The 375,019-nt window shown below is 73.2% G+C and carries 329 protein-coding genes, 4 pseudogenes and 2 riboswitches (1 of these 335 running past the window's edge); of the genes and pseudogenes, 163 read left to right on the forward strand and 170 right to left on the reverse strand.

Going from position 1 to position 375,019, the window contains the following annotated elements; translation table 11 throughout:
* A protein-coding gene (locus tag AB0J46_RS22145) for an aromatic acid exporter family protein (protein ID WP_364334829.1) crosses the window boundary here: on the reverse strand, positions 1 to 1,077 show its 5' portion. Its footprint begins 105 nt before the window's first position; only the first 1,077 of its 1,182 coding nucleotides appear in the window; the start codon lies at positions 1,075 to 1,077; the stop codon falls past the left edge of the window.
* A gap of 112 nt (positions 1,078 to 1,189) precedes the next feature.
* Here AB0J46_RS22145 and AB0J46_RS22150 point away from each other — a divergent pair, with 112 nt between their 5' ends.
* The gene (locus AB0J46_RS22150) at positions 1,190 to 1,519 is read left to right on the forward strand and encodes a cupin domain-containing protein (RefSeq protein ID WP_364334832.1); all 330 of its coding nucleotides are present in this window, start codon (positions 1,190 to 1,192) and stop codon (positions 1,517 to 1,519) included.
* Positions 1,520 to 1,676: 157 nt separating this feature from the next.
* Entirely contained in the window at positions 1,677 to 2,153 is a 477-nt protein-coding gene (locus AB0J46_RS22155; protein ID WP_358297447.1) for a hypothetical protein, read from the forward strand.
* On the opposite strand, the gene AB0J46_RS22160 is transcribed toward AB0J46_RS22155, so the two are convergent.
* Both AB0J46_RS22160 and AB0J46_RS22165 read right to left on the reverse strand, forming a co-directional pair.
* Positions 2,119 to 3,915, reverse strand: a complete 1,797-nt coding sequence (locus AB0J46_RS22160) for a glycoside hydrolase family 15 protein (protein WP_364334835.1) — start codon at positions 3,913 to 3,915, stop codon at positions 2,119 to 2,121. The genes AB0J46_RS22155 and AB0J46_RS22160 overlap by 35 nt on opposite strands.
* An 18-nt stretch (positions 3,916 to 3,933) precedes the next feature.
* Positions 3,934 to 5,031, reverse strand: coding sequence for an enolase C-terminal domain-like protein (locus AB0J46_RS22165; protein ID WP_364334838.1), 1,098 nt, complete (start codon positions 5,029 to 5,031; stop codon positions 3,934 to 3,936).
* 102 nt (positions 5,032 to 5,133) lie between these two features.
* Between AB0J46_RS22165 and AB0J46_RS22170 the strand changes: the two genes are divergently transcribed.
* From AB0J46_RS22170 to AB0J46_RS22180, 3 genes are all read left to right on the forward strand, one after another.
* Entirely contained in the window at positions 5,134 to 5,349 is a 216-nt protein-coding gene (locus AB0J46_RS22170; protein ID WP_352324434.1) for a hypothetical protein, read from the forward strand.
* A complete protein-coding gene (locus tag AB0J46_RS22175; RefSeq protein ID WP_364334841.1) occupies positions 5,346 to 5,810 on the forward strand; it encodes a Clp protease N-terminal domain-containing protein in 465 nt (154 codons plus the stop codon). Before AB0J46_RS22170 ends, AB0J46_RS22175 begins: the two co-directional genes overlap by 4 nt.
* A 152-nt stretch (positions 5,811 to 5,962) precedes the next feature.
* Positions 5,963 to 6,727, forward strand: coding sequence for an SMP-30/gluconolactonase/LRE family protein (locus AB0J46_RS22180; protein WP_364334844.1), 765 nt, complete (start codon positions 5,963 to 5,965; stop codon positions 6,725 to 6,727).
* Positions 6,728 to 6,746: 19 nt separating this feature from the next.
* Here AB0J46_RS22180 and AB0J46_RS22185 read toward each other — a convergent pair whose 3' ends face one another.
* Both AB0J46_RS22185 and AB0J46_RS22190 read right to left on the reverse strand, forming a co-directional pair.
* The gene (locus AB0J46_RS22185; protein ID WP_364334847.1) at positions 6,747 to 7,748 is read right to left on the reverse strand and encodes a serine hydrolase domain-containing protein; all 1,002 of its coding nucleotides are present in this window, start codon (positions 7,746 to 7,748) and stop codon (positions 6,747 to 6,749) included.
* A 107-nt stretch (positions 7,749 to 7,855) separates the two neighbouring features.
* Positions 7,856 to 8,308: a MarR family transcriptional regulator gene (locus tag AB0J46_RS22190; protein WP_364334850.1), complete on the reverse strand. Its 453-nt coding sequence runs from the start codon at positions 8,306 to 8,308 to the stop codon at positions 7,856 to 7,858.
* A 114-nt stretch (positions 8,309 to 8,422) separates the two neighbouring features.
* Between AB0J46_RS22190 and AB0J46_RS22195 the strand changes: the two genes are divergently transcribed.
* Positions 8,423 to 8,599 (forward strand): hypothetical protein, encoded by a 177-nt coding sequence (locus tag AB0J46_RS22195; protein ID WP_189650423.1) that lies wholly within the window; start codon positions 8,423 to 8,425, stop codon positions 8,597 to 8,599.
* A gap of 222 nt (positions 8,600 to 8,821) precedes the next feature.
* Here AB0J46_RS22195 and AB0J46_RS22200 read toward each other — a convergent pair whose 3' ends face one another.
* Entirely contained in the window at positions 8,822 to 9,241 is a 420-nt protein-coding gene (locus tag AB0J46_RS22200) for a MarR family transcriptional regulator (RefSeq protein WP_352363665.1), read from the reverse strand.
* Between the two features lie 98 nt (positions 9,242 to 9,339).
* On the opposite strand from AB0J46_RS22200, the gene AB0J46_RS22205 reads away from it, so the two are divergent.
* Positions 9,340 to 10,794 (forward strand): MFS transporter, encoded by a 1,455-nt coding sequence (locus AB0J46_RS22205; RefSeq protein ID WP_364334853.1) that lies wholly within the window; start codon positions 9,340 to 9,342, stop codon positions 10,792 to 10,794.
* 83 nt (positions 10,795 to 10,877) lie between these two features.
* Here AB0J46_RS22205 and AB0J46_RS22210 read toward each other — a convergent pair whose 3' ends face one another.
* Complete coding sequence (locus AB0J46_RS22210) at positions 10,878 to 11,903, reverse strand: hypothetical protein (RefSeq protein ID WP_364334856.1); 1,026 nt, start codon at positions 11,901 to 11,903, stop codon at positions 10,878 to 10,880.
* Between the two features lie 213 nt (positions 11,904 to 12,116).
* On the opposite strand from AB0J46_RS22210, the gene AB0J46_RS22215 reads away from it, so the two are divergent.
* A complete protein-coding gene (locus AB0J46_RS22215) occupies positions 12,117 to 13,067 on the forward strand; it encodes a sulfotransferase (protein WP_364334859.1) in 951 nt (316 codons plus the stop codon).
* A 79-nt stretch (positions 13,068 to 13,146) separates the two neighbouring features.
* Here AB0J46_RS22215 and AB0J46_RS22220 read toward each other — a convergent pair whose 3' ends face one another.
* The gene (locus tag AB0J46_RS22220) at positions 13,147 to 14,052 is read right to left on the reverse strand and encodes a hypothetical protein (RefSeq protein WP_364334862.1); all 906 of its coding nucleotides are present in this window, start codon (positions 14,050 to 14,052) and stop codon (positions 13,147 to 13,149) included.
* Between the two features lie 199 nt (positions 14,053 to 14,251).
* Between AB0J46_RS22220 and AB0J46_RS22225 the strand changes: the two genes are divergently transcribed.
* The 5 genes from AB0J46_RS22225 (at position 14,252) to AB0J46_RS22245 (ending at position 18,594) form a co-directional block, all read left to right on the forward strand.
* The gene (locus AB0J46_RS22225; protein WP_364334865.1) at positions 14,252 to 14,728 is read left to right on the forward strand and encodes an NUDIX domain-containing protein; all 477 of its coding nucleotides are present in this window, start codon (positions 14,252 to 14,254) and stop codon (positions 14,726 to 14,728) included.
* A gap of 160 nt (positions 14,729 to 14,888) precedes the next feature.
* Complete coding sequence (locus AB0J46_RS22230) at positions 14,889 to 15,710, forward strand: SDR family NAD(P)-dependent oxidoreductase (protein WP_364334868.1); 822 nt, start codon at positions 14,889 to 14,891, stop codon at positions 15,708 to 15,710.
* Between the two features lie 104 nt (positions 15,711 to 15,814).
* On the forward strand, positions 15,815 to 16,966 hold the full coding sequence (locus AB0J46_RS22235; RefSeq protein WP_364334871.1) for an ATP-binding protein: 1,152 nt from the start codon (positions 15,815 to 15,817) through the stop codon (positions 16,964 to 16,966).
* The gene (locus tag AB0J46_RS22240) at positions 16,963 to 17,619 is read left to right on the forward strand and encodes a response regulator transcription factor (RefSeq protein WP_364334874.1); all 657 of its coding nucleotides are present in this window, start codon (positions 16,963 to 16,965) and stop codon (positions 17,617 to 17,619) included. The genes AB0J46_RS22235 and AB0J46_RS22240 overlap by 4 nt, the downstream gene beginning before the upstream one ends.
* 186 nt (positions 17,620 to 17,805) lie before the next feature.
* The gene (locus AB0J46_RS22245; RefSeq protein WP_364334877.1) at positions 17,806 to 18,594 is read left to right on the forward strand and encodes an alpha/beta hydrolase; all 789 of its coding nucleotides are present in this window, start codon (positions 17,806 to 17,808) and stop codon (positions 18,592 to 18,594) included.
* A gap of 11 nt (positions 18,595 to 18,605) precedes the next feature.
* On the opposite strand, the gene AB0J46_RS22250 is transcribed toward AB0J46_RS22245, so the two are convergent.
* A complete protein-coding gene (locus AB0J46_RS22250; RefSeq protein ID WP_364334880.1) occupies positions 18,606 to 18,989 on the reverse strand; it encodes a VOC family protein in 384 nt (127 codons plus the stop codon).
* 479 nt (positions 18,990 to 19,468) lie between these two features.
* On the opposite strand from AB0J46_RS22250, the gene AB0J46_RS22255 reads away from it, so the two are divergent.
* On the forward strand, positions 19,469 to 20,113 hold the full coding sequence (locus tag AB0J46_RS22255; protein ID WP_364334883.1) for a TetR/AcrR family transcriptional regulator: 645 nt from the start codon (positions 19,469 to 19,471) through the stop codon (positions 20,111 to 20,113).
* Between the two features lie 268 nt (positions 20,114 to 20,381).
* On the opposite strand, the gene AB0J46_RS22260 is transcribed toward AB0J46_RS22255, so the two are convergent.
* Together AB0J46_RS22260 and AB0J46_RS22265 are read right to left on the reverse strand one after the other, a co-directional pair.
* Positions 20,382 to 21,434, reverse strand: coding sequence for a Glu/Leu/Phe/Val dehydrogenase dimerization domain-containing protein (locus tag AB0J46_RS22260; protein ID WP_364334886.1), 1,053 nt, complete (start codon positions 21,432 to 21,434; stop codon positions 20,382 to 20,384).
* A gap of 171 nt (positions 21,435 to 21,605) precedes the next feature.
* On the reverse strand, positions 21,606 to 23,462 hold the full coding sequence (locus AB0J46_RS22265; RefSeq protein ID WP_364334889.1) for a serine protease: 1,857 nt from the start codon (positions 23,460 to 23,462) through the stop codon (positions 21,606 to 21,608).
* Positions 23,463 to 23,793: 331 nt separating this feature from the next.
* Here AB0J46_RS22265 and AB0J46_RS22270 point away from each other — a divergent pair, with 331 nt between their 5' ends.
* Complete coding sequence (locus AB0J46_RS22270; RefSeq protein ID WP_364334892.1) at positions 23,794 to 24,762, forward strand: NAD(P)-dependent alcohol dehydrogenase; 969 nt, start codon at positions 23,794 to 23,796, stop codon at positions 24,760 to 24,762.
* 1 nt (position 24,763) lies between these two features.
* On the opposite strand, the gene AB0J46_RS22275 is transcribed toward AB0J46_RS22270, so the two are convergent.
* Positions 24,764 to 25,492: a ThuA domain-containing protein gene (locus AB0J46_RS22275; protein WP_364334895.1), complete on the reverse strand. Its 729-nt coding sequence runs from the start codon at positions 25,490 to 25,492 to the stop codon at positions 24,764 to 24,766.
* A gap of 145 nt (positions 25,493 to 25,637) precedes the next feature.
* Between AB0J46_RS22275 and AB0J46_RS22280 the strand changes: the two genes are divergently transcribed.
* On the forward strand, positions 25,638 to 26,708 hold the full coding sequence (locus AB0J46_RS22280; protein ID WP_364334898.1) for a hypothetical protein: 1,071 nt from the start codon (positions 25,638 to 25,640) through the stop codon (positions 26,706 to 26,708).
* Here the strand turns inward: AB0J46_RS22280 and AB0J46_RS22285 are convergent.
* A complete protein-coding gene (locus tag AB0J46_RS22285; RefSeq protein WP_364334901.1) occupies positions 26,648 to 27,253 on the reverse strand; it encodes a TetR family transcriptional regulator in 606 nt (201 codons plus the stop codon). The two genes, AB0J46_RS22280 and AB0J46_RS22285, sit on opposite strands and share 61 nt — an antisense overlap.
* Before the next feature lie 116 nt (positions 27,254 to 27,369).
* On the opposite strand from AB0J46_RS22285, the gene manA reads away from it, so the two are divergent.
* A complete protein-coding gene (gene manA, locus AB0J46_RS22290; protein WP_364334904.1) occupies positions 27,370 to 28,539 on the forward strand; it encodes a mannose-6-phosphate isomerase, class I in 1,170 nt (389 codons plus the stop codon).
* Positions 28,540 to 28,598: 59 nt separating this feature from the next.
* Positions 28,599 to 29,213: a flavin reductase family protein gene (locus AB0J46_RS22295; RefSeq protein WP_364334907.1), complete on the forward strand. Its 615-nt coding sequence runs from the start codon at positions 28,599 to 28,601 to the stop codon at positions 29,211 to 29,213.
* A gap of 14 nt (positions 29,214 to 29,227) precedes the next feature.
* Here the strand turns inward: AB0J46_RS22295 and AB0J46_RS22300 are convergent, their stop codons facing one another.
* A complete protein-coding gene (locus AB0J46_RS22300; protein WP_364334910.1) occupies positions 29,228 to 29,911 on the reverse strand; it encodes a hypothetical protein in 684 nt (227 codons plus the stop codon).
* Positions 29,912 to 30,168: 257 nt separating this feature from the next.
* Between AB0J46_RS22300 and AB0J46_RS22305 the strand changes: the two genes are divergently transcribed.
* The 4 genes from AB0J46_RS22305 to AB0J46_RS22320 all read left to right on the forward strand — a co-directional run bounded on the left by AB0J46_RS22305 (position 30,169) and on the right by AB0J46_RS22320 (position 33,433).
* Entirely contained in the window at positions 30,169 to 30,678 is a 510-nt protein-coding gene (locus tag AB0J46_RS22305) for a GNAT family N-acetyltransferase (RefSeq protein WP_364334913.1), read from the forward strand.
* Positions 30,679 to 30,850: 172 nt separating this feature from the next.
* Positions 30,851 to 31,747, forward strand: coding sequence for an alpha/beta hydrolase (locus tag AB0J46_RS22310; protein WP_352363708.1), 897 nt, complete (start codon positions 30,851 to 30,853; stop codon positions 31,745 to 31,747).
* A 25-nt stretch (positions 31,748 to 31,772) separates the two neighbouring features.
* The gene (locus AB0J46_RS22315) at positions 31,773 to 32,234 is read left to right on the forward strand and encodes a nuclear transport factor 2 family protein (RefSeq protein ID WP_352328301.1); all 462 of its coding nucleotides are present in this window, start codon (positions 31,773 to 31,775) and stop codon (positions 32,232 to 32,234) included.
* A gap of 113 nt (positions 32,235 to 32,347) precedes the next feature.
* Positions 32,348 to 33,433: a hypothetical protein gene (locus AB0J46_RS22320; RefSeq protein WP_364334917.1), complete on the forward strand. Its 1,086-nt coding sequence runs from the start codon at positions 32,348 to 32,350 to the stop codon at positions 33,431 to 33,433.
* Between the two features lie 51 nt (positions 33,434 to 33,484).
* On the opposite strand, the gene AB0J46_RS22325 is transcribed toward AB0J46_RS22320, so the two are convergent.
* Together AB0J46_RS22325 and AB0J46_RS22330 are read right to left on the reverse strand one after the other, a co-directional pair.
* Positions 33,485 to 34,735 carry an MFS transporter gene (locus AB0J46_RS22325; RefSeq protein WP_364334920.1) on the reverse strand — a complete coding sequence of 417 codons (1,251 nt, stop codon included), beginning with the start codon at positions 34,733 to 34,735 and terminating at the stop codon, positions 33,485 to 33,487.
* On the reverse strand, positions 34,732 to 35,112 hold the full coding sequence (locus tag AB0J46_RS22330; protein WP_352330857.1) for a MerR family transcriptional regulator: 381 nt from the start codon (positions 35,110 to 35,112) through the stop codon (positions 34,732 to 34,734). The genes AB0J46_RS22325 and AB0J46_RS22330 overlap by 4 nt, the downstream gene beginning before the upstream one ends.
* 284 nt (positions 35,113 to 35,396) lie before the next feature.
* On the opposite strand from AB0J46_RS22330, the gene AB0J46_RS22335 reads away from it, so the two are divergent.
* From AB0J46_RS22335 to glgB, 17 genes and pseudogenes are all read left to right on the forward strand, one after another.
* On the forward strand, positions 35,397 to 35,642 hold the full coding sequence (locus AB0J46_RS22335) for a hypothetical protein (protein ID WP_352363715.1): 246 nt from the start codon (positions 35,397 to 35,399) through the stop codon (positions 35,640 to 35,642).
* The gene (locus tag AB0J46_RS22340; protein WP_358297530.1) at positions 35,639 to 35,947 is read left to right on the forward strand and encodes a Nif11 family protein; all 309 of its coding nucleotides are present in this window, start codon (positions 35,639 to 35,641) and stop codon (positions 35,945 to 35,947) included. The genes AB0J46_RS22335 and AB0J46_RS22340 overlap by 4 nt, the downstream gene beginning before the upstream one ends.
* Positions 35,944 to 37,473 (forward strand): GMC family oxidoreductase N-terminal domain-containing protein, encoded by a 1,530-nt coding sequence (locus AB0J46_RS22345; protein WP_364334924.1) that lies wholly within the window; start codon positions 35,944 to 35,946, stop codon positions 37,471 to 37,473. Before AB0J46_RS22340 ends, AB0J46_RS22345 begins: the two co-directional genes overlap by 4 nt.
* Positions 37,474 to 37,479: 6 nt before the next feature.
* On the forward strand, positions 37,480 to 39,099 hold the full coding sequence (locus tag AB0J46_RS22350; RefSeq protein ID WP_364334927.1) for a GMC family oxidoreductase N-terminal domain-containing protein: 1,620 nt from the start codon (positions 37,480 to 37,482) through the stop codon (positions 39,097 to 39,099).
* Positions 39,096 to 39,797 (forward strand): EthD domain-containing protein, encoded by a 702-nt coding sequence (locus AB0J46_RS22355; protein ID WP_364334930.1) that lies wholly within the window; start codon positions 39,096 to 39,098, stop codon positions 39,795 to 39,797. Before AB0J46_RS22350 ends, AB0J46_RS22355 begins: the two co-directional genes overlap by 4 nt.
* On the forward strand, positions 39,794 to 40,621 hold the full coding sequence (locus tag AB0J46_RS22360) for a type 1 glutamine amidotransferase domain-containing protein (RefSeq protein WP_364334933.1): 828 nt from the start codon (positions 39,794 to 39,796) through the stop codon (positions 40,619 to 40,621). Before AB0J46_RS22355 ends, AB0J46_RS22360 begins: the two co-directional genes overlap by 4 nt.
* 9 nt (positions 40,622 to 40,630) lie before the next feature.
* The gene (locus tag AB0J46_RS22365) at positions 40,631 to 42,271 is read left to right on the forward strand and encodes a thiamine pyrophosphate-binding protein (protein WP_364334936.1); all 1,641 of its coding nucleotides are present in this window, start codon (positions 40,631 to 40,633) and stop codon (positions 42,269 to 42,271) included.
* Positions 42,268 to 42,867: a DJ-1/PfpI family protein gene (locus tag AB0J46_RS22370; RefSeq protein WP_358297548.1), complete on the forward strand. Its 600-nt coding sequence runs from the start codon at positions 42,268 to 42,270 to the stop codon at positions 42,865 to 42,867. Before AB0J46_RS22365 ends, AB0J46_RS22370 begins: the two co-directional genes overlap by 4 nt.
* Positions 42,868 to 42,875: 8 nt before the next feature.
* Complete coding sequence (locus AB0J46_RS22375; RefSeq protein WP_364334940.1) at positions 42,876 to 44,678, forward strand: AGE family epimerase/isomerase; 1,803 nt, start codon at positions 42,876 to 42,878, stop codon at positions 44,676 to 44,678.
* A gap of 11 nt (positions 44,679 to 44,689) precedes the next feature.
* A complete protein-coding gene (locus AB0J46_RS22380; RefSeq protein WP_358010729.1) occupies positions 44,690 to 45,049 on the forward strand; it encodes an STAS domain-containing protein in 360 nt (119 codons plus the stop codon).
* On the forward strand, positions 45,046 to 47,178 hold the full coding sequence (gene glgX, locus AB0J46_RS22385; RefSeq protein ID WP_364334942.1) for a glycogen debranching protein GlgX: 2,133 nt from the start codon (positions 45,046 to 45,048) through the stop codon (positions 47,176 to 47,178). The genes AB0J46_RS22380 and glgX overlap by 4 nt, the downstream gene beginning before the upstream one ends.
* Positions 47,179 to 47,197: 19 nt before the next feature.
* Positions 47,198 to 47,518 (forward strand): anti-sigma factor antagonist, encoded by a 321-nt coding sequence (locus AB0J46_RS22390; RefSeq protein ID WP_352329001.1) that lies wholly within the window; start codon positions 47,198 to 47,200, stop codon positions 47,516 to 47,518.
* Entirely contained in the window at positions 47,502 to 47,933 is a 432-nt protein-coding gene (locus AB0J46_RS22395) for an ATP-binding protein (protein ID WP_364334945.1), read from the forward strand. The genes AB0J46_RS22390 and AB0J46_RS22395 overlap by 17 nt, the downstream gene beginning before the upstream one ends.
* A 9-nt stretch (positions 47,934 to 47,942) precedes the next feature.
* Positions 47,943 to 49,115: a PP2C family protein-serine/threonine phosphatase gene (locus AB0J46_RS22400; protein WP_364334948.1), complete on the forward strand. Its 1,173-nt coding sequence runs from the start codon at positions 47,943 to 47,945 to the stop codon at positions 49,113 to 49,115.
* Entirely contained in the window at positions 49,112 to 50,419 is a 1,308-nt protein-coding gene (locus AB0J46_RS22405) for an NDP-sugar synthase (protein WP_364334951.1), read from the forward strand. The genes AB0J46_RS22400 and AB0J46_RS22405 overlap by 4 nt, the downstream gene beginning before the upstream one ends.
* A gap of 3 nt (positions 50,420 to 50,422) precedes the next feature.
* The gene (locus tag AB0J46_RS22410) at positions 50,423 to 52,405 is read left to right on the forward strand and encodes an alpha-1,4-glucan--maltose-1-phosphate maltosyltransferase (protein WP_364334954.1); all 1,983 of its coding nucleotides are present in this window, start codon (positions 50,423 to 50,425) and stop codon (positions 52,403 to 52,405) included.
* Between the two features lie 32 nt (positions 52,406 to 52,437).
* Positions 52,438 to 54,301 (forward strand): annotated as a pseudogene (gene glgB, locus AB0J46_RS22415) (1,4-alpha-glucan branching protein GlgB); the annotation flags it as partial.
* A 22-nt stretch (positions 54,302 to 54,323) separates the two neighbouring features.
* Here glgB and AB0J46_RS22420 read toward each other — a convergent pair.
* Together AB0J46_RS22420 and AB0J46_RS22425 are read right to left on the reverse strand one after the other, a co-directional pair.
* Positions 54,324 to 54,962 (reverse strand): response regulator transcription factor, encoded by a 639-nt coding sequence (locus AB0J46_RS22420; protein ID WP_358297574.1) that lies wholly within the window; start codon positions 54,960 to 54,962, stop codon positions 54,324 to 54,326.
* Positions 54,940 to 55,821, reverse strand: a complete 882-nt coding sequence (locus tag AB0J46_RS22425; protein WP_364334957.1) for a histidine kinase — start codon at positions 55,819 to 55,821, stop codon at positions 54,940 to 54,942. Before AB0J46_RS22425 ends, AB0J46_RS22420 begins: the two co-directional genes overlap by 23 nt.
* Positions 55,822 to 56,152: 331 nt before the next feature.
* Between AB0J46_RS22425 and AB0J46_RS22430 the strand changes: the two genes are divergently transcribed.
* The 3 genes from AB0J46_RS22430 to AB0J46_RS22440 all read left to right on the forward strand — a co-directional run bounded on the left by AB0J46_RS22430 (position 56,153) and on the right by AB0J46_RS22440 (position 59,505).
* The gene (locus AB0J46_RS22430; protein ID WP_364334960.1) at positions 56,153 to 57,304 is read left to right on the forward strand and encodes an IS701 family transposase; all 1,152 of its coding nucleotides are present in this window, start codon (positions 56,153 to 56,155) and stop codon (positions 57,302 to 57,304) included.
* A 35-nt stretch (positions 57,305 to 57,339) separates the two neighbouring features.
* Positions 57,340 to 58,452, forward strand: coding sequence for a low temperature requirement protein A (locus AB0J46_RS22435; protein ID WP_364334962.1), 1,113 nt, complete (start codon positions 57,340 to 57,342; stop codon positions 58,450 to 58,452).
* A gap of 90 nt (positions 58,453 to 58,542) precedes the next feature.
* Positions 58,543 to 59,505: a hypothetical protein gene (locus AB0J46_RS22440; RefSeq protein ID WP_364334965.1), complete on the forward strand. Its 963-nt coding sequence runs from the start codon at positions 58,543 to 58,545 to the stop codon at positions 59,503 to 59,505.
* Positions 59,506 to 59,604: 99 nt separating this feature from the next.
* Here AB0J46_RS22440 and AB0J46_RS22445 read toward each other — a convergent pair whose 3' ends face one another.
* Genes AB0J46_RS22445 through AB0J46_RS22455 form a run of 3 tightly spaced genes read right to left on the reverse strand, consistent with a single transcriptional unit; the run spans position 59,605 to position 62,201 of the window.
* Positions 59,605 to 60,942 (reverse strand): ATP-binding protein, encoded by a 1,338-nt coding sequence (locus AB0J46_RS22445; protein ID WP_364334968.1) that lies wholly within the window; start codon positions 60,940 to 60,942, stop codon positions 59,605 to 59,607.
* On the reverse strand, positions 60,939 to 61,610 hold the full coding sequence (locus AB0J46_RS22450) for a response regulator transcription factor (protein ID WP_358297590.1): 672 nt from the start codon (positions 61,608 to 61,610) through the stop codon (positions 60,939 to 60,941). Before AB0J46_RS22450 ends, AB0J46_RS22445 begins: the two co-directional genes overlap by 4 nt.
* A gap of 51 nt (positions 61,611 to 61,661) precedes the next feature.
* A complete protein-coding gene (locus tag AB0J46_RS22455) occupies positions 61,662 to 62,201 on the reverse strand; it encodes a hypothetical protein (RefSeq protein WP_364334972.1) in 540 nt (179 codons plus the stop codon).
* Positions 62,202 to 62,462: 261 nt separating this feature from the next.
* Between AB0J46_RS22455 and AB0J46_RS22460 the strand changes: the two genes are divergently transcribed.
* Positions 62,463 to 63,338 (forward strand): diacylglycerol kinase family protein, encoded by an 876-nt coding sequence (locus AB0J46_RS22460; protein WP_364334974.1) that lies wholly within the window; start codon positions 62,463 to 62,465, stop codon positions 63,336 to 63,338.
* Positions 63,339 to 63,342: 4 nt separating this feature from the next.
* On the opposite strand, the gene atpB is transcribed toward AB0J46_RS22460, so the two are convergent.
* From atpB to AB0J46_RS22490, 6 genes are all read right to left on the reverse strand, one after another.
* Positions 63,343 to 64,119 (reverse strand): F0F1 ATP synthase subunit A, encoded by a 777-nt coding sequence (gene atpB, locus AB0J46_RS22465; RefSeq protein ID WP_364334976.1) that lies wholly within the window; start codon positions 64,117 to 64,119, stop codon positions 63,343 to 63,345.
* 58 nt (positions 64,120 to 64,177) lie between these two features.
* The gene (locus tag AB0J46_RS22470) at positions 64,178 to 64,771 is read right to left on the reverse strand and encodes a response regulator transcription factor (protein ID WP_364334978.1); all 594 of its coding nucleotides are present in this window, start codon (positions 64,769 to 64,771) and stop codon (positions 64,178 to 64,180) included.
* Entirely contained in the window at positions 64,768 to 66,228 is a 1,461-nt protein-coding gene (locus AB0J46_RS22475) for a histidine kinase (RefSeq protein ID WP_364334980.1), read from the reverse strand. Before AB0J46_RS22475 ends, AB0J46_RS22470 begins: the two co-directional genes overlap by 4 nt.
* A gap of 140 nt (positions 66,229 to 66,368) precedes the next feature.
* Complete coding sequence (locus AB0J46_RS22480) at positions 66,369 to 67,085, reverse strand: hypothetical protein (protein ID WP_364334982.1); 717 nt, start codon at positions 67,083 to 67,085, stop codon at positions 66,369 to 66,371.
* Positions 67,070 to 67,642 carry an MFS transporter gene (locus tag AB0J46_RS22485; RefSeq protein WP_364334984.1) on the reverse strand — a complete coding sequence of 191 codons (573 nt, stop codon included), beginning with the start codon at positions 67,640 to 67,642 and terminating at the stop codon, positions 67,070 to 67,072. Before AB0J46_RS22485 ends, AB0J46_RS22480 begins: the two co-directional genes overlap by 16 nt.
* A gap of 121 nt (positions 67,643 to 67,763) precedes the next feature.
* Positions 67,764 to 68,357 carry a winged helix-turn-helix domain-containing protein gene (locus AB0J46_RS22490; RefSeq protein ID WP_352365705.1) on the reverse strand — a complete coding sequence of 198 codons (594 nt, stop codon included), beginning with the start codon at positions 68,355 to 68,357 and terminating at the stop codon, positions 67,764 to 67,766.
* Between the two features lie 135 nt (positions 68,358 to 68,492).
* Between AB0J46_RS22490 and AB0J46_RS22495 the strand changes: the two genes are divergently transcribed.
* The 7 genes from AB0J46_RS22495 (at position 68,493) to AB0J46_RS22525 (ending at position 74,230) form a co-directional block, all read left to right on the forward strand.
* Positions 68,493 to 68,915 carry a nuclear transport factor 2 family protein gene (locus AB0J46_RS22495; RefSeq protein WP_364334986.1) on the forward strand — a complete coding sequence of 141 codons (423 nt, stop codon included), beginning with the start codon at positions 68,493 to 68,495 and terminating at the stop codon, positions 68,913 to 68,915.
* Between the two features lie 171 nt (positions 68,916 to 69,086).
* On the forward strand, positions 69,087 to 69,602 hold the full coding sequence (locus AB0J46_RS22500; protein WP_364334988.1) for a 2Fe-2S iron-sulfur cluster-binding protein: 516 nt from the start codon (positions 69,087 to 69,089) through the stop codon (positions 69,600 to 69,602).
* Positions 69,599 to 70,594, forward strand: a complete 996-nt coding sequence (locus AB0J46_RS22505) for a xanthine dehydrogenase family protein subunit M (protein WP_364334990.1) — start codon at positions 69,599 to 69,601, stop codon at positions 70,592 to 70,594. Before AB0J46_RS22500 ends, AB0J46_RS22505 begins: the two co-directional genes overlap by 4 nt.
* Before the next feature lie 87 nt (positions 70,595 to 70,681).
* Complete coding sequence (pip, locus tag AB0J46_RS22510; RefSeq protein ID WP_364335455.1) at positions 70,682 to 71,653, forward strand: prolyl aminopeptidase; 972 nt, start codon at positions 70,682 to 70,684, stop codon at positions 71,651 to 71,653.
* Between the two features lie 107 nt (positions 71,654 to 71,760).
* Positions 71,761 to 72,444, forward strand: coding sequence for a response regulator transcription factor (locus AB0J46_RS22515; protein ID WP_364334992.1), 684 nt, complete (start codon positions 71,761 to 71,763; stop codon positions 72,442 to 72,444).
* Entirely contained in the window at positions 72,441 to 73,625 is a 1,185-nt protein-coding gene (locus tag AB0J46_RS22520) for an ATP-binding protein (RefSeq protein ID WP_364334993.1), read from the forward strand. The genes AB0J46_RS22515 and AB0J46_RS22520 overlap by 4 nt, the downstream gene beginning before the upstream one ends.
* A gap of 98 nt (positions 73,626 to 73,723) precedes the next feature.
* The gene (locus tag AB0J46_RS22525) at positions 73,724 to 74,230 is read left to right on the forward strand and encodes a DUF2690 domain-containing protein (protein ID WP_364334994.1); all 507 of its coding nucleotides are present in this window, start codon (positions 73,724 to 73,726) and stop codon (positions 74,228 to 74,230) included.
* 49 nt (positions 74,231 to 74,279) lie between these two features.
* Here the strand turns inward: AB0J46_RS22525 and AB0J46_RS22530 are convergent, their stop codons facing one another.
* The 5 genes from AB0J46_RS22530 to AB0J46_RS22550 form a co-directional block, all read right to left on the reverse strand.
* Entirely contained in the window at positions 74,280 to 75,884 is a 1,605-nt protein-coding gene (locus tag AB0J46_RS22530; RefSeq protein ID WP_364334995.1) for a serine/threonine-protein kinase, read from the reverse strand.
* Positions 75,885 to 75,955: 71 nt separating this feature from the next.
* On the reverse strand, positions 75,956 to 78,745 hold the full coding sequence (locus AB0J46_RS22535; RefSeq protein ID WP_364334997.1) for an FAD-binding and (Fe-S)-binding domain-containing protein: 2,790 nt from the start codon (positions 78,743 to 78,745) through the stop codon (positions 75,956 to 75,958).
* 20 nt (positions 78,746 to 78,765) lie between these two features.
* Entirely contained in the window at positions 78,766 to 79,779 is a 1,014-nt protein-coding gene (locus AB0J46_RS22540; protein ID WP_364334999.1) for an alcohol dehydrogenase catalytic domain-containing protein, read from the reverse strand.
* On the reverse strand, positions 79,779 to 80,627 hold the full coding sequence (locus AB0J46_RS22545; protein ID WP_358011110.1) for a fumarylacetoacetate hydrolase family protein: 849 nt from the start codon (positions 80,625 to 80,627) through the stop codon (positions 79,779 to 79,781). The genes AB0J46_RS22540 and AB0J46_RS22545 overlap by 1 nt, the downstream gene beginning before the upstream one ends.
* Positions 80,628 to 80,652: 25 nt before the next feature.
* Positions 80,653 to 81,417 carry an IclR family transcriptional regulator gene (locus AB0J46_RS22550; RefSeq protein ID WP_364335001.1) on the reverse strand — a complete coding sequence of 255 codons (765 nt, stop codon included), beginning with the start codon at positions 81,415 to 81,417 and terminating at the stop codon, positions 80,653 to 80,655.
* Positions 81,418 to 81,540: 123 nt separating this feature from the next.
* On the opposite strand from AB0J46_RS22550, the gene AB0J46_RS22555 reads away from it, so the two are divergent.
* From AB0J46_RS22555 to AB0J46_RS22565, 3 genes are read left to right on the forward strand one after another with little or no spacing between them, the layout of a single operon-like run.
* Entirely contained in the window at positions 81,541 to 82,917 is a 1,377-nt protein-coding gene (locus tag AB0J46_RS22555) for an MFS transporter (RefSeq protein ID WP_364335002.1), read from the forward strand.
* Positions 82,918 to 82,976: 59 nt separating this feature from the next.
* Positions 82,977 to 83,408, forward strand: a complete 432-nt coding sequence (locus AB0J46_RS22560; protein WP_364335004.1) for an SRPBCC domain-containing protein — start codon at positions 82,977 to 82,979, stop codon at positions 83,406 to 83,408.
* Positions 83,395 to 83,727, forward strand: coding sequence for a metalloregulator ArsR/SmtB family transcription factor (locus tag AB0J46_RS22565; RefSeq protein ID WP_364335006.1), 333 nt, complete (start codon positions 83,395 to 83,397; stop codon positions 83,725 to 83,727). Before AB0J46_RS22560 ends, AB0J46_RS22565 begins: the two co-directional genes overlap by 14 nt.
* Before the next feature lie 20 nt (positions 83,728 to 83,747).
* On the opposite strand, the gene AB0J46_RS22570 is transcribed toward AB0J46_RS22565, so the two are convergent.
* Positions 83,748 to 84,932: an MFS transporter gene (locus AB0J46_RS22570; RefSeq protein WP_364335008.1), complete on the reverse strand. Its 1,185-nt coding sequence runs from the start codon at positions 84,930 to 84,932 to the stop codon at positions 83,748 to 83,750.
* A gap of 197 nt (positions 84,933 to 85,129) precedes the next feature.
* Positions 85,130 to 87,373 carry an arylsulfatase gene (locus AB0J46_RS22575; RefSeq protein WP_364335010.1) on the reverse strand — a complete coding sequence of 748 codons (2,244 nt, stop codon included), beginning with the start codon at positions 87,371 to 87,373 and terminating at the stop codon, positions 85,130 to 85,132.
* A gap of 110 nt (positions 87,374 to 87,483) precedes the next feature.
* Here AB0J46_RS22575 and AB0J46_RS22580 point away from each other — a divergent pair, with 110 nt between their 5' ends.
* Positions 87,484 to 88,071 carry a TetR family transcriptional regulator gene (locus tag AB0J46_RS22580; RefSeq protein WP_364335012.1) on the forward strand — a complete coding sequence of 196 codons (588 nt, stop codon included), beginning with the start codon at positions 87,484 to 87,486 and terminating at the stop codon, positions 88,069 to 88,071.
* 105 nt (positions 88,072 to 88,176) lie between these two features.
* Here the strand turns inward: AB0J46_RS22580 and katG are convergent, their stop codons facing one another.
* The 5 genes from katG to AB0J46_RS22605 form a co-directional block, all read right to left on the reverse strand.
* Positions 88,177 to 90,405 (reverse strand): catalase/peroxidase HPI, encoded by a 2,229-nt coding sequence (katG, locus tag AB0J46_RS22585; RefSeq protein ID WP_364335014.1) that lies wholly within the window; start codon positions 90,403 to 90,405, stop codon positions 88,177 to 88,179.
* Positions 90,406 to 90,439: 34 nt separating this feature from the next.
* Positions 90,440 to 90,877 carry a Fur family transcriptional regulator gene (locus AB0J46_RS22590; RefSeq protein WP_352327424.1) on the reverse strand — a complete coding sequence of 146 codons (438 nt, stop codon included), beginning with the start codon at positions 90,875 to 90,877 and terminating at the stop codon, positions 90,440 to 90,442.
* Positions 90,878 to 90,972: 95 nt separating this feature from the next.
* A complete protein-coding gene (locus tag AB0J46_RS22595) occupies positions 90,973 to 92,598 on the reverse strand; it encodes an ABC-F family ATP-binding cassette domain-containing protein (protein ID WP_364335016.1) in 1,626 nt (541 codons plus the stop codon).
* Positions 92,599 to 92,853: 255 nt separating this feature from the next.
* On the reverse strand, positions 92,854 to 93,528 hold the full coding sequence (locus AB0J46_RS22600; RefSeq protein WP_364335018.1) for an ankyrin repeat domain-containing protein: 675 nt from the start codon (positions 93,526 to 93,528) through the stop codon (positions 92,854 to 92,856).
* Between the two features lie 56 nt (positions 93,529 to 93,584).
* Positions 93,585 to 94,142: a heme-binding protein gene (locus tag AB0J46_RS22605; RefSeq protein WP_364335020.1), complete on the reverse strand. Its 558-nt coding sequence runs from the start codon at positions 94,140 to 94,142 to the stop codon at positions 93,585 to 93,587.
* A gap of 200 nt (positions 94,143 to 94,342) precedes the next feature.
* Between AB0J46_RS22605 and AB0J46_RS22610 the strand changes: the two genes are divergently transcribed.
* On the forward strand, positions 94,343 to 95,539 hold the full coding sequence (locus AB0J46_RS22610; protein ID WP_364335022.1) for a histidine kinase: 1,197 nt from the start codon (positions 94,343 to 94,345) through the stop codon (positions 95,537 to 95,539).
* Positions 95,536 to 96,159 (forward strand): response regulator transcription factor, encoded by a 624-nt coding sequence (locus tag AB0J46_RS22615; protein ID WP_364335024.1) that lies wholly within the window; start codon positions 95,536 to 95,538, stop codon positions 96,157 to 96,159. The genes AB0J46_RS22610 and AB0J46_RS22615 overlap by 4 nt, the downstream gene beginning before the upstream one ends.
* Positions 96,160 to 96,190: 31 nt before the next feature.
* On the opposite strand, the gene AB0J46_RS22620 is transcribed toward AB0J46_RS22615, so the two are convergent.
* The 8 genes from AB0J46_RS22620 to AB0J46_RS22655 form a co-directional block, all read right to left on the reverse strand.
* The gene (locus AB0J46_RS22620) at positions 96,191 to 97,126 is read right to left on the reverse strand and encodes a hypothetical protein (RefSeq protein WP_364335026.1); all 936 of its coding nucleotides are present in this window, start codon (positions 97,124 to 97,126) and stop codon (positions 96,191 to 96,193) included.
* Positions 97,123 to 98,313: an MFS transporter gene (locus tag AB0J46_RS22625; RefSeq protein ID WP_364335028.1), complete on the reverse strand. Its 1,191-nt coding sequence runs from the start codon at positions 98,311 to 98,313 to the stop codon at positions 97,123 to 97,125. Before AB0J46_RS22625 ends, AB0J46_RS22620 begins: the two co-directional genes overlap by 4 nt.
* Positions 98,314 to 99,621: a discoidin domain-containing protein gene (locus tag AB0J46_RS22630; RefSeq protein ID WP_364335030.1), complete on the reverse strand. Its 1,308-nt coding sequence runs from the start codon at positions 99,619 to 99,621 to the stop codon at positions 98,314 to 98,316. It abuts the gene before it with no gap.
* Between the two features lie 255 nt (positions 99,622 to 99,876).
* On the reverse strand, positions 99,877 to 100,977 hold the full coding sequence (locus AB0J46_RS22635; RefSeq protein ID WP_364335032.1) for a right-handed parallel beta-helix repeat-containing protein: 1,101 nt from the start codon (positions 100,975 to 100,977) through the stop codon (positions 99,877 to 99,879).
* A gap of 71 nt (positions 100,978 to 101,048) precedes the next feature.
* Positions 101,049 to 103,010: a glycosyl hydrolase family 8 gene (locus tag AB0J46_RS22640; RefSeq protein ID WP_364335034.1), complete on the reverse strand. Its 1,962-nt coding sequence runs from the start codon at positions 103,008 to 103,010 to the stop codon at positions 101,049 to 101,051.
* Between the two features lie 659 nt (positions 103,011 to 103,669).
* Positions 103,670 to 104,287: a DUF305 domain-containing protein gene (locus tag AB0J46_RS22645; RefSeq protein ID WP_364335036.1), complete on the reverse strand. Its 618-nt coding sequence runs from the start codon at positions 104,285 to 104,287 to the stop codon at positions 103,670 to 103,672.
* 85 nt (positions 104,288 to 104,372) lie between these two features.
* Entirely contained in the window at positions 104,373 to 104,765 is a 393-nt protein-coding gene (locus tag AB0J46_RS22650) for a hypothetical protein (protein ID WP_364335038.1), read from the reverse strand.
* A gap of 157 nt (positions 104,766 to 104,922) precedes the next feature.
* A complete protein-coding gene (locus AB0J46_RS22655) occupies positions 104,923 to 105,381 on the reverse strand; it encodes a hypothetical protein (protein ID WP_364335040.1) in 459 nt (152 codons plus the stop codon).
* Between the two features lie 116 nt (positions 105,382 to 105,497).
* On the opposite strand from AB0J46_RS22655, the gene AB0J46_RS22660 reads away from it, so the two are divergent.
* Complete coding sequence (locus AB0J46_RS22660; protein WP_364335042.1) at positions 105,498 to 105,845, forward strand: hypothetical protein; 348 nt, start codon at positions 105,498 to 105,500, stop codon at positions 105,843 to 105,845.
* Here the strand turns inward: AB0J46_RS22660 and AB0J46_RS22665 are convergent.
* Positions 105,796 to 111,294: a carboxyl transferase domain-containing protein gene (locus AB0J46_RS22665; RefSeq protein ID WP_364335044.1), complete on the reverse strand. Its 5,499-nt coding sequence runs from the start codon at positions 111,292 to 111,294 to the stop codon at positions 105,796 to 105,798. The genes AB0J46_RS22660 and AB0J46_RS22665 overlap by 50 nt on opposite strands.
* Before the next feature lie 347 nt (positions 111,295 to 111,641).
* Between AB0J46_RS22665 and AB0J46_RS22670 the strand changes: the two genes are divergently transcribed.
* The gene (locus AB0J46_RS22670; protein WP_364335046.1) at positions 111,642 to 112,460 is read left to right on the forward strand and encodes a glycerophosphodiester phosphodiesterase family protein; all 819 of its coding nucleotides are present in this window, start codon (positions 111,642 to 111,644) and stop codon (positions 112,458 to 112,460) included.
* On the opposite strand, the gene AB0J46_RS22675 is transcribed toward AB0J46_RS22670, so the two are convergent.
* Positions 112,429 to 112,857: a CBS domain-containing protein gene (locus tag AB0J46_RS22675; RefSeq protein WP_364335048.1), complete on the reverse strand. Its 429-nt coding sequence runs from the start codon at positions 112,855 to 112,857 to the stop codon at positions 112,429 to 112,431. The genes AB0J46_RS22670 and AB0J46_RS22675 overlap by 32 nt on opposite strands.
* Before the next feature lie 63 nt (positions 112,858 to 112,920).
* Positions 112,921 to 114,336 carry a HAMP domain-containing sensor histidine kinase gene (locus tag AB0J46_RS22680; RefSeq protein ID WP_364335050.1) on the reverse strand — a complete coding sequence of 472 codons (1,416 nt, stop codon included), beginning with the start codon at positions 114,334 to 114,336 and terminating at the stop codon, positions 112,921 to 112,923.
* A 344-nt stretch (positions 114,337 to 114,680) separates the two neighbouring features.
* Between AB0J46_RS22680 and AB0J46_RS22685 the strand changes: the two genes are divergently transcribed.
* Genes AB0J46_RS22685 through AB0J46_RS22695 form a run of 3 tightly spaced genes read left to right on the forward strand, consistent with a single transcriptional unit; the run spans position 114,681 to position 117,234 of the window.
* The gene (locus tag AB0J46_RS22685) at positions 114,681 to 115,658 is read left to right on the forward strand and encodes an ABC transporter substrate-binding protein (protein ID WP_364335052.1); all 978 of its coding nucleotides are present in this window, start codon (positions 114,681 to 114,683) and stop codon (positions 115,656 to 115,658) included.
* A complete protein-coding gene (locus tag AB0J46_RS22690) occupies positions 115,655 to 116,431 on the forward strand; it encodes an ABC transporter permease (RefSeq protein ID WP_364335054.1) in 777 nt (258 codons plus the stop codon). The genes AB0J46_RS22685 and AB0J46_RS22690 overlap by 4 nt, the downstream gene beginning before the upstream one ends.
* Positions 116,428 to 117,234 (forward strand): ABC transporter permease subunit, encoded by an 807-nt coding sequence (locus AB0J46_RS22695; RefSeq protein ID WP_364335056.1) that lies wholly within the window; start codon positions 116,428 to 116,430, stop codon positions 117,232 to 117,234. The genes AB0J46_RS22690 and AB0J46_RS22695 overlap by 4 nt, the downstream gene beginning before the upstream one ends.
* A gap of 3 nt (positions 117,235 to 117,237) precedes the next feature.
* Here the strand turns inward: AB0J46_RS22695 and AB0J46_RS22700 are convergent, their stop codons facing one another.
* The 5 genes from AB0J46_RS22700 to AB0J46_RS22720 form a co-directional block, all read right to left on the reverse strand.
* Positions 117,238 to 118,230, reverse strand: a complete 993-nt coding sequence (locus tag AB0J46_RS22700; RefSeq protein ID WP_364335058.1) for a nitrilase-related carbon-nitrogen hydrolase — start codon at positions 118,228 to 118,230, stop codon at positions 117,238 to 117,240.
* A gap of 1 nt (position 118,231) precedes the next feature.
* Positions 118,232 to 118,675 (reverse strand): hypothetical protein, encoded by a 444-nt coding sequence (locus tag AB0J46_RS22705; RefSeq protein ID WP_364335060.1) that lies wholly within the window; start codon positions 118,673 to 118,675, stop codon positions 118,232 to 118,234.
* Positions 118,676 to 118,678: 3 nt separating this feature from the next.
* Positions 118,679 to 120,088 (reverse strand): aldehyde dehydrogenase family protein, encoded by a 1,410-nt coding sequence (locus tag AB0J46_RS22710; protein ID WP_364335062.1) that lies wholly within the window; start codon positions 120,086 to 120,088, stop codon positions 118,679 to 118,681.
* 136 nt (positions 120,089 to 120,224) lie between these two features.
* Entirely contained in the window at positions 120,225 to 121,679 is a 1,455-nt protein-coding gene (locus AB0J46_RS22715) for a serine/threonine-protein kinase (RefSeq protein ID WP_364335063.1), read from the reverse strand.
* Between the two features lie 137 nt (positions 121,680 to 121,816).
* Positions 121,817 to 122,815, reverse strand: a complete 999-nt coding sequence (locus AB0J46_RS22720; protein ID WP_364335065.1) for a hypothetical protein — start codon at positions 122,813 to 122,815, stop codon at positions 121,817 to 121,819.
* A 152-nt stretch (positions 122,816 to 122,967) separates the two neighbouring features.
* Between AB0J46_RS22720 and AB0J46_RS22725 the strand changes: the two genes are divergently transcribed.
* Positions 122,968 to 125,913: a S8 family serine peptidase gene (locus tag AB0J46_RS22725; RefSeq protein ID WP_364335067.1), complete on the forward strand. Its 2,946-nt coding sequence runs from the start codon at positions 122,968 to 122,970 to the stop codon at positions 125,911 to 125,913.
* Here AB0J46_RS22725 and AB0J46_RS22730 read toward each other — a convergent pair.
* Positions 125,906 to 126,775 carry an SDR family NAD(P)-dependent oxidoreductase gene (locus AB0J46_RS22730; RefSeq protein ID WP_364335070.1) on the reverse strand — a complete coding sequence of 290 codons (870 nt, stop codon included), beginning with the start codon at positions 126,773 to 126,775 and terminating at the stop codon, positions 125,906 to 125,908. The two genes, AB0J46_RS22725 and AB0J46_RS22730, sit on opposite strands and share 8 nt — an antisense overlap.
* 120 nt (positions 126,776 to 126,895) lie before the next feature.
* Here AB0J46_RS22730 and AB0J46_RS22735 point away from each other — a divergent pair, with 120 nt between their 5' ends.
* The 3 genes from AB0J46_RS22735 to AB0J46_RS22745 all read left to right on the forward strand — a co-directional run bounded on the left by AB0J46_RS22735 (position 126,896) and on the right by AB0J46_RS22745 (position 129,577).
* Positions 126,896 to 127,813 (forward strand): LysR family transcriptional regulator, encoded by a 918-nt coding sequence (locus AB0J46_RS22735; protein ID WP_364335457.1) that lies wholly within the window; start codon positions 126,896 to 126,898, stop codon positions 127,811 to 127,813.
* A 26-nt stretch (positions 127,814 to 127,839) separates the two neighbouring features.
* On the forward strand, positions 127,840 to 128,532 hold the full coding sequence (locus AB0J46_RS22740) for an HAD-IA family hydrolase (protein WP_364335072.1): 693 nt from the start codon (positions 127,840 to 127,842) through the stop codon (positions 128,530 to 128,532).
* A 169-nt stretch (positions 128,533 to 128,701) separates the two neighbouring features.
* Positions 128,702 to 129,577, forward strand: a complete 876-nt coding sequence (locus tag AB0J46_RS22745) for a hypothetical protein (protein WP_364335074.1) — start codon at positions 128,702 to 128,704, stop codon at positions 129,575 to 129,577.
* Positions 129,578 to 129,639: 62 nt separating this feature from the next.
* Here the strand turns inward: AB0J46_RS22745 and AB0J46_RS22750 are convergent, their stop codons facing one another.
* Positions 129,640 to 131,220, reverse strand: a complete 1,581-nt coding sequence (locus AB0J46_RS22750) for an FAD-dependent oxidoreductase (RefSeq protein ID WP_364335076.1) — start codon at positions 131,218 to 131,220, stop codon at positions 129,640 to 129,642.
* Positions 131,221 to 131,310: 90 nt separating this feature from the next.
* On the opposite strand from AB0J46_RS22750, the gene AB0J46_RS22755 reads away from it, so the two are divergent.
* Positions 131,311 to 131,901 carry a helix-turn-helix domain-containing protein gene (locus tag AB0J46_RS22755; protein ID WP_364335078.1) on the forward strand — a complete coding sequence of 197 codons (591 nt, stop codon included), beginning with the start codon at positions 131,311 to 131,313 and terminating at the stop codon, positions 131,899 to 131,901.
* A gap of 22 nt (positions 131,902 to 131,923) precedes the next feature.
* Here AB0J46_RS22755 and AB0J46_RS22760 read toward each other — a convergent pair whose 3' ends face one another.
* Both AB0J46_RS22760 and AB0J46_RS22765 read right to left on the reverse strand, forming a co-directional pair.
* On the reverse strand, positions 131,924 to 132,379 hold the full coding sequence (locus AB0J46_RS22760) for a VOC family protein (RefSeq protein WP_364335080.1): 456 nt from the start codon (positions 132,377 to 132,379) through the stop codon (positions 131,924 to 131,926).
* 77 nt (positions 132,380 to 132,456) lie between these two features.
* Positions 132,457 to 133,416, reverse strand: coding sequence for an iron-siderophore ABC transporter substrate-binding protein (locus AB0J46_RS22765; RefSeq protein WP_364335082.1), 960 nt, complete (start codon positions 133,414 to 133,416; stop codon positions 132,457 to 132,459).
* 59 nt (positions 133,417 to 133,475) lie between these two features.
* Between AB0J46_RS22765 and AB0J46_RS22770 the strand changes: the two genes are divergently transcribed.
* From AB0J46_RS22770 to AB0J46_RS22780, 3 genes are read left to right on the forward strand one after another with little or no spacing between them, the layout of a single operon-like run.
* Positions 133,476 to 135,557, forward strand: a complete 2,082-nt coding sequence (locus tag AB0J46_RS22770; protein ID WP_364335084.1) for an iron chelate uptake ABC transporter family permease subunit — start codon at positions 133,476 to 133,478, stop codon at positions 135,555 to 135,557.
* 1 nt (position 135,558) lies between these two features.
* Positions 135,559 to 136,650 carry an enterochelin esterase gene (gene fes / locus AB0J46_RS22775; RefSeq protein ID WP_364335086.1) on the forward strand — a complete coding sequence of 364 codons (1,092 nt, stop codon included), beginning with the start codon at positions 135,559 to 135,561 and terminating at the stop codon, positions 136,648 to 136,650.
* On the forward strand, positions 136,647 to 137,762 hold the full coding sequence (locus tag AB0J46_RS22780; protein WP_364335088.1) for a M20 family metallopeptidase: 1,116 nt from the start codon (positions 136,647 to 136,649) through the stop codon (positions 137,760 to 137,762). Before fes ends, AB0J46_RS22780 begins: the two co-directional genes overlap by 4 nt.
* A 24-nt stretch (positions 137,763 to 137,786) precedes the next feature.
* On the opposite strand, the gene AB0J46_RS22785 is transcribed toward AB0J46_RS22780, so the two are convergent.
* The 8 genes from AB0J46_RS22785 to AB0J46_RS22820 all read right to left on the reverse strand — a co-directional run bounded on the left by AB0J46_RS22785 (position 137,787) and on the right by AB0J46_RS22820 (position 150,862).
* Positions 137,787 to 139,145: an MFS transporter gene (locus AB0J46_RS22785; protein ID WP_364335090.1), complete on the reverse strand. Its 1,359-nt coding sequence runs from the start codon at positions 139,143 to 139,145 to the stop codon at positions 137,787 to 137,789.
* Positions 139,142 to 139,336 (reverse strand): MbtH family protein, encoded by a 195-nt coding sequence (locus AB0J46_RS22790; protein WP_358297748.1) that lies wholly within the window; start codon positions 139,334 to 139,336, stop codon positions 139,142 to 139,144. Before AB0J46_RS22790 ends, AB0J46_RS22785 begins: the two co-directional genes overlap by 4 nt.
* Positions 139,333 to 146,520, reverse strand: a complete 7,188-nt coding sequence (locus AB0J46_RS22795) for an amino acid adenylation domain-containing protein (RefSeq protein WP_364335092.1) — start codon at positions 146,518 to 146,520, stop codon at positions 139,333 to 139,335. The genes AB0J46_RS22790 and AB0J46_RS22795 overlap by 4 nt, the downstream gene beginning before the upstream one ends.
* On the reverse strand, positions 146,517 to 146,735 hold the full coding sequence (locus tag AB0J46_RS22800; RefSeq protein ID WP_364335094.1) for a phosphopantetheine-binding protein: 219 nt from the start codon (positions 146,733 to 146,735) through the stop codon (positions 146,517 to 146,519). The genes AB0J46_RS22795 and AB0J46_RS22800 overlap by 4 nt, the downstream gene beginning before the upstream one ends.
* Entirely contained in the window at positions 146,728 to 147,375 is a 648-nt protein-coding gene (locus AB0J46_RS22805; RefSeq protein ID WP_364335096.1) for an isochorismatase family protein, read from the reverse strand. The genes AB0J46_RS22800 and AB0J46_RS22805 overlap by 8 nt, the downstream gene beginning before the upstream one ends.
* Position 147,376: 1 nt before the next feature.
* The gene (locus tag AB0J46_RS22810) at positions 147,377 to 148,897 is read right to left on the reverse strand and encodes an AMP-binding protein (RefSeq protein ID WP_364335098.1); all 1,521 of its coding nucleotides are present in this window, start codon (positions 148,895 to 148,897) and stop codon (positions 147,377 to 147,379) included.
* Complete coding sequence (locus AB0J46_RS22815; RefSeq protein WP_364335100.1) at positions 148,884 to 149,978, reverse strand: isochorismate synthase; 1,095 nt, start codon at positions 149,976 to 149,978, stop codon at positions 148,884 to 148,886. The genes AB0J46_RS22810 and AB0J46_RS22815 overlap by 14 nt, the downstream gene beginning before the upstream one ends.
* A 128-nt stretch (positions 149,979 to 150,106) precedes the next feature.
* The gene (locus AB0J46_RS22820) at positions 150,107 to 150,862 is read right to left on the reverse strand and encodes a 2,3-dihydro-2,3-dihydroxybenzoate dehydrogenase (RefSeq protein ID WP_364335102.1); all 756 of its coding nucleotides are present in this window, start codon (positions 150,860 to 150,862) and stop codon (positions 150,107 to 150,109) included.
* A gap of 115 nt (positions 150,863 to 150,977) precedes the next feature.
* On the opposite strand from AB0J46_RS22820, the gene AB0J46_RS22825 reads away from it, so the two are divergent.
* The 8 genes from AB0J46_RS22825 (at position 150,978) to AB0J46_RS22860 (ending at position 160,229) form a co-directional block, all read left to right on the forward strand.
* Positions 150,978 to 151,997 (forward strand): hypothetical protein, encoded by a 1,020-nt coding sequence (locus tag AB0J46_RS22825; RefSeq protein WP_364335104.1) that lies wholly within the window; start codon positions 150,978 to 150,980, stop codon positions 151,995 to 151,997.
* A 187-nt stretch (positions 151,998 to 152,184) separates the two neighbouring features.
* The gene (locus tag AB0J46_RS22830) at positions 152,185 to 153,294 is read left to right on the forward strand and encodes a S1 family peptidase (RefSeq protein ID WP_364335106.1); all 1,110 of its coding nucleotides are present in this window, start codon (positions 152,185 to 152,187) and stop codon (positions 153,292 to 153,294) included.
* Between the two features lie 263 nt (positions 153,295 to 153,557).
* The gene (locus AB0J46_RS22835; RefSeq protein ID WP_364335108.1) at positions 153,558 to 154,568 is read left to right on the forward strand and encodes a hypothetical protein; all 1,011 of its coding nucleotides are present in this window, start codon (positions 153,558 to 153,560) and stop codon (positions 154,566 to 154,568) included.
* Positions 154,565 to 155,674 carry an FAD-dependent oxidoreductase gene (locus AB0J46_RS22840; RefSeq protein ID WP_364335110.1) on the forward strand — a complete coding sequence of 370 codons (1,110 nt, stop codon included), beginning with the start codon at positions 154,565 to 154,567 and terminating at the stop codon, positions 155,672 to 155,674. Before AB0J46_RS22835 ends, AB0J46_RS22840 begins: the two co-directional genes overlap by 4 nt.
* 116 nt (positions 155,675 to 155,790) lie before the next feature.
* Complete coding sequence (locus AB0J46_RS22845) at positions 155,791 to 156,927, forward strand: hypothetical protein (RefSeq protein ID WP_358295627.1); 1,137 nt, start codon at positions 155,791 to 155,793, stop codon at positions 156,925 to 156,927.
* Positions 156,928 to 156,953: 26 nt separating this feature from the next.
* Entirely contained in the window at positions 156,954 to 158,177 is a 1,224-nt protein-coding gene (locus AB0J46_RS22850) for a cytochrome P450 (RefSeq protein WP_364335112.1), read from the forward strand.
* 149 nt (positions 158,178 to 158,326) lie between these two features.
* Positions 158,327 to 159,640 (forward strand): cation:proton antiporter, encoded by a 1,314-nt coding sequence (locus AB0J46_RS22855; protein WP_364335116.1) that lies wholly within the window; start codon positions 158,327 to 158,329, stop codon positions 159,638 to 159,640.
* 40 nt (positions 159,641 to 159,680) lie between these two features.
* The gene (locus tag AB0J46_RS22860; RefSeq protein WP_364335118.1) at positions 159,681 to 160,229 is read left to right on the forward strand and encodes a GNAT family N-acetyltransferase; all 549 of its coding nucleotides are present in this window, start codon (positions 159,681 to 159,683) and stop codon (positions 160,227 to 160,229) included.
* 16 nt (positions 160,230 to 160,245) lie between these two features.
* On the opposite strand, the gene AB0J46_RS22865 is transcribed toward AB0J46_RS22860, so the two are convergent.
* The gene (locus AB0J46_RS22865; protein WP_364335120.1) at positions 160,246 to 160,782 is read right to left on the reverse strand and encodes an RDD family protein; all 537 of its coding nucleotides are present in this window, start codon (positions 160,780 to 160,782) and stop codon (positions 160,246 to 160,248) included.
* A 151-nt stretch (positions 160,783 to 160,933) separates the two neighbouring features.
* Between AB0J46_RS22865 and AB0J46_RS22870 the strand changes: the two genes are divergently transcribed.
* The gene (locus AB0J46_RS22870) at positions 160,934 to 162,370 is read left to right on the forward strand and encodes a carboxylesterase family protein (RefSeq protein ID WP_364335459.1); all 1,437 of its coding nucleotides are present in this window, start codon (positions 160,934 to 160,936) and stop codon (positions 162,368 to 162,370) included.
* 21 nt (positions 162,371 to 162,391) lie between these two features.
* Here the strand turns inward: AB0J46_RS22870 and AB0J46_RS22875 are convergent, their stop codons facing one another.
* From AB0J46_RS22875 to AB0J46_RS22885, 3 genes are all read right to left on the reverse strand, one after another.
* On the reverse strand, positions 162,392 to 163,048 hold the full coding sequence (locus AB0J46_RS22875; RefSeq protein ID WP_364335122.1) for a TetR/AcrR family transcriptional regulator: 657 nt from the start codon (positions 163,046 to 163,048) through the stop codon (positions 162,392 to 162,394).
* 204 nt (positions 163,049 to 163,252) lie between these two features.
* A complete protein-coding gene (locus AB0J46_RS22880; RefSeq protein WP_364335124.1) occupies positions 163,253 to 164,290 on the reverse strand; it encodes a hypothetical protein in 1,038 nt (345 codons plus the stop codon).
* A gap of 186 nt (positions 164,291 to 164,476) precedes the next feature.
* A complete protein-coding gene (locus AB0J46_RS22885; RefSeq protein WP_364335126.1) occupies positions 164,477 to 165,262 on the reverse strand; it encodes an SAM-dependent methyltransferase in 786 nt (261 codons plus the stop codon).
* 47 nt (positions 165,263 to 165,309) lie between these two features.
* On the opposite strand from AB0J46_RS22885, the gene AB0J46_RS22890 reads away from it, so the two are divergent.
* On the forward strand, positions 165,310 to 166,629 hold the full coding sequence (locus AB0J46_RS22890) for an MFS transporter (protein WP_364335128.1): 1,320 nt from the start codon (positions 165,310 to 165,312) through the stop codon (positions 166,627 to 166,629).
* A gap of 109 nt (positions 166,630 to 166,738) precedes the next feature.
* On the opposite strand, the gene AB0J46_RS22895 is transcribed toward AB0J46_RS22890, so the two are convergent.
* The 11 genes from AB0J46_RS22895 to AB0J46_RS22945 form a co-directional block, all read right to left on the reverse strand.
* Positions 166,739 to 166,993: a hypothetical protein gene (locus tag AB0J46_RS22895; protein WP_364335130.1), complete on the reverse strand. Its 255-nt coding sequence runs from the start codon at positions 166,991 to 166,993 to the stop codon at positions 166,739 to 166,741.
* Positions 166,994 to 167,302: 309 nt separating this feature from the next.
* Positions 167,303 to 168,457: an aminotransferase class I/II-fold pyridoxal phosphate-dependent enzyme gene (locus AB0J46_RS22900; RefSeq protein WP_358295605.1), complete on the reverse strand. Its 1,155-nt coding sequence runs from the start codon at positions 168,455 to 168,457 to the stop codon at positions 167,303 to 167,305.
* Positions 168,444 to 169,196 carry a class I SAM-dependent methyltransferase gene (locus AB0J46_RS22905; protein WP_364335132.1) on the reverse strand — a complete coding sequence of 251 codons (753 nt, stop codon included), beginning with the start codon at positions 169,194 to 169,196 and terminating at the stop codon, positions 168,444 to 168,446. Before AB0J46_RS22905 ends, AB0J46_RS22900 begins: the two co-directional genes overlap by 14 nt.
* A gap of 11 nt (positions 169,197 to 169,207) precedes the next feature.
* Positions 169,208 to 170,479, reverse strand: coding sequence for a class I SAM-dependent methyltransferase (locus AB0J46_RS22910; RefSeq protein ID WP_358295601.1), 1,272 nt, complete (start codon positions 170,477 to 170,479; stop codon positions 169,208 to 169,210).
* Between the two features lie 18 nt (positions 170,480 to 170,497).
* The gene (rfbB, locus tag AB0J46_RS22915) at positions 170,498 to 171,481 is read right to left on the reverse strand and encodes a dTDP-glucose 4,6-dehydratase (protein ID WP_352327799.1); all 984 of its coding nucleotides are present in this window, start codon (positions 171,479 to 171,481) and stop codon (positions 170,498 to 170,500) included.
* 30 nt (positions 171,482 to 171,511) lie between these two features.
* A complete protein-coding gene (locus tag AB0J46_RS22920; RefSeq protein WP_352359918.1) occupies positions 171,512 to 172,867 on the reverse strand; it encodes a nucleotide disphospho-sugar-binding domain-containing protein in 1,356 nt (451 codons plus the stop codon).
* A gap of 5 nt (positions 172,868 to 172,872) precedes the next feature.
* Positions 172,873 to 174,225, reverse strand: coding sequence for a condensation domain-containing protein (locus AB0J46_RS22925; RefSeq protein WP_358295596.1), 1,353 nt, complete (start codon positions 174,223 to 174,225; stop codon positions 172,873 to 172,875).
* Positions 174,222 to 175,310 (reverse strand): 4-hydroxyphenylpyruvate dioxygenase, encoded by a 1,089-nt coding sequence (gene hppD / locus AB0J46_RS22930; RefSeq protein WP_364335135.1) that lies wholly within the window; start codon positions 175,308 to 175,310, stop codon positions 174,222 to 174,224. Before hppD ends, AB0J46_RS22925 begins: the two co-directional genes overlap by 4 nt.
* A gap of 3 nt (positions 175,311 to 175,313) precedes the next feature.
* Positions 175,314 to 175,526, reverse strand: a complete 213-nt coding sequence (locus AB0J46_RS22935) for an MbtH family protein (RefSeq protein WP_364335137.1) — start codon at positions 175,524 to 175,526, stop codon at positions 175,314 to 175,316.
* A 10-nt stretch (positions 175,527 to 175,536) separates the two neighbouring features.
* Positions 175,537 to 177,291 (reverse strand): non-ribosomal peptide synthetase, encoded by a 1,755-nt coding sequence (locus tag AB0J46_RS22940; RefSeq protein ID WP_364335139.1) that lies wholly within the window; start codon positions 177,289 to 177,291, stop codon positions 175,537 to 175,539.
* An 11-nt stretch (positions 177,292 to 177,302) separates the two neighbouring features.
* Positions 177,303 to 178,520, reverse strand: a complete 1,218-nt coding sequence (locus tag AB0J46_RS22945; RefSeq protein WP_364335141.1) for an NAD(P)/FAD-dependent oxidoreductase — start codon at positions 178,518 to 178,520, stop codon at positions 177,303 to 177,305.
* A gap of 148 nt (positions 178,521 to 178,668) precedes the next feature.
* Here AB0J46_RS22945 and AB0J46_RS22950 point away from each other — a divergent pair, with 148 nt between their 5' ends.
* The 4 genes from AB0J46_RS22950 to AB0J46_RS22965 all read left to right on the forward strand — a co-directional run bounded on the left by AB0J46_RS22950 (position 178,669) and on the right by AB0J46_RS22965 (position 182,530).
* Positions 178,669 to 179,982: an extracellular solute-binding protein gene (locus AB0J46_RS22950; RefSeq protein ID WP_364335143.1), complete on the forward strand. Its 1,314-nt coding sequence runs from the start codon at positions 178,669 to 178,671 to the stop codon at positions 179,980 to 179,982.
* A gap of 141 nt (positions 179,983 to 180,123) precedes the next feature.
* Positions 180,124 to 181,590 carry a multicopper oxidase domain-containing protein gene (locus AB0J46_RS22955; RefSeq protein ID WP_364335145.1) on the forward strand — a complete coding sequence of 489 codons (1,467 nt, stop codon included), beginning with the start codon at positions 180,124 to 180,126 and terminating at the stop codon, positions 181,588 to 181,590.
* Positions 181,591 to 181,608: 18 nt separating this feature from the next.
* Positions 181,609 to 182,016 carry a DoxX family protein gene (locus AB0J46_RS22960; protein ID WP_358295576.1) on the forward strand — a complete coding sequence of 136 codons (408 nt, stop codon included), beginning with the start codon at positions 181,609 to 181,611 and terminating at the stop codon, positions 182,014 to 182,016.
* A 61-nt stretch (positions 182,017 to 182,077) separates the two neighbouring features.
* Positions 182,078 to 182,530, forward strand: coding sequence for a DUF1579 family protein (locus tag AB0J46_RS22965; RefSeq protein WP_352359900.1), 453 nt, complete (start codon positions 182,078 to 182,080; stop codon positions 182,528 to 182,530).
* Between the two features lie 38 nt (positions 182,531 to 182,568).
* Here the strand turns inward: AB0J46_RS22965 and AB0J46_RS22970 are convergent, their stop codons facing one another.
* Complete coding sequence (locus tag AB0J46_RS22970) at positions 182,569 to 183,552, reverse strand: helix-turn-helix domain-containing protein (protein WP_364335148.1); 984 nt, start codon at positions 183,550 to 183,552, stop codon at positions 182,569 to 182,571.
* Between the two features lie 104 nt (positions 183,553 to 183,656).
* Here AB0J46_RS22970 and AB0J46_RS22975 point away from each other — a divergent pair, with 104 nt between their 5' ends.
* Both AB0J46_RS22975 and AB0J46_RS22980 read left to right on the forward strand, forming a co-directional pair.
* Complete coding sequence (locus AB0J46_RS22975) at positions 183,657 to 184,823, forward strand: MFS transporter (protein ID WP_364335150.1); 1,167 nt, start codon at positions 183,657 to 183,659, stop codon at positions 184,821 to 184,823.
* Entirely contained in the window at positions 184,820 to 185,572 is a 753-nt protein-coding gene (locus AB0J46_RS22980; RefSeq protein ID WP_364335152.1) for a methyltransferase domain-containing protein, read from the forward strand. Before AB0J46_RS22975 ends, AB0J46_RS22980 begins: the two co-directional genes overlap by 4 nt.
* A gap of 14 nt (positions 185,573 to 185,586) precedes the next feature.
* Here AB0J46_RS22980 and AB0J46_RS22985 read toward each other — a convergent pair whose 3' ends face one another.
* Positions 185,587 to 186,294, reverse strand: coding sequence for a helix-turn-helix domain-containing protein (locus tag AB0J46_RS22985; protein WP_364335154.1), 708 nt, complete (start codon positions 186,292 to 186,294; stop codon positions 185,587 to 185,589).
* A 100-nt stretch (positions 186,295 to 186,394) separates the two neighbouring features.
* Here AB0J46_RS22985 and AB0J46_RS22990 point away from each other — a divergent pair, with 100 nt between their 5' ends.
* A complete protein-coding gene (locus AB0J46_RS22990; RefSeq protein ID WP_364335155.1) occupies positions 186,395 to 187,333 on the forward strand; it encodes an NADP-dependent oxidoreductase in 939 nt (312 codons plus the stop codon).
* A 51-nt stretch (positions 187,334 to 187,384) separates the two neighbouring features.
* Here the strand turns inward: AB0J46_RS22990 and AB0J46_RS22995 are convergent, their stop codons facing one another.
* Complete coding sequence (locus tag AB0J46_RS22995) at positions 187,385 to 188,668, reverse strand: acyltransferase (RefSeq protein WP_364335156.1); 1,284 nt, start codon at positions 188,666 to 188,668, stop codon at positions 187,385 to 187,387.
* Positions 188,669 to 188,907: 239 nt separating this feature from the next.
* Here AB0J46_RS22995 and AB0J46_RS23000 point away from each other — a divergent pair, with 239 nt between their 5' ends.
* Both AB0J46_RS23000 and AB0J46_RS23005 read left to right on the forward strand, forming a co-directional pair.
* Complete coding sequence (locus AB0J46_RS23000) at positions 188,908 to 189,693, forward strand: tryptophan 2,3-dioxygenase family protein (RefSeq protein ID WP_364335157.1); 786 nt, start codon at positions 188,908 to 188,910, stop codon at positions 189,691 to 189,693.
* Positions 189,690 to 190,889 (forward strand): kynureninase, encoded by a 1,200-nt coding sequence (locus AB0J46_RS23005; protein ID WP_364335159.1) that lies wholly within the window; start codon positions 189,690 to 189,692, stop codon positions 190,887 to 190,889. The genes AB0J46_RS23000 and AB0J46_RS23005 overlap by 4 nt, the downstream gene beginning before the upstream one ends.
* A 71-nt stretch (positions 190,890 to 190,960) precedes the next feature.
* Here AB0J46_RS23005 and AB0J46_RS23010 read toward each other — a convergent pair whose 3' ends face one another.
* Genes AB0J46_RS23010 through AB0J46_RS23020 form a run of 3 tightly spaced genes read right to left on the reverse strand, consistent with a single transcriptional unit; the run spans position 190,961 to position 194,042 of the window.
* Entirely contained in the window at positions 190,961 to 192,604 is a 1,644-nt protein-coding gene (locus AB0J46_RS23010) for a CoA-transferase (RefSeq protein ID WP_364335161.1), read from the reverse strand.
* The gene (locus AB0J46_RS23015; RefSeq protein ID WP_364335163.1) at positions 192,601 to 193,365 is read right to left on the reverse strand and encodes an enoyl-CoA hydratase/isomerase family protein; all 765 of its coding nucleotides are present in this window, start codon (positions 193,363 to 193,365) and stop codon (positions 192,601 to 192,603) included. The genes AB0J46_RS23010 and AB0J46_RS23015 overlap by 4 nt, the downstream gene beginning before the upstream one ends.
* Positions 193,365 to 194,042 carry an FkbM family methyltransferase gene (locus AB0J46_RS23020; RefSeq protein ID WP_364335165.1) on the reverse strand — a complete coding sequence of 226 codons (678 nt, stop codon included), beginning with the start codon at positions 194,040 to 194,042 and terminating at the stop codon, positions 193,365 to 193,367. The genes AB0J46_RS23015 and AB0J46_RS23020 overlap by 1 nt, the downstream gene beginning before the upstream one ends.
* Positions 194,043 to 194,251: 209 nt before the next feature.
* On the opposite strand from AB0J46_RS23020, the gene AB0J46_RS23025 reads away from it, so the two are divergent.
* Positions 194,252 to 195,121, forward strand: a complete 870-nt coding sequence (locus AB0J46_RS23025) for an arylamine N-acetyltransferase (protein ID WP_364335167.1) — start codon at positions 194,252 to 194,254, stop codon at positions 195,119 to 195,121.
* Positions 195,122 to 195,142: 21 nt separating this feature from the next.
* On the opposite strand, the gene AB0J46_RS23030 is transcribed toward AB0J46_RS23025, so the two are convergent.
* The gene (locus AB0J46_RS23030) at positions 195,143 to 195,541 is read right to left on the reverse strand and encodes a VOC family protein (RefSeq protein ID WP_364335169.1); all 399 of its coding nucleotides are present in this window, start codon (positions 195,539 to 195,541) and stop codon (positions 195,143 to 195,145) included.
* Between the two features lie 94 nt (positions 195,542 to 195,635).
* On the opposite strand from AB0J46_RS23030, the gene AB0J46_RS23035 reads away from it, so the two are divergent.
* Positions 195,636 to 196,673 (forward strand): YafY family protein, encoded by a 1,038-nt coding sequence (locus AB0J46_RS23035; RefSeq protein ID WP_364335171.1) that lies wholly within the window; start codon positions 195,636 to 195,638, stop codon positions 196,671 to 196,673.
* A 10-nt stretch (positions 196,674 to 196,683) separates the two neighbouring features.
* Here the strand turns inward: AB0J46_RS23035 and AB0J46_RS23040 are convergent, their stop codons facing one another.
* A complete protein-coding gene (locus AB0J46_RS23040) occupies positions 196,684 to 197,349 on the reverse strand; it encodes a nitroreductase (protein WP_364335173.1) in 666 nt (221 codons plus the stop codon).
* A gap of 14 nt (positions 197,350 to 197,363) precedes the next feature.
* Entirely contained in the window at positions 197,364 to 198,773 is a 1,410-nt protein-coding gene (locus AB0J46_RS23045) for a serine hydrolase domain-containing protein (RefSeq protein WP_364335175.1), read from the reverse strand.
* 232 nt (positions 198,774 to 199,005) lie between these two features.
* Between AB0J46_RS23045 and AB0J46_RS23050 the strand changes: the two genes are divergently transcribed.
* On the forward strand, positions 199,006 to 199,872 hold the full coding sequence (locus tag AB0J46_RS23050) for an alpha/beta hydrolase (protein ID WP_364335177.1): 867 nt from the start codon (positions 199,006 to 199,008) through the stop codon (positions 199,870 to 199,872).
* Positions 199,873 to 199,883: 11 nt separating this feature from the next.
* Here AB0J46_RS23050 and hemC read toward each other — a convergent pair whose 3' ends face one another.
* Positions 199,884 to 200,819 carry a hydroxymethylbilane synthase gene (hemC, locus tag AB0J46_RS23055; RefSeq protein ID WP_364335179.1) on the reverse strand — a complete coding sequence of 312 codons (936 nt, stop codon included), beginning with the start codon at positions 200,817 to 200,819 and terminating at the stop codon, positions 199,884 to 199,886.
* Positions 200,820 to 200,951: 132 nt separating this feature from the next.
* On the opposite strand from hemC, the gene AB0J46_RS23060 reads away from it, so the two are divergent.
* Entirely contained in the window at positions 200,952 to 202,184 is a 1,233-nt protein-coding gene (locus AB0J46_RS23060) for a hypothetical protein (RefSeq protein ID WP_364335181.1), read from the forward strand.
* A 463-nt stretch (positions 202,185 to 202,647) separates the two neighbouring features.
* On the opposite strand, the gene AB0J46_RS23065 is transcribed toward AB0J46_RS23060, so the two are convergent.
* Entirely contained in the window at positions 202,648 to 203,127 is a 480-nt protein-coding gene (locus tag AB0J46_RS23065) for a hypothetical protein (protein ID WP_364335183.1), read from the reverse strand.
* A gap of 360 nt (positions 203,128 to 203,487) precedes the next feature.
* Here AB0J46_RS23065 and lanL point away from each other — a divergent pair, with 360 nt between their 5' ends.
* Together lanL and AB0J46_RS23075 are read left to right on the forward strand one after the other, a co-directional pair.
* Complete coding sequence (gene lanL, locus AB0J46_RS23070; RefSeq protein ID WP_364335185.1) at positions 203,488 to 206,148, forward strand: class IV lanthionine synthetase LanL; 2,661 nt, start codon at positions 203,488 to 203,490, stop codon at positions 206,146 to 206,148.
* Positions 206,149 to 206,457: 309 nt separating this feature from the next.
* A complete protein-coding gene (locus AB0J46_RS23075; protein WP_364335186.1) occupies positions 206,458 to 208,233 on the forward strand; it encodes an ABC transporter ATP-binding protein in 1,776 nt (591 codons plus the stop codon).
* Here the strand turns inward: AB0J46_RS23075 and AB0J46_RS23080 are convergent.
* On the reverse strand, positions 208,215 to 208,427 hold the full coding sequence (locus AB0J46_RS23080; RefSeq protein ID WP_364335188.1) for a hypothetical protein: 213 nt from the start codon (positions 208,425 to 208,427) through the stop codon (positions 208,215 to 208,217). The genes AB0J46_RS23075 and AB0J46_RS23080 overlap by 19 nt on opposite strands.
* Before the next feature lie 291 nt (positions 208,428 to 208,718).
* Between AB0J46_RS23080 and AB0J46_RS23085 the strand changes: the two genes are divergently transcribed.
* Positions 208,719 to 209,162 (forward strand): hypothetical protein, encoded by a 444-nt coding sequence (locus tag AB0J46_RS23085; protein WP_358295504.1) that lies wholly within the window; start codon positions 208,719 to 208,721, stop codon positions 209,160 to 209,162.
* Positions 209,159 to 211,204 (forward strand): M48 family metalloprotease, encoded by a 2,046-nt coding sequence (locus AB0J46_RS23090; protein ID WP_364335190.1) that lies wholly within the window; start codon positions 209,159 to 209,161, stop codon positions 211,202 to 211,204. Before AB0J46_RS23085 ends, AB0J46_RS23090 begins: the two co-directional genes overlap by 4 nt.
* A 17-nt stretch (positions 211,205 to 211,221) precedes the next feature.
* Here the strand turns inward: AB0J46_RS23090 and AB0J46_RS23095 are convergent, their stop codons facing one another.
* On the reverse strand, positions 211,222 to 211,590 hold the full coding sequence (locus tag AB0J46_RS23095) for a hypothetical protein (protein ID WP_364335192.1): 369 nt from the start codon (positions 211,588 to 211,590) through the stop codon (positions 211,222 to 211,224).
* Between AB0J46_RS23095 and catA the strand changes: the two genes are divergently transcribed.
* The 5 genes from catA (at position 211,591) to AB0J46_RS23120 (ending at position 217,112) form a co-directional block, all read left to right on the forward strand.
* The gene (catA, locus tag AB0J46_RS23100) at positions 211,591 to 212,259 is read left to right on the forward strand and encodes a type A chloramphenicol O-acetyltransferase (RefSeq protein ID WP_364335194.1); all 669 of its coding nucleotides are present in this window, start codon (positions 211,591 to 211,593) and stop codon (positions 212,257 to 212,259) included.
* 141 nt (positions 212,260 to 212,400) lie between these two features.
* On the forward strand, positions 212,401 to 213,852 hold the full coding sequence (locus AB0J46_RS23105) for an NAD(P)/FAD-dependent oxidoreductase (RefSeq protein ID WP_364335196.1): 1,452 nt from the start codon (positions 212,401 to 212,403) through the stop codon (positions 213,850 to 213,852).
* A complete protein-coding gene (locus AB0J46_RS23110; protein ID WP_364335198.1) occupies positions 213,845 to 215,029 on the forward strand; it encodes a saccharopine dehydrogenase NADP-binding domain-containing protein in 1,185 nt (394 codons plus the stop codon). The genes AB0J46_RS23105 and AB0J46_RS23110 overlap by 8 nt, the downstream gene beginning before the upstream one ends.
* Positions 215,026 to 216,204 (forward strand): serine hydrolase domain-containing protein, encoded by a 1,179-nt coding sequence (locus AB0J46_RS23115; RefSeq protein WP_364335200.1) that lies wholly within the window; start codon positions 215,026 to 215,028, stop codon positions 216,202 to 216,204. The genes AB0J46_RS23110 and AB0J46_RS23115 overlap by 4 nt, the downstream gene beginning before the upstream one ends.
* A gap of 26 nt (positions 216,205 to 216,230) precedes the next feature.
* Positions 216,231 to 217,112 carry a PaaX family transcriptional regulator C-terminal domain-containing protein gene (locus AB0J46_RS23120; protein WP_364335202.1) on the forward strand — a complete coding sequence of 294 codons (882 nt, stop codon included), beginning with the start codon at positions 216,231 to 216,233 and terminating at the stop codon, positions 217,110 to 217,112.
* A gap of 15 nt (positions 217,113 to 217,127) precedes the next feature.
* Here AB0J46_RS23120 and AB0J46_RS23125 read toward each other — a convergent pair whose 3' ends face one another.
* Entirely contained in the window at positions 217,128 to 218,303 is a 1,176-nt protein-coding gene (locus AB0J46_RS23125; RefSeq protein WP_364335204.1) for a saccharopine dehydrogenase NADP-binding domain-containing protein, read from the reverse strand.
* Between the two features lie 53 nt (positions 218,304 to 218,356).
* Here AB0J46_RS23125 and AB0J46_RS23130 point away from each other — a divergent pair, with 53 nt between their 5' ends.
* Entirely contained in the window at positions 218,357 to 218,842 is a 486-nt protein-coding gene (locus tag AB0J46_RS23130) for a hypothetical protein (protein WP_364335206.1), read from the forward strand.
* A gap of 196 nt (positions 218,843 to 219,038) precedes the next feature.
* Positions 219,039 to 220,481 carry a hypothetical protein gene (locus AB0J46_RS23135; RefSeq protein WP_364335208.1) on the forward strand — a complete coding sequence of 481 codons (1,443 nt, stop codon included), beginning with the start codon at positions 219,039 to 219,041 and terminating at the stop codon, positions 220,479 to 220,481.
* Positions 220,482 to 220,682: 201 nt separating this feature from the next.
* On the opposite strand, the pseudogene AB0J46_RS23140 reads toward AB0J46_RS23135, so the two are convergent.
* A pseudogene (locus AB0J46_RS23140) lies at positions 220,683 to 220,793 on the reverse strand (hypothetical protein); the annotation flags it as partial.
* Between AB0J46_RS23140 and AB0J46_RS23145 the strand changes: the two are divergent.
* The 3 genes from AB0J46_RS23145 (at position 220,750) to AB0J46_RS23155 (ending at position 222,247) form a co-directional block, all read left to right on the forward strand.
* The gene (locus AB0J46_RS23145; protein WP_364335210.1) at positions 220,750 to 221,106 is read left to right on the forward strand and encodes a hypothetical protein; all 357 of its coding nucleotides are present in this window, start codon (positions 220,750 to 220,752) and stop codon (positions 221,104 to 221,106) included. The pseudogene AB0J46_RS23140 and the gene AB0J46_RS23145 sit on opposite strands and share 44 nt — an antisense overlap.
* A gap of 78 nt (positions 221,107 to 221,184) precedes the next feature.
* Positions 221,185 to 221,433, forward strand: a complete 249-nt coding sequence (locus tag AB0J46_RS23150; RefSeq protein WP_364335212.1) for a hypothetical protein — start codon at positions 221,185 to 221,187, stop codon at positions 221,431 to 221,433.
* Between the two features lie 124 nt (positions 221,434 to 221,557).
* Complete coding sequence (locus AB0J46_RS23155) at positions 221,558 to 222,247, forward strand: DUF4097 family beta strand repeat-containing protein (protein WP_364335214.1); 690 nt, start codon at positions 221,558 to 221,560, stop codon at positions 222,245 to 222,247.
* A 290-nt stretch (positions 222,248 to 222,537) separates the two neighbouring features.
* On the opposite strand, the gene AB0J46_RS23160 is transcribed toward AB0J46_RS23155, so the two are convergent.
* Positions 222,538 to 222,702, reverse strand: coding sequence for a hypothetical protein (locus tag AB0J46_RS23160; protein WP_364335216.1), 165 nt, complete (start codon positions 222,700 to 222,702; stop codon positions 222,538 to 222,540).
* Positions 222,703 to 222,736: 34 nt separating this feature from the next.
* Here AB0J46_RS23160 and AB0J46_RS23165 point away from each other — a divergent pair, with 34 nt between their 5' ends.
* Complete coding sequence (locus AB0J46_RS23165) at positions 222,737 to 223,279, forward strand: hypothetical protein (RefSeq protein ID WP_364335218.1); 543 nt, start codon at positions 222,737 to 222,739, stop codon at positions 223,277 to 223,279.
* Between the two features lie 121 nt (positions 223,280 to 223,400).
* Here the strand turns inward: AB0J46_RS23165 and AB0J46_RS23170 are convergent, their stop codons facing one another.
* The gene (locus AB0J46_RS23170; protein WP_364335220.1) at positions 223,401 to 224,057 is read right to left on the reverse strand and encodes an SAM-dependent methyltransferase; all 657 of its coding nucleotides are present in this window, start codon (positions 224,055 to 224,057) and stop codon (positions 223,401 to 223,403) included.
* A 210-nt stretch (positions 224,058 to 224,267) separates the two neighbouring features.
* Between AB0J46_RS23170 and AB0J46_RS23175 the strand changes: the two genes are divergently transcribed.
* Together AB0J46_RS23175 and AB0J46_RS23180 are read left to right on the forward strand one after the other, a co-directional pair.
* Positions 224,268 to 225,089, forward strand: a complete 822-nt coding sequence (locus AB0J46_RS23175; RefSeq protein ID WP_364335222.1) for a hypothetical protein — start codon at positions 224,268 to 224,270, stop codon at positions 225,087 to 225,089.
* Positions 225,086 to 225,463, forward strand: a complete 378-nt coding sequence (locus AB0J46_RS23180) for a GntR family transcriptional regulator (protein ID WP_364335224.1) — start codon at positions 225,086 to 225,088, stop codon at positions 225,461 to 225,463. The genes AB0J46_RS23175 and AB0J46_RS23180 overlap by 4 nt, the downstream gene beginning before the upstream one ends.
* Before the next feature lie 45 nt (positions 225,464 to 225,508).
* Here AB0J46_RS23180 and AB0J46_RS23185 read toward each other — a convergent pair whose 3' ends face one another.
* Positions 225,509 to 225,661, reverse strand: a complete 153-nt coding sequence (locus AB0J46_RS23185) for a hypothetical protein (protein ID WP_364335226.1) — start codon at positions 225,659 to 225,661, stop codon at positions 225,509 to 225,511.
* A gap of 96 nt (positions 225,662 to 225,757) precedes the next feature.
* Between AB0J46_RS23185 and AB0J46_RS23190 the strand changes: the two genes are divergently transcribed.
* Positions 225,758 to 226,168 (forward strand): VOC family protein, encoded by a 411-nt coding sequence (locus tag AB0J46_RS23190; protein ID WP_364335228.1) that lies wholly within the window; start codon positions 225,758 to 225,760, stop codon positions 226,166 to 226,168.
* Between the two features lie 407 nt (positions 226,169 to 226,575).
* On the opposite strand, the gene AB0J46_RS23195 is transcribed toward AB0J46_RS23190, so the two are convergent.
* Both AB0J46_RS23195 and AB0J46_RS23200 read right to left on the reverse strand, forming a co-directional pair.
* Positions 226,576 to 232,164, reverse strand: coding sequence for a fibronectin type III domain-containing protein (locus tag AB0J46_RS23195; RefSeq protein WP_364335230.1), 5,589 nt, complete (start codon positions 232,162 to 232,164; stop codon positions 226,576 to 226,578).
* A 223-nt stretch (positions 232,165 to 232,387) separates the two neighbouring features.
* On the reverse strand, positions 232,388 to 232,873 hold the full coding sequence (locus AB0J46_RS23200; RefSeq protein WP_364335232.1) for a hypothetical protein: 486 nt from the start codon (positions 232,871 to 232,873) through the stop codon (positions 232,388 to 232,390).
* Positions 232,874 to 233,020: 147 nt separating this feature from the next.
* Between AB0J46_RS23200 and AB0J46_RS23205 the strand changes: the two genes are divergently transcribed.
* On the forward strand, positions 233,021 to 235,714 hold the full coding sequence (locus AB0J46_RS23205) for a BTAD domain-containing putative transcriptional regulator (protein ID WP_364335234.1): 2,694 nt from the start codon (positions 233,021 to 233,023) through the stop codon (positions 235,712 to 235,714).
* A 100-nt stretch (positions 235,715 to 235,814) separates the two neighbouring features.
* On the opposite strand, the gene AB0J46_RS23210 is transcribed toward AB0J46_RS23205, so the two are convergent.
* Positions 235,815 to 239,000, reverse strand: a complete 3,186-nt coding sequence (locus tag AB0J46_RS23210) for a BTAD domain-containing putative transcriptional regulator (RefSeq protein ID WP_364335236.1) — start codon at positions 238,998 to 239,000, stop codon at positions 235,815 to 235,817.
* A gap of 93 nt (positions 239,001 to 239,093) precedes the next feature.
* On the opposite strand from AB0J46_RS23210, the gene AB0J46_RS23215 reads away from it, so the two are divergent.
* Entirely contained in the window at positions 239,094 to 240,401 is a 1,308-nt protein-coding gene (locus tag AB0J46_RS23215; protein WP_364335238.1) for an FAD-binding oxidoreductase, read from the forward strand.
* 21 nt (positions 240,402 to 240,422) lie between these two features.
* On the opposite strand, the gene AB0J46_RS23220 is transcribed toward AB0J46_RS23215, so the two are convergent.
* Together AB0J46_RS23220 and AB0J46_RS23225 are read right to left on the reverse strand one after the other, a co-directional pair.
* Positions 240,423 to 241,274 (reverse strand): methyltransferase domain-containing protein, encoded by an 852-nt coding sequence (locus AB0J46_RS23220; RefSeq protein WP_364335240.1) that lies wholly within the window; start codon positions 241,272 to 241,274, stop codon positions 240,423 to 240,425.
* Between the two features lie 53 nt (positions 241,275 to 241,327).
* Positions 241,328 to 241,864 carry a M20/M25/M40 family metallo-hydrolase gene (locus tag AB0J46_RS23225; RefSeq protein WP_364335242.1) on the reverse strand — a complete coding sequence of 179 codons (537 nt, stop codon included), beginning with the start codon at positions 241,862 to 241,864 and terminating at the stop codon, positions 241,328 to 241,330.
* A 160-nt stretch (positions 241,865 to 242,024) separates the two neighbouring features.
* On the opposite strand from AB0J46_RS23225, the gene AB0J46_RS23230 reads away from it, so the two are divergent.
* Entirely contained in the window at positions 242,025 to 242,270 is a 246-nt protein-coding gene (locus AB0J46_RS23230) for a hypothetical protein (protein WP_364335244.1), read from the forward strand.
* Positions 242,271 to 242,382: 112 nt separating this feature from the next.
* On the opposite strand, the gene AB0J46_RS23235 is transcribed toward AB0J46_RS23230, so the two are convergent.
* The 3 genes from AB0J46_RS23235 to AB0J46_RS23245 all read right to left on the reverse strand — a co-directional run bounded on the left by AB0J46_RS23235 (position 242,383) and on the right by AB0J46_RS23245 (position 244,486).
* Positions 242,383 to 243,372 carry a CU044_5270 family protein gene (locus tag AB0J46_RS23235; RefSeq protein WP_364335246.1) on the reverse strand — a complete coding sequence of 330 codons (990 nt, stop codon included), beginning with the start codon at positions 243,370 to 243,372 and terminating at the stop codon, positions 242,383 to 242,385.
* Positions 243,369 to 243,935 carry an RNA polymerase sigma factor gene (locus AB0J46_RS23240; protein WP_357981796.1) on the reverse strand — a complete coding sequence of 189 codons (567 nt, stop codon included), beginning with the start codon at positions 243,933 to 243,935 and terminating at the stop codon, positions 243,369 to 243,371. The genes AB0J46_RS23235 and AB0J46_RS23240 overlap by 4 nt, the downstream gene beginning before the upstream one ends.
* Before the next feature lie 161 nt (positions 243,936 to 244,096).
* Positions 244,097 to 244,486: a MerR family transcriptional regulator gene (locus tag AB0J46_RS23245; protein ID WP_364335248.1), complete on the reverse strand. Its 390-nt coding sequence runs from the start codon at positions 244,484 to 244,486 to the stop codon at positions 244,097 to 244,099.
* A gap of 57 nt (positions 244,487 to 244,543) precedes the next feature.
* On the opposite strand from AB0J46_RS23245, the gene AB0J46_RS23250 reads away from it, so the two are divergent.
* The gene (locus AB0J46_RS23250; RefSeq protein WP_364335250.1) at positions 244,544 to 245,776 is read left to right on the forward strand and encodes an MFS transporter; all 1,233 of its coding nucleotides are present in this window, start codon (positions 244,544 to 244,546) and stop codon (positions 245,774 to 245,776) included.
* Between the two features lie 158 nt (positions 245,777 to 245,934).
* On the forward strand, positions 245,935 to 246,567 hold the full coding sequence (locus tag AB0J46_RS23255) for a transcriptional regulator (protein ID WP_364335252.1): 633 nt from the start codon (positions 245,935 to 245,937) through the stop codon (positions 246,565 to 246,567).
* A gap of 253 nt (positions 246,568 to 246,820) precedes the next feature.
* On the opposite strand, the pseudogene AB0J46_RS23260 reads toward AB0J46_RS23255, so the two are convergent.
* Positions 246,821 to 248,155: pseudogene (locus AB0J46_RS23260) on the reverse strand (MFS transporter); the annotation flags it as partial.
* Positions 248,041 to 248,472, reverse strand: a complete 432-nt coding sequence (locus AB0J46_RS23265) for an ester cyclase (RefSeq protein WP_364335254.1) — start codon at positions 248,470 to 248,472, stop codon at positions 248,041 to 248,043. The gene AB0J46_RS23265 and the pseudogene AB0J46_RS23260, both read right to left, overlap by 115 nt.
* Before the next feature lie 175 nt (positions 248,473 to 248,647).
* Positions 248,648 to 248,777: riboswitch (cobalamin riboswitch) on the forward strand.
* A 34-nt stretch (positions 248,778 to 248,811) separates the two neighbouring features.
* Between AB0J46_RS23265 and AB0J46_RS23270 the strand changes: the two genes are divergently transcribed.
* The 6 genes from AB0J46_RS23270 to AB0J46_RS23295 are packed head-to-tail and all read left to right on the forward strand — an operon-like array spanning position 248,812 to position 254,450.
* Complete coding sequence (locus AB0J46_RS23270; RefSeq protein WP_352320001.1) at positions 248,812 to 249,003, forward strand: CbtB domain-containing protein; 192 nt, start codon at positions 248,812 to 248,814, stop codon at positions 249,001 to 249,003.
* A gap of 9 nt (positions 249,004 to 249,012) precedes the next feature.
* Positions 249,013 to 249,798, forward strand: coding sequence for a CbtA family protein (locus AB0J46_RS23275; protein ID WP_364335256.1), 786 nt, complete (start codon positions 249,013 to 249,015; stop codon positions 249,796 to 249,798).
* Between the two features lie 5 nt (positions 249,799 to 249,803).
* On the forward strand, positions 249,804 to 250,355 hold the full coding sequence (locus AB0J46_RS23280) for a histidine phosphatase family protein (protein ID WP_364335258.1): 552 nt from the start codon (positions 249,804 to 249,806) through the stop codon (positions 250,353 to 250,355).
* Complete coding sequence (locus AB0J46_RS23285; RefSeq protein ID WP_364335260.1) at positions 250,352 to 252,484, forward strand: VWA domain-containing protein; 2,133 nt, start codon at positions 250,352 to 250,354, stop codon at positions 252,482 to 252,484. The genes AB0J46_RS23280 and AB0J46_RS23285 overlap by 4 nt, the downstream gene beginning before the upstream one ends.
* A 2-nt stretch (positions 252,485 to 252,486) precedes the next feature.
* Positions 252,487 to 253,089 carry a cob(I)yrinic acid a,c-diamide adenosyltransferase gene (cobO, locus tag AB0J46_RS23290; RefSeq protein ID WP_364335262.1) on the forward strand — a complete coding sequence of 201 codons (603 nt, stop codon included), beginning with the start codon at positions 252,487 to 252,489 and terminating at the stop codon, positions 253,087 to 253,089.
* Positions 253,090 to 253,097: 8 nt separating this feature from the next.
* A complete protein-coding gene (locus AB0J46_RS23295) occupies positions 253,098 to 254,450 on the forward strand; it encodes a cobyrinate a,c-diamide synthase (protein ID WP_364335461.1) in 1,353 nt (450 codons plus the stop codon).
* On the opposite strand, the gene cobN is transcribed toward AB0J46_RS23295, so the two are convergent.
* A complete protein-coding gene (gene cobN, locus AB0J46_RS23300; RefSeq protein WP_364335264.1) occupies positions 254,405 to 258,115 on the reverse strand; it encodes a cobaltochelatase subunit CobN in 3,711 nt (1,236 codons plus the stop codon). The two genes, AB0J46_RS23295 and cobN, sit on opposite strands and share 46 nt — an antisense overlap.
* A 53-nt stretch (positions 258,116 to 258,168) precedes the next feature.
* Positions 258,169 to 258,295: riboswitch (cobalamin riboswitch) on the reverse strand.
* A 71-nt stretch (positions 258,296 to 258,366) separates the two neighbouring features.
* Here cobN and cobG point away from each other — a divergent pair.
* The 3 genes from cobG to cobJ are packed head-to-tail and all read left to right on the forward strand — an operon-like array spanning position 258,367 to position 261,670.
* Positions 258,367 to 259,569, forward strand: a complete 1,203-nt coding sequence (cobG, locus tag AB0J46_RS23305; RefSeq protein WP_364335266.1) for a precorrin-3B synthase — start codon at positions 258,367 to 258,369, stop codon at positions 259,567 to 259,569.
* Entirely contained in the window at positions 259,566 to 260,186 is a 621-nt protein-coding gene (locus AB0J46_RS23310) for a precorrin-8X methylmutase (RefSeq protein WP_364335268.1), read from the forward strand. Before cobG ends, AB0J46_RS23310 begins: the two co-directional genes overlap by 4 nt.
* Before the next feature lie 5 nt (positions 260,187 to 260,191).
* Positions 260,192 to 261,670 (forward strand): precorrin-3B C(17)-methyltransferase, encoded by a 1,479-nt coding sequence (gene cobJ, locus AB0J46_RS23315; RefSeq protein WP_364335270.1) that lies wholly within the window; start codon positions 260,192 to 260,194, stop codon positions 261,668 to 261,670.
* Here cobJ and AB0J46_RS23320 read toward each other — a convergent pair.
* From AB0J46_RS23320 to cbiE, 3 genes are read right to left on the reverse strand one after another with little or no spacing between them, the layout of a single operon-like run.
* On the reverse strand, positions 261,661 to 262,416 hold the full coding sequence (locus AB0J46_RS23320) for a cobalt-precorrin-6A reductase (protein WP_364335271.1): 756 nt from the start codon (positions 262,414 to 262,416) through the stop codon (positions 261,661 to 261,663). The two genes, cobJ and AB0J46_RS23320, sit on opposite strands and share 10 nt — an antisense overlap.
* Positions 262,401 to 263,156 carry a precorrin-4 C(11)-methyltransferase gene (gene cobM / locus AB0J46_RS23325; RefSeq protein ID WP_364335273.1) on the reverse strand — a complete coding sequence of 252 codons (756 nt, stop codon included), beginning with the start codon at positions 263,154 to 263,156 and terminating at the stop codon, positions 262,401 to 262,403. The genes AB0J46_RS23320 and cobM overlap by 16 nt, the downstream gene beginning before the upstream one ends.
* A gap of 31 nt (positions 263,157 to 263,187) precedes the next feature.
* The gene (gene cbiE / locus AB0J46_RS23330) at positions 263,188 to 264,396 is read right to left on the reverse strand and encodes a precorrin-6y C5,15-methyltransferase (decarboxylating) subunit CbiE (protein WP_364335275.1); all 1,209 of its coding nucleotides are present in this window, start codon (positions 264,394 to 264,396) and stop codon (positions 263,188 to 263,190) included.
* A gap of 150 nt (positions 264,397 to 264,546) precedes the next feature.
* Here cbiE and cobF point away from each other — a divergent pair, with 150 nt between their 5' ends.
* A complete protein-coding gene (gene cobF, locus AB0J46_RS23335) occupies positions 264,547 to 265,305 on the forward strand; it encodes a precorrin-6A synthase (deacetylating) (RefSeq protein ID WP_364335277.1) in 759 nt (252 codons plus the stop codon).
* 44 nt (positions 265,306 to 265,349) lie between these two features.
* Here the strand turns inward: cobF and AB0J46_RS23340 are convergent, their stop codons facing one another.
* The 3 genes from AB0J46_RS23340 to AB0J46_RS23350 all read right to left on the reverse strand — a co-directional run bounded on the left by AB0J46_RS23340 (position 265,350) and on the right by AB0J46_RS23350 (position 267,811).
* Positions 265,350 to 266,555 (reverse strand): Dyp-type peroxidase, encoded by a 1,206-nt coding sequence (locus tag AB0J46_RS23340; RefSeq protein WP_364335279.1) that lies wholly within the window; start codon positions 266,553 to 266,555, stop codon positions 265,350 to 265,352.
* Positions 266,555 to 267,103 (reverse strand): copper chaperone PCu(A)C, encoded by a 549-nt coding sequence (locus tag AB0J46_RS23345; protein WP_364335281.1) that lies wholly within the window; start codon positions 267,101 to 267,103, stop codon positions 266,555 to 266,557. Before AB0J46_RS23345 ends, AB0J46_RS23340 begins: the two co-directional genes overlap by 1 nt.
* A 156-nt stretch (positions 267,104 to 267,259) precedes the next feature.
* Positions 267,260 to 267,811 carry an MFS transporter gene (locus AB0J46_RS23350; protein ID WP_364335283.1) on the reverse strand — a complete coding sequence of 184 codons (552 nt, stop codon included), beginning with the start codon at positions 267,809 to 267,811 and terminating at the stop codon, positions 267,260 to 267,262.
* Positions 267,812 to 268,110: 299 nt separating this feature from the next.
* Here AB0J46_RS23350 and AB0J46_RS23355 point away from each other — a divergent pair.
* The 4 genes and pseudogenes from AB0J46_RS23355 to AB0J46_RS23370 form a co-directional block, all read left to right on the forward strand.
* Positions 268,111 to 268,485: pseudogene (locus AB0J46_RS23355) on the forward strand (response regulator transcription factor); the annotation flags it as partial.
* Complete coding sequence (locus AB0J46_RS23360; RefSeq protein WP_364335285.1) at positions 268,482 to 269,573, forward strand: HAMP domain-containing sensor histidine kinase; 1,092 nt, start codon at positions 268,482 to 268,484, stop codon at positions 269,571 to 269,573. The pseudogene AB0J46_RS23355 and the gene AB0J46_RS23360, both read left to right, overlap by 4 nt.
* A 278-nt stretch (positions 269,574 to 269,851) precedes the next feature.
* Entirely contained in the window at positions 269,852 to 272,164 is a 2,313-nt protein-coding gene (locus AB0J46_RS23365) for a molybdopterin-dependent oxidoreductase (RefSeq protein WP_364335287.1), read from the forward strand.
* A 55-nt stretch (positions 272,165 to 272,219) separates the two neighbouring features.
* Complete coding sequence (locus AB0J46_RS23370) at positions 272,220 to 272,771, forward strand: EF-hand domain-containing protein (RefSeq protein WP_364335289.1); 552 nt, start codon at positions 272,220 to 272,222, stop codon at positions 272,769 to 272,771.
* A gap of 82 nt (positions 272,772 to 272,853) precedes the next feature.
* Here AB0J46_RS23370 and AB0J46_RS23375 read toward each other — a convergent pair whose 3' ends face one another.
* On the reverse strand, positions 272,854 to 272,994 hold the full coding sequence (locus AB0J46_RS23375) for a hypothetical protein (protein ID WP_364335291.1): 141 nt from the start codon (positions 272,992 to 272,994) through the stop codon (positions 272,854 to 272,856).
* A gap of 286 nt (positions 272,995 to 273,280) precedes the next feature.
* A complete protein-coding gene (locus AB0J46_RS23380; protein ID WP_364335293.1) occupies positions 273,281 to 273,808 on the reverse strand; it encodes a MarR family transcriptional regulator in 528 nt (175 codons plus the stop codon).
* A gap of 92 nt (positions 273,809 to 273,900) precedes the next feature.
* On the opposite strand from AB0J46_RS23380, the gene AB0J46_RS23385 reads away from it, so the two are divergent.
* The 4 genes from AB0J46_RS23385 (at position 273,901) to AB0J46_RS23400 (ending at position 276,252) form a co-directional block, all read left to right on the forward strand.
* Positions 273,901 to 274,542, forward strand: a complete 642-nt coding sequence (locus tag AB0J46_RS23385; RefSeq protein ID WP_364335295.1) for an NAD(P)H-dependent oxidoreductase — start codon at positions 273,901 to 273,903, stop codon at positions 274,540 to 274,542.
* 264 nt (positions 274,543 to 274,806) lie between these two features.
* Positions 274,807 to 274,941 (forward strand): hypothetical protein, encoded by a 135-nt coding sequence (locus AB0J46_RS23390; RefSeq protein ID WP_364335297.1) that lies wholly within the window; start codon positions 274,807 to 274,809, stop codon positions 274,939 to 274,941.
* A gap of 33 nt (positions 274,942 to 274,974) precedes the next feature.
* The gene (locus AB0J46_RS23395) at positions 274,975 to 275,430 is read left to right on the forward strand and encodes a transcriptional regulator (protein WP_364335299.1); all 456 of its coding nucleotides are present in this window, start codon (positions 274,975 to 274,977) and stop codon (positions 275,428 to 275,430) included.
* 9 nt (positions 275,431 to 275,439) lie between these two features.
* Positions 275,440 to 276,252: a class I SAM-dependent methyltransferase gene (locus AB0J46_RS23400; protein WP_364335300.1), complete on the forward strand. Its 813-nt coding sequence runs from the start codon at positions 275,440 to 275,442 to the stop codon at positions 276,250 to 276,252.
* Between the two features lie 307 nt (positions 276,253 to 276,559).
* Here AB0J46_RS23400 and AB0J46_RS23405 read toward each other — a convergent pair whose 3' ends face one another.
* Genes AB0J46_RS23405 through AB0J46_RS23415 form a run of 3 tightly spaced genes read right to left on the reverse strand, consistent with a single transcriptional unit; the run spans position 276,560 to position 279,174 of the window.
* Positions 276,560 to 277,744: an FAD-dependent oxidoreductase gene (locus tag AB0J46_RS23405; RefSeq protein ID WP_364335301.1), complete on the reverse strand. Its 1,185-nt coding sequence runs from the start codon at positions 277,742 to 277,744 to the stop codon at positions 276,560 to 276,562.
* Complete coding sequence (locus AB0J46_RS23410; RefSeq protein WP_364335303.1) at positions 277,741 to 277,938, reverse strand: ferredoxin; 198 nt, start codon at positions 277,936 to 277,938, stop codon at positions 277,741 to 277,743. The genes AB0J46_RS23405 and AB0J46_RS23410 overlap by 4 nt, the downstream gene beginning before the upstream one ends.
* A gap of 21 nt (positions 277,939 to 277,959) precedes the next feature.
* The gene (locus tag AB0J46_RS23415) at positions 277,960 to 279,174 is read right to left on the reverse strand and encodes a cytochrome P450 (protein WP_364335305.1); all 1,215 of its coding nucleotides are present in this window, start codon (positions 279,172 to 279,174) and stop codon (positions 277,960 to 277,962) included.
* Between the two features lie 200 nt (positions 279,175 to 279,374).
* Between AB0J46_RS23415 and AB0J46_RS23420 the strand changes: the two genes are divergently transcribed.
* Together AB0J46_RS23420 and AB0J46_RS23425 are read left to right on the forward strand one after the other, a co-directional pair.
* A complete protein-coding gene (locus AB0J46_RS23420; RefSeq protein WP_364335307.1) occupies positions 279,375 to 279,623 on the forward strand; it encodes a hypothetical protein in 249 nt (82 codons plus the stop codon).
* Positions 279,620 to 280,261 (forward strand): DsbA family protein, encoded by a 642-nt coding sequence (locus AB0J46_RS23425; RefSeq protein ID WP_364335309.1) that lies wholly within the window; start codon positions 279,620 to 279,622, stop codon positions 280,259 to 280,261. The genes AB0J46_RS23420 and AB0J46_RS23425 overlap by 4 nt, the downstream gene beginning before the upstream one ends.
* 22 nt (positions 280,262 to 280,283) lie before the next feature.
* Here the strand turns inward: AB0J46_RS23425 and AB0J46_RS23430 are convergent, their stop codons facing one another.
* Together AB0J46_RS23430 and AB0J46_RS23435 are read right to left on the reverse strand one after the other, a co-directional pair.
* On the reverse strand, positions 280,284 to 280,793 hold the full coding sequence (locus tag AB0J46_RS23430; RefSeq protein ID WP_364335311.1) for an NUDIX domain-containing protein: 510 nt from the start codon (positions 280,791 to 280,793) through the stop codon (positions 280,284 to 280,286).
* A 322-nt stretch (positions 280,794 to 281,115) separates the two neighbouring features.
* Entirely contained in the window at positions 281,116 to 285,384 is a 4,269-nt protein-coding gene (locus AB0J46_RS23435) for an AAA family ATPase (protein WP_364335313.1), read from the reverse strand.
* A gap of 364 nt (positions 285,385 to 285,748) precedes the next feature.
* On the opposite strand from AB0J46_RS23435, the gene AB0J46_RS23440 reads away from it, so the two are divergent.
* On the forward strand, positions 285,749 to 285,874 hold the full coding sequence (locus AB0J46_RS23440; RefSeq protein ID WP_364335315.1) for a hypothetical protein: 126 nt from the start codon (positions 285,749 to 285,751) through the stop codon (positions 285,872 to 285,874).
* Positions 285,875 to 285,979: 105 nt separating this feature from the next.
* Here AB0J46_RS23440 and AB0J46_RS23445 read toward each other — a convergent pair whose 3' ends face one another.
* Entirely contained in the window at positions 285,980 to 286,639 is a 660-nt protein-coding gene (locus AB0J46_RS23445) for a hypothetical protein (RefSeq protein ID WP_364335317.1), read from the reverse strand.
* 201 nt (positions 286,640 to 286,840) lie between these two features.
* Between AB0J46_RS23445 and AB0J46_RS23450 the strand changes: the two genes are divergently transcribed.
* Complete coding sequence (locus AB0J46_RS23450; RefSeq protein ID WP_364335319.1) at positions 286,841 to 287,215, forward strand: hypothetical protein; 375 nt, start codon at positions 286,841 to 286,843, stop codon at positions 287,213 to 287,215.
* On the opposite strand, the gene AB0J46_RS23455 is transcribed toward AB0J46_RS23450, so the two are convergent.
* Together AB0J46_RS23455 and AB0J46_RS23460 are read right to left on the reverse strand one after the other, a co-directional pair.
* Positions 287,190 to 288,203, reverse strand: a complete 1,014-nt coding sequence (locus tag AB0J46_RS23455; protein WP_364335321.1) for a hemolysin family protein — start codon at positions 288,201 to 288,203, stop codon at positions 287,190 to 287,192. The genes AB0J46_RS23450 and AB0J46_RS23455 overlap by 26 nt on opposite strands.
* Complete coding sequence (locus AB0J46_RS23460) at positions 288,200 to 289,546, reverse strand: hemolysin family protein (RefSeq protein ID WP_364335323.1); 1,347 nt, start codon at positions 289,544 to 289,546, stop codon at positions 288,200 to 288,202. The genes AB0J46_RS23455 and AB0J46_RS23460 overlap by 4 nt, the downstream gene beginning before the upstream one ends.
* A 319-nt stretch (positions 289,547 to 289,865) precedes the next feature.
* Here AB0J46_RS23460 and AB0J46_RS23465 point away from each other — a divergent pair, with 319 nt between their 5' ends.
* The gene (locus AB0J46_RS23465) at positions 289,866 to 290,684 is read left to right on the forward strand and encodes an ion transporter (protein WP_364335325.1); all 819 of its coding nucleotides are present in this window, start codon (positions 289,866 to 289,868) and stop codon (positions 290,682 to 290,684) included.
* 198 nt (positions 290,685 to 290,882) lie between these two features.
* On the opposite strand, the gene mgtA is transcribed toward AB0J46_RS23465, so the two are convergent.
* From mgtA to AB0J46_RS23530, 13 genes are all read right to left on the reverse strand, one after another.
* Positions 290,883 to 293,351, reverse strand: coding sequence for a magnesium-translocating P-type ATPase (gene mgtA / locus AB0J46_RS23470; RefSeq protein ID WP_364335327.1), 2,469 nt, complete (start codon positions 293,349 to 293,351; stop codon positions 290,883 to 290,885).
* Positions 293,335 to 293,682 (reverse strand): metalloregulator ArsR/SmtB family transcription factor, encoded by a 348-nt coding sequence (locus AB0J46_RS23475; protein WP_364335329.1) that lies wholly within the window; start codon positions 293,680 to 293,682, stop codon positions 293,335 to 293,337. Before AB0J46_RS23475 ends, mgtA begins: the two co-directional genes overlap by 17 nt.
* Positions 293,683 to 293,751: 69 nt before the next feature.
* Entirely contained in the window at positions 293,752 to 293,982 is a 231-nt protein-coding gene (locus AB0J46_RS23480; RefSeq protein WP_364335331.1) for a twin-arginine translocase TatA/TatE family subunit, read from the reverse strand.
* Positions 293,983 to 294,104: 122 nt separating this feature from the next.
* On the reverse strand, positions 294,105 to 294,491 hold the full coding sequence (locus AB0J46_RS23485) for a metalloregulator ArsR/SmtB family transcription factor (protein WP_364335333.1): 387 nt from the start codon (positions 294,489 to 294,491) through the stop codon (positions 294,105 to 294,107).
* A gap of 104 nt (positions 294,492 to 294,595) precedes the next feature.
* Positions 294,596 to 296,029, reverse strand: coding sequence for an FAD-dependent oxidoreductase (locus AB0J46_RS23490; RefSeq protein ID WP_364335335.1), 1,434 nt, complete (start codon positions 296,027 to 296,029; stop codon positions 294,596 to 294,598).
* A gap of 27 nt (positions 296,030 to 296,056) precedes the next feature.
* On the reverse strand, positions 296,057 to 296,206 hold the full coding sequence (locus tag AB0J46_RS23495) for a hypothetical protein (protein ID WP_364335337.1): 150 nt from the start codon (positions 296,204 to 296,206) through the stop codon (positions 296,057 to 296,059).
* 71 nt (positions 296,207 to 296,277) lie between these two features.
* A complete protein-coding gene (locus AB0J46_RS23500) occupies positions 296,278 to 298,260 on the reverse strand; it encodes a hypothetical protein (RefSeq protein ID WP_364335339.1) in 1,983 nt (660 codons plus the stop codon).
* Positions 298,257 to 299,378, reverse strand: coding sequence for a VWA domain-containing protein (locus AB0J46_RS23505; protein WP_364335341.1), 1,122 nt, complete (start codon positions 299,376 to 299,378; stop codon positions 298,257 to 298,259). The genes AB0J46_RS23500 and AB0J46_RS23505 overlap by 4 nt, the downstream gene beginning before the upstream one ends.
* Positions 299,375 to 301,600, reverse strand: coding sequence for a DUF5682 family protein (locus tag AB0J46_RS23510; protein ID WP_364335343.1), 2,226 nt, complete (start codon positions 301,598 to 301,600; stop codon positions 299,375 to 299,377). Before AB0J46_RS23510 ends, AB0J46_RS23505 begins: the two co-directional genes overlap by 4 nt.
* 24 nt (positions 301,601 to 301,624) lie before the next feature.
* On the reverse strand, positions 301,625 to 302,701 hold the full coding sequence (locus AB0J46_RS23515; protein WP_364335345.1) for an AAA family ATPase: 1,077 nt from the start codon (positions 302,699 to 302,701) through the stop codon (positions 301,625 to 301,627).
* Complete coding sequence (locus AB0J46_RS23520; RefSeq protein ID WP_364335347.1) at positions 302,698 to 306,210, reverse strand: DUF4132 domain-containing protein; 3,513 nt, start codon at positions 306,208 to 306,210, stop codon at positions 302,698 to 302,700. Before AB0J46_RS23520 ends, AB0J46_RS23515 begins: the two co-directional genes overlap by 4 nt.
* A 113-nt stretch (positions 306,211 to 306,323) precedes the next feature.
* On the reverse strand, positions 306,324 to 307,247 hold the full coding sequence (locus tag AB0J46_RS23525) for a right-handed parallel beta-helix repeat-containing protein (RefSeq protein WP_364335349.1): 924 nt from the start codon (positions 307,245 to 307,247) through the stop codon (positions 306,324 to 306,326).
* 247 nt (positions 307,248 to 307,494) lie between these two features.
* Positions 307,495 to 308,550, reverse strand: a complete 1,056-nt coding sequence (locus AB0J46_RS23530) for a nitrilase family protein (RefSeq protein WP_364335351.1) — start codon at positions 308,548 to 308,550, stop codon at positions 307,495 to 307,497.
* A 96-nt stretch (positions 308,551 to 308,646) separates the two neighbouring features.
* On the opposite strand from AB0J46_RS23530, the gene AB0J46_RS23535 reads away from it, so the two are divergent.
* The gene (locus AB0J46_RS23535; protein WP_364335353.1) at positions 308,647 to 309,543 is read left to right on the forward strand and encodes a LysR substrate-binding domain-containing protein; all 897 of its coding nucleotides are present in this window, start codon (positions 308,647 to 308,649) and stop codon (positions 309,541 to 309,543) included.
* Positions 309,544 to 309,596: 53 nt separating this feature from the next.
* Here the strand turns inward: AB0J46_RS23535 and AB0J46_RS23540 are convergent, their stop codons facing one another.
* Positions 309,597 to 310,850: a hypothetical protein gene (locus tag AB0J46_RS23540; protein WP_364335355.1), complete on the reverse strand. Its 1,254-nt coding sequence runs from the start codon at positions 310,848 to 310,850 to the stop codon at positions 309,597 to 309,599.
* A gap of 183 nt (positions 310,851 to 311,033) precedes the next feature.
* Here AB0J46_RS23540 and AB0J46_RS23545 point away from each other — a divergent pair, with 183 nt between their 5' ends.
* Positions 311,034 to 311,852: an alpha/beta hydrolase gene (locus AB0J46_RS23545; RefSeq protein WP_364335357.1), complete on the forward strand. Its 819-nt coding sequence runs from the start codon at positions 311,034 to 311,036 to the stop codon at positions 311,850 to 311,852.
* Positions 311,853 to 311,887: 35 nt separating this feature from the next.
* Here the strand turns inward: AB0J46_RS23545 and AB0J46_RS23550 are convergent, their stop codons facing one another.
* Entirely contained in the window at positions 311,888 to 312,373 is a 486-nt protein-coding gene (locus tag AB0J46_RS23550; protein ID WP_364335359.1) for a hypothetical protein, read from the reverse strand.
* A gap of 73 nt (positions 312,374 to 312,446) precedes the next feature.
* Here AB0J46_RS23550 and AB0J46_RS23555 point away from each other — a divergent pair, with 73 nt between their 5' ends.
* Positions 312,447 to 312,935 carry a GNAT family N-acetyltransferase gene (locus AB0J46_RS23555; protein ID WP_364335361.1) on the forward strand — a complete coding sequence of 163 codons (489 nt, stop codon included), beginning with the start codon at positions 312,447 to 312,449 and terminating at the stop codon, positions 312,933 to 312,935.
* Positions 312,936 to 313,010: 75 nt separating this feature from the next.
* Here the strand turns inward: AB0J46_RS23555 and AB0J46_RS23560 are convergent, their stop codons facing one another.
* The 6 genes from AB0J46_RS23560 to AB0J46_RS23585 all read right to left on the reverse strand — a co-directional run bounded on the left by AB0J46_RS23560 (position 313,011) and on the right by AB0J46_RS23585 (position 321,401).
* Entirely contained in the window at positions 313,011 to 315,017 is a 2,007-nt protein-coding gene (locus AB0J46_RS23560) for a right-handed parallel beta-helix repeat-containing protein (protein WP_364335363.1), read from the reverse strand.
* 25 nt (positions 315,018 to 315,042) lie between these two features.
* Positions 315,043 to 315,900 (reverse strand): carbohydrate ABC transporter permease, encoded by an 858-nt coding sequence (locus tag AB0J46_RS23565; RefSeq protein WP_364335364.1) that lies wholly within the window; start codon positions 315,898 to 315,900, stop codon positions 315,043 to 315,045.
* Positions 315,901 to 315,909: 9 nt separating this feature from the next.
* Positions 315,910 to 316,860, reverse strand: coding sequence for a sugar ABC transporter permease (locus AB0J46_RS23570; protein ID WP_364335366.1), 951 nt, complete (start codon positions 316,858 to 316,860; stop codon positions 315,910 to 315,912).
* Positions 316,842 to 318,089 carry an extracellular solute-binding protein gene (locus AB0J46_RS23575; protein ID WP_364335368.1) on the reverse strand — a complete coding sequence of 416 codons (1,248 nt, stop codon included), beginning with the start codon at positions 318,087 to 318,089 and terminating at the stop codon, positions 316,842 to 316,844. Before AB0J46_RS23575 ends, AB0J46_RS23570 begins: the two co-directional genes overlap by 19 nt.
* A gap of 227 nt (positions 318,090 to 318,316) precedes the next feature.
* Positions 318,317 to 320,149, reverse strand: a complete 1,833-nt coding sequence (locus AB0J46_RS23580; RefSeq protein ID WP_364335370.1) for a heparinase II/III family protein — start codon at positions 320,147 to 320,149, stop codon at positions 318,317 to 318,319.
* Complete coding sequence (locus tag AB0J46_RS23585; protein WP_364335372.1) at positions 320,139 to 321,401, reverse strand: alpha-L-fucosidase; 1,263 nt, start codon at positions 321,399 to 321,401, stop codon at positions 320,139 to 320,141. Before AB0J46_RS23585 ends, AB0J46_RS23580 begins: the two co-directional genes overlap by 11 nt.
* Positions 321,402 to 321,496: 95 nt before the next feature.
* On the opposite strand from AB0J46_RS23585, the gene AB0J46_RS23590 reads away from it, so the two are divergent.
* A complete protein-coding gene (locus tag AB0J46_RS23590; RefSeq protein ID WP_364335374.1) occupies positions 321,497 to 322,297 on the forward strand; it encodes a hypothetical protein in 801 nt (266 codons plus the stop codon).
* A gap of 46 nt (positions 322,298 to 322,343) precedes the next feature.
* Here the strand turns inward: AB0J46_RS23590 and AB0J46_RS23595 are convergent, their stop codons facing one another.
* Positions 322,344 to 323,252, reverse strand: a complete 909-nt coding sequence (locus tag AB0J46_RS23595) for an aldo/keto reductase (protein ID WP_364335376.1) — start codon at positions 323,250 to 323,252, stop codon at positions 322,344 to 322,346.
* Positions 323,249 to 325,150, reverse strand: a complete 1,902-nt coding sequence (locus AB0J46_RS23600; RefSeq protein WP_364335378.1) for a hypothetical protein — start codon at positions 325,148 to 325,150, stop codon at positions 323,249 to 323,251. The genes AB0J46_RS23595 and AB0J46_RS23600 overlap by 4 nt, the downstream gene beginning before the upstream one ends.
* Positions 325,151 to 325,297: 147 nt before the next feature.
* Here AB0J46_RS23600 and AB0J46_RS23605 point away from each other — a divergent pair, with 147 nt between their 5' ends.
* The 4 genes from AB0J46_RS23605 to AB0J46_RS23620 all read left to right on the forward strand — a co-directional run bounded on the left by AB0J46_RS23605 (position 325,298) and on the right by AB0J46_RS23620 (position 328,877).
* Positions 325,298 to 326,155: an amidohydrolase family protein gene (locus AB0J46_RS23605; protein WP_364335380.1), complete on the forward strand. Its 858-nt coding sequence runs from the start codon at positions 325,298 to 325,300 to the stop codon at positions 326,153 to 326,155.
* 25 nt (positions 326,156 to 326,180) lie between these two features.
* The gene (locus AB0J46_RS23610; RefSeq protein ID WP_364335382.1) at positions 326,181 to 327,176 is read left to right on the forward strand and encodes an acetylxylan esterase; all 996 of its coding nucleotides are present in this window, start codon (positions 326,181 to 326,183) and stop codon (positions 327,174 to 327,176) included.
* Between the two features lie 56 nt (positions 327,177 to 327,232).
* A complete protein-coding gene (locus tag AB0J46_RS23615; protein ID WP_364335384.1) occupies positions 327,233 to 327,961 on the forward strand; it encodes a GntR family transcriptional regulator in 729 nt (242 codons plus the stop codon).
* A 70-nt stretch (positions 327,962 to 328,031) separates the two neighbouring features.
* Positions 328,032 to 328,877 (forward strand): SAM-dependent methyltransferase, encoded by an 846-nt coding sequence (locus AB0J46_RS23620; RefSeq protein ID WP_364335386.1) that lies wholly within the window; start codon positions 328,032 to 328,034, stop codon positions 328,875 to 328,877.
* Here AB0J46_RS23620 and murJ read toward each other — a convergent pair.
* Entirely contained in the window at positions 328,867 to 330,465 is a 1,599-nt protein-coding gene (murJ, locus tag AB0J46_RS23625; RefSeq protein WP_364335388.1) for a murein biosynthesis integral membrane protein MurJ, read from the reverse strand. The two genes, AB0J46_RS23620 and murJ, sit on opposite strands and share 11 nt — an antisense overlap.
* A 92-nt stretch (positions 330,466 to 330,557) precedes the next feature.
* Positions 330,558 to 332,327, reverse strand: coding sequence for a right-handed parallel beta-helix repeat-containing protein (locus tag AB0J46_RS23630; protein WP_364335390.1), 1,770 nt, complete (start codon positions 332,325 to 332,327; stop codon positions 330,558 to 330,560).
* Between AB0J46_RS23630 and AB0J46_RS23635 the strand changes: the two genes are divergently transcribed.
* The 3 genes from AB0J46_RS23635 to AB0J46_RS23645 all read left to right on the forward strand — a co-directional run bounded on the left by AB0J46_RS23635 (position 332,314) and on the right by AB0J46_RS23645 (position 334,226).
* Entirely contained in the window at positions 332,314 to 332,661 is a 348-nt protein-coding gene (locus AB0J46_RS23635; protein WP_364335392.1) for a hypothetical protein, read from the forward strand. The two genes, AB0J46_RS23630 and AB0J46_RS23635, sit on opposite strands and share 14 nt — an antisense overlap.
* 124 nt (positions 332,662 to 332,785) lie before the next feature.
* The gene (locus AB0J46_RS23640) at positions 332,786 to 333,055 is read left to right on the forward strand and encodes a hypothetical protein (RefSeq protein ID WP_364335394.1); all 270 of its coding nucleotides are present in this window, start codon (positions 332,786 to 332,788) and stop codon (positions 333,053 to 333,055) included.
* A 163-nt stretch (positions 333,056 to 333,218) separates the two neighbouring features.
* Positions 333,219 to 334,226: an RNA polymerase subunit sigma-70 gene (locus tag AB0J46_RS23645; RefSeq protein ID WP_364335396.1), complete on the forward strand. Its 1,008-nt coding sequence runs from the start codon at positions 333,219 to 333,221 to the stop codon at positions 334,224 to 334,226.
* 66 nt (positions 334,227 to 334,292) lie between these two features.
* Here AB0J46_RS23645 and AB0J46_RS23650 read toward each other — a convergent pair whose 3' ends face one another.
* Both AB0J46_RS23650 and AB0J46_RS23655 read right to left on the reverse strand, forming a co-directional pair.
* Positions 334,293 to 334,877: a dihydrofolate reductase family protein gene (locus AB0J46_RS23650; RefSeq protein ID WP_364335398.1), complete on the reverse strand. Its 585-nt coding sequence runs from the start codon at positions 334,875 to 334,877 to the stop codon at positions 334,293 to 334,295.
* A gap of 109 nt (positions 334,878 to 334,986) precedes the next feature.
* On the reverse strand, positions 334,987 to 335,559 hold the full coding sequence (locus AB0J46_RS23655; RefSeq protein WP_364335400.1) for a hypothetical protein: 573 nt from the start codon (positions 335,557 to 335,559) through the stop codon (positions 334,987 to 334,989).
* A 96-nt stretch (positions 335,560 to 335,655) separates the two neighbouring features.
* Between AB0J46_RS23655 and AB0J46_RS23660 the strand changes: the two genes are divergently transcribed.
* From AB0J46_RS23660 to AB0J46_RS23675, 4 genes are all read left to right on the forward strand, one after another.
* Positions 335,656 to 338,952, forward strand: coding sequence for a serine/threonine-protein kinase (locus AB0J46_RS23660; RefSeq protein ID WP_364335402.1), 3,297 nt, complete (start codon positions 335,656 to 335,658; stop codon positions 338,950 to 338,952).
* A 148-nt stretch (positions 338,953 to 339,100) separates the two neighbouring features.
* Positions 339,101 to 339,880 carry a hypothetical protein gene (locus AB0J46_RS23665; protein WP_364335404.1) on the forward strand — a complete coding sequence of 260 codons (780 nt, stop codon included), beginning with the start codon at positions 339,101 to 339,103 and terminating at the stop codon, positions 339,878 to 339,880.
* Between the two features lie 125 nt (positions 339,881 to 340,005).
* Positions 340,006 to 340,338 carry a helix-turn-helix transcriptional regulator gene (locus tag AB0J46_RS23670; protein WP_364335406.1) on the forward strand — a complete coding sequence of 111 codons (333 nt, stop codon included), beginning with the start codon at positions 340,006 to 340,008 and terminating at the stop codon, positions 340,336 to 340,338.
* Complete coding sequence (locus AB0J46_RS23675; protein ID WP_364335408.1) at positions 340,335 to 341,273, forward strand: hypothetical protein; 939 nt, start codon at positions 340,335 to 340,337, stop codon at positions 341,271 to 341,273. Before AB0J46_RS23670 ends, AB0J46_RS23675 begins: the two co-directional genes overlap by 4 nt.
* A gap of 89 nt (positions 341,274 to 341,362) precedes the next feature.
* Here the strand turns inward: AB0J46_RS23675 and AB0J46_RS23680 are convergent, their stop codons facing one another.
* From AB0J46_RS23680 to AB0J46_RS23690, 3 genes are all read right to left on the reverse strand, one after another.
* On the reverse strand, positions 341,363 to 342,436 hold the full coding sequence (locus tag AB0J46_RS23680; RefSeq protein ID WP_364335410.1) for an IS110 family transposase: 1,074 nt from the start codon (positions 342,434 to 342,436) through the stop codon (positions 341,363 to 341,365).
* 228 nt (positions 342,437 to 342,664) lie between these two features.
* Positions 342,665 to 343,195: a MarR family winged helix-turn-helix transcriptional regulator gene (locus AB0J46_RS23685; protein ID WP_364335412.1), complete on the reverse strand. Its 531-nt coding sequence runs from the start codon at positions 343,193 to 343,195 to the stop codon at positions 342,665 to 342,667.
* Positions 343,185 to 343,907 (reverse strand): SDR family oxidoreductase, encoded by a 723-nt coding sequence (locus tag AB0J46_RS23690; RefSeq protein ID WP_364335414.1) that lies wholly within the window; start codon positions 343,905 to 343,907, stop codon positions 343,185 to 343,187. The genes AB0J46_RS23685 and AB0J46_RS23690 overlap by 11 nt, the downstream gene beginning before the upstream one ends.
* Positions 343,908 to 344,079: 172 nt before the next feature.
* Between AB0J46_RS23690 and AB0J46_RS23695 the strand changes: the two genes are divergently transcribed.
* Complete coding sequence (locus tag AB0J46_RS23695; protein ID WP_364335416.1) at positions 344,080 to 345,582, forward strand: nitrilase-related carbon-nitrogen hydrolase; 1,503 nt, start codon at positions 344,080 to 344,082, stop codon at positions 345,580 to 345,582.
* On the opposite strand, the gene AB0J46_RS23700 is transcribed toward AB0J46_RS23695, so the two are convergent.
* Complete coding sequence (locus tag AB0J46_RS23700; RefSeq protein WP_364335417.1) at positions 345,577 to 346,566, reverse strand: transcriptional regulator; 990 nt, start codon at positions 346,564 to 346,566, stop codon at positions 345,577 to 345,579. The genes AB0J46_RS23695 and AB0J46_RS23700 overlap by 6 nt on opposite strands.
* Positions 346,563 to 347,522, reverse strand: coding sequence for a transcriptional regulator (locus tag AB0J46_RS23705; RefSeq protein ID WP_364335419.1), 960 nt, complete (start codon positions 347,520 to 347,522; stop codon positions 346,563 to 346,565). The genes AB0J46_RS23700 and AB0J46_RS23705 overlap by 4 nt, the downstream gene beginning before the upstream one ends.
* Before the next feature lie 118 nt (positions 347,523 to 347,640).
* Here AB0J46_RS23705 and AB0J46_RS23710 point away from each other — a divergent pair, with 118 nt between their 5' ends.
* Complete coding sequence (locus AB0J46_RS23710; protein WP_364335421.1) at positions 347,641 to 351,516, forward strand: S8 family serine peptidase; 3,876 nt, start codon at positions 347,641 to 347,643, stop codon at positions 351,514 to 351,516.
* Here AB0J46_RS23710 and AB0J46_RS23715 read toward each other — a convergent pair.
* A complete protein-coding gene (locus tag AB0J46_RS23715) occupies positions 351,495 to 351,785 on the reverse strand; it encodes a helix-turn-helix domain-containing protein (protein WP_364335423.1) in 291 nt (96 codons plus the stop codon). The genes AB0J46_RS23710 and AB0J46_RS23715 overlap by 22 nt on opposite strands.
* A gap of 227 nt (positions 351,786 to 352,012) precedes the next feature.
* Between AB0J46_RS23715 and AB0J46_RS23720 the strand changes: the two genes are divergently transcribed.
* The gene (locus AB0J46_RS23720; protein ID WP_364335425.1) at positions 352,013 to 352,732 is read left to right on the forward strand and encodes an NADP-dependent oxidoreductase; all 720 of its coding nucleotides are present in this window, start codon (positions 352,013 to 352,015) and stop codon (positions 352,730 to 352,732) included.
* On the forward strand, positions 352,687 to 352,815 hold the full coding sequence (locus AB0J46_RS23725) for a hypothetical protein (RefSeq protein ID WP_364335427.1): 129 nt from the start codon (positions 352,687 to 352,689) through the stop codon (positions 352,813 to 352,815). The genes AB0J46_RS23720 and AB0J46_RS23725 overlap by 46 nt, the downstream gene beginning before the upstream one ends.
* Here AB0J46_RS23725 and AB0J46_RS23730 read toward each other — a convergent pair.
* Positions 352,800 to 355,877, reverse strand: coding sequence for a S8 family serine peptidase (locus AB0J46_RS23730; RefSeq protein WP_364335429.1), 3,078 nt, complete (start codon positions 355,875 to 355,877; stop codon positions 352,800 to 352,802). The genes AB0J46_RS23725 and AB0J46_RS23730 overlap by 16 nt on opposite strands.
* 300 nt (positions 355,878 to 356,177) lie before the next feature.
* On the opposite strand from AB0J46_RS23730, the gene AB0J46_RS23735 reads away from it, so the two are divergent.
* Positions 356,178 to 356,942, forward strand: a complete 765-nt coding sequence (locus AB0J46_RS23735; RefSeq protein ID WP_364335431.1) for a hypothetical protein — start codon at positions 356,178 to 356,180, stop codon at positions 356,940 to 356,942.
* 11 nt (positions 356,943 to 356,953) lie between these two features.
* Here the strand turns inward: AB0J46_RS23735 and AB0J46_RS23740 are convergent, their stop codons facing one another.
* Together AB0J46_RS23740 and AB0J46_RS23745 are read right to left on the reverse strand one after the other, a co-directional pair.
* Positions 356,954 to 358,165 (reverse strand): cytochrome P450, encoded by a 1,212-nt coding sequence (locus AB0J46_RS23740; RefSeq protein WP_364335433.1) that lies wholly within the window; start codon positions 358,163 to 358,165, stop codon positions 356,954 to 356,956.
* Positions 358,162 to 359,154, reverse strand: coding sequence for a methyltransferase (locus AB0J46_RS23745; protein WP_364335435.1), 993 nt, complete (start codon positions 359,152 to 359,154; stop codon positions 358,162 to 358,164). Before AB0J46_RS23745 ends, AB0J46_RS23740 begins: the two co-directional genes overlap by 4 nt.
* A gap of 153 nt (positions 359,155 to 359,307) precedes the next feature.
* Between AB0J46_RS23745 and AB0J46_RS23750 the strand changes: the two genes are divergently transcribed.
* Both AB0J46_RS23750 and AB0J46_RS23755 read left to right on the forward strand, forming a co-directional pair.
* Complete coding sequence (locus AB0J46_RS23750) at positions 359,308 to 360,849, forward strand: 4-hydroxyphenylacetate 3-hydroxylase N-terminal domain-containing protein (protein WP_352359656.1); 1,542 nt, start codon at positions 359,308 to 359,310, stop codon at positions 360,847 to 360,849.
* A gap of 42 nt (positions 360,850 to 360,891) precedes the next feature.
* On the forward strand, positions 360,892 to 362,046 hold the full coding sequence (locus tag AB0J46_RS23755) for an epoxide hydrolase family protein (protein WP_364335436.1): 1,155 nt from the start codon (positions 360,892 to 360,894) through the stop codon (positions 362,044 to 362,046).
* A gap of 61 nt (positions 362,047 to 362,107) precedes the next feature.
* On the opposite strand, the gene AB0J46_RS23760 is transcribed toward AB0J46_RS23755, so the two are convergent.
* Genes AB0J46_RS23760 through AB0J46_RS23770 form a run of 3 tightly spaced genes read right to left on the reverse strand, consistent with a single transcriptional unit; the run spans position 362,108 to position 365,077 of the window.
* Positions 362,108 to 363,487: an FAD-dependent oxidoreductase gene (locus AB0J46_RS23760; RefSeq protein WP_364335463.1), complete on the reverse strand. Its 1,380-nt coding sequence runs from the start codon at positions 363,485 to 363,487 to the stop codon at positions 362,108 to 362,110.
* 1 nt (position 363,488) lies between these two features.
* Positions 363,489 to 363,890 (reverse strand): SgcJ/EcaC family oxidoreductase, encoded by a 402-nt coding sequence (locus AB0J46_RS23765; RefSeq protein WP_358295174.1) that lies wholly within the window; start codon positions 363,888 to 363,890, stop codon positions 363,489 to 363,491.
* A gap of 11 nt (positions 363,891 to 363,901) precedes the next feature.
* Entirely contained in the window at positions 363,902 to 365,077 is a 1,176-nt protein-coding gene (locus AB0J46_RS23770; protein ID WP_364335437.1) for an acyl-CoA dehydrogenase family protein, read from the reverse strand.
* Positions 365,078 to 365,251: 174 nt separating this feature from the next.
* On the opposite strand from AB0J46_RS23770, the gene AB0J46_RS23775 reads away from it, so the two are divergent.
* Positions 365,252 to 366,460, forward strand: coding sequence for an acyl-CoA dehydrogenase family protein (locus AB0J46_RS23775; protein WP_364335439.1), 1,209 nt, complete (start codon positions 365,252 to 365,254; stop codon positions 366,458 to 366,460).
* A 96-nt stretch (positions 366,461 to 366,556) separates the two neighbouring features.
* Here AB0J46_RS23775 and AB0J46_RS23780 read toward each other — a convergent pair whose 3' ends face one another.
* The 4 genes from AB0J46_RS23780 to AB0J46_RS23795 all read right to left on the reverse strand — a co-directional run bounded on the left by AB0J46_RS23780 (position 366,557) and on the right by AB0J46_RS23795 (position 372,737).
* The gene (locus tag AB0J46_RS23780; protein WP_364335441.1) at positions 366,557 to 368,104 is read right to left on the reverse strand and encodes an MFS transporter; all 1,548 of its coding nucleotides are present in this window, start codon (positions 368,102 to 368,104) and stop codon (positions 366,557 to 366,559) included.
* Between the two features lie 24 nt (positions 368,105 to 368,128).
* Positions 368,129 to 369,187, reverse strand: a complete 1,059-nt coding sequence (locus AB0J46_RS23785) for a glucose-1-phosphate thymidylyltransferase (protein ID WP_364335443.1) — start codon at positions 369,185 to 369,187, stop codon at positions 368,129 to 368,131.
* Positions 369,188 to 369,260: 73 nt separating this feature from the next.
* Complete coding sequence (locus tag AB0J46_RS23790) at positions 369,261 to 372,326, reverse strand: BTAD domain-containing putative transcriptional regulator (protein ID WP_364335445.1); 3,066 nt, start codon at positions 372,324 to 372,326, stop codon at positions 369,261 to 369,263.
* Between the two features lie 216 nt (positions 372,327 to 372,542).
* Positions 372,543 to 372,737 (reverse strand): hypothetical protein, encoded by a 195-nt coding sequence (locus AB0J46_RS23795; protein WP_364335447.1) that lies wholly within the window; start codon positions 372,735 to 372,737, stop codon positions 372,543 to 372,545.
* 369 nt (positions 372,738 to 373,106) lie between these two features.
* On the opposite strand from AB0J46_RS23795, the gene AB0J46_RS23800 reads away from it, so the two are divergent.
* Both AB0J46_RS23800 and AB0J46_RS23805 read left to right on the forward strand, forming a co-directional pair.
* Entirely contained in the window at positions 373,107 to 373,433 is a 327-nt protein-coding gene (locus AB0J46_RS23800) for a hydroxyisourate hydrolase (RefSeq protein WP_357982008.1), read from the forward strand.
* An 18-nt stretch (positions 373,434 to 373,451) separates the two neighbouring features.
* Positions 373,452 to 375,019 (forward strand): 2-isopropylmalate synthase (locus AB0J46_RS23805; protein ID WP_364335449.1); only part of this gene is annotated, 1,568 nt, incomplete at its 3' end.

Raw genomic sequence — 375,019 nt, forward strand, 5'->3', positions numbered from 1 at the left:
CAGGCTGCCGCTCAGCGCCCAGCCGGCCGGGTGGGCGACCTCGCCCTTCTGGATCTCCGTCGTCATCTGGTCGTGGATGCGGCTCGCCTGCGCCTCCGCCCGGCCGAGCAGGGTGCGGGCCCTTCCGAGGTCGGGGTCGCGGCGTACGGTGGCGGTCAGGGCGTCGCCCAGCACGTCCAGGAGGTCGGCGTAGTCGCGGGCGTAGTCGGGGCTGACGTCGGTCGAGGGCCCGTCGTGGTGTTCCAGGTGGGCCAGGGCGTGCACGATCGTGTGCACGTGCGCGGCCAGCGTGGTCAGCCGGCGCAGCACCTGCTCGTGGTCCTGGGCGGCCGTGACCGGGTGGAGGCTGTGGCGCAGGTTGTAGCGGCGGCTCTCCGCGCCGTCGGCCACGGCGGCGGCCGCGTCGGCCAGGTGCTCGTCCAGCCGGACGGCCTGGCGTTCCCAGTCGGGCAGCGCCGAGAGGTTCCACTCGTCCCGTAAGCCCTCGGCGACGGAGGTCAGCAGCGCGGCCGTCTCGCGGGCCAGGCGGCGCACGGCCGCGTCGGGCCGATCGCGGTACAGCGGCGGCCACAGCACGCTGTTGACCAGCGCCCCGCTCAGCGCGCCGATGCCCGTGGCCAGCACGTACGCCAGCAGGTAGCGCTCCTGGGAGGCGGCGGCGAAGGAGAGCAGCAGCACGGCGGTGGTGGCGACGTCGGAGCCGTGGTTGCCCATGCGGTGCCAGCGGGCGGCGACCAGCGCGGGCGGCACGACCAGGACCAGGCTGAGCACGCCCAGGCCGAGCAGGTGCCCGATGCTGCCGGCCAGGATGACCCCGGCGCCGACCGCGGCGACCCGGCGCAGGCCGTTGGTGAGCGTGCGGTACACGGTGGCGTGGACCATGATCACCGCGGTGGCGGGGGCGATCCAGGTGGCGCCGAGCGCCAGCAATCGGCTGGCCGTCAGCCAGGCCAGCACCGCCGCGAGCGTCGCCTTGGCGATCTGCAGCGCCTGCAGCCGCTGGTACGACCCCGGCTTGGCCAGCCCGGCGGCCTGCCCGCGCACGTACGACAGCTCACGCTTGACGGCCCCGGACAACCGGCCACTCCAGCCACGCCACATGACGTGACATTTACTCACATTTAGGGCAAGCCGCAAGCATCTCCCCGTCGGAGGGCCCGCCACGGCCGGCATGAGAGGATCACCGGCCATGGAGATGATCGACAGCGGCCGGTTCGAACCCGCCCCGGACGGTTCCGCCAACTTCGCCGAGCACCTGAGCGTGCCCGCGCTCAGCTTCGGCACGTACTCCATCCCGGCCGGCGCCGTCGACGGCCAGTCGCCGCACGCCGAGGACGAGATCTACGTCGTCACCAGCGGGCGTGCCTCCTTCACCTCGGGCGGCGTCACCATCGAGGTCGGCCCCGGCACCACCCTGTTCGTCCCGGCCCGCGAGGAGCACCGCTTCCACGACGTCACCGAGGACCTGGTGACGCTGGTGTTCTTCGGGCCCGCCTACAGCGGCGTCCCCACGTCCTGACGCACCCGGCCGTCAGGCGCGCGAACTCGTGGGCCGCGAGCGCGCCACGAGCGCGCCGGGCTGAGGAGACTGGAGGGCGGGGGCGGCCGGCCGGTCGTTCCCGTCGCGTGACCGTCGCCCACCGTTGCCGCCCGGCCCTGACGAGATGAGAGCCCTCATGACTGTCACCCCCGCCCAGCTGCGCGACCTCGCGCGCCGCGCTCAGGACCTCGCCGCCGAGGTGCGCTCGCTGTGCGACACCGAGCCCGCCGGATCCCCCGAGGGCGACCAGCTCCGGGCCGCGCGACACGCCGCCGACTGGCTGGACCGGGGCGGCGAGGACCTGCAACGGGCTGCCGGCGACCTGGCCCGGCTGCGGGCGCAGCGCGAGCAGGTCTGCGGCATGCCGTGGGGCGTCTGCCCCGAGCACGGCAACACCCTGTCCTACCGGGCCGACGTCACCGAGTGCCGGGTCTGCCACCGCACCTGGCCGCAGGACCGGGCCGGCCGGCCCTGCCAGGAGCTGGTCCGGTGGAAGGTGACCGACCAGGCCGGGACGGTGACCAGGATGTGCGACGGGCACGTGCTCGGCGCCCGCGCCGTGCTGCACGGGGCCACCTTCACCCGGCTTGATGCCGAGGGCGCCCAGGCCTGAACCTGCCCGACAGGACGGTGGCGCTGTTGATCACCGAGACGTGGCTGTAGGCCTGCGGGAAGTTGCCGACCTGCCGGTGGTGCACGGTGTCGTACTCCTCAGACAGCAGGCCGACGTCGTTGCGCAGGCCGAGCAGCCGTTCGAACAGCTCGGTGGCCCGGCGCCGGCGGCCGGTCGCGGCCAGGGCGTCGGCCAGCCAGAAGGAGCAGGCCAGGAAGGTGCCCTCGCCGCCGGGCAGGCCGTCGATGTCCTCGTCCTCGGCCCGGTAGCGCAGGACGAGACCGTCGTGGACGAGGTCGCGGGCGATCGCGTCCACGGTGCCGACGACGCGCGGGTCGTCGGGCGGCAGGAAGCCGAGGCGCGGGATGAGCAGCAGGGCCGCGTCCAGGCCGGTCGAGCCGTAGTACTGGGTGAAGGTGTTGCGTTCGGCGTCGTAGCCGTGGGCGCAGACGTCCTGGTGGATGCGTTCGCGCAGGGCGCGCCAGCGGCCGACCGGGCCGTCGCGGCCGAACGCCTCGACGGCCTGGATCATGCGGTCGGCCGCGACCCAGGCCAGCACCTTGGAGTGCACGAACTGGCGGCGCGACCCCCGGGTCTCCCACAGCCCGTTGTCGGGCCGGTCCCAGATGCCTTCGAGGTAGTTCATCAGGGCGTTCTGGACGTCCCAGGCCTCGTCGTCGATGGCCAGGCCGGACCGGCGGGCCAGGTGCAGGCAGTCGAGGGTCTCGCCGTAGACGTCGAGCTGGAACTGGCCGGAGGCGGCGTTGCCGACGCGTACCGGCTGGGACCCCTCGTAGCCCGACAGCCAGTCGGCGGTCCACTCGGCGATGCGCCGGCCGCCCTCGACGGTGTACATGATCTGCAGGTCGGCGGGGTGCCCGGCGACGGCCCGCAGCAGCCATTCGCGCCAGGCGCGCGCCTCGGCGTCGTAGCCCGCGGTCATCATGGCCTGGAGGGTGAAGCTGGCGTCGCGCAGCCAGCAGTAGCGGTAGTCCCAGTTGCGCGGGCCGCCCAGCCGCTCGGGCAGCGAGGTGGTGGCCGCGGCGACGAGCCCGCCGGTGGGGGCGTAGGTGAGGGCTTTGAGGGTGAGCAGGCTCGTGCGGACGGCCTCGTCGTAGTCACCCTGGTAGCCGCACCGGCGGGCCCACTCGCGCCACAGCCGCTCGGTGTCGGCCAGGGCCTCGGGCGGGTCGACCGGTTCCGGGCGCGGCAGCCACGACTGCTGCCAGGTCAGCGCGAACGGCACCCGCTGCCCCTCCCCCACCGTGAAGGAGGCGGTGGTGCGGTGCCGGTCGGCGTCCGGGCACAGCTCGACGGGGGTGCGCAGCCAGGTGGCGTCGCCGCCGGCGACCGCGGACAGCACGCCGGGCTCGTAGCGCAGCCAGGGGACGTCGTGGCCGTAGTCGAAGCGCAGCACCAGTTCCATGGTCATCTCGACCCGGCCGCGCACGCCCTCGACGATCCGCACCACGTCGGGGGCCTCGCCGCGGGGCGGCATGAAGTCCACCACCCGGACGCTGCCGCCGGGGCCGTCCCAGGTGGTCTCCAGGATGAGGGTGCCCTCGCGGTAGCCGCGGGAGGTGGCCCGGCCGCCGCCGGCGGGGGCCAGCAGCCAGCGTCCGGCGGACGGGCCGTCGAGCAGCGCGGCGAAGCAGGCGGGCGAGTCGAAGCGGGGCAGGCACAACCAGTCGATCGAGCCGTCGCGGCCGACGAGCGCGGCGGTGTGCATGTCGCCGATCAGGGCGTAGTCCTCGATCCGCATCGGCGCCCGCTCCTTCCGTCAGGTCACGCGGTGGCGTTCGGCGGCGGCGGCGCGCAGCTCCAGCCCGTGGCCGGGGGCGTCGGGCCGGGGGCGGGCCAGGCCGCCGGAGGGGTCGGCGGCGCCGTCGAACAGCTCGGCCTCGATGCGCTGGTGGTCGTGGAACCATTCGACGTGGCGCAGGTTGGCGGTGCTCGCGGCGGCCGGGAGGTGCAGGTTGGGCGCGCAGTGGGCGGACACCTGCAGGTTGTGGCCCGCGGCGATCGCGGCGGCGGCGAACCATCCGGTGTAGCCGCCGCAGCGGGTGGCGTCGACCTGGAGGCAGTCGACGGCCTGGGCCTGGCACATGCGGGTGAAGTAGGCGGGGTCGCAGCCGTACTCGCCGGCGGTGACGTCGGGGGCGGCCCGCTCGCGGACGAGCCGCAGGCCCGGCAGGTCGTCGGAGGAGACGGGCTCCTCGAACCAGGTCACGTCGTGCTCGCGCATGCGCGCGGCCAGGCGGACGGCCTGTTTGGCGGTGTAGCCGCCGTTGGCGTCGACGTACAGCTCGGCCCGGTCGCCGATGACGCGGCGGGCCAGGGCCACGCGGTGCAGGTCGCGGTCGGGGCGGGTGCCGGACGACTCGCCGATCTTGATCTTGACGCGGCCGATGCCCTGCTCGTGGACCCAGTGGGCGAGCTGGGCGGTGGTGGCCTCGTCGTCGTAGGTGGTGAAGCCGCCCGAGCCGTACAGCGGGACCTCGGCCCGGGCGGCGCCGAACAGGCGGGTCAGCGGCAGGCCGAGCAGGCGCGCCTTGAGGTCCCACAGCGCCACGTCGGCGGCCGAGACGGCGTAGCCGGCGACGCCGGGACGGCCCGCGTTGCGCACCTGCCGGACCATCGCGGCGTGCAGGGCGGGGATGTCGGCGGCGTCCGCGCCGGTCAGGACGCCGGCCAGCAGCTCGGTGACGACCGACGCGGCGGCGGCCGGGGCGTAGGTCCAGCCGGTGCCGGTGACGCCCGCGGCGGTCAGGGTGACGACGACCATGGTGGTGGACCGCCAGGCCAGCGTGCCGTCGCCCTCCGGCTGGTCGGTGGGGATGCGGTAGGCGGCGGCCCCGGCGTTCTCGATCGTGCTCATGACACCCCTGGCCCTACCCGGTGGCTCCCGGTATGACGCATCGGCCCCCGTTCAAGCAACCTGAATTGCCTGGCCCGGGGGCGGACGCCTAGGGTGGCTGGAATGTCAGTCAAGGAGCCCGCGGACGCGCTCGCCGCCGTGGTCGCGCTGCGCCGCCTGGCCGACCAGCTGGAGGACGCCGCCGTGGAGCAGGCGATGCGGGCGGGCTGGAGCTGGCCGCAGGTGGCCGAGGCGCTCGGCGTCACCCGCCAGGCGGTCCACAAGAAGCACGCCAAGCGGCTCATCGCGGCCGGGGTCGAGCTGAGGAGGCGGGCATGAGCGGCGCGTTCGACCGCTACCTGCACGACGTGCTGATCCGGGGCGAGGCCGAGGCGCGCGCGGAGAGCTCCCCCACCATCGAGGCCCACCACCTGCTGCTGGCCATGGCGGCGCCGCAGGACACCGCGGCGCGGGCGATCCTGGCCGGGGCCGGGCTCGACCAGGCGGGGGTGCGGGCGGCGTTGCGGCGGGAGTTCGAGCACAGCCTCGCCGCGGCCGGGGTGTCGGCGGCCGCCTTCGACCTGCGTTCGACGCCCGACCCCGAGCGGCGTCCGCAGCTCGGGGCGTCGGTCAGGCTGGCGATCGAGCGGCTGGCCGCCACCCATCGCAAGAAGGATCTGCGGCCGGTCCACGTGCTGCTCGGCGTCCTGCAGGCCGAGGTGGGCACGGTCCCGCGGGCGCTGGCCCTGGCGGGGGTCGACCGCGCCGCGCTGGCCGAGCGCGCCCGCGCCGCGCTGTAGGTCCGGCGCGAATCTTTCCTCCCGGCGGTGTCGATCCGGGCCCCCGTCCTTCGTATAGAGGGCAGAAGGAGGCATGACGACATGACCGAGACGAAGACATTGGTGACCGGGCTGTGCGTGGGCGAGTCGCCGCGCTGGCACGAGGGCAGGCTGTGGTTCTCCCACTGGGGGTGCAGGAGATCGTCGCCGTCACCCCGGACGGCGAGCGCGAGGTGGTCGCCCGCGGCCCGAAACCGGCCGGGTTCTGCCTCGGCTGGCTGCCCGACGGCCGCCTGCTGGTGACCGGCGAGCACGAGCTGCTGCGCGTGGAGCCGGACGGCACGACGTCCGTCCACGCCGACCTGGGCGAGCTGCCGGCCGGGCCGAACGAGGTCGTCGTGGACGGCCGCGGCCGGATCTACGTGAACTGCGTCGGCTTCGACTTCGGCCGGGCCGACTTCGCGCCCGGCGTGATCGCCCTGGCCGGCCCCGGCGGCGAGGCCCGGGTGGTCGCCGAGGACCTGTACTTCCCCAACGGGATGGTGGTGACCCCGGACGGCTCCACGCTGGTCGTCGCCGAGTCCTGGACGCGGCGGCTGACGGCGTTCGACATCGGCGCGGACGGCGGGCTGTCCGGCCGCCGGGTGTGGGCGCCCATCGGCGGCGACGGCATCTGCATGGACGCCGAGGGCGCGATCTGGACCCAGGTGGACGACGAACAGGGCGCCGCCTGCGTACGGGTGCGCGAGGGCGGCGAGGTGACCGACCGGATCGAGCTCGACCGGGCCTGCTTCGCCGCCGCGCTCGGCGGCCCGGACGGCCGGACGTTGTTCATGACCGTCGCGGTGTTCCCGGGCGTCGAGCGGATGGCGGAGATGTTCGCCGGCCGGACGGGCGAGGTCAGGACGGCCGACGTGGCCGTCCCCGGGCTCGTCTGAGCCGGTGGGGCCCGCGCCGTCAGCCGAAGTCGGCCTGGAACAGGTCGGCGCAGGTCCCCAGGAAGTCGCCCCAGTCGCCGTTCACGTTGGCGACCAGGGTGTGACTGCCCTGCCGGTCGCCCATCGCGTACGTCATCGACCCCTGGATGTAGCCGCCCCCGCCCCACAGCGTGACGCCGGACGGGAACCGCTGGGAGTAGACGCCGAGCCCGTACCGGGCGCCGGGCACCCAGCCGGCGCCCTCGGTGGGCACGGTGGTGAACATCTCCTCCTGCTGGGCGGGCGGGAGCAGCCGCCCGTCCAGCAGGGCGGCCAGGAAGCGGTGGAGGTCGGCCGTGGTCGAGACCATGCCGCCGGCGGCCCAGGCCCATGACAGGTCGGCGTCGGTCACGTCGTGACGGACGGTCTCCTGGCCGGTCTCGTCCTGGCCGGAGTAGTGGCGGGCGTGCGGGTCGCGCAGCCCTTCGCCGGCCGCGGGCAGGTACGTCCCGGTCAGGCCCAGCGGGACCGCGACGCGGCGGTCGATCTGCTCGGCGAGCGTCGAGCCGGACGCCGCCTCGACGATCATCCCGGCCAGGTTGTAGTTGACCTTGGAGTAGACGAACCGCTCGCCCGGCTTCCCGGCGGGCGGGGTCTCCACGCCGGGGATCACGTCCGGCAGGCCGCTGGTGTGGTTGAGCAGCAGCCGCGGGGTGATGCGGGCGGCGTCGGCGCCGGGGAAGTACTCCTCGACGACACCCGGCAGCCAGGTGGTCACGGGGGCGTCCAGGGCCAGGTCGCCGTCGGCCGCCAGGCCCAGCACGACGGTCCCGACGAACGCCTTGGTGAAGCTGCCGATGCGGAAGTGCTCCCCGGGGCCGCGGGGACGGCCGGTCTCCAGGTCGGCCATGCCCGCGGCGCAGAACCACGGCGGCTCGTCGCCGTCCCGGACCTCGGCCACGACGCCGGGCCCGCGGTCGCCGGCCACCAGCCGGTCGAGCACCTGCCGCAATCTCGGACGATCGGCGTGAACCATGGACATGCTGCCTCCAGCGCCACGAAAGGGATGCGCGAACGCGAGCAACCGTAGTTGACTATCCTGAACATAGTCAACTGCGGTTGCTCATCGAGGGCGCGCGGCGGAGGAGGTCAGGCGTCGCGACGGGCCGAGGCGATCAGGCGCATCAGCGCGGCGTGCAAGTCCTGGAGCTCGTCGAGGTCCATGCCGAGCCGGGCAACGATGGCCGGCGGAATCTTCTCCGCCTCGGCCCTGAGCTGCCGGCCGGCGGGCGTCAGGGTGACGGCCAGGGCGCGCTCGTCCTTGCTGTTGCGCTCGCGATGGACGTAGCCCAGCGCCTCCAGCCGCTTGAGCAGCGGGGACAACGTGCCGGGGTCGAGCTGCAGGAGCTCGCCCAGTTCCTTGACCGACAGCGGCTCCTGCTGCCAGAGGGCCAGCATCACCAGGTACTGGGGGTGGGTCAGCCCGAAGGGTTGCAGCAGCGGCCGGTAGAGGCCGATCACGCTGCGCGAGGCGATGCTGAGGGCGAAGCACACCTGCCGGTCGAGCGCCAGCAGGTCTGTCGCCTCCGTCACAGGCTCCATGCGTGTACGCCTCCGATGCCGTCTGGTAACTTACTTTGTGTACAAACTAATAGCCTGCAAATCGATGCCACACAAATCGTACCCGTGGCCGGGCCGCCGAAAGAGGGACACCTCATGTTTCACCGCAAGCCGCTGGAGGAGCGCATCGCCGAGCGTCAGGCCAAGCTGCCTCCGCTGAAGGAGGGCAAGCACTTCGAGCACGGCCCGGCCAAGTTCGTGTTCGTCACGCTGCTGGTCGTGGTGGTGGTCACGCACCTCGTCGGCCTGGCCATCGTCATGCACTTCGCCTGATCTGCCGGGAACATCCCGGCGGCGGCCGCCGTTACATTCCTCGTGGCCGGTGTGCCCAGTGTCCCCGGGCCTCACCTATCGCCTTCGCGGACTACCGTTCGGCTGGAGCCGCGTTGTGCCCCTCGCCGAGAGGCGACACGCACACCGGTGCCCACGCGTTGAGGGCCCCCCGCCCGTCCCGGCGGGGGGCCCTCGCGCGTGTCCGGGACCGGGCGGCCCGGCTCAGGCACGCGGCCAGGGGCGGCCGGCCAGGCGTTCGATGTCGGTGTTGAAGCGCCTGAGATAGGCGGCGAAGGCGGCGACGTCCTCCGGCGACCAGTCGGCCATCACCTTCTCCAGGCCGCGCACGTTCCGCTCGCGCTCCTCGGTGAGACTGCGCTCGCCCTCCGGGGTGAGGCGGAACTTGCGGGCGATGCCGCCCTCGGGGTCGGGGATGCGTTCGACCAGGCCGGCGCGCAGGAGGGCCGAGGTGTGCCGGTTGAGGGTGGAGACGTCCAGGCCGAAGGCGTCGCTGAGCTGCCCGATGGACATCGGGCCCGAGCCGTGCAGCCGCCGCAGCAGGAGGTGGGCACTGCGGTCGTAGTGCCGGTGCCGGCCGAGCAACATCGTCTCGAACTCGATGAGATGTGTGGGCTTTTCCATCCCAATCCCCCCTTTCGCGAGATATGTGCACCTTACATGAATTGTGTACGTAACACATGATGTGTAGCGTGCACATCCTTCGACGACGGGAGAACAACGTGGGGGGCTCCACATCCACCGCCCGCCCCGGCGGCATCGTCAGCGTGATGGCGGTGGCCGGCATCGTCGCCTCGCTCATGCAGACCCTGGTCGTGCCGCTGATCGGCGAGCTGCCGCGGCTGCTGCACAGCACCGCCTCCGACGCCTCCTGGGTGATCACCGCCACCCTGCTGGCCGGCGCGGTCGCCACGCCGGTCACCGGACGCCTCGGCGACCTGTACGGCAAGCGCCGCATGATGCTCGTCTGCACCGCGCCGCTGATCGCCGGGTCGGTGATCTGCTCGCTGGCCGGGTCGCTCGCCCCCATGATCGTCGGGCGCGGGTTACAGGGCATGGGCATGGGTCTGATCCCGCTCGGCATCAGCGCCCTGCGCGACCTGCTGCCGCCCGACCGGCTCGGCCCCTCGATCGCGCTGATGAGCTCGTCCATGGGCATCGGCGGGGCCCTCGGCCTGCCGGTCTCTGCCGCGGTCGCCGAGTACGCGAGCTGGCGGGTGCTGTTCGGGGGCTCGGCCGTGCTGAGCGTGCTGATCGCGGTGCTGATCCGGGTGCTGGTGCCGCCCACGCCCCCGCTGCCCCGCGCGGGCGCGGCCGGGCGGCTGGACGTGCCGGGCGCGCTCGGCCTCGGCGCGGGGCTGGTGTGCCTGCTGCTGGGGGTCTCCAAGGGCGCCGACTGGGGCTGGGCGAGCGGCACCACGCTCGGGCTGCTCGGCGCGGCCGCGCTGGTCCTGCCGGCATGGGCCCTGTGGGAGCTGCGCGCCGCGGAGCCGCTGGTGGACCTGCGGGTGACCGCCCGGCGGCAGGTGCTGCTGACCAACCTCGCCTCCATCATGGTCGGCTTCTCGATGTACGCCCAGGCGCTGATCGTCATGCAGATCCTCCAGCTCCCCGCGGCCACCGGCTACGGGCTGGGCCAGTCGATGCTGGCCGCCGGCCTGTGGATGGCCCCCTCCGGCCTGATGATGATGGTGGTCTCGCCGCTCGGCGCCCGGCTGTCGGCCGCCCGCGGCCCGAAGGTCACCCTGATCGCCGGGAGCCTGGTCATGGCGCTCGGCTACGGCTCCTCCATGGGCCTGCTGGGGTCGGCGTGGGGCATGCTGGTCGTCACCTGCGTGTGCAGCCTCGGCGTCGGCCTGGCCTACGGGGCGATGCCCGCCCTCATCATGGGCGCGGTGCCCCGGTCGGAGACGGCCGCGGCCAACAGCTTCAACACGCTGATGCGCTCGATCGGGACGACGGTCTCGGCGGCGGTCGTCGGCGTGATCCTGTCGCAGCTGACGATCCGGCTGGGGACGCACACGCTGCCGTCGGAGGCCGGCTTCCGTACCGGCATGCTGGTCGGCTGCGGGGCTGCGCTGGCCGCGGCGGCCGTCACCATGGCGCTGCCGGGCCGTCCCGATGGCCGGGCGGCCGGGGACGAGGCCGCCGCGCCGGCCTCACCCGCCCGCCGCTGACGGCGGACGGGGCCGGTCGCCGCTGACGGCGGACGCGGCCGACCGTCGGGGCCGACCGTCGGGGCCGCGGCGGTTCGGACGGCTCAGCCCGTGAGGTCGCTCTTGTAGAAGACGGTCGCCCGGAACTCGTCGGGGCTGCCGCTGATCTTGCTGGAGAAGCCGAACGCCAGGCGCGGCCCGTCCGACGATCGCCAGATCGCCATTCCCTGAGGCTCGCGACCGGGCAGGGACTCGCCCGCCCTCGTCCGGTAGACCTCCTCCACCGAGGCCCCGGCCTTGTTCATGTCGAGACGGACCAGGTAGGAGGGCTTGGCCGGGTCCGTGGGCCTGGCGGGCGGGCCGCCGTAGGAGAGGTACACGTACTGGCCGTACGAGGTCACGCCCTGGAAGTGGTCGGATTCGGCGAGGCCGAGCTGGGCGTTGGTCGGCAGAGCGCGCTTGGCGAGGACGGGAGTGGTGTCGCTGATGCCCTTGCCGATGACGGCGGGAAGGTCGAACAGCGCGAGGCGCCACGGGCTCGTTGTTCCCATGTAGCGGACGAGCAACCGGTTGGTGTAGGGATCGATCGAGGGTCTCGGACAGTCCCGGAAGTCGGAGAGGCCGATCGGGAACTTCCGAACCCCCGCGTCCTTGTAGGCGAGCGCGCCCCCGTCCCGGTACTTGACACGGCAGATCGTGTGGCTGTTCGGAGCCGCGCCGGAGGACAGGCTCCTCCAGTCGCCCGCCAGCCAGACATAGGGGGATTCGGCCGTGTCCGGCTGGATCGCCATCGACGAGCCGTGATCGAACCCGTGCAGCGCCATGGCGCCCAGCACCTTGCCGTGCAGGTCGGTCCTGGTCACCCAGAGGTCGCCGTTCGTGCTGCCGACCTTGGTCTGCACGAAGTAGATGTGCCCGTGGACGTGGTCGAAGGCGAAGGACTGCATCGCCCAGTAGGGCTGGTGGAGTGTGGCCCGTACGACGGGGTCGCCGCCGGCCCCTTCGAAGACGAAACGCTGCGATGCCGGGACGGTCGCGTACGCCGGTTCGGCCGCGAACAGCGAGAGGCCGCCGCCCGCGGTGGCGGCCGCGACCCCCGCCCCGGTTCGGAGGAGCGCGCGACGGCTCACGGCAGATGTTCCGCTGATGTGGGGATTTTCACTCAAGTGCATCACCCTGCTGGTCGTTCGGCCGTTGTGGTGGATCAAGATCAACCTAGCGGTCGGACCGAGGGGCGTCGAAGACGGCGCCCGAACGAGCGGAGCGGCTCCGGCCTCTTGAATTACCTACACTGTTGGTAGGAAAGTTAGGCAATAGCGGTTCTCGTCACTGGGAGGAAAACGGTGCCCTTGCCTGATTTCCTGATCGCGGGAGTGCCCAAAGCGGGGACGACGGCGCTGCACACCGCGCTGCACCCGCACCCCGACCTGTTCCTGTCGCCCATCAAGGAGCCGAAGTTCTTCCTCACCGACGGGCCACCGCCCGGACGGGGCGGACCGGGCGACGCCGAGACCTACCGGGAACACGTCTGGCGGCGCGCGGACTACGAGGCGCTGTTCGCCGCCGCTCCCCCCGGCGCCCTCGCCGGCGAGTCCACCCCCTTCTACCTGTACGACCTGGACGCCCAACGCCGCATCCGGGAGACCATCCCGCACGTCCGGCTCATCGTGAGCCTGCGCGACCCGGTCGAGCGCGCCCACTCCAACTGGACCCACCTGTGGTCGGCCGGCCTGGAGCCGATCGGCGACCTCGTCCGCGCCTGCGAGGCCGAGCCGGAGCGCATCGCGGCCGGATGGGCGCACTTCTGGCACTACACCGCCCTCGGCCGGTACGGCGGGCAGCTCGCCCACCTGTTCACCCTGTTCCCCCGCGACCAGGTGCTCATCTTCCGTTACCGGGACATCGTGGACCGTCCGGCCGAGACCCTGGACCGCATCTGCGGCTTCCTCGGCGTGCGGCAGGGGCTGCTCACCGGCGTCCCGAGGGAGAACGTGACCGCGCACCCGGACCCCGGCGCGCGGCACGCGTTGCTGTCCACCCTGCGGCGTACCCTTCCCGCGTCCCTGTCCGGGCCGCTGGAGCGGCTGCTCCAGCGGCGCGGCCGGGCGCGCCGGCCGCTGGAGTGGGCGCAGCGGCAGCGACTGATCCCCTACTTCGCGGCGGACGTCCAGCTGCTCCAGCAGGTCACCGGCGAGGACTTCAGCGACTGGCTGCGGCCGCGGGAACGTTCGGGCGGGCTGGTCGGCAGCCGGCCGCCCGGCCAGCGCCAGGCCAGAAACGGCCGCGCCCCCTGACCGCGGGACCCTGACCGCGGGCCGTGACCGCGCCCCCTGACCGCCACGCTGCCCCGGGACGGGCCCGTGAGCGGGCCGGTCAGCGGGGCGGGCGGAGTTCCGTGCGCAGGTCGTGGGCGCCGTCGGCGCGCGTGTACTCGTAGTAGAGGCGCAGGCCGCCGTCCGGCAGGTCGACGAAGGTGAGGTAGCGCAGGCCGCCGCCGTGGTGCGGCGACATCGCGGCGGGCCGGTCGCCCAGGGCGGCCAGCGCGTCGGGGTCGGCGCCCACGGCCACGCCGGTGCGCTCCTCGTAGTTCTCCTCCGCATTGCCGCGGCCGTCGTAGAAGGCCACGAGCCGGTCGCCGTCGAAGCGGACGGCGCTGATCCGGACGCCGCGGGCGTCCCACAGGCCGGGGCGGCCGGTCAGGGCGGTGCCGTGCCAGGTCCAGTCCAGGCCGTCGGCGCTGGTGGCGTAGTCGGTCACCATCCGGTCGGCCTCGTCGGGGTCGGCCAGCGGGTGGCAGGAGGCCCACAGGTGCCACACGTCGCCGCGCCGCACGATCACGGTGTCCTTGACCCCGGTCTTGGGGTCGCCGGGCAGCACCGTCGTGCGGGTGCGCGGGTCGAACGCGGCGGGATCGGCGGCCTCGACGACCTCCACCCGCCAGTGCTTGGTGCCGGGTGTGGCGCAGCTCAGGTACAACCGCCAGCGTCCCTGCGGGGTGCGGACCAGCGCGGGCCGCTCCAGCGACTCGGCGTCCATCTCCTCGCGGGTGATCGTGGTCAGCGGCTCGAAACGCTCGCCGTCGGACGAGCGGGCGACGACGACCGCGTACCCGCGGCCCTCACCGACCGGGCGGCGCAGGCGGTAGGCGAGGTAGATCAGCCCGTCCGCGGCGACGGCGCTCGGCGCCCCGGCCCAGTGGCCGTGCGCCGGGACCGGCGGCTCGACCGCCACGACGGCGCGGCCGGGGTCGGGGAGCAGGGCGTTCTCGTCGATCGACATGGAACCGAGGCTAGGCCAGGACGTGGAACCGGACATGGCTGCTTACCCCTCCTTGGGATTATCCTTATTACCTATAGACTTTATGGGGTTATGGCCGTCCGCCGCATGCCCGGCACGCCGGAAGTGCGGGCGCGTTTCGCGGCGCCGGGCGCGCAGCGACTCCCTCCGGCGGCCGGCGTCCCACGCATATGCTGGTCCGATGCCAACCCCTGAGTTCGTCCTCGCGCTGCGCGAGAAGATCGGCACCGAGCCGCTGTGGTTGTCCGGGGTGACCGCGGTCGTGCTGCGCGAGGACCAGGTGCTGCTGGTCCGCCGGAGCGACACCGGCGCCTGGACGCCCGTGACCGGCATCATCGACCCGGGCGAGCAGCCCGCCGACGCCGCGTTGCGCGAGGTGGCCGAGGAGACCGGCGTACGGGCCGTCGCCGAACGGCTGGCCCTGGTGCACGTCACCCGCGAGGTCACCTACCCCAACGGCGATCGGGCCCGCTACCTCGACCTGGTGTTCCGCTGCCGCTGGCGGTCCGGCGACCCCTATCCGGCCGACGGCGAGAACAGCGAGGTCCGCTGGTTCTCCCTGCGGGAGCTGCCGGACCTGAGCGCCGACATGCGCGCCCGCCTCGACGCCGCCCTCAGCGACAACCCGGCCGCCCGCTTCCACACCACCGACCACTGACCGCGCGCCCCTTAACCGCGGAGCCCCCCACCGCGCAATCCCTCACCGTGCGACCCCTTACTGCGGGGCCCCTCACCGCGCGGCCGCGGGCCGCCCCCGGCGTGGCGGGTGTGCTGCCCCGCGATCTATGGTGGGGGCCGGATGCGGAAGGATCGGGCCCATGGCGGGAAAGACCATCGTCCTGACCGGCGCCAGCGATGGCATCGGCCGTGCCGCGGCACGCGCCCTGCGACAGCGGGGCGACGAGGTCGTCCTCGTCGGCCGGTCGTCCGGCAAGACCGCGGCGCTGGCGAAGGAGCTGGCGGCCGACCACCACGTGGCCAACTTCGCGCGCCTGTCAGAGGTACGCGATTTGGCGGCCACCCTGCTCGACCGCCACCCGGCCATCGACGTGCTGGTCAACAACGCCGGGGCCATCATGGGCTCGCGCACCACCACGCCCGACGGCCACGAGGCGACCTTCCAGATCAACCACCTGGCGCCGTTCCTGCTGACCACGCTGCTGCTGCCCCGGCTGCTGGCCGCCGGCGGCACGGTCGTCACGACGTCCAGCCTGATCAACACCCGCGCCCGGCTCGACCTCGACGACCTCGACGCGGTGCGCCGCTACTCGGGCAGCCGGGCGTACGCCAACTCCAAGCTGGCCAACATCCTGTTCACCCGCGAGCTCCAGCGCCGCCACGGCGCGGACGGCCTGGCCGCGGCCTCCTTCCACCCCGGCGTGGTGGCCACCAACTTCTCCGGCGGCGGCGACAGCACTGCGCGGCTGCTCTACCACACGCCGCTGAAGCGGTTCCTGCTCACGCCCGAGCAGGGCGCCGACACCCTGGTCTGGCTGGCCACCTCGCGGCCGGGCGCCGACTGGGCACCCGGCGGCCACTACGAGAAGCGCCGCCCTTCGGCCGTCCACCGCCTGGCGGACGACCCCGACCTGGCACGCCGCCTGTGGGAGCGCAGCCAGGCCCTCGTCGAGCCCGCCTGACCGGTCCCACGGCCGCGGGCGTGAGTGGTGGGCGGCGGAGGGCCGACCCCGTCATGCCGGTGTTAGGTCGGTGGCGGCATCCTGGAGTCCCCGGAAGGAGACAGATGCCGCCACGTCCCAGGCTGCCCGCACGTACGGTCCGCCTGCGCTTCACCCTCCTGTACGGCGGGCTGTTCCTGGCCTCCGGCGCGGGCCTGCTGGTTTTGGTCAACCTCGTCGGCATGCCGCTGTCGCGGACCGAGCCGGTGCCGGTCCGGCCCGGCGGCGGGCCGGCCCCGGCCGCCGCCGAGGAGTACATCGCCCTGCTCCAGGCCCAGCTCGCCGACGTGCACGCCACGCAGTCGCGTCAGCTTCTGGCGGGGTCGGTGCTCGCGCTGGCCGTCATGGCCGTGGTGTCGATCGTGCTCGGCCGGGTGGTCGCGGGCCGGGTGCTGCGTCCGCTGCGCACGATCACCGCCGCCACCCGCCGCATCTCCGCCGACAACCTGCACGAACGCCTGGCCGTGCCGGGGCCGGCCGACGAGGTCAAGGACCTGGCCGACACCATCGACGGGCTGCTCGCCCGTATGGAGGGCGCCTTCGCCGCGCAGCGCCGGTTCGTCGCCGACGCCTCGCACGAGCTGCGCACCCCGCTGGCCACCATGCGGGCGCGGCTGGACGTGGCCGTGGCCAAGCCGGAGCCCGTACCAGACCAGACGCTGGCGCTGGCCGACCGGCTGCGCACCGACCTCGACCAGGTCGACCGGCTCCTGGAGAGCCTGCTCGCGCTGGCCCGCGCCCAGCACGGCAGCCTGCCCGACGCCGCCGCGATCACGCTCGGCGACCTGGTGCGGCAGACTCTGGACGCCCGCGCCGCCGACCTCGCGGCCCGTCGCCTCACCCTGGACGAGGAGGGCGTCGCGGAGGGGGTGCGGACGCGGGGCAGCGTCGCGCTGGTCACGCGTATGGTGCACAACCTCGTCGACAACGCGATCGTCCACAACCAGGACGGCGGCTGGATCAGGGTCGAGGCCGCGGCCGACGGCCGGTGGGCATGCCTGGTCGTGGAGTCCGGCGGGGACCGGCTCGACCCCGGACAGGTGGCGCGGCTGGCGCGGCCGTTCCAGCGGCTCGGCGCGGACCGCACCGGGTCGGCGGACGGCTCGGGGCTCGGCCTGTCGATCGTCGCGGCCGTCGCGCAGGCGCACGGCGGCGGCCTCGACCTCGCGGCCCGCCCCGAGGGCGGGCTGCGCGCCACCGTGCGGCTGCCGGCATGAGGGTGCTGGTGGTGGAGGACGCGCGGGCGCTGGCCGCCGTGCTCGCCGAGGGCCTGCGCGACCAGGGCATGGCCGTGGACGTCGCCCACGACGGACTGGAGGCGGCGGCCAAGCTCGACCTCGCCCCCTACGACGTGGTGCTGCTCGACCGCGACCTGCCGGGCATCCACGGCGACACCCTCTGCCAGATGCTCACTGACCAGGACGAACGCCCCATGGTCCTGATGCTGACCGCGGCCGGCTCGCCCGGCGACCGGGTGAGCGGGCTGACCCTGGGCGCCGACGACTACCTGGCCAAGCCCTTCCACTTCCCGGAGCTGGTGCTGCGGGTGAGGGCGCTGGCGCGCCGCCGTCCCGGCGCCCGGCCGCGCACGTTGCGCGGGGCCGGGATCGAGCTCGACCCGCTGCGGCACACCGTCACCCGGGACGGCCGTCCGCTGGAGCTGTCGGTCAAGGAGTTCGCCGTGCTGGAGGCGCTGCTGCGCGCGTCGCCCGGCTTCCTGAGCACCGAGGCCCTGCTCGACCAGGTCTGGGACGAGCACGCCGACCCGTTCACCAACACCGTGACCGTCACCGTCGGCCGTCTGCGCCGCAAACTGGGCGAACCGCCGGTGATCAGCACCCGGCCGGGCGTGGGGTACCGGATCGGATAGCAGGGCCGTCCGGTGCCCGCAGGTGGTCTTCACCGACGGGGGCGCAAGGTCAGACCAGGGGCTGATGCGCGGCGGGGTTCCGTCTGCGATCGTGAGGGCGTGAGGACGGCTGGGGGCGCACCCTGGCGGTGATCGTCCGCGCGACGGGGCCGGTCCGCCCCTGGTGAGCAGGCAGGAGGAGACGCCGTGATCAGATTCGGCTATGCCGACACCCCGTTCGGCCAGATCCACCACGCCTCGTGCGGCACGGGCGAGCCGGTGCTTCTGCTGCACCAGACCCCCCGCTCATGGGACGAATACCGCGAAGTGCTCCCCCTGCTCGGCCGCACCCGGCGAGCCATCGCCATGGACACGCTCGGCTTCGGCAACTCCGCCCGCCCACCCGAGCACTCGATAGAGACCTACGCCGCCGGCGTGTTAGCCCTGATGGACGCCCTCGGCCTGCCGCGAGCCGCCGTGGCCGGGCACCACACGGGCGGCGTCATCGCGGTCGAGACGGCGGCGCGCGCGCCCGACCGCGTCACCGCCCTGGTGCTGTCCTCCACGCCGATGGTCGACCCCGACGGGCGGCGGCGTCGTGCGGGCCGTCCCTCCATCGACGCCGTGCGCGAGCAGTCCGACGGCTCCCATCTGGGCGAGTTGTGGAGCCGGCGGGCCCCCTACTACCCGTGGCCGCTGCTGACCCGGTTCGTCCGCGACGCACTGACGGTCCTGCCGGAAGTGGAGCGCGGGCACGAGGCGGTGGCCGCGTACCGGATGGAGGAGCGGGTCGGGCTGGTCCGCTGTCCGGTGCTGGTCGTCGGAGCCACCGACGACCCCTTCGCCTTCCCCGAGCTCGAGCGCCTGGCCGCCGCCCTTCCCCACAGCACCCAGGCCGTGGTCAAGGGCGGCTTGATCCCGCTGGAGCACCAGGCGGCGGAGTTCGCGACGCTCGTGGCGGACTTCCTGGACCGCCAGGCCCGCGAGACCGGCTGAGGCGGCCCCGGTCAGGCGGGAGCCACCCACTCGACGAACTGGATGACGATCCCGTTGGGGTCGGTCACCTGGAACAGGCGCTCACCCCAGGGCTCCTCACGCAGCGGCATGGTGATCTCGACGCCCGCGTCACGCAGCAGCTTCTCCTGCCCGTGCAGGCCGCCGTCCAGGGTGAAGGCCAGGATGAGACCGGAGGCGTGCTGGTCGCGCTGCTCCGGCGGCAGGACCTCGATGCCGCGGGCGAGCAGCACGACGTCCATCGCGTCGGCGCGAGTGAGCGAGGCGAACCCGTCCGCGGCGACCCGGACGGTGTAGCCCAGGTGTTCGGTGAAGAACGCCTGGGAGGCGGCGACGTCGGCAACGGTGAGCGAGACGGTGGACGTGGCGATCTGCAAGAAGGTCTCCATGAGAGATGAGAACGGCTGAACGAAACACGAGCCGCCGGTTAGGACGGCCCTGCCCGACGTCGACCACGACAGCCAACAGGCCCATGGACGCGGCCCACCGTGGACGGCATCAGCGGGCGGCGGCGAACGCGGTCAGGGGCGAGGGGCGGTCGTCGCAGGGAGGGTGGGGATCAGTGAGCGCGGCGGCGGGGGAGGTTGCGGGTCACTTGCGGGTCCTGCCATCCCCGTGCGCCATGGTCGGCGGACGGTCTGCGGACTCCGCCGCCCGGGAGGTAAGAGTGCTGCGACTTGCGGTCGCGGCCCTCCGACACCCCAAGGTCGATCTTGAAAGCTACAGCCGGGAAGAGCTTGAGTTCCAAGCAGTTTCTCCTTTTCGTTCGTCGGTCGCAAACTTACGATGGACGTAAATATAGCCCGAGGGTTCGAGGGATGTCAACGTAAAAATACAACGAGGGTAAGATTCATTCATGGCTCACGAGACCTCGCCCGCCCCCGGCCTCCGCGAATCCAAGAAGCAGGAGACCCGGCAGCTCATCTCCGACCACGCCACCAGGCTGTTCATCACCCAAGGGTTCGAGCAGACCACCATCGCCGAGATCGCCACCGCCGCCCGCATCGCCAAGAAGACAGTGACCAACTACTTCCCGCGCAAGGAGGACCTGGCCTTCGACCATCAGGAGGCGTTCACGTCCGCCCTGGCCGACGCCGTCACCGCCCGCGGTCCCGGCGAATCGGCCCTGTCCGCTCTACGACGTGCCTTCCTGACCTCCGTCGCGGCCCAGGACCCGGTGGCCGGGTTCTCCGGACCGGAGTTCGCCCGCATGATCGCCGACAGCCCCACCCTGACGTCCTGCCTGCGCGGCCTGCACGACCAGCGCGAACAGCACCTCGCCCGGGCCCTCGCCGACGCCACCGGTACGACGGCAGACGACATCACCGTCCAGACCGCCGCCGGGCTGCTGGGAACCGTGCACCGGGTGCTGTTCCAGCGCATCCACGAGCTCACCCTGACGGGCCTGCCCAACGACCGCATCGCCGACACGATCGCCACCGACGCCACCCGCGCCTTCGACCTCCTCGAACCCGCACTCTCCAACTACGCCCCCGCCTGAAACCCCGCCTCAGAAGGCCGCCTCCCCAGTCCCGGTAGGCCGCCCCTGGCCTCAGGAACCGTCCTGGCCTGGGCAGCCGTCCTGGCCTGGGCAGCCGTCCTGGCCTCAGGAGCTGCCTGGATGTGGCCGGTGGGAGCCGGGGGGAGCTGCTCGGTCGCCAGAGCCTGGGCAGCGCCGCCAAGGTCGGGGGCGGCCCGAGTCTCGTGGGCGGCCCCCACTCAGGGGCCGCCCGCTCAGGGGCCCCGCACACTCAGGGGCCGTCCCAGTGTCAGGAGTCCTGCGGGTCGGGGGCCAGCGGTGGGGTGGGTGGGGTGTGCCAGGTTGTCAGGAAGGCTTTGGCCAGGGTGCAGGCGCCGGCGTACGGGCCCTCGGCATGGGACAGGGCGGCGGCGGTGATCTCCGCGACGCGGTTCTCGACCAGGTGGCCGACCTCGTCCGCGGTGGAGACCGTTCCCGCCCGTTCGGCGAGGTAGCCGATCGTGGCACCCGCGCCGCAGACGAAGTCCGCCAGCGTCACCACGCCCCGCTCCCCCAGTGTCCGCAGCCCCCGGGCGGTGTAGGGCACGTTCGCGGCCGGCGCGACCAGGCCGGCCCGCACCGTCGCCGCCCGCCGCGCCGACAGGGTGCCGGCCCGCGCCCCGGGGACCAGCACGTCGGCGGGCACCTCGTACAACGCCTCGGGCGGCAGCACGGGCAGGCCGAGCCTGGTCACGCAGGCGTCGCCGTGCTCGGCGCGCAGTTCCTCAAGGGCAGCGACGTCCAGCCCGGCGGGGTCGCTGACGCACCCGTGCAGGGTGGACAGGGCGACCAGCCGCGCGCCGCGCCGCGCCGCCTCGCGCACGACGGCGCTGCCCACCTTGCCGAAGCCCTCCACCGCCAGCGTCCGCCCGGCCAGGCCGCCGAGCGCCGTCGCGGCGGCCACGACCACGCCCAGCCCGGTGACGACGGTGTCCACCAGCTCGCCGCCGGCCTCCCCGTGCATGATCGAGTCGGCCCGGTAGCCGGGCAGCGGCGCGAAGTCCTGCGTCCGCGTGCCCAGGTCCGAGGAGGTGAGGAAGGTGCCCTTCTCGACCAGCGGCGCGACCTCCTGGCAGAAGCGCGCCACCGTGCCCGCCCGGTCGGCCGGCGAGGCCCGCAGCACCGCCTTGGCCCCGCCGATCCGCTCGCCGAGCACGGCCAGCTTGTACGTCATCGCCCGCGCCAGCAGTCCCGCCTCCTCGCGGGTGACGTCCGGCGCCAACCGGGTGCCGCCCGCGCTGACCGGGCAGTCCAGGTCGAAGGCGATGCAGCCGTCCACCGAGACGAGTTCCATGATCCTCATCCGCGCTCCCCGCGTCCGTACGAACCGTGCCTGCCGCCCAATCTCTGCGCCGCCCGGCCGCCTGTCCATGGGTCACCGTCGATCGGAATGACCGCCCGGAACGCACTCCAGCGCCCAGGCCTCTGGCCATGGCTCCAGCCCTGGCCGGGAAGCCCGGACGCCTGTCCAGGGTCAGGGAGCGTTGTATCCCAAGGTGTACGGACCGGTGCCCGAGTAGGAGTGCACCCGGTAGCGGTAGTAACCGGCCGCGCCGGTGTAGGTGAGCGTCTCGTCGGCTCCCGACCCGGCGCTCTGCGCGACCGTCGCCCACGTGGACCCGTTCCAGCGCTGGAGGTACAGGTCGAAGTCGGCGCCGGCCGGGCCGTCCAGGCACGCCTGGTGCGGGCCGGTGACGGTGGTCTGCAGATACCCGCCGTCGGGCTGGTACTGCTCCGCCCCGGAGGCCAGCGTCCCGGACTTGGTGGTCTCGTAGCCGGAGCAGCCGCCCGCGACGGCCACGGACAGGGCGAAGGCGACCGTGTGGGTGGTGGCGGGGCCGGTGGCGGTGACCGTGATCGTGTACATGCCGCCGGGCGTCTGCGCGGAGGTGGAGATCGTCATGACGGACGTGCCGCCCGACTGGACGGTGGGCGGCGCGAACGTCGCGGCGGCCCCCGCCGGCAGCCCCGTGGCGGCGAACTGCATCTGCTGGGGACCGCCGCGCGTGACGGCGGTGGAGATGGTGCTCGTGGTCGACCCGCCCGGTGTGACGCCGCCGCTCGTGGGCGTGAGCGAGATCGCGAAGTCGCCGCCGCCGTTCGGCGGGGTGTTGTCGATCATGCCGGAGATCTCGTTGTACACCTCGGTGATGCGCGTCCCCCAGTTGGGGCAGCCGCCGAGGTGGTGCAGCGCGATCACCTTGTGGCTGGAGGCGGCGATCAAGGGGGAGCCGGAGTTCCCGCCGGAGGTGTCGCAGCGGTAGCCGGTGTTGACGCCCGACGACACCACGTCGATCTTGCAGGCCGCGCCGCCCTGCGTGTCCTCGTACAGGGACAGGCGCTTGGGCAGGGTGTCGCCGTGGCCGGGGATGTAGATGCGCTCGCCCGCCACCGGGGGACGCGGATCGAGGTACAGGGTGCCGAACTGCTGGATCGCGGCGAAGTCGGCGACGCTGAAGAGCGTGTAGTCGAGCGCTTCGAGTGCGCTGGTCTTCAGGAACTGGCCGCCGCCGACCTTCGTCCCGGCGCCCGGGTTGTCGCCGCCGCAGGTGGCGCAGTCGTAGTCGAACTGGAACTCGCTGGCGCTCAGGTCGGCGGCGCTCTCCATGCAGTGGTGGTTGGTCAGCATGCGGTTGGTGTTGCCGACCCGCCAGGCCGTGCAGTAGCCGAGGCCGTTGAGCAGCTGGCGGGCCACGGCGCGGCTGCGGGCGTACTCGGTGGGGTTGCTGTCCTTGTAGCAGACCACGTCCCGCCGCGCGTCGGTGCCGCAGACGCTGAACGTCCGCGGCGTCAGGGCCGCGGCCTCCTGGGTGGTGTAGCCGCGGAAGTACCGGTCGATGCGCACGCCGAAGCCCTGCCGGGCCAGCCGGACGGCGTCGCGCGGCCCGGACGCGTGCAGGGTGACCACCGCCGTGTCGCCGTCCACGGAGAGCGCGGCGAAGCCGGGGACGCCGTGCAGCGTGTACCCGGAGCCGGTCGGGTAGCGCCCGCGGGTGGGGTCGCCGTAGTAGGTGTGGGTCTCGCGGCCGTCCGGCGACGCGACGGTGACGTAGTCGCCGGGCACGAGGGTGAGCGCGGCGAAGTGCACCTTGACGTAGCGGGAGCCGGGCCGGGTGACGCGCGTGCTCCAGCTCCGTCCGGCGGCGCCGTAGGGCAGGGACAGGTCGGCGAGCACCTCCTCGCCGGCCGGGGAGACCCGGCTGTCGAGCTGCGCGTGCAGGGGTGCGGCGGCGGGGGCCTGCGCGAGGGCGGGGGCCGGGGTCGCCGGCGCGACGACGGCCAGCGCGGCGATCAACGCCGTGGCCGCCGCTCTCCATCGGGAAGGACTCATGCGGGGGACACCTCCACGTGAGGGGTGACCGAAGCAGGCCGCCGGTCGCCGGGAGCCGGGCCCGGTCCGGGCGCGTAGGCCGCGCCGGCCAGGGGCCGGCGGAGCCGGCGAACAGGCGGCCCGCCGTGGTGGGGGGTGGGCAGAGGGTAACTCCACCTCCCATCCGTACCGTTATCGGTAGCGATACCGATATTTCGGGTTATCAGGCGGAAAGTCCCAGCGCGTCACTTCGAGCGGCTCCCCAGGACCATCCGATGTACAAAATCATTGACACGATGTCCGCCTTCTTTTACGTTCATCATGTCTACTTTCTTTGACATGGAGACCCGCCTTGAAGGCCATCACCCGGCACGTCTACGGCCCCCCGGCCCTCACCGACCTCGACCGTCCCGCCCCCGGCCCCGGCGAAGCGCTCCTGCGCGTGCACGCCGCCTGCCTCGACCACGGCGTCTGGCACCTCGGCGCCGGGCTGCCCTACCCCGTCCGCCTCGCCACCGGGCTGCGCCGTCCCCGCTCGCCCCTCCTCGGCCGCGACGTCGCCGGGACCGTCGAGGCCGTCGGCCCTGGGGTCACCGGTCTGGCGGCCGGCGACGAGGTCTTCGGCGTCTGCGACGGCGCGCTCGCCGAGCACGCCGTCGCCCGCGCGGACCGTCTCGTCCCCAGGCCGGCCGGTCTGTCGTCCGAGGCCGCCGCCGCCGTCCCGACCAGCGGCCTGACCGCGCTCCAGGCGCTGCGCGACCACGCCCGCCTGCGTCCCGGGCAGCGCGTGCTGGTCATCGGCGCGGGCGGCGGGGTGGGGACGTTCGCCGTCCAGCTCGCCAAGGCACAGGGCGCGCACGTCACCGGCGTCTGCGGCCCCGGCAAGGGCGACCTCGTCCGCTCACTCGGCGCGGACGAGGTCGTCGACTACACCCGCGAGGAGCCGGCCACCGGCCGCCACGACGTCGTCCTCGACACCGCGGGCAACCGTCCCCTGCGGGACCTGCGGCGGATGCTCACCCGCCGGGGCACGCTCGTGATCGTCGGCGGCGAGAACGCCTCCGGCCGCTGGCTGCACGGCACCGGCCGCCAGCTCCGGGCGACGGCGCTGTCGCCGTTCGTCCGGCACACCCTGCGCGCCCCGATCACCCGGACCGATCCGGCGGACCTGCGCCACCTGGCCGGTCTCGCCGCCACCGGCGAGCTCACCCCCGTGGTCGGCAGGACGTTCGAGCTGGCCGGCTTCTCCGACGCGATGGATCACCTGCGGACGGGCCATGTGACCGGCAAGGTCGTCATCGTCATGCCCGGCCCGAGGTAGGTCACCAGTCGCCGGCCTCGACGCGGGTGTTGCGCAGCGGTTCGCCCGCGCCCTCGGCGGGCGCCGCCCACAACACCGCGTTGGCCAGGATCCGCCGCACGCCCGGCTGGTGGAAGACCGGGTAGTTCTGGTCGCCGGGGCTGAAGTAGAAGACGCGTCCCTTGCCGCGCCGGTAGCAGCAGCCGCTGCGGAACACCTCGCCCCCGGAGAAGGAGCTGACGAACACCAGCTCGTCGGGCGCCGGGACGCCGAACGGCTCGCCGTAGGTCTCCTGCTCGGGGATGACCAGCGGCTGGGGCACGCCCGCGGCGATCGGGTGGGCCGGCTCCACCGTCCAGACCAGCTCGCGGTCGGCGGTGTCGCGCCAGTTGACCGTGCAGGTGGTGCCCATGAGGGCGCGGAAGACCTTGGAGTAGTGGCCCGAGTGCAGCACCAGCAGGCCCATCCCGGCCCAGACCCGCTCGCACACCCGCGCCACGACCTCGTCGTCCACCTCCTCGTGCGCCGCGTGCCCCCACCAGGTGAGCACGTCGGTGCCGGCCAGCGTCGCGGCGTCGAGGCCGTGCCCGGGGTCCTGCAACGTCGCGGTGCGCACGCGCACCCGCTCCCCCAGGTGCTCGCGCAGGCCGCCGGCGACCGCGCCGTGCATGCCCTCGGGGTAGCGGCGGCGCACCTCCTCCTCCCGCTGCTCGTGTACGTTCTCGCCCCAGACGGTCACGTTGATGCTCACGCGCGATGTTCTCCCTCCGGACCTGCCGCACCTGCCGTCCGGTCCTTACCCGCCCGCCCGCCGGTTCCGTCTCCGATGGGCGGGCGGAAAATGTCTCGCGGAAGGAAGGACGGTTTGGGTAGGTTCGCCAGTGACCATGGAAGTCATGCGAAGCCGCGCGCCCGACGGCCCTCCTGTCGAGATCGCCTGCGACGAGTCCGGCGCGGAGGGCGAGAAGCTCGTCGGCGGCAACACCGACGTGTTCGCCCACGCCGGCGTCTCCCTCGACGTGGGCGCCGCGGCCGACTGCGTGCGCGAGCTGCGCCTCAGGGCGCCCTCACCGGTCACCGAGTTCAAGGCCGAGCACGTGCTGCGCGAGAAGAACCGGGCCACCCTGGTCTGGCTGCTCGGCCCGTCGGGCCCCATCCTCGGACGGGCCTGCGTGCACCTGACCGACAAGGCGTACTTCGCCGTCAGCAAGGTGACCGACCTGCTCACCGGCCATCACTCCAGCCTCGGCCTCGACCGGCACGAACGCTCGGCCGCCCTGGCGGCCACCCTCTACCAGGAGGGCCGCCGCGCCTTCGGCCCCGCCCGCTGGACGGCCTTCCTCGACGCCTTCAACCACCTGCTGCGGGCCAGGAACGGCCGCGGCCCCGAGATCTCCGCTGAGTCGGCCTTCGAGCTGGTCGCCGACCTGCGCACCACCCCCGGCCCGGCCGGCGAGATCATGGACGAGCTGTGGGCCGCCCGGCCGCTCGTCGACGCCTTCACCGCCCGCCTGCTCGACGACCCGCACGTCTTCCCCGCGCTCGACCCGCTGATCCCGGCCATCGCGCACGCGGTCGCCCACTGGGGCGCGGGCGGCCGGCCCGTCTCGGTGGTGCACGACCGGCAGACGACGCTGACCGAGGAGCGCGTCGAGCGGCTGCGGCTGCTGCTGGCCCGCCCGGACGGCCCCGCCGGCCCGCTGGTGCTGACGCGCCTGACGCTGGTCGCCTCGCACCTGGACCCGCGCGTCCAGGTGGCCGACATCGTCGCCGGAGTGGCGCGCAAGATCGCCTCCGAGGAGCTCAACGGCCGCGGCGACCCCGAGCTGACCGGCCTGCTCCGCCCGTACGTGGACCTCGCGTCGGTCTGGCCGGACGAGCGCAGCCGGGCCGCGCTGATCGCGGGTCAGCCCAGCCAGGCGCGCGCCTCGGCGGCGGCCTCCGGGCCGAGCACCGGCTGGGAGTAGACCTCGATCAGCGTGCGCATCAGCAGGCGCTCGCCCTCCGGCGTGGACAGGTCGGCGCCCATGCCGCGGCTGACGTGCGGGTACAGGACCGTGACCGACAGCGCCATCGCGGCCATCACCGCCGCCCGCGCCCGCGGCGGCACGTCCGGCGGATCGGCGCGGTCCTGGTCGGCGGCGGCCAGCCAGCGCTCGCCGAGCCGGGTCATCTCGTCGAACAGCGGCGCGGCCCAGCCCTCGGTCAGCGCCCGCGCCAGGTAGGCGCGGTAGGGGCCGAGCGCGGCCACCGGGTTGAAGCCGGCCGGCGGGCGGCCGGCGGCCTCGGCGTTGAGCCGGCGGACCGTCTTCATCAGGTGCTCGTCGCACGCCTCGCGCAGCGCCTGCTTGGCGCCGAAGTGGTGGCGGACCAGGCCGAGCGAGACCCCCGCCGACTCGGCGATGTCGCGGATCGTGGCCCGCTCGAACCCGTGCTCGCCGATGTGCCGGATCGCCGCGTCGCGGATGCGGGCCCGCGCGGTGAGGTCCTCCGGGTCCTGGACGGTTGTCATCACACCACCGATTCGTACAGCGGACTGTTCACCGGACAAGCATCCTATACCGGCGTGCAGCCCCGCCCGGCCCCGGCCGCGCGGGAGGGGCCGCCGGGCGACTACGCTCCTGCCCTGTGCCGACGTTCGAACTGCCCCTGCGCCTGGACACCACGATCCGGCCCTACGACTGGGGTTCCGTCACCGCCATGCCCGAGCTGTTCGGCACCGAGCCGACCGGCCGCCCGCAGGCCGAGCTCTGGATGGGCGCCCATCCCGCCGACCCGTCGATCGCCGGCGGCGTGCCCCTCGACCGGCTCATCGCGGGCGACCCCGTCGCCGCCCTCGGCGCGCCGGCGGTCGCGAGGTTCGGGCCCGCGCTGCCGTACCTGCTGAAGGTGCTCGCGGTCGCGCGGCCGCTGTCGCTCCAGGTCCACCCCACGATCGCGCAGGCCGAGGCCGGGTTCGCCGCCGAGGAGGCGCGCGGCGTGCCGATCGGCGACCCGGCCCGCACCTACAAGGACCGCTCGCACAAGCCGGAGATGGTCTGCGCGGTCACACCCTTCCACGGGCTGTGCGGCTTCCGCTCCCCCGTCGTCACCGCCGGGCTGCTCGCCCGGCTCGGCGTGCCGGGCCTGCAGCCCTGGATCGACGCGCTCGCCGTCCGCCCCGCCGGGCAGGCCCTGCGCACGGTCTTCGCGCAGATGCTGGACGACGCCTCCGCGCCGCTGCGCGCCCAGGTCGAGGACGCCCTCGCCGCCGGCTCCGACCCGGACCTGGCCCCGTACGCCGACATCGCCGCGGCCTGCCCCGGCGACCCCGGAGTCGTGGCCGCCCTGCTGCTCAACCACGTCGACCTGCGGCCCGGCCAGGCCCTCTACCTCGGCGCCGGCGTGCCGCACGCGTACCTGGGCGGCGTCGGCGTGGAGATCATGGCCAGCTCCGACAACGTCCTGCGCTGCGGGCTGACCACCAAGCACGTCGACGCGCCGGAGCTGATGCGGGTGGTCGACTTCACGCCCGCCGAGCCGCACCTGGTCGAGCCCGAGCGCCCGGCCGACGGGGAGCGGCGCTACGTCCCGCCCGCCCCCGAGTTCGCCCTCACGCGCTACGACCTGGGCGAGGCCGCCTCCTTCGAGCTGCCTGCCGGGCCGCCCCGGATCGTGTTGTGCCTGGAAGGCGAGGCCCGTCTCGGCGAGCTGACGCTGCGGCCGGGCGAGTCGGCGTTCGTCCCGGCCGCCGTGGGCGCGGGCCTGTCCGGCAAGGGCGTGGCGTACGTGGCCCAGCCAGGCGCCTTTACGATGTAGATCAGCACGACGGGGACGTTTCGACCGGCGGTTGAACGTCGTGTTCCTAGGCTCCTGCCATGAACACGGCAACCCTCGGCCACGTCGCCATCGAACCCAGCATCCTCTACTTCGGCACCCCGGTCGTGCTGCTCACCACGGAGAACCCCGACGGCTCGGCCAACCTGGCCCCGATGTCGTCGGCCTGGGCGCTCGGCCGGACCGTCGTGCTCGGCCTCGGCGCCGACGGGCAGAGCGCGCGCAACCTGGCCGACCGGCCCGAACTGGTCGTCAACCTGCCGGCCCCGCACCTGTGGCCGCAGGTGGAACGGCTCGCGCCGCTCACCGGCCGCGACCCGGTGCCCGACACCAAGGCGGCCGGCTGCCGCTTCGAGCCCGACAAGTTCGGCGCGGCGGGCCTGCGCCCCGAGCCCTCGCAGACCGTACGTCCGCCGCGCGTGGCCGAGTGCCCCCTCCAGCTGGAGGCGGCCGCGGCGCGAATCACGCCGAACGAGTCCGAGGACTTCGTCATCGTCGAGGCCGTCGTGCGCAGGGTGCACGCCGACCCGCGGATCGTCGTCCCCGGCACCCAGCACGTGGACCCGTCCGCGTGGAGCCCGCTGCTGTACAACTTCCGCCACTACTTCGGCCTCGGCCCGGAGCTCGGCCGGTCCTACCGGTCGCAGACGGCCTGAGCGCCGCGGCGGGGTCAGCCGGCCCGCGAGGCGCACCCGGCGTACGACCCGGCCGGCGACGAGACGGACGACTGGGCCGAGGCCAGCGCAGACGGCTCCTCCAGCCCGCGCGGCGGCGGCGTGGGACGGTCGGCCGCCACGGTCAGCACGAGCGGCCCGAACCGGCGCCACCACCCGTGCGCCACCCCGCGCCCGCCCGCGCGCACGGTCAGCCCGCTCCACCCGTCGCGGGGCCGCCCGCAGCCCAGCGACACCTCCAGCGCCCGGTGCCCGGCGCGGCGCAGCACCTGCGCCGCGCTCTCCTTGGCCGACCACAGCAGGCTGCCCAGCAGCGGGTCGTCGCCGGCGATCCGCTGCTCCTGGCGGGTGAACCGGTCGGCGACGAACCCCGGGCCGCGCGGCTCGACCAGTTGCAGGTCGCAGCCGACGGCCCCCGGCTCCAGGCCGAGCAGGCACACCGCCCATCCGGCGCGGCTGGTGATCGAGATGCCCACCGGCAGCGGGCGGCCGTCCCGCCACGCCTGCGCCGCGCCGTCGGGGCGGCGCCGCACGTCGGGGTCGCCGGCGGGGCCGGGGCAGACCAGGTGCAGGGCCTGACTGACGGTCCAGCGGGCGAGCGGGTGCTCGGCGGGCCGCCCGTCGCCCGTCCGGTCCTCCCCCGCCGGGAGTTGCCCCTCCCCGCGAGCCAGCCACCTCATCGAGCCTCCATTCCGCGCTCCCGCGCTACGGATGACCTCCGGCCGCGGCACGGCGGCCGGGATCGCGTGATCGACCGACCCGGCCGCCACGCCCGGACGGCCGTCTCGCGCAGCTTCTCCGCCCGCACCTCCTCGAACGCCTCGAACGCCGCGCGCGGCGGCGGACGCGCCGAGCGCCGCCCCGCGTGCGTGCATACCCGTACGTGCCCGCGCTCCGCCGCCGGACACCCGCGGGACCTCTCGACTAGTGTGATCTTGTGACCGGAATTTTCACAGTGTTCCCAGCCTCGCCGGGCGACGGTGAGACGCTGGGAGAGATCCACGCCGAATCCTGGAAGGCCGCCTACGCCGGCTTCTTCTCCCCCGACTTCTTCGACCAGGCCGTGCGCCACCGGCGCGGCAAATGGCACGACGTGCTCGCCGAGACCCCGGCGGGCCTGGTGCTGGCCGCGCTCGACGGGCGCCGGCTGGCCTTCGCCCACTTCGGGCCCTCGCCGTCCCGGGCGGGCGCGGCGGAGCTCCGCGGCTTCTACGGCCATCCCGACGGCTGGGGCACGGGCGTGGCCGCCGCCCTGATGACCGACACCCTGCGCCGCATCCGCGACGATGGCTTCACCCGGGTGCACCTGTGGACGTTGCGCGACACGCCGCGGGCCCGCCGGTTCTACGCCAAGAGCGGCTTCACCGAGTCCGGCGCCGCCCGCACCCACGACTACGGCGACGGCAACCCCGTCGAGCAGGTCGAGTACGAGCTGTCCTTCCCCTGACCGCGGCCTCCTTCCCACGCGTGCCGACTTGACAGAGTTCCCCGGCGTATTTCGCGGTGAATACCCCGGCGCGGGCTCTCTCGTTGACCGTCTCCATGGCCCATGGCAACCATTCTTGAGTATGGCCAAGCGGGCACGAGAAACGGTCGAGTGATCGCGTGAGAGGAATGGCATGAGCGCGAATGCTTTGTACGCCGGTCGAGACTGGAAACTCGACCACGACAAGCGAGTCAAGGTCAGCAACGCGGAACTTCGTTACACCGTCGTGGGGCGCGGCGAGCCCGTCCTGTGCATCCACTGCACCTCCATTTCGGACGGTCTCATCACGCCGCTCCTGAAGTACAACCCGGAGCTGCTGGACAAGTACCAGTTCATCAGCTATTACCGCGCCGGTTACAACGGCAGCACGCTGGAGAAGGACAGCCTCAGCATCGAGGAGGGCGCCGAGCACGCCAAGCAGCTCCTCGACCACCTCGGCATCGACAAGGCGCACGTCATGTCGTACTCCTTCGGCGGGGTGATCGGCTTCCAGTTCATGCTCTCCTACCCCGAGCGCACGCACTCGGCGGTGCTGCTGGAGCCGTACCTGCCGCGTGAGGGCGCCGAGGCCGAGAAGGCCAACAACGACGCCGTGATGACGGCCATCGAGCTGGTGCAGAAGGGCGACAAGCTCACCGCCGCCTGCGACTTCATGGCCGCCGTCTGCGGCCCGAGCTACCTCGGCTCCGTGGACATGACCTGCCCCCTCGACGTGTGGGAGCGGGTCGAGGAGTGCGCGGACGTCACGTTCAAGGTCGACTTCCCGGCGCTGGGCGGCTGGGGCTTCCGCATGTCCAAGGCCGACCAGCTCGTGCCGGACAAGCCGCGGATGCCGGTGCTGGCCGTGATGGGCCTGGACAGCGAGGCGGCCATGCCCGGCTTCCGCGAGGCGCAGCACTTCCTCATGAACTGGCTGCCCCAGGCCGAGCGCTGCGGCATCGTCGGCGCCACCCACGGCCTGCAGATCATGAACCCGAGAGCGGTCGGCGAAGGCGTCTCGGCCTTCCTCGCCAAGCACCCGATGCAGTAGCACCCGAGGCAGTGAGAGGAGAGCGATGTCGGATCTGACGGCTGAGCGACTGGCGGCGGCACATCAGGCGCTGCGCTCCGGCGACCGCGAGCGCGCGCTGGAGTACTGGCACCCCGACGTGCGGTTCCAGTCCCCCGGCAACCACCCGTACGCCGGCTGGCACGACGGCCTGGACGCCTTCATGGGCTTCATCAAGACCTGGCAGCGGCTGGCCGGCGGCACCCTGCGCATGGAGCAGATCGCCTGCCTGGTCAACCCGGTGGACGGCTACACCATCGACGTCAACCGGTGCACCGCCGTGCGCAAGCGCACCGGCTCGGACGGCACCTCCTTCTACGAGCACCTGCAGATGGAGGGGGTGGACCTGATGCGGTGGGAGAACGGCCGCATCGTGGAGGGCCGCGGCGGCATCTTCGGCGACGGGACCGCCAACTTCAGCTCGTTCTTCGGCCCGATCGGCCCCGACGGGCGCAGATCCGACGACTGAGCGGGCGATCCCCGGCGGGCCGGTCGTCACCGGCCCGCTTTCTCATGCCCGCGGGCCGTCCCGGCCCTCCTTCGTGCCCCTTTTTCCGCAGGAACGCGCCCACAGGAGAAGACATGACCCGTTTCCGTGGCGTCCTCCGCGCCTCCGCCGCCGCCCTGGCCGTCACCGCCGCGCTGGCGGCGGCGACGCCGGCCCAGGCCCTCCTGGCCCCGTCCTTCCGGGCCGTGGACCCGCCCGGCGACCCCACCACCCTCTGGGACGTCGACGTGCTGGACGCCGCCCACGCCTACGCCGTCGGCTGGCGCGGCTACGACGGCTCGCCGGACACCTCCGTGCTGCGCTGGGACGGCTCGTCCTGGAGCAGGCTGCCGCTCACCGCCGGGTACGACGTACCGAGCCCGTGCTGCGTCGCGGCCGTCGCGCCGGACCAGGTGTACGTCACCGGCAGCAGGACCATCGCCGACGTCTCCTGGCCGCGCTCGGCGTACTGGAACGGCGCGGCCTGGTCGGAGATCCCGCCCCCGCCCGGCTGGACGCCCTCCGTGCCCGGCGACGAGTGGACCGGCCCGATCGCCGCCACCAAGGACGGCTCGCTCTGGTCGATCAGGTACAAGAACACCGGCGGCACCGACATCCTGCGCCTGCGCCAGGGCTCCTGGACCGTCTACCCGCGCACCGAGAACCTGGGCCTGCTGCGCGCCGTGGACGGCGGCGACCAGATCGTCTTCGCCGCCGAGAACGGCGTCGTCCTGTGGGACGGCACGGCCCTGCGCTCACTCGGCAGACCGGGCGTCAACCCCCGGGGCGTGTACGTCGAGGGCCCCGGCAGGATCTGGGTCAGCGGCTACCAGCCCCGTCCCGACCGGCCCGCGACTCCGGCGATCGCCCGCTACGACGGCGCCCGCTGGACCGTCTCGGCGCTGCCCGGCGCCCCGGGCAACGGCTCGGCGAGCATCAGCGGCGACGGCCAGGGCCACCTGATCCTGCCGACCGGCGGCGGCACCAGCTCGCCCGCCTACCTGTACTTCGACGGCGCGTCGTGGACCCGGGTCGGCGGCCCGGCCCGCCCGTCGGCCGGGTACGCGGGCGCGTACGCGGTGGACCGGGTGCCCGGCGCGTCCACGATCCTGTCGGTGGGCGGCGCCAACGTGACCAACCTGACCGGGTTCGCGATCAGTGAGCTGATCAGCCCCCGCTGAGCGGGCGGCGCGGACCCCGTGAGCGGGGAGGGGCGGCAGGCCCCTCCCCGCTCACGCGCGCCTGCGGGCCGCGCCGCCGGCGCGGATCGCGGCGAGGAGCGTGCCGGCCAGCAGCAGCGCCGAGGTGACCGTCAGGACCACGCCCAGCCGGTGCAGCCCCTCGTCGGTGGCGCGCTCGCCGTAGGTCACGCTGATGAGCAAGGCCGAGCAGATGGCCCCGGCGTACTGCGAGGTGCGCAGCAGGCCGGCGGCCATGCCGATCAGGGCGGGCGGCGCCTGGGTGTACATGGCGGCCTGGTTGCCGACGATGTTGAGCCCGTTCTGCACCCCGAAGACCATGCTGAGCAGGCACAACGACAGGATGGACGCGCCGCCGTCGAGCGCCGGCAGCCAGGCGCAGCCCGCCAGCAGGGCCGCGGCGCCGGCCGGCAACATCCAGCGCGCCCAGCCGGACGCGCCGTCGGCCCGCGCGGCCAGCCCCGAGACCACCGCGCCCACGGCCGAGGTGGGCATCAGCAGCAGCCCGGCGACCGCCGCCGTCAGCCCCCTGCCCTGCTCCAGCCACTGCGTCCAGCCGTACAGGAAGCCGTAGGTGGCCATGAAGGTCACCGCGTTGCGCAGGTAGGTGACCAGCAGCGGCCGGTTGCCGGCCAGGTCGCGCAGGCTGCCGCCGCCGCCCGCGCCGGAACGCTCGTACGGCTCGTCGCGCGGCAGCCACAGCAGCGCCGAGACCACCCCGGCCACGGCCATCGGCAGGTTGACCAGGAAGATCCAGCGCCAGCCGCCGAGCGCGTCGAGCAGCCCGCCGAGCGGCGGCCCGAGCACCATGCTGACCTGCCCGGCCATGGCCAGCGCGCCCATCACCGAGGCGGGCGCGGCACCGCCGGACCGCTGCGACCTGCGGCGGACCATGCTCATGGCGGCCGGGTAGGCGGCCGAGGTGCCGAGGCCGATCACCACGCGGGCGGCCACCAGCACCCCGAGGGTCGGCGCCCAGTAGCCGAGCAGCCCGCCGGCCGCGACCGTGACCAGCCCGGCCAGGTAGACGCGGCGCGGGCCGAGCCGGTCGGCCAGCCGGCCCAGCACCGGCTGGCCGACGGCGGTGGCCAGGTACAGGGCCGACACCAGCCAGGAGGTGGCGTCGGCGCCCACGCCGAAGTGGTGGGCGATGGGCACGAGCGCGATGGCGATGATCGAGGAGTTGATCGGGTTGAGCAGCGAGCCGACGGAGACCGCCGCGACGAAGCGGGGGCCGAAGGCGGCCTGGCCGGGCTCGCTGTCCGGCCGCGGCGGCGCGGTCACAGCTGGTACTTCTCCTCTAGCTTCTCGTAGATGTCGATCTTGTAGTCGATGGCGGCCAGGTCGTCCTTGAGCTGGTCGATGCGCTTGGCCACCTCCTCGCGGTGGGTGAGCAGGATCTGCTTGCGCTCGGCGGTGGTGCTCTCGCCGGCGCGGACCAGCTCGGCGTAGCGGCGGACGTCGGCGATGGACATCCCGGTGCCGCGCAGCCTGGTCAGGAAGCGGATCCAGGCCAGATCACGTTCGGTGTAGCGGCGGTGCCCGTTACCGCCGCGCGGCGGCGTCTCCCGCATCAGGCCGGCTTTCTCGTAATAGCGCAGCGCGTGGGCGCTGAGGCCGGTCTCGGCTGCGACTTCCGCGATCGTCAGGCTCTGACTCATACCGATCATTGTCGCCCTTCGAGCGCGATCCAAGTCAAGTGCATTCGCTGGAATTCCGGTGAATGCGGGTTCGGACTTGACGGAATGGGACCGGCTACCTCCATACCGCCCGGTGACCGCCGGGCGGCGCGTTGACGCGTTTTCCGGCGGCTGAACATGATTCATCCGTAGCGCCGGACGAAATGGTGGTGCCAATGGCGAAGAGCGAATTCGTGAGATTCCTCGGCGACCTCCGGGAGAATCCGCAAAGACGCGCTGAGTATAGCGCGAGAAATCTCAGTCAATTGTTGTTCCACGCCTCCGACGAGGGCTTCCGGTTCACCGCCGAGGAGCTGGTGTCTGTGGTCGGGGCCCTGGAGATCGAGGTCATCGTCGCCAAGGACGGCGAGTCCGTCGACGGCGGCAGCACGCTCTGGCGGCACATGTGGGGCAGGCGTTACCTGGACTACCTGCTCGATCACGTGGTGGCCAGGTTCGGCGAGCAGGAGCTGCGCGGGTTCGCGGCCGACGAGAGGCGGCCGGTGGCATGAGCGGGACGAACCTGATCGCGTTCCTGCGCCTGGCGGGCTCGCGCGCCGACGTGCTGGAGTCGCTGAAGGCCAAGAGCAAGGCGGAGGTCGTCGCCGCCGCGGCCGAGCACGGGCTGCCGTTCTCCGAGGCCGACTTCAACGGCGTGGTGTGGGAGCTGGAGGAGCGCCTTGCCGACCTGCGCGGCGACGCCTTCGACGCCACCTTCCCGCTCTGGCGGACGATGTGGGGCCAGCATTACCTGGAGTTCCTGGTCGGCGACCTGCTGCCCGCGCTGGAGCGGGCCCGGCTGCTGGAGCCGTCGTGAGCGCCTACGACTACATCGTGGTGGGCGCGGGCAGCGCCGGGTGCGTCCTGGCCAGGCGGCTGCTGGACGCGCTGGGCTGCCGGGTGCTGCTGCTGGAGGCCGGCGGCCCGGACGACGCCGAGTGCGTGCACCGGACCGACGTCCCGTCGATGACGTCGATGTGGGGCTCGCCGGAGTTCGTGTGGGACTACGCCAGCACCCCGCAGCGTGAGCTGGGCGGCCGGGTCGTGCCCATCCCGCAGGGCCGGGTGACGGGCGGCGGCAGCTCGGTCAACGCCATGATGTACGTGCGGGGCAACCGCCGCGACTTCGACGGCTGGGCCGCGCTGGGCAACGACGGCTGGTCCTACGACGACGTGCTGCCCTACTTCAGGCGCTCGGAGGACTACCCGGGCGGCTCGCCGGAGTACCGGGGCGGCGGCGGCCCGCTGAAGGTCGTGGACTACGGCTCGCCGTCGGACGCCTCGCGCGCCTTCGTCCGGGCGGCGATCGCCCGCGGCCGCGCCGACGGCACGGGCGACTACAACGGCCCCCGGCAGGAGGGCCTGGCCTTCTTCTACCAGTCCACCCGGGACAAGGACGGCCGCCGCTCCAGCACGTCGGAGGCGTTCCTGAGGCCGGTGCTCGGCGAGCCGACCCTCACGCTGGAGACCGGCGCCGTGGTCACCCGCCTCACCGTCGAGGGCGGCCGGGCCGCCGGCGTGGAGTACGTCAAGGACGGCCGTGCGCACCGGGCCACGGCCGCGCAGGAGGTCGTCGTGGCCTGCGGCGCGCTGGGCTCGCCGGCGCTGCTGCTGCGCTCGGGCCTCGGCCCGGCCGCGCACCTGCGCGAGCACGGCGTCGAGGTGGTCGCCGACCTGCCGGGCGTGGGCCGCAACCTGCAGGACCACGTGCTGTTCGGCATCGGCTACGAGAGCCTGCGCGAGCTGCCCTTCCCCGAGCTGCTGGCCGAGGCGGGGCTGTTCACCAACGTGCTGGGCGGCGACGGGCCTGACCTGCAGTTCTTCTTCGGCCCGGTGCAGTTCATCGACGACCGGTACAGGACGGACGGCCCGGGGTTCACCTTCGCGCCGATCCTGCTGCAGCCGGAGAGCAGGGGCGAGGTGCGGCTGCGCCCCGGCGACCCGCTGCGTCCCCTCGTCGACCCGCACTACCTGGAGGCCGCCGCCGATCTGCGGCTGCTGACCGAGGCCGTCGTCCTGGCCAGGGAGCTGGTCTCGGACGCGGCCTTCGACTCCCTGCGCGGGCGGGAGCTGGCCCCTGGCCCCGGCGTGACCAGCCCGGCCGCCCTGGCCGAGTACGTGCGGGCCAGCGCCTCGACCGTGTGGCACCCGGCCGGCACCTGCCGGATGGGCCCCGACGACGAGGCGGTCGTCGGGCCCGACCTGCGGGTGCGCGGCGTGGACGGGCTGCGCGTGGCCGACGCCTCGGTCATGCCGGTCATCACCCGGGGCAACACCAACGCGGCCACGATCATGATCGCCGAGAAGGCCGCCGACCTGGTCGCCGCATCGGCGCGGAGGTGAGCTGAGATGACACAGAGCTTCGACTTCGTCGTCGTCGGCGGCGGCACGGCCGGATCGGTCATCGCCGCCCGGCTGAGCGAGCTGCCCGGGGCCAGCGTGCTGGTCCTGGAGGCGGGCGACACGAAGGTCACGGACGCGGTCGAGGACCCGAGCCGGTGGAACGAGGTGCTGCTGACCGAGCTGGACTGGGCGTACATGAGCGAGCCGCAGCCGGGGCTCGGCGGACGCCAGGTCTACTCGGCGGCGGGCCGCGGCCTGGGCGGGACCTCGAACGTCTACCACATGATCCACACGCGCGGCCGTCCGGCGGACTTCGACGCCTGGGCCTACGACGGCTGCCCCGGCTGGTCCTACGCCGACGTCCTGCCCTACTTCCGGCGTCTGGAGGGCCAGCGGGACGCGACCAACCCCACGGCGGGCCACGACGGCCCCATCAAGATCGTCAACGCCCGGGACATGGGCAACCCGGTCTCCCAGACGTTCGTGGACGCCTGCGTGGAGCTCGGTTACCCGCAGGTCGAGGACTTCAACGCCGACAGCTTCGGCGTGAGCTGGCACCACGTCGACATCGACATGGACATCGACGCCGACAAGGGCACCCGCTGCGGGGTGCGCGCCTCCTACCTGGAGCCGGCGCTGGAGCGGCTGAGCGTCGAGGTGGGCGCGCTGGCCACCCGGCTGCTGTTCGAGGGCGAGCGCTGCGTGGGCGTGGAGTACCTCAAGGACGGCGAGCTGCGGACCGTCCGGGCCGAGCACGAGGTGATCGTCAGCGCGGGCGCGATCCAGTCGCCCAAGCTGCTGCAGCTGTCCGGCATCGGCGAGGCCGGGGCGCTGGCCGCGCTCGGCATCCCGGTGGTCGCCGACCTGCCCGGCGTGGGCGCCAACTTCCACGACCACCCGCTGGTCATCGGCCCGATCGGGTACATGGAGGAGGCCGCGCCCGACCCGCGCGGGCAGGTCACCGAGGTCGGCCTGTTCTGGGGGTCGGAGCCGGGGCTGCCGGTGCCCGACATGGAGATCTGCCTGGTGCACCGGGCTCCGTTCGGCGACCAGTTCTTCGCCAACGTCATCAAGCGGGTGGAGACCGGGCAGCCGCTCACGCCGGTGCGCGAGCTGGTCGACCCGAAGATCGTGCTCACCCTGCCGGGGCTGGTCCGCCCGCTGTCACGGGGCAGCGTACGGCTGGCCGGCACCGACCCGACGGCCTACCCGCGGGTCAGCGCGAACTACTTCGCCGAGCGCTCGGACCTGGAGCGCACGGTGACGATGGTGCAGATCGCCCGCGACATCTACGCCAGCTCCGCCTTCCGGCGCGACTGGGGGCTGACCGAGGTCGCCCCCGGCCCGGACGTGCGCACCCGGGAGCAGCTCAGCGCCTGGGTGGTGGAGAACGTCGGCTCGTACTACCACTTCGCCGGCTCCTGCAAGATGGGCTCCGACAGCCTCGCCGTGGTGGACACCCGGCTGCGGGTGCGCGGCGTCGAGGGGCTGCGCGTCGCCGACGCCTCGATCATGCCGACGATCGTCTCGGCCAACCCCCACACCACCACCGTGATGATCGGCGAGCGCGCGGCCGAGTTCGTCGCGGCGGACTTCCTCCCGGCCCGACAGGAGGCCACGCGATGATCCACCAGTTCATCTTCGGCGCCCCCAAGCCCGGCTTCACCGCCCAGCAGTTCCAGGACTACTGGGTCGACGTGCACGCGGTGAAGTTCGCCAGCAAGATCAAGCAGATCAGGCAGTACCTGGTCGACACCCGCATCCCCTTCGACGGCGACGTGGGCCGGCCGGCGCTGCCGCACCAGGGCATCGCCGAGATCTGGCTGGCCAGCGCCGAGGAGCAGCTCGCCTCGCTGCAGAGCGAGGAGTTCCTCCAGGGCGCCCGGCTGGACGAGCCCAACTGGGCGGCGTTCTGGTCGACGATCGTGGTGGACACCGTCGCCCACGAGCTGGTGCCCGGCCCCAGGCCGCGGCCGGACAGCTGGGTGAAGGTCACCACGCTGATCAAGCGGCGGCCCGGCCTGCCGCTGGACACCTACCGCAAGCAGTCCCTGGAGTCCTACGCCGCCGCGGTGGCCGGGCTGCCGGGCCTGCGCAGGCACCTGCACTGCCACACCGTGGACGGCGCGTACACCTTCGGCGAGGCCGGCTTCGACGCCGTGGACCAGCTCTGGTTCGACGACGTGGACGCGCTGCGCGCCGCGCTGGCCTCGGCCCACCACGCCCGCCGGGTCAAGCCGGAGCTGGAGGCGATCGCCGACCCGGCCCACGTGTTCTCCATGACCTGCAAGGAAAACTGGATCATCCCCGGGGAGTCGGCATGACCAAGCGCGTTCTCGTGATCCTCTCGGAGTTCGGCTACTGGGGGGAGGAGCTCGTCGGCCCGCTGTCGGCCTTCGACGAGCGCGGCTACGACGTCGTGTTCGCCACGCCGACCGGCAAGCAGCCGCACGCCCTGCCGCCCAGCATGGACCCCGACTACGTCGACCCGCCGCTCGGCCGCTCGGTCACCACGCCCGAGGTGGCCAAGCTGACCCGCGACCTGGACGAGTCGGGCCGCCTGGCCAACCCGCTCAACCTGTCGGCCTGGGCGCCCGAGCGTCCCTACACCAGCAGCCCGGACTACCTGCGGCGGCTGGAGTCCTACCACCGGGCGGTGGCCAAGCTGGAGGCCGAGCTGGTGCCCTACGACGCGGTGCTGATCGTGGGCGGCAGCGGGCCGATCGTGGACCTGGCCAACAACGAGCGGGTGCACGAGATCGTGCTGGCGTTCGTGCGGGCGGGCAAGCCGGTGGCGGCCGAGTGCTACGGCGTGGCCTGCCTGGCCTTCGCCCGCGACTGGGAGGACCGCAAGAGCATCATCTGGGGCAAGCGCGTCACCGGCCACTGCAAGGAGTACGACTACAAGGACGGCACCGGGTTCTTCGGCGTGCCCGACTTCAACATGGGACCGCCGCCGTACCCGCTGGAGTACATCCTGCGGGACGCCACCGGGCCGCAGGGCCGCTACATCGGCAACTTCGGCAGGGAGACCTCGGTCATCGTGGACTTCCCGTTCGTCACCGGACGCTCCACGCCCGACTCGTTCCTGACCGGGCAGAAGATCGTCGAAGTGCTCGAGGGCGGCCTGCGCCGCTTCGGCTGGTGATGGCGGGCCATGGCCAGGGACGGCAACGCCGCGATCATCGAGCAGTTCCTCAGCGACGGCATCACGTACATGTTCGGCAACCCGGGGACGGTCGAGCAGGGCTTCCTCGACGCGCTGGAGGGCTTCGAGGACTTCCACTACATCCTCACCCTGCAGGAGACGGTGGCGGCCGGCATCGCCGACGGCTACGCCCGCGCCACGGGCGGCCCCGCGCTGCTGCAGCTCCACAGCGGCGTGGGGCTGGGCAACGCGATCGGCATGCTGTACCAGGCCAAGCGGGGGCACTCCCCGCTGGTGGTCGTCGCCGGTGAGGCCGGGGTCGGCTACGACGCGATGGACGCCCAGATGGCCGCCGATCTCGTGGCCATGGCCCGGCCCGTCACCAAGCACGCGATGCGCGTGATCGACCCGGGCTCGGTGCTGCGGGTGCTGCGCCGGGCGGTCAAGCTGGCGATGACGCCGCCGCGCGGCCCGGTGTTCGTGGCGCTCCCGCTCGACGTGCTGGACCAGCCCAACCACGAGCCGGTCCAGCCGTCGGTGGTGCCGCACACGGCCGCGCTGCCCGCCCCCGAGCTGGTCCGCCGGGCCGCCGGGCTGCTGTCCGGCGCCCGGTCCCCGATCATCCTGGCCGGCGACGGCGTGTCGGTCTCCGGCGCGCAGGCGGAGCTGACCCGGGTGGCCGAGCAGCTCGGCGCGGACGTGTGGGGCGTGGAGTTCTCCGAGGCGAACATGGACGGCCGGCACCCGCTCTTCCGCGGCCAGCTCGGCCACATGTTCGGCCAGGTCAGCGCGGACGCCGTCAAGGACGCCGACGCCGTGCTGGTGGTGGGCACGTACCTGTTCCCCGAGGTGTTCCCGTCGCTGAGCAGCCCGTTCGGCAAGGACGCGCGGATCGTGCACATCGACCTGGACTCGTACGAGATCGCCAAGAACCACCCGGTCACGCTGGGCCTGGTGGCCGACCCCCGGCTCACGCTGGCGGCGCTGTCGGCGGAGCTGGAGGGCACGCTCAGCAAGGCCGACCGGCAGGCGGCGGCGGCCCGGCTGGCCCGCCGGACGGCGGCGCCGCGCCCGGCGCCGGCCGAGGACTCGATACTCAACGCGTTCATGCGCGAGCTGGCGGCGCGGGCCCCCGAGGACGTGATCGTCTTCGACGAGGGGCTGACCGCCTCCGGCGTGATCGGCTCCTACTTCCCGCCGCGCGGGCCGGGGAGCTGGTTCCTGACCCGCGGCGGCTCGCTCGGCGTGGGCATCCCCGGGGCGATCGGCGCCAAGCTCGCCCATCCGGACCGCACGGTGATCGGCTTCACCGGCGACGGCGGCAGCATGTACACCTTCCAGGCGCTGGCCACCGCCGTCCGGTACGACATCGCCGCCAAGTTCGTGATCTGCAACAACCACAGCTACCGGCTGCTGGACAACAACATCGAGGAGTACTGGCGCGGCCGGGGCATCCCCGGTCACCGCTTTCCTCGCTCCTTCGACCTCTCCTATCCCGACCTCCAGTTCACCGACCTGGCCAGGGGCTGCGGCGTGGACGGGCTGCGGGTGGAGAAGGCCGACCAGATCGAGGAGGCCGTCGAGCGGCTGCTCGGCCACGACGGCCCCTTCCTCATCGACCTCGTCACCGAACCGGGGAGGCCATTGTGAGCGGCATCGAGCCACGGGCCGGCGCGGCGCTGAACGGCCGCAAGATCGCCGTCCTGATGGAGAGCGACTACGTCGAGCCGGAGATCTTCTACTACGAGCGGCGCTTCGCCGAGGCCGGCGCCGAGGTGCACTTCATGACCCGCCTGTGGGGGCAGTCGTCGATCACCTTCACCGGCCACGAGTGGCGGGTGCCGTTCACCGTGGACCGCGGCTTCGAGGGCATCAGCGACCGTGAGCTGCGCTCCTACGCCGCGGTGATCGTGCCCTCGGGGATCGTCTCGGACCGGCTGCGCTTCACCGACGACGTCAACCGGCTGGCGCCGGCCACCGCGTTCGTGCGGCGGGCGCTGGAGGAGCCGTCGATCATCACGGGCGTGATCTGCCACGGCCTGTGGCTGATGGCCGCCGCCCCCGAGACCATGCGCGGGCGCAAGGTCGTCGCGCACAACAACCTCGTGGGCGACGTGCGGAACATGGGCGCCGAGTACGTGGACCAGGACGTGGTCATCGACGGCAACCTGATCACCGGGCGCAGCGTGTACCACTGCCATCTGTTCGCCCACACCATCATCGGCCAGCTCGCCGAGACGCTGTAGGAGCAACGATGAACTTCACCTTCATGGACACCGTGGCCGGGCGGGTCGAACGGTTCGACGCCGGCTCCGGCTCCTTCCGGCTGGCGACCATCGACGGCCGTACGGTCGAGGTGCGCCTGGACGGCGAGGTCTCGGCCGAGCTGCTGCGCAACCTGGGCGAGCCGTACGTGGACGCGGGCGACCACGTGCGCGACATGCTGACGCCGGGCCGCCACCTGTTCGTCTACGGGATCTTCTACCCCGAGGGCGAGGAGCCGGTCTTCTCGGCCAAGCGGCTGATCTTCCTGGGCCGCGGCTCCGGCGAGTACCGGTTCGAGCAGCCCGACTGGTGGATCAACCAGCTCGACGAGATCGCCGCGTTCTACCGCCGCGCCCAGTTCGGGCAGGGGCCGGTCGACTTCCGCGACTACCGGACGATCCTGCGCCTGGGCGGCGACAAGACCGCCAGCCACGTGCAGGAGACCGACACGATCTCGCGGCTGGTGTACGGCATGGCCTCGGCGTACATGCTGACCGGCGACGACGCCTACCTGGAGGTCGCCGAGCGCGGCACCCGCTACCTGCGCGAGCACATGCGCTTCGTGGACCCCGAGAACGACGTCGTGTACTGGTACCACGGCATCAAGGTGGACGGCGAGCACGAGAAGAAGCTGTTCACCTCCGAGTTCGGCGACGACTATGACGCCATCCCGATGTACGAGCAGATCTACGCCCTGGCCGGCCCGACGCAGACCTACCGGGTCACCGGCGACAAGCGCATCGCCTCCGACGTCAACGCCACGCTGCGGCTGTTCGAGAAGTTCTTCCGCGACCACCGGCGCGGCGGCTACTACTCGCACGTCGACCCGATCCTGCTCAGCCCGCACCACGAGTCGCTCGGGCCGAACCAGTCGCGCAAGAACTGGAACTCCATCGGCGACCACGCCCCGGCCTACCTGATCAACTACTACCTGGCCACCGGCGACGAGCGCCACCTGGAGATGCTGGAGCGCACCTTCGACACGATCGTCGAGCACTTCCCCGAGCCGTCGAGCCCGTTCGTCAACGAGCGCTTCCACGACGACTGGAGCCACGACCTGACGCACGGCTGGCAGCAGGACCGCGCGGTCGTCGGGCACAACCTGAAGATCGCCTGGAACCTCATGCGCATGCACGGCGCCCGTCCCAAGGACGCCTACCGGGACCTGGCCGAGCACCTGGCCCGCACCATGCCGGCGGTCGGCAGCGACCAGCAGCGCGGCGGCTGGTACGACGTCGTGGAGCGGCACCGGGCCGAGGGCCAGCGGTGGCACCGCTTCGCCTGGCACGACCGCAAGGCGTGGTGGCAGCAGGAGCAGGCGATCCTGGCGTACCTGATCGTGGCCGGCGAGCTGGGCGGTGACGACCACCTGGAGCAGGCGCGCCAGGCAGCGGGCTTCTACAACGCCTTCTTCCTCGACCACGACGAGGGCGCGGTCTACTTCAACGTGCTGGCCAACGGCCTGCCGTACCTGCTCGGGACCGAGCGGTTCAAGGGCAGCCACTCGATGAGCATGTACCACTCCTCCGAGCTGTGCTTCCTGGCGACCGTCTACACGCGGCTGCTGGTCACGCGGCAGCCGCTCACCCTGCACTTCAAGCCGGGCCCGGACGCCGAGCGCATCCTGCGCGTCGCGCCCGACCTGCTGCCGGCCGGGCGGGTGCTGCTCACCGAGGCCGAGGTGGACGGCAAGCCGTACGAGGTGCTGGACCCGGTGGCGATGACCGTGGAGCTGCCGGACTCCGCCGAGGCGCTGCGCGTCAAGGTGACGCTGACCCCGGTGCAGGAGTGAGCGTGCCCGCCATGGAGATCACGACGGACACGATCGGCCCGGTCACCGTGATCGGGCTCACCGGCCAGCTCGACAGCAGGTCGGCCCCGGCCGCGCAGGAGCGCATCCTGTCGCTGCTGCCGGACAGCCGCCCGGTGCTGCTCGACCTGACCGGCGTCAGCTACCTGTCCAGCGCGGGCCTGCGCACGATGCTGCTGGTCTACCGGCAGGCGCGGACCCTGGACAGCTTCATCGCGCTGGTGGGCCTGTCGGCCGAGCTGCGCGGGGTGATGGCGGCGACCGGGTTCCTGCGCTTCTTCGTCGTCGCCGACTGCGTGGCGGACGCGCTGGAGATCGTCCGGGCCGCCGAGCCGCGGGAGGAGGCCACATGAGTGTGGAGACGCAGGGAGTGCCGGGCCGGATCGACTCCTTCCCGACGGCCGAGCTGGCCGGGTTCGGGGTGCGGGCGGGCCATCCGATGCCGTTCGGCGCCACGCTGGTGCCCGGCGGGGTGAACTTCTCGGTCTACTCCAGCGGCGCGAGCGCGGTCTCGCTGGTGCTGTTCCGGCGCGGCGAGCGGGAGCCGTTCGCCGAGCTGCCCTTCCCCGGCGAGTACCGGATCGGCGGCGTGTGGGCCATGACCGTGTTCGGCCTGGACCACGAGGGCGTCGAGTACGGCTACCGCGTCACCGGCCCGGAGACGCCGGCCCCCGGCGACCGGTTCGACCCGGCCAGGATCCTGGCCGACCCGTACGCCAGGGTCATGTCGGGCCGGGACGTGTGGGGCGCCGAGGTGGACTGGGAGGACCCCTACCCCTACCGGTCGGTGCTGGTCTCCGACGACTTCGACTGGGAGGAGGACCGGCCGCTGCGCGTCGCGCCGGAGGACCTGGTCGTCTACGAGCTGCACGTGCGCGGTTTCACGGCGGACCCGTCCTCGGGGGTGTCGGCGCCGGGCACGTACGCGGGGCTGATCGAGAAGATCCCCTACCTGAAGGCGCTCGGCGTCAACTGCGTGGAGCTGATGCCGGTCTTCGAGTTCGACGAGTTCGACATGAGCCGGGTCAACCCGGTCACCGGCGAGCGCCTGTACAACTACTGGGGCTATTCGACGCTGGGCTTCTTCGCGCCCAAGGCCGGCTACGCGGCCACCGGCCGGTACGGCATGCAGTCCGACGAGTTCAAGAACCTGGTCAAGGAGCTGCACCGGGCCGGGATCGCGGTGGTGCTGGACGTGGTCTTCAACCACACGGCCGAGGGCAACGAGAACGGCCCGACCATCCACTTCCGCGGCCTGGACAACGGCACGTACTACATGCTCACGCCGGAGGGTTACTACTACAACTTCAGCGGCACCGGGAACACCTTCAACTGCAACCACCCGGTGGTGCGCGACTACGTGCTCGACTGCCTGCGCTACTGGGCCGGCGAGTACCACATCGACGGCTTCCGCTTCGACCTGGCCGCGATCCTGGACCGCGGCCAGGACGGCGCGCCGCTGGCGAACCCGCCGCTGATCGAGACGCTGGCCCACGATCCGCTGCTGCGCGACTGCCTGCTGATCGCCGAGGCGTGGGACGCGGGCGGCCTGTACCAGGTGGGCTCCTTCCCCGGCTACCAGCGCTGGTCGGAGTGGAACGGCCGCTACCGCGACGCGCTGCGCCGCTTCCTGAAGGCCGCCCCCGGCTCGGCCGGCGAGCTGGCCACCCGGCTGGTCGGCTCGCCCGACCTGTACGCCTCCCGCGGCACGCTGGCCTCGGTCAACTTCGTCACCTGCCACGACGGGTTCACGCTGGCGGACCTGTTCGCCTACGACGGCAAGCACAACGAGGCCAACGGCGAGGACAACCGCGACGGCAACGACGACAACCAGAGCTGGAACTGCGGCGCCGAGGGCCCGACCCAGGACGCCGAGGTGCTGGCGCTGCGCGGGCGGCAGGCCAGGAACGCGATGCTGCTGCTCCTGCTCAGCCAGGGCATCCCGATGATCCTGGCCGGCGACGAGGTCGGCCGCACCCAGCAGGGCAACAACAACGCCTACTGCCACGACGGCCCGCTGTCGTGGTTCGACTGGGCCCTGACCGAGCGCAACGGCGGCCTGCTGCGGTTCGTGCGCGAGTGCGTCGCCTTCCGCGCCGCGCACCCGATGGTGCGTGACCGCCGCCACCCGTGCGGCGACGAGGGCGCCGGCGGGCTGCCGCAGGTGTCCTGGCACGGCGAGCGGGCCGGCCGGCCCGACTGGTCGCCGGACAGCACGCTGGTGGCGATGCTGCGCAGCGGCCCGGCGGCCGGCGGCGGCGCGGAGCACCTGTACCTGGCCGCCAACACCCACTGGCAGGCGCGGGAGCTGGAGCTGCCCGTCCTGCCGGACGGCGCGGTGTGGCACCTGTTCGCCGACACCGCCGCCGCCGCCCCCGGCGACGTCCACCCGCCGGGCCAGGAGCCGCCGCTGGCCGACCAGCGGCGGATCGTCGTCGGCCCGCGGGCCGCGGTCGCGCTGGTCGGCCGCGCCCACCACTGAAATCCCCGAAGGAGATCCCATGTCGTTCAACGCGATCCTGACCCACGACGGCAGCACCGCACTGATCACGCTGGAGGGCGAGCTGGACGCCCTGACCGCCGAGACCTTCAGGAGGGAGGTGGAGCGCGCGGCCGAGGCCGCGGCCGAGCTGCTGGTGCTGGAGATGTCGCAGCTCAGCTACATGTCCTCGGCCGGGCTGCGCGGGCTGGTGTTCGCCCGGCAGAAGCTGGCCGACGACGTGCGCATCGTGCTGGTCGGCGCCAACGACGCCATCGAGCAGACCATCCGGCTGGTCGGCTTCCACCACAGCGTGGACTTCAGCGATGCGATCCCCGAGTAGGCAGGCCATGGAGCGGCTCAGGCTCCCCGCCGAGCCCGAGTCGCTGGACGAGCTGATGGCCTACGTGCAGACGCTGAGCGCGCTCGGCGGGCTGACCCGCACGCGCGCCCACTGGCTGCGGCTGGCCGCCGAGGAGCTGATCGTCAACATCATCACGCACGGCCACCGCGACCGGCCGGGCGAGCTGGAGCTGACCGGCGGGGTGGAGCCGGGCCGGGTGTGGCTGCGCCTGACCGACTCGGCGCCGCCGTTCGACCCGACCGCCTACGAGGCCGTTCCCGACCTGGAACGGCCGCTGGGCGAGCGCCGGCCGGGCGGGCTGGGCGTCTACCTGGCCCGTACGGTCGCCGACCAGGTCCGCTACGAGTACAGCTCGGGTCGTAACCGGACGACCATCATCATGAACCGCGTCTAGGAGGTACCGATGGATGCGGAGGTGACCCTCGTCGTCAGCGGCCCATCACCAGCAGCGGAAGAGCTGTGCCTGCTGCTGGCCGCCGACGGCGCTCCCGTGGCCAGGCGCACCCCCGAGCAGCTGCTGGCCGAGGCGCCTCCGCCCACCGGTCTGCTGCTGGTGAACGCGAGCCTCGACGTGGAGGTCGTGCGCGAGGTGACGCGGGTCGTCCAGGCCGGCGCGCGGCCGCCCGTCGTGGTCGCGTTCACCGACGGCGACCTGCGTCAGCTGGAACCGCACGTGCTGGCCGGGCTGGACTACGTCGTCCCGCCCTTCGTGCCGGAGCTGCTGCACCGCAGGCTGCGGGCGGGCCAGGTGTTCGGGCGCTTCCCGGGCGCCGAGGAGGAGGCGGTGCTGAAGTACGAGCGCGAGCTGCAGATCGGGCGGGAGATCCAGGCGGGCTTCCTGCCCGAGGCGCTGCCGGCCCGCGCCGGCTGGCAGCTCACCGTCCGGTTCCAGCCGGCCAGGGAGGTCGCGGGGGACTTCTACGACGCCCTGGAGCTGCTGGGCGGGTCGCGGATCGGGCTGGTGGTGGCCGACGTGTGCGACAAGGGCGTCGGCGCCGCCCTGTTCATGGCCCTGATCAGGACCCTGCTGCGGCACACGGCCGCCCACGTGGAGACCGGCGAGGCCGGCCTGGTGCAGGACGACGCCACGCCGCTGCTGCGCGCGGTGATCGCGACCAACGACTACCTGACCGCCAACCACCTGCGCCAGGGCTACTTCGCCACGCTGTTCTTCGGCGTGCTCGACCCGGTCACCGGCGCGCTGGTCTACATCAACTGCGGGCACAACCCGCCCATCATCCGCCACGCGGGCGGCGGCCACACCCTGCTGCGTCCCACCGGGCCGGCGCTGGGGCTGGTGCCCGACTCCGTCTTCGAGGTCGGCAGGGCCCACCTGGACCAGGGGGACCTGCTGTTCGCCTACACCGACGGCGTGCCCGAGGCCAGGGACGAGTCCGGCCGCTTCTTCAGCGAGGAGCTCATGCTGACCCTCGTCTCGCAGCCCGCCACCGGCGCGGACGACCTGCTGGACAGGCTCGAACGGGAGATCAGCGCGCACATCGGGTCCGCCGAGCAGTTCGACGACATCACCATGATCGCTCTACGTAGGACACCCACGGGGAAGTACGGACAATGAACGAGATCGCCGGAATCGCATTGGCGGGCGGACAGGGTCTCAGGGCCCGGCCGCTCACCCTGGAGGCCCCCGGCCACCTGCGGAGCAAGGCCACGGTCTGCTTCGCCGGACGGCCGGTCATCGAATGGCAGATCATGGCCCTGCGCGACCAGGGGGTCAGCGACTTCTACCTGATCGCCAACGGCCGGGAGAACCGCTACCAGGCCAAGGACGTGCTCGGCCACGGCGAGGGGCTGGGCGTGCGCGTGCGCTACTCGCGGCCCCGGATGGACTGGACCAACACCGGTTCCGGCGAGGCGACGCTGAGCAGCCTGGACTACTGGCAGCTCGACGGCCTGGCGCTGGTCTTCCCGACCGACTCGCTGTTCGAGTTCGACCTGGAGGAGCTGGTCCGCCGCCACCGCGACAGCGACGCGGTGGTCACCGTGGCCGTGGTCGAGCGGCCGGCCGAGGAGGTGGCAGGCAAGTACGGCACGATGGTCACGGACGCGTCCGGGCAGATCCGGCGTTTCGTGGAGAAACCACCGCTGGCCGAGGTGCACGCCCTGGCCGCCGACCCGGCCCGGGTGCCCGTCAACGCCGGACTTTACCTGGTCGACTGCGGGCGGCTGCGGAAGCTGGCCGGGGAGCCGGCGCTGGCCGAGCTGGCCCGCCACCGGCTCGACTGGGGGCACGACCTGCTCCCGTGGCTGGTGGAGGCCGGGCACCGGGTCGGCATCGCGCCCATCGCCAAGCTGGGCGACCTGGGCAACCTGCGCGACTATCTCGGCACGCTGACCGACGCGCTGAGCGGCGGCTACCCGCACGTGCTCAAGGGCATGCTGCGCGCCTACCCGGGCAACGTGCGCATCCACGAGTCCTCGCTGCGCCAGCGGGACGCGACGTCGGGCATGACGCTGGCCGAGAAGATCAGCGCGGGCCTGGTCAGGATCGGGCCGAACGTGCACATCGGCCGGGACGTCGAGATCGGCCCCGGCGTGGTCGTCTCCGACTCCGCGATCGGCGACGGCGTCGACCTGCACACCGGATGCCGGCTGCAGCGGGTGGCCTGCCTGGACGGCGCGATCATCGGCCCCTGGGCGCGGCTCACCGACACGCACGTGGGGACGATGGTCACGGTGGAGTCGTTCGTGGACTGCGTGACCGTGCTGAGCGGCTACAGCGCGCTGGGCAACGGAGTGACGGTTCAGGCCGGCGTGCGGCTGTCCGGGGTGACGGTGTACCCGGGGCTGACCGTGCCGGCGCACTGCGAGGCCGCCGCCGGCACCTCGTTCGAGACCATCGCCGACCTGCAGGACGCGTGACACATGACTGAGACGCTGGTGTTGACCGAGATCTCCGAGATCGCCGCGGGCCGCGTGCCCGTCGTGGGCGTCCGGCCCGTCGTGGCGGGCGGGTGCCGGCCCGCGCGCGCGGTGCCGGGCGAGCCGTTCGAGGTGTCGGCGACGCTGTTCCGTGAGGGGCACGGCGTGGTGGGCGCGAACGTCGTGCTCACCGACCCCGACGGCAAGCAGGCCGCCTGGATCCCGATGGCGGCCGTCTCCCAGGGCTCCGACCGGTACGCGGCCGAGGTGGCCGCCCACCGGGAGGGCGAGTGGACGTTCCGGGTGGAGGCGTGGAGCGACCCGGTGGCGACCTGGCTGCACGTGGCCGAGGTGAAGATCCCCGCCGCGATCGACGTGGCCGTCACGATGGAGGCCGGCGCCCGGCTGCTGACCAGGGCCGCCGCCCAGCCCGAGGTGCCGCCCGCCGACGCCCGGCTGCTGCGCGTGGCCGCCGCGACGCTGCGCGACGGCGAACTGGACCCCGAGGCGCGGCTGGCGATCGCGCTGGCCGAGCCGGTGCTGCGGACGCTGGCCCGCCGGCCGCTGCGCGACCACGTGACGGCCGGTGAGGACCTGCCGCTGCTGGTGGAGCGCGAACGGGCGCTGTACGGGGCCTGGTACGAGTTCTTCCCCCGCTCCGAGGGCGCCGTGGTGGACCCCACGGGCTGTCACCCGCCGCGCTCGGGCACCTTCCGGACCGCGGCCGAGCGGCTGCCCGCCGTCGCGGCGATGGGCTTCGACGTGGTCTACCTGCCGCCGATCCATCCGATCGGCCGGACCAACCGCAAGGGGCCGGGCAACTCGCCCATCGCCGGGCCGCACGACCCCGGCTCGCCGTGGGCGATCGGCTCGGCGGCGGGCGGGCACGACGCCGTCCACCCCGACCTGGGGACGATCGACGACTTCGACTTCTTCGTGGCCAGGGCCGCCGAGCTGGGCCTGGAGGTGGCGCTGGACTTCGCGTTGCAGTGCTCGCCCGACCACCCGTGGGTACGGGAGCACCCGCGGTGGTTCGAGCACCGGCCCGACGGCAGCATCGCCTACGCCGAGAACCCGCCCAAGAAGTACCAGGACATCTACCCGATCTGCTTCGACGCCGACCCCGGCGGCATCCTGGCCGAGTCGCTGCGGGTGCTGCGCCACTGGATGGGCCACGGGGTGCGGATCTTTCGGGTGGACAACCCGCACACCAAGCCGGTGTTCTTCTGGGAACGCCTGATCGCCGAGATCAACCGCACCGACCCGGACGTCGTCTTCCTGGCCGAGGCGTTCACCCGGCCGGCGATCATGCACACGCTGGCCGCGGTCGGCTTCCAGCAGTCCTACACCTACTTCACCTGGCGCAACGCCAAGCCGGAGCTGGAGAGCTACCTGGGCGAGCTGGCCGGGGAGGCGGCGGCGTACATGCGGCCGAACCTGTTCGTCAACACGCCGGACATCCTGCACGCCTACCTGCAGGAGGGCGGGCCGGCCGCGTTCCGGGTGCGGGCCGCGCTGGCCGCGACGGCCTCCCCGACCTGGGGCGTGTACGCCGGGTTCGAGCTGTGCGAGCGGGAGCCGGCCGCGCCGGGCAGCGAGGAGTACAAGGACTCGGAGAAGTACCAGTACCGGCCGCGCGACTGGTCGGCGGGCGGCACGCTGGCGCCCTTCCTGGCCGCGCTGAACCGGGTCCGCCGCCGCCATCCGGCCCTGCGCCTGCTGCGCAACCTGCGTTTCCAGCACGCCGACGACGACGCCGTGCTCTGCTTCGCCAAGCAGGCGGGCGAGGACACCGTGATCGTCGTGGTCAACCTCGATCCGCACCACGTGCGGCAGGCCACGGTGACGCTGGACCTGCCCGACCTCGGGCCGTCCTTCCGGGTGCGCGACGAGCTGACCGGCGAGGTCTACCAGTGGGGGGCGCGCAACTTCGTGCGGCTGGACCCGTCCAGGCAGCCGGCGCACATCCTGACGGTGGAGCGGTGATGGACGTCCTGACCGGCGGGGGACCGTCCGTCCTGGGCGAGCTGGACCTGCACCTCATCGGCGAGGGCAGGCACGAGGAGCTGTGGCGGGCGCTGGGCGGCCGCACCCGGACGGTGGGCGGCGTGGCGGGCGTCTCGTTCGCGGTGTGGGCGCCGGGCGCGCGCGAGGTGCGGCTGGTGGGCGACCTGAACGGCTGGGACGGCGCCGGGCACGCGCTGCGCCGGGCGCCCGGCGGCGGCCTGTGGGAGCTGTTCGTGCCCGGGGCCGGCGACGGCTGCCGGTACATGTACGAGATCACCGGCGCGGACGGCCGGACCCGGCGCAAGGCCGACCCGCTGGCCCTGGCGGCCGAGCACCCGCCGCGCACCGCCTCGGTGGTGTTCACCTCGCGGCACCGCTGGCGCGACGGCGCGTGGCTGGCCGCCCGCGGCGACGGCCCGGCCCGCGAGGCGCCCATGAGCGTGTACGAGCTGCACCTGGGCTCCTGGCGGCGCGGCCTGACCTACCGCGACCTGGCCGAGCAGTTGCCCGGGTACCTGCGCGGCATGGGCTTCACCCACGTGGAGCTCATGCCGGTGGCCGAGCATCCCTTCGGCGGCTCGTGGGGCTACCAGATCTCCTCCTACTACGCGCCGAGCTCCCGTTACGGCACCCCGGACGACTTCCGCGCCCTGGTCGAGGCGCTGCACCTGGCCGGGATCGGGGTGATACTCGACTGGGTGCCCGCGCACTTCCCGCGCGACGACTGGGCACTGGCCCGCTTCGACGGCGGCCCCCTGTACGAGCACCCCGACCCGCTGCGCGGCGAGCACCCCGACTGGGGCACGCTCACCTTCGACCTGGGCCGCCCGCAGGTGCGCAACTTCCTCATCGCCAACGCCCTGTACTGGTGCGAGGAGTTCCACGTCGACGCGCTGCGCGTGGACGCCGTCGCCTCGATGTTGTACCTGGACTACTCCCGCCCGGACGGCGCCTGGCGGCCCAACGCGCACGGCGGCAGGGAGCATCTGGAGGCGATCGCGTTCCTGCGGGAGCTGAACGACGCCGTCCACCGGCGCTGTCCCGGGGCGCTGACGATCGCCGAGGAGTCCACGGCGTGGGAGGGGGTGACGAGGCCGACGTCCGCCGGCGGGCTGGGGTTCGACTTCAAGTGGAACATGGGCTGGATGCACGACACGCTCGGCTACATGCGGCGCGACCCGGTGCACCGGCCGTACCACCATCACGCGCTGACGTTCGGGCTGACGTACGCGTACGCCGAGGACTTCGTGCTGCCGCTCAGCCATGACGAGCTGGTGCACGGCAAGGGCTCGCTGGCCGGCAAGATGCCGGGCGACGAGTGGCAGCGGCTGGCCAACCTGCGCGCGTACCTGGCCTTCATGTGGGCGCATCCGGGCAAGAAGCTGCTGTTCATGGGCCAGGAGTTCGCGCAGGGCAGCGAGTGGTCCCATGACCGCGAGCTGGACTGGGCGCTGCTGCGCGACCCGCGGCACAAGGGCGTGCGCGACCTGGTCAGGGACCTCAACCGGCGCTACGCCGCCACCCCGGCGCTGTGGCGGCTGGACTGCTCCCCCGGCGGCTTCACCTGGATCGACGCCGACGACGCCGGTTCCAGCGTCTACTCCTTCGTGCGCCGGGACCGGTGGGGGGGCGCCGCTGGTGTGCGTGAGCAACCTGTCGCCGGTGCCGCGGCACGGGCACCGGCTGGCGCTCCCCTCCGGCGGGCGCTGGCACGAGGCGCTCAATACCGACGCCGCCTGTTACGGCGGCGGGAACCTCGGCAACCTGGGCTCGGTCATCTGCTCGGAGGGGGGTGCGGTCGCCGAGGTGCTGCTGCCGCCGCTGGCGACGCTCTGGCTGGTCCCCGGAGAGGGGGCGTCAGAGCGTCAGCGGTGACGCGGCCATGGCGGAGGAGGCGTCAGAGCGTCAGCAGTGAGGCGGCCATGGCCTTGTTCACCGCGTCGAGGCGGGAGGTGGCGTCGAGTTTGGTGAAGATGTTGCGCAGGTGACGCTTGACCGTGCCTTCGGCGATCATCAGCCGGGTGGCGATCTGGGCGTTGCTGAGGCCCTGGGCGGCCAGGGACAGCACGCTCAGCTCCCGCTCGGACAGCTTCCCGGCGCGCGGCCGGCCGGACATCATCAGGCTCTCCCGCGACACCGACAGGACCACGCGCTCGGCGTCCGCGCAGACGCCGCGGATGGCCTGCACCAGCTCCTCCCGGCCGACGCTCTTGAGCAGGTAGCCGCGCACGCCGTGGGCGATCAGCTCCTGCACCAGCACCGGGTCGTCGTACATGCTCAGCACGATGACGCGGGACCGGGGCGAGACCCGGTGGATGTGGGTGGTGGTGCGCACGACGCCGTCGCCGGGCATCTCCACGTCGAGCACCACGACGTCCGGCCGCAGCGCCTCGGCCGACTTCACCGCCGCGCGCGCGTCCCCCGCGGTGGCGACGACACGAAGGTCGGGTTCGAGCTCCAGCGTCTGCTTGAGCGTCTCCCGCAGGATCGTGTGGTCGTCGGCGATGAGGACGTCAATGCTGCCTTCTCTTTGCATCCGATGTTTCCTTCGGCCGCTCGTCCCGGACAGGCCGGACAGGGGCACGGAAGACGACCTCGGTGCCCTTCCCGGGGGTGCTCTCTATGGTCACCAGGCCGCCCAGAGCGACCCCGCGCTCGCGCATGGAGGTCAGGCCGTTCCCCTGTTTCGCGCGCCACCCCGAGAAACCCCGGCCATTGTCCCGCACAATTGCTGTGATCCGGTCGTGCGCAATCTTGACGCACACTTCGAGCAGGTCGGCGCCCGCGTGGGAGATGCTGTTGGTAATGGCTTCGCGTAATATCAGGAATAACTCGTCCCGAATACGCGGAGGCAGGCCCTCGACATCGCCGATAAGGGTGACGCGATGCTCCAGCCGCGGGTCCACAATGGTCGTCATGAGCCGCACGAGCGCTTGCTCCATTCCCGGCCAATGGGCGTGAACGCGCAGGTCGGATATGACGTCGCGGATTTCCTGGTGGGCTCTCAGCAGCGCGGCCTTCGCCTCCTTCACATGCACCGGGAAACCGTCCGTACCACGTGCGTGACCGATTTCGGCGAGCTCCAGCTGCCGGCTCGCCACGCTGATCTCGTGGCCCACCCGATCATGCAGGTCGCGGGAAATTCGCCGCCATTCCCGGGCGTCGCCGCGGCCACCGTCCATCGGCCCGGCCAGGGCCCCGGAAGAACGGTCCGTACTGGCCTTGAGCCGGGCCACCATCAGGTCGAGAAGCTCTTCCGCCAACTCCGCGCACTCGCCGGGAGCGGCCCCGGAAGTTGATTCTTCAATTTCGCCGCACAGCTGTGCCAAGATCGCAGCCTTATGGGCCTCGATCCGCTCGGCTATCACAACCGTGGGCTGGATGTTGCACTGCACTGGTCATCCCCCGTAGTGTGTGTCGCCTTACTCAGTCACCGGCGCAGATCCCCGCATCATATGATCACATGATTCCGGCGGATGCAAGAGTGCACTCCAGACTCATCGGGCGGCAAGTCCATTACCCGCACATCCTGACTGAGGCCGCGTGTGATGTAATACCGGGTTATCGATGAGCACCCGGTAGATGCCTCAGGGAGTACTCCCTTTAATACTCCCGGACAGCTCCGCTGCCACCTTGGTGTTACTCTCTTGTGCGAACCAAAACTTAACTGCGATCCTGACCGCGTTCGCCATTACGGATCTTCTCTAATGCAGGTGAGGGGCGGTCATGAGAGAACTCGCGGTGAACGAGCGCGAAGAGTTCGCGGAATTCTTCGGTACGATATTCGGTTCGCTGCCGCGCTCCGACCAGCGTAGCGCGGCCGAGTCGTACGTGCTGGGGCTGCTGCACGCGGGCGGGCGCAAGTCCATCCAGCGCATCGCCGACGAGGTGGGCGGCCCGCACAACGGCCAGTCGCTCCAGCAGTTCGTCAACCAGAGCCGCTGGGACCCGCGCCCGGTCCGCCGCACCGTCGCCGACGTGCTGGCGGCCGGCGCGCCCCCGGCCGCGTGGCTGGTGGAGGAGGTGGCCTTCGCCAAGCACGGCCGCTGGTCGGCGGGCGTCGAGCGCCAGTACGTGCGCGGCCTCGGCCGCACGGTCAACTGCCAGGTGGGCGCGGCCGTGCTGATGAGCTCGGGCGAGGCGGCCGTGCCGGTCAACTGGCGGCTGTGCCTGCCGCACTCGTGGGAGGCCGACCACGACCGGCGGGCCCGGGCGCACGTGCCCGACCAGGAGCGGCACCGCCCCTTCGGCGAGCACGTGATCGACCTGGTCGACGACCTGACGCTCGACTGGGGCACGCCCGTCGCGCCGCTGGTGGCCGACCTCACCCACGTCAGGGGCGTCGCCGACCTGCTGCGCGGCCTGGAGGACCGCGGCCTCGACTACGTCGTCGAGGTCGACGCCCGCCACCGGGTCAGGGCCTCGATGAGCGTGGTGCGCGGGGGCGGCCCGCGGGCCCGCGTCGCGCTGGCCGAGGCGGCGCAGGCCGCGGCCGGGGTGGAGCGGCGCACGGTGGCCTGGTGGGAGGGGCCGCGGGGGCGGTCGCTGCGTTCGCAGTTCGTCCTCCTGCCGGTCTCCGACGAACAGGCGCGCTCGCGCAGGCTGCTGGTGGAGTGGCCGCTCGGCCGGCCGCGGCCGCGGGCGTTCTGGCTGACGAACATGTCCGTGCCGGCGCAGGAGCTGGTCGCGCTGGCCAAGTCCCGCTGGCGGGCCGCCCACGCCATCGGCGAGCTGGCCGAGGGCTTCGGGCTGTTCGACTACGAGGGCCGTTCCTTTCACGGCTGGCACCACCACGTCACGCTGGCCTCGGCCGCCTACGCCTTCGACGTGCGCTGGCGGCTGGACGCGGGCGCCGAGCCCGCGTTGCTGCCCGCGTGAGCACCCGAACGACGTACGAGGAGTCACACCGCTCGATGAAGCCGAAAGCAGACAAGCAAGTCACCTGGGTCGAGCTCTTCTTCGACCTGGTCTTCGTGTTCGCCGTCACCCAGCTGTCCGACCTGCTCCACCGCGGCCACGGCTGGGGCAGCGTGGGGCAGGCCGTCGTCGTGCTGGTGCCGACGTACTGGGCCTGGGTGGGCATGGCGGTGCACGCCAACACCCGCGACGTCAACAACACCCCCGACCGGCTGGGCATCCTGGCGCTCAGCCTGTGCGGCCTGTTCATGGCGCTGGCCACCCCCCTGGCCTACGAGGAGCGCGGCCTGATGTTCGGCGCCGCCTACTTCGCCCAGCGCTCGCTGCTGGCCGCCCTGTACTTCCGCGGCCGGCCGTTCGAGCTGGTCAACCCCTTCACGCTCTCGGTGTGCGTGACCGGGCCGCTGCTGCTGGCCGGGGGCCTGCTGGACAGCGGCACGCGGGTGTGGGTCTGGGCCGCGGCCGCCGCCATCGACCTGGCCGCGCCGGTGCTGACCCGCAGCCACCTGGTGCGGGTCACCTTCCACCCCCATCACTTACCCGAGCGGTTCGGCCTGTTGCTGATCATCGCGATGGGTGAGCCGATCCTGGCCATCGGCGCGCAGGCGTCGTCGGCGCGCCCGCTGGCCGTGGGCTCGATCGGCGCGGTCGCCGCGACGTTCGTGCTGGCCTGCGCGCTGTGGTGGGTGTACTTCATCTTCGCCGCCGAGTCGCTGCCCAAGGCCCTGGACGAGGCCGTGATCCGCACCGACCTGATCCGGCGCGTCTTCTCCTACGGCCACCTGGCCTTCATCGGGTCGATCATGGCGATGGCAGTGGGCATGGCCGAGGTCGTCTCCCATCCGGGCCAGGTCTTCGCCCCACCCGTGACCGCGCTGCTGTTCGGCGGCTGCGCCCTGTACTTCGCGACGTTCTGCTACGCCCGCTGGCACATCTTCGGCAAGTGGTCGGGGCCGCAGCTCGCCATGCCGGTGGCCAGCCTGGCGATCATCCCGATCTCGTTGCAGGCGCCGGCGCTGCTGTCCGTGGCCGCCCTGGTGCTCGTGGTGATGACGTTCAACTTCCTGGAACATTCGCGGGCCAGATCCGAGTCCGACGCCTTGACTTAGCGCGCGCTCTAACCGGCAAGGTGAGGGCGGCGGCGCCCGTCGTGCGGGCCGCCACCAGGACCTGAGCCGGGTGGACAACTGAGGAGCGTCATGAAGAATCCCGCTGTTCGAGTCGCGGTCGCCTATCTGGTGTCCGCGGTCGTCGGCGCCGTGATCATCGGCTCGTTCGTCGGAGCGCTGCACCACCCGGTTCCGCACGGGGTGCCGCTCGCCGTGGTGGGCCCCGACGCCGCCCGGCTGGAGCAGGCCGCGGGCGGGGCCGTGGACGCGCGCCCGTACGCCGACGCGGCCGGCGCGCGGGCGGCGGTGCTCCGGCGCGAGGTCGAGGCCGCCTACCTGGCGGGCGAGGGCCGGCTGCTGGTCGCCAGCGCGGGCGGCGACACGGCGGCCCCGCACTTCACCGCCCTGATGCAGCGCGCCGCCGGACGGCAGCTCGCGGTCGAGGATGTGCGGCCGCTGGCCGAGGGCGACTCCTCCGGCGTGTCCGGCATGTTCTACGTGCTGGGCCTGCTGCTGACCGCGCTGGCGACGACCGTGCTCACGATGCGCATGCAGCCGATGATGCACCGGGGGCTGCGCCTCGCGGTGCTCGCGCTCGGCGCGGTGACCGGCGGCCTGGCGCTCACCTGGGTCGTCGACGGCCTGCTCGGCGCGCTCACCGGCGCCCCGCTCGGGCTCCTGGCCGTCTCCGGCGCGGTGATCTTCCTGGTCTCGGTGTCGGTGAACGGGCTGATGCGCCGCTTCGGGCCGCGCGGCGTGATCGCGGCGGCCGTGCTGTTCATCCCGATCGGCCTGCCGGCCAGCGGTGGCCCGTTCGGCGCCGCGTTCATCGAGCCCTGGTACGCGGCGCTCGGCTACGTGCTGCCCACCCGGTCGGCGCTCGAACTGGTGCGCAGCGTGGTCTACTTCGACGGCGCGGCCCTGGCCGTCCCGCTGACGGTGCTCGGGCTGTGGGCGGTGCTCGGCCTGGTGCTGACGGCGCTGCCGCCGCGCCCGATGCCCCGGCCCGCCGCGCCCGCCACGCCCGCGGTGCCCGTCGCCGGGGCTCACTGACCGGAGCCCGCCGGCCCCCATGACCGGCCCCCATGACCGGCCCCATGACCGGCGCGGCCGCGGGTGCGGGGGTCCGCGCCCGTGGTCGCGCCCTCAGTGTCAGGTCGCGCTCGGGGGCAGCGCGAGGACCAGCCGTACGCCGGGCCGCAGCGGCTCGGCGCGTACCGATCCGGCGTGCGCCTCGGCGATCTGGCGGACGATGGCCAGACCGAGCCCCGAACCCGGCAGGGAACGGGCCGACTCGGCGCGGTAGAACCGGTCGAACACGAACGGCAGGTCGTGGGCCGCGATGCCGGGGCCCTGGTCGGCCACCGACAACGAGCCCGCGGCGTCCACCCGTACCAGGACCACGCCCCCGGGCGGGCTCCACTTGATCGCGTTGTCCACCAGGTTGGAGACCGCCCGTTCGACCGCGTCGGCGTCGGCCGTCACCAGGCACTCGGCCAGCTCGCCGCGCAGCCGTACGTGCGGGGCGCGGGCCGCGGCCCTGGCCAGCACGCGTCCGGCCACCAGGTCGAGCCGCACGTCCTCCAGGTGCAGCTCGACGTCGCCGTGCCTGGCCAGCTCGACCAGGTCGTTGACCAGCACCCGCAGCTCCTCGGCCTGGACGCGGGCCTCGTGCACCAGGGCCGGGGCATGCGGGTCGGCCGTACCGCGTCCCTCCTCCAGCAGCTCCAGGTTCGTGGTGAGGCTGGTCAGCGGCGTGCGCAGCTCGTGGGAGGCGTCGGCGACCAGGCGCCGCTGGGCCAGCACCGACTCGCGCAGCGCGTGCGTCATCGTGGTGAACGAGCCGGCCAGGCGGGCCACCTCGTCCCGTCCGGCGCCCATGCCGTCCAGCCCGTCGGCGGTGAGGGTGCCGGTGGCGGTGACCCGCTCCACCACGGCCGTCAGCCGGGCGACGGGCCGCAGCGCCCGGCCGGCGAGGAGCCGCGCGCCCGCCGCCGCGACCAGCGCGCCGCCGAGGGTCAGTGCGGCCAGCAGCAGCTTCAGCGCGTTCAGCGTCTCCTCGTCGCGGTTCAGCGGGAACGCCGTGCGCACCAGGACGCCCTTGCCCAGGTTGAGCGGGGCGGTGTAGAGCCGGTAGCGCACGCCGTCGTGGGTGACGTCCCGGAAGTAGGGGGGCAGCTTGCCGAACGCGACCGCCTGGTCCTGCTCGGCCAGCGGCACGAACCCCTTGGTCGGGCCGGTCAGCGTCGGGTCGGGGCAGAACTGCAGCAGCGTGTTGCCCACCGGGAGGGGCCTGGCCGGCAGCGGCGAGTCGGCGGCCTTCAGCGACTCCAGCAGCCGCGGCGCCTGCCCGGCGGCCAGCACCAGCTCCCCGTCGTGCTGGCCGGCCAGCCCCGCCGCGGCCGCCGGGTAGACCACCAGCGAGACCGCCAGCAGCGCGGCGGCCACCACGGCGGCGACCGTCAGCGCGACCCTGGTGCGCAGCCTCACGGCTCCTCCCGCAGCACGTACCCCAGGCCGCGGACGGTCTGGATCAGCCGCGGCTCTCCCCCGGCCTCCAGCTTGGCCCGCAGGTAGCTGATGTAGACCCACAACGCGTTCGAGGACGGCCCGAAGTCGTACCCCCAGACCGAGTCGAAGATGACCTCGCGGCTGAGCACCCGGCCCGGGTTGCGCAGGAACACCTTCAGCAGGGTGTACTCGGTCCTGGTCAGGTCGAGCGGCCGGCCGCCGCGGCTGGCCCGGCAGGCGGCCGGGTCCAGCTCCAGGTCGGCGTGGCGGAGCAGCCCCTGCGCGGGCGCGCTGCGGCGCAGCAGCGCGCGCAGCCTGGCCCGCAGCTCCTCCAGCGCGAACGGCTTGACCAGGTAATCGTCGGCGCCCGCGTCCAGGCCCGCGACCCGGTCGCCGACCAGGTCGCGGGCGGTGAGCATCAGGATCGGGGTGCGGTCGCCCGCGGCCCGCAGGCGGCGGCACACCTCCAGGCCGTCCAGGCCGGGCATCATGATGTCCAGCACCACCGCGTCCTGACGTCCGCCGCCGGCCGCCTCCAGGGCGCGCAGGCCGTCGGCGGCGACGCTGACGTCGTAGCCCTCGCGGGTGAGCGCGTGGGTCAGGGAGCGGCGGACCGCCTCGTCGTCGTCGGCAACAAGGACGTGCATGGTGCCACTCTCCCCTCCGCACCCCCGGCTGAGGAAGATCGATGCCGGTCTCTATGCGGGCTCGGCACCGGCCAGCGCGCGTTTGACGTTCCGCAGCGCCTGCTCCAGCCGGTCCGGCGTGATGCCGAGGTGCTCGGCCACCGAGGCGAACCCGGCCGAGTCCGGGTCCACGCGGCCCTTCTTCGTCAGGGCGTCCAGCTCCTTGACGGCGTGCAGGGCGCGGTCGTACCCGACGCCCAGCTCGGCCGCGAGCGCCTTGGCGAACGCCTCCCGGGAGATGCCGTGGTCCTTCTTGTCTGGTTCACCCGGCTTTCCTTGGTGGTCCGTCTTCTCGGGGCCGCAGCCGGGCCTGCCGTCGCGCGGCTTCCCGCCGCCGGGGTCCTTCCGCACGTCGGTCCGTACGCCGGCCTTCACGCCGGCCTTCACGTCGGCGGTCTTCTCGCCCGCGTGGTCCTTGGCCACGTCAGCGGGCGAGCACGTCGACGAGACCTGGGCACACGGGCCGGCCGCCGCGGCCGGCACCGCCCCGGAGGCGGCCAGCGTCAGGGCCGCCGCCGCCCCGAGGGCCAGCGCGGTCTTTCGTGGGTTCATGTCGGTTTGCCCTTCTGGCGGCCGGTCCCCAGTGGCCCGGCCCGCTGCGGCAACTCAACCGCGGCCACCTTCACCCCACCGTCGGGGAACCTTAGGAACGCCATAGAAGCCGTCGGGAACCATCAGGAATGCCATGGAAAGCGCGCCGCCGCGTCCCGCGCGCCGGACCTCCGCCCTGCGAACGGGTTCCGGCGGCGGGGCATTGTGCCAGGCGCCCGGGGAAGAGACCGATCCGCCCAGCGGAAGGGAAGGGGAGGACCCGTGAGACTTCTGGTGATCTGCAACCGGCAGGCCGGCGGCGTCGGCGACGACAGCACGCGGGAGGTGCTGCGGCTGCTGCGGGCGGAGGCCGACGTGCGGGTCTGCGACGGCGACGCGCGGGAGGCCGCGCGGTCGCACGACGACCGGGTCCCGGTGGTGATGGGCGGCGACGGGAGCGTGCACGCGCTGGTCGCCGCGCTGCTGGAGCACGGCCGCCTGGACGCCGGCCCGGTCGGGCTGATCCCCATGGGCACCGGCAACGACCTGGCCCGCACGCTGGGCATCCCGCTCGACCCGGCCGAGGCGGCCCGCGTCGTGCTGGCGGGGCACGAACGGCCCGTGGACCTGCTGATCGACGACGACGGCGGCATCGTGGTCAACGCCGCGCACCTCGGCGTGGGGGCGCACGCCGCCGAGCGGGCCGCGCCGCTGAAGCCGCTGCTCAGCCGGGCCGCGTACGCGGTGGGCGCGGTGCTGGCGGGCGCGGGGACGGGCGGATGGCGGCTGCGGATCAGGGTGGACGGCGCCCAGGTGTGCACCGGCCGCCGCCGCGTGCTCATGGCCGGCGTCGGGAACGGCGCCACGATCGGCGGCGGCACGCCGCTGACCCCGGCGGCCCGGCCCGACGACGGGCTGGCCGAGGTGGTGGTCTCCTACGCCACGGGACCGCTGGCGCGGCTGGCCTTCGCCACCGGGCTGCGCCGCGGCCGGCACCCCGCCCGCCCGGATGTGCAGACCTTCCGGGGCCGGCGGATCACCGTGGCGGGCGGGCCCGTCCCGGCCAGCGTGGACGGCGAGCTGGAGCAGGTGGCGGAGCGGCGTACCTGGATCGTGCGGCCGGCCGCCTGGCGGGTCCTGGCGCCGCCGGTGTCCTGACCGGTCAGTGCTCCGGGTGCAGGGACTGGCCGAGGTACATGGCGGTGAGCATGGTGAACAGGTACGCCTGCAGGAACATGACGAAGATCTCGAACGCGGTCAGCAGGCACGTCATGAACACGCCCAGCACGCCCACCGCCACGCCGCCCACGGTCGGCCGCTCCACCAGGAACCAGTAGCCGACCGCGCTGAAGAAGGCCAGCAGCGTGTGCCCGGCGAACATGTTCGCGAACAGCCGCACGGCATGGGTGAACGGCGCGGTGACGAAGATGTAGAACAGTTCGAGCGGCGCGTACAGGGTGATCGCCAGGGCCTTGGGCAGGCCCTCGGGGAACATCGCGTTCCTGAGGTAGCCGGCCAGGCCCTGGCGCCTGAAGCCGAGGTAGAGCTTGAGCAGGTAGACCACCCCGGCCAGCACCCAGGGGAAGGCGACGTGGGCGGTGACCGGGAACTGGAGCAGCGGGATCACGCCCATCACGTTCCAGAGCAGGATCAGCAGGAAGAGCGTGAGCAGCAGCGGCATCCAGCGGTCGGCGTCGGCGCCGAGCGACGGGCGGGCGATCTGGTCGCGGACGAACAGGTAGGCGTACTCGCCCGCGTTCTGCAGGCCGCGCGGCACCAGCCTGGGCCGGGAGAAGGCGCCCCAGGCCAGCGCGCACACCACGAGCACGCCGGCGGCGGCCAGCAGCACCGGCTTGGTGAGCCAGAGCGGCGCGCCGTCCCACAGGGCGGGGTAGTCGAACAACTCCGGTCCGGGCGGGCGGAAGTCGTCGGAGGGCATGGCGAAGCTCCTCTTGAGAGGTTGCGGGGTTACGGGGTTACGGGGGGTGGCCGAAGGGTCAGAGCCAGCCGCGGGACTCGGCGACGCGGACGGCCTCGGCGCGGTTGCGGGCCCCGGTCTTGGTGATCGCCGAGGACAGGTAGTTGCGCACGGTGCCCTCGGTCAGGAACAGGGTGCGGGCGATGTCGGCGACGGTCGCGCCGCCGGAGGCGGTCCGCAGCACCTCGGCCTCGCGCTGGGTGAGCGGGCTCGGCCCGACGGTCAGGGCGGACACCGCCAGCTTGGGGTCGATCACCGTCTCGCCGGCCATCACCCGCCGCACGGCCGCGGTCAGCTCGGCCACCGGCGCGTCCTTGACCACGAAGCCGGACACGCCCGCGTCGAGGGCGCGGCTGAGGTAGCCGGGCCGGCCGAACGTGGTGACGATGACCACCCGGTGGCCGCGCAGGCGTTCGGCGACCTCCAGGCCGGACATGCCGGGCATCTCGATGTCCAGCAGGACCACGTCGGGGCGGTGCTCGGCCACCGCGGCCTCGACCAGGTCACCCCGGCCGACCTCGGCCACCACCTCGATGCCGTCCTCCAGGGCGAGCAGCGCGGCCAGTCCGCCGCGGACGAGGTCCTGGTCGTCGGCGATGAGGACGCGGATCACGGCACCTCCAAGGGCACTCGGGCGTGCAGCCGGTAGCCACCGCCGGGCAGCGGCCCGGCCTCCAGACGTCCGCCGGCGGCAGCGATCCGCTCAGCCAACCCAGTCAGCCCATTACCCCCAACCCCCCCGAACCCCTGAACCACCACTCCCCCAGCGCCACCCCCGCCGCCCCCAACCCCGTCGGCCCTGCCCCCTTCAGCACCGGAGAGGCCCCCCTCGGCCCTGGATCCGGCTCCGTCGGCTCCGATGCGGGTGGCGCCGCCCCTGCCGATGAAGCGTCCGCCAGCCGTGAGCCCGGCCCCCTCGCCCCTGGACCCGCCCCCTGCGGCTCCGGCGCCGGCGGCGACGCCTCCGTCGGCCACGCCCCTGAAGGCCGCAGGCCCGGCCGCCTCCGCTCTGGTCCCGAGCCCTTCGGGTCCGGGGTCGGGGGCGTCGTCGCCATGGGCCGCGGCTCCGGCGGATTCGGGGCCGGGGCCGTCGTCGCGGATCTCGACGGTGGCGGTGTGGTCGTCGACGGCGAGGTCGATGTGGCAGTGGCGGGCGCGGCTGTGGCGCACGACGTTCGTGGCGGCCTCCCGTACGGTCCAGGCCAGCAGCGTCTCGGCGGCGGCCGGGACGGGCCCGGCGGCGGGCGAGACCTCCAGCCGGATCCCGGCCAGGTCCAGGCTGTGGGCCGCCGTCCGCAGCTCGCCCGACAACGAGGGGGCGCGGTAGCCGGCGACGGCGTGGCGCACCTCGTCGAGCGCCTGGCGGGCGGCGCGTTCCACGTCGGCCATCTCGCGGGCGGCCCGTTCCGGGTCGGTACGGGCCAGCCGGGCGGCGAGCTGGCTCCTGATGGTGATCGAGGTGAGCGTGTGGCCGAGCGTGTCGTGCAGGTCGCGGGCGAAGCGCAGGCGTTCGTTGTCCACGGCGAGCCGGGCGACGTGGGCGCGGGCGGCGTCGAGCCGGGCGACCATCTCGCCCAGATGCTTCAGGCTCGCCACCGTCACCGCCTCGACCAGGATCACCAGCGGCACCCACCAGACCTGCTCGAACGACCGCCCGTACGCCGCCAGCGCGACCACCACCACGACCATCGTCACCGCCGCCGACACGACGAAGGCGACCCGCGAAAGGCAGGCGGACAGGGCGCTGACCACGAACACGAACCCGACGTACGCCCACGGCGCCCGCAGCACCGGCAGCAGCGCCAGCGCGGCGGCCACCAGCCCCACCGGCGCCCAGGTCAGCGTCGCCGCGCCCAGGGCGCTGAGCGCCCGCCACATGATCCGCAGCCAGCACGCCACGAAGAGCGCGACCGCCGCGACCACCCACGCCACGGCGAGCACGCCGGGACGCGAGGAGAAGAACGACCACAGCGGCCACACCACCAGCAGCAGCCACCCGCACGACCCGGCGCGCGCCGCCGTCCGGCCCCGGCCGAACTCCACCTCCCGCACCGCCGCCTCACCCGTCACAGGGCCCGACGGTAACGCCCGGCGGCCGGCGCGGCGACCGCCGGGGGCCGCCGTCCTTGAGTTTCAGCATGGGACCAGCCTGCTGGGAGTGGCGGCGCCGGGTGTAGTGCCGACCGTCAGAGACGCCTCCATGACAAACGTCATGATTGACTTCCGTCGGAAGCGGCACGCCCGGGATGGGGTGCGCGGTTCGTCAGCACGAGCACGCCCGCGGTGACGAGCCCCGCCGCGTGCAGACACAACGCGGGGACGATGCCGACGACCTCGCCGAGCACCCCGGCGGCCGCCATGCCGAGCAGGGAGGTGACGGCCTGGGCGCTCGCGAGCAGCCCGATGAGGCCGCCCCGGCGCTCGTCGGTGGTGGCCGTCTGGGCCAGCGTCGCGAACCCGGCCATCGCCGCCGCCGCCGGGAGCCCGGCCAGCGCGATCAGCACGAGTGCGGGCCACAACGCGTCAATGGCGAGGGGGTAGGCGAACAGCGCCAGGTCGAGCAGGCCGAACGCGACCGTGCCCCAGCCGAGGAGCACCCGTGGCGCGGGGTTGCGCCGGTGCAGGGCCACGGCCAGCCCACCGGCCAGCCCGCCGACCGCCTGCACCGACAGGAACAGCCCGTACGCGTCGCCCTGGCCGCCCAGCACGTCGGCCACGAAGGGGGCGGCGAGCGTGGCGAAGATCCCCTCGCCCAGCCCCGTGATCACCATGTACGCGACCAATAACCGGATGCCGGGATTCCCCATGGCCGACCGCAGCCCGGAGACCCACTGGGCGCGGACGGACGGCGCCCGCGCCACGACCGGCGACCTGGCCGGGACACGCAGGGTCGCCTGCAGGACCGCGGAGATCACGAAGCTGGCCATGTCGAGCAGGACGATCGCGGGCAGCCCGCCGTGACGGCGACGCCGCCCAGCATCGCCCCCAGCAGCCGGGCGAGCTGACCGCTCTGGCCGTGCAGAGCGTTGGCCCGGACCAGCCCGGACGCGGGCACGAGCTGCGGGACGAGCGCCCGTTGCGCCGGGGCGAGCACGGTGCCGAGCACGCCGGTCCACAGGGCGACCGCGTAGACGATCCAGACCTGGGCGGGGCCGCGGACCGCCAGCAGGGGCAGCAACCCGAGCCCGAGCAGCACGTCGGTGACGACCAGCAACCGGCGGCGGTCCCAGCGGTCGGCCAGCACCCCGGCCACGGACCCGAGCAGGACGTCGGGCAGCCGGGAGACCAGCAGCATGATCGCGGTGGACAGGGTGGAGCCGGTCAGGCGGTAGACGTGGAACGCCAGGCCGGTGCTGATCACCCAGTCGCCCGTCTGGGACACGACGGACGCGACCAGCAACCGCCCGAACCCCCGCCCGCCGCCGGGCGACACCCACCCGCCACCGCCCCGCGCCGGCCACCACCGCACCCCGGCCTGCCGCATCGGCCACCACCGCAGGCCGCCGTCCCGCGCCGGCCGCCGACGAGCCGCACCCTCCCGGCCCGGCGGCTCATCGGCCGTTCGCCCACCGGCCCGGCCGGTCTCCGCGGCCGGGGGACGTCGCTCAGTCACCGGAGGCCGTCGGGGCGAGCGGGATCACCATCTGCGTCACCAGCACGGGCCGGGCCCCTTCCGGACGGGCCGCCGCGTCGTCCACGCGGGCCATCAGCGGCCGCAGCAGGTCGGCGACGGCCTCGCCGAGCGCCGTGATCTCCTGCGGGGTGACGTAGAGGTAGGTGTTGCCGATGCCGCCGACGCCCCGCCAGGGCTCCTCCTCGCCCCGCCGCGCCTCCTGCCACTCCACCAGCCGTGACAGCGCCCGCTCGGCCAGGACCTGCTCCAGCAGACTGCGGGCGGCCGACCGCTCGGACCCGGTGACGTCGTCGTCCCACACCTGGACGCTCGCGGTCACCTTCCAGGGCCGCTCCCGCTCGTCGCGCGCCTCGGCCTGCTCCACCAGGCCGTATTTGGCCAGCTGCCGCAGGTGGTAGGAGGCCAGCGCCTGGCTGATCCCGACCTCGCGGGCGGCGTCGGCGGCGGTGGTCGCCCCCGACCGCAACAGCAGCTCGTGCAGCGCCAGCCGGACCGGATGGGCGAACGCCCGCATCGCGGCCGGATCGTCGAGCACCAGCCGCCGCCCCGCAGATTCCAAAGACATGCTTGGAATGTTCCGCCACCCGCCCCGGCGATGTCAAGGATTCCTTTGGAATACCGTCGGGATACCGCCGGGATACCGCCGGCGGTTACCTCCGGGGTAATCGACGGCGTTCAGGCGGGCCGCGAGACTGGGGGTATGAAGAGGGACACGCGGGACATCGTGCAGGAGTTGTTGCGGCGGATCGGCGAGGGCGATCCGGAGCGGGTGGCGGAGTTGTTCGCCGAGCCGGTCGACTGGCAGCTCAGCTGGCCCGTCGAGGGGCATCCGGCGGTGCCGTGGATCCGGCCGAGGTCCGGGCGGGCCGAGGTGGCCGAGCACTACCGTTCGCTGGGGGCGCATCACGTGCCGGAGCTGAACGGGACCACGGTGCGGCAGATCCTGGTCGACGGGCCGGACGCCGTGGTGCTGGGGCAGATCGTGCAGACCGTGCGCGCGACCGGCGTCGCCTACAGCACGCCGTTCGCGCTGCATCTGACCGTCGAGGACGGGCTGATCACGCGCAGCCACATCTACGAGGACAGCCTGACGGTCGCGGAGGCCATGACCGCCAAGGGGTGATCCCCTGGGAACGCCGGTGGGGGACGCGGGCGACGGCGGGATCCTCGCCTGATGATCCGCATTCGGCAATGCCCGCCACCGTTTTGCCCCTCGACCGGCGCACGGACCACGTCGCCCCGCCCAGTGCGGGTTACGGTGTTCGCCACAGTCCGTACGGCCGGAGGGATTGGGATGGACGGCCGCGCCCCGCTCCCCCTGCGCGTCAACGGCCGGCCGCACGAGCCGCCGGCGGACCCGCGCGTGTCCCTGCTCGACTTCCTGCGCGAGCAGCTCCGGCTGACCGGTACGAAGAAGGGCTGCGACCAGGGGGCCTGCGGCACCTGCACGGTCCTGGCCGACGGCCTGCGGGTCTACGCGTGCCTGCTGCTGGCCGTCCAGTGCGAGGGGATGGAGATCGTCACCGTCGAGGGCCTGGCGGACGACGAGGTGGGCGCGCGGGTGCAGGAGGCGTTCGTCCGGCACGACGCCCTGCAGTGCGGGTACTGCACGCCCGGCCAGGTCTGCTCGGTCGCCGGGCTGCTGGCCGAGCTGCGGGACGGCGTGCCCAGCGCCGCGACGCCCGACCTGACCGCTCCCCCGCGCGAGCTGACCGACGCCGAGCTCGGCGAGCGCATGGCGGGCAACCTGTGCCGGTGCGGGACGTACCACCACATCGCCGCCGCCGTCCGGGAGGTCGCCGCGACGTGAGGGAGTTCGCCTACCTGCGGGCGGCCAGTGTGGCGGAGGCCGTCGCGATGATGGCCGCGACGCCGCCGGACGGCGGCCCGACCCGCTATCTGGCCGGCGGGACGAACCTCGTCGACCTCATGCGGGAGGAGGTCGAGCGGCCGGGCCGGGTGGTGGACATCTCGCGCCTGCCGCTGTCGGCCGTCGAGGACCTGCCCGGCGGCGGGCTGCGGCTCGGCGCGCTGGCCGGCAACACCAAGGTCGCGGCCGACCCGCGGGTGCGGCGGCGCTATCCGGTGCTCGCCCGCGCCATCCTGGCGGGCGCCTCGCCGCAGTTGCGCAACCGCGCGACCGTGGGCGGCAACCTGCTGCAACGTACGCGCTGCCGTTACTTCTACGACACCGCCGCCGCCTGCAACAAGCGCGTGCCCGGCGCGGGGTGCGACGCGCTGGAGGGCTTCAACCGCGCGCACGCCGTCCTGGGGGCGAGCCCGAGCTGCGTCGCCGTCCACCCCTCGGACATGTGCGTGGCCCTGGCCGCCCTCGACGCGACCGTCAACCTGACGGGGCCGCGGGGGGCGCGGAGCGTGCCGTTCACCGGCTTCCACCTCCTGCCCGGCCGGACGCCGCAGGTGGAGACCGTGTTGCGGGACGGCGAACTGGTCACGAGCGTGGACCTGCCGCCCGCCCCGCCGGGGCGCGGGGCGTACGCGAAGGTCAGGGACCGGGCCGGGTTCGCGTTCGCGCTGGTGAGCACGGCCGTGCTGCTGCACGTCGAGGACGGCCGGATCGTGTTCGCGCGGATCGCGCTCGGCGGGGTGGCGCACAAGCCGTGGCGCGCCCACGCCGCCGAGGACCTGCTGACCGGCGCCGTCCCGGACGCGTCCGCCTTCGCGCGGGCCGCCGGCGTGGCGCTGGCCGAGGCCCGCCCGCTGCGGCACAACGCCTTCAAGCCGGTGCTGGCCGCACGGCTGCTCCGCCGCACGCTCACCGAACTCGCCCGCCCGTCGTAACTCGGCCGCACAGCACGAATCGGCCGCACTTGCGTGAATCGGCCGCGCGCCGGGCGGCCGGGGCGAGTAGGTCTGGTAGCCATGACGCTGATGACGTTCTACCCGCCCGTCGAGCCCTACGAGAGCGGCCTGCTCGACGTCGGCGACGGCCAGGAGATCTACTGGGAGACCTGCGGCGACCCCGGCGGCAAACCGGTCGTCCTGCTCCACGGCGGTCCGGGCGGCGGGCTGCTGCCCGTGCAGCGCCGGTTCTTCGACCCCGCCGCCTACCGGATCGTCCTGTTCGACCAGCGCAACTGCGGGCGCAGCCGCCCGCACGCCGCCGACCCCGGGGTCTCGCTGGAGACCAACACCACCTGGCATCTGGTCGCGGACATGGAGCTGCTCAGGCGGCGGCTCGGGATCGACCGCTGGCAGGTGTTCGGCGGTTCGTGGGGGGCGACCCTGGCCCTGGCCTACGCGCGCCGCCACCCGAGCCGGGTGACGGAGCTGGTGCTGCGCGGCGTCTACCTGGCGAGCGCGGCCGACGAGGCGTGGGCGTTCACCGGTTCGGGGGCGGCCCGGCTGTTCCCGGCGGAGTGGGCGGCCTTCCGGGACGCGATCCCGCAGGCCGAGCGGGACGACCTGCTCGGCGCGTACCACCGCCGCCTGTTCGACCCGGACCCCGAGGTGCACCTGCCGGCGGCGCGGGCGTGGGCGGCGTGGGAGCTGGCGGCCAACACGCTGCTGCCCGCGCCTCCCCCTCCGCTGACGGACCGGGAGGTGCTGGGCTTCGCCCGGATCGAGGCGCACTACTTCACCCGGCGCTGCTTCCTGCGGGAGGGCGAGCTGCTCGACGTGGCGGCGATCCGGGACGTCCCCTGCGTCATCGTCAACGGCCGCTACGACATGAAGACGCCGCCCGACGCCGCCTGGGAGCTGCACCGCGCCTGGCCGGAGGCCGAGCTGCGGATCGTCGAGGACGCCGGCCACGGCGGCGCCGAACCCGGCACGCTGCACGAGCTCGTCAGGGCCACCGACGGCTACCGTCCGAACGCCCGTGCACCACAGGATTCATGATCTACAATGCGAACTTGTAGTGGTTTTGCAGGACTTGCTGGTCTTGCACACTTCTGCTCACCGTTGTTGACATGTCACCTCGTTCGCAGCCTGCCGCGGAGCAAGACGTGATCCGGATCGCCGTGATCGACGACCACGAGCTGATCCGCCATGGGCTGGAGTACCTCCTGCACCGGCACGAGGACCTGCAGGTGGTGCTGCGGGGCTCGTCCGTCGGGGACCTGCGCGGCTTCGACGCCGGGTACGACGTGCTGATCCTCGACCTCTACCTGGCCGAGGACCGGCCGTGCCTGGCCGCGGTCAAGGAGCTGTCGGCCGTCACGCGGGTCCTCATCGTGTCGGCCTCCGGACGGCCCGCCGACGTGCTGGCGGCGATCCGCTGCGGAGCCAACGGCTACGTCACCAAGGACGCCCCCTCCGAGCTCATCGTCGCCGCCGTGCGCACGGTGGCCGCGGGCGGCTTCTACCTGTCGGCGGGCCTGGCCGACATCCTGCAGAGCGAGCTGGACGACAACACCCGCCCGCCCGCCGGAGCAGACGGCTCCGAGGACGGCTCGGAGGGCGGCTCGGAGGGCGGCGACGCCCGGCCCCGGCTGTCGGCCCGGGAGGAGGAGACCCTCTCCTACATCGCCCAGGGCTTCACCCACGCCCAGGTGGGCCGCCGGATGGGCGTCAGCAAGGCCACCGTCGACACCTACGTCGAGCGCATCAGGGCCAAGCTGCAGGTCGGCAACAAGGCCGAGCTCACGCGCGCGGCGCTCAACCGGCTCGAACGCCGCGACCGGCCGTGAGCCCCCCGCGCCCGCCGCGCCCGCCCGGGACGGCGGTCGCCGGCATGGAGCGCAGCCGGGCCCTCACCATGGTGGTCGTCCGGGTGGGCGCGCTGGTGTTGTGCGGGTCGCTGGAGGTGCTGGGCGACGGGCGGTGGCTGACGCTCGGGCCGCTGCCGTACCTGCTGGGGGCGATGGGCGCGGTCAGCCTGCTGGTGTGCGTGGTCACGGCGGCCCGCGCCGCGCTCGCGCCGCGCGCGCTGCTCTGCGTGGACCTCGGCCTGGTGACGGCGGCGGTGCTCGCCGCCGGTCACTACGCGGGCTCGCGGGTGACCGACGGCTGGCCGGGCACGGTCCTGCCGTACGTGCTGCTCGTCGGCATCATGGCCGGCATCTCCTTCCGCACGTTCCCCGTCGTGCTGGCGTGGACGGCGGCGCTGGGCGGCGCGCTGGTCCTCGGGTACGTCCAGGCGGACCTGGCGTGGTGGGCCGGGCTGCCGCACGTCGCCGGGCTGACGACGAACGCCACGATGGCCGCGTACGTCATGCGCATCCTGTTCAGGACCGCCGGCGACCTGGACCTGGCCAGGGCCGAGGAGCTGCGCCGCTCGGCGCAGCTGTCGCAGGAGCGCGAGCGCGGCAGGACGGCCCGCGTGCTGCACGACCGGATCCTGCAGACCATGGAGGCGCTGACCCGCGACGGCTGGATCGCCGACGACTCGGTCAGGGCACGGGTGGCGGAGGAGTCTCAGTGGCTGCGCGCCTTCCTGCGCGGCGACGACGGCGACCCGGCCGAGGACGTCGTCGCCGCCCTGGAGGAGGTCGTGCGGCAGGCGGTCGGCAGCGGGCTGCGGGTGGAGTTCAACGCGGGCCGGCTGCGTTCGGCGCCGGAACGCGAGGGCATGCCGGCCGAGGTCGTCGAGGCGCTGAGCGGCATCCTGCGCGAGGCGCTGACGAACGTGCGCAAGCACGCGGGCGTGCGGCACGCCGTGGTGCGGGCCGAGTGCCGGTCCGGGACGCTGGCGCTGAGCGTGCTCGACCACGGCAGCGGCTTCGACCCGGACGCGCCGACGACCGGCCTCGGCATCGCCCGTTCCATCCGGGAGAGCGCCCGCGCGGTGGGCGGCAGCGCAGACGTCGAGGCCGCTCCCGGCGAGGGGACGCTGGTGTCGGTGCGCATCCCGCTGCCGTCGAGCGAATGACGTCCCGCCAACACACCACAGATCGCATGACAGATCCGGGCGGGCCGGCCGGTCCACAATCGTGCCGACGAACCCGATCTCTCCCTGGAGGTGGCGGCATGCGATCACACCGGACGGTGGCCGTGCTGGCGGCGGCGGCTCTGGCCCTGTTCCCGGTCACGGGGGCGAACGCGGACGACGGCCCCGCGAACGGCCGGCCGGCCGCCCGGAGCTGCTCCGGCACGGCCTGCGACGGCAAGGACCCGGCGCTGACGGGCTGCACGACAGGCTCCTCCACCGTGGCGTCCAGGTGGGTCCGGGCCTTCGGCGGCTACCTCGAACTGCGGTACGGCCCCGGCAAGGACGGCACCTGCCAGGTCAACTGGGCCAGGTTCACCAAGCGGGGGCAGGGCGCGGACTACAACGTGTGGGTGGAGCGCAGGCCGGTCGGCCGCTCGGCCGGCTACGACGACAAGAGCCTCACCCAGTATTCGGGCGGCGACGAGGGCACCGGGGTCATCTACTCCGACCAGGTGTACGCGCCCGAGGTCCCGGCGCGGGCCTGCGTCGAGCCCGCCCGCGGCCGCCGCGCCGCCGGCTCGCCCGTCTGCACGGACGCCGTCTGACCCGGCCTGCGCGCCTCCCGCCGGTGGGGGACGGAAGGCGCGCTGTGGATCAGCCGAAGCCGTTGGGGCACAGGAAGCTCTTGATCGAGGCGGGCGCGCTCGCCACCAGCGCCGGGCGGTCCTCCAGGGAGCAGAAGTTGCTGCCGATCTGGGCGTCGAGGAACCGGGAGGCGTTCCGCCGGGCGATCAGGTCGATGGCGCCGACGCTCGGGGAGGACAGCTCGGCGGCGACCCAGGAGCCGACGCAGCGCTTGCGGGCGACCACGGCGTCCTGCGGGAGGCTGCCGCCGTTCAGCGCGGCGGCCTCGCGCAGGATCGAGCCCGAGGAGGCGCACGGCAACGTGCGGGGCCTGCTCTTGGTGGGCGTCGCCTCGGGCGTCTTCTCCGGCGTGTCGGTCTCGGTCGGGGTGTCCTCCGGGGTGTGGGTCTCCTCGGGGGTCTCGCTCTCCTCCGGGGTGTTCGTCGGGTCCGGGTCCGCGGAGGTGGCGGGCGGGTCGGTGTAGGAGGAGGTGGGCCCGTCGTCCGGGGACGGCAGCGCCTCCGGCGTACCGGCCGCGTTCAGCGCGAACGCCGCGCCGACCCCCACGACGGCGACGACCGCGACCACGGCGGCCGCCACCGACCCCAACCGCGCCCGCCCCCCGGACGACGACGGCGGCGTCAGCGGTCCCTGCGCCCCGGACGACGGCGGCCCCAGTGGTCGCTGCCCCCCGGACGAAGATGGCCCCAGCGGTCGCTGTCCGGCGGACGGGGGCGGTGTCAGGGGCAGTGTGCCGGGTGGGGGCGGCGGGGGTGTCAGAGGGAGCGTGCCGGACGGGGGCCGCGGCAGGAGGAGCGTGCCCGACCGGAGCGCGCCGAGCAGCTCCGCCGCCCCCGGCCGCGCCGCCCTGTCCTTGGCGAGCGCCGCCCGGACCAGGTCGCGCACGCCCTCGGGCACCCCGGACAGGTCGGGATCGACGCTCATGACCCGGTAGGCGAGCACGTCGGGCGCCCCCGTGCCGAACGGCGGCCGCCCGGTCGCGGCGTAGACCATCAGCGCGCCCCAGGCGAAGACGTCGGCGGCGGCGTCGGCCTGGTCGCCCCGGTACTGCTCGGGGCTGATCCAGCCGGGCGAGCCGATGAGCGCGCCGGTGCCGGTCAGCCCGCTCTCGTCGAGGGCGCGGGCGATCCCGAAGTCGAGCACCTTCGCCCCGGACGCGGCCAGGATCACGTTGCCCGGCTTGAGGTCGCGGTGGACGATCCCGGCTCCGTGGATGTCGGTGAGCGCCTCGGCGATGTCCACCCCGAAGGCGACCAGGTCGTCCGGCGGCAGCGGCCCGTGGTCGCGTACGTGCTCGGTCAGCGTGGGGCCGGGCACGAACTCGGTGGCCAGCCACGGCGGCGAGGCGGCGGTGTCGGCGGACAGGACCGCGACCGTGCACCGCCCGCGCACCCGCGACGACATCTCGACCTCGCGCACGAACCGGTCGTGGAAGTGCGGGTCGGCGGCCAGCCCCGGATGGATGACCTTGACCGCGACCCGCCCGCCGTCGGGCGCGACCCCGGCGTAGACCACGCCCATGCCGCCCGCGCCCATGCGGCCCACGATCCGGTAGGGACCGATGGGCTCGCGTTCGTCCATCTCCAGGGGGCCGAAGCCGCCGGGGTCGCTCATCGTGCTCCCGATCGCCGGATCTTCGCAACAGCGACGATCTTATTGACACATCGGTGTAAACCGCGCCCCCCTCAGGCGGTTGCCTCGTCGAGGAGCTCCAGGAGATGCCGGTAGGTCTGGCCGGTGGCGCGGGTCAGGCCCAGCTCGCAGGTGCGGTTGACCGAGGCGTGCGCGGCGCAGCCCGCCTCGGCCACCGACGCGGCCTCGGCGCGGGTGGCCGAGGCGGTCAGCTCGGGGTGCAGCAGGCCGCGGTCGCCGGCGAAGCCGCAGCACTGCCATCCGTCCGGGATCACGACCTGCTCGGCGACCGCCTCGGCGAGGCGGGTGACGGCGGCGTCCAGGCCGAGGCGGGTGGAGGAGCAGGTCGGGTGGAGCGCCAGCGACGGCAGGCGGCGCGCCTGCGGCAGGCGGGGCAGGACGTGCTCGGCGGTGAAGGCGACCGCGTCGACCACCTGAAGGCCGGGCACCAGGTGGGCGTAACCCTCGGTGCAGGAGGCGGCGTCGCTCACCACGGGCAGCCGGCCGCCGTCGGTGGCGCGCGCGAGCACGTCCCGGACGCGCTCGCCCATGGCCTCGTGGCCGCCGGCGAAGCCCTTGGACGACCACGGGGTGCCGCAGCACAGGCTCGCGATCTTCTCCGGGACGTGCAGCGTCAGGCCGGCGCGGGCGGCCAGGCGCTGGAAGGCGGTCATCACGCCGGGGCCGCCGTCGGCGGGGGCGAACAGCGTGTTCAGGCAGGACGGCAGGTAGACGGCGTCGGCGTCGTCCGCCGGGGACGGGCGGCGCCTGGTGCCGCCGCGCGGCAGGTCGCGGCTCCACCGCGGGACGTCGTCCGCCCCGGCCAGGGCGCGGGCGGCGCGCGAGGCGGCCTCGGGCAGCGCGGGCGGGACCGCGGCGGCGGTGTCGAGGGCCAGGTTCATGGCGCGGGTGACGCCGTCCCAGTGTTTGGCGGCGCTCTTCCAGCCCGCGCGGGCGGCGCGGCCGTGGCGTTCGGCGCGCAGGCGTTTGGTCAGGTCGCCGGTGTTGATGAGGACGGGGCAGGCGGTGGCGCACATGCCGTCCACGGCGCAGGTGTCCACGGCGTCGTAGGCGTAGGCGTCTTCCAGTTCGCGGGCCAGGGCGTGGTCGCCGGCCGCCTGCGCCGCGGCCAGCTCGCGGCGCAGCACGATGCGCTGGCGTGGGGTGGTGGTCAGGTCGCGGCTGGGGCAGACGGGCTCGCAGTAGCCGCACTCGACGCAGCGGTCGACCTCGGGCTCGACGGTGACGACGGTCTTGAGGTCGCGCAGGTGGGCCTCGGGGTCGTCGGTGAGGACGACGCCGGGGTTGAGCGTGCCGGCCGGGTCGCACAGGCGTTTGACCTCGCGCATCACCTCGTACAGCTCGTCGCCGTACTGGCGGCGCACGAACGGGGCCATGACGCGGCCGGTGCCGTGCTCGGCCTTCAGCGTGCCGCCCCTGGCCAGGACGGCCTCCACCATGTCCTCGGTGAACTCGGCGTAGCGGTCGAGGTCGGTGGCGAAGCGCTCGTTGAGCATGAAGTGCAGGTTGCCGTCCTTGGCGTGGCCGAAGACGACGCTGCGCTCGTAGCGGTGCTCGGCGAACAGCCGGGTCAGGTCGTCGCACAGGTCGGCCAGCGCGGGCACGGGGACGGCGACGTCCTCCAGCAGGGCGGTGGTGCCGCTGGGGCGGGCGCCGGCGACGGTGGCGTACAGGCCCTTGCGGATGTGCCACAGCGCGGCCCGGCCGCCGGCCTCCCTGCTCAGCCGGGCGGGGGCGGCCAGGCGCAGCCCGGCGAAGACCCGCTCGGCGGTCCGCTCCCGCTCGGTGAGCAGCCCGGCGTCGGACTCCTGCCATTCGACCAGCAGCGCGGCGTGCTCGGCGACGGTCATCGCGCGCAGCGTCTCGTCGGCCTTGGGGTCGGTCTGAGCGACGCGCAGCGACTCGGCGTCCAGCAGCTCGACGGCGGCGGGCCCGGCGGCGACCAGCTCCGGCACCGTGGCCATCGCCTCGCGCAGCGTCGGGAAGACGAGCAGGCCGGTGGCGGCCAGGCGGTGGGCCGGGACGGTGCGGAAGACGGCCTCGGCGACGAAGCCGAGGGTGCCCTCGCTGCCGATGACCAGGTGGGCGAGGATCTGCGCCGGGCCGTCGTGGTCGAGGAAGCTGTTCAGGCCGTAGCCCATGGTGTTCTTCAGCGAGAACTGCTCCTGGACGCGCCGCACCGAACCGGGGTTGCCGCGGACGCGGTCGCGCAGCCGTTCCAGGCCGGCCGCGAGGTCGGGTTCCAGGGCGCGCAGCCGCTCGTCGGCGTCGGGGGCGCCGGTGTCCAGGACGGTGCCGCTCGGCAGCACCAGCGTCATCGACTCCAGCGTCCGGTAGGTGTTGGCGTGCGTGCCGCAGGTCATGCCGCTGGAGTTGTTGGCGACGACGCCGCCGATCGTGCAGGCCGACTCGCTGGCCGGGTCGGGGCCGAGCTTGCGCCCGTACGGGGCCAGGCGGGCGTTGACCTGCCGCAGCACCGCGCCGGGCTGGACGCGTACCCGGGCGCCGTCGTCGAGCACCTCGATCGAGCGGAAGTGCCGGCGGGTGTCCACGAGTAGGTGCTCGCTGACGCCCTGGCCGCTGAGGCTGGTGCCGCCGGAGCGGAAGGTCAGCGGCAGGCCGGTGCGCAGCAGCGCGGCGACCTGGCCGGCGCTCTCGGCCACCAGCACGGCCTGCGGGGTCAGCAGGTAGTGGGAGGCGTCGTGGGCCATGCCGAGCCGGTCGCTCGCGCGGGCGCGGGTGATCCCCGGGACGGCCGTCTCGACCGCCGCCAGGACGGCGGCGTCCGGCGCGTTCAGCCGTCGCGGTTCACGGTGGGTCATGCTCGTGCTCTCTTCCAGGTTCATTGCCGGGGATCGATGTGGATCTTGGGCCCCGGGCCGGCGCCGGGCGGTCGCCGTCCGGCCAGCACGCCGGCCGTCTCGGCGAGCCCGACCGTGGCGGCCACCAGCGGACGGGCGTCCACCGAGCCGCCGGCGTAGGCGTCGATGGCCCCGGCCAGCCCCGCCGAGCCGCCCAGGACGCCGACCGCGGTGACGTCCTTGAGCACCAGCTCGCGGGTGTCGAGCGTGGACGGCGTGCCGGCCAGGCCGATGTAGACGACGCGGCGGGCGGGTTCGGCCAGGCCGAGGGCGAGCGCGGGCATCGCGGCGGCGTTGGTGGCGTCGATGACGGCGTGCCAGGGCAGGTCGGGCAGCGTCGCGCGGGTATGGGCGTGCCGGAACCCGAGGCCCGCGGCCAGGCGCAGGTCGGGCTCGGCGCGGCCCATGAGGTGCACCTCGGCCCCGTCGGCGCGCGCGAACAGCGCGGCCAGCAGGCCGATCGTGCCCGTGCCCAGAACCAGCAACCGCTCCCCCGCCTCCAGCCCCGCCGCGCGGACGGCGCGTAAGGCGTTGCCACCGGGCTCGACCAGCGCGCCCGAGGTAGCGTCCACCGTATCGGGCAGCCGGTGGAGCGCCGCGACCGGGACGGCGAGCCGCTCGGCCAGCGCTCCCGCGGCGCCCCGGCTGATGCCGAGCTCGGCCAGGTCGGGGCACACGTGGTGGCGGCCCTGACGGCAGCGGTCGCAGCGCCCGCAGCCGAGCATAGTGTCGCCGACGACCCGCCGCCCCAGCCACGACGGGTCCACGCCCGCGCCCAGCTCCGCTACGCGCCCGCACCACTCGTGGCCGGGGCGCAGCGGGTAGCGGGAGCGGCCGGTGCGCAGGTAGCTCATCCCGCCGCTGAACAGCTCCATGTCGGTGCCGCACACGCCGGCGCGCTCGACGTCCACGACCACCTGGCCGGGCCCCGCCGAGGGGGGCTCGACCTCCTGGACCTCGGCCGCGCCCGGCCCGGTCAGGACGAGCGCGCGCACTACCGGGGCTCCACGACCCGCTGGCGCTGGCTGCCGAGCCCGTCGATGCCGAGCTCCATGACGTCGCCCGGCCGCAGCCAGATCTGCGGGTCGTGGCCCATGCCGACGCCGGGCGGGGTGCCGGTGTTGATCAGGTCGCCGGGCTCCAGCACCATGAACTGGCTCAGGTGGTGCACGATGACGTACGGGTCGAAGATCATCGTCTTGGTGCTGCCGGTCTGGCGGCGCACGCCGTTGACGTCCAGCCACATGCCGAGGTTGCGGACGTCGGCCAGCTCGTCGGGGGTGACCAGCCAGGGGCCGGCCGGGTTGAACGTCTCGGCCGACTTGCCCTTGCTCCACTGGCCGCCGCGTTCCATCTGGAAGGCCCGCTCGCTGACGTCGTTGACCACGCAGTAGCCGGCGATAGCGGCCGCGGCCTCCTCGGGCGAGTCCAGGTAGGAGGTGCGGCGGCCGATCACGATGCCGAGCTCCACCTCCCAGTCGGTCTTGGTGGCGCCGCGCGGGATGCGCACGTCGTCGTCCGGGCCGACCAGGGTGTTGGGCGACTTGGTGAACAGGATCGGCTCGGCGGGCACGGCCTGGCCGGTCTCGGCGGCGTGGTCGCGGTAGTTCAGGCCGATGCACAGGATCTGGTGCGGGCGGGCGATCGGCGCGCCGACGCGCTCGCCGGCGAACGCCTGCCGCGGGCCGGCGGCGACCCGCTCGGCGAGCAGGGCGGGGCCGCCCGCGGCGAAGAAGCGCTCGTCGAAGTCGGGGGTGAGGTCGGAGACGTCGACGTAGTGGTCGTCGTCCACGCGGACGACCGGCTTCTCGGCGCCGGGCGCGCCGATGCGCATGAGGTACAAGGGGATCTCTCCGGTTCTGTACGGGTCAGGGAAGGTGGCGCCCGGCGACGACGGCGCGGATGGCCGGCACGTCCTCGACGAGCACGCTCAAGGGGGTGCGGTAGGCCAGGCCGCTGATGCTGACCGCGCCGCTCGGCACGGTGGGCGAGGTCAGGTACGCCGGGACCGCCACGCAGTTGACGCCCGGCTCGTTCTCCTGGTCGTCGGCCGCGTAACCCTGCTCGCGGACGCGTACCAGCTCGGCGTGCAGCTCCTCGGCGGTGCCGACCGAGCGTTCGGTGGGCCGCTCCAGCCGCCGGTCGCCCACCCAGGCGCGCACGGCGGCCTCGTCCCGCAGCGTCCCGGCCAGCAGCATCTTGCCGACGGCGGTGCAGTGGGCCGGGTTGCGCCCGCCGACGACCGATGTCAGCCGGACCGCGCCGGACGGCGGGTCGAGCTTGGACCGGTAGACCACCGACGTGTCCTCCAGCACCGCGTAGTGCACGGTCTCGCCGTAGCGGTCGCACAGCGCCTGGAGGATCGGGGTGACCCGGACGTGGTCGGGCCGGGCCTCGTGGTGGGCGAAGGCCATGCGCAGGAACTCGTCGCCGAGCACGTACCGGCCGTGACCGTTCTGGACGGCGAGCCCGGCGCGGCGCAGCGCGGCCAGGGCGCGGTGGGCGGTCGGCTTCGGGCTGGACACGGCGCGGGCCATCTCCTCCAGGCCGATCCCGTCGGGGTGCCGGGCGAGCTCGGCCAGCACGGCCAGCACGCGGTCGGCCCCCACCAGCTTGGCGTCACCGTCGGACATGTTCCGAAGGTTAGACCACCGTTCCGGAAAACGGAAGTTTGCCCTGATCTCTCCCAGCATTGACGCAACCAACCGGTTGCCATAATGTGGCAACCGTTCGGTTGCAATTACTGGGAGGCCGCCATGAGTGTTCCTGTCGCGACCGTCGAGGCCGCCCCGCCGCGCCTCGACGGCAGACAGCGGTTGATCGCGTTCGTCCTGCTCGGCGCCGGTTTCATGCTGGCCGTCGACTTCTCGATCCTGAACGTCGCCCTTCCCCAGACCGGCGCGGGCGTCGGGCTGGCCCCGGCCCAGTGGCCCTGGATCACCTCGGCGTACGCGTTGCCGGCGGCCGGGTTCACCCTGGTGTTCGGCCGGACGGCCGACCTGTTCGGCAGGCGGAGGCTGTTCCTCGCCGGCATGGTCCTGCTGGCCGGGGCCTCCCTGCTCGGCGGCTTCGCCGGCGGGCCCGCGACGCTCCTGACCGCCCGGGTGCTGCAGGGCCTGGCCACGGCCATGACGGTCCCCGCCGCGTTGTCGCTGCTCACCACCACCTTCAAGGAGGGCCCGCTGCGCGCCCGCGTCCTCGGGCTGAACGGCGCCCTGCTGTCCGGCGGCTTCACCGTCGGCGCGCTGCTCGGCGGCGCCCTGGTCAGCCTGCTGAGCTGGCGGGCGGCGTTCCTGTTCAACGTGCCGGTCGCGGTGGCGATCGTGGTGCTGACGCCGTTCCTGATCCGGGAGAGCGTGCTGCCGGAGCGGGTGCGGCTCGACCTGCCCGGCGCGGTCACCGTGACCGGCGGCCTGCTGGCGGTGATCTACGCGGCCGTCGAGACGAACCTCCTGGCGGCCGTCGCGGGCGTGCTGCTGCTGGGCGCGTTCTGGCTGATCGAGCTGCGCGCGCCCGCGCCGCTCGCGCCGGTGCGCATCCTGCGGCGGCCCACGGTGAAGTGGGGGAACTTCGCCGGGTTCGTCATCTTCACGATGGAGCCGGCCATGATCTTCCTGGTGACGGTGTACCTCCAGCGGGTGCTGGGCCTGTCGCCGCTGGTCACCGGCCTGGTGTTCGGCATCCCCGGGCTGCCCTCGGTGGTCGCCGGGGTGATCGCCGGGCGGTTCGTCGGACGCTACGGCAGCCGCCGCGTCCTGGTCGTCGGCATGACGGTCCAGGCGCTGGCGACGCTTCCCGCCGTCTTCCTCGGGACCGGCTGGACGGTCCTGGCGATCCTCGTCCCCGCTCTGTTCGTCGGCTTCTTCGGGCACGTCACCGCGATCGTCGCCTACACCGTCACCGGCACCTCGGGCCTGCCGGACGAGGAGCAGGGGCTGGCGACCGGGCTGACGTCGATGACGCAGCAGGTGGCCGTCACCGTCGGCATCCCGCTGCTGGGCGCGGTCGCCGCCACGCGCGCCGGGGAGCCGGCCGGCATCCGCCTGGCCCTGCTGGTGGACGTCGCGGTGACGCTCGCCGCCGTCGTCCTCATCTCCTACGGCCTGCGCCGGAACGCACGGCCGGAGCGGTGACCGTCCACCTCTCGCCACAAGGTGTGGCAACCTTTTCCCTGCTGCATATGGAGGTCGTCATGGGATTCCCCGATCGGGTCGAGCGCACCGTCGAGCTCGCCCATCCGCCAGGCAAGGTGTGGGCGGCGCTCACCACCCCCGAGGGGCTGGCCGCCTGGTTCGGCCAGGAGGCGGCGATCGAGCTGCGTCCCGGCGGGCCGGCGCGGATGAGCTGGAGCGACGGGCACACCGTCGACCTGCGCGTGGAGCGCGTGGAGGAGCCGTCGGTGTTCGGCTTCACCTGGCCGGTCTTCGGCATGCCGGAGGGCGACCCGCGCCGCACGTACGTCGAGTTCACCCTCGAACCGGCCGGCGCGGGCACCCGGCTGACCGTCATCGAGACCGGCTTCGCCCAGTTGCCGGACGACCACCACCGCAAGGCGTACGACGCCCACACCGAGGGGTGGGCGAGCGAGCTGGGCGAGCTGGCCGGGCACCTTGACGCCGCCTGACATCGAGGCGGTCGCCGAGCAGGTCTTCGTCGCCCTGGCCGACCCGAGCCGGCGTGCCGTCCTGGCCGAGCTGGCCGCCCGGGGCCCGGCCACGGCGACCGACCTGGCCGCCCGCCTGCCGATCACCCGGCAGGCGATCGCCAAGCACCTGACGCTGCTGGGCGAGGCCGGTCTGGTCACGGCCGAGCCCGGCGAGCGCCGCCGCGTCCGCTACCGGCTGCGCTCGGCTCCGATGCGGGTGGCCCAGCAGTTCCTGGCCGCGCTGGCCAGCGACTGGGACGGCCGCCTCGACGCCCTGCGCGACCACCTCGACGGCTGACCGTCCGTCCCCTCCCCCGCTCACGCGGCCCGGCGGGGACGGGTGAGCCAGGAGAACGACCCGGCCATCACGAGCGCGACCAGCCCGCCCGCGACCATCGCGGCCGAGACCGAGAAGGCGTCGACGACCGTGCCGCCCACCAGCGCGCCGAGCGCGAAGGTCGCCTGGAACGACGAGGTGAACACGACGGTCGCCGCCTCCGGCGCGCCGGGCGCGGCCCGCAGGAACCACGTCTGGGAGCAGACCGGCACTCCCCCGTAGGCCAGCCCCCACAACACCAGCAGCACGACCGCGCCCGCCGGCGAGGTGCCGGCCAGGGGCAGCAGCAGGGTGGCCGCCGCGATCAGGCCGCCGCAGACCGCGAAGGCCAGGCGGGGTGCGGTGGCCACGGCCCGTCCGGCCAGGAAGTTGCCCGCGATGCCCGCCGCGCCGTAGGCCAGCAGGGCGGCGCTGACGGCGGCCGGGGACAGACGGGTGACGTGCTCCAGGAACGGCGTGACGTAGGTGTAGGTGCCGAAGTGCGCCAGCACGACGAGGAACGTGCCCAGCAGGGCGATCCCGGTGCCGCGGACCCGCAGCAGGTCCAGCAGGACGCGCGCGCCGGTGACCTGGCGGGCGGGCAGCGGCGGCAGCACGCGCAGCAGCGCGACCAGCACGAGGACCGAGAGCCCGGCCAGGACCAGGAACGCCGTCCGCCAGCCCGCCAGGTGGCCGATGAAGGTTCCGGCCGGCACCCCGAGCACCGAGCCCAGCGGCACGGCCGAGAAGATCACCGCCGTCGCGGTGCCCACGGCGGCCGGCGGCACCAGCCGGGACGCCAGCCCCGCCGCGATCGACCAGAAGCCGCCGATGGTGAGCCCGACGAGCACCCGCGAGGCCAGCACCACCCAGTAGGCCCCGGCCACGGCCGCCAGCACGTCGGCGGCGGCCAGCACCGCCATCAGGACGCAGAGCATCACCCGGCGGTCCAGCCGGGCGGTGGCCACGGTCAGGACGGGCGCCGCGACCGCGGCCACGAAGCCCGGCAACGTCATGGTCAGCCCCGCGGTGCCGTCGGTGACGCGGAAGTCGGCGCCGATGGTCGTCAGCAGGCCGATGGGCAGGATCTCGCTGGTGACGATGGCGAAGATGCCGAGGGTGATCGAGGCGACCGCGAGCCAGGAGATCAGCGGCGGGCGCGGCGGGGCGAGGGTGGTGGTGGCCATGGTTCCGTTCCAGGACAGGGGTTGATCTACGGCGAACCAGCCAACCAGCCACGACGCCCCCGGCACCGGCCGATTTCGGACCACACCGTCAACCGCCCCCGGCCCACACCGCCAGCCCTCGGACCCCACCGTCTACCGCCCCGGACCACACCGCCAGCCCTTCGGACCCCACCGTCAGCCGCGCCCCGGCCACGCCGTCAGTCGGCGTGGAGCGCGGTCCGCAGGCCGGCGAGCAGGTCGGGGGTCGCGGCGCCCGGCGTCCTGAGCCGGACCGAGAGCAGCCGCCCGTTCCACCGGGCCGGGACGCGGTACCGGCCGGAGACGGGCAGCCCGAGGTCGTGGCCGAGCCGCAGCCCGGCCCCGCCGTGCTGGAGCGCGACCGGCAGCAGGCCGTCGAACGCCAGGGTGCCCACCACGACCCCGCCCTGCGACAGGTGGAACGCCGAACCCGCGGGGCCCGTGGTGTGGACGACGTCCACGGACTGGCGGCCGGCGGGCAGAGGGCGGTCGGCGGTGAGCTCCAGCGGCTCCCCGGCGCGGGAGAAGGTGAAGGCCAGGCGGCCTCCGGTGACGTACAGGGCGAAGCCGCCGTTCCAGTCGCCCAGCGCGAACAGCACGCCTTCGGGCTCGCGGGCCGCCTCGATCTCGGCCGTCCAGCGGAAGCCGCCGAACAGCAGCGGCAACGACTCGTCGCACACGGGCGAGGCCCCGGGCCGGAACGTGCGGTCGTCGCCGGGCGGCCAGGCCGGCCCGATGAGCGCGCCGAGGCGGGCCACGAGATCGTCGTACAGGGGCAGGACGTTGTTGCGCCCGGCCTCCCGGTCCCACAACCGCCGCAGCTCGGCGACCACCTCCGGATGGCCGGCGGACACGTCGGCCGCCTCGGAGAAGTCGGCCGCCAGGTCGAACAGCGCCCAGTGGTCGGCGTCGAGGTCGCGGCTGCCGGTGAGCAGTTCCTCCTCGTCCAGGACGCCCGTGGACACGTGGTCGGTGGTGACCTTCCAGCGGCCGTGGATGAGGGAGCGCGAGCCCAGCATCTCGAAGTACTGGGTGGTGCGCGGCGCGGGCGCCCCGGGGTCGCCGAAGGTGGCCAGGAAGCTGGCCCCGTCCACCGGCTGCTGCTCGATCCCGTCCACGACGTCGGGCGCCTGGATGCCGATCGCGTCCAGCAGGGTCGGGAACAGGTCGTTGACGTGCACGATCTGGTCGCGCACCGCGCCGCCGCCGCCGATCCCGGCCGGCCAGTGCACGATGAGCGGCGTACGGGTGCCGCCGAGCCAGGTGTAGCGCTTCCACAGCCGCAGCGGCGTGTTCCCGGCCCACGCCCAGCCCCACGCGTAGTGGTTGTAGGTGCGCGGCCCGCCCCAGTCGTCGTGGTGGGCCAGGTTGTCCTGCGGGGACTCGCGGATGCCGGCGGAGAAGCGGTGCTCGTTGACGCTGCCGTCCACGCCGCCCTCGGCGCTGGCGCCGTTGTCGGAGAAGATCACGACGATGGTGTCGTCGAGCCGCCCGGTCTCCTCCAGGTGGGCGATCAGGCGGCCGAGCTGGGCGTCGGCGTGGGTGAGGAAGCCCGCGAAGACCTCCTGCTGGCGGGCGTACAGGCGGCGCCGGTCGGCGGGGAGGCCGTCCCAGGCGGGCACCCAGTCCGGGCGCGGGGTGAGCACGGTGCCGGGCGGGACGACGCCCGTCTCGGTCTGGCGCCGGAAGATCTCCTCCCGCCAGGCGTCCCATCCCTGGTCGAAGCGGCCCCGGTAGGGCTCGCTCCACTCGGGCGGGACGTGGTGCGGGGAGTGCGTGGCGCCGAGGCCGAGGTGGAGGAAGAAGGGTTTGCCGGGGGCGGCGTGGCGCTGGTCGTCGAGGTGCCGGACGGCCTGCGTGACGAGGTCCTCGGTGAGGTGGTAGCCCTCCTCCGGGGTGGCGGGCGGCTCCACGTAGTGGTTGTCCCGGACGAGGTTGGGCGCGTAGTGGTTGGTGTCGCCCTGCAGGAAGCCGTAGTAGCGCTCGAAGCCCTGGCCGAGCGGCCAGTGGCCGAACGGGCCGGCGGCCGAGCGCTCGTAGCGCGGCGTGAGGTGCCACTTGCCGATGGCGATGGTGGAGTAGCCATGGTCGCGCAGGATCCGCGGCAGGGTCGCGGCCGAGCGCGGGATGCGGGCGGTGTAGCCGGGGTGGTCGAGCGGGATGTCGGCGAGGAAGCCCATGCCGACGGCGTGGTGGTTGCGCCCGGTGAGGAAGCAGGCGCGCGACGGCGAGCACAGCGCGGTCACGTGGAACCGGTTGTAGCGCAGGCCGCCGGCCGCGAGCCGGTCGATGTGCGGCGTGTCGATGCCGGAGCCGAAGCAGCCGAGCTGGGCGAAGCCGGTGTCGTCCAGGACGACGGCGAGGACGTTCGGAGCGTGCTCCGGCGGGCGGCCGGCCCGCCGGAAGATCGGTTCTGCGGTCACGGCGAGGCTCCTGCCAGGAGAGGCGTACGGTCTTGGACAGCAGACGGCACGAGAGTAAGACAGGTTGTCTTAATTCGCGACGATACCTCGGTGATCTGGAAAAGGTGGGAATGCAGGCCAAAGAGAAGATTCTCCTGGCGGCCGAGCGGCTCTTCGCCGAGCGCGGCCTCGACGTCTCGCTCCGGGAGATCGCCGTCGCGGCCGGGCAGGGCAACCATTCGGCGGTCCAGTACCACTTCGACGGCAAGGCCGGCCTGATCGACGCCCTGTACGCCCACCGCATGACCCCCCTCAACGAGCGCCGCCGCGAGCTGATCGACGACCTGCGCGCCCGCGGCCTGGAGCAGGACCTTCCCGCCCTGGTCGCGGCGTACCTGGCCCCGCTGGCCGAGCACGTGCTCGCCCACCGGGGCACGAGCTGGTACCTGCGCTTCACCAGCCGTTACGTGTTGTCCGGCGGCTACCGCTCCTGGCCCTACTCCAGCGACCACCATCCCGGGGTCGCCGAGCTGGCCGTCCTGCTGCGGCGGCGGCTGCCCGGCCTGACGCGGGAGCGCCTGCGGGTGCTCAACCTGCACGTCGTCGTGGTGCTGGCCGACCTGGAGCAGCGCCTGTGCGACCCCGCCCTCGACGCCGGGCGGGCCGCGGCGGCCGTCGCCGACCTGCGCGTCACCGCCGAGGCCCTGCTCACCGCCTGACGTCCGGGAGGGCCCGCGCCGCGGCGGAAGGCGTCCCGGCCCACCACGCGAGTCTCCGGGCACGCGGAACGCCCGGGGCGGCCGCCCCGGGCGTTCCGGTCACGCTCAGGCCAGGTCGAACCGGTCGAGGTTCATGACCTTGTCCCACGCCGCGACGAAGTCACGGACGAACTTCTCCTTGGCGTCGTCGCCGGCATAGACCTCGGCGACCGCGCGCAGCTCGGAGTTCGCCCCGAAGACGAGGTCGGCGCGGGTGCCGGTCCACCGCACCTCGCCGGTGGCGGCGTCGCGGGCCTCGAAGACGTTGGCGTCCTCGGTCGAGTGCCACGTCGTGCCCAGGTCGAGCAGGTTGACGAAGAAGTCGTTGGTCAGCGTCCCCGGGGTCGTGGTGAGGACGCCGAGCGTCGACTGCCGGTGGTTGGCGCCCAGCACCCGCAGGCCGCCCACGAGGACGGTCATCTCCGGCGCGCTCAGCGTCAGCAGGTTGGCCCGGTCGAGCAGCAGGTACTCGGCCGGAAGCCGGTTGCCCTTGCCGAGGTAGTTGCGGAACCCGTCGGCGACCGGCTCCAGCGCGGCGAACGACTCCACGTCGGTCTGCTCCTGCGTGGCGTCCGCGCGTCCCGGCGTGAAGGGCACCTGGACGTCGAAGCCGGCCTCCTTGGCGGCCCGCTCGACGCCCGCGCACCCGGCCAGCACGATCAGGTCGGCCAGCGAGACCTGCTTGCCGCCGGTCTGGGCGCCGTTGAACGCCTTCTGGACGCCCTCCAGCGTGCCCAGCACGGTCGCCAGCCGGTCGGGGTCGTTGACCTCCCACGCGCTCTGCGGCTGCAGGCGGATGCGTGCGCCGTCCGCGCCGCCGCGCTTGTCGCTGCCGCGGAAGGAGGACGCCGAGGCCCACGCGGTGGAGACCAGCTCGGACACCGACAGCCCCGTGGCGAGGATCTGCTCCTTGAGCGCGGCGACGTCGGCCGCGTCGACGAGCTCGTGCGTCACCGCGGGCAGCGGGTCCTGCCACAGCAGCGTCTCGGCCGGGACCTCCGGGCCGAGGTAGCGGGCGCGCGGGCCCATGTCGCGGTGGGTGAGCTTGTACCAGGCGCGGGCGAAGGCGTCGGCGAGCTCGTCGGGGTGCTCCAGCCAGCGGCGGGTGATCTGCTCGTAGATCGGGTCCACGCGCAGGGCCAGGTCGGTCGTCAGCATCGTCGGGGCGTGCCGCTTGGCCGGGTCGTGGGCGTCGGGCACGGTGCCGGCGCCGGCGCCGTCCTTCGGCCGCCACTGGTTGGCTCCGGCGGGGCTCTTGAACAGCTCCCACTCGTAGCCGTACAGGATCTCCAGGAAGCTGTTGTCCCAGGTCGTGGGGGTGTTCGTCCAGATGCCCTCAAGGCCGCTGGTGATGGCGTCGCCGCCCTTGCCGGTGCCGAAGGTGTTGCGCCAGCCGAGGCCCATCTGCTCGATCGGGGCGGCCTCGGGGTCGGGGCCGACGTGGTCGGCCGGGCCGGCGCCGTGCGTCTTGCCGAAGGTGTGACCGCCCACGATGAGGGCGGCGGTCTCCTCGTCGTTCATCGCCATGCGGCGGAAGGTCTCGCGGATGTCGCGGGCCGCCGCCAGCGGGTCGGGGTTGCCGTTGGGGCCCTCGGGGTTGACGTAGATGAGGCCCATCTGGACCGCGGCCAGCGGGTTCTCCAGCTCGCGGTCGCCGGTGTAGCGCTGGTCGCCGAGCCAGGTGGACTCGGGGCCCCAGTAGACGTCCTCGTCGGGCTCCCAGGCGTCCACGCGGCCGCCGGCGTAGCCGAAGGTCTTGAAGCCCATCGACTCCAGGGCCACGTTGCCGGTGAGGATCAGCAGGTCGGCCCAGGAGATCTTGCGGCCGTACTTCTTCTTGACCGGCCACAGCAGGCGGCGGGCCTTGTCCAGGTTGCCGTTGTCGGGCCAGCTGTTGAGCGGCGCGAAGCGCTGCTGCCCGGCGCCGGCGCCGCCGCGTCCGTCGCTGATGCGGTACGTGCCCGCGCTGTGCCAGGCCATCCGGATCATGAACGGGCCGTAGTGGCCGAAGTCGGCCGGCCACCAGTCCTGCGAGGTCGTCAGCACCTCGGCGATGTCCCGCTTGACGGCCGCGAGGTCGAGCGTCTTGAACTCCGCGGCGTAGTCGAAGTCCTCGCCGAACGGGTTGGCCACGGCCGGGTTCTTGGCCAGGATCTTGACGTTGAGCCGCTCCGGCCACCACTGGCGGTTGCCGCCGCCCTGGGTCGGGTGCGGGGCGCGCTCGTGCGCGACCGGACAGCCGCCCGAGTCCTCCGACTTGGCGTCTGTGACGATCGCATCATGGTTCTCAGACATGGGAATCCTTCCGGACGAGGCGGAATCTGGGTGCTCAGGAACTGCTGCCGGTGGAGCAGGCGGGGCACAGGCCCCAATAGATGACCTCGGCCTCGTCGATGGCGAAGCCGCGGTCGTCGGAGGCGGTCAGGCAGGGGGCGTGGCCGACGGCGCAGTCGACGTCGGCCACGGCGCCGCAGGACCGGCACACGAGATGGTGGTGGTTGTCCCCGACGCGGCCCTCGTACAGGGCCGAGCTGCCCGGGGGGTCGAGGCGGCGGACGAGCCCCGCGGCGGCCAGCGCGTGGAGGGCGTCGTACACGGCCTGCAACGAGATATGACCCACGCGCTCGCGCACCCCGGAGGCGATCGCCTCGACCCCGAGGTGGTCACCCTCGCGGACGGTCTCGAGCAGCGCGACCCGGGCGGCGGTCACCCGCAGCCCGGCGCCGCGCAGCTCCTCGGCGGTCGTCGGAGCCTTCGATGCGGTCATAGCCGCCAAACCTACCTATACAAACCTGAATGACACAAGAGAACGAACCATCCAAGTTTAGTAATATGTCCGGAAATAGCCCCCTACAGGGGACGTCACCCCAGCTCCGGCCCGCCGCCCTCCAGCAGCCGCCCGCCGGACAGCTCCAGCCTGCGGTCCACCCGGATCTCCGCCAGGAACCGCTCGTCGTGGCTGACCACCACGAACGCCCCCTCGTACGCGCCGAGCGCGCTCTCCAGCTGGCCCACGCTGACCAGGTCGAGGTTGTTGGTCGGCTCGTCCAGCAGCAGCAGCTGGGGCGCCGGCTCCGCGCACAACACGCAGGCCAGCGTGGCGCGCAGCCGTTCGCCGCCCGACAGCACACCTACCCGCAGATGGGCGCGCGCTCCCCGGAACAGGAAGCGGGCCAGCAGGTTCATCCGCTCGGCGGCCGGCATCGCGGGGGCGAAGGCGGCCAGGTTCTCGGCGACGGTGAGGTCGTCGTCGAGCAGGTCGAGCCGCTGCGACAGGTAGGCCACCCGGCCGTCGGCCCGCCTGGCGGTGCCGCCGTCGGGCTCCAGGTCGCCGGTGATCAGGCGCAGCAGCGTGGACTTGCCGGCGCCGTTGGGGCCGGTCAGCGCGATGCGCTCGGGCCCGCGGACGACCAGGTCGATGCCGGGCTCGGCGAACAGGCCGCGGGCCATGAGGTGCTCGCCCTGGAAGACCGTGCGCCCGGCGGGCACGTTGGTGCCCGGCAGTTGCAGGGAGATGCGCTGGTCGTCGCGCAGGGCGCGGCCCGCCTCGTCCAGCCGGGCCTTGGCGTCGCTGACGCGGGCGGCGTGCGTCTGGCCCGCCCGGCCGGCCGACTCCTGGGCGCCGCGCTTCATGTTCCCGGCGAAGATGCGCGGCAGGCCGGCGTTCTTGAGGTTGCGGGCGGCGTTGCCGGCCCTGCGCTCGGCGCGCTCGCGGGCCTGCTGCATCTCCCGCTTCTCGCGCTTGAGCTCCTGCTCGGCCGTGCGCACGTTGCGCTCGGCGGCCTCCTGCCCGGTTCGTACGGCCTCCTCGTAGGCGGTGAAGTCGCCGCCGTAGAAGCGCACCTCGCCCCGGTCGAGCTCGGCGATGCGGTCCATGCGGTCGAGCAGGGCGCGGTCGTGGCTGACCACGAGCAGGCAGCCCTTCCAGTCGCCGAGCACGGCGTGCAGCCGGTTGCGGGCGTCGAGGTCGAGGTTGTTCGTGGGCTCGTCGAGCAGCAGCACGTCAGGACGCCGGAGCAGCTGCGCGGCCAGGCCGAGCGAGACGATCTGCCCGCCGCTCAGCGTGCGCAGGGTGCGGGCGAAGTCGAGGTGGCCGAGCCCGAGCCGGTCGAGCTGGGCACGGGTGCGCTCCTCGATGTCCCAGTCGTTGCCGATGGTGGTGAAGTGCTCCTCGGCGGTGTCGCCCGCCTCGATGGCGTTGAGCGCGGCGATCACCGGGGCGATGCCCAGGACCTCGGCCACGGTCAGGTCGCCGGCCAGCGGCAGGCTCTGCGGCAGGTAGCCGAGCACGCCGTTGACGGACACGCCGCCCGAGCGCGGCCGGTACTCCCCGGCGATCAGCTTGAGCAGCGTGCTCTTGCCGGCGCCGTTGGGGGCGACCAGGCCGGTACGGCCACCGGGCACGCTGAAGGACAGGTCGCTGAAGACGGGGGTGTCGTCAGGCCAGGAGAAGGACAGGTTGGAGCAGACGATGAACGCGTCGGACATGTGAAGAAGACCTCGACGGAGAACGCGGGCATGCCGAAGCCGCCCGGTGAAAGGACAGGGATTCGGGAAACGACGAACGCGGCCACACCGGCGGCGCTCACGCGCTCACGCCGGGGCCGATCAACCTCCGGTATCACCCGGAGATGTCGTCGTCACCTGCCATGTCTGGTCTCCTAGCTGAGAATCACAACCATTTCACACCATAGCAGGCGTCTGCCTCCTGCACGCCCACACCGAGGCCGACCCCCCGTCGCGTCAGTGGGCTCCGGCTGCGCGGAGCAGGGCGGCCACTTGCCTCTGGCCCTTGGAGACGGCGTGGGCGAGCGGCGTGACGCCGTCGCGGTCGGCCAGGTCGACGTCGGCGCCCGCGGCGATGAGCAGCCGCACGACCTCCTGGTGGCGCTCGCCGCCGTCGCCCAGGATGACCGCCTCCAGCAGGCCCGTCCAGCCCAGGTCGTTGACGTGGTCGACGTCGATGCCGGTCTTCAGCACCTCGCGCACGTACTCGACGTGCCCGCGCTCGCAGGCGGGGATGAGGGAGACGCCTCCGTACCGGTTGCGCCTGGTCAGGTCGGGCCCGGCGGGCAGCAGCGCCTTGAGCATCGCCACGCTCCCGGTGACGCCGGTGACCAGCCAGGGGGTGTCCTGCCTGGCGTCCTGGGCGTCGGGGTCGGCGCCCGCCGCGACGAGCACCTTGGCCACCTCGACATGGTCGGCCGCCGCCGCGAGCAGCAGGGCCGTGCGGCGTTGCCCGTCGCGGGCCTCGACGTCGGCCCCGGCGCCGAGCGCGTCCCGGACGGCGGCGGCGTCCCCGCGCACGGCTCCCGCCAGCAGTTCCTCGTCGGCCATTCCCGCTCCCTTCACCTCGCGCCCGCCGCAGGCCGCGAGCATCAGACCGAGTCCCCAGGTCAGGATGGCTCGGCGGTTCATCCCCTCATCCTTCCGTCCGCCCGCCTCCGGCGGCGCGCCGGGGCCGGTCCAGCCGGTCAGCGCAGCTGACCGGCGACCGCCTTGAGGCCCGCCTGGGCGATGGACTCGTCGATGTCGCCGCTGGGGGCGCCGCCGACGCCGATGCCCGCGACGGGGGCGCCGCCCGAGGCGACCGGCACGCCGCCGCCGAGGAAGAGGGTGCCCGGGATGTCGGCGATGGACGGCCCGCCGCCGTTGATGCCCTTGCCCAGCTCGGACGTCGTCCGGCCGAAGGAGACCGCGGTGAACGCCTTGCGCCGGGCCGACTCCTCGGTCTGCGGGCCCGCGCCGTCGCCCTTGAGCACCAGCCGGGTCGCGCCGGACCGGTCGACGATCACGACGGTGACGCGCTGCTTCTGCTTGACGGCCTCCTTCAGGGCGGCGTCGGCGATCTTCAGCGCGGCGTCGGCGGAGAGCGTGCCGGTCTGCACGACGGGCTCGGCCGCGGCGACCCGGGCGACCCGAGCGCCGTGGGCGGCGTCGGCGGCCTGGGCGGGCGAGGTGGCGGCGACGGCGCCGGCCAGCACGGCCAGCCCCGACAGCGAGCCGGCGACCAGGCGAGTACGGATGTTCATGGTTTCTCCAGTTCGTCAGGGCGAAGTCGGACACCTCCAGGTTTCCGGGCGGGCCGCCGCGGGCCATCGGGAGCACGGGCGATCCCCGCGCGCCGAGCGGTCGAGCGCCGGGTCAACCGATCGGTTGATGCGCCGCCGCCCTGGTGGGGGCCATTCTCGGGCACGGGATAGTGTCGAAGGGCGCGGCGACGGGGAGGGCCATGAGGGAGCGCACCTGGCTCAACTGGGCCATGCACGTCGGCTTCTACCTGCTGCTCGCCGCCTCGGCCCTGCGGCTGGTGTCCCGTCACGGCATGAGCGCCCAGACGGCGACGTCGCTGGCCGTCTGCGGCCTGCTCGCGCTGGCCTACGCGGCCGGGATCGTCTGGTGGCACCGGCTGGGCCGTCAGGGGCGGCTGGTCTGGCTGGGCGGCGTGGCGGCGGTGTGGCTGGCGCTGGTGGTGCTGGCGCCGTCGTTCAGCTGGTGCGCGGTCCCCCTGCTCTTCCTGTGCCTGCGGCTGCTCAACGCGCACGGCTTCGCGGTGGCCGCCGCGGCGCTGACCCTGGTGGTGATCGTGGCCCAGCTGGAGATCGCCCGCGAGCTCGACGTCAGCCTGATCCTCGCGCCGGTCGGCATCGCGGCCATGACGGCGGTGATCTTCGGCGAGCTGCAGCGCGAGAGCGCCGCCCGGCAGCTGCTCATCGACGACCTGATCAGCACCCGCGGCACGCTGGCCGACTCCCGTCACCGCACTGGCGTCCTGGAGGAGCGCGAGCGGCTGGCCAGGGAGATCCACGACACCCTCGCCCAGGGCCTGACCAGCATGGGCATCCTGCTCCAGGCCGCCGACCGCATGTGGGCCACCGACCCGGCCCAGGCCCGCGCCCACGTACGGCGGGCCGCCGCGGCCGCCGCCGACAACCTGGCCGAGGCGCGGCGGTTCGTCCGCGACCTCCAGCCGCCCGGCCTGGTGGACGTCACGCTGCCCGAGGCCCTCGCCCGGCTCTGCGCGGACGCCGGCGAGACCGGGCCGCGGGTGCGTTTCCGGCTGGCGGGCGAGGAGTACCCGCTGGCGCCGGAGGTGCAGGCGGCGCTGCTGCGGGTGGCGCAGGCGGCGCTGGCCAACGTCCGCGACCACGCCGCCCCGGCGGCGGGCCCGGCGGCCGGGGTGACGGTCACGGTGACGCTGTCCTACCTCGACGGCGAGGTGACGCTCGACGTGTTCGACGACGGCGTCGGCTTCGCCGAACCGGCCCCCGCTCCCGGCCGCGGCTACGGGTTGCGGGCGATGCGCGACCGGCTGGCGGAGGTGCACGGCGTCCTGGTCGTCGAGAGCGCGCCCGGCGAGGGCACGGCGGTCGCGGCCCGGGTGCCCGCCGCCTGGCCGCCGCGGGCCCTGGACGGCGGTGAGGCATGAGGTTGTTCCTGGTCGACGACCATCCGGTGGTCCGGGCGGGGCTGGTGGCGCTGCTCGGCGGCGAGCCCGACATGGAGATCGTCGGCGAGGCGGCCGACGGCGCCGAGGCGTTGCGCGGCGTCGCCGCCTGCTCCCCCGACGTCGTCCTCATGGACCTGCAGCTCGGCGAGGGCGTCGACGGCGTGGAGGTCACCCGGCGGGTCCGCGAGCTGCCCGCGCCGCCGCAGGTGCTGGTGCTGACGACGTACGAGAGCGACGCCGACATCATGCGGGCCGTCGACGCGGGGGCCATCGGCTACCTGCTCAAGGCCTGCCCGCCGGAGGAGCTGTTCCAGGGCATCCGGGCCGCGGCCAGGGGCGAGAGCGTGTTGTCGGCCAAGGTGGCGACCCGGATGATGCGGCGCATGCGCGAGCCGGGCCCGGCGCTGAGCGCCCGCGAGGTCGAGCTGCTGGAGCTGCTGGCCAGCGGGGCGAGCAACCGGGAGATCGCCCGGCGGCTCTACATCACCGAGGCGACGGTCAAGACCCACCTGGTGCACATCTACGACAAGCTCGGCGTGGACACGCGCACGGCCGCGGTCACGGCCGCGGTCGAGCGGCGTCTCATCCGGCTCCCCTGACCACCGGCCCCCGGACGCAGGGGCCCGTGGGTCAGCGCACGGCGGCCGGAGAGCTCGCGCCGGGGATCAGCCGTCGGGGCGGGCCGCCGCCGACGTCGGCCGCCCACACGTCGCCGTCCTTGGCGTACATGACGGTGCGGTCGTCCAGCCAGGCGGCCTGGTCGTCGATGCTGGCCCGCTCCCCCAGCGGGGTCTCCCGCATCGTGGCCAGGTCCAGCAGGTGCAGCCGCCACGGGCCCGGCGAGACGCGTTTCTTGAACACCAGCCGGGTCCCGTCCGGCGACAGGGACGGGCACTCGGCGTTCTCCCTGAGCGCGCGCGCCCGCCAGGCCCCGAAGTCGCCCTCCACCAGGTACGTCCTGCCCTTGGTCGAGACGGTCGCGTAGAAGCGGTTGTCGTCGGCGGCGAACGTGACCCCCCAGTAGTTGACGTCGGCCGAGTGGTAGCGGCGGCCGTCGAGGTAGAGCGGGATGTCCTCCATGTTGGTGATGAGGTAGCCGGTCCGGGTGTCGAGGATGCCGGTCCAGGTGGAGAAGCCGCCGGTGCTGTAGGAGTCGCCGGTGACGAACACCGTCCAGGAGGCCATCCGGCCGCTGGCCGACACGCGGGCCCGGCTCGGGACGCCGGCCAGGTTGATCCGGCGGGTCTCCTTGAGCGACCGGTCCAGGACGAGCGCCTCGGTCTTCGGCAGCGGGCCGGGCCGGGTGACCAGGCAGAGGGTGGTGCCGTTCGCCGTGTAGAAGCGGTCGCAGGCCCGGGAGCTGACCCGCGGCGGCGCGCCCGGGTCGGCGAGCGGCACGGAGGCGACGCGTCCGCCGCTGCGCACCAGCACCCGGCCCGGCTCGCCGGTGTCGAAGCCCGCGACGGCGGGCCCGGCCTGGCGCGAGGACGCCGCCCAGGTGGCGTACGCGGTCGCGCCGCCCGCCAGCAGGACCACCGCGGCCAGGAGCACGAGCACCCGTCTCATGGACGACCTCCTTGTGATCGCAGCGCCCGCCACGCGATCGCGGACGCCGTCACCAGCCCCGCGGCCATCACCGCCAGCGCCGGCCCCTCCCCCGTCCCCGCCCACAACAGGCCGAACAGGATGGACGACACCATCCGGGCCGTGGCCTGCCCGGTCTGCAGCAGCGCCAGCCCGCCGGTGCGCGCGCTCTCGGGCAGCATCGGCCCGGTCAGGGCCATCAGCACCCCGTCGGTGGCGGCGTAGAACAGGCCGTGCAGCAGCAGCGCGGGCAGCAGCCAGCCCGGGCCCATCAGCACCAGGTAGACCGCGAGCAGCGCCACGTGCCCGGCGACGAACACCGCCGCGCGCCCGAACCGGTCCGCCAGCCGGCCGAGCGGCACGGCGAGCAGCAGGTACGCGCCCGCCGTGCCGAGCGGCAGCAGCGGGAACAGCTCGGGCGCGATCGCCAGCCGCCGCTGCAGCACGAGGTAGACGAACGAGTCGCTGACCGTGACCAGGCCGAGCGCGACCGCCACCAGGCAGGCCCGGCGGAACCCGGGTTCCCGCGTCACCGCCGCCCGCAGCCGGACGCGGATGGTCAGCGGGCCGCGCCGGTCCCGTACGTACAGGACCAGCAGCAGCACGGCCAGCGCGGCCACGCAGAAGCTCGTCACGAACACCGCGTCGTAGGCGCCGGCCGTCGCCGTCAGCACCGCGAAGGCGGCCAGCGGCCCGAGGAAGGCGCCCACGGTGTCCATCGCCCGGTGCACCCCGAACGCGCCGCCCAGCCGGTCGGGCGGGGCGCTCAGGGTGATGAGGGCGTCCCGGGGCGCGGTGCGCAGCCCCTTGCCGGTGCGGTCGGCGGCCAGCACCAGGCCGAGCGCGGCGGCCGACCCGCCGGCCGCGAGCAGGCCCAGCTTGCAGACGGCCGAGAGCCCGTACCCGAGCCCGGCGACCAGCTTGCGGCGGCTCCACCGGTCGGCGGCGTGCCCGCCGGCCAGCCTGACCAGCGCGGTGACGCCGAAGTACAGGCCGTCCAGCAGGCCGAACTGCACCAGGCTGAGCCCGAGCGTGCCCACCAGGTACAGCGGCAGCACCGCGGTGACCATCTCCGACGAGACGTCCGTGACCAGGCTGACCAGGCCGAGCGCCACCACGTTGGCGGGCACCGCCCTGGTCAGCCGGGTGCCGAGGAGCGAGATGTACATCTAGTGGCAGGAGTAGGTCGGGCTGCTGTCCTTGACCGAGCCGTCGGTCCCGATCAGCTGCCAGCCGAACGTGCTGCCGGTGAAGGTCAGCTTCAGCACGCCGAACGTGCCGCTCAGCCGCTTCTGGCTGTTCGGCTGCACGTTCTCGATCTGGTACGGCGACGCGCCGCCCATCCCGCCGAGCACCTCGACGATGCCCTTCGCGGTGTCGGCCTGGGCGCTGGGGTTCTGCGGCCCGAACCGCTCGTAGTGGTGGTCGTGCCCGTTGAGCACGAACTCGGCGCCGGCCGCGTACAGGGCCTGCCACACGGGCTTGGAGACGGGGTCGTTGCCGTGCTCGCCGGAGCTGAACAGCGGGTGGTGCCAGTACGCCGCCACGCACGGCTTGGTGGTCGCGGCGAGGTCGCTCTTGAGCCAGGTGAGCTGGGCGGACTGGTCGAAGTGGTTGGAGTCGAGCGCGACGAAGTGCCAGTTGCCCCGGTCGTAGCTGTAGTAGCTCTTGCCCTGCGGGAAGGCGATGGCGCCGAAGTACGACTTGTACCCGGCTTCCGATCCGGCCGGGTCGTAGGTCTCGTGGTTGCCGGGGACCGGGTGGGTCTTGGCCTTGAACCTGCCCCACGTCTTGTCGTAGTAGTTGCGGAAGTCCGACAGCAGGGCGTCGTCGTACTGGTTGTCGCCCATGGTGATGACGAACTCGGGGTTCATCGACTCGACCAGGGCGGCCGTCTTCGGGTGCACGCAGGAGGAGGAGCTCGCGGTGCACTGCTCGGCGATGTCACCGGCGGCGGCCACGACGAACGTGTCGCCCGGCGGGTCGGTGGGCTGGGTGCCGCCGCCGTAGACCTGCATCTCCCACAGGGAGTAGCCGTAGTCGGTGCCGCGCGCGGTCCCGTACATGCGGACGTAGCGGCCGGTGGCGGTCAGGGTGAGGTCGTCCACGCCGCCGTCGCCGGTGGTGGTGGAGTAGACGTCGGTCCAGGCGCTCCCGTCCGGGGAGGTCTGGATCTTGTACGACGTGGCGTAGGCGTCCTCCCAGGTCAGCTTGACCCTGCTGATCTGCTGGGCGGCGCCGAGGTCGACGCGCAGCCATTCGGGGTCGTGGCCTTCGGCCGAGGCCCACCGGGTGGCGGCGAGGTCGCCGTCGAAGGCCTTGGCGGCGGCGTAGGAGGTGGCTTCCTTGGAGGAGGAGGTGGCGGGTTTGCCCTGTGACAGCAGCGTCTCGGCGGTGCCGGCCGAGGCGTTGGCGGCCACGAGCAGGCCGGCCAGCAGGCCGATCACGGCCATGACGGCCAGGCGGACTCTGGACATGGCGATTCTCCTGGGGGTGAGAGATCGGAGCACGGTCCGGTGGGCGGCCGGGGCAGGAGGTCTTTCGCTGAGCGCGTCACATCCTGGGGAAGGAAGCCGCGCCGAGCCGCTTACCGGGATCGTGGCGCAGGGCGCTGAGGGCTGTCAATGAAGTTAGGAAGGTTTCTTAACCCCGTTGGGCGGGGTTCACCTGGGCGGCGCGCGGCACGTCGAGGGCGCCGCCCGGTGGCCGGGCGGCTGGTCCTGAACGAACCGTCAGCCCGGGGTCACCGGGATGTTCGTCAGCCCGCGGGTGGCGCCGGTGACGGTGTTGGAGGAGCGCACGACGTTGGGATCGGCCGCGCACTTCGACGTCGAGGTGATCTTGATGGCGTACCCGCCGACGCCGCCGAGATCGGACCGGTTGCCGCGCCAGACGTTCCCGCAACCGTTGAGGAAGGACGGCGTCGTGGCCGGATTGTGCGTCTCGTAGCCGTTGGCGAAGGTGCCGGGCGGGGCGAACGTGCCGGTGTTGTTCTCGATGGTGTAGCCGGAGCCCTTGACGTCCACCCAGGAGTCGGCGGAGTTCTGGCCGCTGACGCCGGTGCCGTCGAAGGTGTTGCCGCTGATCAGGCCGCCGCTGGTGCCCTCCTTGACGTCGATGTGCTCGGCGGCGACGTACGGGCCGATGGTGTTCCCGATGACCTGGACGCGGTCCGAGCGGTCCGCGCCGCCGGTGTTGCCGTGGCAGCCCCAGTTGGAGCCGGCCGAGCCGAGGTAGACGCCCTCGCCGTACCCGGGCTGGACGAGGCCGGTGTGGGTGATGCGGGAGTCGCGCAGCACGCCGTCGGACGAGCTGCGCCGGAAGTGCACGCCCTCGTCCTCGACGTGGTGCACGTACACGCCGTCGATGACCACGTGCGGGGAGGCGTCCAGGACGACGCCCTTCTTGGAGTCCTTGACGGTGAACCCGGTGAGCCGCCAGTACGGCGCCTCGTACAGCCACAGCCCGTAGCCGGAGTCCCAGCCGCCGCCGGGCATGGGGCAGGACGGTGCGGCGCCGGAGGGACCGTCGTTGACCAGGACGGCGTCCGCCGGTCCGGTCAGCGTGATCGGGGCGGCGGACGTTCCGGGGCGCCGGGCGACGAAGGCGCCGTGGTACTCGCCGGACGCGAGCCTGATGGTCTGGCCGGGAACCGCCGCGGCCAGCGCCCCGGCGAGCTGGGCCGCCGTGGCCACCTCGACCACCGCGGCCCTCGCGGTCTTCTCGCCCGCTTCGGCCACTTCGGCACCGACCACCGCTCCGGCAGGTGGCATCGCGGCGGCCGGAGCGGCGAGCAGGAGTGGCAGCAGGCCGGTCAGCAGGGCCCGTCTCATGGGGGTTCCTCCCTTCGGGGGGCCGTGCCCGCGGACGGCGTCCGCGGGCACGGCTCGGGTTCCGCCGCCGGTCAGGGCACCCAGTGGTTGCCGGTCACCGTGATCATGACCTGGAGCTGGATGCTGGCCGAGTAGTAGCTGCTCGCGTCGATCGGGGTGCCGAGCATCTTGTTCCAGAGCGCGTCGAGCCAGGACTGGCTGCCGGAGTCCGTCATCGCCGCCACCGCGAACGGGGCGAAGAAGGCGGCCTCGCTGCCGCTGGAGATCTGCGTGCCGTTCAGCTTGTAGCCGATGGCGATCTTGCCGGGGTCGCCGCCGGTCTTGCTCCTGATCCAGGAGTTGAGCTTCCTGGCCGAGGCGAGCGACTTGGCGTCGCCGCTGGTCACGGCGTCGTCGGCGATGCGCCACGGGGTGCGGCAGGCGTTCCACCAGTACTGGCCGTCGTTCGGGTCCTCCAGCACCTGGCCGGGGGCCGGCTTGGCGGTGGTGTTGGTGTTGACCACGAAGTCCGGCAGCAGGCCGGTGGCCGAGGCGTAGTTGTTCTGGAGGGTGGTGATCAGGTTCTGGTGAGCGGTCCTGATCGTGTCCCAGGCGCTGTTGCCGGTCGCCTTCCTGAAGGCCCTGAAGTGGTCGACCATCCAGTCGGAGGTGCGGGTGATGTAGTAGTACTGGTCGCCCGAGCTGCTCCAGTCGCCCAGCTTGAGCAGGTTCGTGGACGGGTTGATCTCGTCCTTCTTGATGGCGTTGATGTGCTTGACCGCCAGGTCGAGGTAGTTGTACGTGCCCGCGCTGCCCCACTGCCGGTGGGCCAGGAGCAGGCCGTAGGCGACGTCCATGTCGCCGTCGGTGGCGCCGTCGCTGCCGTCGACGCTCTTGCAGGCGGTGTCCTGCTCGGCGGCCAGCAGGTCGGGGTTGATGGACGACGGGTGGGCGAGCATCCACTTGACCATGCCGTCGAAGATCTTCTTGGCGTCGGGGTCGGCCCCGGCCATGGTCGCGACGATCACCATGCCGTAGCCCTGGGCCTCGGCCACGTACGGGTGGTCGGCGTCCGGGGAGATGACCTCGTACCAGCCGTTGCCGCAGTTCTGCCGGACGAAGGCGGCCTTCCACCGCTTGTAGTAGTCGACCACCCGCGCGTCCAGCGTGGCCTGGTCGCCGGAGGGACGCAGCATGCCCGCCGCGTACGGGATGGTGTGGCTGCCGAAGGGCACCGCGGGACCGCCCCCGCTGCCCGGCTGGGTGGTGGCCGTGACGGCACCGCCGGCCGCCGACTGGTTGCCCGCCGCGTCGCGCGCCTTGACCGTGTAGCTGTAGGCGGTGGCGGGGGTCAGGCCGGTGTCGGTGTACGTGGTGCCCGCCACGGTGGTCACCAGGGTCGAGCCCCGGTAGACGAGGTAGCCGGTGACGCCCACGTCGTCGGTGGCGGCGTCCCAGGCCAGGGAGACGCTGGTGGAGGTGGTGCCGGTCGCGCGCAGGTTGCCCGGGACGGTGGGCGGGGTGGTGTCGGTTCCGCCGCCGCCGCTGCCGTAGACCTCCAGCTCGTAGAGCGAGTAGCCGTACGTCGTGCCGCGGGCGGTGCCGTACATGCGCACGTACCGGCCGCTGCCGCTGACCGTCAGGTCGTCGGTCGCGCCGTTGCCGGAGGTGGTGGAGTAGACGTCGGTCCAGGTGGCGCCGTCCGGCGAGGTCTGGATCTTGTACGACTTGCCGTAGGCCGCCTCCCAGGTCAGCTTGACCCTGGAGACGTTGTACGTGTCGCCGAGGTCGACCCTGATCCATTCGGGGTCGTGGCCCTCGACGCTGGCCCAGCGGGTGGAGGCGTTGCCGTCCACCGCCTTGGCCGCCTCGAAGCCGCTGCCCTCGACCGAGGAGGCGGTGGCCGGTTTGCCGCCTGACAGGAGCGTGTCGGCGCTGGAACCGGCCGCGGCGGTGGCCGGCGGCGCCAGGGGCGCGGCCGTCATCAGGGCCGCGACCAGGGCCGTGACGAGCAGCGACGACCGCCGGGGGCGCCGCTCAGAACGTCTGATCATGCGTTGATCCTTCGGATAGGGGGTGCCATAGGGCCATCCGCAGGTGGACCGTGATCGGTGAACAGGCGTTAGGAAAGTTTCCTAACCCTCACAGCGGACGGTAAACAAGAACACCCTCATCCGCAACCCTTCCCCTCAAACCAACCCCGCCGTTCACCTCCCCGACACGAACACACCACCCAAAAACCAGACAAACCCCACGCCTGGACGGAACCTGCCTTCAGGAGCCGCGGGTGACGGTGAAGACGGGCCACCCCCGCCGGCTGGCGATCTCGTGGTGGCCGAGCCCGTCCGCCGGCCCCTCGGCGATGCTCTGCCGGGCCAGCCTGCCTCCGGACATCGCCCCCGCCGCCCTGATGCACGCCGGCGTCGGCCTCCACCCCCGAACGGCCGCCGCCCCGACCGCACCGGAGGCGGCGGGCGGCCCAGTACCGCTCGCGCCCCGGCCGCACAAGGAACGGCAGGCGGGCCGGTACGGCTCACGACCCGGCCGCACAAGGAACGGCAGGCGGGCCGGTACGGCTCACGACCCGGCCGCACAAGGAACGGCGGGCGGGCCGGTACGGTTCGCGCGGCGGCCGTGGCCGGCGGGACGCGGCCGGCGCCGCCCGGACGGCGCATGCGTCCGGGCGGCGCATGCGTCCGGGCGGTGCGTGGCGTCAGAGGCGCTCGAGGAGCTTGCGGAGCTGGGCCACCTCGGCCTGCTGCGTGCTCTCGACGGCCTTGGCCAGCTCCTTGGCCTGCGGGTTCACCCCGCTCGCCTGCTCGGTACGGGCCATCTCGATCGCTCCCTCGTGATGGGCGATCATCTGCTCGGCGAAGAGCCGGTCGAAGGCGGCCCCCTTGGCCCCGTCGAGCTTCTTCATGTCCTCGGCGGACATGATCCCGGGCATGTCATGCCCCATGCCCCCGGACGGGACGGGCTTGCCCCACTCGGTCAGCCAGCCCTTCATGGTCTGGATCTCCGGGTCCTGGGCGGCCTTGATGTCGGCCGCGAGCTTCTTGATCTCGGGGTCCTTCGCCCGCTGCGCAGCGAGGTCGGCCATCTCGACCGCCTGCTGGTGGTGCGGGATCATCATCTGGGCGAACATGACGTCCGCGTCGTTGAACGACTGCTGCGACGGCTGCGCGCCGGCGCTCTCGGTGGCGCTCTCAGTGGCGCTCGCGGTCGCGGCCTCGGGCGCGGCCGTGGAGGCGGTGTCGTTCGCGCCGCACGCGGTGAGCAGGACGAGCGCGCCTGCGGCGGCGGCGAGGCCGAACTTGCGGTTGGTGGACATGCTGATGTGCTCTCTCGTTCGCTGGAACTGCGGGTAGGCCGATGCGCGCGGATCGCCGTCGAGGGCGTCCGGGCGAAGGGCCGGCCTATATGCGCAGGATCGAGAGACGAGCCAGCCGCAGGGAGGTCGGTCGCGGCGGCGGCCGTGCGACAGGGCGGAAGGCCGGGCCCGGACCGGCGCCGCCGACGGCCCGCCGCCGCACCCCGACCCACAGGGCCAGCAGCACCACGACGAGCAGCGAGGTCAGGACGGCCAGGCACACCCCGGCCGGATCGAGCCCCGGCATCTCATGCCCGGGCGCGAGCCCCGCCAGGGCGGCGACGGGGGCGACGGGCAGCTCGTGAGCGACCGCCAGGCCGGGCCGGGCGTTCGCCATGTCGTGCCGGGCGTTCACATGGCCGAGCGTGTGCATCCCGCACACGCCGAGGGCGAGGACGACGAGCAGGAGTGCACGCGCACCCCGCCGCAGGATCCCCACCGGCCCCCCCCGTCGCTCCGGCTCTTACGAACGTGCAGGATACGGGAGCCGTCCACCTCCAGCAACCTGAACCCGGTACGGGTACCTGGCTGAACCGAGGCTCCGTTCCCCAAGTCAACCACAAGGAACGCTCCGGGCGGCGAGGAGCCTCAGCGTGTCAGAAGAACTGGCCGAGGCGGAGCGGACGTACCACGAGCGGGACCTCGGACCGGCTGATGACCTTGACCTTCCTGAAGCCGGTCAGCCAGTCGGCCGTCACCTTGACGCATTTCAGGCGCACCTCGTGCTCGCCCGGCGGCGCGTACCGGGAGATGACGACGCCCTTCTTGCCGAACCCCAACCCGCCCAGCCCGATCCCCACCTCGCGGAACATCCGCCACGACCCCTTGACGGGGAACGCCGTGGACCCGACGACGGCGTGGCTGGCCTGGGTGGGGCAGTGGATGAGCAGCCGGATGACGTCGTTCTGGTGCGGCGCCGCCGGCGAGACGCGGAAGGACGTGAGCTTCTTCCAGGACGTGTCCCCGTCCGGCCCGGTGGCCGCCGCAGCGATGGCGGCGGGTCCCGCGGCGACGACCGCGACGGCGACCGCTGCCGCCCATGTGATCGACCGCATCGTTCCCCTCACGCTGAGTGACCAGATGCTTCCCATTCTGGCCACTTCGCCCCAGCGAGGAAGGATGCCACGCCGGGCAGGCCGACGACATGATCCCGATGGCGTACAAAGGAGGCGTGAACCGGCCGGAGGCACGCCTGATCGCCACGTTTGTCGTCATGGGGCTCGCGTTGAGCGGGACGTTCACCGCCCTGCTGCTGGAGGGGGCCGGCGACCGCGCCGCCCCTCCCCCTCGGACGCCGCTCCCGGCGACGGCGACGGCCGCGCCCTCCCCCACCTACCTCGGCTCCATGCCCGAACTGTGGGGGATGGAGCTGGACGCGGCGAACGAGCAGCTCGCCGCGCTGGGCGTCACCGCGCGGGTGAGGCCCGGCGCCCCCGCCCCCGAACCGACGGCCCGGGGGCGGGACGCGGTCAGGAGCCCTGGTGCAGGCGGGCGATGCCGCGTTCGATGGCCTCGATGATCCGCGGACGCAGCTCGCCCGCGCTGATGATCGCGTCGACCGAGCCCACCTCGACCGCGCGCTGGATGTTGTGCACCCGGTCGAACTCCGCGGCCACCTCGCCCAGCTTCTCCGCCCGTACGGCCGGCTGGACCTCGGCCAGGCGGGCGTTGAGCGCGGCCCGCTCGGCGCCGCTGGCCGCCGCGACCTGCCGCTGCAGCTCGCTCACGCGCGGGTCGGTCGCGGTGCGGTTGTTCACCTCGCCGGAGAAGACCACCGCCGCGGCCGGAGCGCCGCCGAGCACCGAGGCGAACGAGCCCTCCAGTGCCAGCACGGTCATGTTCGGGTTGAGCGCCTTGGAGAACACCACGAACGCGCCGCCGTGGTAGCGGGAGATGACGCAGAACACGATCGGCCCGTCGAAGTTGACGATCGCCCGGCCGATCTCCGCGCCGTACTCCAGCTGGAGCTTGCGCATCGACTCGGGCGAGCCGTCGAAGCCGGACAGGTTCGCCAGCACGACCAGCGGCCGGTTGCCGGAGGCCGCGTTGATCGCCCGCGCGGTCTTCTTCGACGAGCGCGGGAACAACGTGCCGGCCGTGTACGAGTCGGGCCCGTCGGCGGGCGGGAAGCCGCGCCGCGGCACCGGCCGTGACTCGATGCCGATCAGGCAGACCGGCCGGCCGCCGATGTGCACGTCCTGGACGGCCGAGGTGTCGGCGTCGGCCATGCCCGCCCAGCGTTCCAGCACCGGGTGGTCCTGGTCGGACAGGGCGCGCATCACGGTGCGGATGTCGAAGGGCTTCTTGCGGTCGGGGTTGTGCTCGGCGGAGAAGATCTGGCCGACGGTGGTGAAGTCGCTGCCCGCCACGGCGTGCGGGTAGTCGCGGACGTCCCGGTCGGCCGGGTCGGCGGTGGGGGCCCGCCGGGGGCCGTTCTCGCCGGGCACGACGTAGGTGTGGTCGTAGTGGGCCATCAGCACGTCGCGGGCGGCCGGCAGGTTGGGCGCCCAGTACTGGGCCTGGCCGTTGGGGCCCATGACGCGGTCGTAGCCGCCGATGCCGAAGTTGTCCTCGGCCGACACGCCGCCGGAGAAGTCGAGGGACTGCTTGCCGGTGAGCACCATCGCCGAGTCGGGGGTCATCACCAAGATGCCCTTGGTGTGCATGAGCATCGTCGCCTCGGCGTTCCAGTACGGCTGCGCCCCCACGGTGATCCCCGCGACCACGATGTTGATCTCGCCGCCGGCCTGGGTGAAGGTGACGATGCGCTTGAGCGCCGCCGCCACCCAGTCCATGTTCTCGGTGCCCGAGGTCATCGAGATCCGGGCGCCGGCCGACAGCGCGAACCACTCCAGGGGCACGCGCATGCGCTCGGCCAGGTCGAGCGCGGCGATCACCCGCGAGCACTCCGGCTCCGACAGCGCGCCCAGCGCCTTGGTCGGGTCGCCGAGCAGCACCACCCGGGTGACGCCTTCGGGGTGGCGGGCGGTCGGCGTGGTGACCACGCCAGCCACGATCGCCGCGGAGTTGTTGCCCTTGGGCCGGTCGACCGGGACGAGCACGCCGTCGGCGTCGAGGTCGTGCTCGACGAAGCGGCCCTGCGGGCCGGCGAGCAGGCCGGTCAGCTCGTAGGGGTAGGCGTTGCCGCGCCGGGCGGCGCGCAGCACCTTCTGGCGGTAGTCGTCGAGCGGCTGGACCGGCTCGTCGGACGGCTTGCCGACGTGCAGGCTGGCGCCGTGGCCGGGGCCGAGGGTGATGCGCACGGCGACCTCGCTCAGCTCGCCCGAGGGGGTGCGCTGGCGGGCCACGAACTGGACCTCCTCCAGCCCGGCGCCCGCCGTGGTCGGCAGGATGCGCTGGACCAGCATGTTGAGCTCGTCGGTGGTCAGCTCGGTCGAGGGCCAGACGTACATCATGATGCGGTTGGTGTCGAAGCGCTTGTTCTGAGGGCGCTGGGCCTGGATGTTGCGGATCGCGTCGAGACCGGCGTTGAGCGCGTCCTCGACGGCGGGCAGCGCGACCAGGCGGCCGTCGGCCTCGCGCAGCGGCGTCAGGTCGCGGACCTGGCCCATGGCGATGAGCCGCTCGTCGGCCGGGTTGCTCTTGGCGACGGCCTTGAACAGGTAGAGCTCCTCGTCGACCGAGGGCAGCCGGGTGAGGTCGAACTCCTGGAGCCGGTGCAGTTGCAGGCGCTGGGCGATCTGCGGGTGCAGGCCGCGGATCAGGCGGTCCTCGGCGAAGCCCGCACCGTCGGGGCGGAAGGTGAAGTGGTGGTGCATGACCGCGCCGCTGGTGCCCACGACGGTGGTGGTGATCCGCCGTACGCCCGCGATCTGCGGGCGCTCGGCCAGGACCTGCCCGAGCCGTACGGCCATCTCCTCGGCGTCGGGCTGGTCGTCCCAGGTGAGGTAGAGGTCGGCGACGAGCCCGCGCCCGCCGACCCCCTCGGCCAGCGCGCCGACGGCGTCGATGGCGGCGGGCAGGGCGGCGATGTCGACGGCGGTGGTGACCAGGCGGGTCACGCCGCGCGGCCCGGTGTGCTCGGCGGTGACGAACCGGCAGCCCGCGCTGTCGCGGGTGGCGACCTGCGCCAGCCCTCGGTTGCCGTAGTAGCGGCGGGTCAGGACCTCCAGCAGGGGCGCGAGGTCGCGTTCCGGCCGGCCGATGCGCTGGCCGAGCAGCCGGACGAGCGGCTCGGAGCTGGCCACCATGGCCTGGATGCGCTCGGCGCGGTCGGGCGCGTCGGGGTCACGGTCGAGGTGGCGCAGCTCGTCGCGGACGGCGGCGTAGACCTTGGCGCGGTTGCGGCGCAGCAGCGGCTGGGCGAACCAGCGGAACACGACGCCGCGGGCCAGGTCGGCGACCACGGGGAAGCGCACCTGCGTGGCCTCGACCAGGTGCTCCAGGGCGAGCCCGGCCCGCTCGCCGAGCGACTCGCGCGGCGGCGCGCCGGCCAGCCAGGTGCGCAGCAGCTCCGACACGACGGCGACGCCGGCGGTCATCCGCTGCTGGGCCAGGAAGATCCGGAAGACCGCGGCCTCCAGCTCCGGGGTGCGGTCGAGCTCCTCGACGCCGTAGTGCGTGAGCATGCGCCGCAGCTTGGCCTGGAACGCCTCGGGCAGGCCGGCGCGCTCGACGTCGAGGCTCTGCAGGTAGCTGTGGAAGTACTCGCGCGGGCTGTGCACCGGGCTGCCCGGCTCGACGTCGAGCTCGCCGCCCGGCTTGTTGCGGCTCAGCTCGGACAGGTCGGCGAAGACGGTGAGCAGGTCGAGCTCGCCCTCGATCACGCGGTCGTCGAGCTCGGCCCGCGCGGCCAGGTAGCCCGACAACATGCGGGTGCGCTCGTGGCGGTCGGCGTCGAAGCCGAGCAGCAGCTCGCGCAGGTCCTGGACGCCGCGCGCGGCCTGTTCGGCGGCGGAGGCCCGCGGCGGGGCGGCGGGCAGGTCGATCTCGGCGGCGCCCGTGGTGGCGGCGGCCTGCTCGGCCTCGGCGCCGGCGAGGGGTTCCAGGCGCATCAGCGGCGCGCCGGCCTCGACCTGGCTGCCGACCGAGACGCCGCACTCGCGGACGCGGGCGCGGAACGGCGCGCGCAGCACCGTCTCCATCTTCATGCTCTCCAGCACCAGGATCGGCGCGCCCGCCTCGACCTCGTCGCCGGCCGACAGGGGCGTCGCCACCACCAGCGCGGGCGCGGGCGAGCGGACGACGCCGCCCTCGTCGCGGCTGATGCGGTGGGTGACGCCGTCGACCTCGACCAGGTGGATCGGGCCGTGGGTGGCCGACATCAGGCGGAAGCGGCGGCCGTTGACGGTGATGCGGCCGGCGTGCTCGTCGAAGCGGTCGATCTCGACGTCGAGCGGGTGGGAGCGGTCGCCGTCGGAGATGCCGACGCGGAAGCGCCGCTGCCCGGCCCTGGCCACCGTGAGCCGGTAGCCGGCGCCGCGGAGCTTGAGGGTGAGCGGGCGGCCGGTCTCGTGCTGCACCTGCGGGCGCCCGCCGTGGGCGGTGGCCAGCAGCCGGTTGCGGCTGACCTCCTCCTCGTCCTGGTACGCCTCGATCGCGGCGGCGGCCAGGGCGACCGCGGAGTGGCGGTGGCTGACCAGGCGGCCCTCGGCGCGTACGCGGTCGATCCAGCCGGTGTCGGCGACGGCGTCGATCACCTCGGGCTGGTCGAGCAGGTCGAGCACGAAGCTCTTGTTGGTGGCGCCGCCCTCGATGATCACGGTGGTGGCGGCCATCGCGCGGCGCAGGCGGGCCAGGGCCTGCTCGCGGTCGCGGCCGTAGGCGATGATCTTGGCGATCATCGAGTCGAAGTCGGCGGGGATGGTGTCGCCCTCGCTGACGCCGGTGTCGACGCGGATGCCGGGCCCGGCGGGCAGCACCAGGCGGGCGATGCGGCCCGGCGCGGGGGCGAAGTCGCGGTCGGGGTCCTCGGCGTTGAGCCGGGCCTCCACGGCGTGGCCGCTCTCGGCCGGCCGGGGGCCCTCCAGGCGACCGCCGGCGGCGACGTGCAGCTGCAGCCGGACCAGGTCGGTGCCGGTGGTCAGCTCGGTGATCGGGTGCTCGACCTGGAGCCGGGTGTTGACCTCCAGGAAGGCGAACATCTTGTCGCCCGGGTGGTAGAGGAACTCGACGGTGCAGGCGCCGCGGTAGCCGACGGCCACGGCGAGCCGCGCGGCCGACGCCTTCAGCTCGTCGGCCTGGTCGCCGGTCAGGACCGGGGAGGCGGACTCCTCGATGATCTTCTGGTTGCGCCGCTGCACCGAGCAGTCGCGCACGCCCAGCGCCCACGCGGTGCCCTGGCCGTCGGCGATGACCTGCACCTCGACGTGGCGGGCGCCGGTGACCAGACGCTCCAGGAAGACCACGCCCGAGCCGAACGCGCGCTCGGCCTCCTGGCTGGTGCGCTCGTAGGCGTCGGCCAGCTCGTCGGCCGAGGCGACCATGCGGATGCCGCGCCCGCCGCCGCCCGCGGTCGCCTTGAGCATCAGGGGGTAGCCGATCTCGTCGCCGGCGCGCAGGGCGTCGGCGAGCGTGGCCACCTCGCCGCGGCTCCACGGCGCGACGGGGACGCCGACCTCCTCGGCGATGAGCTTGGCGCCGATCTTGTCGCCGAGCCGGCGCATCGCCTCCGCGCTCGGCCCGACGAAGGTGACGCCGATCTTCTCGCACAGCTCGGCGAAGGCCGGGTCCTCGGCGACGAAGCCCCAGCCGACCCACGCGGCGTCGGCCCCCGTCTCGATCAGCGCCCGCTCCAGCACGGCGTGGTCGAGGTACGGGCGCGCGGAGGCGGGCCCCAGCGGGTAGGCGACGTCCGCCTCGCGGACGAAGGTCGCGTCGCGGTCGGCGTCGGTGTAGAGCGCGATCGTCTCGATCCGCTTGCCGGTCTCCGCCGAAAGATCCCGGACGGCGTGGATGAGCCGCATCGCGGCCTCTCCGCGGTTGACGATGGCGACACGATTGAACACCGGTTGAGCCTCCCACGTACCCCGTACAAGTAGGCGAAGTCCGGGGTCGTCCCGGAGCCTCGCCTGTCACTGTCTCTACCGTGCTCGATCACCACCGCGTGCACCAATGTCCGCATAGTGCACGCCGGGGCTCCTGCTTTGTGCAGATCCCACAAAAACAGGCCCCGCCACAGGGTTCGAGCGCCGGTTCCCGTGGCAGCCTGCCACAAGCCGTCACGGTACCGACGACTGTACCGGCGACCCGGGTCACGCCTGCGCAGCCCTCGCCCGCCGAGCCGCTTGCCCAGGACGGAACGTCCGTGAATGTGGCAGAGTGCGGGCAACTACAAGATCGAAAGGTGCGTGCCTTGGCCGTCCCCCTCGCCGCCTCCCTCGCCGCCCTGACGCTGGCCTCCTCGCTCACCTCGCCGTCCGCGGCCCAGCCCGCCGCCCAGCCCGCAGCACTGCCCGCCTGCCCCCAGATCTTCGGGCACGGCGGCTACCCGACCGGCGCCAACGCCTGGGAACGGGACCAGGTGCGCCAGCCCAACAACCCCACCGCCGTGAAGCGTTACAAGGGCTGGGGCGCCTCCGGCGTCGAGGCCGACCTCCAGCTCACCAAGGACGGCACCAAGGCCGTCATGTGGCACAACACCTCGACGTGGGGCCTGTCGGGCACGAAGAAGAACATCACCGAGATCTGGTGGGCGGCCGGCGACACCGCGCTCAAGGGCCGGACCATCGTGCGCGGCCTGTTCAAGGGCGAGACCGTCTACACCTTCCGCGAGTGGCTGGCCGCGATGAGGTCGGCCGGCATGATCGGGCTGGTCGAGATCAAGCCCGAGGCCCGCCAGTCGCTGCTCAGCTCGAACGCCACCGTCAAGGCGCAGGCGTGGAACGAGGTGCTCGGGCCGGTCAAGGAGAACCACCAGTCGCAGGAGATCATCCTGTACTCCCACGACAGCGCGATCGCCGCCGAGCTCAGGAGCCGCGTGACCGCCGCGGGCCTGAGCCAGGTGCTGACCGGCGGCCCGATCTGGCCGGAGGTGACCAAGTGGGAGGAGCCGCCGCCCTCCTGGACCCTGAACGAGAACGCGTGGAAGTCGGCGCTGGCGAGCGGGGCCAAGCGGGTGGCCACCGACTACACGCCGGAGTTCAGCGCGTGGCTGAAGGGCAAGTGCCAGTGACCGCGTCCTGAGGACGCGGGCGAGGTTCGGCCGGCTTGGCGACTTCGGCGAGTGCGACGATCCCGGCGAGCCGGTGCCCGTCGATGACCGGCAGGCGCCGCACGCGGTGGCCGGCCATCGTGCACAGGATCTCGCGGGCGTCGTCGCCGGCGCCGATGGTGACGGCCTCGCCCTGGGCCGGCTCGCCCGCCCGGCACTGAGCCGGGTCCTTTCCCGCGGCCAGCACCTTCACCACGATGTCGCGGTCGGTGAGCATGCCCTTGAGCCGGTCGTCGCAGCCGCAGACGGGCAGCGACCCGACGTCCATGCGGGCCGTCTTCTCGGCGGCCACCAGCACGGACTCCTCGGCGCTCACGCACTCGGCGTGCGGGGTCATGATCTCTCGTGCGGTCGGCACGATGTCCCTCCTCGTCTCGGGGGCCCGCCCGACTGCCCGCCGCCCGGCGGCCGAAACCGGTCGCTAGCGCGGCTGGGCGTCCGGGCCGGGGGCGGGCAGCGGGAGGCGCAGGGCGAAGCAGGGGCCGTCCGGGGTGTCCTCGATCTCCAGGTCGCCCTGGTGGGCGCGGGCGATGGCGCGGGAGATGGCCAGGCCGAGTCCGCTGCCCCCGGGGTCGCGCCGGCGTCCCTCCGACAGGCGGACGAAGGGGTCGAACACCCGCTCGCGGTCGTCGGGCGCGACGCCCGCGCCGTCGTCGCGGACCGTGACCACCGCCTGCCCGTCGCGGCGCTCCACCCGGACCTCGACCACCGTGCGGGTGTGCCGCTGGGCGTTGACCAGCAGGTTCGTCAGCACCTCGCCGAGCTGGACGCGGTTTCCGCGCACCTGGAGGTCCTCCTCGACATGCACGCGGATCAGCAGCCCCGCCCGCCGGCTCGCGACCTCCTCGCGGACCAGCTCGCCGAGCCGCACCGGCTCCCGGTCGCGCGGGGAGGCCGTGCGGACGCGGGCCAGCAGCAACATCTCCTCGATGATCGCCTGAAACCGGTCGGCGGTGGACAGGGCGTCGCTCAGGGCGGCGCGGGGGTCCACGTCGGGGTAGGTCAGCGCCTCCTCCAGCCGGGCACGCAGGCCGGTCAGCGGCGTGCGCAGCTCGTGGGAGACCATGGAGGAGAAGTTGCGCTGCTGCTCGACCGCCTCCTCCAGGCGGGCCAGCGTCCTGTTGGCGGTGCGCGCGAGCTCGGCGACCGCGTCGCCGCCGGGCGGCTCGGGCACCCGCTTGCTCAGGTCGGTGACGGTGATCTCGGCCATCCTGGCCCGCATCGCCTCGACCGGCCGCAGCGTGCGCCCGATGAGGAACGCGGCGATCCAGGTCAGCAACGCGCTGACGGCCAGGCCCCCGGCCACGATGATCAGCTCCAGGCGGTGGGTGGACAGCAGCGGCGGCTCCACCCGCGCGGCGTAGACGACGTGGGACGCGCCATGCCACAGCAGCCGCTCCTCCTGCGGCGAGGGCCGGGTGGCGGTGAACATCAGGCACTCGTCCCCCCGGCAGGCGACGCCGTGCCGGATGCGGTCGTCGGAGGGCGGCCACAGCGTGCTGACGGGCGGCCTGCCCCGCGCGGCGCGGTTGGCCGCGACCACGTGGCCGCGGGCGTCCACGAGCTGGATGAGGTCGACGTACGACGTGGTGACCGGGGGCGGGAAGGTGGTGCCCATCGAGCCGATCCACTCGGTGGTGGCCCGCTGGGTGTCGGCGAAGACGTCCTGCCGCATCCTGTCGCGGATCAGCAGGTCGAGGGCGACGCCGATCGCCGCGCAGACGATGAGCGACAACACGGCGGTCGCCAGGATGAGACGCGCCTGGACCGAGAGCCGAAGCGGCCGCAGGGCCCCCACCCCCTCACCGGTCTCGCCCGGGACTCCTGCCGCCCACATGCTCTCAACCCGGCTCTCATGGCACGCCCAAGGAGCGGCAATGACCCCGTCGGCGGCGATACGCAGTTCAGCAATTGCTCCCACAATAGCCAGAGATATACGCGAATAACCGATTTACCGTGACTTATACCAACCGTCAGGGCCATCAATACAAATGCCCGGTTTGTTTCATGGCGGTGGCCGCGACTCCTGCTGTACGATCGCCATTCGTGGCAGCGGGGCTTTCCGGTGGCGCCGAATGGGTCGGGGGTTCGGGCGATTCGGGCCCGCGTCCGGCCGTGCGCGCGCCGCGATTCTCCCCTTGCCCGGCCAGGAATCGCGCGGGCCAGTCAGGAGAGAGCATCGTGAAGATCGCACACGCCGCCGCGGCGCTGGCCCTCGTCGCGGGCCTCGCGGCCTGCGGCGGCGGCGCGGCCCCCACCCCCACCAGCGGCTCCGGAAGTTCCGGCGGGCTGGAGAAGACACAGCTCCTCGTCGGCGTGGTGCCGGTGCCGTCGGCGGCGCCGCTGTTCATCGCCGAGAAACGCGGTTTCTTCAAGGCCGAGGGCCTGACGGTCAAGACCGAGATCATCCAGGCCCCTCAGGCCGTCATGCCGAAAATACTCAACGGCAGCATGGACGCGTTCCTGACCTCCTACGTCTCGCTGCTGTCCATCAACGATTCCGGCGCGGCCAAGCTCAAACTGTTCCAGCACAGCCAGGAGTCGGCGCCCGGAATCGCGGGCGTCGTCGTGCCCAAGGGATCGCCGGTCAAATCCGCCGCCGACCTCAAGGGAAAGACGGTCGCGGTCAACGTGCTGAAGGCGCTGGGCCAGACGGTCACCAACGCCCACCTCCAGCAGGCCGGGCTCGCCCCCGACGCCGTCAAGTACGTGGCGATGCCGTTCAACGAGCAGCTCGGCGCGCTGGCCTCGGGCAAGGTCGACGCCGCCTGGCTGGTCGAGCCGTTCCTGACCGCCGCCAAGAAGGCGGGCGGCACCGAGGTGATCGACACCATGTCGGGCCCGACCGCGGGCATCCCGATCGACGGCTGGGGCGTGTCGGAGTCCTGGCTGGCCGCCAACCCCCGCACCGCCGCCGCCTTCCACCGCGCCCTGGCCAAGGCCCAGGCCGTCGCCGCCGCCGACCGCAAGGCGATCGACGAGGTCATCCCGACGTACACGCAGATCGACGCGGCGAGCGCGGCGGCCATGAAGCTCGGCGTCTTCTCGATGGAGCCGCCCCGGGAGGGCTTCCAGAAGCTGGCCGACCTGCTCGTCGGCTACGGCTACCTGAAGAGCAAGCCCGACGTCGGCACGCAGATCGCGACCGGCCTGGAATGATCACGCGGGGCGGGCGGCTGGTCCTCGGGGCGGCGGGGGTCGCCGGGGCGCTGGTCCTGACCGAGGCCGCGGGCCGGGCCGGGCTGATCGACCCCGGGGTGCTGCCGTACGCCTCCGACGTCCTGGCCGCCGCGGCGGGGCTGGCGGCCGACGGCGCCTTCCACGCGCAGGTGCTGGCCACGCTGGGCGCGTGCGCGGCGGGCCTGCTGATCGCGATCGCGGTGGCGGTGCCGGCCGGGCTGCTGCTCGGCACGGTGCCGGTGGTGGAACGCTCGGCGCGGCCGCTGGTGGAGTTCCTGCGGCCGATCCCGTCGGTGTCGCTGATCCCGCTGGCCATTTTCCTGTTCCCCGACAGCGCCGACGCCAAGACCTCGCTGATCGTCTACACCTGCTGCTGGCCGCTGCTCGTCAACACCATGTACGGCCTGTCCGACGTCGACCCGCAGGCCAAGGAGACGCTGCGCAGCTTCGGCTTCGGCCCGCTGGCGGTCGTGCTGCGGGTCTCGCTGCCGAGCGCCGCGCCGTTCGTCGCCACCGGCGTGCGCATCTCCGTCGGGGTCACCCTCATCGTCGCCGTCAGCGTGGAGCTCATCGCGGGCGGCGACGGCATCGGCACGTTCCTGCTCCAGGCGGGCAGCGCCAACCACGTCGACCGGGTGCTGGCCGGCACGCTGTGGGCGGGGCTGCTCGGGCTGGCGGCCAACCTGCTGGTCACCACGGCCGAGCGGCGGCTGTTCCGCTGGCACCACGCCCGCGCGCAGGTCGCGGCGTGACCCGGCCGGGGCCGGGCGGGGCCGTGGCGACCGTCTGGCGGTGGGCGCGCCGCCACTGGCTGCTGCCCGTGGTGGCGGTGTCGTGGGAGCTGGTCGCCCGGCAGGCGGCGGCTGTCTACTTCCCGCCGCCCAGCACGATCCTGGCGCGGCTGCGCGAGATGTGGTTCTCCGGCTCGCCGGGCCGGCTGTTCCTGACCGACGAGGCGGTCGCCGACCTGCTGCCCAGCCTGGGGCGGCTGGTGGCGGGCTGGGCGCTGGCCGCGCTGGCGGGGGTGGCGCTGGGCCTGGCCCTGGGCCGCCTGGAGTGGCTGGCGGCGCTGGCCGAGCCGCTGCTGCACCTCGGCCGCTCGGTGCCGCCCGCGGCGCTGCTGCCGGTGTTCCTGCTGCTGTTCAAGATCGGCACCCCGATGCAGCTCGCCTCGATCGTGTACGGGGTCGTGTGGCCCGTACTGATCAACTCGATGGACGGCGGCCGCCACGTCGACCGCGGCTACCTCGACACCGGCCGGGTCTTCCGCCTGTCGGCTGCCACCCGCCTGTTCCACGTCGTCCTGCCCGCGGCCGCGCCGAAGATCCTGGCCGGGCTGCGGCTCAGCGTGTCGCTGGCGCTGATCATGATGGTGATCTCCGAGCTGTACGGCAGCAGCGAGGGCATCGGCCACCGCCTGCTGGAGGCGCAGAGCCAGTTCGACATCCCGGCCATGTGGGCCGGCATCGTGCTGCTGGGCGTGCTCGGCGTGGCGCTCAACTCGATCTTCCTGGCGGCCGAGCGCGGGCTGCTGCGCCGCTACGCCCGCGCCTGACGCTCAGCCCCCGCCGTGCAGGCGTTCGATGACCTCGCGCTGCCGGGCGACGTGGAAGCCGCGGTCCGGGGCGGTGTCCAGGTCGGCGGGCCGTTCGACGTCGTGCGCGGCGTACTCTCGCGCCCACAGCCCGGTCTTGACCCGGCTGGGCAGGTTCGCCATGCCGGGCCGGCGGCGGGCGCGGCGCAGCGCGGCCAGGTCCAGCTCGGCGGCGGCGACCAGCGTCTCCCCCGGCCCGGCCTGGGCCAGCGCGCGGCCCTCGTGGTCGATCACCTCCGAGCCCCCGTTGACCGAGTCGCCCGGGATCGCGATGCCGGACAGCCCGGCGGTGTTGGCCGAGACGACGAAGGCCAGGTTCTCCAGCGCGCGGGCGCGGCGGGCGACGGCCTTGGGCGTCAGGACGGGCGAGTACGCCTCGGAGGTCGGGTTGCAGAACACCTCCGCGCCGCGCAGCGCCAGCGCCCTGGCCAGCTCGGGCACCAGGATCTCCTCCGAGGCGAGCGCGGCCAGGTTGCCGATCTCGGTGCGCGCGACCGGCAGCACGCCGTCGAGACCGTACCGGTCGAGGTAGCGTTCCCACACGTCGTACGGCGTGGGGGTGAACAGCGAGTGCAGCCGCCGGTAGCGCAGCACCGCCTCCCCCGCCGGGGAGAGGATCACGCACGCCTGGAAGTACAGGCCGGGGAAGTGCTCGTCGCGCTCGTAGGCGTTGACGCACAGGAACACGTCGTCGGCGGCGGCGATCGCGGCCAGCGCCCGGTACTCGGGCCCGTCCACGTCGAGGGCGGCCTTCTCGCGCCACTCGGCCGGGCCCTGCCCGGCGGGGAAGCCGGTCAGGACGTACTCCGGCAGCACCACCAGCCGCAGGGCGGGGCCGAGCCACGCCTTGCTGCCGCCCACGCGCTCCGCCACGCGCCCGACGGCGGCGGCCAGGTCGGCGCGGTCGGTGACGGCCCTGGCCGCGATCTGCAGCGCCAGGGCGGTGCAGGCGGTCATGTCAGGCGGTCCTGCGCTCGTCGATCAGCGTGCGCCGGACGCACTCGCCGTTCCTGATCCACTGCCAGGTGCGGCTGCGCGAGTCGCCGTCCGGGCTCAGCACGATGAGCTCGAACAGCCGCAGGTCGTCGCCTTCGGCCTTGAAGCGCCAGGTCAGGTAGATGGTGCTGTCGTCGAGCTCCCAGAACTGGCCGGTCAGCCGGTCGGTGTCGAACGCGCACCGGCCGCCGCCCAGGTACGTGCCGGGGAACTCGTGCACCTCGGTGCGGCCGTCGTCCCAGCGGTAGCGGTTGGTCTGGTGGTAGCCGGTGTCGTCGACGATCGCGCAGGTCATCTCGACGTGGTGGCGGTCGATCACGGCGCCGTCCTTGTCGACGTGCACGTACTCGCCGGCCCACTCGCCCTCGTGACGGGCCAGCAGCGGCATCTCGGCACGCAGTCCCATGCTCTATCCCTCCCTCGGGTGCCACCACGGGTCGGCGGCCCCGGACCGGTTGATCAGGTACGCCCTGCGGCGCAGGAACCGGCCGATCGAGGCGGCGCCCATGCGCGAGCCGCCGAGCCCCGACAGGCCGAAGGAGTTCTTCTCCCCCTCGTGGACGAGCGCGGTCAGCGCGGCGTCGTTGACGCTGACCGCGCCGGCGTTCAGCCGGGCCGCGACGGCCAGCGCCGCTTTCTCGGTGGCGGCGAACACGGCGGCCGACAGCCCGTACGCGCTGTCGTTGGCCAGCTCCACCGCCTCCTCCGCCCCGGACACGGCCATGACCGGCAGCACCGGCCCGAACGTCTCCTCCGTCATGACCAGCATGTCGTGCCGCACCCGCGACAGCACGGTGGGACGGCACCACAACCCGCCGCCGTGCCGCTCGATCGCGCCGCCGGTGTGGGTCAGCGCGCCCTTGGCGGCGGCGTCGGCCAGGTGGGCCGCGATGACGCCGGCCTGCGCGGGGTCGATGATCGGCCCGATGGGGCCGCCCTCGCAGGTCAGCCGGGTCCGCGCGGCCTTGTCGGCGAGCAGGCCGAGGAACGTGTCGTACGCGCCGCGCTCGACGTAGACGCGTTCGACGGACTGGCAGGACTGCCCGGCGTTGGCCGTGCCGCCCCACAGGACGGCCTCGGCCGCCCGTTCCAGGTCGGCGCCCGCCAGCACGATCGCCGGATCCTTGCCGCCCAGCTCCAGGTGGGCGGGGACGAACGCGCGCGCCGCGGCCTCGGCCACCCGGCGGCCGGTCGGCACGCTGCCGGTGAACACCACGGTGTCCACCAGGCCGACGAGCCGTTCGCCGGTCTCGGCGGCTCCCTCGACCAGCCGCAGCGGCAGTTCGGCGGGGACCAGCCGCATCAGCGGCTCGATGAAGCGCGGCGTCACCTCGCTCGGCTTGACCAGCACCGCGCAGCCGGCCGCCAGCGCGGGCACCGCGTCGATCAGGGCGAGCAGCAGCGGGAAGTTCCAGGGGCTGATCACCCCGGCCAGCTCGTAGGGCACCGCGTCGCCGCCCACGGCGATCCCCGGCAGCGCGGCCGGCCGTTCGGGCGGGGGCGCGAGCAGGGCGGGGGCCTGGCGCGCCCAGCGTTCGGCGAGCCCGGCGGTGAGCTGCCGTTCCAGCCTGGACTCGGCCTCCCGGCCCGTGTCGGCCACCAGCGCGGCCAGCAGCTCGTCGTCGGCCGCCAGCGCCCGGCCGAACGCGGCCAGCACCTCGCCCCGGTCGGCGGCCCGGTCGGGGGCCCGCCAGGCGGGGGCCATCGCGCGCAGCCCGGCCGCGATCTCCGCCAGCCGGTCGGGACCGACGGGCGCGAGCGGCCGCTCGGGGCGCCCGGTGAGCGGGTTCCTGACGACGTGCCCGGTCGAAGGCGTCACGAGGCCCATTCTGAACACGTTGACCGTCGCAGTGTCCAGCCGTACGCACCCCGAATGATCTTCGATGCCGGGGAGCCGCCGCGGGTGCGCGAGGTGTGGACCGCCGGCGACGGGGGCGGCGCGCTCTTCGGGCCGGTCAGCCCTGGAGCAGCGCCGCGATCGTGGCCAGCAGCGCGATCGGCCCCATGACGGCCACCGTCACCACGGTCGCGCTGCGGCCGGGCAGGAGGCGGGCCAGCACGCGCGCGGCCCTGCGCCGCGCGGGCGCCGCGCCGGGCAGCACGAACAGCCCCAGCGTGAACGCGCCGGCGGCCAGGGCCTCGGCGTGGCTGGTGCTCGATCCGGCCGCCTCCAGCAGACCGGCCACGCCCAGGCCGCAGGCCAGCGACAGGAGCAGGTTGCCCATGGCCACGAGCGCGGCGCGGGCCGGCGTCGGCCGCTCCTCGGACAGGAAGTGGTCGGCGACGCGCAGCGCCAGCGAGAGCGCCACCGCCAGCAGGCCGCCGACGACCGGCGTGACGACGGTCGTGGCCGACAGCGTCACCAGCGCCAGCACGCCGACGAACGCGCTGCTGGTCACGAACCGCCGCAGGTCGAACGGCTCGGCGGGGGCGGTGGGCGCCGGGGCGGGCCGCGGGCGTTCCCACTGCCGGTCCGCGTGGACGGTGGGGGCGGGCGGCGCCGGCTGCTCGTGGTGGCCGCGCGGCGCGTACTCCACCGGCGGCAGCAGGGCGGAGACGGCGTCCATGGTGAGCGTGCTGGCGCCGGGCCGTTCGGGCGCGAGCGGGCGGCCGCCGGGGTCGAGCGCCCCGGCCTGCCGCAGCAGCTCCCGGGCGACGGGCCGGGCCGCCGGATCGACGCGCAGCGCGCCGGCCAGCCAGCCGCGCAGCCACGCGGGCGCCTCGTCGAGCCGCGCCCGTCCCTCCATGGTGTTGAAGCAGACGGCCTCGAACGACCCGGTGCCGAACGGCGGCAGCCCCGTGGCGGCGAAGAACACCGTCGAGGCCAGCGCGTGCACGTCGGCCGCCGGGGTGACCTGCGAGGCCCGGATGATCTCCGGCGCCAGGTAGCCGGGCGTGCCGACGAACATGCCCGACTGCGTCAGCCGGGCCGCGTCGACCAGGTGGGCGATGCCGAAGTCGATGACCAGCGGTTCGCCGCCGACCAGCATGACGTTGGCCGGTTTGAGGTCACGGTGGATCACGCCGGCCGCGTGGATGTCGACCAGCGCCTGGCACAGCCCCTGCGCGAGCCTGACGACCGCGTGGGCCTCCAAGGGGCCGTCGGTGAGGACGGCCTGCTCCAGCGTGCGCCCGTCGGCGAAGCGCGTCACGACGTAGGGCCGATGGGCGTCGAACTCGGCGTCGACGACCTCGGCGACGTACCGGCTGCGCACCCGGCGCATGGTCTCCACCTCGCGCACCAGGCGGTCGCGCGCCTTGAGGTCGGCGGCGACGTGCGGATGCAGCACCTTGATCGCGACCTGGCGGCCCGCGCCGTCGAGACCGAGGTGGGCGACCCCCATGCCACCCTCGCCGATCTTCCTGATCACCCGGTAAGGGCCGAGATGCTCCTGCGTCTGAGCACTCATCCTCGACGTCATCCTCCGTGTTCCCCCGTTGTTCCCCCGCTGGCCGTGCACCGGCGCGCGGCGAGGAACATTCTCCCGCAGCGCACCCCCCGAGATGCACAGTAAGCGAAGATCGAGCGAAGTGCGGCGGTATGGAATCAGAGCCAGCCGCGGGCGGCCGCCTCCGCGCCCGCCTGGAAGCGGCTGGTCACGCCGAGGCTCTCCACCACGGCGGCGATCTTGCGGGTGGCCGTCCTGGGGCTGACGCCGAGGTGGCGGCCGATGGCCTCGTCCTTGAGCCCGGCGTTGAGCAGGCGCAGGACGAGCAGGTCCGCCTCCGCCGGGCGTTCCTGCGCCGCCTGCGGCAGCCCGGCCAGCGGCCGGCCGCGCTCCCAGTAGACGTCGAACAGCTCGACCAGGGCGTCCAGCAGCCGCGAGGGATGCAACAGGGCGATATTGTCGTAGACGCCGTCCACCAGCGGGAACAGGCCGATCCTGCGGTCGGCGATGCGCAGCTTGAACGGCAGGTGCGCGACGAACCGGGACCGCTCGCCTTCCTCGGCCAGCCGGATCAGCGTCTCCAGGCGGCCGGGCCGGTCCAGGGACTCGGCGCAGTAGACCACCCGGATGTCCACGCCGCGCGCCAGCAGCTGCCGGGTGCCCTCCAGCTCCGACTCGTTGGTGTCGTGGGAGTCGTCGGGGCGGCCCACGTACGGCGGACGGTCGAAGCCGAGCAGCTCCACGCCGACCGTCCGCTGCAACTCGGTGATCACCCGCTTGACGGCCTCCTCACCGGCCAGCACCTCCACCACCCCGGCGGGCCCGGAGCCCATCCGGCCGGAGTGGTAGAGCTGGGCGAAGTCCGACACGACCGTCCGGACCGCCGCGAGCCGCGCCTCGGTCTCCAGGCGCCGGCGGTCCACCAGCCACTCGATCGCCGCCTGCGGCGGCACGGCCTCGTACCGGCCGGGTCCGGCGCGTCGCAGCAGCCCGGCGTCGGCCAGGCGGGCCAGCCCGGCGCGCACCCGGGCGGGGCCGGTCTCCAGCGCGGCCGCGGCCTCGGCCGTGCGCAGGCCGGGCCCGCGCAGCAGCAGCCGGTAGAGCCGCTCGTCGAAGTCCGACAGGCCCACCGCGCCGAGCACAGAGCCGTCCGCCACAAAGCACCTTCCGAAAATGTCGTTTTTGGTCACGTGGCCGAAAATGTCAGCACTATATCTCGACACTGATCTCCACTGGACGCTTGACTCCAAGGCGGCCCTCCGGTGATCCTCCCCGGACGGGTGACCAGGCTCGTCCCCCTTGAGGAGCAATGTCCCGCAACACCCGCGTTCACCGCGCACTGGCACTGGCCGCCGCGCTGACGGTCACCGCCGCCGTCCCGGCCGTGGCCGGGCCCGCGGCGGCAGCCACGCCGCCCGCCGCCCCCTCCCCCTACATCGTCACCCTGACCGAGTCGCCTCTGGCCACCTACGACGGCGGCGTCACCGGCATCGCCCCCACCAAGGGCGGCAAGGGCAGGAAGGTGGACACCACCAGCCCCCACGCCAGGCGCTACCGCGACCGCCTGACCGCCCGGCAGGACGAGGTGGCCCGCAGCGTCGGCGCGTCCGCCACGGCCCACCACGTGGTGGCCTCCAACAGCTTCACCGCCGACCTCACCCCCGCCCAGGCCCTGCGCCTGCACGCCACCCGGGGCGTGCTCTCGGTCACCCCGGACGTCCTGCACAAGGCCCTGGACGACCGGAACTCCACCGACTTCCTGCGCCTGTCCGGCGACCGCGGCCTGTGGGCCGCCCTCGGCGGCACGGGCAAGGCGGGCAAGGGCGTGGTCGTCGGCGTCGTCGACACCGGCATCTGGCCGGAGAACCCGTCCTTCGCCGGCCCCGCCCTCGGCACCGAGCCGCCCGCCGGCGCCGACCCGTACCGCCCCTATCTCAAGGACGGGGCCACGGTCATGCAGAAGGCCGACGGCTCCACGTTCACCGGTCTCTGCCAGACCGGCGAGCGCTTCACCGCCGACCTGTGCAACGGCAAGCTGGTCAGCGCCCGCTACTTCGGCGAGCAGTGGCTGCGGCAGACCCCGCCGCAGCAGCGCGACGACTTCGCCTCGCCGCGCGACGCCCAGGGCCACGGCTCGCACACCGCCGGGACCGCGGCGGGCGACCACGGCGTCCCGGCCGCCGCGAACGGCATCGACTTCGGCACGGTCTCCGGCGTCGCGCCGGGCGCGGCGATCGCCGTCTACAAGGCGCTGTGGCAGGGCAAGGACGGCGGCACGACGGGCGGCTTCAGCTCCGACCTCATCGCGGCCATCGACCAGGCGGTGGCCGACGGCGTGGACGTGATCAACTACTCGATCGGCAGCGCGATGTCGGAGTCGTCCGCCGACGACCCGATCCAGCTCGCCTTCCTGGCCGCCGCCCAGGCCGGCGTCTTCGTCGCGACCGCCGGCGGCAACTCCGGCCCCGACGCCTCCACGCTGGACAACACCGCGCCCTGGACGACGACCGTCGCCGCCGGCACGATCGCGCCCCGCCGGGGCGAGGTCCGGCTCGGCGACGGCGCCGCCTACCGGGGCATCAGCACCTCGGTCGTCGCGCCGCTCGGCCCCGTGCCGCTGGCCACCGCCGTGTCGGTGAAGGCCGGCCAGGCGGCCGACGCCGACGCCGAGGTGTGCGCGGCCGGCTCGCTCGACCCGGCCAAGGCCGCCGGGAAGATCGTCTACTGCACGCGCGGGACGACGGCCCGCGTGGAGAAGTCGGCCGAGGTCAGGCGGGCCGGCGGCGTGGGCATGGTGCTGGGCAACCCGGCCCCCCAGTCCACCGACGCCGACCTGCACGCCGTGCCGACCGTGCACGTGGACGCGCCCGACGCCGGGAGGATCGCGGCGTACGCGGCCACGCCGGGCGCGACGGCCACCCTGCTCCCCGCCCCCTCCGACGGCGTGGCCTACCCCGAGGTGACCAGCTTCTCCTCGCGCGGCCCCGCCCTGTCCGCCAAGGGCGACCTGCTCAAGCCGGACGTCACCGCCCCCGGCGCGGCGATCCTGGCCGCCGTGGCGCCGCCCGGCAACGACGGCAAGGACTTCGACTTCTACTCCGGCACCTCGATGGCCACCCCGCACGTCGCCGGCCTGGCCGCCCTCTACCTCGGCCGGCATCCTCAGCTGTCGCCGATGGCGATCAAGTCGGCCATGATGACCACCGCCTACGACACCAGGACCCCGGACGTCTTCGCCCAGGGCGCCGGGCACGTGGACCCGTCCCGCATGTTCACCCCCGGTCTCGTCTACGACGCCGGGCCGAAGGACTGGTACGGGTTCCTGGAGGGCCTCGGCGTGGCCACCGGCACCGGCGTGGCGCCGCTGGCCGCCTCCGACCTGAACTACCCGACGATCGCGGTGGCCGAGCTGTTCGGCTCGCGCACGGTCACCCGCCGGGTGACGGCGCTCACGCCGGGCGCCTACCACGCCTCGATCGAGGTGCCCGGGTTCAGGGCGAAGGTCAAGCCGTCCACGCTGGTGTTCAAGGAGGCCGGCCAGACCAGGGAGTTCACCGTCACGCTGGAGACGCTGCCCGAGGCCACCGGCGAGACCGCCACCGGCCGGCTCACCTGGACCGGGGCGGGCCTCAGCGTGCGCAGCGCGATCGTGGCCACGCCGCTGAGCGCCAGGGCGCCCGCCGAGGTGCGCGGCGCGGGCGCGGCCGGCTCGCTCTCCTTCGAGGTGACGCCGGGGCTGAAGAAGTTCCAGGTCACCCCGTACGGGCCGGTCTCGGGGGCGGAGACGCCCGGCACGGTCGGCCAGGACGAGGTGTGGGGCCGCGAGATCCCGATCACGGTGCCCGAGGGCGCCAGGGCCGCCGCGTTCCGTATCAAGGCGGTGAACCCGGAGGCCCAGGTGGGCGGCCTGCTCGTCTACGAGGGCGCCGGCGGGCGCGAGTTCGAGACATGGCTGTCCAGCCCGGACGGCGACCACCGCGCCGTGCTGTCCCGCCCGCGGCCCGGCAGGTACACCCTGATCGTGCTCAGCCTCGGTGACCTGCCGGGGACGACGTCCACGGCGTTCACCACCCAGGCCGACATCGTGGAGGCGGGCCACGCGCGCGGCGCGCTCACCGTGACGCCGGCCCGCCCGAAGGTGACCGCCGGCACGCCGTTCACGCTGACCGCGTCCTGGACGGGCGCGACGCAGCGCGTCAACACCGGCTACGTCGAGTACCCCAACGGCGCCGGGACGATCGTCACGATCAACTAGCCGCCCGCCGCTCCGGCCGCCACTCCGGCCGCCACGGGAGAACCCGTCCGAACCGGACGAGTTCCCCGTAGTGGCCGGGGTCCACCGGGCCGAGGGCCAGGTCGAGCAGCGGGACGGCGGCCTGCTCCGGCGAAGGCGCGCCGCTGACGTCCCACCACAGGCCGGACGTCGGCGTGTTGATCATCCCTGGGCAGACGGCGGCCAGCAGGATCCCGCGGCGGGCGTCCTCCTCCCGCCGTTGTCCCGCCAGCGCCCGCACCGCGGCGACCTGCCAGACCTTGGACGGGATGTTGACGAAGCCCGGCCAGGACTGGGCGCGGGCGCTGCCGTCCTTGACCGCGTCGCGCCAGGCGGCCACCTGCGCGTCCACCTCCTCCAGGCTGGTCAGCCCGTCGAAGCGGTCGTGCAGGACGGGGGCCAGGTGGTGCAGCGTGCCTAGCGAGCTGCCGACCACCAGGAACCTGCCGCCGTCCCGGACCAGCGGGGCGAAGGCGCGCAGGAGCCGGGTGGTGCCGAAGTTGTTCACCTCGGTGTAGGCGTCGATGAGGGCGCGCATGTCGTCGTCCGGGCCGACGCGCATGACGGCGTTGCCGGCGACGACGTCCACGCCGCCGTGCCGCTCCCGCAGCAGGCCGGCGAGCTCGGCGGCGGCCCGCGGGTCGGCCACGTCGAGCAGTTCGCCGCGGACCCGGGCGCCGGTCGCCGGCATCGCCGCCGCGGCCTCGGCCACGCGGGCGGCGTCGCGCCCGGTGAGGTAGACGGTGTCGTCCGGCGTCATCCGGCGGGCCAGCCCTTCGACGAGGGCCAGCCCGAGCCCCTGCGTCGCGCCGGTCACCAGGGCGACCTTCGGGGTGGTGCTCATTGTCGCTCCTTCGGGAAGTGCTTGTGCGGGCCGGTGCGCGCTCCCGGCACCGGTCAGGTTAGGAGCGACCGGAGGCATTCGGGTAGCGAAAGTTCCTCAAGTCCGGTATGCGTGATCGTCATGGCCTTCACCGACGCGTCGCTCACCGCCCTGCGGGTCTTCCGGGAGGTCGCCGAGCGGGGCACGCTCACCGCGGCGGCCACCGCCCTCGGCTACACGCAGTCCGCCGTGTCCCGGCAGATCGCCGCGCTCGAACGCGCGGCCGGGGCCCGCCTGCTGGAGCGGCGGCACGACGGCGTGCGCCTGACCGCCGCCGGACGGCTCGTGCTGCGTCGCGCCGCGGCCGTCGTGGACGAGGTCGACGCCGCGGCCAGGGAGCTGGCCGGGCTGCCCGGCGAGCCGGCGACCGTCCGGTTCGGCTGGTTCGCCGCGGCGGGGGCCGCGCTGGTGCCCCGCGCGATGGCCGAGCTGCGCCGCACGCGTCCGTCCATCGCGGTCACCGGGCGGGAGGACGGCAGCTCGGCCCTGGTCCGCGCGTTGCGGGCCGGCACGCTGGACGTGGCCCTGCTCAGCTCGGCCCCGCCGTTCCGCGCCCCGGACGCCGAGACGCCGCCGCTGGAGATCGAGATCCTCACCGAGCGCGGCCTGCGGGTGGCCGTCCCCGCCGGGCACCCGCTGGCCCGGGGCGAGTACGTGGACGTCGCCGACCTGCACGGCCGTCCCTGGATCGCCAGCCCGGCCGCCCCGGCGGGCGAGAGCCCCACCCTGGGCGTGTGGCCGGGCCTGGACGAGCGGCCGGAGACGGTGTTCGTCGTCCGCGACTGGCTGGCCAAGCTCGCCCTGGTGGCGGCCGGCTGCGGGCTGACCACGGTGCCGGCGTCGATGGGCCCGGCCGTGCCGGAGGGCGTACGGGTGCTGCCGGTGCGGGGCGGGCCGCGCGAGCAGCGGCGGCTGCTGCTGGCCCGCCTTCCCGGCCCCGTCCCCGGGCCGGTCGCGGACCTGGCGGGCGCGCTGCGCGCCGCCGCCGTCGGCTCCTGAGGCGGCCACCGGTTATGGTGTGGCCTGTGATCCGTGCCGTGGTGGTTGATGTCGACGACACCCTGTGCCTCACCGAGGCCGCGTGCTTCGAGCTGGAGAACGAGGTCCTGGGGCGGCTCGGCCACGGGCCCATGTCCAGGGCGGTGCACGTGGCGACCTGGGGCCGGTCGCTGCACGAGGCCATGCCGCTGCGCTCGCCCGGCCTCGACCTGGCCGCCTACCTGCCCCTGCATCACGCCGTGCTGCGCGAGTACGTGGCGGCCGGGCTGGTCGACGTCGTCCCGGGGGAGAACCTGCGCGCGATCGACGAGCTCAACGCGGCCGGGCGCGCGGTCATGCTGCTGACCTCGCGCGACGAGGCCGAGATGGAGCACCTGATGGCGCCGGGCCACGCGCTCGACGGCCGGATCGCGGCCGTCTACCACGCCGGCAACACGCGCTTCGGCAAGCCCGACCCGCGCGCCTTCGACGAGCTGCTGGCCGCTACCGGCCTGGCCCCCGACGAGTGCCTCTACGTGGGTGACTCCCCCACCGACGCCGCGGCGGCCACCGGCGCGGGCCTGCGGTTCGTCGCCTGCATGCAGAGCGGGCTGCGCCGGCCCGGCGACTTCGCCCCGCACCCGGTCGACGCCTTCATCGACGCCTTCCCCGACCTGACCGGCACCGTCGCCCTGCTGGAAGAGGCCGCCCGCGGCCCGCTGACGACGGCCCTCGACTAGGAGCGTCCTGGACGCGCTCGACAGAATCCAAGACGGCAATAAACCCAAATAACCCGCTTTTAGGTTTCTGTCCGATATGTTCTGCGTGTAGTGATAATCACCCCCGGGGATGACAGAGCAAGAAAATCGCTACTCATTCACCATGAGTCCGATCGGGGGAGATATTTCCATGCAGACAACCAGGGCCCACCGGGTCATCGGAGGCGCCGTTCTCTCGGCCGCCGTATTCACCGCCGGAACGCCGGCGGCCGGCGCGTCGGTCGCCAACGTACCGTGCTCAGGGCCCGCGCTGGTGAACGCGATCGGCACCGCCGCACCGGGCGCCACGCTCTCTCTGACACCCGGCTGCACGTACGTCCTGAACGATTCGACGGGGCCGCTCCCGCCGATCGACACGCCCCTCACCATCCACGGGCAGAACAGCACGATCGTGCGGGACGCGGCAGCGAGCCCGTTCCGCCTGTTCACCGTCAACAGCAACTTCAACCTGGACCGGGTCAGGCTCATGGGCGGCGACGCGACGACCTCCCCGGGAGGATTCGGCGGCGCCGTCGCGGTCAACAGCGGAACCACGAACCTCGACAGGGTGCTCATCCAGAACAACACCGGCACCTTCTCCGGCGGCCTCGGCGGCGTCGGCGGAACTGTCGTCAACGTGACGAACAGCAATATCCAATACAACTCCGCGACCAGGAACGGCGGGGGCGCGGCGAATGACGGGAGAATGTCCTTCACCAACAGCGTCCTGAACAACAACCGCGCCGGAGAAAGAGGCGGAGCGATCGCGAGTGACGGAATCCTCACCATTATTCGCAGCACCATCAATGACAATGCGGCCGGCATTGTCGGCGGAGGCGTCGCGAACATCGGTCCCGGCACCGCGACGATCAGCCGTAGCGTGATCAACAACAACACGGCCGCCAACGCACCGGGCGGGATCGACAACGAGGGCGCCCCCGGCTCCGTGACGCTGACGGCCTCCGTCGTGCGGGGCAACGTCCCGACCAACTGCTCACCCACACCCGTCCCCGGCTGCGTCAACTAGGCCGAGCGGAAGACGGCGCCCGGGTCCGCACCTGGGCGCCCGTGACGGGACCTGCGCGCGGGTCAGCCGCGCCGCCGGATCCTCAGCACGTTGTCGACGCGGACGGCCGGCGTGCCGCCCGGGGCGGTCTGGGCGCGTTCGAACTCCTCGGCCCGCAGCACCTCCCACTCCCCCTCGGCCAGCTCCAGAGCGTCCAGCACCTGCTGCGGGGTGGGCAGCTCGACGCGGGCTTCGGGCTCCCACGGCGGGGGGCCGGCGTGCCCGAGCACCAGGAGCTGGCCGCCGGGCGCGACGGCCGCGGCGGCGGCGCGCAGGACCTTCTCGCGCGACAGCTCGGCGGGCGAGTGCAGGTAGCTCGCGGTGACCAGGTCGTACTCGCCCTCGGGGAAGGACTCGGCCAGGTCGTGGCGCTGCCAGTCGACGCGCTCGGCCACGCCCGCGTCCGCGGCATGGGCGGCGGCGCGGGCCAGGGCCACGCCGGAGATGTCGGCGGCGGTGACCCGCCAGCCGCGGCGGGCCAGCCACACGGCGTCGGCGCCCTCGCCGCAGCCCAGTTCCAGCGCGGTGCCCGGTGCCAGGTCCGCGACCTCCTCGACCAGGCGCACGTTGGGGTTGCCGCTCCAGATCCGTTCGGACTGCCCGTAGCGCTCGTCCCAGAACTGTTCGCCGGAGAGCGGCGCGCCGGCGGCGGCCGCCACCGCGCGGCGGGTCTCCTCCTCGATCAGGTCGGCGTTGATCGCCGCCGCCGCCCTGACCCCCGCCGCCGCGGCGCCGATGACGTTCTCGCCCAGGTTGGCCACGTTCCCGGCCACCCACACGCCGGGGACGCCGGTCGCGCCGGCCGGGTCGGCGGGCACGTGGACGCCCATGACGTGCCCGTTCATGAGCTGCTCGGCCGTCTCGACGCCGAGCCCGGCCAGCAGGGCGGAGCGGGCGGTGAAGCGCGGGGCGACCACGAAGGCCCGGCACGGGACGACGTCGCCGTTCTCCAGGGTGACGCCGGTGAGCGGGCCGGAGTCCGGCGACAGCCCGGCGACCCGCCCTTCGACGACGGTGACGCCGCGCGCGGCCAGCCTGGCCCGGTCCTCCTCGCCGAGCGGCGGGGCGGTGTGCGTGAAGAGCGTCACGTCGTCGCTCCACTGCCGCCACAGCAGCGCCTGGTGGGCGGCGATCGAGCCGGCGGCCAGCACGCCGATCGGCTGGTCGCGCACCTCCCATCCGTGGCAGTACGGGCAGTGCAGCACCTCCCGGCCCCATCGCTCGGCCACGCCGGGCAGGTCGGGCAGCTCGTCCACCAGGCCCGTGGTGACCAGCAGCCGGTCCGCCACGACCGCGGACCCGTCGGCCAGGCGCACGCGGAAACCGCCGGCGTCCAGGCGTTCGGCCGCCACGACGGAGCCGGTGACGAGCTCGCCGCCGTACCCGGTCACCTCGTCGCGGCCGGCGGCCAGCAGGTCGAGCGGCGGGGTGCCCTCCCGGCCCAGGTAGGTGTGCACGCCGTCGGCCGGGGCGTTGCGCGGCCGGCCCTCGTCGATCACCAGCACCCGGCGGCGGGCCCGGCCCAGGGTCAGGGCGCCGCTGAGCCCGGCGGCCCCGCCGCCGACGACCACCACGTCGTACCTGTCGTCCATCTTGTCGTCCACGCGTTCCTCCAGAGATGTGCTGATGGCACACTGTGCGTCCCGCGCGACGCGGTTGACAAATGTCGTTGCCGAAATGGCAAGCTGGGCCGCATGGACGAGACACCGGATCTCGACGAGGTCCTGCGGGCGGTGGGGCCGCGGCTGCGGGCGTTGCGGCAGCGGCGGGGTGTGACGCTGACCCAGCTCGCCGAGGCCACCGGCATCTCGGTCAGCACGCTGTCGCGGCTGGAGTCGGGCGGCCGCCGGCCCACGCTGGAGCTGCTGCTGTCGCTGGCGCGCGCCCACCAGGTGCCGCTGGACGAGCTGATCGACGTGCCGCCGACCGGCGATCCGCGGGTGCACCTGCGGCCGGTGTCGCGGTACGGCATGACGTACATCCCGCTGAGCCGGCGGCCCGGCGGGATCCAGGCGTACAAGCAGATCTATCCGCCGGGCTGGCCCCACGGCGAGTACGAGCAGCGGGCCCACGAGGGCTACGAGTGGCTCTACGTCCTGTCCGGGCGGCTGCGCCTGCTGCTCGGCGAGCACGACGTGGTGCTGACGGCGGGCGAGGTGGCCGAGTTCGACACCCGCGTGCCGCACGCGTTCGTCAATCCCGGCCCCGAGCCCACGGAGGTGCTCGCCCTGTTCGGGCGGCAGGGCGAGCGCATGCACGTGCGCGCCCGCCCCACCGCCGGATGAGCCGCCGCCCGGGAGGCGCCGGTCAGGAGGTGCCGAAGCCGTCCAGCTGCTCGCGCTCCTCGGAGGTGGCGAGCTCCTGGAAGACGGTGATGTGCAGGCCGCCGGGCGCGTCGAGGCGGGCGTTGAGCGACTGCCAGGGGGTGAGCGTGGGCGGGGCCACCTCGTCCGCGCCGGCCGACACCAGGCGGGCGGTGGTCGCACGGGAGTCGTCCACCTCGAAGGCGACCCGCAGCTTGGGCGCCACCTGCCGGCCCACCTCGACGTCGTCGATCATCTTCTTCTGGGCCGGGTTCGCGATCTCCAGGGTGGCCCGGCCCGCGTCGAGGATCGCCACGCGGGCGCCGTCGCCGGAGGAGTAGGCGGCCTCCTCGGGCAGGCCGAGCACGTCGCGGTAGAAGGTCAGCGCCGCCTCGTAGTCCTCCGCCTCGACGACCAGCCGGAGCTGTCGGACGGCCGGGGCGTCGGGGTGGTGGTTCATGGGTTCTCCTCATCGGATGCGGACGATCACCCCCGCCAACCCGCGCCGTGGCCGGTAAATTCCCCTTCCAGGCCCGTTCAGGCCGCGGTCAGGGCCTTGACCAGGTCGTCCAGGACGACGCCGGCGGCCAGCGGGGCGCCGCGGGTGCTCCAGACCGAGCCGTTCACCGGCACGACGTGTCCCGCCCTGACCGCTTTCAGCTCCTTGAAGGCGGGCGTCCGCCGCACCTCGTCGAGCGTCTTCTCGCCGTCGGCGGTCAGCGTGGAGACGAACAGCCATTCGCCGTCGATGTCCGACAGCGCCTCCAGGCTGAGCGGCATGGAGTGGGCGGTGCCGTCCTTGTCCTGGGCGGCGGGACGGGTCAGGCCGAGGTCGGTGGCGACGAATCCGGCGAACTGCCGCTTCTCCATCCAGCTCGGGCCCTGCGGGTTCCAGCGCACGATGCTCACCTCGGCCGGCTTGATCCTGGCCTTGGCCGCGGCGACGCGGGCGTCGTAGTCGGCCATGACCTTCCTGGCCGCGTCGAGCTTGTTGAGCGCGTTGCCGACGCCCATGAACGACAGCTTCCAGTCGTCGGCGGGGGCCATCGTGACCACGGTGGCCGGGGTGACCTTGCGGAGCTGGTCGAGCACCTGCTGGTCCTGGAGGTCGCCGGCGAGGATGAGGTCCGGACGGGCCTCGACGACCTTGTCGATGACCGGCTGCAGCAGGTTGCCCACGACAGGGATGCCCTTCACCTTGTCGGCCAGGTAGGCCGGCGGCGTGTCGATGCCCTGGCCGTTGGTGATGCCCACCGGGGTCACGCCGAGGGCCAGGACGGCGTCCAGGTCCTCCTGGGTGAGGGTGACCACGCGCTTGGGCTGGGCCGGGACCTTGATCAGGGTGCCGGTGGCGTCCTTGACCTCCCGGACGGCCGGCGCGGCGGCGGCGGCGGACGCGCCCGGCGCGGCGGGTGCGGAGGACGCGCCGCACGCCACGGCGGTCAGGACGGCGGCGGCGGCGACGAGCAGTCCGCCGAGCCTGCGGAGAGGGGCCATGCGAGCTCCCGGGCTAAGAAATTAGGTAAGCCTTACTCTTTTTAGGTTAGCCTTACCTTATGTTTACGCAAGTCCGGGCCTTCGGACTCGGCGCCGCCGCGCTGCTGGCCCTGTGCGCGGCGTCCATGCTCACCGGCGCGGGGCGGGTCACCCCCGGGCAGGTCCTCGACCACCTGCTCGGCGGCGGCGGGGACGGCCACCTGCGCATGGTGGTGGACACGCTGCGGCTGCCCCGGACGCTGGCCGCCCTCGTCGTCGGCGCCGCGCTCGGGGTCTCGGGCATGCTGCTGCAGTCGGTCACCCGCAACCCGCTGGCCGAGACCGGGCTGCTCGGCGTGAACGCGGGCGCCGCCCTCGGCGTCGTGACCGGGATCGTCACCGCCGGGGCGCAGACCGGCGGCGCGTACCTGGGATGGGCGCTCGGCGGCGCGCTGCCGGCCACCGGGGTCGTGCTCGCGATCGGGGCCCGGCTCTCGCCGCTGAAACTGGTGCTGGCCGGGGCCGCCCTGTCGGCCACGCTGACCGGGATCACCACGGCCGTGCTGGTGGCCGACCCGGTCACGTTCGACCAGTACCGGTTCTGGATCCTCGGCTCGCTGGCCGGGATCCCCATGGACCGGGTGCTGGCGATCGCGCCGGCGGTCGCGGCGGGGCTGGTCATGGCGGCGGTCGCGGCCCGGCCGCTGGCGGCGCTGGCGCTCGGCGACGACCTGGCCGTCGCGCTCGGGCACCGGCCGGGGCGCACGCGGCTGTGGGTGACGGTGGCGGTGACGCTGCTCAGCGCCTCGGCGGTCGCGGTGGCCGGTCCGATCGGCTTCCTCGGCCTGCTGGCCGGTTACCTGTCCAGGTCCCTCGGCGGGGAGCGGGCAGGGCCGCGGATCGTGCTGTCCGGGCTGGCCGGGGCGGTGGTGCTGCTGGGGGCCGACGTGCTGGCCCGGGTGGTCATGCGGCCGTACGAGGCGCCCGTGGCGTTGCTGGTCGCCGTGCTGGGTGCGCCGGTGCTGGTCGTGGTGGCCCGGTCGCGGGCGGTGGCCGCCGGGCCCGGTGACCTGGTCCCGTCCCGCGCGCCGCGGCGGCCCGCCCGCGGGGCCGCGCGGGCGGGTGGGCCTTCACCTTCCGACGCGCGCGTCGTGCGGGGGCGGGGCTGGTCGGTGCTGGTGCCCGTACGGTCGTCCGTGGCGGCGGCGGCGTTGCTGGCGGTCACCGCGGTGGCCGTCGTGGCGGCGGTGACGGCCGGGCAGGCGGGCATGACGGCCGGGCAGGCGCTGAGCGCCCTGGCGGGCGCGGGCGAGGGCGGGCACGTGCTGCTCGTCCAGGAGATCAGGCTGCCGCGGGTGGTGGCGGGGCTGGTGGCCGGGGCGGCGCTCGGGCTGTCCGGCTGCCTGACCCAGGCGCTGGCCCGCAACCGGCTGGCCACCCCCGACATGCTGGGCATCAACCAGGGCGCGGTCATCGCCATCATGGTCGCCGGGATGGCGTCCGCCTCGGGCACGCTGTTCGCCCACTGGTGGATCGGCCCCGTGGGCGCGCTGGCCGCCGCCGTGGCGGTGTTCGCCGTCTCGGGCGGCGTCGGCCGGCAGGGTTACCGGTTCATCGTGACGGGGCTGGCGCTGACCACGCTGGCCGGCGCGCTCACCCAGTCGCTGCTGGCCTGGCAGGGGCTCGGCTCGGCCACGGCCGTGCACTCCTGGAGCGTGGGCAGCCTGGCCGGGCGCGGCTACTCCGTCGCCCTGCCCGTGGCCGCCGGGCTGGCGGTGCTGGTCCCGGCCGCGCTCGCGCTGGCCCGCCGGGTGGCCGTGCTGCGCTTCGACGAGGACGTCAGCGCCGGACTCGGCGTCGATCCGGGCCGGACCAGGATCGCCCTGCTGGCGCTCGCCGTCGTGCTGGCCGGGCTGGCGGCGGGCGTGGCCGGGCCCGTCGCGTTCGTGGCCCTGGCCGCGCCCGTCGTCGCCGCCCGGCTGGCAGGACCGGCCCGGCTGCCCCTGGTCGGCGCGCCGCTCACCGGCGCGGCGCTGGTCGTGATCGCCGACACGGCCGGTCGCGTGGCCGCCGACGGCGCCGAGATCCCCGTGGGCGTCGTGACCAGCATCCTGGGCGGCCCCTTCCTGCTGTGGACCCTGCTGTCGGACCGGAGGCCCTGACATGACACCCGTTACCACCCCGATCGTCGAGCCCGCCGGCACGCCCGGCCGGTGCAAGGTGACGTTCCTCTGGCGGCCCAGGTCGCGCGGCGAGCAGGCGGTCGTGCTGATCAACACGATGACCGACCGCGACCGGCACGCGGGCGACATCAGCAGACATGTCATGACCCGCCGTCCGGGCAGCGACCTGCTGCACCTGACCTACGAGCTCGACGCCGACCTGCGCGCCGGCTACCAGATCCTGCCCTGCGACCGGCTGCCGGGCACCGACCGGGACTCCTGGCTCCAGGTCATGCGCACGGCCGTGCCTGATCCGGGCAACCCGCTCATCGTGCCCGGCCCGCCGGACCGGCGTCCCTCATCGCTGCTGGAGCTGCCGCAGGCGCCGCCGCAGCCGTACCGGGAGCGCCGGCCGGGCGTGCCGCGCGGCCGGGTCGGCCAGGCGCGGTCGGGCGGGCGGCGGGTGTGGGTCTACACGCCGCCCGGCCCGGCCGCCGGTCCCCTTCCCGTCGTGGTGCTGCTGGACGGCGAGGTGTGGGCCGGGCGCGTCGTGCCCACCCTGGACAACCTGGTGAACGAGGGCCGCCTCCCGCCGCTCGTCGTGCTGATGCCCGACTCGGTGGACCGGCCGGCCCGGCTGCGGGAGCTGGCCTGCCACGAGCCGTTCGTCCGCTACCTGGCCGACGACCTGCTGCCGTGGGCGGAGCGCACGTGGCGGGCGACCAGCGATCCGGGGCTGACCGTGATCGCGGGGCAGAGCCTCGGCGGGCTGACCGCCTCCTACGCCGCGCTCCTCGCGCCCGGACGGTTCGGCAACGTCCTGTCGCAGTCGGGGTCGTACTGGTGGCCCGACGAGGATCCGGAACGGCTGACCCGCCGGTACGCCGCCGTCCCGAGGCTGCCGGTGCGCTTCCACGTCGAGGCCGGCCGGCTGGAGTGGATGCTGCTGGAGGAGAACCGCCGCTTCGCCGGCACCCTCGCCGCCCAGGGGTACGAGGTGAGCTACACCGAGTACAACGGCGGCCACGACCCGGCCTGCTGGCTCGGCGGCCTGGCCGACGGCCTCACCAACCTCGCGGCGGGCTGGCTGTGAACGTCAGGGACGCGATCCGCCGCCGTGCCGAGGCCCGCGCCCCCGAGCTGGTCGCGCTCAGCCACCGGATCCACGCCCACCCCGAGACCGCGTTCGAGGAGCACCGGGCGGCCGCCTGGACCGCGGGCCTGCTCGAAGCGGGCGGCTTCGCGGTGACGGCGGGCGCGGGCGGCCTGCCGACGGCGTTCTCCGCCTCCCGCGGCAGCGGCCCGCTGACCGTGGCCTTCTGCGCCGAGTACGACGCGCTGCCCGGCCTCGGCCACGCCTGCGGCCACAACGTGATCGCCGCCGCCTCGACCGGCGCGGGCCTGGCGCTGGCCCCGTTCGCCGACGAGCTGGGGCTGACCGTGAAGGTCGTCGGCACCCCGGCCGAGGAACGCGGCGGCGGCAAGGCGCTGCTGCTGGAGGCGGGGGTGTTCGACGGCGTGGACGCCGCCATGATGGTGCATCCCGGGCCGTTCGAGACCGTCCGGTTCCGCTCGTTCGCGCTCGGCACCCTGGACGCCGAGTACACCGGACGGGCCGCGCACGCGACCCTCGCCCCGCACGAGGGCCGCAACGCGGCCGACGCGGTGACGCTGGCCCAGGTGGCGATCGGCCTGCTGCGCCAGCAGCTCCCGCGCGACCTGCGCGTGCACGGCGTGGTCACCTCGGCGGGCGAGGCCCCCAACGTCATCCCGGCCAGGTCCACGGCCTCCTACGAGATCAGGGCCGCCGCCGCGCGGGACCTGGCGGAGCTGCGGGCGCGGGTGGAGTCCTGCTTCCGCGGCGCGGCGACGGCGACCGGCTGCGAGCTGCGGCTGACCCGGCCGGAGCCCGACTACCTGGACTTCCGCGACGACGCCGCGCTGGCCGGTCTGTACGCGGCCAACGCCGCCGCGCTGGGCCGTCCGGCGCCGGTGGAGCGTGAGCCGTTCGCGGTGACGGACATGGGGAACGTGTCGCACGTCGTGCCGGCCGTCCATCCCATGCTGGACATCGGGGCGGACGGGGCCGCGCCGCACGAGCCGGGGTTCGCGGCCGCGGCGGCGGCCCCGGCGGCCGACCGCGCGCTGGTGCAGGCGGCCGTCCTGCTCGCACTGACAACCGCCGACCTGGCACTCACCCGGTAGCCCCGGACCGCGGCCGGCTTGGGCTCAGCTGGTGGGGCCGGCCTTCCGTGCGGTGACCGCGGCGGGCCGGAGCAGCGCCGCGGTGCCGCAGGCGGCCAGCAGGAACGCCGCCGCGGCCAGCAGTGCGGCGCGGTACCCGGCCAGGGCCGCGGCCGCGGCGCACACGCCGACGCCGAGCCCGCCGCCGAGCATGCGCAGCGACTGGAACAGGGTCATGGCCCGGCCCATCACCTGCGGCCCGACCGTCGTGAACGCCGACACCTGCACCGCCGTCACGGCCTGCCCGAGCACCAGGCCCACGGCGAACATGACGGCCCGCAGCGTCCAGGGGCCCGGCTCGGCCAGCGCGAGGAACGCGAACAGCGCCGCGCCGCCGAGCAGCCCGGCCGCCACCACCCGCCGCTCGCCCCAGCGGGCGCAGGCGCGGTCCACCAGGAACCCGGCGGCCATGAGCCCCAGCGCCTCCGGGAAGACGACGAGACCGGCGTCGGTGGCCGTGGCCGCCAGCGCGTCCTGGTACATCAGGGGGAAGGCGAACAGCATGCCGAGCAGCCCCGCGGCCGACAGCGTGGCGGTGGCCGCGCCGCGCAGGAAACCGCGGTCGGCCAGCAAACCGAGGTCCAGCAGCGGCAGCTCGGTGCGGCGCGCCGACCTGGCCAGCGCCCACACCAGGGCGGCACCGGCGGGCAGCGCCGCCCAGGCGAGCGGCGACAGGCCGGCGGCGGCCTCGTTCAGCCCGTACATCAGCAGGCCGGACCCGGCGCCGGCCAGCAGCAGGCCGCGCACGTCCAGCCGCCCGCCGCCCGTCCCGCCGCCCGTGCCCCCGCCCGTGCCGGGGGCGGGCCGCGGCGCGGCGGCACCGGCGAGCAGGGCCGCCGCGCCGAGCGGCAGGTTGACCAGGAACGCCCAGCGCCACGAGAGCGTGTCGGCCAGCAGGCCGCCGAGCACCGGGCCGAGCGCGGGTGCGAGCGCGGTCGGCACCACGATGTGCCGGGACAGCCGCATGCGCTCCTCGGGGGCGTAGGCGGCGAACAACATGGCCATCCCGGCGGGCGTCAGCACGCCGCCCGCCGCGCCCTGCAGCACCCGGAAGCACACCAGCGACCCCAGGTCCCACGACAGCGCGCACAGCCCGGAGGCCGCCGTGAACGCGGCGAGCGCGGCCAGGAAGACGCGGGACGCGCCGTACCGGTCGCACAGCCAGCCGGCGACCGGCATGGCGATCGCGAGGCTGGCCAGGAACGCCGACTCCACGGCGTTCGCCGCGGCGGGCGGCACGCCCAGGTCGGCCGCGACGGCGAACAGCGCCGGGTTGACGATCGTCGCGTCCAGGCCGCTCACGCACATCGCCGTGACGTAGGCGGCCAGTACGCGGCCCCTCACCGGCGCAGGCTGCGGGGGCGCAGGTCGGTCCAGGACGCCTGGACGTAGGCCAGGCAGGCGGCCCGGCCGTCCGGCCCGAAGCGCACCGACCAGCCGTCGGGGACGGCGGCGAAGGAGGGCCACAGGGAGTGCTGGTCCTCGTCGTTGGCCAGGACGAGGAACTGCCCGTCCGGGTCGTCGAAGGGGTTCACGGGGTGTTCTCCTGGGTCGCGGGGGCGGCGCCACGGGGGCCGGGGCCGCCGGGTCGGTCAATTCCGTCGAGATGGTCGAGGTGGTCGAGGCGGGCGGCGACGATCGCGGCGATCTCGGCGATCGGGCCCGGCTGTGTCATGTCCTTGTGCCTGCAGGCCACGTCGTGCGTCTCGATCGTGCCGCCGACGTGCGGGCGCCAGGCGTCCGCGGTCAGGGTGTCGTCCACCGTGTCGACGGTGGCGCGGAAGAACAGCACGTCGCCGTCGAAGCGGCGGGTGTCGAGGGCGCGGACGAGGCGGTTGGTGTTGAGGTAGAGATCCTTCAGCTCGGCCAGCGTCCCGGCCGGCAGCCCGGCCAGGGGGCTGGACTCGCGGCGCAGGATCTCCGCCACCCGCTCCAGCGTGAGGGCGGCGTCGGGGGCGAAGCCGGCCATCGTGAGCAGCGCCTCCAGCGCCTCGGCCTCGTCGGACGGCGGCAGGTCGCGCATGCCCTCGGCGGGGTAGGCGTCCAGGACGGCCAGCAGCGCGACCTCCTGCCCGGCCAGCCGGAGCTGCACGGCCATCTCCTGCGCGATGATCCCGCCGGTGGACCAGCCCAGCAGGTGGTAGGGGCCGCGCGGGCGCACCAGCCTGAGCTGGGCCACGTAGTCGGCGGCCAGGCGGCGCAGCGAGGTGGGCAGGTGGTCGCGGCGGGCCTGCAGCCCGTAGATCGGACGGTCCCGGACGTGCCGGATGAGGCCGCCGTAGCACCAGCTCAGCCCGCCCGCCGGGTGCACGCAGAACAGCGGCGGCCGGGAGCCGGACTCGCGCAGCGGCAGCAGCGTCCGCAGCGGGTCGGTGCGCGCGCCGCCCTGCGCCAGGACGGTGAGGGCGGCGGCGGTCGGCGCCTCGAACAGCGCGCCGACGGACACCTCGGCGCCGAACACCTCCTTGACCCTGGCCACCAGCCGGACCGCGAGCAGCGAGTGGCCGCCGAGGTCGAAGAAGCCGTCGTCCACGCCGACCCGGGGAAGGCCGAGCACCTCGGCGAACAGCGCGCACATCGCCTCCTCGCGCGGCCCGTCCGGCAGCCGGCCGCCTCCGGTAGGGGCCTCGGGGGCGGGCAGGGCGGCGCGGTCGAGCTTGCCGTTCACGGTGAGCGGCAGCTCGGGCACCCGGACGACGGCGGCCGGCACCATATAGCCGGGCAGCACCCGCGCCACGAACGCCCGCACCTCCCCAACGTCGGCGTCCGTGGCGGAGGCGAGCCCGGCTGAGGCGCCCCTGGCTGAGGCGGGCCCCTCAGAGGCGAGCCCGGCTGGAGCGACCCCGCCGGAGGCGAGCCCCTCGGAGGCGGTTCCGGCGGAGGCGAGCCCCTCGAAGGCGGTTCCGGCGGGTGGGACCACGTAGGCGGTGAGGCGCTGGTCGCCGGGGCGGTCCTCGCGGACGATCACGGCGGCCTGGGCGACCGACGGGTGCCGCAGCAGGGCCGCCTCGACCTCGCCCGGCTCGATGCGGAAGCCGCGCACCTTGACCTGCTGGTCGGCGCGGCCCGCGTAGTCGAGCGTGCCGTCGGCGCGCCATCTGGCCAGGTCGCCGGAGCGGTACATGCGGGTGCCGGGCCGTCCGAAGGGGTCGGCGACGAACCGTTCGGCGGTCAGGCCGGGCCGGCCGAGGTAGCCGCGGGCGAGGCCGTCCCCGGCGACGTACAGCTCGCCGACCACACCGGGAGGCACCGGCCGCAGGCGGTCGTCCAGGACGTAGACCCGCAGGTCGGGGATGCCGCGCCCGATGGGGCTGCCGTGCTGCTCGCCGGGCGGCAGCACGTGATGGGTGACGTGCACGGTCGTCTCGGTGATGCCGTACATGTTGACCAGGCGCGGCAGGTCCGGGCGGCGGGCCCGCCAGGGGGCGAGGCGGGCGGGCTCCAGCGCCTCGCCGCCGAAGATCACGTACCGCAGGGCCAGGTCGCGCCCGTCGTCGGCGGCGATGAGCTGGTAGAACGCCGACGGCGTCTGGTTGAGCACGGTGACGCGCTCGCGTTCCAGCAGGGCGAGCAGGTCGCCCGGGGACCGGCTGGTCTCGTACGGCACCACGACCAGGCGGCCGCCGTACAACAGGGCACCCCACAGCTCCCACACCGAGAAGTCGAAGGCGTAGGAGTGGAACAGCGTCCACACGTCGCCGGGGCCGAACCCGAACCACGCGTCGGTGGCCGACAGCAGCCGGACGACGTTGTGGTGGGTGACGACCACGCCCTTGGGCCGCCCGGTGGAGCCGGAGGTGTAGATGACGTACGCGGCGTCGCCCGGACGCAGGTCGCGCTCCGGGTCGTGGTCCAGCCAGTCGCCGAGGTCGCCCAGCCAGGACGCGTCCACGACGCACACCGGCCCGGCGTCGGCGATCATGTGGTCCGTCCTGGCGGCCGGGTGGGACGGGTCGAGCGGCAGGTAGGCCGCGCCCGTCTTGACCACCGCGAGCAGCGCCGCCACCAGGTCGGGCGAGCGGGGCAGCGACAGCGCGACGACGGCGCCGGGCCGGGCGCCGTGGGCGACGAGCTTGTGCGCCAGCCGGTTGGCGCGCGCGTTCAGCTCGGCGTACGTCCAGGTGTCCACGGCGACGGCGTCCGGGGTGCGGCGGGCCTGGGCCTCGAACAGGCCGGGCAGGGTGCCGCCGGGCTCGCTGACCAGGTCGCCGTTCCACTCCTCGACCAGGGTGCGGCGTTCGGCGGCGTCGAGCAGGTCGTACCCGCCGAGCGGCCGGTCCGGATCGGCCACGGCCTGTTCCAGCAGGCGGGTCAGCCGGCCGGCGAGGGCGCGGGCGGTGGCCCGGTCGAGCAGGTCGCGGTTGTACTCCAGGAACCCGGCGCCGGACGGGCCGACGTTCAGGGTGAGGTCGAACTTCGCCGTCCCGGTGTGGACGACCTCGACGCCGGGCGGTTCGGCGGCGTCCTGGTGGACGAGCATGACCTGGAACAGCGGGTGCCGGTCGCGCGACCTGGGCGGGTTGAGCGCCTCGACGAGCCGGTCGAAGGGCAGCTCTGCGTGGTCGAACGCGGTCAGGTCGGCGGCCTTGACCCGGTCCAGCAGCTCGGCGAACGACGGGTCGCCCGAGGTGTCGGCGCGCAGCACGAGGGTGTTGACGTAGAAGCCGACGCTGCCGTCCAGGGCGCTGTGGCCGCGGCCGGCGACGGGCGTGCCGATCGGGATGTCGGTGCCCGCGCCGAGCCGGGTGAGCAGGGCGGCCAGGGCGGCGTGCAGCACCATGAAGACGCTGGCGCGGGCACGGCGGGCCAGCGCCTCGACCTCGGCCATGAGGGCGGGCCGGAACGCCACCGGGACCGTGCCGCCCGCGCCCCCCAGCACGGCGGGCCGTGGCCGGTCGAAGGGCAGGTCGAGCCGGTCCGGCAGGCCGGCCAGCGTGGCCCGCCAGTGTTCCAGCCCGGTCAGGGGCAGGTCGCGCTGCCACAGGGTGTAGTCGGCGTACTGGACGGGCGGCGGCCCGAACGCCGGCGCCTGTCCGCTCCGGCGGGCCTCGTAGGCCGCTCTCAGGTCCGCGACCAGCGGCCCCGCCGACCAGCCGTCGCCCGCGATGTGGTGCAGGACGAGCATCAGCACGTGCTCGTCGCGGCCGACCCGCAGCAGGTGGGCGCGGAAGGGCGGCTCGGCGGCCAGGTCGAAGCCGCGGCGGGCGATCCGGCGCATGGCCGCGGCGGGCTCGTCCGGCTGCCAGACGGGCATCGGGACGCTGTACCGGTCCAGGACGCGCTGGCAGGGGACGCCGTCGCGTTCGGGGAAGACCGTGCGCAGGATCTCGTGCCGGGCCACGACGTCGTCGAGCGCGGCCCGCAGCGCGGCGCGGTCCACGTCGCCGCCGAGCCGCAGCGCCAGCGGGATGTTGTACGTCGGGTTGGGCCCCTCCATCCGGTACAGGAACCACAGCCTGGCCTGCGCGGACGACAGCGGCACCGGGTCGGGCCGCATCGCCGCCGGCCCGGTCCGCGGGGACGGGACCAGGGGCGGCCGGGGGGCGGCGGTGACGCCGAGCCGGGCCGCGAGCCCGGCCGGGGTGGGGGCGTCGAACACGGCCCTGATCGGCACGGCGGCACCGAAGGTCTCCCTGATCCGCACGGTGAGGCGGGCGGCCAGCAGCGAGTGGCCGCCCAGGTCGAAGAAGCCGTCCTCGGGGCCCGCCGCCGGGAGGTTCAGCACCTCGGCGAACAGGGCGCACATGGTCTCCTCGGCGGCGTTCGCGGGCCCGCGGCCGGTGGCGGCCCTGGCCTCGGGGGCGGGGAGCGCGGCGCGGTCGAGCTTGCCGTTGGGCGTTCGGGGCAGCGCCTCCAGGGTGACGACCTGGGCGGGCGTCATCCCAGCGGGCAGCCGAGCGGCCGCGAACCGCAGCAGCTCCACCCCCGTCGAGAGGCCCACGCCCCTCGGAAGGTCCACGCCCGTCGGGAGGTCCGCGCCGGGCGGGCCGGGTGGGCCGGGGACGACGGGTGGGCCGGGGACGACGGGTGGGCCGGGGACGACGTAGGCGATCAGGCGGTCGGCGTGGGCGGCGACCGCGGCCGCGGCCACCGACGGGTGCTCCTCCAGCACCGCCTCGACCTCGGCCGGCTCGATCCGCACGCCGCGCACCTTTACCTGGTCGTCGGCCCGGCCCAGCAGCTCCAGCCGTCCGGGTGCGGCCCAGCGGGCGCGGTCGCCCGTCCGGTACAGCCGCGACCCGCCGGGACCGGCGACGAACCGCTCGGCCGTCAGGTCGGGACGCCCGAGGTAGCCCCGGGCCAGCCCCTCCCCCGCCAGGTACAGCTCGCCGGCGGCGCCCGGCGGCGCCGGTTGCAGCGCGTCGTCGAGCACGTGCGCCGACGAGCCCGCGGTGGGCCCTTCCGAGCCGTCGCCGAGCCAGGTGTAGGCGTCCACGGTGGCCTCGGTGGGGCCGTAGTGGTTGACGGCGAACGTGCGCTCGCGCAGCGTCCGCCACAGCGGGCCGGGCACGGCCTCGCCGCCGACCACGACGACGCGCGGCGGCTCGGCCAGCAGGCCGGGCAGCTCCTTCAGGTGGGAGGGGGTCAGGTCCAGGTAGTCGACGCCGTGCTCGCGGACGTAGGCGGTCAGGGCCTCGGGGTCGCGGTAGCGGTCGTCGCCGAGCAGGTGCAGCTCGTGGCCGCCGATCATCCACAGCAGCGGGTCCAGCGAGGCGTCGAACGAGAACGACGCGGTGTGCGCGACGCGCAGCCGCCCGCCGTCCGGGAACAGGCGCTCGCGGTGGGAGTCCAGGAGTGCGGCAAGCCCGCCGTGGGTGCCCACGACGCCCTTGGGCCGGCCGGTGGAGCCGGAGGTGTAGATGACGTACGCGGCGTCGCCCGGCCCGGGGAGGGGCAGCGGATCCGGCGTGCCGGGCGCTTCCCCCACCCAGCCGGGCGCGTCCCCCGCGCAGCCGGGGGTGAGCACGGCGGACGGGGCGGCGTCGGCCAGCATGAGGGCGCGGCGCTCCGCCGGGTAGGAGGGATCCACCGGCAGGAAGGCCGCGCCGCTGCGCAGCACCGCCAGCAGCGCCACCACCAGCTCGGCCGAGCGCGGCAGGACGACGGCCACGACCCGCTCCGGGCCCGCGCCGCCGGCGGCCAGCCGCCGGGCCAGCCGGTCCACCCGCGCGCCCAGCTCCTCGTAGGTAAGCCTGTCGCCGCCGCACACCAGGGCCGTCTCGGCGGGCGTCAGCCGGACCCGTTCCAGGAAGGCATCCACCACGGTCCGCCCGCCGGTCCAGCCATCGGTCCGCCCGTCAGTCCGCCCATCAGTCCGGCCGTCGGTCCGAAGGGTGACGCGGCCGGTGGCGCGGCCGGTCGGCGGCACGGCCTCGGGGGGAAGGGCCGCGCGGTCCTCTGCGGTGAGGAGGGGGAGGCGGCCGAGCGGGGTGTCCGGGGAGGCGCCGGTCAGGGTGGTGAGGAAGCCGGCCAGGCGCCGGGTGTGGGCGGCCAGGGCGGCTGGGTCGTAGCGGGCGGCGTTGCCGTCGAGTTCCAGGGTGAGGCGGTCGCCGTCGGGCAGGAGGGCCACGGCCAGGTCGTCCACCGGCCCGGCGGCCAGGTTGGTGACGGCGCCGGTCGCGTTGCCGAACTTCGTCTCTGCCGGGAACGGCTTGATGTTGAGCAACGGGCCGAACAGGGCCCGCGACGTCCCGCCGAGGCCCAGGTCGCGGCGCAGGTCCTCGATGCGGTAGCGGCCGTGGCGGCGGGCCTCGGCGATCCGGCGGGCGGCCTGCCCGACCAGGTCGCCGACCGTGCGGCCGGGCCGTACGTCGAGCCGGACCGGCAGCACGTTGACCGTCAGGCACGGCACGCGGGCGGCGGCCCCGGTGCGGTTCATCAGCGGCAGCCCGACCAGCACGTCGGTGCCGCCGGTGAGCCGTCCCACGTAGCAGGCCAGGCCGGCGGCGGCGACGTCGGCCCAGGTGGCGCGGGCGGCACGGGCCAGGGCGTCCCATCGGGGCAGGGGCGGCAGGGCGGCGCGGCGCCGTACGACCTCGCGGGCCGACAAGGCGGGCGTCCCGGCGAGCCCGGCGGGCTCGGGGGCCGACAAGGCGAGCCCCGCGGGCTCGGGGGCGCCGGCCAGCCGATCCAGCCAGTACGCCCGGTCCCCGGCCAGCCGTTCCGAGGCCAGGTACGCCTCCTCCTCGGCCAGCAGCGCCGCCATCGGCCCGAACGGCCCCGCCCCCGGCGCCAGCCCGTCGGCCAGCGCCGTGTAGATGTCGGCGGTCCGGCCGACCAGCATCGACAGGGCGTAGGCGTCGATGAGGATGTGGTGGGCCCGCAGGTACCAGACGTGGTGGTCGCCGGCCAGGCGCAGCAGCGCGTGCCGCGACAGGGGGCCGGTGACGACGTCCACGGGAGCGGCCAGGTCGGCCCGCATCCAGGCGTCGGCCGCGCCCTCCGGGTCGGGCTCGCCGCGCAGGTCCAGCACGGTCAGGCAGCCGCGCAGCGAGTCGTGGTCGGGCAGGTACTGGGCCGGTTCGGCGGTGAAGCGCAGGCGCAGCGGCTCGGCCTCGGCCAGGCAGCGTCCCAGCGCCCGCGCGAAGAGGGCGGGGTCGAGCGGGCCGCGCAGGTCGATGCGGTCCGCGGCGTTGTAGACGGGGTTGGCGGGGTCCAGGCGCTGGGCGAGCCAGATCCCGGCCTGGGCGCCCGTGAGCGGCATGGTCTGCACGGTCACGTGAGCAGCTCCGCCCAGGCCGCGATGGTGGGCCGGTCCACGAGGTCGGGGAAGCCGATGTCGCGGCCCTCCCGCTTCCACGCCTCGATGAGCGTCATCACCCTGATGGAGTCCAGGCCGGCGTCCAGCAGGTCGTCGTGCGGGCCGAGGTCGGCGGGCTCGACGTACAGCAGGCCGGCGATCTGGGCGCGCAGGCGCTCCTCGGCCTCAGACACCGGCCACCGCCCCGGACAGGGCGCGGCTGACGCGGGTGGTCGTGGTGGTGACGGCGCACCGCTCGGCGGCGTAGGTGAGGGCCATCTCGTGGTGCCGCCGGGAGAAGTCGGCGACGGCGTCGGCGACCACGAACGCCTGCACGTCCCGCATGAACGCCTCGCAGGCGGTCATCAGCACGCCGATGTGGGCGTACACGCCGCAGATGACGAGCTGGTCGCGGCCCTGCCCGGCCATCAGCTCGGCGAGCCCGGTGCGCTGGTAGGCGCTGTAGCGCCACTTGGTGAGCAGCACGTCGCCGTCGCCGGGCGTCAGCTCGTCGGCGATCGCGGCCTCGCGCGGGTCGGCGCCGATGCCGGTGCCCCAGAAGTCCAGCAGCAGGCCGCGCTGCTCGGCGCTCTGGGCGCCGGGCTGGGCGGAGTAGACGACGGGCACGCCGAGCTCGGCGCACCGCTCGCGCAGCGCCAGCACGTTGGCCATCAGCTCGACCATCGGCGAGCGGCCGGCGGTGAAGGCACGCAGGAAGTAGTTCTGCATGTCGTGCACGAGCAGCACGGCCCGGCGCGGGTCGGGCCGCCAGTCCACCCGGTCGGCCGGGAGCTCGGACGGCATGGCGTACGGTTCGATCCTGGGGATCGGCATGTCATGTCCTTTCGCGGAGATGGCGCTTGCTGACCTTGCCGACCGCGGTCTGCGGGAAGGCGTCGACGAACTCGAACCGGTCAGGGATCTTGAAGATGGCGATGCCGCGCCGGCGCAGGAACGCGCGCAGCTCGGCCCCGCTGGGCGGGTCGCCGCGGCAGATGACGTAGGCGCAGGCCCGCTCCCCCAGGTAGGGGTCGGGCACGGCGACCACGCTGGCGTCGTGGACCGCCGGGTGGGCCAGCAGGTGGTTCTCGACCTCCTCGCCCGCGATCTTCTCGCCGCCCCGGTTGATCTGGTCCTTGGCGCGTCCCTCGACGACCAGGTTGCCGGTGGGGGTGCGCAGGACGATGTCGCCGGTGCGGTAGAAGCCGTCGTCGGTGAAGGCGGTCCTGTTGTGCTCCTCGGCCCGCCAGTAGCCGCGAATGGTGTACGGGCCGCGGGTCAGCAGGTGGCCGCGGTCGCTGTCGCGGCCGTCGTCGTCCAGGACGCGGATCTCGTCGTCGGGCGAGATGGGACGTCCCTGGGTGGCGACGATGGTCTCCTCGTCGTCGTCCAGGCGGGTGTAGTTGACCAGGCCCTCGGCCATGCCGAACACCTGCTGGAGGGTGCAGCCGAGCTCGGGCCGCACCCGCTTGGCCGCCTCCCGGCCGAACTTGGCGCCGCCGACCTGGAGCACCTCCAGGCTGGACAGGTCGTGGCCGGTGGTGGCGGCGGCGTCCAGCCAGACCAGGGCGAGCGGCGGGACGAGGGCCGCGATCGTGACGCGCTCGCGCTCGACGAGCGGGAAGCAGGTGCCGGGGCTGGGGTCGGGGGCCAGCACGGACGCGGCCCCGGCGCTCAGCGCCCCGAACACGCCGGGCGAGCTCATCGGGAAGTTGTGCGCGGCGGGCAGCGCGCACAGGTAGACGCTGTCCGGCCGCAGCGCGCAGATCTCGGCGCTGGCGCGGAAGCTGTAGATGTAGTCGTCGTGGGTGCGCGGGATGAGCTTGGGCAGGCCGGTGCTGCCGCCGGACAGCTGCAGGAAGGCGACGTCGCCGGGCGCGGGGCGGTGCGGGCCGCTGGGGTCCTCCCCGTCCGGGTCGGTCTCGGGGAGCTCGCCGAGGACGTGCGCGGGCGTGCCGGGGGCGTAGGCCCGGTGCTCGTCGTCGGGGCAGATGTAGGCGGCGGCCTCGGTGAAGGAGCAGAAGTGGGAGATCTCGGCCGAGCGGTGGGCGGGCAGCGCGAACACCGGCCAGGCGCCGATCCGGAACAGCGCGAAGCACACCTGGTGGAACTCGGGCACGTTGGGGAGCTGGACCACGACGCGGTCGCCGCGGCGGATGCCGCTCGCGCGCAGCCCGGCGGCCAGGCGGTCGGCGCGCTCGTCCAGGTCGCGGAAGGTCCAGCGGGCGGTGGGCGAGATCAGGGCGGGGCGGGGGCCGTACGCGGCGGCCAGGTCGCGCAGCAGGCCGCCGAACGTCTCGCCGCGCCAGTAGCCGGCCGCCCGGTACCGCGCGGCCTCCTCCTCAGGCCAGTGCATCGGAGACCCCCAGGGCGCGCAGCATGGTGCGGAACTTGGCGGCGGTCTCGGCCAGCTCGGCCTCGGGGTCGGAGCCGGTGACGATGCCGGCGCCGGCGTACAGGCGCAGGGTGTGCTCGGCCATCTCGGCGCAGCGGATCGCCACGGCCCACTCCCCGTCGCCGGCGGCGTCGGTCCAGCCGGCCAGCCCGGCGTAGAAGCCGCGGTCGAACGGCTCCAGCTCCTCGATCATCCGCCGCGCCCCGGCCTCGGGCGTGCCGCAGACGGCGGGCGTCGGGTGCAGGGCGGCGGCCAGCGCGAGCACGCGGGTCTCGGGGTCGCGCAGCGTGCCGGTGACGCGGGTGGACAGGTGCCACATGGTCTCGGTGGAGGTCAGCTCGGGTGTGACGGGCACCTGCAGGCCCGCGCAGTACGGCGCGAGCGCGTCGGCGACGGCCTCCACGACCAGCCGGTGCTCGCGCAGGTCCTTGGCGGAGGCGGCCAGCGCGGCGGCCCTGCGCCGGTCCTCGGCGGGGTCGGCGCAGCGGGCCGCCGAGCCGGCCAGCGGGTTGCTGACCACCGCGCGTCCGTGGCGGGAGACCAGCAGCTCGGGGCTGGCGCCGGTGAGCGTGCGGCCGCCGGGCAGCGGCGCGGCGAAGGAGTAGCCGTGCCCGAGCAGCGGGCGCAGCAGCCCCGGCAGGTCGATCGGCTCGTCCGAGCGCAGCTCCACGGTCCTGGCGAGCACCACCTTGGCCAGGCCGCCGCGCTTCAGCTCGGCCAGCGCCCTGCGCACCGCGGCGGCGTACGCGGCAGGCTCGGGCACCCGCCTGCTCCACCAGCCGCCGCTGACCAGCGGGGCGGCGCCCGGCGGCAGCGGCGGCGACCAGGTCTCGGACTCGGGCAGGATCAGGTGGGCCGTGCCGTCGAAGCCGATGGCCCCGGCTGCCGGGCCGTCCAGCCTGCCGGCCAGCGTGGCCAGGTCGCCGGCGGCGACGCCGCGCACCCCGCGGGTGAGCAGCGTGCCGCGGGCGGAGGCGAACAGCACCGACTCCGCGCGGTCGTAGCCCGCGAGCGGATCCGCCGCGGTTGTCAGCAGATGCAAGGGAGGTCCAATCTCGATCGGTCCAATCTCGGTCGGTCCATCTGGTTCGGCCCGCTGCCGGGCGGTCCGGGCTGGAAGGCCGCGGGCTCGGGGGCGGGGTCGGGGCGGCGCAGGAGGGCCGGGACGGGTCAGGCGCGGAGGGTGGCGCCGCCGTCCACGAGGAGGTCGTGCATGGTGATGTGCCTGGCGCGTTCCGAGCACAGGAACAGCACCGCGTCGGCCACGTCGGCCGGGTCGGCCACCCGGCCGAGCGGGATGCCGACGCGGAAGGCGGCCGGGTCGCCGTGCAGGGTGGCCGACAGCGCCTCGTCGGGGTCGGCGCCGTCCCACAGGGCGCGCAGCATGGCGGTGTCGGTCGAGCCGGGTGAGACGATGTTGCACCTGATGCCGTGCCTGGCGACCTCCAGGCCGAGGCAGCGGGTGAACATCCGGGCCGCCGCCTTGGAGGCGGCGTAGGCGGCCATGCCGACGCGCGGCACGCCGGCCGCGTTGGAGCCGACGGTGACGATCACGCCCCGCCGCCGCGGCGTCATGCGTCGGGCGACGGCGCGGGAGACGTGGAAGACGCCGTCGGCGTTGACGGCGAAGCTCTGCCTCCAGTGGTCGTCGCCGGTGCCGCCCACCTCGCCGGGCAGCAGCACGCCGGCGGTGCTGACGAGGATCGCGATCGGGCCGAGGTCCCGCTCGACCGCCGCGACGACGCGCTCGACGTCGTGTGGGTCGCGCACGTCCACGCGGTACGGCCGCCCGTCGCCGCCGGTCACCGGTCGCAGGTCGGCCGCGGCGACCACGGCCCCGGCCCCGGCCAGGGCGGCGCAGACGGCCGCCCCGATGCCGCGGGCCGCGCCGGTCACCAAGGCGATCCCGCCGTCGATCCCGTCCATTGCGGCACGTCCTCCCCGAATGCTTTAGTTAGGTAAGCCTTGCCTAATTTGAAGGCAAAGAGACCGTCTGTCAAGACCGCCGTCCGGACCCGGCGAGGGCCGTCGGGAAAGCCGCGTGAGGAGCGAGATCGGGGATGTCACCGCAGGTCGGAGACGCGAAAGGGCGGCGTGGCCGCGGCTGGGAGGCGCGGCCGCGCCTCTCGGGCAGGTCGGGGTTGGCCAGGAAGGCCCGTCCGAGCGACACCAGGTCGGCGCCGGCGTCGAGCAGCCGTTCCGCCTCGCGCCGGCCGCCGTCGGCGGGCAGCGGGCCAGGCCAGGGCTGGGCCGGGTTGGCGATCAGGGCGCCCGGCCGGGCGGCGCGCAGTCGCCGGTAGAGCGGCTGGTCCGGCTTGGCCTGCGGGACCGGCTCGCCGACGAGCTGGGCGTCGACCCGTCCCCCGCCCTGACCGCCCTGTTCGAGGCCATCCTCCGCCAGGATCCCGCCCTCCTGCCCGCCGCCGCGGGCGTCCCGGCCCCCGCCGCCGGGGAGCTCGGCCGCGCGGTCGCGGAGCCAGGCCGGGAGGCCCGGACGAACCTGCCCGCGCCGCTCGGCGACCTCGTCGGGCGCGACGCGGCGGTCGCCGAGGTCGGCCGGCTGCTCGGGGACGTCCGGCTGGTGACGCTGACCGGTCCCGGTGGGGTCAGCAAGACGCGCCTGGCGCTGGAGGCCGCATCTCGACGCCGCCGAGTCCTGGCCCGCCTGCGCGACGTCCATCCCTTCTCACCCGCGGGCGCGCACCTGGTCCACGCCGAGCTGGGGTTCGTGGCCGAGCTGCGCGGCGATCACGAGTCGGCCGCCGCGAGCCACCGGCGCGGCCTGGAGATCGCCCGCTCGACCGGTGAGCCCCGGACCCTGGCGCTCTCCCTGGAGGATCTGGCCGGAGCGGCGGAATGGGCCGCGCTGCTGCTCGGCGCCGCCGACGGGTTGCGCGGCAGCGTGGGCGCCCCGCTGCCGGCCGCCGAACGCGGCGACGTGGACCGGATCACCGCGTCCGCCGTCGCCGTGCTGGGGCGGGACGTCTTCGCCGCGACGTTCCTGCACGGCACAAACAACTTTCTTGACATCGCCGAAAATGCCGGGTCGAACTTTTCATGAGTCCTGCTCGGGCCGATGCGATCTCATTTACCGGAACATAACGCCAGGTCAGCAGCGCGCCTGAAGTGGCCACGCCCCTTCCTTGATCTATTACTCCCGGTCAAAAAATCAGTATGACAGCCCCTTGCCCTCGTTGGGGATTTTGTTCATATTTGCGGGCAAGTCACCCCACCCTCAGGAGGCTCCAGTGAGCATCCATGGCTTACGGATCCGGCGCGCCGCACTGATCGTCGCCACCGCCGGACTCCTCACCGGCGCGGTCACGGGCATACCCGCCCAGGCATCGCCCGCGCCGGCCCAGCCCGCCGCCGACCCGGCCGCCGCCGCGGCCAGGCTGGAGGGGCAGCTCGGCGCCCGCACCGCCGGCTCCTACTTCGACCAGGCACAGGGCAAGATGGTGGTCACCACCACCGATGCGGCCGACGCCGAGGCCATCACCGCCTCGGGCGCCGTGCCGCGTGTCGTGTCCCGCAGCGGCCCCGCACTTGAGGCCATCATGTCCTTCCTCGACCGCACGGCCGCCGTTCCCGGCACCGCGTGGGCCGTCGACCCGGCCTCCAACCAGGTCGTCGTCTGGGTGGACAGCACCGTCGCGAGCAGCGCGCGCACCAAGGTCCAGATCGCGGTCCAGCAGGCCAACACGCAGGCGGCGGCCGCCCAGGGCCAGAGCGCCGAGGCGGCCACGCCCGCGGTGCGCGTCGAGAACGAGCCCGGCAGGTTCAGCCTCTTCATCCAGGGCGGCGACGCGATCTACGGCGGCCAGTACCGCTGCTCGCTGGGCTTCAACGTGGTCAGCGGTTCGACCTACTACTTCCTGACCGCCGGCCACTGCGGCAACATCGCCTCCACGTGGTACGCCAACTCCGCGAAGACCACGACCCTGGGCAACACGACGGGATCCAGCTTCCCGGGCAACGACTACGCCATCGTCAAGTACACCAACACCAGCATCGCCCACCCGGGCGGCGTGGACCTCTACAGCGGCTCGCGTGACATCACCAGCGCGGGCAACGCCTACGTCGGCCAGTCCGTGCAGCGCAGCGGCAGCACGACACACGTGCACAGCGGCTCGGTGACGGCGCTCAACGCCACCGTGAACTACGCCGAGGGCACCGTACGCCAGATGATCAAGACCAACGTCTGCGCCGAGGGCGGCGACAGCGGCGGCGCGCTGTTCTCCGGCGGCGTCGCGCTCGGCCTGACCTCCGGCGGCAGCGGCAACTGCTCCAGCGGCGGGACGACGTTCTTCCAGCCGGTCACCGAGGCGCTGAGCGCCTACGGGGTGAACGTCTTCTGATCGGCCGCTGACAGCGGGTGAGCCGATCTCCGTGCGGGTCGCGTGCAGGCGCGGCCCGCACGTCGCGTAAAAGAACCTATACAAAACAGACAAAACGTCCTAATGTGGGCATCGCCCCAGTCGGCAACGACTGGGGCGCCAAACTTCCTCCGCCGGCGTGCGCGACAACCGCCCAGGGTGCCCTCTTTTCGGACAATTCCCCTTCCGGCCGCCGTCCGACCCCCTCCATTACAGGGCGTAACGGCTGTGTTACTGTCCGCGTTATGAACAAATCGGCCACTGAGCGGCAGATAGAAATTCTCTGGCCCACCATCGGCGTATCGGTCACAGCAGACCTTGACGGACGCAACCGCGACCTCGCCGACGCGTTGTGGCGGACCCTGCCCTACCGCAGCCTGCAAGGCCACGCCCTCGTGGCGGGCCACCACCTCTACCATCTGGCCCCGATGCCCGAGTTGCTGCACGTCCCGGGCGTCCACAAGATCGACCGGCGGATCGCGCCCGACGGATCGGTGTTCTGCTCCCGTCTCCAGCACCTCGGCATCAAGTACGGCCCGCTGAGCGAGCCCATGCCCGCCACGCCCATCGGCACCGTCCGCGAGGAGGACCTCGACGCGCTCGCCGAGGCCGGGAAGGCGGTGTGGCAGTCGGTGTACTCCGGCGGCGAGCCCGTGATCGTCGAGGTGCGCAGGGCCGGCGACGGCGGCGGCCACCAGCTGCGCCGTCCGACGGCCCGGCACACCGAGGCCGAGCAGCTCCTCGCCGAGCTGCACGACGAGATCGAGCGCATCTGGCTCGACCCGCCCCAGGAGCTGGTCGACCTGCACGAGGGCCGGATCGCCTCGGGCGCGGGCAGCTTCGGCACCACGCTGACCACGATGCTGTTCGTCAACGGCGAGACCCGCCCGCTGGGCTACTGCTGCTACTCCGGCCTGGTCAGGGCCGCCCAGCAGCAGCAGCTCCCGCTGGAGTTCCTGCAGCAGATGGCGCGCATCATGGCCGCCACCCCGGCCGAGTTCCTCGGCTACTGCGGGCTGAACAAGTTGCACCAGTTCACCGAGCGCGCGCTGGAGGTCGCCGACCAGCTCCAGGACCGCGAGGACTTCGTCGCGCTCATGAGCCACATGGCCCTGTACGTCAACTGCCTGGGCGCCTGGAACCTCCAGCTCTTCCCGTGGCAGGTCGACGAGCACCTGCGCGCGGACGGCTCGGTGGCCCCGATCTCCCGCTCGATGCTGGCTCCCTTCCAGAGCGGGACGGTGGCCCCGGCATGAGCCAGGCCGACCGGGCCGAGGTGGTGGTCATCGGCGGCGGCGTGATCGGCCTGTCGATCGCGGCCCACCTGGCCGAGGCGGGGGTCGAGACCGTCGTCCTGGAACGCGACGACCTGGCCTCCGGCGCCTCGCGGGCCACCGCGGACGTGCTGCGCGCCTACTTCTCCGGCGACCCGGTCAGCTCCGCCATGGCGGTGCGCAGCCTGTCGGCGTACCGGTCGTTCCCGCGCTGGCCCGGCGCCGAGCTGCCGATGCGGCAGGTGGGCTACCTCGTGCTGTTCACCGAACGGGAGCAGGTGAACAGGTTCGAGGCCGAGCTGCCGGCGCAGCGGGCCGCGGGCGTGGACGTGTCGCTGATCGGCGCGGAGGAGGCCCGGCGGCTCAACCCGCTGGTCGAGGAGCCGTCGCTGCTGGCGGCCGCGTGGTCGCCGCAGGCGTTCGTGAGCGACACGGCCGCCATCGTGGAGGCGTACGCGGAGGGCGCGGCGCGGGCGGGGGCCTCGCTGCGCACCGGCTGCCCGGTCACCGCCGTCGATCCGGCCACCGGGCGGGTCGAGACCGCGGACGGCACGCTCACCGCGCAGGCGATCGTGTGCGCGGCCGGGGCCTGGTCGGGCTGGATCGCCTCGGCGGCGGGCGTGGACCTGCCGCTGACCGGGCCGGCGGTGCAGGAACTGCTCACCACCGGCCCGCTGCCCGAGGTGCCGGACATGCCGGTCACCCTGCACGCCGCCAGCGGGCTGCTGATCCGCCGGCGCGGCGACCGCATCCTGATCGGCATGGGCAACCCCGGCACCGACCGGGACGCCTGGTTCGTCAAGGCCAGGGCGCAGCTCGCCACCACGTACCCGGACCTGGACCTGTCCGGGCTGGAGACGGCGGTGCGCGGCCCCAGGGACGCCAGCCCCGACCGGTCGGCCTTCATCGGCCGGCTGCCCGGATCGCCGGCGTTCCTGTACGCCACCGGGTTCTCCGGCCACGGGCTGTGCAACGCCCCGGCGGCCGGGGAGCTGGTCCGTGACCTGTACCTGGGCCACGACCCGGCGGACGCGTTCGGCTTCGACCCGATCGAGCTGTCGGCCGGGTCGCGGCGACGCTCGCGCTGACACCGCACCCGGACTCGTGCCGCCCGCGCCGACGCCGCATCCTTTCCGTGATCGAGGCGTGGCGTTGCCGCGGGTTGGCGCGGCAGCGGGTACGACCGGCACCGGGGGAGACAACGATGACCACGAATCCGTACGCCACGGCGCCCGTCGGCTACGCGGCCGAGCCGACGGCCGCGCCGTACTCGATCGTCGAGCTCATGCCCGGCGCCCGCAACCTGGTGCACTACCTGCGGGTGGCGCCGGGCGAGCGGGTGCTGGTGCTGGCCGAGCACACCGTCGACCCGGTGGTCGTCCAGGCCATCGCGGCCGCGGCGGCCTACCGTGACGCCGACGTGCACATCCTGTCGGTGGCGCCGTTCAGCCCGGGCGGCTGGGACAGCGGGGCCGGGCACCACGTCGAGCGGGCCGCCGTCGGGGCGTCCGACGTCGTCATCGCCTGCACCTGGTGGGGCGAGGTGCACACCGCGCCGCTGTTCTTCGACGAGATCGCGGCCCTGCCGGTGCGGTTCGCGTCCCTGCACATGAGCGCCACGGCGGGCGCGCTGCTCACCGGCGCCCGCCTGCCCAACGAGGTCTTCTACGCCCTGGCGCACCGCACCCTGGAGAAGCTGGCCGCGACCACCAGGATCCGGGTCACCTCGACGGCCGGCACGGACCTGACGCTGTCCGGGCTGACCCTCATGCCGGACGCCGAGCCGCCGGGCCCCGGCCAGTGGCGGCCCTTCCCGTACGGCGGCGTCAACTTCTGGCCCGCCGACACCGAGGGCGTGCTCGTCGTCGAGGACTGCACGGTGACCGGCGTGCCCGAGGAGCCGCTGAGCGTCCACCTGGCCGGCAATGTCGTGCAGAAGATCGAGGGCGGGACGGCCGCCGACCGGCTGCGCCGCTTCTCCCCCGGCGGCTTCTACCTGCGGCACGCCCTGATCGGGCTGAACCCGAAGGTGCGGGTGGCCGGCGGCAGCCAGTTCGAGCGGGAGAAGCACGCCGGCGCGTTCTACTGCGGGCTGGACGCGCTCACCGACGGCGTGGCCGTCACCACCGCGCCCGGCTTCGCCCACTGCGACTGCCAGGTCGACCGGCCCACCCTGTACGCCGACGACGAGCCGCTCGTCCTCGACGGCCGGCTGCTGCTGCTCGACGACCCCGAGATCCGCCGGGTGGCCGAACGCTTCGGGCCGCCGGACGTGATCCTCGACGACAACCCGGTCATGGTCCTCCCCCGCCGCTACAGCGGGGCGACGTCGAGCCGATGACCGCCCGTCCGCACCAGACAGACAGGATGACCATGGAACCCGAGTTCGTCCTCGACCCGGCCACCCTCGACCTGCACGACAGCGACGAGCGGCTGCGCCGGGCCGGGCCGCTCGTCCCGGTACGGGTGGAGGGGGTGCTGGCCTGGGCCGCCACCAGCCACGCGACGCTGGAGGCGGTGCTGTCGCACCCGGCTATGACGCGCGACATCCGGTACTGGGACCCGAAGGCCCGCGCCGCGGCCCCTCAGGGCACGTCGCTGATGCGGCTCGTCACCGACGCGTCCATGCTCAACGCCGACGGCGAGGAGCACCGGCGGCTGCGCGGCCCGCTGGTCAAGCTGTTCAGCGCGCGCCAGGTGCAGCGGATGGAGCCGTGGATCACCTCCATCGTCGGCGACCTGCTGGAGGACCTGGCGGCCAGGCCGCCGGGCGAGCCGGTGGACCTGCGCGCCGAGTACGCCTACCCGCTGCCGTTGCGCGTCATCGTCGAGATGCTGGGCGTGCCCGAGTCCCACCGCGAGCGCCTGCGCGCGCTCACCGACGAGGTGGTGCAGCTCGACCAGAGCCCGCCGGACAGCCCGCAGGGTCGCAGGGCGCTGTTCGAGCTGGTCGGCGAGATCATCGAGGTGCGGCGCGGCACGCCCGGCGAGGACCTGACGAGCGAGCTGATCGCGCTGCACGCCCAGGGCCGGCTGGACGACGCCGAGCTGCGGGACACCGTGCAGGTGCTGCTGATCGCCGGGCACGTCACGACGATCAACCTCATCGCGCACGCCGTGCGCGCCCTGCTGGGCCGGCCCGAGCAGCTCGAACTGCTGCGCTCGGGGGCCGTCCCGTGGAGCGCGGCGGTGGAGGAGGCGCTGCGCTGGGAGTCGCCCAACGCCTACTTCCCGATGCGCTACGCCATGGAGGACGTGGAGATCGAGGGCGTCCGGCTGCGGGCGGGCGAGGCGGTGCTGGCCTGCTTCTCCGCCGCCGGGCGCGACCCCGAGCGGTTCGGCGAGAACGCCGCCGACTTCGACGTGACCAGGCCGGCCGTACCGCATCTGGCGTTCGGGCACGGGCCGCACTTCTGCCTGGGCGCGCCGCTGGCCCGGCTGCAGGCCGAGGTGGCGCTGCCGGCCCTGTTCGCGACGTTCCCCGGCATGCGGGCCGCCGGGCCGCTGGACGACCTGCCCCGGCTCACCTCGCTGCTGGACAACGGGGTGCGCGCCCTGCCGGTGCTGCTCGGCCCGCGCGCCACCGGCTGAGCTCCGCCGGTTTCTCCGTGATTGCGGATCTTCATGGGCTGCTTTCTCGGAGATTGCCGCATGTGAACGGGTCCGTTGCGGCGTCCGCGCCGGGCGTTCTTTGCTGAATATCCGGGTTCGGAAACCAGGATCGACCTCCAGGGGTATTCATGCAGACGCCCATCGCCCCCATCGGCGCGCACGGCATGCTCGTGTTCCTGTTGCAGATCGGAGTGCTGCTCGGCCTGGCCCTGGGGCTCGGGGCGCTGGCGGCCCGGTTCCGGCTGCCCGCCGTGGTGGGCGAGCTGTTCGCCGGCGTCGTGCTCGGGCCGTCGATCCTGGCGCACGTCGCGCCGGACCTCCAGCGCTGGCTCTTCCCCGCCGACCCCGGCCAGTTCCACCTGCTGGACGCCGTCGGGCAGGTCGGCGTGCTGCTGCTGGTCGGGCTGACCGGCATCCACATGGACCTGAACCTGGTGCGCCGGCGGGCGGCCACCGCGGCCGGGATCAGCGTGGGCGGCCTGATCATCCCGCTCGGGCTCGGCATCGCCACCGGGTTCCTGCTGCCCCGGATGATCGTCCCCGACGGCACCGACGCGACGGTGTTCGCGCTGTTCATGGGCGTGGCGATGTGCGTGAGCGCGATCCCCGTGCTGGCCAAGACGCTGATGGACATGCGGCTGCTGCACCGCAACATCGGCCAGCTCACGCTCACCGCCGGGATGATCGACGACGCGTTCGGCTGGTTCATGCTCTCGATCGTCAGCGCCATGGCCGTCAACGCGGTCAGCACCGGCACCGTCCTCACCTCGCTGGCCTACCTGGTGGCCATCGTCGTGGTGGCCCTGACCGTCGGGCGTCCGCTGGTGCGCGGCGCGATGCGGCTGGCGGCCCGGTCGCCCGAGGCGGGCCCGACGGTCGGCATGGCGATCGTGCTGCTCGTCCTGGCCTCGGCCGGGACGCACGCGCTCGGCCTGGAGTCGGTCTTCGGCGCGTTCGTGATGGGCATGCTCATCGGCGGCGCGGGACGGGTGGACCCGGCCCGGCTGGCGCCGCTGCGCACGGTGACGCTGTACGGCTTCGCCCCCGTCTTCTTCGCCACCGCCGGGCTGCGGATGGACCTGACCGCGCTGACCCGCCCGCCGGTGCTGCTGGCCGGGCTCGCGGTGCTGGCCGTCGCGATCGTCGGCAAGTTCGTCGGCGCGTACGCCGGCGCCCGGCTGAGCCGGCTCAACCGCTGGGAGGCGCTGGCCCTGGGCGCCGGGCTCAACGCGCGCGGCGTGATCGAGGTCGTGGTGGCCATGGTCGGCCTGCGGCTGGGCATCCTCAGCGTCGAGGCGTACACGCTGGTGGTGCTGGTCGCGATCGTCACCTCGCTGATGACGCCGCCCATCCTGCGCGCGGCGATGGCCCGGGTGGAGCAGACGGCCGACGAGGAGATCCGCGAGACGGCCCACCGCGCCTGGACCACCACGGCGAGCTGACGGAGACGACGACTCTCGCGACACGCCCTAAAGTTGCCCTATGTCCGAAACGCCGTCACGGGTGGAGCTGCACCCGCTCACCCTCTCCGACCAGGACGAGTTCTGCTCGCTGGTCCGGGCCAGCGCCGAACTGCACCGGCCGTGGATGCAACTGCCCTCGACCGCCGAGGAGTTCCGGACCTGGATGCGCCGCTTCGACGACGGCCTCAATCTGGGCTTCCTGATCCGCGTCCGGGAGACCGGCGCCGCGGCGGGCACGGTCAACATCAACTCGATCATCCGGGGCCGCTACCAGGGGGCGTCCCTCGGCTACGCGGCCTTCGCCCCGTCCGCCGGGCGCGGCTACATGACCGACGGGCTCGCCCTCGCCCTGCGGCACGCGTTCGGCGACCTGCGGCTGCACCGCCTGGAGGCCAACATCCAGCCGGGGAACAAGGCGTCCGTGGCCCTGGCCCGGCGGCTGGGCTTCCGTTACGAGGGGTTGTCGTCCGACTACCTCTACATCGACGGCGCCTGGCGCGACCACGAACGCTGGTCCATCACGGCGCCGAGCCCCTGGCAGCCCGATCCCTCGCTGCCGGAGGTCTGATCGTCTCAAGGAGGCGTCAGGGCGACGGCACCACCCGCGTGGCCGTCACGAGGTCGTGCAGGGCGGCCCGGTCGCGGCGGGTCAGCACCAGCACGACCGAGGCCCCGGCCAGGGCGTACGCCGCGACCAGAAGGGGCATGGCGACGGCCGACTCCGGCTCGCGGACCAGCCGGGAGACCGCCATGTGAGCGCACTGCCACGGAAGCAGCTTCACCAGGGCGCGCGCCACGATCCGCGCCACGCCGGGCCGGCCCCCGCCGTGCAGTGCCACGACGAGCCCCGCCCGGCGCTTGCCCCACGTGGCCTGCCGCCGCCCCGCCTCCCCCATGACCAGGTACGCCGCGAGAGGCAGCACGCTCAGCGCGGTGATCAGCAGGTCGGTGCCCAGGGCGCCGAGCCCGCCGAACCCCGCTCCCGCGCGGCTGAGCGGCACGAACACCGCGGCCAGCACCGTCAGCCAGGCGGCGATCACGAGATAGTCCCAGCCGGCCGCCACCAGCCTCGGACGTAACGCCGCCCGGCCGCCGCGCGTCCGCTCCCGCTTGTTCAGCACGTGTCGCCTCCTTGACCATGATCCTCGCACGGCGGCGACGCGCGGAGGACCGGAGGCCCCAGATCTATGCCGACCGACACAGGCTCTATCGTTCAACATCGACACTGCCGACGGGCACAGGCCCGCGGGAAGGAGATGGTCAGTGGTGACGATGACGACCGGCGGCAAGGTACGCGGGACCGACGAGCACGGCATCGCCGTCTTCAGGGGCATCCCGTTCGCGAAGAGCCCCTTCGGATCGCTCAGGATGGCCGCACCGGCGCCCGCCGACCCCTGGGACGGCACCCGCGACGCCACCGGTTTCGGCCCCCGGCCGCCGCAGCAGGCGGTGGTGCCCGGGATGCCGGCGTGGAGCTCCGCCGGCGGGCTCGACTGCCTCACCGTCAACGTGTGGTCGCCCGACCCCGGCGGGTCGGGCCTGCCGGTGATGGTGTGGATCTACGGCGGCGCGTACGTCACCGGCTCGTCCGACCTGCCGGAGTTCGACGGGCGGACGCTGGCGGGCGAGGGCGTGGTCGTGGTCTCGTTCAACTACCGGATCGGCATGGAGGGCTTCGGCCAGATCGACGGCGCGCCGCCGAACCGGGGGCTGCTCGACCAGGTCGCGGCGTTGCGCTGGGTCCAGGAGAACATCGCCGCGTTCGGCGGCGACCCGGGAAACGTCACGATCTTCGGCGAGTCGGCCGGCGCGGGCTCGGTCGCCTGCCTGCTGACGATGCCCTCGGCGGCCGGCCTGTTCCGGCGCGCGATCGCGCAGAGCGTGCCCGGCCTGTTCCTCACCCCCGAGCGGGCCGCCCGCGTCACCGCGGCCGTCGTCGAGCGGCTGGGCGGCGCGGCGCCGTCCGAGAGCGCGCCGGAGGAGCTGCTCGCGGCGGGGAGCGCGGTGGCCGTCGAGGACTTCACGGCCTTCCCCGGACGATGGGGACGGCTGGCGTTCGCGTCGGTCCCGTTCATGCCGGTCGTGGACGGCGAGATCCTGCCCTCGCCGCCCTGGCCGGCCCTGGCCGGGGGCGCCGCCCGGGACGTCGACCTGATCGTGGGCTTCACCAGGGACGAGTTCGACCTCTTCCTCTCGATGGACCCGCGGCCGGAGGCCGACCTGCCCGCCCGGCTCGACGCGGCCCTCGCGGCGCTCGCCCCGCCCGGCGCGGACGCGGCCTACCGCACCGCGCTCCCCGGGGCGTCCGCGCGGCGGTTGTACGGCACGCTCATGTCCGACTGGCTGTTCAGGATGCCGAGCGCGCTGCTGGCCGACGCGCACCGCGGGCGGACCTTCGCCTACGAGCTGGCCTGGTCGCCCACCCCGCTCGGCGCCTGCCACGGCCTGGACGTGCCGCTGACCTTCGGCACCCTGGACACGCCGCTGGCCGCGATGCTGACCGGCGGCGTCCCGGAGGCCGAGGCGCTCTCGCGGCAGTTCCGCACCGCCTGGACCCGGTTCGCGGCCACGGGCGACCCCGGCTGGCCCGGCCACGAACCGGAGAAGGCCGTCACCCACGTCTTGGACGTGCGCTCCTGGGACGTGGCCGACCCCGAGGCGTCGTCCAGGGCGCTCTGGTCCGCCACCGGCATCGCCGTCATCGACTGAACGACGCCCCGGCCCGGCGCCTCAGGCACTCCCGCCGGCGCCGGGCCCGTGGCCGTTCTCGCTGACGGCCGCGTTCACCAGGGCACGCGCGGCCCAGCGGACGGCCTCCTGTTCGGCCTCGGCGTCCAGGCCGCGGACGTCACGCAGGGCGATCTGCGCCTCCCAGCCGACCACGACGGTCAGGGCCGAGATCAGCCGCTGGAACGCCTCTTCGCTCAGAGTGTCGCGCAGCGGCGCGCAGGCCTGCTCCAGCCAGCCCACCCGCCGCTGGGTACGGCGCGGGCCAGGCGTTCCCCGGGAGCCGCCCACCGGCGGGTCGACGGTCAGGCGGATCAGCCGCCGCCCGAGGGGCAGCGACTGCGGGGAGTGCTCCAGCAGGGTCCGGATGAGGGCGTCGACGCGGGCGGCGGGGTCACCGGCCAGCGCGGGGTCGGCCAGCGCCTGCTCGACCGGCGGATCGTTGATCGCGCCCGCGGTCGCGTCGATCAGCAGGTGGTCCAGGGTCGGGAAGTACGTGTAGACCGTGCGGCGGGACACGTCGGCGGCGGCCGCGACCTCGTCGATGGACGGGGTCGCGCCCCCCGCGCTCAGCCGGATCGCCGCGTCGATGATCGCCTTACGGGTACGGCGCCGCTGCGCTTCACGTCCGCCGCCGCGGACCGGATCGTCACTGGTCATGATGCCGCCTGTCACTCCTTGGGCCGCCGGTCAGGTTCGGTGTGCGGCCGTGTTGACGACCACTCGCGACCTGAGTATATCCATGTGCATTCGATGCACGAGAGTGCAATCAATGCACAATAGGGAAACGACCTCGGCGGGTTCGTCACCGGTTCGTCCCGCGGTCCGGGCCGCGAGCTCCTGACCCGGTCCGCGCGGGCCGGGTCAGCCGGAGACGTACGTGATGGAGCCGGTCCAGCGGTTGGCCGCGTCCCGGTAGACCTGGAACAGGCCGGTGTCGAAGTACGGGGAGATGCCGGTGTCGTACCGTCCGTCGGCGTCGGTGTCGGCGACGCTGATCGTCAGGCCGGTCAGGTGGCCGGCGCGGGTCTCGGCGTCGTACCCGGCCACCCACGCGGCCCCGAGCGAGGCCGTGAACGGCGAGTCCACGCCGACGGGCCGGTCCGCGCGCAGGCCGGAGGGCTTGACCGCGAACGTCGGCCCGGTCGAGCGTTCGAGGCTCTGCCCCGCATATGGGACGGAGCCGTCGGGGTGCGGCCCGGAGGGGTGGCCGAAGACGTCGGCCGCGGGCGGGAGCGGCTGGTTGGCCGCGATCCCGAGGCCGCCGACGTTGTCGCCGAGGCGGCCGACGGTGGTCAGCGTGTCGGGGGCGGACAGGACGACGCCGCTGTGGACGGTGGCGAAGGCGTAGTCGCGGTCGAAGTCGTGCAGGTCCTCGAAGTCGTAGTGGGTGATGCCCTGCTTGCCGACGTACAGGCCGTAGGGGGTGGCGCCGTCGGAGTAGGCCGGGACGAAGACCCACTTGCCGAGCGCGCCCATCGGGGCCTCGATGTCGAACACGCAGTGGCCCGCGGTGGCCACGAGGTTGCGGTAGGCCGACTGCACCGAGGTGCCGGTGCACCAGTGGGGCAGGCCGTCGCCGCCGACGAAGAACACCTTGCCGGACGTCACGACCTCGTCGCCGGGCGGCGGGTTCTCGGCCCCGATCGGCGGGGTGCTGACCGCGGGCCCGTCCGGGACGACGCCGGTGGACAGGCGTTCGCCCCCCATCGCCACGGCCAGCACGGCGTACGGCGTGGCGGCCCGCAGGTTGGCGGCGTCGTCGGCGAGCCAGAACCCGGCCACCTCCCTGGCCTTGTCCACGACGGTGGCCAGCGGGACCGTCGCGACGGTGGCCGCCCGCGCGGCCCCGGCCACGACGACGGGGGTCAGCAGGCTCAGCGCGGCGGCTGACGCGATCATTGCACGCCTCAAGGACATCTCTCCGTCCGGTGGGGCCGGCCGGACGGCCCGGCCGGCGAACACCAAGATCGTAAGCACGGCCGACGACGGAATCCCACACGTTTTGGATCACATGTTCGAAACGGTGGAGTCCGCAGAAACGCGCGTGGCCCACCACCCGGAGGTGATGGGCCACGGCCGCGCGGGTCAGGACCGCTTGCGGCCCACCGCGCACAGGTGGTAGTCGCCGTCGATCGGGGACGGGTCGGTGTCGTGGTCGGGACGCCACTCGCGGGTGTTGACGACGCCCGGCTCCAGGAGGTCGAAGCCGTCCAGCATGGAGGCGAACACCGACCGCCTGCGGGCCGTGAACGGCGAGGTCGCGTTGCGGTAGACGGCGCTGACGTCGTCGGCCTTGCTGGGCATGGTGTCGGGGGCGACGTGCGTCAGCACGATGTGGCTGCCCGCGGGCAGCAGGTCGCGGTAACGGTGGACGACGCCCACCGGGTCCTCGGCGTCGGTGACGAAGTGCAGCAGCGAGACCACCAGCAGCGCGATCGGCCGGGAGAAGTCCAGCACCTCCGCCGCCCGCTCCATGACGGCCTCCGGCCGCCGCAGGTCGCCCTCCTGGACGGTGACGTCGGGCGAGTGGCCGAGCAGGGCGCGGGAGTGGGTGAGCACGACCGAGTCGTTGTCCACGTAGACGATCTTCGCGCCCTCGATCACCTCGTGCACGTGGCCCGCGGTCGGCAGCCCCGACCCGATGTCGAGGAACTGGTCGACGCCCGACTGCCGCAGGTGGCGCACGGCGCGCTGCAGGAAGGCCCGGCTGTTGCGGGCGTCGCCCCTGATCTCGGGGATGATCGACAGCACCTTCTCCGCGGCGGCCCGGTCGGACGCGAAGTTGTCCTTCCCGCCGAGGTAGTAGTCGTACATCCGCGCCACGTTGGGCACCGCGGCGCTGACGCCCGGCGGGACTCGGTCACTCATCATGTGCCAAACCTAGACGATCTAGGGCTGACGTTGGGATGATCTCTGCCATGTTAGGTCTCGACCCCGCGACGGGGATCAGCAGGACCAACCTCTGGGCATGCATGGGGCTCGGGCTCCTCGGCACGGCGGTCATCACGTTCCTGCCGGCCGCCCAGCCGTACCTGCTCACCGACGCGCTGGGGCTGTCCGGCGACGACCTGGGCCGCACGACCGGCTACCTCCAGGTCGCCGCGGAGGCGGCGCTCATCCTGAGCCTGGCCTGGTACGGCGCGCTCGCCGACCGGATCGGCCGGCGGCCGGTCGCCGTGGCGGGGCTGCTGCTGTGCGCCCTCGGCGCGGCGCTCTACCCGTTCGCGGGCAACGTCGCCGTCCTGGTCGCCCTGCGGGTCGTGTTCGCCCTCGGGATCGCCGCCCTGAACGTCACCATGTCCGCGATCACCGCCGACTACGTGCGCGACCGCGCGCGCGGCAAGGCCTACGGCTGGCTCGGCCTGTTCAGCGGCATCGGCGCGGTGATCGCGGTGCTGGTGCTGGTACGCCTGCCGAACATGCTGGAGGGCGGCGGCATGGCCCCGGCCACGGCGGCCAAGGTGGGCTTCCTGGTGGTCGCCGGGCTGGTGCTGCTGGGCGCGCTGGCCCTGCGCGGAACGCTGGCCCCCGGCCTGGCCGCGTCCGTCGAGCCGCCCGCCGGGCAGCAGGCCGGTGAGCGGGCCGGGCTGGGCCGGCTGGTCGTCGAGGGCGTGCGGCTGGCCCGCGACCCCGGCGTGGCGCTGTCGTACGCGGCGTCCTTCGTGGCCAGGGCCGACCTGGCGCTGGTGGCGAGCTTCCTGTCGTTGTGGATCGTGGACCACGCCAAGGCCGTGCGCGGCATGTCCGCCACCGAGGCCCTGGCCAAGAGCGGCGCGATCGTGGGCATCGCGTACATGGTGATCGTGGTGGGCGCGCCGCTGTTCGGCTGGCTCGGCGACCGGATGCGGCGGCAGGACGTGGTGATCCTGGCCCAGGCGCTGGCCGGGGCCGCGTACCTGTCGACGCTGCTGGTCAGCGACCCGCTCGGGCCGGGGATGATGCTGGTGGCGGCGGCCGTCGGGCTGGGCGAGATCGGCGTCATCACCACGGCGGGCCCGCTGCTGGCCCAGCAGGTGCCGGCCCGCTACCGGGGCTCCAGCTTCGGCGTCCAGACGCTCTGCGGCGCGATCGGCATCTTCGTCATCTCCGGCGTCGGGGGCTGGCTCTACGACCTGTGGCGGCCCGCGGCCCCCTTCGCGCTGGCGGGCGCGTGCGGCCTGCTGGTCGCCCTGTTCGGCCTGGCCGTGCGCGGCCGGGTGACCCCCGTCCCCGAGGCGGAACCCAGCCGCACGGCCTGACCGCAGGACGGTGCCCCCGCCCGCCCCGGCGGGGTCGCTCACCCAGCGGGCCGGCTCGGCAGGGGTGTGCTCAGCATGGCGTCGTTCAGCAGCCGGCAGCGCTCCTTGTTCAGGTTGCGGGCGTACAGACAGTCCATGCGCTCATCACGATCCGCCTTGCACGCGGACACATCCTGACGGCCGTCGTCGGGCAGTCCTCGAACACCTCGGACGCGCGGGCGCAGTCCGCGCCCGCGACGTTCGACTCGCACTCGGCGTAGCGCTGCGGCGGGCGGTCGGCGAGTTGCCACCGCCCATGGAGGACGGCCGCCATGACGGCGAACCCCAGCACGACCAGCCCGAGGATCACATGTCGGCGCCGCATTCAGTCCACCGGCTCGAGCCAGGACGCGAACGCGCCGTCCGAGACCGTGACGTACACGGCTATCCCCTTGCCTGCACGGGCCCTGGAGGCGAAATGATGACCAACGCCTGTTTAGACCGAACCGATGCGTTCGCGGAAGGTGATCAATCGGGAAATCGCGGCTGCCCGTTCCACGGGGACGGCTCCAGCGCCATCAGCGCTGATCAAGGCCCATGGCCGGACGCAGTGTGACGCATATCACTCTCCAGCGCGACGTCGGCACACGACGAGGCGCCTCCGTACCCGGAGGCGCCTCGCTTCGTGACGGGGTCAGGCGACCAGCCGGCGGTCGGCCGCGCGGACCGTCTCCCGGACGACGCGGCAGATGCCGGCGATGTGCCCGGCGTCCACCGTGGGACCGGTCGGCAGGGACAGGACGCGGGCGGCCAGGCCCTCGGCGCGGGGCAGGGGCAGCGGGAAGTGCCTGCCCGGGTCCGACCGGTACGGCTCGACCTGGTGGCAGATCGGGGAGAAGTAGCGGCGCGCGTGCACGTTCTCCACGAGCAGCGCCGCCAGCACCGCGTCCCGCGACACGCCGGCGACGGCCTCGTCCACCTCGATGACCAGGTACTGGAAGTTGGCCCGTTCGCCGGGCGCCTGGCCGCGCACCACGACGCCCGGCAGCCCGGCGAGCAGCTCCTCGTAGACCCGCTGGTTGCGCCGGTTGGCCTCGACGATCGTGTCGATGGCCTCCAGCGAGGTCAGCCCCATGGCCGCGTGGAACTCGCTCATCCGGGCCACCGTGCCGGCCCCGGAGATCTGCCCGGCCGCGTCGATGCCCTGGTTGCGCAGCTCCCTGACCCGCGCGGCCAGGTCGTCGTCGTCGGTGACGATCGCGCCGCCCTCGACGCTGTTGACGAACTTGGTGGCGTGGAAGCTGAAGATCTCGGCATCCCCGGACGTCCCGATCGGCCTGCCCCGGTAGGTGCAGCCGAGCGCGTGCGCCGCGTCGAACAGCAGGACGAGCCCGTGCGCGCGGGCCAGGCGCTCCAGCGCGTCCACGTCGCACGGGTAGCCGAAGACGTGCACCCCGAGAATGCCGCGGGTGCGCGGGCCGATCAGGCGCTCGACGTGGTCGGGGTCGGCGTTGCCGGTGATCTCGTCGGAGTCGCAGAAGACCGGGACGATGCCGATCCACTCCAGCGCGTGGGCGGTGGCCACCCACGTGAAGGAGGGGACGATCACCTCGTCGCCCGGCCGCAGCCCGGCGGCCCTGGCCGCGATCTGGATGCCGGTGGTGGCGTTGCAGGTCGCCACGGCGTGCCGGGCGCCGGTCAGGTCGGCCAGGCGCGCCTCGAACTCGCGCACCAGCGGGCCGTTGTTGGTCAGCCAGAGCCGGTCGAGCACGCCGCCGAGCCGTTCCAGCAGGCGCGCCCGCTCCCCCGCGTTCGGCCGGCCGACGACGAGGGGCTCACCGGAGGCCATCGCCGGCCTCCTCGCGCACGCCGACGAACAGCCCGGGGCTGTTGGGCCGGCCGTCGGCCAGCTTGAACGCGGGCCGGAACTCGGCCCGGCAGCCCGCCTTGGCGAACGCCTCCAGGTACTGGTCGCAGGTGAACAGGCTGGAGTACAGGACCTCGGCGAACTCCTTGAAACCCGAGGCGTCGGCGACCCTGAACCGCACCTCCAGCCGGCTCTTGCCGCCCTCCCTGCGCGAGTGCGTCATGCGGGAGATGACGAGCCCCTCCTCCACCAGCGTGTGGCCGCCGACGTGCCCGTCGAGGAAGTTCTCCGGGAAGTACCAGGGCTCGACGACGAGGACGCCGCCGGGCGCCAGGTGGGCCGCCATCCGGCCGACGGCCTCCACCAGCTCGTCGTAGGAGCCCAGCTCGCCGACGGCGTTGCCCATGCAGGTCACGGCGTCGAAGGTGCGTCCGAGGTCGAAGGTGCGCATGTCGCCGGCGTGCAGCGGCACGCCGGGCAGCCGCCGGCCGGCGACCTCCCGCATGTCGGGCGACAGCTCGACCCCCTCGACGTGGTCGAAGAGCTTGGCGAAGGTCTCCAGGTGCGCGCCGGTGCCGCAGGCGACGTCGAGCAGCGAGGCCGCCTGCGGCGACCGTTCCCTGATGATCCTGTCGAGCTCCCGGGCCTCGCCCTCGAAGCTCTTGCCGCGGCTGCGGAAGACGCGGTCGTAGTACTCGGCGTGGTCGGATCCGTATTCCATGCAGATCTCCTTCAGGCCACCGCCGGGACGGGCTCGGCCGTCACGACCCTCGGCTGCGGGATGGGGATGATGAACTTGCCGCCGCGGCGCAGGAAGTCCTGCTCCTTGGAGATGATCTCGTCGGCGTAGTTCCAGGCGAGCAGCAGGTAGTAGTCGGGCTGCTGGTCGCGGGCCTGCTCGGGCGAGCGGCACGGGATGCGCGTGCCGGGCAGCAGCCGGCCGTGCTTGAGGCTGGTGGTGTCGCTGCAGAAGCGCACCTCGGCCGGGCCGAGCTCGCAGAACTGCAGCAGGGTGGTGCCCTTGGACGGCGCGCCGTACCCGGCGACGGTCAGGCCGCGCCCGGCCAGGTCGCGCACGAGGTCGCCGATCTGCTTGATCACCTGGTGGGCGCGCTCGGCGAAGGCCAGGTAGGCCTCGTCGGAGTCGAGGCCGCTCTGCCGCTCCAGCGACAGCAGCCGGTTGACGGAGGGGCGGGCAGGGTGGGCCGAGCCCTCCCTGGCGGCGAAGACGACGATCGAGCCGCCGTGCACGGCCGCCCGCTCGACGTCCACGATGCGCAGGCCGTGCCGCGCGAACAGATGGCTCAGCGTGGTGACCGAGTAGTACGACAGGTGCTCGTGGTAGATCGTGTCGAACTGGTTCTCCTCCAGCAGGTCCAGCAGGTACGGGACCTCGATCGCGACCAGCCCGTCGGGGGCCAGCACGGCGGTGGCGCCGTCCAGCACGTTGTGCACGTCGTCGATGTGGGCGAAGCACTGGCGGCCGAGCACCAGCTTGGCCTCGCCCTGCTCGGCGTGGATGCGGCGGCCCTGGTCGGCGCCGAAGAACTCGGGCAGCGTGCGCACGCCGCGGGCGTTGGCGATCTCGGCCAGGTTCTCGGCCGGGTCCACGCCGACGACCCGCTGCCCCTGCTCCTGGAAGAGCGCGAGCTGCAGGCCGACGTTGCTGCCCAGCTCGACGACCAGCTCGCCCGGCGCGAGCCCGGCCCGGCGGGTGCACCAGCCGACGATGCGCCGCATGTGGCCGGTCATCTGGTCGGACTCGGAGGTGACGTACACATAGTGCCGGAACAGCACGTCGGGCCTGATCACGTGCCGGATGGCCATCAGCCGGCAGTTGCGGCACACGATGACGTCCACGGGGTAGGCGGGCTCCTCGGCCGGGAGGTCGGCGGGGTCGAGGAAGCCGTTGGCCAGCGGCACGGACCCGAAGGAGGTGACCTCCAGCCAGTCGTCGCGCCCGCAGACCCGGCACGTGTCAAGACGTCGGACAATGTCCTGCATGGCTTCTCCTCATGATCTTCAGTGGGCGGCCACGGCGAGCTCGCGGTGCTTGAGCGGTTCCCACCAGGACCGGTTGTCCCGGTACCAGGCGACGGTCGCGGCCAGCCCGGTCTCGAAGTCGACCGACGGCGCGTAGCCCAGCTCCCGCTCGATCTTGGAGATGTCGAGGGAGTAGCGCAGGTCGTGCCCCGGCCGGTCGGGGACGTGCTCGACCATGTCCCAGCCCGCGCCGCACGCCTCCAGCAGGCGGGCGGTCAGCTCCAGGTTGCTCAGCTCGCTGCCGCCGCCGATGTGGTAGACCTCGCCGGCCCGACCTCGGTCGAGGACCATCCGGATGGCCCGGCAGTGGTCGGAGACGTGCAGCCAGTCGCGCCGGTTGCCGCCGTCGCCGTACAGGGGCACCCGGCGGCCTTCGAGCAGGTTGGTGACGAACAGCGGGATGACCTTCTCGGGGAACTGGTAGTGGCCGTAGTTGTTGGTGCAGCGGGTGATCACGACGTCCAGGCCGAGCGTGCGGTGGAAGGCCAGCGCGAGCAGGTCCGAGCCGGCCTTGGAGGCCGCGTACGGCACGTTCGGCGCGAGCGGCGTCTCCTCGGTCCACGAGCCCTCGGCGATGGAGCCGTACACCTCGTCGGTGGAGACGTGCACGAAGCGGCCGACGCCGTGCCGCAGGGCCGCCTCCAGCAGGGTCTGGGTGCCCAGCACGTTGGAGCGCACGAAGCCGGTCGCGCTGACGATCGACCGGTCGACGTGCGTCTCGGCGGCGAAGTGCACGATCGCGTCCTGCCCGGCCACCACCTCGTCGGCCACGAGCGGGTCGGCGGTGTCGCCCTGCACGAAGCGCAGCCCCGGGTGGCCGGCCACCGGGTCGAGGTTCTCCAGGTTGCCGGAATAGGTGAGCTTGTCCAGGACGGTGACCCGCGTGCCCGGCGAGTCGCGCAACGTGGCTCTGACGAACTCCGAGCCGATGAAACCGGCGCCGCCGGTGACCAGGATCCGCAACTGTCCGCCTCCTGTCTGAGGGGTCGACGGCTACCGGGCGGCGGCGGTCAGCCGCTCCAGCTCCGCGACGATGTCGGTCGGGCTCGGCGTGGCCAGCCAGTCCTCGTGGATGGCGGCCGCGCCCTTGGTGAACGAGGGGTCCTTCAGCACGCGCAGCAGCTCGTCGCGGATCTCGGCCGCGGACTGCGTCTGGTGGTTGATCCGCACGCCGGCGCCGCGCGTGGTGACGTACCGGGAGGTTCGGGTCGAGGTGAGCTGTTTCTGGCACTGGAGCTGCCAGTCGATGCCGCCCTCGACGGGGGTGCCGACGAGCCGGTTGTGCTCGTCGGTGTCGCAGACGACCTGCGGGACGTTCATGGCCGAGGCGGCCGCGAAGGTGCCGATCGAGCCGTGGTGGATGATCGCCGAGCAGGTCGGCAGGAGCTGGTCGAGCGGCACGTAGTCGAACACGCGCACGTTGGCGGGCAGCGGGCGGTCCAGGTCGAGCAGCTGGTTGGCGTCCAGGGTGGCGACGACCTCGGCGTCCAGGCCGTCCACGGCCTCCATCAGCTTGGCGGTGCGGCCCCAGTCGCCCTTGAAGAACGTGCGCATCGACACGCCCAGCGAGATCGCCACCCGCGGCCGCTCCGGCGGTCGGCGCAGCCACTCCGGGACGACGCTCGCCCCGGTGTAGGGGACGTACCGGACGGGCAGGCGGCGCACGCCGGGGGTGGGCAGGCTCATCCCGGGCGGGAACGGGTCCACCGTCCAGTCGCCGAGCAGCAGGTTGTCGTCGACGGTCACGCCGTACCTGTCGGCCAGCGGGCCGATCACCCCGGTCATGGGGTTCCGCTCGCCGCTGCCGGCGAACTTGTCCGCGGCCCAGGCGGTGTAGTCGGGAGCCAGCAGCGTACGGGCGTGGGCGGCGCCGCAGACCCGGGCCGCCACCGCGCCGCACGGGAACCACGGGTCCCACAGGACGAGGTCGGGCCGCCACTCGCGGGCGAACTCGACGACGGCCTGCACGTCCTGGCGGGGCTCCGGCGGATGGTAGTTGCGCATGGTCAGCAGGGCGAAGTGGTAGAAGACGTCCCAGGGCGGGCGTTCCGCCTCGGTGATGCCGAGCGCGGCGACCAGGCGCTCCGACTCCTCGATCGTCGGGATCAGGCCGGCGAACCCGGGGTAGCCGCGGTCGTGCACCGACAGCGGCTCGGGCGCGCCGCAGGAGACCGCGGTCAGCCCGGCCGCGTTCACCGACCGGTGGAAGTCGGGCACCGAGACCCCGGTGTCGACGCCCGGCGGGGCCGCCACCACCACCTGGTGCCCGGCCGCCTGCAACGCCCAGGCGTAGGGCACGATCGGCAGGAAGTGCGCCGTCGCGGGGAAGACGGTGAACATCACGCGCATGGCGATCACTCCAGAGGCGAGTCGGGGGCGGCCAGGCCGGCGCGCAGGATCTCGCCGAAGTCGGCCACCATCGTCACGATCGTGCTCTCGGTGAACAGGTTGCTGTTGTAGGCGAAGTTGCCGAAGATCTCGCCGGAGGGGGCGATGTCGAAGGTGAGCAGCGCGCCGTCGGGGATGTCGGTGCCGTTGGGCTGGTCCAGCAGGCGTTCGCGGACCTCGGCGATCTCCAGGTCGCCGACGCGCTCGCCGTCCAGGCCAGTGGCGAACTGCCAGACCTGGAGCGCGCACAGCGCCTTGCTCTCCAGCGCGGCGTCGGCCATCAGCTCGGGCGCCTCGGCCACGATCTGCAGGAACGGGATCTCGTTGGCGTAGGAGTCCATGCAGGTCCGGCGGGAGCGCTCGACGACCTGCCGGAAGGTGGCGCAGCCGTCGAGGCCGGTGCGCAGCGGCAGGAAGTTGAAGAACGGCCCCACGGTCTCCTGGAACTCCGGCTGCCCGCGTCCGGAGCTGATCACCGGGACGACCAGGTCGGTGGCCCCGGTGATCCGGCTGAGCAGCACGTTGTAGGCGGCCAGCAGCACCATGAACGGCGAGCTGCGCATCGTCCTGGCGTAGCTGATCACCCGGGCGGAGACGTCCTTGGGCAGCGAGAACCGGTGGACCGGGCAGAGCTTGGCCAGCCCGGCCGACCTGGCGTGGTCGGTGGGGACGGCCAGCATGCGCGCGCCGCGCAGCCGTTCGGCCCAGAAGTCGCGGGCGGCCTGGGTCTCGGCGCTGCCGGCCTGCTCCTGCTGCCGGCCGGCGTACTCGTGGTAGGGCCGGGGCTCGGGCAGCGGCGGCACGGCGTGACCGCGGCGCTCGGCGTAGCGGGTGACGATGTCGCGGATGAGCAGCTGCATGGACCAGCCGTCGCCCGCGGTGTGGTGCACGATCAGCGCCAGCACCGCGTCCTCGTCGTCGAACCGGCCGAGGATGGCGCGCAGGTGCGGCAGCTCCTGGAGGCTGTAGGAACCGGCCTCGACCTCGGTGAGCAGCTCCTCGGCCCGCAGCGCGCGCTCCTCGGGGGCGGCGGCCGGCAGGTCGACCACCAGCAGCCTGGCCGGCGCGGACGGCTGCCGCACCTGGTACGCCTCCCCCTCCCCCCGGGTGATCGTCATGTTGAGCGCGTCGTGCCGGTCGGCGACGTCGTCCATGGCGAGCTGGAGGGTGTCGACGTCGATGCGGCCGCGCAGGCGCCAGCCGACGACGATGTTGTAGCGGGCGCTGAAGGGCCCCTGGGCGTCGCCCTGGTCGAACAGGCGCAGAAAGTGCTGGGTGTAGGACAGGGGGTACCGGATCGCCGGCGGGGAAATGGTCATGCTGCCGCCTCCGTGCGGGCATCGCGTCGGCCGCTGCGCTGGAGCTCCACGGCCCGGTAGAGGGCGCTGATGTTGCCGCTGCCGAAGCTGCGGGCGCCCAGTCGCTCGATGAGTTCGAAGAAGAAGGTGTCGCGGGGGTGGGTGGAGCGGGCGAAGATCTGGTAGAGCTGCCCGTCGTGGTCCTCGTCCACGAGGATGTCTAGCCGGGCCAGGTCCTCCAGCCGGTACTTCACCGGCCGGACCCGTTCGGCGAGCAGGCTGTAGTAGACGTCGGGGGCGGTCAGGAACTCCACCCCGCGGGCCGCGGTGCCCTCCACCGCGGTCACGATGTCGGCGGCGGCCAGCGCCAGGTGCTGCACGCCCGCGCCGCCGTGGTCGCGCAGGAACTCGTCGATGTGGCCGGGCGTCCTGGTCACGTCCGGCTCGATCAGCGTGAACGTCACCTCGCCGCGGCCGCGGCTGCGGACGACCTTGGTGGTCATGGCCTGCGAGCCGACGGCGATGCGCTCGGCGAAGGTGAGGTCGAAGCCGAGCACCCGCCGGTACCACTCGACGGTGGCGTCGAGCTCCCCGGCCGGGACGCACACGGCCAGGTGGTCCACCTCCTGCAGCCCGAGGGCCGAGCCGGCCGGCCGCGGCCCGGTGTCGCGGAAGCCGGGCAGCGCGCGCTCCCGCGCCCCGGCCGGGCGCTGCACGAACGTGTGCAGCACGTCGCCGAAGCCGTGGACGGCGGCCGTGACGAAGCCGTCGCGCCCGGTGGGGGCCGAGACCGGACGGGCGCCGCGCCGCACCGCCTCGTGGTAGGCGGCCGCGGCGTCGGGCACGCCGAGCGCGATGTCGGACACGCCGTCGCCGTGCCGGTCGAGGTAGCCGGCGGCGGGGTGGTCGGCGGCCAGCGGCTGGGTGAGCACGAACCTGATCCGGTTCGTGCCCAGGGCGGCCGCGCGGGCCCGGCCGTCCTGGGCGGTGGCGTAGGCCGCCAGGCCCAGGGAGCCGGTCAGCCGGGCGGTCTCGCTGTCCAGGTCGCCGACGTAGAAGCCGATGTGGTCCAGGCGCAGGTCGTCGAAGATCGTCGTGGTGGTCATGGGCTATCCGGCATCCGTCCGGGCGGCGAGACCGCGCGGGCGCAGGTCCGTCCAGTGGGCGGTGACGTACTCGGCGCAGGCGTCGCGGACGGCGGGGCCGAAGGCGACCTCCCATCCCGCGGGCACGTCGGCGAAGGCGGGCCACAGGCAGTGCCGGCCCTCGTGGTTCACCAGCACGCGGAAGGCCGCGTCCCGGTCGTCGAATGGGTTGCTCATCTCGTCCCTCTCACTGGGTGCGCGCGCCGGCCTCTAGCCACTCGTCCAGGCCGGCCACGGTCGCCGCGTCGAACAGGTCGCCGATGGACAGGTTCACGCCCAGCGCCGCGCGGATCCGGCTGACCAGCCGCATCGCCAGCAGCGACTGGACGTCCAGGTCGAAGATGCTGTCGTCCACGCCGACCCGCTCGACGCCGAACACCTCGGCGAACACCGTGCACAGCACCTCCTGGCGGGGGTTCTGCGGCGCGCGGTAGGCCGAGCCGGGCTCGGTGTCGGGGTCGGGCAGGGCCGCGCGGTCCACCTTGCCGTTGGCGGTCAGGGGCAGCGCGTCCAGCACGACGAACGCCGTGGGCACCATGTAGTCCGGCAGCGACGTGCGCACGTGGGCGCGCAGCGCGGCGGGGTCGGGGGCCTCGGCGGCCGGCACGACGTAGGCGACCAGGCGTTTGTCGCCCTGCCGCGACTGCCCGGCCACGACGGCGACGTGCGCCAGCCCGGGATAGCCGGCCAGCACGGCCTCCACCTCGGCCAGCTCCACCCGGAAGCCCAGGATCTTGACCTGGTCGCCGGCCCGCCCGATGAACTCGATCTGCCCGTCGTCGTTGCGCCGGACCAGGTCGCCGGTGCGGTACATGCGCTCGCCGGGCCCGCCGAACGGGTCGGCGACGAAGCGCTCGGCGGTGAGGTCGGGACGGCCGTAGTAGCCCCGGGCCACTCCCCTGCCCGCGATGTACAGCTCGCCCTCCAGGTCGCCGGGGACCGGGCTGAGGCGGTCGTCGAGCACGTAGAGCCGCACGTCCCGCATCGGGCCGCCGACCGGCACGGTGGTGCCCAGCTCGGTCCCTGCGGTCAGGGGCGCGTGGGTGGAGAACAGGGTCACCTCGGTCGCGCCGTACATGGCCCGCACGGTCGTCCCCGGGCAGGCGGCCAGCACCTGGCGGACGGCGGCGGGCACGATCACGTCGCCGCCGGTGAGCACCTCGCGGACGCCGGCCAGGCAGTCCGCCCCCTCCTCGGCCACCACGCGGAACAGGCCGGCGGTCAGGTGCAGCCCGGTGATCCGCTCCTCGCGGATCAGCCGGCGCAGGGTGTCGAGGTCCGGCTCGCCGGGCGGCGCCACGACGATCGTGCCGCCGTGCAGCAGCGGCACCCACAGCTCGTACGTCGAGACGTTGAAGGCGTACGGCGCGACCATCAGGACGCGCTCGTGGGCACCGGTGTCCCAGCAGGGGTCGAGGGCCAGCCCCAGCACGTCCCAGTGGGTGACCGCGACGCCCTTGGGGTGCCCGGTCGAGCCCGAGGTGTAGATGACGTAGGCCAGGTCGTCCGGGCCGGTGGCGACGTCCGGCTCCGTGGCCGGGTGCGCCGCGGTGGCGGGGTCGTCGTCGGCCAGCAGCGTCGCGGGGGCCGACGGCAGGCCCGCGGCGGCCTTGGCGCGGTCGGCGACCAGGACGGGCGTCCCGGAGGAGTCGACGATCCACTGCCGGCGGTCGGCCGGGTAGGCGCTGTGGACGGGCAGGTAGCAGCCGCCCGTCTTGAGGATCGCGAGGAGCGTGACGACCAGCTCGGCCGAGCGCTCCATCAGCACCGCGACCGGCGTCTCGGGGCCGGCGCCGAGCCCGCGCAGGCGGTGGGCGAGGCGGTTGGCCCGCTCGTCGAGCTCCCGGTAGGTCAGCCGCACCGGGCCCGCCGACACCGCGACCGCGTCGGGCGTGCGCCTGGCCTGCTCGGCGACGTGTCCGTGCACAGTTGTAGGCGACATCAACGGGTTCCTCAGTCGTCGTGGAAGATGGCGTGGATGCCGGAGACGCCCGAGAGCATCGTGGCGAAGTCGATCTTGCGGGGGCGGAGCTTGCTGGGGTCGAGGGTCTTCTGCGCCCTGTCCCAGTACTCCTCCTTGTGCTTGGTGCGGTCGTAGAAGAAGCGCACGAAGTCCAGCAGGGAGTCCAGGAACTCGCGGTAGTCCTTCTCGTAGCGCGCCAGCACGGCCTCCTCCGAGGCCGGGTCGTTCAGGATCTCGTCCACCGCGCCGGCCAGCCCGTGGGCGCCGCGCAGCGCCAGGCCGACGCCGGTGGACAGCAGCGGGTCGATGAAGGCCGCCGCGTCGCCCACCAGGGCCCAGCCGGGGCCGTGGAAGCGGGTGCAGGTGTAGGACCAGTCGCGGATGCTGCGGAAGCCGCTGACCCGGGTGGCGCCCTCGGTCAGGGCCCGCACCTCCTCGGCGGCGGCCAGCTCCGAGGCGTACAGGTCCTCCAGGCTCTTGCCGGACTTCTTGTACTCCTCGATGGGGGTGACGTAGCCGACGCTCACCGTGCCGTCGTGCAGGGGGATGAACCAGAACCAGCCCGCGGGGCGGTTCTCGGTGACGGTGTCGCCGAAGCGCGTGCCGCCGTAGCGCTTGCAGCCCTGCCAGTACGACCAGACCGCGATGTTGCGCAGGTCGTCGTGGTACTCGATGAGGTCGAAGCGGCGGGCCAGCAGGTGCTGCTGCCCGGTGGCGTCGATCAGCAGGCGGCAGCGGGCGGTGCGCTGCTCGGCGTCGCCCTTCACCGTGTAGGTGACGCCGGTGACGCGGTCGCCGTCGAACACCAGGTCCTTGACCGTGGCCTCCTCGAACACCGTCGCGCCCAGCTCCCTGGCCCTGGCCAGCAGGAGGGAGTCGAAGTCGGCGCGGCGCACTTGGTAGGCGTACTCGTAGTTGGACGCCTCGGCGAAGCGGAAGTCCCAGGTGCCCTGGTTCCTGCCCCACAACAGGGTGCCGCCGTACTTCTTGACGAACCCCATCTGGTCGAGCCGGTCCTTCAGTCCCAGCTCCTCCAACGTGGGCATGGACCCCGTGATCAGCGACTCGCCGATGTGGTAGCGCGGGAACTTCTCCCGCTCCAGCACCAGAACCCGGTGCCCCCGCTGGGCCAGCAGTCCCGCCGTACCCGAGCCGCCAGGGCCTCCGCCGATCACGACAACGTCGAACTCGTCATGAGTGTTGATCACCGTGCTCCTCCGTTTCGCCGCTCTGCGACTCGCAGTCAGGGTCACATTCACGTCGCGGGGCCCACATCCTTTGAATTGCTGTCTGAGCTCACGAAACACCGCATTTCACAAGATGTGCGGCAGGGTGGCCGCGTTCATCATGAGGCGAATGAGAACGGTCATCAGCGTCTGGATCGCCGAGCATCCCCTGCCGGACTACCTGGGCCCGATCAGGAGGATGGCCGCCGACTTCGAGGCCGCGCACCCGGACCTCCGGATCGAGATCACCGGGCACGGCTTCCGCGAGCTGCCCGCCGAGGTGGCCCGCGCGGCCGGCCGGGGCGAGCCGCCGGACCTGGCGGAGTACTACGCCACGGCCACCCGGCTCGCGCTGGACACCCGGGCGCGTTCCGGCGCGCCGCTGTTCACGCCGATCGAGCGCGCCGTCGGGGGACGCGCGGAGATCTTCGGCGAGCCGGTCGTGCTCGCCGACCTCGAACCGGCCGTCCGCGGCCACTACACCTACCGCGGCGAGCTCGTCGCCGCGCCCGCGACGGCGACCACGGCGGTGCTGCTCACCAACGCCACCCTGCTCCGCGCGGCCGGCATCGACGCGCCGCCGCGCACCTGGGAGGAGCTGGAGCGCGCCTGCGCCGCCGTGCGGGCGCTGCCCGGCGGCCCGCCGCACGGCGTCTCCTGGGCCAACCACGGCTGGCTGTTCCAGCAGGCCGTCGCCGGGCAGGGCGGCCTGCTGGCCGACCACGACAACGGCCGCGCCGGCCGCGCCGGACGGGTGGACCTGGCCTCCAAGGAGCTGCTGGCCTACGCCGACTGGTGGCGGCGCCTGCACGCCGAGGGCCACTACCTGCGCGCGGGCGAGCCCGGTGACTGGGGTCCGGCGCTGGGGGCGTTCCTGGGGCAGCGGGTGGCGTTCACGATCGCGTCCTCGGTGGTGACCGGCATGATCGCCGAGCGCGGGCGGGAGTCCGGGTTCGAGGTGACGGCGAGCCCGCTGCCGCACAACGAGAGCCTGCCGCGCGCCGGGCACCTGGTCTCCGGCCAGGCGCTCTGGCTGACCGACGGGCTGCCGCCGGAGCGGCGGGACGGCGCGCTGGCGTTCGTCCAGCACCTGCTCAGCGCGGGCAACGCGGCGCGGTGGCACCGGGAGGCCGGTTTCCTGCCGGTCACCAGGGCCGCGGCCGGCCTGCTGGAGGAGGAGGGCTGGTTCGACCGGCACCCGGTGCACCGGGCCGCGACCGCCCAGCTCCGTGCGGCCGACGGCTCCCCCGCCGCGCTGGGCGCGGTGCTCGGGGACTTCGCCGGGATCCAGGACCTGATGACGCAGGCCATGGCCCGGGTGCTGGACGGCGCCGACCCCGACGACTGCTTCGCCGACGCGTCCCAGCGGGCTCAGAGCCTGCTCGACGCCTACAACGCCGACTGCCTGGACGGGCGCACCCCGCGCCGCCTGTCGGTGGGCTGAACCACCGCCGCCTTCCGGGCGGCGGCACCGCTCCCACGGCATCCGCCCGTGAAGTGAGCACTTCAGAAGAAGACCGTGCCGGCGGGCGATGCCACGCTCGGACATGGCGATGGGAGTTCCCGTATGTTAAGCCGACGGCGCTTGATCGTTCTCGGTGGCCTGGCAGGAGGCGCCGCGCTCACCCCGGTGTCCCGCGGGCTGTTCGGCGAGCCGGAACAGCAGGCGCAGCAACAGCACATGATGCGCATGCACGACCACGGGGGCCGGGTCCCCGCGGTCCGCACCGGCGCCACCGCGGCGCCCTTCAGCGTCGCGATGCCGGTGCCCCCGGTGCTGGCCCCCGTGGCCACCCTGCCGGGCATCGACTTCTACCGGCTGTCCATCCAGCAGGCGACCACCGAGATCCTGCCGGGCGTGAGCACGCCCGTGCTGACGTACGGCGGCCAGTTCACCGCCCCCACCATCCGCGCCCGGCAGGGCCGCAGGGCGCTGGTCACCTTCGACAACAGGCTCGGCCACGAGGCGAACGTGCACCTGCACGGCGGCCGCGTGCCGGCGGCCAGCGACGGGTACCCGATGGACCTGATCGCCGACGGCAAGTCGAAGACCTACGACTACCCGAACGCCCAGGCCGGCGCCACGCTGTGGTACCACGACCACACCCACCACATGGAGGCCGAGCACGTCTACCGCGGCATGCACGGCTTCTACCTGGTCGAGGGCGCCGACGAGCAGCAGCTCGGCCTGCCGTCCGGGGCCTACGACGTGCCCATCCTGCTGCGCGACGCGCTCTTCGACGACCAGGGCGGGCTCGTCTTCGACCCGGCCGACCCCTACAACCGGCCGACGCTGATCGCCAACGGCAAGGCCCAGCCCTACTTCAAGGTCGCGGCCCGCAAGTACCGGCTGCGCCTGCTCAACGGCTCCACGCACCGGATCTTCGAGCTGTCGCTGAGCAACGGCGCCCAGATGACGCAGATCGCCACCGACTGCGGCCTGCTGGCGGCGCCGGTGCCGACGTCCAAGCTGGTGCTCTCCTCGGGCGAGCGGGCCGAGGTCGTGATCGACTTCGGCGCGTTCCCGCTGGGCACGCAGATCACGCTGGAGGACGTGAGCGGGTCCGTGCTCCGCTTCGACGTCGTCCGGCGGGCCGTCGACCGCAGCCGCGTGCCCGGCCAGTTGCGCGCGATGGTCCCGCTGGCCGCGGCCACGCAGACCCGGCAGCTCACCCTCAGCCTGGACCCGGTCAACATCCAGGCCCTGATCAACAATCAGGCGTTCGACGCCAACCGGGTGGACATGCAGGTCAAGCGGGGAACCAGCGAGGTCTGGGAGGTCACCAACTCCGACACCAACGTCGGGGGCTCGGGCTTCGGCGTCCCGCACAACTTCCACACCCACCTCGCCCAGTTCCGGATCCTGGACCGCGACGGCACGCCGCCGCAGCCGGGCGAGGCGGGATGGAAGGACACGGTGCTCATCCAGCCGGGCGAGACCGTGCGCTTCCAGGCCAGCTTCGGCGACTACCTGGGGCGATACGTCTACCACTGTCACATGTTGGAGCACTCGGCCATCGGGATGATGGGCCAGATGGAGATCATCAACTAGTTCCTCAAGGAGGACTGCATGAGCACCACGAACAGCACGACCGCCGTCGGCCGGTCCACCGGCCGCGGCGTCAACATCGCCCTCTGGGTCGCCCAGGTCCTTCTGGCGTTCCAGGTCGGCCTGGGCGGCGTGCTCAAGCTCGCCGGCGACCCGACCATGGTCGCCATGTTCGACGACATCGGCGCCGGCCAGTGGTTCCGTTACGTGGTCGGCGTGCTGGAGATCGCCGGCGCGATCGGGCTGCTGATCCCGCGTCTGAGCGGCGTGGCCGCGCTGGCGCTGATCGGCCTGATGATCGGCGCGGCCGGCACCAACGCGATCGTGCTGGGCGGCGTCCCCGTGATCGAGGCCGTCCTGCTGGTCGTCCTGGCTCTGGTCGTCTGGGGCCGCTGGTCCCGCGTCAAGGCGTTCTTCGGCGCCAAGTGAGCTCACCCCCGCCCGGTACGCGATCGGCGTACCGGGCATCGACCTGTCCCGTGGAGGGAACATGACAGAGACCGCCAACCCGCAGAACCAGCTGCCCACCCCCGACCCCTCGCTGCAGACCCTGCAGCCGCTGGTCGGCACGTGGGAGATGACGGGCAAGGACTTCGGCACCGGCGAGGCGACCGGCGGCCGGCTGGTCTTCGAGTGGATGGACGGCGGCTTCTTCCTCGTCCAGCGCGTCGAGATGAGCCACGGCGGCGGCACGATGACCGGCGTGGAGTACATCGGCCACGACCCCGAGAGCGGCGCGCTGCGCTCGCACTACTTCGACAGCACCGGCAACAACTTCGTCTACGTGTGGAAGCTCGACGGGCGCGACCTCAACATCTGGTTCGGCGCGGAGGGCTCGCCGGCCGGGTTCAGCGGCGCCTTCAGCGAGGACGGCCGGACCATCAGCGGCCGGTGGGAGTGGCCGGGCGGCGGCTACGAGGCCACCATGACCCGGGCGGGCTAGCACGGCATCCTGATGTCATGGCGTCCTGGCCGGTCCGGCTACCTCGCCGCGTGGTCGCGTTCCGCCTCAGGCCGCCCGCCGAAGGCCAGGCGGTAGTCGCGGGGCGGCAGGCCGACGTGGCGGGTGAAGTGGTGGCGCAGGGTCAGCGGGGTGCTGAAACCGCAGCGCCGGGCGATGGCGGCGACCGGCAGCTCGCTGACCTCCAGGAGGTGCTGGGCGGCCAGGACGCGCTGGGTCAGCAGCCACTGCAGGGGCGTGTCGCCGGTGGTCTGGACGAAGCGGCGGGCGAAGCTGCGTTCTGACATGCGGGCCAGCTTCGCCAGCTCCGGGACGGTCCACGGGTGGGCCAGGTCGTCGAGCATGCGTTCGCGCAGGCCGGTCAGGCTGTCGGACGGCCCCCCGCCGGCGGGGACGGGGCGGGTGATGAACTGCGCCTGGCCGCCCGGCCGGAACGGCGCGGTGACCATGGTGCGGGCGATCTCGGCCGCGGCGGCGGCGCCGTGGTCGCGGCGGACCAGGTGCAGGCACAGGTCGATGCCCGCGGCCACGCCCGCCGAGGTCCACACGGTGCCGTCCCCGACGAACAGGACGCCGGGGTCGACGCTCACCTCGGGGTGGCGCTGTGCGAGCTGCTCGGCGTCGAGCCAGTGGGCGGTGGCCTTGCGGCCGTCCAGCAGGCCCGCGGCGGCCAGCACGAACGCCCCCGAGCACAGGGACGCGACGGTCGCGCCACGGTCGTGCGCGGCGCGAAGCGCGGCGACCACGTCCGGGTGGACGGGCCTGGCCGGGTCCTGGACGCCGGGCACGATGACCAGGTCGCACTCGTCCAGGCCGTCCAGGCCGTGATCGGGAACACACCTCACGCCCGTGCTCATGGTCAGCGCGTCACCGCGCGGCCCGCACGTGCGCACGTCGAACGCCGGGACGCCGCGATCGGTCCGGTCCATGCCCCAGACCTCGCTGGCCACGGCGTAGTCGAAGACGCGGACCTGCTCGGTGACCACGATCCCCACACAGCGCATGGCGGAAATCTATCCCACCCGTGCGTTTCTGCCACTCACGGCTCCACAGGCTCGGCGGCCAGGCTCAGAGGCGATCGTCCGCCTGAGATGAGGAGCGCAACGCCATGCCGCTGGCCCTGTTGGCCTTGGCCGTCGCGGGTTCCGCCGTCGGAACCTCGGAATTCGCCATCATGGGCCTGCTGCCGCAGGTCGCCGCGGGGGTCGGGGTGTCGATCCCGGCCGCCGGCGTGCTGATCAGCGGTTATGCCGCCGGTGTGATCGTGGGGGCGCCGCTGCTGACCGCGATCTCGGCACGCCTGCCGCGCCGCACGACTCTGCTGATCGTCGCGGCGCTGCTGACGGCGGGCAGCGTCCTGTCGGCGGTCGCGTCCGGCTACGGCCTGCTGATGGCGGCCAGGGTGCTCGCCGGGGTGCCGCAGGGCGCGTTGTTCGGGGTCGGGTCGGTGGTGGCCGCCGAGCTCGTCCCGCCGGAGCGGCGCGGACGGGCGATGTCGGTCATGTTCGGCGGGTTCACCCTGGCGAACGTGGCCGGGGTGCCGCTGGTGACCTGGCTGGGGCAGGCCGCCGGCTGGCGGGCCACGTTCTGGGCCGTCGCCGGGCTCGGCGCGCTGTCGCTCGCGGGCATCGCGGCGCTGCTGCCCGGCCGGCTGCGTCCCGGGGGCGAGGCCGGGCTGCGTTCGGAGCTGTCGGCCCTGCGCCGGCCGCAGGTCTGGCTCGCGATGGCCGTGACGACGGCCGGTTTCGGCGGCGTCTTCGCCTCCTTCACCTACGTCGCCCCGATGATGACCCGGGTCGCCGGTTTCAGCAGTTCCAGCCTGACGGCGCTGCTGGTCGTCTTCGGGCTGGGCATGGCCGCGGGCAACGTGCTGTCCGGCTACTTCGCCGGCCGGCGGCTGATGCCCAGCCTGTACGTGTTCCTCGCCGGGCTCACCGTCGTGCTGGGCCTGTTCACGGTGACGGCGCACGACAGGGTGCTCGCCGCCTGCACCCTGTTCCTGCTGGGATTGTTCGGCTTCGCGACCGTCCCCGCCCTGCAGATGCGTGTCCTGGACAAGGCCGCCGGCGCTCCCACCCTCGCCTCCGCGCTGAACCTGTCGGCCTTCAACGTCGCCAACGCGCTCGGCGCCTTCCTCGGCGGGCTGGTGATCACCGCCGGGTTCGGCTACACCGGGCCCAATGCCGTCGGCGCGGTGCTGGCCGCCGCCGGGCTCGCCCTCGCCGTCTGCTCGGGAGCGATCGACGCGCGCGCCAAGGAGGCGGTCCTGCGATGACCTCCGACGCCGAGCGCTACACGCCCGGTCATGACACCTTCGCCGTCGATTTCATGGCCGCCAGGCGCGCCGCGACGCACGCGGGCTTCTTCCTGCCGTACCTGGCGCCGGGGATGTCGGTGCTCGATCTGGGCTGCGGGCCCGGCACCATCACCACCGACCTCGCCGCCGTCGTCGCACCGGGGCACGTGCTGGGCCTGGACCAGCACGCCGCCCAGCTCACGGGCGCCCGCGCGGCGGCCTGGCAACGGGACCTGACGAACGTCGAGTTCCGGCAGGGGTCCTGCTACGACATCCCGCTGGAGGACCGGTCGGTGGACCGCGTCTTCTCCCACGCCCTGCTGGAACACCTCGCCCACCCGGCCCGCGCGCTGGCCGAGATCCGCAGGGTGCTGCGGCCCGGCGGAACGGTCGGCCTGTGCAGCCCCGACTGGGGCGGCTTCCAGCTGAGCCCTCCCCTGGACGACGCCGTCGGCGCCTACACCCGCCTGCAGCAGGCCAACGGCGGCGACCCGTACGCCGGCCGCAAGCTCGGCCGGCACCTGCGCGAGGCGGGGTTCACCGGCATCCGTCTGGACGCGCACCACGAGCGCCATGCCGACCCGGCCCGCATCGCGGGCTACCTCGCGATCCAGCTCGACCGGGCGGAACAGCCCGCCCACGCCGACCGGCTGCGCGCCTGGGCCGCCGCCCCGGACGCCCTGTTCGACCAGGCCTGGGTCTCGGCCACCGCCACCCGTCCCGGCTGACGCCGGTCGCCTGCTCACCCCAGGTCGTCGCCGGGGCCGGCGGCGGGGCGGGTGAGGCGGACCATGGCCCGGTACAGGGCGGTGGGCGCGGGGGTCGGCTCCAGCGGGGGCAGGTCGGCGCCGGGGGCGGCGTAGGCGCGCAGCATCTGGCCGACGAGGCGGCGCCAGGTGTCCGGGGCGGCGTCCCCGGTGGCGGCGATGACACCGGCGTTGGCCATCAGCAGGATGACCATGTCCTGGTCGGTGAAGTCCGCCCGCAGCCGGCCGGTGGCCTTGGCGCGGGCGATGAGGTCGAGGAAGCCGTGGTAGGCCGCGGCCCGGCGCTTCTCCAGCGCCTTGGCCGCGGGGAAGGTCATGGCCAGCACGTCGGCGAAGCCGCGGTCGGCGGCCTGCATGGCGCACACGGCCTGGACGTAGCCGACGAAGCCGTGCCAGGGGTCGGGGTCGGCCAGCGCCTGCGCGACGGCGGCGGCGTAGGCGTCCATGCGGTCGGCGAAGACGGCGTTGATCAGCTCTTCGCGGGTGGCGAAGCGGCGCGACAGGGTGGCCTTGCCGACCCCCGCGGCACGGGCGATGCAGGCCATGGAGACGCCGAGGCCGTGGCTGGCGTACAGGCGGCGGGCGGTGGCCACGATGCGTTCGCGGTTGCGTTCGGCGTCGGCGCGCAGGCCCGGCCCGGGCTGGTCGCCTGAGGGTGCGGAGGCGTCGGCGGGATGATCCATGGCTCCATCCTACCCAAGTGGAACGACCTACCCACTTTTCTTGTTACCCTGGGTGGCACGAAACGGGTAGCCCGTTCCACTTTTCTGAGAGGTGCAGCTCATGCGTGCTGTCATGCTGAATTCCGTCCCCGCCGACCCGGCCCTGGCCGACCTGCCCGTCCCGCGGCCGGAGGCCGGCGAGGTGCTGGTGAAGGTCACCGGCTCCGCGGTCAACGGCTTCGACCTGGCCGTGGCCGCCGGCTTTCTGCAGCAGATGATGGAGCACCGGTTCCCGCTGGTGGTGGGCAAGGACTTCGCCGGCACCGTCGAGGCGCTCGGCGAAGGCGCCGAGGGCTTCACCGTCGGGCAGCCGGTCTTCGGCGTGGTGATGAAGCCGTTCCTCGGCCCCGGCTCGATGGCCGAGTACGTGACCGTGTCCGCCGGTTACGGCATCGCCCCGCTCCCCGAGGGTCTGGCCGCCGCGGAGGCGGGCGCGCTGGGGCTGGCCGGCACCGCGGCGCTGGACAGCCTCGACGCCGTGGCCCTGACCGAGGGTGAGACGGTGCTGATCTCCGGCGCCACCGGCGGCGTGGGCGCGCTGGCCGTGCAGCTGGCCGCCGCCCGCGGCGCCCGGGTGATCGCCACCGCCCGTCCCGGCGCTGAGGCCGACTTCGTCACCGGGCTCACCGCCGCCGAGGTCGAGCTCGTCGACCACGGCGGCGACCTGCCCGCCCAGGTCCGCGCGCTGGCCCCGGCGGGCGTGGACGCCGTGCTGCACCTGGCGGGTGACGGCGCCGAGCTGGCGGGGCTGCTGCGCGGCGGCGGCCGGCTCGCCTCGACCCTCGGCCTGACCCAGGACGCCGTCCCGGATGCCGCGATCACCGTGCACCCCGTCATGGCCGACCCGAACCCGCGGACCCTGAGCGAGCTGGCCGCCCGGGTCACGGCCGGCGCGCTGCGGGTTCCGGTCACCGCCACCTACCCGCTGGAGCAGGCCCCCGAGGCGTTCGCCGCCTTCCGCGCGGGCACACTCGGCAAGATCGCCGTCACCTGCTCCTGACACCCTCGGCCTGAGCCGAACAGCCGCCCCGGCAAGGCCACCCCCCAACCGCTAGACCGGGACGCGCGGGCTCTCGGCCGGGCGGCGCGGCTCGGGCTCGGCGCGGCGGGCCACCAGGCGCTCGCGCAGCCGCATCGCGGGCAGCTCGACCAGGTAGTAGCTGACCGTCGCGACCGCGACCGTGCCCACGAGCACGACCGCCAGCAGCTCCCAGAAGCCGGACTTGCCCATCACCACCGGCATCGGCACCGGCGGCGCGCCGAAGACGCTGCCGTTCTGCAGCCAGAGGTACTGCAGGATGAAGTGCCACAGGTAGACGCCGTAGGAGATGCGGCCGAAGAAGCGCATCGGACGGTTGGTGAGCACCGCGTCGATGACCTTCGAGTGCACGCCGGGCACCACCACCGGGGCGATGACCAGCAGCGCGAAGATCAGGAACAGCACCATCTCGGCCATCGCCTCGGGCACGGTGGCGTAGTCGGCCATGCCGGGCTTGCCGAACGGCCGGATGCAGTTGATCACGTAGACGACGGCCGCGCCCAGCCAGAACAGCAGCGGCCGGCGGGCCACCAGGCGGTAGAAGGCGGGCGTGGTGTCCTTGGCCTCCGCGTACGCCGACAGGATGGCCAGGCCCATGCCGATGGCCAGGAAGCCGGTGAAGCCGATCACCCAGAAGTACTCGTACGGGAAGGGGCCCATCGACTCCAGGTGCGTGTACGCGGTCCAGGCCAGGCCGACGAGCACGAAGACACCGAGCGGGACCAGCAGGCGGCGGGCCTTGGCGCCGGGGTCGGCGGCCTTCCTGGCGTACCGGTCGAAGATCCAGGCCAGGATGGGCAGCGCCAGGTAGAAGGTGACCTCGGCGGGCACGGTCCAGGTGGGCTCCAGCCCGGCGTAGCCCGCCTCGGGGCCCGGCACGTAGTAGTGCATGAGCAGCAGGGGGCTGAGCACGTACCAGAGGCCGTCGACGCTCTTGAGGTTGAGCAGCAGCAGCGCCGCCACGGCCACCAGCCAGTACGCGGGCAGGATCCGCAGCATGCGCTTGATCAGGTAGCCCTTGAGCTCAGGACGCGGCGTGCCGACGATCGTCGCCCTGGCGAACGGCCGGTACAACAGCAGGCCGGACATCACGAAGAAGGGCGGCAGCAGCACGTTGAGACCCTGGATCAGCACGGGCCAGATGCCGACGGACGGTTTGTCGTAGAAGCCGATGACGCCGGCGGCGAAGGCGACGTGCACCACGATCACGCCCAGTGCCAGATATCCGCGCAGCCCGTCGAGCCGAGGGGCACGTTTGCCGGGGCCGCCCCTCTTGATGATCTCCGGTGAGGTCATGGCATGTTTCCTCGCAGTTCGCTCGCTGATGGGGCTCGGCGCCCCCTCGGCGCCATCGTCACGCGGGGCCGCGGGCGGCCGCATCTCGTGTCGTGCTGAATTCCCCGTGCCGCCGGACGGCCTTTTCCACATCTTCCGGAATGCGTTTCCGGCGAATTGCAGGAAGCGGTCCCGGCGGGGCAGGTAGCTGCCCGGGAATGCCCTGTCGTCCGTTCCCCGGGGCGCGCATCGTTGGGGCCATGAGAGAAGACACCGTCCTGACGTACTCGTCCTACCTGGCGCTGGAGGAGATCCTCACGGCGCAGCGACCGGTTTCCGAGAGCCATGACGAGACCCTGTTCATCATCGTCCACCAGGTGTACGAGCTGTGGTTCAAACAATTGCTGCACGAATTCGCCGAGCTGCAACTCGAACTCGCCGGCGGATTCACCGCGCACGCCATGCGGACTTTGCACCGGTCCTTGAAGCTGATGCGGCTGGCGGTCTCCCAGATGGACGTCATGGAGACGATGACGCCGTTCCAGTTCGCCGCCTTCCGCGGCAAGCTGGGCACCAGCAGCGGCTTCCAGTCGGCGCAGTTCCGCGAGATCGAGGCGGTGCTGGGCCGGCGCGACGAGCGCATGCTGCTCGGCCAGGCCGAGGGCACCCCGGCCCGCGCCCGGATCGAGGCGGCGATGGCCAGGCCCACGCTGTACGACTCGCTGCTGACGTACCTGTACCTGCGCGGCTACGAGGTGCCGCAGGACCGGCTGCACCGTGACGTACGGCTGCCGCTGGAGCCGTCGGAATCGGTCCAGGACCTGCTGCTGCGGGTCTACCGGGACGACACCGGCGCGGCCCAGCTCTGCGAGCGGCTGGTGGACCTGGACGAATGCCTCCAGGAGTGGCGGTACCGGCACCTGAAGATGGTCGAGCGCACCATCGGCGCCCGGCCGGGCACCGGCGGCTCCAGCGGCGGGGCGTACCTGCGGGCCTCGCTGACGCCGTCGTTCCCCGACCTGTGGGCGGTCAGGAGCATGGCATGAACGACATCTCGGGACGCCTGGCGCCGCACTACTCGGCCTTCCGCGCGGCGGACCGGCTGCTGCTCACCGGCCACTCCCACCAGGCCTGGCCCGACGTGGCGCTGGCCGGGCAGATCGAGGCGTTCGACGACGCCGCCAGGGACGTGGACGACAAGTGGGCCGCCGCGTTCAAGAAGGCCGACCGGGTCAGGGAGGGGTTCCGGCTCTTCCTCGGCGACCCGTACGCCGAGCTGGCCCTCGGGTCCAGCACGCACGAGCTGGTGCTGCGCTTCCTGTCGGCGCTGGACCTGCGCGGGCGGCCCCGGCTGGTCACCTCCGGCGGCGAGTTCCACACGCTGCGGCGCCAGCTCGCCCGGCTGGCCGAGGAGGGGGTGGAGGTGGTCGTCGTCCCGCCGGAGCCGGTGGGCACGCTGGCCGCGCGGCTGGCGGACGCGGCCGACGGGCGCACGGCCGCCGTGCTGGTCTCGGCGGTGCTGTTCGAGACGGCCAGGATCGTGCCGGAGCTGGACGCGCTCGCCGCCGCCTGCCGCCTGCGGGGTGCCGAGCTGCTGGTGGACGCCTACCACGCGCTGGGCGTGGTGCCGTTCTCGACGGCGGGCCTGGACTCGGCGTGGGTGGTGGCGGGCGGGTACAAGTACCTGCAGCTCGGGGAGGGCAACTGCGTGCTGCGGCTGCCGGCGCACGCCGACCGGCTGCGGCCGGTGGTGACCGGGTGGTACTCGGAGTTCGCCGAGCTGGCCGAGGACCCGCGGGCCGGCGGCCGGGTCGGCTACCCGGCGGGGGCGGCCCGGTTCGCGGGGGCGACCTACGACCCGGTGAGCCACTACCGGGCGGCCCGGGTGTTCGACTTCTTCGCCGCGCAGGGGCTGACGCCGCAGGTGCTGCGGGCGGTGTCGCTGCGGCAGCGCGGGCTGCTGGCGGCGCGCTTCGACGAGATCGGCGCGCCCGCGCACGTGGTCAGCCGGGACCTGGACGCCGGGCCCGAGGAGTTCGGCGGGTTCCTGGCGCTGCGCTCGCCGTACGCGGGGCGGCTGCGGGCGGGGCTGGCGGCGCGGGGGGTGCAGGCCGACAGCCGGGGCGAGTACCTGCGGCTCGGGCCGGCGCCGTACCTGTCGGACGCGCTGCTGCACACGGCCATGGACCGGCTCACCGCGGAAATCCGCTCACTGCCGTCCGGCGCGAGGCGGGCGGCGTGAACACGAGGGGCGGCGGCCCACAGCCGGGCACCCGCCCCCCGGCCCCGGCCCGGCCTTGCACCCGCCGACGGTCAGGGGCGGAAGAGGGCCGGGTCCATGGGGACGAGCGACGGCGAGACGCGGACCGGGAAGCCGATCTGGTCGAGCACGTCGCGGCGCAGGTCCACGCCGGGCGCGAGCTCCACCAGCTCCAGGCCGCCGGCGGTGACGTCGAAGACGGCCCGCTCGGTGACGACGCGGGCCCACTGCCCGCGCCGCACGCCCTCCCCCAGCCGGTACGTGACGTGACCGGCCCGCGGCACCAGCTTGCGCACCCGCCCTTCGGCCAGGATCCGCAGCCCGCCGTCGGCGCAGCTCACCCGGAGGCCGTCGGTGGTCAGCGTGCCGGCGAAGACCAGCCGCATGGCGTTGTGCGCGATGTCCACGAACCCGCCGGCGCCGGGGTTGGCCGCGCCGAACCGGCTGACGTTCACGTTGCCCTCGGCGTCGATCTGGGCGAAGGCGAGCGCGGCGAACGGGCAGCCGCCGCCGTCGATGAAGTCGAACTGCGAGGGCCCGTCGAGCAGCGCCCGCGGCGAGTAGTTCGCCGAGAACTGCCAGCCGCTCATCACGATGCCGCCGAAGGAGCCGTGCTCGGTGGTGAACAGGTGCTCGTCCAGGCGGCCGTCGTCCAGCAGGCCGTCCTCGGCCATGGCCAGGACGGCGTCGGAGGAGGCGCCGAACCCGAAGATCGAGGTCTCCCCCGGCCTGACCTCCCTGGCGACCCGGCGGGCGATCACCTTGTCCGGGCCGGACGGCAGCCGCGGCACCCGCGCGACGGCGTCGGGCACGTGCCGGAGATAGCCGGGGTCGTGCCGCACGCCGGTGGTCATGGGCGCGTCCGGAACCACGACGACCCGGTCGACGAGCGCCCCGGGCACGCGCATCTCCCGCGCGGGCGACGAGCCGGCGGGCACGATCCGCGACACCTGCGCGATCACGGTGCCGCCGCACGCCTTCACCGCGAGGGCGATCGCCAGCGCGCTGGAGAACAGCGGCTGGTCCTCGAAGGACAGGTTCCCGTCGGGGTCGGCGGCGCTCGCCCGGACCAGTCCGGCGTGCAGCGGCCAGGACGGGTAGAACAGGTACTCCTCGCCGCCCAGCTCCACCAGCTCCACCAGGTCCTCCTGGGCCAGGCGGGTGAACCTGCCGCCGCCGTGCCGGGGGTCGGCGTACGTGCCGAGGCCGACGCGGGTCAGGTAGCCGGGGCCGCGCCGGGCCACCTCGCGCAGCCAGTGCATGGCCGCGCCCATCGGCCAGCTGTACGCCTCGACGAGGTCGTTCTGGATCAGCTCGGTCAGGGCGGGGCGGGCGCCGGTCACCGGGTGGCGGGGGTTGATGAACGAGGCGGACACGATGCGGCGCATCAGGCCCTTCCTGGCCACGTGGTCCATGCCGCCGATGCCGACGGCGTCCCCGGTGGCGCAGGGGAAGTAGAAGGTCAGCTCGCGCGGGGCGCCGGTGGCGGCGAAGCGCTCGCCGAGCGCGGCCAGCAGGGCGTCGGGGGTGAGCCAGCCGATGACGCCGGTGCTGGCGACGGCCTGGTGGTCCTCGATGAGCGCGACGGCCTCGGCCGCCCCGCACACCTTCCCTGTCCGTCCGCCCGCGACCAGCTCCGGGCCCTGGTCCGGGGCCTGGTCCGGGCCCTGGTCCGGGGCCTGGTCCGGGGCCGTCATGGGCGGGCTCCGAAGCGGGCCAGGCTCTCGCGGGCCGTGGCGGAGGCGCAGTCGGCGCCGAACATCCAGGCCGTGCGCGCGTCGAGCGTCTCGGCGGGCCCGCTCACCGCGTCGGTCAGCGCCCGCTTGGCGGAGGCGACGGCGTGCGGGGGCAGCGCGGCGAGCCCCGCCGCCACCTCCAGCGCGCACGCCAGCGCCTGCCCCGGCGCGGTCAGCTCGTCGGCGCCGCCGATCCCGTGCAGCTCGCGGCCGGTCAGCGGGCGGTCGCCCCAGACCAGCCGCCGCGCGGCGACCGGCCCGACCCGGGCGGCCAGGCTCTGGATGCCCCAGGGCGGCACCCAGCCGAGCCGCACCTCCGGCAGGTGCCAGCGGGCGTCCTCGGCGGTGACCACCACGTCGCAGCCGGTGGCCAGCAGGAAGCCGCCGCCGAGCGCGAAGCCCTCGACGGCGGCCACCACGGGGATGCCGAGATGCTGGACGGCCCTGGCCATGCGCCCGGTGTCGGCCTCGTGCCGCACCATGCCCTCACGCGTCATCCCGGACAGCTCCTTCAGGTCCGAACCCGCGCAGAACCCCGGCGGCGCGCCCGTCAGCACGGCGGCGCGCACCCCGGGGTCGTCGTCCAGCTCGGCCAGCGCGGAGCCGAGCGCCGCGACCAGCCCGGACCCGAGCGCGTTGCGCACGCGGGGCCGGTCGAGCCGCAGGACGGCCACCGCCCCGCGGCGCTCGCACGCCAGGCCCCCGTCCGACGGCCGGTCCATCAGAACGGGGTGGGCCAGGGGGCCAGCCAGGCGACGTCCACGACGCCGGGACGCTGGTGCGGCCAGGCGGCCACCTCGCGCCAGCCGTGCGCCGTCATGTGCTCGGCGATGCTGTCGAGGGTCGAGCCGCCGCTGTAGCGGGCCGTCACGCTGCCCTCGATGACGGCGAGCCGCAGCCGGCTCAGGTCGGTCCCGGCCAGCACCTCCAGTTCGGCGCCCTGGGCGTCCACCACCAGCACGTTGCAGCCGTGCTGCACCTCGCTGACGGGGATCACCGGGACGACGTCCTGCCGGACGACGGCCATGGGCAGCAGCGGCGGCAGCATGCTGGACTGCTTGTCGTAGGGGGTGACGTTGAGCGTGGCCTGGCCGCGTTCCCGGCCGGCGCACGCCGCCACGACCTCGCGGGCCGGGTGGCCGTGCTCGGGCTCGGGCAGCCCGGCGGCCAGGTGGTGCAGCCGGAGCTGCTCGCGCAGCGCGGGCAGGTGGTCGCCGTTGGGCTCCATCATGACCAGGCGGCGGAACCCGCACCTGGTGAGCGCCTCCACCTCCTGGCCCCGGTGCGCGCCCACCTGGATCGCCCCTTCGGCCGGCAATCCCAGCTTGTCCAGCAGGTCGGGCAGGTGATCCTCCCATCGGGTGCTCACCCGCTCCGGTGCGACAGTCTGGTTGCGCATCTGGTCGTCTCCTCCCGGTGAACCGCTCAGGGCAGCGTCATCGTGGTCATCGTCGGTCGCAGACGCGCGCCGCCGCATCTCGTGGATTGCGCGGTACGTCCGCCCGCCGTCCGATCCCCGCCCCGCAGCGTCACCTGAGGAGCAATCCGCGAGGTGCGGGACGGCCGCGCGGCGGACCACGATGGACGCGGCGACCGAAGGGAGGGCCCATGCGGCGAACTCGTGACCGTGACCTGAACGCCTACCTCGACCGGCTGGACGTCGGCGACCCCGGCGAGCCGTCGCTCCCGGCGCTGCGCGCCCTGCACCGCGCGCACGTGGAGCGGGTGCCGTACGAGACCTTGGAGGTTCAGCTCGGCCGGCGGATCACCGTGGACCCGCGCGAGTCGGTCGAGCGGGTGCTGCGCGGGCGCGGCGGCTACTGCGTGCAGCTCAACGGGGCGTTCGCCACGCTGCTGACCGCGCTCGGCTACGACGTCACCTGGCATCGGGCCGGGGTGCAGGCCGCCGTCCGGGCGCCCGCCTCGCCGGCGTCGTTCGCGCCGCACCTCGCGCTCACCGTCGCCCTCGACGGGCAGGACTGGCTGGTGGACATCGGGCTCGGCGACGGGCTGCACGAGCCGCTGCCGCTGCGGGCGGGGACGTACCGGCAGGGGCCGTTCGAGTTCCGGCTGTCCGCCTCGGACGTGGAGCCCGGCGGCTGGCGGTTCGACCACGACCCGCGCGGGTCGATCGCCGGGCTGGACGTCGAGCGGGCCCCCGCCGAGCCCGGGGACTTCGTGGAGTGGCATCCGTACCTGTGCACGTCGCCCGAGTCCCGGCTGGTGCGGGCCGCCGTCGTGCTGCGGCGCGACGCGACGGGCGCCGACTGCCTGGTGGGCTGCATGCTGCGCCGGATCGGCGCGGACGGCAGGACCGAGCGGGAGCTGTCCACCCGGCGGGAGTGGTTCGGGGCCCTGGAGGAGGTGTTCGGGCTGCGCCTCGACGACGTCAACGGCGCCGAACGCGAGGCCCTGTGGACCAAGGTCCGCGACGCCCACCTGTCCTGGCAGTCCCGCCGCCGCACCCCCGCCGCCTGACCCCGCCTCCCCGCTCGCTGATCAGCGGGCGGATCTCGCCACGGCGGCCGGGGTGACCGGGGTGAAGAAGTTGACGAGATTGCCGTCGGGGTCGCGGAACAGCAACGACCGGTTGCCCCAGGGCATCGTGGTGGGCTCGTTGACGAAGTCGGTGACGAAGCCGGTCAGGTTCTCGTACACGCGGTCCACGTCGTCCACCAGGAACTCGACGATCACGCTGTGGTTGTCGGCCGGGCGGGAGGAGCCCGGGGCGAACAGCGGGACGGTCCGGGTGCCCGCGATCGCCAGCGTGGCGGTGCCGGTCCTGATCTCGGCGAAGTCCTCGGTGGACCAGGTCGCCGGGATCCCGGTGGCCTGCTCGTAGAACCCGGCGAGGCGGGCGACGTCATCGGTGATGATGCGGATCGATACGAAGTTCATGACGTTCCTTCAGTGTTCGTGCAGCTCTTGGCACCTGCACGGTACGACTGATACTGGACGGATCCGGTCCACTATTCACCATAGGCTCGTATTCATGTCGCCACCCACCGGTCGTGTGCTCACGCTCCTGGAGTTGTTGCAGTCGGGCGGCGTCCGGACGATGGCCGAACTGGCCGACCGGCTCGGCGTGGACGGCCGTACCGTGCGGCGGTACGTCGGTCAGCTCGTCGACCTCGGGCTGCCGGTCGAGTCGGTGCGCGGCCGTTACGGCGGCTATCGTCTCGCCCGCGGCTACCGCCTGCCGCCGCTCATGCTCGACGACGACGAGGCGCTGGCCGTGCTGCTCGGCCTGATCGCCAACCGGCGTGCGGCGGGCGACGCCGGCGACACGGCGAGCGAGACGGCGGCCGCGAAGATCCGCCGGGTGCTGCCGGAACGGCTCGTCCGCAGACTCGACGCGCTCATGGAATCCCTCGCCTTCACCGGCCCGCCCGGCAGGCCCGCCGGCCCGGACGCCGCCGTCCTGCTCACGATCGCCGACGCCGTACGCCACCGCCGGCCCGTCTCGATCCGGTACGCCGACCGCACCGGCCGGCGCAGTGAGCGCACGCTGCACCCGTACGGGATCGTCAGCCACGCGGGCCGCTGGTACGTCACCGGCGAGGACCCCGGCCTCGGCGAGGACCGGACCTTCCGCCTCGACCGCGTCGCGGACGCCCGCGCCCTGCCCGGCTCGTTCGAGGCGCCGGCCGGACGCGCTGCGCCGGATCCGGCGCAGCGCGTCCTGTCGGAGTTCGCCACCGCGTCCTACCGGCACGAGGTGACCCTGCGGATCCACGGGACGGCCGAGCAGATCCGCACCCGCCTGCCCGCCGCCGTCGCCACGGTGGAGGAGATCACCGACGAGCCCGCCCTCGACACCGCTGACGACCCCGCTGAGGAGCCCGCCGGGGTGGCCGGGCCGGCGGGCGAGTGCTGGTGGCGGGTCGAACTGCGGGCCGAACGGCTCGACTGGCTGCCCGCCGTGCTCGCCGCGCTCGACCGCCCGTTCGTCATCGAGCGTCCCGATGAGCTGCGCGACCTCGTCCTCGCCGTCGCAGGCCGCCTCGCCGCCCGCGCCCGCCGAGCCTGACCGCCTGCCGTCACACTCCGACGAAGCTCACCGTCTCGGCCAGGTCGGCCCGCCCGGTACGCAGCCGCGGCACGTCCTCCCTCTCGAAGCCCACCGCGACCCCACAGAGCAGGACAAGCCCGTCATGGGCGCCGACGGTCCTGCTGACGGTCTCGCGGTACATCGTCCACATCACCTGGGGGCAGCTGTGCACCCCTTCCGCCCTCAGCAACAACATGACCGTCTGCAGGTACATCCCCGCGTCCGCCCACTGCCCGGGGCCCATCGCCCGGTCGAGGTAGCAGAACAGGACGACCGGCGCCCCGAACGCCGCCGAGTTCAAGGCGGCGATCCGCCGCGGCCGGTCAGGGGCGTCGCGCTCGATCCCCAGCGCCCTGTACCGCTGGTCGGCCGCGGCGGCGAACCGGTCCAGGTACGGCGAGGTCAGCTCGGCCGGGTACATCGGGTACTCCCGCTCGTCACCCGGGTCCCCCGCCAGCGCCCTGGCCGTCGCCCGCCGTTTCAGCTCGGCCAGCGGCTCTCCGGCCACGACGTACAGCCGCCACGGCTGAAGGTTCCCGCTCGACGGGGCCCGCGTCGCGGCGGTCAGCACGCGTTCGAGCACCTCCTTGGGGACCGGCTCGTCGCTGAACGCCCGCACCGCCCGGCGGCTGTCCACGGCCTCGTACACGTCCATGACTTCTCGCCCTCTCACTTCAACCTGCCCGTACGGGCCGCGGCGAGCAGCCGTGCGGCCGTCACCGCCGTGCCCGCGACCGCGGCCGTCACCAACCAGATCATGAACGTCGGATACAGATAGACCACCTGGATCCACATGATGTCGCCACCCCGCAGGAGCACCCGCATGATCGGGACGATCATGACGCACAACGCGAGCGGGGCCAGCTGTGGCAGCAGCCGCAACCGCCGCCACCCCCCGCACACGACGGCCCAGCGCCGGGAGCGGGCCACGCCCCGCACGGCCAGCCCGACGGTTGCGAGGGTCAGCAGGACGAACAGGATGTCGGTGACGAGGTAGGGCGGCGCGGAGGGGATCTCGGGTGTGCCTCCCTCGATCAGGGCGACCAGGCCGTCCATGAGGGCCCCGGCGTCGCCGAAGGCCGTCCCGGTGTTCGCCATGACCGCGACGCCGTACCCCAGCTCCGGCATCAGCAGCTGGGCTGCCGTGGAGGTGAACAGGTCGCCGTCGTGCCGGACGACGGGGGTGCCGCGCGCGGTCTCGCCGATCTCCCAGCCGAGGGCGTACTCCCCGTCCTGCTCGGACGGCGTGCGCATCTCCTTGACGCTTCGCGGGGAGAGGATGCCGTCGTTCTGCGCGATCAGCCATCGGGCCATGTCGTCGGCGGTGCTGAGGATCCCGCCCGAGCCGTTGCCGAACCCGGGCGGCTCCGGCACGGCGACGGCCCGGCCGAGCACGACCACATGGCCGCGGGCGCTGCCGGGCAGGTCGCGGTCGGTGTCGACCGTCCGGCTGTCGCGCATGCCGAGGGGCGTGAAGACGTTCTCGTGCAGGTACGCCGCGAACGGCTGCCCGCTCACCACCTCGACCAGCCGCGCGGCGACCTGGTAGTTGGTGTTGTGGTAGCTGAAGGCGGTGCCCGGCTCCGCGGCGAGCCGGGCCGTCCTCAGCCGGGCCACGGCGCCTTCGAGCGTGCGGGGCTGGGGCAGGCTCTTCTCGCGGAAGGCCGAGTCGGCCATGCCGGAGGTCTGGTTGAGCAACTGCCGCACGGTGATCCGGGCGGCCCTGGGATCGGCCATGGTGAACTCGGGCAGGTAACCGCGCACCGGCCTGTCCAGCTCGACCTGGCCTTTCTCCACCAGTTGCAGGACGGCGAGCGAGGTGAAGGACTTGCTGACCGACGCCACGGCCATGGGCGTGTCCGTCGTCACCGGCTCGCCGGAGGCGGTCCGGCCGTACCCGGCGGCGTGGACGACCTGCCTGCCCTTGGTGATCGCGACCGCGACCCCCGGGAGCCCGGTCGCCTCGCGGTACCTCGTGACGAAGGCGTCCACCGACGAGGGCGCGAGGTCCTGGGGCGCGGCCGGGCCGGCCGCGAGCGGCAGGGCGAGGCAGAACACGGCGACGATGTCTCTGAGCACCCGCCCAACGCTATGGATCACCCGCCTTCGGCGACCATGGCGAAGTCCCTCCCGCTTTTCCTGCGGAAAACCGCCATTCCCTCGCGGAAGCCGGGTGGGCCCGCAAGCACTTCCCCCCGGACGCCCCCTTGCCCGCACCCCGCTGACCCGGCTGGCGATTCGTCTGTTTCGCCGGAAATGAAACCTACGGTGCGCAGGTGTCCCTGATGGCTACCGTGGCGGAGTGCACACCGTGATCACGCGAGACGGCCGCGCCCTTGCCGTGGAGCAGTGGGGCGTCCCCGACGGGACACCCGTCTTCTACCTGCACGGCACCCCCGTGGGACGCCTGGCCCGCCACCCTGACGACTCCTTGTACACCAGGCTCGGCATCCGGCTGATCACCTTCGACCGTCCCGGCGTCGGCGGCTCGACGCCGCTGCCCGGGCGGCGCGTCGTGGACGGCGCGGACGACGTCGCCGCCGTGGCCGACGCGCTCGGCCTCGACGAGTTCGCCGTGTACGGGGTCTCCGGCGGCGGGCCGCACGCGCTGGCGTTCGCCGCCCGCCACCCCGGCCGGGCCGTCCGGGTCGCCTCGCTGGCCGCGCTGGCCCCGCGCGACGCCGAGGGGCTGGACTGGACGGCCGGGATGATGGAGGGCAACCGGCGCAGCGCCGCCGTCGCGCTCCAGGATCGCCAGGCCATGATCGCCCACCTGGGGGCGGACTCGTCCGGGCCGCCGCAGTTGCCGCCGTTCGAGGCCGCCGTCCTGACGCGGCCCGAGGTCAGCGCCATGTTGGCGGCCGCCTACGCCGAGGCGGTCCGTCCCGGGCTCGGCGGCTGGGCCGACGACGTCATCGCCCTCTTCGGCAGGCCCTGGGGGGTGGACCCGGCCGCCATCACCGTTCCGGTCCGGCTGTGGCACGGCGAGCTGGACGGGGTCGTGCCGGTCGCGCACGCCCGCTGGCTCGCCGCCCGCATCCCCGCCGCCACCCTCACCGTCCAGCCCGACGCCGGGCACGCCGGGCACTTCGACGCCACCCCCGCCACGCTGGAGTGGCTGCTGCACGGCGACGAGCCCCTCCGCGACCAGGACGAGGTGGCGGCCGCCACGACATAGGCGGCCCGCCGTCAGTGGGGAATGGTGTCGATCAGTTCCCGGGCACCCTGGCGGAGCAGCGCGACCGCGACGGAGGTGCCGAGCGTCGCGGGATCGAGCGGGCCGGCCCACTCGTGCGCGTCGAGCACGCGCTTGCCGTCGGGGGAGAATACCCGGGCGCGCAACGACAGCCGGCCGTCGCGCTCGGCGCGGGCGTAACCGGCGATGGGCGAGTTGCAGTGGCCCTGGAGCACGTGCAGCAGCATGCGCTCGGCCGTGATCTCCCGCCACGTGTCGGCATGCCCCAGACCGGCGACCGCGTCGACGGTCGCCGGATCGTCCTCCCGGCACTGCAGGGCCAGCACGCCCGCGCCGATCGGCGGGCACATCGTCTCCAGCGACAGCGCCTCGGTGATCCGTTCCGGCCGGCCGATGCGCTCCAGCCCGGCCACCGCCAGCAGCAGCGCGTCGGCCTCGCCCGCGTCCAGCTTCTCCAGGCGCCGGTTGGCGTTGCCGCGCATCGGCACGCAGCGCAGCTGCGGGTGGGACGCGGCGAGCTGGGCCACGCGCCGCACCGACGACGTGCCGATCCGGGTGCCCTCGGGCAGCGCGTCCAGCTTCAGGCCGCCGGGGTGCACGAGCGCGTCGCGCAGGTCGTCACGCTTGAGGAAGGCCGCGAACACCGTGCCGGCCGGCAGCGGGCGGTCGGCGGGCACGTCCTTCATGCAGTGGACCGCCAGGTCGGCCTGGCCGGCCAGGAGCGCCTCGTCGACCTCTTTGGTGAAGGCGCCCTTGCCGCCCAGCGCCGACAGCGCCCCCTGCCACCGGTCGCCGGACGTGGTGACCGGGACGACCTCGGTGCGGATGCCGGGATGCCGGTCGGTCAGCTCCCGCCGTACGCGCTCTACCTGCGCGAGCGCCATGGGAGACGAACGCGTCACGATGCGGATCAGCTCGGGGACGGCCATCCCCCGATCGTAGGGCGTCACCTCCGTGCCGCGCGGGCTGATTCCGGAGCCCGCCATGGATGGCCCGCCGAGGGGATGGCGGCTTAGGGTACGGATCACCAATTGTCACGGGGGAAGAGGACGGGGACGTACATGATGGCCAATGATCCGGGGCGGCCGACGCTGATGACGCGGATGGTCGCGGCGTACAAGGGCGAGGTGCGCGCGGACGAGCTGGAGGCGTACCGGCGGGCCGGGGGCCTGGTCTACACCGAGCTGGAGCGTGCCGAGGAGCTGCGGTTACGCCTGGTCCAGGACGGCGTCAACCTCTGGCACGGCCCGCAGTCCGCCTCCGGGCAGCTGCTGTGCACCTGGAACGCGTTCGTGCTGCAGACCATCGGCGAGCAGCTCCTGGACTCCGACTACAGCGCCGACCCGCGCACCGCGGGCTACGTGCCGCCGGTCACCAGCCGGCAGGTGGCCGCCTGCTTCGCGCAGGTGGAAGGCTGGGTGTCGCGCGCCCGGCAGGCGGCCGGCAACACCCGCTATCTGGTCGAGACAGAGCTCCAGCTGCCCGCCGACCTGCCCGAATGGGCCGAGGCGGACCCGTGCCCGCTGCCCCATCTGCACGGCATGCTGGCCGCCACGCGCGCGATCCGCCGGCACGCGGAGGTGGCCTTCGGCGTGTTCGAGCAGACCGTCGCCGACGACCACGACCACCAGGCCGACCTGCAGCGGCTGCGCCAGCTCGTGGCCGAGGCGGCCACCGCCGCCGACTACGCCGAGGGGCTGCTCAAGGCCGATCCGCAGCCGAGCCTGCACGAGGCGATCGAGCAACGGCTGCAGCGGTCCCTGGAGCTCTACTACCACGTGGGCCAGCTCATCGCCATGCCCAGGCACATCGCCACCTACCAGAGCACCGTCACCAGGCCCGCGGCGACGTACCGGTCCCTTGAGGCGAACCTGCGCGACCTCGACCCCTGGTGCCTGACCGACCCGCAGCGGCGGGACTACTGGCAGGCCGACCCCAAGGCCCGGCAGGCCGTCAAGGAGATGTGGGAGTACGACCCCGACCCGGCCGCCACGCTGCACATCCAGGCGCAGATCGACGCCGCCTTCCGGGACGGCGCCATCGCCTACGCCCTCGACGCGGCGGGCAAGCCGCTCGGGAGCTACTACTGCTGCCCGTTCCCCGCCATCTATTCGGTGCGCAGGCCGGTGGTCATCGCGGGCAGGCTGCTGCGGCCCATGCAGCGCTTCACCTTCGAGGCGTCCGCCGAGGAGATGGAGAGCGGCGGCCCGTTCCGGCGCGAGATCATCGTGGCCGACTTCAAGCCGACGAACGAGATCGACTACTGCGACCCCGACGGGCTCCACGGCGACTAGTGTCATCCGCCGGAAATTCGTCGGCAATATTCAGCGAGGGATTTGAGGATCTCCTCGGCGGATGAGCTGGTCGGACAGGTAGCCGAACCAGCGCTCCCCTGCTTGCCGGGGTCTTGTGTGTGCCGTGGTTGTCGCAGATCAGGTGGCTCATCCAGACTGATCGACGGCGGGCGGCCCGAGCGTACCTCGTCGGCCGGCGCCTCCAGCCCGCCTCGGGCGAAAGCGCACGCCACTCGGCGTCGGCACGGATGGAGTCGTCGTCCAACTGTGGGACACCGCCGGCCTGCCGGCCCGCCTCTCGCCATGCCGGGAGGCGCGGTCCTCGCGCTGTCCCGCAGCGGCGACACGGTGTCGGTGGCGGGCAAACACCTGCCCTTCCAGCGCCACGACCTCAGCGCTGCCCGGGGACATGCGCACATGGGCGCGGAACGGCTGTTCCGCGCCCACCGTCGATCCATCTGTTTCAGCAGCCGACCGGCGCGTCCACCGTGACGGAGGCAGGGCCGTAGAAGCTGGGCCCGCCGGGACCCACGGGCCCCTGGGACAGCTTGACCTCGGCGCGAACCGTCGATCCGCAGGGGACGGTCGCGGTGGCGCCCTCAACGGTCACGGTGTTGTTCCAGATGCTCACCGACTGCCGCCGGGAGCCCAGGAACAGGCCACCGGCGACTTGGCCGGACACCTCCACCTCTGCGCGCTGTGGGGTGATGACTCCGCCGGGTCCAGGCTCCGCGATGCCGGGCGCGCCGACGGTGCCGTAGAACCGTGCCTGGGTGCCGGTGAGATCCACGCAGGCCTTGGTGGAGAGGCCCGAGATCAGGACGCTGTCACTGCAGGTGGTCGTAGTCGTGGCGGCGGATGCCGGGCTGCTCGACGCCAGCGCCCCCGCGGCCGCCGCCCCTGCGGCGAGTACTGCGGCTCCACGCTTGACGATCTGCTTCAACGATTTCCCCTTTGATGATCGGGCGTGCGGCCTCGCGCCACACACGGGCAATAACATGTCACACATGACATGATGAAGTCTGAGCGCCAGGAGAACTGCGTGAGAACCACGGGAAAAGGTTTGAGCGTTTAAATCGGGCGCTCCAAAACCGCAAAATCGGAAAATGGGATGGCGGTCGAACGCGAAGGCGCAACCCCGGCATCTCAGCTAAATGCGACCGGTACAGGAAGTGGCGCTCTCCTCCGGCCGGGAGACGAGCTCTCACCTCGCATTCAATTCATTTCCCATTCATCTGCAAGAGCGCTTCGCGACCCTCGGTTCCGCAGGCAGGCGGCGACGGTGGAAGCGGGTCACGTGGGCATGCATTCAGAAGACCCGGCCATTCTGCGCGACATCGTGACCGCCGAACTCGGGCGCGCGGGCGCACGGGACTGGTCGATCGTCGAGGACGACCTCTGGTGCAAGGTCACCCCCGACACCTATCCGATGCCCGACCAGGGATGGAAGCTGCACGTCTCCGCGACGATGCTCTCCGCCCCGCTGGCGCTCGCCCGCGTCTCGCGAGTACTCGCCGAGGCCCGTTGCGCCTTCAAGTTCCCCGCCCGGCTGAACGACTACTGGAAACTCCTTGAGCCGCACTGCAGCCGGGCGCAGGCCGGGAAGTTCATCACCGTCTATCCCCTCGACGACGCCGAGTCGGTACGCCTGGCCGCCCTGCTCGATGACGCCACCCGCGGACTTCCCGGTCCGGTGATCCTTTCCGACCGTCCGTACCGGGCGGGCGGGATCGTCCACTACCGCTACGGCGCCTTCAGCGGGCACCGCGTGCTCGGCAACGACGGGTTCTACGAGATTCGGCTGCGTTCGCCGCAGGGCAGGCTCGTTCCCGACGAACGGCGGCCCAGCTTCTCCCCGCCGCCGTTCGCGACCTGCCCGTTCGAGGTCCCGGAGGCGAGCCGGCGCCCGCGGGCGGCCGCGGTGATGCTCAATGACCGGTTCATCGTCCGTACCGCCGTACGGCATGCCAACCGCGGCGGCGTCTACCTCGCCGAGGACACCACCACCGGCCACGACGTCGTCGTCAAGGAGGGGCGTCCGCACGCCTGCGCCGATCTGAGCGGCCGCGACGCGCGAGATCGGATCGCGGCCGAACGTTCCTGCCTGGAAGCCCTCGCCACGGCCGGGATCACACCGGCCGTGGTGGACTTCTTCGAGCAGGGCGGCCACACCTTCCTCGTCGAGGAGTTCGTGCCGGGGATCACGCTGCAACGCTGGTCGGACGAGAATGCCGGGCCACTGGGCGAGGACGGCTTCGGCAGCGCGCCGGCGCAGGTCCTGCCCATCATCAGCCGCCTGGCCACGTTGCTGAAGGCGCTGCACGGCCGAGGCTACGTGTTCGGCGACCTGTCGCCGAACAACGTGATGCTCTCGCCCGGCGGTGAACTACGGCTCATCGACCTGGAACACGCGGCCGTGCCGGGCACCACCGTCATGGTGGGCGGGACTCCGGGCTACCTCGCCCCGGAGCTGGCGGGCCACACGGGGGAGTTCCGGCCCGCCCCGCACGCGAGCGCCGACCTCTACAGCCTCGGCGCGATGGCGTACTTCCTGGCGGTCGGCGCCCACCTGGACCCGCCGGGCCCCTGCCAGGCGGCCAGGGTGGCAGCGGTTGCCGCGGCCAACCCCACGCTCGCCCTGCTGCGACCGCTCGTGGAGAGCCTGCTGGCGACAGAACCGGAGCGGCGCTGGTCGCTGGACAGCTGCCTCCGCTTCCTCACCGCTCCCGCCCCGGAGCGGGCCGCCCCCCACCACCGGTCCCGGCCGCCGCAGCGGATCGGCCGCCTGATCGACGACGGGATCGCGCACCTGGTGGAGACGATGGACACGAGCGAGGACGCCCCGTCGCCGTGGCCCGACGCCGCCGACGGCATCGAAGCCGATCCGTGCTCGGTCAACGGCGGCGCGGCGGGAATCCTCGGCGTCCTGACGCGGGCCGAACCGCACGCGAGGGCGGCTGCCGAACTCGCCCGCTGGTTGAGGCGGCGGCTGGCGGCCGAGGACGTCTGGCCGCCCGGCCTGCACTTCGGGCGCTCCGGCGCCGTGTGGGCGCTGTACGACGCGGCGACGGCCACGGGCGACGCCGAGCTGGCACGGTTCGCGGTACGGACGGCGCGGCAACTGCCGACCGACCACCCCGGCTCCGACGTGACGCACGGACTGGCCGGATGCGGCATGGCGCTCCTGCACATCGCCCTGGCCTCGGGAGATCTCCCGCTCCGGGACCGGGCCGCCGAGGTTTTCCAGAACCTGCATCAGGCGCGGTCGTACGGCGACGGCCACCCGCAGTGGCCGACGCCGCAGACGTTCGACTCGGGCCTGGCCGGGGCCAACCACTTCGGTTTCGCGCACGGCATCGCCGGCATCGGGACCGCGCTGCTCCACGCGGGCCGGGCCCTCCACCGGCCTGACTGGACGGCGACCGTCCACGAGATCGCCCGCGCCCTCTACGAACACGCCGAAGTGGACGGCGACACCGCCTGGTGGCCGACGCAGCGCGGCGACCTGTCCACGGTGCGCCCGCGCCGGCCGCACTGGTGCAGCGGCTCCTCCGGGATCGGCTCCTTCCTCGTGCGGTACTGGCGTGCCACCGGCGACCCGCCCGCGCTGGACCTGGCGCGCAAGGCCGCGGCGGCCGTGCACCGTACTCGATGGCAGTCAGGGCCGGTGCCGTGCCACGGGCTGCCCGGCGACGGTGAATTCCTGCTCGACATGGCCGATTACACCGGTGACGACCACTACCGGCGGTGGGCGCGAGATCTGGCCGGCTGCCTGGAGATCCGTGCGGCCGATCGTCGCGGCCGCCTCCTCGTCCCCGGACCCCAGGGAGACTTCCCGCCGACCTTTCTCGCCGGTACGGCGGGGATCGTCGCCTTCCTCATCCGACTGCGCGACCGGTCCGCCCGGTTGTGGATGCCGGAGGAGGCCCCCAGGCTCGCCGTTCCCGCAGCGGGACGGCGATGACAGACGGCCGCGCCACAGGCGGCCCCGGCATTCACAAGGAGGTGACGACCATGTCCTTCGACGTCGAGGACCTGCAGGCGCTCCAGGAGCTCGAGCCCGGCGCCAACGAGGCGCTCCGGCTGACCAACTGCATCAAGCACTTCGGCTGCACCGACAACTGACAGTCGAACCCGCCCGCCCGGACACGGGCGGGCGGGGCTCTGTTCGATCATCAGCGGTTCGATCAGCAGACGCTCGATCTACCAGACGCTCGATCCACCAGACGCTCGGTCACCAGACGTTCGATGCAGACAAGGACAGGCCCGGCCCGTGCACGATCGTCCCCTCTTCGCTCGGGAGAAGCCTCCCGCCCCCGGAACCTGGCGCAGGGTCGTGCGGCTGTTCATGCCGCACCGGCTCGCCATCTGCTTCGTCGTCCTGCTCGTCGTGGCCTACTCCGCACTGAACGCCGCCGTCCCGTTGCTGACCCAGCTGGTCTTCGACCGGGCGCTGTTCGGCGCGGGCGGTCCCGACCTGCCGCTGCTCGCGCTGATCGCCGGCCTGGCGGCGGCCACCGCCTGCGCGGTGGGTGTGGTGGACCTCGGCCAGTCGTGGGTGTCGGCCCGCGTCGCGCAGCAAGTGGTGCACGCGCTGCGCGTGGAACTGTTCGGCCGTCTCCAGCGCATGCCGCTGGCCTTCTTCGCCGCGACACCAGGCGGTGAGATCCAGTCGCGGCTGGCCAACGACACCGCTCAGATCGAGAACGCCGTCAAGGACACCCTGCCCAGCACGCTGTCCGGCGTCATCGGATTCGTGGCCGCCGCCGGCGCGATGGTGGCACTGTCCCCCCAGCTCGCGGGTGCCGCCCTGATTCTCGCGCCCATCGTCGTCTGGGTGGCCTCCCGCTCCGGGCGGGCGCTCAGGAACCTGTCGGAGGTCAGCCAGCACTCTCGCGCGCAACTGTCGGCCATCGTGGCGGAGCGGCTGAGCCTGGGCGCCGTCATCCTGGCCAGGGTCCACGGCAGAAGCGCGGACGAGGCCGGCCGATTCGCCACGGAAAGCCGGCGGCTGATCCGGCTCGGAGTACGCTCCGGACTGGTGGCCCAAGGGGTGCTGAGCGCGGGACACGTCTTCTTCGTGTTGACCCCCTATCTGGTGTTCGTGGCGGCGGGCCTGTCCGACGGGATCACCCCAGGCACACTGGTGGCCTTCACCGTGCTGCAGGCCAGGCTCTACCAGCCCCTTTGGCAACTCCTGCACATCTCCACCGAGTTCCGCTCCGCCCAGGGAGCCTTCGAGCGGGTCTTCGACTACCTCGACATGGAGCCCGAGCTGGAGCCCGGACCTGATGCACGGCCGGACCCCGCTCCCGGGCCCGGCGCGCTCGCCGTCCATGGGGCCACGTTCCGGTACGCCGCAGAGGAGCGGGGCCGTCCGGCGTTGGACGCTGTGAGTCTCGCCCTCCCGGCCGGATCCACCACGCTGGTCGTCGGCCCGAGCGGCTCGGGCAAGACGACACTCGGCCACCTGCTGGCCGGCCTGCACACGCCCACCGAGGGCTGGGTCCGGATCGACGGGGTGAAGATCACCCGTCCGTCGCCCGGACAGGTTTGCATCGCCACGCAGGAGCCCTTCCTCTTCCAGGGGTCGATCGCCGACAACCTCCGATACGCCGCCCCCGACGCCACCGCGGACGATCTCATGCGCGCCTGCCGGCTCACCCGCGTCCACGAGCGGATCATGGCACTCCCGGACGGCTACGACTCGCTGGTGGGAGAGCGGGGGGCGCTGCTGTCCGGCGGCGAACGACAGCGCATCGCCCTGGCCCGCGCGCTCCTGGCCGGCGCGTCAGTGCTGGTTCTCGACGAGGCCACCTCCGCGCTCGATCCGATGACCGAACTGGAGGTCGTCGAGGCGATCCTGGCCGAGCGGGCGGGACGGACGACGGTGATGATCACCCACAGGTTCGGCGTCCTCGAGTCCTTCGACACCGTCGTGGCCCTGGACGAGGGCCGGGTAGCGGAACACGGAGATCGCCTCGACCTGCTCGGCGACCGGCACGGATGGTACGCGCGGATGGTCCGCGCTCAGACCGGCGTCGCATAGACCCCGCCGTTCGCCCTGTGCCGTGGGGTGTGACGGGCGAGCACGCACCGCATCGCCCGGCCGGCGGCCAGGAAGCGGGCCGGCTGCCATCGCCTGGGCGGTGCGGCGTCCCACACACCCGCCATGGCCCGCACTGCACGCGGGCTGAAGTTGTCGCAGGCCGCGAGCGTGACCTGCCACGGAACCGCGCCCATCGCGGCCGACCTGAAGGCCGGACACGCCCTGGGCCCACGCCGCAACGGCGAGCAGGACGCCGGTTCCCTCCAGCCCCAGAGGCCGGCCCTTCTGGATCCAGAGGCTGCCCAAGAGCCAGAAAAGCGCCCTGACCAGGGCCCTGGTCATCGGACGGGCCACGGAGGAACGCGGAGGAAATGCGGCGGAAGCCGGGCCGGGCCGTCAGTATCCAAGGACATCCGGCATCCAAGGACATCCGGCCTCGGAGCTGCCTATATTTCAGGCAACGGAATTCTCCTGTTGGAGGTCTAGTGTCCGATGTGTTCGCCAAGGATCTCAGCCGCCGGGTCGTGACCAGGATCGCTCCCGCCGAACTACCGCTGTTCGACCAGACCTGGGACGCGCTCGGCGGCAGGACCAGGCCGAGGTCGCATCGGGATCCGCTCGGCTTCGGGTTGCCGGGGGTGGACGAGCTGCTGGTGACGGCGATCGTCTCCGGCGTCGTGACCACGGTGCTCGCGGACGTGGGCAAGGACGTCGGCTCGTGGACCGGCCGGCTGATCGGCCGGTTGCGCCGCCGTCCGCGGGAGCTGCCCGAGGCGCAGCCGGCGGGCCCGGCGCCGTTGCCGCCGGCCCGGCTGACGGAGATCCGCAAGGTCGCCTACCACAAGGCGCGCCGGATGGGCATGTCGCAGGCGCAGGCCGACGCGCTGGCCGACGCGGTGGTGAGCGAGCTGGCCCGTAACCCGTCATGAGAGGCCGTCTCCCGTCGGCCACCACGTCCGCGTTCGTCCTGCTGATCAGCCTGGCGTTCGCGACGACCGCGATCTACCGGCCGGGGATCTTCGACCTGCTGTCGGTGCAGGGGGCGGAGGTCCCGGCGAAGGTCAGGGAGGCGTGCCAGCTCGCGGCGCTGAAGGGCCTGGACGATCCCGCGTGCCACGTGATGAGCCGCGGGGCTCACCAGGATCTCCGGCTCGGCGTGTTGCTCTGTTTCGCGACGCTCGTCCTGCTCACCGGGCTGCAGTACTGGTTCGGCCCGGCCTGGCGGATCCGCCGCCGGCGGCTGCGTCCGGTCGGCGGCGAGGTCGGCGAGGAGTTGCGGCGGATGGCGGCGGAGGTACTCGGCGGCCGCCGGGTCGTCTTCCTGCTCGACGTGCTCGACCCCGCGGTGGCCGGGCTGGCCTTCGGCCGGGCCGGGCGCCGGTACGTGGTGATCAGCCGGGGCACCTGGATGTCGTTCGAGCGCGACCGGCCGCTGTTCCGGGCGGTGGTGCTGCACGAGCTGGCGCACGTGCGCAACAGGGACCTGACCATCACGGCGGTCACGCTGGCGATGTGGCGGTCCTACGCCGCGGTGATCCTCGTGCCGGGCCTGCTCGCCGCCGTGAACGGGGTGGTGTCGGGGCAGGCGCCGTTCCTGCGGTCGGAGCTGATGCCGTTCGGGGCGCGCGCGGCGCTGTCGTGGTTGTTCGCCGCCCAGATCGCCGGGCTGGCGGTGTTGTCGTGGCTGACCCGTTCGGTGGTGCTGCAGTCGCGTGAGCTGATGGCCGACGCCCGCGTGTTGTCGTGGGAGCGGGACGCGACGCCGCTGCGCCGCGTGTTCGAACAGGCGCCGGCGCCGCGCCGGTGGCCGGTGTCGCTGCGGGTGCGCACCCATCCGCATCTCGCCGTCCGGCGGGCCGCGCTGGAGGACGAGGAGCCGCTGGTACGCCAGGGTTTCGTCTTCCCGCTGGCGTTGGGCGGCTGTTTCTCCCTGACCATGGATCCGGCCACGTCGCTGACCGCGCAGGGACGCACCAACACGCTGCCGTGGCCGGCGGAGGTGTTCGCCCTGCTGCTGGCCGTCGCGCTGGGGTTGCGGGCGTTGCGGGCCGTGGGGGCGCGCGGCGACGCCGTGCACGTCCCGCTGGGCCTGGCCGTGGGGCTGGCGGGCGGCTGGGTGCTGGCCCCGAGCAGGATGACCGACCATGCGCTGGCGCCGTTCCCCGTGTCGGTGCAGCTCGCCGGGCTGGTGGTGCTGGCGGTGGCGGGCCTGCTGCTGGGGGTGTGGGTGCGGTGGGTGGCGCGGATGTGGGCGCCGCGGGTGCACGGGCTGCGGTCGGCGCTCGGGCCGCTGCTGCTGATCGCGGTGGTCGTGACGCTGGTCGCGCGGGGGTTCTACGACGTCCAGGCCGACATCATCATCGCCCACGTCCAGAAATATCCCGCTGTTTCCGACCCGCTGGCGCAGGTCCTGATCAGTGCGCAGATCATGCTGGACTCCCGCCTGTCGGCGGGCGTCCTCCTGCTGCTCGCCGTCGTCCTGCTCATGCTGGCCCCCATGGCGGTACGTTTCGTCACCCTCGGCGAACGCCGCCCGCCCGCGCCCCGGCGCACCGGCCGCCTCGCCCTGGCGGTGGGCTGCGCGGCCGCCGCGGCGCTGGTCGCGGGGATGGTGTCGGGCACGGTCAACGGCTACGTCTTCCAGAGCTCCGGCACCGCGTTGTCGGGCGTCATCGCGACCGGAGCCGCCGCCGGCGCCGCCCTGGCGGCCTGCGTGGCCGGGTTGTCCGGGACGTCGCCGGTCGCGAAGGGCATGCTGACGGGGCTGGCCGCGGCGGTGCTCTACGCCCTCGCGCTGGAGCTGGTGTGGCTGCCCTTGCGGACGGCGCTGCCGTGGCTGATCCATATGATCATCCTGGAGCGCATGCTGGAGGCCGCGCTGATCGCCGCGCTGGCCACGGCCCTGCTGGCCCGCCTGCTGCCCGTCCATGGGGAGCCGGCCCCGGTCGCCGGCGTGCCCGCGCCGGGGTGAGACCGGCCTTTCGGAGGCTACTGCGTCCTCATCAGGTCCCAGAAGGACCTGTGGCGGTCGGCGCCCGGCAGCCAGGGCGCGAGGAACCACGCCTCCCACTCGCCGTCGGCGGTCCTGACGTGGGGGTTGAGCAGGAACTCGCCGTCATCCCCGTAGCCGACCAGCAGGGTGTCGCGCACGTACTCCTCCCGCAGGTCGACGCAGTCCTGCTCGGCCCCGTAGACGAAGTAGAGCTCGTCGGGGACGCTCAAGGAGACCGGTTCTCCGGGCGACGGCCACAGCGCGGCGGTCTCGGGTTCGAGGTCACGGAACCAGCCGACATGGGAGGTGACCGTATCCGCCGGGGCCGACATTCCGTGCGGCCCGGCGGTTGGGATGATGAGCACATGGACGCCCCCATCCCGATCGACACCGATGCCTGGCCGCGCCGGCAGCACTTCGAGCACTACCGCCGGGCCGTCCCGTGCACGTATTCGATCACGGTGGAGATCGACGTCACCGCGTTCGCGGCGGCGCTCGGCCGGTCGCGGCGCAAGTCCTACCTCGCGCAGGTCTGGGCGATCGCCACGGTCGTCAACCGGCACGACGAGTTCCGGATGTGCCTCACCGCCTCCGGCGAGCCGGCCGTCTGGCCCGTCGTGCATCCGGCCTTCACGGTCTTCAACCCCGGACGCGAGACGTTCGCGTGCGTGTGGGCGCCCTACGACCCCGACTTCGCCGCCTTCCACGACGTCGCCGCTCCCCTGCTCGCCGAGCACGCCCGCGCCACCGAGTTCTTCCCGCAGGGGGCGCCGCCGTCCAACACGTTCGACGTGTCGAGCCTGCCGTGGGCGTCCTTCACCGGGTTCAACCTCAACATCGGCGACAACTGGGACCACCTCGCCCCCATCTTCACCCTCGGCCGGTACACCGAGCGCGACGGCCGGGTCCTGCTCCCCCTCGCACTCCAGGTGCACCACGCCGCCGCCGACGGGTTCCACTCCGCCCGGCTCGTGAACGAGCTGCAGAACCTCGTCGCGGACCCGTCCTGGGTCGACCGGAGCCCGGCCTCCTGAACCAGCGCTGACCTCCGCCCCCGCGCCGGCCCTTGCGAGCACGAGCCGGGGCGCGCTTCGCCATGCCCTGAGACAATCGTTCGGAATTGCTACGTTCGCTTTTCATGCGATAGTTTTGCATGCGAAAGAGAGGTGGCGTTCATGACGAGCGAAGCCGACACGGCCGATGCCGGGCGACACGTCGACGTACTGATCATCGGTGCCGGCCTGTCCGGCATCGGCGCCGCATGGCATCTCCAGCGGCGACCCGGCAGGACCTACGCGGTGCTGGAGGCCCGAGACCGTCCCGGCGGGACGTGGGACCTGTTCCGCTACCCGGGCGTCCGCTCGGACTCCGACATCTTCACCCTCAGCTACGCCTTCCAGCCCTGGCGCGGCCGAAAATCCCTGGCCGACGGCGACACCATCCGCCGCTACATCGAGGACACCGCCCGCGACCACGGCATCGACCGGCACGTCCGGCACCGGACCAAGGCCCTGTCCGCCGACTGGTCCTGGGAGCGGCGCCGGTGGACGGTGCGCACCACCCGCGGGACCTGGACGTGCTCGTTCCTGTACGTCTGCGCCGGCTACTACGACTACGACCACGGCCACCAGCCGGAGTTCAAGGGCGCCGAGGACTTCGGCGGCCGGTTCGTGCACCCGCAGTTCTGGCCGGACGACCTCGACGTGACCGGCAAGAGCACCGTGGTGATCGGCAGCGGGGCCACCGCGGTCACCCTGGTGCCGGCGCTGGCGAAACGGGCGGGGCACGTCACGATGGTGCAGCGCTCCCCGACCTACCTGACCTCCCTGCCCGACGTGGACCCGATGGCGGGCCCGCTGCGCCGCCTGCTTCCCGCGCGTACGGCCCACCGGCTGCTCCGCGCCAAGAACGTCCTGAGCAGCCAGCTCACGTACTGGCTGAGCCGGCGCTACCCGGAGCAGACCAAGCGGCACCTGCGCAAGGGCATCCAGCGCTACCTGCCCGACCCCGCCCTCCTCGACCGCCACTTCACCCCCCGGTACCAGCCCTGGGACCAGCGGCTGTGCGTCGTCCCCGACGGCGACCTGTTCCGCGAGGTGGCCGCCGGGCGCGTGTCGATGGTCACCGACCGGATCGCCCGTCTCACCGAGCACGGGATCGAGCTGGAGTCCGGGCGCACGCTGGAGGCGGACGTGATCGTCTCCGCGACGGGCCTGTCGCTGATCCCCCTCGGCGGGATCGCCGTGTCGGTGCAGGGCCGCCCGGTCGACCTAGCGGAAACCACCGCCTACCGCGGGCTGATGCTGAGCGGCGTGCCCAACCTGGCCTTCTGCGTCGGCTACACCAACGCGTCCTGGACGCTGCGGGCGGAGCTGTCGTCCCGGTACGTCGTCCGGCTGCTCGACCACATGCGGCGGCACGGCCTGACCACCGCGATGCCCGCGCTGCCGCGCGACGTCGCCCGCCGTCCGCTGCTCGGCCTGACCTCCGCCTACGTCCAGCGCGCGGCGCACCTGTTCCCGCAGCAGGGCGACCGCGCGCCGTGGACGGCCGGCCAGAACTACCTGACCGACCGGCTGCGGTCGGCGTTCCTCGACGTCCGCAAGGGGATGATCTTCGATGGGTGAGCAGTACCGCGTGGTGGCCCTGGGCGGCGCCGGCGCGATGGGCAGGCCCGTCGTCGAGGCGCTGGCCGGGCGGCCGGACATCGCCGACCTGGTGATCGCCGACCGCGACACCGCCGCCGCCGCGCGGCTGTCCGTCAAGTACGCCAACGCCTCGGCCGCGACCGTGGACGCCGCCGACCCGGTCCGGCTGCGCGAGCTGTTCCGCGACGCCGATCTGGTCGTCAACACCACCGGCCCGTTCTTCCGGCTCGGCGTGCCGATCCTGCGGGCGGCGATCGAGAGCCGTACCCACTACGCCGACATCTGCGACGACTGGGAACCGACCCTGGACATGCTCGCCATGGACGCCCAGGCGCGGGACGCGGGCGTGACGGCCGTGATCGGGGCCGGCGCGAGCCCGGGCACCAGCAACATGCTGGCCGCGTTGGCGACCCGTGAGCTGGACACCGTCGAGAGCGTCCACACCGCCTGGCCGGTGGACGTCCCGTTCGTCGGCGACGACCCCGCCGACGCCTCGGCGGGCGGGGAGTCGGCCGCCGTCGTCCACTGGATGCAGCAGTTGTCCGGCTCGATCCGCGTCTGGGCCGGCGGCGCGCCCGCCGAGCGTCCGCCGCTCGAACCGGTCAGGCTCGACTATCCGGGCTTGGGCCCCGGCACCGCCTACACCGTCGGCCATCCCGAGCCGCTGACGCTCCCGGCGACCTGCTCGATCACCGGCGACTCCGCCTGCGTCATGGTGGTCAGGCCGGAGACGGCCGCGTACCTGATGACCCTGCGCGAGGAGATCGACCGGGGCGGGCTCTCCCTGGAGCAGGCCGCGGCCGCGATCGAGCGCCCGACCGCGGGCCGCTTCGCCCGCTCCGCCGTGCGCCGGCTCTCGCTGCGCGGCCCCGGCTCGCTGCCGCCCTTCTTCGCGCTGGCCGCCGGCGTCCGGGACGGCCGGCCGTGCCGGATCGGCGCGCGGCTGATCGGCTCGCCGCGCGGGATGGCCAGGGCGACCGGGATCCCGCTGTCGCTGGCGGCGGCGCAGATCCTCGACGGCTCGGTGCGCGCCGCCGGCGTCCATCCCCCGGACGCCGTGCTCGATCCGGAGAGGTACTTCGCGGAGCTGGCCGTCCACTGCGACCCGCCGTGCGCCGGCCGCGACGAGGTCGTCACCGTGGACCGGACGCCGTGACCGGCGCCGATCGCCCGCTTACCGGGGTCCGCGGCGACGTCGGGCCCGGGTGGGAGCCGGTCCGCCGCGCGTTCGCCGCGATCACCGGCAGGCCGGGCGAGCGCGGCGCGGGGCTGCACGTCATCCACCGCGGCAGGGCCGTCGTCGATCTGTACGCCGGGAGCGACGCGTCCGGCCCCTACGGCCCGGACACCCGGCAGGTGGTCTTCTCCGCCTCCAAGGGCGTCGCGGCCGCCTGCCTGGCGGTGCTCGCCGACCGCGGGCAGCTCGACTTCGACGCGCCCGTGGCCAGGTACTGGCCCGAGTTCGCCCGTCGCGGCAAGTCCGGGATCACGGTCGCGCACCTGCTGAGCCATCAGGCCGGGCTCATCGCCCCGGAAGGCGGCGCCACCCTCGCGGAGGTGCTGGAGGGGCGTCCGCTGGCCGACGTCCTGGCCGCCGAGCCCGCGCGCTGGCCGCCGGGACGGCCCGGGTACCACGCGGTCACCTGGGGGACGCTCGCCGACGAGCTCGTCCGCCGCGTCACCGGCGGACGGCTCGGCGAGGTGCTCGACGCGTGGGTGTGCCGGCCGCGCGGCCTGGCGATCGGCATCGGCGGCGGGCAGCCGGGCCCGCCACCCGCGCCCGTGCACGCCGCCCCGCGCGTCCCGTTCCTGGTCCGGATGACCACCGCGGTCTTCGCCCGGCCCGGGACGCCGTTGTGGGCGGCGATGACGGTGGGGGGTGCGCTCACCGAGCCGCCCGACCGGTGGGTGGCCCGCCCGGAGACCCTCGCCGCCCACCTGCCGGCCGCCAACGCCGTGGCCACGGCCCGCTCCCTGGCCCGGCTCTACGCGCTGCTGCTGCCCGGCGCCGGATCCGCGCCCGGCGACGAGCCGCCGCTCGTCGGCGCGCGGACCTGGCGGGCGGCCGTCCGGCGGCGCGTCGCCGGGCGCGACCGGGTGCTCGGCGTGCCGTCGGCCTTCGGGTGCGGGTTCGCGCTGCCCAGCCGCGCCTGGCGGCTGGGGTCGCCCACGGCCTTCGGCCATCCGGGCATCGGCGGCGCCCTCGGCCTCGGCGATCCGCGCCGGGGTCTCGCCCTGGCCTTCCTGCCGCGGACGATGCCCGCCGACGCCCTGGCCGACCCCCGTCACCGCACCCTGCTGGACGCGGTGGCCCAGGTCATCGGCGGTTAACGATCGGAGTCGATACGATAGTCGGCATGGACGTCCATGTCCCCACCCGGATGCTCGTCGAGGCGCTCGTCCGCACCGATCTCACGGTCGACGCCGGCGAGCTCTACGCCACCGCCAACCTGCTGGACATGAACGACCAGCAGGTGCGCCTGTGCATCAAACGGCTGGTCGCCGAGGGGCGGTTCGTCCAGGAAGGGCGGGGGCGCAAGGCGATCCTGCGCGCCACCGGCAGCACCGGACGCGCGATGGGCCTCGACGTCGAGTTCGTCACCCACGCCTACCGCCAGGACGCCGGGCTCGCCCCTTGGGACGGCGCCTGGCATCTCGTCGCCTTCACCGTCCCGGAGAGCGCCCGGCCCGCGCGCGACGCGCTGCGTGCCGCGCTCACCCTGCTGGGCGGCGCCCCCGTCCACGGCGGCCTGTACGTCAGCGCCAATCCGTGGGAGCCCTACGTCGAGGAGCACGCCCGCCGCCTGGACGTCCTGGGCCACGTCACCTTCCTGACCACCCGGGACCTGCGCCGGGGCGAGGAGAGCGATCCCGTCGCGCTCGCCCGGGCCATGTGGCCGCTGGGCGAGATCGCCGAGCGTTACGAGCGGCTCGCCGCGGTGGCCGAGCCCCGGCTCCGGTTCCTCCAGGAGCACGCCGAGCCGTCAGGCAGGTCCGGTTCGTCCGAGCCGCGGCGGCTGACCATCGCGGTGGAGCTGGCCGCGGAGTTCACCCGCGCGATGGAGGCCGACCCGCTGCTTCCGCCCGAGCTGCTGCCCCGGCCCTGGCCCGGCGCCCGGGCCCGGGCGCTGGCCGCGCGCTGCTGGTCGCTGCTGGAGGAGCAGACGGGCAAGGACGCCGGCGCCGTCCGCCTGTTCGGCCTCTACGGCGGCCTGAGCCGGCCGGCCGCGGGCGACTGACGGGCCGTCACGCCGTCACGCCGTCTCCACGGCGACCTGCACCGAGCCGCCGGTCCACCGGGCCAGGTCGGCGAAGAACCGCTCGTGGTCGATCGCCGCCTCGGGCGGATGGACGCCCGGCCGCGCCCCCGGATCGTCGATCAGCTGCGCGAGGCCCAGCGCGGCCGGCCCGCCCGTGGCCTCGGCCATGCCCTGGAGCAGCGGCGACGGGCCCGTCAGGTGGGCCAGGACGGTCGCCGGCCGCCCGTCCGCCACCCCTGTGGCGACGGCGAAGAACGCGGGCAGCGAGCCGGGCCCCTTGAAGCCGAAGGCCCGTACGGCGGCGCGCAGGGCCCGCCACATGGTGGGCCGGGACAGCTCGGCGGCGGCCGTCGCGGGGGTGAGCCTGCCCCGGTCGATGTCGCGGCGCAGCACGTCCAGATAGGCCGCGGTCCCGGGGGTGACGACCATGAGACCGGCCGACTCCCCCGCCACCCGGTAGCTGCGCGCCAAGGTCACCGGCTCGGGGTGGCCCACTGTGTACGCGGTGCCCTCGCGGCCGCCCGGCAGCGCGAGCCCGACCGGCCGCAGGGGTGGCCGGCGTACCGGGCGGCCGCCGCCGATCTCCGCGATCGTGCCGCTGACGTGCCGCATCCAGTGCACCACGGCGGGGATCGGGCGGCCGTCGGGCCCGCTCAGGCCGGTCCGGCCGGCGTCGGAGCCCGGCACGTCGACGGGCCAGGCGGTGTAGAGGTCGGTCACGGTGTCCAGGCGGGCCGCCGCCCTGGCCGCGAGCAGGTTGCTGATCCCCGGGCTGGCGCCCATGCCGATCACCGCGCGCACGCCCGCCGCGCGGGCTTCGGCGTCGAGGCCGAGCATCTCCGACGTGGCCGCCCAGTCGTCGCAGACGTCCAGGTAGTGGGTGCGGGCGGCGATCGCGGCCCGCAGCACCGGCGGCCCCGGCCGGTGGTGCGTCCCGAGCGTGTTGAGGACGACGTCGGCCTCGGCCAGCGCGGCCGCCAGGGCACGTCCGCCGGTGACGTCGCGGACGCCGAGCCGGGCCGGGACGCCCTTCAGCTCCCCGGCCAGGGCGCGGGCCGCGTCGAGGTCGCGGTCGGCGACGACGATCTCCCGGACCCCGCGCAGACCGGCCGCCACGCGCACCGCGACCCGCGTCACCGCTCCGGGTCCGCCGAGGGCGAGCACTCTCATGGACTTCCCAAAGGATCGTGACTGAATCTATCGAATAATCTACGATAGTTAACATGATGAACATAACAGCCTCTCCGCTGTTCCGCGAGAGGCCGGCGACCCGGGTGATCGCAGTCGAGGCGCTCAGCACGGTGCCGTTCATCTCGACCGCCGTGCTGTACGGCTCGCCGGCCGGCCCCGACGCGTTCGAATGGGCGCAGCTGGCGGGGCTCGCGATGGTCGTCGCGCTCCATGTCACCGCGCTGCGCGCCTGGCGTCTGGCGATCGTCGGCGGCCTGCGCCCGGCGGCGGCGTCCGGCCACCGGCTCAAGGACGAGCGCCGGCTGCGCCTGCTGGTGCTCGGCCTGCCGATCGCAGTCGCGGCGCTCCTGCCGATCCCGGCCGCCTGGCGTTCCTTCTGGTTCTGGTTCACCCTGCTCAGCGCCGCCACCGGCGCGGTCTCGGCCGTCCGGCTGCTCGTCATGCTGCTCGGACGCCCCGGACACCCCGGACACCCCGGACGCCCGGCCGCCTGGCCGAGGGGTCGCGCGCGGAGCTAGATCCAGCCGCGTTCCCGGGCCTCCAGGGCCGCCTGGAAGCGGGTCACGGCGTTCAGGTCGCGCATGACGGCGTGGATGCGGCGCTGCACGGTGCGCAGCCCGAGCCCCAGGGCCCGCGCGATGACCTCGTCCGTCAGACCGCCCGCGAGCAGCCCTCCGGCTCAACCCCCGCTACATCAGCGAGCACGACGCGCTGGTGCCGAAGTTCACCGCCGACCGGCGGCTGAACCTGACCACGGGCGACGACCTGCGCGGCGGCGCGGACGCGCGCGGCGAACTCGTCTTCCTCCCGGCCAGGGACTCGCTCGAACTCCTCCTGGCCGACCTGGACCTGGCCATCAAGGCGGGGGCCGCGGGCGTGGTCACCAGCGACCGGTTCGCCTGGCTGCTGCACGATCCCGCGTACGCGGCGCAGAACAAGATCCCGGTGTTGTGGATCGACAGCGGCGAGGCCGACCGGCTCGGCAGGGCCCTGGCCCGCAAGCCGTACCCGAGCGCCGGCCTGCACGTCACGCCCACCACCCCGTTCGAGTACAAACTGGCCTATTACCTGAAGGGCACCACGGCGGGCCGCCTGAACGTCGCCCCGAAGGCCCGCGACCTCACCGAGGTCGAGACCACCTACCACGCGCAGTTCCCGCCGCCGGCGGGCACGTGGGGGCCGGACGCGAACTTCATCGAGGTCGACCACACGTACTCACCCGAGCAGCGCTTCAGCATCCGCGGCTCGCACAGTTTCGCCGGGCCGGCGACCAGGACCGAGTACTACAACGCGCCCGGCCGGGACGTGCTGTGGGGGCGTGAGTACGCCTTCATCGACCCCGCCTCGGGCGGCGTCCGCTTCGCCAGCTCACTGCGCGGCTTCGCCGGCGCCGCCAAGGAGCGGGAGGACTGGAACGAGTCCATCGTCCCCGCCCAGTTCGCCCCCGGCCCGAACCTGCCGGACTGGGTCACCCCGGCCATCTACTGCGACGGCTGCCGCCAGGGCGACCGGCTGCGGCTGCGCGCGCTCAGCTCGCTCGGCTTCGGCTACTACTCCGACGCCTCCGACCCGAGCCACCTGTACCAGGGCGCGCCGGGGACCGAGGAGCTCCACCTGTTCAGCGGCGCCGCCGAGGTCGCGCCGCAGTACGACGACCTGGGCCTGTCCTACTACACCGTCCCCGCCGGGCCGGGCGCGTACCGGCTCACGGCCTCGTGGCAGGACGGGTTCGCCGGCAAGCACTCCGGCACCGGCGTCGAGACCACCTGGACGTTCCGGTCCGCCCGCCCGGCCGGCGGCAGCGCCCCGCAGCCCTGCCTGGACACGGTGCTGTGGGGCGACGAGCAGCCCTGCGCCCAGGCGCCGCTGATCCACCTCACGTACGGGCTCGGGCTGGCGGAGAACGACACCGTCCAGGCGGGCAGGCCGTACACCTTCACCGTCAGGCCCGTGGGCGGCAGGTCGCCGTCGCTGCGCGGAGTCTGGATCTCCGGCGACAAGGGCGCGCACTGGACGCCTGCCACGGCGGTGACCGGCGACAAGGTGCTCGTGCACAACCCCAAGGGTCCGGGCGGCATCTCGATCAAGGTCGAGGCGAAGGACGGGGACGGCAACGCCGTCCAGCAGGTCCTCACCGACGCCTACTCCGTGAAGTGACCGCCGTAGCGGGGGCAGGCCCGTTCTGCCCCCACTACCTGCGTTCCCGCTCGCCAGCCGGCGCCCGTCGCCCCGCGGCGCGACGGGCGTCACCAGCCGACCTGGGCCCCCAGGCGGAGACGCAGCCACAGCACCAGGCGTTCGTCGGGGTCGGCGAGGTCGAAGATCTCCTCCGCGCGCGAGCCGGTACCGGATCGTGTTCGGGTGCACGGACAGGCGATGGGAGGCGGCCGCGATGTCGCTGTTGGCGTCGAGGTAGGCGAGGATCGTGGAGGCGTACGTGGTGCCGTGTTCGAGGTCGTGGGCCCGCACCGCCGGTCCGAGCGTGCGCGGGAGCGCGTCGTGCGCGGCAAGGATCCGGGCCGGCGCCGACAGCGTCGCCCCCGCCCACACCTGGTCGACCGTGGCCACCTGGCACGGTCCCGGGGCGCCCGGCCGGTCGGCGAGCGCGCGGAGCACGAGGTCGGCGTCCGCGCGCGAGCTCGCCACCGACCGCAACCCCTGGACGAGCGAGCCCACCCCCGCCTGGACGGGCACGCGCAGCGCGCTGTGGGCCCGGCGGGCGATGTCGGCGACCAGTTCGCGGTGGGCGTTCGGCGAAGGGCCGCTCGGGAGCAGGGCGTAGACCGTCCCGTCGATCAGCGCGCAGCCGTGCCGGCCGTAGCGGGTCTCGCAGTGCAGGCTCACCAGATCGGCGAGCCGGGTGGCCGCGTGCGCGGCGAGCGCCTCCTCGGCCTCGTCCGGGACGACGGCGAACGCGGCCACCACGACAAACGGACAGGCCCGGATCGAGCCCGAGCTGGGGGCCACCGCCGTGACGCTGCTGGGGTCGGCGAGCAGCCGCCGCAGCAGGCCGGCCCGCCTGCGCCGCACGGCGTCGTCCGCGGTGCGGGCCGCGAGCAGGTGCCGCGTCGACGCCGTCATCGGCGCCCTCCTCCGCGACCTCCGCTGACACTGACCGTGGTGGCGCCCCTGACCGGCGGACGGACAGGGACGTCGGAGGTGAGGGTTCTCCCGGGGACCTGTCCGGGGCATCCCTGATGCCGCCGCGGGGAAGGCCGGACAGAATTGACGGCATGAAGATCACTGCGATCGCGGGCGGCCTGCTGGCCTCCGCGGTGCTCCTGACCGGGTGCGGCCTGGACGCCATCGGCAAACCGAAGAACGAGGAGACCAGCACGTACCAGGTCAAGGAGAAGGTGCAGAAGCTTCACCTCAGAAGCGGCAGCGGGAACGTGACCGTCACCGAGTCGGATGCCGCCTATGTCAGCGTGACCGAGAGGCTCTACTGGAGCAACGACAAGCCGCGGGCCGCACACAAGGTGGAGGGCGGCACGCTGTCCGTCTTCTACGACTGCGAGAAGTCGTGGGGAACCTGCGGGGTCGAGTACCAGGTGGAGGTCCCCAAGGGGGTGCCGGTCGACCTGGACACCGGCTCGGGCGATCTGACGCTGAGGTCGCTCACCGGCCCTCTGGACCTGGAGGCCGGCTCCGGCGACATCAAGGGCGACGGCCTGGGCTCCAAGAAGCTGCTGGTCAAGGAGGGATCCGGCCAGGTCACCCTGAAGTACGCCGTCGCGCCGGAGAGCGTCGAGCTGTCGGCCGGGTCGGGCGACGTCGTGCTCACCGTCCCCGACGAGACCTTCGACGTGAAGGCCAGCACGGCCTCCGGTGACGCCAGCGTCTCGGTCAAGAAGGACAGCTCCTCGCCGCGCAAGATGTCACTGACCACGGGTTCCGGAGACATCACTGTCTCCGCCGGGTAACCAGTTCCCCGGGCACGCCACTGCCGGGTAACCGGCTTGCTCCTGCACATCGCCGTCCCCGCCGGGTAACCGGCACCCCCGCGCACGCCACTGTCTCGCGCCGGGTGACCGGCTCCCCCGCGCATGCAACTGTCTCCGCGGAGTGACCGGCCCCAGCGCGCACGTCCCGGCCGGGGCCGCGCGGACGTTTTCCGGGTTCCGGCCCCTCGGATGAGACGCGCCCGGCGCCGTCTGCCGCCGGCCGGTGCTGGCCGGTGCCGAGGGGCGCGACGGGCGGCGGGCGCAGTGAGTCAGCCGGTGTAGTCGGTGGCGTGGGCGGTGCCGACCGGCCACAGGTATTTGGCGTTGTCGGCCGGTGTGTAGCTGCGGTTGCCGTCGCCGGTGCGCGCCTGGATGCGGTTGTCGCGCCATGTGGAACCGCGGGCCGTGCCGCCCCAGATACCGCCGAAGCTCATCGGCAAGCCGTGGTGGGGTCACTATTCCGGCGTCATGGACATCGAGGTCACCAGGCGGGCCGATGGGACGCCCGTCTTTGTGACCGGCAGCACCGACTCAAGGATGCGGATCTGGAACCTCGACACACGTCAACCCATCGGCAAGCCGCTCAACACCTGCTTCACCTGCCTGGTGTACGGGATGGCGATCGCGGAGCGCAGCGATGGACAGCGTGTCGTGATCTCGGCAGAGGTCCCGAACTTCCCCTTCGATGAGGCAAGCCCGCCGGCGGCGCTGCGCATCTGGAGCCTCGAGTCGGGCCGGCCCCTCGGGGAGCCCCTGACGCATGAAGGAAACGCCCACCACCCCTTCGTCGTGACGGCCAAGGACGGTGACGGCACCCCGGTCATCGTCTCAGGTGGCAACGACCGCAACGTGGTGGTGCGCGACCTCGACACCGGCCGACCCCTTGGCGGCCCCTTCACCGGCCACACCGACAACATCAGCGCTCTGGCTGTGGGCACACGCGAGGACGGCACCCCCGTCGTCGTCTCCGGCAGCCTCGACACCACGATCCGGATGTGGAGTCTCGCCTGAGCAACTCATTGCCTACGCAGTCCCCGAGTCCGCAGCCGGACGGAATCTTCAGGCTGAGCGCCTGTTCGACAACTCGCGGATACGACGCCACAGCGAATGGACCCGCGGTAATCCACCAGGTTCAAGCCTGGGGGCTGGTGTCCTCGAGTACGTCGTAGCCGACGAAGTGGAACATGCGCTCGCCGAGAGCCAGAGGCTGCGGCTGGCCCGTGAAGCGATGCGCCCCCACACCAAAACCCGCCTGCGGGTCGGACAGCCACTTCAGGTCGAATCCTCGCTCCTCGAACCAGGCGCAGATCAGCGGAACTCGGTCCGGCGCGCCGCGGTGCCGCGTCCAGATGACGGTGGCACCGGTGGCGCACAGCTGTGGGCAGAAGCCGATCGTGCGCTCGATGTCCTCGTCAGTGATGTTGCCGAATATCCCGCAGGCCAGCACGATGTCGGCCGGCACCATGTCCTGGTAGTGGTCAGTGAGCGCAGCGTCAGCCGTCACCACCTCGACCTGGTCCAGCCCTGCGGCTGCGGCCGCAGCCTGGGCGATCGCGGTATTGCGTGGATCCAGTTCGACCAAGCGTGCCCGGACATCGCCACGACGAGGATGATCGACCATCGCGCCGAGAAGGTCACGGCCTTGCCCCGAGCACAGGCTGATCACCTTCAGCGGACCAGGCGGGCGAGCGTCCAGAGCGAGCCGAAGCCGCCCCTGGACGACCTGCAGTCGCCGCGCCAGGACGGAGTCGTCAAGATCGTATTCGTCGTGCCAGGTCTGCCAGTCCATGGCCGCACCCTACGGGTCGCCCTGTCGAACAGTCCCACCGAATATCGCAAAGCACTCCAGTCGGTCATCGAACGGCAGTGAGATCTGATCCTGGTGGGGCCCCGGAGGACGGGGCTTGCGTCCTCGGGAGGGCGAGCGTCCTGGGCGTTGACTTTGTCGCAAGGTATGACGCACCATGTTGCTACAAAGCTTGTGACAAAAGGAGGAGGCATGACGAACGCTTCCATGTCCGAGGCCGGACCGCCGTCGGCCGACGTCCGGTCCGCCGAGGCCTGGCTGCGGCGGCACGGCCTGAGCGACGGCCCGCCGACGCCATTGCTGGCCACGCGCCTGGCGGTGCGGCGGCGGGTGCGGCTGCTGGGCAGCGTCCTTCTGGCCGTGCTGATCATCGCGGCCTCCCTGGCGCAGGTCGCCGCCCTGCCAGGAGCCTCCGGCGGGTCCGGGTCGAATCGGCTGGTGCCGATGCTGGCGCTGAGCGGGTCGATCGTCGCGCTGCTGCTGACCCAGGCCCTGCTGGACGCCTGGGTGCGACGCGTCGACCGGCGCGCCGGGGCCGCACTGCCGCGAAGGGTGACCCATCCGGTGCAGCTCGGCTGGGCCGCCCTGCTCGGACGGCCCTACGCCGTCATGGCGGGCGCCACCTTCGCCTGCGCGTTCGCGCTGGGGGTGAGCGCGCTGGTCATCACCGAGGGCACCGCACGGCACGCGGCCATCGTGCTGCTGGTCGCCGTGACCGGAGTCGCCCTCGGCGCCGTCCTGCAACTGCGCGAGATGCTGGCCCGGCCCGTCGTGGCCGAGGACGAGGTCTCGCTGACGGCCGACGTCGTCATGCGGATCGAGGACGCGCGCGAGAGCTCCGCGCCGCCTGTGTTGTGGGCGCTGCCGGTGGTGCTGTTGTCCGGGTTCGCGCCCGGGTGGTGGAGCGCCGCCTCGGTGGGTTTCCTGGTGCTGGGGGTGCTCGCCCTGGTCGCCGTCCATGTCAGGACGCCGTCGTACGCGGCCACGGCGCGGCGCGCGGCGGGCCTGCGATGATCGTCATCGATGCGGGCTCGCCGGTCCCGCCGTTCGAGCAGTTGCGGGCCCAGCTCGCCCGGCAGATCCAGAACCGTACGCTGGCCGTGGGCGCCCGGCTGCCGACCATCCGCCACCTGGCGGCCGACCTCGGCCTGGCCGTCAACACGGTCGGCCGGGCGTACCGGGAGCTGGAGGAGGCGGGGCTGATCGAGACGCGCGGGCGGGCGGGCTCGTTCGTGTCGGCCGCCGGCGAGGAAGGCCGGGAACGGGCCCGCCGGGCCGCCGCCGACTACGCCGCCGTGATCGCCAGCGTCGGCCTCGACGCGGCCGAAGCGCTCCGCATCGTGCAGGCGGCTCTGACATCCGGCGCGGTGGCACCGGCCTCGCCATGACCCCCGTGATCCTGGACGGCGGAGAGCGTCGACACGTCCGGCCGCTCATCGAACTGGCCCGCATGACCGACACCTGAGGTCGATGATCTCGAAGTCGGCCGTCAGCCGCTCCGGCACGGCGGCGGCGGCCTTGGTGTGGGCTGCCGACAACGCGATCTGCGCGGAGAACTGGGCCAGAATGGCGCTGAGCAGCATCATTGGCAAGAAGAGGATGCCCGCCGCCAACGCCCACGAATCGGCTTGCGGGCCTGTCTCGAAGTCCCGACGGATCAGATCTTGTGGCAGGATCGCGGGATGCTGCGACTCACCGACTTCATCATCGACTGCCCGGATGCGATGAAACTGGCGGCCTTCTACTCCGCGGTGACGGATCGCCCGATCAGGAAGGGCAGCCACGAGAACTGGGCCGGCATCACGTTCGGCGAGATCGAGCTGGCCTTCTACCCGGTGGAGGACTACCGCGCCCCGCAGTGGCCCGACGGCGAGCACCCCAAGCAGTTCCACCTCGACTTCGAAGTCGACGACATCGAGGCCGAACAGAGCCGCGTCCTGGCCCTCGGCGCGTCCCTGCGGCAGGACTTCATCGGCCCCAACGGCTACGGATGGCGTGTCTACACCGACCCCGTCGGCCACCCCTTCTGTCTCTGCCGCAACAAGGGTGTCGTCTGGACCGACCAGGGCCCTGTCTGGCCCGAGCGCGCCTGATAGTGCTTCGTCAGGTCTGTCGGTGGCTGTTGCGGCGTGACGGTTCGAGCCTCTGCGCGGCAGCGACAAGAGTGGCGCGGCGGTGCGAGCCGGTCCGGGATTGGCCTTCGAACTGACCGGCTAGCTCTCGTCGTCGGGCCACTGCCTGATCAGCCACCGCTCAGGCACAGTGCCGTCGTCGGCACGGGCGATGCGGTGCCCGGCGACGTTGCCGGGACCTCACACCACGATGGACGTCACGGGAGGAGCGTAAGCCCAACCGCGACCACCCCCAGCGCCCCGGTCCGGGCGCGGCGAGGGGGCGGTGGGGGCGGCGCTGGCGTCCCGGGCGCCAGGGCATGGACGTGGTGGCGGACGCCCTGGCGGCAAATGCCTGCTGGAAGGGGATGCCCTGCGGCTCGGCAGGTTCAGGTGGCCGGGCGGTTGACCGGGTCGCCCGGCCCGCCGGCTCGCCCTGACGAACCGAGCCGGGTCCGCGGCGATTGACGCAGGTGGGGGATCGGGGAACTGTCGGCGACAGTTCCCCGTAGGTGCGTCGAGCCGAGTGTGACCGGCTTGTCCGGCATGCGTACCCGCAGGTCGCGGGCCGGCGCGCGCCGGTCGGGCGCTGCGGCGGTTGCCGGGGGGCCACCGGGCATCCCGCCCGTGGTGAAGTCCCACCACACGCCCGGCACCTCGTGGGCGACGACGGTGTCGGCCGTGGCCGTGCCGCCGTCGTAGCCGAGGGTGTAGATCAGGCGCTGGTCGTCGTCGGTGATGAATGCCGTCACCGGCCACGACTGCCCCGGCGCGCCGCCCGCCAGATGGGTGACGCCGCCCCGGTAGCTGCGCAGGCTGCGCACCGAGTCGTCGTCGGTGTACTCGTAGGCCAGCGCGGTGCCCTTCTGGCTGAGGATCAGCGCCTTGCCGTGACCGTTGGCGTCCTCGGGGACCAGGCAGTTGCCCGCGCCCGGCGTGGCGCCGCCGATCCTGGCGACCATAAGGCACGAGGTCTGGGACGGATGCGCGGTGAACCGCAGGGCCACCACCTGCCCGTCGCCGGAGATGATCGGGTCGCCGACGTCGGCGCCCGGGAAGATCTCCGTCGTGCCGCCGGCGGTGGCATCATACAGCCAGGTGCGGTACTTCTGGGCGGTGGCGTCGTAGGTGGACCAGGTCACCCGGTTGCCGTCGCCGGACAGGACGCCCTCGCCCGTGGAGGTCGGGCAGTCGCCGTCGGTCTGGGAGTCGCACGAGGTCAGTTTCTGCGCCGCGCCGCCCTTGACCTGCCGGTAGAGGTTCCACCGGGAGGTGGCCGAGTTCACGTCCAGCTTCTTCCAGTAGACGACCGCGTGCCCGTCGTCGCTGACGGCGGAGACGTAGCCGTACTCCTCCAGCGTCCAGGAGGTCCTGGCGGCGATGTCGTGCACGACCGACCTCGGGGTCAGCACGCCGGTCCACTCCAGCGAGGTGAAGGCGACCACGTTGCCGTACCGGCTGGCCAGCGGGCCGCCGACGAAACCGGTGACCGGGGTGACGCCGTCGGCGCCCATCGACACCACCTGCGTGCCGCCGCCCTGCGTGTCCTTGCGCAGGATGAACGGCACCGTGCTGGAGGGCGCGCGCCGGTCGTCCGGCATGAGGTTGCTGCGCGCCTTGGTCATGAAGAAGATGTAGCGGCCGTCGCCGGAGGCCGCGGCGCCGGTGGCGCCGCCGGCCGTGCCGGAGGAGTCGGGCCGGCCCTGCGTCTCGGTGCTGCCCGCGAGGTCCGCGCCGAGCGTGGAGGGCGGGCCGAAGAAGATCACGTCCGTCGGTGTCAGCTTCAGCGGCGCTGACGGCTCGCCGCTGCCCTGGGCGTTCTGCGCGATCACGGTGACGCTGTACGTCACCCCGGGCGTGAGCCCCTGGACGAGCTGGTGCGTCGCGTCGCCGCCGTAGGCGTACGCACGCGCTGTCCGGCTGCCGTCCTCGGCCGTCGCGGTCACCACGTAGCCGGAGATGTCGCTCGTGCCGGTGTCGGCCGGCGGCGACCAGCTGACGGTGGCCCCGCGCAGCGTCGGCGCGGTGTAGGTGTCGAGCTTGGGCGGGCCTGGTGTGCCGTACTGCGCGCCGACCTCGACTCCGCCGCGGGCCTGCAGCTGCGGGTGCCCGCCGGTCGCCGGGCTGGTCACCTCGACCTCGGCCAAGCCCTCCTGCGAGGAGTTGAACAGGCCGTCCGCGGTGAGCGTGCCGGGGCCGCTGATCAGCTTCCACTGGGTGACGACGTCGTCGGGATAGCCGGAGACGGTGACCTTGAACTGGTAGTTCTGGCCCGGTCCCACCTTGCCGCGCTGGGGGGTGACCTTGATGCCCTGGAACGCGCCCGGGGCGTGGGTGACCGTCCAGAACGAGCTGATGATGTCGTCCTTGCGCCAGACCGAGTAGTCCTTGCCGATCGCGCCCAGGTCGATGGCGGCCCCGAGCCGGGCCAGCACCCGCAGTTCCCACCACGGGTTCTGCGTGGTGTCGGCCTTGAGCTGCGCGCCCGGCACGTCCACCACCAGGGCGGGGCCCACCACGCCGTACAGCAGGAGCTCGACGTCGGTGGAGATGGCGGTGGTGAACGTGCCGTCGCCGTAGGCCCCGACGCCGCCGTCGCTGTAGAAGCCGGGGCCGCCGTCGTTCGGGGTGCAGGACGTGCCGCTCTTGCTGGTGTGGCAGCGCGTGCCGAACTGCTTGTCCCAGTGGACGGCGAAGCTCAGGCCGACCGAGGCGGACGCCTCGACCGACAGCGCGACCGAGAAGCGCACGCACACCACGACCGGCACCTTGCCCACCATGAACGAGAAGCACGGCCCGTTGACGTGCCCGAGGTGCGCCCGCTTCTTGAACTCGAACCCGAGGCCCTGCTTCACCCGCACCTCGGAGCTGATCTTCGTGGTGTTGCTGATGTCCACGCCGCGGCCGGCGGAGTCGGTGCTGGCGCCCATCTTGGTGTCCTGGTCGATCACCGCCCAGCCCTCGACCTTCGTGACCGAGCGGCCCTTCTGCTCGAACGACTCCTCGAACTCGATGACCAGGTTCCCGTCCCGCAGGCCGATCCGCGGCCCGGCCGCCCGGTTACTGGTGTTCTCGACGGGTTTGACGAGCCGCGCCCCCGGCACCGACGGCACGAACTCCACCTGGTCGCCGGTGTCCACGCGGCCGTCGGTGGCGAAGTTGGCGTCGGTGAAGGCGTCGCTCAGCGAGGCGGCCGTGGTCCAGACGACGAACCGCCCGTTCTGCAGCGCGGTGCCGGACACCCCGCCGAAGAACCCTTCGGGGGTGCGTCCGGTCTGGCCGATGACGAGCAGCGTGCCCGCGGTGAGCCCGGTGACTTCGGCCGGCGGGTTCTCGAACTCCAGGGCCCGCCCCCGTACGGCCCGCAACGTGGCCGCCGCCTGCGGGGACAGCACCCGCGGCTCGCTCTTGACCGTGAGCTTCGGCGTGATCGCCTCGGTCGGGGCGCTGGCCGTGCCGGTGCCCGCGGCGTTGGTGGCGCGCACGGTGAAGGTGTAGGCCGTGGCGGGGTCCAGTCCCGAGATCGTGGCGGTGGTGGCGGTGACCGTCGCGGTCCTGCCGCCGGGGCTGGCCGTCACCGTGTAGCCGGTGACGGGGCCGGTGCCGATGTCGGCGGGCGCGTCCCAGGTGACCTGGACGCTGCCGGAGGCCGGGAGCCCGGCCCGTAGGTGCGTCGGCGCGCCGGGCGGCCGGCTGGCCGCCGGGGTGACCGCCGCCGCGGTGCTCGGGGCGCTCGCGCCCACCGCGTTCCTGGCGACGACCGAGACCGTGTACGCGGTGCCGTTGGCCAGCCCGGTCACCGAGGTGACCGTCGTGTCGGGCGGAGTGTCGGCGGTCCGGCCGCCGGGCTGGACGGTCACCGTGTACCCGGTGATCGGCGAGCCGCCGTCCACCGCGGGCGCCCACTGCACGTCCACCCGCTGGTCGAGGGGGGTCACCAGCAGCGCGGGCGGGGACATGGGCACCTCGGCGGGCGCCGGGCGCACCGCGTCCGAGGGCGGCGACGGGTCTCCCGCGCCCGCCGCGCCGACCGCGGTGACGGTGAAGGAGTAGTCGGTGCCGTTGGTCAGGCCGGTGACCGTGGCCTCCGTGGCCGTCGTGTTCACGGTGGCGCCGCCGGGGGCCGCCGTCACGACGTAGCCGGTCACGCCCGCGGCGCCGGTCTCGGGCGGGGCCCAGGTGACGCGCACCGCGCCGTCCCTGCCGTACACGCCGGTGACGAACGGGCGGCCGGGCCTGCCCGCGACGCCGGGCGTGACCGGGTCGCCGGGCGCGGAGGCGTCGGACACCCCGTTCGCGTTGGCCGCCGTGACGGTGAAGGTGTACGCAGTGCCGTTGGTCAGGCCGGTGACCGTGGCCTGTAACTGGTCGCCGGCGACGGTCGCGGTCGCGCCGCCGGGGGCGGCCGTCACGACGTACCCGGTGATCGCGGAGCCGCCGTCGGAGGCGGGCGCGCGCCAGGTGACCTTGGCCGTACGGTCGCCCGGCGTCGCGGACACCCCGAGCGGCGGCGAGGGACGGCTGACCGCCCCGGCCGGCGTCACCGGCGCGGACGCCGCCGACCTGGCCGAACCGCCCACCGCGTTGGCGGCGGTCACGGTGAAGGTGTACGCGGTGCCGTTGGTCAGGCCGGTGACCGTGGCCGTCAACAGGTCGCCGGAGACCGTCGCGGTCCTGCCACCGGGGCCGGCGGTGACCGTGTACCCGGTGATCGGCGCGCCACCGTCCGCGGGACGCTGCCAGGAGACGGTCGCCGACGTGTCGCCCGCCGTCGCGGAGACGCCAGCCGGGGCGGACGGCACGGACGCCGATCCGTAGTAGTCGAAGGTGTCGACGGTCACGCTGACGCTCGCGGTGCCGGTGTTCAGGATCACGAACGTGCCGCCGGTGCCCACCTTGACCGGCACCAGGCTCGACCAGAAGTCGTTCGGCTGGTACGCGATCGAGCCGCCGCCCGGGATGCTCGCCTGGCCCGTGGGGTGGACGCGCAGCAGGCCGTTCGCCGTGCCCTTGGCGGTGATGTTCACGCCGACCGCGCTCACCCCGGAGGCCGGCACGCCGCCCTTGCCCAGCGGGGCGACCGTGTACGAGGCGCCCGCCGCCACCGTCACGGAGGTGAGGGTCCGTGACGGGGCGACGGGCGCCAAGATCGAGGAGGCGACCGTGGCGGCGGGCGTCGCGAAGTAGCCCGCCACGTCGGCGTACACCGTCAGCGCGGCGGCCCCGTTGTTGTTGACGGCGATCTTGCCGTCCGCCCCGAGGGCGGCGATGACCAGGTTCGACTGGAAGTAGGAGGGCCGGTAGTCGATGTTCGACCCGACGGGCAGCGTGCCGCCGGACGGGTAGGCGATCATCTTGCCGGATCCGGTGCTCTTCACCGCGAACGTCAGCGCCACGTACGCCACCCCGGAGGCCGGCACGCCGCCCACCCCCGCCACCGCGAACGTGGCGGTCGAGTTGGCCGCGACGGTCTGGTTGCCGATGACCCGGCCGGTGTTCAGCGGCACGTATCGGGCTCCCGCCGTCGCGGCGGCCGTCGCGGTGTAGTACCCGTGCACGTCGGCGTAGACGTTGACGGCGGCCGTGCCGGTGTTCTTGACCTTGAGCGCGCCGTCCGGGCCGAGCTTGACCGTCACGAGCTGGTCGTCCCACACGCCGGACCGGTAGCGGGTGCCCGTCACCGCGGGAGCCGCGGCCAGGTCGGAGGGGAAGACGATGAGGCCGCCCGCCGCGCTCGCGCCCTTGGCCGCGAAGTTCACCGCGACGCTCGCGACCCCGCTCGCGGGCACCGCGCCCACGCCCGCCACCTTGACCGTGGTGGTGGCCCCCGCCGCGATCGACACGTTGCTCAGCACCCGGGCCCGGACCCCGTAGAACTGGCCCGGTCCCGGCTGAACCGACGCGGCGGCGGCCGGGGGCGCCCCCGTCACCACGAGGATCCCGGAGAAGACCAGGATGAGCGCTGACAACCATCGCACGACCACACCGGCCTCCTCGCTGAGGATCACTCCGTGTTGCGCGGCTGACGCTACCAACGGCCCTGAGCTCGTGAAATACGGCGAAAAATAGAGATTTTTCGTCTATCAACCGCTGTACGGCGGTTCGTCCGCCTGCAACTTCGGCGGTAGCCGCCGTCCCCCTTCGGGGGGCGTCCGGGGGCGCCTGCTGCCAGAGGCCGGCCGGCAGGCGGCCCGTCCGGACTCACTCTCCGGAGTGGAGGTCGGGCTCTCTCGGTGACTCCAGTGCCTCTGCCGTCAGGTGATAAATGTCGCGATGTTGATGGATGAGATCGCCGTCTTCCATGGTGCAGGCGATGCCGAAGGGCTGCTCGGGCGATCTGTCCACGTCTTTCCCCAGCGCCTCGTCCACTTCCAGAAACCACGTGATGCCCGCGATCGGCACCCCGGAAGGGAAGGGGAAGGGGATTCGATCCTCGTTCGCATGCATGATCTCGTAAATGGCACTCTGCAGGTCCGGTACGGCGTCGTTCACTTCTTCCGGGCTCGCGTCAGGCTGTATCCGCCGGTAGGACTTGCGCCCTTCCTCGAGAAGCCGGTCGAAATCCTCGATGCGGTAATCGATGCGGGACAGAATCGAAATCGTCCCTCCGCTCTCGGGTTCGTCCGTCTCCGTCGCGTCGACCTCTTCGACCTCGCCATGCTGCGGCTCGCACATCACGTACTTCACCAGCCCCTTTCTTGATGGCGCCGATGACGCTACCGGAGCAGGAAGGCGAGGTCGTCCGTACGGGTGATCAGCAACCGTCCACCGGAGGGGCGTCGCGACCAGCTCGACGATTTCTCAATGCCGTCTCCATGACTACCCTCGAAGATCATGCTGATTCGGTTGCTTGGGCCGGTGGAACTGGAACGCGAGGCACGGATCCGCCAGGTACGGCCTCCGCAGGTCGCGCTCGCACTGGCCGCCCTGGCGTGGGAGGTGGGCCGGGTCGTCCCCGTCGAGGCGCTGCAGGAGAGGATCTGGGGCGAGCAGGTGCCCGACGGCGCCAGGAGGACCCTCTACACGATCATCACGCAGCTCCGCCACGACGTGCTGGGCGACGACGGCGACGTGCTGCGCCGGCTCGGCGGCTACCTGCTCGACGTGGAGGAGACGGCGGTGGACCTCGTCCGGTTCCGCGGCCTGGCCGAGCGGGCGGCGTCCGTCCCGGAGCCGGAGGCGTTGCTGGGCGAGGCGCTCGGGCTGTGGCGCGGCGAGCCGCTCATGGGGCTGCCGGGCGAGTGGGCCGAGCGGGCGCGCCGCGCTCTTCGTGACGAGCACAAGGAGGTCCGCCTGCGCTGGGCGCGCGCCGTGACCCGCGCCGATCCGGGAGCGGCGGTGGCGGCGCTGTCGCCGCTGGCCGCGGAGTACCCGCTGGACGAGCCGGTGGCGGCCGCGCTGATCGAGGCGCTGCACGAGTGGGGCAGGACCGCCGAGGCGCTGACCCGCTTCGCGGACGTGCGCGCCCTCCTGGCCGAGGAACTGGGCGTCGATCCGGGGCCCGAACTGCACCGCGTCCACCAGCGGATGCTCCATCCCGATCGGGGCGCCCGCGCCGCCGAGCCCGTGGCGCCCGCCCAGCTCCCGCTCGACCTCGGCTGCTTCGTCGGCCGGGCCGCCGAGCTGGAGCGGCTGGACGGCGAGCGGGCCCCGGTCCGCGTGATCCACGGCCCTCCGGGGGTGGGCAAGTCGTCGCTGGCCCTGCGCTGGGCACACCTGCGCCGGGAGCGCTACCCCGACGGCCAGCTGCACGCGGACCTCGACGCGAGTGACGCCGCCGCGGTGCTCCCCCGCTTCCTCGGCTCGCTCGGCGTGCCGGAGGGACGGGTGCCCGCGAGCCTCGACGCGCAGATCGGGCTGTTCCGCAGCCTGCTGTCCGGCCGCCGGGTGCTGGTCGTCCTGGACGACGCCCGCGACGCGGCCCAGGTGCGTCCCCTGCTGGCCGGCGCGCCGGGCTGCCTGACGCTGATCACCACCCGCTCCGACCTGTCCGGCCTGTCGGTGACCGCGGGCGCGTCGCTGCTGCGCCTGGACGTCCTGCCGGACGGCGACGCCCGCGGGCTGCTGTCGGCGCGGCTGGGCGCGGCACGCCTGTCGGCCGAGCCCGAGGCGGCCGCCCGGATCGTCCGCCGATGCGGCCACCTGCCGCTGGCGCTGGCGATCGTCGCGGCGCGCCTGTCCCGCAGGACGGAGCTGTCGCTGGCCGATGCCGCCGCCGATCTGGCGCGTCCGGGGCTGGAGCCGTTCGTCCACGCCGATCCGGCCATCGACCTGCGTCAGGTGCTCGGACGTTCCTACCACGACCTGCCGGAACCGGCCGCCCGCCTCTTCCGGCTGCTCGGCCGCGAATCGGGCGGGCACCTGCCGCTCGCGGCGGTGGCGAGCCTGGCCGGCCTGCCGGTCGACCGCGCGCGGGAGACGGTCGACCGGCTCGACCACGCCAACCTGGTCGAGCTGCGCGCGGAAGGCCGCGTACGCCTGCACGACCTGCTCCGGGTCTACGCGGCCGAGCAGGGCCGCGCGACCGACGACCAGGAGGTACGCCGGGCGGCGACGCACCGCCTCCTCGACCACTACGTGCACACCGCCCTGGCCGCGAGCGAGGTCTGCTATCCCCATCGTGAGCGGCTGCACCCGCCACCGCCGGTCGCGGGCGTCGTGGTGCAGCGCTTCGCCGGCGCGGCGCAGGCGCTGCGCTGGTTCGCCGCGGAGTCGCTGCCCCTGCCCGCGCTGCTCGCCGAGGCCACCGGCGCCGGGCTGGACCGGCACGCCTGGCAGCTCGCCTGGGCGTTCACGGAGTTCATGCAGCGGCGCGGCCCGTGGGCCGAGATCCTCGGCGTCCAGGAGGTGGCGCTGTCGGCGGCCGAACGCCTCGACGAGGGGCTGGCCGCGGCGCGCTGCCACAACGCCATGGCCCGCGCCCACGTCAAGCTGGGACACGACCGGGAGGCGGTGGCGCACTACGAGAGGGCGCTGGAGCTGCACCGCCGGTACACCGAGCCGGTCCTTGAGGCGCACGTCCACCTGGGGCTGACCGTCCCGCTGAGCCGGATCGGGCCGGGGCGGGAGCTGGAGCACGCCGTACGGGCGATGGAGCTGTTCAGGCAGGGCGGCGACGTCGTCGGGGAGGCGCGGGCGCTGAACAACGCGGGCTGGTGGCGCGCCCAGCGCGGCGAGTACGAGCAGGCGCTGGCCGACTGCCGCCGGGCGCAGCGCCTGCTGGCCGGCTTCGGATACCCGCAGGGCGAGGGGCACGCCTGGGACAGCGTCGCCTACGTCCTGGACGCCATGGGCCAGCACGCCGAGGCGGTGACCTGCTACGAACGCGCCGCGGAGTTGCTGCGGGGCTGCGACGACCTGTATCCCGCGGCGGAGACGCTGGTCAGGCTGGGCGAGACGCACGCGCTGGCCGGTGAGACCGAGGCGGCGCTCGACGCGTGGAAGCGCGCGGCGGAGTGGTTCGACCAGCTCGGCGACGCCCGCGCGGAGGAGGTCAGGGAGCAGGCCAGAGCGTTGAGAAGGCACTGAGACTGCGCCGAGACGGGCGGCGCACGCCGGCGTGCGGGCGGCGCTGCGGCGCGGGATCGAGCTGCGCGAGGGGTGGTTCCGCTACAGCGACGCAGATCCGCTAGCCGCCCGGCGGTGCCGGCCGAGCGGCGGCGGCGTGGGCGCGGGCGGCGTCCTCGTCGCCGAGGCGGCGGGCCAGCTCGGCCAGCACGAGATGGGTGGACCCCCAGCAGGCGGTGCCCATGCCGGCCACCACCAGCAGGTCGGCGTACGGAAGCAGCCGGTCGTAGAGCGCACGCGGATCGGGCACGCCCAGGCGGGCGGCGACCAGGCCCCAGACGGGCACGAGGAAGTCGGCCGCCCAGTCGTCGGGGACGTCGGTCCCCCAGCGCGCCACCAGCTCGTGCGCCAGCTCGATCCGGCCGGACTCGACGGCGGCGAGCACGGCGACGGGCCGCAGCGGCACGAACCGCGGCTCCTCCGCGGCGGCCACCAGCTCCTCCAGGACCTCCGCCACCCGCCCCTGGCCGCGCCGGCAGGTGAACGTGGTCACCAGCCGGTGGTACCGGCGGCCCCACATGGTCGGGGCGAACCGCATGTCGCCGTACCGGGCGAGCAGGTCCTCGGCCTCCTCCCATCGGCCGTCGAGGGTGGCACGGGGGGTCTGGGCGATGCGCACCATCGACTCCAGCTCCGGGCGCGGCGATCCGGCCAGCAGCGCCTCGCAGCGGGCCAGCTCACGGTCCCAGCCGGGCAGGTCGCCGTCGCGCAGCAGGCAGGACATGAGGGAGACCCGCGCCAGCACCTCGCCGCTCACCGGCAGGCCGGGCAGGGCCGCCAGCTCCTCGGCCATCGCGCGCCGCGCGGCGTTGCCTCCGGGGCGGAACGCGGCGAGCAGGTAGTTGTTCATCGTGCGGGCCAGGAGCGGCGTGTCACCGGTCCGTCTGGCCAGGGCGACCGCCTCGGCGGCGTGGCGTTCGCCCTCGGCGCCGCGGGGACCGTAGTGCAGCTCAAGGGCGAGGGTGCCCAGCAGGGTGGCGCGGTCGGCGTCCGGCAGCGGGCCGTCGAGCAGCTCTTCGATGACGGCGACCAGGTCGGGGTCGACGACGCCGTACGGGCGCCAGTTCCACAGGGCCGGGCCGCCGATGGCGGTGACCGCGGAGATGAGCGCCTCCCGGTCGCCGGCGGCTCTGGCCAGGCCGATCGCCTCCTCCCAGTCGCGGTGCGCGTCCTGCGGCTGACCGGCGGCGCGGTGGGCGTGGCCGAGCTCGGTGAGCAGGCGGGCGCGTTCGGCGTCGCGGCCGGGTTCGAGCGCCGACAGGGCCAGCGTCCAGAAACCGGCCGCCTCGGTGTGGGCCAGCTGCGCGCCGGCGTGCCGGGCGGCGCTGGAGGCGTACCTGACGGTTCTGCCCGCGACGTCGAGGCGGCCCGCCTGGGAGAAGTGGTGGGCGAGCGTGGCCGACCGCGACTCGGGCAGGACGCCTTCCAGCGCCTCGCCCGTACGCAGGTGCAGGCGCGAACGGTCGAGCTTGCCGAGCCCGGCGTACAGGGCCTCCTGGACGAGGGCGTGCGAGAAGCGGTAGTCGGGCCCGGCGGGCGGCTCGGTCAGCAGACCGGTGGCGACGGCCGGCTCCAGAGCGGCCATCACCTGCTCGGCGGTGCTGCCGGTGACGCTCTCCAGCAGGCCGGCGTCCACGTCACGGCCGGCCACGGCGGCGGCGGCGAGCAGGACCCGGGTCTCGTCGGGCAGGCGCGCGACGCGACGCTCGATCACGTCACGGGCGCCGCTGGGGACCGTGCGCTCGCCGCGCGGCAGGCGCAGCACCTCGCCCAGGTAGAAGGGGTTGCCGCCGGTCCTGTCGAGCAGGTCGCCGACCAGGCCGGGCTCGTCGGCGACCTGCTTGGCCCGCAGGAAGGCGGCCACGTCGCCGGAGGTGAACGGCGGCAGCTCCAGGCGCTCGCCCGACCGCGTCAGCGCCGCCAGCGTCCCGCGCAGCTCGCCGGGGTGGTCGCCGGGCTCTGGACGGCAGGTGACCAGGACGAGCAGCGGACGCCGCAGCGCGGACTCGGCGACGAACTCCAGCAGCCGCAGCGAGGACACGTCGGCCCAGTGGAGGTCTTCGAAGACGACGGCCAGCGGCGCCTGCGTCCGGGTCAGGACGTCCAGGACCTGCTCGTACAGGCCGAACAGGTCCTGCTCGGGGTCGCGGGCGCGGCCGGACAGCAACCCGGTGGCATCACCCGCCTCGCGCAGGATCTGCGTCCAGGGCCAGAAGGCCGAGGCGGCTCGATCGGCGCAACGTCCCCACGCCACCCGGAACCCGCGCGCGGCGGCCAGGTCGGCGGCGGCCCGGACGAACCGGGTCTTGCCGATGCCCGCCTCCCCCATGACCAGCACGGCTCCACCGTCGCCGCGCCGCGCGGCGCCCAGCCGCCGCGCCACCAGCTCCAGTTCGGCCAAGCGGGCGATGAGGGCCTCGCCCTCCGGTTCGGGAGCGGCCGGGACGAGCGGCGCCACCGGCTCGGGCGCCGGCGGACGCAGCTCGGGCGCCTGGTCGAACACCGCGCGTTCCAGCTCCCGCAGATCGGGGCCGGGACTCAGCCCGAGGTCGGCCGACAGTCGCTCACGCACCCGGCGCAGCGCGGCGAGCGCGTCGGCCTGCCGTCCGGCCCGGTAGAGCGCGCGCACGAGCAGCGACCAGGCCCGCTCCCGGTACGGCTCGGCCCCGACCAGCGCCTCCAGACCGGGGATCAGGGGCGCGTCCTCCCCCAGAGCCAGGCGCGCGTCGAAACGGTCCTCCAGAGCGGTGACCCGGATCTCGGCGAGCCGTGCGGCGACCGGCTGGGCGAACTCCTGACCGGCGAACTCCCCCAGCGGTTCGCCCCGCCACAGCCCGAGCGCCCGGTCGAGCAGCTCGACGGCCCGGCCGGGCGCGCCACGCGCGAGCGCCGCGCGGCCCTCACCGGCCCAGGAGGCGAACCGCCACAGGTCGACCTGACCGGGCGCGACGGCCAGCAGATAGCCCGGCTCACGGGTGAGCAGGACACGCGGCGGGGTACGCGGCGGCCGGTCGGGCTCCAGCACCCGGCGCAGGTGGGCGATGTACGCCTGAAGAGTGCGGGTCGCCCCGGCGGGCGGCTCCCCCGCCCACAGCTCGTCGATGAGCCGGTCGAGCGACACCACCCGGCCGGGCTCCAAGGCCAGCATCGTGACCAGGGCACGCTGCTTACGCGTACCGAGATCCAGCACACCCTGCCCGCCGGCGACCTCAAGCGGCCCGAACAGCCGAAACTCCAACCCTGCCATGTCCGTCCCCACCCTACGGCACCTCAACTCGATCCCAGCTCGGCCCCAGCCCCCACCCGACAAAGTGGAGCCATCGACGAGAGAGGCGTGAACATGAACATCGGGGACGAACTGCGCGGAGTGGTCCGGGGCACGGTGCTCGCGGCCGGCGACGAAGGGTTCGAGCAGGCCCGGCGGCCCTGGAACCTGGCGATCGACCAGCCCGTGCGGGCCGTGGTCGAGGCCGCCGACGCCGAGGACGTGGCCGCGCTCGTCCGGCACGCCCACCTGGCAGGACTGACCATCACCACCCAGCCGAGCGGCCACGGAGCCACGGGCGACACCGGCGAGGCGATCCTGCTGCGCACCGCCCGCCTCGACCACCTGCACGTGGACCCCGCCGAACGCGTCGCCCGCGCGGGGGCCGGCGTGAAGTGGGGCCGCGTCCAGGAGGCCGCGAGCCCGCACGGGCTGACCGGACTGGCCGGCAGCAGCCCGGCGGTGACCGTCACCGGCTACACCCTGGGCGGCGGCCTGAGCTGGTTCGGCCGCCGGCACGGCTGGGCAGCCGGCGGCGTCCGCGCCTTCGACATCGTGGACGCCACGGGCACGCGCGCCCGGATCACCGCCGACGACGACCCCGAGCTGTTCTGGGCCCTGCGCGGCGGCGGCGGCGACTTCGCCATCGTCACCGCGCTCGAATTCGACCTGCACCCGGCTCCCGACCTCTACGGCGGCCGCATGTTGTGGCCCGCCGCGTCGGCCCCCGCCGTCCTGGAGGCCTACCGCGAGATCACCGCCACCGCCCCCGACGAACTGACCCTCTGGTACGACCTCCTGCAGTTCCCCGGCGCCGCCCCGCTGGTGGCCGTGGACGCCACCTACCTCGGCGCGGGCGGCGACGCCGAGACATTGATGCGGCCACTGGAGAAGATCGCGGGACGCCTGTCCGACTCCCGCGCCGTGCTGCCGGTCGCCGGACTGGGCGCCATCACCGCCGAACCCACCGACCCCGGCCCCGGCATGTCCCGCGCCGAACTGCTGACCGGGCTGACCGACGACGTGGCCGCCGTGCTGCTGGAGCAGCCCATCGACCCGCTGCTCAGCGTCCAGGTCCGGCACCTGGGCGGCGCGCTGGCCCGGCCCTCCGGCATCCCTGCCGGGCACCTGGCGGAGCCTTACGCGTTGTACCTGTTCGGTATCCCCGGGCAGGACGGGGGCGCCGCCGTGCGCGAGCGCATGGACCGGCTGACGGGGGCGCTGGTGCCCTGCACGTCGGGGCGCAAGCCGTTCACCTTCCTGGCGCCGGGCGAGCGCGCCGCCGCCGCCTTCGCCCCGGACGACCTGGCCCGCCTCCGGGACGTCAAGCGGTCCCGCGACCCCCGCGGCACCTTCCGCGGCAACTTCCCGGTCCTCGCCTGACGACCACCGGGGAGCCGCGGCTCAGCGCGGTCCGGGCGCCCCGGGCTGTTCCGGGCGGCGTCCCCATGCCGAGATCAGCGGCGCGAGGGTGAGGTCGAGCTCCCCGGCCTCGACGGCGGCCAGATGCGCGTCGATCTCGGCGTCGTCGGCCAGCCCGGCGGCGAGCAGCTCGGCGCGGACCATGCGCACCGTCGCGGCCTCCAGCCGGTCGCAGGCCACCCCGCCGACCGGGAAGCAACCGGCCGCCGCGACGTCGACCAGGCCGGCCGCGCGCAACGCCCGCGGCAGCGTCCGGCCGAAGCGCAGGTCGGCGCCGCGTCGGGTCAGCAACTCCCGGACGGCGCGCCGCAGCCGGTTGGCCCGCTGCTGTGCCGGGCCGACCTCGTCGAGGCAGGCCAGCGGCTGCAGCTCGGTGTCGGCGTCCTCGATCAACAGCCGGCCACCGGGGCGCAGCGCCGCCACCATCGTGGCCAGCGCCCGGGCCCGGTCGGGCACGTGCACCAGCACGAGCCGGGCGTGCACCAGGTCGAACGTGCCCGGCTGCGGCGGCGGGTCCGTGACGACGTCGTGCCGGAGCACCTCGTACCCGGCGTGCGGGTCCAGCCAGGTGGGGTTGATGTCCGTGGCCAGCACGTGACCGGTCGGCCCGACGGCCGTGGCGAGCGCCTCGGGGATGCCGGGACCTCCCGCGCCGACTTCCCAGCAGCGCCAGCCCGCCTGCACGCCGAGCCGGTCGAAGTGCCCCAGCGTGACGCCGTCGAACAGCTCGGCCAGCCAGGTGAACCGCTCGCCCGCCTCCACCCGGGCGTTGTCGAGCAGGTAGCGGTGATCCGGGGCGGACCCGGGGCCGGCGAAGGGCTGCGATGAACTCATGCGTACATCTTCACGATCTTCCGCGTGCCGTGTCAGCACGACATCGGCTGAAATCAGGCACGACGCCCTGGGTTCGCTACATCGCTGCATTCGTCGCGTACGCGGGTCAGTCGCCGTACCGCGAGTTCGGCCAGCAGCCGCGCGCCGTCGTCCAGCACCACCTCGTCGAACTCCGCGCGTGGCGAGTGGTTCTCCTCCGCCTCGTCCCGGCTCAGACGCGCCGGGCGGGCGCCCGGGAACACGAAGGCCCCGGGCACCCGCGCCAGCACGCGGGAGAAGTCCTCGGAGGCGGGGTGCGGGGGGAGCATCGCGGCCAGCCGTCGCGCGCCCCACAGCTGTTCGATCGTGTCGCTCGCGAAGGCGGTCTCCGCGGGGTCGGTGACGGTGACCGGCAGCTCGGCGTCGTAGTCGATCTCCGCTGTGGTGCCGTGCGCCGCCGCCATGCCTGTGACGAGCTCGCACAGCAGGCGGCGGGCGGACACGCGGAGCGAGCGGGACCTGCTGCCGGAGTGGACCGCCCGCCGCACCCCGACCTGTTCACCCGGCTGGAGCGCTTCACGCCGCTCGGGGACGACCTCGACGCCCGCCACGCCTGGTTCGCCGACCTCTGGGAGAACGGCAGGGTGGTCCCGCTCGTCCGGGAATGGCGCGACCGCCTGATCGCCGTCACCGACGCGCTCTCGGTCGCGACACCGGACGGGCCCCTTCGGCGACCTCGCCGGAGCCTGCGACCTGACGCGGCTGACGTACATGGGAATGTCCCTCGGCGGGTGCGCCGCCGCCGGCGCCGGGCACCGGGACTTCACGGACCTGGCGCTGCTGCCCGACAAGCACCGCCTGGGCCACCTCGGCCACGTGGACGGGCAGCGCGTCACCCGGCTCGTGGGCGCGCTGACGCTGGCGTTCCTCGACCGGTACGTCGAGGGCAGGGCCTCCGAGGCGCTGCCGCTCGGAGACGGAGCCGAACTCCTCGACGTCTCACACCTGCGCGCATGACCAGACGGGAGACGGCCTGACGCGCGTCCCCCGTGTGCGCCCGCGGTGGTGCGGTTGATCGCGGCGACGGCCTCCGTGGTGGTGGTGTCGGAGATGTCCAGGCCCAGGAGGGTCATGGCCGCTCCCCGGCCTGGTCCACGACGCCGATCGCGACGCGGGTGGAGATCGACCAGGTCGTTCCCTTCTCGATGCTCCACTCCAGATGAGGAGGAACGGGGACCTGCTTGCCGTCCTTCAAGGTGTACATCAGGACGCCGTTCGGCTTGGGATAACGCTCCTCATGGTCGGTGATCGCCGTCTCCCGCCGCGCCCGGTAGGCGTAGGTCGTGGGGTCCAGGAGGATTTCGACCTTGCGCCAGCCTTCGGCGACTTGAGAGACCGACAGCGCCGGGCGTCCCTCGGTGTCGGTCGCCGTCTCGTCCACTGTCACTCCGGGCAGCTTGGCTATCGCCTTGAAGATCGCGGCCTCGTGCTCCGGTGAGACGAGGTTCTGGCTGAGGGTCACGGCGAAGCGCAGGAAGATCCACTCGTCGTCGGCAGGGACCTGCCCCTGGTAGAGCTCACGGTATTCGGCCAGGAGCGCGTCAGGGTCGGTCGGCAGCGAGGCCAGCAACGCGTAGGTGTTCTCCGGCTCCCTCTCACCGGGACCGATGGTCTGCAGCTTGCCGTTCACCAGATAGCCCACCCGCTTGCCGTCGGCCCGGGTCCAGAGCGGTTCGACCGTGTCGGGCAGCGGTGTCTGGGGGGTGAGCCGTTCGCCCTTGCCGATGCCCTGGTCCCGGACCGCGACCCGGTTCTCGGTGTAGATCCACTGGTCGCCGCGGGGCGGCGTGAACTCCTTCTCCTGTACGGCCGCCGCGATCCTGGTCAGCACCACCTGAGCGTTGGCGGCGGGCAGCGTGCGCTCTCCCTGGAACACGTTCACCCCGGTCGTGATGATCACGGCGCCGGCGGCCACCGCCAGCGCCCGGATCGCCCATCCGCGCCCGGAGCGTGGACGGCCGGCGCGGGCCAGGAGAGCCGCCCGCGCTGCGGCTTGGGCGTCGGGGGCCGGCGGCGCCGGGCGCGCCCAGTCCTCGCGCAGCCTCTCGAGGTCGTTCATGATCCGTCCCTTTCCAGTGCGGCTTGGATCCTTCTGCGGGCCCGGTGCAGTCGTGAGCGGGCCGTTCCGGCCGGGATGCCGAGCGCGCTGCCCGCTTCCTCCGAGGTCAGCTCCGCCCAGGCGACCAGGAGCAGCACGTCCCGATCGCGATCGGCGATCTCGGCGAGCGCCTCGGCCAGCCGGGACGTGCGGGCTCCCGCGTCGACGGCCCCGGCGACCTGATCGGCGTGGTCCTCCACGGGGCTGTCGGCGCCCGCCTTGGCCAGGGCCCGGTACTGGCGTACTTCGGCGCGATGATGGCGGGCGATGAGGTTGGAGGCGATGCCGTACAACCAGGGCCGCGCGTCGGCGCGGGAGACGTCGTAGCCTGCCCGCTTGTCGAAGGCGATGAGGAACGTCTCCGCGGCGACGTCGTCGGCCAGGCCCGCGCCTAACCTGCGCGCGGCATAGCCGTGGATCTCGGGGTAGTAGCGGTCAAATATGGCGGCGAAGCGCTCCGGCTCCCGCCTGGACTGTTCGATGATCACGGCGTCCGCTGCTTGGGCCGGCAGCGCGCGTGACATCGAGGTCACCTCTCGATCCCTGGGTTCACACCGGTTCTTCACCGATCACGAGACAAGTGTTCACGACGTCCACCCACCACAGCCTGCAGGGAGCCGGAACTCATCGGCGGGGACCGAGCCACCCCTGAGGGCCACGCCGCGGCCGGTGTGGTGGGTGCCTTTCAGGCGTCGAGTGCGGCCAGGGCCCGGCGGGTGACGTCGGCCGGGGCCGCGGCGATGACGTGATCGAGCGCGTCCATGGAGGTCTGGAGGTCGCTGATGGCCTGGGCGATGCGGTCGCGCTCCCGGTGGAGGTCGGCGAGCAGGTCCGAGCAGGTGGGGACGAGGCGGTCGCCGGCGTCCCGCAGGCACGGCAGGACCGTCATGATCGTCGAGGTGTTCAGGCCGGCGGCCAGCAGGCTGCGGATGCGGCGGACGACGGCGACGTCCTCCTCGGCGTATTCCCGGTAGCCGCTGGGGCGCCGCTGCGGGTGGAGCAGCCCCTGTTCGCCGTAGTAGCGCAGCAGGTGTACGGCCACGCCGGTCCGCCGGGACAGCTCACCGATGCGCACGACGACACCCCGCTCGCCTTGACTCTCATATCAATGTGAGACTTTAGCGTCTACGGCATGAAGATGGACAAGGGTTTCGCGACGCTCGCGGCATTGTGCTCAAGCGTCTTCGTCGTGGGCACCTCGGAGTACCTGATCGCCGGGCTGCTGCCCCAGGTCGGAGCTGATCTTGACGTCTCCGTCGGAACCGCCGGACAGGCGGTGACCGCATATGCGCTCGGAGTGGTGGCCGGAGGGCCGCTCATGGCCCTGCTGACCTCGCGTCTGCCGCGCAAGGGGCTCGCCGTCGGACTGATGCTGCTGTTCGCGGCGGGCAGCGCGATCAGCGCGGCGGCGCCGTCGTTCGGCCTGCTCCTGGTGGGCCGCGTGGTGTCCTCGCTCAGCCATGCCGCCTTCCTGGCTCTGGCGCTGGTGACGGCGACCCGGGTGGTCCCGGCCGAGCGGACCGGCTCGGCCATCGCCACCGTGGCCTCCGGCTTCACCGTGGCCACGCTCCTCGGAGTGCCCCTGGGCGCACTGCTCGGGGAGAGCGCCGGTTGGCGGGCTCCGTTCGCCGTGCTGACCGTTCTGTCCCTGGTGGGCGCCATGCTCCTGGCCGCCGTCCTGCCCCGGCAGGAGGCGCCGTCCACGCGACTGCGGGACGAGATACGCGTGGTGACGCGCCGGCCGGTCATGCTCGCCATCGCCACCACCGCGGTGGGCTTCTCCGGGGTCGCCACGGTGTTCACCTACATCGCCCCGCTGCTGATCCGCGTCTCCGGCTTCTCCGCCGCGGCGGTCTCCGGTCTGCTGCTCGCCTACGGCGCGGGCAGCTTCATCGGCAACCTCACTGCCGGACGGCTGACCGACAAGTCGATGAGCGCCACCGTACGGGGGGTCTTCGGCGGATTGGCGGGGACGCTCCTGCTGGTCCCGTTCGCCGTGGTGTGGCAGCCTGCCGCGGTGGCCGCGGTCCTGGTGCTCGGCCTGCTCGCCACCGCGACCATAGCCCCGCTCCAGGGACTCATCCTGCACCACGCGGGCGCCGCCCCGAACCTGGCGGTCTCCGCCAACGTCGGCGCCTTCAACCTCGGGGCCGCGGCCGGCTCGGTCATCGGCGGCACGATCGTCGCCGCCGGCGCCCTGCGGTGGACCGGCCTGGCGGGCGCAGCACTGAGCCTGATCGGCCTGGCCCTCACCTACCTCGTCCTTCCCCGGCCACGGACGTCACCGAAGGACGTCGAAGCCCCGATCGCCGGCCGTACCACGGCGACCGTGCGCGTTCGCACCCGGCTCAGGGGCGTTCGGTGAGCTGTTCGCGGCATCCGTGGGGTTTGGCAGTCTTGGTGCTATGTATCCCGCTTCTGCACTTGGCGAGTTCCTGCGGTCCCGACGGGCCCGGCTGCGCCCCGAGGACGTGGGCCTGAGCTCAGGAGTCAGGCATCGGCTCGGACGACGTCCTGGACGCCGTGGCCCGCGTCCTGCGGCTGGACGACGACGAGCTGGCCCACCTGCACCGGCTGGCCAGGGCCGCCCGGGCCGGGGCGAGGGCCAGGCCCGAACAGCTGCGTCCCGGCATCAGGCTGATGGTGGACGCCTTCACCGACCGGCCCGCGATGGCGGTCGGCCGGCGGGGCGACATCCTGGCCTGGAACCGTCCGGCGCACGCGCTGCTCGCCCCGCACTGGCCCTTCGAGGGGGCGGAGAAGCCGAACTTCGTCCGCCTCGACCTCCTGGAGCTGGACTTCTCCCGCGGGCTGTACGCCGACTGGGCGCAGAAGGCCCGCGACGACATCGCCTACCTGGAGGGCTCCCTGAGCCGCTTCCCCACCGACGAAGGGCTGAACGCGCTGGTCGACGAGCTGCTGGCGCCCAGTCCGGAGTTCCGTGCGATGTGGACCGAGCATCCGGTGAGCAACTGCGCCTCCATCTCGCGCGACTACCGGCATCCGGAGGTGGGCGTCATGACCCTCACCGCCGAGCTGCTGCGCACGCCCGACGACGAGGGGCAGGGCGTGACGGTCTTCCAGGCCGAGGCGGGTTCGCCGTCGGAGGAACGGCTGCGGCGGCTGGCCGAGCTGGCCGCCGCCGTCTCACCGTAGGGGCCTCAGGGGCGGGGCGGCGCAGAAGGGCGGCGCAGGAGGGCGCCGCCGACGAAGGCGCCGGCCAGCGCCACCGCGCCGGCCACCAGGAAGGGGCGTGCAGGCCGCCGAGGGTGGCCGACGCCCCGGTGGTGGCGGAGGCGAGCGCTTCCGTACGGACGGCGGCGATCGCGGTGAGCCCCGCCACGCCGACGGCGCCGACGAAGGTGGGCATCTGGGCGAGGCTTCCGGCCACGCCCTGGTCGGCCTCGCCCAGCCCGGACGTGATGGTCGTGACGGCGGCCACCACCGTCAGGACGTGCCCGAACCCCATGGTGGCCGACGTCGCCAGCAGCAGGACCAGGCCGCCCTGGGCCGGCAGGAACACCATGGCGACGGTGCCGGCGGCCTGCACGGTCAGGCCGATGACGATGGTCGCCACCGTCCCGCGCGTGCTGATCATCCTGGCCGCGACGCTGCCCGCGACCAGGGCCGCGACGCCCTCCCCGAGAAAGCCGAGCCCGGTCTGCAGCGGCGTCCAGCCCAGGACGTCCTGCATGTGGCTGCTGAGCAGCAGGGTCGCGCCGCCGCACATCCCGAAGGTGACCAGCCCGACCGTCATGCCCCACTTGACCGTCCTGCGGCGCAGCAGCCGCAGCGGGACGAGCGGGGCCGCGTGCCGCGCCTCGACGTCCAGGAACGCGCCCAGCAGCAGGGCCGCCGCCGTCAAGGTCGCCGGCGTCGGCAGGCTGCCCCAGCCCGCCGCCCCGCCGGTCGAGATGCCGTAGACCAGGGCGAACAGGCCGCCGCTCGCCAGGAGCGCGCCGGGCACGTCGAGCCTGGCGCGGCCGCGGACGGCCGTCTCCCGCACGACCGTCACCGCGCCCGTCATGACCAGGACGCCGATGCCGAACAGGATGAGCATCGTCCAGCGCCAGTTCAGGCCGCTGGTGATGAGGCCGCCGCCGATCGTCCCGACGACGAAGCCCAGCGACAGCAGGGCGCCGTTGACGCCCAGCGCCCGGGTGCGCTGCGGCCCTTCCGGGAACGTGCCGGTCATCAGCGCCAGCGCGGTCGGGCCGATCATGGCCGCCGCCACGCCGATGACGAACAACCGGCGCCTGCCCACCATGTCGGACGCGCGTCCGAACAAGGGCATCAACGCGGCCGTCGGCAGCAGGCAGGCGGTGGCCACCCACTGCAGCGCCGAGGCGGAGGAGAAGCCGAGGTCCCTGCCGATCTCCGGCAGCGCCACCGTGATGATCGAGTAGTCCAGCCCGGTCATCAACGTCGCGCCGCACAACGTGATGAGGACGAGCCAGCCGCGCAGCCCCCATCGCGGGGTCGTGTCAGCGGCGGTCAGGTCGTGAGTGTCCGTCGTCATGCGGCCAGAGTGCGGCCGGCCGCGAAGATCAACCAGAGCCCTGCTGAGAGTACATCTGTCAGGTGCAGGACGAGCGGACGCGGGGGCGATCCCTCGCGTCCGGCAATTCGCTAAGGACGATGCAGAATCACCGAGCCGGAGAGCTGGGTGAGCAACTCCAGTTGATCGAAATAGAGGCGCAAACTCGTGATGAGCCCGTCTTCCACCGTGCAGACATAACAGCATCGCAAACGAACAGGGCGGTCCGTCGCGGGAAGCACCTGACCGCCGGGCATGGTGTACGGCCCTCGGTGAGTTCCGACCATGAGAAGCTCGTCGACGGTGGTCGCCTCGGCCTCGGAGGACTCCGTGATCACGGCCCGGACGTCGGGGAACGCCGTCCAGAACTCCTCCAGATAGGAGGCCAGCTCGCTGTGTCCCTGGGATACGCCTTCCGGGCTGATGGACACCCCGGCCGGGCTGAAAGTGCCGAGCAATGCCTTCATGTCGTGGGCGTTGAACGCGTCCGTATAGCGGTCTCGTACGTCGCGGGCAACATTCATGGCACCGGGTCCTCCCTATTCGCTCGATGCCCAGCGTGGCTGTCGATATGCGGTCGAATGGCCAACGCAAGCTAGATCCGCACACTCGGCGAGGTGAAATTCTGGGCCTTTCGCAAAGGCGCGTGGCGGGGCGGCAGGAGACCGAGGGGCACCGGTCGCATGTTGACGCGAACGTGAGGAAAGGATACGTTCCGGTAGATTTCACGGTTGTCCAAGGGAAATCCGGTGAGATGCCGGTGCGGACGCGCCACTGTATCCGGGACGTAGATCCCGGGAGCCAGGTCGCTTGGCAGCCGTGACCTCGTGATATGGGACGCGTGACCCCTGAGGAGGCTTGACATGACCGGGTTGTCCACCCCGTCGACGATTCCCTTTCCCCGCCTGCGCCCTTGGCTGCTGCTGGCCGTGCCCGTGCTGCTCCTGGTCGCCTACCTGGTTCTGATGGACAACGGCGCCATCTCCCAGACCGGCACCTTCCTGCACGAGCTGATGCACGACGGGCGTCACCTGCTCGGCGTGCCCTGCCACTGAGGGCCCGTCATGGTACGCACCTTACTGGCCAGAGGTCTGCTCGTCGGACTCCTGGCCGGACTGATCGCGGGCGCCTTCGCCTTCGCCTTCGGTGAACCTCGCGTGGACCACGCGATCGCCCTGGAGGAGGCCGCCGCCCAGGCCGAGGCGCCCGATCCGGACGCCGGGACGGCCGAGCACAGTCACGCCGAAGCGGCCGAGCACAGTCACGGCGAGGACGCCGTGGTCGGCAGGCCCGTGCAGAAGGCGGGGCTGTTCCTGGCCACCGGGCTCTACGGGCTGGCCGTGGGCGGGATGTTCGCCCTGGTGTTCGCCGGACTGCGCGGGCGGGTCGGCCCGCGTTCCGACGGGCGGCTGGCGGTGGCCGCGGCCGGGACGGCGTTCGCCGCGACCATCCTCGTGCCCTTCGTGAAATATCCGGCCAACCCGCCTGCGGTGGGCGATCCGGACACCATCAACAGCCGCACGCTGCTCTACGTGGTGCTGATCCTCGTCGGGCTGGCGGCGACGGCGATCGCGGTGGCAACGGCCCGCCGCGTCGACGGCGGCCCGTGGGCGCGCTGGACGGCGGCGGCGGTCGCGTTCCTCGTGCCCGTCGTCGCCGCGTGGTGGTTGCTGCCGACGGTCGATGAGGTGCCCGAGGGGTTCCCCGCCACGCTGCTGTGGGAGTTCCGGCTCGCCTCGCTCGGCACGCAGCTCGTCTTCTGGGCGGCGTTCGGCGTGCTGTTCGGCTGGGCGAGCGACCGGGCGGAGCGGCGTTCGGCGGCTCATCCGCTGGTCGCGGCGCCGAGCTGAGCAAGGTGCTGTTCGTCCGGCATGCCACGACACCGGGGATGCGGGCCGGATGCTTTCCCGCCGACGAGGACGCCGACGCGGCGAGCCTGACCAGGGCCGCCGCGTCGGGGCCCGTCGAGGCGGCGGCGGCATGGGCCGCTCCCTGCAGGGCCGCGCGGCAGACGGCCGCCGCCATGGGGCTGGCGGCCCGCGAGGTTCCCGCCCTGGCGGAGGCGGACTGCGGCCGGTGGCGGGGCCTGCCGTACGGGCGGGTCGCGCTGGCGGAGCCGGACGCGCTGGCGAGCTGGCTGGCCGACCCGCACGCCGCCCCGCACGGCGGTGAGTCACTGAGCGCGCTCGCCGCCAGGGTGGCGGGCTGGCTCGACTCGGTACGGGACGAGCCGCGGGCCGTCGTGGTCTGCGACGCGGGCGTCATCAGAGCGGCGCTCGGCCATGTCCTGGGGCTGGATCCGCTGCGCGCGGCCCGTTTCGACCTGGCTCCTCTGTCCACCACCGAGCTGACCGTCGCGCGGGACGGCTGGCGGGTGGTCCACGTCAACCGGAAGGCTGAGTCTTGATCGTCACCTATCCGTTCAGCGCCGTCGTCGGGCTCGGCGACCTGAAGCTGGCGCTGGTGCTGAACGCGGTGTCGCCCCGGGTGGGCGGGGTGCTCGTCCGCGGCGAGAAGGGAACGGCGAAGTCCACGATCGTGCGGGCGCTGGCGGCCCAGTTGCCGACGGTGGCCGTGGTGCCGGGGTGCCGGTTCGCCTGCGATCCCGCCGTACCCGATCCCGAGTGCCCGGACGGGCCGCACGAGCCCGGCGCCGAGCGGGTGGAACGGCCGGCCGCCCTGGTGGAGCTGCCGGTCGGCGCGTCGGAGGACCGGCTGGCCGGCTCGCTCGACGTCGAGCGGGCGCTGACGGAGGGGGTGAAGGCGTTCGAGCCGGGGCTGCTGGCGGCCGCCCACCGCGGCGTCCTGTACGTGGACGAGGTGAACCTCCTGCACGACCACCTCGTGGACCTGCTGCTCGACGCGGCCGCGCTGGGCACGTGCTACGTCGAGCGCGAGTCGGTGTCGGTGCGCCACGCCGCCCGCTTCCTGCTGGTGGGCACCATGAACCCGGAGGAGGGCGAGCTGCGTCCGCAGCTTCTGGACCGGTTCGGGCTGACGGTGGAGGTCAGGGCGTCCCGCGACCCGGAGGAGCGCGCCGAGGTGGTGCGGCGGCGGCTGGCCTTCGAGGCGGACGCGGCGGCGTTCGCGCGTCGATGGACGGCAGCGGAATCGGCGCTGTCGGCCCGCATCGCCGCCGCGCGGTCCCGGGTTCCCGGCGTGCGCTTGCCGGACGCCCGGCTGCGGCAGATCGCGACGGTGTGCGCCGCCTTCGAGGTGGACGGCCTGCGTGCCGACCTGGTGACGGCGAACGCGGCCATCGCCCACGCCGCCTGGCAGGGCCGCGACACGGTGACGACCGAGGACGTGCGGGCCGCGGCCCGGCTGTCGCTGCCGCATCGCAGGCGCCGGGACCCGTTCGACGCTCCGGGTCTGGACGAGGCGCTGCTCGACGAGCTGCTGGAACGCACATCGGGCGACGACGCCCCAGACGGCGGCCCCGACGGCTCCGGGCCCGGCGGACCTGGCGGGACGCCGCCACCGGGCGACGGCACCGGCCCCGAAACGCGGAACCACCCGACCGGCGCCGAGCCCCCGACGGACCGCCGGACGGCCGCCGCTGACGCCCCGGCGTCCGCGGCCGCCGGCGCGGACGCGGACGCGCCGCCGTTGGCCGGGGACCCCGCTCCGGACGCGGCGACCGCCACGGGGGCTGCTGCCTCCCGAGCGGCGGCGCCTAAGGCGGCCTCCCAGACGGCCTCGCAGATGGCCTCGCAGGCGGCCTCCCAGGCGGCCGCGCAAGTGGCGGGCATGGCGGCGCCGTACCGGGTGCCGCTGCTGGAGGTGCCGGGGGTCGGCGAGGGGGCGGTGGGCCGGCGGTCGCGGTCCCGAACCCGGCGCGGCCGGAGCGCCGGCGCGCGCCGCCCGCCCGGCCCCGTACGCGACCTCCATGTGCCGGCGACGCTGCTGGCAGCGGCGCCCCACCAGCGGGAACGCGGCCACCAGGGCCCCGGGCTGGCGCTGCGCGGCGACGACCTGCGCGAGGTGGTGCGCGAGGGCAGGGAGGGCAACCTCGTGCTCTTCGTGGTGGACGCGAGCGGCTCGATGGCGGCGCGCAAGCGCATGACCGCGGTCAAGACGGCCGTGCTCAGCCTGCTCCTCGACGCCTACCAGCGGCGGGACAAGATAGGACTGATCACTTTCCGGGGCGCCGACGCGGAGGTGGCGCTGCCGCCCACCTCGTCGGTGGAGGCGGGCGCGGCCCGGTTGCGCTCCCTGCCCACCGGAGGGCGCACGCCGCTGGCGGCGGGGCTGGTGCGCGCGGCGGAGGTGCTGCGCGTGGAACGGCTGCGCGACCCCGCCAGGCGTCCGCTGCTGGTGCTGGTCACCGACGGACGGGCCACGGCCGGCGGCGACGTGGACCGGGCCGCCGCGCTGCTGGCCGGCACCGCGTCGGTGGTCGTGGACTGCGAGAGCGGGCCGGTCAGGCTCGGCCTGGCCGTCCGGCTGGCCTCCCGGCTGCGCGCGCGGCTCGTGCCTCTCGACTCTCTGGCCGATCTCGGTTCGGTCGTCCGTGACCACAGGAAGGCGGTCTGAACATGCCTCAGGGAAAACCGGCTGTCGTGCCCGACGACGGCCTGACCACACGCCAGCGGCGGACCCGTCCGCTGCTGATGGTGCACACCGGACCGGGCAAGGGCAAGTCCACGGCCGCCTTCGGGATGGCGTTGCGGGCCTGGAACCAGGGCTGGCCGGTCGGGGTGTTCCAGTTCGTGAAGTCGGCCAAGTGGCGCATCGGCGAGGAACGGGCGCTCAAGGTGCTCGGCGAGACGGGCGAGGGCGGCCCGGTGGCCTGGCACAAGATGGGCGAGGGCTGGTCGTGGATCCAGCGGCCCGGCAGCGAGGAGGACCACGCGGCCGACGCCCGTGAGGGCTGGGAGCAGATCAAGCGCGACCTGGCGGCGCAGACGTACCGGTTCTACGTGCTGGACGAGTTCACGTACCCGCTGAAGTGGGGGTGGCTGGACCTGGACGACGTGCTGAAGGCGCTGACGGACCGGCCGGGCAGCCAGCACGTCGTGATCACCGGCAGGGACGCGCCCGGACGGCTGATCGAGGTCGCCGACCTGGTGACGGAGATGGGCAAGGTACGCCACCCCATGGACGCCGGGCAGAAGGGGCAGAAGGGCATCGAGTGGTAGTTCCCCGGCTGGTGATCGCCGCGCCGTCGTCGGGCAGCGGCAAGACGACGGTGGCCACCGGGCTCATGGCGGCGTTGCGGGCGCGCGGGCTGCGGGTCTCGCCGCACAAGGTGGGGCCGGACTACATCGACCCGGGCTATCACGCGCTGGCCGCCGGCCGTCCCGGCCGCAATCTGGATCCGTGGCTCGTCGGGGAGGAGCTCGTCGCCCCGCTGTTCCTGCACGGCGCCGCCGGGTGCGACGTGGCGGTGGTCGAGGGCGTGATGGGCCTGTTCGACGGCAGGGGGGACACCGGCTTCGCCTCGACCGCGCACGTCGCGACGCTGCTGGACGCGCCGGTGGTGCTGGTCGTGGACGCGGCCCGGCAGAGCAGGTCGGTGGCGGCGGTGGTGCACGGGTTCGCCACCTTCGACCCGGACGTGCGGGTGGGCGGGGTGGTGCTCAACCGGGTGGGCTCCGACCGGCACGAGGAGCTGTGCCGGTCGGCGCTGGCGGCGGCGGGCGTGCCGGTGCTGGGGGCGATCCGCCGCGACGACGCCGTGGCCACGCCTTCCCGGCACCTGGGGCTGGTGCCGGCCGCCGAGCGCCGGACCGAGGCGGTCGCCGCCGTGGACCGGCTGGCCGCCTTGGTGGCGCGTTCGTGCGACCTGGACGCGTTGCTGCGGCTGGCGCGCTCCGCTCCCCCGCTGGGCGGCCCTTCCTGGACGCCGCCGACATCCGCCGCGACGGGCGGCCGGCCGGAGGAGGCGGTGGCGGGTGCCCCGCGCGGCCGGCCGGTGGTGGCCGTGGCCGGTGGGGCGGCGTTCACGTTCGGCTACGCCGAGCAGGTCGAGCTGCTGCGGGCGGCGGGGGCGGAGGTGGCCGTCTTCGACCCGCTGCGCGACACGCGGCTGCCGGACGGGACCGGCGCGATCGTGATCGGCGGCGGCTTCCCGGAGGTGTACGCCGCCGAGCTGGCCGCCAACGAGCCCCTGAGGCAGCAGGTCGCCGCCTTCCCCGGCCCGATCGCCGCCGAGTGCGCGGGCCTGCTGTACCTGTGCGACGAGCTGGACGGTCAGCGCATGTGCGGGCGCGTCCCCGGGCGGGCGCGGATGACGTCCCGGCTGACGCTCGGCTACCGGGACGCCGTCGCGCTGCGGCGCTCGCCGCTCACCAGGGCGGGCGAGCGGCTGCGCGGGCACGAGTTCCACCGGACGGCCGTGACCTACGCGGGTGAGCCGCTGTTCCGCTGGGACGGCGGCCACGACGGGTACGGCGACCCCGGCGTGACCGCGTCCTACCTGCATCTGCACTGGGCGGGCGCGCCGCGCCTGGCTCAGCGGCTGGTGTCGTCCTCCAGGTCGCCCTCGGTCTTGAGGTAGACCTCCTGCAGGCCGCGCAGCACCTCCGGGTCCGGGTGCTGCCACATGCCGCGCTCGGCGGCCTCCAGGAGGCGTTCGGCGATGCCGTGCAGCGCCCAGGGGTTGGAGCGGGCCATGAACGCCTGGTTCTCGGGGTCGAGCACGTACGTCTCCGTGAGCTTGTCGTACATCCAGTCGGCCACCACGCCGGTGGTGGCGTCGTAGCCGAACAGGTAGTCGACGGTGGCGGCCAGCTCGAAGGCGCCCTTGTAGCCGTGGCGGCGCATGGCGGCCAGCCAGCGCGGGTTGACCACCCTGGCGCGGAAGATCCGTGAGGTCTCCTCCGACAGGGTGCGGGTGCGCACGGCGTCGGGGCGGGTGCTGTCGCCGACGTAGGCGGCCGGGGCCTTGCCGGTGAGCGCGCGCACGGTGGCGATCATGCCGCCGTGGTACTGGAAGTAGTCGTCGGAGTCGGCGATGTCGTGCTCGCGGGTGTCGACGTTCTTGGCGGCGACGGCGATGCGGCGGTAGGCGTCCTCCATCTGGGGGCGGGCGGCGACGCCGTCGAGGTCGCGGCCGTAGGCGTAGCCGCCCCACACGGCGTACACCTCGGCCAGGTCGGCGTCGTCACGCCAGTTGCGGCTGTCGATGAGCGGCAGCAGCCCGGCCCCGTACGCGCCGGGCGCGGAGCCGAAGACGCGCATCGTGGCCAGCCGCTCGTCGCCGCCCGTCGCGGCCACGTGGGCGCGGACGTAGTTGTCCGCGGCCGGCTCCGCCAGCGACGCGACCAGCCGTACGGCGTCGTCGAGCATGCCGACCACGTGCGGGAAGGCGTCGCGGAAGAAGCCGCTGATGCGGACCGTCACGTCGATGCGCGGGCGGCCCAGCTCGGCGAGCGGGATCGGCTCCAGGCGGATGACGCGACGCGACGCCTCGTCCCATTCGGGGCGGACGCCGAGCAGGGCCAGCACCTCGGCGACGTCGTCGCCGGCCGTGCGCATGGCGCTGGTCCCCCACACCGACAGCCCGACCGAGCGCGGCCACTCGCCGGTGTCGGCGCGGTAGCGCTCCAGCAGCGACTCCGCCATCGCCTGGCCGGTCTCCCAGGCCAGCCGGCTGGGCACCGCCCGAGGGTCCACGGAGTAGAAGTTGCGGCCGGTCGGCAGCACGTTGACCAGGCCGCGCAGCGGGGAGCCGCTGGGGCCCGCGGGCACGTAGCCGCCGTCCAGGGCGTGCAGGACGTGGTCGAGCTCGTCGGTGGTGCGGGCCAGGCGCGGCACCATCTCGGTGGCGGCGAACGCCAGCACCCGCGCCACGAGCTCCACCCGCCCCTCGGGCGCGTCACCCACCGAGGCGGGAGCGACACCGGGCGGTCCGCTCAACGCGGTGGGAGCGACGCCGGACGTCCCGTCCAATGCCGTGGGAGCGGCATCGGGCGTCCCCTCCAGAACCGCGCGGGCGACGGCGGGGGCTGCGTCCGGGGCCCAGGCCTGCTGTTCCATGGCCTCGACCAGGGCGCGGGCGGTCGCCTCGGCGCGGTCCACGTCGCCCAGCGCCGCCGTGCCGTCCTCGGCCAGGCCGAGCGCCTCGCGCAGGCCGGGCAGCGTCTCCCTGCCGGCCCACATCTGCCGGGCGCGCAACATGGCCAGCACCAGGTCCACCCGCACCTGGCCGGTGGGCGCCTGGCCGAGGACGTGCAGCCCGTCGCGGATCTGGGCGTCCTTCACCTCGCACAGCCAGCCGTCCACGTGCAGGATGAGGTCGTCGAACTCGCTGTCGTGCGGCCGGTCGGCCAACCCGAGGTCGTGGTCGAGCCGGGCGGCCTGGATCAGCGTCCAGATCTGCGCCCGGATCGCGGGCAGCTTGGCGGGGTCCATGGCGGCGATCGTGGCGTGCTCGTCCAGGAGCTGCTCCAGCCGGGCGATGTCGCCGTAGGTGTCGGCGCGGGCCATCGGCGGCACCAGGTGGTCCACCAGCACGGCGTGCGCGCGCCGCTTGGCCTGCGTGCCCTCCCCCGGGTCGTTGACGAGGAAGGGGTAGACCAGCGGCAGGTCGCCGATGGCGGCATCGGTGCCGCACGCGGCCGACATCCCCGCCGACTTGCCGGGCAGCCACTCCAGGTTGCCGTGCTTGCCGACGTGCACCATCGCGTGCGCGCCGAACTCGGCCGACAGCCAGCGGTAGGCGGCCAGGTAGTGGTGGCTGGGCGGCAGGTCGGGGTCGTGGTAGATGGCGATCGGGTTCTCCCCGAAGCCGCGCGGCGGCTGCACCATCACCACCAGGTTCCCGGCCCGCAGCGCGGCCAGCACGATGTCGGTCCCGCTGTCGCCCTCGTGCACGAACAGCTCTCCGGGCGGCGGCCCCCAGTGGCGCTCGATTCTCTCGCGCAGGGCCGCGGGCAGCGTCCGGTACCACTGTTCGTAGGAGGCCGCGGAGATGCGGACCGGGTTGCCCGCCAGGTGCTCCTCGGTCAGCCAGTCCTGGTCCTGGCCGCCGGCGGCGATCAGCGCGTGCACGAGCGCGTCGCCGTCCTGGTCGGCCACGCCGGGGAAGCCGTCGCCCAGGTCGTAACCCGCCTCGGCGAGACGGGCCAGCAGCCGGACGGTGCTCGCGGGCGTGTCCAGCCCGACCGCGTTGCCGACGCGGGAGTGCTTGGTCGGGTACGCCGACAACATCACCACCAGCCGCCGTTCGGCGGGAGGGGTGTGCCGCAGCAGGCCGTGGCGCACCGCGATGCCCGCCACCCGGGCGGCCCGCTCGGGGTCGGCGACGTAGACGGTCAGCCCGTCGGGGTCGATCTCCTTGAACGAGAACGGCACCGTGATGATCCGCCCGTCGAACTCCGGGATCGCCACCTGGGAGGCGGCGTCCAGCGGCGACAGCCCGTCGTCGTTCTCCTCCCATGCCTGGCGGGTGGTGGTCAGGCAGAGTCCCTGCAGGATCGGCACGTCCAGCTCGGCCAGCGCGCCGACGTCCCAGGCCTCGTCGTCGCCGCCCGCCCCCGCGGTGGCCGGACGGGAGCCGCCCGCCGCCAGCACCGTGACGACCAGGGCGTCCGCCGCGCGCAGCGTGTCCAGCAGCTCCGGCTCGGCCGCGCGCAGGGACGAGCAGAAGACCGGCAGCGCCTGCCCGCCCGCGTCCTCGACGGCGTCGCACAACGCCTCGACGAACGCGGTGTTGCCGGCCATGTGGTGGGCCCGGTAGTAGAGCACCCCCACCACGGGACCGCCGGTGGCCCTGGCAGGGCGGTCCAGCCGTCCCCAGGTGGGGGCGGCGACGGGCGGCTCGAACCCGTGCCCGGTCAGCAGGACGGTGTCGGACAGGAACGCGTGCAGCTCGGCCAGGTTGGCCGGGCCGCCATGGGCCAGGTAGGCGTGCGCCTCGGCGCACACCCCGCCGCTGACCGTGGACAGCTCCATCAGCTCGGCGTCGGGAGCCGGCTCCCCGCCCAGCACCACCACCGGGCGCGGCCCGGCCAGCAGCGCGTCGAGCCCGTCCGGCCAGGCCCGCCGCCCGCCCAGCAGGCGCACCACGACGAGGTCGGTCCCCTCCGTCAGGCCGGGGACGTCCTCGGCGGTCAGCCGGGCGGGATTGCCCAGGCGGTAGCCCGCCCCGCAGGCGCGAGCGCTCAGCAGGTCGGTGTCGGAGGTGGAGAGCAGCAGAACGGTACGGCTGTCGCCAGGCACGGCGCATTCCTCCCTCGGGGTCCTCGCCCCGGTCGCGGGTGACACGACGGCAGGAGTCTCCTGGCTCCCGGATCGACGCTCACCCCGGCCTTCCCGTCCGTCGCCGGACAGTGGCCTCGTGGTGGGGTTCGCTCCCCGGTCACAGTGGCGGGACCGCGCCGGATTCGCACCGGCTTCCTCCCATTGCCATCGTCTACGCCGAAGCTTACGGCAGGAGCGACCCGTCCCAGAAGTGGCGTTACGATCCCTTCGTGCCCGTAGGTGAATCTTCCGGACGTACGCGTCCCGATGCCTGTCCGGGGGCGCTCCAGGTGCACGAGGCCGCCGACGGCCCGCTCGCCCGCGTGCGCCTGCCCGGCGGCGCGGTGTCGGCCGCGCAGCTCCGCGTGCTCGCCGGGTGCGCGGCCGAGCTGGGAACGGGCGTGATCGAGCTGACGTCGCGGGCGAACGTCCAGGTGCGGGGGCTGCGCTCGCCCGAGGTCTTCGCCGGGCGGATCGCGGCGGCCGGGCTGCTGCCGTCGCCCGCGCACGAGCGGGTGCGCAACATCCTGGCCTCGCCGCTGGGCGGCCGCGGTCCCGACGGGCTGCTGGACGTGCTGGCGATGGCGGACGCCCTGGACCGGGCGCTGTGCGCGCGGCCCCGGCTGGCCGCGCTGCCGGGACGGTTCCTGTTCGCCCTGGACGACGGCACGCGGGACGTCGCCGGGCTCGGCGCGGACGTCACCTACGTGGCGACCGGACGGCTGCTGCTCGCCGGCGCCGACACCGGGCTGACCGTCGCCCCGGACGCGGCCGTCCCGCTCATGATCGACGCCGCCGAGGCGTTCCTGGACGAGCTGTCCCCCGACGGCCCGCGCGCCTGGCGCATCCGCGACCTCCCGGACGGCCCCGCCAGAATCGCCACCCGCCTGCGCGCCGCCGACCCAAGCCCGATCGACGCCGCGAACGCCCCGAACGCCGCGAACGCGGCCAACGCCTCGGAGGCCCCGCCAGCCCCCGTCTCCGCGCGCCGCCCGTCCGCGGGCAGGATCGCGCAGCGGGACGGCCGGGTGGCGATCGAGGCGCTCGTGCCGCTCGGCCGCCTGACGTCCGACCAGGCCGGAGCCCTCGCGGACCTCGGCCGGCCGCTGCGCCTGACACCCTGGCGGACCGTCGTCCTGCCGGACCTCTCCACCGGCGAGGCGGACGGGACCGAGCGGGCGCTCGCCGCCGCCGGGCTCGCCACCGACCCGGACTCCCCCTGGACCGGGGTGACCGCCTGCACCGGCCGTCCCGGCTGCGCGAAGGCGCTCGCCGACGTGCGGGCCGATGCCCGGCAATGGGTGCGCGGCCTCGGCCGCGCCCCCGCCACGCCCGTCCACTGGGCCGGTTGCGAGCGGCGCTGCGGCCTGCCGCGCGGCCCGGTCCGCCAGCTGATCGCAACCATCAACGGATACGAGGAACGCCAGGAGTGAGCGACTACATCCGCGACGGCGCCGAGATCTACCGGCGCTCGTTCGCGACCATCCGCGCCGAGACCGACCTCACGGGCCTGCCGCCCGAGGTCGCCCAGGTGGCGGTGCGCATGATCCACGCGTGCGGCATGACCGACCTCGTCACCGACCTGGCCTGGTCGCCGCAGGTGGTCGCGCGGGCCAGGGAGGCGCTGCGCGGCGGCGCGCCGGTGTTGTGCGACGCCATGATGGTCGCCTCCGGCGTGACCCGGCGCAGGCTGCCCGCGGGCAACGAGGTGCTGTGCACGCTGGGCGATCCGCGCGTGCCCGAGCTGGCCGAACGCCTCGGCACCACCCGCAGCGCCGCGGCCCTGGAGCTGTGGCGCGACCGCCTGGAGGGCGCGGTGGTGGCGATCGGGAACGCGCCGACCGCCCTGTTCCGGCTGCTGGAGCTGGTGGCCGAGGGCGCCGGACGCCCCGCGGCCGTGCTCGGCATCCCGGTCGGCTTCATCGGCGCGGCCGAGTCCAAGCAGGCGCTGGCCGGCGGCGACCTGGAGTACCTGGTGGTGCACGGCCGTCGCGGCGGCAGCGCGATGACGGCCGCCGCGATCAACGCCCTCGCGAACGAGACGGAGTGACGACCATGTCAGGACGCCTGTACGGAGTCGGCCTGGGCCCCGGCGACCCCGAGCTGGTCACGGTCAGGACGGCCCGGCTGATCGGCGAGGCCGACGTGATCGCCTACCACGCCGCCCGGCACGGCCGCAGCATCGCCCGTTCGATCGCGCTGCCGTACATGCGCGAAGGTCAGATCGAGGAGCTGCTGCTCTACCCGCTGACCACGGAGACCACCGACCACCCCGGCGGCTACCAGGGAGCGCTCGACGACTTCTACGCCGACTGCGCCGAGCGCCTGGCCGCCCATCTGGACGCGGGCCGCACCGTGGTCGTGCTGGCCGAGGGCGACCCGCTGTTCTACGGCTCCTACATGCACATGCACAAGCGGCTCGCCCACCGCTACCCGACCGAGGTGGTGCCCGGCGTGACCTCGGTCAGCGCCGCCGCCGCCGTGCTGGGACGGCCGCTGGTCGAGCGGGACGAGGTGCTGACCGTGCTGCCCGGCACGCTGCCCGCGCGGGTGCTGGCCGAGCGGCTGCGCGAGACCGACTCGGCCGCCGTGCTCAAGCTGGGCCGCACGTTCGGGAAGGTGCGCGACGCGCTGGCCGAGGCGGGCCGCCTCGACGACGCCTGGTACGTCGAGCGCGCCACCATGGGCGCCGAGCGGGTCGCCCCGCTCAAGGACGTGGACCCCGACGGAGTCCCGTACTTCTCGCTGGCCCTGCTCGCCAGCCCGGCCGAGCGCACCTTCGTCCCCGAGCGCCCGGCGGGCGAGGGGCGGGGCGAGGTGGCCGTGGTCGGCCTGGGCCCGGCGGGGCGGCCGTGGCTGACGCCGGAGGCGCAGGAGGCGCTGGCCGCGGCCACCGACCTCGTCGGCTACGGCCCGTACGTGGACCGGGTGGCTCCGAACCCGCGCCAGCGCCGCCACCGCACCGACAACCGGGTTGAGGCCGAACGCGCCAGGCACGCCCTTGAGCTGGCCCGGGACGGGGCCCGCGTGGCGGTCGTGTCGTCCGGCGACCCGGGCGTGTTCGCCATGGCCAGCGCCGTGCTCGAGGCCGCCGCCGACTTCCCGGACGTGCCGGTGCGGGTCGTGCCGGGACTGACCGCCGCCCAGGCGGTCGCGGCCAGGGCGGGCGCGCCGCTCGGGCACGACTACTGCGTGCTGTCGTTGTCCGACCTGCTCAAGCCGTGGGAGGTGGTGGCCGACCGGCTGTCCGCCGCCGCGCGGGCGGACCTGGTGCTGGCGATCTACAACCCGGCCTCGCGCAGCCGTACGTGGCAGGTCGCCGCCGCCCGGGACCTGCTGCTGGAGCACCGCGAGCCGGACACCCCCGTGGTGATCGGCCGCGATGTCGGCGGCCCGCAGGAGAGCGTCACGGTCACCACGCTCGGCGAGCTGGACCCCGGCCAGGTGGACATGCGCTGCCTGCTGATCATCGGCTCGTCCACGACCCGGGCCACCGAAGGCGGCGTCGTCTACACCCCGCGCCGCTACCCCTGAACCCAGGCTGCCGCCGCCGCCACGCTGTCCGTGGCGCGGACGCCCGCGGGCAGCGGCGGCCGATCGACCATGATCACCGGCAGGCCGAGCTCGCGCGCCGCGCCGAGCTTGGCCGTGGTCATGCCGCCGCCGCTGTCCTTGGTCACCAGCACGTCCAGGCGGTGCTCCCGGATCAGGGCGCGCTCCCCCTCGACGGTGTACGGCCCGCGGTCGAGCAGGACGTGCACGTTCGCCGGCACCGGCCCCTCCGGCGGGTCCACCGACCTGGCCAGCAGCCACACGCCGGGCAGCGGCGCGAACACCGGCAGGCTCCGGCGCCCGGTCGTGAGGAAGACCCGCGTCTCACGGCCGGCCGCGCCCCAGCGGTCCGTGGTGAGCAGCCCGGCCGCCGCCTGGAGGGAGCCGACCCGCAGCCACGCGTCGCCCGGCCCCTCCCGCCATCCCGGACGCCGCAGCACCAGCAGCGGCACGCCGGTCGCCGACGAGGCCGCGACCCCCGAGGCGGTCATCCGCTCCGCGAACGGATGCGTGGCGTCGACCAGCACGTCGATGCGTTCCGCCAGCAGCCACGCGGCCAGGCCCGACGGCCCCCCGAAGCCGCCTTCCCGCACCTCGCCCACGGGAAGCCGCGGGTTGTTCACCCGTCCCGCCAGCGAGGACACCACGTGCAGCCCGGGATCGGCGGCCAGCTCGGCGGCCAGGGCCCGCGCCTCCGCGGTGCCGCCGAGGATCAGGACCCGCCGCACGCCCGCTCCCTGGCGTCGCTGTAGAGGTGGCTGTCGGGGAACTGCGTCGCCGACAGCACCCGGCCCACGACGATCACGGCCGTCCGCCGGATCCCGGCGTCGTGGACCTGTCCGGCGATGTCGGCCAGCGTCCCGCGCAGGATCACCTCGTCGGCCCGGCTCGCCCGCGCGACCACGGCCACCGGGCAGTCTGGGCCGTAGGAGGGCAGCAGCTCGGCGACCACCGCGTCGATCCGCTGCACGGCCAGGTGCAGCACCATCGTGGCCCGGCTGGCGCCGAGCGTGCCGAGGTCCTCGCCGTCCGGCATGGGGGTGGCGCGGGCGGAGGTGCGCGTCAGGATGACCGTCTGGCCGACGCCGGGCACGGTCAGCTCCCGGCCCAGCGCGGCCGCCGCCGCCGCGAACGCCGGAACCCCCGGCACCACCTCGTACGGCACGCCGAGGGCGTCCAGCCTGCGCATCTGCTCGGCCACGGCGCTGAACACCGACGGGTCGCCCGAGTGCAGCCGCGTCACGTCGAGACCGTCGCGGTGCGCGGCGGCCAGCTCGGCGACGATCTCGTCGAGCGTCAGGTCCGCCGTGTTCACCAGCCTGGCCCCGGGCGGGCAGGCGTCGAGCAGTTCGCGCGGCACCAGCGACCCGGCGTACAGGCAGACCGGCGAGGCCTCCAGCCGGCGCAGGCCGCGCAAGGTGATCAGGTCGGCGGCGCCGGGACCGGCTCCGACGAAGTACACGGTCACGGCCGGTCCTCCTCCGTCATCGACCACACGGTCACGGCTGTTCCTTCCTTGTGATCGACCAGACGGTCACCGGCATCGCCGCCCGCCAGCCGGTGAACCCGCCGACCGGCGAGGCCCGCTGGACGCCCAGGCGCACCAGGTCGCCCCCGAGCCTGCCGTACCAGTGGGCGAGGACGGCCTCGGATTCCAGGGTCACGGCGTTCACCACCAGCCGGCCGCCGGGGCGCAGCGCCGTCCAGCAGCGTTCCAGCAGGCCGGGGGCGGTCGCGCCGCCGCCGACGAACACCGCGTCCGGCTCGGGCAGCCCGTCCAGCGCCCCGGGGGCCTTGCCCTCGACCACGCGCATCGACGGCACGCCGAGCCGCTCGGCGTTGCGCCGGACGGCGGCCACCCGGTCGGCCCGGCTCTCGATCGCCACGGCGGCGCACGACGGGTGGCTGCGCATCCACTCGACGGCGATGCTGCCCGCCCCCGCGCCCACGTCCCACAGCAGCTCGCCGGGCAGCGGGGCCAGGCGGGACAGGCTGACGGCGCGGACCTCCCGCTTGGTGAGCTGCCCGTCGTGCTCGTACGCACCGTCGGGCAGTCCCGGCACCCTGGCCAGGGGCTCGGCGTCCCGGGCGAGGACGCACTCGACGGCGATCACGTGGAGCGGGGACGCCTGGCCCTCCGCCCAGCTCTCCGCCGTGCCCCGCCGTTCGGACTCCCGCGGGCCGCCCAGCTCCGACAGCACCGTCATCGGGCTGGGTCCGTACCCGTGCCGGACGAGCAACCCGGCGACCACCGGCGGCGAGTCGGGCCCCGCGCCCAGCACGACGACCCGGCGGCCCGGCTGGAGCGCGGCGGCCAGCGCCGCGGGCGGACGGCCCACCAGGCTGACGACGTCCACCTGCTCGGCCGGCCAGCCCAGCCGGGCGCAGGCCAGCGCCAACGACGACACGTGCGGCAGCACCATGACGCGCTCCGCGCCCAGCAGCCGGACCAGCGTCGAGCCGATGCCGTAGAACATCGGATCGCCGCTGGCCAGCACGCAGACCTCGCGGCCGGCGTACCGGTCCATGAGCGCGGGCAGGGCGGGCAGCAGCGGCGACGGCCACGCCACGCGTTCGGCGGCCGTCGCGGGCACGAGGTCGAGCTGCCGCACGCTGCCCATGAGCACGTCGGCGGCCTCCACCGCGCGGCGCGAGCCCGGGGCCAGCCCGTCCCAGCCGTCCGCGCCGATCCCGACGACCGTGATCACGCGTCGCGCCGTGTCAGCTGGATCTCCTCGGCAAGCCGCTCCTGACGGGAAACGGCGAAGGCGTCGCCCTGCTCGGCCAGGTTCACGGTCCTCCTCTATGGCAAAGTGCGAGGGATATCGTATATCTGCCTATCTGGCAGACTTTGGCGGGTGAAACGGCTTCTCGTCATCGGGATCGGCGCCGGCGATCCGGACCATCTCACCCTGCAGGCGGTCAAGGCCATCGCCGCCACGGACGTGTTCTTCATCGTCGACAAGGGCGAGATCAAGCACGAGTTGATCCAGCTCCGCCTCGACCTGATCGCCGAGCACGGCCGGGAGCCGTACCGGATCGCCGAGGCCCGCGACCCGGAACGCGACCGCACCGCCCCCGCCTACACCGCCGCCGTCGAGGACTGGCGCTCGCGCCGCTCGCTGGCCTGCGAAGCGCTCATCCACGACGAGCTGGGCGCCGGCGAGACCGGCGCGTTCCTGGTGTGGGGCGACCCGGCCGTCTACGACAGCACGCTCGCCATCCTCGACGAGATCCGGCGACGCGGGAACGTCACGTTCGACGTCGAGGTCGTCCCCGGCATCAGCAGCGTGGCCGCCCTCACCGCCCGCCACCGCATCGGCCTGACCCAGGTCGGCCGGCCCACGCACCTGACCACCGGCCGCCGCCTGGCCGAGCAGGGCCCCACCGCCGACGACGTGGTGGTCATGCTCGACGCCCACTGCTCCTTCACCGGTCTCGACGACTTCCACATCTACTGGGGCGCCTACCTCGGGACACCGGACGAGATCCTGGTGTCGGGGCCGGTGTCGGAGGTCGGTGAACGCATCCGGCGGCTGCGTGCCGAGGCCCGCGACCGCAAGGGCTGGATCATGGACACGTACCTGCTGCGCCGCCTGTCACCAGAGGACCGCTGACCTGACACCGAGGTCGCGCCGCCAGGCCGGCGGGCCCCCTCGCGTCATGCCAGCAGTCCCTGCCCGATCCAGCCGCCGGGCGGGCAGCCCGGCGGGATGGCGAACACCGCCGATCCGATCGGCGTGGTCCACTCGTTGAGCAGGTCGGCCTCGGCCAGCCGGCGCTGCATCGGCAGGAACTGCGCGCCGACGTCGGCCTGGTAGGAGGCGAAGAGCAGGCCGCTGTCAGGGTGTCCGGCCGCGGTGAGCCCTTCGTCGTAGTTGTAGGGGCGACGGAAGATCCCCTTGGCCGGGTCGGCGCTGTGCGCGCGCCTGATGTGGGCGTACTCGGAGATGACCGGGAACCCCACGGGCGTGAGCTTGGCGAAGTCGGGCGGGTCGTGCTCGGCGGTTCCGGTCAGCGGGGCGCCGGTGTCCAGGCGGCGTCCGACCGTGAACTCCTTGGCGACCCGGTCGGCGGCGTCCCAGGTCTCCAGTTCGACCCGGATCCGCCGCAGCACCAGCGTGGTGCCGCCCCGCAGCCAGGCGGGCGCGTCCGCGCCCGCCCACACCACCCGGTCGAAGACAGGGCTCCCGGGGACGGCGTTGGCGGTCCCGTCGAGCTGCCCCATGATGTTGTGCTGGGTCAGCCCGGACGCCTGCACCCCGGCGGCCCGCCGGAACCCGCGCTGGACCCATCGGACGCGGGTGAAGGCGCGGGCGTCCTTGATGATCATGCGGAGGGCGTGGGCCACGGTCAGCGGGTCGTCGGCGCAGATCTGCACCAGCACGTCGCCGCCGTTCCACTGGCTCTGCAGCTTGTCGATGGAGAAGCGGGGCAGCGCCTTCAGCGAGGACGGGCGCGCGTCCGCCAGGCCCACCGCGTCGAACAGACCGGGCCCGAACCCGAAGGTGACGGTCAGCCGGGCGGGCAGCACCGCCAGCTCCGGTTCGGTGTCGGCCAGGGCGGGACCGCCCGCGCTCAGGCGGCGGGCGTCGTCGGTCAGCAGCCGCATCATCCGGGCCACCGCCTCACGCCCGACGCCCTCGCGCAGGTCCAGCCCGACGAAGACGGCGTGGGCCTGCGGGACGGTGGCGATCCCCGCCTGGTGCGGGCCGTGGAAGGGCTCCACCGCCGAGCCCGGCGAAGCAGCCTGGGCCGGGCCCGCCGAAGCGGCCTGTGTCGCGAGCGCGCCGGCCGCGGCGGCCGCGGTCGAGGCCAGCAGGCCCCGCCGGGTCAGGCGGGACCTGCTGCCGGTGTGGGCGTCCATCAGTGCTTGCCCTCGCCCGGCTGGTAGTTCTCCTTGCCGCCGGCGAAGTCCTTGCCGATCGCGGTGAACTGGAGGGTGGAACCGTCGGCGAGGGTCAGGGTGAAGGGCACCTCGGCGCCTGGCTCCACCTTCCCGGTGACCCCCATCAGCATGATGTGATCACCACCGGGCGCCAGCTGGTGAGAACCATGAGCAGGTACTACGAACCCGCCCTTCTTGGGGCGCATCACCATCTTGCCCCCGGAGTCCACCACTTCGTGCAGCTCGACCGTCGGAGACAGCGGCGAGGTGCCGGAGACGACCGTCAGCTCCGCGTCGGTGTTGTTGACCAGGGTGCCGAAGGCGGCGGTCATCCCCTTTCCGCCGGTCTTGATCCAGGGGTCGGTGATGGTCAGAGCGGGCGAAGGGCTGGCGGCGGCAGTGGCGGCCGCCGGGGACGCCGACGCGGTCGACGCGGTCGTGCTCTGGCCGCCGCAGCCGGACACGAGCACGGCCACGGCCAGCGCCGCGGCGGGAAGAAGCGGAGAACGCGAACGGAGAGAGTGCATGGTGGGCCTTTCCAGGCAGGCCTCGGCGCACGGTGGCGTTTCCCACCGCGCCGGAGGCGGATCAGGCAGGGGCGCTTGACGCGGCCGCGACGTCGGCGGCCACGCGAACCCGGACGGAGCCGGGCATGACGACGTACTCCAGCCTCACCATGAGGGTCAGCCGGAGAAAGCGATCACCTGCGTGCACGGCGGGCCGCGCGTGGGTGCGGCGTGTGCCAGCACCGCCGAGCGCAGCCGGCCCGGCTCGGGCGCCGTCACCACGACGGCCGGCTCGTGCGGCGGACGTGGGAAGAGCGCCAGGAGGACCCGGCACAGCCGCGCGGCCAGGCGGTGCAGCAGCCCCCACAGGGCGGCCTCGCCCCGGGCCAGCCACAGGGCGATCAGCCCGGTGGCACCGGCGTGCGTGACGAGCATGCCGACGCCGGGCACCAGCCCCGAATGGCCGTGGACGAGCGCGGCGTAGGCGTCCGCGGCATGGCTGAGGGAGAACAGCACATGCAGCGCCACCTGCATGCCGGCCAGCAACGGCAGGATCACCGCCAGCGTGCGCTCACGCGCCGAGGCCACGACCCCGCCCCCGAACGCCAGCAGCAGCCCACCGGCCGTCACCGGTCCCGTGACCGATCCCCCGCCGAACAGGTGCGCCAGCACGCCCAGCGCCACGCAGACCACGGCGAACACCGCGGCACGGGCGAGACGGAACGGCAAGGAGGCGGTCATAACGGGCCCATCATCCCATCGCACCCCCTCGCCCTGACATCCGCCATCGTGCCTCACCTCCGGCACGCCGCCTGCTCACGCATCCAGACACCGCCTTCGCCCGTCGGAGCGATCACCGGTCGGCCGCCCAGGTGGCGCGCCCCGGCCCCAGGGAGGGGCCGTCTACAGCCTGAAGCCCGCGGGCGGCGTCGGGCCGGCCGACGGCGGGCACGGGCTCAGCGGGCGAGCGGGAGCTTGCCGTCAAATGGCACTTTTCTGCGGTGTACGACGATCGCCACCCCCAAGGCGACTACCTGCCCAAGCCGTTCGCGTTCGCCGAGCTGGTCGCCCGCGTTCGCGCTCTGGGCCGGCGCGCCACCCCGCCGCTCCCGCCGACCCTGGCGTGCGGGGACATCACCCTCGATCCGGCGCGCCGCACCGCGTTCCGGGCCGGGCGGCGCCTTGAGCTGAGCCCCAGGGAGTTCGCCCTGCTCGAATGCCTGCTCGCCGTGCCCGGCCTGGTCATCTCCGCCGAGGAACTGCTGGAGCGCGTCTGGGACGAGGCCGCCGACCCCTTCAGCAGCGCCGTCAAGCACACCATGCACCGGTTACGGGCCAAACTCGGCGACCCGCCCGTGATCGAGACCGTCCGCGAAGGCGGTTACCGCATCGGACCGTCATGACGCTGGCCAGAAGATCCCTGCAGACGCGGCTCGCGCTCGCCTACGCGGCGGGCTTCTACGCCGCCGGGGTGCTCGTGCTCGTCCTCGTCGCCGTCCCGCTCGCCGGCATCGACGCGGCCACCACCGTGGGCCGGCCCACGGCGAAAGTGACCGCCGACTCCGGGATCGGCCTCCCCCAGCTCCTCATGGGATCCGCCGTCGCCCTGGTCCTGCTGATTCCCGTCGCCCTGGCCCTCGGCTGGCTCGTCTCCGACCGGTTCCTGCGCCCGCTGCGCGCCATCACCGCCACCGCCGGAACCATGTCCACCGGAAGCCTCCACCGGCGCCTTGACCTCGGCGAGCCCATGGACGAGCTGACCGAGCTCGGCCGCACCCTCGACGACCTGTTCGCCCGTCTGCAGGCCTCCTTCGACAGCCAACGCCACTTCGTCGCCAACGCCTCCCACGAGTTGCGCACCCCTCTGGCCGGCCTGCGCACCCTGCTCGAAGTCGCCGTCGCCGACCCCGACGCCGACACCGGCAGCCTGCGCGCGGCCTGCCAGGAGGCCCTGGCTCTGAGCGGAGACCAGGAGCGGCTCGTCCAGGCCCTGCTCACCCTGGCCACCAGCGAGCGCGGCGTCACCCGCTGGGACACCCTCGACCTCGCCCACGTCGTCGGGACAGTGCTCGCCGCCCGCCGCCGGCAGGCCGCGGAACGCGGCATCGACCTCGCCGAACACCTGACGCCCGCGGTGACGGCCGGGGACCCGGGACTGATCGGGAGCCTCGTCGCCAACCTCGTCGACAACGCCATCCGCCACAACCACCCGGACGGGCACGTAGAGGTCACCACCCAGACCTCCGGCACGCAGGTGACCCTCACGGTCACCAACAGCGGGCCGGTCGTCCCGGCCAACGATCTCCAGCGCCTCTGCCGGCCCTTCCAGAAACTGGCGCCCGACCGTCACGGCCGCGGCGACGGCCACGGCCTCGGCCTCGCCATCGTCGACGCCGTCACGCGAGCTCACCACGCCACCCTCACCGCCGACGCACGCCCCGAAGGCGGCTTGTCGGTCACCGTACGGTTCGCACAGATATCGCAACCCTGACATCAGGCACGCCATCCACGGTCACCTCGCCCCCGGGGACACCAGCCCGATCCCGTAGGGCGCCGGGCACCGGGCGATGATCACCGAGCCGGAGCTGCCGGCCCGGGTGCTGGACGAGGCGTCGCGGTCACGATGCAGCCGGTGCGCACTGGCGAGGTTGAGCAGCCGGGCATGGGGGAAAGTCTCCGTCCTGCGGGCCGTCGACTGGAGTGAAGGCCCCTGCGACGCCAGCAACAGCTGGTCGGAAGCAGGGGGAACTTCAGGGATGGGGTGGATGCATGGTGGAACGACGCATGTCGGTCGCGACGCACTGGGGCAGTCTCATCGCAGTGGTCGATTCCGGGCGATTAGTACGAATTGAGCCGAGGGACGACGACCCCGTGCCGTCACCCATCGGCCCCGGCATGGTGACAGCCGCCGACGACGGCGCTCGCGTACTGCGCCCCGCGGTGCGCAAGGGCTGGCTCAACGGCCAGCCGCGCGTCCACGACGCCGCCAGAGGCGCGGACGCCTTCGTGGAGGTGAGCTGGGACGACGCGATCACGCTGGTGAGCGACGAACTCCGTCGAGTGCGTTCGCAACACGGAGACAGCGCGGTGTTCGGCGGGTCGTACGGCTGGGCGAGCGCGGGCGTGTTCCACAACGCGCAGAGTCAACTCCACCGGTTCCTGGCGCTGGGCGGGGGGTTCACCGACTCCCGCAACACCTACAGCACCGCCGCGTTGGAGGTCATCCTTCCCCATGTGATCGGCGGGCATCCCTGGAGCTATCAGTCGCGCATGCCGATGTGGGACGAGATAGCCGACAACTGTGAGCTCGTGGTGGCGTTCGGCGGGCTGGCCCTCAAGAACAGCCAGATCAACCCCGGCGGGCTGGCCAGGCACCAGACGCAGAACCTGCAGCGACAGTGCCGTGCGGCCGGGGTGCGGTTCGTGAACGTCAGCCCCATCCGCAGCGACGTCGCCGGCTTCCTCGACGCCGAGTGGCTGCCCGTCGTCCCCAACACCGACACCGCCGCGATGCTGGGCATCGCCCACACGATGCTGGTCAACGGATGGCACGATGAGGACTTCCTCCGCCGGTGCTGCGTCGGGTTCGACCGCTTCGCCTCGTACGTGACCGGCGAGCTCGACGGCGTCCCCAAGGACGCCGCCTGGGCGGCGAGGATCACGGGTATCGGTCGCGAGGCGATCGTGGACCTCGCTCGCCGCCTGACCGAGCGACGTTCTCTCATCATGGTCAACTACGCGGTGCAGCGGGCGGACCACGGCGAACAGCCGATCTGGATGTCCGTCGTGCTGGCCGCCATGGCGGGCTCGATGGGCCGGCCCGGCTGTGGCTGGGGAGCAGGTTACGCCACGATGGACGCGACAGGCGTGGCCAGAGGCCGTCCCTCCGTGGCGGCGGTGCCCGGGGTCGCCAACCCCGTCCCGGACTTCATCCCGGTCGCGAGGATCGCCGACACCCTGCTGCATCCGGGCAGGACCATCGGCTACGACGGACAGCGCCTCACGTTGCCGGAGCTTCGCCTGATCTACTGGTGCGGCGGGAACCCGTTCCACCACCATCAGGATCTCCACCGGCTGGCCCGAGCCTGGCAGACGCCTGACACGGTGGTGGTTCACGAAGCCTGGTGGAACACCACGGCCAAGTTCGCGGACATCGTCCTGCCCGTCGCCACCAGCTTGGAGCGCGACGATTTCGCCGCCGGATTCTCCGATCCCCACCTCGTCGCGATGCCCAAGGTCCGCGAGCCGGCGGGAGAGTCACGCACCGACCATCACATCTTCGCCGCGCTGGCCTCCCGGCTCGGATACGAGCAGGAGTTCACGCAGTCGCGCTCCGAGCTCGAATGGGTCCGGCACCTGTACGAGCAGACGAGGGCCAAACTCGGCGACGCTGCCGCGTTGCCGGGCTTCGACGACTTCTGGCACAGCTCCACCGCCGAGCTGCCCGCGTTGACCGGACCGTTTCCCGGCAGCTTCGAGGCGCTCCGCGCAGATCCGCGGCGTTTCCCCCTGCCGACGCCGTCGGGCCGGATCGAGATCTTCTCCGAGGAGATCGACTCGTTCGGCTACGACGACTGTGCCGGACATCCGAAGTGGTTCGAACCAGCGGAGTGGCTCGGCGCCGAGCTGTCGAGCCGGTTCCCGCTGCATCTGATCTCGAATCAGCCCGCCTCACGCCTGCACAGCCAGTACGACAACGGTGGCCACAGCCTCGACTCGAAGATCCGCGGCCGTGAGCCCGTGACGATGAATCCGCTGGATGCCGCGTCGCGCGGCATCGAGAACGGCATGATCGTACGCATCCACAACGACCGGGGCAGCTGTCTGGCGGGCGCGGTCCTGTCGGACGACGTCATGCCAGGCGTCGTCCAGCTGTCCACCGGCGCGTGGTGGGATCCGGTGCAGCCAGGCCTGAGCGGGACACTGGACCGCCACGGCAATCCCAATGTCCTCACGGCGGATCGGCCGTGCTCGCAGCTGTCCCAAGGGCCCAGTGCTCTCAGCGCGCTGGTCGACGTGGAGCCCTACGACGGCCCTCACCCCGACGTGCTCGCCTTCACCCCGCCACGCCTCGAAGGTTGACACCGAAGCCCTCCCCGCTTGCTTTACCGTAATCGATCGAATACTTTGCGTAATCGTGACTCGACTGCAAAACCTCAAGTACGGCCAGTGGTTCAAGGGCGCCGATGTCGACGGCGACGGGTTCATCACCCAGCGGGACGTCCGGATGATGAGCGAGCGTTACATCGCCGTCCGCGGCGCCGCGCCGGACTCCGAGACCGCCCGCCTGCTCACGGAGAGGATGGACGCATTCTGGACGCACGTGATCGCCCCGATGGATCGCGACGGTGACGGGAAGGTCGACCTGCGGGAGATGACCGAAGGGTTCAGGCAGGCCCTGACCGACCGCGCCCTGTACCCGGCACAGATCGAGCCGGTGACCAACTGCTTCTTCGACCTCGCGGACCTCAACGGAGACGGCTGGATCGACCAGACGGAGTTCCAGCAGATGTTCGACTCGGTCGGCGGCGTCCCCGGCGACGACTGCGCCGCGGTCTTCGCCGCCCTCGACCGGGACGGCTCCGGCGTGCTGGACCGCGCCGAGTTCCACCAGGCGGTCACGGAGTTCTTCTACGGCGACGACCCGGACGCTCCCGCCAACCACCTGTTCGGCAGGGTGGCCGGCTGACGGCCCACGATGCCACCCCGGACCCGCGCCGCACGCCCACACCACTGCCGGTGTGGGCGCGCGGCGTGAGGACCTCAGGCCGTCAACTGCTGCGGGTCGGTAGCGCGGGGTCCGAGCCGGGGTCGAAGCTCATCGTGCCCTTCCTGACGTCCTTGCCCAGGCGCAGCGCGGCGGCGGCCGCCCCCCGCCGCGTCCGGGAAGAGATGCCCCACACTCCGGGCACCAACGTTGCGGTATTCCTCGGCGGCGACGCCTGGCTGCTTCGAGAGGCTGTCCGTGGGCGGCACCGTGACGTTGCCCTTGGCTGAGCAGTTGTGGGGGGACGAGGCCGGCTCGCTCGTGGACCAGTTCGGGATCACCTGGATGGTCGACATCACCCGCCAGCAGTCCTGATCGGTCACGGCAGCAGCCGGGCCGGCCTCGCCCGCGCCCCGGAGGCCCGATCCGCACGTCGGCGCGCTACTCGGTGAGATCCCGATGCTGTGCGACGGCGCCCTGCGTCTGCCGGATCAGCAGTCACCGCTCTCCCGGCATGTCTCGGGCGCCTCTGCCATGGTGACGGCGGTGATCGCCCGTGCGGCGTCGCCGAGTGCGGCGAGCTGTTCGGGCGTCAGCGCGTCGACCACGAGACGGCGTGCCTCTCGGACGTGACCAGGGGCGATCTCCTTGAGCTTGGCGAAGCCGGCGTCGGTGAGCCGTGCCTCCGTGTGGCGGCCACCGCGGTTGGGCAAGCTGTGCCGCTCGACCCAGCCGGACCGCTCGAGCCGGGTGACCGCGTGCGAGATCCGCGAGAGCGACCCCTGCGCCAACGCGGCCAGGTTGCTGAGCACCAGCGTGCGGTTGGGCGCCTCGGAGAGAGCCGCGAGCACGTGGTACTCGAAACTGTTCACGCCGGCGTCGCGCTTGAGCTGCGCGTCCAGCGCGGGCGGCAGGGTCATGATCAGCGCGATCACCGCTCGCCAGTCGCGCTGCTGGTCGGGCGACAGCCATGGCACTTTGTGCTCGGAGGGCGTTCCGCGGAGGGGCTCGGTGCTCACAGATCAACTCTACCAGGCGATTTGAATATTCAAGTGGTGCGCCATACTGTCAACTTGAACATTCAACTAGCTCACCCGTCAGGGAGATCCCCATGTCCTTGCTCCGCGTCGACGCCACCATCCAAGGCGACCGCTCCGCCAGCAGCGCACTCGCCGACCTCGTCCTCGACGAGCTCCAGGCCGCCCGCCCCGAGGTGCCGGTGGTACGGCGTCACCTCGGTCAGGAGCCGCTGCCGGCACACGTCTGGGAGGCCGCGATCTCCAGCCGTCACATTCCGGAGGAGGGCCGCACCGCCGCGCAGCGCGAGGCACTCGCCACAGCGGAGCGGCTCGCCGCCGAGCTGCAGCGGGCGACGAGCGCCGTGCTCGCGATGCCGCTCTACAATTTCGGCGTCTCGCAGCACGCGAAGACCTGGATCGACCTCGCGATCGCCGGGACGCCTCAGGGCATCCGCCTGCTGGAGGGTACGCCGACCGTCCTGGTCACCACTCGCGGCGGCGCCTACGGCCCCGGCACCCCGCGCGCGGGCTGGGACCACAACATCGACTACCTGCGCCGGATCCTCGTCGACATCTGGGGCGCCGACCTTACGGTGGTCGAGCGCGAGTTCACGCTCGTCGGCGTGAACCCTGCCCTGGACGAGTTCACCGAGATGGCGGCGATCATGCACAAGACCGCCGAGGAGGCGGCGGGCGAGGCCGGCCGAGCACTCGCTGCCCGGTACGCCGCCTGACCTACCACGTGGCCTTGCGCTGGGCGACGGGAGCTCCTTTTGCGCCAGGTACGGCCTGCCGCTCACGGACTACCGACACGACGGCCTGACCCGCGCCACCTCAGCCGCCGACGACGGCCACACATCGATGGCGCCAGGGGCGTCCCCCGCCGTCCGCCCGAAGAGCAGCGCGACGAGACCACCGACATGAGGTGTCGAGTCGATTGACATTGCTAGTTGTTTCAGTCATGATTGAAATGACTAGCAGCTACTGGGGAGCGGGCCATGCTCGGGCACAGCGGGGTGACGGTCAAGGAGGCGCCGGCGTTCTTCGCGCCGCACTTCGTCAAGGCCGGCTTCGCGGTGCTCGGCCTCACCCCGACGCCCACCTACGAGTCGGTGGCCGCCATGACACAGTGAACCGGCACACGATCACCAAGGGAGGACGCGACGATGAGCGCTGAGGAACAGCAGGACCGGCTGCTTCGATGGGTGGAGCGGGTGTCCGCATTCTGCGTCGAGGAGTGGGGCCTGCCGCCCATCACCGGACGCATCCTCGGCTGGCTCATGATCTGTGACCCGGCCGAGCAGTCCGCCGGCCAGATCGCCGAGGCCATCCAGGCCAGCCGGGCCTCGCTCACCTCGAACATGCGCTTTCTCACGGCCATCGACCTGGTCGAGAAGGTGCGAAGGCCCGGGGATCGCACCTCCTACTACCGCATCGAGGACGACGCCTGGCAGAAGGTCATCCAGCGCAAGCTCGACAGCCTGAGCGCGTTCGGCGAGATCGCCGACGAAGGGCTCGACATCGCGGGCGGCGAGGGGCAGCGCACCGAGCGCATCAAGGCCGCCCACGACTCCCTGACATGGCTGCAGAACCTCGCGGCCCACCATCCACCACGCCGTTAAGGAACCTCGATGCACCGCTGGAAACCCGAGCTCGGGCTGATCCAGGAAACGCTGCTGCTCACCCTCCACGCAAGAGCCCTGGACGCCGGGCTCCCCCATCCGATCCTCGGCGACACGCTCTCCGCCGACCTGGCCGGCACCATCGACTACGACTTCGGCAGGCTGAAGGTCAAGCCCAGCCTCGTCCTCACCACGGCACTGCGCGCCAGGAAGCTCGACGACGTGGTCCGCGCCTACGTCGCCGCTCACCCCGGATGCGTGGTGCTCGACCTGGGCTGTGGCCTGGACACCAGGATGTCCCGTTGTGCTCCTCCGCCGGGCGTCGACTGGTACGACGTCGACTTCCCCGAAGTGGTGAACCTGCGAGCCGAACGCCTGCCCGGCCGTTCCCACCTGGTCGGAGCCGACCTCACCGGCTCCGGCTGGCTCTCGGCCGTCCCCGATGACCGGCCGGCGATGATCGTCGCCGAAGGGCTGCTCCCCTTCATGCCCGGCGACTCCTTCCAGACGATGACCCGCGCGCTGACCGGCCATTTCCCCGCGGGTGAGCTCGCACTCAACGGCTACACCCGCTTCGCCGCCTGGGCCATGAAGTACCACCCGACCATCAAGGCACTCGGCATCAAGGCCGCCCAGGGCTTCGACGACGCGCACGAACCCGAGTCCTGGGACGCCGGCCTCGAACTGATCGAGGAACGGATCCTCGCCCGCGCACCGGAAGTGGCCCGGTTCCCGCAACCCCTACGGGCGCTGACCCGTCTCACCGCCCGCAGCACGGCCTTGTCCCGGCAAGGGGCACGCGTTCTCCGCTACCGGTTCTGAGCCTGGGCTGACGGCACGGGGAACGTGGACCTGGCCGCCGTCCCTCAGCCGTACCCGTGTGGGCGATGTGCAGGCGTCGGTCCGTGCGCCCAGCCCCGACTCGTGACGTGGTCGATCACGCGAGCGTTGGGGGCGGAGGTTCGCCTCTTCTCGCGACGCTCGGAGAACTGCGGTCCCGGCATCGCTGGGAGGTGACCACTGACCTCCGTCGCGAGGCGCCCTGCCACATGCCGTGGTGGGCCAGACGACAACCGGCCCCATTCAGCGGGCAAGGTCCGGCGGCTCGTCATTCTCGTCCCGAATCCCTTCACTCGGTGGCCTGGCGCCACGGGGTCCGCTCGGCGACGTGTCGGCGGAGGTCGCGGGCCTGCCGGGGCAGGTTCCAGGTCATGGCGCCGATGACGCGGCCGTCCCTGCCGTACAGGCCGGCGAACCGGCCGGTGGCGGGATCCCCGGCGACGACCTGGAAGCGGGCGTCGCCGCCGGTGACGCCGTGGACCTGGATCTTCACGTCGTACTGGTCGGTCCAGAAGTAGGGCACGGGTGCGAAGGGGGCCTGGCCGCCGAGGAGCGTCCGGGCTGCGGCCGTGCCCTGTTCGGTGGCGTTCAGCCGGTGTTCGACGCGCAGGCGGCCGAAGCCGGGGTGCCGCCAGGAGGCGACGTCGCCGGCGGCGACCACGCCGGGCGCGGCCCGGCACCGATGGTCGCACCTGACGCCGTCTTCCACGTCCAGGCCGCTGCCGGTCAGCCAGCCGGTCGCCGGGACCGAGCCGACGGCGACGAGCACCAGGTCGGCCTGGACGTGCGTGCCGTCGTCCAGATCGACCCCGTTCACCTGGCCGTCGTGACCGGTCAGGCCGGTGACCAGGGTGCCGGGACGCAGGTGGACGCCGTGCCTGGTGTGCAATCCGGCCAGCAGCCGCGCCACCCGGTCGCCGAGCCGGTCGATCAACGGCGCGGGGAGCGGATCGACCAGGGTGACGTCCAGGCCGAGCTGCCGGGCGGCGGCGGCGACCTCCGTACCGAGGAAGCCCGCGCCGACGACGACCACCGACCGGGCGGCGAGCAGCCCCTCCCGCAGGGCGAGGGCGTCGTCGAGGGTGCGCAGCACGTGCACGCCGCCGAGTTCGTGCCCCGACCGCAGCCGGCGCGGGACGACGCCGGTGGCGATCACCAGCCCGTCGTAGGGCAGGACGCCGCCGTCGGACAGCGCGAGTTCGCGCGCGGCGGTGTCGAGGGCGGTGGCGGCGACGCCGAGCCGCCAGTCGGCGCCCAGCGCGGCGCGGGACTCGTGGCGGCACAGCGTCACGCGGTCGGGCGCCCACCTGCCGAGCAGGATCTGCTTGGACAGCGGCGGCCGGTCGTAGGGCTCCCGCCGCTCCGCGCCGACCAGGGTCAGCGAGCCGGTGAATCCGTCGCGGCGCAGGGCCTCGGCGGCGGACAGACCCGCCGCCGAGGCGCCCACGACCACGATCCGGGAGGGGCGGCTCACGACCCGCTCAGCGTGATCGCACGGGCCGGGCAGATCCGGGCGGCCTCGCCGACGCGCTCGCGCAGCCCGGGTTCCGGGCTGTCCCGCAGCAGGACGACGATGCCGTCCTCGTCACGCTGGTCGAACACGTCGGGACAGAGGAGGACACACTGCCCCGAGCCGGTGCAGGCGTCCTGATCCACGGTGACCTTCATGTGCTTGACTCCTTCGCTCGATCACCAGGTGACGGGCAGTTCACGGACGCCGTAGAAGACGGCCTGCTGTTTGAACGCCAGCTCCTCCAGCGGCACGGCCGCCGCCAGCGTGGGGACGCGCCGGAAGAGCGTGCCGTAGACGACCTGCAGCTCCACCCGGGCCAGCGACTGCCCCAGGCACTGGTGGGCGCCGAACCCGAAGGCGACGTGATGGCGGACCGCCCGGCGGACGTCGAGGACGCCGGGGTCCGGGAAGGCCGACGGGTCCCGGTTGGCGGTGCTCTTCACGACGACGATGCCCTCGCCCGCGCGGATCGTCGTGCCGCCGACCTGAAGGTCCTCGCGGGCGACGCGGCGGGCCTCGGTGTGGGTGATGGACAGGTAGCGCAGGAGCTCCTCGACGGCGTTGGCCACCAGCGCCGGATCGCCGTCGCGCACCGCCGCGAGCTGGTCGGGGTGCGCCAGCAGCGCGGCCGTGCCGAGCGCGATCATGTTGGCGGTGGTGTCGTGCCCGGCCACCAGGAGGAGCTGGCCCATCGTGGAGATCTCGGTCAGGGTCATCGCGCCCGTCCGGTACTGCTCCACGGCCAATCTGCTGAGGACGTCGTCGCCCGGGTCGTCGCTCTTGGCCGCCACCAGGGCCTCCAGGTAGGCGTTCAGCTCCTCGGCGGCGGCCAGGGCCCGCGCGGGGTCGCCTTCGTCCATGACGAGCTCGGCCGCCGCCCGCTGGAAGAAGGCCCGGTCCGCGTAGGGCACGCCGAGCAGTTCACAGATCACCAGGGACGGGACCGGCAGCGCGACCGCCCGCACCAGGTCGGCCGGGTTGGGACCGGCGAGCAGGTCGTCGATGAGGTCGTCCACGATCCGCTGGATCCTGGGCCGCAGCGCCTCCATCTTCCTGATCATGAAGTCGGCGGTCAGCAGGCGCCGGTGTGCGGTGTGCTCGGGGGCGTCCATCTGCATCAGCGTCTTCATCCGCGCGTCGCGTGCCTTGCTCACCGCGTTGGTGTGCGGGAAGCCGGGCTCGGCCACGTCGACGCCGGCGCGCGGATCGGCGAGCACCGCGCGGACGTCGTCGTAGCGGGTGACCAGCCAGGGGGTGGTGCCGTCCCACAGGCGCACGCGCGAGACGGGCGCTTCCGCGCTGCGGCGGGTCAGCTCCGGGGCCGGGTCGAACGGGCGGTCGGTCGCGCGGGGCATCGGGAACGTCACCGGATCCGGCAGGGCATCGGTCATGATCTCTCCTCACCTCGGTCGTGTGGTCCGCGCAGGGCCGAGGACGGCCGCCGGCGGGAACCGTCGTGGTCCGCAGCGCTCATACGTCAAGGCTGTCGTTGAACCAGCCCCGGAGACTTCCGCCCGGGAGCGCCGGAAGGGCGGTGGGAAAGCCTCAACCGGCGGTGGAACCTGGGCGCACGGGCACTCAGATCGGGATCTTGTCCAGCACGACGTCCATCGGCGGTGGTCGGGAACAGCCGCCGGCAGTACTCGCCGGCGCTCAGCACGCCGTGACCGAAGCCGGCGTGATATACAACCAGGGCGAACGCTGGCCCGCATCGACCTTTCTTGGCACCATCCCGATGGCCAAGCACCTCATCCTCAGCCTGCCCAGCCACGAACTCGACGCGTTGCCGGCGCACGTCGCCCTCTGCGAGATCGGTCCGAGAGGAAGGAAGGCATCATGACGACCACGGAAGAGCCGGAGCTCGTCGAGGTCCCGTTCTGGTTCGATCCCCTGTGCCCCTGGGCGTGGGTCACCTCGCGCTGGCTGCTGGAGGTCGAGAAGGTGCGGCCGGTGCACGCCGACTGGCGGGTCATGTCGCTGGCCCACCTGAACCTCGTCCAGCGCAAGGGCGAGGGCATGAGCGAGGACTACCGGAACCAGATGGAGAAGGCCTGGGGGCCGGTACGGGTCTGCGCGGCCGCCGCCGAGCACGCCGGCCGCGGCGTTCTCGGCCCGCTCTACACCGCGATCGGCACCCGCTTCCACAACCAGAAGCGTCGCGATGACCCCACAGTCATCACCGAAGCCCTCGCAGAGGTGGGCCTGCCCGCCGCGTTGGCGGCAGCCGCCGACAGCGACGAGTTGGATCAGCTCATCAGGGACTCCCACGATGAGGCCTTCAACGAGGTGGGGCTCGACGTCGGAACTCCCGTCCTCCGCGTCGGCGGCATGGCCCTGTTCGGCCCGGTGATCAGGCAGGCGCCACGCGGCGAAGCAGCCGGCAGGCTCTGGGACGGCCTGGTCCTGGTCGCCGGGACGGAGGACTTCTTCGAGCTCAAGCGGAGCCGGCAGCAGGGCGTCAGACCGTCCTTCGACTGAGGGACGCCGCGGCCGACGGGTTCTAGTCGCGGGCCGGCACGGCTCGCGCGATGCGCGGGCCGACGAGGCGCTCGGCCTCGCCGAGCGGGTACCAGGCCGCGTCCGTCACCTCTGACTCCTGGATCGGCCCGAGGTCCGCGTGCGTCACGAACGCGTACCCGATGTCGAGGTGATGGTGCGCCGGCTCGCCCTTCTGCGGTCGGGCCGGAACGCGGGCGTACTCGACGTAGACGGGGGTCTGCGACGCCGGCATGACCTGCGCGGGGTCGATTCCGGTCTCCTCCGCCAGTTCGCGCACCGCTGCGTCGATCAGTGAGGTGTCGGCCGGCTCCAGATGGCCGCCAGGCTGCAACCGGATCCCGTAGGCGCGCTGCTCGACGAGCAGGCCGAGGGCGATGTAGCCGGTATTGGAGTAGGCCCACTGGCCGCCGGGGGCAGAGGTGGGGGCGGGACGGTGCCGCCGTCGATGAACTGCTGGGGCGTGTAGGTGGTGATGGCCAAGCGGCGGAAGCCATTGGGGTTGTTCTCCCATGCGGCGGCGTAGTAGGCGAGGCCGCTGGCGTGGTTGAGCGGCATGCGCACGGTGATCTGCCCACCGCATGACAGCAGGCCGGGCGGGTATTCGGCGATCAGGGCGTCCACGTCGGGCCTGCGTGGCCGGCCAGTTGCAGGATGAGGGTGGCGGCGATGCCTGGCCCGCATGGCTCTGGACAGCGACGCTGACGGCTGTCTTCATCTGGCGCTGTTCACCTTGCTGCGTGGCTGGGGGTAGACGGCATGGCCCCGCCCCGCCGTGCCGCCGAGGTCGGGCACCAAGCCGATCCAGGGCGGCGCTGTGTGGCCGGATCAGGTGTCTACTTATGGCAGACGGGCCGGAAGCTCAGCTCGGGTATGTATGTGGCCCATTGATCCCGGGTGAGTGAGCGAGCGGCAACGCCGCATACGGCCGCGAGGAGATGCGAAGCATCGGGAAACCGCACATCCCATAGCTGTACGGTGTTGTCGTCGCCTGCGGTGGCCAGCGTGCGGCCGTCAGGACTGAACACCACCGACTGCACCGACTTGGCGTGGGTTTTGATGGGGGCGCCGATCGAGACTCGGGTGGCGGTGTCCCACAGTCGTGCAGTGTTGTCGTCGCCTGCGGTGGCCAGCGTGCGGCCGTCAGGACTGAAGGCCATCGACCACACTGACCCGGTGTGGGCTTTGATGGGATCGCCGACCCCGGCTCGGGTGGCGGTGTCCCACAGCCGTACGATGCCATCTCCGTCGGCGGTGGCCAGGGTGCGGCCATCAGGGCTGAACGCCAGCGACCGCACCGTCGCGATATGGGCTTTGATCGGATCGCCGATCGCGGCTCGGGTGGCGGTGTCCCACAGCTGTACGGTGGTGTGGCCCGTGGTGGCCAGGATGCGGCCATCGGGGCTGAACGCCATCAACGTCACCGACTTGGCGTGGGTTTTGACGGGGCCTCCGATCGGAGCTCGGGTGGCGGTGTCCCACAGCCGTACGGTGCTGTCGTCGCCTGCGATGGCCAGGAGGCGACCGTCAGGGCTGAACGCCATCAACGTCCCCCCCTTGGTGTCGGCTTTGACGAGGTCGCCGATCGGGGCCCGGGTTGCGGTGTCCCACAGCCGTACGGTGCTGTCGTCGCCTGTGGTGGCCAGGATGCGGCCGTCAGGACTGACCGCCACCGACTGCCCCGTCCTGGTGTGGGTTTTGATGGGGTCGCTGATCGGAGCCCGAGTGGTCGCGTTCCACAGCCGTACGGTGCCGTCTCCGCCGGCGGTGGCCAGAGTGCGGCCGTCGGCGCTGAACGCCACCGACCGCACCGACCCGATGTGGGCTTTCTCGAGGTCGCCGACCGCGGCTCGGATGGTGGTGTCCCACAGCCATATGCCGCTGTAGCCGGCGGTGACCAGGGTGCGGCCGTCGGGACTGAACGCCATCGACGACACCATCCCGGTGTGCCCCTTGATCGGGGCACCGATCGGAGCATGGGTGGTGGTGTCCCACAGCTGTACGGTGCCGTCGGCGCCCGCATAGGCCAGGATGCGGCCATCAGGACTGAACGCCACCGACCACACCCAGAGTGTGGCATCTTTCATGGGGAAGCCGATCGGGGCTTGGGTGGTGGGGTCCCACAGCCGTATGGTGCTGTCTCCGTCGGCGGTGGCCAGGGTGCGGCCGTCGGCGCTGAACGCCATCGACGACACGGACTTGGTGTGGGCTTTGATGGGGTCCCCGATCGGGGCTCGGGTGACGGTGTCCCACAGCCGTACGATGCCGTCCCCGTAGGCGGTGGCCAGGGTACGGCCGTCAGGGCTGAAGGACACCGGCCACGCCTTGGTGTGGATTTTGATGGGGTCGCCGATCGCGGCTTGGGTGGCGGTGTCCCACAGCCGTACGACGCCGTCATCGACGCCGGCGGAGGCCAGGGTACGGCCGTCAGGGCTGAAGGACACCGACCACACCCTGGTGTGGGCTTTGACGGGGTCGCCGATCGGGGCTCGGGTGACGGTGTCCCACAGCCGTACGATGCCGTCATCGACGCCGGCGGAGGCCAGGATGCGGCCATCGGGGCTGAAGGCCACCGACTGCACCCTTCCGGTGTGGGCTTTGATGGGGTCGCCGATCGGGGCTCGGGTGACGGTGTCCCACAGCCGTACAGTGCCGTCGTAACACGCGGAGGCAAGGATGCGGCCGTCAGGACTGAACGCCACATCGTCGGCCCGCACGGCCAGGCTTCCGCGGTAGGGGTGACGGAGAATGTTGAGCATGCCGGCCTGGGCCTCGGGGGTGGTGGGGCTGATCGTCCCGGCGGCGGCGGCGAGCAGCGCGGGAAGGGCGGGATCGCTGGTGAGGGTGTGGTCGGCGGCGAGGCTTTGGCTGCGTTCGGCCAGGTGGCGGGACACGGCGGCGTCGCGCTGCAGGTCGGCGGTCCGCTGGGCGCGGACCGCTACGGTGGCTGCGGCGATGGCCAGGATCAGCAGGGTGGACAGGGCGGTCAGTGCAGCCCTGCGGAGGCGGGTGGCGCGGGTGGCCTGGGCGGTGCTGGCGGCCAGGAATGCCTGGCCCGTGGCATGCGGGGTGGGAAAGGTGTCCGGTTCTTCCTGAGCGCGTTGCTGGAGTTGCAGCAGCGCGCTCAGGCGGGGTCCGCGATACAGCAGGGCTTGCTTGCCGGCGCCCGGGGGGTGGGTGGACCAGTCGTCGGCGTCTTTGTCGAGCTGGTCGAGGAGGATCTTGGCGTCCAGGTAGGGGTCGAGCCAGTCGCGCAGCCGAGGCCAGGCGGTCAGGACCACCTCGTGGGAGATCTCGGCGGAGTCGGGTTCGACCCGCACCTGCGGTTCCCTGTGCCCCTCCCGCATGTCTGGCCCGGTCTCGTCCTCGGCCGCTGGCCGGCTGGTGGTCTTGCTGAGGGCGATGAGCCGCTGGGCGGCGAAGGCTACCAGCACGTCGTCGACCGCCGCCGGATCCCCCGGGGCCAGGTGGGCGAGCTGGGCGCGGGGGACGGTCCGGCGTGCCGGTCCGCCCGGGGCCGACAGTGCGACCAATCGCGTGAACACCTTGCGTGCGATCTGCCGCTGAGCGGGGGTGAGTTGCCGGTATACGTGCTCGGCGCTGTGAGAGACCGCGCCGGTCACGCTGCCGGACCGGCCGTAGTCGCGCAGCGTCAGGTGGCGCTTGTCGCTCTCGTGGTAGGTGTTGCGCAGCGCCTGGGACAGCAGCGGCAAGGCGGCGGCCTCGTAGCGGCGGCCATGGCCGGCCGGGCGCAGGTCGGCCAGGATCGTCTCGGTCAGGCCGGGCTCGATCTCCAGGCCGGCGGCGTGGGCGGGGCCGATGATGGCACGGCGCAGCTCCGGTTCGCTCATCGCGCCGACGACGAACAGGCCGTTGCCGAGCGCGGCGGCCAGTTCCGGGTAGGCGGCCAGCCGGTCGGTGAAGTCGCCGCGGACCGCCGCGACCACCACGGCCGGCGGCGGCTGTTCAGAGGGGCCGGCGCTGGAGCTCATCGCGTGCAGAGCAGTGATGAACGCGCGGCGCTCCCTCTCCACCAAGGCCGAACCGCCGTCGTCGTCGGCGTGGGTGAACAGTTCCTCGAATTGGTCCACGACCAGCACCAGCCGGGCCCGGGCGCGGCCGTCGGCGTGCCGGTGCCGGGCTGCGGCCAGCACTGCCTGCCGTACGGTCAGCGCGCTGTCGTGCGGCCGGTCGGCCAGCTGGCGGCGGACCTCGGCCGCGTCCCGCCCGCCCAGCGCGGCCAAATGCGTGGCCAACTCGGTCAGCGCGTCGCCGCCGGGGGTGAGCACAAGCTGCGGCCAGCGCGCCGAGCCGTCGATCGCGCCCCGGGTCAGCGCCGGCAGCAGCCCGGCGCGCAGCAGCGAGGACTTGCCCGCCCCCGACACCCCGGACACCACCAGAACACCACCGCCGGCCGACCGGGCGGCCACTTCGGCGAGCAGGTCGTGGGTCAGCTGCTCGCGACCGTAGAAGATGTCGGCATCGCTGATCCGGAATGGCTCCAGCCCGCGATACGGGCAGCCGGAGCGGCCCGGCGACGGACGACCGGGCCTGCGGCTGGGCGCGCGATCGGACTGCGGCAGCCGGGCGATCATGTCGCGGATCAACGTCAGCTCGGCAAGCTGCTGCTGGGCCGTCTGGCTGCCGGCGCGTAACAGCGCTCCCTGGCTGGCCTGCTCGCCGATCAGCCGGTCGAAGCCGTCCAGGACCGAGCCGAGCAGGAAGCGCAATTCGCCGAAGTGCTCGGTCATCAGCTGCAGGGCGTGGGCGAGGCCGTCGTGGTTCTCGGCCCGCATCGCCTCCAGCACCAGACTGCCCGCGTCGACCTGCTCCAGGAGCTTGGCGATGTCCGCGCTCAACGCTGCGTCCCCCGCCGTCAGGCGGGCCTCCAACTGCTCGGCCAACTCGTCCTCGAAGGAGGTCTCGGGTCGGCCGCGGACCCGCTCCAAGGCGTTCTTGATGACATCGGTGAGTGTGTTGGCCCCGACGTTGGCCAACACTCCCAGACCCGCCTCGCCCAGTCCCGAGCCGAACTCCGCGAACGCGCCCGCACACAGCAACGCCACGACCGCCGGAGGCGTCGCGGTGCGAGCGCCGCGTGCCAACCGCGCCAAGCCTGCCCGCAGACCGGACCGTAGTCGGCGCACCTCGTCCAGCTGTCGGTCGGAACTGTTCATGGTCTGCCCCCCGCGTCACGACAGAAGCCGGCCCCGACACATGATCCCTCGTATGCGATTCCTCCACAGGCGATTCAGACCGAACAGCAGGCTCCACGTCGGCCACGGCTCCAGCACCGTCCCATGACCAGGGCACCGCACTGCTGGCTCATGACTCCGCCGCCCGCGTTGATCGGCAGTGAACGCTGGATGGACGGCGACCGGCCCGGATCAGGGCTCGCATGTCAGGGTTGCCGGCGAGGGCCCATGCCGGCGAAGACCGCCTGAAGCGCGCGGTCGCAGTAGGCTGGACATGCCCGTCCTGCGCAATCTCGCCGACCTCCGCGAGGTCTCCTGGGCCGCCTCCCTCGACGAGCCCGCCGCGACGGCCGCGCCTGCGCTGCGAGAAGCGCTCTCCACCTGGTTCGGCCCCAGCTGACCCTCCCCTCCGCGCTGCGGCCCGTCCTGGCGGGAGAGTTTGCATGGAGAGAGCCCCCGGCCCTCTCGCAGGTCGAGGGGGTCGGGGGCTCGCGGCGGTGCTCGTTCAGGCGGAGGGGGTCTGCCTCACGTAGCTGACCTCGACGTTCAGATAGGTGGCGGCGCCGTAGTCATGGCCACGGATGGCCAGGAGGTTGCAGCGCTCCAGGTGTCTGGCGGGTAGGACGACGTTGATGGCGCCCGCGGCGCAGCCGCCGCTCCTGACGGTCTGAACGAGGCGGCCGTTGAAGTAGACCCGCGCGTCGTTGTCGATCGTTCCCTGGATGCGGACCAGTCGTGCGTTGCGCGGGATGTGCACCCAGTGGCGTACCAGGATGTCGGTGTTCACCGCCCAGGACGTCTTGACGTTGGTGGAATTGTTCCAGGCGCAGGTGCCGTTGGTGGTGCCGAATCCTTCTTGCCCGCTCGCCCAGTCGCTGTCGTCGAAGTCCGGCTCGTAGAAACGCGGGGCGTTGGCCCCGGACGGCACCTGGAGATATTTCCAGTCGGTGCTGTTGTAGCCGAGTACGGTGACGACATTTTGCCGCGTTGCGGCCCGGGGGGCTGACGCCGACGCCGGAGCGGGCAGGGCCACGGTGGCCAGCAGCGAGCCGGCCGCGAGGCCGGCGGGAAGGAAACGCAGCAGTTTCTTGAACATGGCGATCTTCCTCCGTCGATTGTGCGAAATGTCGATCCTGCAGCCGCCGAAAGCGACATGTCGATCCATGTCGCAATTCTGCCGCCTAGCATCCCGGCCGGAATGGGTAAATCGAATCATAATTTGAGCACACACCGACAGGTAAGGCAATGGCAAAGAAAGGCCCACGAGAAGGGGTGAGAGCATTTATCAACAAAGAGGAATTTCCCGATATGCCGAATATGAGCGCCTACTCCGCAGACACAGCCGTCCGGTGGCACGGGCCGGTCGATGGCCGACATCGGCGTCCCGGCCGGCTGGGAGCACGAGCGCAGCCCGCCGCTGACCCGCGAACCACCGGACGCCGAGCAGGCGGCGGGGATGGCACGCGTGTTCAAGGCAGCGTGTTCGGCGTCGCCTCCGGCCAGGCTCTCGCGGGCGTGGCCGGCCCGCTCATCGGCCGCCCGGCCCAAGGTCCTGTCCGTCGATGGGGTTCAAGCGTCGGACGCGGTCATCGGGATGGGCTGCGGCGACGCCTGCCCGGTCTTCTCCAGCAAGGGCGACGAGGACTGGCAGGGCATCGACGCCGAGTCGCTGCCCGGCCGGGTCACCGTACCGAACGAACTGCGCCGAACGGTGGTCAGGCGGGCACCAGGAGGGTGGTGAGCAGGTCGTCCAGGGTGACGAGGCCGATGACCGCGCCGGCGTCGTCGCGGATCAGGGCGATCTGGCTGTGCGCGGCGCGCAGCCGGGCGACCGCGTCGGCGACCGAGGTCTCCTGAGGCAGGTCCGGCACGCGGTAGGCGAGCTGGGCGGCGGTGGTGGCGGTGCCGCGCCGGCGGGCCAGGTAGGCGTCGCGCAGGTGCACGACCCCGCTCGGCCCGGTGTCGGTCCACACGATCAGCCGGGTGAGCCCGGACCGGTTGCAGGCGTCGATGACGTCCTGGGCGGCGGCGGTGGCGGGGACGCCGATGATCTGCTCGGCCGGCGTGATCAGCGCGGCGATGCCGGACTGCGGCGCCTGCAGGGCCTGGCTGAGCACGACGTGGTCGTCCGGCTCGATCAGGCCGAGCCGGCGTGACTCCTCCACCAGGTGCCGGAGCTGGTCGGGGGTGCGCGCCTTGGTGCCCGCCTCGTCCGGGCGGACACCGAACAGCCGCAGCAGCCCGTTGGTGACGGCGTTCAGCGCGCTGATCAGCGGACGGACCAGCAGGGTGAAGCCGCGGAACGGCAGCGCGAGCAGAGTGGCCGAGCGCTCGGGGTGGGCGATGGCCCAGGACTTGGGCGCCATCTCGCCGAGCACCATGTGCAGGAACGTCACGACCGCCAGCGCGATGACGAACGCCACCGCGTGCGCGGCGGCCTGGGGCAGGCCGACGGCGTCGAAGAGCGGGACGAGGGTGCCGGCGATCAGCGGTTCGGACACCACGCCGAGCCCGAGCGAGCACAGCGTGATGCCGAGCTGCGCGCCGGCCAGCATGAGCGACAGCTCCTTGATCCCCGACAGGGCGGCGGAGGCGGCCTTGCTCCCCTGCGCGGCGGCCTTCTCCAGACGGTGCCGCTTGGCGGCGACCAGGGCGAACTCGGCGGCGACGAAGAAGCCGTTGCCGATCAGCAGCAGCAGGGTGAGCAGCAGCCCGACGGACAGGTTCATGCCTGCTCCTGCGATTCGTCGCGGTAGGGGGTCAGGCGGACGCGGTCGGGCACGTGCCGGTCCAGCGTCAGCACCTCGATGCGGGCGTGCGTGGGGGCATGGAGGTCGAGGGTGGCGGGCAGGTCGGCGGTGATGACGTCGCCGGGGACGGCGAAGCGGCCCAGCCGGTGCAGGATGAGCCCGGCCAGGGTGTCGTACTCGTCCTCGTCGGGCAGGTTCAGGTCCGTCTCCAGAGCGATCTCGTCGATGCGCAGGGCGGCGTCCAGTTCCCAGCCGTCGCCCTGGCGCACTGCCCGGGGGGTGTCGGCGTCGTTCTCGTCGGCGATCTCGCCGACCAGTTCCTCGGCGACGTCCTCCCAGGTGACCAGTCCGGCCAGGCCGCCGTGCTCGTCCACCACGCAGGCCACTTCCTCGCCGCGCGTGTGCATCTGGGCCACCAGGTCCGGCAGGTTGATCGAGAAGGGCACGATCAGCACGTCCCGGGCGAGGTCGGCGACGCGGGTGGTGGCGGCCTTCTCGACCGGGACGGCGGCCAGGTCGCCCAGGCTGACCAGGCCGATCACCTCGTCGAGGGTGGCGCCGAGCACCGGGTAGTGGGTGTGGCCGTGGGCGGCGACGATCTCGTCCAGGTCGGGCACGGTGGCCGTGCCGGTCACGGCGACCACCTCCACGCGCGGCACCATCACCTCCTCGGCGGTGTGGTCGGAGAAGGCCAGGGCCCGTTCGAGCACGTCGGCGTGGCTGCCGGGCAGGTGGCCGTGGGCCTCGGACTCGCCGATGATGTGGCCCAGCTCCTCCAGGGTGGCGCCGTGGTGCAGTTCCTCGACCGGCTCGATGCCGACGGCGCGCAGCAGTTTGTTGGCGGCGGTGTCGAACAGCTTGACGACAGGTCCGGCGATGGCCAGGTAGATCAGAGTGGAGCCGGCCAGGGCGCGGGCCAGCGGCTCCGGACGGGCCAGCGCCAGGTTCTTGGGCGCGAGCTCGCCCAGCACCATCTGGATCACGGTGGCCAGCGCGAACCCGATGCCGAGCGCGATGCCGCCGATCGCCGCCTGCGGCACCCCGGCCGCCTCCAGCGCGGGGGCGATCAGCTCGGCCAGCGCGGGCCTGGCGATGAAACCCACGATCAGCGCGGTGACGGTGATGCCGAGCTGTGCGCCGGACAACATGAACGACAGCCGTTCCATCACCTTGACCGCCTTGGCAGCCTTCTTGTCACCGGCGGCGGCCTGCTGGGACAGGGCGAGCCGGTCGGCGCTGACGTAGGCGAACTCCTGGGCGACGAAGTAGCCGGTGGCGAGGGTGAGCAGGACGATGGCCACCAGGCCGAGGGCGACACTCATCGCGGCTGTGCACCCCGCAGACGAAGGCCGTACCTGAGGCTGGGGCTACTGCTCGGGTCCGCTGACACGGACACCACCACCGATCCTTCCCGTTTCGGGTTCTTCGCCGCAGCGCGTCGGCTGCGGCTTCCTGGTCCGGACGTTACCGACCCCGGACAGGCCGGTCCTGACCGGGGCGTCTTCTCCCAGGTCAACGCATATGGGTGAGCGTAGGTGCCGGATGTGATCCGCGTCTCGGTCAGGTTCGGTGGCAAGGGGAGCCTCTCGTCGCCTCTACCATGATCAGCGATTTGTGATCTTCACGGTGAGGAGCGATCCAGTGTCGTCCGGGCAAGAACGCGTGCGGGCCGTGCTCGAACACCGGCTCACCCAGCGGGCCGTCATCGGCGTCATCGTGCTCAACGCGGCCACGATCGGCTGCGAGACCAGCGCCTACCTGATGGACCGGGCGGGCGGTTTCCTGCACGCCGTCGACCGGATCGCGCTGGCCGTCTTCACGGTGGAGATCGCCGCCCGGCTGTTCGCCTACCGCCGCGCGTTCTTCGCCGACCCGTGGAACTGGTTCGACACGGTCATCGTGGCGATCGCGCTCGTCCCGGCTTCCGGCCCGGCCTCGGTGCTGCGCGCGCTGCGCATCCTGAGGGCGCTGCGCCTGGTCTCGGCGGTGCCCAGCATGCGCCGCGTGGTCAGCGCGTTGTTGTCGGCGGTGCCCGGGATGGCCTCCATCATCGGCCTGCTCGTGCTGATGATCTACATCGCCGGGGTGATCGCGACCAAGCTGTTCGGCGAGATCATGCCCGAACGGTTCGACGAGCTCCCCCGCTCGCTGTTCACCCTGTTCCAGATCATGACCGGCGACGACTGGGGCAACGTCGCCCAGGCGGTCATGGAGCACAAGCCGTGGGCGTGGGTTTTCTTCATCGCCTACATCCTGATGTCCACCTTCGTGGCGCTGAACCTGTTCATCGCGGTGGTGGTCAACGCCATGAACGACGCCGAGCCGTCCCCGGCCGAAGCGCGGACCCAGGCCGAGCTGGCGGAGGTGAGGCAGCAGCTGGCGGCGGTGAACGCCAAACTCGACCAGCTGCTGCTGTCGCGCGAGGCGGTCACGACCGACGGCCGCGCCGACGCGAACTGACCAGGCGTCTGTGGCGATCGAAGGAGGCGACGAGCCCGCCTGACGGAACACGGCTCAGTCGACCCAGGCCCACAGGCAGAGGTCGAGCATGCACACCAGCGCCCACATGACGAGTGCGGCGACTCGTTGATGCTCCCCTGCGCGCATGTGTTCGCCCCAGCGGTTCGACGGCCATGACAGTTGCTACATTGCGCAACTCTACAACCTTCTGCGGCGGTTGAGGACGGCCAGCGCCCCGCCGTACAGAACGGCCACGAGCACCAGCCACAGACAGCTCGTGACGGGCAGGGCGGTCAGGCCGACCGGACCGGCCAGCGGCGAGAGCGGCAGCAGTAACCCGATCGCCGCGAGCGAGCCCGTGGCCAGCCACAACGGCGGGGAGACCGGGGCGACGGGCCGCAGGAGCAGCATGATGACGGCCTGGGTGAGCAGGTTCTCGATGAACCAGCCCGTGTGGAAGGAGCGTTCGTCACCCGCGCCGACGACCTGGGTCAGGACGGTGAAGGTGGCCAGGTCCGCGACGGCGTTGAGCGCCCCGAAACGGGCGATGAACCCGAGGATGCCACGCGGGCGCAGCCCGAACGGCCCCCGCAGCACGGCCGGCGCGGCCCGGTCGAAGGCGAAGGCGAGCTGGGCGACGTCGAAGCAGACGTTCTGCAGGAGCACCTGGACCGGCAACATCGGCAGGAACGGCAGCGCCAGCCCGGCCGCCAGCATCGCGATCACGTTCCCGAGGTTGGACGACAGCGCGATGCGCAGATAGGTGACGATGTTGCCGGTGCTGCGCCGTCCGGTGACGATCGCCTGGTCGATCGCCGACAGGTCTTTGCCGGCCAGCACGACGTCGGCGGCCTCGCGGGTGACGTCCACGGCGGTGCGCGGGCAGATGCCGACGTCGGCGGCGCGCATGGCGGGCGAGTCGTTGACGCCGTCGCCGAGGAAGCCGACCGTGTGCCCGGCCTCGCGCAGCGCGCGGACGACGCGGGCCTTGTCGTCCGGGGTGCAGCGGGCGATCACCGTGGCCCGTTCGGCGGACGCGGCGGTGAGGTCGGCCGCCTCGATCACCGCCCCCACGTCGAGACCCAGCTCCCGGCACGTACGGGCGGCGGTGGCCGGGTGGTCGCCGGTCAGCACCTTCAGGGTGATGCCTCTGCGGGCCAGCAGCGCCAGCGCGGCGGCGGCGTCCGGCGACGGCTCGTCGACGAGGGTGAGGAAGCCGGCGAGCGTCAGCCCGCCTTCTGCGCCGGGACCGCCGGAGGAACGGTCGGCCACGGCGACCGCGAGCACCCGCGCACCGGCCTCGGCCAGGGCTCGGGCGACCTCGCCGGCCCGCAGCCGCTCGCCCGGCCCCAGCGCGCACCGGTCGAGCACCGCCTCCACGGCGCCCTTGACCACGACGACGTCCGCGCCGCCGTCGCGGACCACCGCGCGGGACAGGCGCTGGGCGGGATCGAAGGGGGTGGCCTCCAGCCCCTCGGTGTCGCCCAGGTCGGGCGCGCACTCCAGGATCGCCTCGTCGAGCGGGTCGGGGATCGGCGGATCGGTCAGGTGCAGTGTCCAGAAGCTGTTGACGGCCGCCCAGCGCAGCACCTCGGGATCCGGCTTGCCGTCAGGGCCGACGGACCCGCTGAGCACGGGCCGGTCGCGGGTCAGGGTGCCGGTCTTGTCCATGCACAGGACGTCGATCGCCCCCACGTCGTGCAGCGCGGGCAGCCGCTTGACGATCACGCCCTGGCGGGCCAGCAGCGCCGCTCCCCGGGCGAGCGCGGTGGTCACCACGACCGGCAGCATCTCGGGCGTGAGTCCCACCGCCACCGCCACCGCGAACGGCAGCGCCTCCAGTCCCCTGTCGCGCAGGACGGCGCCGGCCACCAGCGCCACGGGCGGGACGACCAGCATGAGCCGGACCAGGATCCAGGAGATGCCGTTCACCGACTGGTCGAAGGCCGAACGCCCGCGCGCCGGAGCGTGGTGGGCTCCGGCGAACAGGGTGCCGCCGCCGGTGGCCGTCACCACCGCGAGCGCGCTGCCGGAGGCCACGCTGCTGCCCTGCCAGCACAGGTGGTCGTCGCCCTCGGGCAGGTCGCGCGCCCGCTTGGGCACGGGCGCCGACTCTCCGGTCAGCGGCGCCTGATGGACGGTCAGGCCGGCGGCCCGCAGCAGCCGCACGTCGGCGGGGACCAGGTCGCCGGGCCCCAGCTTGATCACGTCACCGGGGACGAGCTGGTCGACGGGGATCTCCCGCTCCCGCGGCTCGCCTCCCTCGTGGGCGCGCCGTCGCACGGTGGCCGTGGTGGCCACGAGCTCGCGCAGGGCCGCGGTCGAGCGGTCGGCCCGGAACTCCCCGTTGGAGCGCAGCAGGCAACTCGCCAGGACCAGCAGGACGATGACGCCCGCCGTGCCCCAGGAGGTGATCGCGGCGGCGACCAGGCCCAGCGCGAGCAGCGTCATGGTGAACGGGTCACGCAGGCTGCGGGCCAGGCGGCGCGGCCAGGACACCGGACGCTGGGCGGGGATCGTGTTCTCGCCGTGCTCCAGCAGGCGGGCCTCGGCCTGTTCCTCCGTCAGGCCGCGTGGCCCGGTGTCCAGCAGGCGCAGGGTCTGGAGCTGGCTGAGCGGGGCCGGACCGGAGCCGGGCGTGGTCGGCGCGTCAGGCGCCCAGACCATGGACGCGTCCTCCGGAGGTGCCGGCCCGTTGCGAGAGCCGTCCGACGAGCCCGCGCACGGTGGCCACGACGTCCTCGTCGTCGATCAGGTAGACGACCCTGCGGCCCTCTCGGCGGGAGCGGACCAGGCCGGCCAGCTTCAGCTTGGCCAGGTGCTGGCTGATCGCGGGCAGCGCGCCACCCACCCGCTCGGCCAGCCCGGACACGTCGCACTCGCCCTGCGCCAGCGCCCACACGATGTGCAGCCTGGGCGGCGAGGCCAGCAGCGCGAAGGCGGCCGCGGCCTCGGCCAGCACTTCGGCGGGCGGATCAGGGGTCTTTGCGCCGGCCACCTTCACTCCTTTTTCGGGCAGGTGCCAAGTCTAGGCGCGCGGCGCGGCGGCTCCCGAGCGTCGCACCTGTCACCGGCCGTCCTGCCGCGCGCCGGCCCGCAACCTGGCCGCCTGCTCCTCCAGACGCCGGGCCTGCTCCTCCAGCGAGGGGGCCGGCTCGTCCGTCCTGGTGGTCTCGGCCTTGAAGATCCGCAACGAACGGCCGACGGCGCGGGCCGTGTCGGGCAGCCGCTTGGCGCCGAACAGGAACATGAAGACGAGGGCGATGATCAGGATCTCCGCCCAACCGAGGTCGGCCATGGTGTCGTCCTTACTGAGCAGGCGTTTCGTCAGCTTCAGACTGCATTAAAGTTGCTCAGATGCGCAAGTCAGACATTGTCCCGTAAGGGCTCCGGACGCTTGACCGAACGCAGCCGTGCCGGTCATACGGTGAGGAGTTCCACGTCCACCGGCCCGTTCTGCGCCTTGGCGGGGGCGGCGAGCGGCGTGAACAGCGCGCCCAGCCTGTTCACCGTCTCGGGGATGATCCGGTAGTAGACCCAGGTGCCGCGGCGTTCGCCGTCGATCAGGCCGGCGGTGCGCAGCACCTTCAGGTGGTGGGAGATGGTGGGGGCGGTCAGGTCGAAGACGCCGGTCAGGTCGCACACGCACGCCTCGCCACCGGGGTGGGAGCCGATCAGCGACAGCAGGCGCAGCCGTACCGGGTCGGCGACGGCCTTGAGCAGGATGGCCAGGTCGGCGGCGTCGGCCTCGCCGAGCGGCTCGCGGGCGATCGGCGCACAGCACTGGGCGGTGGCGGGGGCGGCCATGGCGTGACTCCTTAATTCGAGGCCGGTCTAAATCATAGGCGGTGGCAGGCGACCGGCGCGAACGCGGAGATGGCACACGCCACGGCCGTGGCGCGGCGTCCCTCTCAGCCGCAGCAGCCGCCGCCGGACTCGGCGCCGGCCGGGGCACTGACGGCGGCACTGACGGTCGCGAGCGGGAGCGGGGCCGACAGAAGGCCGCCGCCGACGCCCGTGGCCAGGCCGGCCCGCCGCTCCTCGTCCTCGGCCAGGCCGGACGAGCACACCCCGGTCTCGGGCAGGTCGAGCCGCACGTCGCGGGCGGCCTGCCAGTCGCCGGCCAGCGCCGCGACGACGGAGCGGGCCTGCTCGTACCCGGTGGCGAGCAGGAAGGTGGGGGCGCGGCCGTAGCTCTTGACGCCGATGGCGTAGTAGCCGGGCTCGGGGTGGGCCAGCTCGTCCACGCCGTGGGGCGGGACGGTGCCGCAGGAGTGCTGGTTGGGGTCGATGAGCGGAGCCAGGGCACGGGTGGAGCCGAGCACCGGGTCCAGGTCGAGGCGTAGTTCCGTGGCGATGGAGTGGTCGGGGCGGTAGCCGGTCGCACTGACGATCCGGTCCACGGTGATCGACTGCTCGGCGCCGGAGGGGGCACGGCTGGTCACTTCGACGCCGTCGCCGGTGGCGCGTACCTGGTGGGTGAAGAAGCCGGTCAGCAACGCGATGCGCCCGGAGGCGACGTGGGCGCGCAGGCGGGTCCCGAGCGCGCCGCGGGCCGGGAGGGCGTCGGCGTCGCCGCCGCCGTAGGCGCGGCCGGCGTCGCCCGCGCGGATGGCCCAGGTGATCGGGGTGTCGTCCAGCTGGGCCAGGGCGAGCAGCGTGGTGGCGGCCGAGTGGCCCGCGCCGACGACCAGGACGCGCCGGCCCTCGTAGCGGTCGCGGTCGGCGCCGAGGACGTCGGGCAGGGCCTGGTCGACGGGCACGTCGTTCTCGCCGTGGGCGGGCAGGCCGGCGGCGCCCAGCACGTTCGGGGTGGTCCAGGTGCCGGAGGCGTCGATGATCGCGCCTGCCTGCAGTTCGCCGCCGTCGGCCAGGCGGATCAGGAAGGGGACCTGCTCGCGGCCCGCCGTGCGTACCCGGTCGTGGCCGAGGCGGCTGATGGCGGTCACTCGTGCGTTCGTGCGTACCCGGTCGCCGAGCAGCCCGGCCAGCGGGGCGAGGTAGCCGGCGACGATCTCGGCGCCGGTCGGCAGCCGTTCGGGGTCGGGCGCGGTCCAGCCGTCGGCCTCCAGCAGGCGACGGGCGGCGGCGTCGATGTCGTACTTCCAGGGGCTGAACACCCGTACGTGCCCCCATTGCGCGATCGACGCGGCGACCTGATCGCCGGCCTCCAGCACCAGGAAGTCGATGCCGCGCTCGGTCAGGTGCGCGGCGGCGGCCAGGCCGACGGGGCCCGCGCCGATCACGACCACGGGCAGGTCGTCCCGCCACGCCGAGGTGGCCCGCCGAGGGGCCGTGAGCTGCTCGATCGCGATCGTGGCAGGGCCGCAGCAACTGTCGCTCATGACTGTTTCTCCAGGTGGCGAGAGGGATCAGCGGAAGGTCGGGAACGTGACGTAGAGGCGGGCGCGCTCGATGGCGGCATCGGCGCGGCAGTCGAGGTCGCACACCCGGGAGGTGGCCTTGTCGACGGTGAAGCCGGCCCGCTCGACGGACGGGCGGCGGCTGAACAGAGCGCGCATCACGCACCCTCCTGAATAGAAGTTCATCTAAGCAGGAGTCATCATGTGCCACTGTTTCGACAGAAGTCAAATCAATCGGGTCGGGTCAGTTCCAGGGCCACCTCCAGGCGGAGGTAGGCGTCGACCCAGGTCTGCTCGGCCGCCTCGCCCGAGTCCTGGGACCGCGCCGCCGCGAACGCCGTGACGGCCTGTGCGATGCGGTGGAGTCCGAGCGTGGTCAGCCGCCGCGCGGCGATGCCGAGGCGGGCGTCGTAGGTCGGCGGCAGGTGGGACAGGCCGTGGTGGGCCGCTTCCGCGAGCAGCCCTCGGGTGTCGATCAGCACGGCGGTCAGCGGGTCGTGCCGGACGTCCTCGGCGGCCGCGAGCCGGCCGCCGCCTCCGGCGGGTTGCAGGTCAGGCACGACGACCCGGCCGCCGGCGGCCAGGCCGATGGGGTCGATGACGACGCCGCCCGCGGTACGGCCGGCCACTCCGCTGACAAAACGCAGCTCGCCTTCCTCCCCGGCGAGCACGGCGGCCAGCGAGTCGAGGCGGCCGGGGGCGGCGCCGGTGTGGGTGGCGGTGACGGTGGCGAGGTTGCCCGCCTGGTCGGCGATGAGGGCGTCGAGGCGCTGGTCGCCGGGGGCATAGGTCATGGCCACCACCTGGGAGACGGCGACGACGCGGACCAGCTCCGCCTCGACGCGCGGGCGGACGGGCCGGAGCGTGAGGGCGTCGAGCTCGCGGCCGAGCGCGGTGAGGTCCGTCACCACCAGGGACGGCGAGAGCTCACCCCAGTCGCCCCGCGACGGGCTGACCGTCGTCCTGGCGACCCGCCCGGTGGCCAGCCGCACGGTACGGCTGGCGCTGCGGACGGCGGATTCCGTGACGAGGTTGCCGGTGGCCAAGGCGGCCAGCGTGGAGCCGGCGACGCGTCGCCGTGCCAGGGCGGCGCCGTCGCCGTCGCCTCCGTCCCATTCGCCGTCCCATTCGCGGCGGAGTACCAGGACCATCGCGCTGTCGCCGTGGGCCAGGTAGATCTCGGCGATCCGCCGATCGCCGAGGCTGCGGATCCGGCAGCCCAGGCTCTCCAGCCGGGCCCGGCGCAGCGGGGTCTCGGCGGCCTCGGCGGTGCCCAGCACGCTGCTGCGGAGGGTGGCGTCGGGGCGGGTCACGGCCCGGTGCCGGGCGTGGAGCTCGGCGAGGTGGCTCGCGAGCAGCTCGGGACGGTAGTGGGCGCCGCGGTCGCGGTAGGCGGCCAGCTGCTCGGCGAGGTCGCCGACGGCCAGCAGCGGCCAGCGCGATCCGGCGGCGTCCAGATGGCGCTGTACGTCGGCGATGGTGGCCGCCAGTCCCTGGCCGAGGTGCGCCGCGCCTTCGCGCAGGACCGTGCCGGCCAGCCCCAGGGCCCGCTCCAGCCCGGATCCGGTGCCGGTCCCGGCTTCGCCGCCGACGTCGACCCGGGCCTCCGGCGTCCCGGGATGCAGTTCGTCGGCCACCCGGAACGCCCACACGGCGAGGGCGATGACGTCGTCGCGGCTGCCCGCGACGGCGTCGGTGTGCACGAAGCCGAGGTCGCCGGGGATCAGGAAACGCACGGTCGCGGTGGCGAGCTCGACCTGCGGCGCGGGATCGGCAGCGGTGGCGCGGCGCACGCGGGCGGTGTATCCGGCCCTTTCGGTACGGCGGGCGGCGGCCATCAGACGGGCGCCGATCCTGGCGGTCAGCTCGTCGTCGCTCACCTGCCCCGGCGACCAGGCGAGGGGTTCCTGATCAGGGCCCTCACCCTGCGGATGTTCGACGGTCTCGACGGTCGTGGCGTGCTGGTGCTGGTACGCCAGCACCACCCCGACGACATGCCGGCAGACCCCGGTGGCGCCGCACGTGCAGCGGGCCGCGTCGAGGCCGCCGGGTGGCAGGCTCGCGGTCGGTCCGCCCGCGAAGTCGCCGTGCACGGTCCCGTCGGCGTCGGTACGCAGGTCCGGCGCGGCTTCCTTGCCCGCCCGCTTGACCAGGCCGCGGTTGGTGAGCGCGGCGAGGGAGTCGGTGGTGAGCCCGAGCAGATCCGTTCTCATCGGCCCACGTGCTCCGCGACGAAGGACGCCAGCTCGCCGGGGGTCATCGCGCCCACGTACGCCCCGGCGTCGGCCAGGCGTTGCGCGAGTTCCCGGTCGTAGTCGGGGTTGGCCTGCTCGTCGAGGGCGGCCAGGCCGAGGACCTTGCTGCCCTGCTCGACCAGGTCACGCACGATGCGTACCAGCCGGTGACGATCGCCGCCCTCGTAGAAGTCGGAGATCAGCACGACGACGGCCCGCCGCGGCCGGTCCACGAGCCCGGCGCCGTACGCGGCCGCGCGGGCGATGTCGGTGCCGCCGCCGAGCTGGACCTTCATGAGCAGTTCCACGGGATCGTCCACGTCGGAGGTCAGGTCCACCACGTCGGTGTCGAAGGCGACCAGATGGGTGCGCACGCCGGGCAGGCCCCACAGGCAGGCCGCGGTGACCGCCGAGTGGATCACCGAGTCGGTCATCGAGCCGGACTGGTCGACCAGCAGGATCACCTGCCACTGTTCGAGGTGGCGGCGGGTGCGGGAGAAGAACAGCGGGGTCTCGATCACGACCTTGCCGGTGTCGGGCTGGTAGCGGCCGAGGTTGGCGCGCAGGGTCCGGACCATGTCGAAGTTGCGGGCCTGCCGCAGCCGGCCCGGCCGCCGCGCTCTCGTGCCCGAGAAGGCGCTGCGCACCTCGGTGGCGAGCTTGTCCATGAGCTGCCGCACGACCTGCTCCACGATGCGCCTGGCCAGCCGCAACACCTGCGGGTTCATCAGGTGTTTGGTGTGCAGGACCGCCTTGAGCAGCGCGGGGTTGGGCTCGATGCGGGCGAGCACGTCGGGGTCGGTGACGAGGTCGTGGATCTCGTAGCGTTCGACGGCGTCGCGTTGCAGGCGTTCGACGGTCTCCTTGGGGAACAGGCGGGTGATGTCGTCGAGCCAGTCGAAGGTGGTCAGGTTCGACGGGCCGCTTCCGGCCTGCCGCCGTACGCCGCGCCTGCGCAGGTCCTCGTCGCGGCCGTACAGCCAGTCCATGGCGGCGTCGCGGCCGGCGGCCGCCTCGTCGAGCTGCCCGCCGCCGAGGCAGGCGCCGCCGGCCTCGCCGAGCAGCAGCCGCCACCGTACGAGGGTGGGGTCGGTCATGGCGTGATCAGTCCCTCCCGGCGCAGTGCCGCATCGACTCGTTCGTCCAGTGCCATGCCTGCGGCCACCAGTTCCGGCGCCGCCTCCAGCCGCATCAGGTCCCACGCGGACGCGCCCGCGCCGGAGCGCAGTTCGACCAGGCGGGTGGCGATGAGGTGCCGCTCGCGCGGCGGGAAGTAGCCGAACGCCTGCCGCAGCGCCGGCAGGGCCACCAGGAAGTCGTGGTCGCTCATCGCCGCGACCAGCTCGTCGAGCAGCTCCAGCATGCCGCCGGTGTGCAGGACCTCCTCGCGGACCAGCGCGAACAGCCCGGCCAGCCAGTCGCCGGCCGACGCGGGGACGAACGCGCCGCGTACCGCCCGGGCGGGGTCGGCGGCGGCGGTGCCGCGCAGTGACCAGCCCAGCCCGAGCGCCGCTCCACGCAGGTCGGGCGGCGCGTCCTGGCAGGCGGCGACGCGGTCGGCGACGCCCAGCGCCGCGTCCAGGTCCAGGCCCAGCGGCGGCCCGGCGTGCCTGAGCGCGTCGCGTACGGCGGCCATGGCGCCGATGCGCTGCGGATCGGCGGGTACGGGCCCGCCGCGCACGCCCTCGGCCAGCCACAACACCCGGAGGGTGGCGGCCCGGACCACGGTGCCCAAGGTGGTGCTGCCGCTGGTGGCGAACAGGTCGTCGTGGCGCCACATCGCCAGGGCGACGGTGAGCGTGCGGCCCAGCGAGCCCAGGTCGGCCGCCGCGGCGATCGCCCGCGCGAGGTCGTCGAGCACCTGCCCCGCCAGCTCGCCGACGCCGCACAGCGCGGCGTCGAACAGCACGTCGGCCAGCCGGTCCAGGTCGGCGCCCCTGATCCGCTCGGCGAGCACGGAGGCCGCCGCCTCCTGCGGGTCCACGCCGTACCCGCCTGCCTCGATCAGGGCGGGCAGGCGGTCGTCGGTCTCGGTCAGGGTCCACTGTTCGACCAGCTCGGCGCCGCCCGCGGGGCGGGGTCCCGAGGTGCGGACCACGCCCGGGATGCCCAGGACGCGCAGCCTGTGCAGGAAGCGGCTGCGCGCGCGGCCGGCTTGCCCGCCGAGGTCGAGCCGTTCGTCGCCGGGGCCGCCCAGCTCGGCGAGCACCGCGTGGACCAGCGTCGGCAGCGGGGTCGAGGGGTGCAGGCGGCCTGTCCGGTCACCGCTGAGCGCCGCGATCATCTCCACGACGACCGGGTGGTGGCCCTCCTGGAGGGGCCCGCGGGACGCCCAGGGCAGCGGGGTCTCGATCGCCTCGCCGACCAGCGCGGTGGCCAGGCCGTCGAGCACGTCGACGCGGGCCGGATGCGGGTGGCCGCGCAGCAGCGCGATCCCGTCGGCGGTGGCGCGCGCGGCGATCAGATCGGCGGTGGAGACCTGCCGGCGCCGGGCGCGCAGCCGGGCCGTCACCGCCTCGACGAGCCTGCGGGCGGCTCCGTCGGGACCGTGCTCCCACAGGTCCTGGTAGTAGCCGGGCGACGGCATGCCCGACTGGTAGCCGTCGAAGGCGTCCAGCCGGCGGAACGAGTACGGCACCAGGTAGCTGCCGACCGCCGCCCCCTCGGGCGGTTGCGGCACCTCCGGCCAGCTCCGGTCGCCCTGCTCGGCCAGCCGGATCAGGGCGGGACGGTGGAAGCCGCCGGTGACCACGACCACCGGCCGCTCGCCCGCCTCGCCGGCGGCCGCCCGGATCCACTGCGCCATGTACGCCTCGCGGGCCGTGTCGCCAGGATCGGCCCCGGTGTCGCCGCGTACGAGGTCGAAGTAGGTGGCCAGCCGTTCGGCCAGCCCGTCGGCCGGTTCGATCTCGAACAGGTGGTCCCACAACGCGTCCATGTTGTCCACGGCGAAGGCGCGGCAGAGCCGCCGGGTCGCCTCGGCGTAGCGGGCCTCGGCGTCGGCGTACCGGTTGCTGACGTCGGCCAGCGCGGGATGCCAGGCGGGCAGGTCGATGAAGCGCAGCTCGGCGCCGGCCGCGCGGCCCGCGGTCAGCGCCGCCCACTCCGGGGAGTAGTCGCACAGCGGCGTCCATGAACCGTGGCGCCGCTCATGGTCGCGGTAGCCGGTGTGGACGGCGATCGGCAGCTCGTGGCCGAGCAGGAGCTCGTCCATCCGGTCGTTCATCTCCGCCGGTCCTTCGACCAGCACGTACGCGGGACGTACGGAACGGATGGTGTCGGCGACCAGCCGGGCGCAGGCGGGACTGTGGTGCCGCACGCCGAGGAAGATGACCGCCATCGGTCAGCCCGGCAGCAGGTGGCGGGCCTCGTACAGGGCCTGCCACTGGTCGCCGTGCCGCCTGCGCTCCAGGTACCTGCGGAGCTTGGCCAGGTCCTCCGGGTTGTCCTTGGCGGCCGTGCCGGCGAGGCAGGAGACCAGGTCGGCGGCGGTGCCCGGCTCGCGGCGCAGGAACCAGCCGCGCACCCCGACGGCATGGGCGACCGAGACGGCCTCCGCGGTGCTCATCACCCCCGACAGCCGGTCGGTGGCGTCGCCGCGCGCGGTGTGTCCCTGGCGCAGGTCGCGGAAGGTGGTGACCAGGACCTCCAGCACGTCGCGGCGCGGCGGCGCGGTGACGCCCGAGCGTTCGAGCAGCGCCCCCGCCTCCGCCTCCACCAACGCCAGCTCGGTGTCGAAGTCGGCGATCGGGAAGACGGTCTCGAAGTTGAAGCGGCGCCTGAGCGCGGCGCTCATCTCGTTGACTCCGCGGTCGCGGGTGTTGGCGGTGGCCAGGATCGTGAACCCCTCCTGGGCGAACACCATCGACTCGGGACCGCTCAGCTCCGGCACGGCGAGCACCCGGTCCGACAGCGGTGACAGCAGGCAGTCCTGCACCTCCAGCGGGCACCGGGTGATCTCCTCGAAGCGCACCACCTTGCCCTCGGCCATGCCGCGCAGCAGCGGCGCGGGCACCAGCGACCGGGTGGAGGGGCCCTCGGCGACCAGCAGCGCGTAGTTCCAGGAGTACTTGATCTGGTCTTCGGTGGTGGCCGCGCCGCCCTGGATGGTGAGCGTCGAGGTGCCGCTCACAGCCGCGGCGAGCAGCTCGGACAGCAGCGACTTCGCCGTGCCGGGCTCGCCGACCAGCATCAGCCCGCGGTTGGTCGCGAGCGTCACCAGGGACCGGTCGATCAGCGAGGGATCGCCCACGAACTTGCGGCTGATGCCCAGCTTCTCGTCCCCGAGGACGAACCGGCGGGCGGCCCGCAGGCTGAGCGCCCAGCCGGGCGGCCGGTCGTCGGTGTCGTGCTCCCGCAGCCTGGCCAGCTCCCCGGCGTGGCGGATCTCGGCCGGGGGCCGCTGGGCGTGTCCGTTCATCGGGTGATGTCCCTGAGCTCTCGGAGGATCTCGGAGGTGGTGATCGGATCGAGGCCGTCGAGCCCCAGCTCGACCAGGGTCTGCTCGTCGGCGAAGCCGGGGTGGCCGATCGGGATGCCCGGATCGAGGCCGATCGTGATGGTCCCGCCGGGCACGTCCCGCTCGATCCAGCCCTGCCAGCCGGCGTCCTGAGGCGCGCCGCGCCGCCAGCCACGCCGCTCCAGGCCGATCACCGCGCCGGTGGGTATCCTGGCGGCCTCGATCTCGGCCACCAGCGCCGGATCCAGCTCGTACGTCTCCCTGCCCAGCTGCGGGAACGGCTGCAGGATCTCGTAGTCGGCGAACACCTCACCCCATGCGGCCAGGTCCTCCCCCAGCTCCAGCGGGTGCGCCACGCCCACGAGGGCGTCTTCGGGCAGCGTCAGTGTGTCGTCCTCGACGTCGGCGAAGCTGCGGTCCTCGGCCACGCGCAGGGTGCCGGTGAGCCGGCCCGACGGGTCGTACAGGCCCCATACGAGCCGCCGGACGATGTGCCGGAGCAGCGGGTGGCCGACGAGCAGCCGGCCGAAGTCGCCGGCGCTCCAGCGACGCCGGTTCACCATGGCCTGCTCCAGGCGGTGGATGGCGTCCCCGGCCACCGAGCGCACGTCCTTCTTCAGCCCGGCGAAGCGCCGGTAGGCGGCGGTCGCGAGCTCCTGATCGTCGTTGGCGCCCGGCTTGGGCAGGTTCTTCAGCCGCTTGCCCGAGGCGTCGGCCACGTACGGCTTGAGCTGCTCGTCGAAGCCCACCACGAACCGCCTGCGGCCGTAGTCGAGGGTCAGGCTGCCGTCGGCGGACAGGCCGAGGTCGGGCACCAGCCGGTCGGCCAGCTCCTGCGGCTTCAGGCCGAGCTCGGCGGCGACCTCGTCCATCTTCTGCTTGGCCCGGTTCTTCAGCCCGCCGAACTTGACCTTCTCGGCGATGCCGTGCAGGTGCATCAGCGCCACCTCCGAGCCGATGGAGGCCAGCAGGTCCAGGCCGGTGACCGCGCGCGCGTGCCCGCCCTCGCCCGGCCAGGTCCTGATCAGCGGGGTCAGCCGCCGTACGGTCTCGTCGTCGCCGAGCAACGCCTGCGCGTCCATCACCCAGCTCTCCTTGGACGGGTAGCCAGCCGCCTGCCAGCACTGGAACAGCGCCCAGGCGAAGTCGGCGAGGCTGCGGCCGTCGCAGGCCTCCTTGACCACGGCCAGACCGGCGTACGGGTCGCCCGGTCTGGAGATCGCCAGCATCGTCATCACGTGGCGAACTGCCTCGGGAGGCAGCGCGCCCGCGTCGCCGCGCAGGTGGATCGGGGTCGTGATCGCGACCTCCGTCCACTCGGGCAGCACGGGCATCCTGGCGGGCAGCACGTCGAGCGGGTCGGCCACGAGCAGGTCGGCGATGGCGGCCTCGGCGGCGGGCCCGTACCCTGCGGCGGCCTCGGCCACGGTGTCGCGGTGGCCGCCCGCGACCAGCGCCGCCAGCGCCTGCTCGGCCCGGAGCCGGGCCACGCCGGGCCTGCCGAGAGCCGCCGGGACCAGCGCCCTGGCGGCCGCCGCGGGGTGACGGTTCAGCCAGGCCAGCGCGGTGGCGCGGACGGACTTCAGCCGGGCCAGCCAGTCGGCCATCAGCACGGCGACCTCCGGCGCCGCGAACGGCAGCAGCGACGCGGCGACCGAGCTGGGGCCGCGCCGGGCGCTGTCGACCACCATGGGCAGCGCCGCCGTCCCGAGCCTGGCCACCACCATCGGCATCCAGTCGCCCGCCCCCCACAGGTCGACAGGGCGCCACTTCCCGATCAGCGGCGCGGCCAGTTCCTCGGGCCCGGCGACGAACAGGGCGACCTCGTCGGACCAGTGGGCGCCCCGGCCCTCGGCGATCCCGCGGGCGATGTCCTTCCAGCTCCGGCGCCAGGACCGCCCCCAGGAACTCTCCGCCCGGGAGGAGCGCCAGTTGTCCTGCTCGCCCGGCGCCCACACGAGGGCCGGTTCGTCGGTGCACGCCAGGCCGTCGACCACGACCACTTTGCGCGCCTTGCGCGGGCGGGTCCAGGGCGGGCTGACCAGCACCTCGGGCAGCGCCTCCGGCGCGGCGGCGGCGACGGTACCGGCGGTCGCGACCCTGTCGAGACGCTCGGCGGCGGCGCCGTCGCCGAGGCTCGCGCGCACCTCGTCCACCAGGTCGGGACGGGCCGCCACATGGGTGCGCAGCAGCAGGTCGACGACCTTGCCGCCGGACTCGGCCAGCATCCGCATCGCGCGGCGGGGGAAGCGGGAGGCCGCGCGCAGGAAGGCCGGCTGGGTGTACTTCTGCTCGACGCGGTCGAGGATCGCCCCCATGGCCGTGTCGTACGGCAGGTCGGCGAGCACGTGCAGCAGCCGCTTACGGCTGTCCGCGCCGTAGGCGTGGTCCACCCAGACGGCCAGCAGCGGCACGGCCGCCTCGCCCATGCCGTCGACGACCGTGGCCGGCAGGGTGAAGGAGTCCCCTATGTAGCAGCCACGCACATGGTCCGCGATCAGCTCGGCGTGCTCCGGCGTGCTGATGGCGGCGATCAGGCGGAAGGCGAGAACCGGGAGGACCTGGCTCACCTCGGCGCAGTCGGCCGCGACCCACCCGGTCTGGGTGGGCGCCAGGTAGGAGGCGGCCACGCGGTGGTGGAGCCCGCCCGCGCGGCTCACCGCCAGCGCCGCGACGACCTCGGCGTACTCGTCGTCGGACGCGGCGGCCAGCACGGCGCGCACCCGGGCGTCGATCTGCTCGCCGGAGGCCCAGCCGTACCACCCGTCGGGGGCCTCGCCGTCGGCCAGCCGGCGGACCATCCAGGTGCCCCCGTCGTGGACGTAGTCCAGCGAGGCCAGCTCGGTCACGGCCACCGCCGCGAACACCGGGCCGCGTTCGGCCAGCCAGGTCTCGGGGAACAGGGACAACAGCTCGCGCTCGGCCCATGGCAGGGACGCGGCCATCGCCTTGGCGACCACCGCCGCGCCCAGCGGTGTGCCGGCGGGCTCCCCCGCCAGGTACGCCGCGCCCGCGGCCGCGAGCTCCGGATCCGGGCACTTCGCCACCGTGTCGGCCAGCATCTGCGCGCGGCTGCCCAGCTCGGCGGCCAGCTTCTGCGGCGCGCCCGGGTCCGGCCGCCGCTCCGGGGCCTTCGTTCCGCCCCGCCGGGGGTGCAGAGCGCGCAACCAGGCGGGCGGCAACGCCAGCCGGTCCTCGTCCTCGTCCTCGACGCCCCCGGCGGCCGCGGGCGAAGCCGCCTGCGGCGAGGCGGCCGTTCCGTCCTCCGCGTAGCCCTTGCGTAACTTCTCCGCCACCAGCTTGTCGGCGGCGGCAGTGGCGGCGGCGGCCGAGCCGAACGACTTGACCTGCGTCTGCCCGGCCGCGCCCAGCCGTCCGTACCGGATGTGCAGCTCCGCGCCGTCCTGGCGCACCTCCCAGAACTTGGCCGAACTTCCGCCGACGAACGTCAGCGTGCGCTCCACGCTCATGCCGATACCTCCACGCCGCATCCCGTCGTCCTCTTGATCGACAGCGGCGAGTATGGCGGGCGCGACCGACAAAGTCGCCTCTCGCGGCGCGGGCGGGAGTGTGTCCGCGAGGGTCAGTGGCAGGTCAGCGGGAGTGGCTGGGGACCGCAGGGACGGCCCTGGTTGCCGCCGCCGTCGATCGCTCCCGAGGGCGGCGTGATCCAGACGAAGTGGCCGGCGTCGTGCTTGCCCACGTTCCCCGTCAGAGTGATCGGGGAGCTGCTCCGGCCGATGTGGATGGCGCCACGTACGGGAAGGCCCGCCTCGTCGGTGAGCCCGCTGGGATCGTGGCCGTTTCCCCTGAACACGTTGTCGATGAACGACGACGTGGAGGAGGTGGAGTCCCTGACGTAGATGCCGGCGGTGCGGTTGCCGATGAACCGGTTGCGGGCGATGGTGGCGTCCATCAGGTAGCCGTACACGCCGATGGAGTTGTTCTTGAACGTGTTGTCCTCGACGAGCGTGCCCGGCGCCCAGCCGGCCCGTACCGCGATGTCGGCGTTCTTGAAGACGTTGTCGCGCAGCACGACGTTCCAGCTGTTGTTGTCCGCGCTGATCGGGGCGTTGTCGAAGACGTTGCCGGTGACGAGTCCGGCGTTGTTCTCGTTGAAGGACAGGCCGCCCGAGATCACTCTGCTCGACGTGAGCGTCGTGTAGGTGCTGCGGGCCGAGACGCGGTGCAGAGTGCAGCCGTCGATGGTCAGGCGGATCTGGCGGGCGTCCACGGCGTCCACGTCGCATCGGCGGGGGGAACCGCTGATGGAGAGCTCTGGCCAGGCGCCGCCGCGCAGCTTCACAGGGCCGCCGGTGATCGTCATGTCGCGAAGGGCGACAGTGATGTGGGGGGTGAGGGCGGCGTCGCCGACGCTGGTGGCGAACCCTTCGATCCGGCCGTCGCGGATGACGGTTCCGGTCCAGGCGGTCCCCTGGGAGCCGACCTGGACGCCGGTGCCGGCGCCCGCGCCCTGGAGGGTGTGCCCGGCCAGATCGATGGTCACGTTGTCGGCACCGACGATCAGCGCGTCACCGGGGCACGTTAGATCCCCGGTCAGGGTGACGCTCGCTGTCAGGACGCTCCCGCAGGTGACGGGGGCGCCTGCGGAGGCAGCGGCGACCCGGCGTTCGCTGGAATGGCGCGGTCATTACCGTTGTGGCCGCAACAGGACACGAGCCAGGCGCCGGTCGGCACCCCGTCCAAGCCCTGCCGGATCGGGCAGGTCACCGGCCTGGGGGGCGCCTTGATGGTCAGTGGCGCGGCAGACCGAGGGCATCGTCGCCGGTCTCGCCGCCGGGGGTGCGGAGGAGTGGCACCGGGTCGGTGGCGAAGCGGGCGGCGCGAGGCTCGCGTTCGTCCCCGAACCGGTGGGTGAGGATGCCGTAGAGTTCCGGGCGTCGTCCCTGGAGCCATCGGCGGCCGGTCGAGAGCGGCAGCAGGGTGAGGTCGAGGTCGGCGGTCACCATGTCGTCACCGGCCGCCCAGGTCTCGCCGAGGATGCGGCCGTAGGGGTCGATGATCATGGCGTTGCCGGTGCGGATCTCGCCGTCGTCCTCGCCGACGCCGTTGCTGAACAGGACGAACAGCCCGTTGTCATGAGCCCGGGCGGGCAACCAGCGCATCAGCCACTGGCGTCCGCTGGGGCCGCGCAGCTCGGCTTCGATCGCCTCCGGGGCGCTGTGCCGGTTCCGCCAGAGCTCCACGGGGATCGGGCGCATCCCGTGAGGGCTGCGCGAGGCGGTGCCGCCGGTCTGGTGGGGCGCCACCAGGATCGAGGCGCCCATCAGCGCGGTGGCGCGGACGTTCTCGACCAGGTTGTTGTCCCAGCAGATGAGGATGCCCATGCGGACGCCCCACGGGGTGTCGAAGACGGTGTAGGCGTCGCCGCTGCTGATCGCCGGGTGCTCGAAGGCGTGCAGCTTGCGATGACGGTGGACGGACCCGTCCGGGAGGCAGAGGGCATAGCTGTTGAACAGCCGCCCGTCCGGGTCGCTCTCCAAGAAGCCGACTCCCACGGCGACGCCGTGCTCGGCCGCCAGCGCGCGCACGGCGGTGACGGACGGGCCGTCCACCGGCTCGGCGAGCTCCCGCAGCCGCTCGGGGGTCTGACGGCGGAGATGCCAGTACCCCAGCAGGCACATCTCCGGAAAGGCGATGACCTGCACGCCGTCCGCGCTCGCCACGCGCACGTGGTGCTCGACCTGGGCCAGGTTGTAGGTCTTGTCATCGGGACGATGCTCGAACTGCACGGTCGCGCACCGCAACGCCGGCGTGGGGGTCTCGTCCGCCTCGTCGTTCTCTGCCATCGCGAACCTCCGGATCCTTGGGGTGGCTCACCAGCAGACCGCACGCGTGTCCCATTCGTCCAATGAATCTTTTTCGCTATTCGATAGAGTCAGGGAATGGATCTGGTTCTGCTTCGCGCCTTCCTCACGGTCGCCGAGCACGGTCACTACGGCCGCGCCGCGCGAACGCTGAACGTCACCCAGCCGACGCTCACGAAACAGATCCAGTCGCTGGAGGCGCAGGTGGGGGGCCGGCTGTTCGACCGCGGCCGGCACGGCGCCGTGCTGACCGACCTGGGCGCCGTCCTCCTCCCGGACGCGCAGGCTCTCCTGCGGCGGGCGGACGCGCTCACCCGGCGGATGGCGAGAATGGCCACCGGCGAGATCGGGAGGCTGGCGGTCGGCTTCGGGCTGTCGAGCATCGACCTGGCCCCTCGGATCGTCGCCGCCTTCCGGCGGCGCCACCCCGACGCGCACGTCACTTTGGACGACATGTCGTCACAGGCCCAGCTTGACCGGATCGACGCGGGCGATCTCGACGTCGGTTTCGTCCGGTTGCCGCTCGAAGGCGGATGGGGACGACTGCCACTGGCCGGCGACCGCCTCGCCCTCGCCTGGGCCGACCATGACGACCGGCCTCCGCACGACATCGGAGATCTCGCGCGATGGGCGGCCCGCCACGACTTCCTCCAGCTGGCGCAGGAGAGAGGGCCCGGACTGGTACGGCAGATCAACCACCTGTGCACCGCCGTCGCGGTCCGCCCTGCCGTCGTCCAGGAGGCGCAGGACCTGCAGACCGTCCTCGCGCTGGTGGCGGCCGGCGCGGGGGTCGCCTTCGTGCCGGCCAGCGCCCGCCGAATCGCGCCGTCCTCGGTCACGATCACGCCGATTCGCCATCCGGCGGCCGAATGGCAGATTGCCGTGGTGTGGAAGGACGGGCGGTCTGGCCCGTTGACGACCGGTTTCCTCGACCTCGTACGAGAACACGGTCTTCTGGAAGCCGGCGGCTCCTGAGCCGGCGCCTCGGTCGCGGCGCGCCCCCGCCAGTCACCCGCCTCGAGGAGACGTCAGGAGATGGTGAGCGTGCCGTCCGGGTTACGGGCGCACGTGACGATCACGCGGGGCGTCGCGGCGAGGGCGCCGGTCAGGCACTGGCCGAGGACCGTGTGGCCCGCGGCGTTGGGGTGCCACGACTCCTGACAGGTCTGGAAGTAGGTGACGCAGGTGTTCGCCGCCCGCTGGATACCGATCTTGTCCCAGCCGGACAGGCTGGTGATGAACGTGCCGGACGGCCCGTCCTGCACCCGGACCGGCGTCGCGAGCGCACCGGCCGGGCTGCCGGGGTTCTCGCAGAGCCTGGCCCCGTCGAAGGCCCGCTGGACGTCCAGCACGCGCAGGTCGGCCGCCGGGCGTTCGGCTGCCAGCGTGGTGAAGGCGTTCTTGACCAGTGAGCCGAGGTTCTGGGAGAACACGTGCCCGGGGGCGAGGCTCGCGCGGTGGATCGGGCACCCGGCGGCGTAGCGCTCGGCGCCGAGGGCGCGGAACTTGTCGCGGGTGTCGGTGCGGCCGTCCTCGTCGTAGTACTGCGGGGCGACGTCGGGCGGCAGCGGGTTGGTGTAGGTCTGCAGAATCACCTGGTGGATGCCGTCGGCGTCGATCTGGTCGAGGGTGTCCAGGATCTGACGCAGAGCCGCGGTGGTCTCGGCGGTGGCGGCGGCGACCTCGGCGTCGGTGGCCAGGTCCGAGGCGGTGCAGGGCCGCTGCGGCACCTCGCCCTTCAGGTAGGCCCAGAACTCCCACCAGCCCGTCCAGGCGTCGGCGATGAAGCGGTTGGCGCACAGCGTGGCCACGTCGCCGAAGGTGAACTGGGTGTTGTTGGAGCCGAGGCCGACGAGGACGACGTCGATGTCGTGCGTCCGGGCGACGGCGCGCAGCTGGTCGATTTGCGAGGCGACGGTGCGGCCCTCGGCCCGGGCGCTGGAGGGCGCGGCGATGTCGGCGGGCTGGGCGCCCGAGCACGCGAGGTTGAAACGCTGCTGGATGCCCGGGAGCGACGCCGCGAACACCGAGGCGTTCGCCGACCGGTGACAGAAGTAGGCGTTGCTGTTGGCCGCCGACCAGCCGGGGAAGGCCTGTGCCGTGCCGGAGGCGTCGACGACGGGCTGGTAGTTCCCCGCGCCCTCGCCGCTGATGAAGCTGTCGCCGAGCGCGACGGCGGCGGTGGGCAGAGCCGCCTGCGCCGGTCCGCTCCGCACGGCCTGGATGCCGGCCGCGCTCACCAGGAGCAGGACAATCGCGGCCGCACTCTGGAGGAGCCTCATGACCACCTCATTTCATACCAGACAAGTACGAAATACGACTGTGTGGATCACAACATGCGGCGCCCACAGCGTCAACATGCCGATGTGCGGGGAGGCCGGCGCGCACGCTTACCTGAGACGTAATTGTCGCCCTTACCTCTGGCTGAAAAACTCAGGACATCGCACGACATAAGGAGTCATGAGATGTTCTTCCAGACCACGGACGGCACCCGCCTCGCCTACGAGGACTACGGCCAGGGCAAGCCCATCGTCTTCGTCGCCAGCGTGATGCTCTCGGCGGACATGTGGGAGTATCAGATCCCGTACTTCGTCGAGCGCGGTCACCGTTGCGTCGCCCTTGACCGGCGGGCCCACGGCCGCTCGGACCGTCCCTCGACGGGCTACGACCTGGACACCGGCGCCGACGACCTGGCCGAGCTGATCGAGCTGCTCGACCTGCGCGACATCACCCTGGTCGGTCACTCCATGGGCGGCGCCGAGGTCGCCCGGTACCTGGCCCGCCACGGCGACGAGCGCGTCGCGCGGGTGGCGTTCGTCTCGGCGATGCTGCCGTTCCTGCTGCAGACCGACGACAACCCCGAGGGAGTGCCGGGCGCCGTGCTGGAGGCCTCGATGGCGGCCCTGGACGCCGATCGTCCCAAGTGGCTGGCCCAGCGGGCGCAGGCGTTCTTCGCCACGCACCTGGGCAACGAGATCTCCCCCGCGCAGGTGGAATTCACGCTGCGGCAGTGCCTTGAGGTCTCGCCGTGGGCGATCCGCCAGTACCAGCGGGCCGCCATGACCTTCGACCACCGGGCCTCGCTGGCCGAGATCGCCGTGCCCGCGCTGGTCGTGCACGGGGCCGCCGACGCCTCCATACCGGTGGCCGTCAGCGGGCGGCGCACCGCCAAGCTGGTTCCCCGGGCGACCTACCTGGAGTACCCGACCGGCGGGCACGGCCTGTTCGTCACCCACCGCGACCGGTTCAACGACGACCTGCACACCTTCATCAAGTCCACCTGACGACGTCCGTGGTCATGACCGCCATGGATCGGTGGTCACTCGACCACCCGGCCCGTCGCCTTCTTTCCGTCCATCCGTACGGCCAGGCAGTACACGGTTTTGTCACGAGGCCAGTCCTCCGGGCCCGGCCCGAGCCACGCCATCCCGATGTCATCCCTCTTCGACTTTTTGATGCGCATTCTGGGAAGGCATCCGTTCTGCGCGAGCCGCGTCATGTCGGCATCCGGATACGGCCCCTCCGGGAGGACGTACGTGGTGGCGAACTCGGCCGAGTGCGGCACGTGGCAGGGGACGACGGTCACCAGGTACGTCTGGGGAAGGGGTTCGATGCAGTCGCCGGGTCGTAGTTCGGTGGCGTAATACCGTTGCGTGCCAGGGACGGTGCTCTGCTGCAGTGGGGTCTGCGGGGCGGCGGCGGGTTCCGGCTGCGCGGACTTGGACGACTCAACCGGAACCGGGTCACCCGTGCAGCCGGTGAGCGAGATGGCTAAGCAGCATGCGATCAGTGATGTGCGAACCATGGCACAAGGGTGGCAGCATCAGAGCGCTTCGGAGGCTCTCCTGACGCCTCGGCGTCGCCGGTATATTGGCCGGATGCTGATCAGGGAAGCCACCGTGGACGACTGGTCGGCCATCTGGCCGTTCTTCCGCGAGATCGTCGCCGCCGGTGAGACCTTCACCTATCCGCTCGATCTCGGCCAGGACGAGGGGCGCGGCTGGTGGTTGCTGCCCGCCCCGAATCGTACGGTCGTCGCGGTCGACGACGACGGGACGATCCTCGGCACCGCGAAGATGAACAACAACCAGATGGGCAACGGCGCGCACGTCGCGAGCGCCAGCTACATGGTCGATCCAGCGCATTCCGGACGCGGTGTGGGCCGCGTGCTGTGCGAGTACACGATCGAGTGGGCCCGCACCTCGGGTTTCCGCTCGATGCAGTTCAACGCGGTCGTGGAGACCAACGAGACGGCGGTGCGGTTGTACCGGAAACTCGGGTTCGAGGTGCTCTGCACCGTGCCGGAGGGCTTCCGGAGCCCGGCGAAGGGCTACGTCGGACTGCACATCATGTACCGCGCCCTCTGACGACCTCCCGGAAGCGCACCGCGCGCCGGACCCGGCGCCCGTGGTGGAGTCCACGGACGCCGGGCTGCTTCTGTCCTACCGGGTCGCTCCGGCCACCCACTTGGGGGCGCCGTACTGGTATGCGCCGAGGCTGGGGAGCGGGTCCGTCGAGCCGTCGTTGACGCCGGGCAGCGGGATCGCCTGGTTGCGCGCCGGGGACGCCTCCGACAGCCGGTAGTCGCGCCCGGCCGGGTCGACGAACAGCGGGTCGACGTCGCCCGGCAGGTTGTTGGACAGCACCATCCCGCCGTTCGTGGCGCCGTCGAGGCCGCGGATCGGGCCGATGTTGTTGTAGACCTTGGTGCCGGTCGAGTTGCCGGGCTCCTTGACGTAGAACATCGTCATGCCGCCGGTGTTGTTGTAGACGCCGTTGTTGTGCGAGCCGCCGCCGAGGCCGTTGAGCATGACGGTCCCCTCGGGGTTGCCCCAGCCCACGTTGGCGGCGATCGTGATGTTGCTCTGCCCGTTGTCGGCGTAGACGCCGGTGACCCCGAACTTGGTGGCGCCCCACCTCGGCGCCGGATCGTGCAGCACGTTGTGGTCGATCGAGGTCCCCAGCATGTCGGAGCCGCAGCAGGTGTAGACCGCGGCCACGTCCAGGCTCAGCCGGGCGTACTGGGAGATGTCGTTGTAGGCGATGCGGTCCGGCCCCGGCGTGCCGCCGGCGGCGTTGTCCCACTGCAGGTTCACGCCGCTGCGGCCGACCCGGTAGATGGTGTTGTGCGTGACCGTCTGGCTGTTGCCCTGCACGGCGACGCCGGCCGCGTAGGTGCCCAGGTAGTCCACGTCGTGGATGACGTTGTTCGTCGCGGTGTTCCGCATGCCGCGCAGCGCGATGCCGTTGCCGGCGCTGAGTGACAGGTCGCTGTTGACGACCTTGTTGTCCGTGCCGTTGAGCACGATGCCGGTGTCGGCGACGCCCCGGGTGACGGTGGAGCCGCAGTCGGTGGCGCCGCGGGTGATGTCGGTGTAGTGCGACAGGTACGTGCCGGTGATCCCGTCGATCACGACGTGGCTGCTGCCCGGCCCGGTCTCGACGGTGGAGGCGAACAGGCCGAGGCCGGCGATCGTGGTGTGGCTGGCGTTCCGCAGGTCGAAGGCCAGCGGGCGGGCCTTGGCCTCGATCACGTGCCGGTCGGGGTCGTCCTCGCTGTACAGGTAGAGCCGCTTGCCGGCCGGGTCGTAGAACCAGGTGCCGGGGTGGGCGAGTTCGCCGATCTTGCCGGCGAGCGCGTACCGGGTGTCCTTCGGGACCACCTTGTGGACGCACGGCGGCGCCACGTCGAGCACGACCGAGCCCACGTCGGAGCTCTTGATCGTGGAGGTCGCGGTGATGTACCAGTAGTTCGTCGTCACGCGGGCGCCGTTCCAGTAGCCGGCCGGGCGGGTCAGCGCGTCGTCGGCGACGGTGGCCTCCGCGCTGCCCGGCCCGGCGTACCGCGCCGCGGGTTCGAGCAGGTCGAGGCCGGGGTAGGGCCACTGGGCCTCGACGTTCATCCGCTTGTCGGTGAAGGTCTGCACGGTCGTGACGTCGGGTCCGAGATCGGCGCGGGCGCTGTAGACGTGACCGTCGCGCACGGCCTGGGCGAAGGGCGAGCCCGCCGCGTACGGGTCCGACCGCGCGATGCGGGCCACGTCCTGGCCGGTGACCGGGGACCAGCCCCTGATCCGCTTGGCGCCGCTCACCGTCACGCGCGCGCCGGGGGCCGCCCGGTAGGTGATGGGCAGTCCGGCGGCGCCCGACCGGGCGGGCACGACGGTCTCCTCGTACGTGCCCGACTGGATCAGGCAGGTGTCGCCGGGCGTCATGACGTCGGCGCACCGCTGGATGCGGCGGTAGGCCGTCGCGGCCGACCGGCCGTCGGCCGAGTCCCTGCCCCACGGCGCGACGTGGTAGGTGGTGCCGCCCGCGCCCTGCGCGGCCGCCGCCGGGACGGCCGTGACGGCCGCCGGCACCACCGCGAGCACCGTCGCGAGCACCGTCGCGAGCACCGTCGCGAGCACCGTGGCCGCGAGCGGCCGCCGAAGGCGTAACAAGGTCATGGTCCCTCTTTCCGTGACGGGCCGTTCAGCCCTTGACCGCGCCGACCGTGAGGCCGCTGATGATGTGGCGCTGCATGTAGACGAAGAAGATGACGACCGGTGCCACCGCCAGCAGCAGGTTGGGGAACACCCGCGTCAGGTCGGTCGAGTACTGGCTGATCCCGGCGTAGATGGCGGTCGTCACCGTGTACCGGCCGGAGCCGGGGCTGAGCAGGATCTGCGGGCTGACGAAGTCGTTCCAGATCCCGATCGAGTTGAGGATCAGCACGGTGACCACCGCGGGCCGCATCAGCGGGAAGATGATCGTCCAGAACGTGCGCAGCCGGCCCGCGCCGTCGATCATCGCCGCCTGGTCGATGGAGGCCGGGATGGTACGGATGAAGCCGACGAACAGGAAGATGCTCACCGGAAGGGTCGAGGCCACGTCGTGGGCCACGAGGCCGGCCACGGTGTTGGCCAGGCCGACCGAGCGCAGCACGTAGATCACCGGGATCACCAGCGCGGCGCCCGGGATGAACGTGCCCGCGAGGAAGTACAGCAGCAGCAGCTGGGAGCGGCGGCTGAGGCTGCGCGCGATCGCGTACGCCGCCGGCCCGGCCAGCAGAATGCACAGGACGTCCACGACGACGACGAGGAACAGCGTGAAGCCGTAGCTGCGGATCACGTTGTACTGGGGGCTGTCGACGGCGTTGGCGAGGTACTCGAAGGTGAGGTCGCCGAACGGGAGGGAGAAGGGGTTGCCGAGGATGTCGTCCTGGGACTTGAAGCTGTTGACCACGAGCAGATAGACCGGCACGGTCATGGCCACCAGGAGCAGCGCCAGCATGACCGGGCGCACGAAGGAGCGGCGCCTGCCGTGGGCGGCTCGCGTTGGTTCGATCATCACCGTCCCCTAACTCGTCGTGGCGCGGTCTTGCCGGTTGCGCGCGGCGGTCACCAGCAGGGCGAGGGCGGCGCACACGACCATGAGGAAGACGGCCTGCGCGTTGGCGTAACCGACCTTCGTCCCCTCGAAGGACCTGGCCAGGATGAGGAACGAGTACGTCTGCGTGGCGCCCGCGGGCCCGCCGTTGGTGAGGCTCACGACCAGGTCGTAGGTCTTGATCAGGCCGATGAGGTTCAGCACGGTGGCCACGGTCACCACCGGGGAGATCATCGGGATCACCACGCGCAGGTTGGCCTGGCGCCGGGTCGCGCCGTCGATCGCCGCGGCCTCCAGCAGTTCGGCGGGGACCGTCTGGAGCGCGGCGACGAACAGCACGACGTTGAACCCGAAGCCGGCCCACACGATCACCGCGATGAGCGAGACCAGGGCGAGGTTCTCCTCGAAGAGGAAGCCGACGGGCCCGATGCCGAAGTGCTGCAGCGTGCTGTTGACGGCGCCGTTCGTGCCGAGGATCGCGGCCCAGAGGAAGCCGAGGATCAGCGCGCTGATCACGTGCGGGTAGTAGGCGAGCGTGCGGAAGAACGAGTTCGTCCGCGAGCGCTCCTTGAGCAGCAGCGCGTACGCCAGGCCGCCGCCGATCATGAGCAGGGTGCCGGTGACGGCGACGAGGGCGGTCACGTACCAGGCGCTGGTCGAGCTCGGGTCGTCGAACAGGTGCAGGTAGTTCTCGAAGCCGACGAACACCGCCTCGGAGAAGCCGTTCCAGTCCGTCAGGCTGAGGTAGACCGCCACGCCCACCGGGACGACGGTCATCACCGTGTAGACCAGCACGGACGGCGCGACGAGCCCGAAGGTCACCGCCTTGGCCCGGTGTCTCGCCGGCAGCCACTCGCGGCGCGGGCGCCGCGGCTCGGACGCCTGCCGCTCCGGCCGCCGGGTCAGCTCTGCGAGTTCCACCACTTGTCCAAACCGGCGGCGACCTGCTCGGCCGTGGCGCCCGTGTACAGCTTCTGCACCTGCGTGTTGAGCTCGGCCGGATAGCCCTCGACCGGCTGGCGCTCGCCCGACTTGACCAGCACGGACGGCGCCTCCTCCAGGATCTTCTGGACCTGCGTGCCGAGGCTGGACATCTTGTAGGTGAAGCCCTTGCGCAGGTTGCCGTCGGCGGCGAGCTGGCTCTCGATCGCGGCCGGGTCGGTGACCAGCCACTTCACGAAGTCGATCGCGGCGGCCTTGTGCTTGGAGGCGTTGACGACCACGTACGGGCTGGCGATGTTGCCGTACTGGCCGGTGGGGTGGGAGCCGTCGGTCGGCATGGAGAAGACGCCGATCTCGTCGCTCTTCTTCGCCGCGTCGGCGGCCGGGACGAAGAAGGAGCCCATGACGTACATCGCGGACTTGCCGTCGAGGAAGGCCGTCTGCCCGTCGGCGTAGGTCAGGCCGAGCGCGCTCTTGTCGAGGTAGCCCTGGTCGATCCAGCTGCGGAAGCGCTGGAGGTACTTCAGGTAGTCGCCGGTGGCGAAGGAGACCTGGTTCTGCTTGCGCTTGACCGTCCAGTCGGGGTCGGCGGTGAGCACGCCGGAGTCGGCGATCAGGGAGAACTGCGCTCCCGGCACCCACTGCCCGGCGCTCTGCAGCGGCGTGTAGCCGGCGCTCTTCAGCTTTGCCATGGCGTCCTGGAACTGGTCGAGCGTCTTGATGGCGGTGGCGTCGAGACCGGCCTTGGCGAAGGCGGCCTTGTTGTAGAAGACGAGCGACTGGATCTGCTGGCCGACGCCGACCAGGTAGCGCTTGCCGTCCACGGCGTACTGGTCGGCCAGCGGGGTCTGGCCGGTCCACGCCTCGCCGGTGAGGTCGGCGAAGAGGGCGGCGTTCTCCTTGGTGGGGGTGATCTGCTGGGCGATGTCCGGCGGGTCGCCGGCGGCGAGGTCCTGGGTGAGCTTGGCGGTCGCCGAGACGGTCCCGGTGAGCTCCAGGTTGACCTTCACCCCCGGGTGGCTCTGCTCGTACTTCGCGAACAGTCCCTTCCAGTACTGCTCGGTCAGGTTCGGGCTGATGTTGACGATGATCCGCAGAGTCGTGGCGCCGGCCTGCGCCGGGTCCTCGCCGCCGCAGGCGGTGGCCGCGGCCACCACGGTGGTGGCGGCCACCGCGACCGCGCACGCCCGGCGCAACTGTGTTCCCATATCCGCTGCACGCTCCAATTGCATAGTCATGACCGGTGGAAGGTCGGGGGTGGACTGGCCGTCTTCGGGAGCCGCCCGCCCGGGGGCCACCTGAGTGAGGGGGTCGGGCTGCGCGGGCCGGCGTGGCGGACGGCGTGACGGCTCGACACGATCGACGCGGCGACATCGACCACCATCAACGTCCATCGCCTATCGATAGGTGATGTTATGTGGCATATCTAACTTGTTCAAGAGTCATTTCGTGCGTGCCGGCGAAAGCTCACGGCGAACCGGCCGCCGCTCCCCGGCCCGGTGACGGCCAGCGTCAGCCGGGTCAGCCGGGAGCCCCAGCTGCGCGCGAGACGCGGGTCGTCGATGTCCCGGTGCTCGACGGACGCGGCGCCGACGGCGGCGTCCCAGCGCAGTTCGAGCGGCGGTGCCCCGTCCGCCGTGACGACCGCTCGGCCCGGCCCGCACTCGACCTCGCCGGCGAGAACGTGCCGGAACAGCACGGTCCGCGGGCCTGCGGCCCATTCGTCCTCCACGCTGACGTACGGCTCCGGGCCGTCGCGCACCAGCCGGACGACACGCTCCCAGCGGGTGAGCAGGCCCGCCGGATAGGCGGCGCTCAGGTCCGCCCGCAGGACGGCCTGGCCCTCGCCGAACCGGACGGCGACGTCCCGCGCGCCGTGCTCCGGCCCCGGGAGCTGCCCGTGCCCCGGTTCGGGCACGTTGTGCCAGGCGCTCCGGAACGGCCACTCCTCGTAGCGGCGCGGGCCGAACGTCGCGGCGGTGTAGGTCGGCTGGCCGACGTCCACGACCATCGGGCGTCCGTCGAGCGCCACCCAGTAGGAGCCGACGTCGAGGTGGTTGTGGTGCTCGCCGTTGTGGCCGGCCTTCGCCGCCACGGTCAGCCCGTCCGTGCTCCCGGCCCGCTCGCGCGCGACCATGACCTGGATGCGCGGCAGCCAGCACTCGCGGGCCAGCCAGGGCGAGCCGTCCGGCGTCCCGCCGGCCGCGACCGCCCGGCGCCACCGCCCGTCCGCCAGCGCGGCCATGGCGCGCCCGAGCCCGGCCCTGGGCTGGACGACGCCGCCGGACGCGCGTGCGGCGGCCACCGCGTACGCCACGGTCTCCGGTTGCTCCAGCCGCTCGCCCCAGCGGAAGAGCACCTGCCACGGCCGCTCGCCGGAGAGCCGGGCCGGAGCGTCGCCGGTGTTGACGTACCAGTCCGCGCCGAGGTGCATGCGCGGCGGGTAGGCGAGCAGGGCGGGCAGCACCGGCGGGCCGGGGTCGTCCAGCAGGTCCAGCGCCTCCAGCAGCCGGCACGCTCCCTGCCACCAGTACGCGATGCCCTCGTCGATCCCGCCGTCGTCGGGGAGCCCGGTGACGTAGTGGTCCAGCCCCTCGGCGACCAGGCGTGCCAGGCGCTCGCGCCGCCGGACGTCGTCGCAGAGCAGCAGCGCGGCCGCCAGGACGGCGCCGTGGATCCAGGGGTTCCAGTTGTTCGCCCGGCCGTCGCGGCCGATCCAGTGCCAGTCGCGCACCCGCTCGAACGGGATGAGCACCCGCCGGTCGGCCTCGCGGCGCAACCTGCGGCGCAGCCCCGGCGCCCTGACGTCCAGATGCGGGCCCAGCGCGTGGTCGGCCCAGGCGAACAGCGCCGCGATCTCGGCCGCGCCCAGGTCGAGGAAGGGGTCGTCGGGATCGGGCACGACCTCGCCCCGGGCCGCGGCCCCCCGATCGTGCGGCGCCCAACACCACGTGCTCGTCTCGGCGAGCGCCATCAGCCCGTCCACGACGGCGTCCAGGTGCGGGCACGCTCCGGGGGGCGCGGTCGCGGGGGCCACCTCGCCGGTGAGCACGGCGGCGAGGGCGAGGACGTCCACGCGTTCGCGCAGCCGCCGCGCCTTGTCCTCGTGGACGGCCCGCGCCCCGTCGCGGAACGTCCGGGCCCAGTCGTCCAGGGACAGGCGCGGGGCCGGCCGGGCCAGCTCCTCGGCCGCGGCGGTCAGGACGGCGTCGCGGGCCTCGGCGGGCACCGCGTCCCACACCGGCCGCGCGGTGACGTCAGGAACCATCGTCGTCGCGCAGCACGAGCTCGACGACCGGCAGCGGCACGTCCGGCGCGGCGATGGGCAAGGTCAGCGTGAGCGTGCCCGGCGGCTGGCCCGGCAGGGCGAGGTTGTTGTGCTCGTGCTGGTCTCCGTCCGCCTGGTGGAAGCGCACCTCGGAGCCGTCGTGGAGGAACTGGGCGTAGCGCACGCGTCCGGCGAGGCCGGGCAGGTGGACGTGCTTGAGCGGCCAGGACAGCAGGTGCAGGTAGAGGCGGCCGGCCCGCTGGGTGTAGAGCGCGTTGGGCGGCGGGGTGAACGAGCTCGGCCCCGCGCCGTGCACGGCCCTGGCGTGCAGCGACATCCACTCCCCGATCGCGGCCAGCGTGTGCCGGGCCCGCGGGTCGAGCGCGCCGCGGCCGGTGGGCCCGACGTTGAGCAGCAGGTTGCCGGCGCACGCGACGGACTGGACGAGCATCCGGATCAGCAGCGCCGGGTCCTTGTAGTCGTGGTTGTCGCGGTCGTAGCCCCAGGAGCCGTTGAGCGTGTGGCACGCCTCCCACCTGACCTGGACGCCGTCGCGGGTGAGCGGCCGGTCGGGCTGGTACTGCTCGGGCGTCACGTAGTCGCCGGGGATGCCGAGGCGGTCGTTCACCACGATCCGCGGGTTCAGGGCGCGCGCGGTCGCCATCAGCTCCTCCGCACCCCAGTCGGCGGGCCCCTTCGCCGGGTAGGTGAAGTCGAAGAAGAGCAGGTCGATCGGGCCGTACCCGGTCAGCAGCTCGCGTATCTGCCCGTTCATGTACGCCCGGTAGCGGGCCATGTCGCGCGTGGCGTTCGCGTCCGGCGGCGCGCTGTCGCGCAGCGGGTGGTACTGGTCGATGGTGAAGTCGGGGTGACGCCAGTCGAGCAGCGAGTAGTAGAGCCCCACGCGCAGGCCCTCGGCCCGCATGGCCGCGGCGAACTCGGCGACCAGGTCCCGGCCGGCCGCGCGGGCGCTGGTGTAGCCGGTGAGCCCGGAGTCGAACAGGCAGAACCCGTCGTGGTGCTTGGCGGTCAGCACCGCGTAGCGCATCCCGGCGGCACGGGCGTTCCTGGCGAGCTCGGCCGCGTCGAACAGGTCGGGGTCGAACTGTTCCAGGTAACGGTCGTAGTCCTCGTCCGGCATCTTCTCCCGGCTGCGCACCCACTCGTGCCGGGCGGCGAGGCTGTAGAGCCCGAAGTGGACGAACATCCCGAACCGCGCTTCCTCGAACCACTCCGTCGGCCCCGCCGGCATCCCGGTCTCCTCTCACGGTTGACAGCCCTCATCGGTCGGCAGTTACATCTACCATCGATAGGCGATAATTGTCGATGTGTTGGGATGAGGCAGAAATGAGCACGAACGGGCATGTCGGGGCACCGGAGACGGGCGTCTACGAGACGATGCTGGGACCGGCGCACTCCTCGCCCTTCGTCCGGCCCGGCGCGGGCCTGGTGGACGCCCTCGCGGACGTGAGCGCCGCCACCGCGTGCGCCAAGCTCCACCAGATGGGCATTACCCGCACCTTCATCGACGGCCCCGTCCCCCTGCACCGGGAGCCGGGCGTCCGGATCACCGGCGGCGCGGTGACCCTGCAGTTCCTGCCCCAGCGCGAGGACGTCTTCTCCGGCACCGGACAGGAGGACGCCGAGCGCAAGACCGCGCTGTGGGCGGTGCTGGAATCCATCCGGCCCGGCGACGTGCTGGTCATCTCCGCGCAGGCCAGCCACTTCACCGGCTGCCTCGGCGACATGCTCGTCCGCTACTTCAAGCTGCGCGGCGGAGCGGGCATCGTCGTGGACGGGCGGGTGCGCGACGCCGAGCGGGTGCGCGCGCTCGGCGTGCCGATCTGGTGCACGGGCGTGACGCCGCACTACGCCTCGCAGGCCGAGCTGTTCCCCTCGGCCTTCAACGTCCCGGTCGGGGTGGGCGGCACGCTGGTGACGCCCGGCGACCTGATCGTCGCCGACGAGGACGGAGCGGTCGTCGTCCCGCAGCGGAGCGCCCTGGCGGTGGCCGAGGACTCCCTCCTGCACCAGGACCGCGAGGAGTTCGCCCGCCGCCGCCTGGACGAGGGCGGCCGGCTGTCGGACTACTACCCGCTGACCGGAGCCGGCCTCGCCGAGTACCTGGCCGCTCGCGAGAACGACTGAGAAACGGGGGGCGGGGCGGGCGAACCCGCCCCGCCGGGGTCTTCCTCTATCCGTCCAGCAGCTCGGGAGGGACGAAGCCCTCCTCGGCGAGCCGGCGCCACAGCTCCGGCGGGATCTCCGTACGCCAGGCGGCCGCGTTGTCCTTCACCTCGGCCGCCGACCGGCAGCCCACCACGACCGACCGCACGGCGGGATGGAGGAAGGGGAACTGGACGGCCGCCGCGGCGAGCGGCACCCCGAACTCCGCGCAGACGGCGCGGCAGCGCTCGGCCCGCGCGAGCACGCCGCCCGGCACCGGCCGGTAGTCGAACATGGCCTCCGGACGCGGGTCGGCGAGCAGCCCGGTGTTGAAGACGCCGCCCACGACCACCGCCGTGCCGGTCTTCAGGCACAGCGGCAGCAGGGTCGTCAGCGCGTCGTGGTCGAGCAGCGAGAAACGCCCGGCGATGAGGACGACGTCCACGTCGAACTCGGCCACGTACGCGGCCAGCGGTTCGCTGTGGTTCATGCCGAACCCGACGGCGCCGGCCAGCCCCTCCTCCCGCAGCCTGCGCACGGCCGGGTAGGCGGTACGGCGCACGTCCTCGGGGAAGTCGTCGGGGTCGTGCAGGTACAGGATGTCGACGGAGGGCCGCCGGAGCCGTTCCAGGCTGGACTCCAGCGACCGGCGGATGCCGCGTTCCGTCCAGTCGGTGACCACCGTCTGCCCGGGGCGCAGCAGCCAGCCCGCCTTGGTGGAGATCACCGGCTCGGCGGCCCCGCCACCGGTCGCGAGCGCGCGGCCGAGCCGTTCCTCGGCGACCCCGTGGCCGTAGCGGGGCGCGGTGTCGAAGTAGGTGACGCCCTCCTCGACGGCGGCGGCCACCGTGGCGGCCGCGTCCTGCTCGGAGACGTCCTGGAACAGATTGCCGATGGGAGCGGTGCCGAGCCCCAGCCGCGGCAGCTCGGCCCTCATCGCCGCACCTCCATCGGCGGAGCCTCGTACGTGGGTGTCCCGCCGCGCAGCGTCATCGTCAGCGTGAGCCGTACGTGCGTCGAGCCCGGCAGCCGCACGTGGACGTGCGGCCCCTCGACGGGAGTGGGCGGCTCGTCGTCGGCGCGGACCTCGTGGACGACGTGCTCGGCGAACGTGCCCGCCTGCACGACGAGCCAGCGCGGCGCCTGGCCGAGGTTGGCCAGCTCGACCACGGTGTGCTCGGCGTCGATGCTCGTGACCAGCGCGGCGACGTCGGCGGGCAGGCCCGGACGGCGCTCCTCGGCGTCGAAGTACCGCAGGTGCATCTGCGCCAGCGCGCCGTTGTAGAGCACCTGCGGCGATCCGGTGGTCAGCTGCAGCAGCGCCTCCGTGACGACCGGGTTGCGGTCCTGCCAGTCGTGGATGCCGAACGCGTCGGGGCCGACGGCGGGGTCCACCGGGTCGGCCGCGATGGACTCCAGCCGCTGGGCGCAGGTGTCGATGGCGCTGCGCAGCATCCGCTCGGGGAAGCCGGGGTTGCGGCCGGCGAGGTACTCGTACCAGGGCTCCTCGTGCCCGGACTCCTCCTTGGTGCGCTGGGTGTGCACCGCCGTCCAGTCCCAGCTCGCCTCCTCGCGGAGCCGGTCGACGCGCTGCCGGTCGGCGGCGGCCCGGCTGAACTGCCACAAGGCCACGGGCAGCTGGGTCGGCATGATGTTGTGGTCGAACCACCCGGAATCGTCGCGGCGCATGGGCGCCATGAGGGTCGGCTCGTGCTCCAGCCCGCGCAGGTGGGGCCGCCAGCGCTTGGTGATGGTGGGGACGTCGGCGGGGCGGCGCCGTTCGGCCCGGTCGAGCACGACGTCCAGCGGGTTCCTGGCCAGGTCCAGGTAGGAGGCGTCGCCCGTCAGCAACGTCGCGTTGGCCGCGCCGACGATCGCCGCCGTCCCGACGGGTGGCAGGCCGTGGGGCCAGGACCAGCCGTAGTGGCCGCCGTACCAGCGGCCGTCCAGGTGCTCGCCGACCACGCCGTGCAGGCCCGCGTTGTCGGGGACGACGTCGCGGCCGTCCAGGCGCCGCCGCCAGGCGTCGACGTACTCCACCACCCAGTCGGCGTGGCGGGACTCGCCGCCGAGCAGGTAGGCGTTGGTGACGAGGCTGGTCGCGCAGAGGTTGACGATCGTGTCGCCGCGGCCCATGCGCTCCCACATCACCCGGCCGTACGCGCGGGCCCGCGCCGGATCGGCGGCCAGGTCGTCGAAGGGCGCGGCCTCGTCGATCCAGTCGAGGGGCAGCCCGTAGGGGCGCAGGGCCGTGCTCCACGGGAAGTACACGTCGTGGTCGCTGAAGCCCCAGCGGGGGCCGGCGGCGCCGTTGTGCGGCGCGCGGATGATCCGGTGCTCGGGGTCGTAGTTGGGGCCGCCGGGCAGGTAGAGGTCGGCGAAGCGCCCGGCCAGCTCCCTGAGCTCGCCGTCGCCGGGCGCCGCGAGACAGAGCCCGTAGAACAGCAGCATGCCCTCGCCCTGGTGGAACCAGTCGTAGCCGCGCTCGAACTCGTCGACCAGCATGCCCATCCCGGTCAGCTGGGCGGTGACGCCCCGCCAGTGCCGTCGCGCCGCCGCCAGGACGTCCGCGCTGCCGCCGAGCAGGTACAACGTCGGCCAGTTGAAGAACGCCTCGTAGAAGTCGTCGACCCCGTCGCGGCCGTCGAGCCCCTCCCCCAGCCTGTCGCGGAAGACCAGCCGGCCGTCGTCCTCGGTGTAGCGGTCGGCGAAGATCCGCCACGCCTTGTCCTGGACGGCGAACAGCTCCCGCTCCAACACGGCCCACCGCGGCGGGGTCGTCAGTCCGCGGGAGGCCCGCACCTCCGGCACGCGGGAGGCGTCGAAGGCCGTCACCGCCTGCCACCCCGCTCCGCCGCGCCGCCGGGACGTCTTGCTGCCATGCGCATGAGAACACCTGTAATCGCTGATCGATAGCCGATGATTAGAATCATCATGAGCGCGGATCAACGTGTCAATACTGGCCGAACATACGGAGCACAGGTGATCGACTGCCACGCCCACCTCTGGGACCTCGACGGCGGCTATCCGTGGATCACGCCGGAGTCACCCCACCACCGGTCGTTCACGGCCGGCGACCTGGCCGCGGCGGGCGACGGCCTCGGCCTGACCGGGACGATCCTGGTCGAGGCGTCCCGGGGCGACCGCGGCGAGACCTGGCGGCTGCGCGACCTGCGCCTGCGTCACCCGGACCTGATCGCCGGGCATGTCGGCAACCTCAACGTCCACTCCGGGATCGAGCCGTCCCGGTTCCGGGACCTCATGGACGAGGCCCGCCCCAACGGGATGCGGCTCGGCGGCCCCTCGTGGGCGGCCACGCCCGCCTCGGCCCGCGCGCTGGTCCCCGTGCTGGCCGAGCTCGGGGTGGCGCTCGAACTCAACCTGCACGCCGCCGCCGTCGGCGTCGCGGCCGAGGTCGCCGCGCGGCACCCGGAGCTGACCGTGGTCGTCGACCACCTCGGCAACCCTCCGAACCTGCTGGCGGCCGACCCGGGCGAGTGGCGCGAGCACGTGCGGCGGGCGGCCCGCACCCCGAACGTGATCATGAAGATCTCCGGCCTGCTCACCCAGCAGCACGGCGTGCCGCCGGAACGGGTGGCCGCGCTGGTCGCCCACGTGGTCGAGGCGTTCGGTCCAGGCCGGTGCGTCGTCGGGTCCGACTGGCCGATCTGCCTGCCCCGGGGGTCCCGTGCCGAGTCGTTGCGGCTCGCCACGCTCGGGCTCGCCGGGCTGACGGCCGGGGAGCGCGAACGGGTGCTGCGCACCACCGCCGAACGCGCGTACCGCCTGGCACCCCCGGTTGACAACGCTCCGGAGCCCCTGCTTCGATGCGACAGTTGATCGATAAGCGATGATTGGTTAATCGATGGCCCATTTCGACCTCCCCCAGGACCAGCTCGAACGGTACCTGCCGACCCTGCCGGAACCGGCGGACTTCGATGCGTTCTGGGCGAAGACGCTCGCCGGAACGAGCGGCATCGACCTCGCCATGACGGCCGAGCCGGCGCCGAACGGGCTGGCCACGATCGACACCTTCGACGTCACGTTCGCGGGCTACGGCGGCCACCCCGTCAAGGGCTGGTTGCACCTGCCGGTGACCAGGACCGGCCCCCTTCCCGCCGTCGTGGAGTACCTCGGTTACGGCAGCGGCCGCGGGGTGGCCCACGAGAAGCGGCTCTGGGCGTGCGCCGGTTACGCGCACTTCGTCATGGACACCCGCGGCCAGGGCGCCGAGACGCCCGACCCCGATCCCGCGACCGGCGACGTCGCGGCCCCGGGTTTCCTGACCCGCGGCGTGCTGGACCCCGAGCGGTACTACTACCGCCGCCTGTACACCGACGCCGTGCGGGCCGTCGCGGCGGTGCGCACGCATCCGGAGGTGGACGCGTCCAGGATCGCGGTGACCGGGACCAGCCAGGGCGGCGGGATCGCCCTGGCCGTGGCCGGGCTCGTCCCCGACCTCGTGGCGGTCATGCCGGACGTGCCGTTCCTGTGCCACTTCGGGCGGGCGACGACCTTCACCGACCAGCCGCCGTACGTGGAGTTCACCCGGTTCGTGAAGCTGCACCGGGAACACGCCGGGACGGCGATGCGCACCCTGTCGTACTTCGACGGCGCGACGCTCGCCCGCCGGGCCAACGCGCCGACGCTCTTCTCCGTCGGCCTCATGGACCGCATCTGCCCGCCCTCGACGGTGTACGCGGCCTTCAACCACTACGGCGCGCTCCACGACCTGCCCGAGGCGCGCAAGCGGATCAGCGTCTACCCGTTCAACGACCACGAGGGCGGCGGCCCGGCGCACGAGGCCGTCAAGCTCGCCTGGCTGGCGGATCGCCTGCAATCGATACCTGCTAACCGATGATCGCGTATCATGACAGCGGGGATCGGGGACGCGCGAGATCGCATGATGAGGACTTCATGGCATCGACACGGCAAGCCAACAGTGACTTCGCCTCCAGACTGGCCACGAGCAAAGACTCGGTCCGTCCCACCTTGATCTCCGATCGGGTGTACGAGCTGCTCCGCCAGGCCATCGTCGAGGGCGACCTCGCGCCGAACGAGCGCGTGGTGGAGTCGGAGATCGCACGCCGTCTGGGCGTGAGTCAAGCGCCGGTTCGCGAGGCCGTCAAGCAGCTGGCCCGCGAGGGGCTGCTCGTGCACGTGCCACGCCGCGGCAACTTCGTCGTCGAGATCTCCACCGAGCACGCCGAGTACGCCCGCCAGGTGCGCGAGCCGCTCGAACGCCTCGCCGCCCAGCTCGCCGCCGGGCACGTCAGCGACGACCAGCTCCGCGAGCTTGAGGACCTGGTCGAGCAGATGCACCAGGCCGTGGCGATGAACGACGTCGGCAAGTTCCGCGACATCGACATCGCCTTCCACACCAGGGTCAGCCAGATCGCGGGGAACCCGTTCCTGACCCGGATGTGGGAGGTCCTCGAACCGAGCCTGCGCGCGCTGCGCGCCATCGCCGACCCGCTGTTCGACGGCGACTGGCACGCGATGGCCGACGAGCACGGCCGCCTGGTCTCGCTGCTGCGCGACGGCGACCCCGCCAAGGCTGCCGAGGCGTTCGCCGACCATTCCGCGGGCCGCTCCCCCGTCCCCGACCGCCGCGCCCGCAAGAAGAGCAAGCCCTCTTCTCGCTGAGCCCAGGATGTTGTTGTTCCAGGTGTGATTCGCCGGATTCCACCCCCTGAATCCCGCTAACGTGGGGCACATGGCAGTTGATCAACATGGAGGTGCGGGGGTGGCCGGCGACAGGCGGACGGGGGTCGATCTCAGGACGAACGTGCCGCACTCGGCGCGGGTCTACGACTACCTCCTGGGGGGCAAGGACAACTTCGCGGCCGACCGCGCGGCGGCCGAGGAGGTCATCAAGATCGCCCCCTACATGCCGACGTCCGTACGCGCCAACCGCGACTTCATGGTCAGGGTGACCCGCCACCTGGCGGCCGAGCGCGGCGTCGACCAGTTCATCGACATCGGCACCGGGCTGCCCACCTCGCCCAACCTGCACGAGGTGGCCCAGCAGGCCGACCCCGCCGCCCGGGTCGTCTACGTGGACAACGACCCGCTCGTCCTCGTCCACGCCCGCGCCCTGCTCACCAGCGGCCCGGAGGGCAGAACCCGCTACATCCAGGCCGACCTGAACGACCCGGACGCCATCATCGGCTCGGCCGAGGTCCGCGACACCTTCGACTTCGCCCGTCCCGTCGCGCTGTGCCTGATCGCCGTGGTGCACTTCATCCCCGACGACTCCGACGTGCGCTCGATCATCGAGCAGCTGATGAAGCCGCTGCCGCCGGGCAGCTTCCTGGCCCTGTCCACCATCACGCTGGACAGCGCGCCGAGCCGGCTGGTCAGCGAGGCCGTCGCCCAGTACAACCGGCGCGGCATCATGTCCAAGGCCCGTACCAGGGCGCAGATCGAGGAGCTCTTCACCGGGTTCGAGCTCGTCGAGCCGGGTGTGGTGCCGGTGCACCGGTGGCGGCCCGACGACCGGGCGCTGCTCGTGGAGGACTCCATGGTCTCGATGTACGGCGGCCTCGCCGTCAAGGCCTGACCGGCCCCCGGAGGGCGGCGGTGAGGGCTCCGAACTCGGTGATGCGCAGGACCCGCGCGGCCAGGGCGTAGAGGGCGGCGCCGATCGCGGCCGCGGTGCAGAGGGTGACGAGTGAGCCGGTCCAGTCCGTCCCGAGCCTGGCGCCGAGGACGCGGTTGACGACGGCCGCGGCGAGACCCGCGACGATCGCCGCGGCGAGCATCCGGGTGTGGGTGCCGAGAAGGCGGTGTCCGTCGACTCTGCCGATCCGGCGGCGCAGCATCTGGGCCGTGAGGAGCATCCCCGCGGTGTAGGCGACGGCGGAGCAGGCGGCGAGGGCGATGACCACGTTCGGTCCTGGCGCGAGTCGTGCGGCGGTCAGGCAGGCGGCGACGGTGACGGCGGAGACGCCGACGCTCAGCAGAGCCGGGGTGCGGGTGTCGCCGAGCGCGTAGAAGACCCGCACCATGATCTGGTAGCCGGCGAACGGGACGAGGGCGAGGCCGTGGACGGCGAGCACCGAGCCCGTGAGGCGGGCCGCGGCGGGCGAGGCGTTGCCGTGGGCGAACAGCACGGTCGTCAGCTGCGGGCCGAGCACGATCAAAGCCGCGGCGACGGGAACCAGGACCACGCCGGTGAGCCGCAGACTCCGGGACAGGTCGGCGGTCACCCGGGCGAGGTCACGATCGGCCGCCGCCCGGCTCATCCTGGGCAGCACCGCGGTGATGACGGTGACCGCGATGACCGCGTAGGGCAGCTGGAACAGGGTGTAGGCGTTGGAGTGGACGGCGACGGCGCCGGGCCCGGCCTGCGAGGCGATCCGGGTGATCACGAGGAAGACGGCCTGGGCCGCGGCCACGGACGCGATGGTCCATCCGGCCAGGGCGACGATGCGGCGGACGCCGATGCCTCGCGGGTCGGCGCGCAGCCGTAGCCGGAACCCGGTTCGCCGGCTGACCACGACGAGGACCGTCATCTGGGCGGCGACCCCCGCGCTGGTGCCGATCGACAGCAGCAGCACCTGGACGCCGGTCAGCGACTCCAGCTTCCCGGTGCCGCCGATCAGCAGGAAGACCGAGGCGGTGGCGATGACGACGAGGTTGTTGGCCACCGGCGCCCACATGGGCGAGACGAAGCGGCTGCGCGCGTTGAGGATCGCGGCCAAGGTCGCGCTCACTCCGTAGAACAGGATCTGGGGCATGAAGTACCGGGTGAACACGACCGCCAGATGCCGCTGGTCAGGGCTGAACCCCGGAACGTAGAGGTCCACGACGAACGGCGCGGCGACGATCGTCACGATCACCACGGCTCCGAGGCCGTAGACCACCAGCGACAGCAGCCGCTGGGCGAACAGGTCGTCGTCGATGTCGCGGTCGGCGGCCGTGCGGACCAGCAGCGGAACGAGCACGCCGGCCAGCGCGCCGCCGAAGACGAGCTCGTAGACGGTGTTGGGGGTGACGTTCGCCGCGGTGTAGGCGTCCAGCAGCTTGGTTCCCAGCCCGAGCGCGGCGACCAGCGCCAGCGTGCGGACGAAGCCGGTGGCCCTTGAGACGGAGGTGGCGATCGCCATCGCCCGTCCCGTCCGCATGAGCCTGGGCTGATCAGGCATGGGTGATCTCCTCCGTCTGCGCCTCGGTGCCGGAACGACGGCGTCCGGGACGAGGCCCCCCGTCGGAGGGGCCTCGGTGTTCTTCATGCCTACTACGTTTGCGCGGCCCGCATCGCCACGTCATCGATCCGGAACGCCGACCCGGTGGGGGCGCTCCAGACGAAGGTCCAGTCGACGCGGGTCGCGCCCGCCGGCGCGGTGAACGTGCCGGCCGCCTCCGTCCAGGCCGTCTTCTGCGGCAGGGGGACGGGGTCGGTACGCAGCACCGCGCCGTCCTCGTCGCGCCAGCGCACGTTCCAGGTGACGGTGGGCATCGTGGCCACGGCCTCCCGGTACCACAGCGACACGCGGTAGCTCTTACCGGCGATCACCCCGCTGTATCCGGGGTACTTGTCGAGCGCCACCGCGCTCCCCGACCCTTCGGTGCTGGTCAGCTGCAGCGAGCCCGTGCCGCCGTGCGCGTCGCCGGTCTGGTGCGCCAGGCTGGATCCGTACCACGCGGAGTAGGGCGCCGTCGAGGCGTCCTCGAAGTTCTGCTCGGTGATCGGCGGCACCTCGGGCGCCTTGCCGTCGAACGTGCTGCCGGCGTCCTGGCCGTACTGGGGGCCGACCCACTCCGCGGCCGTGACGCGTCTGCCCATGTCGTAGATCCTGAACTGCCACGGTCCCGTGTAGGTGTTGTCGTGCCAGGAGTTGTTCGACTGGAAGACGATCGACTTCTCGATCTTCTCTCCCAGGTACGGGGACCACTCCGGGTGCGCCGTGCCCCAGTTGGACAGCAGGCTCATCTGCCCGCAGTACTGCGTCGAGCAGCCGCCGCCCACGGCGCCGGGGTCGAAGGAGAAGGTGTTGTGGTGGATGTCGAGGTTCTTCGTCCACCAGCGGCAGTCGGTGTAGAGCGGCTCGTCCTTGATGGCCGGCGGCGCGCACTTCGAGGTGTTGGCCGGCCCGACGATCAGCGTGCAGTCGCTGGTGGTCGAGGCCGCGCTGCCGCAGAACCGGTCGGCGTTCGCCCACGCGGTGATCCCGCCCCAGTTGTTCTCCAGCAGGTTGCCGGTGACCTCGATCTTGCCGGTCCGCGCCGGGATGCGCGGCTCGCCGTCCGCCTCGGACAGGTAGATCGCCGCGTCGGGGAACGAGTCGCCCTTCGCCGCCCGCTCGGCACCCGCCTTCCAGGTGTTGCGGCGGAGGGTGTTGTTCCGGATCACCGCGTTGTAGCTGATCTCGTAGAAGATCCCGATCGACTCGTTGTCCTCGATGATGTTGTTCTCAATAAGGAAGTCGTTGTTGTTGGTGTCCGCCCAGATCCCCGGGCCGTGGTTGTGGTGCACCCAGTTGCCGGTCACGTCGGCGCCGTTCACCGCCCAGAACTTCAGGCCGCCGGTGCATCCGCACCCTTGGCCCTGGTGCTCCCAGTCGTCGGTGTTGTTGCCGGTGACCTCGTTGTCCGCCACCACCAGGCCGGTGATGTGGTCGCCGTGCTGGGACGCGTTCAGGCCGAGCTGGCCGTTGTCCTTGATGCAGTTGCCGCGGATCTGGTTCCTGGCCCCGGCCATCAGCGCCGCGCCGGAGTTGTCGCGGAACGTGTTGTGCTCCAGGACCCAGTCGTCGGCGGCGCTGTGGTTGACCACGGCCTCTTCCTGCGGCGCGACGAACCCGGTGACGGTCAGGTACCGGATGGTGACGCCGGTCGCCGTGTCGCCGAACGCGTACTGGTTCACGCCCTTTCCGTCCAGCACCGCGCCGGGCGCGCCGATGAACGTCGCGTTCTCACCGGGCAGGATCTGGGCGTATTGGGCTTGTTCCAGCGTGTGCGTGCCGGTCTCGAAGTAGTACGTGGTGTTCGGCTTGCGTAAGTTCACGCCGCTGTTGTCGCCGGCGGGCACCACCTCCGCGCCGGCGGGCGGCGTGGTGGGGCCGTTCAGCGACGCGCTTCCGCAGACGGCGGCCTTCGCCGTCGCCGCGGTTGTTCTGGTTGCCCCGGTTGTTCTGGTTGCCCCGGTTGTTCTGGTTGCCGCCGTTGCCGTCGTTGCCTTGGTCGCCGGATCGCCGGCGTCGCCACTCGCCGGCGTCGCGCCGCCCATGACGACAGCGGCGAGTGCCACCAACGCCATTGGCCACGTTCTTCTCATTCATCTTCTCCTCGGGTTTCGGCCAGCCTTTACTGCCATTGACTGCTGGCCGTCGTCACTGTAGCCCTCGTCCGCTCACAAGATCGAAGCTTGGACAAATTGGACAAATTACTGCTCAAAGCCCCCCCCGCTCGACCGCTCCCCAGAACGCGAATACGCCCCCGCCTCCGCAGGCCCACGCGCAGGCAGTGAGCAAGGATCCCGTGCAGGCGCTGAAGGCCGTTCTGACGGCCGGACACGGCATGCGTTTCACCGAGACGTCCACCCTTTCAGGTGGCGCTTCGCGGGTTTCCCGCTGGGCGGGGCGCTCGACCCACGCGGGGTGGAGTCCGGACGGGAGGCTCGACACCCGCTACAGCCGGTGGGGCGGCAAGGTGTCGATCAAGGCGCCGGACCCCCGCGAGACGACCAGCGAGCTGTGCATCGAGGGCAACTGCCACTGGCGCCTTCCGGGCTGACGCCGAGGCCCTGGCGCTTCCGGACGTCCTCGGACCCGGCTACGTCAAGGCGAGCGGGCCTCCCCGACGAGCGGCCCGGTGTCAGCGGGTGCACCGCTCAGAAATCCTCCGCCACGTCGTCAGTACTGGCAGCCCCTCGCCACCCGCGGAAGGATTGACGACCATGACCGATGCCAGACTGGCAGGCGACGACGAAGCCACGTTCATCGCGGTGGCCCGCTCGCATGACGCGGCACGGTTCGCGCTCATCACGGAGCCCTACCGGCGCGAGCTCCAGGTGCACTGCTACCGGATGCTCGCGAACTACGACGACGCCCAGGACATGACGCAGGAGACGTTCCTGCGGGCGTGGCACAAGCGGGAGTCGTTCAAGGGCCACGCCGCGCTGCGGACCTGGCTGTACCGCATCGCGACGAACGCCTGCCTCGACTTCCTGGACAAGCGCAACGACCGCACACCCGTGCCGGCCGAGCTGCCGGGCGCCGGCTCGGAAGTGCGCCACCTGCAGCCCTACCCGGACCGGATGCTCCCGGAGGACCCGCAGGAATCGGTGGTGGCGCGGGAGACGATCGAGCTGGCGTTCATCGTCGCCGTCCAGCACCTGCCGCCGCGGCAGCGAGCGGTGTTCATCCTGCGCGACGTCCTCGGCTGGCCGGCGTCGAAGGCCGCCGACGCCCTGGAGCTGACCGTCGCATCGGTGACCAGCGCACTGCAGCGGGCCCGCGTGACGATGCGCGAGCAGCTGCCCGACCGCCGCCTCGACTGGCGCAGCCCTGCCACGCACGAGCTGTCGCGTGACGAGCGCGGCGTGGTGAAGTCGTACATGGACGCCCATGAACGCAACGACCTCGACGGGCTGACGGCCCTGCTGCGCGACGACCTGCGCTTCACGATGCTGCCCGACCCCGGCGCCCTGATCGTCACGGCCGAGGACGCGGTGGACGGCTGGGTCTCCCACGGGCTCTTCCAGCGCGGCTACGACGACTGGCGCTGCATCGCCACGACGGTCAACCTCATGCCCGCCGCCGCGCTGTACCTCCGCACCGCCGACGGCCCGGAACACCGTCTGTTCAACATCGCGGTCCTGCGCATCGCCGACGGGAGGATCGCCGAGCTGACCGGCTTCGACGCCACCGACAAACCATGGCTGAGCCTGCCCGCGACGCTGTGATCGGACGGGGCCGGCGCACGGGCCGGCCTCACCGTCCTCCTCGTGCTCAGCGCGTCGGCCCTGTGCTCATCGCCGCGTCTCGTATCGGGTCAGCACCACGCCGCCGGGGAAGGTGCGCGTCTCGACCAGGTTCAGCTTCACCCAGCCGTCCAGCGCGGTGAAGAACGGCGTGCCGCCGCCCACCAGGACCGGATGGGTGACGATCACGTACTCGTCGATCAGCCCGGCCCGCATGGCCGCCGCGGCGAGCGTCGCGCCGGCGATGTCCATCGGGCCGCCGTCCTCGGCCTTGAGCCTGGTGATCTCGGCGACCGCGTCGCCGGTGACCAGGCGGGTGTTCCAGTCGACCTTGTCGATCGTCGACGAGAACACCACCTTCGGCATGTCCCGCCACAGGCGCGCGAACGCGATCTCCGCAGGGGTGGCGCCGGGCTGCTGGTCGCCGGTCGGCCAGTGGGAGCTCATCGCCTCCCACAGCTTGCGGCCGTACAGCGTCAGCTCGCTCGCCCGCATCTGGTCGTACCACCACTGGAACAGCTCGGCGCTCGGCGACGAGTCCGGCCCCTCCCCCGCACTCCAGCCGATGTCGTCGCCGGGCGCGGCGATGTAGCCGTCCAGGGTCGCGTTCATGCCGAAGATCAGTTTCCGCATCGTGCCGGCCTTCCGTGAGTCGATGTCACGTGTACAGACGGGCGCGGCGCGGAATCCTCATCGGTTCGCGATCCGCTCCGGTCGGCCCAGGGCCGGTACGGGGTCGAGATCAGAGCCGGACGCCCTTGATGATCTTCGTCAGCCCCGGCACGAGAGGCGGGGTCGCCATCACGGTGACGACGACTCCGGGGCGCTCGACCCAGCCCGAGTACACACCGGCCCCCAGCGCGCCGTCACCCCCCTGGCGAAGCACCTCGCGATCGCCGATCTTCGTGGTGGTCGTGTCACCGGAGAAGGTCCCGATGTGGAACGGCGCGTTCTTGAGCTGCGCCACCGAGGTCGCCTTCGGCCAGCACACCACCCTGACCCACAGCGACCGGTGCCGGCGGCTCATGTCGTCGCGGTCGTCCGACCACTGGTAGCTGTACTCGACCATGCCGTCGTGCTTGTTGACGAGGACCTGCCCGTAGGTGAAGCCCTTCGGGATGTGGTTGACGCGGACCCCCTTCATCGCCGCCGCGCCTCTCGCGGGCTTGTCCACCTTCGCGGCCGACGAGCGCCGCACGTCCGCCTTGGAGGGGGCGGGACAGCTGGGACGCTCCGCCGCCTGCGCGGGGAGGGCCACGAGAGCTGCGGCAACGGGGAGCACGGCCAGGGCGGCAAGATTCTGAATCTTGTTCATGTCAGGGTTGGATGCGTCCGGATCAAGAAGGGTTCGGCACTCTTTTCGCGGCAGTTCGGGCGGAACTTCGTCCGTGATGAGCGCATCAAACCCAGCGTGTTGATCGAAGGAGACCCTCAGCGGCTCGGCCGCTACTGGCTGGCCGGGCGGCTCGGCGCCGGCGGCCAGGGCGTGGTGTACGAGGCCTACGCCGAGGACGGACGCCGCGTGGCGATCAAGGTGCTGCACGGCGATCAGGTGGCGCAGCTCGGCCGGGAGGCGGCGGCCGCCCAGCGGGTGGCCTCGTTCTGCACCGCGCCGATCGTCGAGGCCAGGCTGGAGGGCCCGCGCCCCTACATCGTCAGCGAGTACGTGGAGGGCCCGAGCCTGCGCACGGCGGGCCGGATCTTCGCGGGTGACGACCTGCACCGCCTGGCCACCGCCATCGCGACGGCGCTGACCGCCATCCACGACGCCGGGGTGATCCACCGCGACCTCAAGCCCGACAACGTGCTGCTGGGCCCGGACGGTCCCCGTGTGATCGACTTCGGCATCGCCAGGACCGCCGAGATGTCGCTCACCGCGACCGGCGTGGTGAGCGGCACGCCCACCTACATGGCCCCTGAGGTGTTCATCGGCCAGCGGGCGGACGCCTCGGCGGACGTGTTCGCCTGGGGAGGCGTCATCGTCTTCGCCGCCACCGGCCGTGATCCGTTCCACGCCGAGAACCTGGGAAGCATCATGCACCAGGTGTTGTCGGCCACCCCCGACCTGTCCGCGCTGCCCAGGACGCTGCGCCGGCTGGTCGCCTCGGCGCTGTCGAAGGAGCCGGCCCAGCGGCCGACCGCCCGCGAGCTGCTGCTGGCGCTGGTCAGCGGCGACGGCGCCCTCGACACGTCCCGCCTGCTGGCCCAGGGCGGCCGGCGGGCCGCCGGGATCGGCGCGCAGGGGCACGATCCCGCGCTCGGCACGCTGGCCGAGCAGGCGTACACGATGCTCGCCCCGGCCGAGCGCGAACTGGTCCCCGAGGTGTTCCTGCGGCTGGTGACGGTGGACGAGGCGGGCGAGCTGTCGGCCCGGCACGCCGAGCTGGCCGAGCTCGTCGAGGGGCGGGCGCCGCGCGAGGCGGCCGCCGTGCGGCGGATCCTTGCCGTGTTCGGCTACCTCCTGGCCGACCAGGACGGCGGCGTACGGCTGGCCAGGCCGGCCCTGCCCCATGCCTGGCCGCGGTACCGCCGGTGGATCGAGTCCAACCTCGACGGCCTGGCCGTACACCGGCAGATCCTCACCGCGGCGCGACGCTGGGAGGCGGCGGGACGCCGGGACGGCGACCTGTTCCAGGGCAGCACCCTGGAGAACGCGATGCAGTGGGCGGCCACCGCCCGCCGGGACATCACCCTGTCGCCCACCGAACGCGACTTCCTGGCCGCGGCGGCCACCCTGGCCAGGCGCCGGGCCAGGCGGGCCCGGCTGACCTCGCTGAGCCTGGGCGGGCTGCTGGTGATCGCGCTGGTGGCCGGCGGGCTGGCCGTGCAGCAGAGCGCGGTGGCCGACGACCGGGCCGAGCAGATCGCCGGGCAGCTGACCAGGTCGGAGGCGGCCAGGCTGGCGGCGGCGGCGACCACGACCCGCCGGAGCGACCCGCACCAGGCGATGCTGGCGAGCCTCGCGGCCTGGCGACTGGACCACACGCCGGCCACCAGAGCGGCCCTGGTGGCCTCGCTGGCGCAACGCGAGACGGCGATGTTCGGCGACCCGTCCACCGCGGGCGACACGGTACGGACGCTCGGCGCCGACGGCCGCACGCTGATCAGCGCCGACTCCACCACGACGCGCGTGTGGGACGTGCGGAACGGCCGGCTCCTGCGGACGCTCGCCACCCGGGCGGCCGAGCCGCTGGACAGCGTGACGCTGAGCCCGTCGGGCAAGGTGCTGGTGACCGTGACGGCCAGGCGCGCCACCGCGGTGGACCTCGCCAGTGGCAGGCCGATCAGCGACTACGCCTTCCCCACTGCCAAGGACTTCACGAGCGAGTGGGTCGACGTGACGTTCGAGCGGGACGACTCCGTCCTGCTCCAGGAGGCTGACCGGCGTACCCGCTGGGACCTGCGAACCGGCGCTGCCACGGCGCTCGGGCCCGCCCCTGCGGGCACGTTCAGCCGGGACGGGGTCTGGCGGGCCGCACGGCGCGGTCGCCTGCTGGAGCTGACCAACCTGAGGACCGGGGCGAAGGACGTCATCGGTGACAAGGACGGCGCCGGCACCCAGGGCACCTGGAACGGCGGCGCGGCCGTGTTCGGCCCTGGCCTCATCGCGACGGTGGGGCCGCGGTCCATCCAGTTCTGGCGCAGGTCGGACACGCATCTGCTCACCTCGGTCCAGGTAGGTAGGGACGAGGAGGCGGTGCAGGGGGCCTTCGACGGAAGCACGTTCCGCTACCTGCTCGGCGACCAGGTCTTCTCGGTGGACGTGGCGGACCTGGCCGTCGAGAACGACGATCACCTCGTGGGCACGGCGGCGCTGAGCGGCGACGGGCGGCTCGTGCTCCGCGACGGCGAGCTGTCCGCCGTCGGCGGGCGGAAGATCGGCACGTTGCCGGAGGCGGAGAACGCGGCGTTCAGCCCGGACTCCCGCTTCGTCGCCACGTACGGGCCCGAGCTGCGGATCGTGGACACCGCCTCGGCCGCCGTCCAGGGCACGCTGCGCACGTCCGCCGCGCAGGCGGCCTTCTCCCCCGACGGCGCCAGGCTGGCCGTGGTCACCGAGCAGGGCGGGGTCGAGCTGTGGGACCGGCGGACCAGGCGGCGGGTGTGGTCGGCCAAGGCGGGCGCGGCGGCGTACACGGCCTTCTCCTCCGACGGCCGGACGCTGGTGGTGGCGGGCGACCGCGTACACCTGCTGGAGACGGCCGGCGGCAAGGCCGTGGGGCCGGCGTTCGGCGGCGGCGGCAGGAACGCCGAGGGGGTGCGCGCGTATTTCACCCGCTCCGGCAAGGCGGTAGTGGTGCTCGACGCGCGGCGACGGATGACGGTCTGGGACGTGGCCACGCGCCGCAGGCTGGCCACCGCGCGCGGGTTCGGCGTCCCCGCCGCCTACTCGCCGCGCGAGGACCTGCTGGCCACCCTCCAGGTGGGCGGCAGGGTGCGGCTCGTCGACGTGATGTCGGGCACGGACCTGGGCACGCTGCTCGACGAGGGCGGCGGTCAGGACCCGGAGATCGGGCAGCCGCTCGGCGTGGCGTTCACTCCCGACGGGTCGGCGGTGCTGACCGTGGACGGCAACGGCCTCGTCAGGCGGCACGCCGTGGGCGGGGAGGCGATGGCGGCGGCGGTGTGCGCAAAGGCGGGCGGGCTGAGCGCGGCCCAGTGGCGGGTGATCGTACGCGCGCTGCCGTACAGAAAGGCGTGTCCCTAGCCGGCGGACCGGGACCGCAGCGATCGGGAGCAGGCGCGGCCGGCTCGAAGGGGAAGTCTGCCCTACCTGAATGGGGGAACCCCGGTTCCGAGGCGAGCCGTTGATCGTCAGGACTGCGATATGCCGATATTTCCGGAAAGTGGGTCCCTTGTCGCCGACCGTCTTACGCCTCGCCTGCCTCTCCCTGGCGGCACTCCTCCTCGCCGCGGGCTGCTCCGCCACACCCCCTGCCCCCGAGCAGACCGTCCGGCCCCCACAGGCCTGGAGCGGCGACTCCTCGGCAGGCAGCACGGACGACGCGGATGAGGATCGCGTCGAGGTCTGCGTCAGGAAGGCCACGTCGATCAGGGTCGATCACCAGTTCTGCGACGACAAGGAGAAGGGCTACGCCCGCCGCCTCCTGACCGTTACCGCGAGGATCCCCGCCGTCGGCAAGAAGGTCGGCAAGGGAGTGACCGGCGAGTACACCGGCCTGACGTACCGAGCTCCCAGGAAGGGCGGCAAGGGCGTGACCCACATGATCCTGGACGAGGATGACCGCATCGAGATCTGCGTCCGCGAGGAGACCCGGGTCCGCGCCGCCGACAAGCACTGCGAGAACGACAGATCCGGTTTCGGCTGGTATTACCTCCTGCTGTCCGGCCAGATCCCCGCGGTCGGCAAGAAGGCCGCGAAGGGCTCCTTCTTCTCGAACGAGAACTCCACATGGTTCAGGGCGCGCCCGAGCGGCGGCAAGGGCAGCAAGGCGATCGTCGAGCAAGAGCCCCCGGACGTCACCGACGACGACGGCACCCGTACGCGCTCCTACAGCGGAACCTGCTCGACGACGATCGGCGGCTCCTGCGCGCACGACGACGGCGGTTCGACACCGTCATGGAACCGCCGCTGCACCACCTGCACCAGAAAATCCACCGGCCGCCGCCGCTAGAGCCTGGCCATGGTGGGACAGCGACCGCCACCACGCCGAACCCGGTCGTGCCGGCGCACCTCGTCCTCTGATCGGTTGTGACGGCCGTCCCGTCGATAGGTAGATGACCGGTATATATTGATCACATGAGACAGATGCAGGAGCCGACCTTCCTGATCCTGACCGCGCTGGCTGCCGGTCCACAACACGGATACGGCGTCATCACCGATGTGGAGCGCATCTCCGACGGCCAGGTTCGCCTGCGCGCCGGCACTCTGTACGCCGCTTTCGACCGACTCCAGGAAGAGGGCCTGATCACCGAGGACCGGGAGGAGATCGTCGACGGCCGGGTGCGCCGCTACTACCGGCTGACCGGCGACGGCGTCACGAGGCTGGCGGCGGAGGCCGAGCGGATGCGCAGGCATGCCACGGCGGCCGCCGCACGTCTGCGCGCGATCGGTTCGGGGGGAGCGGCATGAGCCTGCTCGAAGCCCGCTACCGCCGCCTCCTGGCCGCCTACCCGCGAGACCACCGGGCGCGGCATGAGGAAGAGATGATCGGCGTGCTCCTCGCCGGAGCGCGGCCCGGCCAGACCCGTCCTCATCCGGCCGACGCGGCGGACTTACTGTGGGGCGCGCTGCGCGTCCACGGGCGGCGCGCCTTCGGCCCGGCATCCACGCCGGCGTGGCGCGCCGGGCTGGCGCTCGCCGTGGCGCTGTGGCCGTTCCTGATGCTGGCAGGTGAGCTGGCGACAGGGCTGCTTCAGGGGGCCGAAGCCGTGGAGAACGTGGGGGCCGCCACTGTGGAGCGGCCGATCTGGATGCTGTACCTGGCCGAGCCGATCGTCATCGCGGCCCTGCCGGTGCTGGCCGTGCTGCTCGGGCGGCGGTGGATCGCCGTGCTCGCGCTGGTCGCGTTCGTGCTGTACCGGGCCGGCAACCCGCGCCTGCTGGACGTGGACACGCTGCTGTTCCCGAACCATGGCCCCGTCCTGCTGGCCCAGCTCGCGACCGTCGCCATCGCCTTCGCGCCCGCGGCGCATCGCGCGATCACGGCCGTTCCGCGCCGCGCGTTCCTGCTGTGGGGGCCGCTCGCCGTGGTCGGGCTGACCGCCAGCAAGGCCATCGTGCGCTGGGTGGACGTGATCACCCACCAGGACATCGTGAGCTGGAAGCCCGTGCCGTGGCTCGTCGTGGTCGGGCTGGCGGCCGGGTACGCGTGCCGGTCGGCCGTGGGGCGCCGGGCGGCGCTGCTGCTGTTCCTGCCCGCGGCGGCCCTGGGCGATCTCGGGGCCCTGCCATCGGTGCCCACCTTTGCGGCCCTTGCCCAGCTCGGGTGCGCGGCCCTGGCCTTTACCGCCGCGGCTGCCTTGACCCGGCGGCGGAGAAGCCTGAGACGAGCCCCGGCTTCTTGAGGAAGAACCCGCCGCCCAGGCTCGCGCATGCGGTCGAGGTGGACGAGCGTCGCGTGGCAGCCGCCGTCCGGGTGATGCTCCTATGGATGTCAAGCGACGTGTTCCTGATCGTTTGCTGTGATGAGCCCGTAGAGTTCGCGGGCGACATAGCGCTTCAGGCAGCGGATGATCTCTTTCTTGGACAGGCCGTCTTGAGTGCGTCGTTCCATGTAGGCACGGGTGCGTGGGTCCCAGCGCAGGCGACACAGGACGACGCGGTAGAGGGCTGCGTTGGCTTGGCGGTCGCCCCCGCGATTGAGGCGATGGCGGGTGGTCTTGCCGGAGGAGGCGGGGATCGGCGCGACGCCGCACAGCATGGCGAAGGCGGCTTCGCTGTGGATCCGGTCGTGGTTTTCGCCGGCGGTGACCAGGAGCTGCCCGGCGGTGTCGGTGCCCACGCCGTAGGTGGCGGTCAGCCGCGGGTTGATCGCCGCCACCAGGGCGTCCAGGAGTTCGTCGAGGTCGGCGATCTCGGCGGACAGCTGCTGGTGGCGGCGGGCCAGGGACCGCAGCGCGAGCTGGGTGGCGGTGGCAGGGCCGGCGGCGTGGTCGCGGTCAGGGGCCAGGCCGGCGCAGGTGACGATCAGCTTTGTGGTGGTCAGGCCGCGCAGGCTTTGGCGCAGCGCGTCCGGGGCGGTGACGATCAGAGCCTTGATCTGCCGTTGGGTGTCGGCACGCTGGTCAATCGCGCTGCGGCGGGCGATACGCAGGGTGCGCAGCGCCTCGACGCGGCCCTCGCGCTGCTTGGGGGTGCCGGTGCGGTCGCCGGCGAGCGCGGCCTTGGCGGCGGCGATGGCGTCGATCGGGTCTGACTTGCCCTGAAAACGGCGGGCTTTGCGGTCAGGCCGGTCGATCTCGATCACGTCGAGGTGCTCGGCCCGGAGCAGGCGGGTGAGCCCGGCTCCGTAGACGCCGGTGCCCTCGACCCCGACGCGTGTCAGGTGCCCGAAAGCGCGCATCCAGGCCAGCAGGTCGGCGTATCCGGCCGGGGTGGCGGGGAACTGCTCGGTTCCCAGCACTCTGCCGACCGGGTCGATCACGGCTGCGGTGTGGGTGTCTTGGTGGGTGTCCACACCGCCGGCGACTTCGCTGATCGCCGGATTGTCGGGTGTAATGGGGGTCATCGTCGTCCTGTCGTCTTGACCGAGGGGCAGGGCGGCACGCACCGGCCGGGCAAGCGGACAAGACAGTGATGGGGCCTCTGGCCAGGCTCCTATGAAGTCACAGGTGCCGCGTCCGGTGAGTGCAGGTGAGCGCCTCCCAGCCAGGGCTGACAGATCCGGTGGAGGACCCGAGGTCAGTCAGTCGCTGGGTCAAACCCTGGTGGGAAGCGCTCATCTCCATCATCACTGTCAGTCGCCGACCTGGCCGGTCGGCTCGGGGCCGCCGAACCCGGCGAGGAGTTCGCGCAGGAGGTCGGCGAGCTGCTCGCGGCGCTGGAGCGGCAGGTGGCCGACGAGGCGGTCCTCCGCGGTGAGCAGACCGGCGACGACGCGGTCGAGCAGGGCGTGGCCGGCCTCGGTGAGGGTGACCGCGCGGGTGTGGTAGCCCGATCCGGCGGTGGTCCGTTCGACCAGGCCCGCCGTGACGGCCCGCTCCACGCGCTGGGTGATCGCGCCGCGCGTCACCATGCACGCCTCGGCCAGCGCGCCGGGGCTCATCCGGTACGGCGGCCCGGAACGGCGCAGGGTGGACAGCAGGTCCAGCGTCGCGACGTCCACGCCGAGACCGGCGAGCAGGCGGCGGCGCTCGTCGCCGAAGACCTTGGCGGCCCACCAGATGCGGGTGATGACCCCGATCGAGTCCACCGGGACGCCCGGCAGCTCACGCCGCCAGGCGTCCTGGATCGCGTCGGCTCCGTCGCGGGGCAGGTCAGCGGCCACGTTCGGCGCCGCCGTTGACCTGGACGACCTGGGCGGTGACATGACCGCCGCCGGGTGAGGCGAGCCAGTGGACGGTCTCGGCGACGTCTCCTGGCGTGCCGGGGCGGCCGGTGCAGGTCTGGGCGACGAGGGTGGCGCGGCGGTCGTCGTCCAGGGCGCCGCCGAAGAACTCGGTGTCCTCGATGAACCCCGGCGCGACCACGTTCACCGTGATGCCGCGCGGCCCGAGGGCGGCGGCGAGATCGTAGGCGTACGGGTGCAGAGCCGCCTTCATCGGCCCGTACGACGTGCCGCCCGAGCCCCGCAAGGCGGCGATGGAGCTGAGGAACACCACCCGCCCGGCCGGATTGAGCAGGTCGCGCAGCGCCTCGGTGGGCAGCACCGAGGTCAGCACGTTGGCCCGGAAGTTGGCCGTCCACCGCTCGGCGAGGTCGTCGGTGCCGCCGCGCCCCTCGACGTTGCCGCCCGCGTTGTTGACCAGGACGTCGATCGCGCCGAACCGTTCGGCCAGCTCGCCGCGCATCCGTTCGACGTCGGCCGGGTCGCTGAGGTCGGCGGGCAGGGCGAGGGCGCCGAGCTCGGCGGCCGTCTTCTCCAGCACGTCGGCGCGACGGCCGACGATCACCACCTGGTCCCCGTCGGCCACGAAGCGGGCCGCCACCGCCCTGCCGATGCCGGTGCCGCCGCCGCTGACCACGATCGTGCGTGCCATGCTCAATCCTCCTCAAAGTTTAGCCCTAAAGTCAGGCTACCGGTCGCGCGTCCCCGGCGCGCCACCGGCCCCCAACCGTCCCGGCGGCCCGCCGCCGCCGGGGGTATTCCCTACTGCGGTTCGGGGGAGTTCGGGATGGGGAGGTGAGGGCCGCGCTGCCTACATTCGCCGCATGAATCATGTGACTCGCTGGGCAGCGCTCGCTGCCGGAACCGCCCTCTCGCTCGTGGCCGCGCACGGCCGGTGGGAGGTGGCCGGGGCGGCGTGGATCCATCTGATCCTGCTGTTGCGCTTCTCCCGCACGAGCCGGACGCTTCCGGCGCTGGGCGGCATCGCACTCGCCACCGTGGTGTCCACCACGTTCTGGCTCTATGAGAGCGGACTGCCGGTGTTCAGCCCGGTGCTGGCGCTCTCCCTGTTCATGGCGCTGACGGGCGTCGTGCCGTACGTTCTCGACCGTCTCGTCGCGGCGCGCTTACCCGGCGCGTGGGCCACGCTGGTCTTCCCCCTCGGGGTGGTCGGCGTGGAGTACGCGCTCGCGAACGTCAGTCCCGTCGGCAACATCCTGAGCTCGCTGGCCGCCACCCAGCACGACAACCTCCCGCTGCTCCAGCTCGTCTCGGTGACCGGCGGCTACGGAGTCAGCTTCCTCATCGCCTGGTTCGCCGCCGTCTGCAACCACCTCTGGCAGGACGGATTCACCTGGCGGCGGGTGGCGCCCTTCGCCACCGTGCTGACGCTGGTGCTCGTCGGCGGAAGCATGCGCCTGGCGCTCGCGGCGCCGTCCGGCGAGACCGTGCGGGTGGCCGGGGTCAGTCCCGCACGTTCGGTTCTGGAGGCGTCCAACAAGGCCCTGAACGGCTTCCCCTCGCCGGAACAGCTCGCCGGGGCCGATCCCGACACGGTTCGGCGGGCGTTCGCCCCGGTCAACGACTCCCTGCTGACCGCCACCGAACGGGAGGCGAGGGCCGGAGCCAGGATCGTGGTCTGGCCGGAGGCGGGCGGTGCGGCACGCGAGGCCGACAAGCAGCGGCTGATCGACGCGATCGCCGCGGTCGCCGTCCGGACCGGCAGCTATGTGGACGCCGGTTTGATCGTGATCACAGGCGCGCCGCCGTACATGCGCAACGAGACGGTGCTCGTCGATCCGAACGGACGGGCCCGCTGGACGTACGAGAAGGCCCGCCCGGTGCCGGGCATGGACCCGTTCGCCCCCGGGGACGGCAGGGTGCCGACCGCCGGCACCCCGTTCGGCCGCCTGGCCAACGTCATCTGCTTCGACGCCGACTTCCCCGCCCTGATGAGGCAGGCCGCCGACGTGGACCTGATGCTGGTGCCGTCCAACGACTGGTACGGCTTCGGCGCCACGCACACCGAGAAGGCGGCCGTCCGGGCGGTGGAGAACGGTTACTCGCTGATCCGGCAAGCCAGCAACGGCCTGGCCGCGGTCTTCGACCCGCAGGGCCGGACGCTCACCTCGGCCGACTACTTCACCACCAGGCAGCAGACAATGACGGCGTATGTGCCTGTCGCCAGTGATCCGACGATATATGCGCGTATCGGCGATGTGTTCGCCTGGCTCTGTCTCGCGGCGTCGGCCGCCCTCGGGGCCGTGGCCATGCGCACCGGGCGGCTGCCCGTCACCCCACCGCCGGCCGGTCAGGGAGGCTCATGAGCCCGGCCGCCCGTACGGGCCGTGCGGGTCCTGCGGGGTGCTGCGGGCCTGGGAGCGGGCGGCCTGCACGCCGGCCTGGAAGCGGGTGTGGGCGCCGAGCCTGGCCATGAGGTCGGCGATGCGCCGCTGGGCGGTGCGGTAGCCGATGCCGAGCTGGCGGGCGATGGCCTCGTCGGTCAGGCCGGTCAGCAGGAGGGCGATCAGCCGTTCGTCGTCCTGCGGCGCCTCGCGCGAACCGGTCAGCCGCATCGGCAGCGCCCGCGCCCAGATCCCCTCGAACAGCCCGCTCAGCGCCTCCAGCAACCCCGAGGGGTGCACCAGGAGCGCCGCGGAGTCGGGTGACTCGTAGCGCAGCACCAGCAGCGCGAACCGGTCGTCGACCAGATAGAGCTTCATCGGCAGGCTGGGCAGCACCCGCGCCAGCTGGCCCGCGCCGATCATCCCCTCGATCAGCCGCAGCGCGCCCGGCCGGTCGATGAAGTCGCGCTCGTAGATGACCCGGCTGGTGATGCCGCGGTCCAGCAGCTCGCGGTGGGCGGCCACGCTGGCGTGCCGGTCGAAGTACGGCGGCTGGGAGAAGGTCCGTACCTGGTGGCGGGCCGCGCGCTGGAGCTGGAGGAGGCGTTGCCGCACCGCGGCGGCGCCGGTGATCACCTCCACCACCAGCGGCGGCTGCTGCCCGGAGGCGCGCTGCTGGAAGGCGTCGTCCAGGTCGGCGGCGCGCTCCCTGGCTCGCGCGAGCCCCTCTTCGGCGACGGTGAGCAGCGCGTCGAGCGCGACGTCGGGGGCGACGGCGACGTACCGCGCCGGTTCGTCCGGCAGCCGGTCGACCAGGCCCTTGCTCTCCAGCCCGGCCAGCAGCGCGGGCAGGCCGGAGCCGGCGAAGCCCGCGGCGAGCCGGTCGAGGGTGGCCGGCGAGCACTCGACGAGCAGCTCGTAGAGCTCCTCCTCGGCCGGGCCCAGCCCGAGCGCTTCGAGCGTCACCGCAGCCAGCCGCGCAGAACGGCCTGGTAGCCGGCCTGGAACCGGGTCTGCGCGTCGAGCTGGACCATCATCGCCTGGACCCGCCTGCGCACCGTGCGCGCGCTCCAGCCGAGCTGCGCCCCGATGGCCGCGTCGGTCAGCCCGGAGATGAGCAGGGGCAGCAGGTCCTCGTGCGCGTCGGCGGGGCTCCGCTCCTCGGGCAGCCGGGCCTGTCCCTGCCGCACGCCCAGCGGGACGGCGCGCTGCCAGTTCATCTCGAACAGCGCGCCGAGCGCCGCCAGCAGCGTCGGGTCGTGCACCACCAGCGCGGATTCGACCAGGTGCCGGTCGTGCCGCAGCGGCACGATCGCCGTCGGCCGGTCGTTCAGGACGAGCTTCATCGGCACCTCGCCGACCCTGGCCTGCTCGCCGGCGGTGATGTAGTCGGTGACCACCGTCAGCGCCCCGGGCAGCTCCATCGCCTTCCTGTCGTACAGGACGCGGTAGTTCACGCCCCTTGCCAGCAGGTCGAACTCGCGCGCGTTCGCCCCGACCACCCCGGCGTACGGCGGCGCGTCGAACACCCGGATCGAGCGGTGCGTCTCCCGCTGGAGCTGCTCGAAGCGGTCGTTCACCGCCTGCCTGCCGATCACCACCTCGACCAGCCCGGCGGCGTCGCGCTCGGTGCCCGCCCGGTGGAAGGCGGCGCTGAGCCCGGCGATGCGGCCCCGGGCGGCGGTCAGCGCCCTGGCCCTGGCGCTGATCAGCGCGTCGAGGCCCATGCTCGGGGCGACCGCGGCGTACCTGGGCGGATCCTCCGGCAGCCGGGTGACCAGGCCGAGTTCCTGGAGCCTCGCGCAGAGCGCGGCCTGCGGGCCGGCCAGCCGCTCAAGGTCGGCGGCGGTGATCGGCGAGACCTCGATCAGCGTCTGGTACAGCGCCTCTTCGGCCGTCGACAGGCCCAGGGATTCGAGCATGCGCCCATCGTGTCCTCTTCCCGCCAACGGCGTGAAGAGGACGAAAGGTCATCTTTCCGGATATGGCGCGGAATGGGAGGTTTTGTGTGCTCGATCATGAACTACTCCGAGGAGAACCATGGCTCGCCGCCCGCTCGCCGGGCTGACCGCGTTGGGGTTGGTCCTGTCCATGGGGATGGCCACGCCCTCCCCTTCACCCGAGTCCGCCGACACCCCGGCCCCCGCCCCGGGCGCCTTACCCGCCGCCACCCGGCTCACCCTGATCACCGGCGACGTGGTGACGTACGGCAAGGCCGCCGACGGCACCCCGCGCGCCGACGTGAAACCGGCCAGGCGCGCCGGAGGAGCGCCGGTGTCCTTCGTGACCCTGCGCAAGGGCGGCTCCTTCTACGTCTTCCCCTCCGACGCGCTGGCCCCGGTGGCCTCGGGCCAGGTGGACAAGGGCCTGTTCGACGTGGCGTACCTGGCCGCCAACGGTTACACCGACGCCGAACGCCCGACCCTGCCGGTCATCGTCCAGTACGGCGCCGCCAAGCAGGCCGCCGCGACGCTGTCGGCACGGGCCGACGCGCTCCCGGCCACCGCCTCGCCCGTCGCCCTGGCCAGCGTGGGAGGCGCCGCCGTCAAGGTGGACAAGAAGGCGGCACGCGAGTTCTGGACCGCGGCCGCCGCGTCCCCCACCGCGTCCCCCTCTGCGCGCGCGACCACGCCGACGGCGATCTGGCTCGACCGCAAGATGAAGGCCGTACTCGACAAGAGCGTGCCGCAGATCGGCGCGCCGCAGGCCTGGGCCGCCGGCTACAAGGGCAAGGGCGTCAAGGTCGCCGTGCTCGACACCGGCGTCGATCCCGACCACCCCGACCTGGCCGGCCGGATCGGGGCGACGGCCAACTTCACCGACGATCCCGACGCCCGCGACGGCCACGGCCACGGCACCCACGTCGCCTCCACGATCGCCGGCTCCGGCCGGTACACGGGCGTGGCGCCCGAGGCCACGCTCCTGGTGGGCAAGGTGCTCAGCTCGTCGGGCACGGGCACCTCGTCGCAGGTCATCGCGGGCATGCAGTGGGCCGCCGCGCAGGCCAAGGTGGTCTCGATCAGCATCGGCGGCGAGTACGAGGACCAGAACGGCCCCATCAACCAGGCGGTGAACACGCTCAGCGCCGAGACGGGCGCGCTGTTCGTCGTGGCCGCCGGCAATGACGGCGGCAGCCGTACCGTCAACGCGCCGGGATCCGCGGCGGCGGCGCTGACGGTCGGCGCGGTGGACCGTGAGGAGAGACTGGCCCCCTTCTCCAGCAGAGGCCCGGCCCCGTTCGACTACGGGCTCAAGCCCGACGTGGTCGCGCCCGGCGTCGGCATCGTCGCGGCCCGCGCGCGGGGGACGTCGATGGGCTCGCCCGTGGACGAACTCCACACCGCCGCCTCCGGCACCTCGATGGCGACCCCGCACGTGTCGGGCGCGGCGGCCATCCTCGCCGGGCAACACCCCGACTGGACGGGCCCGCAGCTCAAGGCGGCGCTCACCGGCACCGCCAAGGACGACGGCCTGACCGCCTACCAGCAGGGCGCCGGGCGCATCGACGTGGCCAGAGCGGTCACCCAGCGGGTACGCGGCTCGGGCAACCTCGACTTCGGCTTCCTGCCCTCCCCGCAGAGCGGCCCGGTCACCAAGAAGATCACCTACACCAACGACGGCGACCAGCCGGTGACGCTGACCCTGCGGGCGAGCATCGCGGCGCACCGCGGCACCGCCCCCGAGCAGGCGCTCAAGCTGGACCGCGACACGGTGACCGTCCCCGCCCACGGCGCCGCGGACGTGACCGTCGCCTTCGACCCGTCAGGACCGGCCACCTGGTACGCGGGTGCGGTGGCGGCCACCGGCGGCGACGTGGTCGTGCGGACGGCCGTGGGCGCGTTCGTCGAGCCGCGCAGGGTCAGGCTCAGGACCGAACTGATCATGCCGGACGGCGCGGCCGACGCGGTCTCCGTCCCGTGGCTGTTCCTGCGTACCGACGACCGCGACGACCTGGACTCCTTCTACCAGACGGCCGAGGGCGAGGCGAGCGTCTACCCGGGCACGTTCAGCGTCAACACCATCGCCGCCTGGCGGGGTGAGGACGGCGAGTGGCAGCAGTCGCTGCCGACCGCGCCCGAGGTCAAGGTGGACCGGGACACCACGGTCACCCTCGACCTGCGCAAGGCCCGCGAGGTCCGCCTGGACACCCCCCGCACGACCGAGACCTACCTGTCCCACTACGCCCTGCGGCGCACCACCGCGAACGGCGTCGTGGCCGACTTCCTCTCCTCCTACCCGGCGTACGGGCTGCACCACTACTGGATGCTGCCCACCGAACCGGTCAAGCAGGGGGCCCTCGACCTCACCGGCCAGTTCTGGCAGGGCGCGCCGCTCGTCACGATGAAGGCCGCCGGACGCACGCTCGCCCCCCGCTACGCGGGCGTCACCCCCGACCTCCCCAAGCTGACCGGCAAGCAGACCCTCTCGCTGGTGGACGTGGGCCACGGCACCGACCTGTCCGGCCTGGACGTACGGGGCAAGCTCGCGCTGCTCGACCTGGGCGACCTCTGCCCGGACACGACCTGCTCCGGCGACGGGCTCGACCGCGTGCAGGCCCTGGCGGCCGCCGGCGCGGTGGGCGTGCTCGGCTACGGCGCGTCGGGACGGGCCTTCCTCGACCCGACCGGAAGCTGGGCCTTCTACCCGATCCCGACCATGAGCCTGCCCGCCGACCAGGGCAGGGCGCTGGCCCGCAAGCCGGTGGACGTCAAGGTCGAGGGCAGCCCGGCCACGCCGTACATGTACTCGCTGTTCTTCCCCGAGCGCGGCCGCATCCCCGCGGGCCTCGACTACCGGGTGACCAGGAAGAACCTCCAGGAGATCGACGACCGCTTCCACTCCGACCGCCCCGGCGCCGTACGCATGAGCTGGACCCCCGTGCTGATCAACGGCTCCGAACCGTTCGCCGCGTGGGGTCTCGGCGGCGCCTGGCAGGCACGGACCACCGTGACCGAGTACGTCGGGCCGGTCTCGCCCGACGTGACCTGGCAGCGCGAGGTCAGGATGCGGTACGACGAGGGCGACCTGTCCAGGACCGGCTACAACACGGTCGCGCTCGACGTCTTCACCAGGGCGGGACGCCGGACCGAGCGGTGGGGCATGCAGCCCAGGGTCCCCGGCGGCCCGCGCGACGGCGACCGCGTGATCGACTCGGGCACGGCCACCTGTTTCGCGTGCCGTACCGGCGACCTGTTCACGTCGGCGGTGCCCGTCATGGGCCCCGAACCCAACCACCAGGAGCCCTTCACCTGGAGTGCCAATTTCCAGGCGTGGGCCGGCGGCAAGGACGAGCTGCACCTCTACCGCGACGGCCGGGAGGTGCCCCTGGAGGAGAAGATCGGTGCGCTCGGGCCCGTCGCGATCAAGTTGCCGACCTTCACCCTTCCGCCCGATGAGGGCGAATACCGGCTCACCGACACCTTCCACACCCCGCAGCCGGGACAGCGGTTCGCGACCGACGTCGAAACGGCCTGGACGTTCCGCTCCAAGCGCCCCGAATCCGGGATGAAGGACCTCACCGACGGCCTGTGCGCGGGCTGGCTCGTCACCCAGGTCCTGGCTCCCTGCGCGCCGGTACGCCGGCTCAACCTCAGCTACGACCTGGACCTCGACCTGGACAACCAGGCCGCGGCCGGGGCCACCCGCCGCATCACCGTCACCGGCTACAACGGCTCCTTCGGGCAGCCCGACGCCAAGCTGACCGCGCTCCGGCTCTCGGCCACCTTCGACGGCGGCGCCCACTGGGTGCCCGTCCGCATGTCGGCCTCCGGGGACCGCGCCTTCACCGGCACCATCACCCATCCGCCCCTGTCCCGGACCGACGGCGCCGTCGGCCTCCGCGCCCAGGCCACCGACCAGGAGGGCAACACCGTGGACCAGACGATCCACAAGGCCTACGGACTGAAACAACCCTGACGAGCCGTCGCCGGATCCGGGGCGTTGTGGGCGCGACGGTAGGCCAGTGGTGACAGGCCCAGGTACGTGTGGAAGTGCTTGCGCAGGGCGACGGGGTCGCCGAAACCGCAGGCGGTGGCGATCCGCGCGACGCTCAGGTCGGTGGACTCCAGCAGCAGCCGCGCGTGCGCCAGCCGCCGCTGGGCCAGCCACTTCTGCGGGCTGCTGCCCACCTCGCCGCGGAACCGCCGGGTGAAGGTGCGCACGCTCATGTGCGCGTGCCGGGCCATGTCCTCCAGCGTGACCGGCTCGGCCAGCCGGTCCAGCGCCCATTGCCGGTCGCCGAGGTGGAACGGCCGGTGTCCTGCGGAACCGGATGCTCGATAACTGCGCCTGCCCGCCTTCGCGCCACGGCGCCACCACGCAGTGCCGGGCGGCGGTCGAGGCCACCGCCGCCCCGTGGTCCAGCCGGACCAGGTGCAGGCACAGGTCGATGCCGGCCGCTCCGCCGGCGGAGGTGAGGCGTGGTGGCGCGCCGGCCGTCCAGCAGACCGGCCGCCGCGAGCAGGAAGGCCGAGGTGCACAGGCTGACGATGCGGGTCCGCGGCCCTATCCGGTCGAGCGCCGCGGCGAGCTCTCCGGACAGCGCGCCGTGCGGGTGCACGCCGCCGGCGGGAACCCGGTGGACTGGAAGACCCGCGAGGGGCGTGGCCTGGCGGGGCTGCAGGCGTTGCCGCTGATCCTGGGCTGGGACGTCTCCGGCGTCGTCGAAGAGGTCGGCTTCGGCGTCACCACGCTCGCCCCCGGCGACGAGGTGTACGCCATGCCGTGGTTCCCGCGCGCCGCCGGCGGCTACGCCGAGTACGTGACCGCACCGGCCCGCCAGTGGGCCCGCAAGCCGTCCACCCTCGACCACGCGCACGCGGCCGCCGTGCCGCCGGCGGCGCTGACCGCCTGGCAGGCTTTGGCCGACGCCGCCCACGTGCGGGCCGGCGAGCGCGTGCTGATCACGGCCGCCGCCGGCGGGGTCGGTCACTTCGCGGTCCAGTTCGCCCGGCACCTGGGCGCCCATGTGATCGCCACCGCCCGCGCCGCCCGCCACCCCTGGCTCAAGGCCGTCCCGGTGGCCTGCTGGTCGCCCTCACGGCCGGTGTGTCCCCGGAGCTGGCCCGGGCCGTCGAGGCGGCCGGCGTGCGCGTCACTCCGTACCTGGTCGAGCCGGACGCCGCGGCGCTGACCACGATCGCCGGCCTGATCGACGCCGGGGAGGTCGCCGTCGAGGTGGCGGAGACCTCCCCGCACGGTCAGCCGACCGCGTAGGCGCGGGTCACCGTCTGGGTGACGCCGTCACCGGCGGTGTCCTTGGCCGTCGCGCGCAGGGAGACGAACCCCGGCGAGCCCGGGTTGGCGACGGTCGCCGTCCAGCCGGAGTCGGCTGCCCGGGTCCTGACGGGCTGCCAGGTGACGCCGTCGTCGGTGGAGAACTCCAGCTGAACCGTGCGCACCGCGGCGCCGCGGGCGCCGGGATTGCGTTCGATCCAGATCGACAACGGGGTTCGCGACCCGGGTCTGGCCCGGTTCGCGGTGTCGAGGCCCTTGGGCGCGTACCTGATCGCCATCAGTGGCAGGGCCGTGGCCTGCGTCGTACGGGCCGAGCGGAACGTCCAGACGGCGTCGACACCTGTGGACAGGGTGTTCACGGGCGTGTCCCGGCGCGAGGACGCGGCGAGGGTGTAGGTGCCGGCGTCCTGCGGCAGCGTCGCGGACAGCGCGCACTGGCCGCTGTCGCCCGGCGCGCATCCGGCGATGCCGCTCGTGGCGATCTGCCTGCCGTCGCGGGAGAGGGTCAGGGTGCCGGTGGCGGTGGCGTCCATGCCGGTCAGCCCCGCGACGCCGTCGGTGTAGAGCCGGCCCGCGAAGAACTGGAGCGTGTCTCCGGTACGGCTGCCGCCGGGCGTGGCGAACGACGGGCCCGCGACCGCCGCGTTCCAGACCTCGGAGAAGGCGCGCTCGCGCACCGGACTCGTGCCGATCTGCCGGGAACCGCCCGTCTGGAACTCCGAGGACCAGGCGAGCCCGGGGCTGCGGTAGTGCGTCATGGCGGAGGGCAGCGGGATGTCCTTGGTGGGCAGGGTGAGTGCCCCGATGCCGGCCGGGTCCAGCGGTCCCGTCCACATGGTGCCGGTGCCGGCCGCGCCCGAGGCCCGGAACGTCTCGGACGCCTTGACCAGGTCCCTGGTCCGCGCGGAATAGGTGGGTTCGTCCGGGATGCCGCCCGTGCGGCGGTCGACGAGGTCGTAACGGTACGGGCTGGGCGCGGCGTCCTTCTTGTGCCAGACGGTCCAGGACTCGTAGGTCAGCCCGGGTTGCCGGACGGGAATGACGTAGTAGCCCTCATTGGGGTCCGGACCGGAGGCGTACCAGCCGTACTGCCATGGACCGTTGGCGAGGTAGAGGCCGAACCACGGGTCGGCCGCGGCGGTGGGGTCGTCCACGGCGAACCGGACCTGCTTGCCCTCGCGCGCGTCGACCGTGACGCCCAGGTCGTCGTCGGCGACCGTGAGCGGCCGGTGCCCGACCGTCAGGACGACGGGGTCGAAGTCGTAGATCTCGCTGTAGAGGTTCCAGGCGCCCTTCGGGAGCCGTACCTTCGCCACCCCGTCGCGGAAGTTGAGGATCCGCTGCGCACCGCTCGCCTGGTCGTAGACCATTCCGAACACCACGCCGGGCGCAGCGCCCGACCTGGCGACCGTGGTGACGGTGACGTCGTGGGACTCCGGCTCCACGTACGCGCCCGCCGGCGTACGCAGGATCGTGTCGCCGGAGGTGGCGGTGAGCACGCCCGGGTAGTCGCCGGCGGGCTTGCCGGTGACGTCGAGGGTGAGGGTGAGGGACGCCTGCCCGTGCGCCGGGACCTCCAGCTTGTCCTGCGGCAGCTTCAGCACATCGGTGTCGGCCGTGAGGTTCAGGGTGACGGGGGCGTCCCCGTCGTTGGTGTAGGTGATCGTCCGGGTGGCCCGGTCGCCGCCGGTGTGCTGCCACGGGAAGGCGGCCCAGACGGTGGCGGGAGCGGCGACCACCGGCTGCGCCAGGGCGCGGGGCACGTCCACCCGTCCGGCGCCCTGCTCGTAGAGGCCGGTGCCGTCGGTGGGCTTGGCGCTGTCGACCAGCGCGGCCTTGAGCTGCTGCCCGGTCCAGCCGGGGTGTCGCTGGGCGAGGATCGCCGCCGCGCCGCTCACGTGCGGCGCGGCCATGGAGGTCCCGCTGTGCGCCACGTGCGGCCCGTCGGCGGTGCCCTCGGCCGCGGCGGCGACGATGTCCACGCCGGGAGCGGTGATCTCGGGCTTGATCGCGTGATCGCCCGTTCTGGGGCCCCGGTTGGAGAACGTGGCTACCCGGTCCGACCGGTCGACGGCGCCCACGGAGAGCGCGGCGTCCGCGGTGGACGGGCTCGACACGGACCCTTCGCCGCCGCCGTTGCCGGCCGCCACCACGAAGAGCGTGCCCGTCCGTTCCGACAGGGTGTTCACGGCCTGCTCGACGGGATTGTCGCCGGGCTCGTCCACCGTGCCGAGGCTCATGTTGACGACCTTGGCGCGGACCTCGGTGGCGGCCCACTCCATGCCCGCCAGCAACGCCGAGTCGGAGATGCCGTCCACGCCGCCCACCTTCCCCACGGCGATGCGGGCCCCCGGCGCGACGCCTCGGTACTTCTCCCCTGCTCCGGCGACGATCGAGGAGACATGCGTGCCGTGGCCGACGCGGTCGGTCATGTCCGGCTCGTCGGAGAAGTTGCGCTCCTGGGTGACGACGCCCTTGAGATCGGGATGACCGGCGTCGTAGCCGCTGTCGAGCACGGCCACCGTGACGCCCTGGCCGGTGAACCCCTGCTTCCACGCCTCGGGCGCGCCGATCTGCGCGGTGCTGCGGTCCAGCGTGAAGGACCGGCGCCCGTCGAGCCAGATCTTGCCCTTCCCCGCGGCCAGCGTACGAGCCCCGCTCACCAGGTCCCGCCACGTCCGCGCGGCGGTGCTCTTCGGCACCCGCACCGCCGCCACGCCGAGGTCGTCGAGCTTGCGGGTCAGGCGGGCGCCGTTCAGCGTCGGGGCCGGCTGCTCCCCCAGGGTCTGGCTGATCAGCGGGATCTCGTCCGTGTCGGCGTCGCCGTACTTCCACGCCAGAAGCCGGGTCACGTCGAAGAGCCGATCGTCGAGCAACCCCTTGCTGAGCAGCGGGAACGCGTCCGAGGGGATCACGTGGAGGTGTCCGTCGCGAAATTGCGTCGAGAAGCGGACCCGCCGTCCAGGGGCGCTCTCCACCCGGTGGCCCCGGCCGCTGACCGTCACCTTGTCCCCGGTCAGGAGCGTCACGCTACCGGCCACGACCGGGCCGGTTCCTGCCGGGGCCGCGGCAGCGGAGGATTCCTGAGCCGTGACGGCTGCCAAGGAACCGGCCAGTACGGCGGCCACTAATCCTGTTCGCAAAGTTGTGAATGCCACACCCCTACTTGGACGAACCGCCGTGAAGCGTTATGAGCCACGTCGCCAACCGGCTGCCATTGAGGGATCGATCCACCTGTGCGACATTTGCGGCAGGCTCTCAGTGAGCAGCGCGGGGGCGGCGATGGTCCGGTTGCAGTGCGCCGCCGCCTTCGTCCTGCGGCCGGACGGGGTGAGGAGCGTATGAGCCACGTTCTCGAAAAGCGGTACCGCCGTCTTCTGCGCGCCTGTCCCGAGGGCTACCGCGCCGGCGTGCCGGGGTGGGCCGACGGTCTGCATCTCGGCGCGCTGGCCGTGGCGGTCGTCACCGTCGCGCAGCTGCCCGTCCTGCCCTACCTCGTCTTCAAGGTGTGGACCGGGGTCGGGGTCGTCCTGGTGGTGGCGCTCGTGCGGGGATGGACGCGGGTCGCGGCTCCTCTCGCGGCGATCGCCGCGCTCCTGACGAGCTGGCCGATCGTCCTGGGATGGTTGCACGGCCCGGTGGTCGACGTCGGCCCGCTGTACGGCGACCTCGGGCCGGTCGCGCCCTACTGGGTGGTCGCGGCCGCGTCGGTGGCGCTCGCCGTCCGGCGGACCGGGGCGGGCCGCGCGTCGGGGCAGGCCCGATGGTGGGGCGCGACGATGCCGGTCCGGTCGCCGTGGTGGCTGGTCGTCCCGCCGGTCTGCTGGGCGCTGCAGCTCGCGCAGGTGCCGGCGTACGAGACGGTCTGGGGCGTCGTACGGGCCGGCGTCGAGGTGGTGGCCCTGCTGCTGGTGCTGGCCGCCACGCTGGCCGCCCGGGACGGCCGCTGGGCGCTGGCCGCCGCCGTCTACCTGGTTCCCGGCCTGGTCCACCTGGCCGAGAACCTGCCGGTGACCCGGGTGAGCGGTTTCCTGTACTGGAGCGTGCTCACCGTTCTCGTGGTGACCTCCTTGGCGGCGGCCCGGCGGATGCGCGCCGGGGCGTGACCGCCGCCTGGTCAGGAGGTGGTGACGAGGAAGCGGTGGAGGCCGCGGCCCACCCAGCGGTCGCGATGGTCCGGCGGCTCGGCCGCGGACAGCGCCGGGAAACGCCGCAGGAGCAGCGGCAGCGCGATGCGGGCCTCCATGCGCGACAGCGGCGCCCCCAGGCAGAAGTGCGGCCCGGCGCCGAAGCTGAGCGGCTGGACGTCCGGACGGTCCGGATCGAAGCGGGCCGGATCGGGGAAGCGGCGCGGGTCCCGGTTGCCGGCGGCGAGCATGAGGACGACCTTCGTCCCGCCCGGCACCGGGACGCCGGAGACGTCGGTCGCCGTCTCGGCCCACCGGCTGGTCGCCTGGACGGGCGCCTCGAACCGCAGGACCTCCTCCACGTACGCGGTGGCGAACCCCGGCTCCGCGCGCAGCCGCGCGGCCTGGCCCGGGTGCTCGAACGCCAGCCGCAGCCCGTGCCCGAGCAGGAAGCTCGTCGTCTCGAACCCGGCGGTCAGCAGCAGCATGAGGTTGCCGACCAGCTCGTCGTGGCTGAGCCGGGTGCCGTCGTCGTGGGCGCGGACGAGCGCGGTCAGCATGTCGTCGGCGGGGTGGCGGCGGCGGTCGTCGATCAGCTCGCCGAAGTAGCCGGCCAGCTCGTCCATGGCCTTGTCGGCGATGGACAGCCTGGCGACGTTGGTGATGCCCTCCAGGGCGATCGTCAGGTCCGAGGCGACCTGGCGGAACCACTTCTGGTCCTCCTCGGCCACGCCGATGAGCGCGCTGATGACGGCGATCGGCAGCCGGGAGGCGAACTCGGCGACGTAGTCGACGGGCGTGCCGCCGGCGCCGAGGTCGGCCAGCCGGTCCAGCAGCCGGTGGACCATCCGCTCGACCGACTCCTGCATCCCGGCCACCCGGGCGGGCGTGAAGCCGCTGCTGACCAGGCGCCGGGTCTGGGTGTGGCCGGGCGGGTTGCGGTACAGCATGGAGTCGGTGTAACCGCGCAGCGAGGAGTGCGAGCGCCAGGCGGGATAGATGTGGTCGTACCCGGCGGCGTCCTGGACGCGGAGGCGGTTGTCGCGCAGCGCGCGGTTGATCTCGGCGTACCCGACGGCGACCGTGAGACCGGGACGTACCGGGACGACCGGGCCGTGGGCGCGCAGCAGCTCGTACAGCGGGTAGGGGTCGCGGCGGCCCTCGGGGGCGACCAGGGCGGCGACGATCTCGGCGGGGGTCACGGGCGGGCCACCAGCCGGACGATCCGCAGCGCGCCCGCCGGATGCACCGAGGCGACCTCCAGGCCGCACCGCGCGGCCAGGGCCCGCAGGTCGGCGACGGCGCGCTCGCGGCCGCCGTAGTAGACGAGCATGCGCAGGTCCATCCCGGTACGCGGCGACTCGCCGTCGGGGCCGAAGTCCTCCACCACGAAGACCGAGCCGCCCGGCCCGGCCGCCTCGGCGCAGCGGCCCAGGATGACGGCGGCGTCGTCGTCGCTCCAGTCGTGCAGGATCCATGACAGCAGGTAGCCGTCGGCGCCGGGCGGCAGCGGGTCGAAGAAGCTGCCCCCCACGGCCTCGCCGCGGCCGGACAGTCCGGCGGCCGCCAGCGCCGCGGCGGCGGCCCGCGCGGTGGCGGGCTGGTCGACGACCGTGCCGCGCAGGCCGGGGTAGGCGGTGAGCAGGGCGATGAGCAGGGATCCGTCGCCGCCGCCGACGTCGACGATCCGGCCGAGGCTCCCCCAGTCGTAGCCGGCCACGATGGCGGGGGCCCGGCCGGGGACCTCGGCGGCCATGCGCGCGTCGAACGCGGCGGCGCGGGCCGGGTCGGCGGCCAGGTCCGCCCAGAACGAGCGGCCGAACTGCCGGGGGAAGGCGGCCTCGCCGGTGCGCACGCTGTGCAGCAGGTGGGCGAAGGCCAGCTCGGCCCGGCCCTCCCAGCTCTCGATGTCCAGCATGGCGCGCATCCCGGCCGGATGGTCGTCGCGCAGCTCCTCCCCGATGGCGGTCAGCGTGTACCTGCCGTCGTCGTCGCGGCCGAGCACTCCCCTGGCGGCCAGGTAGCGCATGAGGCGCTCCAGCACGCCGGGGTCGGCGCCCACGGCGGGGGCGAGTTCGGCGCCGGTGGCCGGCGCCTTGGCGAGCCGGTCGGCGATCCTCAGCGTCGCGGCCACCCGGATCGCCATCGGGGTTCCGAGGTGGGCCAGCGCCCACAGGCGATGCTCCGTCACGCGGTCATCGTCACATCGGGGCGCGCGCACGGGCACCTTCCAGAATGCCGCCCGCGCCCGCGCCGGCGGAACAGCGCACATCGCGAGATGGCCGCCGCGCGCGCGGGTGCCACGCTGAGGATGCACCGTGCTGCCTGCCCAGGGAGATGTCCGATGCCCGATGCCGCGCCGAAGACCCGCCCGCTCACGGGCAGCGAGTACGTCGAGAGCCTGCGTGACGATCGTGAGATCTACCTCTACGGTGACCGCGTCAAGGACGTCACCGAGCATCCGGCGTTCCACAACCCGGTGCGGATGACCGCCAGGCTCTACGACGCCCTCCACGCCGACGGCACCCGTGAGCTGCTGACCTGCCCCACCGACAGCGGCGGCGAGGGCTACACGCACCGCTTCTTCACCACCCCGCGCACGGTCGAGGACCTGGTCGCCGACCAGCGGGCCATCGCGACGTGGGCCAGGATGAGCTACGGCTGGATGGGCCGCAGCCCCGACTACAAGGCCTCCTTCCTCGGCACGCTGGGCGCCAACGCCGGCTTCTACGCGCCCTTCGACGGCAACGCCCGCCGCTGGTACCGCGAGTCGCAGGAGAAGGTGCTGTTCTGGAACCACGCGATCGTGCACCCGCCGGTCGACCGCAACCGGCCGCCGGACGAGGTCAACGACGTCTACGTGCACGTCGAGCGGGAGACCGACGCGGGGCTCGTGGTGAGCGGCGCGAAGGTGGTGGCGACCGGCTCGGCGCTGACGCACTACAACTTCATCGCCCACTACGGCCTGCCGGTCAAGAAGCGCGAGTTCGCGCTGGTGGCCACCGTGCCGATGGACGCGCAGGGCCTGAAGCTGATCTGCCGCCCGTCCTACGGCATGAACGCGGCGCTGACCGGCGGCCCGTTCGACTACCCGCTCTCCTCCCGGCTGGACGAGAACGACAGCATCCTCGTCCTGGACAAGGTGCTCATCCCCTGGGAGAACGTGTTCATCTACGGCGACCTCGGCAAGGCGCAGCTGTTCACCGGCCAGTCGGGCTTCACCGAGCGGTTCACCTTCCACGGCTGCACCCGGCTGGCGGTCAAGCTGGAGTTCATCGCCGGGCTGCTGGTCAGGGCGCTGGAGATCACCGGCACCAAGGACTTCCGCGGCGTGCAGACCCGGATCGGCGAGGTGCTGGCCTGGCGCAACCTGTTCTGGGCGCTGTCGGACGCCGCCGCCCGCAACCCGGTGGAGTGGCGCAACGGCGCGCTGCTGCCCAACCCGCAGTACGGCCTGGCCTACCGCTGGTTCATGCAGATCGGCTACCCGCGGATCAAGGAGATCGTCCTTCAGGACGTGGCCAGCGGGCTCATCTACGTCAACTCCGGCGCGGCCGACTTCAAGAACCCCGACATCCGCCCGTACCTGGACAAATACCTGCGCGGCTCGGACGGCACCGACGCCGAGGGCCGCGTCAAGGTGATGAAGCTGCTGTGGGACGCGATCGGCTCGGAGTTCGGCGGCCGCCACGAGCTCTACGAGCGCAACTACGGCGGCAACCACGAGAACACCCGGGTCGAGCTGCTGTTCTCGCAGATGGCCGGCGGCCAGCTGGACGAGTACGCGGCCTTCGTCGACCGCTGCCTCGGCGAGTACGACCTGGACGGCTGGACGGTGCCCGACCTGTCCTCCTTCGAGGAGCTGCGGCGCACCGGCACCGGCTGACCCGCTCGACCCACCCCTGACAAGAGAAGGGCGAACCCACCCATGCGTCCATTCCGCATCGACATCCCCGAGGCCGACCTGGCCGACCTGCACCGCCGGATCGACGCCACCCGCTGGCCGGACGAGCTGCCCGGCACCGGCTGGGAGCGCGGCGTGCCGCTGGGCTACCTCAAGGAGCTGGCCGACCACTGGCGGCACGGCTTCGACTGGCGGGCGGCCGAGGCCGAGCTGAACCGGCACCCGCAGTTCGTGACCGAGATCGACGGCGCCGACGTGCACTTCCTGCACGTGCGCTCGCCGGAGCCGCAGGCCGTGCCGCTGCTGCTGACGCACGGCTGGCCGGGCTCGGTCGCCGAGTTCCTGGACGTGATCGGGCCGCTCACCGACCCGCGCGCGCACGGCGGCGACCCGGCCGACGCCTTCCACCTGGTCATCCCGTCGATCCCGGGGTTCGGGTTCTCCGGGCACACCAGGGAGGCGGGCTGGCATCCGTACCGGGTGGCGCTGGCGTGGGCCGAGCTGATGCGCCGGCTGGGCTACGACCGCTACCTGGCGCAGGGCGGCGACGCGGGCGCGGTGATCTCGCTGGAGCTGGCCAGGCTGGCCCCCGAGCACGTGATCGGCGCGCACGTCAACATGCTGATGGCCTTCCCCTCGGGCGATCCGGCCGAGCTGGCCGGTCTGACGCCCGCCGAGCAGGGGCGGCTGGCCGGGTTGGCGCGGTTCGACGAGGAGCTGTCGGGCTACATGAAGCTGCAGTCCACCCGCCCGCAGACGCTGGCGTACGCGCTCACCGACTCGCCCGTGGGGCAGCTGGCCTGGATCGTGGAGAAGTTCCACGACTGGACGGACTCCGACAAGTCGCCCGAGGACGCCGTGGACCGGGACCGGATGCTGGCCAACGTGTCGATCTACTGGCTGACCGCGACGGCCGGGTCGTCGGCGCGCTTCTACTACGAGGGCGCGGCGGGCCTGAAGATGGCCGCCGAGGGGCACCGGCCGCCGCCCATCACCGTGCCCGTGGGCGTGGCGGTCTTCCCCAGGGACATCTTCGTGCCGGTGCGCCGGCTGGCCGACCGGGACGTCCCGACGATCAGCCACTGGACCGAGTTCGAGCGGGGCGGCCACTTCGCCGCCATGGAGCAGCCGGAGCTGCTGGTGGGCGACGTGCGCGCGTTCGCCCGCTCGCTGAGGTAGCCGTACCGACGAGAAGGACGCCGGCGGGGATCCGCCGGCGTCCTTCGTCGTTCGGACGGGGTCAGGACTTGAGCAGCGGCACCTGCGGGCGCTGCTCGGGGGCGGCGGCCGGCGCGGGGCCGCCGCCGCTCTGGCACAGGACCCGCAGCATGAGCGCGGGCCGCATGAGCGTCTGCGGCGGGTCCACGAGCCCGGCCACCCGCATGAACGCGGCCGTGACCGCGCCGTCGCGGGCCGCCGCGGCGTGCAGGCGCGCCATGTAGGCGTTGCCGATGCGCACCTTGGCGGTACGCCGCCCCTCCACCCCGGGGAAGGCGAGGTCGGCGCCGGCGGAGATGTCCCACGGGACGTCGATGACCCGCGAGATGTCCCTGAAGAACGCCCGCCAGGGCGGCACCGCGCCCGCCTGGAGGTGCTCGCGCAGGATCATCGCCTCCATGGCCGCGACGGTCATGCCCTGGCCGTAGACGGGGTTGAAGCTGCACACGCCGTCGCCCAGCACCAGCAGGCCGTCGGGGAAGGCGGGCAGACGCTCGTAGCGGCGCCGCACGCTGGCCGGGAAGGTGAAGGTGACGCCCTCGTCGAGCGGTTCGGCGTCGCGGACGGCGTCGTAGACGTCGGGCACGGGCAGGGACTTGGCGAAGGCGAGGAAGCCCTCCAGGTCGGCCGGCGGATGGTCGCCCAGGATGCCGGTGAGGGAGAGCATGCTCATGTCGCCGGGCAGCTTGGGGAAGAACGCGCCGCGCGGGTTCGCCGGCGAGGCGACGGGGTTGATCGACAGGTCCTCGCCGTACGGGTCGCGGCGCAGGCGGAAGTGGCGGGTGGTGTAGGCCAGGCCGATCTTGACGCGGTCCTCGTCCGGCCGGGGGAAGCCGAGCTCCTGGAGCCAGGCGGGGGTGCGCGAGCCGCGGCCCGTCGCGTCCACCAGCAGGTCGCAGGCCAGGTGCTCCTCGACGCCGTCCGTCCCGCGGACGCGGACGCCGGTGACCCGGTCGCGGGCCGGGGTCGTGGTCGGCCCGAGGATGTCGGTGCGCTCCAGGAAGCGCACGTTGGGCAGGGCCGAGACGCGGTTCCTGACCTGCTCCTCCAGGACGGGCCTGGTGGCCGAGACGCTGATCAGGCCGGTGGGGGCCGGGCGCAGCCGGCGGCCGTTGAAGTACCAGCGCAGGCTGGTGGCCAGGTCTCCGGCGGGCACCCCGTCGTCGATCATCTGCTGGGTGAGGCCGGGGAACAGCTCGTCCAGGATCTGCTGGCCGCGGGCCAGCAGGGCGTGGGCGTGGCAGCCGTGCGGCACGCCCCGGCGCGGGCCCGCCGCGCCGGTCAGCGTGTCCCGGTCCACCAGCAGGACCTCGGCGCAGTGCTCGGCGAGCACGCGCGCGGCCAGCAGCCCCGCCATGCCTCCGCCGAGCACCACCGCGCGCTGTGCGACGTGAGCGGCCATCTCAGTCACGCGGGCTGTTCTGGTAGGCGGCCAGCTTCCACTGCCCGTCGCGGCGGACGGCCAGCCAGGAGGCGCGGACCGCGCGCTCGGGGGCGACCTCGCTCTCCCCGGCCGCCAGCACGCCGCCCTCGGTGGTCAGCAGGCAGACGTCCTCCGCCAGGAAACGCAGGTCGATGGGCTGCCCGGTGACCTGGGTGCCCTGGTACGGCCCGGCGAAGGCGTGGGTCATGAAGGCGCGGATCTCGGCCTGGCCCTTGCGGTACACGCCGGGCAGGATCATCGAGCCGTCCTCGGTGAAGACGGCGGCGAACGCCTCGGCGTCGTGGGCGGCCCAGGCGGCGATGATCTGCTGCGGCAGGGCGGCGACGGCGAGGGTCTGGTCGGGGGCGGACACGGTGGTCATGGCGATCTCCTTCAGATGTAGAGGGTGTCGGGTTCCAGGCCGCACAGAATCCGCCCGTACAGCTCGGCGTTGGTGTTGGGGTGCATGAGGGCGTGCTGGTTGACGGCGTGCACGTCGCGGGCGATGCGCTGGATGGGCACGTCGCTGTAGATGGAGGAGCCGCCGCTGGCGGTGGCCAGGATGTCGACGGCCTCCTTGGCCAGGCGGCAGACGGCGCCCATGTCGGCGCGGGCGCGTACGCGCTCCTCGATCGTCCACTGGGCGGAGTCCGCGTCCTTGGCGTCCACGGTGCCGGACAGGCGGTGTGCGTGGAACTCGGCCTGGTCGATCTTGAAGGTGGCCTCGGCGACCTGGAGGTGGGTCAGCGGGGCGGCGCTCTGGCTGGCGTACCCGGTGTAGGTGATCTTGCGGTCGGGCAGCCGTTCGAAGAAGACCTCGCGGGCGGCCCTGGCCAGGCCGAGCACGGTTCCGACCGAGGAGGCGGCGGCCACGGGCAGCAGCGGCGAGCGGTAGATCGGGGAGCCGGCGTTGGCGCCGTCGGCGTGCTGTCCCTGGAGGATCGCGCCCAGTGGCATGACCCGGGCGGCCGGGACGAACAGGTCCTGGGCCACGGTGCTGACGCTGCCGGTGCCGCGCAGGCCGGAGGTGTGCCAGTCGTCGATGACGGTCAGGTCGCTCATCGGCACCAGCGCCATGACCGGCTCGGGCTCGCTGTCCGGGCCGACGACGACGGCCACGATCTCCTGCCAGTGGCTGTGGTGGGCGCCGCTGACGAAGCCCCACTTGCCGTTGACCACGATGCCGCCCTCGGCGCGCACGGCCATCGCCGTGGGGCTGAGCGTGCCGCAGATGCGCACGTCGGGGGTGGCGAACACCTCGTCCTGGACGGCCTCGGGGAAGTGGGCGGCCATCCAGGTCGGGATCCAGTAGACCGAGGCCGTCCACGCCGCGGCGCCGTCGGCGCGGCCCAGCTCGGCGGCGACCTCGACCAGGGTGCGCGTGTCCGCCTCGAAACCGCCGTAGCGGCGCGGCGTCCGCAGCCTGAAGACGCCGGCCTCGGCCAGCGCCTCGATCGTCTCCTCGTGCAGCCTGCGGTTCTCCTCCGCCCAGGCCGCGTTCCTGCGCAGGACAGGGCCTGCCTCCGTCGCGCGGCGGACGAGGTCTTCCCGCGCCGGAGCACCTGTCATCAACACCATGTCCTCCCGGGACGTCAGTCGAGACACTGCTCCCTGAACGTCCCATTCGCCGGTTGACGGGCGCATCTTCCGGCGTGCGGGATTGCCGGGCACGCACGGAGATGCGAAGGTCACCGGCGCCGGGCGAGCCTTGAGGGAAAACCCGAGACGAAGGGTTCGCGCAGCATGACAGCCGTCACCCACGCCCCCATGGCTCCGCCCGAGCCCGGGCTCACCCCCGACGAGATCGTCGCCAGGGCCGAGGCCATGGTGCCCGCCCTGGTCGAGCGCCAGGCCGAGACGGAGCGGCGCACCTACTACGCCCCCGACACCCACGAGGCGTTCGCCAGGGCGGGCTTCTACCGCATCCTGGTCCCCCGCCGCTTCGGCGGCTACGAGTTCGGCGTGGAGACCTTCATGCGGGTGTCGATGACGCTCGCGCGGGGCTGCCCGTCCACCGGCTGGATGTACTCCTTCGGCGCGGCGCACACGCTGGCGGTGGCCACGCTGTTCGGCGAGCGGGCCCAGAGCGAGCTGTTCGCCTGCGGGGACTTCGTCTGCCCGGCCACCGTCGCGCCCGGCGGCTCCGCCCGTCCGGACGGCGAGGGCGGGTGGCTCCTCGACGGCACCTGGAGCTACTGCTCGGGGGCCCCGTACGCCACCCACTTCATGGGCCACGTCGTCGTGGACGGGCAGCCGATGTTGTTCGTCGCGCCGCGCGACCAGTGGCGCCGGCTGGACGACTGGGGCGGCCAGCTCGGCCTGAAGGGCAGCGGCTCGCACAGCATCGCCATGGAGGGCGGCCGCGTCCCCGGCCACCTCACGCTGCCGATCCACCTCAGCCAGGCCGTCGTCACCGGCGGCACCCCGGGCCGGGACCTGCACGGCAACCCCGAGTACGGCGGCGGCCCGCTCAGCGTCATGCTGCTCGGCAGCGCGGCCGTCGTGCTCGGCATGGCCCAGGGCGCCCTGGACGCCTACGAGGAGCTGATGCGGACCAGGACCACCATCTTCCCGCCGTTCACCATCCGCGCCGAGGACCCCGACTACCAGTCCTGGTACGGCGAGGCCGCCGGCATGCTCGCCGCCGCCGAGGCGGCCATGACGAACGCCGTCCAGCAGTGGAGCCGGACCTGCGCGGCGGGCCCGGAGGCGTTCACCAGGGAGCGGGACGTGCGCCTGGCCACCGTCAGCCGCGAGGTCGCCCGGCTGGCCTGGCGGGCCGTGGAGGGCTGCCTGTTCCCGACGGCCGGTTCCAGCGCGGTCAGGGACGGTCAGCGCATGGAGCGGATCTGGCGGGACATGTCCACCACGCACAGCCACGCCGGGTTCGCGATCTACCTGGCGGCCCTGGCCAACCGGGAGCTGTCCCGCGCCCGGTTCGGCCTGGACTGAACCTCCGGACGGCGAAGGCGGGCCCGGTGAACCGGGCCCGCCTTCTCGTGCGCTCGGTCTCGTGCGCTCGGGTCTCGTGCGCTCGGTCTCGTGCGCTCAGTCCACCAGGACGGGCTCCTGGTCCGGCTGGTGGTGGCCGTCGTGCACGCCGGCGAAGGGCGCCACGCCGCGCAGCCGGACCAGCGCGAGCACGGCCAGCACGGCGCACAGGGCCGCGCTCGCCCACGCGACCGCGTGCAGCCCGGCGGTGAACGCCTCGCGGGCCGCGCCGAGCAGCGCCGCGCCCTGGTCGGCGGGCAGCTGGCCGGCCACGGTGACCGCGCCGGTGATGCCGTCCTGGGCGAGCGCCGGGGTGCCGGCGGGCGGGGTGAACGTGCCCCGGTAGACCGCGGTGCCGAGGCTGCCCAGGGTCGCCACGCCGAGCGCGACGCCGAACTCGCCGCCGGTGGCCACCAGCGAGGCGGCCGATCCGGCCTGCTCCGGCGGGCTGGTGCTCATCGCCACCTGGTTGATCATGCCGCCGACCGGCCCGACGCCGAAGTAGCACACGCCCAGGAAGACGATCAGCGCGGTCACCGCGCCCACGACGACCTGGGTGAGCAGGAGCTGCCCGACGACCGCGATCACCATGCCGCCGCCCAGCAGGTACGCCGGCCGCACCCGGCTCGCCAGCCGCGGGGTGAGGTTGATCGAGACGATGAGCGCGACGGCCGGGCCCAGCAGCCACAGCCCCGCCTCCAGCGGCGACATGCCCTCGACCGTCTGCAGGAACAGCGCGACCTCCATCCCGGTCCCGGTCTGCAGCGCCCCGCACAGCAGCCCGATCAGCACCGCGGCGGTGAACGCGCGGTGGCGGAACAGCCGCACGTCCAGCAGCGGGTGGGCCAGGGCGCGCTGCCGGTGCACGAACACCGCCCCCACGAGCAGCCCGGCGGCGACCGCGACGGCCGGACCGGCGCCCCAGCCGTCGCGGGCGACCGCCTTGAGCCCGTAGATCAGCGGCAGGATCGCCGCCAGCGACAGCACGACGCTGACCAGGTCGATCCGGCCGCCGGCCGGATCGCGGAACTCCGGCAACAGCGGGGCCGCGGCCAGCAGCAGGAGCATGACCGGCACGCCCATCAGGAAGACCGAACCCCACCAGAAGCGCTCCAGCAGCGCGCCGCCGACCACCGGGCCGAGCGCGATGCCCAGCATGAACGCCGTGCCCCAGGCGGCCATGGCCAGGCCGAACTGCCGGGGGTCGCGGAACATGACGCCGATCAGCGACAGCGTCGAGGGCAGCAGCGTGGCCCCGGCGACGCCGAGCAGCGCGCGGGCCACGATCAGCATCTCGGGGCTGGTGGAGAAGGCGGCCAGGAGTGACAGCAGGCCGAAGGCCGCGCCCCCGGCCAGCAGCAGCCGCCGGCGGCCGATCCGGTCGCCGAGCGAGCCCATGGTGACCAGGAACCCGGCGGTCATGAAGCCGTAGATGTCGGTGATCCACAGTTGCTGGGTGGCGTCCGCGCCCAGGTCGGCGCTGAGGTGCGGCAAGGCCAGGAACAGCACGCTGATGTCCAGGGCCACGAGCATCGTGGGCAGGAACAGCGCCACCAGCCCGAGCCACTCTTTCCGCCCCGCGCGCGGGGCGCCGTCGTCGGTCACGTCCTCACTCCTTGTTCCCTGGGTTCATGTGGTCAGCTCGATCCGCGTGTGGTCGCCGACCACGAGACGGTGGTCGCTGCGGCCGGGAGCGACGGTGGTGTAGCGCCCGATGAGCGAGCCGCGCAGGCCGCTGGCGGCCACGATGGAGGCGCCGTCGAGCACGATGGAGTCGGACAGGCGGGTGGAGCGCACCACGCAGTCGCGTCCGATGGAGGTGCCGGGCCCGATGTGGCTGTCCACGATCAGGGTGTCCGGGCCGATGATCGCCGGTCCCTCGACGACGGAGGCGACCACCCGCGCGCCGGGGCCGAGCACGACGTCGCCGCGTACCAGGCTGGCGGCGTCCACGTGGCCGGCGATGTCGCGGGAGAGCCGGGCCAGCAGCCGCCGGTTGCACTCCAGGACGTCCTCGACGCGGCCGGCGTCGCTCCAGTAGCCGCGGTAGAGGCTCGCCCTGACCTCCTGGCCGGACGTCAGCAGCCACTGGACGGCGTCGGTGATCTCCAGCTCGCCCCGGCGTCCGGGGGCGATGCGGTCCACCGCCTCGTGGACGGCCGGGGTGAAGAAGTAGACGCCGGTCATGACCAGGTCGCTGCGCGGCCGTTCCGGCTTCTCCACCACCCGCAGCACCGCGCCGGTCTCGTCGGTCTCGACGACGCCGAACGGCCGTGGGTCGGCCACCCGGTGCACCACGATCTGGGCGGCCGGGCGCAACGCGTGGAACTCCTCGGCGATCGGGCCGATGCCGTCGGCCAGGACGCAGTCGCCGAGGTACATGACGAAGTCGTCGCCGCCGAGGAAGGGTCGCGCCAGCTTGACGCAGTGGGCCAGCCCCAGCGGGCGGAGCTGGCGGATGTAGGTGACGCGCGTCCCGAACCGCGAGCCGTCGCCGACGACCTCGGCGATCTGCGCCTCCCTGTCGCCGACCACGAGGCCGATCTCGGTCACGCCGAGCGCGCGCAGGCTCTCCAGCACGTGCTCCAGGACCGGTTTGTTGGCGATCGGGATGAGCTGCTTCGGCATGGAGTGGCTCAAGGGACGCATGCGGGTGCCCGACCCGCCGGACAGCACCAGAGCCTTCATGCTCGCCAGGATCCCAACGACGGACCCCCGCGGGCATCTCTGACAGTGCGGGATGACGGCGAAGAAAGCCCGGTTACCCGATGCCCTCCACCAGCCCGGCCCCCGAGGACAGGCCGTCGCGCAGCCGCTGACCGGCCCGTTCGTCGACGGTGTCGGCCAGTTCGTGCACCCGCGACAGCGCCCGTTCGGCCGCGCTGGCGTCGCCGAGGGCGACCAGCACCTCGCTCAGGATCGTGAGCGTCTGCGCCTCGAACAGCGGCGCGCGCATCTGGCGGAACAGCGTGACCGCCTTGCGCAGGCGGCCGATCGCGTCGCCGGGCTCGTTCGCGGTGACGGCCAGCTCGCCCAGCCCGGCCAGGGCGTGCGCCTCGGCCAGGCGGTGGCGGGCGGTCTCGGCCACGGCCAGCGCCCGGCGCAGCATGTCGCCCGCCTCGCGCAGGCGCCCCCTGCGCAGGTGGGCGATGCCGAGGCCGTGCAGGGCGAAGGACTCGCCGACGGTGTCGCCGATCTCCTCCACCAGCGTGAGCGCCTCCTCGAACGCGCCGGCCGCCAGCGCGAACTCCTCGGCCTGCAGGTGCACCCGGCCCATCCGGTGCAGGATCTGGGAGATGATGCGCCGGCTGCCGCCGCTCTTCCCGCGGACCAGCGCCTCGGCCAGCATGATCTTGGCGTCGTCGATGTCGCCGCACTCCGACCGGATGGCTGCCAGGTTGTCCAGCGTGTGCGCGGCCGAGATCTGGTCGCCGATGTCGGTGAAGATGGCCAGCGCCTGTTCCAGGTGCGTCGCGGCGGCGTCCAGCTGGCCGTTCATGCGTTCCAGGAACGCCAGGTTCCGCCGGGACCGGGCGATCTGGACGACGTTGCCGGTCTTCTCGAACAGCGTCAGGGCCGCCTCGAAGTCGCGTCTGGCCTCGCCGAAGTGCTGCTCGGTCTGGGCCAGCGTGCCGCGCACGCACAACATCTCGGCCTGGCCGCGCTCGTCCCCCGCCCGGCGGGCGGCCTCCAGGGCGATCTCCTGGATCTCGCGCCAGTCGTCGAGGTAGACGTGCAGCTCGAAGAAGGGCTCGGCGTTCATCGCGGTGCGCCAGCACAGCTCCACGAACCCGGCCTGGGCGGCCTGGCGGATGCCGGCCAGCAGCACGTGACGCTCGCGTTCGAACCAGCCGATCGGGTCGGCGACCAGCCGCTCGACCAGCTCGGCCGGGAGCGGCGAGTCGGGGCCGGGCCGCAGGTGGGGGCCGGCGGGCGGGCCGTACTCGCGGGTCCTGGCGGTCTCGGTGAGGCGGTGCAGCGCGTCGAGCACGCGGGCCAGCGCCGCGCTGCGCTCGGCGGGCGGCTCCTCGGCGGCCAGGCGTTCGTGGGCGTAGACGCGGATGAGGTCGTGGAAGCGGTACTGGACGTTGACGTTCCTGCCGACTCCGGCGACCTCGATGAGCTGGGCGTCCACCAGGTCGTCGAAGAGGTCCTGGGCGTCGGCCAGCGGCCGGTCGAGCAGGGCGGCGCCGGTCCAGGCGGAGAAGATGTGCGAGTGCAGGATCGCCAGCCGGCGGAACAGGCGGCGGGCGTGCTCGGTGAGCGCGTCGTAGGTGAGCGACAGGCTGGCCCTGATGCCCATGTCGCCGTGCTTGAGCTCGTCGAGCCGGCGGGCCTCGTCGCCGAGCCGGTCCACGAGCTGTTCCACGGCCCAGTGGGGGCGCGAGGCCAGGCGGGCGCCGGCGATGCGCAGCGCGAGGGGCAGGAAGCAGCACAGCTCGGCCAGGGCGGCGGCCGACTCCGGCTCGGCCCGTACGCGCTCGACCCCGGCGATGCGGGACAGCAGCTCGACGGACTGGGCGGCGTCGAAGAGGTCGACGTCCACGTGGGTGGCGCCGGCCAGCCCGCCGAGCCGGGTCCGGCTGGTGGTGATGACGGCCGAGGTCGGGCTGCCGGGTAACAGCGGCAGCACCTGGCTCTCGGCGGCGGCGTCGTCGAGCACGATCAGCATCCTGCGGTCGGCCAGCAGCATGCGGTACAGCTCGGCCCGCTCGCCGAGGGTGTCGGGCAGCGCCGTCCCCTGCACGCCGCAGGCCCGCAGGAACCGGTCGAGCACCTGCATCGGGTGGACCGGGCGGGAGACGCCGCCGTGCAGGTCGGCGAAGAGCTGGCCGTCGGGGAAGTGCGCGGCGACGCTGTGCGCGGCGTGCACGGCGATCGTGGTCTTGCCGATCCCGGCCCGCCCGGCGACCGCGATGACGGGCACCGCGAAGCGGCCGTCCCCGGCCAGGGGGACGGTCACCCGCTGCCTGATGACGTCGAGCTGGGCCTGCCGTCCGATGAAGTCGGCGATGTCGGAGGGCAGCATGCCGGGCACCGCGGGCGGACGGGCGGGCGGCTCGGCCGGGGCCGCCGCGGGCGGCGGCTGCGCCTCCAGGCTCTCGTCGGAGGTGAGGATGGCCGATTCGAGCTGCTGGAGCCGTTCGTTGGGCTCGATGCCCAGCTCCTCGACGATGACCCGCCGGGCGTCGCGGTAGACCTGGAGCGCCTCGGCCTGCCGTCCTGAGCGGTAGAGGGCGACCATGAGCTGGGCGGCCAGTCCCTCCCTGAGCGGGTGTTCCTGGACCAGCGCGGCCAGCTCGCCGACGAGCTCGTGGTGGCGGCCGAGGTCCAGTTCGAGCTGCACGCAGTCCTCGTTGGCGGTGACGCGCTGCTCGGCGACCCCGCTGGCCAGCGCCTGCACGGCCCTGCTGTCGATGCCGTCGAAAGCCGGGCCGCGCCACAACGCCAGCGCCTCGCGGTAGTACTGGATGGCCTCGGGGAAGGAACGTCCGTCGCGAGCCTTGCGGGCCCGGCTCACAAGGCTCTCGAAACGGCGTGCGTCGATCGCGTCGGCGGGGGCGCGCAACATGTAGCCCTGCCGGGTGGTGACGATCATCTCGGGGTGGCCGTGGGCGCTGAACAGGCGCCTGAGCGCGGAGATGCAGATCTGCACCTGTGCGCGCGACGTGGCCGGGGGGTCCTCGTCGTAGATCGCCTCGACGAGGCGGTCCAGTGTGACCGAGTGATTGGCGTTCAGGATCAGGACGGCGAGGACGATCTGCTGCCGCGCCCCGCCAAGATCGAGCTGTCTGTCGCTCGCAGTTACCTCGAGCGCACCCAACACGCGAAACTCCACCCGCATCCCCTCAAACAAATCATCGCCCTCGGTCAAAGATCTTTCCCGAAGCGACCGGAATCCGGGCGTGATTGCCATGATGAGCGGCGTAACTGGTGCTTACCCCTCAAAAGTTTCTGCCATGGTTTGGGTGGATGGTACAACGCCCTAGGGTATGTGGCCAGTTTTGGAGCGTTTCAGGGTGATCCGTGTTGCCTGTCACCGTCAGCGCTGAAAGGCGCCCTCGATCAGGCCCCACGGCCAGTCCATGGTGCCGTTGACGGAGTCGTGCTGGCCGGCGGACGGAACGGCGTGCGCGGGGGCCGGCGCGGCGGCGATGGCGGCGAAGCCGGCCAGCGCGGCGAGCAGCAGCGCGAGGGTGAGGCGGACGCGGGCGGTGAGGGTGGTGGTCGCGGTCATTTCGATCTACCTCCGAGTGATTACCGCGGTCTTCGTCCCGCGGCTTCGGAAATGACGCTCACACGGTGCGCAATTCGCGCTTTATCCATCTTCTTTTCACCGGGCATCAGCGCACGTTGGACGCTGTGCACACCCGTCTCCGCACCCGCCGTCGATAGCGGCGATAGCGCGAAATAAGGCGGCCGCCTCTTTTCGCGATCGGCGGCGATCGGACGGCGATAGCGCGGCGATAGCGGCCGGAGGTCCGGCGGATAGGCGGCGGCGCGAGCCTTGGGCGCGAGCCCGGGCGGCGCGACCTGTCGTCGTCCGGGTGGCCATGTGCGCGGACGGCCCGCGCGGACCACTCGGAGAGGTTCGATGGGAATAGCGGTGCAAGCCCAGGACGCAGTCTACGGCCGGGGGGCGGCCGACCTGCACGTACGCCTGGACCATGACGCCGACGGGCAGTGGGTGCTCGAAGCCGAGACCCGTACGGACCAGGACGGCTCGGTCAGCGAGTGGGCCGACCGCCCGCTCGACCGCGGCCTGTACCGCATCGTGTTCGCCACCGACCCGTACTTCGTCGGGCTCGGGCTGCGGCCGGCGTATCCGGAGATCGTCGTCACCTTCCGCATGGTGGACGAGACCGCCGTGAACCACATCGTCGTGCTGATCTCGCCGCATTTCTCGACCGTCTATTTCGGATCGCTCAGCTGAGGGACAGTGAGGCCGGACATGAAGATCAGCCGCTATCGACCCTTCCCCCGGATGCCGCTCGGCGACCGGGCCTGGCCGGACGCCGTGCTCACCGCGCCGCCGCGCTGGTTGTCCACCGACCTGCGGGACGGCAACCAGGCGCTGCCCAGGCCCATGGACCCCGGCCGCAAGCTGGTGCTGTTCGACCTGCTGGTGGGGATGGGCTACAAGGAGATCGAGGTCGGCTTCCCGGCGGCGAGCCAGGACGACTACGACTTCGTCCGGCTGCTGGTCGAGCGCGACCGCATCCCGGACGACGTGTGCGTGACCGTGCTGACCCAGGCGCGCGACGAGCTGATCGAGCGCACGGTGGAGAGCGTGAGCGGGGCGCCCGGGGCGACGATCCACCTCTACAACGCGACGTCACCGCTGGCGCGGCGGCTGGTGTTCGGGATGAACCGGGACGAGTGCAAGGACCTGGCGGTCCAGGGAACCCGATTGGTCATGAAATATGCCGATAAATTACTCGAAGAGGGTGATGTTCGGTTTCAGTACTCGCCTGAGCATTTCCACGACACCGAGCCGGACTTCGCGCTGGAGGTCTGCGCGGCCGTCATGGACGTCTGGCAGCCCGGCCCCGACCGGCCGATCATCCTGAACTTCCCGACGACGGTCGAGCGCTCGACGCCCAACGTGTTCGCCGACCAGATCGAGTGGCTGCACCGCAACCTGCCGCACCGCGAGCACGTCTGCCTGTCGGTGCACACGCACAACGACCGCGGCACCGGGGTCGCGGCGGCCGAACTGGCGATGCTGGCCGGCGCCCAGCGCGTCGAGGGCTGCCTGTTCGGCAACGGCGAGCGGGCGGGCAACGTCTGCCTGGTGACGCTGGGCCTGAACCTGGCCACCCAGGGCGTGGACCCCGGCGTCGACTTCTCCGATCTCGACCGGGTGCGGCGCGTCGTCGAGGAGTGCACCGGGCTCGCGGTGCCGCCGCGCCACCCGTACGGGGGCGACCTGGTGTTCACCGCCTTCTCCGGCGGGCACCAGGACGCGATCAAGAAGGCGTTCGACGCCATGGACCGGGAGGCGGCCCGTACCGGGAACGACCCGGCGGAGCTGCCGTGGGAGGTGCCGTACCTGCCGGTGGACCCGCGGGACCTGGGGCGCACGTACGAGGCGGTGGTCCGGGTCACCAGCCAGTCGGGCAAGGCGGGCCCGGCGTACCTGCTGAACGCCCGGTACGGGATCACGCTGCCGCGCGGGCTGCAGATCGAGCTGGGCCGGGCCGTCCAGGCGATGGCGGAGGCCGGGCAGGGCGAGGTCGAGCCGGAGCGGATCAGGCGGCTGTTCGAGCAGGAGTACCTGACCCCCGGCGACCCCGGCGGCCTGCCCGGCGATCTCGCCGGGACGGTGGCCACGCTGCACGTCGACGGCGGCGCGTACGGGCAGGCCCGATCGGACGTGGCGGCGGCGCTGCGCGCGGCGCTGGAGGCCGCCGGCGTCCGGGTCCGGGCCGTGCACCACCTCGACGGCGCGGCCGGCGCCGCCGGCGGCGAGGTGACCGTCTACGCCCGGTGCGGCCTGGACGGCGGCGCGGCGTGGGG

Origin of the sequence: Nonomuraea sp. NPDC049758, assembly GCF_040674635.1 — a bacterium.
Taxonomy (GTDB): Bacteria; Actinomycetota; Actinomycetes; order Streptosporangiales; family Streptosporangiaceae; genus Nonomuraea.

Bases quoted from the DNA above. Each gene is read 5' to 3' on its own strand.
- AB0J46_RS22150 (WP_364334832.1), top strand. From the start codon at position 1,190: ATGGAGATGATCGACAGCGGCCGGTTCGAACCCGCCCCGGACGGTTCC.
- AB0J46_RS22155 (WP_358297447.1), top strand. From the start codon at position 1,677: ATGACTGTCACCCCCGCCCAGCTGCGCGACCTCGCGCGCCGCGCTCAG.
- AB0J46_RS22160 (WP_364334835.1), bottom strand. From the start codon at position 3,915: ATGCGGATCGAGGACTACGCCCTGATCGGCGACATGCACACCGCCGCG.
- AB0J46_RS22165 (WP_364334838.1), bottom strand. From the start codon at position 5,031: ATGAGCACGATCGAGAACGCCGGGGCCGCCGCCTACCGCATCCCCACC.
- AB0J46_RS22170 (WP_352324434.1), top strand. From the start codon at position 5,134: ATGTCAGTCAAGGAGCCCGCGGACGCGCTCGCCGCCGTGGTCGCGCTG.
- AB0J46_RS22175 (WP_364334841.1), top strand. From the start codon at position 5,346: ATGAGCGGCGCGTTCGACCGCTACCTGCACGACGTGCTGATCCGGGGC.
- AB0J46_RS22185 (WP_364334847.1), bottom strand. From the start codon at position 7,748: ATGTCCATGGTTCACGCCGATCGTCCGAGATTGCGGCAGGTGCTCGAC.
- AB0J46_RS22190 (WP_364334850.1), bottom strand. From the start codon at position 8,308: ATGGAGCCTGTGACGGAGGCGACAGACCTGCTGGCGCTCGACCGGCAG.
- AB0J46_RS22195 (WP_189650423.1), top strand. From the start codon at position 8,423: ATGTTTCACCGCAAGCCGCTGGAGGAGCGCATCGCCGAGCGTCAGGCC.
- AB0J46_RS22200 (WP_352363665.1), bottom strand. From the start codon at position 9,241: ATGGAAAAGCCCACACATCTCATCGAGTTCGAGACGATGTTGCTCGGC.
- AB0J46_RS22220 (WP_364334862.1), bottom strand. From the start codon at position 14,052: ATGTCGATCGACGAGAACGCCCTGCTCCCCGACCCCGGCCGCGCCGTC.
- AB0J46_RS22225 (WP_364334865.1), top strand. From the start codon at position 14,252: ATGCCAACCCCTGAGTTCGTCCTCGCGCTGCGCGAGAAGATCGGCACC.
- AB0J46_RS22230 (WP_364334868.1), top strand. From the start codon at position 14,889: ATGGCGGGAAAGACCATCGTCCTGACCGGCGCCAGCGATGGCATCGGC.
- AB0J46_RS22235 (WP_364334871.1), top strand. From the start codon at position 15,815: ATGCCGCCACGTCCCAGGCTGCCCGCACGTACGGTCCGCCTGCGCTTC.
- AB0J46_RS22240 (WP_364334874.1), top strand. From the start codon at position 16,963: ATGAGGGTGCTGGTGGTGGAGGACGCGCGGGCGCTGGCCGCCGTGCTC.
- AB0J46_RS22255 (WP_364334883.1), top strand. From the start codon at position 19,469: ATGGCTCACGAGACCTCGCCCGCCCCCGGCCTCCGCGAATCCAAGAAG.
- AB0J46_RS22260 (WP_364334886.1), bottom strand. From the start codon at position 21,434: ATGAGGATCATGGAACTCGTCTCGGTGGACGGCTGCATCGCCTTCGAC.
- AB0J46_RS22265 (WP_364334889.1), bottom strand. From the start codon at position 23,462: ATGAGTCCTTCCCGATGGAGAGCGGCGGCCACGGCGTTGATCGCCGCG.
- AB0J46_RS22280 (WP_364334898.1), top strand. From the start codon at position 25,638: ATGCGAAGCCGCGCGCCCGACGGCCCTCCTGTCGAGATCGCCTGCGAC.
- AB0J46_RS22285 (WP_364334901.1), bottom strand. From the start codon at position 27,253: ATGACAACCGTCCAGGACCCGGAGGACCTCACCGCGCGGGCCCGCATC.
- AB0J46_RS22295 (WP_364334907.1), top strand. From the start codon at position 28,599: ATGAACACGGCAACCCTCGGCCACGTCGCCATCGAACCCAGCATCCTC.
- AB0J46_RS22300 (WP_364334910.1), bottom strand. From the start codon at position 29,911: ATGAGGTGGCTGGCTCGCGGGGAGGGGCAACTCCCGGCGGGGGAGGAC.
- AB0J46_RS22310 (WP_352363708.1), top strand. From the start codon at position 30,851: ATGAGCGCGAATGCTTTGTACGCCGGTCGAGACTGGAAACTCGACCAC.
- AB0J46_RS22315 (WP_352328301.1), top strand. From the start codon at position 31,773: ATGTCGGATCTGACGGCTGAGCGACTGGCGGCGGCACATCAGGCGCTG.
- AB0J46_RS22320 (WP_364334917.1), top strand. From the start codon at position 32,348: ATGACCCGTTTCCGTGGCGTCCTCCGCGCCTCCGCCGCCGCCCTGGCC.
- AB0J46_RS22330 (WP_352330857.1), bottom strand. From the start codon at position 35,112: ATGAGTCAGAGCCTGACGATCGCGGAAGTCGCAGCCGAGACCGGCCTC.
- AB0J46_RS22340 (WP_358297530.1), top strand. From the start codon at position 35,639: ATGAGCGGGACGAACCTGATCGCGTTCCTGCGCCTGGCGGGCTCGCGC.
- AB0J46_RS22350 (WP_364334927.1), top strand. From the start codon at position 37,480: ATGACACAGAGCTTCGACTTCGTCGTCGTCGGCGGCGGCACGGCCGGA.
- AB0J46_RS22355 (WP_364334930.1), top strand. From the start codon at position 39,096: ATGATCCACCAGTTCATCTTCGGCGCCCCCAAGCCCGGCTTCACCGCC.
- AB0J46_RS22360 (WP_364334933.1), top strand. From the start codon at position 39,794: ATGACCAAGCGCGTTCTCGTGATCCTCTCGGAGTTCGGCTACTGGGGG.
- AB0J46_RS22365 (WP_364334936.1), top strand. From the start codon at position 40,631: ATGGCCAGGGACGGCAACGCCGCGATCATCGAGCAGTTCCTCAGCGAC.
- AB0J46_RS22375 (WP_364334940.1), top strand. From the start codon at position 42,876: ATGAACTTCACCTTCATGGACACCGTGGCCGGGCGGGTCGAACGGTTC.
- AB0J46_RS22380 (WP_358010729.1), top strand. From the start codon at position 44,690: ATGGAGATCACGACGGACACGATCGGCCCGGTCACCGTGATCGGGCTC.
- glgX (WP_364334942.1), top strand. From the start codon at position 45,046: ATGAGTGTGGAGACGCAGGGAGTGCCGGGCCGGATCGACTCCTTCCCG.
- AB0J46_RS22390 (WP_352329001.1), top strand. From the start codon at position 47,198: ATGTCGTTCAACGCGATCCTGACCCACGACGGCAGCACCGCACTGATC.
- AB0J46_RS22395 (WP_364334945.1), top strand. From the start codon at position 47,502: ATGCGATCCCCGAGTAGGCAGGCCATGGAGCGGCTCAGGCTCCCCGCC.
- AB0J46_RS22400 (WP_364334948.1), top strand. From the start codon at position 47,943: ATGGATGCGGAGGTGACCCTCGTCGTCAGCGGCCCATCACCAGCAGCG.
- AB0J46_RS22405 (WP_364334951.1), top strand. From the start codon at position 49,112: ATGAACGAGATCGCCGGAATCGCATTGGCGGGCGGACAGGGTCTCAGG.
- AB0J46_RS22410 (WP_364334954.1), top strand. From the start codon at position 50,423: ATGACTGAGACGCTGGTGTTGACCGAGATCTCCGAGATCGCCGCGGGC.
- AB0J46_RS22420 (WP_358297574.1), bottom strand. From the start codon at position 54,962: ATGCAAAGAGAAGGCAGCATTGACGTCCTCATCGCCGACGACCACACG.
- AB0J46_RS22430 (WP_364334960.1), top strand. From the start codon at position 56,153: ATGAGAGAACTCGCGGTGAACGAGCGCGAAGAGTTCGCGGAATTCTTC.
- AB0J46_RS22435 (WP_364334962.1), top strand. From the start codon at position 57,340: ATGAAGCCGAAAGCAGACAAGCAAGTCACCTGGGTCGAGCTCTTCTTC.
- AB0J46_RS22440 (WP_364334965.1), top strand. From the start codon at position 58,543: ATGAAGAATCCCGCTGTTCGAGTCGCGGTCGCCTATCTGGTGTCCGCG.
- AB0J46_RS22450 (WP_358297590.1), bottom strand. From the start codon at position 61,610: ATGCACGTCCTTGTTGCCGACGACGACGAGGCGGTCCGCCGCTCCCTG.
- AB0J46_RS22455 (WP_364334972.1), bottom strand. From the start codon at position 62,201: ATGAACCCACGAAAGACCGCGCTGGCCCTCGGGGCGGCGGCGGCCCTG.
- atpB (WP_364334976.1), bottom strand. From the start codon at position 64,119: ATGCCCTCCGACGACTTCCGCCCGCCCGGACCGGAGTTGTTCGACTAC.
- AB0J46_RS22480 (WP_364334982.1), bottom strand. From the start codon at position 67,085: ATGGCCAGCTTCGTGATCTCCGCGGTCCTGCAGGCGACCCTGCGTGTC.
- AB0J46_RS22485 (WP_364334984.1), bottom strand. From the start codon at position 67,642: ATGCGGCAGGCCGGGGTGCGGTGGTGGCCGGCGCGGGGCGGTGGCGGG.
- AB0J46_RS22490 (WP_352365705.1), bottom strand. From the start codon at position 68,357: ATGTCTTTGGAATCTGCGGGGCGGCGGCTGGTGCTCGACGATCCGGCC.
- AB0J46_RS22495 (WP_364334986.1), top strand. From the start codon at position 68,493: ATGAAGAGGGACACGCGGGACATCGTGCAGGAGTTGTTGCGGCGGATC.
- AB0J46_RS22500 (WP_364334988.1), top strand. From the start codon at position 69,087: ATGGACGGCCGCGCCCCGCTCCCCCTGCGCGTCAACGGCCGGCCGCAC.
- AB0J46_RS22525 (WP_364334994.1), top strand. From the start codon at position 73,724: ATGCGATCACACCGGACGGTGGCCGTGCTGGCGGCGGCGGCTCTGGCC.
- AB0J46_RS22530 (WP_364334995.1), bottom strand. From the start codon at position 75,884: ATGAGCGACCCCGGCGGCTTCGGCCCCCTGGAGATGGACGAACGCGAG.
- AB0J46_RS22535 (WP_364334997.1), bottom strand. From the start codon at position 78,745: ATGACCCACCGTGAACCGCGACGGCTGAACGCGCCGGACGCCGCCGTC.
- AB0J46_RS22550 (WP_364335001.1), bottom strand. From the start codon at position 81,417: ATGTCCGACGGTGACGCCAAGCTGGTGGGGGCCGACCGCGTGCTGGCC.
- AB0J46_RS22555 (WP_364335002.1), top strand. From the start codon at position 81,541: ATGAGTGTTCCTGTCGCGACCGTCGAGGCCGCCCCGCCGCGCCTCGAC.
- AB0J46_RS22560 (WP_364335004.1), top strand. From the start codon at position 82,977: ATGGGATTCCCCGATCGGGTCGAGCGCACCGTCGAGCTCGCCCATCCG.
- AB0J46_RS22570 (WP_364335008.1), bottom strand. From the start codon at position 84,932: ATGGCCACCACCACCCTCGCCCCGCCGCGCCCGCCGCTGATCTCCTGG.
- AB0J46_RS22580 (WP_364335012.1), top strand. From the start codon at position 87,484: ATGCAGGCCAAAGAGAAGATTCTCCTGGCGGCCGAGCGGCTCTTCGCC.
- katG (WP_364335014.1), bottom strand. From the start codon at position 90,405: ATGTCTGAGAACCATGATGCGATCGTCACAGACGCCAAGTCGGAGGAC.
- AB0J46_RS22590 (WP_352327424.1), bottom strand. From the start codon at position 90,877: ATGACCGCATCGAAGGCTCCGACGACCGCCGAGGAGCTGCGCGGCGCC.
- AB0J46_RS22595 (WP_364335016.1), bottom strand. From the start codon at position 92,598: ATGTCCGACGCGTTCATCGTCTGCTCCAACCTGTCCTTCTCCTGGCCT.
- AB0J46_RS22600 (WP_364335018.1), bottom strand. From the start codon at position 93,528: ATGAACCGCCGAGCCATCCTGACCTGGGGACTCGGTCTGATGCTCGCG.
- AB0J46_RS22605 (WP_364335020.1), bottom strand. From the start codon at position 94,142: ATGAACATCCGTACTCGCCTGGTCGCCGGCTCGCTGTCGGGGCTGGCC.
- AB0J46_RS22610 (WP_364335022.1), top strand. From the start codon at position 94,343: ATGAGGGAGCGCACCTGGCTCAACTGGGCCATGCACGTCGGCTTCTAC.
- AB0J46_RS22615 (WP_364335024.1), top strand. From the start codon at position 95,536: ATGAGGTTGTTCCTGGTCGACGACCATCCGGTGGTCCGGGCGGGGCTG.
- AB0J46_RS22620 (WP_364335026.1), bottom strand. From the start codon at position 97,126: ATGAGACGGGTGCTCGTGCTCCTGGCCGCGGTGGTCCTGCTGGCGGGC.
- AB0J46_RS22625 (WP_364335028.1), bottom strand. From the start codon at position 98,313: ATGTACATCTCGCTCCTCGGCACCCGGCTGACCAGGGCGGTGCCCGCC.
- AB0J46_RS22630 (WP_364335030.1), bottom strand. From the start codon at position 99,621: ATGTCCAGAGTCCGCCTGGCCGTCATGGCCGTGATCGGCCTGCTGGCC.
- AB0J46_RS22635 (WP_364335032.1), bottom strand. From the start codon at position 100,977: ATGAGACGGGCCCTGCTGACCGGCCTGCTGCCACTCCTGCTCGCCGCT.
- AB0J46_RS22640 (WP_364335034.1), bottom strand. From the start codon at position 103,010: ATGATCAGACGTTCTGAGCGGCGCCCCCGGCGGTCGTCGCTGCTCGTC.
- AB0J46_RS22645 (WP_364335036.1), bottom strand. From the start codon at position 104,287: ATGTCCACCAACCGCAAGTTCGGCCTCGCCGCCGCCGCAGGCGCGCTC.
- AB0J46_RS22655 (WP_364335040.1), bottom strand. From the start codon at position 105,381: ATGCGGTCGATCACATGGGCGGCAGCGGTCGCCGTCGCGGTCGTCGCC.
- AB0J46_RS22680 (WP_364335050.1), bottom strand. From the start codon at position 114,336: ATGTGGGCGGCAGGAGTCCCGGGCGAGACCGGTGAGGGGGTGGGGGCC.
- AB0J46_RS22690 (WP_364335054.1), top strand. From the start codon at position 115,655: ATGATCACGCGGGGCGGGCGGCTGGTCCTCGGGGCGGCGGGGGTCGCC.
- AB0J46_RS22700 (WP_364335058.1), bottom strand. From the start codon at position 118,230: ATGACCGCCTGCACCGCCCTGGCGCTGCAGATCGCGGCCAGGGCCGTC.
- AB0J46_RS22705 (WP_364335060.1), bottom strand. From the start codon at position 118,675: ATGGGACTGCGTGCCGAGATGCCGCTGCTGGCCCGTCACGAGGGCGAG.
- AB0J46_RS22715 (WP_364335063.1), bottom strand. From the start codon at position 121,679: ATGAGTGCTCAGACGCAGGAGCATCTCGGCCCTTACCGGGTGATCAGG.
- AB0J46_RS22725 (WP_364335067.1), top strand. From the start codon at position 122,968: ATGTCCCGCAACACCCGCGTTCACCGCGCACTGGCACTGGCCGCCGCG.
- AB0J46_RS22730 (WP_364335070.1), bottom strand. From the start codon at position 126,775: ATGAGCACCACCCCGAAGGTCGCCCTGGTGACCGGCGCGACGCAGGGG.
- AB0J46_RS22735 (WP_364335457.1), top strand. From the start codon at position 126,896: ATGGCCTTCACCGACGCGTCGCTCACCGCCCTGCGGGTCTTCCGGGAG.
- AB0J46_RS22745 (WP_364335074.1), top strand. From the start codon at position 128,702: ATGCAGACAACCAGGGCCCACCGGGTCATCGGAGGCGCCGTTCTCTCG.
- AB0J46_RS22755 (WP_364335078.1), top strand. From the start codon at position 131,311: ATGGACGAGACACCGGATCTCGACGAGGTCCTGCGGGCGGTGGGGCCG.
- AB0J46_RS22760 (WP_364335080.1), bottom strand. From the start codon at position 132,379: ATGAACCACCACCCCGACGCCCCGGCCGTCCGACAGCTCCGGCTGGTC.
- AB0J46_RS22765 (WP_364335082.1), bottom strand. From the start codon at position 133,416: ATGGCCCCTCTCCGCAGGCTCGGCGGACTGCTCGTCGCCGCCGCCGCC.
- AB0J46_RS22770 (WP_364335084.1), top strand. From the start codon at position 133,476: ATGTTTACGCAAGTCCGGGCCTTCGGACTCGGCGCCGCCGCGCTGCTG.
- fes (WP_364335086.1), top strand. From the start codon at position 135,559: ATGACACCCGTTACCACCCCGATCGTCGAGCCCGCCGGCACGCCCGGC.
- AB0J46_RS22805 (WP_364335096.1), bottom strand. From the start codon at position 147,375: ATGCCGATCCCCAGGATCGAACCGTACGCCATGCCGTCCGAGCTCCCG.
- AB0J46_RS22810 (WP_364335098.1), bottom strand. From the start codon at position 148,897: ATGCACTGGCCTGAGGAGGAGGCCGCGCGGTACCGGGCGGCCGGCTAC.
- AB0J46_RS22820 (WP_364335102.1), bottom strand. From the start codon at position 150,862: ATGGACGGGATCGACGGCGGGATCGCCTTGGTGACCGGCGCGGCCCGC.
- AB0J46_RS22835 (WP_364335108.1), top strand. From the start codon at position 153,558: ATGAACAAATCGGCCACTGAGCGGCAGATAGAAATTCTCTGGCCCACC.
- AB0J46_RS22840 (WP_364335110.1), top strand. From the start codon at position 154,565: ATGAGCCAGGCCGACCGGGCCGAGGTGGTGGTCATCGGCGGCGGCGTG.
- AB0J46_RS22845 (WP_358295627.1), top strand. From the start codon at position 155,791: ATGACCACGAATCCGTACGCCACGGCGCCCGTCGGCTACGCGGCCGAG.
- AB0J46_RS22850 (WP_364335112.1), top strand. From the start codon at position 156,954: ATGACCATGGAACCCGAGTTCGTCCTCGACCCGGCCACCCTCGACCTG.
- AB0J46_RS22855 (WP_364335116.1), top strand. From the start codon at position 158,327: ATGCAGACGCCCATCGCCCCCATCGGCGCGCACGGCATGCTCGTGTTC.
- AB0J46_RS22860 (WP_364335118.1), top strand. From the start codon at position 159,681: ATGTCCGAAACGCCGTCACGGGTGGAGCTGCACCCGCTCACCCTCTCC.
- AB0J46_RS22870 (WP_364335459.1), top strand. From the start codon at position 160,934: ATGACGACCGGCGGCAAGGTACGCGGGACCGACGAGCACGGCATCGCC.
- AB0J46_RS22875 (WP_364335122.1), bottom strand. From the start codon at position 163,048: ATGACCAGTGACGATCCGGTCCGCGGCGGCGGACGTGAAGCGCAGCGG.
- AB0J46_RS22880 (WP_364335124.1), bottom strand. From the start codon at position 164,290: ATGATCGCGTCAGCCGCCGCGCTGAGCCTGCTGACCCCCGTCGTCGTG.
- AB0J46_RS22885 (WP_364335126.1), bottom strand. From the start codon at position 165,262: ATGATGAGTGACCGAGTCCCGCCGGGCGTCAGCGCCGCGGTGCCCAAC.
- AB0J46_RS22890 (WP_364335128.1), top strand. From the start codon at position 165,310: ATGTTAGGTCTCGACCCCGCGACGGGGATCAGCAGGACCAACCTCTGG.
- AB0J46_RS22895 (WP_364335130.1), bottom strand. From the start codon at position 166,993: ATGCGGCGCCGACATGTGATCCTCGGGCTGGTCGTGCTGGGGTTCGCC.
- AB0J46_RS22900 (WP_358295605.1), bottom strand. From the start codon at position 168,457: ATGGCCTCCGGTGAGCCCCTCGTCGTCGGCCGGCCGAACGCGGGGGAG.
- AB0J46_RS22905 (WP_364335132.1), bottom strand. From the start codon at position 169,196: ATGGAATACGGATCCGACCACGCCGAGTACTACGACCGCGTCTTCCGC.
- AB0J46_RS22910 (WP_358295601.1), bottom strand. From the start codon at position 170,479: ATGCAGGACATTGTCCGACGTCTTGACACGTGCCGGGTCTGCGGGCGC.
- AB0J46_RS22920 (WP_352359918.1), bottom strand. From the start codon at position 172,867: ATGCGCGTGATGTTCACCGTCTTCCCCGCGACGGCGCACTTCCTGCCG.
- AB0J46_RS22925 (WP_358295596.1), bottom strand. From the start codon at position 174,225: ATGACCATTTCCCCGCCGGCGATCCGGTACCCCCTGTCCTACACCCAG.
- hppD (WP_364335135.1), bottom strand. From the start codon at position 175,310: ATGACCACCACGACGATCTTCGACGACCTGCGCCTGGACCACATCGGC.
- AB0J46_RS22935 (WP_364335137.1), bottom strand. From the start codon at position 175,526: ATGAGCAACCCATTCGACGACCGGGACGCGGCCTTCCGCGTGCTGGTG.
- AB0J46_RS22940 (WP_364335139.1), bottom strand. From the start codon at position 177,291: ATGTCGCCTACAACTGTGCACGGACACGTCGCCGAGCAGGCCAGGCGC.
- AB0J46_RS22950 (WP_364335143.1), top strand. From the start codon at position 178,669: ATGAGAACGGTCATCAGCGTCTGGATCGCCGAGCATCCCCTGCCGGAC.
- AB0J46_RS22960 (WP_358295576.1), top strand. From the start codon at position 181,609: ATGAGCACCACGAACAGCACGACCGCCGTCGGCCGGTCCACCGGCCGC.
- AB0J46_RS22965 (WP_352359900.1), top strand. From the start codon at position 182,078: ATGACAGAGACCGCCAACCCGCAGAACCAGCTGCCCACCCCCGACCCC.
- AB0J46_RS22970 (WP_364335148.1), bottom strand. From the start codon at position 183,552: ATGCGCTGTGTGGGGATCGTGGTCACCGAGCAGGTCCGCGTCTTCGAC.
- AB0J46_RS22975 (WP_364335150.1), top strand. From the start codon at position 183,657: ATGCCGCTGGCCCTGTTGGCCTTGGCCGTCGCGGGTTCCGCCGTCGGA.
- AB0J46_RS22980 (WP_364335152.1), top strand. From the start codon at position 184,820: ATGACCTCCGACGCCGAGCGCTACACGCCCGGTCATGACACCTTCGCC.
- AB0J46_RS22985 (WP_364335154.1), bottom strand. From the start codon at position 186,294: ATGGATCATCCCGCCGACGCCTCCGCACCCTCAGGCGACCAGCCCGGG.
- AB0J46_RS22990 (WP_364335155.1), top strand. From the start codon at position 186,395: ATGCGTGCTGTCATGCTGAATTCCGTCCCCGCCGACCCGGCCCTGGCC.
- AB0J46_RS22995 (WP_364335156.1), bottom strand. From the start codon at position 188,668: ATGACCTCACCGGAGATCATCAAGAGGGGCGGCCCCGGCAAACGTGCC.
- AB0J46_RS23000 (WP_364335157.1), top strand. From the start codon at position 188,908: ATGAGAGAAGACACCGTCCTGACGTACTCGTCCTACCTGGCGCTGGAG.
- AB0J46_RS23005 (WP_364335159.1), top strand. From the start codon at position 189,690: ATGAACGACATCTCGGGACGCCTGGCGCCGCACTACTCGGCCTTCCGC.
- AB0J46_RS23010 (WP_364335161.1), bottom strand. From the start codon at position 192,604: ATGACGGCCCCGGACCAGGCCCCGGACCAGGGCCCGGACCAGGCCCCG.
- AB0J46_RS23015 (WP_364335163.1), bottom strand. From the start codon at position 193,365: ATGGACCGGCCGTCGGACGGGGGCCTGGCGTGCGAGCGCCGCGGGGCG.
- AB0J46_RS23020 (WP_364335165.1), bottom strand. From the start codon at position 194,042: ATGCGCAACCAGACTGTCGCACCGGAGCGGGTGAGCACCCGATGGGAG.
- AB0J46_RS23025 (WP_364335167.1), top strand. From the start codon at position 194,252: ATGCGGCGAACTCGTGACCGTGACCTGAACGCCTACCTCGACCGGCTG.
- AB0J46_RS23030 (WP_364335169.1), bottom strand. From the start codon at position 195,541: ATGAACTTCGTATCGATCCGCATCATCACCGATGACGTCGCCCGCCTC.
- AB0J46_RS23035 (WP_364335171.1), top strand. From the start codon at position 195,636: ATGTCGCCACCCACCGGTCGTGTGCTCACGCTCCTGGAGTTGTTGCAG.
- AB0J46_RS23040 (WP_364335173.1), bottom strand. From the start codon at position 197,349: ATGGACGTGTACGAGGCCGTGGACAGCCGCCGGGCGGTGCGGGCGTTC.
- hemC (WP_364335179.1), bottom strand. From the start codon at position 200,819: ATGGCCGTCCCCGAGCTGATCCGCATCGTGACGCGTTCGTCTCCCATG.
- AB0J46_RS23060 (WP_364335181.1), top strand. From the start codon at position 200,952: ATGATGGCCAATGATCCGGGGCGGCCGACGCTGATGACGCGGATGGTC.
- lanL (WP_364335185.1), top strand. From the start codon at position 203,488: ATGCATTCAGAAGACCCGGCCATTCTGCGCGACATCGTGACCGCCGAA.
- AB0J46_RS23080 (WP_364335188.1), bottom strand. From the start codon at position 208,427: ATGGGCGCGGTTCCGTGGCAGGTCACGCTCGCGGCCTGCGACAACTTC.
- AB0J46_RS23090 (WP_364335190.1), top strand. From the start codon at position 209,159: ATGAGAGGCCGTCTCCCGTCGGCCACCACGTCCGCGTTCGTCCTGCTG.
- catA (WP_364335194.1), top strand. From the start codon at position 211,591: ATGGACGCCCCCATCCCGATCGACACCGATGCCTGGCCGCGCCGGCAG.
- AB0J46_RS23105 (WP_364335196.1), top strand. From the start codon at position 212,401: ATGACGAGCGAAGCCGACACGGCCGATGCCGGGCGACACGTCGACGTA.
- AB0J46_RS23110 (WP_364335198.1), top strand. From the start codon at position 213,845: ATGGGTGAGCAGTACCGCGTGGTGGCCCTGGGCGGCGCCGGCGCGATG.
- AB0J46_RS23120 (WP_364335202.1), top strand. From the start codon at position 216,231: ATGGACGTCCATGTCCCCACCCGGATGCTCGTCGAGGCGCTCGTCCGC.
- AB0J46_RS23125 (WP_364335204.1), bottom strand. From the start codon at position 218,303: ATGAGAGTGCTCGCCCTCGGCGGACCCGGAGCGGTGACGCGGGTCGCG.
- AB0J46_RS23130 (WP_364335206.1), top strand. From the start codon at position 218,357: ATGATGAACATAACAGCCTCTCCGCTGTTCCGCGAGAGGCCGGCGACC.
- AB0J46_RS23155 (WP_364335214.1), top strand. From the start codon at position 221,558: ATGAAGATCACTGCGATCGCGGGCGGCCTGCTGGCCTCCGCGGTGCTC.
- AB0J46_RS23160 (WP_364335216.1), bottom strand. From the start codon at position 222,702: ATGAGCTTCGGCGGTATCTGGGGCGGCACGGCCCGCGGTTCCACATGG.
- AB0J46_RS23165 (WP_364335218.1), top strand. From the start codon at position 222,737: ATGGACATCGAGGTCACCAGGCGGGCCGATGGGACGCCCGTCTTTGTG.
- AB0J46_RS23170 (WP_364335220.1), bottom strand. From the start codon at position 224,057: ATGGACTGGCAGACCTGGCACGACGAATACGATCTTGACGACTCCGTC.
- AB0J46_RS23175 (WP_364335222.1), top strand. From the start codon at position 224,268: ATGACGAACGCTTCCATGTCCGAGGCCGGACCGCCGTCGGCCGACGTC.
- AB0J46_RS23180 (WP_364335224.1), top strand. From the start codon at position 225,086: ATGATCGTCATCGATGCGGGCTCGCCGGTCCCGCCGTTCGAGCAGTTG.
- AB0J46_RS23185 (WP_364335226.1), bottom strand. From the start codon at position 225,661: ATGATGCTGCTCAGCGCCATTCTGGCCCAGTTCTCCGCGCAGATCGCG.
- AB0J46_RS23190 (WP_364335228.1), top strand. From the start codon at position 225,758: ATGCTGCGACTCACCGACTTCATCATCGACTGCCCGGATGCGATGAAA.
- AB0J46_RS23205 (WP_364335234.1), top strand. From the start codon at position 233,021: ATGCTGATTCGGTTGCTTGGGCCGGTGGAACTGGAACGCGAGGCACGG.
- AB0J46_RS23210 (WP_364335236.1), bottom strand. From the start codon at position 239,000: ATGGCAGGGTTGGAGTTTCGGCTGTTCGGGCCGCTTGAGGTCGCCGGC.
- AB0J46_RS23215 (WP_364335238.1), top strand. From the start codon at position 239,094: ATGAACATCGGGGACGAACTGCGCGGAGTGGTCCGGGGCACGGTGCTC.
- AB0J46_RS23220 (WP_364335240.1), bottom strand. From the start codon at position 241,274: ATGAGTTCATCGCAGCCCTTCGCCGGCCCCGGGTCCGCCCCGGATCAC.
- AB0J46_RS23230 (WP_364335244.1), top strand. From the start codon at position 242,025: ATGGGAATGTCCCTCGGCGGGTGCGCCGCCGCCGGCGCCGGGCACCGG.
- AB0J46_RS23235 (WP_364335246.1), bottom strand. From the start codon at position 243,372: ATGAACGACCTCGAGAGGCTGCGCGAGGACTGGGCGCGCCCGGCGCCG.
- AB0J46_RS23240 (WP_357981796.1), bottom strand. From the start codon at position 243,935: ATGTCACGCGCGCTGCCGGCCCAAGCAGCGGACGCCGTGATCATCGAA.
- AB0J46_RS23250 (WP_364335250.1), top strand. From the start codon at position 244,544: ATGAAGATGGACAAGGGTTTCGCGACGCTCGCGGCATTGTGCTCAAGC.
- AB0J46_RS23265 (WP_364335254.1), bottom strand. From the start codon at position 248,472: ATGAATGTTGCCCGCGACGTACGAGACCGCTATACGGACGCGTTCAAC.
- AB0J46_RS23270 (WP_352320001.1), top strand. From the start codon at position 248,812: ATGACCGGGTTGTCCACCCCGTCGACGATTCCCTTTCCCCGCCTGCGC.
- AB0J46_RS23275 (WP_364335256.1), top strand. From the start codon at position 249,013: ATGGTACGCACCTTACTGGCCAGAGGTCTGCTCGTCGGACTCCTGGCC.
- cobO (WP_364335262.1), top strand. From the start codon at position 252,487: ATGCCTCAGGGAAAACCGGCTGTCGTGCCCGACGACGGCCTGACCACA.
- cobJ (WP_364335270.1), top strand. From the start codon at position 260,192: ATGTCAGGACGCCTGTACGGAGTCGGCCTGGGCCCCGGCGACCCCGAG.
- AB0J46_RS23340 (WP_364335279.1), bottom strand. From the start codon at position 266,555: ATGGACGCCCACACCGGCAGCAGGTCCCGCCTGACCCGGCGGGGCCTG.
- AB0J46_RS23345 (WP_364335281.1), bottom strand. From the start codon at position 267,103: ATGCACTCTCTCCGTTCGCGTTCTCCGCTTCTTCCCGCCGCGGCGCTG.
- AB0J46_RS23360 (WP_364335285.1), top strand. From the start codon at position 268,482: ATGACGCTGGCCAGAAGATCCCTGCAGACGCGGCTCGCGCTCGCCTAC.
- AB0J46_RS23365 (WP_364335287.1), top strand. From the start codon at position 269,852: ATGGTGGAACGACGCATGTCGGTCGCGACGCACTGGGGCAGTCTCATC.
- AB0J46_RS23385 (WP_364335295.1), top strand. From the start codon at position 273,901: ATGTCCTTGCTCCGCGTCGACGCCACCATCCAAGGCGACCGCTCCGCC.
- AB0J46_RS23390 (WP_364335297.1), top strand. From the start codon at position 274,807: ATGCTCGGGCACAGCGGGGTGACGGTCAAGGAGGCGCCGGCGTTCTTC.
- AB0J46_RS23395 (WP_364335299.1), top strand. From the start codon at position 274,975: ATGAGCGCTGAGGAACAGCAGGACCGGCTGCTTCGATGGGTGGAGCGG.
- AB0J46_RS23400 (WP_364335300.1), top strand. From the start codon at position 275,440: ATGCACCGCTGGAAACCCGAGCTCGGGCTGATCCAGGAAACGCTGCTG.
- AB0J46_RS23410 (WP_364335303.1), bottom strand. From the start codon at position 277,938: ATGAAGGTCACCGTGGATCAGGACGCCTGCACCGGCTCGGGGCAGTGT.
- AB0J46_RS23415 (WP_364335305.1), bottom strand. From the start codon at position 279,174: ATGACCGATGCCCTGCCGGATCCGGTGACGTTCCCGATGCCCCGCGCG.
- AB0J46_RS23425 (WP_364335309.1), top strand. From the start codon at position 279,620: ATGACGACCACGGAAGAGCCGGAGCTCGTCGAGGTCCCGTTCTGGTTC.
- AB0J46_RS23430 (WP_364335311.1), bottom strand. From the start codon at position 280,793: ATGGGAGAACAACCCCAATGGCTTCCGCCGCTTGGCCATCACCACCTA.
- AB0J46_RS23440 (WP_364335315.1), top strand. From the start codon at position 285,749: ATGCCCGTCCTGCGCAATCTCGCCGACCTCCGCGAGGTCTCCTGGGCC.
- AB0J46_RS23445 (WP_364335317.1), bottom strand. From the start codon at position 286,639: ATGGATCGACATGTCGCTTTCGGCGGCTGCAGGATCGACATTTCGCAC.
- AB0J46_RS23450 (WP_364335319.1), top strand. From the start codon at position 286,841: ATGGCCGACATCGGCGTCCCGGCCGGCTGGGAGCACGAGCGCAGCCCG.
- AB0J46_RS23455 (WP_364335321.1), bottom strand. From the start codon at position 288,203: ATGAACCTGTCCGTCGGGCTGCTGCTCACCCTGCTGCTGCTGATCGGC.
- AB0J46_RS23460 (WP_364335323.1), bottom strand. From the start codon at position 289,546: ATGAGTGTCGCCCTCGGCCTGGTGGCCATCGTCCTGCTCACCCTCGCC.
- mgtA (WP_364335327.1), bottom strand. From the start codon at position 293,351: ATGGTCTGGGCGCCTGACGCGCCGACCACGCCCGGCTCCGGTCCGGCC.
- AB0J46_RS23480 (WP_364335331.1), bottom strand. From the start codon at position 293,982: ATGGCCGACCTCGGTTGGGCGGAGATCCTGATCATCGCCCTCGTCTTC.
- AB0J46_RS23485 (WP_364335333.1), bottom strand. From the start codon at position 294,491: ATGGCCGCCCCCGCCACCGCCCAGTGCTGTGCGCCGATCGCCCGCGAG.
- AB0J46_RS23490 (WP_364335335.1), bottom strand. From the start codon at position 296,029: ATGAGCGACAGTTGCTGCGGCCCTGCCACGATCGCGATCGAGCAGCTC.
- AB0J46_RS23495 (WP_364335337.1), bottom strand. From the start codon at position 296,206: ATGCGCGCTCTGTTCAGCCGCCGCCCGTCCGTCGAGCGGGCCGGCTTC.
- AB0J46_RS23500 (WP_364335339.1), bottom strand. From the start codon at position 298,260: ATGAGAACGGATCTGCTCGGGCTCACCACCGACTCCCTCGCCGCGCTC.
- AB0J46_RS23505 (WP_364335341.1), bottom strand. From the start codon at position 299,378: ATGACCGACCCCACCCTCGTACGGTGGCGGCTGCTGCTCGGCGAGGCC.
- AB0J46_RS23515 (WP_364335345.1), bottom strand. From the start codon at position 302,701: ATGAACGGACACGCCCAGCGGCCCCCGGCCGAGATCCGCCACGCCGGG.
- AB0J46_RS23520 (WP_364335347.1), bottom strand. From the start codon at position 306,210: ATGAGCGTGGAGCGCACGCTGACGTTCGTCGGCGGAAGTTCGGCCAAG.
- AB0J46_RS23530 (WP_364335351.1), bottom strand. From the start codon at position 308,550: ATGGCAGAGAACGACGAGGCGGACGAGACCCCCACGCCGGCGTTGCGG.
- AB0J46_RS23535 (WP_364335353.1), top strand. From the start codon at position 308,647: ATGGATCTGGTTCTGCTTCGCGCCTTCCTCACGGTCGCCGAGCACGGT.
- AB0J46_RS23540 (WP_364335355.1), bottom strand. From the start codon at position 310,850: ATGAGGCTCCTCCAGAGTGCGGCCGCGATTGTCCTGCTCCTGGTGAGC.
- AB0J46_RS23545 (WP_364335357.1), top strand. From the start codon at position 311,034: ATGTTCTTCCAGACCACGGACGGCACCCGCCTCGCCTACGAGGACTAC.
- AB0J46_RS23550 (WP_364335359.1), bottom strand. From the start codon at position 312,373: ATGGTTCGCACATCACTGATCGCATGCTGCTTAGCCATCTCGCTCACC.
- AB0J46_RS23555 (WP_364335361.1), top strand. From the start codon at position 312,447: ATGCTGATCAGGGAAGCCACCGTGGACGACTGGTCGGCCATCTGGCCG.
- AB0J46_RS23560 (WP_364335363.1), bottom strand. From the start codon at position 315,017: ATGACCTTGTTACGCCTTCGGCGGCCGCTCGCGGCCACGGTGCTCGCG.
- AB0J46_RS23565 (WP_364335364.1), bottom strand. From the start codon at position 315,900: ATGATCGAACCAACGCGAGCCGCCCACGGCAGGCGCCGCTCCTTCGTG.
- AB0J46_RS23575 (WP_364335368.1), bottom strand. From the start codon at position 318,089: ATGGGAACACAGTTGCGCCGGGCGTGCGCGGTCGCGGTGGCCGCCACC.
- AB0J46_RS23580 (WP_364335370.1), bottom strand. From the start codon at position 320,149: ATGGTTCCTGACGTCACCGCGCGGCCGGTGTGGGACGCGGTGCCCGCC.
- AB0J46_RS23585 (WP_364335372.1), bottom strand. From the start codon at position 321,401: ATGCCGGCGGGGCCGACGGAGTGGTTCGAGGAAGCGCGGTTCGGGATG.
- AB0J46_RS23590 (WP_364335374.1), top strand. From the start codon at position 321,497: ATGAGCACGAACGGGCATGTCGGGGCACCGGAGACGGGCGTCTACGAG.
- AB0J46_RS23595 (WP_364335376.1), bottom strand. From the start codon at position 323,252: ATGAGGGCCGAGCTGCCGCGGCTGGGGCTCGGCACCGCTCCCATCGGC.
- AB0J46_RS23610 (WP_364335382.1), top strand. From the start codon at position 326,181: ATGGCCCATTTCGACCTCCCCCAGGACCAGCTCGAACGGTACCTGCCG.
- AB0J46_RS23615 (WP_364335384.1), top strand. From the start codon at position 327,233: ATGGCATCGACACGGCAAGCCAACAGTGACTTCGCCTCCAGACTGGCC.
- AB0J46_RS23620 (WP_364335386.1), top strand. From the start codon at position 328,032: ATGGCAGTTGATCAACATGGAGGTGCGGGGGTGGCCGGCGACAGGCGG.
- murJ (WP_364335388.1), bottom strand. From the start codon at position 330,465: ATGCCTGATCAGCCCAGGCTCATGCGGACGGGACGGGCGATGGCGATC.
- AB0J46_RS23645 (WP_364335396.1), top strand. From the start codon at position 333,219: ATGACCGATGCCAGACTGGCAGGCGACGACGAAGCCACGTTCATCGCG.
- AB0J46_RS23650 (WP_364335398.1), bottom strand. From the start codon at position 334,877: ATGCGGAAACTGATCTTCGGCATGAACGCGACCCTGGACGGCTACATC.
- AB0J46_RS23655 (WP_364335400.1), bottom strand. From the start codon at position 335,559: ATGAACAAGATTCAGAATCTTGCCGCCCTGGCCGTGCTCCCCGTTGCC.
- AB0J46_RS23670 (WP_364335406.1), top strand. From the start codon at position 340,006: ATGAGACAGATGCAGGAGCCGACCTTCCTGATCCTGACCGCGCTGGCT.
- AB0J46_RS23675 (WP_364335408.1), top strand. From the start codon at position 340,335: ATGAGCCTGCTCGAAGCCCGCTACCGCCGCCTCCTGGCCGCCTACCCG.
- AB0J46_RS23680 (WP_364335410.1), bottom strand. From the start codon at position 342,436: ATGACCCCCATTACACCCGACAATCCGGCGATCAGCGAAGTCGCCGGC.
- AB0J46_RS23690 (WP_364335414.1), bottom strand. From the start codon at position 343,907: ATGGCACGCACGATCGTGGTCAGCGGCGGCGGCACCGGCATCGGCAGG.
- AB0J46_RS23695 (WP_364335416.1), top strand. From the start codon at position 344,080: ATGAATCATGTGACTCGCTGGGCAGCGCTCGCTGCCGGAACCGCCCTC.
- AB0J46_RS23705 (WP_364335419.1), bottom strand. From the start codon at position 347,522: ATGCTCGAATCCCTGGGCCTGTCGACGGCCGAAGAGGCGCTGTACCAG.
- AB0J46_RS23710 (WP_364335421.1), top strand. From the start codon at position 347,641: ATGGCTCGCCGCCCGCTCGCCGGGCTGACCGCGTTGGGGTTGGTCCTG.
- AB0J46_RS23715 (WP_364335423.1), bottom strand. From the start codon at position 351,785: ATGGCCCGGCACGCGCACATGAGCGTGCGCACCTTCACCCGGCGGTTC.
- AB0J46_RS23735 (WP_364335431.1), top strand. From the start codon at position 356,178: ATGAGCCACGTTCTCGAAAAGCGGTACCGCCGTCTTCTGCGCGCCTGT.
- AB0J46_RS23750 (WP_352359656.1), top strand. From the start codon at position 359,308: ATGCCCGATGCCGCGCCGAAGACCCGCCCGCTCACGGGCAGCGAGTAC.
- AB0J46_RS23755 (WP_364335436.1), top strand. From the start codon at position 360,892: ATGCGTCCATTCCGCATCGACATCCCCGAGGCCGACCTGGCCGACCTG.
- AB0J46_RS23760 (WP_364335463.1), bottom strand. From the start codon at position 363,487: ATGGCCGCTCACGTCGCACAGCGCGCGGTGGTGCTCGGCGGAGGCATG.
- AB0J46_RS23765 (WP_358295174.1), bottom strand. From the start codon at position 363,890: ATGACCACCGTGTCCGCCCCCGACCAGACCCTCGCCGTCGCCGCCCTG.
- AB0J46_RS23770 (WP_364335437.1), bottom strand. From the start codon at position 365,077: ATGACAGGTGCTCCGGCGCGGGAAGACCTCGTCCGCCGCGCGACGGAG.
- AB0J46_RS23775 (WP_364335439.1), top strand. From the start codon at position 365,252: ATGACAGCCGTCACCCACGCCCCCATGGCTCCGCCCGAGCCCGGGCTC.
- AB0J46_RS23785 (WP_364335443.1), bottom strand. From the start codon at position 369,187: ATGAAGGCTCTGGTGCTGTCCGGCGGGTCGGGCACCCGCATGCGTCCC.
- AB0J46_RS23795 (WP_364335447.1), bottom strand. From the start codon at position 372,737: ATGACCGCGACCACCACCCTCACCGCCCGCGTCCGCCTCACCCTCGCG.